Below are 461,373 nucleotides of genomic sequence, written 5' to 3' on the forward strand. Positions count from 1 at the left end.
GAATGGCTCGGGCAGAATTGCATTTAGTTAAAGACCTTATGGCTGGGAGAAGAACTGGTCTTCTAATGGACGGTTTTGAAGTGGATCAGGCCGGAACTAGAAAAAACGTGCAAACAAAAGTAGATAAATCCAGATTCGTGCCTCATGAAGATGCCTATTATGAGAGAGTTTTAGAATTGATTGAAGATGAGATGATGAGAAAGTAATAGGGAAATAGAGTTTGAAAAAAATCTATGATTTTCTGAAACCTTTTCACTAAATCTTTCGTATTTACATATTAGAGAGGAAAACAAGATGATTCCAGTTTGGGGTGTGGTTTTAACTGTTGTGCCTGCACTCATTTTGTTTTATTTTGCGATGGGAAGTAATTGATCAGGTTATGATTTGAAGCAGCTCGTCTGTCATGTATGCTTTCATACTATTCCGCAGGGCAGGGAATTGGGAAATGCAGCTTTGAGGGTAACGTGCACCCCAAGGCAGTAAGCCTATTTAGATAGGAAATACATAACGACTGCGATCAGCAGTCTTTTTTTTAAGTATTAATGAAATAATATCGTATGCAGCGTCAATGTCTTGCAGCGCCTAGATCCTCGGTCAGAACGGTTCCGCCATTATCTGACTGCCGGATCTGATCAAAGCGCTTGCGCTTTTCTGCACCTTATAGTGATGTGAGAGGGTTTGCGAAAAATGGAGAAAAACGAACATCCTTTTGATTTTAGTCTGGTTTTCATTTTATTTTTATTTTCGATCATCAGTTTTCTATCAATCAGCACGGCTCAGGAATTCGGACAATATAATGAAAATTTTCTTGTGAAGCAAATTGCCTGGTATATAGTAGGCTGCGGAATTATATTGGCAGTCATGTATTTTGATATGGAGCAAATTGAGAGAATGCAATGGTTTGCTTACGGATTTGCCATGCTTCTGCTTATCTTTTTGATTCTCGCGCCAGAATCGATTGCAAGGCCGGTAAACGGAGCGAAAAGCTGGTTTCAGATTCCTGGTATTGGCTCCCTGCAGCCGTCTGAACTTTCCAAAATCGCCCTCATACTTACACTCAGTCATCTTATTTCAGCACATCATGAGAAATATGGATTAAGAGATTTGAAATCAGATTTTCTCCTATTAAGCAAAATGGGTCTCGCAACATTTGCTCTGATTGCGATTATTATGCAGCAGCCTGATTTAGGGACGTCACTTGTGCTCATTGCCATTTTCAGCGGGCTGATTTTAGTTTCGGGCATTTCGTGGAAAGTGATTGTCCCTATCTTCCTTTTTATGAGCACTGTTGGATGTTTGCTAATTTATTTCATTGTGTTTCAGCCAGATATTCTGAATATCATCGGAGTCAAGCAATATCAGCTGGGACGAATTTACGCATGGCTCAGCCCGGAAGAATTTAAAGAAGGGGACGGGTATCACTTGTATCAGTCCATGCTCGCGATTGGATCCGGATTGATTACAGGAAAAGAAGCAAGCTTAGGCAATGTCCATTTGCCGGAGGGGCATACCGATTTCATTTTCAGCGTCATCGGAGAAAAATATGGTTTTGTCGGAGCAAGCTTTGTCATCAGCCTGTATTTTCTTTTAATCTATCGAATCATCAGCCTTTCACTTGATGTGAAGGACCCTTTTTCTTCGTACATATGTACAGGAGTGATTTCAATGATTGCTTTTCATGTATTTCAAAATGCCGGAATGACGATCGGCTTGCTGCCGATTACCGGAATTCCTCTTCCATTCATCAGTTATGGAGGAAGCTCAATGATCAGCAACATGCTTGCACTGGGGCTCGTTTTCAGTATAAGCTTCCGGAATAAGAAGTATTTTTTTGATCGTGAATGAAAAAAATCCTCCTTCGAATCAGGGGGATTTTTTTTATGAAACAATGCAAGATAATTCTTTTGATCAAAAGAAGGAAAGCCAGTCCTCTTTACAGAAGTTTAAAAGCTTACGATAAACCCAGAAAAGGAATGAATAGTTTTGAATAAACGCAACCCCTATTTTCTTCTTGTTCTTGCGACAATTTTATGGGGAGGGAATTTTGTCATTGGCCGTGCCATAACAGAAAGCATGCCTCCATTTACCCTCTCCCTGCTCAGGTGGTGTACAGCATTCATCATTTTTCTGCCCTTTGCATGGCCTCATTTAAAAAAAGAGCATGCACAATTAAAAAAGAACTGGCACATCCTGATTTTAATGTCTATAACAGGAATTGCAGGATTTAACAGCCTGCTTTATCTTGCGCTGCATTACACAACATCCATTAATGCTTCATTAGTAAATACGTCAACTCCGATTGTGATTTATATCCTGTCTTTTTTTATTCTCAGGGAGCAGCTGAACAGAAATCAGATGATCGGAACCGTTCTTTCACTTGCGGGGCTATTTTTTATTCTTTCAAAAGGATCTCTTGCAGTTCTTGTAAATTTCTCTTTTAATTTTGGAGACTTCATTGTCCTTGCCGCAGTTGTTTGCTGGAGCATCTATTCCATTTTAATAAAGCGTTATACAGGAATTTTACCTGGATACAGTACATTTCTCGTTTGTATAGCTGTCGGTATTCTCGTACTGCTTCCGTTTGCTTTTTATGAGACTTTCATTTTAAAGATTCCTATCCTGTGGTCAAGTTCTTCGGTTTTCACCATTTTATACACAGGAGTTTTTGCATCTATTGTTGCATTCATCTCCTGGAATACGGCTGTTGTAAGAGTAGGAGCAAATAAAGCGGGTATCTTTCTGAACTTGATTCCGGTCTTTGCCGTCATATTTGCTGTTTTATTTATTGGAGAAAAAATCATGTGGTATCAGCTTGCAGGGGGGCTTTCTGTCATAGCTGGAGTCTACCTTTCAGCAAGAACAATTCCGCTTGGGAAAAAGGAGAAAAAGATATTTTTAGGAGATAAGGGGTATGACAGGTGAAAAAAGCGGGCCGTTTTTTTCACGGCTTGGCACCTCTTATCTCTCTATTCGCCCTTCTTGAAGGCACCGTTTTTTCTAGTTTCATGATATATGACTGCATTCTAATCCAAAGTGGGCCATTTTGTATAAGAAGGCCAGTAAGAATAATAAACTCTTATCGTTAGACATGTAAAAATCTAAAATAAACGAGAATGATTCCTAAATCTGCAAGCATGTGAGAAAGTACGGCAGGGATCAACGTCTGGAATTTATGGCGAAAATACCCCCAGACCATTCCTGCCAGGAAGACTGGTATGACACCTAGAAGGTTAATGGGCCAATTAAACAAAGAGATTAGAGACAGCATGTGATAAAGGCTGTAGAAAAAAGATGTAATCAGGAGCGTATTAAAAATATTCATTTTTAGGATCAGATTGGCATACATGAATTCCCGCCAATAAATTTCTTCCAAAAGAGGATTGACGATCAGCAGGATCAGAATTAGCATGATTTGATGCCCGCCAGTAAAATTCCAGTCTATTAACAGCTTCTGAAGCTTTGCTGAATCAAAAAAGGTTTCAGAGAAAGCTGATACTGTGCCAAAGATTATGGCTAAAAAGATGATGCCAGTAATAAAACCAGTCAGCAAACCTTCTTTTGAGAATAATAGATTTCTCTCAGATTTAAGGCATTGACGGATTCTGGCGCCGGAGATCAGCAGAAGCCAGCCGTAAAACAGAAAAAATGTCAGGGGAACACTGTTTAATCCGTGCAGTCCCAAAGCAATCATGATCGTTGGCCCAATAAGAAGCAGCATGGATTTTAACACCTCATCACCTCTTCCAAATGCGTTCCATTTCTTCTTCTGGTTAAAGATGAAAAACACCTTCAAACAAAACCTTTTCATTTTTAATTTTGATTTATCTTAAACCTGTTTTATTAACAAAATACTGACAAAATTAGCGGAAAATCTTCTTTATTCGACAAATTTCACATCTATTCTTGCAATGTTTTCTTATTTTATGGCTTCCGCTGTAAACAGGAGTCGATATTTTTAAATATCTTTCAAGTTCTATCTGGGGTAATATAAACATACTTCCTAGTTTCTAGTTTTTGGGAGGGATCATTATCATCATGAAATCTGCGGAGGGATCTGTATGAGTGTTACATTAGAAGTGAGGAAGATTGAAAGTTATGCTGAGTTGACAGATGAGATTTTGCTTGAACTCGTTCAAAAAGGAGATTCAGAATCGACCGACTTTTTAATCACCAAATATCGCAATTTTGTCAGAGCAAAAGCGAGCAGATATTTTCTCATAGGCGGAGAACGAGAAGATATCGTGCAAGAAGGAATGATTGGCCTATATAAAGCCATTCGTGACTTCAAAGTGGACAAGCAGGCTTCATTCAAGGCGTTTGCAGAATTATGCATTACCAGACAGATCATAACGGCCATTAAAACAGCCACCCGTCAAAAGCACACCCCTCTTAATTCCTATGTCTCTTTGTACAAGCCTCTTTTTGAAGATGATAACCACACGCTGCTCGACGTGATTCCAGGAACAAAAACAATGGATCCGGCAACCTTGATCATTAATCAGGAAAAAGCGCTGGATATTGAAATGAAAATGGCCGAAATGCTGAGTGATCTGGAAAGAAAAGTACTGGCCCTTTACATGGACGGACAATCATACGTTGAAATCTCCGAAGAGCTGAATAAGCACGTTAAATCAATAGACAATGCTCTCCAGCGGGTAAAGAGAAAACTCGAAAGATACATGGAGATGCGGGATTACAGCCTGATATAAAGATAGATATCAGAATAGCGTGAAAATGGACGGCATGACTTTAATCGGTGATGCTTTTTGTTTTGTTTGTTTTTTCAGATATTAAAGAAATTGGCAGTCTTGTAAAATGTAAATAATAGATTATAAAATGAGAGGGTTTGATGAGGATTTATGGAAAAACTGCTTATATTCAATGATGGAGCATCCAATAAATTTTGGAAGATAAAAGCAGAAGAGAACTCCTATACAATTACATACGGTAAGATAGGCACAGGCGGAGCAGTCAAAACTAAAACATTTGAGTCTGCTGAGATTTGTCAAAAAGAAGCTGAAAAACTAATACAGTCTAAGTTGAAAAAAGGCTATATTCCTGCTGAGGAAAGCGAGGGGATTATAAAAGAAAGCGCCATGATAGATAAAGCGTTTTGGGATCTTTTGAAATGGGTTAAAAGCAAGGCTGAAGATAGTGAAGAGCAAATAGAGTATCTGATTGACTATTTATCCAAATTGAGTGTGAAAGACCTGATTAAATTTGATTCTATTCTAAATCAGTACATGAACAAATCGTACACCTCAGACCTGTGGGCTGCTGCCTATACCATTTTGGGCGGATGTTCTGATGATTGTTTTGACTATTTTAGAGCATGGCTTATTTTTCAAGGAAAAGATGTTTACGATAATGGCAATAAAGATCCAGAAAGTCTTATTCCTTTCCTTATAAAAATGGAAGAACTTGATGATCTGCCGCAGTTAGAGGATTTATTATCTGCGGCATGCATGGCTTTTGAAGAAAAAACTGGTCACGATGATGAAGCCTATTACGATCTCTATGAACTTCTTGCAGGGTTTGAGGAGCAGCCTGAATTAGAATTTGACTGGGATGAAGACGATGAGGAAGGTATGAAAAAGAGGTTTCCAAAGCTATGGGAACGATATGGTGAAGTACCGGTCGAATGGTAGAAAAGCTTGCGGCGTTATAAGAGCCGCAAGTTTTTTTATTGTCGGGCAGATAAGGTTTCAGGCTGTACTTTGAATTCTTTTATGTTCTTCAACTGATCCACAATCATAAAACTGACAATCACCAGCAGCAGCCATAAGCTGATTTTTCCGATATGGACAATTTCCCAGTGTTCTGATTTGGATTACCCATGCCCAAAAGAAAGTCGTAATATTTTCTGCTGTCCAAATGAAGAATCCTATTAGAAAAAAGAATAATGTAAGCGGCATGGAATAGGCAGTTTTGTTTATTGTGAAAGATACAAACGACTTTAGGAAAACAAAAATGATCAGAAGTGAAGGGGTAAATATCGTGCCTCAATGTTATCTCAAGATCCGCACCTGGCATTCGGATCTGCCTTTCGGAGCGGTCTCACTTTTCTTAGTATGGTTGAAACGAATTGGGAAGTATATATAATTAAGCGATTTTCTTATTGGACAATTGTAAAATAATTGCTTGACTTCTTTTGGTTACGAAAATATAATTACTTACATAAAGTAAGTTGAACTATTATCATATTAAAGGGGGATTCATTTATGGAGTTTCATCAGCATCCGCATACGTATGTAGGTCAAGTCAGCATTAAAGTTCAGGATTTAAACAGGGCTCTAACGTTTTATCAGGATGTGATCGGCTTTAAAATTCTTGATCAAACTGAAAGGCATGCTAATTTAACAGCTGACGGCAAGACTGTTTTTCTGTCGCTTGAACAGCCGGAAAATATTTCACCTAAACAGCCTCGAACAACTGGGCTTTATCATTTTGCTCTGCTGCTGCCTAACCGGTCAGACTTAGGCAGGGTGCTGCAGCATTTGGTTCAGATCAGCTATCCTATTGGAGCATCCGATCATTATGTGAGTGAAGCCCTTTATTTAAATGATCCGGACGGCAACGGAATTGAAATTTATGCAGACCGTGCAGCATCAGAGTGGACATGGCAGGATGGTCAGGTTTCCATGGCTACAGAACCGCTTGATGCTCAAAGTGTTCTGGCTGAAGGGAAGGGTGAACCATGGACTGTTCTTCCTGATGAAACAGTAATGGGACATATCCATCTGCACGTATCTCACTTGAAAGATACAGAAGAATTTTATGGAAAAGGTCTGGGATTTGAGGTTGTCACCCGTTACGGCAGACAGGCTTTATTCATGTCAACAGGCGGCTATCATCACCATATCGGTTTAAACACATGGGCTGGAGAAGGTGCCCCTGCTCCGTCCGAAAACAGCGTCGGGTTAAAATGGTTTACACTTGTCTTTCCGGATGAAGAAGCAAGAACTAAAGCTATTCAGCAATTAAAGCAGACAGGTGCAGACGTCTTGGAGGAAAACGGCGAGCTGATCACGGCAGACCCTTCCGGTAACCGGATTTTATTAAAAATTTAATCACTGCTGCAGTCTTATTGGTGATGGCACCGGTAAGGCTTTTTTTTTGTTTCAACTGAGAATAATGATTAAAGTTTGATTTGCAATGATTAGACTTAGATTTTCACTGATAGAATCTCAATTTTTACTGATATAAGAGCTATGGAGCACCAAAATCGGTTAAAGGCTGAAAAAAGTGTTCCAAAAGAGCAGAATGGAGCACCAAAACCGGTTGAAAGCTGAAAAAAGTGTTCCAAAGGAGCAGAATGGAGCACTAAAATCGGGTAAAAGCTGAAAAAAGTGTTCCAAATTAGCAGAATGGAGCACTAAAATCGGGTAAAAGCTGAAAAAAGTGTACCAAAGTAGCAGAATGGAGCACTAAAATCGGTTGAAAGCTGAAAAAAGTGTTTCAAAGTAGCAGAATGGAGCACAAAAACCGGGTAAAAGCTGAAAAAAGTGTACCAAAGTAGCAGAATGGAGCACCAAAATCGGTTAAAGGCTGAAAAAAGTGTTCCAAAGTAGCAGAATGGAGCACCAAAATCGGGTGAAAGCTGAAAAAAGTGTACCAAAGTAGCAGAATGGAGCACCAAAACCGGTTGAAAGCTGAAAAAAGTGTTCCAAAGTAGCAGAATGGAGCACTAAAATCGGGTAAAAGCTGAAAAAAGTGTTTCAAAGGAGCAGAATGGAACACCAAAATCGGTTAAAGTCTGAAAAATGTGTTCCAAAGGAGCAGAATGGAGCACCAAAACCGGTTGAAAGCTGAAAAAAGTGTTTCAAAGTAGCAGAATGGAGCACCAAAACCGGTTGAAAGCTGAAAAATGTGTTCCAAAGGAGCAGAATGGAGCACCAAAACCGGGTAAAAGCTGAAAAAAGTGTTCCAAAGTAGCAGAATGGAGCACTAAAATCGGTTAAAGGCTGAAAAAAGTGTTTCAAAGTAGCAGAATGAAGCACCAAAACCGGTTGAAAGCTGAAAAAAGTGTTCCAAAGGAGCAGAATGGAGCACCAAAATCGGGTAAAAGCTGAAAAAAGTGTACCAAAGTAGCAGAATGGAGCACTAAAATCGGTTAAAGGCTGAAAAAAGTGTTTCAAAGGAGCAGAATGAAGCACCAAAACCGGTTGAAAGCTGAAAAAAGTGTTCCAAAGGAGCAGAATGGAGCACCAAAATCGGGTAAAAGCTGAAAAAAGTGTACCAAAGTAGCAGAATGGAGCACTAAAATCGGTTAAAGGCTGAAAAAAGTGTTTCAAAGGAGCAGAATGAAGCACCAAAACCGGGTAAAGGCTAAAAAAGGTGTTCCAAAAGAGCCCTAGAACTCCGATCATCCCTGTTCAAACCCGTTTTCAAATACATCAAATAAAATTCAGAAAAAAATTCCATGAACATTGTGTGAAGCGGATTGATTTACCTATAAAGCCGGAGTATAGTAAGGGTATAGAAAGTTAGTGAAAATATTCACAAACTTTCTGGGCAAAGCTGGCTTGTCTAAGTTTTTTCCCTTTTTTTAACTTAATATGTGAAATAATTCACAAAAAGGAGATGTCTATTATGGCATGGTTAAGAGGAACAAAGATGGCAATTGTTTGGACGGTTTTGCGGATCTGGCTTGGTATACAATGGTTTGAAGCAGGCATTGGAAAGATTACTGGCGGTTTTGATGCGACAGGTTATGTACAGGGCGCAATTGCAAAAGCGGGAGGGGATCATCCTGCTGTACAAGGCTGGTATGCGGCATTTCTGAAACATGCACTTTTGCCGAATGCTGATCTGATCAATTTTCTGGTTCCGTGGGGTGAAACGCTTGTTGGAATTGCTTTAGTTGCAGGACTTGCAACACTCCCGGCTCTATTGGCAGGTGCATTCATGAATCTGAATTTCATGCTCTCTGGGACAACAAGCACAAATCCAATCCTCTACACCGCAGCTATGGTATTAATGGCAGCAGGTGCAGCAGCATGGTTTTATGGGGCTGACCGCTTTGCCATTCCAACTATCAAAAATTATTTGAAACGAACTAAAGGGCTGAAAAAAACGAATCAAAAACATGCAGCAGCTCATTAATATAAGCCCGGCCCAGAGAGTGATAGAGGATTGAAGGCATTTCTATCTAGTGTCAGCGCCTCTTCGGTCACAGAATGGATCCGCCAGTAAAAGCAAAAAGCGCCTTTACTGGCGGATTCTTATCTGCCTTTCGGAGCTGACCAAGGCGCTTGCACGGTTCTATTTAAGAAGTTGGAGCTCCCATATCAGACCATTCTTCTTTTGAAGGCCCATAAGCGCCCGTAACTGGAAGTCCTGCCTGACGCATCAAAACAGTCAGTTGTCCGCGATGGTGGATTTCATGTTTAACGAATAGTGATAAGGTCATCCCGTTTTTCCACTGAAAACCAAACACTTCTTTAGTTTCCTGCATCTTCTCATCATCCCATTCACTTACGCCCTCAAGAAGAGATTGAACCGACACGCGGTATTGCTCTGCAATCTCTGCTGCTTTTGCTGGATGCTCGCTGTTTGGAGGCCCCTGAACTTTTAACCCCATCGGTTCAAGCATTCCTGAAGCCGGCACCAAATGCCATGCCAGATCACCAAGAGACCGATGGCCGGGTGCAACACCCTGCTTTAATGAGGAATCTGTTAAAGAATCTAGCAATTTTTGTGTGACTGCTGCTTCATTTTTGTAGTCGCTGATAAAGCTTTGTACAGTTAAATACATGTGATTAGCTCCCATCCGATTTGAATTTAAAATAAGAACATACGTACTGTTCACCTATACAATTCTACATAAGATCCTCATTTCCTTCTAAAAACCCATAACGTTTATTAAATCTTAAAAAATACGTATAGAATATTTTTAACCTGCAGAAAATGAATGTGGAAAACATCTCCATTCCGTATATGACATTTATCATGTATCCAGCATGACACCTATGTCTGCACAGATGAATGGAATACCTCTATAATTTGAATTACCTTATTTAGAAGGGAATCAAAAAAAATGAGCAAAGAATTGCAAAAAAACTTACGAAAACAAGTAGCACCATATGAAAAAGCAAATACGAAAGACAGCATCAAGCAGATCATCAATACGATAGTACCCTTTATTATCCTTTGGGTGCTTGCATATCAGAGTCTGTCGATTTCATACTTCCTGACACTTGGACTTGCTGTCCTCGCTGGTGGATTTTTAATAAGAATTTTTATTATTTTTCATGATTGCTGTCATCACTCGTTCTTTAAGAACCGTAAAGCAAATAAAATCGTTGGTACGATTACTGGTGTTTTAACGCTGTTTCCATACAGCCAATGGCAGCATGACCATTCGATTCATCATGCAACAAGCAGTAATTTAGATAAGCGCGGAACAGGCGACATTTGGGTTCTCACAGTGGATGAATATCTGGCAGAGCCGGTATGGCGCAGAATTGCCTATCGTCTATACCGCAATCCTATTGTGATGTTCGGAATCGGACCAACCTACGTTTTTCTTATCAAGAACCGTTTTAATAAAAAAGGTGCAAAGACAAGTGAAAAAATGAACACTTATCTTACGAATGCATTAATTGCAGCAGCAGCGGCTGCTTTGTGTTTCACGATTGGATGGGAAGCCTTTCTTTTAGTACAAGGTCCGACTTTCTTAATCTCGGGATCATTGGGAGTATGGCTTTTCTACGTACAGCATACATTCGAGGATTCTTATTTTGAAGAAGATGAAAACTGGGATTATGTAAAAGCAGCTGTAGAAGGAAGTTCTTTTTATAAGCTTCCAAAGCCGCTTCAATGGCTTACAGGCAACATCGGCTATCATCATGTTCATCACTTGAGCCCGAGGGTGCCGAACTACCGTCTTGAAGAAGCGCACAACAACACAGCACCTCTTCAAAACATTCCGACGATTACACTTGCAACAAGCTTGCAGTCACTAAAATTCCGTTTATGGGATGAAAGAAGCAAGAAGTTTGTCGGATATAAAGAAATAAGAGCTCTCGCGAAAATGAGAAGCAGTCATCAGATATAAGAATAATTGGAAGATACATGCAGTCTTAATAGGCTGCATGTGTTTTATTATGATAAAATAGTTAAAAAAAGGAGTTTCCATCATGTTTAAACGATATATTAATAACGGAATTTCTCCTTATATATGGGCCGTACTCAGCATTCTGCCATTTTATTTTATCCTTCAATCATCCTCAACGGCTGAGATCATCATTGGAATCTCTTTGACCATTTTATTTTTTATTATTTTTAGGTTTGCATTTATTTCAAAGGGCTGGCCTGTTTATGTTTGGACGTGTCTATTAATCGCCATTTCTTTTACGTCAATGTTTTTATTTACTTACATTTACTTTGCGTTTTATATTGCATATCTGATAGGAAATATAAGCGACCGCATCGCTTTCTTGACACTTTACATCATCCATTTAGTTGTTACTACAGTTGCCATTAACCTCAGTATTATTTTACAGGAAGCATCTTTTTTAGAGCAGCTTCCATTTATTATTATCACGTGCATCAGTGTCATTCTTCTTCCTTTTAATATCTATAATAAGAAGGAGAGGGGACAGCTTGAAGAAAAGCTTGAGGATGCCAACAAGAAAATCTCCGAGTTTGTAAAGCTTGAAGAGCGTCAGAGAATTGCCCGCGATCTGCATGATACGTTAGGACAAAAGCTTTCGCTTATCGGTCTGAAAAGTGATCTGGCCAGAAAATTAATCTATAAAGATCCTGAAAAAGCCCGCGAAGAATTAAAAGATGTTCAGGCTACAGCAAGGACAGCTTTAAATGAAGTGAGAAAGATGGTCTCGCAAATGCGGGGCATCAGGCTTAAAGAAGAAATGGTCCGCGTAAAACAGATTTTAAAAGCGGCTGAAATCGAGTTTGTGCTTGAACAGGATGCGGCACTTTCTAATGTTTCCCTGCTTACTGAAAATATATTGAGCATGTGTTTAAAAGAAGCGGTGAACAATGTTGTGAGGCACAGCAAGGCAACAACCTGTTATTTCCGGGTTGAACAGACATGGGACGGAATTGTGATGACGGTCCGTGATGATGGAATCGGAAGCATCACAGAGGGTGATTTTACAAAAGGCAACGGACTGAACGGCATGAAAGAGCGCTTGGAATTTGTAAATGGAAGTCTCGAGATTCACTCAGAAATAGGAACCACGCTTATCATTAAAGTACCGAATGATGTAAAACAAAAGGATAAGGAGGATCTCATATGATCCGAATCGTTATTGCAGAGGATCAGCAAATGCTTTTAGGCGCATTAGGATCACTGCTGAATTTGGAAGATGATATGGAAGTTGTAGGGAAGGCTCATAACGGGGAAGAGGCTGTGGCCCTTGTGAAAAAATTCAATCCTGATATTTGCATTACAGACATAGAAATGCCTGGAATGAATGGACTCGAAGCCGCCGAACAGCTGAAGGCGGAAGGCTGTAAAGTGATTATCTTAACAACGTTCTCACGCTCTGGATATTTTCAGCGAGCGGTAAAAGCGGGAGTTAGTGCCTATCTATTAAAGGACAGCCCAAGCGAAGAGCTTGCAAGCTCGATCCGCAGTGTAATGGAAGGCAGAAGAATTTACGCACCTGAACTCATGGATGATGTGTACAGTGAAGAAAATCCTTTAACTGAACGGGAAAAAGAAGTGCTTGAGCTGGTCGCAGACGGAATGAACACAAAAGAAATTGCCGAAGAACTTAGCATTAAAGCGGGAACCGTCCGGAATTATATCTCAACAATCTTTGAAAAGCTGGAAGTGAAAAATCGGATAGAGGCCATTTCCCAATCGAAGGAAAAAGGCTGGTTTAAATAAATGACTGTAAACCTTGATTAAGTGGAAAACACTGAATTGAGGTTTTTTTTTTGCTGGAATTGGATGGAGTCTGGAATTAAGATCGTTTTCGCTCAAATCGGCCAGTATTTTAATGATTCTCCCAGTCATGAAATAAGGACAGACGAAACGATACAAAATTCAGGTAAGTACTCAAAAGGAAGGATGCAAAATGAAATTTGCATCCTTCCTTTTAAGATTTCTTAATTGCCTGGTAGATCCGCTTTATTGTTTCAATATGCATGGCTTCGTGATAGAAACTGAATAAAAAGGTTGCTCCTACAGTATGAAATGTGATGCCGGCACGATTGGTGAAGGGCTCATTCAACTTTTGATGAAAGTGGCCGGGAATGAACTCTTTTAACCTATCCTTTTGATTTTTCAGCACTTCTGAGATCTCAGTAAATGAGGGCGGTGTGCCATTCCAATCAGACGGTTTAGTCCCAGCGCTGAACAGTTCCTTGTAATGCCCAGGCACTCCAGCTTCTTCTCCAGCGAGGTCAAAAACAAGCTTTTCCTGTATGTAGGCAATATGTCCAAAGTTCCAGCGGATGTTATTGTTATAGCCTGCAGGTATGATGTCTGCTGTTTCCTCAGGTATTCTGCTGAGTGTGTTTACTGTTATTCCTCTCACAATCTCCATGTGCTGCATAATTGTATGTTCCATGAAAAAATCACTCCTTTATATGATTTATTCGTGTCTATGCCCTGTTTTCCTCCTCTTTTGCCTTTTTTAAAAGGATTTTTGATTTCTCTTAAAGAATAATACTTTGATAGTCAAAACTTTACAGGTTCTGGAGGAACAACATGTTAACTGAAAAACAGCTGGTCGAGATTGGGGAGCTTCAGCATGAGTGCGAAGCTAACGATAAAATACAATTAAAACTGAACTGGGAGATGCTTAGAAATCGTTCTGAAAATGAACAGAGTGATTTTCTTCTTTATGAAGATGGAAAGCTAGCGGCATTTTTGGGAATATACAGCTTTGGAAAAAAAGCTGAACTATGCGGCATGGTCAAACCAGAGTACAGAAGAAAAGGGATTTTCTCTAAGCTTATGAAACAGGCTTTGTCAGCCTGCACAGAGCGAAAGTACAGGGAAGTTCTTTTTAATGCTCCTGCACAGTCTGCTGCTGCAAAGGATTTCCTGAAAACCATTTCATGTGAATATTCCTTCTCTGAATATCAAATGAAGTGGGCGGAAAAAGAACTTGCCGCCGATAATCATGTCACGTTAAGGCAATCTGAACCCAGTGATCTGCCGCTCGAGATTCAGCTGGATGTAAGCTGCTTTGGATACATGGAACAAGATGCATCAGATTACAGCCATTGCATCAAACGTGAAGATGATCAGGAATTTATTATAATTGAATTTGAAAACAAAGCAGTGGGGAAAATGCGTGTTTCTCATACAAATGGGGAGGCATGGATTTACGGATTTGCTGTGCTGCCTGATTATCAGGGCAGGGGCATCGGAAGAAATGCTTTGCATAAAATAATTGCAAAGGAAAATGAAGCAGGCTATCCGATCTTCCTTGAAGTTGAGGCTAAAAATGCTCATGCTCTTAAACTGTATGAATCATGCGGATTCAAGTCGTTTCATGTTCAGGATTATTATGAATGGCAGAAAAGCAGTTAGAAATATTTTTGTCATGGCGTTATCAATTTACTTGATGACGCTTCTTATCTCTTAAGGTGACACAGTGTTTATTAAAAAAAATAAGAGGAAATGCTACTCATCATTAAATGCCTCTTTATAACTTTTTTGACAGGAAGTTATGAGGAGGAAATTTTTCTGATGAAAAAAACGATTGAATTTTTTGCATGCCCTGAGACTTATAAAAAGCTGCAGCTCTTCAGCACATGCGAAGAGCTTGACGCATCCATCTACAATCATTTGAAAGATGAGAATAATAGGCTTACCAAAACAATGATTGAGGTTTTAAAGCTTATTGGAAGATACAGTTTGAAGTACATGGGAGTCTCTTTTTTATCAAAAAATAAAATAGGTGAATTAACAGGGAAAAGCCGAAGAACGGTTATCCGTGTTTGTCAAAAATTAGAGGAATTTGGAATGATCAGGCAGTATGCGCTTAAGCGCAAAAGCGACAATCAGCAAACGTCAAATGCTATTGTCATTCTGCCTCATCAGCAAAAGCAAAATGTCACACAAGAGAGATTGCAAATTGTCACACCAATAAGCCATCCTTCCTTAAGCATAAAAACAGAATTAAAAACGTATCCGGAGATTGAACCCCTGTCACCTTTTCAAACATTTCAGCACATGTGCCATTGCTTTATAGAAGATCAGAAATTGATTAGCCGCATGTATGGAATATATCAGGCGCATATTGTTCATTTAAAAGACATTTACATAGAAAAGACCTTATTAAGCATAGGAATTGAAGCAGCAAAAATTGCGTTTCAAGCAGTAAAGCGAAAAAAGATACGCAGCATTTCAGGATATTTCAATGGGGTTCTAAATCAGCTGCTTGATCGATTGTATTTTGAGGATATGGAGGAGAATTACTGGTGTTGTAATGATTGATAAAGAGCAGGTTCGTTCATCATTTTAAAGGTTATCTGTGTCATTTCTGAAAAGCTGTGCATAATCATAACAAATGACCAAGCATATTCTCTTTGCAGTATTCAGGGAGGTACAGACAATCAGGAGCGGAACAGGATTTGTTGATTTTTTAATTGTAGATGAAGAGGAATTAGCTTCATATCAGCCATTGGCAGGATCATTTGTTATTTTCAGAAGCAGGGGTAAAATTTTGCTTTGTTTCAGTATAAAGAAAAAGAAATGGGAGCTTCCCGGCGGGAGAAGGAAGTTAGGAGAATCTCCGAAAGAATGCGCGATAAGAGAGTTATTTGAGGAAACCGGGCAAGTTGTTCCGGAACTGGAATTTGCCGGTTTGCTGAAAAAAAGGAAGAAGCGCACTGGGAAAATTAAGTACAGTCCAATTTTTTTTGCTTCTGCAAAGGATTTAATGCCGTTTAAAGTGAATAAAGAAACATCTGAGATTCGTTTATGGGACCTTACTGAAAACATAGGCTCTGTAAATAAAACCGATTTTAGGCTCTTGACCCGTTTGGAAGAGATGCTGTTAGATGGAAATTGGACTTGGAATGAAGGATAAGAGATTAGAAAAGAGATAAAATTTGCTAAAGGATGAGGAGCATGAACAAACGCCCGGAACAAAATGAATATGCAAAGTATTATGCAGGATATATCAGCATGATACCTGAAGGAGATATTGAACAGCTTTTAAAGCAGCAAGTAAAGGATACGCTGCATTTGCTTAACGACCTTTCTGAAGCAGAAGGGGAATTCAGATACGCACCGGGTAAATGGAGCATAAAGGAAGTGATCGGCCATGTTGTGGATACGGAAAGAATCATGGCATACCGTCTTTTATCCATTGCAAGGGGAGATGCGGCGCAGCTGCCTGGCTATGATGAAAATGCATATGTAGCTCAGGCGAATTTTAATCAGGAGAAGATGGAAGATCTCCTTCAGAACCTGTTCGTTGTCCGAGAGGGAACGCTGCTCCTGCTTAAGAGTTTAAAAGAAAAAGACTGGCAGAGATGGGGAACGGCCAATGAATTGGGTGTTACAGTACGGGCGATAGCATGTATTATTGCCGGTCATGAGCTTCATCACCGAAAAATCCTTAAAGAACGCTATATGGGGGCAAAAGAATTTTCAGCTGGATGAAGCTTGAAGATCACAGCTGTGAAATAGTGTTGTTAATGTAAAATAGAATAAATGCAGAATGAAGGTACATATATGAGACGTTTTCACTATAGCTGGATCATTTTATCTGTCACTTTTTTGGCTATTATTGTAGCTGGAATTATCAGATCTTCCTCTGGGGTATTTATCGTGCCTTTTGAGAAGGAATTTGGCTGGGAACGGCCCGTCATATCGCTTGCATTTGCCATCAGTCTGTTTCTATATGGCCTGTCAGGTCCATTTATGGCTGCCCTGATCGAAGTGCTTGGCATAAAAAAAATGATGATTCTTGCAATGGCCACCTTACTGTCAGGGATTGTACTCACTTTTTTCATGCAGGATTCCTGGCAGCTTATTCTCATATGGGGTGTTATTATAGGTCTTGGTTCTGGGTTGTTTTTGACAGTATTGAGCCCTTATGTTGCAAATCGATGGTTTATTAAAAGGAGAGGGCTTGCTGTTGGAATTCTGACAGCAAGCACCGCTACCGGCCAGTTGATTTTACTGCCGGTTTTAGCCTGGATCACAGAAGCTTATTCATGGCGGGAAGCCATTTCCCTCGTTTTATTTCTTTGTCTGGGAATGTTTGTAATCATCCTGGTTTTTATGAAAAATTCACCAATGGATATCGGGATTTTGCCTTATGGATCAGAGAATGAAGAACCAATAGAAAGCTCGGCCGAAAAGAAAAATCCGATCATCATGGCATTTCAGGGCTTAATCGAAGCAATAAAAGCAAAGGAGTTTTGGCTGCTTGCAGGAAGCTTTTTTATATGCGGGCTATCGACGAGCGGGTTGATCGGAACGCATTTTATTCCGGTGTGCATCAGTTTTGGTATACCGGCAGTGACAGCTGCGGGCTTGCTGTCCTTTATGGGCATCTTTGATTTAATCGGAACAACGGCGTCCGGATGGCTTTCAGATCGATTTGATAATCGATGGCTGCTGTTTTGGTATTACGGACTAAGAGGTTTGTCTTTGCTGTTATTGCCATATGCATTATTTGAAGGCTCTACAACTCTATTAATCATTTTCTCTATTTTTTACGGATTGGACTGGATTGCGACTGTTCCGCCCACGATTGGCATATCGCGGCAAGTCTTTGGTATTGAAAAGAGCGGAATTATTTATGGATGGATTTTTGCTGCACATCAAGCTGGTGCTGCAGCGGCCGCATTTGGCGGAGGAATGATCTATAAGGTTCTCAGCTCTTACACGTGGGCTTTTCTTATATCTGGTCTATTCTGCTTGGTGGCGAGTCTGTTTGTTTTAGTGATTAAGAAGCAGGAAGCGCCTGCTATTTTGAAAGGCCATACTGTAAAAGGCTGACTAGAAAAAGCTGTGCCGCATGAGGATACAGCTTTTTCTAGTTATATAGCCTGGCGCTATTTAAGACAAACGTCCTTTTGTTCACAATTATACGGAATTAATATGAAAAGTATTGGAATTAATGGAAAAAGTCTTGGAATTATTTCGCAAAGTCTCAGAATTAATGAGAAAAGTCTTGGAATTCGTTTAATTTATTTTCAATGAGAGACATTTTCATACCATTGGATAGAGGGGGATTGCATGCAGTTATTAATAAAAAAGATGAACCGAAGAATGGCTGCTGAAATTCTGCAATGGAACTACAAACCGCCTTATGATTTTTATAACATGGAGCTTACAGAAGGCAATATCAATGGAATGCTGTCAAACTCTTATTATGCAGTGGTTGACTTAAACAGCAGATTAATAGGCTTTTTTTGCCTGGGAAAACCGGCTCAAGTTCCGAACTGCACTCTTCCGGAAATCTATTCAGAGAATATGATTGATATCGGCCTTGGTCTTGAGCCGGACAGAACAGGCAGAGGAATGGGCCATTTGTTTTTTTCGTTCATCCTGCATCATGTTCACATGGGATTTCCCAATATGCCTCTTAGATTAACTGTGGCTTCTTTTAATAAAAGGGCCATTCGTCTATACAAAAGTGCAGGATTTATTGAAACAGCAAGTTTTGACACAGGGCATTCAGCCTTCTTAGTCATGGTCAAAAAATAAAGGCTCTGTCTTTTAAAAGATAGAGCCTTTTGTGTGAATTAAACAGCAGTCTGATTCAGTACTTTTTCAATAAAATGAAGCGTCTCATCAATGATCTGCTGCTGGTCATGGTCAAGCGTAGCGACATGGTAGCTGTTTTCAAGTGTGATCAGATTTTTATTCCTTGAAGAAATTTCTTCATAAATGACCTTTGAGTTATCAGGCGGGACAACGTTGTCCACTGATGAAACGAAAATAAGCGCAGGACATGTAATCTCGTACAGGTTTTTTTTCACTAATGCCATGAGCTTATTAATCTCTTTTAATGATTGAACAGGTGTTTTTTCATAAGCAAGCTCGGTTACCGCAGGATTTTTAATATCAGAACCAATTGCGTCCAGAAATCTGGCCTGAATTTGCTGGGCTCCTGCCATCGTCGGAATATCAATAGCAGCATTTATGGGGATGATCGCTTTTATTTCCGGATGTTTTTGGGCGAGATAGAGAGTAAGCGTGCCTCCCATTGAAAGTCCAGTAACAAAGATGGTGCTGCAGCGCGCAGACAGCCATTGATAACCTTCTTCAACAGAAGCAGTCCAATCCTCATAAGTTGTTCCTTCCATTTCCTCATAGTGTGTACCGTGGCCTTTTAGCCGAGGTCCGCATACAGTGTATCCGGCTTTTGCGTAGGCTTCTCCAAGCGGGCGCATGCTTTGTGTTGAGCCTGTGAATCCGTGTGATACGAGAATCCCGACCGAATTCCCTTCAAAATAAAATGGTTCTGCTCCTTTTAATACCGGATATCTTTCTGACATAAAAAAACCTCCTGCCAATTATTTAAAAATCTCAACGATTTACCATTCGCTATTAGACTTGCAAACTCCTACTAAAGGTTGAGATTCATCCTTCCATTTTAGGATTCGGAAAATGAGAAATTGTGGTAAACTAGCTTTTATCACAAGGTGGAGGTACATTCATGAAACAGCTTAAACAGATTCATCCGCTTGGGTGGAACATCTTAATCGGCACGATTTTCGGCAGAATGGCAACATCTATGAGCATACCATTTCTGGCCATCTATTTAACTCAAGTAAAAGGCGTCTCTGCGTCCATGACAGGAACGATTATTGCCGTCAGCTCACTTGCCGGCATTTTATCAAGCTTTTATGGAGGTTATTTGTCTGACAAACTTGGAAGGAAAAAAGTGCTGCTGACATCCATCTTTCTATGGATACTTGTTTTTATTGGTTTTGGAGTGGCAGACAGTGTGCTTTCATTTTTTATTATGAATGCTCTGAACGGGGTTTGCAGATCGGTATTTGAACCAACCACGAGAGCGCTGTTATCGGATATTACAGATCAGAAAAATAAGCTGCTGATTTTTAATTTGAGATATGCTGCCATCAATGTCGGGGTTGTATTCGGACCGATATTAGGCATCTTTTTGGGATCAGCAAAAACGACCTTTCCCTTTTATATTGCAGCCGCGATTTATACCCTTTACGGCATCTCACTGCTGCTCACATTTATGAAAACGGAACTTGCAAGTGAAGCAAACGAAACTACCCGCATTTCATTTAGGGAGGCATTTCATGTAACGAGAAAAGATAAACTGCTTCTTTTAACTTTAGTAGGCATTATTTTATGCATTACAGGATTTTCACAGCTTACTTCTACATTGCCCCAATACTTTGCCATGTCTCCTGAGATTAAGGACGGGGCCAGAACGTTTTCCATTCTGCTGTCCCTGAATGCTGTCGTGGTTTTGATCATTCAGTATCCGGTAGTCAGAATAGCGAGGAACTATTCTCCGATCAGATCAATTATGCTTGGGAATTTATTTGTCGGTTTAAGCCTTTTCAGCTTTGCTTTTGCAAAAAGCATTTGGATGATCGGCCTGGTTGTCATTTTCTTTACGGTTGGAGAGGTCCTGCTCTTCGCGATGATGGATGTCCTGATTGATGAAATTTCCAATCCCGATATGAAGGGTACTTATTTTGGCGCTATGGGATTTACTCAGCTCGGGAACGTTCTCGGTCCTTGGATCGGCGGACTGCTTCTCGATTCTTACGGTGTCAGCGATCCTGCCATTTTATTCGGCTGTCTGATGATTATCACATTAAGCGGTCTGCCAGTTCTGCTGCTTGTGAAAAAAGAAATGGAAAAAAAGGCAACAATTATTAAACAACATGTTCATGTGTAAAGAAGGAGGGATGCGTACATCGTGCGCTTCCTTCTTTTTAAAAGATTTCAGTTATCCTTCGCCTTGTTTCATGATTCTCTTTTATTTACATACGTTACCAATAAAAGCAGAACGGGCAGTCATCATAACCTTATGCTTATATAAAGGTTCTATAAAATGGTTAAGAGAGAAAATTCGGAAAAAATATTGGATTATTATCAAATAATGTATTATTATCAAAAGTGATAAAGGTAGTTTTTTTATAAAATGTTATCATTATTAATATTGATAACAATGAATACACTGGAGGATAGAGACATGAATAAATCAAAGATGAACCTGATCCTGCATCCTGTGAGAATGAAAATTATTCAATCTCTGCTGAACGGCAAAGAAATGACAGTCAGCCAATTGGGGGAGCGGGCGAAAGATGTTCCTCAGGCGACACTGTACAGACATCTTAATAAACTTCTTGAAGCCAAAATCATTCAAGTTGTAAAAGAAAATCAAATAAGAGGAACGGTTGAAAAAGTTTATATGCTAAATCAGCCATCCGTTCAGTCGCAAGAAGACTTTTTATCCTTATCAAGTGAAGAGCATTTAGAATTATTCATGAATTTTACCACTCAGCTGATGGGCATGTATGAGAATTATTTACAGCAGGGAGAAGCAGATTTGATGAAAGATGGAGTAAGTTACACTGTAGCAAATATCCATTTATCAGATTCCGAATTTATGGAACTGTTAAAGGGGATGGGTGAACTGCTGCAAAAGGCCATGCTTAATGAACCTTCGCCCGAACGTACAGGAAGAAACATTGCAACGATTGTCATACCTGAAGGCAAAAGTAAAAAAACGTAAAAGCTGAAGAGGGAGAGGCTAATGAAGAGAATGGATTTGAAACTGGCTTTGTTGATTTCAGGGATCTGTTTTGCATCTGGCTTTCTTTTGCTGCCATATCAAATGGAGTTATTAAAATCAGCGATGTCTGCAAATGAATTTGAGGAAATGACCGGCGGTGCCTCCTTGGTTGTTTTATCTCTAGTATCATCTGTTCAATTATTTATCATGAGTTTCATCCTTGCTTTTCTTGGTTTTAAACTGGCACGAAATACTGGTTTTTCTTTTGACATCCTGCAATCTCTCTTTGAAAAAGGAAAAAAGAGGCTATTCAACCGTTCATCTCTGTTGCTTTCCATTGTTCTTGGAACTGTGACGGGATTCATGATTGTCGGCTCAGACCGCTTTTATTTTCAGTATCAGATTCAGCAGATAGGGGAGAGCACGCCTGAATTCTCTTGGCTCGGATTATTCGCGGGTGTTCTGGCAGGCGGAGTGTTTGAGGAAACCCTGATGCGGCTGTTTTTAGTGAGTTTGCTGGCATGGATTTTTCAAAAAACGGCTGGAAGAAAGAGGCAGCAGCTGCTTAAATTTTATATCTGGGCTGCCATCATCATTGCTTCACTAGTATTTGCTGCCGGTCATTTACCGTTCACTTCAATGGTATTTGGTGATTTGACTGGTATGATTCTTTTCCGCTGCTTCCTGCTGAATGGTATCGGAGGTTTGTTTTTTGGTTACCTCTATTGGAAAAAAGGGTTTGAGTATGCAATCGTCTCGCACATGTTTGCTCATATCTCGATGCAGCTGCTGTTTATTCCATTATTCTATTAAAAAGGGAGCTTGAATACAGATGATTGAAGTCGCAGGTGTTACAAAAACGTTTGGAAGTCAGACTGTGCTGAAGAACGTCAATTTTAAAGCAGAACAGGGAAAGATTGTAGGACTCCTTGGACCAAACGGAGCCGGGAAAACAACATTTATCCGAATACTAAACGGCGTCATTAAAGCTGACAGCGGGACGATTTCGATCTTGAATCATGATCCTGTAACACATGGCGATGAGATCAGAAAGATTTCAGGCATTGTTACAGAAGGTGCAGGTTTGTATCATCAATTAAGCGGTGAAGAAAACTTAGCTTTTTTTGCAGATTTATATGGAGTCAAGGATAAATCCAGAATCATTCAATTGCTTGAGCTGTTTGATCTAGCTGAGCATAAAGATAAACCTGCAGGAACATACAGTACAGGCATGAAAAAAAGACTTGCGCTCGGAAAAGCGCTATTACACAGTCCCAAATTGCTGTTTCTGGATGAACCGACAAATGGCCTCGATCCGGACGGCATCAAAATGGTCCTCGCATATTTGAAAAAATACAACGAAGAAACCGGCACAACTATGATTATCTGTTCTCATGTACTGCATCAGCTGGAAGCTGTTTGCGATTCCTTCGCGTTTCTTGAGCATCAAACCATTGTTGAGCAAGGCACAATGGCTGAACTTGAGAAAAAGTATTTAAAAGAAATCAAGGTAAAAGTAAACACAGATATGAAGCTTCATAGAAAAGAATACTTGGAGTTTCGTTGTGAACAGCGAGCAGAAGGCGAAGTCATCTTCACACTGCCTGCAAAAATTGATATCCCTTTTTTACTGAGGGGGATTTTAGAAAATCATCATGTCTATTCCGCAGAAATTTTAAATAATGATCTTGAATCTATTTATTTTAAAGTAAGGGAGATGCACAATGAATAGCGCAATGATGAAGGCGATTATCAAAAAAGATTTAAGGGATATTTTTCGCAGCAAAAATTTGTTTGCTACGCTGATTATTATTCCGGTTATTTTTTCAGCAATCATACCTGCAGCTCTCCTTGGAAGTGCTCTTATTTTTGATATCGAAGAGATGGCGGGAAATGATGCACAGAAGCTGATCAGCAGTTTCCTGACTCATTTAAAACAGGAGAATCTCGTGCTTGAAACAGCCGAACAGCAATTTGTTTATTTGTTTATTAACTACATGCTTCCGTCCTTGTTTTTGCTGGTGCCGATAATCACGGCAAGTGTGGTGGCCGCCAACAGCTTTGCAGGGGAAAAGGAGCGGCGTACACTTGAGAGTCTGCTTTTTTCTCCTGTGCCGATTAAAACTCTCTTTGTGAGCAAAATTCTTGGATCTTTTATTCCGTCTCTTCTCGTCTCCTTTTTAAGCTTTTTAGTGAGCGGATTGATTATTAATATTCTGGGTTTTCAGCTGTTTGGAGAAATGATCTTTCCATCTGCCAATTGGCTCGCTCTGATCTTTTGTCTCTCACCAATGGTGTCTCTTATGACGGTCTTGCTTAACGTCTTTATCTCCTCGCGTGTCAAAACATATCAGGAAGCGCAGAACATTGGAGGCTTGATTATCCTGCCTGCTGTTGGAATGATGGCTGGTCAGTCAAGCGGTTTATTTTTTGTGGGGGCACAAATTACACTGCTGATCTCACTTGTGATTCTGATCGTGAATGCCGTTTTGCTGGAGAGAATCACGAAGTATAATGATCGGTATGTGATATTTGAAAAGCAGATTCATTGAGGGAACTCAAATTCAGGCGATAAAATCAGGTTTGCTTAATACGGATAAATCCTTGATTTACACTAAAAACCTGATTTGCACTGACAGAGCTAAAAAACCCCCTTGCCTTCTGGCACAGGGGGTTTTTTAGCTGTTAAATCTTAAGATCAATCTTCGCGTTTTTCTTCAATTCTTCCACTTTTTGAGCAAGCTGTTCCTGCTGTTTTTGCTGCTGAAGAGATTGTTCAATCTGAGGTTTTACTTCTTCTAGTTTTGGAACTTCCTGTCCGCTGCTTTTTCCTTGCTCAGCGTATTGGTCATATGTTTTTTGAATTTCTTCAGCTGAGATTTCACCTGCAGGCACTTCTTTTTCAACATACTGTCTGAATTTAATATCATCTGCAATTTGAGCTTCAAGTGTTTTCATGTCCATGCCTGATTTCTTAAGAGCTGCTTCGAATTCTTTTTCGGTTTTAAACTGTTTTTTCGTTTCGTCAAGCTGTTTTTTAACGTCTTCATCAGATGCTTTATAGCCTTTTTTGTTTGCCTCTTGAAGCAGCAGGGTTTGTCCGACTAAGCTGTCAAGTGTTTGTTTTTTCACTTGCTCTGCAGCTTCTTTAGAAGTAGGGTCTTGTCCCATTTGCTGCATTTGGCCCTGAGTCGACTGCAGGACGCTGTTATAATCGCTGCCAAGGATTTTTTCGTCATTCACAAGAGCAACAGTTTTCTTTTCATCCACTTGCTGCGCTTCTAATTTCTTTTGCATTTCTTCCATTTGTTTTTGCTGATCCTTCTGCTGATCGGTTTCGGCTGTTTTTGCTTTATCATCATTTTTTGCTTCTTTGCTTTCTTCATTGCCTCCGCATGCTGCTAAAACAACGGCCATTAGACCGGTTATTAATGATAACATTACTTTTTTCATAATCGATCTCCTTCCTTCAAGCTAGAAGTATAATTTTTTCTTTTGAAAAAAAATCATCTAGTGCGCATTATAAAGGAAATCCTGTGAAAAAGAAACCTTATCGAGCCGATCTGAAGAATTGTAACAGGATTGAAACGTTTAATATCAGCAAAGGGCATTAGGAAAATATGTTAGAATATGGGCATCTGAGTAAAAGGCAGGAAAATAAATCCTGATGCTAGGGACTAGGGGACCTTCCATGGAGCTGGAATGTTTTAATTCTAGAATTAAAGCATAGCCTGGACAACCTCAATTGTCCTACCTGCAGAGTATATGGAAAACCGCAGGCCCTTTGGAATTGCTTTAGGGGCTTTTGCTTTTAGTGAGGGGCCTTTAATCATGCTTGGATATACTTATGAACAGCATACGAAGCTTAGAAGAAGTCCATACTTTGAGAAAGAAATTCAGCAAAATTCTAAAAAAATGCAATTAAAAAGGAGATTACTATGACACAGATACCTAACAGCAAACCGTGTTCAGAATCAAGAGTTTTTCAAACAAACCGTGTACTGCCGCCTGATACGAATAATCATCAAACCTTGTTCGGCGGGAAATTAATGGCTTCAATAGATGTTGTAGCCTCAATTTCAGCTGCGAAACATTGCCGGTCAGAATGTGTCACAGCATCCATGGATTCGGTGGATTTTCTGCATCCGATTCGACCGACTGATGCGGTGCATCTTGAGTCTTTCGTCACTTTCACGGGAAGATCATCAATGGAGGTATTCGTAAAAGTAACGGCAGAAGATTTAATAAGCGGTGAATCCAGAGTAGCAGCGACAAGCTTTATCACATTTGTTTCATTGAATGAACATGGTAAGCCAAAAGCCGTTCCGGGAGTTTATCCTGAAACAGAAGAGGAAAAATATTTATTTGATTCAGGTGAGGAGCGCTCGTTAATCAGGAAAGCAAGAAGAAAAGCGAGCATTACATTCTCGGAGAAAATTAAGCAATATTAATTGGCCATACATACCGCGCTCGCCTTGATAAAAGTACACCAAAGCAGTGTATTAGGGAAGAAAATCGCCTCCACCCTGAAAAAAGCCGCAATAAAATCAATAATAAAAAAGAGGGAAGATCCTTTGGGGATCTTCCCTTTATTTAAGACTAATGAAATTGCGATTTTCATACGAAGCAACACAAACAAATCTTGAAGTAAACTTATATTCAATAGATAAGCTAGAATTTTTCTGGAAACTGCTTCATAATTCCTGCCGAAAGAACATCGGACAGCATCATCAAATGATCCAGCCCTTTATCAAATGCTTCAATACTCGCATTCCAATCCTTTTTAAGTCGGGCAGACAGATCTTCAGAAATAAATTGAAGATGAATATATAATGCTTCCTTCAGTTCTTTTTCAGACCAGTTCGGATTTGCGCTGCTCAAGAACTTGGCCATGTCATCTGCATTCTTATGCCATTCAGTATTAAATTTCTTAAAGTCAGATTGATTGCCGCTTTTTGCAGCTGCAGTCAATTTTCCTGCAATCAGAATGTGTTCTCTTAAGAGCTCAGCAAGCTTGTTTCCTGCTTCTTCCCCGTAATAAGGCTTAATGGCATTGCCAATGTCATCCTGATTTTTTAAGAGCCTTGCAAGCAGCTCTTTTTGATTCTCAAGATCGTTAAGGGAACTGACCACATAGCTTTTTGTCCAAACCGCATGATCAGTCCAGAGCCTCCTCATGCTTTCTTTTAAAGCAAGCGTTTCTTTTGTGATGCATTCTTCGCGTGCCTGTGTCATGTCTTTTGCATCAGTTTTTATCGGCGACATGACGAAGACTAAGGACATAATCAGCATTCCAGCAGTTATTAAGTGTTTTTTCAATTGGAAAATCTCCTTTATAAAAGTAGTGCGTGACATCAATAATTTGCATGTAATCCTAAGTTTCATTCTTCTTCCGCATGAAACTCCCGATCTGCTTTTTCTATTGGATTATTTTCAAAACCGTATACCTTATTGATCTCTTTTGTCACTTCATCTAAAAATTCATCAGATATTATCGGTATGTTTTCTTTAATCATTAAAATCCTCCTATGCTTGAATAAAAATAGTGTTAGCGCAATGGCACAACATCATACATTTCCTCCTTTTATTGACCGGTAGCTTATTGGATTAAAAAAGTCAAAGGATATGAATTATTTTTATTTACAACTCTTAAGGATAGGAGTATGATAACCAACAGTTTCATATTTATTATTCGCTTAATCCATAAGGAGCGGGGAACCCGATATTGTGATAATTTTCGCAAAGGGGTGAATCCTATTCATATAGGTAGGGATACTCTTTTGTCCCGAATCCGTCAGCTAACCCCGTAAGCGTTAAAAGAGAGGATGTGTAGCGGTGAGACTGGGATCCTAATGTCCATTATGCTGTTCGTAATGACTTGCGGACAATTATGATTGATTCGCTAATTAAATATTTACTTTCTTAAATGATACCTTCAAGAAAAAGGTCAAAGGGCGAAAAAATGGTGGTGCAGAAATGTTATCTATGCTTAAAAGAATAATCATTGGGGCTCCCTTAAAATCTACAGAATTAGGAGAGCAAAAATTAAATAAAAAGAAAGCACTGGCTATTCTGTCTTCAGATGCCTTATCTTCTGTAGCGTACGGGCCAGAGCAGATCCTGCTTGTCTTAGTAACAATAAGTGCTGTTGCATTTTGGTACTCCATGCCAATTGCAGTAGGGGTACTATTTTTATTAACGGCTCTGATCTTATCCTACCGTCAAATTATCTATGCTTATCCACATGGAGGAGGAGCATATGTCGTTTCAAAAGAAAACCTTGGAGAAAATGCAGGTTTAGTTGCAGGAGGTTCACTCTTAGTCGATTACATATTGACAGTAGCTGTAAGTGTCTCAGCAGGAACAGATGCGATTACTTCTGCATTTCCAGGCTTACATGATCATAATGTCATCATTGCTTGTTTGCTGGTTGTTTTTATCACCATACTAAATCTCAGAGGAATCACCGAATCGGCTTCGATTTTAGCCTATCCAGTCTATTTGTTTGTATTGGCCCTTTTTATTTTAATAGGGGTAGGGATATATAAAATCATAACCGGGGATGTTTCATCTGATTTGCATGCACCGATAGGGACTCCTGTTGCAGGCATTAGTTTATTTTTGCTGCTGAGAGCCTTTGCTTCAGGAAGTTCTGCCTTAACTGGGGTCGAAGCAATCTCAAATGCGATACCGAATTTTAAGGAACCTGGTCCTAGAAACGCAGTCAGAACGCTGATGGCAATGGGGTTATTGCTTGCCATTTTATTTTCAGGAATCGTATTTTTAGCCTATTACTTCGGGATAGCTCCAAAACACGAAGAAACCGTTGTTTCCCAAATTGCAGCTGAAACGTTTGGAAGAAACTTTATGTATTATTTTATCCAGGGAACGACAGCTATGATTCTTGTTCTCGCTGCCAACACTGGATACTCTGCTTTTCCATTGCTTGCATTCAACCTTGCAAAAGATAAATACATTGCAAGAATGTTTACGATGAGAGGCGACCGATTAGGGTATTCAAATGGGATCATCACTCTTGGAGTCACGTCCATTTTACTAATTATTATTTTTAAAGGGCAGACAGAACAGCTCATCCCCCTTTATGCAGTAGGCGTGTTTATTCCATTTACCTTATCCCAGACAGGGATGCTCGTGAAGTGGCTGCGTGAGAAGCCTAAAGGCTGGGCGGTTAAACTTGCGATAAATTTAACTGGAGCACTTATCAGCTTTCTTGTCATGATGATGTTCTTCATAACAAAGTTCTCGCAGGTTTGGGCGGTGCTGATCTTTTTGCCTCTTATCGTTTTAGGATTTCATCAAATTAAGAAGCACTATGTGGCCGTTGGAGATCAGCTGAGACTCACAACATGCGAGCCGATCAAGCCGATTGAAGGGAATGTCATTATCGTGCCGGTAGCCGGAATGACTCACGTAGTAGAAAATTCTTTGAACTATGCAAAATCATTATCCGCAGATCAAATCATTGCGGTTTACGTTTCATTTGAACGAGTCGATGAAAAAATATTTGAAGATAAATGGAACAAGTGGCAGCCGGATATTCGGCTTGTAACTCTGCAGTCTTATTATCGAAGCATCATTCAGCCGTTGACTAAATTCATTGATACAGTAGAGAAAAAAGCAAGTGAATCCAACTATAGGGTTACGGTTTTAATCCCGCAATTTATTCCAAAAAAAAGCTGGCACAATATTCTTCATAACCAGTCAAGTATCTTAATAAGGACGTTTCTGCTGTATAAAAGAAATGTCATTGTCACTACCGTTCCGTATCATCTGAAAAAATAGCGGGAATATCAAGGAGCTCTTTAAAAGAGCTCCTTTTCTTATGGGTAAAAGAAATGGCAGTGTGCATGTATTGACATTTTTTTATTCGGACATTAAAGTTAAATATGTTAATAGTTAAACAAGTGAATAATTAAACAATAGAACAATCGATGAAATGAGGTGGAAAAATGTCAGGAGAAAATATTAAAGAACTGGTAGACCGGTACATAGCGGTATCTTTTTCTGTTACAAGCATTGCCGAGAATCTGGTCAAAGAGCAGATTGGAAGTGATCTGACGAATGACCAGCACTATATGCTCAGGTATATCAATCATGCACAATCATGCACATCTTCTGAATTGGCAGAAGTGTTTAATGTGAAAAAAAGCGCGATAACCGCGATTATCACAAGAATGTTTGAAAAAGGACTGATTGAGCGGACGCGTGATGAAAATGACCGCCGCGTTGTCTATTTGACGCTCACCGATAAAGGAAATGAACTGTATGAAAAAGCAGAAGACCGGATTCATAAACTTGTGGAATCCTTCATTAATAAGTTCGATCCGATGGAAATTAAACAATTTATAGAAACGTATGAAAAACTCAATAAAGTTTTAATAGAAAGCAAAGAACAATAACTGGGGGAAGATCATGAAGACAATTATTAAAAGCAAATGGCTTGTTCTGATTGCCTGGCTTGCTGTTGTGGCAGGATTATTGTTTGCGGCCCCGAATATGGCGGATTTAGTGAGGGAAAAAGGACAGATTGATGTTCCTGAAGGGTATTCTTCCTCATATGCCTCTGAGATTTTAGGCGAAGTGCAGAAGGATGAAGGCGGCGGAGATGAAAGCAGCGTTGCACTTGTTTTTTACAGTGAGAAAAAACTGACGAAAACAGAAATAGCCGAAGCTGAAAAAGCCATCAGGCTGCTTGAGAAGAATGAAGATAAGCTTGGAATTACAGAAATTCTCACGCATTTTAATGAAGATAGTTTAAAAGAACAGCTTGTATCCAAGGATGGAAAAGCAATATTGGCCTCAATCAATGTAGCCTGGAATGAACGTGAGCCTGATGAGGTCAGAGAAGCCTTATACAGTGCGATCCATGAAGTAAAAGTAGATCACGATTATACGGGGAACTGGATGATCAATGAAGATTTGATGAAAAGTTCAGAAGAGGGCCTGAAAAAGACAGAAGGCATTACAGTTGTCTTTATATTAGGCGTTCTGCTCTTGGTTTTCAGATCAATCGTGGCACCTCTTATTCCGCTGCTTGCAGTTGGATTTAGTTATTTAGCTTCACAATCAATTGTTTCGTTTTTAGTCGATTCATTTCATTTTCCGATTTCCAATTATACTCAAATCTTTTTAGTTGCCGTCTTGTTTGGGATCGGAACAGATTATTGTATTTTGATTTTAAGCAGGTTTAAAGAAGAATTATCTGCTCATGAAACCGTTCCTGAAGCCATTGTGGCAACTTACCGCAATGCCGGACGCACAGTGTTTTTCAGCGGTGTCGCCGTTATGATAGGCTTTGCAGCGATTGGTTTTTCACAGTTTAAACTCTATCAATCTGCTTCTGCGGTTGCGGTTGGAGTTGCTATTTTACTAGTAGCTTTGTTTACAATTGTTCCTTTTTTCATGGCGGTTTTAGGCGGGAAGATTTTCTGGCCGTCAAAAAGTAAAGCAGAACACGGAGAAAGCAAGCTGTGGGGAGTATTAGGAAGATTCTCTCTTGCACGTCCGTTCCTTTCGCTTCTGATCGTAGCTGCCATTTGCGTTCCATTTTTAGCAGTCTATGACGGAGAGCTATCCTTTGATTCACTTGAAGAGGTCAGCGGAGATGTGGCCTCGATTAAAGCATTCAATGCAATCGCAGACAGCTTCGGTCCAGGGGAATCCATGCCGACTCAGATTGTCATGAAAAATGATGAAAAAATGGATTCTGCAGAATATGCAGCACTTGCAGAGAAAATCAGCCAGGAGCTTGAAAAAGTGGACCTGGTCGATAACGTCCGCTCAGTTACACGTCCTGCAGGAGAACAGGTAGAAGACTTCTTTGTCGCCAAGCAGGCGGAGAGCCTCGGTAAAGGCATAGGCGATGGAAAAGAAGGACTGGATGAAATCAGCAAAGGGCTGAATGAAGCAGGCAGCGAGCTTTCAAAGTCTGAGCCTGAGCTGAATGATGCAGCAAATGGCATAAACGACTTGATTTCGGGTACTTCGGAGCTTCAATCAGGACTGACGGAAGTTCAAGCGAATTTGGCGAAGGTAGAGGATGGGATTCGTCAGGGTTCAGCAGGCTCCAGTGAAATTAAAAAGGGGCTGGAACAGGCTAAAGCAGGCAGTGAGGAATTGCTTGCGGGATATAAAGAGCTTCTTAAGGGATACGAAGATATTCAAGGGAAATTGGAAAACTTGAGTGCTCAATATACACAGATTCAAAACGGCTTGTCGACTTTGGATGGGGCTATGGCTCAAATTTCACAGCAGGATTTTGCTTATCTTGAAAAGAAATATGCAGGAATAGAAAATGAAGCCCAGTATCAAAAATTAAAAGGAACAGTTGGCGCTGTCCAGCAGGAGCTGCCTAAGCTTTCTGCAGGATTAAGACAGCTGAACTCCGGTTTAGCTCAATTGACTGCAGGAATGAATCAGGCAAACGCAGGCTTCGCTGAAGCTAATGCAGGACAGCAAGGAGTAGCTGGGGGTCTTGATGCTCTTATTACAGGCGTTGATCAGCAGCTCGCAGGACTTAACCAGCTTGCTGACGGTCAGGGGCAAATCATTGATAATATGCCGATGTTCACAGAGGGACTTGTCGGAATTAACTCCGGCCAAAAACAGCTGCTTGACGGGTTTGGAGATCTTGGGGGGCAATTAGGTCAGCTCACAGATGGACTGAATCAAAGTGCAGACGGACTGAATCAAGTTTCAGACGGACTTGGGTCAGCTCAGGATTACCTTTCAGGCTTATCAAAGTCATCAAATACTAAAAGTTTTTATTTGCCTCAGGAAGTGTTAGAGAGTGAGGAATTTGAGCAGGCTCTTGATGCCTACATGTCAGAAGACCGCAAAACTATGACTCTAGATGTGGTAATGGAGGCAAGTCCGTATTCAAATGAGGCGATTGAACAAGTGCCCGAGATCAAAGAAGCAGTAGAAAGAGCTGTCAATGATACGAAACTTGAAAATGCAATAGTAGCAGTTGGCGGGATTACAAGTACAAATGCAGACTTAAGTACAGTTTCTGCACAGGATTATTCCCGGACAGTAGTCCTGATGCTTGTCGGCATCTCGATTATTCTCATTTTTATGTTCCGATCTATTATTATGCCAATCTATATTATTGGGTCCTTGGTTTTAGCTTATTTTACCTCTATGGCTATTAACGAAGTAATCTTTGTAGATATTCTGCAGTATGCCGGCATCAGCTGGGCGGTGCCATTCTTTGGATTCGTCATTCTTGTCGCCCTTGGCGTCGACTACAGCATCTTCTTGATGGACCGCTTCAACGAGTACCGCGATCTCTCAGTAGGTGAGGCGATGCTGATGGCGATGAAAAAGATGGGAACCGTCATTATTTCAGCAGCGGTTATTCTTGGCGGAACCTTTGCTGCTATGATGCCTTCTGGAATGCTGTCCTTGCTCCAGATTGCATCTATCATTCTAATAGGGTTGTTCTTATACGCGCTAGTTATCCTGCCGCTGTTTATCCCGGTGATGGTGAAAAGCTTTGGGCAGGCGAATTGGTGGCCGTTTAAACGGATTTCTGACTGAACAGTATTAAATAAAGCCGTCCTCTTAATGAGAACGGCTTATTTGATTAAAGAAGCATTGAAGCGCAGTGTTTTCGAAATGTAAAATATATAAATTGCAAATAACCTTAAATTGAAGGTGGATTCCGGGCATTCGGAGGAATGCTTTTTTCTTATTATTTAAATGGAATTATAATCCTGCTGATCGGGAAAAAGAATGACTTTTTACTGGAAATTTATAGGTAATATTGATAAGCTAATGAGGGGCAATAAGAAGTAATCATTGTGTTCTTTCTTTATGTGAAAGGCCTTGGTTTTTGTTGAATATCCCAGCGTTTTATTTGAATGAGTATTATTTAATGATGTTTAAAATTAATTTTAGCAGGAATAGAGAAGGTCGTGATTAAGTGAACTCAGCAAATGGAATGGAAGATTGGAAAAAAAATATTATTCTCTTTTTAAGCAGTCAGACGATATCCCTTTTTGGTTCATCCTTGGTTCAATATGCGATTTTGTGGCATATCACACTTACTACTGAATCAGGTGTAATGATGACGCTGTTCATCATTTGCGGCTTCATACCTACCTTTATTTTATCCCCCATTGCGGGTGTATGGGCGGATCGCTACAATCGAAAAATGCTGATTATTTTATCAGATGGACTGATTGCAATCGCAACACTTATACTCGCAATTGTATTTTTAATGGGATATGATGCGATTTGGCTGCTCTTTGTTATGGCTGCAGTTCGTGCAATCGGAACAGGCATTCAAACCCCGGCGGTGGGAGCCATTTTACCTCAAATCGTTCCAAAGGATAAGCTGACGAAAGTGAACGGAACAAATGGAAGTCTTCAGGCAATTATTATGTTCGTGTCACCACTCGTTAGTGCAGCACTGTTGACAATGGCTTCCATCGAAATGATTTTTATGATCGATGTCATTACCGCAGCTATTGCGATTTTGACGTTACTTGTGTTTTTTAATATTCCGGTGCATGAGAAAGCAAGCGAAAAACAAACTACGAGCTACTTCGATGATTTTAAAAAAGGATTAACGTACATTAATAATCACGATTTTCTTAAGATTTTCTTTCTGTTTTTCGCTTTTTTCTTTGTCTTGATGGCACCTGCTGCATTTTTAACCCCATTGCAAGTTACTCGCAGCTTTGGAGAGGGTGTTTGGCGGTTAACAGCCATCGAAATCGCTTTTTCGATTGGTATGATGGCGGGTGGAGGAATTATTGCTTCTTGGGGAGGATTTCAAAACAAAGTTTATACGATGACATTCGCAAGTCTTTTAATGGGAGCTTGTACGTTTGCGCTCGGGATTGTTCCTGTCTTTTGGATTTATTTAATTTGTATGGCTGTATTTGGAGTTGCTATTCCACTTTTTAATACGCCAACTATGGTTTTATTACAAGAGAGAGTAGAAGAAAATTATCTGGGGAGAATTTTTGGTGTATTTGGGATGATATCGACGTCGATGATGCCGATAGGGATGCTCATTTTCGGTCCAATCGCAGATATAATAAAAATTGAATGGCTGCTTATTGGAACTGGGCTGCTCATTTTAATACTTGCAATCTTTTTAGGCAGAAACAAAATATTAATTGAAACCGGAAAGCCAATGAAAGAAGATTCCAATTAGTTAGGGAATCAAACGCGCTCTCTAAGTACTCAAAACACTGATATTGCCCGTATTAGGGAATCAAACGCGCTCTTTGGGTACCCAAAACCAGGATTTTACCTGTTTTGGGGAATCAAACGCGCTCTTTGAGTACTCAAAACCAGGATATAGCCTGTTTTGGGGAATCAAACGCATTCTTTGAGTACTCAAAACCAGGATATTGCCTGTTTTGGGGAATCAAACGCACTCTTTGAGTACTCAAAACCAGGATATTGCCTGTTTTGGGGAATCAAACGCACACTTTGAGTACACAAAACCAGGATATTGCCTGTTTTGGGGAATCATCCGCGCTCTTTGAGTACTCAAACACTAATTTTATCTGTATTAGGGAATCATCCGCTCTCTTTGGGTACCTAAAACCAGGATATTGCCTGTTTTGGGGAATCATCCGCGCTCTTTGAGTACTCAAACACTAATTTTATCTGTATTAGGGAATCATCCGCTCTCTTTGGGTACCTAAAACCAGGATATTGCCTGTTTTGGGGAATCAAACGCATTCTTTGAGTACTCAAAACCAGGATATAGCCTGTTTTGGGGAATCAAACGCACTCTTTGAGTACTCAAAACACTGATTTTATCTGTATTAGGGAATCATCCGCTCTCTTTGGGTACCCAAAACCAGGATATAGCCTGGTTTGGGGAATCATACCCACACATTGAGTACTCAAAACCAGGATATAGCCTGTTTTGGGGAATCAAACGCACTCTTTGAGTACTCAAAACCAGGATATAGCCTGTTTTGGGGAATCAAACGCACTCTTTGAGTACTCAAAATCAGGATATAGCCTGTTTTGGGGAATCAAACGCGCTCTTTGAGTACTCAAAACCAGGATATAGCCTGTTTTGGGGAATCATATGCGCTCTTTGAGTACCCAAAACCAGGATATTGCCTGTTTTGGGGAATCAAACGCACTCTTTAAGTACTCAAAACCAGGATATTGCCTGTTTTGGGGAATCATACGCACTCTTTGAGTACTCAAAACCAGGATATTGCCTGTTTTGGGGAATCATACTCACTCTTTGAGTACCGAAAATCAGGATTTTGCGTGTTTAAGGGAATCATCCGTACTCTTTGAGTACCCAAAACCAGAATATTGTCTGTCAACAAAGAGGAGAAGTGTTTATGAAGGAAATATTCATACATTCGCTGAAATATATATGTATGGATACTAAATATACGGGTGTAAATGACGAAACCCCCCTAGGAGATGATCTGAGATGGAAACACGGGTGAATCAAATTGAGCTGAATGGACTTACTTTTCAATATCGTGAGAGCGGGGACCCTTCTGCACCGCCGCTGGTTGCACTTCACGCGCTGGGAAAAAGTGCAGAATCATGGGATCAAGCGGCTGCAGTATTAGGAGAAAAATACCGTGTTCTAGCATTAGATCAACGGGGGCACGGCGGGAGTGCGAGAACAAGTACATACACTTTTGAACTGATGTGCGATGACTTGCTTCATTTTGCGAATGAAATGGATTTGGAACGGTTTACGCTAATTGGTCATTCCATGGGTGGGACAGTATCCTATCTTTTCTCTGAAACTTTTCCGTCAAGGGTAGAACGGCTGATTGTTGAAGACACTCCTCCTCCTTTTCTGGATAAGCTGATCGAAGTTCCTTCCAAACCAGCTAATCCCCTGCCGTTTGATTGGCTGGTTGTGCCTTCGATTCTGCGGCAGCTTAATGAACCAAATCCCGAATGGTGGGCGCGGCTTACCGACATTACCATGCCGACTCTTATTATAGGCGGTGGGTCCAGTCATATTCCTCAAAACAAATTGCAGGAAGTTTCTGAGCTGATTCCGAATTGCGAATTGGTGACGATAGAGGATGCTGGGCACTTTGTGCATGAAGCTAATTTACCAGCCTTCTTAGCTGCCGTAAAAGGTTTTCTTCATTCATGAGTTTCCGAACGCTTTCATGATTTCCTTTCCTTTATTAAACAAACGGGCGCATTTCTGTAAATGGCATGATCCCCTTATAGTAGACACATTTAAAAAAGCGCATTAATCTGTCTACTAGGAGGGGGTATTTTTTATGGAGAAAAAAGCAGAGACTTATGATATATCGTTTAAGAAAAAAGCGGTGGATTTATATCATCAAAAGAAGAATTATTCAGCTGTTTCCAGAGAATTAAACATTCATCGAAAAAACATACAACGGTGGGTTAAACAGTTTAGTGAAGATGGGATTGTTAGTCTTAGAGAGAAACGCGGAAGAAAAAGTATGTCTAGTAAAGTCTCTTCATCTACCATTGAAAGTCCTCAAAAGAAAATAAAGCGATTAGAAGCTGAGAACGAACTGTTAAAAAAGCTTTTAAAGATGTGAAAGGGGGAATTGATTTAGAACTTAGTAATCTATTTCAAATCATCGATGATTTATCCAAACAAGCTCATTCTATACAGCTACTTTGCCATCTGGCTAAAGTATCAAGAAGTGGATACTACAAGTGGGTAAAGCGTAAAGCATTACCTTCGGATAAGCAGATAGAGGATGAGAAGCTAAAGCAGAAAATAATGGAATGCCATCAGAAATATAGGGGCATCTATGGTTATAGAAGAATACAAATTTGGTTAAAGAGAACCTATGATATTCACATTAATCACAAAAAAGTTCAACGGTTACTAAGTGAGCTAGGTATTAAAGCAATTATCAGGAAGAAACGAATTTATTACGGTAAAAAAGAACCTTATCTTATCTCGAATAATTATTTAAATAGAGCCTTTTACGCTTCACGCCCTAATGAAAAGTGGGTAACTGATATTACGTATCTCATTTTCAATGGACAGAAACTATATTTGTCTGCCATCAAAGACCTATATAATAACGAAGTTGTTGCGTACCAAATTAGTAGACGCAATGATTATAAACTAGTCTTGGATACGTTTAAAAAAGCCATAAAAGGAAGGAATGTAAAAGGAATCCTGCTCCATAGTGATCAAGGATACCAATACACGTCCCATAACTATAATCAGCTACTCACAAGATATAAAATGAAAGCTAGTATGTCTAGAAAGGGCAACTGTTGGGACAACGCTAGTATGGAAAGTTTCTTCAGTCATTTAAAAACAGAATGTTTTAACCTGTATACTTTTAAAACTTCACAAGAGGTTAGAAGGTCTATTAAAGACTACATTCTCTTTTATAACCACGAAAGGTTTCAAAACAAGCTAAACAACCTGACTCCTATCGAATATAGAAGCCAGGCTTCTTAACTGCGCTTATTTTTTGTGTCTACTTGACAGGGGTCAGATCATAAAAAGGAGTGCGCCTTATTAAATTTTATAAAGTAAGGAGCAAATGGCTTGGTTTTAAAAATGAAGCAATCGGGCAGGATTGTGGAATAAAGCCAATTGAGCATAACCCGTTAGTTCAAATAAGGGATAAGAAAAAGTTATTAATCTTATTAAAAAAATAGTCATACTATTTCAATAAATGTAGTGTTATATTTCCTTATAAAGGGAGTGTTGAGAATGAGTATATTTACTATAAATTCAATTGGAGCAGTTTCCAACGAACGTAAAACACCAGAAGATGATTTTTGGGGGGAAGTTGTTTCGGTAATAAATTTAGAAAAAGAATGGGATATAAGTTGTCTAGATGGTATAGAATCGTTTAGTCATTTAGAAATAATATACCTCTTTCACCTGGTTTCAGATGAAAATATACAATATACCTCAAGACACCCAAGAAATAATAAAGAGTTTCCTAAAGTGGGGATTTTTGCACAGCGAGGAAAGAATCGTCCAAATAAAATAGGTGCTACAATTGTTGAATTTATCAAAAAAGAAGAACTATCTATCATGGTCAAAGGCTTTGATGCAAATGATGGTACACCAATAATAGATATAAAACCTGTTATGAAAGAATTTTTACCAAAAAGAGAAACAAAACAGCCTTCATGGGCTTCTGAGTTAATGGAGAATTATTGGGAATAGTAGATAAGAGGTATTTATATTGGGTCAGGAATTAGGTAAGACTTTCCGTGCTATAAGGGAATGATTCCATAAAAGATGGAGTTAATCACCTAATTTTTAAATATTTCGGACATATTAGTTGAAGATTGGTTTCATGATATGGGATCAACAATCGTGCCATTTACTTTACTAATAAAGATTGGCTTTTTCTTCTTCAACTAAAGGCAGGCAAGGTTTAGTTCATTTCTTCACACAAACTATATTTTTACAATATAGTTATAGTAGATAATTAAATTTATAAATAATTTTAATAGACTATGATATAGTTATAATTGAGACAGAAAAGGTGTGTTCCTAGGTCGCGCCTGGCTTTTTGTAACATCTGAGCAGGAGCCCCTACATCTTTTTTGCAAATATAGGGGATAAGGACGGGTATAATGAGCAGCATACAGAAAAAAACAGACGTTATCTTAATTGGTGGCGGTGTTATGAGCGCGACTTTGGGATCATTATTGAAAGCGCTAGCACCGGAATGGGAAATCAAAGTGTTTGAGAAGCTCGCAAACGCAGGAGAAGAAAGCTCTAACGAATGGAATAATGCGGGTACGGGACATTCTGCACTGTGTGAGCTTAACTATACATCCGAAAAATCTGACGGATCTATAGATATTAGCAAGGCTATTAAAATTAATGAACAGTTTCAAGTTTCAATGCAGTTTTGGTCTTATCTCGTTAACTGTAAGCTGATTAATAATCCGCAAGACTTTATTATGCCAATACCTCATATGAGTATGGTACAAGGGGAAAAAAATGTTGCGTTTTTAAAGAAACGTTTTGAAGCGCTGATAAACAATCCTCTGTTTAAAGGTATGGAATTTTCGGATAACCCAGAAAAACTGATGGAATGGATCCCGCTAATTATGCAAGACCGTCCATCAAACGAACCTATTGCAGCAACAAAAATCGACTCTGGTACAGACGTTAACTTTGGTGCTTTAACACGCATGTTGTTTGATCACTTAAAGAATCAAAACGTCGATATTAAATACAAACATTGTGTTGATAATATTGTACGTACTAGCGATGGCTCATGGGAATTAAAAGTGCGTAATGCCGATAACGGCAGCATAGAACGCCATACTGCTAATTTCGTCTTTATCGGAGGCGGGGGAGGAAGCCTGCATTTACTGCAAAAATCTGGTATTCCTGAAGGGAAACATATTGGCGGATTCCCAGTAAGCGGAATATTTATGGTATGTAAGAATCCGGAAATTATAGCGCAGCATCATGGAAAAGTATACGGAAAAGCTAAGGTTGGAGCTCCTCCAATGTCTGTTCCGCATCTTGACACAAGATTTATCGATAATAAAAAAGCGCTGCTATTTGGGCCATTTGCCGGCTTCTCACCAAAGTTCTTAAAGACAGGTTCAATGTTTGATTTAGTAACTTCCGTAAAACCGAATAATGTCTTAACAATGCTTGCGGCAGGCGCAAAAGAGATGTCATTGACAAAATACCTGATCCAGCAAGTTATGTTATCGAAAGAAAAGCGCATGGAAGAGTTAAGAGAGTTTATCCCTAACGCTAAGAGCGAGGATTGGGATTTAGTAGTAGCTGGCCAACGTGTACAAGTTATCAAAGATACTGCTGAAGGCAAAGGAACGCTTCAATTTGGTACCGAAGTTATTACTGCAGCTGATGGCTCGATTGCAGCATTACTGGGTGCTTCTCCAGGTGCTTCTACTGCTGTTCACGTTATGCTTGAGGTAATTAATAAATGCTTCCCGCAGCATATGAAAGAGTGGGAACCAAAAATCAAAGAAATGATTCCTTCTTATGGCGTGTCACTAATGGAAAATCCAGAGCTTCTGCACGAAATTCATACTTCAACAGCAGAGACGCTTGGTCTAAGCGCAAAAGAACTAGCCTATAGTTAATTCTTTGGATGTAAAAACGAAGGTATATAATGAAAAAGTTTAAGTTGCATTTTTCATATATGGACAATCGTTTAATTAATCAAGAGGTTTAAAAGGCGATAATTGTAAAAAGAGATAAAGAAAATTCACATAAAGAATTGAGTAAATAATCGAATATCGTTGAAGATAAAACAGAGGACCTTTAATCTATCTTTAGATTGAAGGTTCTTTTTTCATAAAAACGCCAGTTATTTTATTCCAAAAGTGGTTCAGAAGGATTTATGCATATTGAGATAACTTGGGCTTTGGTTTTACCTTATAAAAATTGGACAAACTGAAATGTATTCTTAAAAGTATTGATGTATAATTAATTTATATGAAATTAACTTTCTGAATTATTACTTTTTTATTGGAGGAAAATATGAAACTAGGTGCATTTTCTGTAAGTTTAAGTGTAAAAGACATTAACAAATCAAAATTATTTTACGAAGATCTAGGATTTCAAGTCTTTGGAGGGGATATTACTCAAAATTGGCTTATTATGAAGAATGAAAGCTGCATAATTGGTCTCTTTCAAGGAATGTTCGAAAAGAATATTCTGACTTATAATCCTGGGTGGAATGAAAATGCCGAAAATCTTAAGTCGTTTACAGACATTCGAGACATCCAAAAGCAGCTTAAAGCAAAAGGAATTAAAATACTGTCTGAAGCAGATGAAACAACCGAAGGGCCTGCAAGTTTTACAATTGAAGATCCTGACGGTAATCCCATTCTTGTAGATCAGCACAGATAAAATAGAGGACGGAATAGGAACAACATAAAATTCTCCTTCTGTTTCAAAAAAACGTTTAGTCGATTTCACTTGGGATCAGTCTTTTTGATTCACCATAGGTGTTAGAATGAAACTTCCTCAACGAAAAGGAGGAAAGGGGGCTTTACTTCAATAAGGAGTAAAGCCTTTTTATTTAACTAAAGGGTCAGAAATAAAAGAAAATCTCTATATATAAGAAGACTTTTTCAGAACGGAAGTGCTTACTCACATTTAATTTTGAATTAGTATGAATATGGACAACAAATCAAATATATATTTAGATAGGAGTGTGTAAATGGGGGGGGGATTACTCTGGCAAACGCAATTGTTGCAAGGTCGCTTGACGAAATAAAATTTTGGTCAAGGATTATGAAAGAGCACGCCTTATTTTTAAGTTTAGGGTTTACCCATGAACAGAAACAATTGATTACTGAAGCACAGCAGTTTATCACTGTTTTTGAAAGAATAGAGGAAAAGTTGAGCAAGTTCACGGTAAACTCAGATTTACGTCAAATACAGGCTTTTAATAGAGAGGTTTTTCAAGCAGCTGCTTCAATATGGCAATACAAGAGAAAAGTGTTAGGTTTAACATTGCGCTGCGAAATTCGTTCTAATAATTTCCCGTTATTGGTTGATCACATTAGCAGAGAAGCAGCTTACTTTGCTAATCGACTAAAAGAACTCAATGAAGGTAAACTAGTCCCTAAACCAGAAGCTATTATAGAAGAAAATGTTTTCTTTCTCAGAATCATGGCAGATCATGCTAAGTTTATCGGACATCTTTTAGATCCTTCGGAACGAAAATTAGTAGAGCAGGCAAGGGAGTTTAGTCATGATTTTGATCAATTGGTTTTTCAGGCAGTTGACTTGGAATCTATGCGGCCACAATCAGAAACTGGACCTATACTAAGCCAATTCTTAAATCAAAATAAAGTTTCAGTAGCTTCGTTAAGGGATTTTAAGAAAACAGCAAGAGAGTTAATAGAAGCATGCCGTATTAAGAGCATTATACATCCCCTTTTAGCTGATCATACTTTTAGAGAAGCTGAGAGGTTTCTTGAGATCATCGATTTATTTGAAGCGAGTCTAGAATAGGCCATAAATAATTAAATTGATGGCTTTAGTGATTACAAAAGGACGTATTTAGTCCTTTTTTTGTTTTTAAGGTTATATCCAAACATCATAAGAGTGTCTGTCGTCTGCATAATAAAACTGCATGCACTCTAATATGAACATGAAGCCCGTACAGGTTACTTTGAATTAGTCCTTTTGGATTCAACTGTAAAATTCACTCTTAAACATGGATCTTGTGCCTGCTGATTTTGTAGAGAAGGAAGATACCTTTGAATGTTTAAACTATGGTTGGCCTGATATCCTAAGTAACTTGAAAAGGTTGCTTGAAACGGGAAATACTTTGTCGTCTCTATCAATAGATAAATGAGTTAAGTTATAATTGAAGTATATTTATATGGTAATGATTATCAATAGAAGAAAATAGGATGAATTTTTTCAGACATATAAAAAGCTCTAGCAGATATAAACTAGAGCTTTTCGTTGTGTACCTGGCTAGGGTGCAGTTTTAAGTTATCTCATATTTATTGAGGTAACAGCAAGATACCATCACCGATTGGACGTTCACCTGCAGCATCAGAAGGTGTGCCTGCCAATTTTTGATTTACTGTCATGGTTGTGGAGCCGCCCCCATCAAGATTTAGGGCGTTTACGGCACCTAAAGATTTTAAAAGTTGTGCACTTTCTTTAAAGTTAGCTCCAACGCTATAACCTGGTTTTCTTCCATCAATGGTTACCAAAAGGATAGTACCATCAGCTTTAATTCCAGCAACGGTTCGGGGGTGCCGTCTTTGGCCGAACTGATAAAAGAACTCAGGGTTATCAGGCTGGTGAAATCCTTCTGCAGTTGAAGGGATGTTTATCTTTTTATTTTCCAGGAGTCTTGGGCCGCCATTGATAATTCCAATTCCTTTTCTTGAAGGAAACGAGCCTTCTTCTGTAAACATCTTTTTCTTAATATTCACCTTTTCTCCAGCTTGCAGATGATCATGAATCCACCGTGCATTTTCTGATGTACCCGATAAAACTGTACTTCCTTCAGGAATTTTGCCTCCACGTGCATCTTTGATTTCAGTAATGATCCCTTTGCTGTTAATGACAGCTTCAGCACCGTCACCAGAAGGAGTATTTGTTCCAAAGTGTGAAGAGTACTGGATCAATTCGCTTGCATCTGTGCAAGTATAATCATGTTTTGGCTGATTGGTTTCTTTATCACCGACACCACCGCATCCCCGAATAAGGCCAGGTACCCGGTTTAGACCATCTATTTCCCTTTTTTCACCATCAGATGTTTGTATACTGAGTTTTGTATTTACCGTAGATATGGAGGCATGATTTTTCTCGTTCAAAATGAGGCTTGTTCGACCATTTACAGCCTCGCTGATAAGCTTGCCATCTACCATAGAAATACCTGCAAGGTCGCCCTCAGTTCCATCTTTTGGACCCATTACAAAATATCCGCCATTAATACCGGCTAATGCATTCATCCTCATCGACATACTAGTCAGCTTTTCTTTACTTGGGACTTGGTCATTTGCTATAACAGGCGATATATGCCCTTTAAACGTTTTTGGGTTTATCTCAAGAACATTAACAACCCATGGTCCTGTAGTCGCATCTCCATCTTCTCCCGTAAAAACAACCCTTGAATCGCTGTAGCCTCCTGACGCCAGTTCCTCTTTTAAACTCTTTGCTTCTGACTCTGCCTGGAATGGACCGATTCTCACTAGATATCCAAGAGGTACTCGTTCTGGATCGTCTTGTGCTCTTTCATTGATCTTTTGAATAAATGAATCATAGCCTTGAGAAGCCAACTTTTCTTTTAGTTTAATTGCTTCATTATTTGAAGTAAGGAAATCTACATTTACCATAAAGGCATCTTCACGATTTGTTTTTCCGTAAACGAGTCTAGAAAATGTTACTCCGTCCTGTAATTTTTGTGATTCTTTAGTTTCATACTTCATAAATGGTGATTGAGTTTCTGTTTTAACAGTTTTCATTTTTGCATCGTAACCATAGGTAAGAGATGGAGTTAAAAAAATACATAAAGCTGCTAAAGTTATATGAGAAAACCTTTTAATACCTTTTTTATGAAGTTGAAATATTTGTTTCTTCATCATTGCCTCCCTTAGAGTTGTGTCTACTTTAGTTTAGTTTACTTTACTAAATTGTTATTAAGCTAGAGTAAAGGGAACATTATGTGTTTATGAACATTTGTTTACAGAGTTAGAAATAGAAGGATTTTGATTGATAATAAATAATTTATCTATTTGGTTAAGACGTTTTTGATGCTATTAACAAACAAAAATGCACTAGCATAATTATGCTAGTGCATTATAAAATCTTTCAGCTAATTCTTAAAATAGATCAAAACGTCACTTCATCCTGATTTCTTACAACCAGCAGCGTTTTCCCTTTATCCAATTCTTCTTCAAGCTTTTCAGCCATTTCTTTTTCAAAGCCGATTTCTTCCATTTTCGCACGCAATTTATCGCCTTTGCTTCGGAACACATTTTTTAAGGCAGTTCCGACTCCGGTTACGCCTACCCCGATTTTGTTGGCATCAGTTTCTTTGCGGTCACGCCTTACATGGTCGTTGTCATGTGAAAGGATATAAATATCATCATCTCTGATTCCATCATTTCTTAAAGTATCAATGGATTTGCTTAATTGCTCGTCATCGTGAAATACTTTGAATTTCGGTTTCATTTAGATCGCCTCCATAGGTTAGAGATACCCGCTCTATTAACTGGATAAACAAGCCTTTCTTTTTCAGCAAGATACTCGTGAAAAATGAGGTGAATTTGATATAATAGATTGAATGCAGTAAATAACTAGTTTTAATCATGCAGCGAACTTTATATAGGCACCCGAAACTGCCTTTTATATGAACGGAAAGAGAGTGAAAGAATATGGGTCGCAAGTGGAACAATATTAAAGAGAAAAAAGCGTCAAAAGATGCTAACACAAGCCGGATTTATGCGAAGTTCGGACGTGAGATTTATGTGGCAGCAAAGCAGGGCGAGCCTGATCCGGAATCAAATCAGGCGTTAAGAGTGGTGCTTGAGCGTGCAAAAACTTACAGTGTTCCAAAAGCAATCATCGACCGTGCGATTGAAAAAGCAAAAGGCGGTTCAGAAGAAAGCTATGATGAACTTCGTTATGAAGGATTTGGTCCGAATGGATCAATGGTTATCGTGGATGCCTTGACTAACAACGTTAACCGTACAGCATCGGATGTCCGTGCGGCATTTGGCAAAAACGGAGGAAATATGGGTGTTAATGGATCTGTTGCCTATATGTTTGATGCAACAGCTGTTATCGGCATTGAAGGCAAAACAGCAGACGATGTTCTTGAGCTGTTAATGGAAGCGGATCTTGATGTGCGCGATATTTTGGAAGAAGAGGAAGCTGTGATTGTTTATGCAGAACCTGATCAGTTCCATGCTGTTCAAAAAGCATTTAAGGATGCCGGCATTACAGAATTTTCAGTTGCAGAACTAACAATGCTTGCGCAAAATGACCTCGAGCTTCCTGAAGATGCACAGGCACAATTTGAAAAAATGATTGATGCTCTTGAAGATTTAGAAGATGTTCAGCAGGTTTATCATAATGTAGATTTAGGTTAATAACGTCAGAAAGAAGAAAAATACAGAAGAAAACGGGTACTAAAGTGCACAGCAATTTAGTACCCGTTTTTTGTTATTTTAACGTTTGTTCTTTGAAAATAAAGATACTGCAAGTTTAATTGTTTGAAAATAATTGGGATGGATAATATCCAAAATTTTTTCTCGCTATAATAATAAGGTGACTCTAGGTTCAAACAAAAGGGAGTGGGAGAATGTTTCCTGTATTAGAAACAGAACGGTTAGTTTTGAGAGAACTTATTGAATATGACGCATTAGATATATTTAATTGTTTCTCTAATGCAGATGTATTACGTTATTACGGACAAAATCCATTAACAAGTCTTGATCAGGTGAAACAAATTGTCAGGAATTTTTCGAAGAATTACAATGAAAAACGCGGTATTAAATGGGGAATTGAAATGAAGGGTACGTCAGGTATTATCGGGACAATTGGGTATCAAGAGTGGTCTTCTGAACATAAGAGAGCAGAAATAAGCTATGCACTTTTTCCTGAACATTGGGGCAATGGATTTGCAACTGAAGCTGCTGCTAAAGTGATTTCATATGGTTTTAAAGAGTTTGGTTTAATGCGTATTGGAGCAGTTGTTTTTGTTGAAAATAAAGCATCTAATAAGTTGTTAACAAAATTAGGCTTTGTAAAAGAAGGGATTTTGAGAAATTATATGTATCAAAATGATATTCCGTTTGATACGAATATTTATTCTTTGTTAAAGTGAAAACCATTGTGAAATATCAAATTGTAAATCAAACAAACGGGTGCGATGCTTTAACAAGGCATTGCCTTTTTTTGTTTGATTAACGAAGCAGATTGTGAAGTCTTTACTTAAAGTAACGGGTGCTTTTCTGAAATAAAAAAACATGTATTTTCTTCCAATGTACCATCTAATAAGAGCTTCTTGCTTATTCAAGAAAAGGGCGCTTTTATGAAGTAACTAAAGCCTAATTTCTCATTTGCAACACCGAGAAATTAGGCTTTTTTATATTTGGTTATATAACCATGATGTACTTAAAGAATCATGATGATTATGTACTGGCAAAAAGAAGCCTTGTAATTTCATTTTTCATTTATTCCTTGATTTGGACCGGGCGTGTTTTGTCCGGTTTTTTATTAAATAGTTAAAGAGTAAATACAACTTGAAAATTCCATTTATTTGCGTTTTTATACTATACTAAGCTAAAAGAAGTAAAATATACGATAAATAACAAGTAATAAGGGGGAGGTATTTTTGCTTATAACTGAGCGTCATCGTTTGATATTAGATTATTTAAAGGAAAAAGAGAATGTTAAGGTTCATGAACTAGTAGAGTTAACAAAAAGTTCAGAATCTACATTGCGACGCGATTTGGATCAACTAGAAAAGCAGAACTATATAAAACGTGTACATGGCGGTGCTTCACTGTTACAAAGAAAACGGGAAGAACCAAGTATGATTGAAAAATCAACTCAGAATCTTAAAGAAAAAAACAATCTAGCAAAATATGCTGCCCAATTAATTAAAGTTGGAGATTGTGTATACCTTGATGCAGGTACAACAACCTATCAAATGATACAGTATTTAGACCAAGAAAACATTGTTGTGGTTACAAATGGGATTGACCATTTGGATGCATTACTTGAAAAAGATATAAGTACCTATATAATTGGGGGATATGTAAAAAAAGTAACAAAAGCGATGATTGGCAGCAATGCATACGAAAGTATTCAAAATTATCGATTTGATAAAAGCTTTATAGGAACAAATGCAATCCACCATGAACTAGGTTTTACTACTCCAGATCCTGAAGAAGCACAACTGAAAGCAAAAGCTATCTATCTCTCTCGTGAATCGTTTGTACTTGCAGATCATACGAAATTTGGCGAAGTTTCATTTTCTGAATTTGCAAAACTGCATCAAGCTAAAATCATTACGAATGAAGAAGATTCGATGATATTGGAGAAGTATAGGGAGAAAACGGAAATTTACTGTGCACCTCTTTAATAAACTCTCATTTTTCTACATAAAAAAGTTTTAATTGGAGCTGACTCACATGTCTACTGAATAGACAATAGGGATTTAAAGCTCTTTTTTTTTTGCCTTGAATAGGCAAAATCTCAAAAAAATTTTTCCCCTTTTACATTTAGTTTCTCAAAGTAAATATATTGGTAAACCGTTTATTTGAAATTGGAAAGAATGCAATGTAGATCAAAATCTTCCATTATTCATTTAAAAACGCCTAATAATACTTATATTGAGAATTATAACAAAAAGTAAAATTAGCTAATATTTACATTACCAATATAATTTACTGAATTTTCTCAATATATTGACAGTTTTTAAAGAGCATAATATAATCAAAATCAATCAAAAAGAGTCAAAGATAAGCAAATTAAGTGGTGGAATCCACCATAAAAAATCATAACTCCTTTATTTATTTAACTTGAACCCACTAACAAATATTGAAATTTTCAATATCGATATATTCTAAGATTATTCTTTAAAGAAAAATGAAATCATATTTGAACGACTTAAAGGAGGTGTTGCAGCCACAAGATTGTAAGCGTTATCAATGGTATTATCAATTTATTTACTTCTAAGAAAAATGAAATTTGTATTTATTAATTTCTAGGGGGCTCACAATGAAAAAGAATGTAAAAACTTTATTCGTGTTAGGTTTAATGGCATTAATGGCTTTAATGTCCGCATGCAGTAGTGCAAGTGAATCTTCAAATGATAGCACTGGACAGGAAAACAGCGACGATAAGTTAAAAATCGGATTAACTGTAGGTACTTTAGCAAATCCATTTTTCGTTGCAATGGGAAAAGGAGCTGAAGAAGCAGGGAAGGAATTAGGTGCAGAAGTTCTTGTAGAAAGCGCTGAATATGATCTTTCAAAACAAACCTCTCAAATTGAAAACTTTATTACAAAAAAGGTAGATGTGATTTTATTAAATGCAGTTGATACGAAGGGGATTGCTGCAGCTGTTCAACAAGCAAAGGATGCCGGAATTCCAGTAATTGCAGTAGATACGAATGCAGAGGGCGGTGTTAATGCAACAGTCACTTCAGATAACTACCAAGCAGGTAAGCTTGCTGGTGAATATGTGGTTGAACAATTAAATGGAAAAGGAAACATTGTCATTATTGATGGACCTCCAGTTTCAGCCGTTACAGATCGGATTCAAGGATTTGAGGATGTGATTAAAGAGTCTGGAATTAAAGTAGCTGCAAAGCAAAATGGTGAAGGAAACCGTGAAAAAGCATTATCTGTTATGGAAAGTATTTTACAAGCGAATCCATCTGGATCAATTGACGCTGTATTTGCGATCAATGACCCTGAAGCAATCGGAGTAGAAATAGCTTCAGAGCAAGCTGGAAGAAAAGATGAGTTTTTCATTGTTGGCGTCGACGGTGCTCCTGAAGCGGCAGAAGCAATGGCGAAAGAAGGAAGCTCTATTATGGCGACTTCTGCTCAATCACCTAGTGAAATGGTGAAAAAAGCAGTTGAAATTGGAATGAAAGTGAAAAAGGGTGAAGACGTTGAAGAACTTATTAAAGTGCCTGTTAAGCTTGTAACTCAAGATACATTAGATTCTTACCAGGGTTGGTAAGTCTCCTTGAATAAATAGGCTGATAAGGGTCCATCCCTAATTCAGCCTATTTCAAATAAGGGTCTTACTGTCCGTTAAGAATGGGATAAATAAGGGGTGGGATTGACTTATGGCTGTTAAGGATATGTTAATAGAAAAACAAAAAACTAAAAAAATGCCATTACTGAATATGGAAGGGATAAGTAAAACATTCTCAGGTGTAAAGGTATTAAACAATGTGAGAATGGAGCTTTATCCAGGTGAAGTACACGCATTAATGGGAGAAAACGGTGCCGGGAAATCAACTTTTATGAAAATCCTTGCAGGGATCCATACTCCTGATCATGATGGGACCATCTATTTAAAAGGTCAACCAATATCATGGAAGAATCCTGTCGAAGCAAGGAACAGAGGAATAAGTGTTATCCACCAGGAGTTAAATCTCTCTCCTAATCTAACAATCAGTGAAAATATTTTAATGGGCTCAACTTTTCCAAAAAATCGACTGGGAATGGTCAGGTGGGACGAAGTTCACGAACGTGCACAAAAGGTGTTAGATTCAATGGGATCTAATCTAAATCCCCGTCAACTCGTTTCAGCCTTGAGTGTCGCACAACAGCAAATGGTAGAAATCGCACGGGCATTATCCTTTAAGGCAGAGGTTCTGATCATGGATGAACCTACAGCTTCGCTAACAGATAAAGAGATCACAAAGCTGTTTCAAATTATTGACGATTTAAAAAAACAAGGAGTTGCGATCGTTTATATTTCTCATAGAATGGACGAAATCTTTAAGATTTCAAATCGATTTACTGTCTTACGGGATGGTGAGTGGATAACAAGCGGGCCGATTGAAGAGACAAACCCCGACCTCCTCGTAAAGCTAATGGTAGGTCGTGATTTAAAGGATTTATTTAATCGAACGAAATCATCTGAGACAACACTCTCATATGAAGCAGTCCCTGTTCTAGAGCTGAAAAGTGTCTCTGATAATACCATTGTTAAAGACGTTTCGCTGAAAATTTATCCTGGTGAAATTGTTGGTTTAGCGGGACTTGTAGGTGCAGGCAGAACGGAGCTGGTTCGGGCTTTATTTGGTATATCGGAGTTGAAAAGCGGAGAAATATACGTGGATGGCAAGTCTGTAAACATAAAATCACCAATTGATGCGATTGCAAATGGAATTGCCCATGTGCCTGAAAGCCGAAAAGAACAAGGTTTATTTTTATCCATGTCAGTAAAAGAGAATATTTTAATGGCAGAGTTGAAAAAGCACTCTAAGTCAGGAATTGTTAGTTGGAAACAGGTTAATTCTAGTGCAGAACAGTTTATAAAAGACCTGAATATAAAAGTTGCCTCTCCCGAACAGCAGGTCTCAAACCTAAGCGGCGGTAATCAACAAAAAGTAGTCATTGCTAAATGGCTGTCCATTACACCAAAGATTTTACTGCTTGATGAACCAACCCGTGGTGTTGATATTGGGGCAAAGACTGAAATACACAAAATTGTCTCACAGCTTGCGGATGAAGGACTGGCCGTGTTAATGATTTCATCTGAGCTGCCGGAAGTATTAGGAGTCAGTGATCGAATCCTTGTCATGAGCGAAGGTAAATTAACGGGGGAACTTTCGAGAGAAGAAGCAACACAGGAAAAAGTTATGCACTTAGCTACTAGAGGGGAGTAAAGAAAAATGAAGGCAAATACTCAAACAGCATCACCATCGCAAAGCCTGGAGGCGGGCAGAATCCTTCTTGCTTTATGGAATCGTTTAGGCATGATTATGATTCTATTATTATTATGTATTGTCCTTTCGTTCACTGCACCTAACTTTTTAGATACAGCCAATATGTTAAATGTATTAAAGCAGGTTTCCATTATTGCGATATTAGCTGCAGGGATGACGATTGTTATTTTAACAGGCGGCATCGATTTATCCGTAGGTTCTACAGTTGCATTATCTGGAGTTATATCAGTTATGGTTTCAGCTGCAGGAGTTAACCCGATTATTGCGATGTTATCAGGTGCAGCAGTAGGTTATGCAGTAGGTCTTATAAATGGCTTTTTTACAGCAATAACGAAATTACCATCATTTATCGTGACATTAGGAAGCTTTACGTATGTTCGCGGTCTTGCTTATGTCATAAGTGGCGGTTATCCAATTGTTTTGCAAAATGAAACCTTTAAATTCATTGGCGGCGGTGCTATTTTAGGCATACCAACACCAATCTATATCATGCTTTTGGTGTATGGCGTGATGTTTTTTGTCCTGAAGTATACAATGTTTGGCCGACATATTTATGCAATTGGCGGAAATGAAGAAGCCGCGCGCTTAACAGGAATCAAGGTTGAAAAGTCATTAATAAACGTTTATTCCATTAGTGGCTTATTAGCTGGGTTAGGTGGTGTCGTATTAGCAGGAAGGTTGTATTCTGGCCAGCCAACTGCAGGACAAATGTATGAATTAGATGCCATTGCTGCGGTTATTTTAGGTGGAACAAGTTTAACTGGAGGAAAGGGCAGAATACAAGGAACGATCATAGGGGTTTTAATCATGGGTGTTATTAGCAATGGATTGACACTTATGGATGTTAATTATTATTGGCAGTTAGTTGTAAAGGGCGGCGTAATTGTAGCAGCTGTTTTATTGGATCGTTTAAGAGGAAGCAGTGCAGCGTAAGGTCTGCACTCCGCGACATTAAAGAGTTAAAGGGGTTTTTAAAAAAAATGTCCATAACGAGAAAGATTTCTTTATATCTAATCAGCTTAATCGTTCTTAGTTTTCCATTAACAAGTGTTTTCGCAGAAGATTCCGGGTATTATAATGAACCTTTTCGTAATCAATTTCATTTCTCTCCTGAAGCAAACTGGATGAATGACCCGAATGGAATGGTCTATTATGACGGTGAATACCATTTGTTTTATCAGTATCATCCATATGGAACGACATGGGGACCGATGCATTGGGGACATGCTGTAAGTAAAGACCTTGTTCATTGGGAGCATTTGCCGATTGCCTTATCACCTGATGAAAACGGTGATATTTTCTCTGGAAGTGCTGTGATCGATTGGAACAATACAGCAGGATTTGGAAAAGAAGCGATGGTTGCTATATTTACTCATTCAGGGGAAAAAGGCCAAGTCCAAAGTCTTGCATACAGCCTTGATAAAGGAAGAACGTGGGAAAAATATGAAGGTAATCCTGTTATGCCTGATCCTCCTATCCCTGATTGGCGTGATCCGAAGGTTTTCTGGCATGAAGATTCAAGCAAGTGGGTGATGTCGTTAACAGCAAAGAATAAGGTCATGTTTTATACGTCACCCAATTTAAAAGACTGGGAGTTTGCTAGTGAATTTGGGCCAGATGGCGGAATTCAAGCGAATAGTCTTGATCGCACCTCTTACGCGATGTCCTCGCAAATAGGCGGATCGTTTAGCTATGAGAGTGACATTACCCTTAACGAAAAGAATGGGAGAGAAGGTGCAGGCGGCCTTATTTTTCGTGCTGACAAGCGGGCGGAGAATGGATATATTGCCAACCTGGATGCAAAAAACGATGTTGTCACATTAAGTAAAAATGTGGAGGGCATCACGAAAGAAATTGTCCGCAAACCATTACCTCTAAAAACCTCAACGACCTATCATGTGAAGATAGATGCCAATGGGGATCAAATCAGAGTTGCTATAAACGATGAGCTTGTAATTGAAGCAAATGATCCATCTTTTGAAAGCGGTTACTACGGCTTATCAGCGTGGAATTCTACAGCGGCTTTTCAAAATGCAGAATTTAATAATAAATCAAATTTTGTGTCGAACCTGTCTAAATGGAAGGTTGTCAATGGCTCTTGGGAAGATACATTAGCTGGGAAAAATGGGAGCTCTACAGATGATGCTTTTATTATGAGCGGTCAAACGGCTGGGAATTTGATCTATGAAGCAGATATCACGATTTCTGGAAATAAAGGGGGTAATGGCGCAGGTTCACTTGTTTTCCGAGCAGATGAAGAAGCAAAGAATGGCTATTTTGCAAATATCGATGCCCTGAATGATACTGTGAAACTAATGAAAATTGAAAATGGAAAAATATCCGTCTTAGCTGAAAAATCGATGAGTCTTGATACAGATAAGCTATATCATTTAAAAGTAAGTACGTACGGCGAAAACATTAAAGTCTATATAGATGACCAGCTTATTCATGACATAAATGACGCAACGTTTTCCTCTGGGTTTGCAGGTTTGAACATTTGGAATTCCTCAACGAATTTTCAAGATGTTCAACTGAATAAGAACATCGCAACAAATGAGAAGGAAATCAATAACCATGATTTTGAAACAGGTGATTTAACTGGTTGGAGCCTAATTGAAGGGAATGCTTTTACAAATGATCACGTCACAGATGCAGCATCCTATTGGGGAGGTCAATTTGGCCATGAAGGAAATTATCATTTATGGGGATTTTCAGATCTTCATAATGGAGACGATGCAACCGGTGAACTGCATTCCTCATACTTTAAGCTAGGCGGAACAGGTGAAATTAATTTCTTATTAGGCGGTGGGAATGACTTTAACAGCCGCTATGTATCATTGGTGAGAGCCTCTGATAATAAGGAATTAATTCGCCAGGCAAATACGAAATTTAAAGAGGAAAAGTATAACAAATACGTATGGGATGCTTCTGATTATATCGGTGAAGTACTCTATATGAAAGTGGTTGACCATGCTGTAGGAGGCTGGGGGCATATAAACCTAGATGATGTTCATGTTTATAATGAAGGTCCTATGCCAGCAGAAGTTGACAATGTTGCAAAAGAACCTGTGGAAGCTGAAGTTAAGCAGAGCGGAACCATTACAGACTGGATGGCTGTTTCCGGTGAATGGATCCCTTCTACACATGGCAGCAACGGCGGTATTTGGGAATGTCCTGCTTTAGTTGAATTGCCAATTGATGGCGATCCGACCAAAACAAAGTGGGTGCTGCAAGTAAGTTTAAATGATGGAGCCCCTGCTGGCGGGTCTGGTGGTCAATATTTTGTTGGCAGTTTTGATGGAAAAACGTTTGAAAATGAGAATCCGTCTGATCAGGTATTATGGAGTGATTATGGAGCTGACTTCTATGCAGCAGTAGAATGGAGTGGAATTGAGGGCGAGAATGGTGAGAAATATTGGTTAGGCTGGATGAGCAACTGGCACTACGCCAACAATACACCAACATCAACATGGAGGAGTTCAATGAGCCTCCCTCGGAAGATGGAGCTTACTGAAACAGAAGAAGGAGTACGTTTAAAACAAACGCCGGTTTCAATCAATTCAATTCGTGACAAAAACCAGAAAGTATCTTATCAAAATAAAGTAATTTCAGATGAGAGCAATCTTCTGGATGATTTTTCAGGAGATGCTTATGAAATGATTGCTGAATTTGATGTCTCTAATACCACCGCAACTGAATTTGGCTTTGAAGTTCGCAAAGGTTCTACTAATGAGTATACAAAAATAGGGTATGAAGTTGGGAACAAGCAATTATTTGTTGACCGTAAGAACTCTGACAGCTTTGATTACGGCAGCAATGTTGTAAACATACACAAAGGTCCTCTTTCTGTGTCAAATGGAACTTTGAAAATGCATATTTTTGTCGATCATTCAGCTGTAGAAGTATTTGGCAACGATGGAGAAACGGTGATTACCGATCAAATCTTCCCTAGTCCAACAAGCAAAGGAGTAAAGATTTATAGTAAGGATGGAAATGTTACATTGAAATCCTTGAATATCTATCCTGTAAAAAGTATCTGGAAAAAAAGCGGCTTTAAATCAACCTTAAATGGCTGGAAAGCTGTAAATGGCAAGTGGGCAGATACAATTGCTGGAAAACAGGGGCAAAGCAGCGGGGATGCATTCATTTTATCAAATGAAGCAGGAAGCAATTTTAAGTATGAAGCAGACATGAAAATTCTTGATACGGACTCACATCCGAATGATCCTAATAAGGATACAGCTGGTAACTTAGTTGGTGCAGGAGCACTGGTTTTTCGCTCAGATTCAGAAGGGAAAAACGCTTATGCTGTCAATGTTGATGTGAAAAATAATGTTGTCAAATTAATAAAATTTGTGAATGGTGTTGGCCATGACCTTGCATCCTATAACAATGATGGAAATCTTAAACTGCAAGCAAATGAAAACCATCATCTTAAAGTAGTGACGGCAGGCGATAACATTAAGGCTTATTTAGATGACAAGCTTGCCATTGATACAAACGACCAAACCTATAAAGAAGGCTACTTTGGACTAAATGTCTGGGATTCAACTGTTGTGTTTAACCAAGTAAAAAACAAGGTTAACATGGGTACAAGATGATTGGGGGAGAATATATGAATGGCATATTATTTTGAACGAGGGGCCATTTCCATAGACTCAACTTCATTGTGGTATTTTACTGCTAAAATAAATATTTTTCGTATATTCTGATGTTCACTTTTGTATCTCACAAGTTTCCACGAAAGAAATGAAGAGGGAACAAGCAAAACAAAAAAGTCCGCTCAGTTGTTATTCAGCTTCTTATCTGAAGCAAAATACAGCCGTTTTCCTAAAAAATTAGGAAAACGGCTGTATTCTTAGTGATAACAAGCTTCGGTTTTTATTTATACATCAAAAGGGAAAGACGCAGAATATGAAATAAGAATTTTGGAGTTAGCAATGAGCAACATCTATCTTAAACAGTCTGCTAAGTCGCTATCTAATTTTTCATTTAAATATAATAAGAGTCTATTATTCATTAAGGGATAATAAACGTTTTTTAATGTCTTCTGGGCTGATAATTGTTTGGGCCACTCCACTGTCTATTGCCGCCTGTGCTACAGCTGCTGCAACGTGAGCAGCAACTCTGCGATCAAATGGATCTGGAATGACATAGTCTGAATGAAGCTCTTGTTCTGAAATGAGTTCGGCAATAGCGTAAACTGCTGCTGACTTCATTTTTTCATTGATTTCTGTTGCGTTTACGTCAAGCGCACCGCGGAAAATACCAGGGAAGGCAAGAACATTGTTGACCTGGTTCGGAAAGTCGGACCGACCTGTACCGACTACTTTAGCACCCAAATCTTTTGCTTCTTGAGGCATAATTTCCGGGATTGGATTAGCGAGAGCAAAAATGATTGGATCATGATTCATGGACTGAACCATTTCTCCATTGATAGCACCGGCAGCCGATACACCAACAAAGACATCGGATCCAACCATTGCATCTTTTAATGTTCCTTGTTTCTGCTCTAAATTCGTGATAAGTGCCATTTCTTCTTTAAAAGGATTCATGCCGAGAGGGCGGCCTTTATAGATAATTCCTTTTGTGTCACATAAAATCACATCTTTTACACCCATTTGCAGTAAAAGCTTCACAATCGCTACACCGGCTGCACCTGCTCCATTGACAACAACACAAATTTCTTCCAACTTCTTACCTGCAAGCTTAAGGGCGTTAATCAATCCAGCAGCTGTTACAATCGCTGTTCCATGCTGGTCATCATGAAATATAGGGATGTTGCAAGCTTTTCGTAATTGTTCTTCAATCTCAAAGCATTGCGGTGCTGCAATATCCTCCAAGTTGACTCCTCCAAAGGTAGGCTCTATCAATTTAACCAATTCCACTATTTTTTTAGGATCAGTCGTATTGAGGCAAAGAGGGAAGGCATCCACATCGGCAAATGATTTAAAGAGAAGGGCTTTTCCTTCCATGACAGGCATTGCAGCACGCGGTCCGATGTTTCCTAAGCCAAGCACAGCCGTACCGTCTGATACGACCGCCACAAGATTGCCTTTCATCGTATAGTCATATACTTTTGATTCATCATGATGTATCTCCATGCACGGTTCTGCAACGCCAGGGGAGTAAGCAAGACTTAAATCATAGGCGTCACGCACCGGGACTTTTGAGTGAACACCAAGTTTTCCTTTATTTTCTTTATGCATCTGCAGCGCTTTTTCACGTAGACTGTTCATTCTTTTGTTTCTCCTCTCGCATATTGGTTAAAAAGGGGGGAAGGCTGAAGAAAAGGTATTTCTTCAGCCTTCTATATCCCTCTTAATCTTGTATGATCATGATTGTTTTTTATCGCGTTTAGGCTTTTCTGTTCTTACATCTTGTTTAAGCTCATAAAGGTTTTCATAAAAGAACTTAACAAGAACCCGCAGGGGAGATTGGCATCCGCTAATACGAAATCTAGATGTTTTAATCCATGTCCAATGATTTATGCGGATTTAAACAGCGGGTTACTCTCTTTCAAAAAGGGATGCACCTGCAATCCCCGGGTTTGTCATCTCGTAAGGATTTAAAATGAGATCAAGCTCTTCTGCTGTCAATACATCATATTGAAGGCATAGCTCGCGTACAGATTTTCCATTTAAAATGGCTTCTCGTGCGATGCGTGCAGCCACTTCGTATCCAATATGCGGATTTACAGCTGTAATAATCCCTGCGCTTTTTTCTACATATTCTTTTAACCGGTCTTCGTTTGCTTCAATGCCTGCAAGGCAGTAATCGGTGAAGGAACGAAATGCATTGTTCATTATACTGATTGATTGAAGTAAGTTGAATACAAGCACAGGTTCCATCACGTTTAGTTCAAGCTGACCCGCTTCAGAGGCCAAACAGATCGTATGGTCGTTGCCAATTACCTGGAATGCCACTTGGTTAATCATTTCCGGCATAACCGGATTTACTTTTCCCGGCATAATCGATGAGCCTGGCTGTCGAGCAGGCAAGAATATCTCCCCAAATCCCGCGCGAGGGCCTGATGCCATTAAACGCAGGTCGTTGGCAATTTTCGACATGTTCATCATACATACTTTTAGGGCGGCAGAGACTTCTGTGTAGGCATCCGTATTTTGTGTTGCATCAACAAGATGCTCTGCACCTACGAGAGGAAGACCGCTGATGTCCGCTAAATGCTTGACCACATTTTTGATATAGCGAGGGTCTGCATTTAAGCCTGTGCCAACGGCTGTGGCCCCCATATTTACTTCATACAGATGCTGGCGTGATTGTTGAATGCGTTTAATATCTCGCTCTAATACACGGCTGTAAGCTTCAAACTCTTGGCCAAGCCGGATCGGCACCGCGTCTTGGAGGTGTGTACGGCCCATTTTAATGACATGATCGAATTGCTTCGCCTTTTTTTTAAACACTTCCTGCATATATTGCATTGTGTCTAACAACTTTCCAACTAAATTAAGTGTTGCAATATGAATGGCGGTTGGAAACACATCATTCGTTGATTGTGACATATTGACATGGCTGTTTGGGCTCAACTCAGCATATGCCCCTTTTTCTTTGCTGAGCAGCTCAAGTGCACGGTTCGTAATAACTTCGTTTGCATTCATATTCATGGATGTACCGGCACCGCCTTGGATCGGATCTACGATAAACTGGTCATGCCATTTTCCTTCAATAATTTCGTCTGCTGCCTGAACAATCGCATCTCCAAGGCCTTTGTATAAACGTTTCACATCCATATTCGCGAGCGCAGCCGCTTTTTTGACGATTGCCAATGCTCTAATTAATTCCTCGTGAATGCGATAGCCAGTAATCGGAAAGTTTTCTACAGCCCTTAATGTCTGGACACCATAATAGGCATTAATAGGCAATTCTCTTTCTCCCAAAAAATCTTTTTCTTTTCGTACATGTTCGTTTTTCAAGTTGAACTCCCCCATCTATATCTTGCTCACTATGATGTTAAGAAAGATTATGCTACATTTGTTTGTTTACTTGCTTCAAGTGATTTGATATAATCTTGCGCTTTTTGTTCATGGAATTGACCTTCCCATTTAGACATTACAATGGCCGCAAGAGAGTTACCTATAACATTGACCACTGTTCGTGCCATATCTAATACACGATCAACACCTGCGATAAAAGCTAATCCTTCCATCGGGAGTCCCATTGCGCCGAGCGTAGCCAAGAGCACGACAAATGAGGCACCAGGTACGCCGGCCATTCCCTTTGAAGTTACCATCAGAACTAACACAAGGGTCAGCTGTTCTGGAATAGACATGTCAATTCCATACATTTGTGCGATAAATAAAGCGCCAATCGCTTGATAAATCGTCGAGCCGTCCAGATTAAAAGAATACCCTGTCGGAATGACAAAAGACGTTATAGCTTTTGGACAACCGAAGCGCTCCATTTTTTCCATTAGTTTTGGCAGCACCGCCTCTGAACTTGCGGTAGAAAAAGCGAGTACCATTTCATCTTTCAAGATTTTCATGATCGTAAAGATATGGGTGCCGCACCATCTTGCAATTAATCCTAGTACAATCAATACGAAGAAGATCATGGCACCGTATACCACTATTACAAGCTTGCCAAGCGGAATAAGGGACGCAAGTCCAAATTTTGAAACTGTGACGCCGATTAAGGCAAATACCCCAAACGGTGCAAACTTCATTACTTGATTTGTCACCCAAAACATGGACTCGGCAACACCCTCAAAGAATGTCAAAACGGGCTTCCCTCTTTCACCGAGTGATGCTACCCCAAGACCAAACAATACTGAAAAGAAAATAATCGCAAGCATATCGCCCTTCATTAAGGACTCAAATATGTTCGAAGGTACGATGTTAACGAAAGTATCGGCAATTCCATGACTATTTTGTTCGTTGGCTGAATCGACATATTTATCGATGCTGGCCGTACCTAACTCATCCATTTGAATGCCTGCACCAGGCTGTACAATGTTTGCAGCCAGCAACCCGACGATAATCGCAATGGTTGTGATGACTTCAAAGTATAGAATCGTTTTGCCGCCAAGTTTTCCAAGCTTTTTTACATCACCCACGCCGGCAACACCGACAATCAATGTTGCGACGACAATCGGCACGACAATCATTTTAATTAAGCGAATAAAAATATCTCCAATCGGCTGGAGGAATCCTTCAATATTTGGATTTCCATAAAAGACAGCTCCAACCGCGATTCCTAAAATGAGACCAATTACAATCTGCCAAGCTAAGCCAAGTTTTAGTTTTTTCATCCCATCCACCCCTTCAAGTCTATTACCAATATGAGTGTAAGCGGTTACCTACAATAACCTACTGATTCATACGAAAACCTACAAATACTTATAAAAAAATAAAAAAAATTTTCTCATAACTGTTTCAACTTTCCAAAGGTTTGAGTACAATGTGTAATGTTTGTACATTATTTGGTATGGAGGTGTCCGAACTGAAGGAACGAATTTTAGCAGTTTTATTGATGATGATTGCCGTACCGCTCGCTGGAGAGTTTAAATTCTATCCGTTCAATGATGCATTCCGCGTCAGCCTGGGGACACCGGCATTTTTCTTGTTTTTGTTATGGAACAGAGGCATTCACCCGTATATTGCAGGGGTTTTGACTGGGACAAGTGTGTTTGTGTTTCGGTTTTTGCTGGCGGTCATTATCAGTGACATACCGGTTGAAGAGGCAATCTGCCGTCATCTTCCGGTGTTCCTTTATTACGCCATGTACGCTTTCATTTTTCATATTACAAAGCTGAATGAGAAGCATAATAAGCCGTTTATGATTGGAATACTAGGCGTGGTCATTGAATTTTGTGCAAGCTTGTCGGAAATGGCGATTCGATCCTCGTTAGCGGATCAGATTATTTCATTTCACGCAATCAAACAGATTATCTTTATCGCGTTTATCCGAAGTTTTTTCGTACTTGGTTTTTTTAACATTATTAAACTGAGAGAAGCAAAATTGGCAGAGGAAGAGCAGCGCAGACAAAACGAGCAAATGCTGCTGTTCATTTCGAATTTGTATGAGGAATCTGTTCAGCTTAAGAAAACGATGCAAAATGCAGAAGAAATCACCCACAAATGTTATGATTTTTATCGCAGGCTGAAATCGGGAGATTCACATGGTCATGAGGCTCAAACAGCATTGCAAATTGCAGGTCTTGTACATGAAATGAAAAAAGATAATCAGCGAATTTATGCTGGACTGTCAAAGTTGATGACCTCTGAAAAGCTAGAGGACTACATGAGCATTGAGCAGCTGAGTAACATTATGTTTGTTTCAAATAGAAGGTATGCGGAGTTATTAAATAAACACGTTTCGTTTTCTCTGCATGTGGAAGGGGAACATCCGCCATATCAAGTAAACATGGTGTTATCATTGATAAATAACTTGATCGGAAATGCGTTGGAAGCCATTGAACAAGAGGGACATATATCGTTGTATGTCATTCGAAGAGACCGGATGGTAGAATTTCAGGTCTGTGATAATGGACCAGGCATTGAGCAAAAGCTGAAAGAAATCATTTTTAAAGAGGGGTTTACAACGAAGTATGATGTTTCCGGCAATCCTTCTACAGGCATTGGACTTTCGTATGTGAAACAAACCGTTGACAAGCTTGGCGGACATATTAAGCTAATAGATAATCATAAAGAAACCATATTTGTCATCGGGCTTCCGATTGATGCGATGATACAGAAAGGACAGGTCAAATGAATTACTTCATTATAGACGATGATCCAGCTATTAGAGCGATGCTGACAGACTTGATTGAGGATGAGGATTTAGGCAAAGTGGTGGGTGAAGCAGAAGACGGATCATTGGTGGACAATGGGAAGCTTGCGCTCAAAAAAGTAGACGTGGTGCTCATGGATTTACTGATGCCAAAGAGGGATGGAATTGAAACAATTCGTGTTCTTTCTTCTGAATTCCAGGGGAAATTCGTGATGATTTCTCAAATGGAGGCAAAGGAGCTCATAGGGGAAGCATATAGTTTAGGAGCAGAATACTACATCACAAAGCCGTTAAACCGCCTTGAAATAGCAGGAGTGTTAAAAAAGGTAAACGAGCGGGTCATTCTGGAAAAATCAATTCGAGGCATTCAAGAATCGTTAACATTATTTACAGGTCATCAGTCGCCGCCATCCAGCTCTTCTCATACAAAAAATATAATCGAAGCAGGCCGTTCATTGATTTCAGATTTAGGGATGATTGGAGAAAGCGGCAGTGAAGACTTGATGAAAATTTTAGAATTCCTGCAGGATGATAAACAAAAGTTCGGATCCTCCTACTTTCCGCCTCTAAAGGAAATTTTTTATGGAAATGCCCAAAAAAAGCTTGGAGAACAGGCTGCCGAGGCGGAAGTGCAAAAAGAAATGAAAGCCTCCGAACAGCGGGTTCGCAGAGCAATTTACCAGGCGCTCAACTATATTGCCTCATTAGGGTTAACAGATTACACGAATCCAAAATTCGAGACGTATTCATCCACATTTTTCGATTTCTCGGAAGTCCGGAAGAAAATGCTGGAGCTTGAAGATAAAAGTGAACGAAGCACCAATCAAAGCCGAATCAACATGAAAAAATTCATTCAATCGCTCTATATAGAAGCGCAGCAATTGGTGGATTAGCGGAAAAATTTGTTTCTTGCAAATTGCAGGGATTATGTGCAGTCATGTTGTAACAAGGCTGTTGTTACTAGACAACATGTTCAGAAACGAACAATAAAACCTTGATACTCCTACATGCATAAATAAATACCATTTATTTTGTATGAAGCTCGGTTTGCACAAGATCCTATGATGAAAATAAATACTAAGGCTGAAGGTTGATTAAGAAAAAAGCCTTCTGAACTAACAATTAGAGCATGATCTTAGAGATCGTGTTCTTTTTTGTATCAGCACCTAAGAACACCAATTTTCGTGAGCAATTTCATACACTTTTTAATTAATTGCTTGTTAAGCTACAGGAACAAGTGCGTACGTCATGACCAAGGTTGTTTCTTTCTAAAACAACCTATAGGAAAACTAAAAAAACGGGAGGGATACACTTCCGCATATTTATACAAAGTAGTGCAAATAATAATTGAATATTCTTCGATTTTTCAAATGAAGCTGGAATTTCTCTTCCTCGGAACTGCATGGCTAATTCATTTTATTAGGCACAAAATCGAATAGGGTTATCGTTAATGTTCCGGGTTACATACTAATCTAGAAGCTTTTTTAACATTAATAACAACATTTTAGAAATGTTTATTCCTAATGTCAGTTGCGGGCTTTGGGTACTTAAAGGGTGATTAATATGTGGAAAATGGTGGTTTCCTATCTTCCGGACTGGAAAGTCTTTATTCAGGGTTTTATCGTATTTTTCATTCCGTTTTTGATCACAAAATTTTTTAAATGGGTCCGTACTTTAGAGGAAGAGTGATGAGAATGAAATGGTGGAAATCAAAGATAAAACAAACGCAGAAACCTTCCATTCAAAGTGATAAAGAGCAGAAAACTCCGTTTTTTCAAGATTCAAAAGGTCAAATTACAGGCGATTTCGACTTAGATCTGGAACTTGTCAAGCAAGAAATGGCTCATAACTCGGATGTTCACTTTCGGGAGTTTAACATAGGGCGCACAGGCATACGGGCGGCGATCATTTTTGTCGATGGGCTGTCAGATAAAGATCTCATCGACAAACATATTATGAAATCATTGATGCTTAATTTTTGTGAAGAATACAAACAGGAAACTCCATATGTGAAAGGTACCATTTCAAAGGAATTTATTAAAAATCAAGTCCTTTCTATTAGTGAAGTAGAAGAAGCCCATCATATAAAAGAGTTGATGACAAAAGTATTGACAGGTTCAACAGCCCTTTTGATTGATGGGTCATATGATGTGTACATTCTTGGTACAATAAAAGCAAACAAACGGAATATTGAAGAGCCAGTATCAGAGGCATTGGTCAGAGGTCCACGGGTAGGTTTCACTGAGATTATAAGCGATAATACCGCGCTTTTACGACGCCATGGTGAAAATGAGAACCTATCATTAATAAAATTTCAAGTTGGAAAGCGTGCAAAAAAAGAACTGGTCATCGCCTATATGCAAGAAATTGCTGACCCTGAATTAATAGAAGAGGTCAAGAAAAGAGTTCGGAAAATCGATATTGATCATGTACCGGAATCTGGCTATGTAGAACAACTGATCGAAGATAATTACCTCAGTCCTTTTCCCCAAGTACAGAGTACGGAGCGCCCTGATCGCGTCATTAGTGCATTGATGGAAGGAAGAGCAGCAATCTTGTTAGATGGCACGCCTTTCGCTTTGATCGCCCCAGTTACATTTAGCATGCTGCTGCAATCGCCAGAAGATTATTATGAACGTTGGATTCCAGGCACGCTTTTTCGTCTGCTGCGTTTTGGAGCAGCTATTGTTACGTTGTTTGCACCTGCTTTATATATTTCTTTTATCTCATTTCATCCGGGGTTGATTCCTAGTGAGTTAGCCATTTCTATCTCAGGGACAAGGGAAGGTGTTCCGTTTCCTTCTTTAATAGAAGCACTGCTTATGGAAGTAGCAATCGAAATATTGCGGGAAGCTGGTCTGCGATTGCCCAAGCCTATTGGTCCAGCAATGGGGATTGTTGGCGGACTGATAATTGGTGAAGCAGCGGTGCAAGCAGGGATAGTCAGCAATATCATGGTTATCGTAGTGGCAATAACCGCCATTTCCTCCTTTGCGATTCCGAGTTATAGCGCGGGGATTCCATTGCGCATTCTTCGCTTTGTAGCCATGTTTGGCGCTGCCTTGTTTGGATTGTATGGGGTTATTCTATTTTTCCTCTTACTTTGCAGTCATTTGGTTAAACTAAAGAGCTTTGGCGTACCTTATGCTAGTCCGGCTGTGCCTTATCGATTAAACGACTGGAAAGATTTTATGGTTCGCATGCCGCTTCAGATGATGAAACGACGTCCGAAGATGATGCACACGAAAGATGAAATCCGTAAAGGATAGCCTACTTAGAAAGGAAGTGAACCCTAGATGAATCTCAGTCCGAAAGACCGATTAACCACTCCCCAAGCAGCTGTTGTCGTCATTAATTTTATCCTCGGATCAGGGATCCTCACTCTGCCCAGGACATCTGTAGAAAAGGTAAAAACACCAGATGTTTGGATTACCGTTATTCTAGGCGGACTAATCGCTATGATAGCAGGGGTGATCATTGTGAAATTAAGCCAACAGTTTCCCGAAAAAACCTTTTATCAATATAATCGAGAAATCATAGGAAAATGGGTAGGCGGGCTGGTCAGTCTCCTTATTGTATGTTATTTATTAATGACTTCCGGGTTTCAAATCCGTTCAATGGTTGAAGTAACAGGCTTTTATTTACTGGAAGGCACCCCTGCTTGGGCAATCACCATGTCATTTATTTGGGTAGGTCTCTATTTGATCATTGGAGGAATCAATCCGATCGCCCGTCTGTTTGAAATAATATTCCCTATTACGATCATCCTTTTCTTGCTGGTTGTCTTTATGAGTTTTGGAATATTTGAAATGGATAATCTCCGTCCGGTATTAGGATTGGGAGTCATACCAGTGCTAAAAGAGGTAAAGACTACGGCTCTCTCGTATACAGGAATTGAAATCATGTTGTTCCTTCCGGCATTTATGAAACATCCGCATAAAGCAGTAAAAGCTGTTGTAGTCGGAATAGCTATACCCTTGGTCTTTTATATAATAACCGTCATTATGGTAATTGGAGCGTTTTCCGTCGATGGAGTGGTCACAAGAACATGGCCGACCCTTGATCTCATGAGAAGTTTTGAAATCCGCGGCCTGATCTTTGAAAGATTTGAGTCTATGCTGCTCGTAATATGGATCATGCAATTATTTGCTACATTTACCATCTCCTACTATGCGGCTGCTTTGGGGCTGGCTCAACTCTTCAAAAAGAACATTCATCCATTTATGTATGGATTACTTCCTGTTATTTACATTATCTCTATGGTGCCGAAAAATATTAATGACCAATTTAAACTCGGTGATTTGATTGGCAATGCCGCGTTGTATTTATTTGGTTTACTGCCTTTGCTCCTTCTCATAATCTCGAGATGGAAGGTGGGAAAGCATGAAGCAAAACCGTAACAATAAACTACTCCTTTCAGTTTCGCTGTCGGTTCTTTTACTCCTTTCTCTTACAGGATGCTGGAGCAGTAATGAAATTGAAGAGATTGGATTAAGTGTAGGTTTAGCATTGGATGAAGGAAGAGAGTCAACAATTGAGAAAGAGCTAAAGAAACAGGGTGGGGGGTATACTAAAAGCGATATCATAACGATGACCCACCAATTTGTTAACGCACAAGGAAAAGGATCAGAGAGTAATGGGGGAGGAAAGCAAAAACCTTATATAAATATTTCTGAAACCGGTGATTCCATCCATCAAATAACTCGAGAATTTTCTTTGAGAAAGGATCGCCCTATGTTCAGCCCGCATCTAAAAGTTATTGTCATCAATTCGGATCTTGCACGCAGCTATAGTCTTGAACAATTACTTGATCAATTTCTCCGTGATAATGAGATTAGACCAAGCTGTCTTGTGTTCATTAGCAAGGGGCAAGCCAGAGAGACGATGGAATCAAAGGAAGCAGGAGAAATTCCAGCGTTTCGTTTGCTTGGAATAGCAGATAATGAATATCGAACAACAAGGATTTCGCCCTCTATATCGCTTGCTAAATTAGAGGGAAAGATGCAATCAAAATCTAGTTTTCTTTTACAAAATGTAATCTCGACGAATGGAGAAGTAAAATTTTCAGGAGCTGCCGTGATTGAAGGAAAGACCAAAAAGCTGCGTGGTTTTTTGAATGAAGAAGAATTGGAAGGCTTAACGTGGATAACCGGAAAGGGAAAAGGCGGTTTGGTGAAAAGCTTTGATAAAGAGACAAGTCAGCCAATCATATACGAGGTAACGTCAATGGAAAGCAAAATTATACCTCATGTTAATGGAAAAAATATCTCTTTTGATGTGAATATCGAATCAGAGGGACGCCTATCAGAAAATTGGGTGGTTTCGGAGAAAACATCTGAAAATAAATTTTTAAAGAACGCTGAAAAAGCCGCTGAAGAAGAAGTAAATCGATTAGTGAATAATGTTTTAGAAATCATGCAAGAGGATTACCAAGTCGATGTTGCCGGCTTTGGAAACCAACTGAGAATTAAACATCCTAAAGTATGGGAAAAGGTCAAAAAGGATTGGGATCAAACATTTAGTGAGATTCCTATCAAGTACAACCTGAAATTAACTATCACTGAATATGGGGCATCAGGCTCCAGCAAGTGAATCCTTGTGTACAGTTTTGATGATTATTTCTAAAATGAAAAGAAACTCCATCTTAAATATTGTTTAAGACTATTCATCTGTCCAAAATAGAGAGTATAAATCAAAAAAATCCATAAGTGTTATTCAACTATCTGGTGCTTTTCTGAAATAAGGAAAGCCTCTTTTTTTATGTAAAAGGCCATTTTGTTTTGTTGTCTAAGGGATTAAAAGCCAATAAACATCCGTTCATGGTACCACTTTTATTGAACTAAGCTGAGGATCGTGAAGCGAACTTTTTTGTTCCGCAATAGGCCATTTTGTGGAGTAAATACAATTAGCTTAAAGATTAAGGAAGGAGAACCGTATCATAAGCAAATGAGGTTTAATAGCACGTAAATATAAATAAGAACATTTTTGAGGTTGAAGTCTGGTAAAGAAATTGATAGAATAGAGGAAATGAAAAGACTATGTGTAACTGGCGAAACGCGGATAACCGCGGGGGAGCACATAGTGTCGTAGCCGTTCGCCTGGGCAGAGGTAAGGGATGTATCCCTTACCTCTTTTTGTTTATTAAAAAAATTATTATAAAAAAAGGAGAAAAATATGAGCCCAATAACATTAGACAAAGTGAAAAAAATTAAAACATTAAATAATATTGCAGAAGGAGGTTTAAATGTCTTTCATAAGGATACCTTTACGGTTGATAATGACTGTGAAAATCCTGATGCGATTCTTGTTCGCAGCTTTAATATGCATTCAATGGAATTCGGTAATAATTTAAAAGCAATCGCACGGGCCGGGGCAGGTGTCAATAATATTCCAGTAGACAAATGTACAGATCAAGGAATAGTGGTTTTTAATACCCCTGGTGCTAATGCTAATGCTGTAAAAGAGATTGTTTTAACCTCAGTAATGGCTTCATCACGAAATCTTTTTGCAGGTGTTGCATGGACAAAGACCTTAGAAGGTAAAGGGGAACAAGTTCCAAAGCTTGTGGAAGCAGGAAAAAAACAATTTGCAGGAACAGAAATTAAGGGGAAGACACTGGGTGTTATTGGATTAGGTGCAATTGGTGCGCTTGTAGCGAACGATGCGATTGCTTTAGACATGGATGTGATTGGATTTGACCCGTTTATCTCTGTTGATACGGCATGGAATTTATCGCGTAATGTTAAACGTGCTATTACCATTGAGGAGTTGTTTGCAAGCGCTGATTATATTACCGTACACACACCATTAACTGATGATACAAGGGGAATGTTTAATCAAGCAACATTTAGCATAATGAAACCAGGTGTTCATATTTTGAATTTCTCACGCGGGGAACTTGTGAATGAAACGGATATTGAAGCTGCACTTGAAAGCGGGATAGTGGGTAAATATATTACAGACTTTCCAAATGAAAATGTATTGAAAATGAAAAATACTGTGTCAATACCACATCTTGGTGCCTCCACAAAAGAATCTGAGGATAATTGTGCGATTATGGCGGGTCGCCAGATTAGGGATTTCCTGCAGACAGGAAACATTAAAAACTCAGTGAATTTTCCAAATGCTTGCCTTCCATATACAGGTAAGCAACGTGTAGCAGCTTTTCATCGAAACGTCCCTGGCATGGTTGGAAAGATTACCTCAGCCATCTCAAGCTATGATTTAAACATCGCAGATATGGTGAACAGAAGTCGTGGGGAATATGCCTATACAATGATTGATATTGATAATAATGTAACGAGTGATATCATTCCCCTTTTGGAGGAAAAAATCTACAAGATTGAAGGCATTGTCACAGCACGTATTATCTAATGGCTGTTTTAGGAAAGACAAGATAAATCTCTTATAACATAGGGGTTCGTACACTTTTTTAATGGTGATACAAGTTTCTGTATCACCTTTTTTGTTTTCTGCTTTTGCATGGCATAGAAACCCGCCGGTTAAACTGGTGCGGAGAACCGCATCATAAGAATCAGCCGCCCACTATGATTTCCAAAAAACTGAATAAGGCGTTTTATCCGTTAGATCAATCGGCCGGTTGCTTTTTTCTGCTGCTCAGGTTCTCAACTTCAAACTTATAGCCTACACTCCATACAGTCTGAATCAGCTTTGCCTCATCCTTTAATTTTAGCCGCAGGGTTTTAATATGAGTATCGACTGTCCTGCCGGTGCCTTTATAATCATCTCCCCAAACAGACTGCAGGAGCTGATCACGGGAAAAAACAGTCCCTTTATTTTTTGCGAGAAGTGACAGCATTTCAAATTCTTTCAGTGTTAAGGAAAGCGGCATACCATGTATGTAGGCACGGAACGCCATGAAATCCAGAACGAGCGGACCTGTTGATAATTCTGTGCTCTGCTTGGTTGAGTAATTGGCTCTTCTTAACACGGATTCAATTCGGGCAAGCAGCTCCCCGGGATGGAAAGGTTTAACAATATAATCATCCCCTCCAAGCTTAAGACCATGAATCTTATCCCATTCCTCTCCTTTGGCAGATAAAAAGATGAGCGGGATGTTATAAGATTTCTTCAATTCTTCTGCAAAAACAAATCCATCCATAAAAGGCATCATCACATCTACAAGGATAAGATCAGGTTCTTTCTTTGAAATCAATTCAAGGCCTTTCAGACCATTAGAAGCTTCCAATACAGCATATCCATCTTTGTATAAAAAGGTCTTAATCAATGATCTCATCGGTTCTTCATCATCTATTATCAAAATCTTCGGTTCATTCATACTGAGTCCCCCGCAGTTTTTAATCACAACTTCATAATCTCTCAAGTCATTTTATAGCAAAAAAAGAAAATAAACAAAAAAGTGATCCATATGAAAATAACGCTCGTTATTCTAAACAAGAAGTTCAAAAAGAACTTTCATCTACTACCATTCAAAGAAGAGTGTACTCATGAAAATCAAGAAGTTATTAGTACCTGCACTTAGCATATCATTACGAGACCTCTCTTCTTCTTCAATAAAAGAGGTGTACGGTCCTATGAAAAAAATCATCATTCTTTCAATACAATTATGGTATTTTTCCTAATCAGCAATCCTCACCAAAACAGTCCCGCTAACAGCAGAGCGAACTGAAGTTCAAGCGAAGAACGCAACAGCTGAATCAGAAAACGCAGAAAGCACATTAACCGATGAGTTTACTCTATTAAAATCCGAAGTTAAAAAGCTGACAGAAGCACAAGCTAGAGAATCGGCGCAAATGAAAGGCATCATACCAGTAAAAGTAGAAATACCTGCAATATATGTGGAAGCGAACATTGAGCAAATAGGCATCTTAGCTAATGGACAAATGGGAGTTCCCCGGGAAATCAATGATGTCGGCTGGTTTGAACCGGGGGTAAGCCGGTAAACAGAGGAAGCGCCGTTCTTGCTGGAAACGTGGACAGTAAAACAGGTCCCGCCATCTTTTATACCTTAATAGACTTAAAGCAGGATGATGAAATTACCGTAACGGATGAAAAAGGAACGGCCCTGACTTTTATTGTGAAAAAACAAGAGAGCTACATCGAGGATCAGCTCCTATTGATGAAATTTTCCAGACAAGAACAGGCCGGTATTTAAAGCTGATTACATGCTCGGGCACATTTAACCGTTCAGCAGGAACTCATGAAGAAAGACTCGTGGTATTTGCTGAGTTGAATAAAGAACAGGAGATCAAAAAGGAAGCACCTCCTGCTGCACCTGAAAATGTAGAGGTGACCGGGACATTTGTTACATGGCACGCTGTACGGAAGGGGAAATAGTGGGTTACAGAATTTACAGAGGAGACAAAGCGGGAAGTAAGTTTGAAAAAGCCGGAAGCATCTCATCGCATGAAAGAAAGAGCTTTACCGATGAAAATGCAGCAGATCACGTTTATTACGTAACCGCAATTGGTCAAGAATCAGAGCCTTTTTGACTCGCTGCAGTAAAATGATTTTTTTAGAACCAGTCTGACGGAACAGACCGCTTTTACTTTTTTTGAAGGGGAACTTCATTTTTTAGAGAATATACTTATTTAGCCATATATTCATAAAAAAGGGGTTACACCATGACAAAACCAAATGTTGCAGAACCAGTCATTATTAAAAAACGAAAGAGAAAGCTTTTTCTTGGAGCTGTTCTGTCCTTAATGCTGCTTTCTGTATGTATCGCTTTTTATCATTATTCAAAACCGCTTCCCCCTGGGATTTCGCATGAAGGGGACATTCATTCATCCGGTCAGGTTGAGTTTTTATATGATCTTACCTTTGAAAATGGAAAGAGCATCACACATGATCAGGTTATTTTTAATCAGATTGAGACCATGATTGACGAAGCCCGCGATTTTATCCTGATGGATATGTTCCTGTTTAACGATGAATACGACCGTTCCGCGAGCTATCCTGCTTTATCAAGAAGTTTAATGGAGGCTTTAATAGAAAAAAAACAAGAGGATAAAGAAGTTGAAATCACGGTTATTACGGACCGCATAAATACCTTTTACGGATCATATCCGTCTGATATTGCAGAAGAACTGAAAAAACATGGGATACAGGTTGTGTTTACGGATTTGAAGCCGCTGAGAGATTCCAATCCTTTTTATTCAGGCGGGCACCGGACATTTCTTCAATGGTTTGGAACGTCTGGCAGCGGCTGGATTCCAAATGCCTTCAGTCCGGATTCACCGGATGTCACGCTGAGATCATATCTGGATCTTCTGAACTTTAAAGCCAATCACCGAAAAGTAGTAGTGAACGAAAAAGAGGGCCTTGTAACTTCCGCCAATCCGCATGACGGCAGCTCGCTGCATTCCAACATTGCATTTCTCGTCAAAGGTGACATATTGAGGGAACTTGTTCAAACAGAAAAAGCTGTAGCGGACCTTTCAGGTGCAGAGATAGAGAGTGCCGAAAGCGCAGCTGTTTTCGAGCAGGCTGAATCCGGTGAGTATGATGTTCAGCTTTTGACAGAAGGTAAAATTAAAAAACATCTGCTTGATGAACTGAAAAAGACGCAGAAACAAGAGAAAATTACGGTTGGAGCGTTTTATTTATCAGACCGCGATATTGTAGAAGAACTGCTTGCAGCATCTAAAAGAGGGGCTGATGTTAAACTGATCCTGGATGCCAATAAAGATGCATTCGGACGCGAAAAGAATGGTGTCCCAAACAGGCCTGTTGCTCATGAACTGGTTACAGAATCTGATCAAAAGATTCAAGTGCGCTGGTACAAAACAAATGGGGAGCAGTATCATACAAAGCTGGTCTTTTTTGAGAGAGATCAAGAGGCAACAGTGATTGGAGGCTCCGCAAATTTTACAAAGCGGAATCTGGGTGATTTTAACCTTGAAACGGATTTAAAGATATCGGGTCCTGCTGACACTGGTATGATGGCAGATGTCGAAGAGTATTTCCATACGATCTGGACTAACGAGTCAGGTACTTATACAGAAAATTATGAGGTCTTTGCAGATGATTCGTTTGGACTCCGGTTCCTATATCGCTTTCAGGAGTGGAGCGGCATCTCAAGCTTTTAACAAAACGGCAGCGTGTGAGCTGCCGTTTTGCTTTTAATACACTTTATAGGTTTGACCAGTTTGTGCACCAAGGACACTCTTTTTATATGCAAGCGCAACATCCGCTGCCGGAACAGCTTTAAAGCCTTGAAAAAAATCAGCATACTTATCCATTGATTCAATGAGGACATTTGGACTTACATTGTTGATGCGGATCCCGCGCGGCATTTCGATGGCTGATGCTCTGACAAAAGCCTGAATTCCTCCGTTGGCCATGGCTGCAGAAGCTCCTTTAAGAATCGGATCATCCATCATGACTCCGCTGGTCAGGGTAAAACTGCCGCCGTCGTTTATAAAAGGAATGCCAAGTAAGACGAGGTTGATTTGACCTTTTAATTTGCTCATGATCCCTGTTTCATTTAATTCAGGCGTCAGTTCTTCAAGAGGTGCAAATTGTGCTCTTCCCGCTGCGCTGACAACTGCATCTACTTTACCTGCAGCTTCATACATCTTTTTTATACTTTCGGGAGATGTGAAGTCTACTTCCACGTCTGCGCCATTACGGCCTGCGCGAATGATTTCATGATCTTTACCAAACTCTTTTACAATCGCATTTCCGATTGTTCCGCTTGCACCTACTAATAATAGTCTCATTTAGCTGCCTCCCTATGTATATATCTGATATCTATTATATCCTCTCAAATATCTCAGCCGCCAATCATTTAAACTGAAAGTAATGGCTGCATTCAATTGGGAGTACCGGATTTAGCAAACATGAAAGACTGACGAAGTTCTGCAGCAATCAGGTTATAGTAAAGAACAAATTTTTGATTTTAAACAAAATAAGGTAATTTAATAGAATCAAAAAGAACATAGCGAAATGACATCAGCCAATTCTGCTATGTTTTTTTTGTTTTACAGTAAACGGTCAAATTGGATAAAAAATTCTGGTGCTTCCCTAGTGCTGTTCAGCGGGAAGTTAAATAAATAAGAAGCACCTGCACCATCCCTGCCAGTCTATTAATCCATCGATTTTCCGAGATTCTGCTTGCGTTCCTGCTCGGCGATCATTTCGTTATCTTCGGCGTTATCTCTTGTTACTTTCTGAGTAAGAATGGCTCCGACTGCAACCAGCATCATAACCGCAATGTAGTACCCTTTTTCATTCAGCTGAAGATTGTCAGCATTGTAAAGACCGATACAAAATAATGCAACACCTGCAAAAAAAGTGAAATAGGCTAAAAAGGTGAATGCTGGAGTATTTCTTCTTCTGTACTTTTGCATATTTATGACCTCCCTGATAGTAAATTTATGTAAGTAATGACTTAGATATAATACCATAATTTCCCTAAATTGAAACCTTTGTATTTAATTTTTTTTTGATTGTTATTGGATTTAGCTGGGAAAAAGATAATATTTTTGATAAAGAAGAAAGTATTTTATGCATATTGGCAAGTATTGGCCGCAAACTGGAAAGTAAAATCTTTATTATGGAAAGTAATGAAAAAAAGAACGATCTGCCGTCAGCAAATCGCTCTTTTTTTCACTTTACATTAATGTGAACAGGCCCCTTAATTCGGACTGGAGGTTCATTTACTGAAATTTCGGTGCGCTGTGCCCGTTTTCCGCCAAAGACTGCACCAACCTGTTTGATTGAGCTTGTTACATTATGAATCATTTCTCCCACATCCTGTGCGGACTCAAGCAGCGGATCAACCGTTTTAATTTTCCCTTTCACATCAGCGGTAATCTGATTAGCTGTATGTATCAGCTGCTCTGCTTCTTCGGTCAGGCCATTCACCGCATTTCTGACCTCAGCAAGCGTCTTGTTTGTTTCATCAAGTGTGACCATCCCTTTTTTTAATGTCCCGACCAGATTGACTGCAAGAAAAATAAATGCGCCTGATGCTCCTGCTACACTCAATTTTATAAGCATTTTTTCACTCCTTTTTACTTTCACTTTATGTTTTTCCAAGAGCGTACATTCCTATATTTAAGAGATAGAAATTTAATGGGCAAATACGGTAAACTATTGGTGGTAAAGACAAAGAGTATGAGTGACAGAAAGGGATGAACAGATGTTCACGATCAGAGAAGAAACAGCTGCAGACATTGCTGCAATAAAGGAAGTAAACGATGCAGCATTCGGTCAGGAAAATGAAGCAAATTTCATTCATGAAATCAGACAATCTGAGTCCTTTGTGAAAGGTCTGTCATTGGTTGCCGAAAACGAAGAAGGTGAAGTGATTGGACATATTTTGTTCAGTAAAATAATCATCGAAACGGAAAACGGGGAAGTGCCTTCACTAGCCCTTGCTCCTATGGCGGTTAAACCGGGGTTTCAGAAAGAGGGCGTTGGTTCTCTGCTCGTACGTGCAGGACTGAAGCACTGCAGATAACGGGGTTATGATTCAGTCATCGTTCTTGGACATCCGGAGTTTTATCCTAAGTTTGGTTTTGTTCCTGCAAGCAGTAAAGGAATTAAGCCGCCGTTTGAGGTTCCGGATGAGGTTTTTATGCTGACTGAGTTAAAGCCGGGTGCGCTTGATGAAGCATCAGGTACTGTCAAGTATCCGCCTGCTTTTATGAATGTGTGATCTTGACCTGATTATCAAAATTCTCATCATTTAGTGTTGACACAAATTCAGATTGCCTTTAAGATAAGAGTATACAAATCGAATAGTTCTCCTAAAGGGGAGTAGCTTTTACAATAGAGTCGTCATTTCGAAGCTTATGCTTCCGGCCCTATTGGCAACCATTACGTTGTTAGCAAGACCTTTACCTATAACGGTAAAGGTCTTTTATTATTTTCCAGATAAAACCTTTGCCGGATTACAGGCAAAGGTTTTTTTTATTCGAAAAATGTCATGGAAGGTGAGATGAAAAAATGAAAAAAGTCAGAGGTTCAATTGAAAAGCTTATTAGAGAAAACAAAGAGGAGCTGCTTAAAGATAAACGCCAGCTCGAAAAAATTGAAAAACGCATTGATGATAAATATTCAAAAGTAAAATCATAAAGGGAGGATTGTCCAATGATACTCAGAAAATATATGTCGATTTTAGGAATAGGCTCAGCGCAGATTGATCTTATTCTGCCAAAGGAAGAGTTTCAGCCGGGAGAATGCATAAATGGATATTTTTTAATTAAAGGCGGTGTCATTGAGCAGCAGCTGAAACGGATTGATTGTGATTTAGTTATGGCAGATTTGTCATCACGAACTGAAAAGGTTATAGAAACAGCCAATATCTTAACGTCTAAACAAATTGAGTCAGATGAACAGAACCGAATTGATTTTATTTTCCGATTGCCTAAGGTTTTAGCGGCTTCCGCTGAAGAGAGGTCGTATTACTTTAATACAAGACTTGTTTTTGATGAAGGTGTAATCAGCAAGGATCAGGATTTTATTACGGTAAAGGAGGACTGACTAGATGGAAATGACAATGTTAATGGAATATGGCTGGGTGCTGCTCCTGTTGATTGCGATTGAAGGGCTGCTCGCGGCAGATAATGCCCTTGTGTTAGCCATCATGGTGAAGCATCTTCCTGAAGAGCAGAGAAAGAAAGCCCTATTTTACGGTCTTGCAGGGGCATTTGTTTTCCGCTTTGGATCCCTGTTCGCCATTTCTTATCTCGTTGATGTATGGCAGGTTCAGGCAATTGGTGCTCTATACTTGCTGTTCATCGCAGCAAATCATATATTGAGAAAACTTGTTTTTAAGAAAAAAGAAGATGAAGCCAAACCTGACGGCAAGAAAAAGTCTGGATTCTGGGCAACAGTGCTTAAAATTGAGCTTGCGGATATTGCCTTTGCGGTTGATTCAATTCTTGCAGCCGTAGCTCTTGCCGTTACCCTTCCAAATACGAGTCTGCCTCAGATTGGCGGCTTGGACGGCGGCAAGTTTCTCGTCATTTTTGCTGGAGGAATCATCGGACTTGTGATCATGCGATTTGCGGCAAACTTCTTTGTGGAGCTGCTTCATAAGAAGCCTGGCCTGGAAATCGCAGCCTTTGGAATCGTGGGATGGGTCGGTGTGAAGCTCTCGGTTTACACGTTGTCTCACCCGGAGCTCGCTGTATTGCCTGAAGGATTCGCTAAATCTCCTCTTTGGAAAATCACATTCTACGTAGTTCTTGTTGGAATTGCATTAGCGGGATGGTTTTTATCAAAAGAGAAAAAGGCAGTAACACCTGTAGATCAAGTGAAAAATGCTTAAATTAGAATCGGTATCTTCTTTGCCATAGCTGGCAAGGAGGATGCCGATTTTTCTTTGCCGGAGAGTTGGAACGGGATTCCGGCGAGTTGGAACATGATTTCCGCGAGTTGGAGTCCTGAACTGCGGGCAGGAAAAGGGTACTGCGGAGAAGAAATTTCAGTGTTTGGAGTGAGTGAAATTACTGACCATGTTTATATTACAAGGAGCGCCTCCATTAATATTAGCTGTGTTATTTGCTTTTCTTGGTGCAGATTCTCCTGAAAAAGACAAGCTTCTTTCGAAAGAAGAGCGGGATTATATTGTTCAAAATCGAAGTAAAAGAACATGGCTCTTTCTTAGATGTGGTGAAAAATTACCGAGTATGGGTCTTCTCATTTATATATTTCTTGTGGATTACCGGTGTGTATAGCTTTGGGTTATGGATGCCAAGCTTGATGAAACAATTGAGCAATAGTGGCATCGGTATAGTAGGCTGGCTGTCAGCTGTTCCATTTATTTTAGCTGCAATTTGCATGTACTACAATTCAGTCTGGTCGGATTCTGTAGGGGAAAATCGGGTTTTATTCGTATCGGTTCCTTTAATGATTGGCGGCTTGGCCCTGGCTATTCAACATTTTGTTGAAGGCGGGATGGTCTTTAATATGATTTTGTTAATAATAGCGGGAATAGGAATTTATTCAGCTTTTGGCCCTTGGTGGGCATGGGCAATGTCCTTCTTCCCGAGCAATCAAGCAGGTACAGCAAATGGATTAATTAATACGTGCGGAAATATTGGAGGTATTGTAGGGCCAATCATTGTTGGAGCAGTAGCGCAAAACAGTGATTTAACGGACGGATTTTATGTGTTAGGCTTTTTCTTAATGGCCGCTTCTATACTGGCTGTCCTTTTTGGAGCAGTGCTTAAATCAAAAAGCGGAATTATAGGTGTTAGTGAAGGAAGTGAAGCAAAAGGGTAAGGGTGATTTGAGGAATTCCCTTTGCTGAGTGCATGAGAAAGAGTTTTCGTTTCTGCGAAAGCTCTTTTTCTTTTTTTAGTACCCTAATTCCTGACTAGTAATAAAAAGCTGCATTTCAAAAAATGATGATTGAAAATAAGAACAAACATTCGTATACTATAAATCTATTATAAAGAAGGTATTCCCATGCTTATGATCCCTAAAGAGAAACGCAACAGCATTCAATTATTAATCAGCGGATCTTTGGAGTTTCATTTTGAGCTATCATTTATTTATCTGCATGGTGATCAGATTGTGCATTTTATCGGCACCGTTCATTACTTGAATGAAGGAACGGACGAGATAAGAGCTGTAAACAGATTTAATGACATCGTCCTGATGCAGCTTACAGACCTTATTGCCATATACAGAGTTACATAATACTTACATTAAGATCTTAGCCCAGCCAATTGTTCACATATGCAGCTATTCCCAAAACAGCTCCAATAGCAGCACCAAAAAATACTAAGGATACGGACTTCACTTCTATGGATTTGCTCTTTTTAACGGTCATAAACGATTCTCCTTAAAATGTAATCTCCTATTATAACTCACAACTTACAAAAAATTTAAGCTCTTCGTTCAATCTGTTAATTTACGATATATATAAATTATTTTTAATAGGCATATCTACAAAGACATTGGTAATCATGTATGGTTACTTACCTTCTACTTACTTCCATTCTTCTATGTCACAAATTTGTTATCTTCAGTCAAGTAATACGATTTCAGCCAGTAAGCATTATTTTCAGCAAACTTCTCTGCAACTTTCCATATATTCTTTTCAGTTAGACTGCTGACGACGAGCATAAGCGGTTCAGGCAATAAATAAGAAAGTTTCTCTCTCTTCATCAAGGAAGAAAAATTTTCAGGTGTAGTGACGACCATGGTATAAGTGCAGCCATCTTCAAGCTCCACCAAGATATCAATGATGTCATCTGATGCATTCTTGATTTTACTGAGTGATGTCGGATATGAAATCTCTTTTATTTTCACTATGTCCTCCTGGAAAAAATACAATTATGCTTGTCTGTAAACGACTAATATGTAAGAAAAAACAGGTTTGTCTAATCTATATACGATTATCCGTGCAAAAAGTTTCGTTAAAAAATCGGCCTTTTTAATTTATATATATGTCATTCTCTGGAACTTTTTATCGCCAACAATCGTAATTATTATGAATCCATTTTTAGGGAGGACTATTCAAAGCAAGGCCATTTTAGAATTTACCTGGAGCTTAGATGATGATTTTAGGGTGAAATTACTCTTCCATAAGGTCTGTACATAAGTTCATATTCGGGTGTCCGTTAGAATCTCATAATATTTGAAGAGAGGGAGTGAAAGATTAATGTCCTGGAAATTATTTGGAAAAATAATGATACTAGTCGGAGCAATTGCAATGGGATTAAATGTATTGTTTTTTAAATCGAACGAATATTTTAATCTGGTACGCGGAGTATCATTTGGACTATTTATATTGGGAATTATCCTAGTCCCGGTATACTCAAAATCTAAAAGAGACTAATACGGCAGAATTAAAAAAGGTATGAATCAAGATCAGCTTTCAAACGCCATTTGCTCCATTTCTTCATTAAAAAGCATGATTATCTCCTTTGATCAATATTGGAAAGTACTGTTTTGTAATAGGAGAGCATATAATTAATATTCTTGGATTTAATTACCCGACTGATATTCGTCTTATTACTCAAGGTATAAAAAATGACAATTCATATGAGTTCAAAAAAAGAAAATTGCATTCTTGAAAAAAAAGCAAAAATATTAGTTTTTTTTATAACTTTTTAACCAAGAAATGGGCGAACATGAATGAAAATAAAGATGCCATTTAGAAAGATTCTTTTCACACTGCTGGCAATTGGCCTTATTTATACTGTCTTTTTACATTACAACATCCACAGATACAGTTCAGAAAAGCCGATTGAAGACGCTGATTATTTAATCGTGCTAGGTGCAAAGGTAAATGGCACGGTTCCGTCGCTTGCCCTGCAATACCGGGCGGATGCAGCAGCAGAGTATTTAATAGAAAATCCAAATACGATTGTGGTTGCTTCAGGGGGACAGGGGCCAGGCGAAGAAATAACGGAAGCAGAGGCCATCAGCAGAATCCTGCAAGATCATGGAATAGAGAAATCCCGTATAATATTAGAATCAAAGTCTACAAGTACGATAGAAAATTTGACCTTCTCGAAAGCAATGCTCCCGCCAAGTGCGAAAAAAGGTCTCATTGTTACAAATGATTTCCACATCTACCGTTCATGCATGGCTGCAAAAGATCTTGGTCTTGATGCCAAAGGGCTCGCAGCTAAAACGCCGAAAGCGGCTGTCTTAAAATCTTATACAAGAGAATATTTAGCCATCACAAATTACTATGTAAAGAGCCGTTAAGAGGCAAAATAAAAAGAACCATCTTTTCCGTCTCCCTGGAAATGGTTCTTGTATTTTTGCTTATATAGCTGCTCTTTTTTTGTTTTTGTTTGTCTAGTGCGCAAATCCTGAAAAATAAATGGGCTTCTTCCAGCCTCCGGATTTCTTTCTCCTTCACGCATTTTCTTCAATCGCTGTTTCTTTGCCTTAGATTGACTCATACTTAAACACTCCTTGTCATGTATTTCTATTAGTATACGAGGAAGTGAGCCTTTTTGTACAGTAAATGGAAAAAAGAAGCAGACTGTGTCTGCTTTTTTAAGGAAAAATCAATTAAATGAGAGACGGAATAAAAATCACTGCTTGCAAATAAAGCAGTGATTTTTATATTTTTATTAATGTTCAGTATTTATAAATAACTCAAAATTGTTTGACTATTATATTCTAAAAAATGTATAATTCTAGAGATGAAAATTATATTTATAAAGTTCTAGACAGCTGGAATGAATGCCTGCAATCAGAGATAAGGGGGAGCAGCATGATTGTTTTTGACAATGTAAACAAATATTTTGGTGATTTCCAAGTTTTAAAAAACATTAATTTAACGATAAAAAAGGGAGAAGTGGTCGTGATTATTGGTCCGTCCGGATCCGGTAAGAGCACGATGCTCCGCTGCATCAACCGGCTTGAAACAGTGTCAGAAGGTACATTAACAGTTAACGGCATTGCGGTTAATGACAAGAAAACAGATATTAATAAAGTAAGACGGGAGATCGGCATGGTCTTTCAGCATTTTCACCTGTATCCTCATAAAACCGTTCTTCAAAACATTACGCTTGCTCAAGTCAAAGTTCTTGGGAAATCAGAGGAAGAAGCGAAGAAAACAGCGCTTTATTACTTGGACAAGGTTGGAATTCCCGATAAAGCCGGTTCTTTTCCTTCCCAGCTTTCAGGCGGACAGCAGCAGCGTGTTGCGATTGCCAGAGGCCTCGCGATGAATCCTGAGATTATGCTATTTGATGAACCGACCTCAGCCCTTGATCCTGAGATGATTGGCGAGGTATTAGATGTCATGAAGAATCTGGCGAAAGAAGGCATGACAATGGTAGTTGTTACACACGAAATGGGATTTGCCAGAGAAGTTGCAGACCGCATCGTGTTTATAGATCAAGGTCAAATTTTAGAAGAGGCTGTACCGGAGGAGTTTTATGCGAATCCCAAAGAAGAAAGGGCACGCTTATTTCTCAGCCGTATTTTAAATCATTAATATAAAAATAGGGGGACATTTTATGTTGAAATCAAAGAGTTTGCTGAAGCTGCTTTTCGTATCTATGCTTGCTGTACTCGTTCTTGCAGCGTGTGGAAAATCGGAGGAAAAAGAAACTGCAAATGCACTTGAAGCCATTAAGAAGGATGAGAAAATTGTTTTTGGCGTTAAAAACGATACAAGACTATTTGGACTTAAAAACCCAAGCAGCGGAGAGATTGAAGGCTTTGACATTGATATAGCGAAAGAAATTGCAAAGAAAATCGTTGGTGATGAAAAGAACATCGAATTTAAAGAAGTTACCTCTAAAACACGTGTGCCAATGCTTCAAAACGGTCAAATCGATGCGATTATCGCAACGATGACCATTACGGAAGAGCGTAAAAAGGAAGTTGATTTCTCAGACGTTTATTTTGAAGCAGGACAATCACTTTTAGTTAAAAAAGGCAGCGATATTAAGAGTATAGATGATATTAAAAAAGGTACAAAAGTTCTCGCAGTTAAGGGATCAACATCCACAAAAAATATCCGTGAGAAATCACCTGATGCAGAGGTGCTTGAATACGAAAATTACACGGAAGCATTTACAGCTTTGAAATCAGGTCAAGGGGACGCTTTAACAACAGACAATGCAATTCTCTACGGAATGGCTGCTGAAGACAGCAGCTATGAGGTAGTCGGCGAGCCGTTCACAGATGAGCCATATGGAATTGCCGTTAAAAAAGGAAATGAAGATTTGGTGAAAGAGATCAACGCTGTCCTTGAAGAATTAAAATCAAGCGGCAAATATGATGAAATATATAAAAAATGGATTAAAGAAGATTTATCCAACTAAACAGATCCTCAATCAGGATGAGCAAGTGATGCTCATCCTGATTAGTTAAAGGAGTGAAAGATGTGCTTGATTTCTCTATACTTGTCGACAATATGGACATGTATCTAGAAGGGTTTAAGAACACTGTAATGGCAAGCTTAATTGCTTTGATTGGAAGCTTTTTGCTTGGAACCCTTATTGCTGTTCTTAGGATAGCTCCGCTAAAACCTTTGAATTGGCTGGGAACTGTATACGTAGAATTCGTCAGAAATATTCCGCTGCTGATTATCGCGTTCTTTTTTTATATTGGATTGCCGGCACTCGGTTTAAGGCTTGATGGGTTTACAGCCGGGACCATTGCACTTGTGATTTATACGGCCTCTTTTATCGCAGAAGCCATTAGAGCTGGAATATTATCCGTTCCTAAAGGACAAATGGAAGCAGCCAGATCATCAGGGCTCACTTATAACCAGACGATGAGATTAATCATTTTGCCTCAGGCTATTAAAATTGTTATTCCGCCTCTTGGAAACCAATTCATTAATCTAGTGAAGAACTCCTCAATTCTTAGTGTCGTAGCTGGACTTGATCTTATGTATCACGGAGATTTGATTTCATCTGATACGTTTGTCGTTTTTGATGTATATATATTTGTAGCTGTATTTTATTTGATTTTAACTATTCCTTTAAGTATTGGCGTTGGTTATTTAGAGAAACGCCTTGCAAAGAGTAACTAAAGGAGGGTGAAAAATGGATTTTGCTGGTGCATATACCCCAGATCATTTCATGTTTTTGCTTGACGGGTTCTATATCACATTAAAAGTAGCATTTATTTCAATTATCCTAAGCTTTATCATCGGCGGAATTGTCGGTACATTAAGATATGCAGAAATTCCAGTGCTATCAAAGGCACTTGCTGTAGTTGTCGAAACGATCAGGAATTTACCGCTATTATTAATTATCTTTTTTACATATTTCGCCTTGCCTGAGATAGGAATTGATTTGGGGATTACTTTATCTGCCATTGCTGCATTAACCGTGTTTGAATCAGCCATGTTGTCAGAGGTCATTCGAAGCGGACTGAAGTCAATTGAAAAAGGGCAAATTGAGGCAGGACGTTCTTCAGGACTCACATATGTACAAACCCTAAGATACATTGTGATGCCGCAGGCTCTTCGCAGAATGGTACCTCCCATTGTAAGTCAATTCATTTCATTGTTAAAAGATACATCGCTTGCTGTGGTCATTGCGCTTCCAGAACTGACTCACCATGCACAAATAATAAATGGGCAAAAATCGACTTATATCATCCCTATTTTTATCATGATTGCATTCATGTATTTTGCAGTGAACTACTCACTTTCGCTGCTGGCCCGCCGACTGGAACTGAAAAGTGCATAAGTTTTATGAATTTCACCTCAAAGCAGAGGCAGCTCTGCTTTGAGGTTTTTTTGTATTCTTTTCTTATGAAGGTAATATCCAATATTTTGTAAATGTGCAATCCAGGTTTCTTTTTCTCCTTCGATGGGAATTTAACACTCAGCAGGCATTATATATAAGGGAGAGATAAACATGGAGTATTCTGCAAAAGCAGATGCCAAGCAAAAAGCAAATCAGGCAAAACAAGAAACGAAGCCTTGGATCAGGCGTTTGGGAAGATACGGATATATGGCACAAGGCACCGTTTATTTTTTAATCGGGATTCTTGCTCTTTTGGCAGCGCTTGGTCTTGGAGGCAAAATGACAGGAACAAGCGGAATGCTTGAGACGGTTGCAGGCAAGCCCTTTGGAGAGGTTCTTCTTTGGCTTATCGGCATTGGCTTAATTGGTTATGTGATTTGGGAAATTATAAAGGTGATAAAAGATCCGGAGAACAAAGGAACAGATGCAAAAGGTTTGTTGACTAGAGCTGGCTACGCAGTGAGTGCAATTATATATGGAGCAATTGCGTTTAAAGCCATCTCCATCGCTATGCATGCAAGTTCGGGAGGCGGATCTGAGAAAACAATCTCTGCTAAATTACTGGCTCAGCCTTTTGGACAGTGGATAATCGGACTTGTGGGCATTATCATTATTGGATACGGACTATATGAACTGTACAATGGTTATTCAGAGAGATTTATGAATAAGTTCAGAGTAAGCGAAATGAATCAGCATGAGAGAAAAATTGCAAGAAATTCAGGGAAAATGGGCTTGATCGCCCGCGGTGCTGTTCTTGCTATGATCGGTTATCTCTTTATTCAAACAGCAATTACGGCAAACCCTGACCAATCAAAAGGAATTGACGGGGCACTTGCAGAACTTGCTTCAAAGCCTTACGGTCAGTGGCTGCTTGGAATTGCTGCAGCAGGGCTGATGCTTTATGGTATTTACGGAGTGATTCGCGGACGTTATGAACATATGAGCTTTGGCGGAAAATAATAAATGGAGCAAGAAATCCTGAATGGATTACTTGCTCTTTTTTACTCGCAGTGAATTTGCTGTGCAAGTCCAGTGAAAAATATAGATGAATACACAAGCAACCCTCCTAAAGAAGAATAGACTAATATAAGGGAGTGATGAATGTGTCAAAAATATACAAACATGCGTCAGATGATCTTATGTATAAAGTCGTTTTTTTGGATGAAGAAGAGACAGAGCATACTGAAGCTTTCGGTGATGTTGCGGATCAGTCAGAAGATGCATTAGAGCAGACAGAAGAAAAGATTGAAGCGGATTTTGAACAAAAATTCAGCAGAAAACATAGAGAGAAAAAAAGCGATAAAAAATATAAAGAAAAAAAATACAAAAATAAAATCAAAAAAAAATTCAAGGGAAAAGAAGATCAAAAGGCCTTTGGATCTTTGTATAACTTTGATATAGGCGGATTTGCAATGGACGCTGCTCCGATTAATTTTACAGTGGAAGGGCCGGAATTCAATACTGATGCAAATCCAGAAGAAGATACGATTCATATTTTTAAAGACGGGAATTATGAAATCACCTTCTTTATGGATATATTGGCAAATTCCGCTTTAGCCAACTTTGCTATTTTTAGAAATAATACTCAAATTAATGAGTCGAAGTTTTCATTTGTTTCAGAAGATACGATACAAACAACGTTAGGAAAAACAATTCATACAGAGCTTGAAGAAAATGATGTAATCTCGGTACGAACGATTAATACTAGTTCACCGAATGTAGGCTATGAACCTCCGACGATCAGATATTTGAATGCTGCGCTTACAGTGAAATTATTAAATGGTAAGGACTTATAGGAGACATCTTTAGATGTCTCCTTTTCTATTTGCCCCGAATTCATAAAACTAATTGTTTAAACAAATAATAGAAGAAATTTATCTTGGAGGAATATTTCATGCAAGAAGGAAATCGCCCGAATCTTACATCAGCCGAAATTGCATGTCTTTGGACAAGCTTTATGAACGACAGTATGTCAAACTGCATCCTTGCATTCTTTTTAGAACATGCAGATGATAAGGAAATCCTTCCTGTTATTCAAAGTGCCTATGATCTTACTGTCGCTCATTTGGAAAAGATGACTGTTATTTTTAAAGAAGAGGATATTCCAGTTCCCACAGGCTTTACAAATGAGGACGTAAACCTGAATGCACCTCGGTTATATACGGATCTTTTCATGCTTACCTATATAAATCATATGACAAAAGTTGGCTTGCTTGCTTACGGCGGTTTTATTTCAATGAGTGCCAGAAAAGATATCCGCACCTATTATATCGAGGGTCTGGAGGAGACAGCAAGACTATTCGATATAAGTTCTGATATAGCCATTTCAAAAGGAATATTTGTAAGAGCTCCTTATATTGCCTATCCCAAATCCAAGGATTATATTGACAGCAAAAAGTATCTAAGCGGTTTTTCGCTGTTCAGTAAAAAGAGGCCATTAAATACGATTGAAATTTCTCATCTTTATATGAATATCCAAACAAATCTTATGGGAAGCAAACTGGCACTTAGTTTTGCACAAATTTCACCCCGGGAAAACATTCAAAAGTGGATGTTAAGAGGAAGTGAGATCTCTCAGAAGCATATTCAAATTTTCAGCAAAACGCTCTTAGATAATCACATCCAGCCCCCGATTTCATCTGATGCGTGTATTACAGATTCAACGACATCGCCATTTTCTGATAAGCTGACATTATTTCATATGTCACTGTTAAGTGCAGCTGGTTCAGGGAATTATGCAACTGCAGCGGCAGCAAGCCAAAGAAGTGATCTCATTTTGAATTATGAGCGCCTGTCACTTGAAATTGCACAATATGCAAAGGATGGAGCTGATATTGTAATCAGCAATGGATGGCTTGAACAGCCTCCCGGGACACTTGATAAAGAACAGCTGATAAGAAAAAAGGACTGCTGACGTTCTATTTATTAAATCTTTCATATTTTGCAGCAAACAAGGCATGTTAAGAACGTCTTGTTTTTTTGTACGAAATATCCTCAACAAGAGGTGGGGGAGATTATGTTTTCTTTTTTTAAGAAAAATCCATCCTTTAAACAACAAAAAAAAGCGGATGTGAAAAACGATGATCCTAAGCTTGAGGTTCTGCTGAAGCAATGCAAGCTGTCAGCTGACTTTACATCTTATCGTTATTCACAAAGCAGTCCCTATTATATTCATTACTATAAAACTTTAGTAGATATTAATGTTTTACAAAAGCATGTTCTTCCTTTTTTAACCGAAGGACAGAATAATACAAGTTTATTTGAACTGCAGGAAGTTCTGCCGATTGATAATACAGAAATCATCAGCAATGTAGACAAAATCCAGGATAGATTAATGTCCGGTTTTATTGCTGTTCAATCCGAATCAAATATTAATGAAGTGCTCTTGATTTCGGCAATTTCCCTTGAGAAAAGAGCGGTGAGCCTTCCTGAGGTTGAATACAGTGTTGTTGGACCAAAAGAAGCCTTTGTTGAATCCCTGGATGCCAATCTGAACTTAATTCGAAAAAGATTGCCGATCCCCGAACTCATTGCAGTAGAGATTAGGGTAGGCAGGCTTTCTAAAACAAGAATTGCTGTTTTATATATTAAAGATATTGCGAACGACGAGAACGTAAATACCATTGTACAAAGAATAAAAGATATCGATTATGACTCGATCCTGGACAGTTCAATGATCGCACAGATTATATCAGATAATAACAATTCGCCATTTCCCCAAATGATTGATACAGAACGGCCTGACAGGGTAGCCGGTGTTCTGTCGGAAGGGAAAATTACGGTCTTAGTTGACGGTTCCCCTCATGCACTGACTGGTCCTACGACGCTGGTAGAATTTTTTTCTGCTTTTGAGGATTATTTTTTATCCTGGCCGATTGCCTCCATTTTCAGGCTTATCCGGCTTTTTGCGGTTTTCTTTTCTGTTATTTCTACTGCCATGTATGTTGGGGTTCTTACCTATCATTACGAAATGATTCCGCAAAACCTGCTTAATCCGCTTGTAGCTTCGAGAAGCGGTGTGCCGTTTCCGCCAATATTAGAGGCAATTATTCTTGAGCTGACAATCGAGCTGCTGAGGGAAGCGGGAGCCAGATTGCCGACTAAGATTGGCCAGACAATCGGTATCGTAGGAGGGATTGTAATAGGAACAGCAGCTGTTCAAGCAGGGCTTACAAGCAACGTACTGCTGATCATCGTGGCACTTGCAGCACTTGCATCCTTTACTACTCCCGTTTATCAAATGGGCAACGTCATCCGCTTAATCCGTTTTCCTTTTCTTTTTGCCGCTCAGCTTTTTGGTCTCATAGGGATTGCCTTTTGTTTTGCTTTTTTTCTGGGGCATTTGCTTAAGCTATCATCCCTTGGAAGGCCATATCTTGCACCAGTCTATCCTCTGAGGCTTAAAGATTTAAAAGATTCGCTGTTTAGAGTGCCGATGTATATGCAAAATAAACGGCCTCTGCAAATGAGAACAGCCACACCTGATCGTTTTCAGCCGAAGCCTCATAAAGAAAAGAAACGGGATATTGAGGATTAAAGGAGGTAATTCCATGTTCCCATTGCCTAAAGAAGATAAAAAGGTATCCAATTACTTTGTATTTTATTTGATTCATAAAATGCAAATAGGTGTAGGCATCTTAGGATTCGAGAGGTATATCGCAAAGTCTGCCGGCCATAGCTCCTGGATAGCCATCATTACATCCGGCATCACAATTCTTGGTTTGATCTGGTTATCTTACTTAATCCTGAACCGGGGAAAGAATGATATCGTAGCCATCCATCACCAGATTTTCGGAAAATGGATTGGCGGATTTTTCAGTTTTTATTTCATTATTTATTACGCTATGTTTGTCGTTGTGCTGATACGGACGTATGTTGAAGTTATCCAAGTGTGGGTTTTTCCGGATGTCTATCATTGGGTATTCATCGCCATTATTATTCTGATTTGTTATTCATATGTTACAGGGGGATTCAGAATAGTGACCGGGATTGCTTTTCTTGGAGTCATTTATGGATTGCCGTTATTATTAGTTAAATATTTCCCCATAAAAGAAGCTTATTTTGGCAGCCTTCTTCCTGTTTTTGATCTATCGTTCAAGGAGCTCCTGTCAGCTACAAAAGGAATGACTCTTAATTATCTGGGGTTTGAAGTTCTTTTTATGTTTTATCCGTTTATAAAAGATCCCCCTAAGTCCCAAAAATGGGCTCATTATGCTGTTTTATTCAGCATGTTTATTTATCTGATAACTGCTCTGGTTTCCTTTGCATACTATGATCAGAATCAGCTGAAATCTACCATTTGGGCGACGCTTACTCTATGGAAAATTGTAGACTTGACCATTATTGAGCGGTTTGAATATCTTGGAATTTCGATTTGGTTCTTTGTGGTTTTGCCCAATATGTGTATTGGACTATGGAGTGCAAGCAGGGGAATGCACCGGCTTTTTGCGATGACACAAAGAAATGCATTGCGGATTATCTGCTTTTTCATTTTTATCTTTGCCGTTTTTTTAAAAGACAGAGAACAGATTGATCTGCTCAATACCAATATGTCAGAGATAGGTTTTTATACGATTTACGGCTATATCCCATTGCTGTTTGTTCTGCAGGTCATCATCATGAAGGTGAGGAATAAAAAATGAATGGGTACAAAGCTTGCGCACTCCTGCTCTGCATGTGTCTTTTAAGCAGCTGTATTCCTGATTCAAAAGTCCTTGAAGATGTTCAGCTGATTCAGTCAATAGGCTATGACTATATTAGTGATAGAGAATTCCAATTGACTGCCGGTGCGACTTATACTCCGCCAGGAATTCAATCGAAACCGCAAAATATAGCATTAACAGCTATCGGCCGGACAAGTAAGCATATAAGACAGGAAATTCAGGCACAGTCACCAAGACCCATTGAAATAGGCAGGGTAGGGGTGATTCTATTTGACGAGGAACTGGCGAGAAGAGGAATTGGTGATCACGTTGATAATCTGCAAAGAGACCCAAATATAGGCAGAGACATCAGTTTAGTTATATCAAAAGGAAAATCAAATGAAATTCTTTCAGCACAGGTCGATCAGCATGAATCTGTTTCACAATTTGTTATTGACCTCGTCAGACAAAATATGGAGAGGACGATTCCAAGAATCAATCTGCATCATTTTCTTTTTCAGTACCGGGGCCTTGGGTTTGACCCTTTTTTGCCTCTTATTGAAAAAAAGGGTGATAACATTCAAGTTTCTGGGGTCGCTCTTTTTAACGGAGATCGATTAATCGATACCATTGATTTGAAAGAAGGATATACTTTGAAAGTTCTATATGAAAAAATCCGCAAAGGCATCATTGAAATCGATTTAAAAGAAGAAAAGGAGGTAAGCATTCAAAATCTTTCCTCCAATACGAAGTTCAAACCTGAAAAAACAATAAACGGGTATAAGTTCAATGTCAGCATAAAAATGGATGGAAGAGTCATGGAAGGCGGAGGATTAGATCTTACACAAAAAAAGAATATCGAAAAAATTGAAAAGAAAACTGAAATCATGCTGGAAAAAGAAGCTCTAGCTTTGCTTGAAAAGCTGCAGAAATTAAATGTCGATCCGCTCGGCATTAAGGAAGAGCTAAGACAAGCTGGCTACAAAGATTGGAAGAAGCAATATGGCTCTGTTCAATTTGAGGTAGACGCAAAGGTTCATCTCATACAGGCTGGGATTATGGAATGAAGAAAATACGAATAGATTTCTCTCTCTGATACAGAATAGATATGTATATCTTAAAAAGATGAGAGAGGAATGATTAATGTGGATCAATCAATGAACATTGCAGGATCTGAAAACATGCAGGCTGGAGCTGTGCCGCCCCAATTAAGCCATGGCGGACATGAGATGTTTGATGTATCTGAAATTTTATCTGGTGCCATCAATACATTAAACTTATATACCATTTTAAAACCGCATGTCAAAGATCCGGAACTTCTGGATATGATGAACCGTCAAGAGCAATTTATGATGACGGAATACAACACGATTGTTGAGTGTTTCCAGACAGGGATGAAGCCTTCAGTTTCGACAGAAGTCTATAATATGAAGCAGGGAAATGACTTTGTTTATGGCCTAAAACCTTCACCGCCGATGAAGCCGATGAATATGCCTGCGGAAATAAATGAACAGGTTATTTCAGACCTCATGCTCGGATCTGTAAAATCGAATGCGTCATTAAAAGGTATGGCTACGACAGAGGTAGCTAATCCGGTTGTCAGACGAGTTTTGGCTGATACCATTCCAAATTGCATTGAAATGGCTTATGAGATTTCAATCTACCAAAATAAGCATCACTATTATCAGGTTCCACAGCTTACAGAAGGTGATATGCAGCAGATGGTGAATTCATATGCTCCTGCACAATCGAAAAATCTTCCGAATTGAATGATCTCTCAAAATAGACCTCTCAATCTTGAGAGGTCTTTATACTTGATCCATTTATTAATAGACTTTATTTGAAATTTTTCAAACAAGCCCTTGAGAGACATAAAAAACAGCCTGAAAAAATGGCCGTTTTTATATTTATTGATTCAAATCATTTAAGCCTGGGCTGTGTTCATTCGGCATATCTGGAAAATCTGGTACAGGATAACCCTTTGGAGGATCAGTAACCTGTAAGTTACCACTGTCTCTGCTCGGAGATTCCCCGCTGAAAATTTCGCCAATACGGGTTGAATCAAGCCGGAAATTAAATTGTGCATTATGAAAGCCCATTTCCACATACTTTCGGCATTCAGGGTACTTATTAATATCATAATTTGGGATTGGAAAAATCTTGCCCCAGTTGACTCCTAATGTTTCAAGAGCTTTGGCAAATGCATTTTGATGGGCGTTGTCGCGGACAATCAAAAATGCAAGGGTTTCTCTGAAGGTTTTATTAGAGCTCATTTCATAAATTCTTGATTTTTGCAGAACACCTGTTGATTCCAGGATGACATTATTAAGCAAATCGCTGATTAAATTTCCGTGGCTGTACACCCATGATCCGTTCCATGGATTTCCTCCAGCATCAACAGGCAGAGAAGATTGCGCTCCCATAATATAATGATGAGGATTTCCATGCATGACAGGGTCTGCAAGCGGTGCTTGACTAGGCCCGGAGTTTCCTGCATCGTCCACTTCACCTGATCCATTTAAAAGCTGATTAATAGTTGTTTGAACAAGTTCTACATGGCTGATTTCTTCTAGAAAAACGCCTCTGATCAAATCTCGGTATTGTTTATCTTTACCTCTGAAATTGGCACTTTGAAAAGAGTATTGCATCATTGTCCGCATCTCACCAAACTGGCCGCCCAATGTTTCCTGTAAAACTTTTGCTGCAGCGGGATCCGGTTTGTCCGGAACAATCATATTGATTAAATCTTCTTTATAAAAGTACATGTCCTGACTCCTTTATTTGCAAAATAAGGCAGTAAAAAACTACTGCCTGTTTTTAATTATTTATCTAAATGAAGAGGAGGCGGAATTAACCAGCCTTTTTCTTTATTTAATTGAAGAATTTTCCCGCCGTATTGAACTTTTTTAGCATGATGCTGAGTAAACAGCAGGGCAATATCTTCCCGGATACATTGTCCGATCATGGTACTGTCAGCCACTAATCCTTGGGCAAGGTCTTTAGAGATGCTCATAGCCACTTCTGGATCTGAAATGCGTGCACCCGCAGGGATTTCTTCTAATTTAGCATTTGGTCTTTCAGGGGGGGCAGGCGGCAAACCGACCTCATTCTTTTTTAATAGTGCTTCAAGTTCTTCAATGCAAGGCAAAATATTATTTTTAATGATTTGATCTATTAATTTTTTAAGGTCGGCATCACCAGTGTGATTGTAATACACTTGATAAGCTGCATGAGATGCTTTTGCAACAGATAACGCACTCCATACTCCGAATACCTCTCCATAATGCATTGGTTCATCTGTAGGATTTCCGCTGAGAATACCCATTTTGATCACTCCATTTCATATTTTAAAAACTACACATTCTATTTTGTACCAGATGATTTAATTGATACGGTTTTATGAATATAAAATGAAGAATAAAAAATTCTTGTTTGAAGAGAATAAAAAACGTACTAATAAAAAATGGAGGTTTTCTCATGATGAAAAATGTAATGATGATCCTATGTTCAATGGTTATCGCAGTTATGGTGTCTGGTGCAGGCGTTTATGCAGAAAATAACGACAATGACAGAAACGATAATATAGGCACAAGAAATGTAAATACAGAAACTGCCGCTGCAGCTGACGATGACGATGATACGGACATGGGATGGATTGGTTTATTAGGTTTAGCAGGGCTGTTAGGTCTTAGAAGAAAAGATAGAGATCGCAGGGATTAAGCTAACTGCAGAAATATAAAAGCATGCGGCAAAAATGCCGCATGCTTTTTCATTATGAATTTATGGTTTTAAAACAACCTTCACACAGTCATCTTCATGATCATTAAAAATTTTGTAAGCTTCACTGGCTTTGCTTAAAGGAACTTTGTGAGAGACAATTTCAGTTGGATCCAATTTACCTGATGTAATCATCTCAAATAGCATTGGCATGTAATGAATAACAGGTGCCTGTCCCATTTTAAGATTGATGTTCCGTTCAAAAATATTGCCAAGCGGGAACATGTTGTATTTTGAACCATATACACCTGTCAGCTGAATGGTCCCGAACTTTCTGACAGCATTCATCGCAATTTCAAACGGACTTAGAGTTCCGCCTTGCAGCTTCAGCTTTTGGCCAATTTCTTCAAGTGCTGACTTTTTCCCGTCCATTCCGACACAATCGATCACGGCATCTGCTCCGCCGCTTGTCAGTTCTTTAATATGAGAACCTGTATCTTTAAAATCTTCAAAATTGATAATTTCAACATTGTTCATTCTTTTTGCCCGTTCTAATCTGTAAGGAAGATTATCAACGGCAATGACCCGTTTAGCGCCCTTCATCCAGGCGAATTTTTGAGCCATTAACCCTACTGGTCCACAGCCAAGCACCACTACAGTATCATCACTTTTTACGTTGGCATTTTCAATGCTCCAATACGCAGTAGGCAATACATCTGACATAAACAGCAAGGCTTCATCCTCAAGCTCGACAGATTCAGGAATGACAAACGGCATGAAATTTCCAAACGGCACTCTTAAGTATTCAGCCTGCCCGCCAGGGTGATTCCCATACCTCTCTGTAAATCCAAAGTAACCGCCTGTATCAATTTCCGGATTGGAATTTGAATTATCACACTGGCTTTCAAGGTCGTGTTTGCAATAGAAGCAGCTTCCGCAGGAAATATTAAATGGGATGACAACTCTGTCGCCTTTTTTAACTTTTGTTACTTCTGGTCCGACTTCCTCCACAATCCCCATCGGTTCATGGCCAACTACATAGTCTTTTTCAGCAGGAAGGGCTCCTTGGTAAATATGTAAATCTGATCCGCAAATGGCCGTTGAGGTAATTTTGACAATGATATCGTCCTTTTTCTGAAGCACGGCATCCGGAACTTCCTTCACTTCCATTTCCTTCATTCCCTGAAATGTGACAGCTTTCAATTTAACAACCTCCTGTATAGTGATAGTTTTGATATACCCGCTGAAAGAGACAATAAAATGAAAAAAGGGAAAAATGAGTCTTTCGTCTGCCTTTTTTGCGTGATTCTTTCTTAGTATTTGATAATTCTTCTTGAAATATAAAAAAGAACAGCGTCCCTTATAAAAGGACGCTGTTCAAATAGTATTTTATTTCTCGTTTTCATTGGGTTCCTCAACAAGATGCTTCAGCATAGACAGCTTGTTATTCCAGAATTGCTCGTAATAGGAAAGCCATTCATGTAATTCCGCAAGCGGTTCCGGATGAAGCCTGTACCTTTTTTCTCTTCCTGTTTTTCTTCCGCTTACAAGTTCAGCCTCGGAAAGAATGTGAAGATGTTTGGCAATAGCTGTTCGGGTTACTTGAAAATGGCTTGTGATTTCTGAGATCGGCATCTCTTTTTCTGCAAGCAGCTTTAACACTTCTCGTCGCGTTGGGTCAGCGATAGCCTGAAAAACATCATATTTTTGTGCAGAAGATGACACTAGTTTCCAACAACCTCTCCCAGGCGTTCGATAATCTTTATCCAGCCATGATTCATGCGGTCACGAATGACAGAGGCTTTTTCATTGGCTTTTGGCAGAATCGTGTCTGGTTGCTTCCAGCCGCCATGGATAAGGGTAAACTCCGTTTTACCATCCATTTCTTTCAATAGGAAAGTGACGATCCAGCCATCTGTATCCCATGTGAATGAAAGCCGGTGAGGGGGCTCTAGTTGGATCACTTTACATGGTGACGGGCCGAACGGAGATTGCAAGTGAAATTCATGCCCAACTTCGGGCTGAAAATCATTGGGCATAAACCATGCGGCAATTCCTTCAGAGGTGGAAACGGCATCCCATACTTTTTCAATGGGAGCGTTGTAGACAACGGTCTGTGTAATGTCCTGCAAATTAGTTTGATTCATCATGTATTCTCCTTATCATAAATATAAAACCAAATGGTTTCGTATTTGATTATATAAAACCATTTGGTTTCATGTCAATGAATTTATTTTGTCAAAGTAAATAAAAACCATACCTTATAATTGAATAAAACGTAGGGTTTGAGATGATCAGGCTGCAAGGTAAAATACCAAATGATTTACAGAATTTCATTGCTTACTTTACCCGAAACTTGGTCAATGAATTCGGCGATATTATCAGCGGAAATGGCTGAATTTACAATTCTGAATCTATGCAGAATCATCTGTTCTTTAGAAACAAAGGAAATCGTTTCAAAAATAGAAGCTGCTGAACGACTTCTCCTTAAACTCCTAGAAAAGTGGCACCGAATAATGAAAGAAGAATCATAATAAAAAATCAAGAAGAATCTTTATACAAGAATCGTCTGCATAGAGCAATTGACTGCCATGGTTTTTTAAAATATGCCATTCAATACTGTCAGCTTCATTATTTTAAGGAGCAAAAATAAGTCTGTGTCCATACGCAGGCTTATTCAATTTCTGTACTTACTGGATAAAATCTACACAAACCCCATAGGGAAAACTCATCAAAAAGGTGATTCCCGCACACTGCCAGAACAAATCTCCATGCATTTTGCTCCGCAGCATCTTCAATCATAGGAATATGGAAACGAAGGATCTATTCTGGGTGTATCAAGCTCAGCATAAGCAATAGGAAACCCGAGATATAAAGGGAAGGCATGTTGCAATTCCTCTGGAGACGTTATTTCTTCGCTACCTGCAAATTGAGAAATCCACACGAATAAGGCTGAAAAAAAGAATAGGGCTAATTTTAGATGCTTAATTTAGAAGCCCCTCCAATAGTATGTGATTAGTTAATTTGAAATATTAAGAATAGATTGACAATTAACTTCAAACATATGGTAATATAAAAAGTAGTAATGTTACAATTAAATGACAAAAAGGGGGAATTTTACTAGTGAAAATGAGTAAAAGTTTATTTGTAGTGATGCTGCTTGCTCTTATCATGATTATTTCTGCATGTGGCGGAAACGATGCAACATCGGGTTCCGGCGGTGGTTCTGGCGATTCCAAGCCAAAAACGCTGCGGATTTTAACAGGCGGAACGGGTGGTACATATTACCCTCTTGGCGGATCGTTTGGAGATATTATTACTGATAGCACAGATTACAAGGCAACTGTTCAGTCATCAGGAGCTTCTGTAGAAAACATGCAAACTTTAAAAAGCGGTGACGCTGAAATAGCATTCTCTCAGACAGATATTGCGACATATGCTTTAAAAGGGGAGAGTATGTTTAAAGATAACAAGATTGATAACGTGCTTGGACTTGGCACGCTATATAACGAAACAGTTCAATTAATTACTACGGAAAAAAGCGGAATTAAATCTGTTGCAGATCTAAAAGGAAAAAAGGTTTCCGTTGGAGCGATCGGTTCCGGAGCTTATCTGAATGCTACTCAAGTTCTTGAAGTTCATGGTTTGACAGTGGATGATATTCAGGCACAAAATCTTTCATTTGATGAATCAACAGATGGAATTCAAGGCGGAAGCATTGATGCGGCATTTGTAACAGCCGGAACACCGACTGCTGCAGTTGAAACCCTTTCAGCTCAAAACGAAGTCGTTGTTGTTCCTCTTGAAGCTGACAAAGTGAAAGAGCTTATCGAAAAATATCCTTTCTACTCAGAGGAGGTTATTCCAAGCGGCACATACAAGATTGGTGAAGACGTTCATACAGTAGCTGTTAAAGCGATGCTTGTTGTTCAAGATGAGCTTGATGAAAATCTCGTATATGACATCACAAAATCAATTTTTGAAAACACAGATAAAATCGCTCATGCAAAAGGAAAATTAATCAAAGCAGACACTGCACTTGAAGGAATCGGTGACTTAAAGCTGCATCCGGGTGCAGAGAAATACTTCAAAGAAAAAGGCGTATTGAAATAATGGTTTAAGGGATAGGCCGCAGCGAAACTGCGGTCTATCGCTTAATTTTGGAGGAAAGTGGGATGAAAAAAAAGCTAATATACGTTTTCATGCTTTTCATCACTATTCTTCTCATCCTTTTTATCCCGTTTAAGAATACCGTAGCTTTTCATTACGAAGACACCAGCAAATTATTGGCTTACCTATCTGTTAATGATATGGACACTTTTCAAATAAAGTACACACATTCCATTCATCTGACAGATGTCATTGAAACGTATGAATTATCGAATAAGCAAATCAAACAAATAGAGCTTTCATATGACACGTTTGCAGTAGGCATGCCTTCAGGACCTGAGGGAGATGAGATTTTTGAGAGAAAAGATGGCCAATATATCATTTCAAATATGAACCGGACATTCCCGTTTATTGATCTCAGCACAGGACAGGTAGTAGCCAATCATAGAGTGGTTTCTAAAGGTAAAGAATATGAATTGAAAAAGTACATAAAACCTGGTACCTGGGTCAGAATCAGCTATGAAACCATGAATCTTTTTCAGCTTTTGAGAGGAGTGAAAATGAATGAAAGATGAAGAAGTCAAATTTTTATCACTTGAAGAGCAGCAGGAAATTCTTGAAAAGTACGATCCGGAAGCTGCAACAAGAAAGCTTACAGGAATCATGGGATGGATTGCTTTCCTCGGTTTGCTCTCATTCTCCATTTTTCAATTGTACACAGCTATTTTTTCCGTTTTTACTGCTCAAATTCAGCGTTCCGTTCATTTAGGATTTGCATTGGCGCTAATTTTTCTATTATTCCCTTTAAGTAAGAAAAAGAAAGAAACTGGCAAGTGGCAAGTTGGCTGGTACGATATCGTGCTTGCTCTTCTCAGTATTGCTGTAGGTGCATATTGGCCGCTTTTTATGGAAGATATCGCAATGCGGGTTGGAATCCTAACGACAACTGACTTTGCAATTGGAATTATAGCAATTCTGCTAGTACTCGAAGCAACAAGAAGAGCAGTTGGGCTTCCTATTACCATTATTGCGGTTATTTTTATGCTTTACGGAATTTTCGGACAATATATGCCGGGATTTCTTCAGCATGGGGGCTTGAGTCTTGAGCGATTGGTACAGACAATGTTTTTCACAACAGAAGGTATCTTAGGAACTCCGCTTGGGGTTTCGGCAACATTTATTTTCTTGTTTCTGCTATTCGGTTCGTTCTTAATTCAAACTGGTGTAGGCCAATATTTTAATGATCTATCAGCTGTAATCGCTGGAAAAAGAGTAGGCGGACCGGCTAAAGTAGCTATTTTTTCAAGTGCCCTGCAAGGCACAATAAGCGGAAGCTCAGTTGCGAACGTTGTAACCTCTGGGGCATTCACCATTCCTATGATGAAAAAATTAGGATATAAAAAGGAATTTGCGGGTGCTGTTGAAGCCGCATCTTCAACTGGTGGACAATTAATGCCGCCAATCATGGGAGCCGCTGCTTTCTTGATGGTCGAGTTTATTGGAAATGGCATCACTTACTGGGACATTGCAAAGGCTGCAGCTATTCCAGCTATCCTTTATTTCACTGGCATCTGGATCATGACACATTTTGAAGCGAAACGATTAGGACTGCGGGGACTAACAGAAGAAGAAATGCCTAATCGTAAAGAAGTCGCGAAGAAAATCTACCTTTTGCTTCCGATTTTAGCGATTATCATCTTGTTAATGACAGGTATTCCAGTTATGCATGCTGCACTTTATTCCATTTTAATCGCCATCGTAGCCGGATTTATAAATAAAGAAACAAGAATGGGTCCCAAAGCAATCATTTTAGCATTGGTAGATGGGGCGAGAACAGCTTTGTCTGTAGCGGCGGCCACTGCAGCTGCTGGTATTATTGTTGGGATAGTAACGAAAACAGGACTTGGGCTAACATTGGCAAATGGATTAATTGACCTTGCACAGGGCTACATTATTCCAACGCTGATTTTCACAATGATCGCATCTTTAATCTTGGGAATGGGATCACCAACAACGGCAAACTATGTCATCACATCAACCATAGCAGCTCCTGTTATCATTTTCCTGGGCTATCCGGATTTAGCTGCACATCTCTTTGTTTTCTATTTTGGAATCATTGCGGATATTACACCGCCGGTGGCACTTGCAGCTTTTGCTGCTGCTGGAGTATCCGGAGGAGAGCCTATTCGTACAGGGATACAATCGTCGAAGCTTGCTATCGCAGCATTTATCATTCCATACATCTTTGTTCTTTCTCCAGAAATGCTATTAATCGATACAACAGTCCCAGAAGTCATTTGGGTTGTATTTACAGCTGTGACGGGAATGATTGCAATTGGAGCTGGAATCATAGGCTATTGGATGAGACCTATGAACTGGATAGAACGAGTACTGGCTATCATTGCAGGCTTGCTTTTAATCTATCCAGAGGGAATTTCAGATGTTGCCGGTCTAATTATGTTTGCAGGATTGTTTGCTGCACAGTTCCTTATGAATAGAGATAAAGATCAGAAAATCGTACAGCAGGCATAATTACCTGATGAAGCATGAAAATCAACTTGATTTTCATGCTTTTTGTAAACATCAAACTCAGACGATATCTAGGTATTTCGTCGATTATTGTCCGGGAAATGAGTCGAATGGAATTATTGATTTTATGGTAAAATACTCTTTATATTCCAATGATTGATCTTTCAGTCACTCCCTGATCTTGCAAAATCTAAGGCCTGAACAACTTTTTGCTTGAATCGCTTCTTTCAGCGGTGCTTTACCGATAAAACAATACGGATACGCATAATCCGAATAGATTTAACCGTCATCTTTGTTCCTTCACCATGTGATAAGCCTATTGTAGCAGACAAAAAGAAGCGGAGAAGAGCACGAATAATTTTTATTGACATTGCGTACGCAGCCTCATATAATAGAGTTTGTCAGCAACACCTACATACTGCGACTTGTTAGCTCAGTGGGAGAGCACTTCCTTGACAGGGAAGGGGTCGGGGGTTCGAATCCCTCACAGGTCATATACCTATAAACGTTAAAATAAAAGGGTTTCCCAAAAATGGGAGACCCTTTTATTTGTCTTTAAAAAGAAGTAACTGACCAAATGACTGACCGATTTAATTTCTGACCTTTAAAAAATGCATTTCCAACGTCTGAATCCATTTTTTTAGTGACATGTGTATATAAGTTCATCGTGGTTCCAATATCTTTATGACCAAGTCTTTCTCGGATAGCTTTCATACTATAACCTTCACTTAACAAATAGGATGCAGATGAATGCCGAAGATCATGAAAAGCCATTTTCTTAAGGGCGTATCGCTTCACTATTCGCTACCAAAACTGACTAAACAGAAGAAGGAGAGTAGGGAGTGCCATCTAAATTGGCGAAAAGGAGGTTCACATGTTCACGCATTATCCGGCGGACTTAGCCCTTCTATGAAAGCAGAGTACGAAAAATGGTTAGATGCCCGTGGATGGTACTATGAAGAAGTTATGGAGTAATCAGTACCTTTATTTAGCGCATTTTTCAAGAAAATCAATGAATGCCCTGAGCGTTTGTCCAAACAATCTCAGTGTTTCCGCATAATTTAGTAGTAGTTAAAGTGGGAAGGAGGAATTTTAAATGAGTGATTATCAAGGTGATTTTCGTAGGAAAGACAAAAATTTTGAGTTAATCGTTGTGTTGTTTATTTTATTGATTATTGTAGGCGCTTCTTTCATGAAAGATCATTACTAAAAATTGTTTAGCCGACTCAATACCGTTTTATCATTAAGGCAAAGAATTCTTCCTATCCATCTGTGTTTTAGCGTTGTACTACAAAAATGGGGTATACCACCAGATATCTCATTTTTAGGCTGCTGATGAAGTATCGGCAGCTTTTTTCTATACAAAAAGCCCTTCTCATAATTGAGAGGCGCTTTTTATCGTATAAACTGATTTTATACAGCACATAGTAGTATAAGACATTTTATGTCATACATATTAATTAAAGGAAGGTAAGCAAAAATGTACGATGGTAAATTAATTTATTCAAGCACCGTTCGTAAAAGGAACAGTAGCAATGAAAGAGAACATAGCTATACAAACCCAATAATACACAGAGAAATTCATGGAGATAAAGTCTATGTACCCTTGAACTTGGAACGTGTTTGGCATAAATAATGAGAAAAGCCCTTATCTTAAATGAGAGGGGCTTTTTCAGGGGAAGCCCCTTATTTTATTTGGACTCCCCCTCAAGATTTTAAACTTATTTTTTACCAGCTACCCAGTTTAATCTCCAGCCCCCTTTGTTCGGCTGTTTAGACATTGCCTAGATAGCTTCGCGTTATGTTTTGGAGAACAATTTTTCCATTCTTACTGTATTTTTCGAATACCTCTGACAGGAGAAAAACAAAACGTTCATACTCTTCGTAATTTTTTTTCGGAGCATAGGACGCTGATAAATTCCTTCCTATAAATCCTTCATAATCAAATAGCAAATCATTTTAATACTTTTTAAACTCATACTTTCCATCTTTAAAAAAGCTGTTAAATACTTCTGAAGTTTCCTCCATTCCACCGCTAAATCCTTTGAAATACCAGTAGTAGAATGGTGGTTTAAAAAATACTGGTACAACTGGATTTGTCACAAATTCTCCTAAACTTACCCAGCAATGCTATTTCCTTGACAGGGAAGGGGTCGGGGGTTCGAATCCCTCACAGGTCATATACCTATAAACGTTGAAACCTAAAAGGGTTTCCCAAAAATGGGAGACCCTTTTATTTGTAAGAGCATTAAATATCAAGTTTATGGGTACCGAGCCATTTCACAATTTCAGGGTCTTGATGTGAAAAGAATAAGCTCTCTTTCGTATCTAACGCTGCAATACTTTCCTGGTCTTCTTGATTTAATTCAAAATCAAAGATATTGAAGTTTTCGATCATTCTTTCCTTACGAACAGACTTCGGAATCGCAACAACTTCTCTTTGTGTCAACCAACGTAAAATCACCTGGGCAACGGATTTATTATGCTTTTCGGCAATTGATACTAATAATTCGTTTTGGAACATGTTATTTTTTCCTTCAGCAAATGGTCCCCAAGACTCTATTTGAACATTGTTCTCTTTCATGATGTTCTGACTTTCTATTTGCTGGTTGAAAACATGAGTTTCAACTTGGTTTACGGCAGGAACTACTTCATTATGAGTAATCAAATCCACTAAACGGTCCGGGTAGAAATTACTTACTCCAATTGCCCTTACTTTTCCTTCGCGGTACAATTCCTCCATGGCACGCCAAGAACCATATACATCGCCAAACGGCTGATGGATTAAGTATAAATCTAAATAATCCAATTGAAGTCTTTCCAGTGATTTTGCGAATGCTTTCTTTGTGCTTTCATAACCAGCATCCTGAACCCAAAGTTGATGTTTGGTCTGCAGCCGAAAGAAGATATAAATCGCCTGAAGGCGACATACGTATAAAAAAGTGCATAATCCGATCCCGGATTAATGCCCTTTTTTCATTTAACTGTTCATTTTAAGCTTATCCTTGTAGTGCTTTTAAAATTGTACATGTTCATAAAGATTCCAGCACATATAAGAAGTGCCCCGATAATAATACCAGTTGTTATGATCTCCCCAAGTTGTAGCCATCCAAATATAATACCTAGAATAGGAACAAACATTAATGCCATAGATGCTTTCGAAGCATCTATTTTTTTAAGTACCCAAAACCAAACTACAAATGTAAAGGCAGTTGAAAACAAACCATTAAATAATAGTGATAATACTGCCTCATTAGACCACTCGATTGAATGGTTTGGTTCTAATATTAAAGAGAAAATGAATAAAAATATTGTTCCCATAATAAGTTGCCAAGCATTCATATGAATAATATCTATATTTTTGAATTTTAGTTTGCTAAAAACATTTGCTGTTGCCCAACTAAGGGCTGAAATTAATACTAATAACTCTCCAAATACCACTTTTGGATCAAATTTAATAATTTCTGTTCCTAAAATAAATAAAAGACCGACTAGACCAAATATCAATCCCACCATTTTATAAATAGTAACTTTCTCACTTAATTTATAATGACTAATAATGGTAACAAATATAGGCATTGTGTACACTAAAACCGAAGTTTTTCCTGAATCAACAAATTGCATACCATAAGTTAATATTCCCATATAACCTAAAGCCATGAACAAGCTCATGATGAGATAGTTTTTAAAATTCTCCTTACCTGCTTTAAGCCTTTTCCTTTGTATTATGAGAAGAATAAATAAAGGAATCGCCCCAATTAATAAACGTAAAGATGAAAATAAAATCGGGGGGATGTCACTAATTGCTATTTTCATCGTAACCCATGTATACCCCCAAACAAGAGTAACAGAGATCATTCCCAAGAAAACTTTAAACATAATTTAATCCCCTTTCTTCTGAAGTGATTTCATATTATGTTATATTTACCTATAACTCAAATACATTTATATTATAGGAGGTATAACTAATTGGTTATGAACATGAATAACCTGAAAATATTTATGAAAGTCGCCGAAAAAATGAATGTTACAGAAGCTTCTAAAGATTTATTTATATCACAACCAGCAGTAAGTAAGGCGGTTAAAAATTTAGAAAAGTCCCTCAATCTTAAATTATTCATTAGGGATAAACAAAAGGGATTAATGCTTACTGAGGTGGGGAAAGAAATTCTGATTTTGGCGAGACAAATGAAGGTTATTGAGAACAAAATATATCAAGTTGCTGATCGAGAAAATAAACTTCTTAGCGGTAAGATTAAAGTAGGTTCTTTTCCTGCTGTATCAACAAATATTTTACCAAGCACCATCGCATTATTTAGGTCAAAATATCCACTTGTTACTATAGAATTGGTAGAAGGAACATCAAATCAAATTAAAGAATGGGTGGAAGATCGGACTGTTGATATGGGGATCGTTGCCTCTCCCTTTGATCCGTATGAATTTGAAATAATAAACAATGATTATATGGTTGCAGTAATTCCTGAAAATCATAGATTAAGTCAAGAAAAAAAGATTGATCTAGAAAAATATCAGAATGAAATTATTTTTTGTAAAGGTGGACATGAAATTGCTATATCAAAAATATTTCAAAAAAATAATATTGAGTTTAAAGAGAACCTAACAGTCCAAAATGCTCAAACTTTAATTAATATGGTCAAAAACAACTTAGGTATAGGTATTATTTCGAAATTTACACTTTCTTCTGTGTCTCATAATTTAATCATAAAAACCATTAATCCGAGGATAACCCGTGATATCGGTATAATAACACACTCATTTAATGAGGTAACACCTTCAACAAAAGAATTCATCAACGTTATGATTCAATCTCATAAATCTGAGTCTTTTTAGGATCAAGAAGATCCATATATTGACAAATAAAAAGAATCTGTAAAAACGGAAAAATCGAATTAGGTCATAAATTCTCCTGAACTTACCCAACTAATTTCCTTGACAGGGTAGGGGTCGGGGGTTCGAATCCCTCACAGGTCATATACCTATAAACGTTTATATAAAAGGGTTCCCCGAAAATGGGAGACCCTTTTATTTGGCTTATAAAAAATGGATATTCCGTTATAGGGCAGTTTAATTGAAAAGTGGATTCAACTTTTTGTTCAGAAATCGGGCCATATAGTTGAATAAATTAACTCTTTACTAACCACGTCAAGAAGTAGTCACAGAACAGAAAATGAGACGATTGCTGAACTCGTAAGTGACAATAAGGGACCGCTGTACTTAGCTATCTGTCTTTAAAGTATTGACATTGATTCATAATAAAAATAATTCTTGATTTTTTTTCCATATCGATTTATTATTTATTTATCAATAAATAAAAAAGGAGAGGGAAGTATTGGCTGGCCGCGAAGATCGCAAAGAACAAATCATCGATAAAGCCGTAGGACTATTTGCGGAACTTGGATATTATAAAACAACTACAGCTATGGTGGCTAAAGCCGTAGGAGTTACACAACCGTATGTGTTTCACTTTTTTAAAAATAAAGAAGAGCTTTTCAAAGCAGTTAACGACAGGGCAATGAATCGAATATATGAAACCTTCACCCAAGTTGAAGCACCTCCTGATCGATTAATGGAGACAATGGGGCACGCTTTTATTCAAATCATGGAAGCCCATAGAGATGAGATTATCATGGTCATGCAAGCTCATGCCATTTCTGAACCAGTGATTCGGGATTATGTGAGAGAGCAGTTTCAGATCATATATGAAGCAATTGTCGTGAAGTTTAAATCAGCAGGAATTTTGAATGCTGAAGAAGCAGCTTCGCAATTTTTTGGAACAGGTCTCTTAATTACGGTCTCAGAAGTTTTAGATTTACCACAATTACTCTGTTTTAAATCAAAGTAACCATTCAAACTATAAAAACGAAACAAGGCAGTAGAATAGCTGCCTCTTTTCTTTTAATTTTATTTATTTATTGATAAATAAATAAAATGTGCATTCTAGTTCCATTCAAAAATGAGAGAAAGGAATGATTCATTGATGAAGGCGAGTAATGGAAAGGTTAACAATTCGGATTTGAAGCTATTTAGAGGAGAAAAACTGCTCGTAATGATTAGTTTGCTCGGGTTTGTGCTTGCAATTGGGGTTGCTCTTTATATCGGTATATTTGGGAATGTGGTTTTACCAGAAGGAAACTTAGATCGTGCGTTTTCCTTTGACGCAGCAATCGCATTGTTTCTTTTGTCCATAGCAGCCATTTTACCAATATCGGGTCTAAGTTCGCGCAAACGTGCTGCTGCTCGTTGGTTTTTTATACCTGCAATACTCTATGCCTATGCGGTCGAAACAATTCAGCATTTTCGCGGGATTAATCCACGATTTTCAAAAGCTGGTTCTAACACAGCCGATTCAATTGCTGGTGCTTTATTCGGGCTTGATTCGCTATTGATCATCATTGTAGTTGCACTGCTTTCCATCTCGTTTTATCGCAAAAGACAGATGAATGAACGTCCGCTTGTAGTACTGGGCATCCGGTATGCATTTCTATCCATCATGCTTGCCTTTGCCTCTGGATTATGGATGATCGTTCTGCAAAGTCGATATACAGGGGAATCAGGAAACCTAATTGTCCTTCATGGTCTTGGTTTCCATGCTTTGCAGGCATTACCGTTGTTAGGATGGTTATCCGAGAAGGCACGTATTGAAAACAAGCATGCAAAACGGCTCATCCATGTTGGGAGTTTAGCTTGGACTATTTCTATCCTATTGATTAGTATACAAACAGTCTTAGGACGTTCCGTTTTTGAATGGACAGCACTTCCAATCCTTTCCGGCATTATGCTGCTTATCTGGTTTGCATCAGTTGTTACAGCTGTATTTAATCTTTTTTGGCCAAAGACAGTGATTCTCGATCTATCATCGCATAGTGACTAATCAATTATCTTATAAGGAGGGGATTTTAAAGATGTATGAAAAGTTATTTTCTCTTGCAAGCATGGTTATGCCGTTTTGGCTTGTCTTAATAGTGTTTCCGAAGTGGCGAGTTACACGGTTTCTGGCGAATATAGCTGTTTTTCCTATCTATCTTGCCGCACTTTATGTTATTGGAACAATCATAACGATTGCAGGATCTGGCTTTGGATTCGTTCATGATTTTGGTTCTGTTGAAGGGGTCACTAAATTGTTGTCCCAACCGAACTTCGCTATACTTGTCTGGCTTCATATACTTTGTTTCGATCAGACTATCGGACATTATGTTTTTAGGGATAACATGGAATATCGGTATTTACCCATACCGGTCCAATCTATTATCTTATTCCTTATCCTAATGTTCGGCCCTCTTGGATTTTTATGTTATCTAATACTGCGAAAAATACTGAAAAAAGAGAAGAAGAATTTTCATGTCTAGACCAGTCGCAAAAGCCACAATATATATAAAGCGATATCTTGTTGCACCGAGCTAAAGTAACAGGGAATATAAATGGGTCTAAAAGCGGTATTGTAACAATGGTACCTTATAATACCAGTAAATATACAGTACCATTCCCAGCAAATTAAAAAGCCAAAAACCCTTCTCTAAATGAGAGGGGCTTTTTTATTTAACTTCCAGTTCCCGGGTCTTTAAGAATCGGGCTGCCGCCAACATCTGGATCTTTCAAGAGATTTACCTCTTTCACTTTTACTAATTCGGTAATGTCAATTTGATTATATAAGACTTTGTATAGCTCTACATTATAAATAAAGTCACGTTTCAATTTCTTAAACCACTCCAAAGCTACGCTTGCTGCTTCCTCATGAGGATTGATATTAAATTCCCTTACATTCACTTTGAAATATCCGCATTGTAAAGTTTTCATTCCATTCACAAAATAATGGAGATCTATGACTATTTGCATCTCCTCACCTTTTCTATACAGTTTAAATATATTATAAGAACAAATGTTCGAAGAAGCAATTAGGTTAGAATGTTTGTTCGTATATATTTAGAATACAACAAAGAAGCTGATCATATGAAGGGCTTATTAGAGAGAGCAAAAGTGAAACAGTGATACTACATAAGAACTTTAATTCGATTGATGAAAAACCGTCCAGACGGTATACTTTGTATATCGAGTTATGGAGGTTATTATATGTCTATTTCAAAGCATGCTAATAAGAAAAAAAATATATTGACTGCTGCATCTGAAATTGTAAAAAAAGAAGGAGTTGTCAAACTCACATTAGAGGCGGTCGCCCAAAGAGCTGGTGTGAGTAAAGGTGGATTATTATACCATTATCCCAGCAAGGAGGCATTAATTAAAGGAATGGTGGAAGATTGGACAGATAATTATTTCGAATGCATTAATACGTTAGTTAATAACGATAAAAATGCATTAGGAAAATGGAGTAGGGCTTATGTTAAATCTGCATTTTCCGATTTAGAAAACAACAAACTAAATTCCGCACTAATGGCTGCAATGTTTATTAATCCAGATTTATTAGATGAATTCCGGGAGAAATACGATATTTTGCATACGAAGTTAATAAAAGATGGGATTGATCCTGTCAAAATAACAATTGCAAGATTATCAATAGATGGTCTATGGTTCTCAGAAATATTCGGAATGGCACCATTAAATGAAGAACTAAAAACACAAGTTTTTGATGAACTAATAAACATGATTCAGGAGGACGAATAACAATGCCGTATCTATATTTAGCACTTGCAATAGTTGGGGAACTTATTGGTTCTTCTTTATTAAAAGCATCTGAAGGTTTTTCAAAACTCTTTCCTACAATAGGGGTAATAATAGCTTTCGTTAGTTGTTTTTTCTTTTTGTCAGTGTCACTGAAAACGATCCCCTTAAATACTGCGTATGCAATATGGTCGGGATTGGGTGTTGTTTTTACTACTATCATTTCTGTTTTAATTTGGAAAGAAAAAATTAACATGGCTAGCATTGCAGGAATAATACTGATTCTTGTAGGTGTTGTAATATTGAATTTGTTTGGGCCAGGGCATGGAGAAGCTGGTCATGAAGCAGGCGAAACAATTACAATCAATGAATAAATGGAAAAACATAAAAAAGTCCTTCTTAATAAAGAGAGGACTTTTTTACTTATTTAAGAGTATTTTATGAGAGCTATTCACAACATGGGAATAATGTTGTCATTTTACTATATAAGAGGTCCCGCCACATAACTAATGTTTAGCTTGATAGGCATGGGGTGGGACCCCAATCTGGTATCACCCAAGCTGTTGCCGTTAATTGTTTTTTAACAAGTCCGATATGTTATTAAAATGAATTTCGCTCAAACTTTCTTCTTTAGTTAAAGGGCCATATTCTTGAATAAGGAAGGGATTATGCGTAAGTAATCGAACTATAAGTTATTCAATTAACTAGGGCATGATAGCGTAATAGTTGCCTTGCAGTTATATTGTTCAAAGACGGATATTTAATTGCTCCATTTCATAGGATGTTTAACAGTGACCTGTGTCAAAATATTCGAAAAAGGTAGGCGAGGTGTGTGAAGAAGGATCCTGATAAGATTTACAACACTGCGGTAGAGGCAACTTTGGAGGTGATTGGAGGAAAGTGGAAACCTGTGATTCTCTTTCATCTAACATTTGGCAAGAAACGTAACAATGAATTGAAAAGCTTGATACCTGCAATTACTCAAAAAATGTTAACGCAGCAACTTCGGGAACTTGAAGAGGAATGCATCATCTTACGCATTTCTTACAATCAGGTTCCGCCAAAGGTCGAGTATGAGTTGACAGACTACGGCTGGAGTCTAAAGGAGATTCTGCATCTGATGTGTAAGTGGGGAGATTCGCATATTGATAGAAAGTACGGGGGAAAGGCTACCGTTCTGGCCAATCCACAGCTTAAAGACGTACATAACAAATAAGAAGCCGACCTAATATCCAAGGTCGGCTTTTTGTTTATGGGATGACTTTGCGTTTGCGGAAGTCATCGAAGATGTTCATAAACATCGCTTCGGTATCGACGTATTCGTGAAAACCTAAGCGCCGGGCCTTAGTTCCGTCGGCGAAGAAATCGTAATCCCAAGAGAACACGAAATCACCGAAACGCCAGGAGGATACGTCTTTATAGGAATGCCGAGCAAGCCCATGATTCTCGACCATTTTATTCCAAAGCTGCTCCTTGTCCGCCATGACAACATCCAGTGACATCTGCAGCGGAGGCGCCGTCTCCAAGCCGAAGTAGTGAGCAATTTTCGGCCATAATTCATTCCAGCGGAACAGATCGCCGTTCGTGATGTTGAATGCCTGATTGGCACAACGATCTTCAGTCGCCGCCCAAACTGTTGCCTTCGCGAGAAGCCCCGCATCTGTCATCTCCAAGAGGCTGTCGTAAGCACCCGGCTTGCCCGGAAACCGTAGCGGAAGTCCAAGCTCCTTCGAAATTGAGGCGTAGATCGCAATAACCATAGCGAGGTTCATCGGATTTCCAAGCGAGAAGCCGCAGACTACAGAAGGACGGAGCGCCGACCAAGTCCAAGCCTTGCCTTTTTGCCTTTTTTCCAAGAAATCTTGCTGATCAACATTGAACTCGGGCGGCATATGGTTAGCATCTGTCTCACGGGCAGGCGTCTTGAACGGGCCGAGATGTGCTCCGTATACCTTGTATCCCTGCATCAAACTAACATGTTTTAAACCCGACGCGATTGGTTCGATCGCCTCCAGGGTGTTCACTAGCATGGCAAGGTTTGGCGGAACAAGTTCGGCCCAAGTTGGGCGGTCCTGATAGGCGGCATAGAAGATGTGTGTTACCTCAGTTAAACCGCCTAGCTTCTCGAGGGTGTCGTCTATATTGAGAAGATCCGCAGCCACATACCTGACACGGCCGACAGACACTCCGCCTCGACGAGATACGCCGATCACGTCCCAATCAGGGAGAGTAACGAGGTGTTCAATGAGGTTGCGGCCGATGACACCATTGGCGCCTACCACCAAGGCGACTTTGCGTGTTGTTTGAGATTCAATATTCATAGCGTTGCAGCTCCTTCTATACTGTGTTTTGTTCACTGTTATTTTGTATCAAGGAACCACACTTGAGAAGTACGCACTTTGAAGTGCCATAAGCACTTTTTTGTAATCCAGCAGTGCTCGAAAGACAAATATTTGGTATTAAAAACCTAATAACATCAAAAAAGCTGGTTTACTAAATTGTTATATAATCCTATCTCTTATTCTATTCGTTCTTGCGCTAACGGGAGCGGTAGTAAAATAACTTAGAATCTAATTTTGCATCGGCTTTCGTATTTTTCAATCTTCCGCAATCGGGCGCTTATCTGAATAAGGTAAGTGTCCTTTTTAATGGAATAAATGATTGAGATAATCGCCTAATTTTGAAATATAGTATTAGGCAATTTGGCAGGAAAGGGCATCTGTTTCCATAAACAAAAATAGTGTAGAGTATATGTCTAATAATTTTCCCTAAGGAAACTTTTTTAGCTATATGCATATATATGTCTTACGGGAAAAATAAGCGAGGAAACTATGAGGTCTATGAATGGTACTGATAAAAAATAGGAGGTTCGGTATGTTTGTTAAATTTTTAAGAGAAAATGTCTATATTCCTTATTTACTTACAGTATTTCGTCTTTATATTGGATGGCAATGGCTACAAGCCGGATGGGGGAAAATTACAAACGGATTTAACGCAAGTGGGTTCCTGACAGGAGCTGTTAAAAACGCTGCTGGAGAACATCCAGCCGTTCAACCTTGGTGGGTAAAGTTTCTAAATGGATTTGCAATACCTAATGTTGAAGTGTTTAATGTATTAATTCCTTGGGGAGAATTTCTTGTGGGACTTGGCCTAATTTTAGGTATATTTACTACTTTTGCTGCATTAATGGGAGCAGTTATGAATTTCGCTTATATGTTTTCTGGATCTACAAGTATGAATCCTCAAATGGTTCTCATTGAGATATTTATCCTTATCGCTGGCTTTAACGCTGCTAAAATTGGATTGGATTATTGGATAATCCCATTTATAAGAAAACAAATATTAAGAAAAAAGGAACAAGAAATCTCCACCTACACTGAAAAGTAACCACCCAGTTAGCTTAGTAAAAAAGTTTCCGGTATTCAATTAAAGAGCCCCATTGCTGAATAAATGAACTTAATCTTTTGGGCTACTCTTAATGTTTAGCGATATAACTGCCCGAAAAACTGACCAAACTGACTGTAGATGCTTTAAAAGTTTTATAAATTAGTATAATGATGGTTTAAAATATATCGGTGAAAATGGATTTATCCTGTACTGTCCTGAACGTGCAAAACTATCTTATTTCCTTGACAGGGAAGGAGGCGGGGTTCGAATCCCTCACAGGTCATAAGCCTATAAACGTTTAAAAGGGTTTCCCGGAAAGGGAGACCCTATATATTTGCTACGGAAATAATTTAACTGACCAATTTAATTTCTAATCTTTAAAAAGCATTTCCAGCGTCTGAATCCATCTATTTAGTGAAATGTGCAGAAATGTTCATAGCAGTCTCAACATCTTTATGTCTGAGTCTTTGAATAATAACTTTATAAAGAGCTACTTAATTTCTATATTAACAGCTCTTTAATTTGAACTCTTTTCAAAATAATTATCTTAGTAAGCCTACTTTAATACCTTTATTTAATATATTTTGATAATCAATAAATTCATATATATCATCTTCAATTAATGAACTTAAATGCTTGAATTCGTCTACAGTCAACTCTTCAATTGTTTTATGATTATCTTCACAATAAATTACAATAGAACCAACAATGCTATGAGCATCTCTAAAAGCAACCCCTTTGCTGACCAAATAATCAGCAACCTCTGTTGCATTGAGAAAACCATCTTTCACAGCTTTTTTCATGTTTTCTCTATTAACCTTCATTGTAGATATCATTTTAGACATAATTTTCAAACAAGCTAATACTGTATCCAGGGAATCAAAAAAAGGTTCTTTGTCTTCCTGCATATCTTTATTGTATGCCAAAGGTAATCCTTTCATAGTTGTTAATAGCGATGTAAGTGATCCATATACTCGTCCTGTTTTTCCTCTTATAAGCTCAGCGGCATCAGGGTTTTTCTTTTGAGGCATGATACTGCTGCCTGTAGAGTAAGCGTCATCGATCGTAATAAATTTAAACTCTTGACTGCTCCATAAAATTAATTCTTCACTTAATCTGCTTAAGTGCATCATGATAATTGAAAAGTCAGACATTAATTCTAAAAGATAATCTCTATCGCTTACTCCGTCCAGGAAATTATCCACCGGTTTAGAGAATCCCAGCTCTTCTGCTGTAAATTCTCGATTAATATGATGAGTAGTTCCTGCCAGAGCCCCACAGCCAAGCGGACTTTCGTTCATAATTTCAATTGCCTTAAGAACTCTTTTTCTATCCCGATTCAGCATGTTATAGTATGCCATTAGATGGTGTTGAAAAGTTATTACTTGAGCACGCTGAAGATGGGTATATCCTGGCATAATTACATTATTTTCTTTTGCTTTTTTTTCTAGGCTATTTTGAAGGTCCTCAATCGATTTGATCACTTCTAAAGCCTTACTTTTAGCGTAAAGTCTAATATCTGTAGCAACTTGGTCATTTCTGCTCCGTGCTGTGTGGAGTTTTTTTGCTGTGTCACCAATTCGTTCTGTCAAATTCACTTCAACAAAGCTGTGGATATCTTCAAAATTTCCTTCGATAGGCAATGTTCCGTTTTCAATGTCCTCTAAAATCGAAAGAAGAGATTTTACAAGATCTTCGCCTTCTTTCTTTGTGAGCAAATCACATTGCACTAACATATTGACGTGAGCAATACTTCCTTTAATATCTTCAGAATAAAGCCTTTTATCAACCTTAAGTGAGCTGTTAAAGTCTTCCATTAATATATTTTCTTCTTTTCTAAAACGTCCTCCCCAAAGCTTCATAACGAGTTCTCCTTTTGTGGAATTTCTGACTTTTAAGATATTTTAGTTACACTTTCTTGTAATTCTTCAATGTTCCCTTTTTTACGCATGTACCATACTCCGTTATAAACTGCAAAGTAGTAAAAGATAAATCCAAGTATTGCCGCAACTATAGACATAAATGGCTCAGGAACAATACCATTGCCGCCAAAATTTCCTATATAGGACAGCAAAACAAGCAATAGAATATAAATAACAAGATATAACCCGCCTAAGATTTCAACTGATTTATGTTTATTGATAAAATGGGTTACTAAATAACAGCCAATTCCTAAAATTAACCCTGTAATTGCAAGTTGTACCCTGCTCCAGTTTGTCCAATAAATAAGAAGCGTAGCAAAAACAAAGGCTAATGGAGCAATGATATGCATACCCGGGAGACCATTGTCTTTTGTCAAACCAACCTTACGGAAAACCATTACAGTTACACATGCCGAAGCATACTTGAAAATACCTATTGCTCCCACAATAGCAACAATTGCAGTCCAGCTTTTTAAAGGGAATAAGAATAGCATTCCGATAAAGAAATTGAGAGCAAGTGCACGAGTCGGGACACCAAACCGCTTGTTGATTGTTCCGAAGAAAGATGGCAGGAACCCGCTTTTCGCCATTCCAAAAACATGTCTTGAAGTTCCAGCTGTATAAGTAAGGGCTGAGCCTGTTGGGGAAATCATGGCGTCAGCTGTTATGATCCATGATAACCAAACCATATTTGCCATAAGTGCCAGATTAGCAAATGGAGAATCAAATTTAATGCCACTCCAGCCATTTGCCAGCATTTCCGGTGGAACTGCTCCAATAAAAACAACTTGAAGTAACACATATAAAATTGCTGCAACTACCAGAGAGGTGATCAAAGCCAGTGGAATATTTCGTCTAGGGTTGACCACTTCTCCACTCATCATGATAACGTTTCCAAATCCTGTGTACGCAAAAAATATACCACTGGTTAATATCGCACTTAATCCAGCGCTATAACCATTAGGGGCAAATCCCTGACTCGTAAAGTTCTCTGCATGAAAACCTGTCATAAAAAAAGCCAGGATCGTTAGGACGGGTACAACAAACTTAATAGTGGTAATAACGGTGTTCGTGACTGCAAATAGTTTTACTCCAAAATAGTTAAAAACCACAAAGAATATCATTAAAAGTGTTGATGCCAGAATGCCGGTTGTTGTAAGTTGCTCCTTAGTTACATCATATAGCCCTGGCCAAAACTGATTGGCGTATTGTATAACTCCGGCAGATTCCACTGGTGCTGTGGCACAATAGCCAAGCCAGATAGAATAACTAGTCACTGTAGCAAGCATTTTTCCATGGGAATAGAGGGGATACCGTCCTAAACCACCTGTTTCAGGCTTAACTCTGCCTAATTCAGCATAAATAAGAGCTATGAGTGTTATGGCAACTGCACCAATCATCCAAGAAATAATAGCTGCAGGACCAGCTAATTTTGCTGCTGCCCATGGTCCAAAGAGCCAACTTGACCCTATTATTCCCCCGAGAGATAGTGCTGTAAGTGACCAAAATCCCATTTTCTTTTTCAAATATTGTTCTTGATCCATGAATTTACCTCTCTTAACTAAGTATTTACCTTTTAAATTCTCAATTTCCTTATTTTGATTCCATTTAAAGAATCAATTCAATAACTCCTTTCTTATTTTTCAGTTGAAACTTAGAGCATAGTTCAACCCAATGTGTCGAGAAAAAAATTTAAAATAAAAATTCAAAAAATCTAAATATGACACTTCAGGTTTAACAATGATTGACTCATAGTTTATGAATTAGCTCAATTGAATATTTTAGGGTAAATAAAAGGTATTTTCCCTAAAATGATTTTATTTTAATCATTCATATTTTTCAATATATTTTCTGAAAATTTATAAAAAAAATAACCAATCCATGGTGGATGGTTATTTTAATCGATACATTTTACCTGGTCTTCCACGAGAAGAATAAGACTCCTCTCCGATATACTCAGCCAAATCAACCTCACATAGACTTACTACAACGCGCCTTGCATTACGTTCATCCCAATAGAGATGTGTCGCTAAATCTTTAATCGTAAAATTACTCCAATTCATTCTTTTGATTAGAGCGTATAATTTATTATAATTTTTCACACTGATTTTGACTTTTTTTAGTTTATCTAAAAAATCTTTGTCATTTATACGGTAAGAAAAACTTAACTCATCCTCTTCACCTGCAGATTGGATAATAGTACCGTCCTCTTGAATAATGACAATCCCATGCTCTGACTTTTCTTTTGATAGTTGAATAGCGCGCTTGGCGTTTATTTCTGCTGAATGAACGGTCACCCCATACCCAATACCTACTGTGACTGCAGTATCAGATTCATGAGAAAGTTGGTAGACAGTATCTTGTAAATCTTTGATTTTCCGTTCAATCGCACCGCGTGAACTGAAAATTACGTAACGGCCGTTGCCTTTTTCTAATAAAGACCCATCTAATTGTTCACAGAACCTAAGCAGAGTTTCTTTTAATCGTAATTCTAAATATTGCAAGTGATATGAACTTTTAACCTTCTCTGATAGTTTGTCAAAATGTTCAATTTCGATAATTTGAACACCAATTTGTGTGTCCTTAAAGTAAAAAGTCCTAGTCTTTTCTGCAAGAATTCTTAAAGTTTGGCGGATTTCCATGTCAGTTGTTGAAATTCGGTAAGTCGGCACTCCGGCTTCTTTTAAACTGAGATATACAGCTTCAAAACAAGTCAAAGCTCCCTTAGTCTTTTCACTTTTCCACAAATCGATGTGGAAATCAATTAATTCTTGAGTGTTCGAGTTAATGTTAAAGGTTTTCACATAGATTTCCTTGGGAGCAAAATCTATTTGCTGTAATGCCTGTTCCAAATGGGACGTTGTTAATTCATCGATACTCACTTTATTCAAAAATTCTGCTTGGTAATATCCCATATGCAAAAGACTTTTATAAATTCCGGATTCAGTATGTTGAATATAAACTAAGTTTTCTCCCGAATTTAAAGTGTTTTTCGCAATCATATATGAAATTCGGCTGGAAAAAAACCAGACATCAACATAGGAATTATATTCGAGGACAATTCTTTCAGTATCCTGGAAATCGCTATACGGATAAGCTATAAAATCCATGGTCATCTCATATTCTTTACCTAAATTAATAATTCGTTCTACGGATGAATTAGGACCGATAACCCCAACTTTATACATTATTTCCTCCTATTTTAGAAAACTTTATATATTAACATTCTATATAGAAATTTAAAGAAATTATAGTCTCAACCATAGGTTCAGGTACAGAAATTTCAAATTTCTTGAAAGGAATCTTTGACTTTCTGAACATATCACAGAGTGTACCTCCTTCACCTTCCTGGTATATTAATGAACCTGCATTAAAGAAATTAAAAAGATTTATATATTTTTAATTTTTTTTTTGAAAATTTGAAACTTTTCCCAATGTGAAAGAGTTACATAATTGAATTTGATTTCCTAAATCAATTTCAACAAAAACCGAAGGAGGAAATTTTGTGAGATTAATAAAATCATTTATCTGTTTGTCTGCTGCAGGAATTATGGCATTTCACGTTCTGCCTTCAACAATGGCAGAAGCATCTTCAATCACCGCATCAACCCGCACAATAAGTGCCGTAAGTGATCCCTATCCAGGCCATGTCATAAAGTATGGGGATCGGGGATCGGATGTAAGAAAAGTACAAAACCAGTTAAACAAAAACAATGTACCAATCTATGTAGATGGGATATTTGGTCAAACAACACTCAAGAAGGTCAAAGAATTACAGATGCGAAGACATTTGAAAGCAGACGGGATAGTAGGTCCATCAACGTGGACAGCGCTCTATCATACTGAATTTCCTTATCCAGGCCATGTTGTGAAGATAGGGGACTCGGGCATAAATGTAACACACATCCAAGCTCGTCTAAATGATGCCGGCGGATCGATTAAAATTGACGGTATTTTCGGCCCTAAAACTCAGCTGAAAGTAAAAGAATTTCAGAAAAAATTAGGATTGAAAGTAGACGGAATTGTCGGACCGGAGACGTGGGACATTTTGTTTAACTATGAAGAATAGATAAATAATGAACAGACGCCAATCTCTTGAACCGTAAAGGATTGGCGTTTATGCTCACTTCATATGGATTAGCAAGTATATAGTATTTGATTAGGAATCTCCCATAATATTTTTTAAAACTGAATGTCAGTCAGTGAAACAGTCATATGGTGTTCCAAACTTTTATAAAGAGGTGTACTGTTAAATGAAACCCAGTAAATCAATAGTGTGGATTAATGTATTTACTGCCAAACCAGGAAAACTGGATGAATTGGTTGCAATACAAGCTGAAGAACTACTCAACTTTAAGAGTAAAGGTGTTCCTGGCTGGATAAGTAGCCGCTGGCACCGTTCTGTCGATAATAACAAGGCAATTATGGTGACTACCTTCGAGAATATTGAATTTCATAAAAGCTGGTTAGAAAAAAATGACTTTTCTGAACACCTAAACAAGATTAAACATCTTATTGAAGGAGCTGAAGGCGGGTACTATACGCTGGTGGAAAGCATTGAAAACTTGTAGATCCCCTAAATTCTATGCGATAGTGGGACATGAAAGAAAAGGGTGATATAGATTTATGTATCACCCTTACCGGCTAGCAGCCGGTCGTCTTTCTAATGATAGAAGTGAACAGTGAAACCTTTGGTGCTAGTTGAAGAAGAATGAAAGTATTTTACCTATTAATTTAACTTGAGGCTTTTTCTAATTTACATATGAATTTATAAAACAGCAGCAAGAAAATGAATAAGAAGGGGTCAAGAACAGCTGCGTACGATAACTTCCACCATCCATAATTAAAATAACCAAAAGGCTGCGGAAGAAGGGTGAGTGATTCATAAATTAAAATCCCAATAACCCAAAGAAATATATATAATCCCTTTAAATACATTGATCTTTTAAATGGATACCAATTCAAAAACATCATATTAACAGGTGGAATTATAAAAAGATGAGGAAGTAAATCGATCCATTCAATTTCTTTATCAAAATACCAATAGCCATCATATTTTATTTCTACAAATACATCAAAGGTGCATTGAAAAGCAATCGTAAAAAGCCAAATGTGAACTATTTGATTTCCTGTTATATTTCTGTTGGTTCTAAATGCAATAATGAGAAAGAGGAAAATACTTGCTAATAACCCAATCATATTTATCCCTTTTTATGATTTGCTAATTTATTGCGGTCTTCTGAAAGTGGCGGTTCTTCAAGCCAGCCGTTTTTTATCATTATGTTTGCACCGTTTTCAGCATATTCTCCTATTTCAGCAATTAACCGCACATAATGGAAAGCTATGTCCCTTCTAGCACTTACTGACATACTCGCTCCATAAAATCCAATACTCAAAGCAATTAAAGCTGTCGTCATAAACATCATCATTTTGTCTGAGAATGGAGGGATCTTTGAAGCAGTTACATTAGAAGCCCAGGCCATTGGAACTGGCAGATCATTTTCTTTTAATAGTGAGCCAAATATTTCAACATGTTTTGAAGCAATTTCTTTTCCTCTCGCCATGAACCTGGCTACTTCAGCAGATTTTGCTACTTGACTGAATCCTAACATTGTTACAATCCCTAAGGCATTTCTTTGTAAATTGGCAAATATATTTGTGATTTCTATTGCTGTTAGAGGCCTTTGTTTTCCAAACCACCCGGCTAAAAAATTTTGCTGCTCAACAAATCTGACTTCATTCGGTGGATTCAAGTAAGGGGACCTGATAAATAATCCTTTAGATAATAAAACGTCTTTTACTACCGTATCAAATTTGTTCATCTCAGTAAGACATTCCGAAAAGTATTGATCTATATCTGAACGTACAACTAAAACCTTAGAGGCAGCATAAAAACTTAATGCTATTTCATCCATGCTTTTTATAAAATATAGAACAAAACTATCTGAAAATAACCTTGGAGCAGTCATATTTACGTCATTTTTAACATTAAAACCCTGGGGTATTGGATAACTTTCCTTATTAAATATTTCAGACAGCTTCTTTAAATGTGCATCTGCAAGTTCTAATGACTGTTCTAATATTGAACGTATTTGATTATCTTCAACAGTTTCTAAAAAGTATTTAAAAATACATTTAGACATACTACTATTCATGTACGCTGACCAAAGCTGTGAAATTTCTGAAGCAGTTAATTTAACGTTATGTTCTGTTTGCATGACTTTAATTCTCCTTTTATGAAGTCAGTTTATTTTCTCTCCAAAATAGCGAAATATGTAAAAAGTGTAAAATCATTGCATAGGTGTAAACAATACCTGGCAGTAGTTTGGTCCTTGAAAGTTGGATTGTAAGGGGAAGGGAGGTTATTAAAACTTTGCATTAAAATATGTATTTAATGAGCTTTTCTAAAGCATAAGAATTTTTTGCACAGGCTTGTGAAATAACAGAGGAGGTATTTGGAAAGAGAAATAAGAGTGAAAAAAACCGGTTTTTTTCTAACGGGTTAGGTTGCAGGGTGCAAACATATTCATTAATAGTAAATAATGAACTCCAGATTTTTATGGAATTCCTTTTCGTTCTTTAATTATTGCCCCCGATTGCGGAATAAGAACAACCTATTTCTTTGTCTGCCTATTTTACATAAAGCTTCTTCTAGGAAGTTTCAACTATATTCTTTTCCGATTTTTACTGGTATAATATGGTTGATTTTGTTAATGAGAGGGGAGAAAAAGATGGATCAACTTGTATTTAAGCAATTTGAGATGACAAGAGAATACTTCATTAAGATTGTAGAGTCCGTTTCTAAGGAACAAACTGATGTGCAGCCAGATGGTTTTAATAACACAATTCATTGGCATATAGGTCACGTTTTGACAATTACTGAACAAACTATGTTTGGTTTCCCGCATATAACAACTCACCTTCCCACGAATTATATGGAATTGTTTGGAAATGGTACAAAACCAGCTGATTGGACAGGGAATATACCTGCTATGGATCAGCTTATTGTACAGTTGAAAGATCAATTAACTCGTTTAAAGCAAATTCCTACTGAACAGCTGGATCAAGATTTGGATACACCATTCTTGGGGTGTAAGACTGTTGGAGAACTTGCAAGTTTAACATTAATGCATGAAGCTGCTCATATGGGGCAAATTCAGGCAATGAAGCGTATGATTGAACATGTAAGTGTTAAAAACTGAATTTAACAAAGTGTTACATTGATATAAAAAAACCAGTCTAATAAAACTGTTTTTTTCTTTTGGAAGTTTTAAAATTCTGAAAATAAAATATGTACCACATACTTAAAGACTGGTTCAAATGTATTATCAATAAAGAATAACTTAACACTTTTTAAGTGTAAACTTGAACAAGTCATTTTTAAGCAATAAACGATTTTAATAATTTGCTGTATGGTATATTCTACCGTTATCCATAAGAAAAAGATAACGGAAAAGTGAAAAAGGATGCTTCACAAAAGTTATGTAATCTTTTGGAAACATCCTCAATTTCGGAAATTCTTAAATAAATGGTATCAAAATGTTATTTTTTTGTTCAAACCTCATTTTTCTTCATTACAGAAATGCTCCCCTTTACTTCAATAAGAAGAGGCAACACTTTGTTAAGCAATCGCCCCCGATTGTTGAAGATCATTTATGTTGTCTTATCGAAGAATAGCGCCCTTTGACGGAAGACTTGATTTCAAGATATTCATTAATAACGATCTTTCGTTATTGCTCCCGTTTGTTAAGCAGGAATATGGGCTTCACGTACAAAATTCTCACTAACCCATTTCCCCACCCTCTTAAAAAAACCTAATACGATTATTCGGTCCGTCGGCGGTTGCTCTATCCATTTTTGCAAGGTACGCACAATAGGTTTTTTATCAGGGAAATGGTGGATAAATATTTCGGATTGCTCGTGAAGCCGTGTCGACCAAATCTGCGAACGCACCATTACCATTGAATAGTATGTTCGAATTAGTTTTCGAGCGAAGCCTTGTGAAATTGTTTTAATCTCACCGATAGATGCAGTTTCTAACCGACTTATTGTCCGATTAATAACTTCACAAATATCTCCATTGAAGCTTATAGCTATCTCCGGTGTGAGTTTGTAAGGACCAAATCGCTCTCGAAGATCTTCTCCGTGCACACAAACACAGAGTTCCATAAGAAATGCTTGTTAGTAGTAATTCGCTGGATCAATTGCATAGTCGTAATATGCAACAGCTATCCCAACATCACGAACCAGGGAGCTATATTTTTGAGACAATTCCCTAGCGATGTTTTTTAATTCAGTGGATTGATCGGGACTCAGCATGCAATCAAATAGTGCGAGAAGGTCCAAATCTGATTTGCGTGGTATAGCATCACCTCTTGCTACACTACCGTACACATACTGGGATTACGTTCCCTGGTTACATGGGCGCCTTAGTCATGGGAGCTGTAATCCGAAATATTGTCGATGCAACCGGCAAACATCATCCAGATAATGAAATAATCACAACTGGTGAAGTGTCTCTATCCTTATTCCTTGCCATGGCTATGATGGGACTAGAACTTTGGGTGTTGGCTGATTTAGCGATTCCAATCATTGTGATTCTCACTGTCCAAGTACTATTTATGTTTCTGTTCAGTTATTTTATACTTTTCAATGTATTGGGTAAGAATTATGATGCAGCAGTTCAGACTGCAGGCTTCATTGGCTATGCAATGGGGTCGACGTCTAACGCGGTGGCAAATATGCAGACAATCACAAGAAAATACGGTCCTTCTCCAGCTGCTTATATAGCTATACCAATCGGGGGGACGTTTTCAGACTTCTTTAATGCGATTATCATTACAGCATTCTTAAACTTCTTTACTTGATCAGAGATGATTGATGATCTTGAAGCGAAATGCCGTGAAATGAAAAGCGGAGAAATATAAGAGTAAATATAAGAGCCTATTTCTAGGCTCTTTTTAACTGTGTGCCCCTGTTTTGTTGCTAAGATTCTTATTCGGATAAAGATGATGCTCTCTAGCTCATTAAAGTAACCATTCAGTTTTCTCTTTTTAATATCGCTTGACATATATATTCCGCTGCTTTTCCATCTCCAAATAGGGGTGGTTGAGAATATTTCAGACAGTCTAATTTTCGCGTAACCGTTTTAGTAATTGTTTGAACTTCTATTCGACTTAACATATTCCAACCATTTTCTAATGTTTCAATCCATTCCGTTTGGTCCCTTAGTGTTGTACATGGAGTCTTCAGGAAGTAAGCCTCTTTTTGAAGGCCTCCAGAATCAGTCACAATCATATAAGCGTTTGCTGTTAAGTAGAGCATTAATAAATATCCGACAGGATTGATAATGGTTACATTTTTAAATTTGATATTCAATTTATCAATTAATTTACGAGTTCTTGGATGCAACGGTATCAGTACCGGTTTATCCAATTTTTCAAAAGCTGAAAAAATGATTTGCAGCTTTTGAAAGTCATCAGTATTTTCAGCCCGATGAATAGTGGCAAGGTAATACTCATTCTCTTGAAGATGAGAAGGAATTACCTCATTTTCAGTCTCTAAGGATTCCAGCCAGGCGTCTTTAGAATAGAGGCTATTTGAAATTGTGATAAATCGATTGACTGTATCATACATAATGTCACCAGTAAGAATCACCCCTTCAGTAATTCCTTCCTTTTTCAAATTTTCTACAGCGGTTTTTGTTGGACATAACAATAAATCAGAGATGTGGTCTGTTAGTACTCTATTTTGTTCCTCTGGCATGCCTTTATGATAACTGCGTAAGCCTGCTTCAACATGAAAAACAGGGATGTGTAATTTACTAGCCGCTAGTGCACCAGCCAAAGTAGAATTTGTATCACCGTATACGAGTACTCCATCAGGCTTTTCTTTTAAAATAATATCTTCAATCTTTTCAAGCATTCTTCCGGTCTGGAAACCATGATTTCCCGAGCCGACCCCTAAATGATAATCTGGTTCAGGTATACTGAGCTCTTTAAAGAAAATATCTGACATATTTTTATCATAATGCTGCCCCGTATGAATGATTATCTCGTTATGTTCTTTTCGAAATACATCAGAAAAAGGTGCCGATTTGATAAATTGCGGCCGCGCACCTATTACGGTTATAAGCTTCAAAATACATCAACCTTTCAAAAACAGTTTAGATTTCAATAAACCATTCTATGTCCACCTGTACTATTTATTACCGTCGGTTTATAGAATAACGATGTAGTCAAAAGGGATTAACAGCACCGTCCAATCGAAAGGGAGTTTTACGACATAAGGTAGTTAATGATTATTGTTTTGGAGGTGAGGGATATGGTGAAAATTTGTAAGCTGATTAGAGAACATTCCTTTAAAGATATTCGAATTTTTGAAAAAGAAGCAATAAGTTTAAGAAAAATAGGCCACGATGTTACGATTGTGGCAGGAAAGAATGGCAAGTATGTTTTAGGGCCGGATAGGAATTATATAACAGATAAAACATATCAACAGGATTCTTTTATATATAAAGATGTTCACTTTTTAACTTATGTTATTAAATATCCTCTAAGTTCTCACGTAAATGAGATGATTAAGGCCCTAGAGGAGAACCGGCAAGATTTTTTTATTGACACATTATATGATAAGGCATTGTCTACTGATGCTAACGTTTATCACGCCCATGAATGGCATACTTTGTATGAGGCTGTACAGATTAAAAGGAGTCTAAGAAAAAAGGGAAGAAACGTAAAGGTTGTCTTTGATGCTCATGAATTAGAGGCCGATAACACTTTAATGGCGTTAATGATGAAGGAAGTGGATCATCTTATTACGGTATCTGAGTCTATTAAAGAAATATATATAAAAAGATATCCGGGAATACCTGTTACGCTTATCTATAACTCTCCATCCTATCAAGAAGAGATCCCTGTGAAAAATGACAATAAGGATTCCTTTACCATTGCATATGAAGGTGTCGTAACAGTAGGAAAAGGTAATCCCCAAAAAATACTAGATATCACCAATCTTTGTAAATCAAAAATGGAAAATTTCCGATTTGAGATTATAGGAAGGGTTCCAGTACGTAAATATTATCAGGTAATGCGAAAGAAAATAAATGACAATCCATATATTGAGTGTAGATGGGTCGATTACCATGATCTGCCAAAAGAATTAAGTAATGTGCATGTTGGCTATATCTTTTTTGGAACAAATGAAGAAAATAGAAATTATGCTCTGCCCAATAAATTTTTTAGCTACTTGAATAATGGAGTTCCTGTTGTTGTTAATCAATCACATGAAATGAAAAACTTTGTTGAAAAATATCAATGTGGTATCGTAGTAGAAAAAGAAGACCCTACTGCAGAAGAATACGTAGAGGCGTTCCAACTACTATATCAGGATCGTCAATTATTAAATCAAATGAGTAAAAATGGCAGAGAGGCGATGCGCACTATTTATTGTTGGGAAAGGATGGAGGAGCGTTTAGCAGAAGTTTATAATAGTCTTAAATAATAATAAAGGCTCTTTCCACACAAGTGAGAAGGGTCTTTTTTATGACAATCCCATCCGTAATCGAGGGGAAGGATGTTATTGCTCAAGCACAAACAGGTACAGGAAGCGTTAATCCTTTGTGTGTCAAGGAATTGACGCTTTTTTGTTGTGAAAAAGTGACTATCATTCTGCATATTTTGGTTTTTTTAAGTTATTTCATTGAGGAATTCTGCAATCTTATCTCCTAATTGAATATATAGCTATAGCTTGTCATAACTTGATATAAAACTAATTGGAGAGTGGTTTTATGCGTTATGATACACACATTATCACTTCAGTTACAGCGGGAGCGGGCATCTCACTAATACTGAGTGTTCCTTTTACTTTCGGTTATGTTACCGGCATAATAATCGGCAGTATACTTCCTGATATTGATGAGCCGAATTCATATATTAGTAGGCGATCATTCAGTATTTATAAAGTGATAAACAGTAAATATGGTCACCAAGGTATTACACATTCTCTGTTTATTTGGCTAATATTTTCCATATTTTCTCTTTCCATTTTCCATAACTTTTTTGGCTTGGGTTTATCACTTGGGTATTTATTTCATATATTGGGTGATTTGTTCTCTGTTTCGGGAGTTCCGTTATTAATGCCATTTGGTGCTAAGAAAATTCAATTACCTAAGTATCTAACATACAAAACTTCTTCCGATAGTGAAACAAGTATATTTTTCTTTTCTTTCATTATATTAGTCACAATCCTAGCCATAGTAGTTGATTCTCAATTTGTAACCTCATTGCACTCTTTCAAAACTGAATTAATAAAATTAACTTCTAGATTTTCTTAATTTAATATTAATATTTAAAATCTATAACAGTATAGTAAGCATCCTCAAAATATACCTCAACAGAGAAATCTACTCATATAAACGTTCTACTAATCTATTTAAATTTATCCATTTCAACGAATCCATAAAGTGAAACTTCATTCAGTGGGGGTTTCCGACGCAGAGGACGTGCTAGTGCCGGCGTTGCGACAGGACGTCGCGTTTTTAGCCGGCCTACCTCCCCCACTGAATGTTAGTTGAACAGAATCAGGGATTTACGGGCTGCTTATCCCCCACCTTCACATGTTGGTTATCCTTATTTTTATTGACAAAACTAGGACGGTCAACTTCTAAGCCTTGTTTGCTGCCAGCGATATATATTCAAAGATTAAAAAATGGGTAAAAAAATAAATGAAAATGAATTTACATAGGGTAGAGGGGTATGGTATATTATTTTCGAGGAGGGAAGTTAATGGAAAATGAAATGGAGAAAATGGATCTTCCTATTGAGGATGACAGCTGTAATACTTCTTCCCGAAAAAGTCATCACTCAGATGCAGTAAAAAAAAATTTAGTAACCCGTTTAAATCGTGTCGAAGGGCAAATCAGGGGTATTAAAGGTCTTATAGAAAAAGATACTTATTGTGATGATGTTATTACACAAATAGCAGCGACTCAAGCAGCTCTTAACAGTGTTGGGAAAATTCTGCTTGAAGGCCATTTAAAGGGCTGTGTAGTTGACCGGATCAATGAGGGCGATATGGATGTTCTCGATGAGTTTGTCGTAACGATACAAAAACTAATGAAAAAATAAAAGGAGAAGTGACAAATGGAAACCGTAAAATTGAATGTAAGCGGAATGTCTTGCGGACACTGTGTGAAATCTGTAGAAGGCAGTGTAGGGAAACTTGAAGGCGTTAATGAAGTAAAAGTACATTTAGAAGATGGAAAAGTGGATGTTGCTTTTAACCCGGAAAAAGTTTCTTTAGATAAAATTAAAGAAACAATTGATGACCAAGGCTATGATGTTGAATAAAAAAATGAGAGTGCTTTTTAAGCACTCCTTTTTCTCAATTAAATATACCCCCACTAGGTATAAAGGGGGAGGTTCACTTGAATAAAAGAGCAGATGTATCATTTGTTCCATGAAAATATACCCCACTATAGTATGTGGTGATAGGAGTGTAAGTTTATGAGCGATAAAAAAGAAACAACACTTCAAATAGCTGGCATGACATGTGCTGCTTGTGCGGTGAGAATAGAAAAAGGTCTCAAAAAAATAGATGGAGTAGAGGATGCGAGCGTGAATTTCGCATTAGAAAAATCAAAAGTAACATTTGATCCATCCAGATCAAATGTAAATCAGCTTAAAGAAAAAGTGGAATCTTTAGGTTACAAAGTAGTAACTGAAAAAGCAGAATTTGATATAGGCGGAATGACATGTGCAGCGTGTGCTAATAAAATTGAAAAACGTTTAAATAAGTTGAATGGAGTACAAAATGCAACGGTAAACTTCGCCTTGGAATCTGCGTCAGCAGAATATAATCCTAACGAAGTATCGGCTGCTGATATGAAGGAAGCCATCAAAAAACTGGGCTATTCATTAGAACAAAAGAAAGAAACTAATGGCGAAAAGGTTGATCATAGACAGAAAGAAATTGAGAAACAAACAGGTAAATTCATTTTCTCTTCTATTTTGTCTATCCCTTTACTTTGGGCAATGGTCAGTCATTTTGAATTTACATCGTTTATTTGGCTGCCAGAAATGTTTATGAATCCATGGGTACAGCTTGCGCTTGCTACTCCAGTTCAATTTTTTGTCGGCGGTCAATTTTATGCAGGTGCATATAAAGCATTGAGAAATAAAAGTGCAAACATGGATGTTTTGGTTGCGCTTGGCACATCTGCAGCTTATTTCTACAGTATCTACCTGAGCATTCAAACAATAGGTTCTGATGCCCACATGGCGGAATTATATTTTGAAACAAGTGCTGTATTAATCACCCTTATTATATTAGGTAAACTGTTTGAGGCAAAAGCAAAAGGACGTTCATCTGAAGCCATTAAGAAGCTTATGGGCATGCAGGCCAAAACGGCCACGGTGTTTAGAGGCGGCCAAGAATTGAATGTGCCAATTGAAGAGGTAATCGCTGGTGATATCGTATACGTGAAACCAGGTGAAAAGGTACCTGTTGATGGTGAGATTTTTGAAGGAAGATCTGCTCTTGATGAATCAATGATTACAGGTGAAAGTATTCCTGTTGATAAAACAGCTGGAGATTTAGTAATAGGATCAACCATTAACAAAAACGGGTTTATAAAGGTAAAGGCAACAAAGGTTGGGAAGGATACTGCCTTAGCGCAGATCATCAAAGTAGTTGAAGAAGCACAAGGATCAAAAGCTCCTATTCAGCGTCTAGCCGACGTGATCTCCGGAATTTTTGTCCCAATTGTAGTTGGGATAGCCATTGTGACATTTTTAGTTTGGTACTTTGTTGTAAGCCCTGGAGAGTTTGCAGCAGCTCTTGAAAAGTTAATCGCCGTATTGGTTATCGCATGTCCATGTGCACTGGGTCTAGCTACGCCTACTTCCATTATGGCCGGGTCGGGCCGAGCTGCAGAATATGGAATTTTGTTTAAAGGCGGGGAGCACCTTGAAACGACACATCGATTGGATACAGTGATCCTTGATAAAACGGGAACTGTAACAAATGGAAAACCAACACTTACAGATGTTATTCTTTCAGATGAATTTGAAGAAGATGAATTTTTAAAGGTGGTCGGTTCTGCAGAAAGAAATTCTGAACATCCGCTGGCTGAAGCAATAGTTGAGGGCATTAAAGAAAAAGGGATTGAACTTGGAAGCACTGAACATTTTGAAGCAGTTCCTGGTTTTGGAATCGAATCTAAAGTTGAAGGTAAATCCGTGCTTATTGGAACGCGCCGGCTTATGGAGAAAAATAACATTGATGTTGGGAACATATTACCTAAGATGGAAAACTTAGAAAAGCAAGGTAAGACCGCAATGCTGGTCGCAATTGATCATCAATTTGCAGGAGTGATTGCTGTCGCAGATACAATTAAAGAAACCTCTCAAAAAGCGATTGAAAGGTTAAAAAAGATGGGTCTTGAGGTTGTTATGATTACAGGTGATAACAAGCGGACAGCTCAAGCAATTGCAAAAGAAGTCGGAATTGAACATGTTATAGCAGAAGTTTTGCCGGAAGGAAAGGCAGAAGAAGTTAAAAAACTGCAAAAAGCCGGGAAGAAAGTGGCGATGGTCGGTGACGGTATTAACGATGCACCAGCGTTAGCTACTGCAGATATAGGCATGGCAATCGGTACTGGCACTGATGTAGCAATGGAGGCTGCTGATATCACCTTAATCAGAGGAGACTTAAATAGTATTGCCGATGCAATCTATATGAGTAAAATGACGATTCGGAATATCAAGCAAAATCTGTTTTGGGCATTTGCTTACAATGCGTTAGGCGTTCCAATTGCCGCACTGGGCTTTCTGGCACCATGGCTTGCAGGGGTAGCAATGGCATTTAGTTCAGTTTCCGTTGTTTTAAACGCACTCAGATTACAAAGGATTAAGTTAAAAGGATAATTTATTCTAATAAAGAGAGGAGTGTTTTTATGAAACAGAAAAAGATAGTTGCCTGGGCGATTTCAGCTATTGTTTATCTCGGGTTGGTAATTGGCGGATATACCGTTTATGCAAGCATGAATCAAAATAACGATCACACTGAAAACCATTCGGCAGCATCACATAGTAACGAGAAAAAAGAAACTGGTACTGAGGAAGAGCATAACGATGAACATACTAGTCAAAAAAGTGAAGGTGCGGATTCAGGGCATTCAGATCATGCAGCTCGTGCAGAAAGAGAAGTGGCCGCAAACGTAAAATATGAGGAAGGCTTAATTACCATTGATTTAAAGGATAAAGATCAAAATTCACCTGAATTAGAAATTTCACATGAAAAAATGATGCATTTAATTATTGTAAGTGCTGACTTAGAAGATTATTACCATTTACATCCTGAGGAAAAAGGAAATGGCACCTATACTCTGAAATTCGACCTGCCTGAAAACTCATATAAAGCGTTTGTTGATATTAAACCAAAAAACCTTGCCTATCAGGTTAGTCCGATAGAGCTGCATGTGGGGAATGGTCATGGTGAACATGAGGATAATACACTGAAGGCTGATACAAACTTAACAAAAACAATCAATGAAAAGACAGTTGAATTAACAACTGCAGAGCTAGTATCAAACAAAGATGTTACGTTAAATTTTGATACAAAAGGGATTACTCCAGAGCCCTATCTGGGGGCTTTAGGCCATGTTGTTATTTTGGATGATAAGGGTGAGAAATTTGTACATGTGCACCCTGCGTCAGAAGAAAAGACAGTATTTAAAACAAAGTTCGATAAACCTGGGCTCTACAAAGTGTGGGGAGAATTTAAATTTGACGGTAAAGTCAATATCTATCCATTTGTTATAGAGGTCAAATAAATAGGAGGAACAAAGGGGAATTTTTATGAACTTAGATGGGTTTAGCAAACATCTATTAATTTGCAGCGGGAAAACATGCACGAAAAATGGAGCTGAAGAAGTAACAGAGACCATTAGGGGAGAATTGAAAAACTCAGAGCTCCAAAAGGAGATTCACACAACAAAAACATTATGCAACGGCCAATGCAAGCATGGTCCAATCGCTGTTCTATACCCACAAGGAATCTGGTATAAAGAAATGAATAAAACAAAAAGTGAAGAACTTATCCGTCAATTAAAAGAAAATAACAATGATCATATCGGCTCTGAACTTTATTGCCATGATGGGAAAACATTTAAGAACCATGAAAGCAGCGAACGGTAACATCTTAACTCTATATCAAAATAGGCGTTCTGTATAACAGGACGCTTTTCTGCTGCAATAAGTGTCCAGCAACAATTGCAATAAAGTCAAAGATGGGACATAAACTCAGGAATAGATTTGATTAAAGTCAGTCATCTTAACACTAAGGAGATGATGTAAATTATGCCAAGGAATGACCAAAATAGTGAAGTAACTCCCCATTTTGATGGTGAAAAAGAAAACGTCATAAATGATTCAACAGCCACGCAAGGGAAGCAAATGGGAATAGTTATCAACGCTGACGAAGAATTCAATCAAGATCAAAATCCATATCATTTTTCTAACATAAAGACTAATGAAAAGATGGAAGATTTTGAGAAAATTATGCGTGGGAATAAAATCAACAATAAAATCAAGAAGTAAGTTGGATAAAAAGGGGTACTTTATTAACTATTGCGAGTGGGGTACCGTATTAACTAACTCATATTTATATGAAAAAGACTCGTCAAATGGGACGAGTCTTTTGTGTTTATTCTTTTTCAGCTGCCATGTCAAAACCACTGGCATTTTAAATTTGATTAAAATAAGTATAGATATTATGTGGGAACAATTGGTATCATTACTTAAAGAAGAATTAGATAATAAGGGAGAACGGCTTGATGTGGAAAAAGCTAATAAAGATGCTGCAAGAAAATAAAGATAAGATTTATTACAGCATCATACTGATTTTCTTTGTTCTGGCGGTTGTATACGGAGTAAAAGGATATTTTCATCATCAATCTATTCACGCAGTTAAAGATGGCAATGACCTTATAGGCAGAATTTTTTCACCGTTTATATTAGCCGTTCTGAGATTCGTCTTAGTTGTGCTTTTAGGAATTTTCATTGCTATGATTGTCATTGCAGCCCCTCTAAAGAGAATTAAAGTGATGCAATTTGAAGTGGAGTTTGCGGAAATAGCTAAACAGCAAGAAAAGCAATTAAACCAATTTCATTTTATATCGTCTGTTCTGAAGTTAAATACATACTTTATAGGAAGAGTGTCTTCCTATTCTCCGGTCCCATATGAAAGGACCATTCAAGAAATCTTAGCAAAATACGAAGAATTCTTTCAAAATGAACTTTTAATCAATATTCAAGCGCAAGTATGGGAATATCAAGCGGGTACTTCACCATTCTCGAATCCATATTACACAAATGTAATGGATAGGCTGGTTCTTGAAACATCGTCTGACAAACAAGTTTTTATAAAGAATAAAGTATCTGTTGACACCAATATTTTAATGGCAGTCAGAGAAGAGTTTGGGAAAAAGGTTATTGTCCTCATAGAGAGTAAAGAGCACACATTTACAGATTATGATAAAGAAGTAGTTACCAGTATTTTTGAATATGGAAAAAATATTTGTCATACAACCCTTCTGATCCCATAACTGCTTGAGTGTTTACATAGATATTGATTTGGATATACAATAGAATAAAGGGAGTGAATTAAATGGAAAATAAAAATTCACATATGCGTATTTACCATTCCGAAGATGAAGAATATGAAAATTGGAGAAAACGTCAGGATTCTGAATTTTCTATAAAAGAAACATATAAATCACACTTTTTAGAAACAATCAAAAACAGTAAAATTTCTGATGTTCAAATAAACAAAGTCAATGTCTCTAAAAACGACCCAGTATTGAAAAACCTTCAAGCTTTTCTAAGTGCCGGCAGCGCAAAATAAAAGGAAACCGGGACTGCCGGTTTCCTTTTTTGTGGTTAATGAATGGTATATAACAATCACAGCCTTCTTAACAGGCTTGGAACAGGAATGAGTTTTAAAATCACGTCTTTCATTGTTGGATAGGCGATTTTTTTTATGTTGGGACCATGATGACGTTCTTTTTCCGTCCTAATCTCTTCTAACAAAGCTTTTTTCCACTCTTCTTTATTCATAAGTGTTCAACCACCTTATTATTTATCCATCAGTTAATGTATTCACTGCTTCTATTATTCATTCTTATTTCAAACGTTGCTCAGTCATTACATGACACAAAAAAAAGAGCCTTCTTTGGCTCCATAGTGTTTAAAATTATTTCCAAATAAACTGCTTTAAATACGATAAAAGTTGAATTTTATCTACAAAGTGAGAGATAATGCCATACGTTTATTCATTGAAAAACGCAGTGAAATTCGTAAATGAATTCCCCTGCGTTTTAACTTTTTCTTAAAATTAGCATTTTAGGATAAAATCTTCAGATGTTTTTCTGCTATTAATGATTACCAGGTTTCATCAAGGTGCTGTGCATAATAAGAAATCCCTCGTTTAAAGTATTGGAGGTTTTCATCATTCGTTGTTTCCATCAAATTCATCAAGACTATTTCCATTGCTTCTTTATAATTGCCGGTATTATACAAAGCCAATGAATAAAAGATTTGCAGGCCGCGATGTTCAGGAAACTGAGTCACACCGCGATGGAGTGTTTCAACCGCTTCAGCATAGTGTCCCAAAAGACGATAAGTACTGCCAAGACCGAGTAAACATCTTTGTAGATCTGGTCCTGAAAGGCCTTGCTCAATCGCTTTAACATAATAAGGGATTGCATCTTTCCCAAAGCCGGAATTATCATAAGCAATCCCAATCTGATAATTAATTTCTGCGTTGTCGGGATAATCTTCGGACATTTTTAAAAGGAGCGTACGTGCTTCATTCAAAAGAGTCATATCTTGTTTTGCACGCCCGTCTTCACGTAATGCAATAGCTTTGTTCAGTAGTAAACGTAAATTTGCATTTTCAGAAGAGTTCTTAAATTTTCCATTCATTTTTTTATCTCACCTACTGTTTTAGTACTGGCAAGCTGCATTAATTCTATTAATACTGCCAGGGAGTATTCATTTCAATTCTGTGCACTAACTTAGAGTTTATTTGTATAATAATGTTTATTGTTTAAACGGTCAATGAATAAACAGAATTTTTAAACATTAAATCAGACTTGTTTATAGCCTCACGTATTGTCGCATTATTCTACGGGGGATATGGTTGGAAGACTATTATGCTCTTCAGCTTATCTTTGCTGCTGCAGAGTTTGCAGCATACCTGACGGATAACCGTAATTTATCTAATTATCAACAAACGGGGCGTTAATCCAAAAAGGGTTAACGCTCCTTCTTGTTGAATTGTATTACTTTAAAGGGCAGGATTAGGGAAGAAGGAAAAGTTTAGGTACCATTAAAAATCAAGAGAGTTATAGATAGATCGGCTTCCGAAGAAAAGGGAGATATTGCTGGATGAAGAAATTGACATGTAAGGAGGAATAGCACGCAAAACAGATGAAAAAGTCTAGAAATACAATTAGTAATGTGTCGATTTTACTGGATCAAACGTTGACTTATTAAAGGTAAAATAAAAGCTGTTAATAACAGCAAAATGTAAGCCAAATCACTAAAATAAAGGAGATGTCAAAATGATATATCTATGTTTAGGTTACTTCAATCCAGAAAAAATGGACGCCCGTCCTAAGGAGGAGATTAAGACTGTCATGAGCGAATGTCAGCCCCACCTCAAGGAATTCTACAAGAGCGGTCAAGTGATAATGGATGCCGGGCTTGACATAGAGACCAAGTGCTTGCGCCGGGAGCACGGGAAGGTAATGGTTACGGACGGTCCTTTTGTAGAAACCAAAGAGTTGATTGGCAGTGCGTTCCTCATTGAAGCACAGGACATGAAGGATGCAATTCGGATAGCCTCACTACATCCTGCCGCACAAGTTGCTGAAGGTGAGCAGTTTGGATGGCGCATTGAGATCCGTCCTGTTCATTACTTCGAGAAGAGAGAAGAGACGGTCTAATTTTTTACCTCAAGATTCCGCTAGAGGGAACTTCTAGTTCATACTCCGAGGAAGAGAGGAATACTACATAAGGAAATCAATCAAATAGTTTAACGATTCACGTAAACAAATTTACAGGAAAAAAATAAGTATTAGCTGAATAAATTAGTGTTTGTCTTTTAAACGATTCTGAAACAGAAAGGAGAAATGAAATTGAGCGAGCAATTATCGGAGGTAAATATAAAAAAGAGAGCGAAATTCGGACTGACCATTCAAGTTCGTTTAGTCTCAAACTTAAAGAAATCTCAGGAATACTATCGTGATGTTCTCGGATGTAAGGTAGATAACTGGGGACACGCAGAACGAGACGGAATGATTTTTATTCTTCAACAGGCAGTCTCCCGAGATGATGTGCGGCCGAATGCCTCCTCAAAAAAGCGTTCAGATTATCCAACAAAATGGGAAGGTCCTGACTGCGGATGGGATACATTTATACACGTTAGTTGGGATGACTTGGACACCCTTGTCGAAGAAGTACGTGAAAAAGGCGGAAATATAACAGTTGAGCCATTTACTGATGTACACGGCAATTCGGAGTTTAAAAATGTATATATACAGGACCCTGATGGATATAACATCGTGTTGGGTGCGATGCGTGAAATTCAGCAATGACCCACCCGCCATGCCCCCCCGGTCCCAATTTTCAATCCCAGGCCGATAGCTTTTGGTGGCTTTTATCTTAAACTAATGAGGACCATAATGAAATAAAAGCCCTTATAAGGGCTTTTCCACGTTTTATTAGGGAAATTAATTATATACTAAAAGCCACCCAAAGGCGGCTGATGAAAGTGTATAAAAAGGTAAGGGGATTCTGCTTGTGGATTCTTATAAGTTATGCAGGAGTCAGCACTATTGTGCTTTTATTATAAAAGAAGATCAGGTATCAGCCCCTGATCTTGTAAGACAGATAAGTTATTATTACCTTTTAATTTGCTTTAGCAGTATCCGCCGCCGTTGCCTCCGCCGTAACTGCCGCCAACAAAAGCAGCACCAACGATGATTAAAAGAATAAATAGTACTACTATTAAAGCAAAACCATTATTATAGTTTCCTCCATAACTCTCACCCATAAAGTATTCCCTCCTTTTTAGAACTAAAATACTTTATGATGCAGCGGGGACTTTAGCTTAGACTAATAAGCACATTTTGCAATTTCACTCTAATTTTTAATGTGTGTATAGCTTCCCAAGGAATTTATCCATTTTTATTTCCAGTTAATTCTAGGTGCTAAAGTAAGACCCATATAGGCTATTAGTGGTTGAAATTGATTAGATGAAAAATAGGTAAGAAGAATTCCGCCGCTTTCAGATGGATATGGAAAATGCATTGCTCACAAGGCGGCATCACCTTATGCTCCAGAATTATTAAAGCCCCGCTTAGCGGGGCCTTAATATACTAAGTAGTTTTAGGATTTTCTTTTATCCACCAATCAATATGATCCAGATTAAAAATAAGAATATTGTTGATGGGGCTAAGATGGGGGATAACTTTCCTTAGCAGCAAATTAGTGACTTCCTCCTCAGTCATTGGATAGTCGACTGAATGTAAATACTCAATTAATCTCTGGGTTCCATAAACTTTTCTCAAATAATCACCTCCCACCAAGGTTTCTTTATTCATAATAATGAGCAAAGAAAGCTTAGCGGCAGATACTAGATGAAAATAAGCTTAATTTTATATACCCTATCTTCAAAAAAAGTAACATTCTGTAAATATGGCAGATCATCTAGAATAATACAAAACCTTAAAGCGTGAAAAGTGACTGAATAAAATAAATTCCGCCATTAAGCAGTTTTAGTTTTACTTTTATCTTAAAATCTAAATGGAGGGGGTATTTAGAATGTTTAAAATCCACAAAGAATCAAATGAAGTAATCATTGTCATTCACGAAATTTATGGAATTAACAAACATATGACGGATTTTTGTGAAGTTTTATCCGAACAAAATTTTGATGTTATCTGTCCAAATTTATTAGAACATGAATTACCTTTTGACTATTTTCAAGAGGAAGAAGCCTACCTTAATTTTATGAATAATGTTGGTTTCACAAATGGATTCAATAAAATAAAAGATATCTTATTTGATATTAAAGATGAGTACTCAAAAATATTTATTATTGGATTTAGTGCAGGGGCCACTATTTCTTGGTTATGCAGTGAGCTGGAGTATGTGGATGGTATTGTCGGGTACTATGGTTCACGTATTAGAGACTATGTAAATATATCTCCAAAATGTCCAACCTTGCTGTTTTTTCCCCAAGCAGAAAAATCATTTAATGTTCATGAATTCATTTCAAGTTTAGATAAACAGGGTATATATGTACATTTATGCAGGGGCGAACATGGATTCAGCGATCCTTACTCACATAAATACAATGAAGAATCTGATCAATATACATTTAGAGAACTATTGAAATTTTTAAGAAATAACTGAGTCTTTACTCTGCAAAGAGCGCATTTACATGAATCTCGCTATAAAGATAAGTTATCAATGATATTAAATAGTGGCGATGTTCCAAAAACTCCACTTGCCTGCCCTGAGGAAAATTTTTCTTTTTTTAGATAACAAATAAAGGGGAATAGGGCTAGTAGGAGGGGACTAAAATGGATTTGTTAAAAATGGCATTAGACTTATTAGTTGGTCTTCTTGCTCTAATTTTCATCATGCGTTTTCTCGGGAGAAAAGAACTGGCTCAAGCAACCCCGCTTGATATTATCTACGTGCTGATTTTAGGCGGGATCGTTGAAGAAACAGCACTTGACCCCAAAAAAGGATTATCGTATTTAATTACAGGGTTACTTGTTTGTTCATCAGCAATATGGCTTTTTGAAAAAGCAGCACAGAGAATAAAACTTATTCGGAAAATATCAGAAGGAAAGCCTGAAGTAATCATTGAAGATGGATCAATTAACTGGCACATTGCAAAACGGGCACATTTAGATCAGGATGAAATTTTAATGTTGTTAAGAATGCAAAATGTCTGGTCGGTTGAAGAAGTAAAGCTTGGAATACTTGAAACTAATGGAACTATTTCAGCTAAAAAAAATAAGTGATTATTATTTATCTGGCATTCTTATATCCAAAGAGAATCACTTAAAATTTGGCTGTATAATGATGTAACGGCATTAGTGAATTGTTGTCTGCTATCCAACTGTATTTTGCTAAATTCCATTAGTTAAACTTTATATGAAGAGAATTGTGGAGCCTGCTCCAAAAGGCAGGTTCCCTTATTTTAATATTACTATAAACTTTACATAGCCTCTTAAAAGTTCAGGAAGAAAAGGATAAAAGCTCATTACTTCTTGTATAATATGGATGAATTATCATTAGGGGATAAAAGATAGGAGAATAAGTCATGCAGCTAGAAAAATTTATTGATCGAAGAAAAACACATTCTGTTAAATGGTACATAGAGGATCAAGATATTATTCCATTATGCATTGCAGATATGGATTTTCAAGTTTCAGAAGAAATCGTAAATGCGATAAGTCAAAAAGCAGCGCATGGAATATATGGTTACAGCACATTTTGTGAACGTTATTATGATGCTGTTCAATATTGGTGGAAAACACAGTACAGCTGGGAGTTAAAACGCGACTGGATTTCTTTTAGCCCTGGAATTATTCCTGGAATCAATTTATTATTAAAAGCGTTAACACAGACAGGTGATGCGGTGATCGTGCAAGATCCTGTCTATTATCCTTTCTTTTCTACAATTGAAACACAAGGATGTACCATTTTATATAATTCTCTTGTGTCTTCGAATGGATACTATGAAATGGATTTTGAAGACTTCGAAGAAAAAGCATCACATCCCAATACGAAAATATTCATTTTGTGCAGCCCTCATAATCCAGTAGGAAGAGTTTGGACTCGTGAGGAATTGCGTAAAATTGGAGAAATTTGTGAAAAACATGGTGTTTTTGTTATTTCGGATGAAATGCATGGAGATTTAACTTACGCAGGTTATAAGCATATACCATTTGCAACCGTTCACCCAAACCATTTAAAGTTTTCTATTACATGTGCTGCACCAAGTAAAACTTTTAATATCGCGGGCATGCAAAGCTCTATTTTTATTATTGCGAATAGAGATGTGAAAGAAAAATATGAAGCCCTATTAACAGGATACGGTTTAATGCGTCCAAATGCTTTCGCCGTTGAAGGAACGATTGCTGCCTATTATAAGGGATTGCCATGGCTTCAAAAAGTAAGGGGTTATTTAGAAGAGAACCTTCAGTATGTATGTGCTTATTTAAATGAACATATTCCTGCTATTAAAGTGCTGAAACCTGAAGCGACTCATTTGATTTGGCTGGATTGCCGTGATCTTGGGATTCCGCATGAAGAGCTGCATACATTCTTTTTAGAAAATGCAAGAGTTCGGCTTGATGAAGGAATGAAATTCGGTAAAGGCGGGTATGGGTTTGAACGTATAAATATTGCATGTCCCCGTGAGGTCTTAACGGAAGCTTTACTTAGAATGAAAGCTGCTGTAAAAGGAAAAGAAGAAACCTTCTAATTTAGCTGGAATAAAAAATTTAAACACGATTAGGAGAACAGATTATGATTATCGAAGCCATCGCAGATTCACTTGAAGATGCAAAAACCGCACAAACTGCTGGTGCCGATCGGATAGAATTAGTCACTGGTTTGTTGGAAGGAGGGCTTACGCCAAGCTATGGCTTAATTAAAAGTGTCTGCAGCGAATTAACGATTCCAGTGAATGTGATGATTCGCCCGCATAGCCGCAGCTTTTGTTATACAGAAGAAGACTTGAATATTATGTTAGAAGATATTGAGATTTGCCGCAATTTAGGTGCTGCTGGAGTTGTGTTTGGTGTTCTAACGCAAGAGAAGAAAATAGATGAAGATAAGTTAAGTAAATTAATTCAAGCCTCAAAAGGGTTAGATATTACCTTCCACCGGGCGTTTGACGAGGTTGATCATCTGTTCACGGCTTTAGAAGTTCTTCAAAAATATCCTGAGATATCTAGAATCCTCACATCAGGCAGCAAGCAAAAAGCTACAGAAGCGGTCGAAGAGCTGGGACAGCTGGCTGACCTTTCGGCAGGGACTGGACTTTCCATTATGGCAGGATCAGGATTAACACCTCAAAACTTGCAGGCATTCTTAAAAAAGGTAAACGTGAGTGAGGTACACTTTGGTTCAGGAATCCGTTTTGAATCAAGCTATAACAACCCTATCGATCCCAATAAAATAAAAACAATCAGGAAAATCGTTTCATAAAGAGAGTCATGTAAAGTTTTTCAGAAATAGTTTAAGGTTCTTCCCTTGAGGTAGAATTCGCTTTTACGTCAGATATATTAGGCCCCAAAATATTCAGCCATCAGTCAAAAGGCTGCAGGTATTTATTAAATCCTGCAGCCTTTTGTCTATGAAATTTTTTTCAATGGGATCATTGTTTCAGATTGCTTTGGCTGTTTTTTTCGATAAACGAATTTAGATAAGCTCACACTGATTTCATATAAAACGAATAACGGTACAATAACAAGTATGTCTGAAATAAGATCAGGGGGGGTTATGAAAATAGCGATCAGTGTAAGTAAAAAGTAAGAAATCTTTCTTGCTTTAGAGAGCAGCATCGGATTAATGACGCCAATTGAGGTAAGAAACATAGCTATTAAAGGGATTTCAAATAGCAATCCAAACGGGAGTGTCAGATTGATCATAAATTTAAAGTACTTTTCTGCAGTAAACATGGTTTCAAAATGTCCTTCTGATAAAGAGATTAAAAAATTAAGGACAAGCGGATAGACGATAAAATAACCGAATGATAGACCTGCAGCAAATAAAGTAAACAACCCTGGAATGTAGGCTAACGCTGTTTTCCATTCCTTATCGGTTAATGCCGGTTTTACAAACAGCCACGTTTGATAAGCTGCAATAGGAATAGTCAGTGCAATGGCAATGACCCCTGCAATCGTAAAATAGACCCACAGAATTTCACTTGGCCCTAAGACAGCTAAGTCATGACCGAGATCCCGAACCAGCCATTCGTATATTTCCTGTACATATAGGAATGAACCAAATAAAAAAACGGCAAAAGCGACTAAAACATAGATTAACCGTTTCCTTAATTCCCCAAGGTGATTGACAAAAGATAACTCTTTATTGTTCATATTAGCTTCTCCCTTTTTAAAATAAGAGGAAGATGCAAACATGGTGTTTACATCTTCGGCACTTTTACTTAGAGCTGCTTTTCTCTTCTTTTTCTTCTGACATGATATCCTTTGCTGAGTTCTTAAATTCTCTTAATGTATTTCCAAATGCACGGCCGATTTCCGGCAGCTTCGAAGGTCCAAATACGATAAGCGCGATAATCAGAATGAGGATTAGTCCAGGGACGCCTATATTTTGCAGCATGATCATTCCTCCATCTTTCTCAAATTTTATAAGAATTAACTGTTCGTCTGTTCAGTATTTAAAGGCAGTGGATCTATACTTTGATCATTCGCAGTTAAATCAATTCCATAGTCCTTAGCGAAAACCATATGAGTTTCAACAAGTCCGCCTTCTTTGTTCTCATCTAAATTGAATACCCGTGCTCCGCGAAGTCTATTTCTTTGTGCACCTGAAAGGCCGTATGTGCCAAAGCCTGTGTTTCCGGCATATCCAAGGAGAATTCCATAGTAATTTCCGCAGTAAGTGTTTATATGATCATGTCCGCAGAAAACTCCTTTAACGTCTCCGCGCTCAAGCATAGCTGAAAATAAACCGCCGTTTACCGGTCCAGGACATTCATCTTCATTTCGTTCACCTGTGATTTGATGCCTTGCCATTGCAAGCTCATGGCTTGCTTGTGTTCTTACGTCTACGCCTCCATGCCACATAAAACGATGCTCCCATAAAGGGATATGAATGAATGCGAGTGAAGGCACTTTATAACCGTATTGCTTCTCAAGTTTCTTAGATTTCTCATAATACCAGTTCACCTGATTAAAACGGAGCCAGTCCCAAGTAGGGTAACCTTTAAAATCTTGTCCGGCGATTTGTGATGGGGCATATCTGCCGCTGTCAAGAAGCCATAGATTGAATGCAGCCTTATTGCCTTTTGAATGTCTAATGAGGAGGTTCATGTTGCCTGTACCAGTAAGGCCATTTTCACCTGGCTCGTTCATATTATATTTGTACTTCATATAAAATTGCAGCATCGCTTTCTCGTCCATTCCGCTCTTGGAAGTGGAGTCTTCATCATGGTTTCCAAACGTAACCGCCCATTTAATCCCTCTTTTTTCCATAGGCTGAGCAACATTATTAAGAGCTTGCTTCATCTCGAGTTCTGTATCACAGCCTCCAGCAATATTGTCGCCGTTCAGTACAACAAAATCCGGTTTTTCAGAGTCAAGCACCTTCTCCATAAGCTCAAGTGTTCTCCGGTCAATACGTTCATCATCCTGAGTATCATTAAATTGAACGACTTTAAATTTTCCATCTGAGTTGAAGTGAAGCTTAGCGTCCGGTTTTTTTTCTGCATGTACAGTGTTCGTCAATAAGTTTCCCGGCAGGCCAGTTGTTGCCAGTGTTAACGCGAGTGTACTCATTCCGCCTATTTTTATAAAACTCCTTCTGTCTAATCCCTTTTGCTGATCTTGATTACTCATAAAAAAACCTCCAATTTTTTAATTGATTGATTAGCATAACAATTGAAAAGAGCAATAGTAATGGAGAATCATTTATGTAATGCTGCAAGCATTCACTACGTAAATGGAGAGGGCGCCACGATCCCCGTTAGCTACCTATTCATCATAAGATATAAATGTTGATAGATTATTAAACAAAACAGCAATGTAAGTAAATAAAACAAAACAAAAAACAAAAAAACAAAAATTAATTGCTTGTTTCGCATAAAAAAGAAGGTTTTTAGAATTTTTTATGAGGTAAAAGCCTGATGAATCGCAAGATTAGGCTTTTGATTTCGTTTTCATTTTTGTTTAATTTTACAAAAGTTAATATTTTTACAGTCTATTATTTATATTCCTTTTTTATAATGGGTTAATCCAAAACAAAACAAAACAAAATGGGGGAAGGAAATGAAAATGAATGATAGATATAAAGCGATAATAAGAGAACTGGAAATGAAAAATAAAATTGGCGTAGCAGATATAGCTATAAAATTAAACGTGACGCCTGAAACAATCAGAAAAGACTTGAGCGCACTCGAAGAGAAAAAGAAATTGCGCAGAATTCATGGTGGAGCCATCCAATATTTTGGTGTGATTATAGAGCCTCATTTTAATAAGAAAGTCGGGATCTTTCATCCTCAGAAAAAAATGATTGGAGAAGCTGCGGCGACATTTATTATGGATGGGGATTTAGTCGCTCTTGATGTCGGCACAACAACTTTTCAAATTGCAAGTGCTATTAAAGACGTCAAAAATGTAACAATCGTGACCAATTCTCTGGCAGCAGCTGAACTATTAAATAGCCGGATCGAAAACAGGTTATTTGATGGAAAAGTCATTGTCCTCGGAGGTATTTCCAATCCTCTGCAGCGTTCTATAAGCGGGTCCATAACAAATAAGTTATTGGAACAATTTTATTTTGACAAAGCCTTTATTTCATGCGGGGGAATAAACAAGGAAGGAATTTGTGATTTCAATGTAGAAGAAGCAACGGCTTCTTCCATTATGATGAAGAGATCAAAACAAATAATTGTTGCAGCTGATTCTTCTAAATTGAATCAGAGGGCTCTTTTCCATATAGGGCCGTTCTCTGCTATTGACTATTTGATTACTGATCAAAAAATGCCGGCTGATTGGTCTAAAGATCCAGTCTTTGGTCAAGTAGATTGGATAACTGTAGGTGACGCCAATGAGAGTTGATTATCACGTTCATCTTGAAGAAGGACCTTATACATCTAATTGGCTGAAAAAAACCTATCAAAACCTTCTATTGGGACAGCATTCGCCAGAAGAAAAATCCTCGAAACAATGGGCTGCCAAGTCCGTGCAAAAGTTATCTGAAAGAATGATAAAAGGAGCTTATGATCCAATTTGGCTTGATTTATATCTTGAAAATGCGAAAAGAAAAGGAATCAAAGAAGTCGGGATTGTGGATCATTTATATCGTTTTACAGATTGCCGAGAGTATTTTGAAAAGAACATGCTGCTTGATGAAAGCCCGATTGGCCGCCTGCAAAAGCAGTGGTTAAATCTGGTCATGACCGAAAGCATGGATCATTTTGCGGAATCCATTTCAAGAAATAAAGAAAAATGGGCCAAACAAGGTGTGCAGTTAAAGGTAGGAATAGAAGCAGACTACTTTGAAGGTGATGAAGAGGATTTATCTGCATTGCTTTGCAGGCATGATTGGGATTTTATTAATGGCTCTGTTCATTTTATCAATGGATGGGGGTTTGATAATCCTAAAACGATCCATGAGTTTGAAAATTATGATGTCCATGTATTATATGAAACCTTCTTTAGAATCGTGGAAAAGGCAATCAGAAGCGGCTTATTTGACTATATTTCGCACCTGGATAATATTAAAGTCTTTGGCTACCGACCGCATACTGATCTTTTGATGCCCATGTACAAAAGGATCGTAAAAGCTTTAAAAGAAATGGATGCAGCTACAGAGGTTAACGCAGGTTTATTTTACCGATTCCCGGTAAAAGAAATGTGTCCAAGTGAACCATTTCTTCATTTATTAATCGAAAATGAGATTCCATTGCTTCTTTCTTCTGATGCCCATTTTCCAGAGGATATAGGTGCTTTTCTAGATGAAAACATGGATATGCTGATTAATAAAGGGGTAAAGGAAATCGCTACTTTTGATAAGAGGAAACGGATTATGAAGCCTCTTTCGATAGAGGGATCTTCATTGAATATCCTGCGTTAGAACAAAAAGCAGAAAAAACACCTGAAATCATAATTTATTGGGTTCCCTTTTGTGAGGGAAATCTCAATATCACACTAGAATTAACGCAGATTCGCACATTAAATTGCACCGCTTTTGCGGTTTTTTTTTTTGCACAAAAAAATCAGTCGTTATTTGAACTGAATGTACTGCATTTTTAAAAGTTACTCCATTAAAGTTCCTTTTAATGGATTAGTGCTTCAATTAACAAATGTCCATATATCAATTTAATATGGCTTTTTTCTCATAGATTGTTGTTTCTGTTGTGAATTCGCTTTGCAAGATCGGTTTTGGCGCACTAACTTCGAGATTTGTTTATGATAAGCCACCGATAGCTGAATAACTCTTTTACCCAGACCGAGCTGTAGATCTATCAAAGGTCAGTGCAAGTGCTCTGGAGAGTTTTTCAGCCGCATAGCCGGAGCTTTTGTTATTCTGATGAAGACTTGAATATTATGTTAGAAGATATTGAAATCTGCCGGAAATTAGGTGCAGCTGGAGTTGTATTTGGTGTTCTTACTAACGAGAAGGAAATTCATGAGGAAATGCTTACTAAATTAATTCGCGCATCAAAGGGGTTAGATACCTTTCACCGCGCTTTTGACGAGGCCAATCATCTGGCAACAGCTTTAGGAGTGATTCAGAAGTACCCTGAGATAACTAGAGTACTCACATCTGGCAGCAAAGATAAAGCTACAGAAGCAATAGAAGAGCTAAGTCAGCTAGCAGATCTATCAGCCGGAACGGGTCTTTCAATTATGGCAGGATCAGGGTTAACCCCTCAAAACTTACCTGCATTCTTAGAAAAAGTGAACGTGAGAGAAGTTCACTTTGTTTCGGGAATCCGTTATTAATCGAATTATAGTAACCCTATCGATCCCATTCAAATAAAAGCGATCAGAAAAATCGTTACATGATACTTACAAATAAAAAGCTGCAGGCATTTAAAAGTGTCTGCAGCTTTTTTTTCGTTTCTGATAGTTTTGGTATATCGGAACATCTGAAATAGAATCATGGGTAATATTTACAATACTTAAATAGTAACAAAACTCCAATCATTATCGAATAAGGTATTTTCAACGACAAATCTTTGATTCATAAATTTTCATCAGGTCTCATTAATAAATCCTAGCATAAACTTTATTAACGCTTAATAATGGCAGGTGTTTTCCATGCATGAGATGTCGCTCATGTCAGAAATTCTAAAGATTGTTTCCCAAGATGCTGTTTTACATGGGTTCTGCAAAGTGACGCAAATAGAAGTCATAGTCGGAGATTTATCGAATGTGCTTCCAGACGCTCTTGAGCTTGCGTTTTTTCATCTGAGGAAAGATACTGTCAGCTTTCCTATTAATGAAAAGACCGAATTACATATTATACGGGAACCTGCGCTGTCAAAATGTCAGAACTGTCATCTTGAGTTTGAACCAGACTATCAATTAGCACGATGCCCAAGGTGCGGCATTCCAGATTGTCTGCTCATTTCTGGGGAAGCGTTCAGGGTTGATTCTTATGAAGGGAGTGAGGAGAATGAAAATTAAGATTGAAGAAGATGTGTTGAAAGATCATCATAAAGCAGCTGAATTTAATAGGGTACTCTTTGAAACAAGCAAAACGCTTGTAATAAACATAATGAGCTCCCCTGGTGCCGGTAAAACGACTTTACTAGAAGAAACGGTTAAAGCATTAAAAGATGACTATTCTATTGCAGTGATTGAAGGCGATTTAGCCACAGACCGGGATGCAGAGCGCTTGCGGTTACTTGGAATCAAAACGGTTCAAATCAATACTGTGGGCGGGTGTCATCTTGATGCAAGAATGATTGCTAAAAAACTCCCGCAATTTGAGCGGCTCGATCAGTTTGACCTTCTGTTTATTGAAAATATCGGCAACCTCGTTTGCCCATCAGGCTATGATTTAGGACAGCATTATAAGGTAGTTGTCCTGAGTGTGCCAGAAGGCAATGATAAAATCCCAAAGTATCCAGTGATGTTCAGGAGGACAGATCTCACTATCATTAATAAAGTGGACCTCTTGCCATATGTATCTTTCAATCTTGAAGAAGCAAGACGCGATTTAGAAGCAATCAATCCCCAGGCGCAGTTTAAAGCGGTTTCCGCAAAGTCTGGAGAAGGTATGGTTGACTGGATAAATTGGATAAAGGACGCTCATTTCCAATGCATCAAACAATAAAGATCATTGTTAAGGGGAGGGTACAAGGGGTCGGCTTCCGCCCCTTCATCTATTCACTATCTAAAAAGTACCAGCTTACAGGAACCGTCCAAAACAACGTTGATCATGTCATCATTATTTTTCAAGGAGAAGAAATTTCATTAATAAAAGCGGTAGACGATTTAAAAATGTCTCCGCCTCCCATATCAAGAGTGAAAGAGATCTCGATTCATCAAGTTCCCCATTCTGACTATAAAAAATTTACGATAGCTGCAAGTCAAATAAACAGCCATTCTTCTCTTCCATGGATAGCAGCGGATGCGGGTATTTGCAGACAGTGTTTAGAAGAAATGAAAGAGCCGTCTAATCGCCGGTTTCAGTATCCATTTATAAATTGTACTCAATGTGGGCCACGATATACGATTATTAAGGACTTGCCCTATGATCGTCCCAAAACTACGATGAGAACATTTAAAATGTGCGAGGAATGCCGGAAAGAATACGAAAATCCGTTAAATCGGCGTCATCATGCACAGCCGATTTGCTGTTCAGAGTGTGGACCTGCGCTTATTTTGCAAAATCAGCAGACGGATACTCTGGCTGAAAACCAACTCGCAGTCAGTCAAACAATCGATCTTTTAAAAGGCGGATCGATCATTGGTATAAAAGGAATCGGAGGCTACCATTTAGCATGTGATGCTTATCAGGAGGGGGCCATTAATCAAATTAGGCTTAGGAAAAAACGGCCGCAGCGTCCGCTTGCCATCATGGTAAAGTCTATCGAGGCAGCAAGAGAGCTGTGTCATATCTCAAGCCGAGAAGCAGAATTGCTTACAGATACCGCAATGCCAATTGTTGTTCTGCGGAAGAAGAAAACGTGCTTATTACCCGAAAATCTTTCACCTGGTTTATCTACTTTAGGAATCATGCTGCCTTACACACCAATACATCATCTGCTGTTTGAAAAAAACAGGCTGGAATGTCTTGTCATGACAAGTGCTAATCCATCAGGCCTTCCCATCATATACAGAGGCAGTTCTATAAATTGTTTACAAGAACTTTGTGATTATGTTTTAACCCATAATAGAGAAATCTATCTTCCAATCGATGATTCTGTTGTTCAAAGTGATGGTGAAAAGCCGATGTATTTACGGCGTGCCAGAGGATTTGTTCCTGATCCCATTAAAACGAATTCGAAAGTTGATGGAATCATTGCCCTCGGCGGAAATCAAAAAAATACGTTTGCTCTCGGAAAGCAAGATCATATTTTATTGAGCCCCCATATAGGCGATTTAGATAATGAAGAAATGATTCACTTCTTTGAAACACAGCTTGATCATTTTAAAGATTGGCTTGGCATGAATGAGACATATATAGCTGTTGATAAACACCCTCATTATGCAGCTCATCGAATGGCTGACAAACTAAAAGGCCAATTTGTACCTGTCCAGCATCATCATGCCCATCATGTGTCCTGTATGGAAGATAACGGACTTGTGGAGCCATGCTTTGGCCTGATTTTGGACGGAACAGGTTACGGAGAAGATGGTCATATTTGGGGTTTCGAGTGCTTGTATGGAAATGCTGATTCATTCGAACGTCTGGCTCATTTGCACTATACCCCGTTGCCTGGAGGAGAAAAAGCTGTTAAAGATCCATGGAGAAATGCTGCAGGAATGTTGCTTTATTACTGGCCGGAAGAAGGCAAAGAATTAGCAGTGAATCTATTCCCGGGCAAGTCACACGAAATTGCCATCATCGAACAGATGATTAAAAAACAAATCAATACTCCAATGGCAGGAACGTGCGGCCGAATTTTTGATGCAGTGAGTGCCATCCTTGGCATCTGTCTAACATCCACATATGAAGGTGAAGCAGCCATTAAATTATCGGATTATATGAATGAACCTCAAATAGAAAAGAAGGACGAATCGTATCCTTTTCATCTTAAGACAAACAAGGACATCCTGCTTCAGCTTGATTTATCTCCCATGATTAAAAAAATCATTAAAGACCGGCAAAATGCTGTCCCGCTTGAAAAAATCATCCAAATCTTTCATCAAACGATTGTTAAAAGCTGTGTCCAAATGGTTCTCACACTTGCAAAAAAGAGACCGGAATTAAATAGAAGTGTGGTTCTCTCGGGAGGTTCATTTCAAAATAGGTTTCTAGTTAAAGAGATAGCCAGTGGTCTTCAAAAGGAAAGCTTTCATGTTTATTCCCATCGTAAAATTCCATGCCACGATGGCGGTTTAGCTTTAGGACAATTGATAATCGCTTCAGCGGCTGAAAGAAATCAAAGGCGGTGAATTCATATGTGCATAGGAGTACCTGCAAAAGTCATCCAAATAATAGATGAGTCAGCACTGGTAGATGTTATGGGGTCTAGAATGCATGTCGGAATCTTATTTGTTCCAGAGGTCAAGGAAGATGATTATGTTCTGCTGCATGCAGGGCAGGCAATGACAATTGTTGATGAGGAATATGCCAAAGAAAGTATTGAGGAATGGAGGAATGTATTAGATGGAAACCATGGACATCTTTTCTGATCCAATCTTGACTCGTCATTCGCTTGAAGCTGTTAAAGAGTTAGCAGGGAAGTTTAAAGAAGAAACAGGAAGAATGCCGGTCTTTATGGAAGTATGCGGATCACATACGATGGCATTCGCCAAGACAGGCATCAAAACCGGATTAAAAGACTGTGTAAAGCTGATTGCCGGCCCAGGCTGTCCGGTATGTGTGACGGATCAAAAATCGATCGATGCCATGATTCAGCTATCTGAAGGAAATGGGAGAATTCTATGTACCTTTGGTGATATGATGCGCGTGCCGGGGTCTAAATTCACCCTGATGAAAGCCAAAACAGAAGGCAAGGATATCAGGGTTGTATACTCTCCGCTTGATAGTGTGAAAATTGCGGAAGAAAATCCCGATAAAGAAGTCATCTTTTTAGGAATAGGTTTTGAAACGACGATTCCGATTCTCGCTCTGGCCATTCGCGAGGCAGAGCTGAAAAAGCTGAAGAATTACTCCATGTGGATGACAACTAAGCTAGTAGAACCTGTATTGAGAGCGCTCCTTGATTCTGGTGATGTGAAATTGGACGGGTTTCTTTTGCCTGGGCATGTTTCCGTCGTTTTAGGAAAGCAGAACTACAGTTATTTATCCGAAGAGTATAATATTTCAGGCGTGATTACTGGATTTGAACCTGTTCAATTACTCAGCGGCATCTATAAATTGCTGCAGCTTTTGCTGGAGAAAAAGACTGATATCCTGAATGATTACACCTATTTGGTAAAAGATCATGGCAATCCTGCAGCTCAGCGTTTAATGGAGAAGTATTTTGAACCCTTTGATGAAATATGGCGGGGGATGAGCGCGATACCAAAAAGCGGATTAGTGCTTAAAGAAAAATATGCCCAATTTGATGCGAAAAAGAAATTTACGGTTTCAACAGGGGAACCAAGAAAAACAAAATGCCGCTGCGGTGAAATCATTCGGGGATTAATCACACCGGAAGAGTGCGTGCTTTTTGGGAAAAGCTGCTCCCCATCCAATCCAATTGGACCTTGCATGGTATCTGCAGAAGGAACCTGCGCTGCTCATTACCAATACATGAGGGAGGAATAGACATGGTTCAGCGAATCAGTTTGGCTCACGGAGAAGGCGGGGAACTGACTCATCACCTCATACAAGATGTATTTATTCAATCATTCGGCCATTCAGAGCAAACACAGCTTGATTCTGCTGTTCTTGCCTTTCCCTCGCAAACAATCGCAGTCACAACGGATAGCTTCGTAGTAAATCCCCTATTTTTTCCCGGAGGAAACATAGGGAGGTTAGCCGTAACAGGAACAGTGAACGACTTAGCTGTTTCAGGGGCAATACCTCTTTTTATGACAGCGGGTTTTATTATTGAAGAAGGCTTTCCTCTCAATGACTTAAAAGAGATTGTAAAGAGTATGGCAGCAGAAGCTCTAAAAGCCGGAGTGAAAATTGTTGCAGGCGATACAAAAGTAGTTGAAAAGGGAAGTGCAGATGGTTTATTCATAAATACAGCTGGAATCGGGGAGATACGGGATCATCGGCTAAAATCTAAAGAAATCCGTGAGGGAGATTGTGTGATCATCAATGGAACCATTGGGGATCACGGGATCGCTATACTCAGTGCACGCCAAGAACTTGGGTTGTTGACAGACGTGAAAAGTGATTGTACCTCGTTAAACCAGCTTATTCATGAACTCATGAAGGAAATCGACGGCATTCGGATCATGCGGGATCCTACCCGCGGCGGATTGGCGACAACTCTAGTAGAACTGTGTGAAGACTTTCACTTTACTGTTGAGTTAGATGAAATCGCAGTTCCGATTCGTAAAGATGTTAGAGGTGCATGTGATATTTTGGGCTTTGATCCTCTTTATCTGGCAAATGAGGGAAAAGTCGTGATAATAGTTGATGAAAATCAGAAGCAAAAAGTACTGAGAATTTTAAAGAACCATGAATATGGTCAAAATGCATGTGTGATTGGCCAGGTCACATCCTGTCAGAATCAAGGCGGTAAACTACTCCTGAAAACCCCTATAGGCACAACAAGACGCCTGCATCGGCTCGCGGGCATGATTTTACCTAGAATATGTTAGGGAAGCTGAATCATATGCATTAGAGAGGATGAAAATGTGCCTTAAGGAGAGAACATCATGCAAAACACCGAACTGCTCAGAATGCAGCTGAATGACCTTATTGCTCAGGCGCGTTATGACATCTATACCATGTCGAACTTGCGGAATCCAACAGCGAATCAGCAACATCTTCAGCGATTATGGAATACACTTTCAATGATTTCCTTCCACAGTAACCAGATGGCAAATCAATGTATGACGAATAATCGCTTTCTAATGTCAAATCAGGCACCTTACCCTAATCCATCCATCTCAAAATCACGGCAGCGTACTTTTACAATTGAAGAATTAGCAGTCAATGACGGGAAAAACGGCAAGCCTGCCTATGTCGCCGTTAATGGCACCGTTTATGATGTCACGAACAACAGAGCATGGGCAGCTGCCACTCACTTTGCTTTAACTGCAGGTAAAGAATATTCAGCAGAATTTGCCTCTTGTCATGCCGGGCAAGAAGCAATATTAAGCACGCTTCCAGCCGTGGGGAGGTTATCATCATGAAACAGCACATATTGCCGCCGGAGCCATTAACGAACGAAGCCATAGCCGCAAGATTAACCAATACAGCAATGAATAGCATCAATAAGGGGTTAATCAAGAAGAAAAATCTAGTTTATTTAGAGCTGAATGGGTGTTCGGGGAATATTATTTCGCTGCTGAACGGACAAAATCCAGATTTTGAGTATACCTTAAATTCAATGGTTAACCTTCGCTATAGTAATAGTTTAATGGCATCAGAAGGAGAGCGGGCTATTGAGAAAATGATGAAGGCTCTGGATGAGGGAGACTATATCCTTGCCGTTGAAGGCGCTGTCGCTTTAAAAAACAAGGGCTTATACAATATCATCGGAAGCTGGCAGGGAAAACCGCTCACAGGTCTTCAGGCAGCAACAATGCTTGGAGCGAAGGCATCACATATTTTAGCAGTCGGCGCATGCGCCACACACGGCGGAGTCTCTGCTGCTAAACCAAATCCATCTGAATCTGTCGGTCTTCAAACCGTCCTTCCTGATGAAAAAATGATCAAACTGCCGGGTTGCCCCGTTCATCCAGACTGGTTTTTGGGGACATTAGCTCATCTCCTTTTATACGGCGAACCTGATACAGATAAGCTAGGTCGTCCGCTGATGTTTTACAGCACGCTTATCCATGACCGCTGCCCAAGACGGCCATTTTTTGACCGCGGTATTTTCGCAGAAAAATTAGGGGATAAAACATGTCTTTTTAAGCTCGGATGCAGAGGTCCTGTAACAAGGGTAGATTGTCCAACGAGACAATGGAACGGACACGTGAACTGGCCGATCGGAGATAACACGCCATGCATAGGCTGTGCACAGTTTGGGTTTCCGGATGCAATGGCTCCATTCATAAGCTTTGACACGACAAGGGTGGTGGATGATGAGTAAAAGAATTGTTATTAATCCTTTGACGCGAATAAGCGGTTTTATGGAAATTGATGTTCTCGTGGAAAATAATAAAGTGGCAGATGCCAAAACAAAAGGGAATTTATTTCGGGGATTTGAGCAAATGTTAGTAGGGAGAAATCCGTTTGATGCGGTTTATTTCACACAGCGAATATGCGGAATTTGCTCAGCAGCACATTCGATGGCCTCATCATTGGCATTAGAAGATGCACTAAACATAGAACCGATGGAACAAGGAAGGTATCTTAGAGATATCATTCATTGCTGTGAGTTTCTGCAGAATCACATTCGCCATTTTTATCAATATACGGTTCCGGATTATGTGAAAATTGAACAAAATTCTCTTTTTCTATCAGACCATGGCGATTTTAGACTGCCCAAAGCAATAAATGACAGGATTTCAAACCATTACTTCGATTCACTCGCGATAAGCCGGTCAGCACATCAAATGCTGGCGGTATTAGGGGGGAAGGCTCCTCATAATCATGGCGTATTTATTGGAGGTATTACGGCGCAGGCAACAGCAGAAAAAGTCGTTCATATTGATTCCATTCTTGAGGAGATCATCTTATTTATAGATGAAAAAATGATACCTGATGTATATGAGATTGCCAGGTATTATCCGGAGTACTTCCGATTAGGCGGAGGATACGGCAATCTTTTGACCTATGGTGCCTTTAATGATTATAAAGAGCTGGGAACGTTATATGTCAATCCTCTGGTATCTGTTCTCGGCACTGTAGAAGCTTTTAATGAGAACAAAATCACGGAAAAAATTGATTACTCCTATTACACAGCAAAAGAAAGCACATACGGGCCTGATGCAGAGGTGCCTGAGCCTGACATGGATAAAGAGAAAGCATACTCCTGGGTAAAAGCGCCAAGGTACAATAATCTTCCCTTTGAAGTTGGCCCGCTGGCGAGATTAATCTTAAGCGGTTCATACAGCAATGGAATTTCAGCCATGGATCGGACAATTGCCAGAGCACTTGAAGCGAAAAAAATAACAGAAATTATGAAAATATTATTAAAAGAGCTTATCCCGGATGTAGATGTTCAAAAAAAATATGAGCTTCCGCAAACTGCATCAGGAAGAGGGCTTGTCGATACAACAAGAGGCGCTTTAGGGCATTGGCTTAAAATAGATGATAAAAAATTATCATACTATCAAATTATCACCCCATCAACATGGGATTTTTCCACCAGAGATGAAAAGGGATACAGAGGCGTTGCAGAAGAAGCGTTAATCGGCACACCAATTGAGAATCTTGATAATCCAGCTGAGATTGGAAGAATCCTTCGTTCCTTTGATCCATGTATGTCTTGTGCGACACATGTATACATTCCTGGAAAACAAGTTAAAACCATTAAGGTATTTTAATGGAAAAAATCATCGTATTGGGGATTGGAAATCAATTAATGATGGACGATGGAGCTGGAATCTATCTTACAGAAGAGCTGGCGAAGCTTGATCATTATCCAAGCATCGATTATAGAATAGGTGAATCAGATATTGATTATTGTATCGAAGTGATTGACGGAGCATCGTTTGTGATAATTCTCGATGCTGTATCCTCCGGCAAACAAGCCGGACAATTATCAATCTATCCTCTGGCAGCATTACATGAACACCGGACACTTGATATCTCTCCGCACAACCTTCATTTATTTGAAGTGCTGTATCAGCAAAGAAAAACGATAAAGGGATTTCTAATAGGTGTGGAACCTTATCAAATTGATTTTCATATAGGTCTGAGCGACATGCTTACAGAAAAATGGGATGAGATTTTAGAGGAGACAAGGAAGGCGATCCGGGAATTAATAAAGGAAAAAGAGGAAGTGTAAAACGTCACTGGATTAATGGAAGGCGGGCTTACGCCTAGCTATGGATTAATTATAAGTGTCTGCAGCGGATTAACGATTCCGGTGAATGTGATGATTCGCGCATCAAAGGGGTTGATATTACCTTTCACCGCGCGTTTGACGAGGTCGATTATCAGGTCACTGCTTTAGGTATTCTTCAAAAGTACCCTGCCATATCTAGAGTACTCACATCTGGCAGCAAAGATAAAGCTACAGAAGCAATAGAAGAGCTGAGTCAGCTAGCAGATCTATCAGCCGGAACGGGTCTTTCAATTATGGCAGGATCAGGGTTAACCCCTCAAAACTTACCTGCATTCTTAGAAAAAGTGAACGTGAGAGAAGTTCACTTTGGTTCGGGAATCCGTTATGAATCGAATTATAGTAATCCTATCGATCTCATTCAAATAAAAGCGATCAGGAAAATCGTAGAATAGAACTGCAATTAAAAAAAGCTCCAAGCATTAATGCCTGGAGCTTTTTTGTTCGTTTATAATATCTTTTTCATTGGGATAATGGTTTTGGCTTGCTTTGGCTGTTTTTTGATGGGTCTATTTGTAAAGTTTGTAGCGAGAATTAGTAATTCTTGAAAAAATCTATTTTACTTAATTTCAATTGCCGAAGCCTTGTTGTTCCAATCCAAAGCCATATTAGCTGTTTTGCCATACCAATCGGAATGTCTAAAAAGCATTCCTCTGCCGTAGCCTTGAGATGAAGTATGCTCCCACAGAGTCGTTGAATAACTTGAAGAAGGTGAAGCTGTGCTTAAGGAGTGAAGAAGAAAAACATGGAACTATTTTAGTTAACTTTTCTTCGGGTGACAGGGGAAACATGGTACCTGGGAAAGCCGCTGCTGTAATTAAAACGAAACAACCTGAGGAACTTGTGAATCGTTTTAAAACATATTGTACGGAACAGGAGCTGCATGGAGAGGTCAGCAAGTCTGATGAAACGATTACTTTAACCCTTTACGGTAAAACCGTGCATGGAATGGAACCGCAAAATGGATTGAATGCTGGACTGGAGTGCCTGCATTTCTTAAACTCATTAAGCTTTGCGGGTAGTGACCAATCATTTATCACATTTGCCGAAAACAGCCTATATAGTGATCCTTTTGGGGAAAAGTTGGGAATCCAATACAGTGAAGATGTGCTCGGACCTTTAACGGTTAATGCCGGCATTTTTAATTATAATCATACAGCTGGTGGCTCAATTCAGTTGAACATTCGATTCCCATTAAATAAAGATTACCAACATACCATTGAAATGATCACGAAAAAAGCTGAGACCTGCCATTTTACAATCGCTGATGCGCAACAATTCTCTCCACATTATATCCCTGCCGATCATCCAATGATTAAAACACTACAATCGGCTTATCAATCGATTACAGGGGATGAACCCACACTTTTAACATCGGGCGGGGGAACATATGCAGCGTTAATGAAAAATGCAGTGGCTTACGGTGCGCTTTTCCCTGGTAAGGTAGACAGCTCTCACCAAAATGATGAATTTATAGAAATCGATGATTTAATCAAAGCGACAGCTATCTATGCCAAAGCATTATATGAATTAAGCCACTTATAAAATCAAAGGCCAGGTTTGTAGTTTAGTCAACAGGTCAACCAGAAAAATAAAAAGTACCCTATAGAGTAGACACTTAAAAAGGTCTGCCCTATAGGGTACTTTATTTGTCATGATGAAGGAATAAAAGCTGGATGAGCCGAATAAGTCATAGTAATCATGGTTTTGTTGTATTCTCAGAATAAAAGAATGGAGTATTTCATTGAGAATATTTTTTCGTTATATGGCCGACAGTCGAAAATGAAAGTTATTTTATGCGTATGAATGGCTTTTTTGAAATTGATTGAGGATTATTGTTATCGTCACCCGGAAATTTCGGATTACCCTGCCATGTTGGAGAGGATTAGAAGCTGTAGAGAAAGGTATGTCCAATATGGAAGGGACCACTTGGTTTTGGTTTTTACCTTTTTAGGACCGATTAATTTATAATATAGTCAGATTTTTTCGTGTCTTTTAACTTTGAAAGATTACACTAAACAGTGAGGAGATTGGTTGTATGCAAGTTGTAACCAAAATGTTTTTAGAACAACTCGACATGCATTGTCATGAGAATGATTGGTTTGCATCCATGGATCAGGCGCTTCATGGAGTCATCGCAGCTGAGGCTGCATGGACAAGTTCGGGAATCAGCAATTCGATTTGGCAGATTGTCAACCATTTGATATTTTGGAATGAAGACGTAATCCATCGAATTAAGGGCACGGAGAATCCGCATAAGGCAGAAGACAATGAAGAAACCTTTGGAAATCCGGGGGATCCAGAAGACGAAATTGTGTGGGCTCAGACAGTGCAGCGCCTTAATGAAGTCATGAATGAATTAAAAACGGTCATTGCGGACCTTGACGATGAAAAGTTAAAAGCCCCGTATGCAGCTAACAGGTACTCTATTGAGCGTTTACTCAGCAATATCATGATGCACGATACGTATCATCTCGGTCAAATTGTTCTGTTGCGAAAGTTGCAATCCTCTTGGGGTGGCGTTGATTGGTCCTAAAGCACCATAATTCAGCGACATTCCTCGCCCAGCCGTAGAAGCAATATTGACGGTGTGAAGCCCTTTTCATTCTCTCTGGTGAAGCGGTTGATTTTATGGCTAAACGGGTGTGTTAGTCAAATAAATTAGAACGTATTGCAGAGCGATCTTTCGCATATTTCATTGTTCAACAGTCGGGCGCTTTTCTTAAATAAGAAGGCGTCTTTTGCATGTACAACACATTTAGGAAATGAGTTTAATGAGGTGTAAAAAAAGATTGTGAAGTCCTGTACTTAAAGTAAAGGGGCTTTAGTTTAACAAGCAAAAGGCAATAATCTCATCTTGATATTCCACAATCGGGCGCAATACACAAATAGTGAATCGTGTCCTTTATTCAACAATGGGGGCGATTGCAGCAGAGAGTGATTGCAGCAGAGAGTGATTGCTCTTTTCCTTATTGAAGATTTGTCCAGTTTAATGAAATAAAGACAAGAATAATTTCTTTAATTCAAATAGTTGGCGTTTTAGGTTTTGTTTTTGGTATTTTGCAATTTGAAATGGGGTACTGGTGTATTCTTTATTTCGCTTAATAAAGAAAAAGTTAAAAGCTTTGGAATGTTAACAGGGCTGATATCTATTTTCTATTCGTTTTACTATTTATTTGTTCAAACCAATCTTATTTTAAAAGAGTTTTTTTATTCAATTAAAGGGGGCTTATCCGGAATAAGATAAGTCCTCTTTTTATGCAGTTTTTTGTTGTTAATACGACCTCAATTTGAAATAATTGGTATTAAGATATTGGGCTGGATTCCTATAGCAAAAAATAGAGTTGGTGGGTGTGAATGTGAACAAGTTTATTGATGATTTGTCTGGTGCAATCTATGATTTCATTAAGTTTATTTTCAAAAGTATATGTTACCTTTTAGCTGGAATGTTAATTGTCGGAGTACCGCTTTATGCAATCGCATTTGCTTTTAGGTTATTCCATTAAAGGGGGCTTTAATGGAATAACCTATTAACTCAGATCAATAAAGAACTGAGTTTTATTATGCAAAAAAGCACCGCTAAAAGCGGTGCGAATTAGCGTGCTAATTCTAATGCTATTCACGGTGCTAAATACCGTGTATTTTTAGGTTTTCCTTCCAAAAACGGAACCCCTTAATATTTGATCAGAGGTGTTTTTGCAGAGATTTTGCTGATTTTCTAAGTGCCAGCTTTGGCTCCATCAGCTGAGTAAGATTGATAGAATCTGGGTGTTCAATTAGAGAAAGTAATGATGTGACCATTTTCTCAGCTAATTGTTCGATCGGGACACCAACACTTGTAAGCTCTGTTTCAAGGCTTGCCATCTGCGGAATATTATCATAGGAGATAACAGAAAGGTCTTCAGGAATTCTGATTTTCAGTTCTTTGGCAGCACGCAGAACCCCGACGCTGATATCATAGCTTCCGCTGATCAGGGCTGTTGGCTTGCTTGTTTTAAGCAATTCTTTTGCTGCAAGATACCCATCATACCAGCTCAGTCCTTTAGTATTGCCGATGCTATTTTCATGAACAGTCAGACCGGCATTTTCCATAGCTTCATAGAACCCATTCAGCTTCTCAGTTTGCCGCTTATCTCCGGGAGTGGCATCCCCAATATAGGAAAGACTCGAATGTCCCAATTCTATCAAGTGGCTGACTGCCAGGTGAATGGCTTTTTTATGATTTACGTCAATGATCGGGTAAACATGATCCCCTGATACACCGTATGAAAGGATCGGGATAGAAGAGAAGACATCTGAATGGAGCATGGTTTCTCTGCCTTCTTCAAAAATCATGACACCGTCCACTTGGAATCCTATGAACATCCCAATGGCCTTGTCTGCTTCATCCACTGAGAGAATCATAAAATAATTTTCAGCTGTTACAAGTTCATTTATCTTTGAAACAAGGGCTGTTAGGGCAATCCGGTCAATTGCAGGCCACACAAGCCCAATCGTTCTGCTTTTTTTAGAGACAAGGTTTTTAGCGGCAAAGTTAGGCGTATATCCGAGCATATTTGCTGTTTCAAGGACTTTTTTCTTCGTTTCAGGCTTAACAAGCGGGCTGTTATTAAGCGCCTTTGAGACAGTTGAATAACTGACTCCAGACTCCCTTGCGATATCTTTAATCGTCACACTCATTTTAAATCCTCCAAAAGGAATTGTTGAAAATTTTCGGAATACATATTATACTGAAAAATAACAACGTTGTTACTTGTAGTATAGTATAAAAAGCTGAAGAATAACATGCTTTTTGATGAAAAATAACAACGTTGTTATTTTGCGAATAAAAATAACAACGTTGTTAATTAAGACTCTTCTCGTAAACTTTGTTGCTTTAAATGTAGATATTTAAAACCATGAGTGGATTGTAGCGGAAGGAACTTGCTCCTGTGGGAAAATAGAGGGAAATGGGAGACCCCACAGGCAAAGCCGAGGAGGCTCCCAGCCGGAGCGCGGAAAGCAAGTTCCTGGAGCGGAAAGGGAACGGACAACATTGTATCATCAAAAACAACATTCTATGCGAAACAGCCTTAATTAAAAATGTAACCGTTAACAAAGGGGCAGTATAATTTCAGGAGGGATGGCATTTGAAAAAATGGATGGCATTTATGATGATCTGCCTGCTTGCAGCTGGCGTATTGTCTGCATGCAGCACACAGGCATCAAGTCATGGATCGATTACGATGAGGCTCGCACATAACCAAAGCGAAACGCACCCTGTGCATAAATCGCTGACTGAGTTTGCGAGATAGCATGATGACACGACATTTGAAGAAAACGATGATTTTATGCTCGGAGATAACCTGTTAGTCGCATCTGTTGTAGAAAAAGGGAAAAAACAGCGGGACGTCTATTTGCCGCAGCACGACGGAGGCTGGTATGACTTCCATGAAGGAACATGGTTTGAAGGCGGACAGACGGTTACCATTCCCGCACCTCTTCATTATGTTCCCCTGCTTGTAAAAGGAGGAAGCATCCTTCCTGTTAATCTGGCGGACGTTTCATTTGCTGATAAACATAAAGATGAAAGAGGGTTTCTGTTATTCCCTGGAAAGGGCAGCAGTGAATCCGTGTACAGATTATATGAAGATGACGGCGTGACAGCACAATACAAAGAAGACTTCGCTTATGTGGCTGTCAAAATGAATACAACAGAAACAGAGATTCATATAAACGCTGAAATAGAGGGGAATTTCACTCTTCCATATGACACAGCAGCATTTATTTTGCCGCAGGGTGAAAAAAGAAAGCTGATTATAGACAGTGCAGAGTATAAAAGCGGAGATCAAATCTATTTGAAACAGGAGGAAATCTGAAGTGAAAAAATTTATGGATGACGATTTTCTATTAGATTACGAAAGCTCTAGGATTCTCTACCATGAATATGCAAAAGAAATGCCGATCTATGATTACCACTGTCATTTGAGTCCTGAAGAAATTGCGGAAAACAAGCAATTCCGAAACTTGACAGAAATCTGGCTGAACGGCGATCACTACAAATGGAGAGCCATGCGTGCAAACGGCATCAGCGAAGATCTGATTACAGGCAATGCAAGCGATAAGGAAAAGTTTGATGCATGGGCAAAAACAATGCCATCCTGTATAGGCAATCCCCTTTATCATTGGACTCACTTGGAGCTGAAGCGGTATTTCAACATCGATTTGCCGCTGAGTGAAAAAACAGGAGACGAAATCTGGGAGAGCTGCAATCATCTGCTTCAGCAGAAGGATTTTTCTGCTCAGTCCATCATTAAAAAATCAAACGTTCATGTGATTTGCACAACAGATGATCCGGCAGATTCACTTGCCTATCATAAGGAAATTCGGGCAAATGAAAGGATAGAGACAGCTGTTCTGCCAGCTTTTCGTCCTGATAAAGGCATAGAAATTACGCAGCAAGGTTTTCTTCGTTACATAGAGAAGCTGTCTAAAGCAGCAAATATCGAAATCAAAGGCTACCAAGATTTATTAAAGGCTTTTGAAAATAGGGTCGATTATTTCGACGAAGCAGGGTGCAGAGTGTCAGATCATGGTTTTGACCATCTTTTCTATGAAGAAGCAGCACTGGAAGAAGTTTCAGCGATATTTGATAAGGCCATTCAAGGTCAATCCATCACCTTATCTGAAGAAAATAAGTATAAGACATATACACTTCTTCATCTCGGAAAATTGTATCATTCTCATGGCTGGGCAATGCAGCTTCACATTGGGGCGATCCGCAATAACAATTCAAAAATGTTTGAGAAAATAGGTCCTGATGCTGGGTTTGATTCCATGAACGATTTTGAACTGGCAAAGCCGCTGAATCAGTTTCTGAGTCGTCTTGACAGAGAGAATGAGCTGCCAAAGACTATTCTCTATAATTTGAATCCTGCTCATAATCCGATCATCGCTTCAGCCGTCGGGAACTTTCAAAATGAAGAAGCAAGAGGGAAGCTTCAATTTGGCACAGGCTGGTGGTTTAACGATCAAAAAGACGGGATGATCCGCCAGATGACAGACCTTGCAAGTATAGGACTGATCAGCAATTTTGTAGGCATGGTGACGGATTCCCGCAGTTTCCTGTCTTATACAAGACATGAATACTTCCGCAGAATTCTATGTAACTTAATCGGCGGCTGGGTTCACAAAGGCGAAGCACCAGATGATTATGAACTGCTCGGTCAAATGGTGCAGGATATTTGCTATAACAATGCGAAAACATATTTTGAGATTACTAGATAATCAGATGGAGGGAAAACGCTTATGCAAATGACATTTCGCTGGTATGGGGACAATGATCCTGTTACCTTACAAAAGATCCGCCAGATTCCGGGCATGACTGGAATTGTATCCGCTATTTACGATATCCCTGTCGGGGATGCCTGGCCTTACGACAAAATTATTGAGCTCAAAAAGAAGGTTGAAGAGAGCGGCTTAAGCCTAAGTGTAATAGAGAGCGTTCCTGTTCATGAGGATATAAAGCTCGGCCTTCCTTCCAGAGATCGATATATAGAAAACTACAAAACTACGATTCGAAATTTATCCAGGGCTGGAATTAAAATTGTATGTTATAACTTTATGCCTGTCTTTGACTGGACTCGTTCATCACTTGACTATGAATTAGAAGATGGCTCAACTGCTCTTATTTATGAAGAAGAAAAAGTAAAGCAAATGAATCCGATAAACGGAGACTTAAAGCTGCCGGGATGGGACACAAGCTATGAACCGGAGCAATTAAAAAACCTGCTGAACCAGTATCAGAATGTATCGGAGGAGAAATTGTGGGCGAATCTCTCGTATTTTATTAAAGAAATCATTCCGGTTGCTGAGGAAGAAGAAGTCAAAATGGCCATTCATCCGGATGATCCGCCATGGTCAATCTTCGGACTGCCGAGAATTATTAACAGTAAAGAGAACTTAGACAGATTCGTCAATCTATATGAAAGTCCATATAACGGACTTTGTTTATGCAGCGGTTCGCTCGGTGCAAATCCAGATCATGATTTCCCTGAATTTGTCCGTTATTTTGGCAGCAAAGGGAAGATCAATTTCGTTCACTTAAGAAACATTAAATGGACAGGTGAAAAATCCTTTCAGGAATCTGCCCATCTTTCAACGGACGGTTCATTGGATATGTATGAGATTGTCCGTGCCTTAAGAGAAGTTGATTTTTCAGGACCGGCAAGACCGGATCATGGCAGAATGATCTGGGGAGAAACAGGAAAACCGGGTTATGGTTTGTATGACCGCGCTCTTGGTGCTACCTATCTAAATGGTTTGTGGGAAGCTGCAACAAAAGAAAAAAACAGACAAGGCGAAACGGGGAAGAAATATGAAGATTCCTTTTCAAATTGATTTAGAGGGAAAAGTGGCTGTCATTACTGGTGGAAGCGGTGTTCTGTGCAGCCAATTTGCCAAAGCTCTAGCAGCATGCGGAGCAAAAACGGCAGTCATAAGCAGACGCCAGGAATCTGTGGAACGCGTTGCCGAAGAAATTCGTGCAGATGGCGGGACGGCTATAGCACTATCTGCTGATGTGCTTGATAAAACAAGTCTTGAGCGGGCAAAAGCAGAAGTGAATGAAAAGCTTGGCCCCTGCAGCATTCTAATAAATGGTGCAGGGGGAAATCACCCTAAAGGGAATACGGATAAAGAATACTATTTCAATGAGGATTTGAAAGACTCAGAAATCAATACGTTTTTTGATTTGGATTCAGAAGGGGTCCGTTCAGTCTTTGATTTGAACTTTCTCGGAACCCTGCAGGCCACTCAAGTGTTTGGCAGAGATATGGGCGAAGGTGATGTGATCATTAATGTCTCATCAATGAATGCCTATACCCCACTGACAAAAATTCCAGCTTACAGCGGGGCAAAAGCGGCAGTCAGCAACTTTACTCAATGGCTGGCTGTGCATATGTCTAAGGCAGGCATACGCGTTAATGCCATTGCACCGGGCTTCTTTTTAACGGAGCAAAATCGAAATTTATTAACGAATACAGACGGCAGCTACACAGATCGGGCTAAAAAGATTCTTAACCAGACACCGCTCGAGAGATTTGGAGATCCTGAGGATTTGAATGGAACGCTGCTTTGGCTTGTCAGCAATGAAGCATCCCGATTTGTGACTGGAACGGTGATTCCGGTCGATGGCGGATTTTCAGCTTATTCAGGAGTTTGATGACAGCTGACTATTCGTTTGGTGGATAAATTAGATTGAAAACGAACCTTCCTTGAGAGGGTTCGTTTTTATTTTGAAGGAAAGTCATTCTAAAGAATAGAACTACCTCAGGGAACACGGGTTAGATGACTGGTTTTCCTTATTTATTGTGGTAAAGGTGAAGGAAAATAGCATAATACGAGATAATCCAGAGACTTTGAAACTTTATTCCAAGACTTTCAATCCTAATTCCAAGACTTTTCAAATTAATTCCGAGACATTTCAAACTAATTCCAAGACTTTCAATCCTAATTCCGGGACTTTTCAAATTAATTCCGTACAAATGTGAACTCGAACGAAGTCGTTTAGCGAGCGAGCACACCAAGAAAGTAAATGCCTCATTATAGAAAGTAATTCAGTTAAACCGGACAGTAAATGGATAGTTTCGGACAGTAAAACTATAAAAATGGAAAGAATTTTTAAAATAATCATAATAAACATTGTTGGATCGTAATTTCTTAGTTAAAATCAGCTAAAACGGTCAGGAGGAAATCAATGATTACCTATCCTATCTTAAAAAATGAAGCAACAATCGGAGTAACGGCACCCTCATCAGGGGTTCCGTCAGAATTGCACGATATTCTTACCCAAGCCTGCACCCGCATGGAATCTAGGGGGTACAAAGTGATCTGCGGAAAAACACCGTGGACGCAGGAAAAAGCAAAATCAGCTCATTTTAGAACTCGGGCAGAAGAATTTAACTGTATGATGCAGGACGAAGAAATTGATCTGATTATCCCACCCTGGGGCGGCGAGCTTTTGATTGAGATTCTTGAATTTATAAACTATGACTCAATCAAGCAGAAATGGGTGCTGGGCTATTCCGATATCAGTCCGCTTCTGCTTGCCATCACGCTAAAGACCGGAATGGCCACTGCTCATGGAACCAATCTTGTGGATTTAAGAGGCGAGAAATCCGATCCTGCAACAGCAATGTGGGAGAACGTTCTTAAGACAAAAAGCGGGGAATCGATTCTTCAATTCTCTTCCTGCCATTACCAGAATGAGTGGCAGCACAACAATCCGACTCCGCACATTTTTCATTTAACTCAACCAACAGAATGGAAGACCTTGTCCAATCGGTCCGAAAAAGCAGAAGGCCGATTGCTCGGAGGATGTATTGATCTGATTAGCCATTTAGCCGGAACGCCATTTGGCGATATCAAAACGTTCAGCGAACAGTACATTCCAAACGAACCCATTCTCTGGTACTTTGAAAACTGTGAGCAGACAGCAACCGATTTGCGCAGATCCCTTGTTCAGCTGAGGCTGGCAGGATGGTTTGAAAACTGTTCGGGAATTTTGTTCGGAAGAAGTGCCGCAAATCATCCTGTCGATGATTATACAGTGTTGGATGTATACAATGATCTTGCTGAGGAACTGGACGTTCCAATCATATATGATATCGATTGCGGCCATCAGCCTCCGCAAATCACGTTAATTAATGGAGCTTACGCTGAAGTTAATGTGGATAATGGAAGGGGTTCAATCCTTCAAAGGTTTCAGTAATCGTCTAAAAGTGAAAAGAAGAGCTGCAATCATGCAGTTCTTCTTTTTAAGTAGTTGCCAAGCAGGATAACGACTTCAGTAATCTCCCATTCGATTCAAAAGTTCATAGGGACGCACCTTGAATGCTTCATAGGGGATGTATCGCCCAGACATCGCATCCTTTACCCTAGGCTGATATTTTGCACGAGTAACAAAGTTTTCTATATTAGAAGAGTCCAACTTATGAAACACTGCTTCTTTTGTTTCATCAGAAGGCATTACTTTACCGCCTTTGTACGAGCCAATAAAAACAATTGTAACAGTAGTACCATTTGAATAAACACCGGAAACACCATGAAGTTTAACCTCAATACCTGTTTCTTCAAGGATCTCTCTGCACAGAGCTGTATCTAGTGTTTCCCCTTCATCAACTGCTCCGCCCGGAAGTTCCCATGTATCCGTTCTCCAAAAAGTATTTACGAGCAGAACTTCACCTTCTTTATTCGTAATATAGCCGGATACAGTAACGGTGTGTCTGGGAAAATGATAGTTTCCCGCAGGGTTAAGAAAATCCTGTTTACTTGATGTGAAAAGTGTACCAAATGTCTTTAATTTTTCTGCCGCCAGCTTATGCATATTATCTTTTTTTACACGTTCTTCAATTTTTATATATTCTTCATAACTATCATACTCCCATATAGCGACAATTTCGTCTTTCGTTTCGTTTATCCAGCGGCCGGTCAATCTCGCTCCATTTTTGAGCTGAATCGGCAAAAGGAAATCATGGAAAAATTGATTAAATAATTTCGCTTTTTCAGGCAGAATTTTATAGGTTTTTCTTCTGTAGATCAATTTTAATCACTCCCGTCACATCCAGGCTATATTTCGATAACTGTTTTGGAAAATCCTTTAAATCATGCAGGGTAAGCTAGTAAATAATCATTTCAAACTGTACTTCTATCCATGTCAAAATAGGGGGTAATAGCATTTACTATATAAGAATTGTGTTGTAATTTGACATAAATCAGCAAAGGAAGTGAAGAAAGTGGCTTCGATTAAATGCAAAGAAATAAAAAAGAAAGCAAGGCAAATTAGTGTAATAAAGTTTGAGGATATGGATGTAGAAGTTGAAAATAAATCCGGTCTCGAAATGATCGGAAAAGGGAGACAGGGAGCTGTTTTCAAAATCAATGATCAGTTATGCATGAAAATTTATGGTGAAATAGAGGATTGTGAACGTGAATATTATGCTCTTTCATTAGGAAAGAACACTCCGCTTCTTCCAAAAGTGCATTGCAAAGGGGAAAACTTTGTTGTCATGGATATGGTATATGGCGTAGATCTGCGTGAATATCTTCAGGTGAATCCTTTAACGAAGGAGCTCTCTTATAAGCTGATTGAAATGCTTTTGGTTTTTAAAGAAATTGGATATGAGCGGATTGATCATCATAAGAGACAAATTTACCTTCAGCATGATGGATCGCTAAAAGTAATTGATGTAGGAAGAACTGTGTGGAGGAATCGGACATACCCCTATCCCCGAAAACTTTTAATGAGCCTTGGAGAGGATTATAAAGCTGTGTTTCTCTCACATGTAAAGGAAGCAGCACCAGAACTCTATAATGAGTGGGAGCACTATATGCAGATGGAGGAAATATCCAGGCAGCTTTTCGATAAAATTTCTTCCGAAAAGTCCATAGACTCAAAATCTCTGGGTGAAAAAACAACAAATTTACTTACGACAAACGATACCGCGAAACATTACGCACAGCTCGAAAATCTTGTCCGTAAAGTAGTAAAAGAAGAGAAAAATAGAGAATTAGAAAAGCAAAATGAAATGGAGGATCAAAAGAAAAAGGCAAAGCAAAATGAAATGAAGGCTCAAATGAAAAAGGCAAAAAAAGAAGAGAAAAATAGAGAATCAGAAAAGAAAAATGAAATGAAGGCTCAAAAGAAAAAGGCAAAAAAATAAAATAAAATCAGAGAGAGGAGAACCTAATGAAGATCTTAGTTATTTGGCGTCTGCTGACGGTCGGCGGTGTAAATGCAGGCTGGAGAAATCGGGCCATCTATTTTAAAAAATATGGGATAACCACTGATTTTCTTTATAGTAAGGACTTGGGCGGAATGCACATGATACAAGATATAGCAACGGTGTATTTAACTAATGACAAAAAGAAAATAAAGAGGATTTTAACAGAAAATCATTACGATGTCATTATTGTTGTTGATACAAGTAAAGCATATCAGTGGCTTGAAGAGGCAAATTACAGCGGTCCAATCGTAGTGGAAGCACGAACGCCGGAAATTGTAAAATTGCACCGTAATCTAAAAGGCGTTGAAAAAAATAAACCTTATACCTTTGTTGTCCCATCTGAATATCAAAAGCGGGTTTTATCCATTCTGATCAATCAGGAAACCCCAATTGAAGTGATTCACAATGGAATCGATCCTTCTCTTTTTCGCCCAATTGAAATAACAAGTAAAAGTGATCCATTACTTCCCCCGGATAAAAAAATAGTTGCTTATATTGGAAGATTGGATGTAAGAAAAAACTGGAGGCTCATGCTTAAAATTGCCAAAGTAGTCAGCAAAGAAAGGGAGGATATTCAATTTTGGGTTATCGGCGGGGCAAAGAGTGTGGAACGTGATTTGTTCGAAGCTGAATGGAAAAGGCTGGATCTGACAGACATTGTAAAATGGTATCCTGTCATTCCTTATCATGAAATGCCTGAAATCTATTCAAAGGTTAGGCAATCTGGCGGCTGCACCCTTGCGACTACTCTTGCAGAGTCATTTGGAAACACATTTATCGAAGCAATGGCTTGTGGAGTTCCAGTAGTGGCTCCTAACGTTTCTTCCATACCTGAAATCGTCGAACATGGGAAGACAGGCTACTTATTTCGCGAAAATCATGTCAGAGGTGCAGTAGAGCAAATCTATAAAATAGTCGATCACCCTGAAAACTATCAATCGCTTTCAACTCTTTCCACTGAACGTGTTGAAAACATGTTTCAGCTCTCACACTGTGCTGAAAGATATATTGAGATTCTAAAGGAAGTAAAGAGAGCTGATGAAAAATGACTGCTCCCATTTATAAAAATCTTTTTGAGAGCAAGACGAATAATGCCCATCTCATAACTTTTGAGGATAAGCGAGATTATGTTGTTAAATTTTATAAGCCTTCCGAAAATAAAGCGCTTATTAATGAATGGTTTGGTTACTGCATTGCCCGTTTTATGGGATTGCCGGTGCCATATTCAGCAATAACCGACCTATCAGAATCTTTTTTTGAGACGATCCCCCAGAATGAAGATCTTCAGTATACCTCCAAACAATTTGCAAGTGTGTATATCCCAGATAGTGTGAATGGACATCAGGCAGAAGTGAAATCTATAGTAAATACCTCAGACCTTGCAAAGATTATTGTTTTTGATTATTGGCTCTGCAATACAGACCGGACGAAGAAAAATATTATTCTGCAAGAAAAATCTCCTGGAAATTATATTCTGAATGTCATTGACCACGCAGAAATTTTTGGATCTTATTCTTGGACAGCAGAAGACCTGCAACAGCTTCCGCATACATTATTGAAGAGTGCAACCCACCAAATGATGGCTTCATTCATTAAGGAAGAAGAAGTCTTTTGGAAGGAAATTGAGAGGGTGCAGACAATTCCGACACAGCTGCTGGAAGAAATCTTTGCGTTCATTCCCCCAGACTGGAATCTTTCTTCTGATGATCAGCTGGAAATCATAAATGTATTGAATACCAGACGGCATAAAATCTTACCTGAGGTGATACGGAAATTTATCAAGACCATTTACCGGCCGCTTCATCCATAAAGAAAAAAGCACTTGAAATGGTTCAAGTGCTTTTTTCTTTAATAAATTTCTTTAATTCCTGCAAGCCTGATAGAGAAAATATTCTTGTTTTCGTCCTCTAAAGACAGTGTCTGATCACTAAGGTCCAGGTTGTGAACGCGGCCTTTTAATGTCTGAACCGCACCGTCGATGTAATAGTTAACCGTTACTAATTTATTTCGCCTCAAAGCTTTTAAGATCATGGTGAATTCTCCTTCCGCAAGTTGTTATATTTAAGGTTAATTAGTCTATAAAATTGACTTTCTGTGATTATATTCCTATTATACTACAAGTTTTTGAAAGCGATTACATAAAGTTTGAACACTTTGTGAAAAAAAACACATTGGCTGTGCTGAGAAACGATTGAAACAACCAGTACATAATGATACCTTTAGATATAAGAAAAATCGGATATGCCAATTGCTTGGTCCATTCGAAAAGGCTTTTCTTTAATATAGTCATAGGAAGTGGGGATATAAAATGGGAAAAGGCTTAGAAGGAAAGAGGATTGTCATTGCAGGCTCCCGCAAAACAGATGAAATCAGCACATTAATTGAAAAACAGGGAGGGATTCCTTTCGTCCGTTCTCTGCAGGGGACTGTTTTTTTGGCTGAAGAGCAAGTTGAGCCGGCACTGCGGAAATTTATTCATGAAGGTGCGGATTGGGTCATCTTTACAACGGGTATAGGAACGGAAACGCTGTTAAATCTTGCCCGGAAACTAGGGGAAGAGGAAGGTTATTTAAATAGAATTCATCAGGCGCAAATCGCATCGAGAGGGTATAAAACATTTGCTGCTCTAAAAAAGCTTGGTTTAGTACCTGCGGCAAAAGATGATGACGGGACGACAAGAGGGCTTGTCCGTGCTCTGGAAAATGAGGATTTGAACGGAAAGAAGATCATGGTTCAGCTTCATGGGGAAACGGCTCCGGCTTTGATCCGATTTCTTGAAGAAAAAGGCGCCTCTGTTCTGCAGGTTTTGCCTTATCAGCATATTGCTCCAGATGAAGCGGCAGTCAGCCTCCTTTGTGAGGAAATGCTGAGCCGTAAAGTAGATGCTGTTTGTTTTACAACCGCAGTGCAGGTGCGCGAGTTATTTGCTTATGTGAAAAAAAAGAAGTGTCTGCCGCAAATCCTTCACGCGTTTGAGACTCATGTTTTGCCGGCAGCTGTTGGGAAAATAACGGCAGAGGCACTGATGGAAGAAGGCGTCAAAAATCCGCTTGCACCTGAGTTTGAAAGAATGGGTGCCATGATCATTGAGCTTGCAAGGTTTTATGACGAAGCAAAAATAAAATAAAGGATGATGCATCATGCCAAAATGGCTGAACAACACGCTGTATGTCCTGGTTTTAATTGTAAGCATCGGATGTGTTTCACACGGTTTTGAGTGGAAAAAATAGATGGGAAGTTCTTGACATAAAGACGTTTACTCCGCATAATATATAAAAATCAATGAACGTTGAAGAGGGACTAGTATGCGGGTCTTTATGTGACAGAGAGCGGGGTTTATCAGCTGGAAGACCCCGCCGCAGCAAAGCCGCAGAACCTGCCCTCAGAGTCCTATGTCAAAAACATAGGCGCTATAAACCTGGCGTTATCAGGCAAAGCGGGATGCTGTGTGCATCCAACTAAGGTGGTACCACGGAAAAGCAAAGCCCTTTTCGTCCTTTCTATAAGGATGAGAAGGGCTTTTTTGAATGAGGTACTGGATATAAAATCATTTGCCCGGACGGCCCATCATACGGTTCGGCTAAATGTTTTCCAATTTCCGTTAATAAATCTTCAAAACCGGCTTGAAAAAATGTAGTTTTCGCTAATAAATTTCTGGTTTTCGCTAAAAAGAAAATGCAGGCCGTCCATATTGTATCAAAATAGGAGGTTCCATCCCATGAAAAAACGAATTGTCGTCAAAATTGGCAGCAGCTCCTTAACGAACCGCAAAGGAGAAATCGATCAGGAGAAGTTTACGGATCACATTGCTGCAATCGCCGCCCTTAGACAAGCTGGTCACGAGGTTTTGCTCGTCTCATCAGGAGCAGTAGCTGCAGGCTTCAGAAAATTGGGCTATCCAGCGAGACCCCTCACCCTGAAAGGAAAGCAGGCAGCAGCAGCGGTTGGACAAAGTCTCCTGATTCAATCGTATATGGAGCAGCTTGGCAGTTTTGGCATCATTCCTGCTCAAATTTTGCTCACCCGCAATGATTTTTCGAAAAAGGAACGCTATAAAAATGCTTATGCCACAATCCGTGAGCTCCTTGACCGGGGCATCCTGCCAATCATCAATGAAAACGATACGGTTTCAGTAGAAGAGTTAACCTTTGGCGACAATGACATGCTTTCGGCTCTTGTCAGCGGACTCGTACAAGCAGATCAGCTGATTATTTTGACCGATATCAACGGATTGTATGATTCTAATCCGCGTGAAAATCCAGCTGCCAAAAAGTTCGATCAGCTTATAGAAATCACAGATCAAATGATGCAGGGAGCTGAAGGGGCAGGTTCACTTGTTGGAACAGGGGGCATGAAGTCCAAGCTCATCGCAGCAAAAACGGCTTTATCTCTAGGCGTGAAAATTTTTATCGGCGCCGGAGCGGGGTCAGAGAAATTAATTGAAATCCTTGACGGAAAAGGCGACGGAACGTACATAGGCGGAGACAGCCGTTTCTACGTCAACAGCAGCAAGCAATGGATCGCCCTGCATTCACTCGTCAGAGGAAAAATCTATGTAGATCAAGGCGCTGAGCTTGCATTGACTGCAAACGGAAGAAGTCTTTTGCCGGCGGGCATTTATGACATTACCGGCACGTTTGAAGCAGGGGACGTCGTAGAAGTTTTCGGGACAAACGGTCTGCTCGGGAAAGGAGAAGTACTCTATTCATCAGAAAGTCTGAAACAAGTAATGGGGAAACGAAGCCACGAATTGACAGATGAAATTATCTCTATCGAAGTGATTCACCGCGACCGCTGGGTCAAAGCCTGAAACGGAGGGGAAAACATGAGCGAAGTACTAAGAAAAGGCAAGGCAGCCAAAGCTGTCAGCTATCATTTAATTGAAAAAACGACTGAAGAAAAAAATACCGCATTAGAAAAAATTGCCCAGCAATTAGAAAGGGAACAAGACTATCTTGTCACCGAAAATCAAAAGGACCTTGATTTTGGAAGATCTAATGGCTTATCTGACTCCATCCTTGACCGAATGCTGCTGAACAAAAAGCGCATTGAAGACATGGCACACGCCATCCGTCTCCTGATCAAACTGAAAGATCCAATCGGAGAAACACTTGAAACCATCGAAAAAGAAAACGGCCTTCTTATCCAGAAAAAGCGTGTTCCTCTTGGAGTGATCGGCATGATTTATGAAGCAAGGCCAAACGTCACCATCGACGCCGCAACACTTTCATTGAAAACAGGAAATGCCGTCATCTTACGAGGCAGCTCTTCCTCCATCCATTCAAACAAAGCGCTTGTATCCGTCATCCACCGCGCTCTTGAACAAACGGCAATTCCGCAGGAGGCCGTGCAGCTCATCGAAGACACGAGCAGGGAAACAGCGAAAGAGTTATTCACCCTAAATGAATACCTCGATGTTTTGATCCCGCGGGGCGGAAAAAAACTGATCGATACAGTCGTTAGAGAATCCACTGTTCCAGTCCTTGAAACAGGCGCAGGCAACTGCCATATATACATTGATGAATCAGCAGATCCAACAATGTCTGAACGGATCGTCTTAAACGGAAAAACACAGCGTCCATCCGTGTGCAATGCCATTGAAACGATTTTGATTCATGAAAAGTGGCTTCAAACGAGCGGGGAAAAGCTATTGCAGCAGCTTCACGATCAATCAGTTGAAATCTATGGTGATGAGCAAATCCGCTCTATTTTTCCAAAAGCAAAACCAGCAGCTGAAGAAGATTGGAGCACAGAATATTTAGCACTGACCGTCAGCGTAAAGTCAGTGAAGGATCTGGAGGAAGCCATCCATCATATCAATAAATATGGGACAAAGCATTCAGAAGCCATACTTACAACGAATGAAGGAAACGCATCACAGTTTCAGACAAGGGTAGACGCTGCCGCTGTTTATCATAATGCATCAACCCGATTTACGGATGGCTTTGAATTTGGCTATGGAGCAGAGATCGGCATCAGCACACAAAAACTGCATGCAAGGGGACCGATGGGTCTGCCTGCGCTGACATCAAGCAAACATTTCATTTATGGAAATGGACAGATCAGGGAATAGCTAACAACATCAATTCAGGAAGGACTGAACAAATTGAACACATCAATCAAATGGAACGGAAAAATGAGTTTCTCCGGAACAACGCCTTCAGGACATGAAGTGAAAATGGATGCCGCAGAAGAATTCGGCGGAGAAAATACAGGTGCAAGGCCAACGGAGCTGCTTTTACATGCAGTTGCAGGCTGTACTGGAATTGACATCATTTCCATCCTGCAAAAAATGAGGCTGAATCCTTCCTCTTTTCACATGGAAGTAAACGGTACACGTGCAGAAGATCATCCGAAACGCTTCACAGCGGTCCACATTCACTATATATTAGAAGGAGATCTGCCTGAAGAAAAAGTGATAAGGGCGATTCAGCTGTCGAAGGACAAATATTGTTCTGTTTCGCAATCGCTGAATGCGGAAATATCAGTTGGGTATTCGATTAATGGTGTAATCGGTGCACAGAAAATATAATAAAAAAAGAGAGCTGCCTAGTACTGCAGCTCTCTTTTTTATTTATTAAAATCGTTCCCCCGTCATGGTTGACATGAATTTAGAAAAGAACAGACTGTAATTGAGTTCAAATGCGATACGGTGTTTTTTCTCTTTTTCCCCGATTTTCACATAGGGTCTGATATCTGCAATACTGTGGCCTCTTTCTATCCCATCCTTTGATTGGACAACATAAACGGGCAATGATCTGTAGCTCAGCATTTCCGGATGAAGCGGAGCCATAATCGTTAAGGCATCATGAACAGGACTGCCTGGTGCAGCCGGATTTCTTTTTTTGTAAAAAGCAAAATAGTAGTCAAGCAGAGGCTTTAGAATTTTGGCTTTCCCTATGCTTGCAATGTAATCGACCATTTCCTGACTGACAATGGCTCGTTCGGTTACATTCAATGGGATAATCGTCAGATTGCTTGCGTGAGTCAGAACCACTTTGGCTGCAACAGGATCTGCATGGAAATTAGCCTCTGACACAGGTGTCACATTTCCAGGCACCCAAAAAGCTCCGCCCATGACATAATATGCTTTGACGCTGTTCATTAACGTTCTATAGTGAATAAACATGGTAGCAAGTGATGTGAGCCTGCCAATGCTGATAATGGTCAGATCTTGTCCATGGGCTTCAATAAGCTTTACTATTTCCAGAAAGTTATCGCCCTTGCCGGAATACTCCTGCTCAGGTATGATAGGGCCCATCCCGTATTCCCCGTGGATTTCAGGATAATAGGTCGGATTTTCTCCTGTCATCGGAAGCTCTGCTCCTTCAAAAATAGGGATGTGATCAGATTGGTTAAATAAATCGTGCAAATACTGGACGCTGGCCATTGCATTTTTTCTTGGAATGTTCCCGTAATCAGCTACAACCCCAACGATTTCGATCTCCTCATGCAGCGCTCCATATATTAGGGCAACAATGTCATCAATGCCGATATCTCCAAACAGCAAGACCTTTAACGCCACCGCAAAGCCTCCTCGTATTTGATGGTATTTCTAATCTGTATCCTTTTACCTTATGTAAAATACCTCTTATCTACAGGTTTTGGAAAATCACTTCCAAATACCTAATTCATGGAAAAGCAAAAAAGACAAATCGGTTGATTAAGCTATTCTTAAAAACCGCACTATTAAAAAAATCGAAATCCCAAGAAGGAATTTCGATTTTTTCATTTACTTATTCAGAATACTTTCCTCAAGAACCGCCGATTTATCCCCATACACCTTCGTAATATGGCCTTCTCCCCAGGCACAGAGTGAATCTAAAATCGTCTGCAGACTCCAGCCGTATTCGCTGAGCTCATATTCAACTTTGGGAGGAATCTGCTGATGGACAATCCGGTTAATGACGCCATCATCTTCAAGCTCCCTCAATTGCTGTGTCAGCATTTTTTGCGTAATGTTTGGCATCAGGCGCTTTAATTCGTTTGTCCGTTTTTTGCCGTGAGTCAAGTGACAGAGAATCACGCATTTCCACTTGCCGCCAATGATTTCAAGTGTTGCTTCAACAGGTATATTGTATTTTTTTTGCATGAAATCCCTCCTATATTATAGGCACCAAAAAGTGCCTACCGAACTTAAAAGTTCCTACAGCACTTAAAAGTACGTACTTTTCATGATGTCCGATATGTTTCATAATAACATTTGCCGGCTGATCTTTACCATACACTTATTTTTAATAAATATTCAATTTTTTAGGAGGAGAAAAGATGACTTTAGATAAAAAGAGAAGTACGCTCGCGCTGCTCGCATTAGCAGTCAGTGCTTTTGCCATTGGTACAACTGAATTCATCAGCGTCGGTTTGCTTCCGATGATTTCTGAGGATTTAGCCATACCTGTTACAACTGCAGGATTAACCGTTTCTTTATATGCAGTGGGGGTCATGTTCGGGGCACCGATTCTGACATCGCTCACATCAAACATGTCACGCAAAACGTTATTGCTTTGGATTATGATTGTTTTTCTTATCGGCAATAGTCTTTCTGCCGGAGCTACAAGCATTGGAGTTTTATTAGGCGGACGTATTATCGCAGCACTTTCACACGGTGTGTTTATGTCGATCGGTTCAACGATTGCAGCCGACCTTGTACCAGAAAACCGCCGGGCAAGTGCAATTTCCATCATGTTCACCGGTCTGACAGTAGCAACTGTAACAGGAGTTCCGTTTGGAACATTTATTGGCCAGCAATTTGGCTGGAGACTTGCATTTATTGTGATTATTATTATTGGGCTGGCTGCACTTATTGCCAACAGCATTTTAGTGCCGTCTGATTTGAAAAAAGGCAATCGCACAACATTTGCCGATCAGCTGAAGCTAGTAAAGAACGGCCGTCTGCTGCTTGTCTTTATGATTACAGCTCTTGGATACGGCGGAACATTCGTTGTCTTTACGTACCTGTCACCGCTGCTTCAAAATGTAACAGGTTTTAAAGAAGGAACAGTAGCAATGATTTTACTTGTTTATGGAATTGCGATCGCCATCGGAAATATGATTGGCGGAAAGCTATCGAATAAAAATCCGATTAAGGCATTATTTTATATGTTTATTGTGCAGGCTATCGTACTCTTCGTGTTAAGCTTTACCGCTCCATTCAAAATTGCAGGTTTGCTGACGATTTTATTGATGGGACTATTTGCTTTCATGAACGTGCCTGGGCTTCAGGTTTATGTCGTCATGCTTGCGGAACGTTTTGTGCCAAGTGCCGTTGATGTGGCATCTGCGATCAATATTGCTGCGTTTAATGCAGGAATTGCGATTGGCGCATTCTTGGGAGGAATCATTACGGATTCAATTGGCCTGATTCACACTGCCTGGATCGGAGGATTCATGGTTTTGGGCGCTGTTATTCTTACGGGCTGGAGCCGCGCGCTAGAAAATAAAGATCAGAAAATGCAAGGACAAAAACTAGCTGGATAACTTATTGAAATTATAGGAGGAATATGAAAATGATGAACAACTTACAAAGTACAACAACTCTGCATAACGGTGTGAAAATGCCATGGTTCGGGCTTGGCGTGTTTAAAGTAGAAGAAGGACCAGAGCTTGTAAATGCCGTAAAAGCAGCCATTAAACATGGATACCGCAGTATTGATACGGCGGCTATTTATGGAAACGAAGAAGGCGTTGGACAAGGAATACGTGAAGGGATAGCTGAAGCTGGTATCCGCAGAGAAGATCTATTTGTCACATCGAAGGTCTGGAACGCGGATTTAGGTTACGATCAAACGCTCGCAGCTTATGAAACGAGCTTAACTAAACTTGGTTTAGACTACTTGGATTTATACCTGATTCACTGGCCGGTAGAAGGCAAATATAAGGAAGCATGGAGAGCGCTTGAAACTCTTTATAAGAGTGGAAAAATTAAAGCGATAGGCGTAAGCAATTTCCAAACTCATCATTTGGAAAGTCTGATGGAAGATGCGGAAATCAAACCAATGATTAACCAAGTGGAATTCCATCCGCGTCTGACTCAAAAAACTCTTCTATCGTTTTGCAGGGAACATGGTATTCAGCTTGAAGCATGGTCTCCTTTGATGCAGGGCCAATTATTGAATCATCCGCAGCTGCAGGAAATTGCAAATAAATACAAGAAATCAATTGCCCAAATCATTCTGCGGTGGGACCTTCAAAACGGAGTGATCACGATTCCAAAATCAACAAAAGAGGAACGCATCATCCAGAATGCAGCGATCTTTGATTTTGAGTTAACAGACGGGGACATGGCTCTTATTGATGGACTGAATAAAAATGAACGAGTTGGCCCTGATCCTGACAATTTTGATTTTTAATTAGAGTCCTCATTAATGGATTAGTTCAGTGGCGTAAAAGCATTATATAACATTCTATTTTGGCACACCATTTTTTTAAAAAAATGGTGTGCTTTTTCGCATTTGCAGTACTATGTCTGGAGTAATTGTATGGGATTAAACGTAATGGTCATTAAATCGATAAAAAAAGCACAAAGAGGAGTATAGCCTCCCTTGTGCTTTGCTTAACGCTATAAATTTATAAATATATCTAGTAAAGTTATTATTTTATTTTTTAAGTAATTTTACATCGAGAAAGAGTAAGGATGAAATATTTCATTTATTTTAGTGCTTACATTAATTCCAAGCTCTTTCTCTACAAACTTAATATTACGTTCAGCTACATTTTTTGCCTGTATAAACAAGTTATTTTCCAGCAGCTTCTTAATATATTCAAGATAAATTAATTCCTGATAAGGATCTATGGCCAGTATTTTTTCAAAGTATTCAATTCCATTAGTAAAATCATTTATACTCCAATTATAATGAGCCAACGTTCTTAAAATAGTAAGGTGTTTTGCCCGTATTCTCTCACGTTCTTGCTCAATGAAAGGCTCGTAAGGATATTCTTCAAATAAGTTTCCTTTATATAAAGACTCCGCCTTTAATAGTTTCTCTATTGGAATTTTTGATAAAGAATTTGAATTATTATCCGATAGAGAAAGAAATTCATCCACGTCTAAATAAAGATGTTCAGATTTGAGTATATAATGATCATCAATTTGACTGATATAACGTGAATTTCTTCCTGAATTTAGTTCAGGTTCGAGCACTTTTCGTAAAGTCGATAATGAAACATAAAAGTGGTTGTTTATGGATTCAAAAGTAACTTCGGGAAAAAGAGTATCAAGCATGTAGTCTTTTTGTAATTTTTTTTGTCTATTTACGATTAATAGCTGAAGCATTTTTAGGCTCGATTTACGTTTTATGATGACAGGTTTCCCATCAAGAGTTACCTTAAAATCCCCTAAAACCTTAATGGATAATGGCTGGACCATTGGGATATTACTTATTAGGGTACATCTCTGGGTTAGGTTGATTTGTTCAGCTAAATAATGATATTGATTTATCCGGCAGATATTTAATAAATCATTCCTCATTTCATTGGCAGCCTTATAATCACCTTTTAATTCGAATAGATTTACAAGCTTGCTTTTTGCTAGACAACGATAAAACGTAAAATATTCAAGTTCCTTCACTGCTAAGTTTAAGCATTCTTCTGCTTTATCCCAATTTTTCATTTGTATATAGGTTTGCCCTAATTGAAAGTATGATCCGCCGAGGTCAAGGTCATTCCCAAATTTATTAGCATCACGCATCCCTTTTTCTGCAAATTCCAGTGATTGAGCATAATCCTTTTGCAATGCCTTTAACCGACTCAAAGAATAATAAAGATAAACACTTCGAGCGTCATATTCTATAGCATGATCCAATAACGTTTTCAATTGTTCTAAAAAAGGTAAAGCAGTATCGGCCTTATTTTGTTGCAGATGAATTTCAGCCAAGAACCAAAGTGCGTATATTTGACAATGAGTAATCTGGTATCTTTCTGATAAAAATAACGCTTGCCTTGCTTTCTTTTCTGCTTCATGAAAAAGACCAGAATTGAGATAGACTTCTGAAAGTCCAACAAGATTCAACACAGTAGAGGAGTGAATGTTCCATTTTTCACTGTAATCTAATGAAGTAAGGTAAAAACATTTTGCCTTTTCGAACTCACCTTTGTGTCTGTATATTGTAGCCAAACAATATTGAAGATGACATAACTGCAGAAGGTTTTCTTTTTCTTCTAAGATTTTCATATACTTTTCAATTGGAAGGATCAGCTGATCTAATATGGCTAGGGGAATGCAACGAAAAAGGAAAACGCTATCAAATGGCATCTTGTCGTGAGCGTAAATCCCATCTAACCAGTTAAGAATAAGGATCAAAAATTTGTCAGGATTATATCTTAGCTCCATATTTCTTACTAATTGAGCGGCTTGATAGTAATCCTCACCTGCAACATAATGCACAAACGAAGGGAAAAACATACATTTATCTTTGTAGACTTTTGCGATCTTTATATGGTGATCGCTAATATCTTGATCAGAATCTTTCAGTATATCCTGAAACTCTTCATATAAATAAGACTGAAACATAGGATGATAACATAGAACCCCTTGTTCATCTTTGGAAAGGAAGACCCCTCTTGTTAATAGACCATCTATTATTTTCTCAGAGTTAGGAATTGCCAGGAACTGATTAATAACAGATAGGTCAAGTTCTGTAAGCAAAGAGGTTTTATAGAGAAAGATTTTCAAATCTTCTGGCAGTCTAGCCATTACATGAAAAGTAAAATAATCATGAATGTCATGAATACCGGGAAAATTCATAATGGCATCACTGTGAGTTCTATCCTCCATATCTTGAATAGATTGAAGATAGAATTGTATACCTGTTATCCACCCATCTGTTTTTTCATGGACAGCAGTAATTTCATGATTTTGTTGAATGCCGTGCAAATGTCTAAGATATTGTTCAGTTTCTGTTTTCGTAAAAGATAAATGTTCCTTATTTATCTCTATAACTCTGCGATTTAATTTTAATTGTACTGGGATTCGTTTAATTCTAATTTGTCCTATTAAAATAAATGTTATGGAAGAAGAAGAATATTGAAGAAGTTGATCTAGCATCTGGTGTATTTTGTTATTGCTTTCTATGTGCTGGCAGTTGTCTATAACAATAAATAGGAGATCAGACCAATTTGTTAGGATGGAAAGAAGATCCTGGAATTCACTTTCGATCTCTTCACGATTAACAATTAAATTCATTTCATTATTTGAAGTTATTCTTAAAATAGCAGTTTTGAGATAACTAAGAAAAATATGAGCTTCCTGATCATCCGCGTCCAAATGGTACCAGACGGCCGGCACTTTTTTATGCCGCACATATCCTGAAACTAAAGAAGTTTTTCCATATCCTGCATCACAGTTTATTAAGAAAAGGGAGGCAGAAGAATGTTTATCTAGGTACGAATATAGTCTTTTACGAACAAAGTAATTATGTGGGCTGGGTATTTTAATTTTATGTTCTAAAATTCTTTGCATATAGGATAGAAAGTTCCTTTCTAAAGATGTATAAAGATTATACCTAAAAAATAGATTAAAGTTTGCATTATATAAAGATTTATTTCTTTTATAATTTTTCTGAATTTTATCAACACCATTCAGAACCGCTGTCACTTAAACTAATATACTAGTTAGATTTTAGCTAGGTAGTCAAACCAGAGATTTTATAGAAGCTATAATAAATAGAGAATACAAGAATGCTCTTAATGGAGTAGCGTTGCCCTTCATGCAAATAGGAGTGAGATTTAGTGCATTCAGAATCAGCAGGGACTGACTTATATAGATAAGACAGTCTTTTTTATTTTAGTTAACGTAAAAATAGCATTCTGTAAGAAATCAGTAAGATTGAAACATTATGATGAAGACAATTTCAGAAATTGGGACTGTGATGAATGAAACGAAGCAAGTAAATGTTCTGAATGCGAATTTTGCAGGAGCAGAAGATCTGCCGCGGTTTCCATATGGAGCTGGAGCGTGAATCCAGGTCAGTTCCTTACACTTTTAAACTCTTCCCCTGAAGTGCAATTGCCCTTTATAGTGGCACCCCTTACTGGAAAAGGCTCCGTTCTTGGTCGTAAAGAAAATCGCGAGAGACCTGCAACAGATTTTTATGTGTATGGACAAGATTATCTGAACGAATATAAATCAAACTGAGGACAGACCTATCAGGGGTTTGTTCTTTTTACATTAACTAAAGATAAGGATTATGGCTAAAAAAATAGAACAGTTAAGAGTACTAGATAGTTTTAATTTCGGATTAGCACGTTTATACATCAATCAGTGATTTATTTTTTCTAGTTTCTATCTTTGATGGCTAAAGAAGAACAATTATGTATTCGTGGACGGAAAGGTTAGTTCATAAATAGAATCCCAGAAAGGAATATATAGATATGAATTCCATAAGGAATAACAGTGTTGAAATAATATTGAAAAATGCTATCAAATCACAGGAAGTAAAGAGAAGTCAAAAACCAAAAAAAAAGGGAAAGAACCGTTATATTAAAGGGTTGGACGGTTTAAGAGCCATATCCGTTCTATCAGTAATTGCCTATCATCTAAATTTCAAATGGGCATCAGGAGGTCTTTTGGGAGTAACTGTTTTTTTTGTACTTTCTGGTTATCTGATCACAGATCTCTTAATTTTAGAATGGAACAATAATGGGAAAATTGATTTGAAGCATTTTTGGATTCGACGAGCAAAGAGGCTGCTTCCTGGTATGTTAGCTATGCTGGTGGTGGTTATGGTATGGATCATGCTTTTTAATCATTCTTTACTGATGAAGTTTTGGGGAGATACATTATACGCACTATTATATATAAGTAATTGGTGGTATATATTTCAAGACTTATCTTATTTTGAAAAATTGGAAATTCCATCTCTTCTTACTCATTTTTGGTCATTGGCTGTTGAAGAGCAGTTCTATATAATCTGGCCATTGTTAATTTGTCTTTGGTTTCATTTTAGACTTAAAACTAAACTCCTCTTTTGGTTAACTATATTTTTTGCAATTGTTTCAGCACTTGCAATGGCACTAATGTATCAGCCGGGTTCTGATCCCAGCAGAATATACTATGGAACTGATACAAGGGCTTTTTCCCTTCTTATTGGAGCAGGGCTTGCTTTCTTATGGCCAAACAGAAGACTTTCTAAAGAGTTACCGGCATTGCTTCGTTATATAATGGATTCAGTTGGCGGAGCAGGCCTTTTTATCATTCTTTTCATGATATGGAATATTAATGAGTATGAAGGCTTTCTTTACCGTGGGGGTATGATCCTTCTATCTATCGCTGCTGCATTACTGGTTGCGGTGCTTGCCCACCCTGCCAGCAATCTAAATAAATGGTTGAGTTTTAAACCTCTTAGTTGGATAGGCGTGCGTTCCTATGGGATTTATCTTTGGCACTACCCTGTGATCGTGTTAACTAGCCCACAAATTGATGTTGGTGAACCAAATATTTTCAGAATCATATTCCAGCTTGCATTAATCATTGGTCTTGCTTCTCTGTCATGGGAACTCATTGAGAATCCTATACGAAATGGAATATATAAAAAGGTTTGGAATATGATGCTGTTTGGAGAGAGAAAGGAAAAAATGAGATTTCTTAGACAATCTCTTTTTATCTTCTGTTTACTTCTTATTTTGGTAACAGCTATATCTAAAGTTACTGCTCTTTATAGTGAGACAGCTGCAGAAATGTCAAAATATGATTCGGTACTTGTTAAAGATGAAAAAAAACAAACAGATTCTGTTATTGAAAATAAGGATAAAGCCAATGACATTATTGATTTAAAATCACATACGCAGTCTTCTAATAAGTGTAATAGAAATTCTACTATAACTGCTATTGGAGATTCAGTTATGATTGATGTCGCTCCATATCTTAAGAAAGAATTTCCGAATATCATGATTGATGCCAAGGTTGGCAGACAAATGCAAGAAGCAGCGAATATTGTCAAGGTCCTTAAAAAATCCAATGAATTGGGTAGTTGTGTAATAATTGAACTAGGTACCAATGGCAGTTTTTCTGAAGAACATTTGTCGTCTCTAATTGAGCTGATTGGCAGCAAACGGGATATTATTTTAGTTAATGTAAGGGTTCCGAGACCTTGGGAGGCTGTCGTGAACTCGATATTGAATAATGTGGAATCGGGCCACCCAAATGCGGAAATTGTGGACTGGTATTCGGCAAGTGCCTATCAAGAAGAGTATTTTGCTCCTGATGGGATACATCTTAATGAACAAGGTTCGCAAATGATGGCTTTTTTGATAGCCGAGAAAATAAATAAATAGAGAAAATATGAAGAGGAATGCTGTAAGATTGGCATTCTTCTTTTAATGGCTGAGCTGCAGTGAAATTATATAGCGGATAAAAAGGTAACTTCCGAAGTGATTGGTAAAATTAAATTATATAGGGTAGCGTTTCTTCTATAGGAAGAAGCGCTTTTTTTGTGAAATTTAAACAAATGACAGAAGAGGAAAAACGTAAAGAGTATTAAGGGGAATATTGTTAATTTTCAATTAAGTTATTATTGACGAACATTTGTTCTGTGTTGTAAAATACATTTATGGGTAATAATGTGAAAGGGGTTACAGCCATTAACAAGTTCAAACGGAGGTTTGAAGGTTACTCAAGCATTTGTATAAAAATTTGAGCCAAGGAGCTGCTGAATTATGACATTGCGAATGTCCCCCTATTTAATGATGAACGGAAATGCAAAGGAAGCGATTCAATTTTACGAAAAAGCATTGGACGCGAAAGTCCTCTTCAACCAGACTTTTGGAGAAATGCCAGAAAATCCAGAATTCCCTTTACCTGAAGAAGCAAAGGAACTCGTGTCACATGCAATGGTGAAAGTTGGCGAAACGGACCTCATGTTTTCAGATATGTTTCCTGGTCAAACCAGTCAAATTGGAGATCAGGTTACGATCTGTATTTCATCGAACGACATCGAAAAATCCAAACAAATCTTTGAATCGCTAAAGCAAGACGGAGAAGTGAAAATGCCGCTGCAGGAAGCTTTTTTTAGCCCTGCTTATGGGATCGTAACGGACAAGTTCGGTGTAACGTTTCAAATTTACACAGAGGGCGAAAAATAATAAAAATAGCCCCCATGGATAACCCATAGCGGCTGTTTTTGATGCTCTTAGCAGGAAATTACCGGCTAAGGTGATACTAAGTTAATAAAAGACATTTCCCAAGGTATTCAGGCAAAAGGGAGCCAGTAAGAGCAACGAAAGCCGAATTTCTCATTGTTTCAACGAGAAATTCGGCTTTAGCTGCTTTTTACTGCTTCTTGGATACCAAGAAGACCCCGTAACCGGTTTTACTAATAGCGTTATTTATTTTACATCAATCTTTGGCTGGTATTGCTCGGAGAGGATGATATCATTTTCCATTAACACATATGGATGTGTTTCCATTAAAATCGTATTGAGATAGTCTGGCATTCTCTCAGCTTCGTATGCACAAATTAACGGAAACGAAAGCTGGTTTACAGCTTCGTCTACTGCTTTCTCTAAATCACTTATTAGATGCAGCGGATCTCCCATAGTGGCCCACTCTACATGTGCCCAAGATCGGAAAGAAATTTTATTTTCCACATATGGCTGAACGGTTTTATTAAAGTATTCAACGATTGCAGGAGGATGATAACTGCCGCTTGAATAATAGAAATCGAAGTTGTTTACAAAGTGAACGAATTCCATTTGCTTTTTTGTTAACCGAGTGCTCAGTTCTTTGTGAATCGCACGGTAAACACGTTCATTTTCAATAAGAATAACGTAATCTCCCGCCAAAATGCCATCTTGGATATAACTCACTGCCTGATCTATGTAATTCTTCGTTCCACTATAGGAATACAGTACATGAATATTCCTTTGGTCATCAAACAACTGGTTCATTTTGCTTTTCAAGTAATCACCCTTTTTTATTTTCCCTCATTATAATGGATTTCTGTGAAGAAAGCTAAAAAACGAATGAAGAATAGAGCTTTCCTTAATCGCTGAGAGTGTGCGTCTTATACAGAACAGTATGAACGGTGACTAGTCTCACGATTAATTAAAGAAAATAATAAAAACGCCATATACAAGACATGGCGTCTATTTCATAAAAGAAAACCATTTAAAGAAGGGATTTTTCTTTTTGTCTGTTATTTTAATTTCATCCATCAGGAGTTTATCTTTACGTTCAGCTATCCATTGATTTAATTCATGCTTATCCTGGCAGTGGGTCATATACGTTTCTCCGCCTTTACCGCTCGCGTTAATGATATATCTGCACGAATTATTTTTCATTTCGTCCCGCCTTTTTTTTCATAATGTGCTTTAACTTCCACCTATTATAACAAGTTTAATTAAACCGTCTACCCCTAATTTGAAAATAATTTTAGATTTTATTTTACTGATAGTATCCCCCGTTATTTATAGATAAATTGTAAAGGGTGCGAATAAGTAATTTTTACTAATCATTAACAAAAATTTACACCTAATTTCCAAATTCTGTTGTATATTTATGGAGTATGTCTATTTCATATTGTTGGGGGATAAGCAAATGTCTATTTTAACCAAGTTCTCGTTAAAAAATCGGGCAGCGATTGTTATCATGGTGTTTCTGATAACAGTACTCGGTGTGTATTCGGGTTCCCGTCTGCCGATGGAGCTGCTGCCGAGCGTGGATGCACCGATGATTACGGTCACCACGTTTGGTGAGGGAATGGATGCCGAGACGGTTACCGAAGAGATAACGGAACCGCTTGAACGTCAATTGAAAAATGGTACGTATCTTGACAGCATGACTTCTTCAACAAGTGAAGGAATCTCCATGATTACGCTCAATTACACGTCAGAAGCCGACATGAAAGAGGCTGCTTCAGAGGCAGAAAAGCTGATCAATCAAGTTCAGCTGCCGCAGAACACAGGAAAGCCGGTTGTGTCTCAGCTTAACTTCTCGATGATTCCGCTTGCTCAGGTGGCACTTGAATCTGAAGAGGGATTTTCGAAAGCAGATGAAGATCGGATTGAAGAAGAAATAAAAACGAAATTTGAAGACATAGATGGTGTATCCAGCGTCACGTTTTACGGAAAGTCCATTTCGGAGCTTTCTGTTAAAATCGATCCGGAAAAAATGAAAGAAAAGAAAGTGTCTGCCGAACAGCTGATGATGGCTCTGCAATCTCAAAATGCATCGATTCCTGCTGGAGAAATTGCAGTGGACGGTAAATCAAATGCCGTCAGGGTGCTCGGGGAAGTAACAGACAAAACACAAATAGAGAATGCGATACTTGCACAAGATACAAAAATAAAAGATATTGCGGATGTTTCCATTCGTCAGTTTTACGAAGCAGATGCAAGGTTAAATGGTAAAGAAGCACTGGTTTTGGTTATTTTTAAAGAAGCAAGCAAAAACGCTGTTGAAATTGGAAAAGAAGTCGACCGGAAAGCCGAAGAATTAAACGATATCTATAAAGATGATTTCTCCATCCGCACGGTTCAAAATACAGCAGAGGATGTTGAAGGCGCCGTGCTTGGCATGGCAAAGGAAGTGGCGATTGGGGCAATCGCTGCAACGCTTATCATTCTGCTGTTTTTAAGAAACATCCGAACAACCTTAATTGCGGTCGTCAGTATTCCGCTGTCGATTCTAATTACACTGTTCTTACTTGATCAATCAAACATTACGCTAAATATTTTAACCCTTGGCGGATTAGCCGTTGCGGTCGGACGATTAGTCGATGACAGCATTGTTGTTATTGAAAATATTTACCGCCGCATTCAGACTGAAGGCTTGTCAAAAGAAGTCATTCTAAGTGGAACGAAAGAGGTTTCTACTGCGATTACGTCTTCAACGCTTACGACAATCGCAGTCTTCCTGCCGATTGGTCTTGTTGGCGGTTCGATTGGAGAAATCATGACTCCGCTGATCTTGTCAGTCGTCTATTCGATCCTTGCATCCTTGCTTGTCGCATTAACAGTAGTACCGCTGTTAAGCTTTGTCCTTTTAAAGAAGGTGAAGCAGAAGGAGCAACAGCCGTCTGCTAAGTATATATCTATTTTGAAATGGTCATTGAATCATAAATGGATTGTTTTAGGTGCCGCGTTGATCATTTTTGTTGGATCCATTTTCACCTTCAATTCGATTCCGCAGGCCAGTGTTAACAGTCAGTCTGAATCGTTCGTAAATGTCTCCTTAACTTACCCGGCAGATTTTGATTTAGAAGATGCCAAAGAAAAAGCAGGGGAATTTGAGCAGGAATTATTAAAAGAAGATAAGCTCAAGGATTTATTTTTCCAGATGGGCTCTACAGCAGAAGATGCAAAATACGGTCAGGTTTTATCTGAAAAACAAGCGAATTATTCTGTGATTTTTGAAAAAGGAAAAGATGTTGAAGCATTTTTAGAAATGATCAAGGAAAAAAATGAAGAGTATGCTCCAGGCAAAATTGAAGGAACTCAGTTCTCATTTGGCAGCTTTGGCGGAGGAAATGGCATTCAGCTGAACGTGACGGCATCAAATGAGGATGACCTTGCAGAAGCAGGAAAGCTTGCTGCAGCAGAACTTGCGAAGATCGAGGGAATCGAAAAAGTCAAAAGCAACTACGAAGAATTGAAAAACGAATGGATTGTCAATGTGAACCAGGAAAAAGCGTCTGCACTGGGCTTAAGTCCAGTACAAATCGGCCAGCAGGTCCGCGCCATGCTGAATAAAACGCCGCTTGGCCAAATAAAAGTCGGCGTAGAGCAGCTCCAAGCTGTGATCGAATACGATGATATAACCTTTTCGACAACTAAACAAGTCCTCGATACGTACGTCACTTCACCTATTGCCGGACCTGTACAACTCAAACAAGTAGCTGAGATTGAAGAACGGGAAATTAAAACACAGGTGTATCATCAGGATGGAAAAGAAACGATTCAAATTTCAGGTGAAATCAGTGCCGACGACTTAAAAGCGGCAGGAATGGAAATCGATCAAATGACAAAAGAAATCGACCTCCCGGAAGGTGCATCCGTCTCCATTTCAGGCGCTACTGAATCGATGCAGGACGATTTCACTGATCTCTTTAAAATGATGGGAATCGCTGTATTAGTCGTGTACCTCATCATGGTCGTCACCTTCGGCCAGGCAAGAGCGCCATTTGCGATTCTGTTCTCGCTGCCGCTTGCTGCAGTGGGAGGTATTCTTGGACTCGTCATCTCACAGACACCAGTTGACATCAATGCCTTGCTCGGAGCTTTAATGCTGATTGGCATCGTGGTAACAAACGCCATCGTCTTAATCGAACGCGTCCAGCAAAACCGCGAAAAAGGACTCGATGCCAGAGAAGCACTGTTAGAAGCGGGATCGACGCGGCTGCGCCCAATTATCATGACGGCCGTAACAACAATCGTAGCCTTAACACCTATGATTTTCAGTGCAACAGAAGCTGCCAGCATGGTCTCAAGAAGCTTAGCAGTAGTTGTAATTGGCGGACTAATCGTATCCACTGCCCTAACATTGGTAGTTGTGCCGGTTATGTATGAACTGCTGGCGAAAATGGGGAGAAGGCGGAAAAAGAATAAAGATGTTGCAGAGGATATTGGGGTTTAAGAAATATAAGAACACAGAGGTGCAGACTTTTAGGTCTGCCCTCTGTTTTTTACCTAAAAAAGAAAATATGGTATATAATTGGGAAAAGAAGGATTTTCTAATTCTAATAGGAGAGGGTTTTCAAAATGGCACTGGAAATGAGATCAGTATGTGAAAAATGTTCTGCAAATCTTCATAACAAATCAGATGCTTACATCTGTACATATGAATGCACATTCTGCCATACATGTACGGAAGAAATGGAATTTGTCTGCCCAAATTGCGGGGGAGAGCTTGTGAAGCGGCCGAGGAGCGGAAAAGCTGTTTTGGCTGAATGAAAAACTATTTAGAAAAACAAAGAACAGTCAACATCTCACTTTTCTTTGTTTTTACTGGCTGGTAAGGGGGTGCCGAAGTGATTGGCTTGTTAATTATAGGGTGTGAAATTGGATTTTGGGTCTTTGTTCTAGCGGGTTTAGTCGCAAGGTATCTATTGAAAAAGAAGAAGCTTGGAGCGTTTCTGCTGATCTGTACACCAGTAGTTGATTTGGTGCTGCTGGCAGCAACCGTGCTTGATTTAAAAAACGGGGCGACTGCGACAATGGTACATGGAATTGCAGCCATTTATATTGGAATCAGTATTGCTTTCGGCCATGGGATGATCAACTGGGCAGATCAGCATTTTGCCTACCGGTTTGCAAATGGAGAGAAACCGCCGAAGAAAATCAAATACGGAACCGAGCATGCACGACGTGAAAGAGAAGGATGGTTCCGCCATCTCCTTGCCTGGATAATTGGTGCAACTTTTCTCGGGGCCATTATTCTCTACATCAACAACGGACAGCAGACAGAACAGCTGCTTAAAACTCTTCAGCTTTGGACCCTAGTCCTTGGACTTGATTTTCTCATCAGCTTCAGCTACACCATATTCCCGAAAAAAGAACCGTATAGGGGAAGAGACATGTAAATGAAAAACGGTTTGCTTTTCTCATAAGAAAGCAGGCCTTTTTAGCATGATACAAATTACCATAGGCATAGGGTTAAGTAAAAGCTTCTAAAAAGGGCTGATCAACTTGAAGCGAAATCCTTATGTTCCGCTGATTGCAGGATTGAGTCTGATTTTTTTCGTTTATGTGATTGTCAATACAATGAAACATGTAAGAGTCTATCTCGTATACAGCTCGGGCCTCGGTCCGTTTATCATTGGCGGATTGCTGCTGGCAGTGATTTTAGTTTTAATTGTGAAGGGAAGCAGTTACCGATGAAAAAAAAGATCGGACCTTTAATGGGATCGGTCTTTTTTTATTGTGGTGGCATCCCGGCTCTATTCTTTTTTATTCGGCATCTCTTTAAGACTGCAGTAAATAAAAAAAGACCCAAAAAGGATCCATGCGCTGTTATTCATTTTATTCTTTTGAGCCTTTTCCATCGTCCTGCTGTTTAGTACCCTTACTCGTATAAGGCTTAAAGCTCTTCTTTTTATTGGCACTTGCCTGCCAGCGGTTCCAGCCCTTTTTGCCTGTTCCTCCGCCTGTCCCGCCTTTACTGCTTTTCGTTTTAGCTTTAGCTTTACCCATACTATCACTCCATTATGATTGAACGCTGAATTGAAGCGTGTTTATTTTAAACATATTAGTACTACACTACCACAAACATCAGATTCTATGTAAAAACCAAAAATAGTTCCAATATTCGGTTTAAGTTTTACCATTCAAAGCTTCAATCACTTCATCTGCTTTTTTCCAGGAATCAATCGATGCTCCTGCTGCGAAAGAATGACCTCCGCCGCCAAACATACGGGCGATGTCATCAATCGGAATATTCCTTGAACGGATTCTTACACGAATTTCATTCGGATATTCAATAAAAAAGACCCAGATTCTCACTCGTGCCATCGAAGACAGGACATTCACAAGATTAGCCGCTTCCGCACGGTCCACCCCATAAGCAGCCAATTTTTCATCCGTTAAATAAATATAGGCAACTCCATGATCCGTCACCTTAAAAGTCATTAAAATCGCCTCGCGAAGACGAGAAACACCGCTGCTTTTCTTATTTAAATGATTATGAATCCGTTCAGGCTGAAAATGAAACTTCCTCAATGCCTTTACGGCCATCAAAGTACGCGGTGAAGCAGTGCCATTCAGCAAACGGCCAGTATCCCCAATAATCCCGGTATAAAAAGCTCCTGCCGCCTCTTTATTCATACTAAAAACTTCAGGGTACTCCAAAAACAAATCAACAAGCATCTCACTGGCCGAGCTGTATGAAGGGTCTACCCATGAGAGATCACCGTATGGTTCATGATCAGGATGATGATCGATTTTTATCAGCATGGCTCCTTTTGAAAATCGCCGGTCACAAATACGAGACGTATCAGCCGTGTCACACACAATGACTAAAGCATCTTTGTATGCTTCATCTGGGATGACGTCCATCGTATTGATGAAGAGAAGACTTTTTTCGTCGTGGCCAGCTGCGTATATGTTTTTGTCGGGGAAAGAAAGTTGAAGCGTTCTCTGCAATCCTGCCTGGGATCCCATGGCATCGAGATCGGGGTTGATGTGGCGGTGGATGATGATGGTGGAGTGCTTTTGTATAGCATCTACTATTCCTTTTTGTACTGTTTCCAAGTCATCATCTCCTTTAAACCTTTATAAGTTCCTTACTTTTTTTCATCCATTTCTTTCTTAATTGCATCCACATATTGTTTTGCATCAAGCAAAGACAAGCCCAAAGCGTCACGTACCGCTTTCACTGCACGAACATCTTTCCCTTCATGCAATAGCTTGCGTATGTCATCATCTACTGGATTGACCTGTACATCTCCGTTTATGGAAAGCTGATCAATCTTAACTTTCATACTTTTAATCTGATTTTCAAGTGCTTTAATTCTGCTGGAAGTGACCATGTAGATGAAAAGCAGAATCACGATGATTATGGCATATTCCATTGATAACCCTCCTGTATTTTAGATCCTTATCTAATTCTATTACTTCTTGGTAGGGATTATCAAATTTAGTAGAGTCTATTTTTATTTTATTCCTTATATAGTAGAATTTTACTTATCTATTATTAATTCAGTTCGTCAGGAGATTTGATATGATCATCGAAGAAAAATTGATCGTTAACTCAGATAAAGGGAATTTATTAAATGAACTATCACGATCGATTCTGGAATGTGAGCGGTTTTATTTCAGTGTGGCATTTATCAATTTTAGCGGCTTGCAGCTATTATTAGATTCTTTTAAAGAAGCAGAAAAGCGAGGAATAAAAGGAAAGATCATTACCTCTACATATCTTAATTTTACAGAAGCAAAGGCCCTAAGGAAAATAAAGGACTTTGAACATATCGAATTAAAGGTTTTTGTGACAGACAAGGAAATCGGGTTTCATACGAAGGCTTACATCTTTGAATATGTAGATCACTATAAGGTATTCATAGGATCTTCTAACTTAACGCAAAGTGCATTAAAAAGTAACATTGAGTGGAATGTGAAAATCATGACTAAAGAGGATACGCATTTTATCAAAGAAGTGTTAAGTGAATACAATCACCTTTGGGAAAGAAGTGCGGAGGCTGACGAAGACTTTCTTAAAAGATATGAAGATTTTCTTAGTAAGCTGACTGCTATTACAACGAAACAGAATCTTATTTATGAAAACACCGACTATATCATTCCGAATAGAATGCAGAAAAGAGCAATGGAAAATCTCGAACGGCTACGTTCTTTTGGAGAAAGCAAAGCTCTAGTTATTGCTGCAACAGGTACAGGGAAAACGTATATGTCCGCTTTCGATGTAAAGAATTTCAGACCTCGCAGACTTCTTTTCATTGTCCATAGAGAAGAAATTTTAAAAAAAGCGAAGGAAACGTTTGAAAAACTGATTGTAAATGAAGCAAAGACGTTTGGATTGTTGACTGGTAATCATAAACAGAAGCATCCGGATTATGTATTCACTACCATCCAGTCGTTGACTAGATGCTATCAAGAATTTAGAAAAGACGAATTTGATTACATCATTTTTGATGAAGCCCACCATGCAACAAGTCCAAGCTATGAGGCAGTCCTAAATTATTTCGAGCCAGACTTCACATTAGGAATGACTGCTACGCCTGAACGAAGCGACAACCACAATGTCTTCGCATTATTCGATAATAATGTAGCAATAGAAGTCCGATTACACGAGGCATTAGATGACGAGCTAATTATCCCATTTCATTACTTTGGCATCACGGATATAGACGGAATCGATCTAAGTGATGTCGATATTGATAATATTGCTGAGGTTACAAAACGCTTAAAAGTAAATGAAAGAGTAGACTTTATTATAGAAAACTTGAATTTCTACGGTAACGATGGGAAGAAGAGAAAGTGCTTGGGCTTCTGTGCAAGCGTAGATCACGCTCATTACATGGCGGAAGAATTTAATAAAAGAGGGTATAGCAGTGTAGCTTTGTCGGGAGCGAATTCCGTAGACCAGCGCTCCTATTTCATAAAACGATTAGAAAACGACGAAGATGAGTTAGAAGTTATTTTCACCGTGGATATTTTTAATGAGGGTGTCGATATTCCATCTGTTAATTCCGTGTTAATGCTAAGACCTACAAACTCTCCAATTGTTTTTATTCAGCAGCTGGGGAGGGGACTTCGGAAACACGAAAGCAAGAGCTTCCTAACGGTTCTCGATTTTATCGGCAACCATAATAAAGCTTTTCTAATTGCCCTCGCATTAAATGGGAGCAGATATTATGACAAAGAAAGTTTAAAAGTAGCCATTGCTACTGATTTTGCTAATATTCCTGGGTGTACTCATATTCAAATGGATCGGATTTCACAGGAACGGATTCTTGAACAAATTGATAACGAGAATTTTAATTCAATGAAGTATTTAAAGGAAGAGTACTTCGAGTTTAAGAAAATGAATCAAGGTCATATACCATACTTGTTACTGGATTATTTAATGTTTGATGGGGCACCTGATCCTATTAAATTTATTCAAAAGGAAAAAACGTATTTAAAGTTCCTGAGCAAAGTTGAGAAAGATGATTACCTCAAGGGCATGTTAACCGATGAGGCATTCGAAAGAGCTCTCAAAGAACTATCAGATATGCTTCCATTAAAGAGAATATACGAATTTGTAATAATAAAAGATTTAATGGAAAATGAAACGATATCTTTCGATCGTGCAAAGATAGAAATCTTGAAGTATGTGTCTGAAGTTTATGAAGATAGCGTTTATCATGCGTTTGAAAGCTTAAATCATGACTATTTTGACAGCGTTCAAAAAAAGAGTAAGTTGAAACTGGTCGATTTAGAAAATGGGATCCTTCGTAAAACAGTAAGTTTTTCAAACGTGCTAAATAATCTTGAGTACAGAAGATTTATTGAGGATATCGTAAATTATGGCCTATTTCGATATGAAAAGGAATTTAAGAACACGGATTACGGGGTTCCACATTTTAAGTTATACGAACAGTATCAAATGATAGATGCAGCTCTCTTGTCCAATTATAGAAAGATCCACAGTTCATTTAGAGGATCTGGATTATTGACAAACGGAAACGATTATTTTCTCTTTATCGACTTGCATAAAGAAGAGAATATCAAGGAGAGCATCAATTATCTGGACAAACTTATCAACGAAAGCACTTTTCAATGGCAGACTCCAAACAGCACAAGTCAAAGTTCTGAACGTGGGAAAAATATTATCTTTAATAAAGCTAGAGGCATTCAGCTTCATTTGTTCCTAAGAAAGTATAAAGAAATCGATGGAAAAGTAGAACCATATATTTATATAGGCAAGGGAGACGTATTTGAATACGAGGGAGAAAAACCAATAACCGTTCAAATAGAATTAGAACACAAACTACCAGGACCTCTTTATACTGAATTCGTAGTAAAAGTATAGTCTTCTCAACTTGAGAAGACTATTTTTTCATTTATTAACGCTTCAACTGCTGGAATATCGGCTGGAGCCCAATTCAATGAAGCAAGATTTTCGCGCTTGAGCCAAATCAGTTTAGAATGCTCACTTGGAGCAGGAGCTCCATCCGTAATCTTAGCCTTGATACACAGAAGCGTAATGATAAACGTGTCATATTCATGAGTGTGTTCATGAAATAAACCATCTGTAACAATCGTACATCCCAATTCTTCATCAATCTCTCGAATCAAAGCAGAATGGATATCTTCATCCTTCTCTACCTTCCCGCCAGGAAACTCCCACATGTTCGGAATGGCCATCTCTGGAGACCTTAAAGCGCAGAGGATTTCGTTTTGATCGTTTTCGATGATTGCTGCGACAACTTTTAGTGATTTTTTCAAGGTGGAATCCTCCCTAATTAATTTCAACTATATTTTATCATAGAGAGACAATTGGAAAAGATTTTTCTATTTATTTCTAATCCTGTAAAATAGGGATTAATTAGAAAAAATAAGTTTTGAAGGAGTTATCCCATGCCAACCTACAACAAACTAGTCCGAGATCGTATCCCGGAAGTAATCAAGCGTACAGGAAAATCATTTAATACAACGATTTTAACGCAAGAAGAATACATAAAAGAACTGAAAAAGAAAAGCTATGAAGAACTTGAAGAGTATATGGAATCTAAAAATGATGAAGAAGCTTTGGAGGAGCTTGCAGATGTCCTTGAGATTCTCCATGCATTCGCAGCAGTTCATGGCTCTTCAATTAATGAAGTAGAAGAAATTCGCAAGAAGAAAGCTGAGAAACGTGGGGGATTTCAGGAACGTATTTTCTTAGTAGATGTAGAAGATTGAGTGAGGTCCATTTAATAACAAGTCAACTTGTTGATCGGCTGATAGAAAACATTGAAACAGCTGATACCATTTATATTTTAACCTCCTTTGTTATGAAATCTGGAGTCGATTTACTAGAGAAGCCATTACTGAATGCAGCTGAACGGAACGCAGATATCAAGATCTGTACTGGAGATTATTTGTACATTACTCAACCTGAAGCCATCCATAAGCTTGCAGCAATTCATCCATCAATTGAAGTTCGGATGTGGAAAAGTAAAGGGATTAGCTTTCATCCTAAAGCATATTTGTTTGAAGATGAGAGAAATGGTACATCTATTATTGGATCCTCTAATCTTTCAAGATCTGCATTAACCAAGGGCTATGAATGGAACGTTGAAGTAAATGAAGAGTCTGATGGGGACTTATTTATAACCGCAGCTAAGACATTTCTTGAGGTTTTCCAACATGAACAAACAATTGCTTTAAATGAAGTGACAGCAAAATTGTATAAGTCAGAATATGAAATGTTCCATGCGAAAACCCCTCAACTCGTGAAAAAGTGGACGACATTAGAAGAGCAGGATTTAATGCTTCCTGTTCAAGAGGACAAAATAGATATTGTAAAGGATCCTCCTGCAATTTACGAAACAATACAACCGCGATTTGCACAAATTGAAGCCCTAGAAGAATTAAACACTGCATATAAATCTGAGTACGATTCCGCAATGGTCGTGATGGCTACTGGATTGGGAAAAACATATTTAGCGGGATTTTTTGCAGAGAAGTTTCCAAGGATTTTATTTATTGCTCATTTAGAAGAAATTCTTTATCAGGCAAAGGCATCTTTTGAAAAGATCATGCAAAATCGATCGCTTGGAATCTATAATGGCAAAATGGAAGATTCAAAAGCTTCTATTGTTTTTGCTTCTATCCAGACCTTAAGCAGAAAAAAGCACTTGGAAGTGTTTGATGCGAATGATTTTGATTTGATCATTGTCGATGAATTTCATCATGCAGCAGCTGCTTCCTATCGAAAAGTGATCAACTATTTTGAGCCAGCTTTTTTACTGGGAATAACAGCAACTCCAGATCGCAATGATAATCGTGATGTATATGATATTTGTAAAGGAAATGTAGCGTATAAAATTGATTTTCTGGAAGCAATTGAAAAGGATTGGCTGTCTGCTTTCAAGTATGTAGGTGTATACGATGATACAGATTACTCCCGCATTTCTTGGCTAGGTACAAGATACGATGAAGAAGAGCTTTTAGTTGCACAGCTTAGACAAGGGATGTCTGATAAAATTATAGAGGCCTGGGAGAAACATAAACAGTCTCGAACGATTGTATTTTGTTCTTCAATACGGCAAGCTGATTTTTTGTCACAGTCGTTTACTGGCAGAGGTTACCGAACAGTCAGCCTCCACTCACAGAATAAAGGACTAAATCGGAATCTGGTAATTGAACAGCTCGATCGTGGGGAACTGGATGCCATATTCACAGTGAACCTTTTCAATGAAGGGGTCGATATCCCATCTGTAGACACTCTTTTATTTGTAAGACCAACAGAATCATTAACCGTGTTTACCCAGCAAATAGGTCGGGGACTAAGGCTTCATCCGGATAAAGAAAAATGTGTCATCATCGATTTAATCGGAAACTATCGAAATGCAGATCTTAAGCTTAATATGCTAAGGGTACCTGAGGTATTAGATAAGAAGAAATCAGGTGTTTTGCCAACATTGCCTGAAAATTGTGTGCTTGATTTAGAGATGAAAGTAATAAATTTACTTAATGAGATGATGAGGAAGAAGCAGCCGAGAAAAGAGATACTATTGGCAAATTACAATAGGGTAAAAGAGGAAATAGGCAAAAGACCTTCTTATCTAGATCTTCATTTAAAGGGAGCAGAGCCAGCTTCAGCCTATAAAAGTGAATTTAAATCTTATCCAGCTTTCTTGAATTGGGCAGATGAGCTTCAAGAGAATGAGATAACGGTTTTTGAAGCATATAAGGATTGGTATACTGAAGTTGAGAAAACAGCTATGACTAAAAGCTATAAAATGATTGTACTTCTCTATATGCTAAATAAAGGTCCTGAAATCTGGCTTAAGCCAGTTACACCTGAAGAAGTGGCGCCATTTTTCTTTAAGTATCTCACGGAAAAAGAGTATAGAAGAAATATTGATTTTTCAGGGAAAGCAGCCAAGGAAATGTGGAACGGAGACTTAAAGAAGGTTTCTAAACTCATTAGAGATATGCCGATGACTAAATGGAGCGGGAGTTCGAATGGGTTGGTTATTTTTAATGAAGGTGAATTCTCTTTTAATCTTTCAGTGAATGAAAAAGATGCGGTGCAATTGTATAGATGGACAAAGGAAATTTGCGAGTATCGTTTGCATCATTATTTTGAGAGGAAAGAGAATCAAATTGTAAAAAAAGGATAAATCTTTGGGATTTATCCTTTTTTGATAACTAAAATGCGGAAATCTTAGACCAGTCAGATACTTCTATAGTAAATGTAGTGAAATAATTTAATGATATCTGGGAATAAGAAATTATCTTTGAGATGCTCTAAAACCAGCTTTTTCTGCTTCTTCTGGAGAACAGAACCACTGTATATCATCCTGTGTTTTATCATAGTAGGCACCATCAGGCATATGATAAATTTTAGAGTTCATATTTCCCTTTATTTGTCCTTTGCAAGACAAATTAGATTCTTTATCATCACTTGGATCATTTACAAATGCCTCTCCATTACCACTTGTTCCAGTACTTTGTTTTGCGGTTTGAGTCTTTCGCTCGGCTTCTTGTTTGGCAGCAGCTTGCTCTTGAGCTTTTCGCTCGGCTTCTTGTTTGGCAGCAGCTTGCTCTTGAGCTTTGCGTTCAGCTTCTTGTTTGGCAGCAGCTTGCTCTTGAGCTTTGCGTTCAGCTTCTTGTTTGGCAGCAGCTTGCTCCTGAGCTTTGCGTTCAGCTTCTTGTTTGGCAGCAGCTTGCTCTTGAGCTTTGCGTTCAGCTTCTTGTTTGGCAGCAGCTTGCTCTTGAGCTTCACGTTCAGCTTCTTTTTTATCTGTTTCTTCTTGAACTTTAAGTTTTTCGTCTTCTTTATCCTTTTCTTCAAGGGCAATTTGTTTGTTCTTTTTATCTTCTGCCGCAGCAAGCATTTCTGTAGATTTTTCTTTCGTTTTTGTAGGTTGGGCAACTTGAGCTTCACCTAAAAATCCAACCATAAAGAAACAAATGAAAAATAAGTAGATATAAGTATATAGGACTTTTCTTCTTGTTTGGTAGTGACCCATAGGTAATACTAATCTTGGTTTAATTAGGCCAACAATTAGAGCAAGAATACTAATGAAAACTCCTGTCGCAGCTATATTAGATATTATTTCTGATTCAGGTAAGATAAAACTTAAAAGTAACAAAATTAGAAAAGAATAAAAAAGTGACGCAAGAAACATTTTCCATCCAGTTCTTGAACGGTAACCAATTATTTTTCTCCCACGATTAATAATAAAACCCCCGATTTTTTATTGTGATAGTATTTCTTTTCCATCTCTCTTTATATAGAGAAAAGTGTACAAATCACTTTTTTATTATAAAGGGAAAATCTTATTTTGTAACAGAAAATTCCTTTTTTGTATTTTATTCTTGGAATAAAACAAATAAGGATATGAAATAAATTCATATCCAAAAGGTGATATTTTATTTGATACATTATTCAATCATCCGGATTCAAAATCGCCAAAACCTCATGATCCTCCCATTTCCCATTAATCTTCACATTCTTTCTCGCAAGTCCTTCTTTATGAAAGCCTGCTTTCTCGAGTACTCGAATAGAACCGATGTTGTGAGGCATAACGCCGGCTTCTATACGGTGCAGTTTGAGTTCTTCAAAGGCATACTTAATAATCAGTTTGACTGCTTGGGTTGTGTAGCCTTTTCCGTTGTGAGCCTTGTCCAGAAAATAGCCTAGGACAGCATTTTGGAGTGAACTCCGCATGACTTGGAAGAGGCTGATGGTGCCGAGTAAACGATTGTTCTCATTCAGGAAGATGCCGAATTGATACTCGGTGTCTTCTTTGCTTTTTTGTTCGTATTCTTGGATCATGGTGCGCTGAGTTTCCAGGGTGTAGAAATCTGGTGTGCGGATCATGGAGAATTGTTCAAAGAACTCGCGGTTATTGAGCTGAAGCTGAAGTCTTGCTTCTGCATCCTCCACTGTAAAAGGTCTTATATGTATGGTTTCATTTTTTAACATCAAATCATCCCCTCTCTCTTAATTGTACCGAATTTAAAAGGATAAACAAGATAGCAGATGGAATATAGTGGATGGAATTGTTTTAATAGTCAGGGAGTGATGGTCATAAGTCTTGAGATAAGAAGACCAAGAATGGAAGATATGGAAGAGCTGAATCAATTTTTCAGTATAGTCATTAGGGATACATTTAATAAAGAAGGTATATCGGAACTGCTTGATGATATGAAAGAGGAAATTGAAAGTAAGAAACGATATTTGAAAACCGACTTGGAAAGCAATGGGGAGAAACGATATTTTTTAATCGCTTTAGATGAAAATGAGATTGTCGGTTCAATTGAATATGGTCCTGTCAGTGAGTTGATTGTTACATGCACAGAGGGCGTGTTGAGAGAAGGAGTCGAGGTAGGAACCGTTTTTGTTCATCCGGATTATCAAAGACGGGGTTTAGGTTCGCTGCTTTTGAATTTAGTGCTTCTTACTCTGCAGAATAGAGGAATCAACGAGTTTTGTCTGGATAGTGGATATAAAAATGCACAAAAGGTATGGCGGAAGAAGTTTGGTGATCCTGATTATTTGCTTAAAGATTATTGGGGAGAAGAGAGTGATCATATGATTTGGAAAAGAAAAACGAATGATATGTCCTTACTTTTTCATTTATAAATGGAATATTTAATGAATCTTAACAAGGAAAACGTTTGGTAAGGAAGAATAGTACGTAGTGGAGGCGGCATCCATGGATTTTTATTTTGAGGCGGAGGAACGGTCTGAGATTCTTGAGGATTTAACAGTTGATCAGCGGTCGTATTTACTTGAACGGTTAAAGCGCGGAAAACGGACTCTTTTTTCAAATGAACTGGCGAGAAGCAAGGGGACGTATAGTGGTTCAGATCAGGAGCTTGACCGGGAAATTAACGACTGGGAGTTTATTGAGCTGCTTGATGGCGGTCTTGGAAATCGCCCGTTTCGCTGTGAGTGCGGCATGCCGCTTAGGTATCAGTATATTGTGAAGAATACAGAGACAGGCGAAATCAAGAAATTTGGAAAAGATCATTTTGAATTTCATACCGGGATTCCGGCATCCGTTGTGAAGGATATCATCAAAGGGTTTTCCCAGATTGATTTTGAACTGGATGAAATGCTTTATAAAGTGATGAATGGCTGGGACAGGAAAGTTCTAACGGAGGCTAAAGCGGTTAATATTGAACTTCCTGAAGAGATTCAGGAACTCATTAAGCTCGACCTGCCTTTGTTAAATCGACAGATTAATAGACTTTATCGAATGGTTCAAAAGGAGAAAGGTGCTCGCCGTAAGGCACTGCGTCAGCCTGAAGCCGCAAAGGTGATTACAAGAGCTGCTCCAAAGAAGTTAAACGTGATTCCTAAGGTAAGTTCTCCTTTAGGGGTGGAAATTCATCAGGCAATCATTCGTTTAATTGAAAACACCGGAACGACAAGTGTGCTGGAGGTGTGCAGCGAGATTAATCAGTTCAATCATCCTTTTAAAGGATTTTATGATTCTGGAAAACCGAAGTCGTTTGTCTATGTGGCAATGGTGCTGGATCAATTGGTGGATCAGGGAGTCTGTCAATTAGATAGTAAGACGTTTGATGACCGGTGGTATTCAGTGAAATGAGATCTGCTTAGTATGAAGGCATTTTCTTTTTGTGCCGAAGATTTTTTAGGTAACTGCTTATTAGATAAGTTTACTTGTTAATATTAACGCAATCTGAACTCATAAAAGATAGGACACATCAATATAGGGGTGAATGAGATGTACCTGCCAAAAGCATTCGGAACGTTTCTAAAAAAGAAGAATCACATTTTCCGCCAGTCAGCTTACCTTCAATGGGGAGTGAGTGAAAAATCGATCGGCAGTTTTCTGCTGCTGAACCCTGGAAGTGCAAGTCACGATGCTGTAAGGGATTTGCAGGATGGGGAAAGTGTTTTCGCACAGGTTTCCCTGGATCCCACGATGAAGCAAGTGGTGAAATTGGTTGAAGCATTCTACCATCTTGAGCCTTTAAATGGAAGAATTCATTTGTATAATTTGTTCACGCTGCAGAACCCGAAGGACAGTGAGGCCATTGCCTATAACGAATATTTGGGCGGGAGAGGGATGGTACTTCCATCCGATATGCAAGTGCCCGTGAGTGAGCTGAAAAAGAATCCATGGATTTGCATCGGGTGGGGAGTAAACAATAAGAGTACATACACATTTTTAAAGCAGCTGAAAAGCCACTGGCTGGAGCAAATAGAACTGGCAGGCATTCCTTCATTCGGCAAGAAAAATCAAAATGGAGATTATTATCACGTTTGCCCGCTCCTAATGGCAAAAAAGCATGCAATGGTCGAAGAGCTCAGGCACTTGTATGTGCAAAATGTTAATCCACAAGATCTATCAGATATCATTGAATTTACGGTCGCTGCTACTCGTCCTAATCTTTATCTTGGTCCTTTTACTTCTTATTATCAAGAAAATGAAGGATGGGCGGTTTCAAGAGATAATCCTGAACGTGTCATTGAAAGTTTTTCACAGCTGCGAATACGAAAGAATTACAAATTAAGAGCCTATCAATATACGGCTGGCGGAAACGGAAATTCTGCCGTGTGGGCTATTCCTCATGATCGGGAGCTGCCTTCGCCTGAAGAATGCATGTATTCAGACGAGCATAGCTTGGAGCATCCGAAACCGGATTTTGCGTATGATCACTTCATGAAGGCAGTGGACGGGGATTATTCTCCGCTATCCTACTTGCAGGCAGCCATTGCTTATCATGAAATCGGGGAATTTGGCGCGCTGTGGCACGGGTGCTATTGGAGTGCAGGCGATATTTTGCCTATAGATGAGGCCGAATACAGAGTGGCAAACAGCGTAGTAGATTACTTGTATACACTAGGTGATTGGAATGAATTTAAAACCATTCCTCCTTCACTCAGACCGGTTTTTTTCTATGAAAATGAAAGGCCGACTGTTGTCTTCTACACGAAGAACGATGTAGGCATGGTTAAACTGAGCCGGTATACACATACTTTTGAAAAAGACAGTTATGTTCAGAAAGTAGAGTGTGAGGATTTGGCTTTTGCCGGGTTGGGGGTTATTTTTTGAAAAGACATGATGAAGCTCATGTCTTTTTTCTATTCCCAATTTTAGTCCTTAAATTCCTTGTTCTCATCTATAAGTAAGGAATGGTATAATCATCCAGAAAGGAGCTGTATATGATAAAAAAAGAAAGAAAACTCCCCATAATTATTCTCCAATATGAAGCTTTGCTTAGGAGAATTCCCGCAAATCATCCCAAGCGTCCTCACATCCTTGAGGAATTGGCAAAAAGCAAGGCAGGTTTCAACGGAGAGAAGTCTTTGGATTATCAATTATCAAGTATTGATCAAAAAAAGTATCACATATTCCACGATCTCCGTCTTTCCTCCGAAGACCGCAATTTTCAGATTGATTCACTGATTGCCTCAAAGAATCTTTTCATTGTATTAGAAGTTAAAAACATTTCCGGCACCCTCTATTTTGATGAAAAATTCAGTCAGCTCATTCGGACAAAAAACGGCGAAGAAACAGGTTTTGCAGACCCGTATTTGCAAGTCGGCCGTCAAGAAGCCCTTCTGAGAAATTTCATCCTTCAGCATAAAATCACGTGCCCTCCAATTAAAGGTTTCATTGTCATCAGCAATCCATCAACTATTATTAAACCCACGTCCAAAATGATTAGAAATGGCACCAAAATTATTCATAGTGCTGCGCTTCCGCTTGAATTGAAAAACCTCGAGACCAATCATCAAACTCCCATACTATCTGATAAGGAATTGAAAAAGCTTTCCAGTATTCTTATGAAGAAAAATATTCTTTTGATCAGAGAAATTTTGACCAAATTCAAGATTAAAGAATCTGATCTTATTAAGGGAGTTTATTGTACGAAATGCATGCAGCTGCCCATAAGTAGAGTCCATTACTCGTGGGTTTGTCCAAAGTGCAGCGGTACCTCACGCAAAGCGTACGTCCATTCATTAATTGATTATGCTCTTTTGATTTCTTCAGACATTTCTAATAAACAGATGCGAGAATTTTTACAAATCTCTTCAGATACATCTGCTTTAAACTTATTAAGAATCTTGAATATTGATCACTCCGGAGAAACCAAGGGAAGACGATATCATTTGACCTCGCTGATTGAACGATACAGGGATGGTTTGTTGTAGGCATGTAGAGAAGCTGTTTACAATTAAACGGAATTATTTTCAAAAGTCTCGGAAAAAAACCGCAAAGTCTAGGAATTCCTTCAAAAAGTCTTGGAATAAAGGTTGAAAGTCTCGGAATTAAAAGAAATGGTCACTCTAGTGTCGAGGAGGAATAGTCTTTTTCTAGAAAAGATCACTTTAAACAGTAAATGAGCACCAATTGAAGAGGGGACCACGCTAAAAATAGCCTACATGCTTTCGATTAGCCAATTTTTGATGGGCGTTCACATTTATACGGAATTATTTTCAAAAGTCTCGGAAAAAAACCGCAAAGTCTAGGAATTCCTTCAAAAAGTCTTGGAATAAAGGTTGAAAGTCTCGGAATTAATAGAAATGGTCACTTTAGTATCGAGGAGGAATAGTCTTTTTCTAGAAAAGATCACTTTAAACAGTAAATGAGCACCAATTGAAGAGGGGACTGCGCTAAAAATAGCCTACATGCTTTCGATTAGCCAATTTTTGATGTGCCGTTCACATTTATACGGAATTATTTTCAAAAGTCTCGGAAAAAAACCGCAAAGTCTAGGAATTCCTTCAAAAAGTCTTGGAATAAAGGTTGAAAATCTCGGAATTAATAGAAATGCTCACTCTAGTGTCCAGGAGAAATAGTCTTTTTCTAGAAAAAGATCACTTTATACAGTAAACGGGCGTTAATTGGAGACTTGCCGCGCTAGAAATAGCCTGCCTACTTGCAAATAGCAGAATTTAAAGTGGCGTTCAAAAGGGAGAGCCAGGCCAACAGCCGGGTTCTCCCATAATATATATTTTGTAGAATTTTCAAAATTATTATTGACACAAAGCATATTTTTCCTTTTAATTATAAATGTAAACGCTTTATGAAATCGTTTGCACACCGTGCAAGAACTATCCGCGTACACACTTTCTTACCAGTTTCAAAGTTTCATTTAGTACAAGCTAATAATAGGGAGGTTGAAAGATGCCAAGATTATTGAAAAGTGCACTTGTTTTTATTTTATTTATTTCAATGGTAATTCCAGCATTACAGCTGCCAAAAGCAAACGCAGCTGAAAAGGACCCTGATCTGCCTGAAAACACGGTCAGAATTCACTATGTCAAAGACGATAAAAACTACAAAGACCTTGGATTGTGGTTATGGGAGGATGTAGCGGAAGCGCCAAAAGAGTGGCCTAAAGATGCTGTGCCGTTTACTGAAGAGCAAACCGACGAGCATGGACGCTACATCGATGTGAAAGTGAAAGAAGGCGCGAAGAAACTTGGTTTCCTTGTTGTCAATCGCGTGACTGGCGAGAAAACAGGCGGAGACAAAGTTTTCACGATGCTTGAGGACTACAATCACCTCTGGATTAAAAATGCAGATGACACGGTTTACACATCATCTGAATGGGAAAATCCGATTGGTATAGTCAGTGCAGAAATTGTTTCAAAACAAAAGCTTCTGATTGGATTGACAAGAACAGAAGGGTTAACGGAAGAGGAACTGCTTTCTTCTATAAAAATTCAGGATGAAAACGGCACAGATATTCCAGTTGAAAGTGTGAAAATAATATCCGGTTCTACAGTGGAAGTAAGTACTTCTGCTGAACTGACGAATGATTCTTACACCGTTGCATACGGCGGTAAATCAATTACGGCAACTAAAGGCTGGAGAATGATTGATGAGCTTTATTCGTATGATGGCGATGATCTGGGAGCTGTCTATCAATCTGGCAAAACAGTGCTGAAACTATGGGCACCTAAAGCAAGCAAGGTTACAGCGGTTTTTTATGATAAAAAGAATGCAGCAAAAGAGATTGGCAGGCTCAATTTAGCTATGGGAGAAAAAGGAGTCTGGTCAGTTGAAGCGAAGCCAAAGAATCTTGGAATCTCTGATTTAAAAGGATACTATTATCAATACGAAGTAACAAATGGCGGGGAAACAAAGAAAGTTCTCGACCCTTATGCAAAATCTATGGCTCCTTTCACTGTAAATACAAAAGGTGAAGCAGGTCCAGATGGTGATACGGTGGGGAAAGCAGCCATTGTTGACCTTGCAAAAACAAATCCGAAGGGACTTGATTTTGCGAAGATTGACGGCTATGAAAAAAGAGAGGATGCTGTAATCTGGGAAGTGCACGTCAGAGATTTTACATCAGATCCTTCCATTGAAGAAGATTTAACATCTGACTGGGGTACGTATGACGCGTTTAAAGATAAGCTTGAATATATCAAATCTCTTGGTGTGACTCACGTTCAATTGTTGCCGGTGATGGCCTGGTATTATGGCGATGAAACGAATATGAGAGAACGCGAGCTTGAGTATTCTGCGGCAAACAATGAATATAACTGGGGCTATGATCCTCACAGTTATTTTTCACCTGACGGAGCTTATTCAATGGATCCGAAAGATCCTGAGCTTAGAATCAAAGAATTAAAGGGGCTCATTGATGCGGTGCATGATTCAGGAATGGGTGTTGTGCTTGATGTGGTGTATACCCATATGGCAAAAGCAAGCATGCTGAATGATATTGTCCCGAACTACTATGCTTTCCAGGATGCTAATGGAAACTTTATCGGCGGATTCGGAAACAACCTTGCAACAAACCACGTTATGGCTGAAAAGCTGATGGTTGATTCCGTTAAATATTGGTTTGAAGAATACAAAATTGACGGCATGCGTTTTGATATGATGGGTGATGCTACGTACGATTCCATTCAGAATGCCTACAATGCTGCTGCAGAAATTAATGAAAATGCCTTATTCATCGGCGAAGGCTGGAGAACATTCGGCGGCCATCTTTCAGATCCATCTCTTGCAGGCAAGGGTGCCGATCAGGACTGGATGAACAAAACAGATGATGTCGGAGTTTTCTCAGATGAAATCCGCAATGAACTGAAGTCTGGTTTCGGATCAGAAGGAGAACTGCGATTCCTGACAGGCGGAGCAAGAAGCATTGATCTTATTATGAAAAATATTAAAGGGCAGCCTACCAATACTGCCGCAGATGATTCTGGTGATATGGTTCAGTATATTGAAGCGCATGACAACCTGCCATTGTATGATGTCATCGCTCAATCAATCAAGAAAGATCCGGCCATTCCTGCAAACAATGAAGAAATTCATGACAGAATCCGTTTAGGAAACTCCATGATTCTCACTTCGCAGGGCACAGCCTTCCTGCATGCTGGCCAGGAATATGGAAGAACGAAACAGTGGCTTGGAGAAGGAGTGCCTGAACAGAAATTCCACGCACTTCAGGATGAATCTGGCAAAGTGTTTGGTTATTTCATTCACGATTCATACGATTCATCAGATGCCATCAACAAATTCGACTGGAAAAAGGCGACAGATGATAGCGCGTATCCAATTAATAACACGACTCGCGAATACACGGCAGGTCTAATTGAACTGAGAAAATCAACTGATGCTTTCCGTTTAGGAAGCAAGGAGTTAGTTGATTCCAATGTTACGATGATTGATGCTCCTGAAATGAATGATTCAGATTTAGTCATCGGCTATAAAAACGTATCTTCCAATGGAAAAGAAGCTTACTCTGTATTCGTAAATGCAGATACAAAAGCAAGAACGCTTACTCTTTCCGAGGATTTAAGAAAAGGCGTAATTGTAGTCGATAATGACGAAGCAGGCGCAAAAAAAGTTAAAAAAGCATCTGGATTCAAGCTGAAAAAAAATTCCATTACAATCGAACCTTTAACGACGGTTGTCATAAAAGGAAGCAATAAAAAACCTGCTAGCCCTAAACATCCATCTTGCCGTTAACCGCGTAGATGCTACAATCGGCTTGGTGGCTTGCTAAGATTTATATAAGATAATAAAAGACCAAATGGCCAAGCCATTTGGCCTTTTTATTTATTCATCCCCTTTAACTTGCTGGTCAATGGTTCCCTCGTAATAATCATCACTGACTTGCTCATGAGTCTCGGCCAGTCCTTTTTCCAATTGTGTTTCACCTTCATAATTAGAAACATCAAATTGTTTTCCTGCAATTTCTGATGATTGTGTGTTTTTCTTTTTCATCATTCATGCACCTCATTCATGTGTATTTATTTATAGAATGCTCTTATGTCAGTAAAACATTCCAAATCATTAAAATAGCCGGTTTGTACATACTTAAGAGTACGAGGAAAATACTAAGAAAGGTCTGATCTAATCCTAACAAGCAGGAGGTCAAAGATTTGGGTGCATCCATGGTCAGTGAGGAGAACAAACTAAGCAAGTGGTGCATAGTAAGTATGGCTTCTATTCCACTCGTTATGACACTCGGCAATTCAATGCTTATCCCTGTTTTGCCGATTTTTGAAAAAGAGGTTGGGATTACTCCTTTTCAGTCAAGTATGGTAATTACCAGTTATTCGATTGCGTCCATTATCCTTATCCCATTTGCAGGATACTTATCTGATCGAATTGGAAGAAAAGCAGTGATATTACCCAGTCTGTTTATTGCTCTCATCGGCGGATTAGTGGCAGGATTTGCTTCTTGGAAGTTAAGTGATCCATATACGATGATCATTCTTGGGCGTATTCTTCAGGGGATAGGAGCAGCAGGTGCCTCTCCCATCATCCTGCCTTTAGTAGGGGATTTGTATAAAAACGATGATGAAAAGGCAAGTTCATGCCTGGGTGTAGTGGAAACATCCAATACATTTGGAAAAGTGCTCAGTCCAATTATCGGATCATTATTCGCTTCCATACTATGGTTTGTTCCGTTTTTTTCCATTTCTTTTTTTAGTTTAATTTCCATTCTTCTTGTTTTCTTTTTTATAAAGGTTCCTAAAAGGAAAGAAAAACCGGCTGCTTTTAAAGAATTTCTTTCAAAAACAAAAAAGACCTTTCATCAAGAGGGAAAATGGCTCTACCTTTTGTTCGCCCTTGGAGCATTTGTTATGCTTATTTTATTCGCTGTATTATTCTTCTTATCAAACCATCTTGAAAAAGTATATTTACTAAAAGGAATCAAAAAAGGATTTTTGTTAGCCATTCCCCTTATGGTTTTATGCACTTCAGCATTTATAACAGGTAAATGTATAAAGGGTGATATGAAAATAATGAGAATCATCACGATTTTCTGCCTTTTAATTTTATCTTTAAGTGTTCCGTTTATAGGCTACGTTAAAAATGATTTTTTTTGGCTTTTTTTTGTTACCAGTATCATTGGTATGGCTATTGGGGCCATGCTTCCTACCTTGGATGCAATTGTAACAGAAAATATCGAGAAGGAAGAACGGGGCACGATTACCTCATTTTACAGTTCTGCAAGGTTCATCGGTGTTGCCTTAGGGCCGCCAATTATGACTGCGGTGACAAAAAATTATTTGAACCTGAGTTTTATAATAGCTGGTATTACAGGCATTCTCCTGTTGTGGTTGGTGATAAAAAATTTCAAAGCAAAGCCTGAAAAAAGGAAAATGATTTACTTTTGACTTGCATCTGGTTAAATGCCGGATGCAATTTATTTTCAAGTAAAAAAGAAAGAACTCGAAATAGAGTTCTTTCTGCATTTAAATCAGTGAATCAAATGAAAACGAGTCAATGGATGAAATTTTTCCTCTCCACCAGGACGCAGAAGCAGTCATTGCCGGCTGATTATATTTTGCGTTTTTCAGGTGAATATAGGTTGCGGCAGCTTCCTCATCGTCTTTTTTATCCCCTTGTTCCTGCTTTTGTTTTAAGTATTCATCTCTTAAGTCACCAAATCGTTTGGCAATAATCTTGGACATTGTATCGTCTTTTAAATGAAGGGAGGATTCCGTAATCCCGTCATAATAAGCTCTGGAACCAATTAATATGCCTGTAACGATGGCTCCCTGAATGTTCAGGGTAATCGCTACTTCTATGCCGTCATTTTCGGCAAGGGACAGGAACATCAGCAAGACTGCATCATCTGTAGGAGTCTGTTCTTTTTTTGAATTCCCCATTTTAGTCACTCCTTAATAATATCTAATTTTTATTTTTTCTTGTTTCCAATATTTTTTCATCTTTAAGCAAATTAAAAAGATAATGAGCACAAATAACAGACTAATGTAAAAACCTGGTCTGACGGCCTTGTCCATTAACGTTCCGCTTACAGCAGCAAAAATCAATACAATTCCAAGATATGAAGCAAGTTTAGTGATCCATTTCGTTTTCAGCAGTTTTAAGGAAGATATAATAATGAAAAACCAATTGTACAGAAGAAGTATTCCTGCTGCAGTGGTTATATACTCGTATATTTTTCCCGGCAGAATTAAGGCTGTTATGATGGATGCAACAAGTCCTATTGATGCTAATGCAAGAGAAGGGATAGGAAGCTGTTTGAATCTCTTGCTTTTTTTAGAAAAAAGAGCTGGAGCATCTCCATCTTTGGACAACGTAACAAGAAGGTTCGTTACACCGAAAAGGGAAGCAGTCATAGTAGAAAATCCAGCGATAATAATTGCTGCATTAAATACGTGCGGAAAAAACACAAGGTTATATCCAGTTAATGCCGTTACAAATGGGCTTTCTTTTTCATGAAAAGAATCAGAGGACACCAACAATACTGCAAGTGCCAAAGAAATGACATAAACGGCGGTCAGACAGACGAGCATCACTTTTCCAGCCTTTGGCGCATCTTCCTTCTTTTTAAGCTGTATGGCCATAAGACCAATTACTTCAATTCCTCCATAGGCATAAAAAGCATATGTCAATGAAGCCCAAAATCCTTTCCATCCATCCTTGAAAAGATCAAATGCTCCAGCAAACACTTCCGGTTTTTGGGGGCCTTTAATGAATCCCATAAGTGCCAGAACTGCCAGAATAATAAACATGATAATCGCAGCAAACTTTAATATGGCAAGAAGGTTTTCTGTCTTATCGAACCCTTTGGTGCCTGTAATAACAACCAGGATGGAAAGAATCGCATAGCAAACGGCAAAAATCCATAAAGCTATATTTGGGAACCAAAATTGAGAGAGTATAGACAGGGCAATAAGCTGACTGCCCATAATTAAGATATTGGAGGCCCAGTAATTCCACCCGCAGCTGAATCCTGCCCATTTGCCGAATGCTTTCCCTGCATAATAACAGAAGGATCCTTCCTGCGGGTCTTTTGCTGTCATTTTTGCCAGAACATTAAAGACAATATATGTACCTATTGATGCCAGGAAAAAAGAAATGACAATGGAGGGACCAGTAATCATAATTCCAATGCTTGATCCAAGGAAATATCCGGTTCCAATGGTGCAGCCGACTCCGATTAAAGATAACTGCCACCATTTTAAATCTCCGCTGCTTGAGCTGCTTTTATTAGAACTGCCTGGAGTGCAGCTGCTCATGTAACCCCTCCTTCACAGTTTTATTGTTCGATTTAAAGTCATTGAATATGTATTTTAATTTGGAAGGGATATATGTATTTTTTCCGTTAAGCTTAAGCGAGCTTTTAGTTCTTTTACAAATTAAAACAAGCCAGAATTCTGGCTTGTTAAGGAAGGAAAAATAAAAGTGTCTTATTATTAATTTTTTACTAGGTGTTTTCCTAAATCATGATGCAAATGATCGGCAGGTATTTTAGGTTTCGGCACTTGTCCTTTAGGTTCAGGATCGGAAACATACACAAAATCACCGGTTCCATCGGGAGCGCTGCCATTAGCCCATGGGCCCTTGCCTGATTCTTCTCCTTCTGATAAGCTCCAGAATTTGTATGCTTCTTCCTGGGACTCTAATTCTGCTTCAGGAGGGAACGAAGCAGGTACGACGACACCATTCTTTTCTTCTAGTTCCTGAATGGCGGCCATCCACTGATATTGATGATACCGATCACGGGCAAGCATTTTACGGAATGTTGCACGTACACCTTCATCTTTTGTCATGTGGTATAACCTGGATACTTGAAGTCTGCCTTGAGTCTCAGCATGCAAGTTAGATCGCATATCAGCCAAGAGATTTCCGCTTGCCACTATATATGACCCGTTCCATGGTACACCATTAGAGTTTGACGGCAAGCCGCCAAGACCGCTTACAAGCAGATGCTGCGGATTTATTCCTCCCATGATGGCAGCCATTGCAGGATCCTCGGCTGCTTTTGCCTGATCTTCAGGGGAGGCACCATCCAATAATTGACTTATCAATGAGCAAAGCATTTCTACATGACCGATTTCTTCTGTTCCAATATCCATCAGCATGTCTTTATATTTCTCTTCACCGCGGCAGTTAAATCCTTGAAAGAGGTACTGCATCATAACGGTCATTTCTCCAAACTGTCCACCTAATACTTCTTGAATTTGACGGGCCAGCATTGGGTCAGGGTTGTCTACTTTCACTTCAAATTGCAAATTTTTCTGATGTCGGAACATTTAAATTTCTCCTCCTAATATATTGATTATATTTACAATATCTACATACCCGGTAATTCTTTTACAAAACGTTGGAAGAGTAAAAAGATGAATTAACCAGCAGTCATACTTCTGGTCAATTAGGTAAAAGAGGGAGTATAAAGTGAAAATGAGTTTTACCTGACTTTAAAAGTGGCATACTTTATATGGATAAGGCCGTTTTTGTGTGGAAAAATATTCGTAAATAATCTAAAAGCAGGTGAGGAATTGATTGAAACAAATTCAACAAGATATTGTGAAAACTGCAAAAAAGAAACACTCCACACAATAACTGAAGATGCTTTAGAAATAAATTATCTTTGTTCTGCATGTGAGAGAGATGAACATTTAATAAAAACCTTTTTTTAAATTAATTGTTCTTCTAAATAAAAACAACTTTCTCAAACCTGATTTTCTTAACATTTAAAAAGACTTCTATCGTAAAGATAGAAGTCTTTTTAAAAAAGTTAGATGTACTTTTGTTCATTTCTGTTAAACCAGGGCATTTAAAAAGAGCAGATCATTCCTGTTTTATTAAACTTCGATAATGATGGGAAGGATCATAGGTCTTCTCTTAGTTTGAACAAATAAAAAATGCCCAAGTTTTTCTTTTATCTCTTTTTTGATTGCGTTCCATTGGTGGTTTTTCTTTGTTAATAGTGAATTTACAGTTGTTTTTGTAAGCTGATTAACCTCTCGCAACAGCGCTTCAGAATCACGTGCATAAACAAAACCTCGAGATATAGCATCTGGACCGGAAATGATTTTTGCTTCCGTTTTGCTTAAAGTGATTACGATAACAAGCATCCCATCTTCTGAAAGCTGTTTCCTGTCTCTTAAAACGATATTGCCAATATCGCCAATACCTAAACCATCAACATATACATTGCCTGCTTGTATTGAACGAGTTTGAACGGCTGTCTGATTCGAAATGTCTACAATATCCCCATTTTTCATAACAAACATATTGTCAGCTGCGACACCCACGGATTCAGCCAGTAAACAGTGATGGTGGAGCATTCTGTATTCTCCATGAATAGGGATGAAATATTTAGGTTTCATCAAAGTCAGCATCAGCTTGAGTTCTTCCTGATAGGCATGGCCTGAAACATGCATTCCAGTTGAACTGCCAGACCCGTATATGACAGTTGCTCCTAAGTTAAACAAGTTATCTATAATACGGGAGACATTTCTTTCATTACCTGGGATTGGGGAAGCTGAAAAAATCACCGTATCTTCAGGCAATACTTCGACATTCCGATAACTGGAGTTTGAAAGTCTGGCGAGAGCAGCCATTGGTTCACCTTGACTTCCAGTACAAAGGATCGCTACCCGCTCAGGAGGCAATTGATTGATTTCATGTGCTTCAATCAGCATGCCATCGGGTATTTGAAGGTATCCTTGATCGATAGCCACGGATACCACATTAACCATACTTCGTCCGAGTAAGGCTAATTTTCGATTCGTTATTTTTGCAGCATTCACGATCTGCTGAACACGATTTACATTTGAAGCAAAAGTAGAGATGAAAATTTTTCGATTAGCTTTTATGAAAGCTTCTTCTATATGTTCTCCTACGATTTGTTCGGAAGGAGTAAATCCTGGCCTTTCAGCATTTGTGCTTTCTGATAAGAGCAGCAAAACGCCTTCACTGCCTATTTTGGCCATTTTATGTATGTCAGTATGCTGATTATTTACCGGGGTCAAATCAAATTTAAAATCCCCGGTATGGACAACAGTTCCTTCAGGGGTATTAAAAACTACGCCAAGACAATCAGGGATGCTGTGATTTGTTTTAAAGAAACTTAATTTTAGAAATTCAAAATCAATTTTTGATTCTGAGTCAATTCTTATCAGTTGTGTTTCAGCCAAAAGGTTATGTTCTTTTAACTTAATCTCGATTAATCCTAAAGTAAGCCTACTCGCATAAATTGGGAGGTTCAGCTGTTTTAAAAGATAGGGGATACCACCGATGTGATCTTCATGTCCATGAGTAACCACTAAACCTTTGATTTTGTCTTTGTTCTCCTGCAGGTAAGCAATATCAGGAATGATCAAATCAATTCCCAATAGACTTTCATCGGGAAATTTTGATCCGCAGTCAATGACTACTATTTCATTATCGTACTGTAAGGCATACATGTTTTTACCGATTTCATTTAATCCGCCAAGTGCAAATATTGAAAGCTTTTCACTAGTCATCAAAACAAAAATCCTCCTATGTATCTAAACTTTTTTGAGAGTGAATTACGGAATTCGTTTAATTGGCAGCGTGCAGCAGCGGAATGATCCGCCTGACTTTATAATTTCACTAAAATCAATTTTAATCACATCATACCCGCGCTTGCTTAATTGCTGATTGACTTCTGCGTTTTGAGGCAAACTGATGATTTTTCTATTTCCTATTGAAAGTACGTTAACACCCATAGAAAACTGTTCTTCTTTAGAAACCTCAATTAAATCAAATCGATTGGCTAAAAGGTTATATTCACTTTCATTGAGGCCATCTTTATAAATAAGGGCCTCTGTATCTGAAATAATATTGAAGATACAATCTAAATGTAAAATTTCTTTTTTAATAGGGATAGGAATGACCGTATAATCTATTAGATGTGATTGGATTTTCTCAATGGCACCGGCTGTTGTCCTTTCACTTAAACCAATATAGACTGTTTTACGGTCAATAATAACATCGCCGCCTTCAGTCTGATCTTCGACAAGGTCTATGTACTTTATTCCAATGGTATTAAGCCATTCTTTTAGAATTCCTTCTTCTCCCTGTCTGATTGGCATTTTCATATCTGAAATAAATAAAACCTCTCCTACAGCAAATCCGATATCTCTAGTAAAAACCTGTTCTGGATATTTTTCTTTTGAAGGAAGGATATGAGTCTCGATTCCGTTATTTTTAAGAGCATTAACAAAAGATTGATGTTGAATGATTGCTTTTTCCACTTGAATATTTTCTTTATGATATCTTCTTTGAGTCTCATTAATGACCTGACTGATCCTCATAAATCTTGGTTCGCACAGGATTACATTCTTTAAAGAATCATATTCGGAAAAGCAGCTTACTTCTGATTTATCTTCTTGATGCATTCCATTATCCTCCAAATTGTTTTAATTGATGCTCTGCAGGGCAACTAGTGTTTCATTTAAATGCATTAAATGTTCTTTAGCATGATGAACCATCGTTGCCTGTTCTTCATTTTGCAACTCCTGGTGCATAACAGTGCTTAATTGGTCTTTAGCTAACTTTAAAGCTCTTAAGGCTCTTTGGTATTCATCGGAGTTAAAATTCATTTGGGCGTGAATCACCGCATTTCTTGCTTGTTCTACAAGCTCGAGCATTTCATCAAAATTAGTATGTTCCATTATCTTTCCTCCAAGAGACGCATGATCATAATTTTGTTTTTCACTTTCATAAAACCAGATTATCGTTGAACTAGTTTAACTGCTTCAAATTGATTGATTGAATGCATGATTTTCTGCTGGGGCTTTTGCTTGCAGCACGTTTTCTTTATATTGTGCTCAGGTAACATAAGACTCATACAGATAAATGAAATCCCTGTTAAGATAAACTTTGGTCTGTGTTAAGGGCAAATTTTCCACTCAAGATTAAATCATGCTTTCATAGCTGGTTTATAAAAGCTTTCATTTCTATCGCATTTTGTCGTAATCAGCCATCATGTAATGTGATCATGTCACCGGTTTTGACAGATCCTTCTTTTAATACAGCAGCATACACACCAAAAATATTATGATTTTCTTTAAAGACCGTTTTTAGCACCGTTCGATCAATGATGCCGGAGGAAGGATCAATATTAATGATGGAACAGCGTTCACAGCCTTTTTTAATAACAACTTCCACATCCCCAATTTTCAATCGTTTACCAGCCCAGGTTTGCTCTGAAAAAGGTTTTTTATTATATAAATCTATGACGATATTTGGCCGAAAACGGAGGTGATTTACTTCATTGTCTAAGACGTGAGAGATGTATTTTATTGAGGCATCAGTCACCAGAAGAATGTTTTCAACTTCGATTGCACCAAAGGGTGTATAAGCGGGATGATGTTTTATGCGGGTTAGCCTCTTTTTAGATAATTTCTCAAGCCTTTCAAGGAGGGCTGTATCCTCAAAAGCAAATACTGTTCCCTCTGCTGAAATAACTTCCACAGGCGGATAGTTTTCTGGTTTTTCATCACCTTTAAAACGTGCTTTAAAAGTTGTCATCTCAGGCAGTTGTGTTTGAGTTAAATATTTCCCGTCCCCAGTCTTGAATCCGTGACTTCGATCTCCATATAATCCATGTCCCAATACATTTACTTGATTAATTTTTTCCCCGTGAAATGATTTTACCGGATACCTTATTATTTCTTTCACATTACCAATTATCATAAGATTTTCACCTTCCTTTTAGCTTTCTCATCTTATACGCGCACCCTTTCCCGTTCCCAAAAATAAATTGGGTGGAGGAGGGATAATACGTGAAGCTCATATATGATAAAATCAGCCTTGATAAAAACGAAGCTATACTTGGCGACTGGGAAAGAAAAGCATTTCATTTATTCTCAGAAAAAATACAAAACAAGGAGCTTAAATTTCCTTGCATACCAGCGACACAAGGGTTTGCTATGAATCACTTTAGATATGCGTTCATAGATGATCCGCTTGACATGAACTCTCTCTCTGATTTTGCCGGCAAGTTCACCTATTATTCCGAAATCTCTAAAACGACTGGAACATACTCTTCACTTATTGTTTTCTTTAAAAACATACCTGAAACTGAAAGATATACGCCGGAGAATTATGAGGCTCTTTTTTGGAAGATATTATCAAGCATAAAGCAGTTCGATGAGGAGCAATGGCCAATAGACATACCAACAGATCCGGAAAATAAACTCTGGGAGTACTGTTTCGCTGGGGAAAAGTACTTTATGTATTGTGCAACCCCCAGTCATCGTCACAGAAATAGCCGTTTTTTTCCTTATCTCATGTTAGCAATTACACCACGCTGGGTGTTAAATGAATTCGAAAAGAATAAAATCCTCAGCAGCAAAGTAAAAAAAGAGATAAGGAGAAGATTAAATCAATATGATACAATTTCCCCTCATCCGGATTTGAATCAGTATGGGAAAGAAGATAATTATGAATGGAAGCAGTATTTCCTGCGGGATGATCATTCATCACCCAAGTCCTGTCCATTCTCAGGCTATGGGAAAAATGACATAAACTCTGAGTCTAAGAAAAATAAGAATAATCTTTGAGTTTTAAAATAAAATCACCCATGCATGATAGCCAAAATAGATTCCAAATCCAATCATCGATAATGATGAGAGGAATGAGATTGCGATCAATATTTTAGAGTGAAGGAACTTTCTTGCATAGCTTGAGACTGCGGCCATTGTAAAATCCCAGATTAAAATTCCGCAGATGATAGCAGTACTGTATAATAGAAGCTGATTGACACTGGAACTGGAAACAGTTTTAGCTAAAACTGATCCATAAATGCCTAACCAGAACATGATGGTCAGCGGATTTGAAACAGACATGACAAATCCTGATAAAAATGAGCTTAAGCCCGAATTTTTCAAAGAAGCATCATTCCTGATATGTATTTCTCTTATGCTCAAAAGACTTTCGATCCCTGAGTAAATAAGGACAAAGAAACCAAAAATCCAAAGAAACGTTTTCATAAATGAAGAGTCAATAAAGTGAATCACACCAAAATATACAAGCATCATATAAAGAAGATCAGCGAGCAGCGCTCCTATCCCAAAAATCCATGCATGAAAAAATCCCTTTTTTATACCGCGATTAAGCTGAGCTGCATTTACAGGACCAATAGGTGCTGCCAGAGAAATACCAAGGATCATGTAGGTTAAGAAAATGTTCAAAGCGGTGCCCTCCAAATTATTTTTATATGTAAGCATATTCCTAAGGATAGGCATGTACCACTTTTTATTAAAGAAATAGCTTTACTTTTATTCAAATGAGGACGAGGTATTACTTAAGGAGAAACATAAAGCGCTCAGAATAACTTTAAGGGGTTCCGTTTAAGGAGAGAAAACAGTAAATAGCATTAAAACAGCAGGGTAATTCGCATATGAATTAGACCTGCTGTTTTTGTTGATATAACAAGGGATTTCAACCGTTTTTGAGTAGAAATAGTTACATAATTAGCACCCTTATAATATGAAAGGGCAGGATTGTGGAGGATTCAATTTTCTTTCTACTTTTGTTAAAGGGCCATATTGTCGAATAAAAAATGCAGATAGTCCGGAATTAATATCTCTTTCCTTTTAAAGAATTTGTTAAAATAAATAAAGTAATCATTCATTAACATTGTTAGTCAGACACCAGGAAGAGGTAAAACCATGATAAGATTCATGTACATATTTTGTTTGATTGTATGGGGACTTAATTTTATTGCGGTAAAAATTCAAGGAACACCAGTAAGCTTGGAATTATCCTTAACTTATCGTTTAGTTATAACATCCTTTTTATTTTTGGTTCTTGTTTGGTTCCTTCGCCCAAAGGGGAGACCAGCAAGAAAAGATATTCCATTTGTAATGGTGTTTGGTATATGTAACTTTGCATTAAGCTATTTGTGCCTTTATTACGCCACAATTTTGAGTACGGCAGCAATCGTAACACTGGTTTTTTCGTTAAAAGTGATTCTGACTCCGATAGCTCTCCGAATTTTTTTAAAAGAAAAATTACATTCACGGGTTTTAATTGGGGGAACTCTAGGTGTATTGGGCGTATGTATTCTTATCTATCCGACTTTGGAAAATTTTCAAGGGTTCAATGACATAAAAGGAATTATGATTGCTTTCCTAGGTACACTTCTGACGTCAGTTGGTGACGCCAGCTCGGCAAGAAATGCTAATCGAAAGGTTGATCCAATTTATGCAAATGCAATTGGATTTACAGTGGGCAGTATATTGATGGGGGCAATTGTATTGTTCCAAGGTCAAGAATTTATAATTCCAAGATCTGTTTCATACTTATCTGCGTTGTTATATTTAACTCTGGTTGCTTCATTTGCGGCATGGTTATTTTATTTGAAGCTTGTAGAAAGAATTGGAGGAGCTCAAAGCGGCTATATGGTCGCTCTTTTCCCAGCTATTGGTGGAGTGGCCTCTGTTTTTATCGGTGAGTCAGATTCATCAGTGTATTTATTTGCTGGTTGCCTATTTAGCTGTATTGGCGCTGCAATTGCTTTAGGATTTGGAATAAGAAATCAGAATGTGAAGCTGCCTTTCAGGATTTAGTAAGAAGGAATTTACTTATTAATTTAATAATTGCACTCATTTAATGAATGGAATCTCAGGTTATTGACAAAGAATCCAGAAGAAAATCTAGCTATTTAACTTAATAGGCTTATTGAGCTAACCAGCTTAAATAGTAATCTTCAACCAATCGGGGGCGATTGCTTAACAAAGTGTCGTCTCTTCTTATTGAAGGAAAGGCCAGTTTAACGGAGTAAGCGGATTCAGAAGTTCTTCTGTATAATGGCCAATTAATTGAATAAAGAAGAAGTTTTTTAACAGTCAATCTAAGGGTTGTTTTGTTAAAATTTACTGGAATTAAAGATATAGCAAAATTTTATAGCGATTTTACAATACATCCTTTGCAATAAGATTGCATAATGATCTATTGTAAAAGATGCCTATTTCATATACTTACCTAAAGGAGAGTGTAACTTATGCGACGCAAAACCTGTGTTCCGACTGGCGTTGAACGAAAAGACACTGGCTTTGGATATACGTTGTCCTTAATAGGCGGTAAATATAAAATGATCATTATATATTGGCTGTCTGAAAATAAGGTTATGCGGCATAATGAGCTGAAGCGAAGTATCGGTATCATTTCTTTTAAAACGCTAAGCATCATGTTAAAAGAGCTTGAGGCAGATGGTCTTATCATACGCAAGGAATTTCCCCAAGTGCCTCCAAAAGTTGAATATTCATTATCTGACCGTGGTCTTTCTCTCGTTCCATTGTTAAATATGATGTGCGAGTGGGGAGAGAAAAACCGTTTGCCAATTCTGGAGGATGTACAGAGGTAGGCGTAGCTATTTTGTTTAAATCAAAAGAAGTATTTCCTCAATAAAAATACTTCTTTTTTATAGCTTTAATTAAGCTGCCTATTATAGGTTGTCAACAAAATTCAAATAATCCTGAGCGCTTTTTTCCAATTCGCTTGCACCCGACTCATTTTCTTCTTGTTCGTTTCCACCCGGCTCATTTTCTTTGCCATAAAACGCAAAGAACGAACGATAATCTGCACTGCAATATAGGAAAGTCGTTTCAAATGGAACTAATAGTTGTTCAAGTGTATACTGATATCTTCCATTTTTACTATAATCCTCTTTTTTGATTCCTGCAGATACACCTAAAGCAATTTTACGATTCTTTAATTTATCTCCGCCATTTGAACCATAAGCCCATCCATAAGCTAAAACATCGTCAAACCATTTTTTAAGGAGAGGCGGACAATTAAACCAATATATAGGGAACTGCAAAACAAGATTACCATGTGATTCAACCAATTTTTGTTCTTTTTCCACGTCTATGTTTCCATCAGGGTAAACTTTAGTCAATTCGTGAACAGTAAACTTTTCCGGATACTTTTTCAGTTCTTCTACCCATCGCTTATTAATAACGGATGTTTCTATGCTGGGATGTGTTACGATAACAAGAGTTTTCAAAGAATTGTCCTCCTAAAGTATTATTTATATTTTGATAATAAAGTGCAAACTGCAAATATGTAAGTATGCACTTTTAGTACAGGTACTTACATAAAGGTGAGCGTCAAATCAGTCATAAAAATATTTTTTCTATAAGGAGGACCTGCGAACCTATTACCCGCAAAGTAGAATAGCTACATTCTCGGGGTAACCGTACGTTGTTAGAAAAAATCGTGTACTAAGTCATTTTTTAGTTATTCAAGAATCGGGCGCTTATCCAGTACAAGGATGGCGCCTTATTTAATGGAATAAAGTATTGAGTAAATTGCTTGATTTTGAAATAATTGGTATTAAGCAATAGGGCAGTTTAAGGGGGGCGATTGCTTTACAAAGTGTCGCATCTTATTATTGAAGTAAAGGGCAGTTTAACGGAGTAAGCGGATACAGAAGTTATTCCACATAAGGGCCATAATGTTGAATAAGAGGTTACATAAAACTCCACATTTTTATGCAGCAACCAGGCTTCTTCAGAAGCCAAAAACGTTGATGTAAAAAAGTTGTATAAAATCATGCATAAATGATAAAAAACGAACAGATGCCAAACCCTTTAACTGTATGGGTTTGGCGTTTTGGGCATCTTCCTAAATTAAGTGATTGTGTTAACTGGAAATGTATAGGATACACATTACTTTGTTTACTGGATATAAAAAAGCCACCCTCAAAATAGGTGGCTTGTGATATTTGTCATTCTTGTTTTATAAATAAAGAACCTGCTGTATCAAAGTCATTGATGGTATACCCTCTGTTAATTTTCATGAACAGCAATTCTCCAATTACTAAAATTTAAACCTAATAACACCACTAATTAATAACAGCACTAATGCAACAAGGAATATCACTCCGATTGAAGTTAAAACATTAAGGATTTTATTTGCTTTTGTACTAAACAGCTTACAAAATACAATATAAAATCCAACTCCAATAATTCCACCTAATGTATTTCCCATGAAGTCAGTTATATCGCTAGCTCCTATAGCAAAGATGAATTGCAATACTTCAAATAACAAACTAACTCCTGCTATTACTGCAATCTTTTTCAAGAAAGACCAATTTGGTTTTAGCATACTGATATAAATTCCAAATGGGATAAATGCAAGTACATTATAGATTATTTCATTAAAATCTATTTGATTATTAACATTAGCTGAACCAGCAAAAGGGATTAAATTGATTTCCCTAAAATCCGGCAAGCCTTGAAATGAAAATTGCATTTTAAAGACTATAATCCATGTTAATGCAAATAAATATACGGCCAACAAGCCAGCAGTTATTTTATTTTGATTATTTTTTGATTTTTCCATATAAATCCTCAATTTCTAATTCTTTTTCAAACTTATAATCTAAGCTTTTATCCGACTTTACACTATGCTATCATCTCCGAAAATTTTTCAGCTATTTCTTCTGATCATTTTATTTCACTATTAAGTAACTGGTATCCGGTTGTTAATTCTTTGTGTGTAAATAAATTTATGATATCCGATTTTATACCAGCTTGTTGAACAGCATATTCACTGTTAACCAAAAGCAGATTCCCTGTTAACCAAAAGCAGATTCCCTTGATAGATCTGCTATTCTGTAATCTCAATCTTTTGGGTATTTTCAGTAGCTATATTATCATTTTGTTCATATATTTGATCCTCTACTTTATCTTGGGATATCGGTAATATATTAAAAATAAAAACTAGAAATAATGCAAAAACCAATAAAAATCCCCACTTTTTCATTTTTAGTCTCCTCCTTGATGTAACTTGTTTATAGGATAGGAAAAACTTTTAAAATAAAAAGTGGGATAAATATTAAATTTTTCTTAAATTTTTACTTGGATTTTATTATTAATCTTCTTAGGAATCCGCCATTGGTAATTAATTGCGATGTTTGTAAGAAAGATGCGAAGTTTTGAATAAAGTTGTGATACTTTATCTTTTCAATCAAAGATTTCTAAATGAGTTTTGATTAAACTTTTTTAGAAAACGGAGAGTCCATTCAAAAAGAAAGGAAACCATTTTGATTAATCTTTTTTCAAAATGGTTTCCTTTTATTAGCCATAGCTTGTGGGTTTACAGAAAATTTTTAATCAAACTTTATTCAAAACCAACATAAAAGTGGATTAGGGAATTGTTGAGTGACAATAGAGTTGTTCTGCAATCGGGCCATATTCTGGAGTGAAAAAAGACAATTAGGTGGTTCATCTCGAAATGTATGTTATTCCATTAAAGGGCAGGATTGTTGAAGAGTGGTTTCAAGAGTTTGATCAACAATCGGGCCATTTTCTTGAACAAAAGTTTTTAAAAAAATTGGTAGGTTCAATCTCTAAAGAAAGATCAATGATTCATAAGTCTGATAAAAATATTCAGGAGTTTTTTACCTTATATTCCATATTTCTCCTGTGTAAACTGATACTGAGTTGATAAATAAATTTTTTAGTGACGGAAAGGAGAAAAATGAATTTATTCCTCAAGGAATGATAAGAGCTGTTACTGTTTTTTTATGCTCTTAAATGCTTTTGTATTTTCGCCACAGTCTAAGGACCAAAAAGCATCATCCCCTGAACATTTTATATAAACGGTGGGGAGCGAAACGGGGTCCATTCATTGGTTTACAGTTCGAAAATAGATTGGGGCAAAGATTTACTGATGTTCGGTAAATTTAAGTGTCATTCTGGCTCGAAAATTTTTGTAAAATTCAAATATCTTTTGATAAAGACAACAAGTTCTATTAAAAAATAATACTTGTAAGGGAGTTGATCTAATGACATGATTTCAAGGATTTTGACAATATTTCTTCGGTTGGGAACCACGATAACGTCAATAGGTTAAATAAATATTTTAATAGAGGAGATTATCACGGTGGGAAAAAAATTAAAAAGGATGTTGAGTTTTTTATTGATCTTTGCAATGATTTTTAGCGGATTTGGGCAAGCGGTCGTTGCCAAGAGCAATAACCAAGCTAATCAAGGAAAAAATAAGATTTCTAGTGAGCAAAATGTAAAACAGTGGTTAAGTGAATATGAATTCTATGAGGACACAAGAATTGCAAAAATCTATGATCAGATTGCAATAAAAGAATTAAAGCGTTTTGCCACAGTCATAAAAGAAACGAATGCGAAGTTTGATTCTAAACTGCTAGCGGAAATGGATGAAACTGGAGACTTTAAACAAAAAGAGATAAATGAACCTGATGTACTTCAACAATTGATTAACGAATATGAACAAGCTGTTGAAGAGGAATACATAAAAGAGGTGGTTCTTAAAAGTGATCGGCTCTTGAAAATCAAACATAAGTTAACCATAGGTCTATGGGGGTATGTAAAAGAAAACGATTTTAATGAACCAACTGAAGTATTAATTTCAGATATACTCTTTAATTTTTATTTATCGGATAAAATTGTCAATAAAAATGCTATCGGCATTTTAAAGGATATCTCTGATCAAACGGATCACAAAGGAAATAAAATAAAAGCTCATTTGAATAACGCTGTGAAAATGTCTGAAAAAGCGAATGCGTTTCTAGAAAAAGATCTAGCTATCCCTGCATCAAAATCCTATCAAAATGTATATAAACAAGTATTATTCGGACTTGAAAAAGCAGGCTATCAATTTAACACAGAATTCTTTGAATCTACTTCTGACACGGATGGTGACACGATAACCGATGGAATAGAATTCCTAGAGGGAATGAATCCATTTGAAAAGGATACAGATGGTGATGGATTAAAGGACAATATTGAATATGAGATGAAATCCTCTATTTCCCCTATAAAATATGATACAGATGATAATGGCATAAGTGATGCAGATGAAGATAGCGATGAAGACGGCCTGAAAAATAATGATGAGCAGGCTTATCAAACAAATTTGATGAAGAAAGATTCAGACCAAGATGGTTTAACTGACGGATTTGAAGTTCAACAGTTTGATTCATTACCTAATAAGGATGATACAGATAGCGATGGATTAAGTGATGGAGATGAACATGCTTTAAAGACAAACCCGAATGCTGCAGACAGTGATAATGACGAGACCACGGATTCACAAGAACTCCATCAACAATCTATTCGTCAATCATTGAAACCGTCTGGTAAATCAGAAATTACAAGTGTAGAAGTTAGTTTTAGTGCAAAGGATAATATTAATAAAACGACTAGAATTAGCACAAACAAAGGCAATATGAAAACAACTAATTTACACGGTATTATTGGTTCTCCTATTAGGATCAATACGCAATCAGAATTTGAGAAAGCAAGCATTACATTTACTTATGATGAATCAAAGCTAGGAGACACGTTGGAAGATGATCTAGCCATCGTTTGGTATAATGAAGAGGAAGAAATGTTTGAAAGCCTTAACGCTGTGTTAGATACAAGTAAGAATACAATAAGTGTGGAAACGACTCAGCTTAGTGAATATATGGTTGTTGATAAGAAAAAATGGTTGGAGCTTTGGAGTAAGGAAATAGACTACTTAAGCAGAGATAAGAATATAGTATCTAGTAGCGATGATTCAAGTGGTGGAGAGACAGATCCAAAAGATTCAGATGGGGATGGCTTATACGATACCTATGAAACTGAAGGAATGAAAACACCATACGGTATCATCTACTCAGATCCTAACAAGAAAGATAGTGACGGAGATGGATTAACCGATGGGCAAGAAATGGGTCCATTCAAAACATTCACGGTGGAATTTTTTGGAATTACTATTCATTTTGAAGGTTTCTTTCCAACCAGTTTTCCTGACCAAAAAGATAGTGATGGAGATGGAATTTTTGATAAAGAGGATGAAAGACCGTTGTTGTACGCTGATTTATCCAATTTAGTAATTTATCAATCAGATAGACCAGAAGGCTATGATGAAAATGGAAATGTAGCGAATGATATGAAAACAAATGATTATACTGGAGATGAAATGACTGACATTAGCTGGATGTTCAACTTCCAATTATGGGAATCTGATTGGCCAGATATTCTCTTTGATGAGTTCGAGTGGATGTCAACAAGCTTATTTTCTACGGGAGAAATGGAAGATGTTATTTTAGATATGATTGATCACTTTGAGGAAGGAAATGGTACTGATTATCGCAATCAGACTTTAACGAAAAAAGCGAGGGAGCATGAGACTACAAAAGCCTATATTGAATTCCTCAAAAACGCTTTAGTTGATGAGTTAAAGAAAAATGGAGGTAATTTGTCAGCACTTCAGTTTGATAAAAGTACAAAGGATACAGATAAATTTTATCAATATATACAGGATAATGCTGTTTACCCGACGTTTAGCACTTGGGACGATAGAATAGGCGGACTTACAATTTCAGTAAATGATACTTGGGGGAATACCGTATCCGTCAAAGACTTTTCAGTAGAGAACAATCACTTTAAAGGTGTTATGCATGTTCGTTTATATGATCATTTTGGGTTAGATCAGCCAGATGTGGAGAAGGAGTATGTCAACTTAGCAGGATTTCGTGCCTGGTTTGTCTTACAGCATTATGATGAATATAATGGGAAATATAAGCCCTTTGTTTCTGTAATGGAAATGGATATACCATTTGAGGGGAAATTGAGTGATTAAAATTAATGTAAAAATTATCGTTTTAATGATTGGTATAGTTTTAATTCCATTAAACGTAATTGGATGTACAAAGAATGAGGAATCAAGCGGGGAAACAAAGATTTTCGAAATTGCCAATACAGAACAGATCGTTGGTAAAAAGGATGAAGAAGAGGTGACTCTTAGAAAGCATTATATGATTCTGAATCCACCAACAGATTTAATAGATTTAAAAGAATTAGTTGAAAAATACATTAAGAATCATCCAGTTGAAGAAGACATGAAAGTAATAGAAGGAAAAAACAGGATTTTTTATATGTCCTTCTACAGGGAAAGTGACGATTTGCCAAGAGACTGGCAGCCTGATGAAAGTTACATGAATACGGATCGGATGGAACATCATAAGCATGATCTCATTGCATCGATCATTTGGTCAGATGCTGAACCACAAAAAGAATACAATGTTTATGATAAAAGTAAGGAAGGAGAAATAATTAAGTGGTTGCGTTTTATTGAGGATCAGCTTGTTGAGTGATTAGACTGGGGATCACTATTCCCATATGACCCTCATTACTCGAATCGTTTCCATGTTCCGTTAAAGGGCGCTTTTCTTCTATAAGACAACATAGATGATATTCAACAACCGGGGGCGATTGCTTAACAAAGTGTCGCCTCTTCTTATTGTAGTAAAGGGCAGTATAGTTGAAGAGTGGTTTCAAGAGTTTGATCAACAATCGGGCCATATTCTGGAGTAAGGCTAATTGAACTCACGGTGCAGAGTAGTGGAAAAATGGTGCTAATTAGATAAGAGGTGAGGTGCATGGGTCTTGTTCTTTTTGCTTTCATTCACATACTAATTGGATTAGCACTAATATACTTTTATGGTAAATTACCAAAAGCCTTAACGACATTTGTGTTTGTTTTTTTTACTATGAGTTTTCTTTACTGGGGAGTCGTTTTAACAGATTTATTCTTGAACTAATATGGAGGAAGAAAAATGAAGATAATAGAACTACCAATTGAATTTGAATTTAATGGACAAAAAAATTATATTTATCCTAGCTTAATTATATTGAATAATGAACTAACCTTGGTCGATACAGGCTATATAAATTTTTTAACTTTAATCGAAAAAGAAATTTTTAAAAATGGATATGAAATGAAGAATTTAAAGAATATAATCATTACTCATTATGATGTTGATCATATAGGTTCCTTATATGATTTTAAAGAAAAGTATCCTTGGATTAACATTATAGCTAGTGAAATTGAATCAAAATATATTTGTGGTGAAATAAAGTCAGAAAGATTGGTTCAAGCCGAAGAAATGCTGGAAAATATGCCAAATGAAGAAATGGAATTTGGTAAATGGTTTATACAGCAATTAAAGAATTTGAAGCATGTTTCAATTGATGAAAAGGTACATGATGGTGATATGATTTTAGATAACAAATGTAGAGTAGTAGCAACACCAGGGCATACCTCAGGGCATATTTCATTATATTTTCCAAGTTTAAAAAGTGTAATTACAGGCGATGCAGCTGTTAATGAAAATCATGAATTAGTTATTGCTAATCCACACTTTTGTTTAAATGTTGAGAAAGCAGAACAGTCTTTGAATAAAATTAAAAATCTTAAAGCTGAAAATTACTATTGTTATCATGGTGGAAAATTCATTTTATAATTGGGGCCTAAACGCTAATATTCGGCTCTCAAATTAAATAACTTTATTATCTCTACACATAAGACTGGTTTAACAAGTTTTTATAATACAATAGATCTTCCGCAATCGGGCGCGTTAATTTAACAAGCAGCAAAAAGGATCTTCGATTGGTCTTACCCCCGTCAAGTAGACAATGAAAAAAAGGGTACACTAATTAAGCAGCCGTAGCCCTAAATTCAGTAGGGCTGAGGTTGTTTAATTTCTTTTGAAAACGTTTATTATTATAAAACTTGATATATTTTCTTACTGCTGTTGTTACTTCTTTTGAAGTCTTGAATCGAGAACGGTAAAAACATTCTGTTTTAAAGTGGCTAAAAAAACTCTCTATACAAGCATTATCAAAACAATTTCCCTTTCGGGACATACTTACGTTTATATTGCTTCTTTTTAATAGTTGGTTATATCTTATTGAGGTGTATTGAAATCCTTGATCGCTATGCAATAGGAGTCCTTTGACATCTCTTTTTTTTATGGCTGATTTTAAAGTGTCAGTTACTAGTTTAAGATCATTTCTTTCACTTATCTTATACGAAACAACCTCATTATTGTAAAGGTCCAATATTGTAGATAAATAGATTTTCTTTCCATTAAATTTGAGACAGGTTATATCTGTCACCCATTTTTCATTTGGGCGTGTAGCTGAAAATTCTCTGTTTAAATAGTTATCAGAGACGACACATTTTTCTTTACGTCCAAAGTGCCTCCACTTCTTTTTTCGTATCTTTGCTTGAATTCCATATCTCTTCATTAAACGATAAATTCTTTTATGATTAACTCTTAGACCGTAGGTCTTTTTTAACCAAGTTTTGATTCTTGGATAACCATAACTCCAATTAATATCAGGATCTTGTTGGCATTTAATAATTTTTGTTACAATTGATTGATCTTCCAGCTCTTTTTTTGAAGGGTTATTTTGGCGTTTAAACCATTTATAATAACCACTCTTTGAAACACCTGCTATTTTACATAAGGTGATGATACTAAATTGTTTTTTAAGTTCATGGATTATTTTATATACTAACGATTTTTCTTTTCTTTTAACATCCCCCTTTTCGCAGCTAAGAGCTTTTTTAGAAAGGCATTTTCTGCTTCTAATCGATTTATTTTTTCTGCCTCACTTTCATAATCTTTATTAGGTCTACCTTTAAACTGGCTACGTGATGTTCCTCTTTTTTCCTCTAAGCCTTGGACTCCTTCACTTTTATAATGAGATATCCATCTTTGGATAGTTGTATATCCTATACCCAACTCTTTAGAAATTGATCTAATCCCCATATCATTTATGTACAAATTAATTGCTTTTAATTTAATCTCTTTTGTATAAGTCTTTCTAATTTTCCCCATGATAAAATCCCCTCCAAAATAAACAGTACAAACCTTTCTTTTTACTGTCTACTATAAGGGGATAATATCAATCGAAGATCCTTTTTTTCATACCGATAACAATCAATTATGTTTATGTTAACTAAGAATGTATAAAATATACAAAAGAAAAGACCTGTTTTATTAGACTGGTTTTTTTATCTCAATGTAACACTTTGTTAAATTCAGTTTTTAACACTTACTTGTTCAATCATACGCTTCATTGCCTGAATTTGCCCCATATGAGCAGCTTCATGCATTAATGTTAAACCTGCAAGTTCTCCAACAGTCTTACACCCAAAGAATGGTGTATCCAAATCTTGATCTAGCTGTTTAGTAGGAATTTGCTTTAAACGAGTTAATTGATCTTTCAACTGTACAATAAGCTGATCCATAGCAGGTATATTCCCTGTCCAATCAGCTGGTTTTGTGCCATTTCCAAACAATTCCATATAATTCGTGGGAAGGTGAGTTGTTACATTAGGGAAACCAAACATAGTTTGTTCAGTAATTGTCAAAACGTGACCTGTATGCCAATGAATTGTGTTATTAAAACCATCTGGCTGCACATCAGTTTGTTCCTTAGAAACGGACTCTACAATCTTAATGAAGTATTCTCTTGTCATCTCAAATTGCTTAAATACAAGTTGATCCATCTTTTTCTCCCCTCTCATTAACAAAATCAACCATATTATACCAGTAAAAATTGGAAAAGAATATAGTTGAAACTTCCTATAAGAAGCTTTAAGTAAAATAGGCAGACAAAGAAATATGTTGTTCTAATTTCGCAATCGGGCGCTGTTCTTCGATAAGACAACATAAATGATCTTCAACAATCGGGGGCGATTGCTTAACAAAGTTTAGCCTTTACTTATTGAATTAAAGGGCAGTTTAATTGAAGAGTGGATTCAACTTTTTGTTCAGCAATCGGGCCATTTAATGGAATAAGAATCGTAAATTGAATTGGATATTTATGTTAACATTAGTGTAGAGTTTGTGAAGGATTGTACTTAAACTAAAGTTGCAGTTTAGTGGAATAAGCAGGTTCTTTGGTTGAACAAAGAAGTAGTTTGTATGAGTGTAGGTATTCAAGACAAGGTAGCCAAGGAGACTAAAATGATCAAGAAAAACTTAAATGTTCTAAATGTGGAAATGAAATCAAAGAAATTGAAAATTTTATTGTTGCTTTAACATTACCAAGTAATGAAATAACCCCAAAATGACAGTACGGAAGGATACCAAAAATGAACGATTAACAGTATTTACACAATATTTTATGTAATAGATGTCAAAGTCGAATAATAAAATTTACAGTTAAAGGAAAATGAGATTATGCGAAAAAAACAATTTGTAATCGGTAAAATGATCGTAATCGCCATACTAATGCTAATGACAAGTGTTAACGGAGTTGTATTTGCAAACGATAATGAGTCTACAAATGGTAATCTGGATATTTCTAATATTGATGAGTTTATGACAAATGAGATAGAGAGACTGAACATTCCTGGTGCTTCATTGGCCATCGTAAAGGGAGATCAAGTGGAATACTTGCAAGGATATGGTGTTTCGAACCCAGATGGGACAGAAATGACATCGCAAACGCCAGTTGTTCTTGGATCGACTACTAAATCGTTCACAGCTCTTGCCATTATGCAGTTAGTGGAACAAGGAAAAATCAATCTAGAAAAACCAGTGCAATCCTACATACCTTGGTTTCAAATTGCAGATGAAGAGGCATCTAAAAAAATCACCATTCAACATTTACTGAATCATACAAGTGGTCTTTCTACAAATGATGGTCAAGTATCTATATCACAAGGGGATAAAACATTAAAAGAACATATTCAAAGCTTGGCAAATACAGAATTGACATACCCTGTGAGTGATCAATATCAATACTCGAATTTAAATTATAACATTTTAGGTTTAGTCATCGAGGAAGTTACGAATAAATCGTATAAAGAGTATATTAATGAATTCATATTCAAACCGCTTGAAATGAACAATAGTTATGCTGACCCAAAAGATGATATAAACAATACAATTGCGGCCGGATATCAAACTGTATTTGGATTAAAGATGCCTACAAAGCAATTAATCCATGAAGGAACTGTTTCTTCAGGTTACCTTATTTCCAGTGCGGAAGACATGGCAAATTACATGATCGTACAATTGAATCAGGGAGAATTCAAAGGAAAAAGTATTTTATCAGCGAATGCAATGAACACAATGCTTCATCCATCAGCACTCATGGGGAATGATACCTACTATGCGATGGGGTGGGAAGTGAATAATGAAGGAATCTCCCATAATGGATGGACAGAAAACACATACTCAAAAGTTGTGTTAGATGGGGAGTATGGCATCAGCCTGCAGATCAATTCAATGGATTATTTTAATCTTAATGAATATGATGCCATCATAAGTGGGATAAACAAGCTGGTACATAATGAAGAACCTTCTATATCTGATAGCAATCCATTTATGAAATATGTAATTATTGATTTGATTTTACTGGCAATAGTTGCTTTAATTGTTTGGTCAGCTTACAGAATTTTTAAACCTAAAAATCGTAAAGTAACTACATTCCGTAGGATTCTAAATGGGTTGTCTATATTAGTATTTAACTGGCTGCTGCCGTTGATTATTTTAATTGGATTCCCTAAATTATTTGGTCCTTTGTCTACGGTAACATTATTTGCTCCAGGAATAGGGCATCTCTTATTTTTAATACCTTTACTCCTTTTAATTGTGGGAATCGTTAAATTAGGTAAAGTAACACTAACATTAAAGAAAAATACTTTCGATGCATAAGCTGAAAAATTGTGATTTTATGAATTCTCTCTCTATTAATTGAAAAAGTATGTTATTTTAATTTCATTTCATCATCTTATCCCCATTAATATTTTTCAATAGGAGATCAAGGGCGATACTACTATAAGGGGTGTCGCCATTTCTTATTGAACTAAAGGGGCTTTAGTTTAATAAAAATTAAGTGATTGTGTTTTTAGGTCTCGTTCATAATTTAAGTTATTCCATTAAAGGGCGCTATTCTTCGATAAGACAATTTAAATGATATTCAACAATCGGGGGCGATTGCTGAATTAGTGTCGCCTTTTCTTGTTGGGGTAAAAGAACGACGTAGGTTAGTTATTAATAAAATATGGACTATTATTGAACTGTAGTCCGAGGTTCCTATAAAGTTGCTTGATTTATTAATTTTAAATTAATTGCAAAGTAAGGAGAATTTTTTAGTATGAAAATAAAATGGTTTGGTCATTCTGCTTTTTTACTGACATCTGAAGGAGGAACTAGGATTCTCATTGATCCATATTTTCGCTTCATCCGCTACCGTATGCCGATTGTTGAATCAGATATAGTTGCCGTTACACATAACCATTTTGATCACAGTAGAATTCAAGCTGCAACAGGTGATTACTTGCTTGTTAATGAGCCGAAGGAATACATCGGCGATGATGTAAGAATTAGTGGATTTAAGACATTTCACGACAAGGTTAATGGTGAGAAAAGAGGCCTCAATATTTTATATCGTTTTCAAATGGATGGTCTAACTATCTGTCATTGTGGAGATTTAGGGCATCTAATTTCAGATGAACAAGTAAATGAAATTGGAAAAGTTGATATTCTCATCATTCCCGTAGGAGGCACATTTACGATTAATGCACTAGAAGCTACTCAAGTAATGCGCCAATTGAAACCTACTATAACAATTCCTATGCATTATAGAACAAAGGCATTGTCGGTAGTTGGCTTGATGTTTTCAAAGGTAGATAAGTTTCTTCAGCTTTCCGGACAACGAACAACCGAAGTTAAGACATTGGATATTTCCAAAGAAAATTTGTCAGAATATGCTGGAGTCGTAACTATGCTGTATGAATAAATATATAGCTGGGCCTTCTCCTGAATAGACATTATTGATTTGTTAAGCATTTTAGATGGAAATAAAATATTTTAATATTTAATTTATTAAAGAATAACTTATGATCAAGGAGTGGGGGTGCAGGAGCAATGGTACTAGGTCCGGATATATGGAATAACTTATTAACTCAGTTCAACAATGAACTGAGTTTTATTATGCAAAAAAACACCGCTGAAAGCGGTGCGAATTTAGTGTACTAATCCTAATGCTATTCCCGGTGCTAAATACCGTGTGATTTCAGGTTTTCCCTCCCAAAACGGTACCCCTTAAAATAACTTCTAAGCGTTTCATTAGTGATTTCTACGGCTATTCAATACAGTTCAAGCAAAACAAGGATCATTAAAGTAAACAATTTCAGATAGAAACTTGCTGCCTTTTAACTTTTTGAAAGCATCTCTGGCTTCTTTTTCTGTGCTGAATTCGTACATTTTAATCGATCCCTTTAAAAAGAGCGTGATCACCCACATGATATCCCCTCCTTGTTCAGCCGATTTAGTCTTCTTATTAAAACCTATTTCGAGATGGACATATTATGACTAAAAATCGACATGTGGTCAGGCAAGCATTCCGGTAACAGCATAGTTTTTCTTTGTGTACACGTACCCATCCAAGATAATTCTTGCTGTTCGAACAACTTTGATGGCACGGATATGGCCAGCGATTATATCTGTCTTTGTCTGCATAATTCCTGCCGGGTGACCTAGGCGAAAAACTTCATTTTGGACAGTTATAAAATCTGATAAGATCGTATCTTTCAGATATGCGCAAGAGGTTGTACAAATGGCTCCGGTAATGGCAAGGGCCTGATGCGGCTTCTGCATCGACATCATTCTGATTGTGCAATCCATTTCAGAAGCGGATCTTGGCGTTCCAGTTACATCGATGTAATCCAATGGGGGAGCAATAAGGGTCATTTTTGGCACCGCAGGAGATTGTTTTGTTGCCGTTTCTTTGTTTGCAAAACCGCATAACTCAGCTGCCGCTGCTCTGATTTCCTCAAGTTCTGCCAAATTCTCCGGTGTAAATTCGTGGGGAAGCTCAGTTCCGTTAAGACCCACATCTTTAGCATTTACGAAAACGAGCGGATTGGCCACATCAACTATTGAAACCTCAATTGGACCTCTCGGTGTTTGAATAACATCTTTTTCGTTTCCAGTCGGAAAAAGCTTTCCAGTTACAGCGCCATCTGCATTTGTGAAAGAAAGATAAATAGGGGAACCAGTTCCCGGCACACCTGGAATGGAGCACATTCCCTCTGTTTTTACCCGGCCATTTTCTACCTCTACCTCCGCGATGATGATTTTTTGAGTATTGGTATTGAAAATTCTCACCCTGGTAATTGGTTCGATTGCTGGTACAAGTCCCTGCTCAATCGCGTAAGGACCAACTGCCGATGAAATGTTTCCGCAATTTCCTTTAAAATCAACCAATTGATTTTCAATGCTGATTTGGGCAAAGGTGTATTCTACATCAATCTCTTCTAAATTTGCCTTTTTGATGATTGCCGCTTTACTGGTTAATGAATTTGCTCCCCCAAGTCCGTCAATTTGCCTGCGGTCAGGGCTTCCCATAATGTCGAGTAAAAACTCATCCCAAAGCAATTGATCAGCCGGCATATCTTCAAAGTTCAGAAAAACTCCTTTACTTGTTCCTCCGCGCATCAGGACAACAGGCACTTTCATCCCGCATAACCACCTTTTCCTATTCATTTTCAAAAAGTACCGGTGCTTTTAAAAATATAGTATGATAGAGATAATCATAAGTAAAATAGATAATTTATTAGTAGAATATATAAAAAAACTTATAATCAAAGATCGGAGCTGAATGGAATGGATGAAAAAGACTGGATCGCTTTACGGATTTTAAGCGAAGAAAAAAATATCAGCCGGGCATCAGAACGTCTGTATATTTCTCAGCCTGCGCTGACATATAGACTGAAAAACCTGGAAGAAGAATTCGGAACTCGTTTGTTTTTTAAAATTAAAGGGGGAATAGAGTTCACATCAGAAGGACTGCACTTAGCAGCGTACGCTGAAGAAATGATCAAAAATCTGCAGAAAACGAAAGATTACATGCTGAACATGCAAAATGAAGTAAGGGGAACTCTCAGGCTTGGTGTTTCAAGCAACTTTGCACAATATAAGCTTCCCAAACTATTAAAAGGCTTTTCTACCGAGCATCCTCATGTGCAATTCAGCGTGAACACTGGATGGAGTACGGAGATTATGAGCCTTCTGGATTCTTCAAGTGTTCAGCTGGGCATTTTGCGCGGAAATTATGATTGGTATGGGACGAAAACGCTTCTCCATAAGGAAAGGCTGTGTCTGATTTCGAAAAAAGAAATCAATATGGACCGGCTGCCACAACTGCCGTTTATTCAATATAAAACAGATAGTTCCCTTAAAAATCTAATAAACGGGTGGTGGAATGACCGTTTTTCAGAGCCGCCATTTGTGACGATGGAAACAGACAGGCAGGAAACGTGCAAGGAGATGGTGAAAAATGATTTAGGAATTGCCATTCTGCCTGAAATTTGCCTGCAGCCATCTGATAATCTATATACATATGGTTTGTCCTATAAAAAAGGGGAACCTGTCTTAAGAAATACATGGCTTATGTATAATCAGGATTCCTTGCAGCTGTCTACTGTTAAGCATTTTGTTGACTTTTTAAATAATCATCCTGATATTTGAGGAAAGGAGAACTTTCCTCTTTCTTACTGAGATAAAAAATATAAAGAGTTGCGCATTAAGGTCTAGCTCCATCCCAACTCCCTCAAAATAAAAACCTGTCTTTTCTGCCGGATTCTTATCTGTCTGCAGGAACTAAACGATTGCATCCGTTTTTCTCATTATAAGATTTTTTTAAAGAATACTTAAAAAAATATATATTTTACTTATTTCCTTGTTTCTAATAATCTTAAAATATGCAATATTGCGAATGATAATAAGAGTTATTTGAAAGCGGTTACTTACTACAAGGAGGGGATGAAGATACTTACTTTTTTAGGAATTTCAATGGTGGCGGTCTTTACCTATTTGATTATGGCAAAGCGGTTATCTCCTGTTACGGCCCTGGTCATTGTGCCAATTGTTTTTGCAATGATTGGCGGTTTCGGGTTAGAGCTTGGGGAGATGATGATGGAAGGCTTGAAGGTAGTAGCCCCTTCAGCAGCTTTACTCCTGTTTGCAATCTTGTTTTTTGGTATCTTAATAGACGCGGGATTGTTTGATCCCCTTATCCATAAAATGATGAAATTGGTTAAAGGCGATCCAGTGAAAATAGCGATAGGAACCGCTGTGATCGCGATGATTGTTGCGCTTGATGGAGACGGAACTACGACACACATGATTACCATTTCGGCTATGCTTGCGCTCTACCTCCGAATAGGCATGAATACACTTATTCTCGCTACGATTTCGATGCTGTCTGTCAGTATCATGAGCGGCATGACGCCGTGGGGAGGGCCTGCGACAAGAGCAGTTGCTTCTTTAGGCTTGGATGCAAATGAATTCTTTCTGCCTATGCTTCCGACAATGCTTTCAGGGATGGGATGTATTCTATTTATCGCCTTTGTTCTTGGGAAAAAGGAGAGGGCGCGAATAGGAATTATTCAAATGGAAGAAGTGTCGAAGGAGTCAATGGCGCTGAGTGAGGCTGCAGCCGCTTATACGATGCAGGATGATATCAAACGGCCAAAACTAAGATGGGTAAACCTGGTATTAACTCTCACGGTGATGGTGATCCTGGTCATGGGCATTCTCCCGGTTCCAATTCTGTTTTTAATCGGTACAGTGCTTGCCGCAATGATTAACTATCCGAATTTAGAGCAGCAGAAGGAACGAATTCTTTCACATGCAGGAAATGCTTTAACAGTTGTCATCCTTGTGTTCGCGGCGGGTATCTTTTCAGGGATTTTTTCGGGAACAAAAATGGTCGATGCCATTTCAAATTCATTGGTAGCCATCATTCCGGAATCTGTTGGTTCATTTTTCCCGCTGGTTGTGGCGCTGACAAGTATGCCGTTTACATTCGTGCTTTCAAATGATGCTTATTACTTTGGTGTATTGCCGATTCTTGCTGAAGCAGGAGCTGCTTATGGAGTAAGTCCTTTGGAGATTGCGAGAGCTTCTGTTTTAGGCCAGCCCGTACATTTTCTGAGTCCGCTTGTTGCTTCAACACTTTTGCTAGTTGGTATGGTCAAAACCGATCTTGGCGAATTTCAGCGCTATGCCTTTAAGTGGACTCTTCTATGCTCACTTGTCATCATTATTGCTGCTTTTATAACAGATGCTATTTCTTAATAGGGGAGGAGCCTGCTAAATGCCAGGCTCCGTTTCTTTTTGCGCGGCGACTGAAATGATCCTGACAATGATCTTCGCCAGGTTCATGATTGTATAAAGACGAGTATCATTTAAAAATTGTGAAGCCGGCAGCGGATCGATATAATTCACGATCCCTTTGAAATGGTAGTCCCCTACCTCCGGAAGCATTTTTTCAAGAGCTTTTCCCGGCGCAAGGGGGCCCTTATTAAAACTAACAGAACCGACTTGACCCTGATCGCCGAGGCATGCATCCATGCTGATGATGAGAGGTTTCTTTGGTTTTTGAATCTTTTTAAGGATTCCTTTCAAATTAAACGCATGAACCGGTTCTTCCAAAGTTCCGTATACACGATAGGGTATTTCATGTTCCAACAGCATTGTTCCGACTAATGGTCCTAATGAATCGCCGACATAACGGTCAGAACCAATGCATAAGAATACAATCTCCTGATTCTCCCGTTCAGCATGCTGGAAAATTTCATTTAATTTCAGGGCTGCACATTTAATTTCTTTTTCTTCTGTTTTACTCTTGGATTTTACATAAAAAGCAGGTTCTTCTGTCATTTCATTATAAAATAGATTCACTGTTGTCCCCCCAATCGGCTCTGTTCATTATAACCTGAACATTATGCAGAAGCCCGCGATTGCTTCTTCTTCTTACATTCTAAAACATGTAAGAATCGAAAGAAAGGAGGGAGGATCATACAGACAGCTACTACCCTCAGCACTTGAACCGCGGCGACAAAGGCAGAGTCGGCATGAAACACGACTGCAGCCGTTGTCATTTCTGCAATGCCGCCCGGGGCAAATGCAAGCACCGAGGTGATGAATGGCAAATCGGTTGCAGCTGAAACAAGATAAGCACATAAAAACATAGAGAGCACAAGCCCAGTTGTACTTAAGAATGAAACAAACAAGGTTTCCTTCAACCCGATGAACATTTTCTTATGAAAACGGGAGCCTATGCTTGCCCCGATAAAGATTTGCGAAAGAATTATTAATTCAGGCGGCCACCAGGCTGTCAGATCATACCCGGCTGTAAAACTGAAAGACTTTGCCATGGCAACAAATATCATTGTCCCGATCAGCCATGGAGCAGGAAATTTCAATAATTTAAATAAGTAAGAGCCTAGCCATGCGGCCAGTACTAGGATAACAGTCCCTGACAACTCTTTGAATTCAAAAGTTGATACAGCAGGAGAAACCGTGTGCTCAACCGGGGTACCTATCCACATAAAGAGCAGAATTGGGATGGAGAGAACGACAATGAATATGCGCATGGTCTGAATGATGCTTACCATTCCTGTATTCGCGCCTGCTTCTTCTGCCATACCCGGCATGGCGGACAAGCCCCCGGGCGCAGAGGCGAAAAAACTGGTAAGCATATCAAGTCTGCTGTATTTCCATAAAATTAGGCCTGAGAGCAAGGCAAAGAAAAGAGAAAGAAGCAGCATCATCATGACAGTCAGCCAATTCTCTTTAAAAATATAAAAAACAGAATCATTTAATTTCATGCCCAGTTCAATCCCTAAAATACCTTGCCCAATTAATAGCCAGTGCACCGGAATACCTGTTTGGGGCATTTTCAGCCATTTCGGACTCATGATGGAGAGGAAAGCAGCCATCAGCAGTGTTCCAATCATCCAGCCGACTGGAACGCCTGTAAGAGAAATAAGAAATCCACAAGCCCCGCAAACTGCCATAAAGAAGACACATTGAAAAAAAACGCTGTTTTCTTTCATTCAAGCTCCTTCTTTCCATGATTTAAAGCTGTGAACGGATACATCACTAACTTATTAACCCAAATATAGTATACTTTTAGATATAAATAAAATATTAAATTTTTATTCTTATCCATAAATAAAATTGATGTTTAATAGGGAGGAAATGAGGGTGGATGAACGGGATTGGCTGGTTTTACAAACGCTTTACCGCGAAAAAAACATCACAAAGGCTGCGCAGCATTTATATATTTCACAGCCGGCATTGACGAATCGCCTGCAGCAGCTGGAAAAGGAATTCGGTGTGACCATTGTGCACAGAGGAAGGCGCGGCGTTCAATTTACTCCACAAGGAGAATATTTGGCGAAATGTGCACATGATATGCTGTCAGCCATTCAAAAAATAAAAGAAAATGTCCTGAATATGGAGGATAACACAGTTGGAACTTTAAGGCTTGGCGTATCTAACTTTTTCACAGATTACAAGCTTCCCAATCTATTAAAATTATTTAAAGAGCAGTATCCGAAAGTGGAATTCAAGGTAACGACCGCATTCAGCAGCGAAATTGCCCATTTAATTTACGGCGGGGATGTTCACATCGGGTTTGTCAGGGGAGATTACAGCTGGAAAGGGCAAAAGCGTCCGTTGTTTGAAGAAACCTTGTGCATTGCTTCAAAAGAAGAAATAGATATCTCGAAACTCCCTGAACTGCCGAGAATTGATTATCATACAGATCCTCTTCTGAAAACAGCTGTCGATCATTGGTGGTCTGAACATTTCACTCAGCCTCCATTAATAAGTATAGAAGTGGATAAAGCCGATACGTGCAAAAAAATGGTTGTAAACGGATTAGGCTATGCCATCTTGCCGAGTATGATCTTAAGTGATGTTGATGACCTGCACAAAATTGTGATCGAAACAGTTGATGGAAAGCCTATCATGCGTAAAACATGGATGTTTTTTCACGAGGAATCTCTGCAGCTGAATATTGTGAAGGCGTTTGTGGATTTTATCGAGAATTTGGATTTTGAGAATGGGATTTAGGCGGAAAGGAATAAGAAAAGCGCAAAACATCAATGCACAAAATTTTATCCTTTCTTATCTATAAAAAATAAGCTGATGTGGATTCACATCAGCCTTTTTCAGTATAGGACTCAGCATGTCCTTTTATTTTTTTCTTGTTAAACATACTCTGTCTTTTTTTCATCGACTTCGTCAAATAACCGCCTTTAAACGAACGGATTTCATAGGACATCATGAAAGCAGCCGGTTCTCTTTCCTGAATAATTTCGAGCAATTCCTCTTCGCGTGACCGCTTTGAAACGATGTCTAAACGATAGCGGGTGGAATTGATGCCCTGTCCTTCAAACGAAGTAACGCCGAAACCTGCATTTCTTAAATCATTCACAAGCTCCGAATTTCTCTCCGGAATATTTACTTGATACGTTATATAGCCAATGGCCAGCTTCTTCTCCAATAATCCGCCGAGGAGCAAACCAATACTGAATCCAACGACGTAAGCGATAATGTTATAAAAATTTGAAAGATCCTGAAAAACAATCCCTAAGCTGATGATGTAGATAATCGCTTCCAATAACCCGACACCAGCTGCTGATTTTGTTTGATTTTTTACAAGAAGGATGGTTCTCATCGTGAGGACCGGAACAAAAATCAGCTGCAGTAAAAAGATTAACAACGCTTGAAGCATCATGTATAAAACTCCTTCTTCCTGACATAGGGAAAGCTTAACATATTTCGTAAATCTTTTCAGTTATTCGTAATTATTCATGAAATTACCATTTGGTTGATTTAAATCAATCAATAAATATTATGGATGTGAGCCTATTAAAATAGTAAATACCGATAGAGAAAAAAAGGAAATAAGACCCAATTATAAATATTAGAAAATTTAGAAAATAGTAACAATTAGCCATTTAATAAATCATTGCTTCATGTGATAATGTAGTTGAATTCAACTTAATAAAAGCATTGGAAAAAGTAAGTGTCAAATTGTTTCATTTCCCTCACCAAGATAGGAACTATCATCCTGCGTCTATTCACCAAGATAGGAACTATCCATCCTGCGTCTATTCACCAAGATAGGAACTAACCATCCTGCGTCTATTCACCAAGATAGGAACTATCCATCCTGCGTCTATTCACCAAGATAGGAACTATCCATCCTGCGTCTATTCACCAAGATAGGAAAATCCATCCTGCGTCTATTCACCAAGATAGGAAAATCCATCCTGCGTCTATTCACCAAGATAGGAACTATCAACCCTACGTCTATTCACCAAGATAGGAACTATCAACCCTACGTCTATTCACCAAGATTGGAACTAACAATCCTGCATCTATTCACCATGAGTTTTCATCACAAATTCAACCAAGAACTTTCACATTACATACCATTATTATCCATAACTATTAACTTAGTTATCATCCTCACAATCTTATTAAAGTCATTGGAAAAAGTAAGTTATTTATTGGGGGTGTTTGCCTAAATGCGAAGAACTGGGGATTTGAAACTAATTCAAGAACTCAATCGCTCTATTATTCTTGACATGATCCGTAAAGAAGCTCCAATCTCCAGGAGTGAAATCGCCAAACGAATAAATATTAGTCCAACAACTGTGACCTCTGCTGTAAACGAGTTGATGAATGAAGGATTTGTCAGGGAGGATGGCATTGGTGTTTCGAATGGAGGGAGAAAACCAGTTTTGCTGAGGTTTGATCCAAATAGTCATTTTATTATAGGTGTTTCCATTTCAAATTCCTATATAAAGGTTGCTGAGATGAATTTGGAAGCGGAAATACGGCGTAAGGCAGTTTACTCTACAAATCTGCATTTCGGGCAAGCTGTGATTGATCATATTTTAGAGAGTATTAAACAGTTCCTTCAAAACACAGTTAACATGGAGAGATGTGTTGGCATTTCAGTTATTACACCGGGAATTGTCGATGCGGATAAAGGCTTCATCTCATATAACACAAAATTAAATTTAAATCATGTTCCCCTGAAGAAATTAATCGAGCAGCAATTTGGTCTAAAGACCTATTTGGACAATGACACGAATTCCTTTGTTCTTGCCGAAAAGCATTTCGGTTCTTACAGCCATTATAAAGACGTGATTTATATTACGGTCGGGGATGGCGTTGGATCGGGCCTAATGATCAATGGTTCCATTCACCGTGGGTATAGGGGAAGTTCCGGTGAGCTTGGGCATACAACCGTCAATAGAGGAAGCGGAGTAAAATGTGAATGCGGCAATATCGGATGCTTGGAAAGCTATGTGAATTGGCCTGCGATATATTCAAAGATCCTCACCGCAATTCTGACAAGAGGCCAGCAGACGAAAATCCAAGAGCTTGTGTCTGAGGATCTCAGCCAAATAACTCCAGAAATTTTCATAAAAGCAATAAACATGGGAGACTTGATCTGCTTAAAAATTATGGATGAAGTCGTCTCTTATTTATCTGCAGGCATCGTTAATTATATCCATTTATTTAATCCGGAAGTTATTATACTTGGAGGCAATATGTTCCAAGATAATTTATTGTTTATAGAAGCTATTCAAGAGGAGGTGTCAAGACACGTCATCCCAGCCTTAAAGGATGATATTCATATTCTCCCAACGACACTCGGGCCTGAATTTGAAATGATGGGTGCTGCTGCTGTGCTTTTACAGGAAAAGTTTCGTTCACCGGGTTTTTTTAGCTAATTAGATTTCTGAATATTTAAAAAACAGGAGGGCTCAATATGCTGAAAGGTATTAATCAATGGTGTTATCCGGATGGAACATCACTTGAAAAGATTTTTGAATATAGTTATGAATCTGGCTTTGAAGCAGTAGAACTGAATGTTTATGAAGAAGGAGGAATAGGGCTGACAATGGAAACGGCTGCTCAGGAAGCGGCCGCTATTGTAAAAATGGCAGAGAAATATGGCCTGAAGCTGCCGAGTCTTTCGACGGGATTATTATGGAAAGCACCTCTATCCTCACCTGATGAGAATGTAAGAGAAAAAGGCAGGAGCATTGTGAAAAAACAAATCGAGCTTGCTGAAGCCATGGGAATCGGTACGGTCTTGGTTGTTCCTGGGGTTGTCAATGAAGAAACCTCTTATGCAGAGTGTTATGAGCGAAGTCAGATAGAACTTCGCAAGCTGGCTGCTTTTGCTGAAGAAAAAAAAGTGCATATTGGGATAGAAAATGTCTGGAATAAATTCCTGTTAAGCCCCCTGGAAATGGCAAGATACATTGATGAGATTGAATCTCAGTATGCAGGAGCTTATTTTGACGTCGGGAATGTCCTTCAATTCGGTTACCCTGAACAATGGATCCGGATCTTGAATGACAGGATTCGAAAAGTGCATGTGAAAGATTTTCGGACAAGCATAGGAAATATAACCGGTTTTGTCTCATTGTTGGCAGGAGATGTAAATTGGGCTGCAGTGATGAAGGCTCTGAAGGAAATTAAGTATGACGATGTATTAACAGCAGAACTATCACCATATTTGATTGCTCCACAAGAGCTTGCAAATGACACAGCTCGACAAATGGATGTTATTTTATCAAGCTGTACAATCACACAAAAAGTATAGGAGGGAATAAAAGATGACAAAGGTCAAGGTTGGGTTTATTGGAGTAGGCGGCATTGCATCGGTGCATTTAAAGAATTTAAGTTTGAATGAATATGCCGAGATTGCGTCCGTATGTGATCTATCAGCAGAGAGAGTAAAAGAGGCAAGCCGATTGTATGGAGCAAAAGGATATACAGATATAGATTTAATGCTTGAAAAGGAAACACTGGATGCGCTGTTTATTTGTGTTCCTCCATTCGCACACGGGTTTATTGAAGAGAAAGCAGCAGCAAAGGGGATACATTTGATGGTTGAAAAACCGCTGGGACTTGAGCTGGAAGGTGTTGCCGCGAAAGCAAAAGCGATTGAGCAAGCAGGGATTATCTGCGCAACCGGCTATTGTTTGCGCTATCTGGACACTGTGCAAAAGGCAAGGGAATATTTGCAGGATAAGGAAATTGCAATGGTGCGCGGACATTATCTGACTTCTTTTGTTTTAACGCCATGGTATCGAAGCATAAATAAATCCGGCGGACAATTAGTCGAGCAATCAACACATACCTTGGATCTCATCCGTTACTTGGCTGGAGATGTAAGCACGGTTTATGCAAACATGTCGCTGCAGGTGATGAATGATATCCCGGAAATTGATATTCCGGACGTAACTTCTGTCAGCTTTACGCTTGAAACAGGCGCAGTGGGCCATCTTGCCAGTTCGTTTATCCAGGCCGATCACAGTTCAGGAGTTGCGCTTTATGGGCGTGACTTCAGAGTAGTTATTGATAACACAACCCTTCACATTATTGAAAAAAACAAAACGGTCACTTACAAATCAAGCATTGATTTCTATGCTGAGCAGGATCGGGCATTTATTGAAGCGATTCGATTAAAGAATAAAGCCTTAATTCTTGCACCATATGAAGAAGCGTATAAAACATTGGGTGTAACGCTTGCTGCCAATGAATCAAACAAATCGGGCAAGGCTATTCATTTAAAAGAATTTATGTCTGCTGCTGCGGGGGTTCACTAAATACAATCTCACCAAAATGAGGTGAGAAAATGAGGGAAGTAGCGGTTGGTGGGACGGGAATTATGGGGAAGCTGCACCTTGAAGCATGGTCTAAATTAAACGACTGTGAAATTTCAGCGATTATTGGAACTGCTGTTCCTTTTCCTGCAGAAGTATTTAATAGAAGGAATTACGTTGAGCGGGGTTTGGCAGGAATCGCATTCGATGCGTTTAGAATACTAAAAGATATTAGATGAATTTAAAGTTGGTTATTTATAGGGAAATGGGGGGATTATGTGCAAACTACAACTCAAACATCTCCAGGAAACTCTAGCAAACTGGTTCTAAAAAGACGTAAGAAAATTTTTACAAAGCGCGATGCTGCCGGATATCTTTTTTCAGTACCTCTATTAATAGGAATCTTTGGATTTGCTATTTATCCAATGATTGGTGCACTTATCTTGAGTTTTAAAAAATCTTCAAGCTCATTTGAAGGAAGCTGGACAGGTTTTAGCAATTACAAATATGTTCTAACGGATTCTATGTTTTGGAAATCAATCTACAACACTCTCTATATGGGGGCTTTTACGGTTATATTGGGAGTTTCTTCTTCTTTTATTCTGGCAAGTTTGATTCATAATGTCGCTTCCTCCAAATGGAGAAATTTCTTTAAAGGTGTTTACTTTCTTCCCAATGTCGTTTCGCTGGTTGCAACAAGTATCTTATTCTCTTTTCTTTTCAGTCCTGGAGAAGAAGGGCTTCTAAATTACGTTCTCGGCTTGTTGGGAATGAAGCCTATTGGGTGGTTTACTGATCCCTCTTATTCTCGTTTTAGTATTGTTTTGATGACGCTTTGGGGAATGCTCGGCTATAATACGATTATTTTTATTGCTGCTTTGACTAGCGTTCCAAGGGATTTATATGAAGCAGCTGAAGTGGACGGAGCGAACTGGTTTCAGAAGTGGCTTTATATCACTGTTCCATATTTAAAGCCAATTATTATTTTTATGGTCATTATTGGCACGATTAATGCAATGAAACGTTTTACGGATGTTTGGCTGATCGGGGGAACAGCCGGAAATCCTGCAGGATCTTTGATGACAGCTGTCCTTTATATTTATAGAAATGCCTTTTTGGCTTCTCAAATGGGAATTGCTACAGCGGCATCCTATATTCTTTTTATGATAATACTTATCCTGACCATTATCATGCTGTATTCAAATAAAAAAAATAATCTGGATTAAAGGAGGAATACCATGAAAATTGTACCTGATCAAATTCATCAGAAACATTCAGGCAGATTAATCCTTAAAGAAAAGGCCCCCAAAAAAAAGATTCGATTTGGAGGACATCTGTTAACTGGAATTTTGTTTTTGGGCTCTCTCATCATGATTGTCCCCTTTATCTGGATGGTCACAACAAGCTTTGACTGGGGAGCCAGGCTGAATATTCCTTTTCCACCAAGATTTTGGCCAGAGGAGGCTTCGCTTTTGCCTTATGAGGCAGCATTTACAAATGTCCCAATGATCAAATACATGATTAATTCGCTTATTGTAGCAATAGGAGTAATTTTAATCAGTTTAATGTCAGCCATATTTTCCGGATATGCCATATCCAAGCTTAAATTTAAAGGTGCAGGGATTATTATGGTACTTGCACTCAGTACGATGATGATTCCATTTGAGATGACAATGATTCCTCAATATTTGCTTTTCGATAAACTGCAGCTTCTTGATACTTACTGGGCCTTTTATCTTCCCGCATTAAATTATGCATTCGGAACTTTTTTGGCAAAGGCATTTATTGATCAGCTTCCAGGGAGTCTGCGAGAAGCTGCAATCATAGATGGAGCGAATGAATTCACCGTTTTTTTGAGAATTTACCTTCCATTGTGCATTCCGATCCTTGCAACGATGGTCATTCTTCAATTTTTGGGTGTCTGGAATGATCTATTATGGCCGCTGCTCGCACTGAAAAGTCCCGATAAATATACCATTCAATTAGGGCTTGCCATGTTTACGTACAACAAAGATATTCCTTTGCCTTCTATTATATTGGCGGCAACAAGCGTAAGTCTTGTGCCTATCGTTGCTGTTTATTTATTTCTGCAAAAATATATAGTGGAAAGCATTGCTTTATCAGGAATTAAGCAATAATTGTCCTGTTAAGTCGGGATAAATTGCATAAAAAAGAAAAGAGGGGAACCAGAATGAAAAAACTTATGATCATGTTTCTGGCATTTCTGATGTTTTTTTCGCTGATCGCTTGCTCTTCAGAATCCAGCAGTACAAGTGAAAACAAAAATATCAAGGTGGTCTCGGAGGTAAAAGGAACGGTAAGGGTGGCCCTTGCAGGGTGGCAGCTAGAGAATGGACTTGATCCAATCACAGGCACTCTGGCAACGGGATTAAATGAATATGTTGAAAAAGAATTCAAACCGAGATATCCCAACATTAAATTAGAACTGTATCAAGTTCCATGGGAAAATGCTCAGGCGAAACAGACTGCTCTGCTGCAGTCAAAAGATGTTGATGTTCTTTATACTGGAGGCGCATTCGCTTCACAGTGGATGGAAAAGGGATTGCTCCGTGGAATCGACGATTTAATGGAAAAGGATGCAGCATTTGATTCAAGCATCTATTTAGATGGTATTTGGGAGAATTCGTACAGTACAAAATCGTTTAAAGGAGAGAGATACGGTCTTCCTGCAGTCCTTGGAAGAAGGATAACCATCTACGATAAAAAAATCTTCGATGAATGGGGCGTAGATTATTTATCTGAAAATCCTACTCCTGAAGAGATCTTAGATAAAGCGAAAGAAATGACAGGTAAAAATCCGAAAACAGGCAAGCAAAACTACGGGTTATGGTGGAATGGGAATGCATTAAATGCTTCTACTTTTGTTGCATTGGCTCATGCTTATGGTGCTAAAGGGGCAGAAGGAAGCTTGGATGATACTGCTAATATTAAATGGATGCTTAATACTCCAGAAATGGTAAAGGTTCTTGAATGGCTTGAAAAAGCTGCAAAGTATCCTCCGAAAGCATTTATTAATAATCAGGGAGCAGAAAACTTCGGACTGGAAAAAAATCGAATTGCCATTGCTTTAGATCATTCTGGAGCGGGCACAATGGGAGAATTTCAGGCAAATAAAGATGAAAAGCTTTTAGAGCGATTTGATACAAGTTTAAATCTTGGACCAAACGGCGAAGGCTGGGTGGCTGCAGATCCTTTTGTTATGGCAAAAGATGCAAAAAATGTTGAGGCTTCATGGGAGGTCATGAAATTTTTAACTGGCTATGAAACTCAAAAGCACAACTATGATAACTACAAATTTACGCCAACTTTAAAAGAATCTGACTTTGTGAGTAAAAATGACAAATATATGAAACGGGCAATGGAGGTAGCGGATATTTCGAAATCGACGCTAATGGATGAGGCAAATCCGTTTTTCAGCAGTGAAATAGCTCCGGCTATTAATGGATTTATCAGTAAAGCAGCAAATAAACAGGCACCTGATATTCAAACGTTTCTGGATGATCTGCAAAAACGAGCTGAGAGCTGGTCTGCCAGACAATAGAAAAGATATGAGCGTGATGAAACGACTCAATTAAGAGGTGATTAAATATGAAAATTGGATTAAGTTCGTATAGTCTGGTTTCAGCGCTGAAATCAAAAGAAATTGATATTTTAGAAGCGATCAGCTGGATTGCGGAACAAGGAGGAGAGCACATTGAAATTGTTCCCTTCGGATTTACACTCGATCACAACCCTGATTTAATCGAAGCAATTCGCCAAAGGGCCGAGAGCACCGGCATCGAGATATCTAATTATGCCATTGGAGCTAATTTTATTTCATTAACAAGTGAAGAATTTGAGAAAGAAATCGATCGTGTTAAGGGACAAGTTGATATTGCCTCACAATTAGGAGTTAAGCTGATGCGCCATGATGTTGCCTCAAGGCCACCGCAAGAGGCTTCCATTCAGCAATTTGAAAAAGATCTGCCGAAGATTGTTGAGGCTTCCCGCAGGATTGCTGATTATGCTGCTGAGCATGGAATTACAACAAGTATTGAAAATCATGGGTATTTTGTTCAGGCGAGTGACCGTGTTCAAACAGTTGTGGATCATGTGAATCGGCCTAATTTTAAAACAACGCTTGATGTGGGGAATTTTATGTGTGTGGATGAGGAATCTGTATCAGCGGTAAAAAAGAATATACCGATTGCTTCCATAGTTCATATTAAAGATTTTTATATGCGGCCGTCGCATTTCAATCCTGGAAAGGGCTGGTTCCCGACAGCATCTGGAAACTATTTGCGGGGAGCAATTATTGGTCATGGCGACATAGCGATGCGGGAAGTTTTAAAAGTGATTAAACACTCAGGATATGACGGGTATTTGTCAGTAGAATTTGAAGGAATGGAAGAGTGTAAAACAGGCTCGAGAATCAGTATGGAAAATGTGCGCAGAATGTGGGAAGAAGTTTAAATTAATGTGGGAAATGGGGGATCAAGCGATGAGTAAACTAAAGATCGGAGTCATTGGTGCTGGTTCTATTTCAGAGATGCATATGCAATCCTATGAAAATAATGATTTTGCAGAATTGTATGCGATCTGTGATATGAATGAAGAAAGAGCACATGAAAAAGCAAAAAAGTACAATGCGTCAAAGGTTTATTATGATTATGAATCGCTTCTTGCTGATAAGGTGATTGATGCTGTCAGCATATGTACTTGGAATAACTCTCATGCCGAAATTGCCATTGCTGCACTCGATGCAGGCAAACATGTATTAGTTGAAAAACCACTTTGCACAACAGTAGCTGATGCATTGAAAATTGAAGAAGCAGTTAAACGAAGCGGCAAGCTCCTGCAAGTTGGTTTTGTCAGACGTTACGCATCAAATACTGAAATCATTCAAAAATTCGTGAATCAAAATCATTTTGGCGAAATCTACTACGCAAAAGCCTCTTGCTTGCGCCGTTTAGGGAATCCTGGAGGCTGGTTTTCGGATAAAGAAAGATCAGGAGGAGGACCTCTTATCGATCTTGGAGTCCATGTCATAGACATTTGCTGGTACCTAATGGGGAAACCGAAAGTGAAATCGGTCAGCGGCAATACGTATTCAAAGCTCGGAAATCGCTCTAATGTTAAGCATTTATCGTTTTATCAAGCAGCAGATTATGATCCTGATAAGAACACAGTGGAAGATCTGGCTAACGCCATTATCCGATTTGAAAATGGCGCTTCATTGATGGTGGATGTCAGCTTTACCATTCATGGGAAAAAAGATGAATTAACAGTGCAATTGTATGGAGATAAGGGAGGATTTGAGCTGGAGCCTGAATTATCCATCGTAACTGAACAGCATGATATTATTTTGAATGCAACGCCTCAGATTAATAATCTGTCTTTTGATGTTGTACAGGCTTTCCAAAATGAAATTGATCACTTTATTGCTGCATGTAAAAGAGAAAAAGAAACGTTGAGTCCGGTAGAGGATGGAATTGAAATGATGAAAATACTTTGTGCGATCTATGAATCTAGTGAAAAAGGTACGGAAATACAGTTCGGACAGAGTGTTGAAGTGTAATAGAATCTGATTGTGTGTATGGAAAGGAGGAGAATCGTCTAATGAGTACCGGCTGGGTTACTGGAAATCTCTACAGACTATGCGATTGGTTTTACAGGCTCGCTTTCTTAAATTTATTATGGATTGCGTTTACTCTGGCCGGATTCATTCTATTTGGCATCTTTCCATCCACGACAGCCGTATTTACTGTCATAAGGAAATGGTTAAGAGGAGAAAATGATGTACCGCTTGTCCGTACGTTCTTGCAATCCTACCGGAAGGAATTCTTTCATTCTAATAGGCTTTGCCTTCTTTTTGGACTAGCAGCCTGCATCCTCTATGTTGATTTGAAGTTTGTACAAACTTTGCAGGGGGCCGCATTTATCTTTTTAACAAGCATTTTTAGTTTGATGATTATTTTGTTCGTCTTTACTCTGATCTACATTTTTCCTGTATATGTTCATTATGAGATGAGGACACTCTTATACTTTCGGCAAGCTTTCTTTATTGCTATCGTAAATCCTTTTCAGACCATTTTGCTGGTGCTGGCCTCTGTACTCTCATTCTATGTCACAATGATGCTGTCAGGTCTCTTTCTTTTCTTTGGAATAAGCGGTATCTCGCTTCTGATCATGTGGTATTCATTACGAATCTTTAGGTATATGGACTGGGAAATGAAAAAGCATCTTGCTTCAGAAAGTTAAGGTGAATACTAAAAAATGATTTTCATTTTAAAAACCTTCTACTTTTGTTTCAGCTTAAGCGTAGGTTCCCTTCAATTTCTTAATTTATATTATGGAGAGATTGGGCTTGCAAAAGGGCAGATTGGCATGCTGTTTGCAATCGGACCGCTTGTGATGATTGTGGCTCAGCCTGTATGGGGTGTGCTGACTGATTTATGGGACCGTCCCAAGGCAACGCTGCTTTTGGCTCTCCTTGGTTCAGCTTGTACAGCCGCCTTTTTTCCTTTTGCATATGATTTTCATCATTTCGTGATTTTAAATCTTTTTTATTGGTTTTTTCAAAGCTCTATTAACCCAATTGCCGATAGTACAGCTCTAGCTTTGCTGGTAGATCGCAATGATTTTGGCAAAATTCGTTTGTGGGGCTCATTAGGGTATGCAATCGGTGTTATCAGTATTGGGAGAATTCTTGATTTTATCGGGTTAGAATTTATGTTCTTGCTTCACAGCGGAGTGCTGCTTATAACATTGCTTGTATTATTAAGACTGCCGATTCAAAAAGGCGAGAAGAAGCATTTTCTTATAAAAGAAGCGGCTGGTCTCCTTAAAAACCAAGCATTTGTACTGTTCTTGTTTTTTAATTTTTTGCTGCAGCTGACGATCAATGCGAATAACTCGTTTTATGGAATTCATATGCAGTCCCTTGGAGCCAGCATTACAATAGTAGGCTTTACCCTGCTATTAAAATCAATTTGGGAAATACCTTTTTTCGCGGTTTCAGGCAAACTGATGAAGAGATTTTCTTATCCTATGCTTTTGTCATTTGCTGCTTTTATTTATGCATGCAGGTGGAGTGTCCTGGGTTTCAGTGATAATTTGCAAGTGCTGATTTGGACTCAGATATTGCTTAGTTTTTCTTTTAGTATTCACTATTTTGCATCTGTAGCCTATGTAGATGTATTGACGCCGCAAAATTACCGGGCTACCGGGCAAACTCTTTATACGGCTGTGACCCTGGGATTGGGGGGAGTGACTGGCAATCTTTTGGGCGGCTGGGTTCTGAATCATTTTGCAGCAGAGACGATGTTCCAGCTAACGACTGTCCTGGCATTGGCTGGCATTCCTTTTTTATGGATGGAAAAGAAAGATCCCTCAATAAAGGTCAGCAGAGAAAAAGATATCTAAAAAGAGGATTTGGTGAAATGAAAGTCATTCTTTATTGAATATAACTCTAGTAAGTCTCTCTCATAACAAGGAGGGGCTTTTTATTTTTTTTACTGTATTTTCAGCGGGATTGTTTAAAAAAGTATGAACAAAATGACTTAATTCAGGAAATCCTCGAAAAAATGCCGGCTCAAAAACAGAGCTGGTTTTTCATCTGAATAGTCAAAACCAATTAAAATTTCATAAAATAAAAATATATAACCGAACCCGTATTTTCATCCCCCTTCATTCCTTTAAAATGCAGAGAGGTTAATAAGGAGTGAGATCATGCACGGTAACAGGCTGTCAGACATAAAAAAACAGGAATGGCATGCGTTTGAAATACTTGAGCACTACCCAAAGTTACAGCAAAGTTGCCAGTTTCTGACCCAAAATAAACATGACGGGGAAGATGTAGTCCAGGATGTGATACTAAAAGCGATGCCGACATCTCATATTGGTGCACTGTTATCTTCTTGGGGTTAGTGCTCCTTGTAATTTTCTTTTAAAAATCGGTTAAATAAACTATTTATATTAAGGAAAAAAACACTTGGAATTTTTTATTCAGTTGTATAAAAAATCAAACAAACTTGCGCTTCTGTCGCAGTTTTTCTGCTCTACTTTCCTCTATAGACACCTGGTGTAACACCATATTTCTTTTTAAAAGCTCTAATAAAGTAGTTTGTTTCCATCCCCAGTCTTTCAGCTATTTCATGAACATGCCATTCTGGTTCTTCTTTCAGCAAAAAAATGGCTTTCTCGAAACGTATTTTATTTAAATATTGATAAGGTGTCAGACCGTACATTTTGCGGAAAATTCTTGTGAAATGCTGTGGTGTAAAGCCGGCAAGACTTGATAAGCTTGTCATTTCCAGAGGTTCGTCGTAATGTTCGTGAAGAAGATTTACGATTTTGCGAATGTTTTCGTGAGGTGAATGTTCTGCGCTGTTTATATGGCTTTCGCTGTTCGTTTCTTCCAGCTTTCTCAGTTCCAGCAGGAAAGAGTAAAGACTGACGGATGCATTCATTACGGCATCATTCTCATTTTTCTTTGCAATTTGCCACAGCTTTTCAACATATGACCAAAGAGATGAAAATGATTTTACAGTCATCACTTTCGGCTGTTTAAGTCCTATATTCTCAAGGATTGGATTTACCGAATTTCCCTCAAACCCAATAAACCCTAATTGCCAGGGCGACTTGGTTAATGGGAAATACTCATGCGCCACTCCGGCAGGTAAAACAAGGACATGCCCCGCCTTTAATTCAAGCTCGCCAAGCCCAAAAATTCGAAATACCCCCGTGCCCTTTTTAGTCAAGAAGACTTGATTCACGGGAAATCCGACGGGCCTGTTCATGTATACCTGATGCTCCCATCCAATTGAGTACAAAGTCAACGGTATTCCTTTGTTTTCCCCTCTTGTATTAAGAAAATGAATTGGCAGCATGGCCCTCCTCCTCCGTATGTTCAAAATATCCTATTTATTCGTTTGTTTTGTCCTATAGATTTGTGAAATATTCCATTATGATAAATATAACTAAAGATTATAAATATTTAAATAATTAAAAAGATGTCAATGAGAAGTTGCCGATTCAGTCAATGTGCCTATGATCTGCCGTTACAGAAGGGAGGAACATGTACAACTGAAGGAACAATTGAAACCTTTTTCATGTGTGCCTTTAAGAAAATAGCTGAAGAGTCTCAGCTTGTTTGCAGTAAAATGAAAGCGCTTTAAAAAGTGCTGTTTGATCCTTTTCAGTTCTTGTAAGAAGTGTAATTATGACTATTTCAAAAGGAATGATTGCAATGAAGTCAAGGAAGGTTTCAGGAATCGTCATGATCCTTTTTATGTTTTGCGCTGTGATCGGATGTACAAAGCCTGTAAGTACGGAAGATGCAGACGCTGATAGCAAGGTTCAGCTTACAATATGGTATTACAATCGATCGATCGATGATGAACTTTTGGCAAGAGTTCAGGAGCAGTTCCCTCATGTTAGATTGAAAACCCAAAAAATTGACAGTGCCACATACAAAACAAAACTTCAAACTACATTGATTGCAAAAAACGGAGCACCGGATATTGTTGCAATGAACGATTGGGTTTCTGAGTTTTTGCCATATCATGATGAGTTTGTAAATCTATTAGATTTAGAAGGTGAAAAGATAAAAGATCAATATCTGGACTGGAAGTGGAATCAGGCGTTAACACCAGATAAAAAGCATTTAATTGCCCTGCCGATGGACATTGGTCCAACCGTTTTATTCTATAGGGAAGATTTATTTAAAGAAGCTGGGCTTCCAACCGACCCGGCTGATGTATCTGCACACCTTTCAACTTGGGATGATTATATAAAAGCTGGAGAACAAATGAAAGTCAAAACCGGAGTCTACATGTTTGATACGATCAACAGAGTGTTCACCCAGCTCACAAGTCAAAGGAAAGATATATTCTTCAATAAATCTGATCAGTTTATAGGGGATGGGCCATCTATTAAAGAAGATTGGGAATATGGCGTGGAAATCCATAAAAAAGGATTAAGCGCAAACTTAGAAAATGGACCTGAATGGAGCGCCGGCATGAACAATGGAAAAGTGGCTTCATTTGTGGGCGCTTCCTGGGAAAAATTAATTCTTCAGGATGCTGCTCCTGATACCGCAGGAAAGTGGCGGGTTGCAAGGGGTCCAGGCGGCGGCGGGAACAATGGAGGTTCATTTATAGGAGTATTAAAAAGCTCAAATCATCCTAAAGAGGCATATGAGGTCATCAAGTGGCTGATGAATCCTGAAAATCAGCTTCAATCCTATTTGAAAATGGATTTATTCCCTTCAACACCCAGCATATATGATCAACCGGAAATGATTGAGGAAGAATCGTTTTTTGGAGGCCAAAAAACGGTGGAGGTCTTTAGCGAAGCAGCCCAAGATGTTCCAGTAGCATACTATGGCCCTGAGCATTCTACAGCCAGAGCCGCTTTCGATGAACAATTGTTAGTGATAGCAAGACAAAATAAAGATCCCGGCAAAGCATGGAAAGATGCATTAGAAAAAATTAAAAGGGAACTTTCACATTAATGATCTGGCTGGACCTATTTAGCATTCTTCATGCAATGGACTGAAGGCTTCTTCAGCAGATTAAAGGAGGGATTAGAAAGGTGGATGGCCCCATGAAAATTGAAAAAACGGAAGCACTTGCACACCCAGCCGTTCCGTTACCTAAAAGCGGCATCTGGCATGATATTTATAAAAATAAAGTATTGTATCTCTTTATATCGCCATTTTATCTTCTCTTTTTAGCATTTGGTTTGTTTCCTGTAATCTTTTCTTTATTTCTTTCATTTCAAAGCTGGGCCGGAATTGGAGAAATGGAGTTTGTCGGGCTGGTCCAATTCCAGTATTTAATAACGGATCCTGTTTTTTGGAAGGCAATTGGAAATACCTTTATTATTTGGTTTTTATCAACCATACCCATGCTGTTTGGTGCATTGTGCATTGCGTTTTTGCTGAATGTACCCAGTCTCAGATTCAAAGGATTCTACAGAACCGCTTTTTTCTTAACTAATGTTACGTCTATCGTAGCGGTTACCATTATCTTTAAATCTATATTTGGAAATCAGTATGGGCTCCTCAATTATATTTTAACCGTGATCGGTCTTGAGCCTGTTCAATGGATGAACTCTGGCATTCTAGTCAAAATTGTGATTGCTTCCATGGTTGTCTGGCGATGGGCCGGTTATAACGCCATTATCTACCTTGCAGGCCTTCAAAGTATTCCAAATACACTTTACGAAGCTGCAAAAATAGATGGTGCGAATTCATATCAAATGTTTTTTCATATCACGATTCCCATGCTTCGGCCTATTATCCTGTTTACAGTTTTAATGACAACAATAGGATCCATGCAGCTGTTCACTGAACCGCAGGTTTTGCTTGGAGATTCTGGGGGCGTTGGAGAGTCGGGCTTAACAATTGCTTTGTACATGTATCAGCAAGGGTTTATCAAGCATGAGTTTGGATATGCAGCAGCCATTTCATGGGCACTCTTTCTAATCATTGCTCTTTTTTCATTATTCAACTGGAAAGTTGTACAGAGGACTGGCGTGAAATCCTAGAAGGGAGAATTAATCTAATGAACCGGATGAAGGCACGGTTAAATAAAATGATCCTGCATCTTATCTTATTAATAGGTGTTTTCATTTCTATCTTTCCTTTTTACTGGCTTGTCGTGATGGCATCAAATAAAACGGGTGACATTCTTGCGTTTCCTCCTAAGCTGATACTTGGCGATGAGCTTTTTGCAAATATCAGTAAGGTCATCGAGAATGTGGACTTCTTTCAGGCTTTTTTAAACACTTTATTTGTGGCTGGAGCATCAACAGCTGGCATCTTATTCTTTTGTTCACTTGCAGGATTTACGTTCGCAAAGTTTGTGTTTCCCGGAAAAAGAATATTGTTCGGGGGCCTGCTGGTCACAATGATGATTCCTTCGCAGCTTTCATTTATTCCATCTTTTCTTATGGTCGCGGAAATAGGCTGGGCCAGTACGTTTAAAGCGCTGATCATCCCGGGCATCGCCAGTGCTTTTGGGATCTTTTGGATCAAGCAGTTTGCTGAGGAAGCTATCCACGATAGTTTGCTTGATGCGGGAAGACTCGATGGCTGCAGTCCCTTCAGGCTGTATTGGCACATTGCTCTGCCAATTTTGAGACCGGCGCTTGCATTTCTGGGTATTTTCTCTTTTATTGGCAGCTGGAATGACTATTTATGGCCGCTTGTGGCTTTAAATGATCCTGAGAAATTCACGCTGCAAGTTGCTTTATCGCAGTTAAATGGGATATACACAACAGATTACGGGATGATTATGGCAGGTACATTAATGGCCACTCTCCCATTAATCATCTTCTTCATTTTCGTAAGCCGTCAATTTATCTCCGGCATAACAGCTGGTGCCATAAAAGATTAATAGAATTGCTTTAAAGGAGGTGGGGCCTTCACTGAATGATTATTTGGAAGCTCCAGTAGAGGATGAAACCAATTAATAGGGAGGCTATTTTTATGACGTTGAAAATTGGATTTATAGGTACAGGCGGTATTGCAAAATTCCATATCAATAATCTTGCCAAGATAAAAGATGTACAAGTATCAGCCTTATGCGATGTTCAAGTGGAAAGAGCGCAGGCCGAAGCACAGCAATGGCCTGATGCAAAGGCATATGCAAATGTAAACGATATGCTTGACGATCGGAATTTAGACGCCGTTTACATATGTGTTCCTCCTATGGTGCATGGTGAAGCAGAAAAAGCTGTTATTGAGAGAGGTATTCCTTTTCTTGTGGAGAAGCCGCTTGGCATTGATCATAAACAGCCGGAAGACATTTTAAAGCTTGTAGAAGCAAATAAATTGATTACATCTGTAGGGTATCATTGGCGCTATCAGGAAGGAGTTCAAAGAGCACTTTCTATGCTCACTGAACGTAAGGCGGGTATGGCTCTAGGCTACTGGATGGGAGGCATGCCCATGGTGCCATGGTGGAGACTTCAGGAAGGTTCAGGAGGACAATTTGTTGAACAAACCACTCATATCGCTGATTTATTGCGCTATCTTTGCGGAGAGGTGAAAGAGGTTTATGCCTCCTACGGTAAACGTGTGATGCATGAAAAAGTAAAAGGTACTACCGTTGCTGATGTAGGGACAGTTACATTGACTCTCCATAATGGAATGGTTGCAACAATATCCAACACATGCATGTCTCCTGTTGGACATAAGGTTGGCCTTGACATTTATACAGAACAGGGAGTTTTGGAAATTACAGGATCAGGACTGAAAGAGATTTCTCCAGGCCGTACTTTTGACTATCATGATAGGAAGAACCCTTATCTTTCAGAAGATGAAGCTTTTATTCAGGCTGTACAAACAGGTGATCCATCCAGTATTTTATCAGATTATAGAGATGCTCTAAAAACGCACAAGGTAACATTGGCAGCGAATGAATCGGCTGAATCCGGAAAACCGGTTTCACTTAAGGAGTTGTCAAGAATATGAAGTTTTCTCTATGTATAGGTGCTTATCAAGGGAAGGATGCTATTTACCATTTAGAGAAAATTAAAGAAAATGGTTTTCACGGTTTGGAGTATTACAGCTGGTGGGACCTTGATCTGGAAAAGATCTCAAAAGAACAGGAACGGATTGGTGCAGGCATTATTGCTACTTGCACACGCTATTTTAATTTAGTTGATTCAAGCAGGCGTGCTGAATATTTAGCAGGTTTGAAAGAAACCATTGAAGCATGTAAAATTCTTGGAACTCAATCTATTATTACTCAAACCGGCAATGTTCAGGATGGTGTATCCCGGGAAGTACAGCAGCAGGCAATGATTGAAACATTAAAACAGTGTGCTGTTATGTGTGAGGATGCAGATGTCATTCTTGAAGTTGAACCTTTGAATGGACTTGTTGATCATCAGGGACATTTCCTCCAATATTCAGATGAAGCTGTGTCAATTATTGATAAAGTCGACAGTCCGAATGTTAAATTAGTATTTGATGTGTACCATCAGCAGATTACAGAAGGGAATGTCATTCGAAACGCTACGAAATATGCGGAGCGAATCAGCCATTACCATATTGCTGATAATCCTGGGCGGAATCAGCCTGGTTCTGGAGAACTGAATTATGTCAATATTCTTAAGGCCATTAAAGAAACGGGATACAATGGTTTTGTAGGGTTAGAGTGCGGTTATACGAAAAATACGGATGAAGCTCTAGAAGAATTTTCACAAACCATTCTTAATCAAGTATTTCCATCTGAAGCGGGTGCCAGATAATTGCAATTAAGAGCTTTTTGGAAACTATCAAACTAGTAAGTCTCTCCCATATAAGGGAGGGGCTTTTTCTTTATTTTTGCCGGTATTTTCAGCCTGAATGTAAAAATAGTATGAACATAATAACAAATTTCGATGAAACTTTACATAAAACTAAAACTCTTTTACACTGCCTTAACCATCCCAACTTGTTGATAAGTTACATTTAATACAGTGAGTGAAAAGGAAAGGGGGCAGCAGAATGAAGGTTCAGGATGAGGCGATTTTGCACTTGCAGATTGCGGAGTCGATTATTGAAAAAATACGCAGCGGGGAGTATAGGGAAAGCGAAAAAATCCCTTCTGAAAATGAGCTTTGCCGTCAATTTCATGTGAATCGCCATGTGGTGAGGCAGGCGATTGCGAGAATGACTAATCTTGGGTGGGTGACGCCTGTGCAGGGAAAGGGCTGCTATATTAATCGAATCATGAAACCTGTTCAATATGTTCTGTCCTCTCAAACCAGATTCTCTGAAAATATGTCAAATCAAGGCGTTCCGCATAAAAGCAAGCTTCTTCATTGGGAGGCAGGATTGCCTTCAGAAGAGGAGCGCACCCATTTACAGCTGAAAAAAAATGAAACTGTCTACCGTTTAGAAATCTTGAGATATGTAGATGACACACCAATGTCCGTAACGACGACTGTGTTTCCAGAAGCAGAAGTTCCTGGACTGGAAAACTATTTTGAAGGATTTCATTCTTTGTACGGGCTGCTTGAAACATACTATCAGTTTCGGCCAGTGCGAAGCAAATCCATCTTTCATGCGAGTCTTCCATTTTTGAAAGATGCAAAAGTACTGCGCATTCCTGAAAGCGTGCCAATCGTGCAAATTGAAAGTCTGATGAACCATCCAGGCGGTTCACCGCTTGAATACAGCGTTGCAAGAGTCCGAAGCGACATGCATAGATGTCTGATCGAATTTTAAGGGGGTGTTGTCTGCATTTCTTAAAGCTTTGCGTTTTCTGAATTCGTTATCCACCAAACTAAAACAAGTTAAAAGGAGAATCTTCAATGAAAAAATGGTTTGTTCTTATGTTCCTGTTTAGTTTTGCGGCAATTTTGTCTGCCTGCTCGGCTGACGCACAAAGCGGAAGCGGCGGCAGTGATGATACGCTGACGATTGCCTGGTATCCTAATGAATCCGGGGCTGATTTAAAAGGTGCACGCGAGGAAATCGGTAAAGCGGTTGAAGAAGCAACCGGCAAAAAAGTTGAGCACAAAACGACGACAGATTACATTATTGCAATTGAATCGATTGCAAATGGAAATGCAGATATCGCATTTATGGGAGCGCAAGGCTACATCGAAGCTAATGCTAAAAACGATAAAGTACAGCCGCTGGTTGTTCCAAGCGGTGCATCAGGCACAATCGACGATGCTGTTTATCACAGCTGGCTGGCTGTACAAAAAGAAAAGGCAGAGTCATATAAAGACGGCGGAGAATTCAAGATTGATGAAATCAAAGATAAAAAGTTTTCATTTGTCTCAAACAGCTCTACTTCTGGTTTTAAAGTACCTTCAGACGGCATTGTTTCCTACTTCAGCAAAATGGACGAGTACAAAGATCTTAAAGCAGAAGACCTGCTAGAAGGCGGAAAGTTTTTCAGCGAGGTTCAATATGGCGGTTCCCATCAAGGGTCTGCAGTGAATTTACTGACAGGAAAATCAGATGCAGCAGCTTTTTGTGATACTTGTGTTCAAAACTATGTAGAGCTGTCTGAAGGTGATGAGAATACTGCAGGATCGGTTTACAAAGTCAAAGAGGATGCAGCGGAGCCATTTAATACAGTCCCTGGTAAAGAGTTCACATTGATTTCTGTCACACCGGTATTGAATGCACCATTTACAGTCAATACAGAAACAGTCAGTGAAGAAGATATCAAATCTCTTAAAGAAACCTTTACCTCTGATGAAATGGCAAGCAATGAGAACATTTTCGTTCCGGAAGATTCAGAGACTTCAGGCTTATTCTACAAAACGGACAAAGAAAGGTTCCTTGAAGTAGAAGATGCATGGTTTGATCCGATCCGTGAATTATCTAAATAAATCATGAAGAAGAGGGAGATAACAATGAAAGCGTTGCTTCAGTTAAACGGAGTATCTAAGCAGTATGGGAAAGATACGAAGGCGTTATCAGATGTTACCTTCTCTGTAAACGAAGGAGAGTTTGTTTCCATTATCGGTCCATCCGGGGCGGGGAAATCGACGCTCCTTCGCTGCATCAACAGAATGATTGATGCAACAGAAGGAGAAATACTATTTGATCAAACAAATTTGAATTCTTTAGGAAAGCGGGATTTACGAAAAGCGAGAACGAAAATGGGTATGATTTTTCAGCATTATAATCTTGTGAACCGTTTAAGTGTGATTGAAAATGTTTTGCATGGACGACTTGGATATAAATCTGTTTTAGCAGGGATGTTTGGCGTATACAAGGAAGATGAAAAGAAGGAAGCATTAAAAATTCTTCAAGCATTGGGACTTGGCGATCAAATTTATAAGAGATGTGATCAGCTGAGCGGAGGGCAGAAACAGCGTGTCGGCATTGCAAGAGCCTTGATTCAGGATCCGAGACTGCTGCTTTGTGATGAACCGATAGCGTCCCTGGATCCAAATGCATCTAAAATTATTATGGATCATTTGAAAACAATCTCAACATCAATGGGAATTACGGTCCTTGTCAATTTGCATCAGGTAGATGTGGCTTTAGCCTATTCCGATCGCATCATTGGCGTCAGCAAGGGAAAGGTTGTATACGATGGCCCTCCGAAAAATATCACGAATGAACAAATACACAGTATTTATGGCTCAGAAGCGGGAGAATTGATTATGGATGCAGGTGGACGCAATGCAGGGTAACTTCTTTTTGAAAAAACGAATTCAATCTGCAGTGATCCTGGCTGTCCTTTTATCAGTCACATACGGGGCGATGATGATTACGCAGTTTAATTTGCAAGATGGGTTATCCTCCATTCCAAAAGCGATTATATGGGGATTTTCAAATTTTTATCCAACAAGTGAATCATTAGAAAATCTTCCTTCTATCTTTGATAAGTTAATTGAAACGTTGCTCAATTCCATTGCAGCAGCATCTGTGGCATCCGTGCTTGCCGTATTCTTTGCTATTGCAGGTTCGAAAACAACCAAAGTAAACGGTTTGTTTGCAGGCGTGAGCAGAGGTATTGCTACCCTATTCAGGAATATCGATGTTGCTGCCTGGGCCATGATTTTGCTTTTTTCCTTTGGACAAAGCTCGCTGACAGGGTACTTTGCTTTATTTTTTGTGTCCTTTGGTTTTTTGACCAGAGCATTCATGGAAACGATTGATGAAGTCGGTCATGGCGCGGTTGAAGCATTGCAGGCAACAGGCGCCGGTTATTTTACGGTGATTATTCACTCCGTCATTCCGGCGAGTCTACCGCAAATGATCAGCTGGGTGCTGTTTATGATTGAGACGAATATCAGAAGTGCGACGCTCGTAGGAATTCTGACTGGGACAGGCATTGGATTTTCTTTTGACTTATATTATAAAAGTCTTAATTACTCTTCTGCGAGCTTAGTCGTTCTTTTGATAGTAGTGTCCATTTTGCTGATTGAAGCGGTCTCAAATTATGTAAGGAGGGTGATTTTATAATGAGATCAGATGGATTTTCCATACCTCCGAATGCTGCAGGAAAGCGGATTCAAGTAAAGCCCTTTAATAAACAGTCATTCATCATCCAGCTTACGATGGCTGCTCTTGCAGTTTTGACGGTTTATGGGTTTATAAGCTTTGATTATAAGGATGTTACTTTATTAGGCGGACTTGCTGCTGCTTTTGAAAATTTCAAGATAATGTTCACAGAGGCTCATTTTGTTCATTTCACTTTTGCGGAAGCGGTTTATCAGGTTTTAATTACAATCGGCCTTGCAGCTCTTACGACATTGTTTGGAGCTGTCATCGCCTTATTTCTTGGGCTGTTTGCAGCGCGGAACTTATCGAATGATAAGGTTTCAGCTGTAATCAAAGGAGCGGTTGCCTTTATTCGAGCTGTTCCTACGGTGCTCTGGGTATTAATTTTTGCTGTTGCTGCCGGACTTGGCAGCGTAGCCGCCGTAATCGGAATGACATTTCACTCTGTCGGATACTTAATTAAAGCTTACTCAGAATCCTTTGAGGAGATGGATGAAGGAGTCATTGAAGCCCTGCGGGGAAGCGGGGCAAGCTTTTGGCATATTGTGTTTCAGGCAGTCATACCTTCAACGATTACCTATTTGATTTCATGGACGTTTCTGCGATTTGAAATAAACTTTGGGGTAGCTGTTGCAATGGGTGCGGCTGCAGGTGCGGGCGGAATCGGGTTTGATTTGTTTATGGCAAGCGGATTCTATTTTGACTTGAGAGAAGTTGGAATGATCACCTATTTCATTTTAACGTTTGCGATTTTGCTCGAACTTTTAGCTATCCGGATTAAATCAAATCTGCGTGCAAGATAGCGGGACGCCGAATTATTCGGCGTTTTTTTTAGTGTTACGTGAAATGGTGCACTTATTACTTAATTCCGAGACTTTCAGCCATTTTTCCGAGACTTTTTCATTTAATTCCGAGACTTTCAAAAATAATTCCGAGACTTTCCGAATGAATTCCGTATAAATGTGAACAAAACGAACCAGAGATATATAGTCTTTCTTTACTCATTCTTTACCTTTTTTTACATTCACTTAACCTTTGAAACTTGGCGACAAGTTAGATTGTAAGTAAGGAAAAGATGAAACGCTCTTTCATCTTCATACAGACTGTTTATGAGAGGAGAACCAATGAAAAAATCAAGATTATCAAAGATTTTAATAGAAGGAAATCCAAATCTGCTTAAGAAATTTTCAGCCCAAGTTGAGGAAACTCACACAGTTAAAGTGAACCGTTCACCAAGTACTGGTCTTGTCATGATGAAAACGCGTGATTCGGTTTCCAGGCAGCCATTTTATATGGGTGAAGTTCTCATTACAGACTGCACCGTTGAAGTCCATGGCTCACAAGGATTAGGTGTGCTGATGGGCGAAGAGCCTGAACGGGCATATTCGCTTGCCGTTGTTGATGCCGCCTTTAATGCAAAGCTCCCGATTGCCGGGTTATGGCTTCATGAACTTGAAGAGGAAGAAAGGAACATAGCAAAGCTAAAGCAAAAAGAAATGTCAAAACTTGCTCGTTCACAAGTAAGTTTTGACACAATGGAGGATTACAATGACAAAAGTTGAGCCGTTTGATGCTGTGATCCATACACAGCAAATTTACCGCAAGCTTCTGGATTGCATGGCAAGACCGGGTAAAGTGAATTCCATTGAGCCTTATTTAGTCCAAGAAGATCATGAGAATTTATTTTCCAAGCCCCTGCTTAGTCTTGCTTATACGCTTGTCGATCGGGAAGTGAGTTTTCACGTGATATCTGATCTTAAAGAAAAGGCTGAACAATATATATATTGGCAGACTTTCAGCCGAGCTGCCGAGCTGCATGAAGCCCATTATGTTTTTATCGGGAAGCAGCTGAGTGATTCAGAGATTCAAAGTGTAATGAATGAAGTAAAAGCCGGAACTCTGGAAGATCCTCATTTAAGCGCAACGATTCTGATTCAAGTGAATACACTGACTGATAGTCCTGGAGATGGCATGAAGATAAAGTTAACTGGCCCCGGCATTCAAGGCACAAGAGAGGTATATGCAGATGGAATGCCTTCTGCCTGGATAGCCGAGAGAAAGAAAATAAACAGTGAATTTCCGCTCGGGGTTGACATGATTCTGACAACCTCTTCTGGTGAAATCATGGCGATTCCCCGTACTACATTAATTGAAAAGGAGGAGATCTGAATGGGATATGTGGCAGTAACTGGAGGACAAAAAGCGATTGAGCATGCAAGTCGTCTAGTTGATTATTTTCGCTTAAAGGATAGGGGAGAAACCTTAAAAACGAATCAAATTGAAGGTCAAATGCGCCTTTTGATCGACCGGGTAATGGGAGAAGGCGGCTTATATGCACCTGAATATGCAGCTCTTGCCCTCAAGCAATCAGAAGGAGATCCTGCTGAAGCGGCATTTTTATTAAGAGCCTATCGCTCGACTCTTCCAAGAAACTATTATTCTCTCACCTCCGAACCGGGGGATATGAGAGTGGTCAGAAGAATTTCCTCTTCATTTAAAGATATCCCTGGCGGACAGCTGCTTGGCCCAACCTATGATTATACCCATCGCTTATTAAATTTTCATTTAAGAAATGAAGATGAACAAGAAATTCAATCATTTTTGGAATCTATGAATCTCGATGCAGAAGACATCAAGTTTGAACAAACCTTTCAAAAGGTTGCAGACTTGCTGAGAGATCAGGGTTTTCTTTCAAACCGGGAGAAGAAAGAAGCGGAGCCTTTTGATATTACCCGGGAAAAAATAACGTTTCCGGCTTCACGATCTGCCAGGCTTCAATCTCTTGCTAGGGGTGAAACTGGAGCCATGACGGCGATGGCTTACAGCAGTATGAGAGGGTATGGAGTCGTTCATCCGACGATTGGAGAATTGCGGGTTGGACACACAGATGTTCATATCCCATACCCGTTCGGAGATGAGGATGACAGTCTCTATATTGGAGAAGTCCTGATGACTGAAGTTGAAACCATCAACTCTTTTACACAGAACGATGAGGGCGAAGTTGAGTTTATGCTGGGTTACGGACTGACATTTGGTCAAAACGAAGTAAAGGCGATCGCTATGGCCATTTTGGAAAGAAGCTTGGAGACCAAGGGGACATCCCCTGCACAGGATGAGGAGTTTGTGCTGCTGCATATAGACAGCATTGAATCAAATGGCTTTGTCTCCCATTTGAAATTGCCTCATTATATTACCTTTCAATCCACTTTGGATCGAATCCGGCAGGCTCAAGCAGAAACAGCTTCTAAAACAGCCCAATTTGAAAGCGAAGGATCGTTCAGTCATACATAATTCTGGAGGGAAAGGAGTGTTAATCATGAAACAGCAGTTAAAGCAAGCATACAATTATGCTTTTTTAGACGAAGGATCAAAAATGGAAATTCGCCGTTCCACACTGAAAGCCATTGCTATCCCAGGCTATCAGGTCCCTTTTGCATCAAGAGAGCTGCCAATCGGCAGAGGCTGGGGAACAGGCGGACTGCAGCTTACATTATCATTAATCGGAGAGAGGGACTGTGTGAAGGTTATCGATCAAGGTCATGATGACAGCGTGAATGCGGTCAGCATAAAAAAGTTAATTGAATCTTGCTCAAACGTCATAACTACCAATGACTCTGAGGAAGCCACGATTATTCAAACCAGACACAGAGTACCTGAAACACCACTGCGCGAAGATCAAATATTAGTTTTGCAGGTGCCGCTTCCTGAACCGCTGAGAAGAGTAGAAGCAAAGGAGCAGGAAACGAAAAAGCTGCATGCTGAAATGGACTACAGCTCAATGTGGCTAAGATTATATGAAGATATTGTGCACTACGGAAAAATTACGATAGGCGCTGATTACCCAAGCTTGGTGAATGGACGCTACATTTTTAATCCAAGTCCAATCCCGCGCTATGATTTGCTGAAGCTTCATCAGGCAGATGGCCTCTATCTTTTCGGAGCAGGAAGGGAAAAGAAGATTTATGCCATTCCTCCTTATACGAATGTCGCTCCGCTTGAATTTGAGGATTATCCTTTTGAAACAGAACGCTTTGAAGGTCTTTCATGTTATATATGCGGCAGCAAAGACACGTTCCTTGATGAAATATACAACAGCGAAACAGGAGAGAAAATGCATCAATGTTCAGATACCGGCCATTGTGCAAAGGTTCAGGGAGAAAGGGGGTTAGAGGTATGATCCAGCCATCGGGGGACACCCATCTATTAAAAGTAAGAAACCTGAATAAACGATTTGGGAAAGGCTGCACTCATTGTCATTCACCGAATGATCTGAAAAACAATGACAACCGCTGTCCAAAATGCGGCAGTGTCTGGGCGTGCATAGATGTTAATGTGGATTTGTATCAAGGCGAAATTTTAGGGATCGTCGGCGAAAGCGGTTCAGGGAAGAGCTCCTTGGTTAAGAGCCTCTATTTTGATGATGCTGTCACTTCAGGAGAAGCAACAATCTCCACATACCATGACGGAAAAGCTAACATTTTTTCAGTCTCTGCCCAGCAGAAACGGTACATCCGCAATTACATGATGGGAATGGTTTATCAAAATCCATGGCTCGGTCTTAAAATGTCGTTTTCAAGCGGGGGAAACATTGCAGAAAAATTAATCGCATCAGGGACCTACCATGTCGGAAACATTCGTGAACGCGCATCAGAACTGCTTCTGCATGTTGAAATTCCGGTCGGCCGGATGGATGAGCTTCCGAAGAATTTCAGCGGCGGCATGCAGCAGCGCGTGCAGATTTCAAAAGCGATGGCGAATAATCCTCCCATTCTTTTGCTTGATGAAGTGACAACTGGCCTGGATTTATCGGTACAGGCAAAAGTTTTGGATCTTATCCGCAGCATTCAGCGTGAGTTTGGCGTATCAATGATTGTTGTATCCCATGATCTTGGCGTGATTCGCATGCTTGCTGACCGGACGCTTGTGATGAAAAGCGGAAGAGTTGTCGAACAGGGATTAACCGACCAAATCTTAGAAGATCCAGAGCACCCTTATACTCAATTGCTTGTGCATTCTCTTTTATAAAAATTAGATGAGGTGACCTATGAAAATCTATCATGCAAAAATCGTAACGCCCGAAAACGTCATCGAGAATGGGACGATTGAAATTCTTGAAGGAAAAATCGCTTCTATTACTGAAGGAGAACCGGAAGCGATTGGACTTGAGGATATTGATGCAGCAGGAAGATGGGTTCTCCCAGGTTTGGTTGATTCCCACAGCGATGCAATTGAATTAGAGCTGGAACCTCGTCCAAGCAGTACTTTTCCAATAGAAATCTCATTTTTTGAACTGGAAAAAAAGCTTGCAGGAGAAGGTATTACGACAATCTATCACTCTTTATCGCTTATGGAGGAAAATGCAAAAAAATGGATTCGTCAAAATGATACGGTGCTTCAGGTAATTGATGATATTAAACGGCTGTCTGCCGGAAAACAGCTGATCCGCCACAAAACACACTTAAGATATGAAATAACAAACACAGTCGCAGTTGAAGATGTGAAAAGAATGATGAAGGACGGGAAAATTGATCAGTTATCTTTTATGGATCACACGCCTGGACAAGGTCAATTTCGTGATTTAGAGGTTCATAAACGATTGTTAATGGAGCACCGTCATTTTACAGAGGAAGAAGCAAAGCAGGTCATTGAAGACAGCAAGCTGCTGCCGAAATTAGACGGTGAAATCTTAACGAAGCTGTCAGAGCTTGCAGCAGAATATGACATCCCCCTTGCTTCTCATGATGACGATACACTTGAGAAAATTGAATTGGTTAAATCATGGAACGCTGTCATCAGTGAGTTTCCGATTGAGCTTGATGTAGCTGTGAAGGCGAAGGAAGAAGGACTTTATGTTGTCATGGGTGCGCCAAATGCCCTGCTTGGAAAATCACACAGCAATAATGTTTCTGCCCTGGAAGCTGTTCAGACTGGTGCGGTTGATATTCTATGCTCTGACTATTATCCATCCTCTTTATTGCATGCAGCTTTTAAATTGTATAAAGGAGGAATGCCAATCTATCAAGCTTTTAATATGGTGTCTTTAAATCCAGCGAAAGCGCTGGGTATTGATGCGGAAATAGGTTCAATTGAAGAAGGAAAGCTTGCCGATCTCATTTTTATCAGTGAAGAAGGTGTGCGTCCGGTTCTTGAAATGGTGATGGTAAATGGCCAGGTTGTCTGTCAAATGAATTATCACCACCATGCGGCAGTCCCAATTCCAATGTGAAGGATGAAAAAGAATGAAATTATCAGAAAAACCAACCATTCATGAGGGTGCAAAGGTTCTTGACAGTACACTTGGCGCCTGGACAGAAATAGGAGCAAACTCTGTTATAGAAGAATCTATCATTGGTGATTACACCTATACTGCCGGAGATGCTCAAATTACGTATTCAGAGGTCGGGAAGTATTGTTCAATTGCCTCCCATGTGAGAATTCATCCGGTTAATCACCCAATGTGGAGAGTCACACAACATCACATGACCTACCGCAGAGTTTTATATGACTTAGGTGAATCTGACGACACGGAGTTTTTCGAATGGAGAAAAGATCATAAAGTAACGATTGGCCATGATGTATGGATCGGCCATGGTGCCATTATCATGCCGGGTGTATCAATTGGCACAGGTGCAGTCATCGGTTCTGGGGCTGTTGTGACCAAAGATGTCCCTCCTTATATGATTGCAGCTGGAGTGCCGGCGAAGCCTATTAAAGAACGCTTTCCAAAAGAAATCGCGGAAAAACTGCTGGAGATTGCATGGTGGAATTGGGATCGCCCTACATTGGAAGAACGCTTTGAAGAATTAAATGATGTCGAACGGTTTATCCGGAAATATGGCAAGTAATCTCCGCCTTAGAAGGAGGAAAACAATGAACGAATTATTGAAAGTAGAAAACTTGCAAAAAACGTTTAATATGCATGAATTTAATGAAAAACAGATTATAGGCTGCAATGGCATCAGTTTTTTACTTAACGAAGGGGAATTTATCGGAATAACAGGCAAAAGCGGATCAGGAAAGTCAACTGTACTAAAAAGCATTTACCGGACGTATGCACCGACAGGCGGTTCGATCCATTACAAATCGGAGCAGTTTGGACCCATTGATTTAGTGAAAGCGACCGATCGTGAAATGATTGCCATCCGAAAACATGAGATAGGATATGTATCTCAATTTTTAAATGTTATGCCAAGGATTACAGCCATTGAGGTTGTTGCAGAAGCATTGATGGAAATGGGAAAAGGAAGCGAACATGCAGCGGCAGAGGCAAAATCCATATTGGCTCATTTCAACCTTCCATCTTCCTTATGGGATTCTTACCCCCGCACATTCAGCGGCGGAGAAAAACTGCGGCTGAATTTGGCACAGGCCATGGTTAAACGCCCTAAATTATTGCTGCTCGATGAACCGACTGCCTCCCTTGATGATGCATCTAAGATTTCGGTTAAGGAAATGATTCTCCAGCTGAAAACAGAGGGAACGAGCATGATTGGCATTTTCCACGATCTTGATTTCATGGAGACAGTGGTGGATCGTGAATACAGCTTAACGCAAGGTGTATTAAAGGATGAAATGACCGTTTAAGAATGGAGCTGACAGAAAAAATGATCGATTTGCATTGTCATACAAAGATATCGGACTGTTCATTTACAACAGAAGAAGTGATTTCAATGGCTGAACAAAAAGGTGTTACGCATTTGGCTATCACAAATCATGACACAACTTCAGGGCTCAGTGAAGCAGCAGAAATCGGAATGGCACTTGGCGTTTCCATTATTCCAGGCATAGAAATTTCGGCATTTGATTTCACACGGGGAAATCGCGCCCACATATTAGGACTGTATGTGACACCTGGACATGAAGCAATAAGTGAACTCTGTCAGCCTTTAATCGAACAAAGAAACAAAGCATCCCAAATGATGGTCAGGATTTTAATTGAAGCTGGCTATGACCTGTCGTGGGATGAAGTCGAGGAGCTTGCTGCAGGCGGAACAGGTGTCTATAAACAGCATATTATGCATGCATTATTGAAAAAGGGCTACACAAATTCCATTTATGGCACGCTTTACAAAAAGCTGTTTTCAAAAGGACGTAATGAAAAAGAGAGAGGAATGGCGTATATTCCTATTGAATATGTATCAGCAGAAGATGCGATTAAAGCCATTCGAAGGGCAGGCGGAATACCTGTCCTTGCACACCCAGGCCAATTTCACAACTTTGATGCAGTCGAAGAATGGGTACAGCTTGGCTTAGAGGGAATTGAAGTCAACCATCCGCTGCATAATCAAACAGACAGAATAAAAGCTGGACATTTAGCAGAGTGCTTTAACTTGATTCAAACCGGAGGATCCGATTTTCACGGTTTTTATAGTGATACACAATCTGAAATTGGAGCTTTTGCAGCGGATCAAGTGGAATTTGATAAATTGATTGCGAGAAGAGAAAGTATGCTAAAGCTATGATGTGTGATAGATATCCAGAGGGGTATCTTTTTTTCATTGCGGAATAACAGTTTTATTCGTAGAGCTATGTAACGATTTGAGAAGTGTTTCTATTTATTCAGAGGCCGGACCAAACTGCAAGAGCCGGCCTCTTACAAAGGAACTTAGCGGATAAAGTTAAGCCTGAGACATTTTAAAGATTTTCCTATAAGTATCATTCACTTTTGAATTCCGCCTAAAATCGTTCTTATGAATTTTTGGCTTTCATCTAATAGATCGTAATTCTCTTCAAACAATAGCCAATCGTATAGTGTTCCTCGCATGCACCGCGTTATTAACATCGTTATTTCATTTGGTGAAAGATCTGTTTTGATTTCACCAGCTTCCTGTCCTTCTTTCACTAAAGTAAAGACAATCTTATAAAGATTTCTATCCGTATTGGAGAAGTAATTGACTTGTGCCGGAATTAAACCGCTCATATAAACTGTTCTCATAATATCTTTACCTAAAGAATCCCTTAGATAAATCATTTGGGATTGTGTAAAGAGAAGTATTTTTTCATGAGAGGATATTCCGCTCGGAAGAGATTGAATAAAAGACGCATAAAAGTCATCGATTTCCTTGAATTTTTCAAGGAAGATTTCGTATTTAGAATTAAAATGCACATAAAAAGCGCCTTTAGAGGTTTGGCTTTTACTGACTATTTCATCAACAGTTACATGATCAAATCCCTTTTTACTAAAAAGCTCCAGTGCTGTTTCTAAAATTCTTTGTTTTGTTTGCAGTGCTTTCAGTTTTCTCGGAGTCAACCGTGACATAATAATTCTCCTTTAGCTAACAAGGTAATAAAAAAGGTAAATAAAAAGAAATATTAATAGATATTTTACCATTAAAAACTAGAATCTGATTAGATGTTACCTTGCCCAAATCATAACATATTTATATTTCTAAAAATTCAGAAAACATAATTGACGATAGAAGGAAGCTGCTCTACAATAAATGAAAGACTATAGTTTCTGACTATGGTTTGTTAAATCGGATAAAATGAAAGCGTTTAACCAGGAGGGGGTTTGTATGGATATTGTCGGGGATAAAAACTTGCGGGATTTATTAAATGAGAAAGTTGCCGCACATCGTGATAAAACGTTTCTTATTTTTGAAGATAAAGAGGAACGAAAATATGGCTTTACTTATGGGGAATTTGCTGAGCGTGTAAACCGATTGAGTCAAGTATTCAACGATTTTGGTGTAGAAAAAGGGAATCATGTGGCATTGCACCTTCCTAATAGTTTGGATTTCATGACTTCATGGTTTGCTTTGGCCAGCATTGGAGCCATCATGGTTCCAACAAATCCTTTATCCACTTCAAACGAAATGGAATATATCTTAGAACATTCAGAATCAGTCCTAATTATTACTGAGAAGGAACACTTGGATAAAATTAATTGTATTCGTAAAAACTTGCCGAAACTTAAAGAAATATTGTTAGCCCGTTATGAAGGGGAGGATTTTGAAGGTCAAAATTTAAATAGGTTAATAGAGAACGCTAAACCAAATTATAAAACTGTCAAAATAGATTCAGAAGATCCAGCAGCAATGTTATACACATCTGGAACGACTTCTAAACCTAAAGGGGTTCAGGTTACTCACGCAAATTACATCTTTACAGGTGAAATGATGTCAAAGTCAATTCGTTTATCTCCGAATGATAGACAATTCATTGTTCTGCCTTTGTTTCACGGAAATGCGCAATACTATTCGACAATGTCAGCTTTGGTGGTAGGCGCAAGTATCGCCATTACCGAGCGATTTAGCGCTTCTGGTTATTTCAAACAAGCAAGAAGGCTCAATGTGACAGTTGGTTCGCTGTTTGCTGCACCAATCAGGATGATTCTTGCACAAAATTACGATCCAAATGACATAAATCATTCATTAAGAATAATCTGGTTTGCTCAAATGGTCTCGGAGGAACAATTAAAGAAATTTGAAGAAAAATATAAGGTTCCATTGTTACAGATGTATGGAATGACGGAAACGGTAGGCGTTCCATTAATGAATCCAATCGATGGAATACGTAAAAACATGAGTATGGGTAAACCGACGATCGGGTATGAGGTGAAAGTGGTGGATGATGATGGGAATGATGTACATATAAAGGAGACAGGTCAAATCATTGTTAAAGGAATTTCAGGTCGCACGCTGATGAAAGGGTATTTTAAGAATCCTGAGGCAACTGCAGAAACACTGCGGGATGGCTGGTTATACACGGGTGATAATGCAAGGGTTGAAGAGGACGGTTATTTTTATTTTGTTGACAGGAAAAAGGATATGATTAAACGGGCCGGAGAAAATGTTGCGGCCAATGAGGTTGAAAGTATTTTAGCTGAACATCAAAGTGTATACGAGGCTGCAGTAATAGGCATACCCGATGACATTCGTGATGAAGCAATAAAAGCATATGTTATTTTAAAAGAAAATTATGCAGGATCTGAGCAAGAGTTACTATCTTACTGCCGTGAACGTTTAGCAAAATTCAAAGTTCCAGATTCAATAGAGTTTATCAAGGAATTTCCGAGGACAGCAGTTGGAAAAGTGCAAAAGCATATTTTAAGGCAGAGACATAAAGAAAGCGGGAAGGCACACTTATAAATGTTTTCTTATAAAAGCTTTTAAATTATCCGAATGTAAACGTTTTTGATCTGACTAAGTAAATGTCATAAGGGGGAATTAGCATGAAAAAAAGCCGTGTTCTTTTTGCCAGCCTTGCTGGTTCGGTTATAGAGTGGTATGACTTCTATTTATATGGTACGGCAACTGGATTAGTATTTTCAACTCTCTTTTTTCCAAATCAGGATCCCGCGATATCACTCCTTATCGCTTTTGCTACCTTTGGAGCTGGATATGCTGCACGCCCGATAGGAAGTATCATTTTTGGACACATGGGTGATAAGATTGGGCGAAAGGCTACACTTATGCTGACACTTATCGGTATGGGAGGGAGTTCCTTTCTAATTGGTTTACTTCCAACCTATGCCCAGGTCGGGTTGCTCGCCCCTATCCTGCTGGTGATCCTGAGGATTTTTCAAGGGATTGCCCTTGGCGGTGAATGGGGTGGAGCAGTCCTTTTAGCAACAGAGTATGCTCCTAAAGGGGTTCGCGGATTATACGGTTCCATTCCCCAATTAGGTGTTCCATTAGGTTTGGTTGCAGGGTCCTTCAGTCTAACGTTTATAAGTTCAATGACAACCGATGCTCAATTTTTAGCATGGGGATGGCGTATTCCCTTCCTGTTCAGCGCTGTGCTCATTGTTCTGGCACTTTGGATCAGGAGCGGTATAGATGAGACTCCGGCTTTTCAGCAGCAAAAAGAGAGTGGAGAACTGTCAAAGGTGCCTATTATAGAGACCTTCCGCAACAACTGGAAAAGCGTTTTTCATGTGATTGGACTTAAATTGGGTGACGGATTTTTTAATGTATTTCTTATGTCCTATGTTCTTGTCTTTGCAACGTCCTATTTGGGTTACTCACGCGATATTGCCCTGACCGCCCTGACAATAGGCTGTGCAACAATGATTATCACCATTCCTGCTGTTGGGTACCTATCTGACTTTATAGGCCGTAAAGTTATCTATATTGGCGGATTAATTCTAATGTTCCTCTTTGCGGTTCCATACTTTACAATGATCGGGGAAGGTGCCATCTGGCTGTACTATTTCCAGGCAGCAATGCTCGGCATCATCTGGGCGGCGATTTTTTCAACTCAAGGAACCTTTTTCTCTGAGTTATTCCCTGCAAAAGTTCGATACACCGGTTTGTCAGTTGGGTATCAGATTGCAGCTGCTATTGTGGGATTTGGACCAATGATTTGGACCTCAATGGCAGAATCATATGGGCCATCACCGTGGGTTTTTGGCGGATTCATGATGTCGGGGATAGCTATCTCCCTTGTCTTATGTATCTTTGCACCAGATACCAGGAAAATTTCCCGGTACGAAGATCGTGTGGATACGTTCGAATCAGACAAGACTCTTAATGTTTAATTTTATTCATGAAACAAAAAAAAATCCGTCTCTAAAACAGTAAGGGGTTCCGTTTTGGGGGAACCTGAAATCACACGGTATTTAGCACCGGGAATAGCATTAGAATTCCAATTCGCACCGCTTTTAGCGGTGTTTTTTTAGCATAATAAAACTCAGCTCATTGTTGAACTGAGTTAATAAGTTATTCCATTATAGCCCCCCTATAATGGAATAATATGGACTCTGTCCTAAAAAATGCCGCCTTAAAGACAGCTCCACTCTTCAGCTAATGCCCCCGATTGCTGAATATTGCATTCCATCATACCTTTTGGGATTTTTAACGTAAGCCCACAGACAGTCTGGAATATTCAGAGAATGCTGTCGGGTAAGTGGTTGTATTGAAGGATGTGCTGATAAAAATTAACGCATTTTAAAAAGCGTGGCAATAGGCCACGCTTTCCATCTATTCTGCAAATAATTGATCGATTGCACTTTGTGGAAGAGCTGTCTCTCCTCCAAGGATATAGTAGACGTACATTTGGTCCATATATTTTTCTACTGTCGTTTTGGTAGCTATGTTCGCTTTAGCCGGATTTGTCAAAATGACAGGACTGGAATATTGAGCTGCAAGAGCAGATCCTGCTAATGCATCAGGATAATTAGTGCCAGTTGCGAAATAAGTGAAAAACGTATCAATGTCTTCAATAAACGTATCAATGATTTTACTGTTTGTCGCGTAACGGTCTGCACCGCTGATTCGTTTTACTCCGGGCAGTTTTTTCGCAGCCGCATCTGAAATAGCATTAACTCCTCCGATAACATAGCTTCTTTCTACATCCCAATTATTAATAAAGGTTGAAACTGCGCCTGGTACTGAATCTTTCCTAGAAAGAAGAATTGGCATTTCCAATTGAGCAGCAATCGGAGCTATTGATAAAGCATCAGCGAAGTTGCCTCCTGTTGCAACTACAACCGCACCTGCTCCAATTTCATCTGCAATTTTCACAGAAGTCGAATACCTGTCAGTACCGCTTAGTCTAGTTACTTTAATCCCCATATTCTTAACCTGGTTTTCAACATCTGCTGAAACAGCACTTGTGCCTCCAACGATGAATACTTTGGATACGCCTAAACGAACAAGCTCATTTTTAACAACTGCTGGCAGGGATGCTTGCCTTGTCAGCAGCAATGGTGCACCGTAGCGGTATGCAAGCGGAGTTGCACTGAGGGCATCAGGAAAGTTTGCTCCAGTCGCTAAGACAGCCGTTTCAGCTTCTCCGTCCAACCACCCGTCCTGTGAGATTTTGACTGATGTTTCATAGCGGTCTTCGCCGGCGAGTCTTTCAAATGATTGTCCATACCCGTAAACATCATGAAAGATTGCATAATTTTCATTAAGAACAGTTGAATAGGAATTCGTGACTTCCAAATAGTAGGTTCCAGGTGTAAGAACGCTCTCAATGCTTTGCAGATCATATCCATCCTCACTGAACAAAGTGCTCTTTGCTACTTCTTCTCCATCTGATGAAAGTACACGTATTTTAAGTGTTTGTTCTCTTTGATTCTGAGTATATGCAACGAGAGAATAATCTTCTTCATCTTTTAATGTGAATTTATAAAGATCAATATCCTTTCCATTATTAACAGACTGGTTGTGACTGCTTCCAGACAAAAAATACCCAGTCTCTACAGGAGTGGCTTTTGCGAAAGTATCGTTTGGCTCATCTTCATAATAAGTTCCTTCATCTTCATTAAATCCAAATAGTTTCATTTCATGTGTCTGATGCACTGACCATTTTTCTGCCAATGCTGTTTTTCCCTCTGCAAAACCCTGCCCCACAGGTAGTGCAAGAAAGAGTCCGCAGGCTAACAATAATTCTTTTTTCATAGTATCCCCCTGAATATATGTATTAAATCTACTAGATTATAACTCCTAATCCATTCAAATGTAATAGTTATTTACTATTTTATGGTAATACATAACTCTATTTATTTCGACTTTTTTTGACATAAACAAAGCCCTGACAAAAGTCAGGGCCTGCATGTGCTGGTCCTATTCAGACAATGAAAGGATTGAGTCTTCCGGTAAAGTAGTTTCACCGCCGATGATGTAATACATTTCAGCTGAGTCAGTATACGAAGCAAGTGTATCTTTCGTTGTTTGCTCTGCTCCAGCTGGGTTTATAAGGTTCGTAGTTGCATTTTTTAGCTGCAAGTACAGACGGAAGTATTTCCTTTATTTCACTGCTTTATTCAACTAACGTCCCCTTTAATGGAATAACTACAATATGGCCACAGTCCTAAAATTGTTCAACTTACAATTCTTCTTTAACTAACGCTACCCGTTAGTTAAAGTACAATCCTACACAATCTTATTCTCTCCCGTTTGCTGAAAAACAGTAGAAATCGTTTAACATGCACGCCAACTATAAAAAGCAAATTAACCTCTTCTTGCATAGCGTATTGGATTCCAGTACTATGATTATCGAATAGGAGGCGTTTATTATGACAAATTACAGAACTGGGTTGAAACATATTTAATCAGGGGAAGAATCACCTACTGACCCAAAAACTGTGACTTCTTCTTTTAATAAATGAAGAGAGAGGTTTCATTTAATGAAAAACAGTTCATTAAAATTCTACGATTATCATATTTGGGCAAATAATAAAGTTTTTGCTCATTTGCAAACATTGCCTCAAAACGTTACAACCGAAGAAGTTACTAGCGTATTCGCATCAATAAAAGATACTTTGGTTCATATGTACGTTGTTGATCACGGATGGCTTTCTACTATATTAAGGGATGAAAGTTCCGATATTGATGAGATGAAGGAAAGAGTGATAGTTTTAGCAGAATCAGCTCAAAAACAAGATATTACTGGTTTGCAAAAATTATATGACGATTTATATTTAGAATTTAGACAAGCTTTCAATGAAATCAATGACTTTGATCAAATTGAATCCATCTTTTTTGGTCAATTGGATTGTTCGTACCATGATATGATTACGCACATTGTCAATCATGGAACTTATCACAGAGGAAATATAACGGCTATGTTAAGACAACTTGGATTTACTGGCTGCAATACAGACTATGGTGCATTTCTTTTCGAACAACAAAAATAGTTACAAAGGGAGCTGCTTTTTGAGTAGTGCTTTTTTAGCTTCAATTTTCCACTAGTGTATTGTCAGTTGTATAGTAAAACGAAACATAAATTTAAATGCGCATCTACAACCAAAAATTAACTTTCGTTATTGAACTAATCTGCCCCTTTAGCTCCATAAGAAAAAGAGCTGCCAAAGCAACTCCCTTATTTAAGTGTGTTGATGTGGAATACACCAATCGAATCCTTCTTTTTATAGATGCGAGTAACATTCTTTAAAACTGTTACGAATTTATATGTTACTCCATTTAAGTTTCCTGCACGGTAAGCGAACTACTAATATTAATACGAGTCTTTTCCGTCTATGCTTGAATTAAAGTGTGACAATAATCGGACCATTTTTAGTAAGGATAATCGTATGTTCCAATTGAGCTACATAGCTTTTTTCTGTAGCATAGGTCCAACCGTCTTCTTTTTGGAATACTTCTTCTTCAAAGGTTGAGATAAATGGTTCGAATGCGATAACCATCCCTTCCTTTAATAGTTCATTATCCCATGGATCATTATAATTACAAATATGGTCAGGTGCTTCGTGTATTCTACGTCCAACACCATGTCCTGTAAGGTTTTTGATAACAGTGAATCCATGCTGTCTCGCTGTTTCGAATACTGCTTTTCCGATTCTGCTTTTTTTGGAACCGGGTTTTGCTTTCTTAAGACCTGCTTCAAATGCCTTTTTAGCAACGTCGCATATTTTCGTTAATACTTCTTCTCCTTCTCCTACTACAAATGAGATTCCTGTATCTGCGAAATAACCGTTCTTTGAAGCAGATACATCTATATTTACTAGATCCCCTTCATGAATAACCCGATGACCCGGAATACCATGTGCCACTTCTTCATTAAGACTAATGCAAGTATAGCCAGGAAAATCATATTCACCTTTTGGAGCTGAAACTGCACCTGCTTTTTCTAAAAGTTCTCCGGCTATATCATCAAGTTCTTTGGTCGTTATGCCAGGAATTGTTCTTTTTACCAATTCATCTCTAATGGAGGCAATAATTTTGCCAATTTCCTTCAAACCATTAAAATCTTCTTCTGTTTTTGCAATCATTTTTTTCCTACCTCATTATCTTTTTTCATCAATAAACTATATAAGTATTAATTGTTCCTTTATTTTCTCGAAAAATAATAGCAATGTAAATTATTTGGTGCAATACCCCCAGCTTGAATTTTTCTTCGATCAAGAAATAGACCACAAAAAGGATCTAGTACATATGACTATACTATTAATTGGATTTACCTTCCACTTTTCTTATAGAGAAAACCTGTCCCTTTAGTTTAAGTACATTTCTTCACAATCTCACACCATATAATTATATCGAATCCTCCATAATCCTGTCATTTAATGGAATACATATGCGAATTACCCTGCTATTTTTAATGCTAACTACTGTTTTCTCTCCTTATACGGAACCCCTTACTAAAACAGAGCCGGTTTTTTTCATCTAAGTGGTCAAAACCAATTGAAATTGTATAAAATAAAAATATATAACCGAACCCGTATCTTTTCATCCCCCTTCATTCGTTTATAAAGCAGAGAGGTTTAAAAGGAGTGAGATCATGCACGGTAACAGGCTGTCAGACATAAAAAAACAGGATTGGCAAGCGTTTGAAATACTTGAGCAGTACCCAAAATTACAGCAATATTGCCAGTTTCTGACCCAAAATAAACATGACGGGGAAGATGTAGCCCAGGATGTGATGCTAAAAGCGATTCTTAAATACGAGCAAGAGAAAATAAGTTCTGCCCTTTTGAATAAAATGGCGTACAATCACTGGGTCGATTTGATTCGAAAAAGGAAAAAAGAATCTCTTGGCGAGCTTCCTGAGCTGAGTGCAAGGGATCATGCAGCACGATTGAATGAACTTTCAGAAATGATTGATCATTTAGTGGAGAAGTGTACTCCAAAGCAAGCCGTTCTTTTTCTCCTGAAAGAAGGATTTCAATATCAGGCCAAAGAGCTTGCAGAAATGCTTGAGACGTCCGAGACTTCGATTAAATCCGCTTTGTTCCGTGCAAAGAAACGGTTAGCGAAGGATAAGGATGAGGCTGATTCTTACTGGGACGAGGAAGAACGCGAGCTGCTTTCTGATTTGATGTATACCTCCCTGCAGTTTCAGGACCCATCTCCTTTGCTTCAGGCATTGCCGGAAATTCTTACATTTGATGGTACTGACAGCCCTGCGCTCACACTTGCAAGTGTGCGCCCTTTACCGAGCTTCTCTTCTTCGGCCTCTCTGTGCATGGCTGCATAGCCTGCTAAATCGAAAAGAGGAGGAACTCCAATGAGTACGATTCCATATGTCATTGAACAGTCAGGGCGCGGAGAGCGTTCCTATGATATTTACTCGCGCCTATTGAAGGACCGCATTATCATGATCGGTGATGAAATTAATGATCATGTAGCAAACGTAGTTGTCGCCCAGCTCCTGTTTTTGGCGGCAGAAGATAACGAAAAAGACATATCCATTTATATAAACAGTCCTGGTGGATCAATTACGGCGGGGTTCGCAATTTTTGACACCATGCAATATATCAAGCCGGATGTCAGGACCATCTGCACAGGCATGGCCGCTTCATTCGGAGCGATGCTGCTGTTAGCTGGAACCAAAGGAAAGCGGTTTGCGCTCCCAAACAGCGAAATCATGATCCATCAGCCGCTTGGAGGTGCACGCGGCCAGGCCACTGAAATTGAAATATCCGCCCGCCGCATCCTGAAGCTTCGTGAGCACATCAATAAGATCATCGCTGAACGCACAGGTCAGTCCATTGAAAAAGTAGCAAGAGATTCTGACCGTGATTATTACATGAGTGCTGCTGAAGCGAAAGAATACGGGATTATTGATGAGATTATTGTTTCGAGATAAGAAGAGAGATACATGACTGCCTATGGGGCGATCATGTATCTTTTTTTTTTGAATATATTGAACTTTCCTATTGCCAATTGTAAATTAAAGATAAATTCATTTTATGGAGGCGATTATATAATGTTAAAAATAGTAAAAACAAACGGCAAGAATCAAGATTTTAGAATGCTGGTCAACCTATTAGATTCCGACCTCATTGAAAGGTACGGTGACCTGCAGCAGCAATACGACCAGCACAATAAACTGGATCATATCCATGATGTTATCGTCATTTACAAAAACGATGTTCCTGTGGCCTGCGGCGCCTTCAAAGAATACGATCGTGAAACGATTGAATTAAAACGTATTTTCGTAGGAAAAGAGAATAGAAGACAAGGGTTATCAAAATTAATCATCAGGGAGCTGGAAAAAGCAGGAGATGAAAAAGGGTATTCATACGCCGTGCTTGAAACGGGAACCAAGCAGCATGAGGCCATTCATTTATATATAAATGCCGGATATTCTGAAATTCCAAATTACGGACCTTATATAGGAATGGAAAACAGCATTTGTATGAAGAAAATGATATGAGGTTTTCAACACACTTAACATTACAATTGCTTATATGTATAATTCCTTGTTTTGGTGAATGTTTGTCAAACATCTCATTCTTTTTCCTTGCAGACGTTTACACTCACCTTAATGTAATACCCACGATCGGATCATGATTCATTTTAATAAAAAGGAGGAAGAATAATGAACTCACATCTAAAAGAACATTTAAAAGAATTAGAGAAAAGCCATACAAGTCTAGAAGTGCGGAAAAGCCGTGAAAAACTGAACAAGATACTTGCGGATGATTTCTTTGAAATAGGCAGTTCTGGTTATATGTTTGATAAAAAAGAATGTCTGGAAAGCGGAGTAATGTTGACAGAGATGACTTTACATAATTACGAAATTTATCCTTTAGCTTCGGATGTTGTATTATCCACCTATTTTATAAACGATAAAACCAGAAAGCGAAATACACTTCGCAGCTCAATCTGGAAATTGATCGACGGCAGGTGGCAATTGTTTTTCCATCAAGGTACTATAACCGATTTGCAGGTAAATGATGTTGAAAAAGGATACTGATTAAATCCTTTTAAAATGTGTACTAGGAATCGCCGATTTTGATCCAAGAAAAATCATGACCCTATAAGAAAAAGGCCAGAATCGGTGGCTCAGATAGATCTAATGCATTGTTTTGACTGCCCCCAGCGACTTGTGACCTTTTAGACCATTATTTTTATATAGTAAGTCAAAAGCGTAGAACCGTTTCCCTTTGCCGACTCCATCAGGAGAGCGGTTTATTTCTTTTTCGACTTAAAAAAGCAGCCTATAGGCAAATCTTAATATTTCTTTAAAAAATCTTAAGAAAAAGTTTCCTTTCAACATGCGATAAGCTGACATATAATCATGACATGGAAAGTTAATTTAACGAGAATACTAGAAAGTCGGGTGAGTCATTCATGCCCCCAGCAGCTATAGTAAGGGAACAGACTGCTTTTAATGATATTTATCAAACTTATTATACGGTGATTTACCGGATTGCACTGCGGATGACAAAGGATCCTCATTTAGCTGAGGATATTGCACAGGAAACCTTTCTTAAGGCTTTTTTGAAGATGGATACGATATTTGAAAACGGGAAGCTGAAAAATTGGCTCTCAGCCATTGCGAGGAGAACGGCGATTGATTTGTTTTTAAGAAAGAAGAGAAACGAGATCTCGATTGAGGAGCAGCTCATAGCGGACGGCAGGGAACAGATAGAGGATACGATTGACTATACGCTGTTAAAAGAGAAGACGAAGCTTCTGGTTTCTGCGCTTAAATCCGATTACAGGGAAATTATGACCCTAAAACTTTTTTTGGAAATGAAAGATCAGGAGATTGCAGAGTATCTTTCTTTGAACCTATCGACTGTTAAAACAAAAATACATAGAGCACGAAAGGAATTGAAGGCTGCGCTGTAAAAGAGGATGAAAACTCATGGGAGTTCATCCTCTTTTTATTCCTTTGGTGTAGGGTCTAGTTCTATTTCCATTGTGTTTAGAAAGACGACTATCCGGAAATGGATTTCATCTAGGAAAATAGTGATATAACCAAAGCTGAGACCTTTTGTTCACAATTGAATCAAGGTGAACAGTATACGATAAAATACGTTCGGGAAGATGGTTTATTGAATGTGCCTCATTCTACAGAGAACCTCGACAGTAAATCCACCCGGTGCTTTAACATAGAATGTCCAGCCATGCAGCCTTTGCGGGGGTTTCACATCAAACCCATCATCCTTCAAGCGTTGATTGATCTCGTTCACCTGCTCTTCGCTCTCCAGCGAAAATCCTATATGAAAGCTCTTAGGGTAGCTGACCTGAGTACCTTTCATTAAGGCGAGCAATAACCCGTTGTCGTCGGTCAGTACAGCGAATGAATCGCCATGCGTGCTCTTGGTTTGCAGGTCGAAATATTTCTCCAAGAATTCTCGAGCTGCGTTAACGTCAGTGACTGTGAGATTGAGATGGTTTAGTTTCATTGGTTACACTCCTCTTTTTAGTGATAATATCTTACTCCCCGCTAACGAGGGATTTCTTGGACTAATGTATTCTGTCCAGCAGCGACCATCCACGTTCCCTGTTCTTTGACCATCACGTAAATGGCGAGACTGCCTTGCCCATTTTCTATTATTTTCCCTTCTGAGGTTGTCGGATATTGCCGAATGTGTACAGTAGCCACATCTGGACGTACAAAAATAATGCTATCGACCGTATAACGAGCATATGCGTTACGGAGTGGTCCTGCCAAGATTACTTTGTGCGTTTCATTGATTTGCTTCCAACCAGATAGCTGCACACCGACCACATTGACCCATATGGCGTTTTGAGTGAAGTGACGATCTAATTCGTCTGCATTATGTTGATTAAATGCAGCCTCAATCTCGATGATGGTTTGCCGGATGGCGTTTATTTCTTCCTGCCGATCCTCTGAATTGTAAACTTCGGGTTTGTCAGACATTAACATTCCTCCTCCTATTTTTATTGGGAATTGTTGGTTTCTTTCTATAATGCGGACTTTCTATACTTTCTTTGTGTTAAGTAAATAACTGGTTCTTTAGAGAAACCTTATCAGCATTCAGTCCGTTTTTTGGTTAATATTACGATTTATCCCAATTATAAAGGGAGATAAAACTTATCTTAACAGTCAAATGGATGAACTTGCTTCCAACTTTTGCTGTATGAGACTTACTTTATAAATAATTAAACGCAACTCTTTACTCATACATTTTTACAGCTCTTTCACATATTTCAATATATCTGCAATTTGGCGCGTTTATTTAGGAACGCGTCTTTTTCAGGTATTGGGCCATTTTTAAGGAATAAGAGAAGGGGTTATACTTTAGTAAATCGAAGTTTATCAGAAGTTGTTATGACGCTTATTTGAAAACTTGCTTAATGCTGAAAAAGGGAAGAAATAACAAAAAAATTATGGTGGGGGATTTAACATGAAGGTTATTGGTCTTATTGGTGGAATGAGTTGGGAATCATCTGTTGAGTATTATCGGATTATTAACGAAGAAGTGAAAAGAAGATTAGGAGGGTTACATTCTGCAAGATGCCTTTTATACAGTGTTGATTTTGAAGAAATTGAGCGTTATCAGTCAGAGGGCGACTGGAAAAAGGCTGGTGAAACATTGGGTGATGTTGCACGTTCTTTGGAAAAAGGGGGAGCAGACTTTATCGTAATTTGTACCAATACCATGCACAAGGTTATTGGTGACATACAGAAAAAAATCAGCATACCTATTTTGCATATTGCAGATGCAGCAGCTAATCAAATTAAAAAGCAAGGAATTAATTCCGTAGGGTTACTTGGCACAAAATATACGATGGAGCAAGACTTTTACAAATCACGCTTAGATTCTAATCGTATAAAGGTTATGGTACCAAATGATAATGAAAGAGAGATCGTAAACAAAGTTATTTATGAAGAGTTATGTTTAGGGAAGGTTCAACAAAAATCAAGGGATTATTATAAAAAGGTTATCCGAGGTTTAATCGAAACTGGCGCTGAAGGTATTATATTAGGCTGTACAGAAATTGGATTATTGATAAAACCGGAGAATTCTGAAGTTCCTCTGTTTGATACAACTTATATACATGCTCTTGAAGCAGTAAATATGTCCTTACGGAAATAGCAAAGTAATGAAGATACCTAAATAATTAATATAATTTACTGATGAAGTGGGTTAAATAAGAATCGCTTTTTTTTGTTTAACTAACCGTTCAGCTTGAGTTTCTGCTTTTTTATTTGGATTTTTAAGAATTGGTTCATTTTTCCTGAAAAAAGTGAAACTTCTTGTCTAGTGACTCGTACCTATAGTACAGTTCTAAAAACTTGGACTCATACATAGTGGAATCAGACATGTGAAGTCGGGTCGGCAGAATTGAATGATCGATTTTTCAGGGGGAAATAAGAATGTCTTTAGATGCAAAAGCGTATTCATGCAATGGAAGAAGTTCATGGTCAGGAAGTTCACGAACGGAAACAGAAGGGTATCAATGGATAATCAATACCTCGGACAAAGGCTATGTCAAATCTGGAGTATCCATTTGCGGAGTAGTCCTGAGCAACACTATTATTGATTTCAGCACTTCCTTTATCGTTAAGAATGGCTATTCAGGCAACAAATCATCTTATGTTGCAAGCATTCAAAGAACGCTTGCATGCCTTGGCTATTCACCGGGCGCTGCTGATGGGATCTTCGGAAGCGGGACAGAACGGGCAGTGAAGGACTTTCAGGCTGACAAAGGCCTTGCTGCTGACGGAATTGTGGGCAAGGATACATATTATTGCTTATCAACTGCCAGATACTAAAAAAGCGTGTTATCCTTCACTGTGAAGGATAACGCGTTTTTTATTGGATAAATTTATAAAAAAAATATAAAAACCTAGTTGACTTATCGGATTAATGTATTATAAAATACAGACAATTAAAAAAATAATTGATTTGCTAATCGGAAAACCGAAGGCTCCAGGTCTTGCTTCAAAGCAAGAATTGGAGCCTTTATGCTTATCAAGGAAAGGATGTTAAAACATGAGTTATATTGTTGCTATTTCGGGAAGTCCGTCGTCAGAATCCAGATCTTCCATTCTGACAAACTACTTGAAGAGGGAAGCTGAGCAGAATGGAATTCAAATAAAAGAAATCTCAGTTCTTGATTTTGAGCCTGATGTTCTGATCCGCGGCATTTACGATCATCCGTCCATTCTGCAGGTTACACAGGAACTAAAGGGGGCAAGCGGTGTCATTATCGTATCGCCCGTTTATAAGGCTGCTTATTCTGGGGCTTTAAAAACCCTGCTGGATCTTCTTCCCCAGGATGTTTTAAAGGATAAACCTGTGTTTCCTCTGATGGTTGGAGGAAGCGGGGCGCATTTGCTTGCGATTGATTATTCATTGAAGCCTCTGCTGGCCGCTTTAAGTGCCCAGACCATATTAAAAGGCGTCTATGTCTTAGATAAGTTTGTGGATAAGTCTGACCTCAGAAACCCAATTAAAGATGAAGAGGTTCAGTCGAAAGTAACCGTTCAATTTAAACAGTTTATAGAAATTGTTTCAAACTTAAGAAGCTCTGCTGAATTGAAGTAAAAAAGAACAGGGAGGAAAAGCGGATGGCTACTATTAACGAGACAAAGGTTCAGCAAATTATAACCGCTCTGAAAAAAATCAATTACGGCTCTGTACTCATTACCATTCACGATGGTGAAATTACGCAGCTTGACAGCACGGAAAAGAGCAGATTCTCAAAGACTAAACCTGTTAAAAGCTGAAAATTGCCTAACTGACAGTCATTCGACCGGTCATCCGGAGAAGACACGAATTCTACTTGTAGAGCGTGTCTTTTTTTATTGAAAAAAAGAATCGAAAGGGATGAAAGAGTGTGAGTGATACAGGAAAAGAGGTTGAATTTGGATGGTTTATACCTACAACTGGCGACGGGAAATACATTGGCGTGAAGCCTGAGAAAGAATCAACGGCTGAGTACATGATTGAGGTTGCACAAAAAGCAGAAACGGCGGGTTTTACGTTTGCTCTGATTCCAACGGGAGGCTCATGCCTGGATGCTTGGATTGTAGGTTCCATGATTGCCTCTCATACCAGCATTCTAAAACCTTTAGTAGCTATGCGTCCGGGATTGATTGAGCCGGTGCCTGCAGCAAGGATGGCGGCAACTCTGGATGTTTTATCCAATGGGAGGGCTTTAATAAACATCGTAACTGGCGGGTCTCCAGACGACTTAAAAGCAACAGGAGACCCGTTGGCCAATCATCATGACAAACGCTACGACAGAACACTTGAATTTTTGCAGGTTATAAAAGGACTCTGGAATAACCAAATAGCTGCAGAAGGTAATGAATTTTTAGCAGCGCATGCCAAAAGCAGTGAGAAGGGTTTATTTTTCAAAGGAGACTATTATGCGATTGAAAATGGTGAAAGTCAGCCTGCACCCATTCAGAAACCGCATCCTCCTATTTATTTTGGAGGAAGCTCGCCTGCAGGAAAACGGACTGCTGCTGAAACAGCTGATGTATACCTCATGTGGGCCGAACCCCTTGATTGGATCAAGGAGCAAATAGATGAGGCAGAAAGTCTGGTGAAAAAGGTGAATGAAGAAAAAGGCTTGAACCGCCGGCTTCGGTATGGACTTAGGGCTCAGGTTCTGGTTAGGGAAACGGAGGAGGAGGCGTACCGAGCTGCATGGGAAATTATCAGCAAAGTGGACCAGCGCGCAGTTGATCAATCCAATCAGCGCTTCACGAGAACAGATGCAACGAATCAGAAGAGACAGAATCAGCTGAGAGTGCAATCGGCTGATCAGGATTATTTTGCAGGGCCTAATTTATGGACCGGTCTTTCTTCAGTCAGAGGCGGGGGCTCACTGCTGCTTGTTGGCACTCCGGAACAAGTGTCTGACCGCATACTTGAATATGCAGATCTCGGCATTTCTTCCTTTATTTTATCCGGATATCCTAATCTGGAGGAAGCAGAGATTACCGGGAAACTGCTTTTGCCGCTTGTCAAAGAAAAGCTGAAAGTAAAAGCGTAAAGAAAGGAGAAGGTTATGGCTTTACTTGAAATGAATGATTTAAACAAACGGTTTGAAAGTGAAAAAGGACATACTCATGCGCTGAAAGATATAACGCTATCTGTTAAAGACGGTGAGTTTATTACGATCATCGGACCAAGCGGATGCGGCAAAAGCACCATGCTGAAAATTATTGCCGGACTTGATACGGATCTGTCGGGCAGTGTTCAGATCGAGGGGGAAGAAGTAAAAGGACCGAGTATTGACAAAGGGTTTATCTTTCAGGAACCGAGACTTTTTCCATGGTACACGGTTGAGAAAAACATAGCAGCCAATTACTCGCTTCATGAAAGAGAGACGTGGAAAAAAGTAAAGGAGCTGATTCAGCTTGTAAAGCTGGATGGGTTTGAAAAAGCCTATCCTAAGGAGCTGTCAGGCGGAATGGCCCAGCGTGCTGCGATTGCAAGGGCCCTGCTTAGAAATCCAAAAGTGCTTTTGCTCGATGAGCCGTTTGGAGCGCTTGACGCTTTTACAAGATCCCATATGCAGGAAGTGCTTCTTGATATATGGCAAAAGAACCGGACAACGATGCTCTTTGTGACACATGATATCGATGAAGCTATCTATCTCGGCGACAGGGTCGTCATTATGAACGCAAGACCGGGTTCCATCCGAAAAACGGTGACGATTGATCTGCCGCATCCAAGAAAAAAAACAAGCCGCCCGTTTCAGGAATACCGCCAGCTTATTTTAAATGAGTTTGAAAAAACGGAAGAGCTTGAGCTGCTGAACAGTGCAGGTATCTAGTGAGGTGAATAGGAGATGAGTCAAAAAGCTTTATGGATATTTACACCAGCCTCCAAGCAGGGGAATAAAGGCTTCTTAACAAAACAAAAGAAGAAAAAGGCTCAAACCAGTTCTTTTATGAGGGGATTATTGTTTCCCGCTGCCATACTCGTCATATGGGAGCTTGCAGGTTATCTGGGAGTCATTTCTCAAACTTTGCTGCCGAGGCCAACGGACATTTTTGTTTCATTTATTGATCTGCTGACAACAGGCAATCTGATCTATCATTTTCAGGTCAGTTTACTCCGTGCTTTGGGGGGATTTCTGATTGGAGGAACACTCGGGCTTCTTGCCGGTCTTCTAGTTGGCTTTTCAAGTAAAACAGAACAGACATTGGATCCGACCATGCAGATGCTGAGAACCATTCCAACACTTGCTGTGATCCCTCTGTTTATCTTGTGGTTCGGGTTCGGGGAAGTTTCCAAGCTGCTTTTAATTGCCAAAGGTGCTTTTTTTCCGCTCTATGTAAATACTTTTCTAGGGATCCGGAGTGTAGATACAAAAATGTTTGAAGTGGCCAAGGTATTGGAATTCAGCAGATGGAAACAAATTAAAAATTTGGTGCTGCCATCAGCTCTCCCTAATATTCTGCTTGGCTTGCGTCTTGCTCTCGGTGCAGCCTGGCTCGCTTTGGTAGCTGCGGAACTGATGGGCTCGAGTGAAGGAATCGGCTATCTGATTACAGATGCCAGACAATTTTCTCAAACAACGGTCGTTTTCGTGGGAATAATCATTTTTGCCGTTTTTGGAAAGGCTTCGGATTCTTTTGTCAGGTTCTTTGAGAGAAGACTGCTTAAATGGCGGGACAGCTATAAAGGCTAATACTTAAGGGGGATAATAATGGCGGAGCGAAAAAAGCGGAAAATGCATTTGAATTTGTTTCTGACAAGCATGGGTCATCATGAGGCAGCGTGGAGGCATCCGTCCTCTGAGATAGGACGGATTCATGATATCGGCTATTATCGCGAGATTGTCCAAAAGGCAGAAGCAGCCAAGCTTGATTCTATTTTTCTGGCAGACAGGTATTCTGTTTCTAAACAAGCGGTTAAATTTGGGGAGCTTGGAGGCGGGGGCCTGGAACCTCTTACTCTCTTATCGGCTCTCGCGGCCGTGACAGAAAAAATCGGCCTGATTGCCACCGTATCCACCTCTTTCAATGAACCTTTTAACGTAGCAAGAAGGTTTTCTTCTCTTGATCACATCAGCAAAGGAAGAGCCGGGTGGAATGTGATTACTTCAGGCACAGATGAGGAGGCGGTCAATTTCAATTTTTACCGCATTCCGCCTCATGCAGAAAGGTACAGGCGTGCAAAAGAATTTATGGATGTGGCCATCAAGCTGTGGGGCAGCTGGGAAGAAGGAGCACTTTTAAAAGATAAAGATTCAGGCATTTATGCAGATCATGAAAAAGTGCATGAAATTCAACACAGAGGCAATTATTTCTCGGTGAAAGGCCCTTTGAACAGTTCCCGTTCTCCTCAGGGTCAGCCCGTCATCGTACAGGCCGGTTCCTCAAAGACGGGAATTGATTTTGCGGCACAATATGCGGAAGCCGTTTTTACTGCCCAGCAGTCGCTGACAGAGGCTAAAGGATTTTATCAAGCCATAAAAGCAAAGGCTCTGGAATATGGTCGGTCCCAGAATGAAATCATTATCCTTCCCGGAATTTGCCCGATTATCGGCAGAACAGAAGCAGAAGCGAAGGAAAAGGAAGCAAAGCTGCATGAATTAACGAATCCAGAGTACAGCCTGATTCAGCTTTCAAACCGAATTGGGATTGATTTGACAGGCTATCCGCTTGACGGACCTCTTCCTCGGCTGCCTGACATCAGTGATATTCAGGGCCATAAAAGCAGGACACAGCTAATTGTGAGTTTAGCAGAAAAAGAGAAGCTGACAATTAGAGAGCTGCTGCTTCGTCTTGCAGGAGGGCGCGGTCACTTCACGATAGCAGGAACGGCAGAGCAGATCGCAGATGAACTGGAATTGTGGTTTGAAAATGGTGCAGCAGATGGCTTTAACATCATGCCGCAGCTGATGAGTGAAGGTTTTGATGACTTTATTCAGTTTGTTGTACCGGAGCTTCAGCGGAGAAGTCTTTTCAGAACGGAATATGAAAGCCATACATTGCGGGGAAATCTGGGTCTTTCGTTTCCGGAAAATCAACAAAAAATACGAAACTATTAGTTGTTCATTAGAGAGGAGCATGTATTCATGAAATCTGCAGCCAGCCTTGGAAAATGGGGAATTTTTTTAAGTTTACTAATGGTCATCCAGCTTTTTCTTACAGGGTGCGGCTCAGAAACGAGCTCTGCTGAAGAAGAAAAAGCCCCTTCTGCCGGTCAAAAAACGGTGGTTCACATTGGAGTTCAGGGAAGTACAGGGATTTTGCCATATGCACGGGAAAAAAAATCGTTTGAAAAGGCTTTTGAAAAAGCAGGGGCAGCAGTAGAGTGGCATGAATTTGCAAGCGGCCCGCCGCATTTTGAAGCACTTGCTTCAGGAAGACTGGATTTTGGGGCAACTGGAGGGACACCGCTGATAGCAGGACAATCAGGAGGTGTTGACTTTAAAGCCATAGCGGTAACAACAGACGGTAAAAAAGGAAACTCAATCGTTGTTCCAAAAGGAAGTGCTGTTAAGGAACTCAAGGATTTAAAAGGGAAGAAGATTGCAGTAGCAAAAGGAAGCAGTGCCTACAATTTCTTATATATGGCGCTTGAGCGGGCAGGATTACAAGATGAAGACATTAAACTGGTTCAGCTTCAGCCGGATGAAGCGCGGCCAGCGCTCGATAATGGCTCAATTGATGCATGGTCTACATGGGAGCCATACGTGACGACGGCCGTATTTCAAACAGGAGCGGATGTCCTCGTCAGTGGGGCAGACTTAAATATCAATGCCCCAGGCTTTCTGATTGCACGTACAGGTTTTACGGAAGAGCATCCGGAACTGACTGTTCTCTTTCTGAAAACATATGAAGAGGTCAGAAAGCACTTTACTGAAAATCTAGATGAAGTATCGCAGGAAATAGCAGATGCAGAAGGAGTGGACGTAGACATTATTTCAACTGTCCTGAAAAATTCTGAACCTATCTTATCTCCTGCAACAGATGAATTTAAAAAAGCGCACCAGGATCAAGCTGATTTTCTTTTTGAAGCAGGAGGTATTCATAAAAAACTTGATACCTCTGAAGTCATTGAGAATCGCTACATTGAAGAAGCCTTGAAATAAGATGAATGCGGGAAATGAGAGTATGCTTTTATCAGCATCCTCTTTTTTCTATATAAATGGAGGGAAACAAATGAAGGATCTTTTGTTTGTTATTGGCCCTTTGATAGGTGAGCGGAAGATGAAATCGTTCTGGACCAATTTGGCTGAAAAAGGATGCAGGGCAAAATCAGTTTATCTTTGTGATTTTCACCCGGATGTTCTTTTTAACCCCCAGTCCGGTCATCCGAAATTCCGTCATTTAATAGATGGAATAAACTCCTCAAGAGTCGTCATACTCGCGGTTCCAAAACAGTTCCTGCCTTCTTTTTATGCGATGCAATCCATCCTTGAAGCTTTACCTGCTGAGATTTTCAAAGGAAAGCTGCTGATGCCTGTGTTTTCACCTGCAGAGGAGAATGAAGACATTCCGGAAAAGATCATGCGTCTGATTAGCCGTTTTCATGAAACAATTATTATAGAAGAAAGCAGATAAAGGCCCTCCTTGAAGTTAAAGGAGGGTTTCATTTTTCATATAGGCTTACTCATATTCCTTTAATACTTTTTCAATGAATGAATTATCCACTACTTCCGAGACGTTCAGTTCTTTTTTCAGTCCTCCGAGTTCGAGCAGAAGATCAGCAGTGCTTTGCTGTTCATTTATGATGCTCTCATCGATCGGTGTGTTTGCAGGCACGGAGTTTTCAAGAACTTTTCGGATCACTTCTTTATCCGTTTTCTTAAGTTCAGAATAAATCGCAATTGCTTCTTCTTTGTTTTCATTTTGCCATCTCGTTGCTTTTTCTGAAACTTTCAGATAAAGCTCAACAAGTTCAGGATGTTCATCAGCAAATTGAGTGCGTACGATTTGAAAGCCAGGGCTGAAGGTGCCGATCGCTTTTCCGTTCGAGAGAACTCTTGCTTCATTTTTTACAACTTGGATGGACTGATAAGGCTCCCAAATCGCCCAGGCGTCTACTTTATTCGTTTCAAAAGCAGCCTGCGCTTCATCAGGCTGAAGCTGAATGATCTGTATTTCAGATGGATCCATGCCTTCCTTTTCAAGGAAGCGGTACAGCAATCCAAATGCGCTGCTTCCTTTGGCAACCGCTACTTTTTTTCCCTTTAAATCCTCTGGTTTTTGAATAGGGCTATCTTTATGGACAAGAATAGCATCCCCTTTTTCTCCGGTGCTTGCTGATGCGATTTCTTTAAACGGAATATCAGCACCCTGGCCGGATAGGACCGGAATATTGCCGACCCTCCCAAAATCAATCCTTCCTGATGCAATGGCTTCAAAATAGGAGGGGCCGCTTTGAAATTCGACCCATTTAACTTTTGCGCCAGCCTTATTGAATTCTTCCTCAAACCAGCCTTTATGCTTTGCAAGCAAAATAGGCCAGATGCTTTGCTGAATACCGATATTGACCGTTATACCCTCTTTCTTTGATTCGCTGTTCTCTATTGAACCAGCTGATTTAGACCCGCACCCAGAAAGAACGGTGAGCAGCATAAAGAAAATCAAGTACCCAGTAAAACGATTCGTTCTTTTCATATTCATCCCCCTAGAAGATATGTTGAAATAGTAACCCATTTTCACTTCCTTTTCTCCGCTGAAACAGGAAAGGCCCTATCTAACAGCATAAAGATGCTGCTAGACAGGGCCTTCGGTTGACAGATCGGCTTATGTATGAATATATATCCATGTTAATACTTACTATTCCGATTTGTCAAGTGTGATTTATTTTCAAATCACATTGATAAATCAGAATATTCGGAGTAAAATAATAACAATAACTGAAAACGTCGACCAGACTGCTGGAGGCTTTCGTTCCTGTTTATTTTTCTCACAGAATGAAAGCCTCTTCGTCTATACAAAAGGAGGATGCTGTTATGAAGTATTTGCTGATTGCAGGCGGGGATCGCATCGAGCCCATCGTGGCGAGACTTGCGCAGGAAGGGGTAAAGGTGATTTCTCATCTGGACGGAAGAAAACCCAAGATGACCGTCAAAGAAATTCCATGCAAAGTGGAGGTGGTACTCATACTCACCGATTACATCAATCACAATCTCTCCACGATTGTAAAAAGAAAGGCTCAGGAGAAGGCGATTCCTGTTTTTTTCTCGAAACGCTCATGGACCTCCATATCCTGTGAATTGAAAAAAATCATGACAGCGTAGTCTAATTATGCATTAAAACCAACTTGACACATAGGATTAATTAGTATTAAAATAAAATCAGAAAAATCGCTGATCGGTCGACCGAAAGCTCATACCAATAGGTATGGGTTATTTTTGTGGGGACACTATGGTCTAATAGAAATTCTTCTTATCAAGAGAGGCGGAGGGAATGGCCCGATGAAGTCTCAGCAGCAGCTTCTACGTGTGAAGACTGTGCTAAATCCATCAAGCTTCAGTGCTTGGAAGATGAGAAGGGGCACGTTCATTTTAAATGAACCCTCTTCTTTGTAATCAGAAGGGGGTATTATTTATTCCCCCTTATATTAAGAAAAAGGGGTGTCTGAATTGGGAAACATGATTCGTCAGGCTATTGAAAAAAGAAAAAAACATCTCATCGGCAAACTGCTTAGCAACGGTATTTATAAGAAGAATGATTTACATTTATTTGAGCTGACTTTAACGGAGCTTGAGGAGGAATTCAAGCGGATTTTAAAAGTGCAAAATTAAATGAGAGTGTTCCAAAAGTCTAACTTTTGGTCACCCTGGCAGACTGGCAGCTTACCTCAGCTGTGATAGAAATAACTATCATACAAACCAAAACCACTTAAATCATACAAAGAAAAAAGCTGAATCAAAAGTGTCGTTTTTAAAACGGCCTTTTGATTCAGCCTTTTGAACAGGTTTGAACCCGAGATATTATTAATCTTTACTGCTCGCTTCCTTCATCTGTTTCCTCAATCGGACTATTGAACTCTTCAATGATTTCTGCACCTTCAGGCGGTTCAAGTTTAAATAATCCATGATTTTTTTCATATTCCTTTACTTCAAACTGGATGACTTTAGGCTGATCATCGATTGCTTTCCCCTCAGCCACAAGCATTTCTTTCACCACATATCCTGTTTCTTTATCAAACCAGAACTCAACGGTCCTATCAGCACTATAGGTAATTTGATAACGGTCTGCCTTTCGTCCGGCGATCGTCGTTTCCCCTAAACTCTTTATCTGATCAGGATCTAATTCTTTCAGAATATCTTGTGTAACTTGAGAAGCTGTTAAAAGCAGTTCAGTAATAGTAAATGTGTTCTCTTCTTTATCGTAACTTTTCTGGAACTTTCCATTTACAACTGTCACATTCCCGTTCTCATATTCCCGTCTTTCTTTTCTTCCTGAAACGTACTGCTTACTGCTATCATCAAAAACAATATAAATAATCAGCTCTGTTTCCTTCTTCTTTTTATCCTCATCCTTATGCTCCAATGGTTTGTCCATTTCTAAAAACTTGTCTCTGATTAACTCATTGAGCGCTCTTTCTATCGCTGCTTTGACAGGAGGTGTGTTCCAGGCTGCAAGACAAAGAATGAAGAGGGATGCACAAATGAGTGCTGCGCGTTTTAAGTATTTATATGGAAGTGGCTGTTGCTTTTTCTTTTGAGGAAGCATGACCTCTTTATCTTCGAGAATGATGTCCAGAGCTTCTTCAAGCTGCAGAAATTGTTCAAAGGATTCTGAGCATTCTTCGCATTCTTCAATGTGCTCAAGCAGGGCATCCTGTTCCGGCTCTGACAGCTGATCAAAGATAAGAATTTTTTCCTGGCATTTTTCGCAGTTCATTTATAGCACCCCCTTACTTTTAAGAGCGTCCATTAATTTCTTGCGGCCCCTAAATACTCTTGTCTTTACTTTTGCAAGTGAAATTTTAAGGCTTGCGGCTATTTCTTCGTATGAACGGCCTTGATTTCTTAAGATGAGAATATTCTTTGTTTCTTGATCAAGTGTCTGAAAAACTTCTTTAACCTCGCCGATCATTTCTTTCGACAGAAATGCCCGTTCAGGTGTTTCGGTGTTGATGCTGATGTTGTGCTTGTATTCTTCACTCACATGCTGTACAGTGTCCTGATTTCGTTTCATTTTTCGTAAATGGTCATAGGTTGTGTTTTTTGACAGAATCGTAATCCAAGCTTCGATATTTTCAGGATATTCTTTCTCTTTGTCTGAAAAGTACCGAAAGATTTTAATTGAAGCATCTTGAAGGATGTCGTCGACTAGAGAAGAATTCTTGATTAACTTCCTGATGGTTTTCTCCATTCTGGGACGGTGCGCTTCAATCAGCTTTTCAACATTTACTGTTTCCAATCTTCCCACCCTTTTTCCATACTGAATTGACGTCTCATATTACGATTAGTTTCAAAAATATGTAAAATAAATCATAAAAAATCCAAACCTCTGTCATTATAACAAAGGAAAGCGTGTCCAAATGAAATTATTTTATGATAATGGAAACTTTTTCCCTGATGGTTCGTATTACAATTGAATACATAAATCGACAGAAAGAAAAGAGGTTTTAAATCATGACGCAGTATGCACTTGAAGTGCAGTCTCTGACAAAGAAGATCGGCAAAAAAACAATCGTGGATGATGTCAGCTTTCAAGTAGAAAAAGGAGAGATCTTTGGACTGCTTGGCCCTAATGGAGCCGGAAAAACAACAATCATCCGAATGATTGTCAGTCTGATTAACCGCACTGGCGGGAATGTCATCATCAATGGCCATAATCTCGATGATTCCTTCAAGGAAGCGATGAGCGAGATTGGCGCAATCGTTGAGAACCCGGAGTTTTACAAATATATGAGCGGATTAAAAAACATCCGTCATTATGAACGAATGGCTGTAAAAGATATTTCAGAAAAACGCAGAAACGAAGTCATTGAACTTGTGGGACTTCAGCATGCGATGCATCAAAAGGTAAAAACATATTCTCTTGGTATGCGCCAGCGTCTTGGAGTTGCGCAGTCATTATTACATAATCCCTCTGTTTTAATTTTTGACGAGCCCACAAATGGCCTTGATCCGCAGGGAATCAGAGAGTTCAGAGATTACTTGCGCAAACTTGCAGACGATGGGATCTCTGTACTTGTATCTTCTCATATGCTTTCTGAGATGCAGCTGATGTGCGACCGGTTTGCGATTATTGAAAAAGGAAAATTGATTCATATCTCATCCATGCATGATTCAATGGAAGAAAGCAAAGAAATGACGCGTGAGGTTATTTTTGAAGTAAGCGACATCTCTGAGGCGGCCATTCTTATTAAAGAAAAAGGCTTATATGAAGGTGTAATTGAAGCAAATGGTGAGCAGCTTAAGCTTCATTTGGATAAGGAAAAGACAATGGTCATCAATCAGCTGCTCGTTCAAAACGGAGTCGGCGTATACGGAATCGTAAGCCATAAAGCAACACTTGAAGACCGCTTTTTAGAGCTGACGAACAAAGAGAAAAAGGAGCAAATGCAATGATTGGACTAATACAAAATGAATGGATGAAAATCTTTTCGAAAGTGTCCAGCTGGATATATCTTATATTAATAGTAATTATCGTATCCGGCGCTGCTTTTATTGATTATAAGTTTACAGAAAAGCCAAGCGATGACTGGCGTCAGGATGTTCAGGCCGAAATCACTCAGCTGCAAAAGGGAATGAAAGAGCTGCCTGAAGAAGAACGGGAATGGCAGCAAATGCAAATCGACGAAAAGCAGTTGTATTTGCAGGAAGATATAAATCCAAGTGCCAAGAGCACGTGGCATTTTCTGAATAATATCGTCTTTATGATCACTTCTGTCGTCACATTGTTTGCCGTTATTGTGTGCAGCGCCAACGTTGCTTCTGAATTTTCGGACGGCACCATTAAACAGCTTCTGATCAGGCCGCATAGAAGATGGAAGGTATTGCTTTCAAAATATATCGCAGCGACGCTTTATTCGCTTCTTCTTTTGCTCGTGCTGCTGACTGCCGGTTATTTAGCAGGTCTAATCTTGTTTGGAGCAGGCGACTTTAGTGAAAGAATGTTTGAGATTTCGATGGAAGGTCAAATGAATCCTGAAAATATCGTCGCTGTAGGCGATCAAACTGTCCTGAAGCTGCTTTATTTCCTGCCAAGTTTATTCATTGTGACGGCGATTGCTTTTATGCTGTCGACTTTATTTAAAAGTCAGGCGCTTGCCGTTGGCATCGGGATCTTTGTCCTCTTTTTCTCATCGACAATCGGAAGCGTCATTCTTTTCGTAGCTGAAAAATACACATGGACGAAATTTTTAATTTTTCCGCACATGGATTTGACTGTATATGCGTATCAGGATAAAATCCTTGAAACAATTACGCTGCCAATCTCCTTGCTGATTTTGGCCATCTATTATGCCGTATTCATGACGGTGACGTTTATTTATTTCCAGAAAAGAGATATTAGCATATAATTTGCCACCAAAAAAGAATCAATTCGTTTGGTTCTTTTTTGGTTTATGGAGTAAAATAGAGGACAGACAAGAGTGGAGAAGAAATCAGGAGGAAAAACATCGTGCACAGAAACCAGAAATTCTATAATTATTTGCAGCAGCGGGCGCATCATTTAACAGAAGAGTGGTATGAGTCCCTCGATAAATCGAAAACAGGCGGAGTGTACACATCGAATGATCCTGAAGTCATTAAAGAGCTGAAGGCGCAAAACCAGGAATTTCATAAGAGATTTATTCAGGTATTTGCCGAGGAAGACATTAATTTTATGGAGCTTTTTGAAGAATGGATCGAGAAAATCGCTAAGGACGGTGAGCATTTAAATACTCCGATCCAGTTTATTATTAAAGAATTTATGAGAACGAGAAGTCAGTATTTAGATGAAGTATGTACATTTGCAGGTCTGTATCCGGATGAATACTCACAAGAGCAGATTAATGCCTGGAAGGATTTAATCGTCAGAGCACATGACAGAGTCATTTTTCATTACGTTGATGAAACACAAAAAACAGCTGACCGTCAATTAAAAGCTCAACAGGAAATGATTTATGAGCTCAGTTCGCCTGTTATCAAACTTCAAGATGATACTGCCTTGCTTCCGCTTGTTGGAGATATTGACACAGCACGGGCTAAAATGGTCCTAGAAAATACATTAAAACAATGTTCCGAAAAAAGGGTTTCTCATTTGTTTATTGATCTATCAGGAGTGGTTATGATTGATACAATGGTAGCGCATCAAATTTTTCAATTGATTGATGCGTTGAATCTTATTGGGATTAAGACAACCTTATCAGGCATTCGCCCTGAAATTGCGCTTACTTCCATGCAGCTTGGTCTTTCATTTGACAATATTTCAATTAAATCAACGTTATCTCAAGCTCTTGCTTCTAAGCCTGATAAATAATATTGGTGTTCAGGTTTACAGATTTATGGCCATAAAATGTATCCTATCAACGAAGTGTGTTGTGGTGTCTTTCTATTGATATAGGCCCATTAAGGGGTAATGAATGTTGAATCAAAAAATTTTGCAGCTTACAAAAGAATTACAGCTATCATCCGGCGGTCATATCTTTTATTATTTTCATGATGAACAAAAATATATTGAAAATACGGTTTCCTATATTCATGCTGGCATTGAACAAGGGGATTGTGTTCTTATTATTGAAAATGAAAGAATATTTCCTTCTGTATACAAGAAAATGCAAAGTCTTTTGACAGAAGAACAGCTTACTATGATCCATTATATAAATAATTTTGATTTCTACTGTTTGAATGGTGATTTCCATTCTGAAACAATAATAGATTATTTTTCTTCTATTTTAGATCCATATCTTACAAAAAATATTTCTGTCCGGACTTGGGCACATGTAGAATGGGGAAATACAGGAGAAATAACGGATCTAATCGGAGATTTTGAAAATAAGGCAAATAAAGCAGTATCTTCATTGGAACTAATCTCAGTGTGTGCCTATGATGCAGACAGAGTGCCTGACTCGCTTAAGGAATCATTATTGAGGTCTCACGAAATTCTAATGACGGATGAAGAAATCAAGAAGCAGACTATAGAACAAGAAAAATAAAATCGTTTTATGTAAGAGCGAAGAGAAAATCTTCGCTCTTATTTTTTGTATTCAACTGCCGCAGTTTCAATTTTAGCTAAAATCGTTGTTATTTTTCCGTTCAGGTCTTTTTCTTTGACGGGTATCACACGCCACCCTTGTTTATCGAGGTACTTCCTTTTTTTAAAATCCTCAATTTTGTCGGTTTCACAGACGCAGCGCAGGGCAATCCGATAATATGGGAGAACTAAATCCAGTGTATACGGTCCGCATTTTTCTTTAACCCTTACATAATAGCCATTGTTGCGGAGCGTATCATAAAGCCTTCGCTGCATCCTGTTTTCACATTTCTGATATTGATTCAGAAAGATAGCTGGGTCAGAACTTACATGAAGATAAAAGAGCACAATTAATAATGGCAGCCATAAAAAGAATATGAATAAAAGCGTAACCTGTGTCATGCTTATCACCTCTGTCCATTAGCTTTTGCAAGTCAGGTGTGATCCATTCTTTTTAGAGCTGGTGGAAAATAATGCAAGCATTCATGATAAAATAAAATAAAGCAGCTGCCAAACCTGTAATGAAAAGCACAAAACTTCTTTTCTTATTGTAAAAGCAGGAAAGCAGGAGCAAGAAAGCTTCAATTTAAAGCAGTCAAGCGTGTATAATAGAAGCATCAAAATCCAGAAAGAAGTGGAAGCTTTGAAGCTGAGTATTCTAGATCAGGCGCCGATTGCAAGCGGTGCAACCCCGCAGAACGCGCTGCAGGAATCATTGAAGCTTGCACAGCTCGCCGAAAAAACAGGTTATACTCGTTATTGGATAGCCGAGCATCATGATATGCCCGGGCTGGCATGTCCTGCGCCGGAAGTGATGCTGAGCTATATTGGTGCGGGGACAAGCACAATCCGGATCGGGGCTGGTGCGATCTTATTGCCGCATTACAAACCGTACAAAGTGGTGGAAACGTTTCATTTGCTTGCCTCTCTTTTTCCGGGAAGAATCGATCTGGGAATTGGACGGGCCCCTGGCGGATCAGCTGAAGCAACGATGGCGCTGTCTGATAATTTCCTTGAAAACGTAAGGACAATGCCGCAAAAATTGAAGGAGCTGCTCCGCTTTTTACATAGTGATTTTCCAGATGAGAATATGTTCTCGAAAATTAAGGCATCGCCCATTCCAGCAGAGCCTCCTGAAGTTTGGCTTCTCGGGACAAGTGAAAAAAGCGGAAAGCTTGCTGCTCAGACAGGAATAGCTTACGCATTCGGCCAGTTTATGAGTGATAAGGACGGGGCGGAAATTCTGAAAGGTTACCGTACCCATTTTCAGCCGAAATATGAACTAAAGCAGCCCAAATCCATTCTGACCGTAAATGCCGTTTGTGCAGAAACAACAGAAAAAGCAAAAGAAATGGCATTGAGTGCTCATCTTTGGAGAATTCAGCAGTTCCAAGGGATAACATCCGGCATTCCATCAATAGACGAGGCAAAAGCTTACAAATACAAACCTGAAGAACGGGAAATGATTGAGGCAGCGGAAAAAAAGATGGTGATCGGAAATCCGTCTGAAGTTCGGAAGCAGCTTTTGGACATCGCAAGAAAGTACGGTGCGGACGAGCTGATGATTGTTACGATTATCCATAGCTACGATGACCGTCTCAAATCTTATGAATTAATTGCAAATGAAATGGGAGAGATGATGAAATGAAGAAATTAGGTTTTGTACTAATGACGCTGCTTTTACTATTAATGGCAGCATGCGGCAATGAAGCAGATGATCAAGGTTCTGATAAACCGGCAAAGAAGGTTGAAAAAAATCCAGTTGTCACAATTACAATGGAAAACGATAAGCAAATCAAAGTTGAGCTGTATCCGGAGATTGCCCCCAACACGGTGGCTAACTTTATTTCGCTTATCAACGATAAATTTTATGACGGTTTGATTTTCCACCGTGTCATACCTGAATTCATGATCCAGGGCGGTGATCCTGAAGGAACTGGAACAGGTGGCCCGGACTACGCTATTAAAGGGGAATTCAGTTCAAACGGATTTGAAAATCCGCTCAAGCATGAACGCGGAGTCATCTCAATGGCCCGTTCGCAGTCCCCTGACAGTGCAGGCTCCCAATTTTTCATCATGGTTGCTGACTACCCAAGCTTAGACGGCGAATATGCCGCTTTCGGAAAAGTAACAGAAGGCATGGATGCAGTAGATGAAATCGTAAGCGCAGAAACAAATGGAGAAAAGCCAGTTAAAGATCAAAAAATGAAAACCGTTACCGTCGATACATTTGGCGAGGATTACGGGAAGCCTGAAAAGGTGGAGTAGAGGAAAGCAGCGGGAATCCGCTGCTTTTATTTTGCTTTTTTAGGTTCCTTTTCTTCATACGGAGCTTCGTGTTTTGTTTCACTCATTGGTGTTTCATTCGAATAAGTGCGGACAAGACCATTGTCGATATCGTTTGCAGGTGTATATTTATTGCTTGGCAGCTTGCGGTTTTTCCTGATGATTTTATAGAGAGAAAAAGTAATGAAACCAAGAATGACGGCGAGAAAGAAGATTTCCATTTGGACACCTCCGTTTGGTTATCCGTAAATATATATTTCTTTATTCTATAAAGAGAATCCTCCTTCTTCCATTCAAAGGTGGAAATTTAATGAAAATATTCCAGATTTTATTGCTTACCGCTTACACCTGTCATATAATTATTACATATGAAACAACAATTAAATGGAGACCAATTATTAAAGGTTTTAGAGGCTCTTTCTAATCCTTACCGTCTAAAGATTTTGGCTGTCCTATATAAGGAGAGGCAGTACGTAAGCCAGCTTGCAAGGCAGCTCGGCATAAGCAGGCCGCTGCTTTATTTGCACCTTCAAAAACTCGAAGATGCCGAATTAATCAAAGGTCATCATGAAATCTCTGAAGATGGAAAAGCGATGAAATATTTTGAGCTTATCCCTTTCAGTCTTCCAATCGATGAATCTATGATTGCCAGTGTGGCTGAAAGTGTGACGATAAAGAAGAAAAAGGAGTGAAGGATTTTTCTATTTAATAACGGAAACGGGGGTTGGAGAAGTGGAGATTTTGACTACTTTAGGACCAATTATAATCATGATTTTAATGGTATCTGTTCCATTATTCGTGATCATTCGATTATTTCGGAGAATGGAAGCACGAGCTGAAGAAAGACTAAAATTAGATCGAGAGCAAATTTCTTTTCAAAAAAATCAACTGAAAGCCAGTCAGGAATTAAATAGACGTTTAACTAACATCGAAAACATGCTTAAAGAAGTTGAATAAATAGAAAACCCACCCTTATGCCAAATGCAATAAGGGTGGGTTTTTTACTTTACTGATTCAGAAATTTCACACAAACCGGATCCGGAACCGTTATATCAGATTGAAGCAAAGTAAGTTTGCCTGTTTCCTGATCTCTTTCAAATAAAACAAGGTTGCTGCTTTCCTGGTTTGAGGCAATCAGAAATTTTTCTGTCGGATCAAGTGCGAAGTCACGCGGCCAGTTACCTTCTGTAGATGTGCGTTCAACAAATGTCAGCTCGCCGCTGTCGCTGTTTGTGCTGAATACGGCAATGCTGTCATGTCCGCGGTTGGCTGCATAAACGAACCTTCCGTCAGAAGAAATGTGGATCGCGCTGCCTTGATTATTTTCAGTGAAATCATCGGGAATTGTTGAGATGTACTGTAATTCTGTAAAGCTGCCATCTTCTTGGCTGTAAGCAAGAACGACAACTTCATTGCTCAGTTCGGTCATTAAATAAGCGATTTTTCCGTTCGGATGGAACGTCATATGTCTTGGGCCGCTACCTGCATGTAAATGAAGGCTGTGTATTTCGTTTAATTCACCTTTGTTTAATTCGTAGGTATACAGTTTATCTGTTCCTAAGTCGATGGCAGCCACATATTTCTGGTCAGGAGTAAAGCCTGCATAATGGGCATGTGGTCCATCTTGTCTGTCTTTATTGGGTCCATCTCCTACATGCTTTTTAATAGAGAGAGAAGGATAAAGAGTTTCGCTTTCAGTATTCATTTCATACGATTCAATCGTGCCGTTATGATAATTGGCCGAAACAACAAATTGATTTTCGTCATTCACACTGACATGACATGGAGAGGCGCCCCGCAGAAGCTGGCGGTTCAATTCCTTTAATCCGCCTGTTTCCGTATTTCTTGAGTAAGCAACTACGCCGCCTGCCTCTCCTTCTTTAGCAACAGCATAAACAAAGCGGTTGTCCTTGCTGAGGTTTAAGTATGTAGGGTTATCAAGTGCTGCAGCAACGCTGACTTCACCCAGTTTTTTAGCAGCTGTATCAAGTGTGAAAGAGTAAATACCTTTGCTGTCGCCTTTTGTGTAAGTACCAATATAACCAGTATACTTCATCTTTTTTCCTCCTATTTAGTAGGTTTGCCTTTATTTTAGCACATGAAGCGCGTGAACTCTCATTTGAAAGGTCAGATATTTTTCCATACCCTCCCGGCTTGAAAAAAGAAACCCTTTTTCTTTAAATATATCCAGAAGCTATTCCAATCATTTCGGTACGCTTTGCAGTCGTTTTTTTTTTACAAACCTATCAATCGAGTATTACCAAGTCATGAGAGAATGCTGGAAGCATTCTTTTTTTTGTGTATTTTCAAACTATTAAAAAAATTTTTATTGAAAAAAGATTCGACAACCAATATGATAATAAAAAATGCACTCATGTAATAAAAGGTAACATTTTGTTATTTTTTAGGAAAAAAGGAGGTGAAAAGCTAAGTTACTTGAACAAAAAGAAAACCATTAGAAAAGGGGAAAAATTCAATGAAAAACAGCAATAAGCTTATAGGTGTCCTGTTATTTGCCATTATTCTCATGCTATCAGGATGCGGCAGCAGTGAAAAAGCAAGCAATAGTGCAGAGCCAGATGAGAAGAAAGTCCTTAAAGTTGGAACCGATGCGGCATTCGCGCCGTTTGAATACATGGATAAAGGGAAAATTGTTGGCTTTGATGTCGATTTTCTGGCTGCAGTTATGGAAGAGGCAGGCTATAAGCATAAACTCGACAACATCGGGTGGGATCCATTATTTGCATCCGTACAAGGGAAACAAATCGATTTGGCTATCTCAGGTATTACAATCAATGACGATCGCAAACAAACCTATGATTTTTCAATTCCTTATTTTGAATCCACACATATGATTGTTTTTAAAGAAGGTACAGACATTAAAAGCGCTGAAGATCTTAAAGGGAAGAAAATCGGCGTGCAAAACGGTACAACCGGACAGCTTGCTGCAGAAAAAGTAGTCGGCGCAAATAACAATATATCAAAATATGAAAATACCGCTGTTGCATTTATGGCACTTGAAAATAATGATGTTGAAGTCGTTGTGACAGATAATGTTGTGGCAAGTGAATATACAAAGAATAATCCAAACAGCAAAGTCAAAGCGATAGAAGATAAAGACAGCTTTGAATCTGAATTTTACGGCTTAATGTTTCCGAAAGACAGCAAGTTAAAAGCAGAATTTGATGAAGCAATTAAAGCGGTCATTGAAAGCGGGAAGTACGCAGAAATCTATGAAAAGTGGTTTGGAAAAGAGCCGAGTGTAGACACTCTATTAAAAGCTGAATAAATACCGGGCTTTTCATTCGATTTAAACATAAAGGAGACAGCTATGGATTTCCGTTTTGATATTATAGCAGATTATCTGCCGCTTTTTATAGAAGGAACACTATGGACAATCGCCATCACTATTATGGGCGTGCTGCTTGGCGCAATTTTAGGTCTTTTTATCGGAATCGGTAAAATGATGAAAAACCCGCTGGCAAAACTGCCTTTTGTCTGGTATATCAATTTTTTCAGAGGAACACCGCTGCTTGTTCAAATATTCATAATCCATTTCGGCGTTATGCCGTTGTTTATGACTACTGTGAATCCCATCATATCAGGAGTTGTCTCCTTAGCCTTAAATGCTGCTGCTTACATAGCGGAAATTTTCAGAGCCGGCATTAAGTCAATCGACAGGGGACAGATGGAAGCTGCACGATCACTTGGAATGAATCATATGCAAGCAATGAAGGAAGTGATTTTGCCGCAGGCAGTGAAACGGATGATTCCTCCGCTTGGAAATGAATTTATCGTGCTGCTTAAAGATTCTTCGCTGATTTCGTTAATTTCAGTGCCGGAATTAATGTATTGGGGCAAGGCCGCTACCGGTCAATATTACCGGATTTGGGAACCTTACTTAACAGTCGCTTTCGTTTATTTAGTGCTCACATTAAGCCTAACCTATTTGCTAAATTATGTTGAAAGAAGGTTAGACACTGAATGATCTCGGTAAAAGCACTGAAAAAATCTTTTGGCAAAAATGAAGTACTCAAAGGGATATCAATGGAAGTACAGCCGCAGGAAGTTGTCGTCGTTATTGGGCCTTCAGGCTCAGGAAAATCAACGTTTCTGAGATGTTTGAATTTATTGGAAACCATTTCAGACGGGCATGTGTACATCGAAGGTGCTGATTTGACCGCCCGATCGACAGATATCAATGCTATAAGAAAAGATGTGGGAATGGTCTTTCAGCATTTTAACTTGTTTCCGCACAAGACAGTCCTTGAAAATCTGACGGTCTCTCCAATCATTGTACGAAAATGGAGCAAGGAAAAAGCAGAAGCTAAAGCACGTGAGCTGCTGCAAAAAGTGGGGCTTTCTGAAAAAGTAAATGTTTATCCTGATTCTTTATCAGGCGGACAAAAGCAGCGTGTGGCGATTGCGCGGGCACTCGCGATGGAACCGAAAATCATGTTATTTGACGAGCCAACCTCAGCACTGGATCCAGAAATGGTTGGAGAAGTGCTCGAAGTTATGAAGCAGCTGGCTAAAGAAGGAATGACAATGATGATTGTCACGCATGAAATGGGTTTTGCCCGCGAAGTAGGGGATCGTGTTATCTTTATGGATGAGGGAATGATTATCGAAGAGAACACTCCTAAGGAGTTATTTGAAAATACGCAGCATGAACGAACAAAGAGTTTTCTCAGTAAGATATTGTAGAAGCAAGCAAAGGACAGAATTAAAAAAAGCTGCAGCCAACTCAAATGGCTGCAGCTTTTAACGTTTTCGAAATCCTAAATCATGCAGAGCGTGTTTCATATTGAATTTAGTCGTAACTGCATGAAAATCAAGTCCAAGACTCATAATGGTCTGGGCAATTTCAGGACGAATGCCTGTCAGTACTGTCTCAATGCCACTAAGCTTTAAAGCATTAACGATTTTGAAAAGTTGATCAGCAACCATTGTATCGATAATCGGAACTCCTGATACATCCAGAATCACATGCTCTAAATTCAGACGGGCTCCTTCATGGAGCGCAACTTTCATAATTAAGGAAGCACGGCGAGTATCGATTGCGCCAACAAGCGGGATAACGGCGATGCCATCGGCAATCGGCACAACAGGAACAGATAATTCTTCAAGTGCCGAATAAGCGATCGCCATTAATTCATTGGTATGATTTTCATAAACATTGCTGATTACACTGCACGCCTTATCAAGGAGGGGATCGATTATTTTTGATACATCAAGCATCGTAATGGCTGAAAAATTGTTTTTATGGAGCTCCTCAGTGAGAGTATCCCATAATGCAGTACGGTAAGCAGCAATTGCACGCAGACATTGGCTTAACGGAACATCAAAATGGATCGCCCGCATAGAAAGTTTCATGCTCCAATTCTTCACATTATCATTTTTTACAGACTCTTTTTCTCCGCATAAAGCCTGCCCTAAATATCCAATCAGTTCTTCACGTAATGCGATACGTTCTTCTAATGGAAAACCGGATTCTTCCAGCTGCTGTGTATGCTGTGAATCTTGAACCTTTGGTATATTCAGCGTTATCTGCCATGCGTTTTCCTGTATTTTATGACCGATATAATGCAGCTCTTCCTTCATTAAGTACTATTTCTCCTTTTGAAACTCAGATAGGTTAAGTATAAAAGATTCTTGAGTGAAAAGACAGGAGGCGAACGAGGAATTAAAAAAATACATAGCTTGTCCCAAAATTGAATGCTGTTCATATATGAGTACCCAAAGAGGTCGGAATAAAATAATGAGGGAATCAAAAGGCTTCTATGAGTACTCAAATAGGTGAGGATAAGAAAATGAGGGAATCAAAAGGCTTCTATGAGTACTCAAATAGGTGAGAATAAGAAAATGAGGGAATCAAAAGGCTTCTATGAGTACTCAAATAGGTGAGAATAAGAAAATGAGGGAATCAAAAGGCTTCTATGAGTACTCAAATAGGTGATGATAAGAAAAAGAGGGAATCAAAAGGCTACTATGAGTACCCAAATAGGTGAGAATAAGAAAATGAGGGAATCAAAAGGCTTCTATGAGTACTCAAATAGGTGAGAATAAGAAAATGAGGGAAACAAAAGGCTTCTTGAGTACCCAAATAGGTGAGAATAAGAAAATGAGGGAACCAAAAGGCTTCTATGAGTACTCAAATAGGTGAGAATAAGAAAATGAGGGAATCAAAAGGCTACTATGAGTACCCAAAGAGGTGAGAATAAGAAAATGAGGGAATCAAAAGGCTTCTATGAGTACCCAAAGCGGTGGGAGTAAGAAAATGAGGGAACCAAAAGGCTACTATGAGTACTCAAATAGATGAGAATAAGAAAATGAGGGAACCAAAAGGCTACTATGAGTACCCAAAGAGGTGAGAGTAAGAAAATGAGGGAACCAAAAGGCTTCTATGAGTACTCAAATAGGTGAGAATAAGAAAATGAGGGAACCAAAAGGCTACTATGAGTACCAAAAGAGGTGAGAATAAGAAAATGAGGGAATCAAAAGGCTTCTATGAGTACTCAAAGAGGTGAGAATAAGAAAATGAGGGAATCAAAAGGCTTCTTGAGTACCCAAAGAGGTGAGAATAAGAAAATGAGGGAAACAAAAGTCTTCTATGAGTACTCAAATAGGTGAGAATAAGAAAATAAGGGAATCAAAAGGCTTCTATGAGTACTCAAAAAGGTGAGAATAAGAAAATGAGGGAATCAAACGGCTTCTATGAGTATCCAAAGAGGTGAGAGTAAGAAAATGAGGGAATCAAAAGGCTTCTATGAGTACCTCAAAGAGGTGAGAATAAAAAAATGAGGGAATCAAAAGGCTTCTATGAGTACTAAAATAGGTGAGAATAAGAAAATGGGGTCTTATTCAGCCTCTATGAGTACCTAAAGAAGTAAAAAAAGAAATTGGGGTCATCAAACAATTTCTATGAGCACCCCAAAAAAACAAAATTTGAAAAGAGATATTTTTAAATAGATTCCGTTTTATTAGCAATCCTCTCAATGATCTCCCCAAGCTCATCCGGCCGGTGAAACTCAATCGGCGAGACACCTTTCTCAAACTGAATCGTATCCGCTTCAACCAGCAGCACATACCGTCCATTGATCTTACCTAGGTGAATGTTCTCCCCAAAGTCGGCAAGCAATCCTTTAATAGACGTTTCACCAAGCTTCATTTTCAGCTCAGCTTCAGGAGTGTGTTCAACAATCTGAGCTGCAGCTTCAATCACTTGGTGCGTGTCTAATCGCTCTTGAATTTCGCGCTTTTCGCTTGCTTCCCAAATTTCCATGTCATGTTCGAACTGCTGGCGCTCCTGGCTGTTTTCCTCGTATGTTTCGAGGACATGCTCCTGGACCATGCTCATCACTTGAGTTTTCATGATTTCGGGCATGGATTCTCCGTATTCGACGAATTTTAAGAAGTCTTCAAAGTAGCGGGCGTGTGAGGCCTGATGAATTTTCAGCTCGCCCGGCTCTGTCATTCCTTCCTCAGGCATATGCGGGTACTGGATTGATTTCATGTTTTTTGTTGTGATTGCCATTTGCACGTTGCGGATGAGCGTGGATTCATCAGAGATTGAAGCAACTTTTGGTTCGAAATCACATTTTAAGATGAACAAAAAAGTATCTTCAAAGTACTTTTCTGGAGTGGCGGAAAGAACTAGAAATGCCCCGCCGCGAACTGCGCTTGCATCTAAATAAGCCCCGACAAATCGTTCGCTCGCTTCTTTAAACGATTCTTTTGTATCAGCAGTCAGCGCTTTGTGGAAAAGGTTGTAGTTCGGATTAGAATCCAGCTCATAGCCTGGCTCAACGACAAAGTGGCCAAGCTTCGTCGGAACCTGTTCGCTGCGCGGATGCTTCTCGACTTTGCGCTTGACGATTTTCTTCAATTCGCCGTCCAAAAAGTCTTTCAGTGCGTTTCCTTCGTATTCTTCTGTTGTTAATGTTTGAAAATGCTTGTATTGTTTATTGGCATTCTCCTCTTTGCCATCCACTTGGATAAGGTAAAATGAGAGATAGTTAATGTTGAATTCCATAGATTCACCTGCTTCTTTTTCAGTTCCTCAAGTGTAAAAGATTGGACTAAAGCAGTCAATCTATTACACTATTTTTATCAAAAGAAGAAGAGGGGAAAATAGATAGAATTTTCAATTAAAAGATTGCGATTTCTTCCGGTTATGTGTATAATCCTCTTAACTAAACGTATTTCACGCTTAAAGAGTTAGCCCTCTTGTGTTCCGTGATCTAGTTTATAACCAGCTTGAATAGGATTTTTATAATCTGCTGAATTGTCTATGGAAGAGCTTATTAACGTTGACAAAAGCCAGCTGCCTTTAGTGTGCAGCTGGCTTTTTTATATTTACAATAAAGGGGATGAGGTAAATGATGAACTTTAACTTATCAGAAGAACATAATGCAGTAAGGAAAATGGTCCGTGATTTCGTAGATAAAGAAATTAATCCGAATATTGCAGAGTGGGATGCTGCTGGGCATTTCGAGCCTGCCATATTGAAAAAGCTTGCAGAGCTTGGACTTATGGGAATTTGTATTCCGGAAGAATACGGCGGCAGCGCCATGGACTACAATACACTTGCAATTGTATGCGAGGAGCTTGAGCGCGGGGATACAGCTTATCGAACAGCTGTTTCGGTTCATACGGGTTTGAACAGCCTGACGCTGCTGCAATGGGGAAATGAAGAACAAAAGCAGAAATACTTAGTACCGCAAGCGAAAGGCGAAAAGGTTGGGGCGTTTGGATTAACAGAGCCGAATGCGGGATCTGATGTGGCTGCGCTTCAAACGACTGCAGTTTTAGAAGGTGATTATTACATACTGAACGGTCAGAAGACGTGGATTTCTTTATGTGATTATGCGGATCATTTCCTCGTGTTTGCCTATACGGATAAAAGCAAAAAACATCATGGAATCTCAGCATTTATTGTCGAACGCACAATGCCGGGCTTTGATTCAAAAGCAATCAAAGGCAAGCTTGGGATCCGCGCAGGCAACACAGGAGAAATCTTCTTTGATCATATTAAAGTTCCGAAAGAAAATCTGCTTGGGCAAGTTGGAGACGGCTTTAAAATAGCGATGTCCGCACTTGATAACGGGCGTTTCACAGTTGCTGCAGGAGCATGCGGGCTCATTCAGGCATGTATTGAAGAAAGTGTGAACTACTGTCACGAACGGAAAACGTTCGGAAAAGAAATTGGAAAGCATCAGCTCGTTCAGCAAATGATCGCAAAAATGGAAGCGGGCTATCAAATGTCGCGGCTGCTGGTATTCCGTGCAGGCTGCCTGAAAAACGAAGGCAAGCGCAATACGAGAGAAACGTCGCTTGCAAAATGGCAGTCCTGTGATTTCGCAAACGAAGCAGCTAACGATGCCGTGCAAATTCACGGGGCATATGGATATTCCAACGAATATCCAGTCGAACGCTTCTTGAGAAATTCAAAAGCACCGGTCATTTATGAGGGAACAAGAGAGATCCACACGATCATGCAGGCGGAATACGTTTTAGGATACCGTGAAGATAAAGCGCTCTCAAGTATGCTGCCCAGCTGGCCGTTTGAAGAGGCTAAGGAAAAAGTAAAAAGGTAAATGTGGAAGCCCGCGGCGGATAGCTGCGGGTTATTGTTATATGTTCAAAATTTATTAGGTTCCTCTTTGTGCGGCAGGGGTATTGGATCGTTAGGCCATTTTAGGGAATTCACTTTTGTTCACATTTATACGGAATTAAATTGAAAAGTCTCGGAATTAAGATATAAAGTCTCGGAATTAAGTTGAAAAGTCTTGGAATTAAGTTAGAAAGTCTCGGAATTAAGTTGAAAGTCTCGGAATTAAGATATAAAGTCTCGGAATTAAGTTGAAAGTCTCGGAATTAAGATATAAAGTCTCGGAATTATTTCGAAAAGTACCGGAATTACTTCCTCCGCTCCAAAATAATCCAGAACACAAGTCGCAATCACTTTATTTCATAACGGGAATCCTCAAAAGAAAGCAGGATTCCCCCGATAAATAAAGAAGTAAGTCAGTATCAAATTGGGGTTTTTGTCGAAAGGACGGGCTGCACGATGCATTCACAGACGATGTTTATTGCCGGCCATGCACGTTTGCCAGCAGGAATGGCTGCAAAAAATGTTTATGATATGCTGACCATTACGGTTGAAATTGATAAAAGGTATGCGGTGATTTTGGAAGCGTCCTGTACACTTGCGACAGAACACGGGAGAGATTTCGTCGGACGCCTGCTTCGCGGCTACAGTCTTTTGCATGGTGTGGATGAAGTCGTTCAGCATGTAAAAGAAAACTACTGCGGGAAAGCCATTCATGCGATTGTTGCCGCTCTATCAGACCTTCATTTTCAGTATCAGCAGCTGAAATTAGAGAGGTGACAGGGATGAATGCGAAGATCATTGAACATATTCCTTTTCCATGTATTGTGACGTCAAACAGCCATATCATTTTACACAGCAATGAAGTTGTCCTGAAATTTACCAAGCGCATTGGCGTTCAAAATATGAAAGTCAGCGAGTTATTTGATGTGTGGGAAGAACTCGAAGGCGGGAAACTGATCCATGCGAGCAGCAATGGCTCAAGCTGTATTTTTATGAAGACAAAGCTTGCCGATTCTTCTGACAAGCTCTATATTGGAACCGTTTCCACTGAGCTGATTTCCTTGATAAATGAGCTTAAGGAGTCGAAGAGAGTCAATCGGGAACTTGATGCAATTATCGAAAATTCATATGACGGCATTTATATTACAGATAAAGAGGGAATTACGTTAAAGACGAATTCAGCGATTGAGCGGATAACCGGCATTCCGAAAGATTACTATATCGGGAAAAATGTGAATGCCCTTATTAACCGCGGCATTCTTGAAAATTCAGTCACTCATAAAGTATTGGACAAAAAACGGAGTGTTTCCGTCGTTCAGCTGAACCGGGCAGGGAAAGAAACGCTCCTCACCGGCAATCCGGTATTTAACGATAAAGGCGAAATCGAGAGCATCGTGACAAATATCCGTGATCTCTCAGAGCTTAACGAACTTCAAAGTGCATTGCGGAAAGCTACGAAATTGAATGACAGCTATAAAAAAGAAATTGAGAGGTTAAAAGGAAAAAATGATTTGAACGGAGATTTCGTCATTAAAAGCGAAGAATTGGTCTCCATTTATGAAACGGCTGACAGAGTTGTGGATGTAGATGCAACAATTTTAATCCTAGGGGAAACCGGCGTCGGCAAGGACGTGCTTGCCCGCTACATTTACAGCAAAAGTGCCCGTGCAGGAAAGGGTGAGTTCATTAAAGTGAATTGCGGGGCGATCCCTGCTGATTTACTTGAATCGGAGCTGTTTGGCTATGAAGCAGGCGCTTTTACGGGAGCGAATAAACATGGGAAACCAGGCATGTTTGAAATGGCGCACAAGGGTGTCGTGTTTTTGGATGAAATCGGCGAGCTGCCGCTAAGTCTTCAGGTAAAGCTGCTGCGTGTCATACAGGAAAAAGAAATTCAGCGCGTAGGCGGAACTTCACCCAAAAAAGTGGATGTCAGAATCCTTGCCGCCACAAATAAAGATCTTAAGGACATGGTTCAAAACGGAGAGTTCCGTGAGGATTTATTCTACCGTTTAAATGTTGTCCCGATTCTCATTCCTTCGCTAAGGGACCGAAAAAGCGATATCCTGCCGCTGACGGAGCTTTTTTTGGAAAAAGCCAACAAAAGGTATGAGAAGAAGAAACGGATGGATACGGCTCTTAAAGATTTTTTTTATACATACAGCTGGCCTGGAAATGTACGGGAGCTTGCGAATTTAATTGAAAGACTCGTCTTAATCAGCGAAGAGGATTTATTAAAGACCCGGCATCTTCCTTCAGAGTATAAGCGGCAGGAAGGACCCATTCATATTTCTAAAATTGTCACATTGAAGGAAGCGGCAGAGCTTGCTGAGGAGAAGATCTTGTCGCTTGCGGTTAAAAAGTACAAAACGACCTATGAAATTGCTGAAGCTCTAGACAGCAGCCAGCCTACGATTGTAAGAAAGATGAAGAAGTATGGATTGTGTTTCGAACAGCCTGTCCAATAAAACGCCTCCCGAACCCGGGCAGTCTGCAGGAGAATCCTTCATACAATTGTCGAATATTAGCATATAATCTCGTGGTACAATAAAACATATTGAATCATGAGGAGAGAATACTTATGGAAGAAACAGCTCGCACAGGCAAGAATTATACAGCGATTATCGTCACACTTTCCCTTGTCGTAAATGCGATTATTCTTGGTTTGTTCTTTTTGCCGATCGGCTATGGCGGCGAAGTTAAATTTGATATTCATATTTTTCCGCGGATAAATGCCGTACTGAACAGCTTTACGTTTGTTTTTCTAGTCATAGCGCTTGTCTCCATTATTAAGAAAAATGTGAAGCTGCATAAAGGCTTTATTTTAGCCGCTTTTACTACGACATTGCTTTTCTGTGTGTCTTATCTGACGTATCACTACATGTCAGGTGAAACAACGCGTTTTGGCGGAGAAGGTTTCATTCGAAATGTCTATTTCTTCATTCTGATTACACACAGCTTCCTTGCTGCAATCATTGTTCCGCTTGCCCTGTTCTCACTTGTCTGGGGCTGGACAGGCCAGCTTACAAAGCACCGCAGGATTGTACGCTGGAGTATGCCGATCTGGTTATATGTAAGCTTTACGGGTGTCATTGTTTACTTGATGATCTCACCGTATTATTGAAAAAGAGCTCAGCTTGCGCTGAGCTTTTTTTATTCATTTTTTTCAATAAATAGATAATCAGTCTGGGAAATGACGTCCAGTTTCTTCCCATTTTCTCGTACGTTGTCAAAGCCCAGGATACCACCACATTACCCACAAGAAACGTCTTAACGTAGCTTTTTAATAGTACTTCGTCGTTAAGTAGTCGTGGCCATAGTATTAAAATGTAAAAAACACCCCGAAGGATGTTTATCATGTTTCTTAATGATCTTCTTGTCTTGTAATGATTTCATTTCGTTCTCCACCATCAGCAAGTTCTTCTGAGAATTCATAATCATTTTCATGTTTAGATGAAACTAATTTTGAGGACCGAATTTCTTTTGAAGACAAGTTGTTGTTAGGAGCAGCTTCTTTATTCATTTTTCCCATTCGATTTCATCCTTCCTCTTTTTTTTAGTATGTGACTAATAATAAAAGGACATTCAATTAAACACCCCAAAACGAAAAAAGGGCTACTTTTTCTGTAAAATCAATAAAAAAAAGAATTTTTTCGTTAAGAGGATACAAATATATCTTAGCTTGATTTGCGTGTGTCAAAGCCCCATCTGATCGATTTTCTCCCAGCTCCAAAGTGGCAGGCAAATAAGCAGCAGGGAGACCATCCTCCTCTGAAGCGAGTGACCGGCTGTATTCTTCGAAGGCTTTGTCATTAGAAGACTTACTAAGCTTTGCACTCACTGGTACCGGGAAATCCTTGGCTAATGGGGAAGCGTGGTACAATGCATAGAAATAAATGAGCAGCGCTGCAATCAAAGTGCAAGGAAGAATAACCCGTTTTTTTATTATTGATACAACGACCTCCATAAATAAAATACTGCATACGCTTCCCATCCCTGCCAGCCTTCAGAGAGTTCTACTAGTTCATCCATAGAAGGCTTCCTCTCTAAACCCAGCTGAGCTTTTATAGCATGATGCAGACCGACGTCTGCAGCAGGAAAAGCAGCTGTCTCCATTAAACATTTCATCATGACATAATCTGCTGTCCATGCACCTACACCGCGAATGCTTAGCAGAAGAGACCGTGCTTCATCTGTTTCTAATCGAAGCAGCTTTTCTTTAGAAAGATCGCCGTTCGAAATCTCCCTCGCAATGCCAAGAATATATTCTGCTTTTCTCTTTGTGAATTGAAGGTTTTGAAGATCTGATATCTCAAGTGAAGCAATCACTTCAGCTTTTGGAAAAAGCCACAGCTGTCTTCCTTCAAAATAATGGCACTCACTGAACTGTTCGATTAATCTTCTTTTTAGCGTATAGGCAAAATTAAGATTAATTTGCTGGCCAATGATTGCCCAGGTCAAGGCTTCAAACAAATCGGGAATGCCAATGATCCGCAGTCCGTAATGCTTAGTGACGACGTTTCTTAATAGTTCATCCTTTTCAGCAAGCTCGTAAAAAGGCTGCATGTCCCTGTCTAAATCAAATAGAGTCCAGATGTATTTGGCTGCTTGTACACGGGTGAACTTGTCAGGTGTAAGATCAGGGAATTCAATGACTAGTCTATCTTGCTTCAATGACACCTTCATCATGACCCTATTACCATCGATTTCGATCCATTTGAGCAGGAACCCCTCTTCGACATGGTGAAGAACTTCAGCAGAGGATCTTCCGAGAAACGCAAGACATTCACTGAAGGCAAAATCATTTGGAGGGATTAATTCTATGTAACTCTTATGATCAATCCATTTACTTTGCAGAAAATCAGGAAAACATTTTTTGCATGAGCGGAACTGCTGGTTTTCAGCATCGGCTGCCGATTGGAAAAAAATCACATTCTCAGGAAGCGGTTTTTTTGCATAACAGGAGGGTAAACAATAGATTTTCGTGGTTTTTACGCCGGTGTAGAATACGCCATCAAACATTTTGTCAGCAGATAGCATTGCTTTAAGCATTGTGCTGCGGGGTAACACTGTCATGATTTCATCCCCTCTCTTTTTTTAAAATGATACCACTATTTTACATATTTTTGTATGATGATGTAGATTTCATCACTTTGAAACTTTTCTTATACCAGGTTCATCTAACATGTGAATGGAGAGAAAACGTGAGTCATGTAAATACAGTAGAGAAAGCAATCAAAGGAAATGAAGAAGCATTTGAAGAGCTGATTAAAAATCGGTTTTTTTATATGTCCGGAATACTTCAGAACGTGTAGTGACGAAAATTTTAATCCGCACGGCTTAGAAAAAGAAAAAATCGTTTTAATCGAGAGTGCAATAGACCGGTTTTTCAAATAATTCAATCCTGAATCCTCTCATTCAAAAATGAATCACCAAAACCCTCCTATATCGACATGTGTGATTCAAAAATGAATCTTCTGCACCTGACACTCACATTACCTCAGCTTTTCCACAGTTGGCACACTTCTTGCATCTATAAAACTAAGAATCTAAAAGGGGGATATATAGATGCAGGCAACGGTTACTCAGGAAATTGAACAAATGAAGAAAATGGTGAAGAGCTTTGTAGATAATGAGGTTGAACCATACGCACAGCAGATTGAAGATGAAGACAAGATTCCGGATCATTTAGTAGAGCAGGCGAAGGACCTTGGTCTTTTCGGCATCAGCATTCCAGAAGAGTACGGAGGGATCGGGCTGAATGCGGTTGGAAAAGCAGTGGTGCTTGAACAGCTCGGACATACGCATAATGGTTTTGTCAGCTTAATCAGTGCACATACAGGAATCGGAAGCACAGGTTTAGTGAAGCTTGCTTCCGAACAGCTGAAGCAAAAATATTTGCCTGATATGGCAGCCGGCAAGAAAATCGCCGCGTTTGCTTTGTCAGAGCCCGGTGCTGGTTCCGATGCTACGAACCTTGCAACTCGTGCAGAAAAACGGGGAAATCAGTGGATATTGAACGGGACAAAGCATTTCATTACGAATGCGCCGGTTGCTGATGTTTTTACAGTCTTCGCGCTAACAGATAAAGAAAAAGGAGCAAAAGGGGGAATTACCGCATTTTTGATTGAAAAAGATTTTCCGGGATTCATGCTCGGAAAAAAAGATAAGAAAATGGGGCTGCGCGGATCTCATACCGCACAATTGATTTTTGAAGATTGCGTGGTGCCTGAGGAAAATGTAATCGGGGAAGTCGGCATGGGATATATGTCAGCGCTGAAAATATTAAGCGAAGGACGTGTGGGGCTTGCAGCAAGAGCAGTTGGATCGTGCGATAAGTTGATAGCGCTTTCAGCTTCATACGCAAAAGAACGGGTTCAATTCGGAAAACCGATTGCTGATAATCAGGCGATTCAATGGATGCTTGCCGATATGGCGACGGAAACGGAAGCTGCCAGAACACTGACATACATGGCTGCTTCTATGATTGATGAAGGAAAAAAGGTCATTAAGGAAGCATCGATGGCAAAGCTGTTTGCTTCAGATGTTTTCAACCGGGTAGCGGACAAAGCGGTACAGATTCACGGGGGAATGGGCTATGTTTCGGATTATCCAGTAGAGCGTTTTTACCGTGATGCCCGGATTACGAAAATTTATGAGGGAACAAACGAAATTCAGCGTCTGATCATCGCAAGACGTGTACTGGAAGAAAATTGAGCAAGAGCGGATAGGGGGAGTTAGATGCGCTGGACTGTGCTTGTTTTACTGTTCTTTGGGATGTTCATTAACTTTGCGGATAAATCGATTACGGGTCTTGCAGCTGTACCGATTATGAAGGAATTTAATCTTTCCTATGCCGATTGGGGTCTTGTCGGAAGCAGTTATTATTGGCTGTACCCGGTAACAGGGATTTTCGGAGCAGCATGGGCCGACCGGATCGGAGCAAAAAAAGTGCTCGGCTTTCTGATGCTGACATGGGCAGTCTTGCAGATAGGTGTGCTTGCCATTGCAGGTCTGCCATTGCTGCTGCTTTACCGTTTTTTACTGGGTGCTTTTGAAGGTCCGTTCAGCCCGATTGCATATAACCATGCAAATACTTGGTTTCCTCCGAAGCTTCGCGGTCTTGCTAATTCTGTCGTTGTTTCAGGAGCTACGTTAGGTGCGATGGTTGCGGCGCCCATTCTTGTGGCGCTTATCCATATTTTCGGATGGCGCATTGCCTTCGCCTTTTTAGGAGTGGCAAGTATTGTCTGGTTTGCCGCGTTTCAATTCACGCGTGACGTTCCGAGAGCTGAAGAACTGGAAGAAGACGAAAAACCGAAGAAGAAGCAGCTTGAAAAGCTTGATATAAAAGCTTTTTTAATCCTGCTGTCTAGGCCATCATCCTTGTTCACGACGCTTGCATATTTTTCAACCTACCTGCTTGTTGTCTGGTTTGCCGTATGGCTGCCTGTTTACTTAGTAAAAATCGTCAACATGTCAAACATTGAGATGGGCTATGCGGTATCAGGCATTGGCGTTGTTTCAGTCGGAGTTTATATCGGCGTTTCCGTTTTATCTGACAGAATGTTTAAACGGAATAAGGACTGGCAGACTTCCAGGGTGTATGTAGTTGGACTGGCCATGATCATCGGTGCGCTGCTGCTCGCTTCAACGGCTTTTTTTACAAATGCCGTCTGGGTCATTATTGCCATGTGCCTTGCAAAAGGTCTTACATATGGAATTTTAACGATAGGACCAACCATCATCATCCATCTGCTTCCGGAGCGCGGCGGGCTGATGACGAGTATATTAACTTCATCTGGCAACCTGGCAGGCATTGTTGGACCTTTAATTACAGGTTATATCGTAGGATCTTCCGGTAATAACAGTGCGGCCGGCTTTGATTTGTCCATCATTTTCATGGCAGGTCTGATTACGTTATTTGGGATTTTGTTCACTGTTTTTGTAAGACCTAATTCGAAAGTGGACCTTGCATCAGATAATCATGCCGCAATCGGAAAGTAAGGAGGGGTAGTGTGGAGCGTATGATTCAGCGTCCCTGGCATTCTTTTTATCAGCACGGGGAGGTTCATATTCCGGAACAGTCTCTTTATACGATGCTTAAGAAAACGGCTGAACGCTATGGCGGTCAAACCGCGATTATTTTCGAAGAGGAAGAACTGTCATATCTGGAGCTTAAGAGCAAAGTCGATTTGCTGGCAGGCAAATGGAACGAAATGGGGTTCAAAAAGGGTGAGCGCATTGGATTAATGCTTGCCAATCACCCCGATTACGTCATTTCATATTACGCTGCTCATGCACTGGGGCTGATTGTGGTGCAGATTAATCCGATGTACACAGCAAGAGAGCTGCTTCAAATCGTAACAGATGCTGAAGTGACTTCGATCGTGGCAGATGCCTCGGGCAGGAAAACAATTAATGAAGTCAGCGACCTGTATTCCTTCAGACATATGATGGCTTCTCAGCTGTCAGACACAGACGGCCGTTATCTGAAGCTTGAAGAGTTAATAGCCTTTGGAATTCCTTTAAAAAGTCCTGCTGAAATCAATGCGAAGGAAGATGTGGCAGTCATTCAGTACACAGGGGGAACTACAGGGAAAATGAAGGGCGCGATGCTGACACATTTTAATCTGTCAGCCAACGTCTATCAGAGCTGCCTAATGTACGGGGAATCCATGGTTCAGGGAAAAGAAACGGTGCTGATCGCAACACCGCTCTATCATGTGTACGCTATGACAAGCGGCATGAATTTGGGGATCTTCATTGGAGGCAGACTGCTTTTATTCAGAAAGTTCGAGATTGATGATGTGCTTGCGAAAATCAAAAAGCATAGGCCTACTTTTTTTCCGGGCGTACCGAAGATGTACATCGCTTTTGTCAATCATCCTGAGATTGAAGAGGCAAAGCTGAGTTGTCTAAAGTTATGTTCGTCAGGATCTGCTCCGCTTCCGGTTGAAATCATTCAGCGTTTCGAACGCTTGACGGGAACGCGGATTGGGGAAGGATTCGGATTGTCAGAAGCTTCGCCTTCCACACACCGCAATCCGCCGTTTGGCAAAAGAAAAATCGGCAGCATCGGTATTCCGGTTCCAGAAACAGACTGCATGATTGTGGATGAGGACAACCGGGAGCTAGGGGAAAAAAGTGTCGGGGAGCTTTTGATCAAGGGTCCGCAAATTATGAAGGGCTACTGGAACAATGCAGCTGAAACACACGCAGCGCTGCAAAATGGCTGGCTGTACACCGGGGATCTGGCGACGATGGATGATGAAGGTTACTTTTATATTGTCGGCCGCAAAAAAGAAATGATCATTTTGGGCGGTTTTAATATTTATCCGCAGGAAATCGAAGGTGTCCTCTATGAGCACCCGGATGTGAAGGAAGCGGCTGTTGTAGGATTGCCTGATGAAGAGCACGGAGAAAGAGTGAAAGCGTATGTTGTGCCAAAGGATGGGAAGACAATTGATAAAGAAGAGCTGAGAGGCTATTGCTATACAAAACTGACACCCTATAAAGTTCCAAAGCAGTTTGATGTGCGAGACAGTCTGCCGCGGAATACGGTTGGAAAACTGTTAAAACGGCTGCTGATAAAAGAAGAATCAGAGAGAGGGGACAACCTGAATGGGAATTGAATCAATTGAAAAAGCAGCTGTGATTGGAGCAGGGACAATGGGATCGCAAATCGCGATGGTCTGCTCACTTGCAGGATATCCGGTTACATTGCAGGATGTAAGCGGGGAAAACCTTGAAAAAGCAAAGCAGTTTTTAGGTGTACAAATGGAGAAGCGAGTGAAAAAGGGAAGGTTTACCGCAGAGGAAGTTGAAACTGCGTTCAGCCGGATTTCGTTTACCGCGTCTCTTGATGAATTAAGGGAAGCAGATCTTGTTATTGAAGCGATCGTTGAAAAACTGGATGTAAAAAGAGCGCTATTTAAGAAGCTGGATGAGATCACCCCGCCGCATGCCATTTTGGCCACAAACAGCTCAACAATCGTCAGCTCAAAAATAGCGGATGTAACTGGCCGTCCCGATAAGGTCTGCAACATTCACTTCTTCAACCCTGCATTAGTAATGGAGCTTGTGGAAGTTGTGAAAGGACCGCACACCTCTGATGAAACTGCTCAAACGTCAATGGACTTTGTGAAAAAGATTAATAAGCTGCCAGTTTTATTGAATAAAGAAATCTCAGGATTTATTGCCAACCGCATTTTAGGAAAACTGATGGATGAAGCGGTGTACCTTTTTGAAAACGGCTATGCAGCCTTTGAAGAAATCGACCTCGTTTGTACAAAAGCGCTGAATCATCCGATTGGCCCGTTCGCCTTAATGGATCTGACCGGCATTGATGTCAACTATTTTGTCAGAATGCAGCGCTATGAGGAAAGCGGAAATGAGCGTGATAAGCCTGCCAAGATCGTTCAGGAAAAGGTGGAAAAAGGGGAGCTGGGCAGAAAAACCGGCAAAGGTTTTTACACATATGACAACAAAAAGGCAGCAGTGAAATAGGGGGGATTCTGTGCAAAAAGTCAGTGTAATTGGTGCAGGAACGATGGGCCGGGGGATTGCCTTTGCATGTGCGGCTGCAGGGTTTTCAGTTGTTGTTCAGGATATTCATGAACAATCGCTGAATACTTGCCGCGCCTATGTGTCAAAGCAATTCGAAAAAATAGGCAAGACAGATGCAGAGGCCAACATGATCTACACTACTGAACTAAAGCAGGCAGCAGAAGACGCAGATCTCATTATTGAAGCAGTGCTTGAAGTGATGGAACTGAAAATCAGCGTGTTTAAAGAGCTTGACCGCTATGCTAAACCTTCAGCGATTATGGCAACCAATACATCAACTATGAGCCCGACTGAAATCGGTGCCCAAACAAGCCGCCCCAAGCAGTGCATTGCGCTTCACTTTTTCAATCCTGTGCCAAAAATGAAGCTGATCGAAGTCATTTGCGGCCTGGAAACGTCCGAAGACACAATCGATGCGTGCTTTCAATTTGGAGAAGCACTTGGAAAAGAATGCGTAAAGATTAATGAGTTTCCCGGTTTTGCTGTCAGCCGCATGAATTGTCTGATCGGAAATGAGGCGATGACAATGGTGATGGAGGGAGTCGGTTCTGTTCAGGATATCGATAAGGCGATGAAGCTGGGCTTAAATTATCCAATGGGACCGCTTGAACTTGCTGACTTAGTCGGGCTCGATACGAGGCTCAGGAATATGGAATATCTTTATAAAACGCTTGGCGAAAAATTCCGTCCGTGTCCGATCCTTGTGAAATATGTAAAGGCAGGCTGGCTAGGGAAAAAAAGCGGCCGGGGATTTTATAAATACAGCCAGGGGGCAAGCTCATGAACTTTCAATTTGATGAGGACATTCAATTTTTAAAACGGAGCGTCCGTGATTTTGTTCAAACAGAAGTTGAAGCTGTTGCGATGGAAATTGAGGAATCAAATGCGATACCGGAACGGATCATTTCGATGTCAAAGGAACTGGGGCTTTTCGGATTAAGCATTCCGGAGCAATACGGAGGTCTAGGCATCGGAATGGTTGGAAAATGTGCTTTGTATGAAGAAATCGGTGCAACTCATAACGGATATACGACGTTAATCGGTGCTCATACAGGCATTGGAACAGTCGGAATTGTCGAGATGGGAAATGAACAGCAAAAGCAGAAGTACCTGCCTGCCATGGCGAGCGGCGAGAAAATCGGCGCCTTTGCCTTAACAGAGCCGAGTGCCGGCTCTAATGCGACAAATCTTAAAACGTCTGCTGTGAAAAAGGGAGATAAATATATTCTTAACGGCACGAAGCATTACATCACAAATGCGACTGAGGCAGATGTATTTACTGTGATGGCCGTAACGGACTCTTCAAAAGGTGCAAAGGGCATCACGTCTTTTATCATAGAAAAAGATTTTCCGGGATTCCAAGTAGGAGCTGTTGAAAAGAAAATGGGGCTCCGCGGTTCACATTCAGCTGAGATCATTTTAGAAGATTGTGAGGTTCCCGCTGAAAATATACTTGGTGAAGAGGGCCATGGGTATGTGAATGCTCTTAAAATCCTCGCAAATGGACGTGCAGGTCTTGCGGCCCGAAATCTGGGATCGTGTCAAAAGCTGCTTGACCTATCGATGACGTATTCCCAGGAAAGAGTGCAATTTGATGTTCCTATTTTTGAACATCAGGCAGTTTCCCATATGATTGCAGAGATGGCGATGGAAATTGAAGCCCTGCGGTCGTTTACCTACCGGGTCGCCTGGATGGTGGACGAAGGCATGAAGGTGATTAAAGAAGCGGCGATGCTGAAGCTGTTCGGATCTGAAGTGTATAACCGTGTGGCAGATAAAGCCGTTCAGGTACATGGCGGAATCGGCTATATTGCTGATTACCCCATCGAGCGATTTTTCCGGGATGCACGGATTACGAGAATCTATGAAGGCACTTCCGAAATTCAGAAAAACATCATTGCAGGTCAATTGAAAAAGCAATATCAATAAAGGAAGGAGCAGCGAAACCATGGAAACCATTGTAATTGCAAGTGCCGTGCGAACACCAATTGGCCGGTACGGAGGAGCGCTAAAAGATGTTGGGGCCAGTTTTTTGGCTTCCTATGCGATAAAGGAGGCACTTAATAGAGCCGGAGTTCCTGCAGAACAGGTCGATGAAGTCATTTTAGGGGAAGTCAGACAAACCACCCTTGCCTCTAATGTTGCGAGAGTTGCAGCTCTTCGGGCTGGTATTCCGGAAACAGCTCCTGCATTTTCAATTAACCGGCTTTGCGCTTCAGGTATGCAGGCCATAGCCTCAGCCGTACAGCAAATTCAGTCAGGGCAGGCTGAAATCGTTGTTGCCGGCGGCACGGAGAATATGAGCCAGGCGCCGATTTATCTTCGAGGCTCCCGTTTTGGCGGAGATGCTGCTCATTTGGTTGATTCAAATAAAGAGAACGGGCAGCAGCCAAAGGAAACGTTTGGGGAGCATCTCGGAATGGGCATTACAGCTGAAAATGTTGCCGAGAAATATCAAATTTCCAGAGAAGATCAGGATGCCTTTGCCCTTGAAAGTCAAAAGAGAGCGGAGAAGGCAAATCGAAATCTGCTCTTTCAGGATGAAATAGTGCCGATTGATGTTCCTCATAAGAAAGGGTCTGCTTTATTTAATACAGATGAACATCCGCGCCCTGAAACAACCTATGAAAAGTTATCACAATTAAAGCCTGCATTCAGAAAATCTGGGACAGTGACCGCTGGAAATGCATGCGGACGCAATGACGGGGCAGCCGCTTTAGTCCTGATGGCAGAAAGCAAAGCAAAGGAGCTCAATATAAAGCCGATTGCGAGAGTAGCAGATTGGGCGGCGGCAGGTGTTTCCCCTGAAATTATGGGCATTGGTCCGGTACCGGCTGTGCGGAAGCTTTTAGAAAGAACCAATAAAAGCATCGGCGATATTGATGTGTTTGAATTGAATGAAGCATTTGCTTCTCAAGCCCTTGCTGTAATCAGAGAGTTAGAGCTTGATAGAAAAAAAGTCAACGTAAATGGCGGGGCAATTGCACTCGGCCATCCACTCGGCGCGACAGGTGCAAGAATTGTGACGACGCTGGTTCATGAGATGAAACGGAGAGATCACAGGCTTGGTGTGGCGACGCTCTGTGTTGGAGGAGGCCAGGGAATGGCCATGATGATTGAACTCATATAAGAGCCGAAAGGAGCGGGGCAGATGCTGGACATTATGCATTCTTCTTTTTTTGACCATTTGTCCCTTCGGAGGGAGCAGAATCAAGGAGAAGAAATTATCATTTCCGCTGTGATTGAAAAGGAGCATCTAGAAGATTCCGAAACGATTGGGAGCGGGATTTTTTACACGATGCTTGATATTGCTATGGGAACAGCTGCATCTAAAGCGGGAGGTGCTCCTTCTGCAACAATTGCCTTAACAACAACCATTTTTGATTTATCCGTCAAGTCGTCATTATTATGCAGGGCTAAAGTGACGCACTGTTTTGAGGGCATGGCATCTGCTGAAGGCTGGGTCTTTGACGAATACCAGACCCTGATTGCGAAAAGCCAGGCAGACTTTAAACTGCTGAAAAAAAGGAGCTGAAGAAAGATGAACACTTTTGCAAATATTGAGATCAGAAAATCAGATGGACTTGCTTATCTTGTCATCAATCGACCTGAACTTCGTAATGCCTTAAATAAAGAAACGTTAAATGAAATGATGGAAGCTTTAGAAATCCTTGCAGCAGATGATAAGACCGGATGTGTGGTGTTTACCGGAAGCGGCGAAAAATCATTTGCAGCAGGTGCTGATATCCGCCAGCTGAAGTCAAGAACAGCACTTGATGTCTTTAACCGCGGAGGCATGCAGCAGGTTTATGATTACATAGAAGCCTACTATAAACCAACAATCGCCATGGTGAATGGGTATGCACTTGGCGGAGGCTGCGAGCTTGCGATGGCATGTGATATCCGGATTGCTTCAGAAAATGCCAAGTTCGGACTGCCTGAGCTGAATTTATCCATCATACCAAGTGCCGGCGGAACACAGCGGCTTGCAAGACTTGTTGGAAAAGGTGCAGCAATGGATATGATTCTAAGAGGGAAAATCATTGATGCGAAGGAAGCGTACCGAATAGGGTTAGTGTCAGAGATTGCAAGCATCGAAGAGCTGCAGGAAAAAACTGAGGTAACAGCGGGACAAATTCTTTCAAAAGGCCCTCTTGCGGTAAAACTTGCGAAGCTTGCTGTGCATGCAGGATTTGATGCCGATCAAAAAACAGGACTTGTGATTGAAAAGCTAGCGCAGGCTGTTCTTTTTTCAACTGATGATAAAAATGAGGGAACGTCTGCCTTCTTAGAAAAAAGAAAACCTCAATTCACAGCCAAATAAGAAAGGATGAACACACTTGGCCATTCTCGTTCAGGATATTCGGGAAAGCTTTGAAAGCAGCCCTTTTTTCAACCATATGGGAATTGAAATCATTCATTTTGAAGAGCATTCCGTAAAGATTAAGCTCACAATCAATGAACATGTCCTGAATGCAAATGGAACACTGCACGGCGGTGTTCATGCGACAATGCTCGATTTTATCCAGGGCATGCTGCTCAGATCCATTACGAAAACTAGATGTGCAACACTAAACCTGAACACGCAATACTTGGCAGCCATCTCAGAAGGTGACATTTTCGCAGAAGCAAACGTTTTGCAGCTTGGCTATAAGCTTGCTTTTTTGGAGGGTGAAATAAAAGATTCATTTGGAAAAATAGTGGCCAAGGGAACAGGAACGTTTAAAGTTATCAGAGGATCAGAAAGTATTTAGATGGACGAAGATTATGCATGTGAAATTCGGCAGGGAGTCTAAATAACTGTTTTCCTGCAGGCGGAATAAAACCTGCCGAATGGAAAGTATGCAGATCGGGATATTTGTCCGGGTATGTGCCGGATGGAACGGAATCTGGGATGGAAGGTCGTTCAAACCCTTTATATATAAAGGGTTTTTTGTGCTTGCTGTTAAAATTATTGTCTTTTAAAATTCCTGAAAAATTCATTCTTTTACTCTATCTATTGACTTGAAAGATAGGTTTTCCTGCACATTAATTCTACTAAAATGTGTATTTATTAGGGCTTTTTATCCATGGTAAATGAAGTAAATGTATTCGGGATTGTGTATTTTTATGTAAATGTTATTGTAAAGTAATGATATTTAATTTATAATTTTAAGAAAATTGGAAATATAAACAGGGGGAATTTGGGTGAAGATATATGTCTCAGTTGACATGGAAGGAATCACTGGACTCGCTGATGAGACACATGTGAATTCATCTAAGCACAATTACGAACGGGGCCGTCAAATCATGACGGATGAAGCCAATTATGTCATCCAATCTGCCTTTGACCATGGTGCAAAAGAGGTCATTGTCAATGACAGTCATTCAAAAATGAACAATTTGCTGATCGAAAGACTGCATCCGGAAACACAGCTGATTACGGGAGATGTAAAACCATACAGCATGGTGCAGGGACTTGATGACAGTTTTTACGGTGCGATGTTTGTCGGGTATCATGCACGCGCTTCAAAAAAAGGCGTGATGTCACATACGATGATTTTTGGGGTCAGGGAGATCTACATAAATGATACGGCTGTTGGAGAATTAGGTTTTAATGCTTATGTTGCCGGCTATCACGGCATACCGGTTTTGATGGTTGCGGGAGATGATCAGGCAGCAATGGAAGCGGAAGCGCTCATACCGAATATCACGACAGCTGTCGTAAAGGAAACTATTTCAAGGTCTGTCGTCAAATCACTGACACCTGTCAAAGCAGGAGAGCTGCTCATAGAAAAGACTGCCCTCGCCATTAAAAACAGAGAAAACGTAATGCCGCTCACTCCTCCAGACCGTCCGCTTATGGCCATTGAGTTTGCCAACTATGGACAAGCTGAATGGGCAGCGCTTATGCCGGGAACAGAGCACTTAGAAAACACCACGATTGTCCGCTACCAGGCACGCGACATTCTTGAGGCTTACCGGGCAATGCTCGTAATGACGGAGCTTGCGATGAGAACGACATTCTGTTAGGAAGTGAGAATTTATGAATACATATCTTTTTAAACGTCTGCTTTCCATGGTCCTTACACTTTGGCTGATCATTACGCTCACGTTCGTTCTGATGCATACGATTCCCGGTTCGCCTTTTAATCAGGAACGCGGGACAAGCGAAGCGGTTCAGCGAAATCTTGAAGCTTATTACCATTTAGATGAACCGCTGCCGGTACAATATGCGATGTACATGAAATCACTTGTCACGTTTGATTTTGGACCTTCTATCAAAAAGTCTTCTCAAACAGTCAATGAACTGCTTGGCCGCGGCTTTCCGGTTTCCTTTGAGCTTGGAATCGTCACGCTTATTGTAGCTGTCTTTTCAGGAATTGCGCTTGGCATCATTGCAGCGCTCCGCCACAATGGATTCATTGATTATTTAGCCATGACAATCGCCGTTCTCGGGATATCCGTTCCAAACTTTATTATGGCGACCCTATTAATTCAAAATCTGGCTGTTAATTTAAAAATACTGCCTGCTGCAACCTGGTCGAGCCCGATGCACATGATTTTGCCGACACTTGCGCTTGCTACAGGACCGATGGCGATCATTGCGCGTCTGACAAGGTCAAGCATGCTTGAAGTGCTTACTCAGGATTACATTCGGACAGCCCGGGCAAAAGGACTTTCACCAGTCAAAATCGTGTTCAAGCATGCACTTAGAAACGCACTGCTGCCAGTTGTAACCGTTCTTGGAACGCTTGCTGCCAGTATTTTAACAGGAACATTTGTAATTGAGAAAATTTTCGCGATACCCGGCATGGGAAAATACTTCATTGAAAGCATTGGAACCCGCGACTATCCGGTCATAATGGGCACGACCGTTTTTTACAGTACAATTTTGATCGTGATGCTGTTCCTTGTAGATGTTGCATATGGAATTTTAGATCCGAGAATTCAATTAAATAAAAGGGAGGGAAGATAATGGAGCTTAGAAAACAGCATGATCCTCACCTTTCCCGGGATATCCCTGATGATTGGTTTGTTCCAAAAATCAGGGACAAGCAGGATGCAGAAGCCGTCGTCAGACCGAGTCTTTCCTACTGGCATGATGCCTGGAGAAGACTGCGTAAAAATAAGCTTGCCATGACAGGCTTGCTCTTCTTGATTTTTATTGCCTTTATGGCCATTTTCGGGCCGATCATTTCACCGCATTCCGTCAGAACACAAATTCTGACTGATCAAAATCTGCCTCCGTCCGCTAAATACTGGTTCGGTACAGATGAACTTGGCCGCGATGTTTTTACAAGAACTTGGTATGGGGCGAGAATTTCGCTTTTCGTGGCAGCGATTGCCGCATTAATAGATTTTGCGATTGGGGTTCTTTACGGCGGAATTGCCGGCTATAAAGGAGGGAAAATCGACCATTATATGATGCGTGTCGTTGAAGTCCTGTACGGCCTTCCTTATTTGCTTGTCGTTATTTTGCTCATGGTCGTGATGGGGCCAGGTTTGTTTACTATTATCGTTGCGCTGACTGTCACAGGCTGGATCGGTATGGCGAGGATCGTAAGAGGACAGGTTCTTCAAATCAAAAACTATGAATTTGTTCATGCTTCTAAATCATTCGGGACGAAAACCAGCAGGATCATCAGGAAAAACCTCCTGCCCAATACAATGGGGCCAATTATTGTTCAAATAACACTTACGATTCCTTCTGCTATTTTTGCAGAAGCGTTTCTGAGTTTTCTCGGACTTGGGATTCAGGCTCCGTTTGCAAGCTGGGGTGTGATGGCAAGTGATGCTCTTTCAACAATCTTAACAGGACACTGGTGGCGCCTCTTTTTTCCTGCCCTCTGTATCTCTCTGACGATGTTTGCATTTAACGTGCTTGGAGACGGACTGCAGGATGCGCTTGATCCGAAGCTAAGGAGGTAACATCATGGAAAAAGTACTGGAAGTAAACGAACTCCATGTTTCTTTTCAAACATACGGGGGACGTGTAAAAGCGGTCCGTGGCGTAAGCTTTGATTTGCGAAAAGGCGAAACACTCGCAATAGTAGGAGAGTCGGGCTGCGGAAAAAGTGTGACTTCCCAAAGCATTATGCGCCTAATTCCTGAACCGCCGGGAACAATTGATTCAGGCTCCATCCTTTTTAAAGGAAAAGACGTAACCAAAATGAAGGAAAAAGAGCTTAGAAAGCTTCGCGGCGCTGAGATTTCGATGATCTTTCAGGATCCGATGACAGCGCTGAACCCAACGCTGACCATAGGTGATCAAATCATGGAAGGCATTATCCAGCACGAAAGCATGCCGAAAGAAAAGGCAAAACAAAAAGCACTTGAGATGATGAATCTTGTTGGCATCCCAAGCCCTGAAGCTCGGTTAAAGCAGTATCCGCATCAATTCAGCGGAGGGATGCGGCAGAGGATTGTAATTGCGATGGCTCTTGTCTGCGAACCTGAAGTGTTAATCGCAGATGAACCGACCACCGCTCTTGATGTGACGATTCAGGCTCAAATTCTCGATTTATTCCGCGACATTCAGAAGAAAACAGGCGTTTCCATTATTCTGATTACCCATGATTTGGGAGTTGTCGCACAAGTAGCTGACCGGGTAGCGGTTATGTATGCCGGTAAAATCGTGGAAGCAGGATCAAGAAGAGAAATTTTTTATCAGCCGCAGCATCCGTACACAAAGGGACTGCTTCGTTCCATCCCGCGTCTTGATATTGAAGGAGAAGAGCTGATTCCGATTGCAGGTTCACCTCCTGATTTATTTTCTCCTCCAGAAGGGTGCCCGTTTGCGGCAAGGTGTGAGCATGCAATGGAAGTTTGTGATCGTGTGTATCCTTTTACGTCTGCATTGAGCAAAGAGCACCAAGTGGACTGCTGGCTGCAGGACAGCCGCGCATTAGCTGCAGCATCAATGAAATAAACATATAGATCAAGAATAAGAGGGGGAGAACAATGAAAAAGTGGATGGCTATATTCCTGACTGCCTTGTTAGTATTTATACTTGCAGCATGTACAGCAAATGAGAGTGCAGGAAAGGATACAGAAAAAGAAGAAAAAGAGAAAGAGAAAATTTTGCACCTTAATAATGGAGCTGAACCAACATCATTTGACCCTGTCATTGGATTTGACGCTGTTTCATGGAATGCGCTGAACAACTTAATGGAGGGTCTTACCCGTTTAGGAAAAGATCATGAGCCTGAAGCAGCAGCGGCTGAGAAATGGGACGTTTCTGAGGATGGCAAAACGTATACTTTCCACATTCGCGAAGATGCAAAATGGTCAAACGGCGATGATTTAACAGCCGGCGATTTCGTGTTTGCGTGGAAACGCCTTTTAAATCCTGAAACAGGATCAGGAGCAGCATTTTTAGGCTACTTCATTGAGGGCGGAGAAGCTTACAACAGCGGAACTGGCTCTGCAGATGATGTAAAAGTGAAAGCCGTTGACAAAAAGACATTTGAAGTTACACTAATCAGTCCTCAAGCATATTTCTTAAGTGTCATTGCGAACCCGGCATTTTTCCCGGTGAATGAAAAAGTAGCTGCGGAAACACCAGACTGGTTTGCAGAAGCTGACACGTTTGTTGGCAACGGACCCTTCTCACTCGAGTCATGGGAGCATGACAAGGAATTTGTAATGAAGAAAAACGATCAGTACTGGGATGCAAAAAACGTGAAGCTTGATGGCGTTCATTGGGCGATCGTAGAAGATACTAATACAGAATACCAGCTCTACCAAACAGGCGAATTGGATACATCAGACGTGCCTGCTGACTTGGCAGAATCTCTTTTTGAAGAAGGAAAAGCAAATGTTGAAGAACAGGCTGGAGATTACTTCTACCGCATGAACGTAACAATTGAACCGTTCCAGAACGTAAACATCCGCAAAGCATTTGCAATGGCAGTTGATCAAAAGCAAATCGTTGATTTCGTAACGAAAAACCAGGAAACAGCAGCATACGGCTTCGTGTCACCTGGCTTTAAAGATCCATCAGGCAAAGACTTCCGCGAAGCAAGCGGCGATCTTGTGAAAACAGATGCAGCTGAAGCAAAAGCATTGCTTGAGAAAGGCATGAAAGAAGAAGGGTATGACAAGCTGCCTGAAGTAACATTAACTTACAGTACAGATGATACGCATAAGAAAATTGCGGAAGCGCTTCAGCAAATGTTTAAGGAAAATTTAGGCGTGGATGTTAAACTTGCGAACCTTGAAGCGAACGTATTTGCAGAAGATCAAAAAGCATTGAAATTCCAGCTTTCAAGAAGTTCATTCTTAGCTGACTATGCCGATCCTGTAAACTTCCTTGAGAACTTTCAAACAGGACATTCCATGAACCGCACTGGCTGGACAAATGCTGAGTACGATCAATTAATCAAAGACTCTAAAAATGAATCTGACGAAGCAAAACGCTTTGAAATGCTGTACAAAGCAGAAAAGATTTTATTTGAAGAAGCACCGATCATTCCGATCCATTTCTACAACCAGGTTTACTTGCAAAATGAAGATGTATCAGGCATCGTCCGTCACCCTGTCGGATATTTAGAACTAAAATGGGCAGATAAGAAGTAAGCCAGGCAAAAGGGGTGTTCAGCTGATTGAACATCCCTTTTCTATATAAAGGAGACTAGTAGCATGATAAAACCCCAGGCTTTAAAAAAAGGCGATACGATCGGCATTATTTCCCCGGCAAGTCCTCCGAATAAAGAGAACCTTAAGCGCTCTCTTTCTTTTTTAGAAGAAACAGGCTTGAAATTTAAGCTCGGCAAACATATTGAACGGGAATACGGATACCTTGCAGGAACCGATGAAGAAAGAGCAGAAGATATTCATACGATGTTTCAGGATCAGGAGGTAAAAGCCATCATCTGCGCTTGCGGCGGCTTTGGAACAGCCCGAATGGCCTCTCTATTGGACTATGACCTTATTCAAAAGAACCCGAAGATTTTCTGGGGTTACAGCGATATTACTTTTTTACATACAGCCATCAGACAGAAGACCGGTCTCGTTACGTTTCACGGACCTATGCTCAGCTCTGATTTTGGAGAGGAAGCCGGTGTTCTTCCGATAACCAAACAGTATTTTCATCAGCTTTTTGAGAACAGCCCTCTAACTTATAATGAATCTCTTTCGCCCCTTGAAATCATGATTGAAGGAAAAGCAAGCGGTGAGCTTGTTGGCGGGAATCTATCATTAATCACAAGCTCGGTCGGTACCGCTTTTGAGATTGATTCGAAAGAGAAACTGCTTTTAATTGAAGACATTGATGAAGAGCCTTATGCAGTCGACCGCATGCTGAATCAGCTTTATATGTCGGGCAAGTTAACAGACGCAGCTGGTATTCTCGTCGCTGATTTTCATAACTGCGTTCCTCAAAAACGAAAAAATTCAATTCCGTTTGATGAAGTGCTGGCCCATTACATAAAACTTGCAGGCAAACCCGCTTTAAGAGGGTTTAAAATCGGACACTGCAGTCCTAATATCTCTGTTCCGCTTGGAACACATGCAGAAATGAATACATTCGAAAAGAAAGTTGTAATCGAAAGCGGGATTCTTTAATAAAGGGTGGATTTTTATGAAAATCGAAAAAGTGGAAACATTTCGGGTGGCTGTCCCTCTGACAAAGCCTTTTAAAACGGCACTCCGGACAGTTGTGACAGCAGAATCCGTCATCTTAAAAGTGACGTGCGAAAGCGGGATTACCGGCTGGGGCGAAGCGCCGCCGACACTTGTTATTACGGGTGAAAGTCTCTCGAGTATAGAAGCCAGTATTCATCAAGTGCTGAAACCGTTTTTAATCGGAAAAAATCTATTGAACTATGAAGTTATTTTCCAGGGAATACAATCGGTCTTAGCAGGCAATTCAAGTGCAAAAGCAGCAGTGGACATGGCCCTTTATGATTGTCTTGCCAAGCATAGCAGACTGCCGCTTTATCAATATTTAGGCGGTTATAAAGATAAAATGGAAACAGATTTTACCGTCAGTGTAAACGACGTGCGGGAAATGGGAGAAGATGCGGCTTCCTATATTCAAAAAGGTTTTAATGTTTTAAAGGTGAAGGTTGGGCTTGGCGACAGTGCTCTGGATATCGATCGGATCAGGGAAATCAGAAGCCGTGTCGGTCCGGATATTAAAATCCGTCTTGATGCCAACCAAGGATGGAAACCAAAGGAAGCGGTCACTGTAATAGGCAAAATGGAAGACCTGGGCTTGAACATTGAATTAGTTGAGCAGCCAGTAAAAGCCCATGACATTGAAGGATTAAAGCAAGTAACTGATACCGTGAAGACGCAGATTATGGCGGATGAAAGTGTGTTTACTCCGAAACAGGCCTTTGAAGTGCTGAAAACCAGAAGTGCAGATTTGATTAACATTAAATTAATGAAAGCAGGGGGCATCTATCAGGCAGCCATGATCAATCAGCTTGCGGAAATATGCGGGGTTGAATGCATGGTCGGAAGCATGATAGAAACGCGAATCGGCATTACCGCAGCTGCGCATTTTGCAGCGGCCAAAAAGAATATTACACGCTTTGACTTCGACGCCCCGCTCATGTTTGCAAAAGAAATTGTAGAGGGCGGAGTCCGGTATAACGGAAGGAAAATAACATTTTCAGAAGGAATCGGGCTTGGAATCTCAGATGTTCTTGTAAATGACGGGGAGGCTGCAGCAAAATGACAATACGAAAAGGAAGAGTGGCGGTATCCGTTGCAGCCGTATGGACGTCAAAGGATTCCCCGCGTGATTTGGATGAAAAAGCAGTTGTGAATCCGGCTGATATTGAATCATGGCTGAACGGGCTAACATATGAAACGAGTCTTGCTCTATGTAATGAAAATCGGATCCAGACTCAGGCTTTGCTTGGAGAAGAAGTATTGATCATAGACGAACAGGATGGCTATGCACATGTCATTATACCTGCTCAGTCCTCCTCAAAGGATGAAAGAGGGTACCCGGGGTGGATGCCTCTTTGCCAAATCGAACTGAATGCAGAATCACTGCATGGACCTATCGCAGTTGTTCAAAGCAAAAAAACCATGCTTTATTCAGAAGATGAAACACCTCAATTTGATCTAAGTTTTCAAACCATTTTGACGGTTCTAAAAGGAGGAACAGAGTGGATTGAAGTAGAAACACCATATGGCAAAGGAAAACTGAAGACAGCGGATGTTTCCATTTATGATGCTTTTGAAAGTGTTCCAAATGGAAGCGGTCAGGACATTGTGGCTTGTGGCGAAAGATTTATCGGTCTTCCTTATCTTTGGGGCGGAATGAGCAGCTTTGGATTTGATTGTTCAGGGTTCAGTTACACAATGTGCAAAGCAAATGGATACATCATTCCTAGAGATGCCCATGATCAGGCTGCTTCAGGGGAAAAAGTAGAGCTTACCGCGATTAAACCGGGGGATTTATTATTTTTTGCGTACGAAGAAGGGAAAGGAAGCCTTCATCACGTAGGCATTTATTACGGAGACGGCAAGCTTCTTCATTCGCCAAACACCGGAAAGTCGATTGAGATTCTAGATATGGCCGGAACCATTTATGAAAAGGAATTATGTGCAGCTAGACGCTATTGGCTAAAGACGGAGGGATAACAGTGGACAATTTGCTTGAAGTACGAAATTTAAAGAAACATTTTCACCTTGGTAAAGGGGCAACTCTAAAAGCAGTAGACGGCATTTCATTCACGGTGAAAAAAGGAGAAACGTTCGGAATCGTCGGGGAGTCGGGGTGCGGAAAATCAACTGCCGGCAGAACCATTCTTGGCTTATACGATCAGACAGAAGGAGATGTATTATTTAACGGCAAAAACATCCATGAATTAAAAGGAAAAGACAAATTTGCCTACTATCGTCAGATGCAAATGATATTTCAGGATCCATATGCATCATTAAATCCGCGGTCAACCGTCCTTGAGATCATCTCTGAACCGATGGAAGTTCACGGCTTGTATAAAAATAAGCAGGGCCGGACGGAAAAAGTGCATCAGCTGCTTGAAGATGTGGGATTAAACCGTGATCATGCCAACCGATATCCGCACGAATTCAGCGGAGGGCAAAGACAGCGGATCGGTATTGCCCGCGCACTTGCCCTTGATCCGGAATTCATTATCGCAGATGAGCCGATTTCGGCTCTAGATGTTTCCGTGCAGGCTCAAGTTGTGAATCTAATGAAACGCCTGCAAAAGGAAAAAGGACTCACCTACCTTTTTATTGCGCATGATCTGTCCATGGTGAAGCAAATCAGCGACCGCATCGGTGTTATGTACTTAGGCCACCTTGTTGAGCAGACCGCAAGCAGCGAGCTTTACAAAAAACCGCTGCATCCTTATACTCAGGCACTTTTGACAGCAATTCCGATTCCTGATCCGGATATAGAGGATAAGCGGGAGCGCATTATCCTGCAGGGCGAGCTGCCGAGCCCAATGAATCCGCCAAGCGACTGTGTATTCAGAACACGCTGTGCCTATGCGATGGAAGCCTGTGCATCTAAAAAGCCCGTGTGGCAGGAAGTAGAGGAAAATCATTTCGTTGCCTGTCATTTATATGACCGCAGCATCATGGGCGACCAGGATTTTTCCCAAATCGCAGCGACGAAATGACGGGATTTGAGCAAAGGCTTGAGGAAGTGATGGAACGCTGTCCTGGAAGAATAGGACTGTCAATAGATCTAAATGGGAGAATCTTCGAACGGGACAGCCGCGTAATTTTTTCATCGGCGAGTCTGATCAAACTTCCCATCCTGCTGACAGCTTTTCATCAAAAAGAGCACGGCATTCTTACTTTAGAAGAAAAGGTGAAATTGTGTGATATTGAAAAAACAGGCGGAGCCGGTGTCCTGCAGTCTTTTTCAGATGATGCTGTCTTAACCATTTTAGATTTGCTTACATTAATGATTGTCGTTTCTGATAATGCGGCGACAAATTACATGATTCATAAAGCCGGAAGACCGGCAATAAGCGCCTGTATAAAGGAACTGAATCTCACAGGGACTGAACTGAACAGGAATATGATGGATTTGGAAGCAATCAAGAACGGTTTGAATAACTGGACGGCAGCAGATGACATCCTGAAGTGCCTGAAAGTAATCGGCGGGGAAGGTTACTTCTCCGCAGCAAGCAGAAAACAGATGGCAGACATCCTTCAAAAGCAGCAATTCACAGACAAGCTTCCCTATCACATGGATAAGGAAAAGGTATACGCAGGCAACAAAACCGGAGAGCTTCCAGGCATTGAGCATGACTGTGCGATCATCCGCTTTGGCGATCGAACGGCCTATGCTTCCGTACTGATTGATCAGCTTCAGAATAAGGAAGCAGGCAGAAGGACAATCAGTGAAATCGGGAAGTTAATTTATGAAGAGCTTACAGACATGTAAAAACGCACATTTTTTTATGGACAAGCAGTTCAAATAACTAAAAAAAACTAGTAAAACGAGTATGAAATCGCAAAGATTATTACTCGTTTTTTTATTGTCTCATGCTTATCCGAGTTTAAGCGAAGGCGTCATTTTTCACTAGACAAAAAAGTTGAAGGAGGTATTTAGTCAATGATAAAGAATCTTTTAAGGAATCCGTTTTCAAACTCTAAAAGTGCGGTATTAATTAATGTGAATAAATGAATCTTCAACAATCGGCTGCATTACTCAAATAGGAATGCGTCTCATTCATTAAAGGTCTATAATATAATCTTATCTAAATGCTATAAAGTTGATAGTCAAATGGAGAGTATGACATTATGAAATAATTGAAAATAAGCTTATTATTACTGAGAATTTGAAGAGCAGGGAGAGATAAGATGCTTTATATATGGGATATTGAGAAAATAATTAAAACGACACTGCATGAGCACAATTTAGATATTAACTATGAATTTGATAATAATCTGCCAGCACCTATGAGTTTTAACGTATCGACAAATACAATTAAATTTAATTATCTTCAAATTAACGGGTATAGAGGGAAAGTAAGAATTAAAGAGTCGGATGAAAACTTTGTGAAAATCATTCTTTATCATGAGATTGGCTATTATTTAAGTTTTAAGAAAAACAAACATGATTTAAGAACCCTGATCTATGGCGGCGATGATGAAAAAGAAAAACTTATGTCTGAAATAGAAACTAACGCTTGGGAATATGGGAGAACATTGGTATCTGAACACCTATTAGAGTCATATGACAAAGTGCGTGAATTAGATAAAATGCTAATAAAGAGATAATAATTGAATAGATTGAACTGTAATTAAAGCAGAATGGGAGATACTAGCCAAACAAATGTAAAGAGGTGTTTTTATGAAACAATTTGTTTTGGCTATATTCTTAATTACTATTTTTGCTATGAATCCTGCTCAAACAAATGCAATCAGTATGCCTTGCAGTATGGTTTTAGAGCCAGTAGATAAAAATCTGAAAAATGCAAAGGGAACAGCTTTGATTTATAAAGTTCAGCTAAATCCGCCTAGTTTCGCTCGCACGAATGTGAGTATACTTGCTGTTCACCTCCCAGAACCTTCTTCCTATGGGAATTACGATAGGTATGAAGGATTTGCCTTTATACCAGGTGAAATAAGTTGGCGTTTTAAGCTGTATCCTACTCCTGAAGAAGATAGTCCAACATGGGCAGGAAGATTTGATTTAATTACGGCAAGGATGAAAAACGCAGAAGTTCAGGTTAGACTTTCTAACTCGAAAACCGAAACATTGGGACCAAGTGTATTAACAAAGCCTATTACATCCTGTAAATGATATATTAATCAATCGAGGAGTTTTATGAAGTAAGACTTTTTAAAAAAAGAAAAGCTTAAAGGACAATTATAAAAGGTTCTGTTTTAAAGGAGAAAAATAGAATATTGATTTGCTGATAAATTCGCAATAGATAATGCAGCTTATTCTAACCAATGGTTTCCGGATCAAAATGAATATATATCAAAAGAACCAGTCCAACTAAGGTGGGCTGGTTTTTTTATGGCAGGTTAGTTCAGCAAGTCCCGAGATAAAGCAGCCCCTTTTTGGGGACTGCTTCTAAAGCTGTTGCAACATTGTGGAGTTATGTATACTGCACATCGAAATCCAATCTAAATTTCTTTCCCTGAAAATGGTTAGAAAACAGCCATTAAGACGTTTGTTCCTCTTTTTTTCCCTCTTTTATCAACATGACACCGAACAATCCCATTAAAGAAAATAGGACAGGAATGATAAATCCATAATGATAGCCAACATTTATAGAATCTTGAGGATATAGATCCAGTACATTTCCGAAAACACTTGGCAATAAAACTGCACTTAAGAATCCGCCCATATTGGCAAATCCTGATACAACACCCACTTGTTCCATGGGAAAGGATTCCCGTACCACTGCAAAAGTTAATGAGCTTGCTCCATTTCCAAAACCTATAATAAAAAGCAAAACCACGATCATAATAAATGGAGGTTTCACACCTGCCAAAAACAACCCGCTCCAACTAAACAATACAATGAGATGAATAAGGGTGTAGATTTTTTTAATAGAATCTAGCCGGCTTGTAATCCAGCTAATTAAAGGACCTCCAATGATGGCTCCAAAAAGACCATACATAATAAGCTGGCTTGCCTCTGAACGAGACAATCCAAACACATCAATTCCATATGGAACTCCCCACGAACCGATAAATCCTACATATGTGCCGACCACTCCAAAGTGGCAAAGGAACGTTGCCCAGGCTTGGCGAGTAGAAAACATTCGGCGTAATATTATCCAAGCACTTTCCCGGTTTTTAATAGGACTTTTCCTCGCTTTGGAATCATCTTTAAATATTCGTTTTGGTCTCGATATAAGAACAGTAAATAGAAGAAAGGCAGAAACCACTAAAATAATTCCTATGCTAAGGAATGGCAATCTCCAGCCTGCGAATGAAATCCACAAGGAAAAAGGCACGGTAGCTGATAATGAACCAAGGCTCGCAACCATGGCAACCACACCTAACAAACTTACAAATTCCTTTGCCTTAAACCATTGACTTAAGATTAAAACCAAATTGACAAAAATGGCTGCATCTCCCGTTCCAACTAAAAATCGGGAAAAAATCAATACATATTCATTGGGAGCAAGACTGTAGAGAAGGCTCCCCAGCCCAGTAAGAAGCGTACCTATAATAAGAAATCGATTGGGACCATATCGGTCTGCTAATAGACCAACCGGAATTTGTAATCCTGCATAGGCTAAAAATTGAATGCCGATCATAAGACCAATGGTAGAAGCTGAAACATGAAAATCTTTCATTAATTGATCGGTAATAAGTCCTGGAGCTGTTCTTTGGCTTACAATTAAGAAGTAAGCAAATAGTACGGTGCCAAATACCACCCATCTATAGCCGCTTTCCTGTTTATTCATCTTGATGAATCCCCTCCATTAGAAAATTCGTAAATCCTGCCAGTCCGCAAACAAATAAACAGAGCAGTGCTAAACACTGCTCCTGAAAAAAGGAACCCTGTTACTTATTAGGATTAGGGTCAGCAAAACCCGGAATATCGGGAATTGCCGCTGCACCACAATTTAATCTAAACCAAGCACTGGATGCGGCCATACGGCTCTTCCAGGAACGCAATTTCTTCAGGTATTAGAAAGAGCAGCTGCTGCATCTTCGAGATGAGACATTTTAGCAGACCCAATGATTGAGAAGTTATAGGTTCCTTTTGCAGCACCAAGGTCCAGTTCACCTTGCAATTGACCCGTTTGCACCGAGCATTAATATATTATTCAATTTAACCTCTTCTCTCATTATTTGCAAAGTATAAGGTAATGAACAAGCACCCCTAATAACCGGCAGCCGCATTACAAAAGTTTTCTTTTTAGAGTTCTTGAATTGTAGCATAAAAAGCAAGATGGGTAATAACTTCAATAAGGACCACGTCCGACAGAACGTTTTCTTTTACTTTATATTAATGAAATCCGGGTTGTAGCGTAATTACCGCTAGTGATCATGTTAAATAATGTAATAAATGATTGAATTCTCATCTTTATTTTGAAATAATTGGTATTAAGTTAAAGGGAAGGATTGTAGAATATGATGATTGTTTAAAGGGGTTGCTTATGATATCCGATCCAGAATTTGATGAATAGAATAACTATTATCTTCAATAATCGGAGGCTATTATGGAATTAACCATTTAAATTATAAAAGACTCAGAGCAAATCCTCTAAGCCTTTTTTGTATTCCTGATCTTCTCTTTACTAAATTTGCAAGGGAATTTCATAGCAATTTTCAGGTATTGTATACTTTTAACGCTGCTCCTCCCAAACAGGGAAATCCAGATAAAATATAGTACCGTTTTCGTCACTGCTTGCCGTCATTGTACCCTTATGGTTCTCGACAATTTTTTTCGAAACAGAGAGACCGAGTCCTGTTCCGCTGTCTTTTGTAGAGAAGAATGGATCGAATATATGATGCAGAGCGGAAGGGATAATGCCTTTTCCATTATCAGAAAAACTGATTTGCAGCCGATTTTCCTGGCGCGTGCAAGAGATGTGAATTCTAAGCGGATCTGTGTTTTTTGCCTGAAAAGAATTTTGAAACAAATTCAGAAAGACCTGAAGAAGTTCATCCTTATTTCCAAGGATATATATCCCTTCTGCAGTGGGGTCAATTTTGACTTGAAACTCAATGGAGTAAAGAAGCGATTCGCTTTCTAAGATTCTTCCTAAATGATTCAGGAGAAATTCTTTCACTTCAAAATGCTCAGACCGAATTTCGGCAGGTTTTGCGATGCTCAGGAAATCTGAAATGATTTTATTTGCCCGGTCGATTTCAGGAATTAAAATTGTCTGAAATAAGCTTTTCGTTTCAGGATCTGCTGAAGCTTGAAGCACCTGAAGAAAGCCTCGGACCGTTGTTAATGGATTTCTGATTTCATGGGCAATCCCAGCGGCAATTCTGCCGGCGATCGCCTGTTTTTCGGCTTCTTTTATAGCGTTTAAAAAGTAGAAGGTGCCGATTACCCGTTTAATGGATCCGTCGCTATTCCAGAGGATTTTCGTATTCAGGATTCCATAATTTTTATCAAGTACTTCACGGTCAATGAATTCAATCCCGGTGCGGGCGGTTTCAAGTGTCAGAAGCTGATCGTCTGGAATGCATACAAGCTCCCTTAAATGCCTGCCGATAATCTCGTCCCGGTTGACCCCGTGATCCTTTGCTGCTTGAAGATTGCATAAAGTAACAATGCCCGCTTCATCAATAAAAACAACATGATGGGCAACTAAATCGAAGATGTCGGATAGAAAAGCTTCTGTGTGATGAAATGAATCAATAGCTGATGATGATAGGCAGAGGCGCTGATTTGTGTGAGCCGTCAGCTGTGCGCTGGTCATTTTCTGAATGGATGGAGGCAAGTCTGCCTTCTCTTTGCAAACCGCAAGCTCGAGTTCCGGATTTACATAAGTAAATGCAGTAGGCCATTGTGTGATGAGTTCTTTTAAAAGCTGATTTTCTTTTCGTAATGTTTCTAGTTCATTATCAATTTTCATTCTTTCCAGCCTCATATGAGAAAAATATAGTTCAACTTTTAAAACTATATAACAATTAAACATGTTTGACAATTACTAACAGCGTGATTAAAAGAATAGGCGTCAGATAATGTCACAAAATAGTTTAATATTTAAGCCGTTTAGGGAATAATCTCATAAAAGCAATCATAATGGGGGAATTTATTTTGACGACCATTCGAAAACCAGATCAGACGTTAGCCTGTTTTAGCGAATATGATTCATTAAAGCGGGTGCTGGTATGTCAGCCAAACTATATGCGGATCACCGAAGTTATTAATGAAACACAGAGGCATTATGCCGATGAAAATATAGATTCAGAGCTCGCAATCAGACAGCATCAGCAGTTTGTCCGGACATTAGAGGAAAATGGGGCAGAAGTAATTATGCTCACACCTTATGAAAAATACCCTGAGCAAGTATTCACCCGTGACATCGGCTTCACTTTAGGCAAAACCGTTTACGTTTCGGAAATGGGCCAGGACATCAGACAGGGAGAGGAAGAAGTGCTGCGCAGCTGGCTTGATGTACAGGGCTATCCGCAGCAGTGTCTGAAAGAACACCGGATTGAAGGCGGAGACGTGATCATCGACAGAACGGCTATTTTCGTTGGGGTGAGTGACAGAACGTGTATGCATGCGATCGAAAAACTGCAGTCGCTTGTTCCAGCCTTTGAGGTTATACCTGTTCCGATAAATGAAAAATACCTTCATCTAGACTGTGTATTTAATGTCCTGTCCGAAACGGAAGCCCTGATCTTTCCATATGCTTTTGAAGAGAAAGAACTGAAAATGCTTAAGCGGCGCTACAACTTAATTGAAGTATCGGAAGCCGAACAGTTTACAATGGGCACAAACGTCCTTTCGATAGGCGATAGAAAAATCATCAGTCTTCCTGTTAATAAAAATGTAAACAAACAGCTCAGAGACAGAGGGTATGAGGTGATTGAAGTGGATATCACTGAAATCATCAAATCTGGAGGCTCTTTCAGATGCTGTACATTACCTATTTTAAGAGCGGTATAAAGGGTATAAGCGCCGGCTGCTAAAATGAGCAGCCGGCTTTTCCTGTAATCAATCAATCTAGCTTTCGGGAGTTAGGAGCCATTGCAAATTAATTGGGCTCTTTCAAAGAAAATTCGCGGCTATTCTTACATAATTACGCATAAATTAGACATACAGCCTCATGTCTAAAAGGAAAGCTGGCACACCATTAGAGTCGCTTTATGGCGGTAATAGGAACTTAAATATTTGGTCCTGGACATTTAAGTCAATGATCTGTATACTCAACTTAAACGATTAAGTGAAAATGGTGAAAGAGATGAAAAAAGCAACAATGAAAGATATTGCGTCTCAAGCGAATGTTTCTGTTGCGACTGTGAGCTACGTTTTAAATAATGCAGAAAATCAATCGATTCCAGCAGAGACAAAGGAACGTGTGCTCCAGATTGCAAAGAAATTGAATTATGTGCCTAACCTTGCTGCAAGATCACTTGTTAAGCAGAAGACAGGGTTAATCGGAATTCTTATAAACCGCTCTGCACACGAAGGGGTATGGAGACGCGCGCATCACGCCGAGTTTATTTTTGAGCTTGAGCAGCTGCTGACAAAACAGGGGTATCACGTTGTGCTTTCAAGTATTGATGTGGAGAAGCCCAATCTTGAGATTATCGCAGAACGGAAGCTTGATGGCGTTTTCCTGATTGATGTCCGGGAAGATTTCTTCTACAGCATCTCAAACACCGTTCCAGCAGGAGTGCCGCTCGTACTCGTTGACAGTGTAATTGATGATGAATTGTTTTACAAGGTCATGTTTGATTACAAGAGAGCTTTTTCAGCTGCAAAAAAACAGCTGAAAGGAAAATCAGCCGTTTTAATTATGGAGAAGTTTCACAATGCTGGACTTACTGAGCATATTAAGATGGCGTCGGGTCTTTCAGAGGGTGACATACATCTTATGGAGGATGAAAAAGTCCTTGCTGAATTTTTAGCAAAGAACACTGATCAATCAGCGATTATTCTAAACGAGTTTTTGGCCTCCACTGTATCGAAATTCCGGAACATTGAAAATGATGCCGTGATTTGCACATCCAATTGTCCGGAGATCCTTCCTGTGGGAGCAAAAATGGTTTTATTCAGGGATTCTAAAGCGAATATTGCATTCAAGGTTTTATCCGATCTTATTAAAGACAACAGAGGTTTGCATTTAGAAAAATACACTAATATACCGGCAGAGTAGCTTCTGCTTTTTTCTACCGTTACTTAAACGTTTAAGTCTAGAATTGGGGGAACTGAATCCGATGTTAAAAGAAGCGGTTTACCACCGTCCTAAAAATAATTTTGCATATGCTTATGATAAAGATACGCTGCACATCCGTCTGCAGACAAAGAAAAATGATGCTGAAAAGGTGAATTTGATCTGGGGAGATCCATTCACGTGGGAGCAGGAAAGCAAAGGAGTCTGGAAATGGAAGTCTGAAGAGCATATCGGGATGACTCTGCTTGGAAGAACGGAGCTTTACGATATTTGGACGGCTGCGCTTAAACCACCGCATAGACGTTTGAAGTATGGGTTTGAGATACTATCGGGAGATCAAACACTCATTTTTACGGAGCAGGGATTTTTGGATAAAAAGCCGCAAGATCATAACGGTTACTATTTTACCTTCCCTTATATTAATGAAGAAGATATTTTTGCTGCCCCGTCATGGGTCAAGGACACGGTCTGGTATCAGATTTTTCCTGAACGCTTTGCGAATGGAGACCAAGCCCTGAACCCTAAAGATGCTTTGCCTTGGGGAAGTACAGAGCCGACAGCAGCGAACAGCTTTGGCGGAGACTTTAAAGGGATCATTCAAAATATTAATTACCTTGTGAAGCTTGGGATTACGGGTATTTATTTCACCCCTATTTTTAAAGCGTTTTCGAATCACAAGTACGATACGATTGATTATTTAGAAATTGATCCGCAGTTTGGAGACAAAGAAACGTTTAAAAAGTTAATGAAGGTCTGTCATGAAAATGGCATTAAAGTGATGCTTGATGCTGTGTTTAATCATTGCGGCTATGAGTTTCCGCCGTTTCAGGATGTGGTCGTAAACGGAGAAGCGTCAAAATATAGAGATTGGTTCCACATTGATCAGTTTCCGCTGAAAAAAGACGGCAAGGTTCATTACGAAACGTTCGGTTTCTCGGAAAATATGCCAAAGCTCAGAACAGGGAATCCTGAAGTGCGGGAATATTTGCTTGAAGTTGGGCGGTACTGGGTGAAGGAATTTGGCATTGACGGATGGAGACTCGATGTGGCAAATGAGGTTTCCCATGACTTCTGGCGCGAGTTCCGCAAAGAAATTAAAACGATTGATCCTGAGGTTTATATTTTAGGAGAGGTGTGGCATGATGCAATGCCTTGGCTGCAGGGTGATCAGTTTGATGCAGTAATGAATTATCCGTACACAAGTGTGGCAATCGACTATTTTGCTCACGGAAAAGTAACGGCATCAGAATTTATCAGCCGAACATCAGAAGCTCTACTTATGTATCCTGAGCAAGTGTCGGAAGTTGCATTTAACTTGCTTGGAAGTCATGACACTCCTCGTATCGCTACTGTCTGCGGAGAAAATACAGATAAAGTAAAGCAGCTTTTCGCTTTTCTGCTTTCATCACCGGGCGCACCGTGTATTTATTATGGGGACGAAATAGGCATGACGGGCGTGATGGATCCAGGCTGCCGTAAATGCATGATTTGGGATGAGGAAAAACAGGACGGGGAATTATTGAAATTTATTACGCAGATGATTGAGCTTCGCAAAAACAATCCGGCCTTCGGCAACAAGGGGAAAATTCAATTTGTCGAAGCTGGCCGAGAAGATCAGCATATCATGTATACAAAAACGTTTAACGATGAGAAAATCCTGTTCATTTTAAACGGGGAAAATCATCCAATTGATGTTTCTCTTCCTGAGAATTTAAAGAAGGCTTCATGCCTATTAACAGGTCAAGAGATTTTAAGTTCAACACTTGCACTTGATGCTCATGGGCTCAGCATCATCTCATATGAATAAGGTCAATCAGCCGATTTCCCATTATGGGGTATCGGTTTTGCTATTTTAAGGATGTTTGAAACTGTTATAATATAGAAAAAGCAACTAAAAGGAGAGAATCTAATTTGAATGAAACGATGCAGCTGATCAAAGAGCTCGTGTCCATACCGAGTCCATCTGGGAATACAAATGAAGTGATTACATATGTAGAAAACTATTTGGCTGAATGTCAAATCGAGACGAGACGCAATCGCAAAGGCGGACTGCTTGCAACCATTCCGGGAAGAGACAATTCACATCACCGCATGCTGACAGCGCACGTTGATACGCTTGGGGCAATCGTAAAAGAAATTAAAGCAAGCGGACGGCTGACGATTGATTTAATCGGAGGTTTTAACTATAACTCGATTGAAGGTGAATATTGCAAAATCGAATCTTCATCGGGCAAGATGTTTACAGGTACAATCCTGATGCACCAGACTTCAGTTCATGTCTATAAAGATGCAGGAAAAGCAGAACGGAATCAGGCCAACATGGAGATCCGCCTTGATGAAACGGTGAAAAATGCCGATGATGTAAGGGCACTCGGCATTGAAGTCGGAGACTTTGTCTCGTTTGATCCCCGTGTGGAAGTGACGGATAATGGCTTTATTAAATCCCGTCATTTAGATGATAAAGCAAGTGTTGCGCTTTTGCTTATGCTTATGAAGCAAATCAAGGAAGAAAAATTACTGCTGCCATATACAACTCATTTTTTAATATCAAATAACGAAGAAATCGGCTACGGCGGAAATTCTAATATCACACCTGAAACAGTCGAATATTTAGCTGTAGATATGGGTGCGATGGGTGACGGACAGTCAACGGATGAGTACACCGTTTCAATTTGTGTGAAAGATGCAAGCGGTCCTTACCATTATGAGCTCCGCAAAAACTTAACGAATCTGGCGAAAGAGCACAACATTGGCTTTAAATTAGATATTTATCCTTACTATGGATCTGATGCATCAGCAGCGATCCGTTCCGGCCATGATATTGTTCATGGATTAATCGGACCGGGAATCGACTCCTCACACGCGTTTGAACGCACTCACAAAGACTCGCTTGAAAATACTGCGAAGCTGCTTTATCACTATGTGAAATCTGCTATGGTTCTGTAAAAAAAGGGTAACACCAGCAAGGAGCTGCGAGAAGCAGCTCCTTGTTTAAATCTACCTTAAATATATAGAAATGTTTTCCAAGAAAGAAATTTCTATGTTTTAATAGAAAATGTAAATATTATGAATCTATTAAGCGGAGGTTTCAAATGACGAAAAGAAAGTTTAGCAGTTTCATGGCAGTCATTCTGATTTTTGCCCTGTTTTTCAGCCAATTTTCTGTAAAGGATGTTTTGGCAGCAGAAGCAGATGTGCCGAAAGAAGAAGCGAAATTAACCATTTCAGAACCAGTGGAAGGTTTGTTTGAGGAATCGGAACAAGTACAGTGGTACACGATAGATCCAACGGAAGCAGAAATTAAAGATTACACGCACCTGCGCGTAAAGCTTCAATCAGAAGCTGAATTGAATGTAACGGTATATTCCAGTCTTGAAAATGCAATTGATAATCGCGCATTCGACAGATATATGGGGTATTCTTATGCAGATCAGCCGGCAGTCATTGATTTCCCGGTAGCATGGGCGGGACCTTTTTATATTAAAGTAGAGCATTACACGGGTGAAGAAGAGGTCATAGAAGAAGAGATGACGATTGAGGAAGAAGAGGAAGAGCCTGCAGAGCCACCCGCTTCCTATACGATCGGATATGATGGGATAACACTTCCTCCTTCTGAATATGTAAGTTCGGAAGAGTGTCCGGCAGAGCTTAGCACAAAAGAAAGAGAAAACGGCAAAAACATTTTAAAGGACTTGAGAACCATTCGTGAAGATGTCCTTGCTAAAACTGAAAATGGAAAAGAATTATCTTCCATGTATTACAAGATTGCTCCATTTTTAAGCACGAAAATGGTTTTCAGCAAGACGATCCGCGATAACGTTTATCAGGATTTAGTCCAATTAAAAGGCTTATTTACAGATGTTGCAGAAAAAGGAAGCAGCAGTACGTATAAAATTACCCGCGCGGATCAAGATGCGATCAATCGTTTATATCAAACAGCGCTTGAATCAGTACCGTCTTTCCTTAAAGATCAAATTGAGAAAACCGGGAAAAGCATCGGTCTTTCAAATGTAACGAACAAAACCGTTTCTTCTATTTTACAAAAAGGCGGATATGCAGTACCTGCTGCAAGCAGCTATGAAAACCGCGTCATTGTAAAGTTAAAAGAAGGAAAGAAATTAAGCAGCATTCAGGCAAAAACGAAATCATTTGGCATTCAGTCGGTTTCTCAGCTAAAAGCGAGTAAATCTGTTTTCCCTGATATGTATGTGATGGAAGTAGAAGGAAGCACAACAGGCTATAAAGCTTCAGCGAGTTCTTTAAAAACAGCGGCAGGACAGCTTGCAAAGCTGCCGGAGGTTGAATTTGCGGAACCTGTTCAACAGTACAAAGCATTTACTGCTGATACTCAATATCCATATCAATGGTCGCTGAAAAACGAAGGGAAAGATGGCGGCATTGCTGATGCTGACATTAAATTTGAACAGCTTCAAAAAGTATTAAAAGGCAGACAGCTGAGTGAAACAGTGATTGCTGTAGCTGACACCGGAGTAGATCATACTCTTGCAGATCTAAGCAGCAAGGTACTGACTGAAAAAGGCTACAACTTTATTGAGAAAAACTCAAATGCCATAGATGACAATGGGCATGGAACTCATGTTTCCGGCATCATTGCTGCTGAAGCAAATAACCATTATTCAATGGCTGGCATTAATCCTCATGCCAAAATTCTTCCTGTAAAAGTCCTTGATGCAGCAGGAAGCGGCGACACAGAGCAAATTGCATTCGGAATTCGATATGCAGTTGATCAAGGTGCAGACGTGATCAACCTGAGTCTTGGCGGAGGATACAGCCGCGTCATCGAGAGTGCGTTAAAATATGCTTACGATCATGATGTAACAGTTGTAGCAGCAAGCGGAAATGATGGCTTGGAAGAGCTTTCTTATCCTGCTTCTTCTAAGTATGTTATCTCAGTAGGCGGAACAAACCGCATTGATCTAGTATCGGATTATTCAAACTATGGAAAAGGGCTGGATCTAGTTGCACCAGGTACTGACATTCCTAGCATAATGCCTGATGGCAATGTAACGAATATGACGGGAACATCAATGGCAACACCTCATGCAGCAGCAGCAGCAGGCCTGCTTCTTTCACATAATATGGATTTAACGCCGGGTGAAGTAGAACGAATCCTGACGAAATCTGCTGCTGACATTGCATTTGATGAACAAGATAACCCTATGGATGACTTGGAAGAATATCCATATGACGAAGAATACCCGTATCCTGAAGAAGAAGTCATTCCAGGTTATGACACAGTATCTGGCTGGGGCCGACTTGATTTATTCAGCGCTGTTAAAGCATTTGATCGAATGAATATTCCGGTGGAACGCATTTCTGGTTCAGACCGTTATGAAACAGCTGTAAAAGTATCAAAAGAAAGCTTTACTGGGTCCGGAACAGTTGTCATTGCAACAGGCAAAAATTATCCGGATGCATTAAGTGCAACTCCTCTTGCTCATAAACACAAGGCCCCTCTTTTATTAACAGACACGAATTCGCTTCCTGCTGTGGTAAAAGGTGAGCTTAAGCGCTTGGGAGCGAAAAAAGTTATTCTGGTTGGCGGAAAATCTGCCATAACTGCAAACGTAGAAAAAGAGCTGAAGGCTGCCGGCATAACATCGATTTCCAGAATCAGCGGCATAGACCGTTATGAGACATCCGTTAATATTGCTAAACAGATTGGAACGGCGGATCGTGCTGTAGTTGCTACTGGCGAAAGCTTTGCAGACGCCTTATCCATTGCACCAATCGCTGCATCGAAAACGATGCCAATATTACTGACAAAGAAAAATGCAATACCGAATTCTGTCAGCCAATACGTTAAATCAAGCAGCATGAAGCAAACCTTTGTTATTGGCGGCACAGCTGTTGTGCCTGATAAAATTGCTAAAGTTTTCCCAAATCATAAACGCATCAGCGGGGCGACTCGTTATGAAACAAACAGCAGCATCATCAGCTACTTTGCTGCTGACTTGAATATGTCGAGTCCGTTTATTGCAACTGGAACAAACTACCCTGATGCATTGTCAGGTTCTGCTGCAGCAGCAGTTCATGGAAATCCTATGATTTTAACAAATCCAAAAGCAGCTGAGCAAACAACGATCGATACAATTGCGGCTTATGCTGATTCAGCTAAAAAGTATTACATTATTGGCGGAGAAAATGCTCTTCCTGAATCTGCAATAAGTTCATTATTTGAATAAGTTTTTCATGAAAAGTCCTGATCAAATCAGGGCTTTTTTTTAATGAAAGTATGCACTTGCCGCTCAATACTTCAGCCAGGTTGTTTTAACAAATCCAAAGACTGCAAACGGCGCAACTAAAGCTACTATACAAAAGTATAAGGAACAAACATTTGTTTATTACATTCTCGGAGGAGAAATAGGTCTTCCTCAAAGTGCAATTGATCAGCTGTTTGTATAAAAGAAGCGCGGCTTGCTGCCGCGCTTTTAAAATGCCTCAATCTTCGCAATCACTGCTTTTAATATATCCACGGAACCCACAGGATCACCATCCAATTCTAAACTATGATTCGCTTCAGGAATAAGGACAGAGTTAAGAATCGGGTTATCCTTCAGCTGCTGAAATCTATCTTCCTTATAATAAGGATCTTTATCGCCAATCATGCACAATCCTCTTTTTTTGCTCTTTACAATCGATCCAAAAACATCTTCTCTATTTAATAGCGGTGTTAACCAAATTACTTTCGCATCGAAAAAAGCTGTTCTGCCGAGCTCAGAAGCTAATGCGATGGTTCCGAGCGATTTTCCTATTAGATAAAAAACACTGTAAGTATGTGCGCTTAAGACAGTATCGATTACGTTTCTTACATCTCTTTTTAAAGCCTCATCGATTTCTTCATTTGTAAAAGATTCATAGAATGCAGCATTGTATTGATAATTGATATGAAGCACGTCAGCATTCTTATTTAAGAATACCCCAGTTGAGTAATGAAAAAGAGGTCCCTGCGCTGTATAGCCTAAGCCTGGAAGCATAATGGCCAGGCTTTTTGTGTTGGAATTTTTGCTGAGAAGCGTAAATGGAATGTTAGCATCCTTAAATCCGATTACAGAATCTGTTATGATCTTCATCACTGGCTTCACCCTCTCTTTTCTAGTATTATACAGATAATTCCACTATTGCTTAAGAGAAAGTTTTCGTTATTTCTAAAAAGATGAATAACTTCTGAATATTTCGGGTAATAGAGGTAAAGGTATGACGATTTTTTCATTATAACAATAGAAAAAGGTGAGCTTATGATCCGCTTTGAGAACGTATCTAAGGTATATAAGGATGGTACAAAAGCCGTTAATGCCTTGGATTTAACTATAGAAAAAGGGGAGTTTTTTGTTTTTATCGGGCCATCAGGCTGCGGAAAAACAACAACAATGAAAATGATTAACCGTCTGATAGATGCAACGGCTGGATCTGTCTTCATAGACGGAAAAAATGTTCATGACTATGACATTCATGAGCTCCGCTGGAATATCGGGTATGTGCTGCAGCAGATTGCTCTGTTTCCGCATATGACGATTGAAGAAAATATCGCGATCGTTCCTGAGCTTAGAAAATGGGACGCTGAGAAAATCCGCAAGCGGACAGATGTGCTGCTTGAAATGGTAGGTCTTGATCCTGATACATATCGAACACGGAAGCCGAGCGAATTATCCGGCGGTCAGCAGCAGAGAATCGGAGTCATCAGGGCGCTTGCTGCTGATCCGGATATCATTCTCATGGACGAGCCATTCAGCGCGCTGGATCCGATCAGCCGAGAAAAACTGCAGCAGGATATGATTGATCTGCAGAAGCGGATTCATAAAACGATTGTATTTGTCACACATGATATGCAGGAGGCCCTGGCTTTAGGAGACCGCATTTGTGTGATGAAGGATGGAGAGGTCATTCAAGTTGATACACCTGAAGCTATTGTTAGGGATCCTGCAAATGAGTTCGTAAAGGAGTTTATCGGCCATCGTGCCGTGACAAATGTTCTAGAGGGTTCGATTGAAGGGTTTGTTCGTCCTCTTCAGGAAACAGATCCCCTGAAAGTTCCGTTGTCTTATTCTGCAGATATCAAGGTGGCCCTGGCTCGATTAGGAGAAGAAGATATGATTCCTGTAGAACGGAATGGACAGATTATCGGAACCATTACAAGAGAGTCGGCCGTACAGTTTTTATCGGGGCGAACGGAAGAAAGAGGTTAACGTATGAATGCATTCATTGATGTTTTTAAAGAAAGGCAAGGCGAGCTATTATCTGCTTTGTTTGAACATATCCAAATTTCGTTTATAGCTCTTTTGCTTGCTGTTATCATATCTATTCCCCTCGGTATTTATTTAACAAGAAAAGCCAGAGCTGCAGAAGGTGTCATAGGAATCTCAGCAGTGCTACAAACCATACCTTCCCTTGCCTTGCTTGGATTGCTGATTCCGCTTGTCGGGATTGGAGTCATACCGGCAATCGTTGCATTGGTTATTTATGCACTGCTCCCAATCCTGAGAAATACATACACGGGAATTAAAGAGGTTGATCCTTCCTTAATTGAAGCGGCAAGAGCGATGGGAATGAACAATTCCAAGCGTTTGTTTAAAGTGGAGCTCCCTCTTGCCCTCCCGGTAATTATGGCCGGAATCCGGACAGCGATGGTGCTGATCGTAGGAACGACAACACTAGCAGCTCTAATTGGCGCAGGGGGATTAGGGAAACTGATTCTGCTTGGCATCGACCGCAACGATAACATGCTGATATTACTTGGAGCAATTCCAGCAGCTCTTCTTGCAATCTTGTTTGATGTTCTCCTCCGTTTAGTTGAAAAAACATCAGCGAGAAAATCAATGAAAGCAGTTGGTATTGCAGGATTAGCCGCAGTCTTAATTGTTGCTGTTCCGCTTGTTTTTGGAACTGGGAAAAAAGATATCGTCATCGCCGGCAAACTTGGATCTGAGCCTGAAATTTTAATCAATATGTATAAGCTGCTGATTGAGCAAGAGACAGATTTAGAAGTGGAAGTTAAACCTGGTCTCGGAAAAACCTCATTTGTTTTTAATGCGCTAAAATCAGGAGATATTGATATTTACCCGGAATTCACTGGTACCGCCATAACTACATTTTTAAAAGAGGAAGCTGTAAGCACCAATCGAAACGAAGTATATGAGCAGGCCAAAAAAGGGATGATGGAAAAATTTGATATGGCCTACCTAAAGCCGATGAAATTTAATAACACGTACACTTTAGCCGTACCAAAAGAAGCAGCCGAACAATTTGGCCTTGAAAAAATGTCAGATTTAAAACAAGTGGCAGGCAATATGAATGCTGGATTTACACTTGAGTTTTCTGATCGTGAGGACGGATATAAAGGTATTCAAAAGCTTTATGAAACAACCTTTCCAAACATAAAAACGATGGAGCCAAAGCTGCGTTACGAAGCCATTCAGTCCGGTGAAATCAATTTAATTGATGCATATTCAACAGACAGTGAGCTGCAGCAATATAACTTAACGGTTCTAGAAGATGATAAAAACTTATTCCCGCCTTATCAGGGTGCGCCGTTATTGAAAAAAGAAACGCTAGAAGAGCATCCGGAGATTGAGGACGCGCTAAATAATCTCGCAGGAAAAATTACGGACGATGAAATGCGGGAGATGAATTATCAGGTAAATGTTGAAGGGAAGCAAGCTTCAGAAGCGGCGAAAGAGTACCTTCAAAAAAATGGCCTGCTGAAAGAATAGAGTTAAAAAGAGAGAATCCAACCGGAATTCTCTCTTTTTGCTATTTGACCAAGGGAACTGGTTATGAAATGTTAGAAAATCATACAAATTAAGCTTTCTGAATAGATTCCTTTGTTTATCATAAAAGAAAAATGATATATGATGAGATTTGATGTCTGCGGTTTTTCAAAATTTCCCGTCAAGTTTTTATAGATGTATTGTGTCAATTTACACTATCATCAAATGTATCGTATAAAAAACGGTGTTAAATCCACAAAATAATGAATATAGAATTGTTCCAAAGATAAGCAGGTGAACCTAATGAATGCAAGACAGCAAGAAATCCTACATATTTTATTAACTCAATCAGATCAGCATTTGTTAGTGCAGGATATTGCAGAAAAAGTGGATTGTTCTGAAAAAACAATACGCAATGATTTTAAGGCAATTGAAGAATACATAAAACAGCATTCAAATGCTTCTTTAATTCGAAAACCAGGGTTAGGCGTATACTTAGAAATTGAAGAGCGTGACAAGACAGCCCTGTTTAAACAGCTCCACCTGGCAAACAATCCAGTCTATGAATCTAATGAAAGGGTTCTACAAATAGCTTATCAGCTTCTAATGTCCGTAAAGCCAGTAACAGTTCAGGATTTTGCTTTGCAGTATTTTGTGAATAAAGCAATTATCAAAAAAGACTTGGACAAAATCGATGAATGGCTAAAGGATATGGACTTAACATTAATTTCTAAGCAAAGAGTCGGCCTGACGATTATAGGAGCTGAAAAAAATAAACGAACCGCTTTTTCCCGATTCTATCAGCTGACCAACAATATGACATCCAGTAATCAATTTATAAAAGAACAATTTTCATCTTATGAAGCAGAAGCAGTAAAAATAGAATTGAAAGAGCTGCAAAATCGGCATTCCTTATATTTTACAGATGAAACTGTTGAAAGTTTAATCATACATACACTCCTGATGATTAAGCGAATAAAACTTAAACAGCCTGTTTCCATCTCAGAAAACGAAAAATCTCTTCTCAGAGATAAGAAAGAATATGAATGGACTTCTGAATTTTTAAAAAGGCTGGAACCAGTTTTTTCATTGCATTTTCCAGAAGAGGAAATCACATATTTGGCTTTACATATATTAGGCGGGAAAATTCGTTATCAACAAAGAAACGAGACAGACAAACTAGCTGGTTTTACTGAAAATAACCCTATGCTATTAATGCTGGTGCATCTTTTAGTAAATCGTATGACCGAGTTAAATATGATTGAATTTACAAAGGATCAAACCTTGTTAAGCGGACTTAAGGTTCATTTGTATACAACATTAAATCGTCTTAATTACGGTCTTTCCGTTACAAATCCAATGTTGGATGATATAAAAAAAATGTATCCATATATGTTTGATATGGTCATCAACGTCTTAGAAGAAATTAATCAATCTTTCGCTCTGTCAATTCCAGAGGAAGAAGCAGCCTATGTTACTTTGCATTTTCAAGCATCGATTGAACGGCTTAAAAGCACCAGAGAAAAAAAGAAAAATGCCGTTATTGTCTGTCATATGGGAATTGGTACGTCCCAGTTATTAAAAACAAAAATTGAGAGAAAATTTTATTCCATCCATATCATGGGGTGCATAGCCAAGGCAGACTTAAAAGAATTTGTATCAAAATATGATGTCGACCTTGTGATATCTACTGTCTCTTTGCCAGAATTAAAGATTCCACATCTTGTAGTTTCCCCTTTGTTAACGGCAGCAGAAGAAGAGAAATTAATGAGTTTTATCAATCAGTTTGAAGAATCTGTTCATCATAAAATAGAAGAATCTGTGCTGTTGAAATATACGAATCCCTTTTTAGTTTTTTTACAGCAAGATGCAGAACATCGTTATGAAATAATCGAAATGCTTGCTGACTCCTTGTATGAAAAAGGATATGTGGAAAAAGAATATGCACATAACGCCATTAATAGGGAAAAAATGTCATCAACAACCATTGGTGCAGGCATTGCCATTCCACACGGCAGCCCCAAACTGATCAAGCAGTCAGCGATTGCAATTGCTACTTTAAAAAAACCGATTAAATGGGGATCAGAAAAAGTAACACTCGTATTTATGCTCGCTGTCAAAAATGATGAGCATGAAGAGACAAAGCAGCTATTTAGTGAATTGTCCTATCTGACAGAACAGCCTGCTTTTATTCAAACTCTCATTAAAGAAGAAGATAAAATGAACTTTTTATCTAATTTTCATGTTAGAAGATAGTATCCTAACATGTATTAAAACCGATATTTCCGGAAGCTGCGGTAAAAAGTTAAACTTTTCCCCTCGTTTTTTCGCGTTATAGTATGAATGTAAGCGATTGCGAAACAAATTTAGGAGGATTAGAAATGAAGATATTAGCGATTACATCCTGTCCAAACGGGATTGCTCATACTTATATGGCTGCAGAAAATCTTCAAAAAGCTGCTGAAAAGTTAGGCGTTCAAATGAAGGTTGAAACCCAGGGCTCAATCGGGGTAGAAAATGAATTTACTGAGAAGGATATTCGTGAGGCGGACGGTATTATTATCGCTGCTGACAAATCAGTTAATAAAGATCGGTTTATTGGCAAAAAGGTGTTAGTTGCTGGTGTTCAAGACGGAATACGCAAGCCAGAAGAATTAATTAATAAAATAAGCGGCGACGTACCTGTGTACAAAGCATCAAAGGCTGCAGAAAAAAATCATAAAAAAGAAGAAAAACAAAATCCTTTTTACCGGCATTTAATGAATGGGGTTTCTTATATGATTCCATTCATTGTAATTGGCGGATTATTAATTGCGATTGCATTAACTCTCGGAGGAGAAAAGACTCCTGGAGGCCTTGTGATTCCGGATGATTCATTCTGGAAAACGATCGAAAAGCTCGGTGGAGCATCCTTTACATTCATGATTCCAATTCTGGCAGGATTCATTGCCGTTAGTATTGCAGATAGACCTGGTTTAGCTCCTGGTATGATTGGCGGATATATTGCAGCAAATGGCAGTTTTTACGGAAGTGAAGCTGGTGCAGGCTTTATCGGCGGTATTATCGCGGGTTTCTTAGCGGGGTATGTAGCTTTAGGTATTAAAAAACTAAAAGTACCAAAAGCCATTCAGCCGATTATGCCAATTATCATCATCCCGATCATTGCGTCACTTATTGTCGGTCTCGTATTTGTTTATATTCTTGGAGCACCTGTTGCCCAAGTTTTCGAATCATTAACATCATGGTTAGCAAGCATGCAAGGTACAAGTTCAATCCTGCTGGCATTAATTTTAGGTGCAATGATATCCTTTGATATGGGAGGTCCTGTAAATAAGGTTGCGTTTCTTTTCGGATCTGCAATGATTGCAGAAGGAAACTATGAAATCATGGGCCCAATCGCAGTTGCAATCTGTATACCGCCTATTGGAATGGGACTTGCAACGTTCTTAGGAAAGAAAAAATTCCAGCCTGCAGAAAGAGAAGCAGGTAAAGCGTCATTTACAATGGGATTATTCGGAATCACAGAAGGAGCAATTCCGTTTGCAGCTCAAGATCCGCTTCGTGTCATTCCAAGTATTATGGCCGGTTCTATGATTGGTTCAGTTATCGCAATGCTTGGACATGTTGGAGATAAAGTTGCACATGGAGGACCGATCGTTGCCGTACTCGGAGCTGTTGATAATGTTCTGATGTTTTTTATCGCCGTAATTGCAGGTGCGTTTGTAACAGCTCTATTGGTCAATATCTTGAAAAGAGATGTTCAGACATTAGATACCCCTGATGCAAAAGAAGCTGAAGAAACCCAAGAAGTACCGCAAAAAACACATCAAAAAGAGATCAAGACAGCAAATATAGAAATTAAAAAATTAACAGATATCACCAGTCCGGAGCTAATTGACGTAAATCTAGCCGGATTAACACGTGATGATGTTATTGATGAAATGATACAAAAGTTAGATGATGCAGGAGCATTAAGTTCAACTTCAGACTTCAAACAGGCGATATTAAACCGAGAACAAGAAAGCTCAACAGGAATTGGCATGAACATTGCTATCCCTCACGGAAAATCAATTGCCGTAAAGAAACCTCGCGTTGTTTTTGGTCTCAAAAAAGACGGGGTAGACTGGAAAAGCCTTGATGGTACAGATGCAAAGCTGATTTTCATGATTGCTGTTCCTAAGGATAGTGAAGGGAATGAACATTTAAAAATCCTTCAAATGCTTTCTCGTAAACTGATGGATGAAAGCTATAGAGAACAATTATTAGCTGTTAAAACAAAAGAAGAAGCCTTTCAGCTTTTAGAATCGATTGAATAGGTTCGTTGCCAAGATTGTTCAGCCCTCAAACTAAAGGATGAATGTCAGCCCTTTTCTCATTTTTTTAATGGGAAAAGGGCCTTTTGAAAAAAGATGTTTCAAAGGACACAGTATGACAGCTTAGAGACAAAGACAGGTATACTTAAAAAATAAAAAGAATGAAAGGGAGAGAATTGTTTTGACCATTGAGCCATTGTTTTTTGAACCTATTTTTAAAGAAAGAATTTGGGGCGGAAAGAACCTGACTTCCTTCGGATATGATATTCCATTTAATCAAACAGGAGAGTGCTGGGCATTTGCAGCACATTCAAATGGACAAAGTGTTGTAAAAAATGGTGCATATAAAGGGTTATCCTTGGGTGAACTATGGGAAAAACACCGTGAGTTATTTGGAAATACAGCAGGAGACCGTTTTCCTCTTCTTACTAAAATATTAGACGCAAATCAAGACTTATCGGTTCAGGTTCACCCTAATGATGAGTATGCCAGGATTCATGAGAATGGAGAGTTAGGGAAAACCGAATGCTGGTATATTATTGATTGTAAAGAAAATGCCGAAATTATTTATGGACATCATGCAAAAACACAAGAAGAATTAATCCGAATGATTAATGATGAGGAATGGGATAAACTGCTTCGTTCAGTAAAAGTCAAACCAGGTGATTTCTTCTATGTGCCCAGTGGAACCATACATGCGATTGGTGAAGGTATTATCATTTTAGAGACGCAGCAAAACTCTGACACTACTTACCGTGTATATGATTATAATCGGAAGGATTCAGAAGGGAATCACCGTGAGCTTCATATTCAAAAAAGCATCGAAGTAACTGAAGTTCCTTTCACAGCAAATAAATTAAATACTCAACCTGAAAAAATAGCGGGCTTAACGATCGATTCACTCATTGAATGTCCTTACTTCACAGTACAAAAATGGGAATTAGACGGTACAGCCAGCTTAAAACAGCAAAAACCTTTTCTTCTTGCCAGTGTCATTCATGGAGAAGGAGAACTAATCCATAATGGAAATCATTCCTTCTTTAAAAAAGGAGACCACTTTTTATTACCTGGTGAATTCGGTGAATTCGGGCTTGCAGGTAAATCAGAACTTATTATTTCAAGTATATAAAGGGTGCTATTGTATAGACCTGATATCTTAATCGACAGAGAGAAGTATGTAGAAAAAGAGCTTGCTATTATTTATTTCAAATAGCAAGCTCTTTTTTTAATTACAAGACCTTGTTCATCTTGCAAAATTCAAGCGGTCATTGGTAAAGAGGCATCCTAGCGGGGAGAATAGAACCAAGACTGCACTATTTATATTGAATATTAATCCATTGTTTGAATTATAATAACGAAATAATTAAGTAACAAAAAAAGGGTGATCTATATGGGAGATATTAATCATAACACTCGTCTAACCTCAGCTGAAATATCAAACCTTTGGAGTCAGTTTGTGAATGATAGTATGGCGCTTTGTGTAATTAGTTATTATTTGAAAAATGTAAAAGATAATGACATTCGTTCTGTTCTTGAATTTGCATTAGACTTATCACATTCGCATATAGAAAGCATTAAAGAATTTTTTATGCAAGATAATTATCCTATCCCAAAAGGATTTACAATTGAAGACGATGTTAACCTCAAGGCACCTCCTTTATTTTCTGATCCATTTTTGCTTGTCTATTTGCATATCATGACGATACATGGATTATTAGGCTACGCTGGAGCAGTAGGTACTTCTATTCGCGAAGATCAAAGAAAATACTTTATTAAATGCAATATGGAAGCGATGGAATTATATAACATGATAATGGATGCTATGCTAAATAAGGGGATAGTAAGCAGACCACCAGCTATTAACGCACCGGATAAAATTCAATTTGTGGAAAAACAAAGCTATTTAACGGGTTGGTTGGGAAGGAAAAGACCACTAAACGCTATAGAGGTAAGCGGTATTTATTTTAATATGCTAAAGAATGTCGTAAAAATAGTATTGGAAATCGGATTTAGTCAAGTTGCAGAATCTAAAGAAGTCCGTGAATACATCCAAAGAGGTAAAGGACTTTGTGATAAGCAATTTACTATTCTAAGTTCTTTTTTATCGGAAGATAATCTTCACTCCCCCAAAAAATGGGATGATGAAGTTACAAGCTCAACAGTTTCGCCATTTTCAGATAAACTGTTGATTTTTCATATTGTATCATTGATTTCAACTGCTTCTGCATATTATGGCGCAGCTTATTCCCTTAGCCAAAGACGTGATTTGGCAGCAGAGTATCTACTCTTGATAGCGGATGTTACAAAGTACGCTGAAGATGGTGTAAACATCATGATAGATAACGGCTGGATGGAGCAGCCGCCTATATTTGATGACCGGAATGACTTGGCCAATAAAAAGTAATGGGAGATCTATAACAATTATGAATAAAAAACTTTAATAATATATATTTGAACCCCTGGTAATTTTCTTTTGATGCAATCACGTTCCTTTGCTCCTTATTATTAGGGAGCTATTTATATGGGAAACAAAAAATAAGAAAGGACAACTCTAAGAGTTGTCCTTTCTTATTTTTCACTAAACGCGATTTGCAATCCAATAAAGCCCAGCAGTGAACCTTTTATGACGTTCATTCTCTTTGCTATAAACGTTTTTCTTAATAGCAGATTACGTATTTTATCCGAAAATACACTAACTGCTATAAAAATGATTAAAGCCTGTACCATAAAAATAATTCCTAAAATAAGCATTTGGATTGATGCATGCCCCATCGTTTTATCAACGAATTGAGGTAATAATGCTAAAAAGAATAAGGATACTTTAGGATTTAGAATGTTCATCAAAATCCCTTTTTTGTACAATGATTTATAGTTTAAAGAATTCTGTTTGCCAATTGCAAAATCAGATTCTCTTTCTCTAAAAGACTGCCAAGCTAAAAACAATAAATAAGATGCCCCGGCGTATTTAACAATTGCAAAAGCCAGCGCTGATTGATAAATTACTGCTGAAATGCCAAGTGTCGCTGCAGATATGTGTATGACAAGTCCTGAGCAAAGCCCCAATGCTGTTGTTATACCAGCTTTTTTATTTTGTGAGATACTTTGGGCAATGACAAACAGGATATCTGGACCAGGCATCAAAGTAAGAAAGATTGCCGTACCTAAAAAGGATAATACTACTATTACTTCCATTTTATCAGTCCCTCCAAATATTGAAATAAAATTTCATTTAATTATAAATCTAAACTTTTCCAAAACTAAAGTAAAGGAACTATTTAGTCTTAAGGAGACAGTAGTAAAGGGTATGTGTTATTTTATCTTTTTTTCGCCCATTGAATTTTGTAAAAGCCTGATAATGTGCATATAAGCGATAAAAAAGGCAAGTATATCAATCCATACCAGCTATTCGATCAGTTTTAATGGTTCAAGGATTTCAATTTTCTTCCTAAGCTCAAGGACAACCGGGCTAGTGAGTAACTATATTTAACAATTAAATCTTTATTATGTTGAATAACAAGAATAATTATATTGTTTGAAGTTAACATTATGACTTGATTGTTATAAAAAGAGAGGGGGTCTTAATATGAACAAACAACGTGCACAAGAGATTGCTGCATCACCAGTTATGGCTAATGTAACCTATAATGAAACTCCAATCTATATTCAGAATGTGGATGAAAACAATGAAACAGCTAGAATTTATCCTATTGATGAACCACAGAATGAACAAGTGGTTCCTTTGTCTAACTTAATAGAACATTAAATCTTCAAAGCGATTTCATAAGATGTGTTCGGCGAGCGGATCTCAGGATGGAAGCAAATTAATGAAACGCACAAGGCAGTATTATCGGGATCACTCCTTAACTCATATGCACGGTATTCGGCCGAGAACATCCTCTTTGTGTGTCCGGATGTGACTGTTGCACATATTCGACAATACCCGGCGACTGATGGTCAAGGCAGTCTAGCTATTTACGTGATGGTCAAAGAACAGGGAACGCGGCAGGTCGCTGCAGGACAGAATACGCTAATCCAATCACCTTATTTCAACTAAAGAGTTGCGTTAGTAAAGATCGGAGCTGCCTTTTAGGCAGCTTTCTTTCTTTTATCAACTATCTGGTTTCAAGCTAATTATTGATAATTAACCTGATTTTATAGGAATAATCGTTTTTGGGGTCTTATTATATGATTAAAGTTATAGCCCTAAGTATTTTTCACGTCGTCTAATAGGAGAAAAGTAATAAAGGTTTTTTAAGAAATGGATCTTTTATCCATGTTTCAAATTAGACCTATTTCCTTTTTGACGAAATATTCAGATTATATATAATCAATATGTAGATATATATCGTTATATTTTTCATGTGTATCTATATAACAACATACCAACAGAGAATGAAAACAGCAGAAACGAACGGATCTGCTGTTTTTTCTTCATAGGGAAAACACCAATCAAATGACAGGAGGTTAAAAGGGTTAGCCAGTTCAATTAAATTTACTTAGGAGGTTTTTATGAAATCAATTGTTAGTCTGCTAATTACATTGAGCATCTTCTTATCAATCTTTAGTCCAATGAGTGTTCAGGCAAAACAGCATCAAACGCAAAATGCAGAAAGAGCCGTTCAGTCATATGAGTCTCTGCAGCAATACTTTTATAAGGAAGATTCAAAATTGTATTTAGAGGAATTTCCCTATCAAAGCGGAAATCCATATTCCTATGTTTGGCCTTTTTCTCAAGCGATGGCAGGAACTATTGACCTATCAGGAGTACCAAAGATAGGTTCAGATTATGAAGATGATGTACAAGACCGTTTAGATGCGCTTGAACTGTATTGGAACGAAGAAAAACAGCCAAAAGGCTATGACTCTTATGTCCTTGCTCCGTATGGACATGGGGGAGATTTTTTTTATGACGATAATGAATGGATTGGTCTTGAGTTTATTCAGCTCTATAAAATGACTCATGACAAGAAATATTTAGAAAGAGCAAAAGAAATATTCAATCTTGTTGTCTTTGGATGGGACAATGATCCATCTCATCCTGCTTCTGGCGGCGTCTTTTGGACACAAGCATCCTGGAGCAGCGATCGAAATACAGTATCAAATGCCCCAGGGGCCGAGCTTGGGTTCCATCTGTACGAAATAACAGGCCAGACACATTATTTTCAATGGGCAAAGAAAATGTATGATTGGACAAATGAATACATGCTCGCACCTAACGGGCTTTTTTGGGATCATATTGATTTAGCGGGCACGATTGAAAAAACGCAATGGAGCTACAACCAGGGTGTAATGATTGGAGCGAATGTTCTTTTATACCGTATTACGAATGAGAAAAAATATTTAACAAGATCAGAAAGCATTGCAAATGCAGCTTTAGCCTATTACGAAGAAGAAGAGCGACTGTATAAACAGCCAGCGAGATTCAATGCGATTTTCTTTAAGAACCTTTTATTGCTAGAAGCAGAAACAAAAAACAAAGAATATTCCCATGCGATGCAAACCTATGCAGACAAGGTCTGGGAGCAGTATCGAGACCCTGAAACCGGACTATTTAAATTTGACGGTGAACATTCTGTTACTCTTCTGGAACAATCAGCTATGGTGCAAATTTATGCTTCGCTTGCCTGGAAGAAAAAAGATTACCGGAAAAAAGCTTAATGGAGGTGTTATATGAATAATCGTAAAAAGATCATATCATGGATGACCATTCTGCTTATCTTGATGGCTTGTCATCCACTATATACAACAGCTAAAGCACAGGATCCGGAGCATATTTACGTTATCAAAACGTCTGAAATGTCGGCTGAAGAAGCGACAATGATTGCCACTCTTCAAGGCTTATTGGCTCAGCAAAACTCAAAAATTCAGCTTTACCTTGACCGCGAATATGGCGGGTATCAAACATGGTTAAAGGACTTGGAAGAAAACTATGGCATCCCGTACTCTTATACCGACAACCCTTGGGAACTTGTGAAGAAATCAAAAATAAAGGACTATATTCTTTTTAAAAAAGGAGATGATTCGATCAATTCCGCAACAAGCTTAGCTGGGGTGACAGGAGCAATTGCGGTTGAGGAAAGTCTTGTGGGCAAAGCAGAATTTTATGGTTTAAAAGAAAAAATGGATGTGAGAGGCAAAGATGAAAAATGGGTAAAGGATCATTATTGGCCACAATTTAAGAAGGATAAAATTGTTGAACAAAAAGAGGATTTTGCCTTTCAATTAAGAGATTTTGCAGTGAAAGAAAAGTCGATGATTTTTTATGACGGAAACTCGCCTTTCCGTTCTGAGTTAATGGAGGGACTAAAAAAAGATTCAACAGCATTTGGATGGGGAGATGCATCCTCAGGGGAGGATCAGTTTATATCTCCATCATCAAAAGCCGGTGTATTTACGATTCCTTCTGACCATGCTTCTAATCTATCGATGTTATCATCTATTAAAACCGGACCTCTTAAGCAGAAAACAGCCGATACAAAGCGTCCGGCAAACAAAAACACCCATTATGTTACATTTTTGATGACAGATGGAGATAATGTCCAGTGGCTTCTCGGTGATTTTCAATCAGACAACAGGTGGTATTCGAGCAAAGAAAGAGGCACTTTCAATATGGGCTGGGGAATATCCCCGCTGCTTTCTGAACTTGCTCCTTCCGTTATGAACTGGTATTATGAAAGCGCTTCACACGGTGAGCACTCTGATCAATTTGTAGTCGGACCATCCGGCAATGGCTATATGTATCCGAGTCAATATCCAGAGAAAGAATTAAATAAGCATGTAAAAAAGCTAAATCAATATATGGGTAAAACTGATCTGCACATTGCACAAATTATTGATTTCAACTCACTGGAAAATAAATCTCTTTGGAACAAATATACCTCGCAGAAGAATATAGACGCCTTGTTTTACCTTGAATATTCAAGGTATGACACCCATAAAGGGAAAATTGTCTGGTCAAACGATAAGCCGATCATATCTGCCAGAGAAATGTTATGGAGCGGACTTGCCGGTGCAGACGAAAAAAGTGTCATAGAAAGCATCAATTCAGCACCGCGAAATCCTGAAAGTGAACAAGGCTACACACTCGTATTGGTCCATGCATGGAGCAAGTCGCTTTCCGATGTGAAGACCGTAGTGGAACAGCTCAATTCAGATGTAGAGGTCGTGACACCAGAGGATTTTACTTCCCTCATTAAAGAAAATGTAACCCATTAACATATGGAAGGTGCAGAAATAAACCAACAGGTTCGGTTCAGAGGTGCAAAACATTAAAACAGCATAATATATAAATGCAATTAATCTGATGGTATATCGTAACATTACAACAAAGTAGGATGTCAAACTCCAGTTTGTAAAGTTGAAATAATTAATCCATAATGCAATGCAAAAAGGATTAATTCCCATCTTTCTTATTATGTATTGAAGATTGTGAAAGTGTGTGTTTAAAGTATCGGGCTCGATACCTGGAGATCAGCCAGGTGACCTCCAGATTTTTCCTTCTTCAAATAATCGGCACAATTGCGGAATAAGTGAAGAATCGATTTAGGGGGATTTTGATGGAAAGCCATATTAACAATTGGGCGGGAAAGTGAAGAAACTATATAAATCATTAAAGCTGACTTGAAGGGAGGACCTTCAGTCAGCTTTTTATTTACATGTTAATCAATAGTTAAACCTATACTATCTTTTGAGGTGAAGAATATGTATAAACTGTTATCTCATAATGATCTCGATGGAGTTGGCTGCGGTATTTTAGCAAAACTTTCTTTTGGCGAGCAGGTCAAAGTACGCTACAATTCTATTTCAGGTCTTAATCGTGAAGTGGAATGGTTCTTAGAAAATGAGGGGAAGGAAACTTTCTTATTTATTACAGATTTGTCCGTAAGTGAAGAAAATGAAAAAAGACTGGAAGAATTCTTTCAAGCAGGGGGAAAGGTTAAGTTGATTGATCACCATAAAACGGCTCTCCGTTATAATGATTATAAGTGGGGGCACGTTGTGGTGGAGGGTGAGGAAGGGAAGTTAACTTCAGCTACTTCCTTATTATATGAATACCTCATATCTCATCAACTAATGGAGCCATCAGACGCAACAGCGGAATTTGTTGAACTCGTAAGACAATACGATACGTGGGAGTGGGAGAAAAATGAAAACCACCATGCACAGCGACTGAATGCATTATTTTTTCTTCTCTCAATAGATCAATTTGAAGAAAAAATGATTTCCCGGCTGCAAACGAGTGATCATTTCTACTTTGATGAATTTGAAACAAAAATCCTTGATATGGAAGAAAATAAAATTGACAGATATATTCGCAGGAAAAGAAGGGAGCTCGTTCAAACAGAGGTTGGGGGACTTTTTGCGGGTGTGGTTTATGCGGAATCGTATCACTCAGAACTCGGGAATGAACTCGGTAAAGAAAACCCGCACCTAGATTATATAGCCATATTAAATATTGGCGGCAAACGAATGGGTTTTCGAACAATTCACGATCATATTGATGTGTCTGATGTTGCTACACAATTCGGTGGCGGGGGACATGCAAAAGCATCCGGCTGCACCTTAACAGAAGATGCCTACAAGCAATTCGCAATTGATACCTATCATCTTGAACCGTTACCAGAAGATGCGAAAAGAAATCGATATAATGTAAAAGAATCCACTTTTGGTACCATGTATAAAAACAGAAGTGACGAGATCTATCTTATATATCCTTTAGAAAATGGGGAATGGGGGATTGAAAAAAATAAAACAATAACGGAACAGACCCACCCAAGTTTTGAAGAAGCAGAAAAGTTCTTAAAAAGAAAATATTCAGTATGGCTTGTAAATGATGATAATTTCGTCAGAAACTTAATGGAAGAAGTAAAAAAGGCTAAATAATTTTAAAAAAAGCGAACAGCGACAGTGTTCGCTTTTGAGATGAACACCATTTTATTAATTTATTTACGTATTCCTGAATCATTTCAACGGTAACATTTTGTTTAAGTGGAATATTACGTAAATTGAGTCGGTTCATCTTATTTGTCACTTCATTGATTTTATCTGTTGTAAAAGGTTCCATATTTACCATAACTCAGTCGCTTCGTCAATACATTTCTCACGCTGCTAGTGGGCAATAATGGAAGAACAAAAAGGAACTCCATAAAAATCTGGAGTTCCTTATTTTTATTTACCACTTAAATTGGTATTAGAATTAGCAGTACAAATAAACGCACTCTGCTGAACAGCATATGCTTGCTATTTCTTATGCTAATTTATGTGTTGAAAATAGCATTGTTTCCCTATAAAAACCTTTTAAATCACTAAAAAAGCATACCAGAAGCTATGCTAATTGGTATGCTAATTTGTGTGCTATTTATACTGCTAATTAATATGTTAACACCCCGCAACCGAACCCGTTAAAAATAAACACGGCACCCATAATCTCTTTCACAAGAAATATGTGAAGGCCATATGCGTTCCCTTAAGCTTCTGAGACGTTGTTTTAAAAGCATTTATCCAGGCATTGCTTTTATCTTAATACTCTATTGCATCGAAATCTTTAGGCTGAGGGACCGGCTGCCCGTTTTCGCTGTTAGAAATATCATTAATTGTTTGCAGCTCCGATTGGCTTTCTTTATGATCCTTTTCATTTTGCTTTTCTTGCTTTTTCATGGTAATTACCCCTTCCAATTGTTCTAAAAATTAATATGCACCACTTAAGGTTTCATCATGCATCAATGAAAAATGCTCACTTGAAAGTCGATTGAATCATTTTTTTATCTGACAGATCGTGCATTTTCTATTTGAAAATCCAGGCAGATTTGCTGGGAAAAGTGAATAAACAGCAATCTAAAGTTAATTCTATATACATAAAGAAAGAATGTTAAAAGGAGATTACATCGTGAATCCATATGAAATAAATAACATGATTATTGATGACGAGTTTGATGGCGAAGAATCGGTGACAGCTGATTTTACTCACAATAATAAAGAATATAGTGTTACTTTCAAAAAAGCAGACCTTGAAATAATTAATTCCTGGGTTTTCGAGGATGGTACATCTATTCCTGCAAATTTATCAGACAATATGATTGAATCATTAAAAGAAGATGTTAAAAAGAGGATCTAGCCGCGTGTACTAGATCTTTTTTTATGGGTCCCGAAAGATCTATATTTGATTTTTTCTAATACTTATTAAAAGTGGCGATTAGTCTTTAAGTCCATTTGGATATGATCAATTGTCATTCTTTGAGAATAATGCATGGCGATAGCCTGAATTGATTTTTGCTGATTAAACATGATTCTTTCCCATATACAGCCATGAGGTCAGGCTTCATTCTGGAGAGCAATGGTTCGTTCACGACTCATTCATCTTATTATATTGGGTGGAATGAATCATTTGAACATTGTGAACAGGAATTTTCAAATAGAATCTTGAAGGTAAGAGAAAGAAAATTTATCATGCGAGGTGACAGCTAATGAAGGCAGATGCCGTATTTGAAGGCGGTGGGGTGAGGGGAATTGCTTTCACAGGAGCTATCCAGGCGATGGAGGAAGAACAGGTAGAGTGGGAAAGGCTTGCCGGGACCTCGGCAGGAGCCGTTATCGCTTCACTTCTGGCCTGCGGCTATAAGAGCTATGAAATTCGTGATTTGCTGAAAGAAATGGATGTCTCAAAATTTAGAGGAAAATCATTCCTGAACTATATTCCGATAGTCGGAAGCCTGTTTGAGCTTATGATTCATTTAGGATTTTACAAGAATGATTACTTGGAAAAATGGGTGGAATCGCTTCTTGCCGCAAAAGGCATCAGGACGTTTGCTGATTTGCCTGAAAATAAATTGAAGATTATTGCTTCTGATGTATCAAATGGTGAAATTCTTATATTGCCAGATGATTTAACAAAGTACAGCATGACCCGAAGCGACTTGAAAATTTCAACAGCTGTCATGATGAGTGCATCCCTTCCATTTTTTTTTCGGCCAGTCATATGGAAATCAAAATCGAGATATAAATCTTATATTTTAGATGGCGGGCTGCTCAGCAACTTTCCCATTTGGATTTTTGATTCAAAAGATGAACCCCGTTTTCCGACGTTTGGCTTTCGGTTTGTAAAGGATGAGATTAAGATGGGTGCGGTGATTCCGACACCTGTTCATCTTTTTAAAAATATCTTTAAAACAATGCTTCAGGCCCATGATCTCAGACATTTGACAGAAGAAACAAAGGGAAGGACGATTCAAATTCCAACTGGAGGCATTACTGCAACAGATTTTGAGCTGACAGATGAAGAAATTGATTTTCTTTATGAATCCGGATATTTATCAGCAAAGGCGTTTTTAGAAGATTGGAATTTTGAGAAATATAAAGAATTACGAAAGAAAAAGAATAAAGTTTAGACCAAAGGAAATAAAAAAAGCCAACAAATCATTTTGATATTTAAGATTTTTTTTGGATTGTAAAAATGCTTCTAAAGGGTGAGTGTCTATAAATTATCATCTAGTGGATGGTACATTCTTTCTATAAATATTTCGATTTACGAAATATTCGTTGCATCTTTTGTCCTGCTTAACGTAAATCGAATGTAAGAATCGAATATCATGAGTATAACAAACTATTCTTAATTTTTTGAAAATAATCAGTCTTTCCTCTATCATTAGATTCATAAGAAAAAGAGGAGGCAGTCCATGAAAAAGGTTCTTAAGAAAAGCTCAATTCCAGTATTATTGACAGCCAGTTTTTTATTAGCCCCTGCAGTCAGTGCAGAAACTCCTTATTACGGAAAGGATTACAGCCAGCCTGAACAGGTACGGCATCTTTTTCCTGAGGTAGAGGCAACGGATGGAACACCTGCATTTGTGAAAGATGAAGAAGCATTTACAACTCAGGAGGAAATGCTTGCTTACATAGAAGAGCTGAAAGGGAAGAGTCCATACGTTTCGGTGAAAAACATCGGCACCTCACAAAATGGCCTTGAAATACCGGCCCTCTATTTTACTAAAGATCAAAAAATCAATCCCAGTTATTTATCACAAAAACCAACTGTGTGGATTCAAAGTCAGATTCACGGCAATGAGCCGGCAAGCGGAGAATCGATTTTAGCGATTGCAAACCGATTGACAGGTGATCTTGGAGACGAGGTATTAGATAAAATTAACGTCATTGTCGTTCCGCGGGTGAATCCGGATGGCTCGTACAATTTTAAACGTCAGCTGCAAAACGGACTTGATGGAAACCGGGACCATGTAAAGCTTGATTCTCCAGAGGTACAGGCTATTCATCATGAATTTAACAAATTTACGCCTGAAGTTGTGATTGATGCGCATGAATACTCCCCGTATACGAGTTCATTTGATCAATTCGGCGAGGACGGGCTGCTAAAGTATCATGACATCCTCCTATTATCGGGAAGAAACTTAAACATTCCTGAAAAAATCCGCGCAATGTCCGACAATCTGTATGTAGACCCGACTTTAAATACTTTAGAAGACATGGGCTTTACAGGTGACCGCTATTATACAACTGGTGTAACAAACGGAGAAATCGACATTCTTGAAGGGGGAACTGAACCCCGCATTGGACGGAACTCGTTTGGCTTGCAGACATCGTTTTCATTTTTAGTAGAGAGCCGCGGAATTGCCATTGGGAGAGAAGATTTCGGCCGCCGTGTTGCCGCTCAAATCGCAACCCACGAGCATATTTTAAGGCAGACCGCAGAGAATGCGAAAAAGGTAAAAACGACAGTTGCCTTAGAACGGGCAAAGCTTGTTAGAAAAGGACTGCTTCCTAATGATAAAGATCCAATCATCATAAACAGCGAAGCTGCTGAGCTTGAAAATCAAACACTTGAAATGATTGATATCGCTTCAGGTACTGTAAAAGATATTCCAGTGAACTATTTCAGCGCAACAGAAGCAGAACCGACGTTAACGAGAGAACGCCCGACAGCCTATGTGCTGAAGCCTGAACAGGCAGAAATTGCTGCCAAGCTTCAGAATCAGGGATTGAAAGGGTTCCAGCTGCCAAAGCAAATGAAGCTGTCAGTTGAAGCTTACGATGTAACGAGCAAAGAGAACACGGAGAAGTATGAAGGCAAACAGCTTGTAGAAGTACAGACAGAGCTTGAAAAGAAAGATGTCGTGTTCCCAAAAGGCACATATGTATTCTTATCTGCACAGCCAGAAAACAACTTGCTGTCACTCTCTTTAGAGCCGGAATCGATTGACAGCTATGTCACATTTGGATACATTCCTTCTGAAGTTGGAAAAGAGCTGCCGGTCTACAGGTTTATGCTTAACGGGAAGAAGCTGAAGTAAGGGGAAAAAACAAAAAAAGCAGCGGGATAAACATTCCCGGCTGCTTTTTCTTATAGTACGATACTAACAATGATCGCAGATAAAATACTTACAAGTGTAGCACCGTAAAGCAGTTTCAATCCAAAGCGGGCAACAACGTTCCCTTGTTTTTCATGAAGTCCTTTAACAGCACCTGCAATGATTCCGATAGAAGAGAAGTTCGCAAAAGATACTAGGAACACAGAGATTATTCCAAGTGTGCGTTCGCTGAAGTTCTCAGAGACTTTTGCCAAATCCATCATCGCAACGAATTCGTTTGTCACTAATTTAGTAGCCATAATTCCGCCGGCAGCAACTGCTTCACTCATAGGAACACCCATAATGAACGCAATTGGTGCAAAAATGTAGCCCAAGATTCCCTGGAATGTAATGCCGAAAATCATATCAAAAATATTGTTTACAGCAGCAATTAAGGCAACGAAGCCGATAAGCATTGCTCCTACGATAATAGCTACTTTAAATCCGTCCATGATATATTCGCCAAGCATTTCGAAGAAAGATTGCTTTTCTTCTTGAATTACCAAGATATCTTCTTCATCTGTAACAGTATAAGGATTGATAATCGATGCGATAATGAATCCGCCGAACAGGTTGATGACGATTGCCGTTACAACATATCTTGGCTCGATCATAGTCATGTAAGCACCAACGATAGACATGGATACGGTTGACATAGCGGATGCACAAAGCGTGTAAAGTCGCTGTGATGTTAATTGGCCCAGCTGTTTTTTTACGGTGATGAATACTTCAGATTGTCCAACAATGGCAGATGCTACAGCGTTATAAGATTCTAATTTACCCATTCCATTGATCTTGCTTAGAACAAGACCGATTCCTTTCATAATAAAAGGAAGAATTTTAAGGTATTGGAAGATGCCAATAAGTGCTGAAATAAAGACGATTGGAAGTAAAACATTCAAGAAGAACGGAGCTTGTCCATCATTGGCAATTCCGCCGAAAACAAAGGAGATCCCTTCGTTTGCATATCCTAATAATTTTCCGAAACCATTCGCAATAGCTGTGATCATGACAAGACCAAATTTAGTATTCAGCAGCAGGAAAGTTAAAAGAATTTGAATCACAATCATAAGAGCTACAGGTTTGAATTTAATTTTTTTGCGGTCGCTGCTTGCAACCCATGCTAATCCAAGAACGATTGCAAGACCGAGCAGTGCTATTAGGTATTTCATTTTCTTCACCTCTGAGATATATTTAAAAGCATTTTGAAAAGGAAATCTGTATACGCTTTCATCTAATTCCATAAAAGATAGTCAGCGTCATCTGATGTCTGACCTCTGACGTATTCAACTATAATAGATTTATAGGAACAAATCAACCCTATATTTAAAAAGAATTTTGTTTTATTTATAAGATAGTTTGCTACTCATTTTAAATAATAAACCTTCAAATTTAGGGTAAAAATACTGAACAACAAACCCTAATGTAAGCGTGACGATAAATGTCCCGATTCCTATAGCCCCTTGAAAAATAAAAGCAAGAAGCAGTGCAAATGCTTCACTGATGATTCTTGAGTTTCTTAAGTTCAAGCCAAAACGTGTATGAATGGCTACCATTAATGTATCCATCGGGCTTGCAGGAAATTTAGCCTGCAGATAAATGGCTACTCCGACGCCCATTGAAAGAATGCCGGCGATAAGAGCTGAAGCCTGGAAAAACAGAACAGTTGGTGAATAATGCTTTAAAACAACCAATAGCCAGAAATCAATCAGTGCTCCAATTAAAAGAATACTTGCTGCTGCTAAAAGTTCAGGCTTTTTCTTCAGAAAAAATGCATTAATAAAAATTAAAGCGATTCCATTAATGAAAATACAAGTTCCGACTGTCAGGCCAAACATGTTTGATTCACCTACAGCCAGTGCATCCCAAGAGGAAGCGCCTAAACCTGATTTTATAATTAATGCTACACCCAGTGTTAAAATCAATAATCCTGTAATAAAAAATAAAGCTCTTTCTTTCACTTAAAAATCCCCTCTCAAGCTGACATCTATTGTAATTATTTGGATGTTAGTCATCAGACCTCTTTGAACCGTTTTCATCATACTCAATTCTGCCTGCAAAAGCAATATGAAATTTATTGTAAAGAGAACAAAAAAAAGACGAGAGATTCTAAAATCTCTCGTCCAGTCTGGTTATTTAGATATTGATACAAGTCAAAAATGTTGTGGATAATATAAAATTAGCTGCGGCTATGTCCGGCGCCGAGATCCCCGGCAACCAAGGCGCGTTTTAACTTTTGTGATTAATTCAGCTGTGTCGTTTTAAGAAATTCTTTCGTACGCTCTTCTTGGGGATTCGTAAAAAAGTCATCTGGGTGACCTCTCTCAACAATGCGTCCTTCGTTCATATAAACAATCCAATCGGCCACCTCACGTGCAAATTGCATTTCATGGGTCACGACAACCATCGTCATTCCCTCTACAGCAAGTTCCTTCATGGTAGCTAAAACTTCACCCACAAGCTCCGGATCAAGAGCTGAAGTTGGTTCATCAAAAAGCATAATTTCAGGCTTCATCGCAAGGGCGCGGGCAATGGCCACACGCTGCTTCTGACCGCCGGAGAGCTTGTTGGGATACACATCGGCTTTGTCAGAAAGACCTACTTTTTCAAGCAGGACACGAGCTTCAGAGGCTGCCTGATCTTTCTTCATTTTTTTCACCATTAAAGGTGCTTCCATAATATTTTCAATGACTGTTTTGTGCGGAAATAATTGAAAATGCTGAAACACCATTCCGACTTTTTGGCGAACCTCATTGATGTCATGTGTCGCTTGAGTAATTTCCTCGCCATTAATGATGATTTTCCCATTGTCTTTTTTCTCAAGAAAGTTCAGACATCTGAGCAGGGTGCTTTTTCCAGATCCGCTGGAGCCGATCAGACAAACAACATCGCTCTCATTTACTTTCAAATCAATATCTTTTAATACGTGCAGATCACCGAATGATTTATTCAGCTTTTCAACCTTAATCATTTCTTTCGTTTCCAAAAATCATTACCTCCTTAGCGGTCGCTGATTGACATTTTCTTTTCCAGACCATTAACAATAAGGGTTAAAATGGCCACTAAAATTAAGTAATAAACGGCAACAATTAATAAGAATGTCATTTCATCAAAGTTATTTGAACCGAGTGTGGTCGCCACATTAAAGAGCTCGTTTATAGAAATAAAGGCTGCAAGTGATGAATCCTTCAGCCCGATAATCATCTGGTTTCCAAGCGGCGGAAGAGCGCGTCTGAAAGCCTGGGGCATAATGATCCGTCTCAATGTAAGGCCTCTTGTCATACCAAGAGAGCGGCCTGCTTCCATCTGTCCTTTATCAATGGACTGAATGGTTCCGCGAAATATTTCGGCAATATAGGCTCCATTATGAAAGGCAAGTGCCAGTGATGCAGCCCAGAAATCAGGAATTAGAAAAAGTCCGCTAAAGCCGAAGTACAAGATGAAAATTTGGACAATCAAAGGCGTCCCGCGAACTAAATAAATGTAAGCATCCGAGATAATGCCAAGGACTTTTAATTTCGAAATTTTTAAAAGGGCAAAAAAGAGGCCAATAACAATACCGATTAATATTGAAACAACCGTTAACTGCAGGGTAATAAGCATCGCATCAAAAAAGACGCCCTTGTTCGCAACTAACGAATCGAAAAAATGTGAAAAACTAGGCAAAATGAACAACATCCTTTCTGTGCAATTGGTGGGTTATTCAGGTTTCGTCGTAATGTCTTCTCCGAAGTAGTCAATGCTGATTTTCTTCAGGGTACCGTCCTGTCTGAGTTTTTCCAGCGCTTCATTCACTCTTTTTAAGAGAAGGGGATTATCCTGTGGAATGACAACGGCCTGCTCGCTTCGTTCAATAAGCTGCTGTCCGGCTATGTCAAATCCGCCTTTAGCTGCACTTTTTCCTGTTACAAAATCAGTTATGACCGCGTCATGCCGGCCTGTACTCAGCGCTTTAAGGGCAGTAATATCGCTATCGTACATCTTTATGTTCTTCGTGTATTTTTCTGCGGTTGCAGCATATGTAGAACCTTTGGCTACGGCAACTTCTTTTCCTTCTAAATCTTCTACTGTTTTAATATCACTGTCAGGACGTGTGAAAATCTGAGGACCCGAGTAGTAGTAGGGAGTGGAAAAAGAAACATGCTTTGCACGCTGATCGTTGATGGTATGGCTTGCAACTGCTGCATCTGCTCGGCCGGTTTTCACACCTTCAACGATTCCTTTAAATTTGATCCGCTTTTGAACAGGTTCAAGGCCAAGCTCCTTTGCGATGGCTTCGCCGACAGCAACATCAAACCCGGTCATCGTCATATCATCCTTAACATAGCTGAATGGCTTGAACTCACCTGAAGCCGCGAATACAAATTCATCTTTGTCAATCAGTTCTGCGCCATCTGATAATTTCTCTTTTTCTGCGCAGGCGCTAAGCATGCAGACAAGAAAAAGGGCAGAGAATAAGAGTAATGCTTTTTTTCTCATTGAAGGATCATGGCTCCTTTCTTTTTTTGAAATAGCTCGATTATGGTAAACAGGAAAAAATGCACTAGTTGTATATACCCTAAGTTTCAGGAGAGAAAACCTATCATTTTGTAAAATTAGAAATGATGGGCGAGTGGGAGAGGGGATTGATTCATGAAAAGCAGTATGAAGCACTTATCTGGTGTAGAAACCGCAGTAAGTGCAGCAAATTCAGTTTTGCAGCACTTATTTCGTGTCGGAGCCCATATTAAATGCAGCAAATTCGGTTTTGGAACACTTATTTTGTGTCGGAGCCCATATTAAGTGCAGCAAATTCGGTTTTGGAACACTTATTTTGTGTCGGAGCCCATATTAAGTGCTGTAAATTCGGTTTTGGAACACTTATTTTGTGTCGGAGCTTGCAGTAAGTGCAGCAAATTCAGTTTTGAAGCACTTATATAGTGTCGGAGCCCATATTAAGTGCAGCAAATTCAGTTTTGAAGCACTTATCTGGTGTAGAAGCCCGCAGTAAGTGCAGCAAATTCGGTTATGAAACACTTATCTGGTGTAGAAGCCCGCAGTAAGTGCAGCAAATTCGGTTAAGAAGCACTTTTCTGGTATAGAAGCCCGCATTAAGTGCAGCAAATTCAGTTTTGAAGCACTTATCTGGTGTAGAAGCCTACATTAAGTGCAGCAAATTCAGTTTTGAAGCACTTATCTGGTGCTGAAGCCTGCAGTAAGTGCAGCAAATTCGGCTATGAAACACTTATCTGGTGTGAAGCCCGCAGTAAGTGCTACAAATTCGGTTCTGAAGCACTTATATCGTGTCGGAGCCCATATTAAGTGCTGTAAATTCAGTTTTGAAGCACTTATCTGGTGTAGAAGCCCACATTAAGTGCAGCAAATTCGGTTATGAAACACTTATTTCGTGTTGAAGCCCACATTAAGTGCTGTAAACCGCATTTAAAGGATTCCACTTAAATCGCCTAATTTGAACGCGTTCATTGAGTCGTTTCACAGTATTTTAGAACGGAGTGTTATCAACGAAGTTCACCTTTGAATCTTTTATCGAATAGATGAATTTATTGAATTCTATAATCATCACCGTGACCATGGCAGCTTAAATTATGAAAAGTATTCAAATGGAGATAATCAATTAGAAAAGGCGATCAACCTATGATCGCCTCAGAAGAAAGGAGAAATGTGTCCAAATAGGCTTTGCTGTAAAAAATCAAAATCCGGCTGGCAGAGCATCCTCCGCATTTTCTAGCCCAACAAAAAAGAAGCAGATCATATCTGCTTCTCAATACATATCATTCCACTCAATTTCGCCTGCTTGCTTCTCGTAGTCAATGTTTACTTTGAAGTCGTGTTTTTCATAAAAATGCACAAGACGGTCAACGTGATCCCAGTCTCGCTTGGCAATGTCGCCCGTGATGTAGGGGATGTTTTGATCCTTCGCAAACTCCTTTAAATAATTCATGCAAATGGATCCGTAGCCCTTATTTGCAGGGCCTTTAATATCTCCGATGTGGATCGCTTTATCGTCATTGTATGTGGCATGAATGGAAAAATCCCAGGTGCCCCGATAAGCAGATTCACAATCATTCAGCATCACCTTGCATGAATCACCGTCATTTTGTGCATAAACCACAACCCATTTATCTTCCTTCGTTTGATCAATTCCGACAACCTGCCACCGCTTTGCAATTTCCTTCAGATTATCCTGCATTCTAAAGAGCTGAAACTGAAGTTCTTCAGCGTCTATGGATGTCTGATCGCTGCGTGTTAATACAGAATTATACATACCTGACTCCTTCCCTAAATAAGATCCGAACGCAAAACACAGTATATAATTTTACTAGATTTTAAAAAGGGAATCAACCGTTTTGCCCGAATTGGCAAGAGTTGCAGATCTGTCTATTTTTATGAAAAAAAGCACCCGCATTCAAGCAGGTGCCATACCTTTATTCTTCTTCACTATCATAAATAAGATGGTCAAAGCTGTTATTATTAATGGCGTTGAGCTTCTCAATTTTATAAATTAAAAATTGATGGTCGTCACCGTACAGATCAAGTTTATTTGCTGCTTTATACTCCCGAAGCGCAGTCCGTGCTTTTGTTTCTTCAGTGAAAATCCCGACAACATTCGAAGCTTCTCCGCAGTCAGAACAGCCAATATCCACTACTACGTAATACATCTGATCACCTTCTAGTTTTGGTTCTTGCATTCATTTTCTCATGAGGCTCTTTTGAAAACAAGAAATCGGCACAAAAAGAACCGGCAGACTGATGCCGGCTGCTGGTTCCCTATACTTCTAATGTTTGCGGTGACTCTTGTCCGCTGTTCATTAATCTGATTTTATTTGGCTTGATCGCAAGAACGATATAATCAGGATCATTTGGTCCTTCAAACCAGTTTTTCATTTGATCATTCCAGATCTTTTCTTTTAATCGCTGATCTTCGCTGATGCTTGCCTTGCCTTCAAACTCAATATATTCATCTCCAAAACCTTCGCCTTCATAACCGAGCAGGATATGGACATTGGGATTTTCACCGATTTCTTCTGCTTTATGAGTGTTCTTATTTGTTGGTGTATAAAGCATTAATTCATCATTAAAGAATGTCATATAGCGGGAATGGGGCTTATTATCCACTACAGTAGAAAGCGTGCCGACCTTATGCTTTTTCAATATATCTAATACTTCTTTGTTTAATTTCTGCTTATCCAAGTGAAACATCTCCTTTTAGTAGGTGTTAGTGTATATATTCCTTTTTATTAGCAGATTAAAACATTGGAAGGTGCCGGCAGTTCATGAAAAACCGTATTGTTAAAAATAGCCACTAAGTGTAAAATGTAACTAAATAACACATTTTTCTATTTGGCGGTGGAACTATGAAAAAGAGATATTTAATGCTCCTCACTCTCGGATTTATCATTGTTTTTGCATGTTCACTAAAAGCGGCTTCAGAAGAAGAAAAAAATGATCCGTTAATCATGACAGATGTCAGCGGCTTAATGCCAATAAAAATTGATAAGGTCATAAAAGGAAAAGAGATTGAGTCATTCAAAAAAGCAATCAAAGAAGCAAGAGAGACGAATAAGAAAATTTCAATTGCGGGAAAGCAGCACAGTCAGGGAGGACATACTTATTACAAAGATGCAATCGTGCTTGATATGACTTCCTACAATAAGATTTTGGACTTTGATAAAGAGAATAAGACGATAACTGTTCAAAGCGGGGCGACTTGGGACGATATTCAGCGTTACGTCAATCCGCATGGACTTGCAGTCAAAGTCATGCAGTCTCAAAATATTTTCACGGTGGGAGGCTCGATGAGCGTGAATGTACATGGACGGGATATCCGCCATGGTTCTCTAATTGACAGTATTCAGTCCTTTCGATTGCTGAACGCCGATGGAGAAATTGTACGGGTCAGCAGAACAGAAAACGAAAAACTATTCCCGCTTGTCATAGGCGGATACGGATTGTTTGGAGTGATTTTAGACGCAGAAATCAGTTTAACGGATGATGAGCTCTATGTAATGAAAACAAAAGCTCTCGATTACAAAGAATATGCCGATTATTTTAAACAGGCAGTCAGAGGCAATGAAAAGGTCAGGATGCATTTTGCCAGATTATCCACTGCACCTGACTCTTTTTTGAGCGAAATGTATGTGACGAACTATGAGCTTGCAGGTGATCAGGGGGCCCGTACAGAATATGATGAACTAAGTGAAGAAAAGAATGTTGCGCTCATGAAATTCCTGCTTGGTTTATCAAGAAACTACGATTGGGGAAAAAATGCTTTTTGGAATGCCCAAAAGTCATATTTTTTAAAAAAAGAAGATTCCTATATTACAAGAAATAATGTGATGCGGTCAGAGTCTGAGTTTCTGGAGTATGAACATGAAACAAATACGGATATTCTTCAGGAATACTTTGTCCCGGTTGATGCATTTCCTGACTATGTGGACAGTCTGCGGAAGACATTGACTGAGGAAGAGCTGAATCTATTTAATATGACCATTCGCTATGTTGATCACAATGAAGACGCTGTTTTGTCCTACAGCCGAGATGAAATGTTTGCCTTCGTTTTATTAATCAATCAGGGTTTGTCTGATGATGAAATAAAGAAGACCAGAAACGTGATCCGAAAGATGATTGATGTCACCCTTTCTTTTGGCGGCACATATTATTTGCCTTATCAGCCTTATCCGACTAAGGAGCAAATGAAGCGTGCGTATCCAAGAACAGATGAGTTTTTCGGACTGAAGCGAACATATGACGAAAAGGAAATTTTTATGAATTACTTTTATGAGGAGTATGGCCGCGATGAAAAATGATTCGTTCAGAAGATTTGTTGCGGCTCAGAGCACCCTGTTTTTTGCGGGCAATTTCATCTTCCCATTCTATATTTTGTTTATAAAAAATGTAGGGTCCTCTTTTTCACAGTTCGGCATATCGTATGGATTATTTGGTCTCTCAGCAGCGCTTGTTCATCCGCTTCTAGGCCGTATGTCAGGAAAAATAAGCGACAAAGTGATGTTAGCGGTTTCTTCTTTCGGAATGGCTTTGATTCTTTTGTATTACCCGCACATAGGAACGATTGAAGAAGTATATGTATGTCAAATGATCATGGGCATCTTTGGCGCGATGCAGAAGCATGGGGAAAAAATGCTGTTGACGCAGTGGACGACGGAAGAAAAACGCGGCATGCAAGTTGGAAACTATCATTTTTTCACATCGCTTATGTCAGCGGCTGCGATCATGGGAGGCGGATTTTTAGCTCAGTACTTTACTGTAACATTTCTTTTTTTCATTGCCTCATCCGTCTACTTTATTGGCGGAGTCAGCGTTTTAAGAATATCAGATTCATACTTTGATAAGGAACAGAAGGTGCCGTACCATGCAGATTCAGCTCCATCCCATAACGAAGCATAATTGGGAAACATGTATATCGCTTAAGGTTCAAAAAGAGCAAGAGAGGTTTGTTGCGAGTAACCTGTATTCCCTGGCAGAATCAAGATTTGAAACCACCTTTTTGCCGCTGGGCCTTTATGCGGGAAATAAAATGATCGGCTTTGCGATGATCGGAAAGGATCCTAAAGATGGGGTGTACTGGCTGGTTCGGTTTATGGTTGATCAAGCCCATCAAGGAAAAGGGTATGGCTTTGCAGCTTTGCAGATTGTGCTCAGTTTTATGAAATCACGGTATGATGTCAGCCCATTTCTTTTACTTGGAGTCAATCCTGAGAATGGTCAGGCGATAAGGCTTTATCAAAAAGCCGGTTTTATTCATACAGGTAAAGTAGAAAACGGCGAGGCCATTTACCGGTTGGGTATATATTAAAGAAAGAGTGCCGCACGAAAGTTGTGCCGGCACTTTTTAAGGTGTTGAAAGGAAGGGATTTTGCTTCGTCAGTTCACTGAAAAAGCCAGTTTCGTCCTTAGGCAGTGAGACAAGTGCAAATCTCGCGGAGAATTGAGGTCTGGGTCCAATCGGCTTTGCAAAAATGATCTCAAGTCTTTTCAGCGTCCAGGCGGGAGAAGAGAGCGGGTTATTTGAATAGCGGATTTCCTTAATATCCCTTAGAGGTATTTCTTTTTTTATTAATCCGAAGACGATAATCAATTTTTGATTTTCAATAACAAAGTAGGATTTTATTAATGCATGGGCTAAAAAAGCTGAAAGCAAAAAAGGGATAATCAGGGATGGAAGGGATTCAGACCGGAAAAGCAGAAAAAATGGCAGAATGATCAGAAACAGCACAATGGCAACAAGAATCGGATTTTTCTTAACTTGAAAGATCATATATAAAGTCCCCTTTCAAGAATTATTTTAGCACATTTTTCCTTTTTGCTGAAGGTATTGTTATCTAGTTTTCATACCATACTAAATTCCCTATAGAGTGAAATCAGGAAAAATAAGGATAGGACGAACGGACTAATATTCAGATAATTCTGACGTATTGCTTGATTCTCTATTTTCTTTTACATATGGTAGAGATGAGATTCTGCTTATAAGGAGGAAGGTTATGAAAAGAAGGTTGAGTGTTTTCCTGATTGCGATCTTGCTTGCTGGAGGATTTCCGGTCAGTACAGAGGCTAAGAAGCCGGAAAAGAAAGAGGAATACAGTCAGGTCGATGTTGGACGGGACGGCATGGTGACAACGGCCCATCCGCTGGCATCTAAAATTGGAGCTGATGTTCTTAAAAAGGGCGGAAATGCGATTGATGCAGCTGTTGCGATTCAATATGCGCTGAATGTGACAGAGCCGATGATGTCCGGAATTGGCGGCGGCGGTTTTATGATGGTGTATGACGGCAAAACAGAAGAAACAACGATTATTAACAGCCGCGAGCGGGCGCCTGCAGGAGCGGCGCCAGATATGTTTCTCGATGAAAACGGAGTTCCGATTCCTTTTTCAGAACGATACAAAGGCGGAACTGCAGTTGGAGTGCCAGGGACGCTGAAGGGATTGGAAACGGCTCTGGACATGTGGGGCACGCGATCAATGAAGGAACTGATCAGTCCTTCGATTCAACTCGCTGAAAAGGGTTTTAAAATTGATTCGGTTTTAGCAGCAGCGATTTCAGACAATGCTGATACGTTATCCGCTACTGCTGCAAAGGACGTCTTCCTTCCAAAAGGTACACCGATAAAAGAAGGGGACAAGCTTGTTCAAAAAGACTTGGCGAAAACCTTTAAACTGATTCGTTCAAAAGGAACGGATGCGTTCTACAAAGGTGAAATCGGGCAAGCTCTTGCCGGCACCGTACAGGATTTTGGAGGCTCCATGACGCCGGATGATTTGAAGCGATATAATGTCACAATTGATGAACCAATTTGGGGTGAGTATCAGGGGTATAAAATTGCAAGCATGCCGCCTCCAAGCTCAGGCGGAGTTTTCTTGCTGCAGATGCTGAAGATCCTCGATGATTTCAATTTGTCTCAATATGACGTGCGTTCGGCTGAGAAATATCATTTACTGGCAGAGGCCATGCATCTTGCCTATGCTGACCGTGCAGCCTATGCCGGTGATCCTGAATTCGTAGATGTGCCAGTAGATGGACTGCTCCATCCGGATTACATTGCCAAAAGACAGCAGATGATCAGTCTTGATAAAGTTAATCCAAATCCTCAAGCGGGTGATCCGTGGAGGTACGAAGAAGGTACTGCCGACTATGAACAAACAGTGCAGCCAAATGATAGGAAGTACGGAGAAACGACTCACTTCAGCGTGACAGATAAATGGGGAAATGTCGTCTCTTATACAACAACCATTGAGCAGGTTTTTGGAACCGGCATAATGGTTCCAGGATATGGTTTAATGCTGAACAATGAACTCACTGACTTTGACGCTGTTCCGGGCGGAGCCAATGAAGTTCAGCCTAATAAACGTCCCCTCAGCAGTATGACTCCAACCATTGTATTTGAAGATGATAAACCTGTTTTAACTGTCGGATCTCCTGGAGGACCAACGATTATCACATCCGTGCTTCAAACGATTCTTCACACTATCGAATATGATATGGAACTAAAAGCAGCAGTTGAAGAACCTAGGATCTATACGAATAATCTGAATTCGTATCGGTTTGAAAACGGCATCTCTTCAGACCTCATCGCTCGCTTAAATCAAATGGGTCACCGGTTTGGCATAAACCCTGTTGTCATTGGCAACGTGCAAAGCATCCTGATTGATAACGAAAAAGGAACATTTAAAGGAGTAGCCGACTCAAGCAGAAATGGCGCTGCAATCGGCGTTGATCTGAAAACGAAGAAAGATAAGTAAGAGAATGCAGCACCCTATTGGAGAGGGTGCTGTTTTTTTGTTTTCAAGTTAACTTAGGATTTTGCGGAAGTTCACAATTTTACGGAATTAATTCGAAATGTATGGGAATTATTTCTAAAAGTCTCGGAATTAAATTCAAAAGTCTCGGAATAAAGGGGTAAAGTCTCAGAATTGTTTTGGAAAATCAATAAGTCTGGGAATAGAGGTAGATAATTTCGGAATTGCGTGGTAAGATCATCCTTTATTTTAAAGGATTTAAAGCAACTCGGTGACTTTGCCGGCTAGTAGTATTATTTCAAGAATCTAGCATATTTTAAATATAACATTTGATTTATGCTCAAAAATGGTTTGAATTGTAAAAAAAAAACAGATTAACTGGTATAGATAACTAGTTGAATCCGTGGTATAGTGAAATTGAAAACGAATACAAGGAGTCGTCTTCATCAAGTAAATCTAAATCCTTTATTATCCTATACTTTATTTTGGAGGAATGTAAAATGATGAAATATCTACAGAAAATCGGCCGTTCATTGATGCTGCCTGTAGCAGTATTGCCGGCTGCGGCGATTCTGATGGGAATCGGTTATTGGATCGATCCTGCAGGCTGGGGAGCAGGGAATCCGATCGCAGCATTTTTAATAAAAGCCGGATCTTCTATTATTGACAATATGGCGATTCTTTTTGCAGTTGGAGTAGCACTTGGAATGTCAAAAGAAAAAGATGGTTCTGCCGCTATGAGTGGTTTGGTGGCTTACTTGGTTATCACAACGCTGCTTTCAACAGACTCAGTAGCGATGCTTCAAGGGGTTGACCCGGAAAATGTCAACGCTGCTTTTGCTAAAATCGGAAATCAATTTGTTGGGATTCTTTCAGGTATCGTAGCATCCATTATGTACAACCGTTTTAGTCATGTACAATTGCCGGCTGCATTATCTTTCTTTAGTGGAAAACGTTTAGTTCCTATCATGACAGCTGTTTCTATGTTGCTGGTTTCAGTAGTATTGTTCTTCGCATGGCCTGTAATCTTTACTGGATTAGTTGCTTTTGGAACATGGATCAGTAAATTAGGATTTATTGGTGCAGGATTATATGGTTTCTTCAATAGAATTTTAATTCCTACTGGGCTGCATCATGCTTTAAACTCAGTGTTCTGGTTTGATGTCGCTGGAATTAATGACATTGGTAATTTCTGGGCAGGAACTGGAACTAAGGGAATTACAGGAATGTATCAAGCTGGGTTCTTCCCAATTATGATGTTTGGTTTACCAGCCGCAGCGTTAGCAATGTATCATACTGCAAAAACGAAAAGAAAAAAACAGACGGCATCGTTGATGTTAGCTGCAGGTTTTGCTTCATTCTTTACTGGGGTAACAGAACCGCTTGAATTTGCATTCATGTTTTTAGCTCCGGCACTTTATGTTGTCCATGCAGCCTTAACAGGTCTTTCATTAGCTGTTGCAGCATTTTTCCATTGGACAGCAGGATTTGGTTTTAGTGCAGGATTTGTTGACTTTGTATTAAGTTCAAGATTACCGTTAGCTAATCAGCCTTATATGTTGCTTCTGCAAGGACTTGTGGTAGCGGTCATTTATTATGTATTATTCAGATTCTTAATTACAAAATTCAATTTGGCAACGCCTGGAAGAGAAGAAGATACAGATGAAGGTACAGTAAGCAGTGATTCATCTCACATAGAAGGCTCTAAGTTTGCAGTAATGGCTGCCAAGATCTATGATGGCCTGGGCGGAGACGCAAATGTAACGTCTGTAGACAACTGCGTGACTCGCTTAAGAATTGAAGTGAAAGATATGAATGCAGTAGATCAGAAAAAGATTAAAGATACGGGTGTACCGGGAATTAATATTGTCGGAAAAAACAGCATTCAGGTAATCGTGGGTACACAAGTACAGTTTGTAGCTGATGAAATGGAAAAAATAAGAAAATAATTGAGAATAGATGTTTAAACTGAATATTATTCAATAAAGCTATTCGTTTTAAAGTGTAATTATTTTCTCTAAACATAAACTCCCTCCAATGACAATTGCTTGCTTAAATCATAGGAGGGAGTTTTAACTTCCAATCCATATAATACAAGTGATCTCAAGATACTGGTATAGACAACTAGCTGAATGGGTGTTATAGTAAGTCTGAGAATAGATGCAAGGAGCTGTAACCATGCCGAAAACCTATATAACAAACGCAAAATTATATACAGGTGAAGTCGTTTACCAGAACGGTTTTATCCTCATTGAAAACGATAAAATTATTGAAGCTGGGGACTTAGCTGAAATGACTGAACCTAAACCTGAAGATAAGGTGATAAATCTTAGAGGCAGTGCTTCCATTTTGCCGGGTTTTATTGACATTCATATCCACGGTGCAGATGGTGCAGATGTGATGGATGCGACAAAAGAAGCGATTTTAACGATGAGCAGAGCTCTTCCGAAAGAAGGGACAACGAGTTATCTCGCAACAACGATGACTGCAGATCGAGGAGAGATTACGGATGCCCTGAAGAATGCAGCTGATTATATCAAATATGAAAATAATGAAGGAGCAGAAGTGCTTGGTATTCACTTAGAAGGTCCTTTTCTGAATCCAAAGCGTGCAGGTGCCCAGGCTCCAGGCAATATCATTGAACCATCATTCGAACTTTTTAATAAATGGCTGGAAGAAGCAGAAAATTATATTAAGCTGGTCACACTTGCACCAGAACGCAAGAATGGATATGAACTGGCCCGGCATTTAACATCTGCGGGCATAACGGCCTCAATTGGCCATAGTGATGCCGTCTATTCAGAAGTTGAAAAGGCTGTCGAAAGCGGCGTGAAGCATGCCACACATCTGTTCAATGGAATGAGAGGTATTCACCACAGGGAACCAGGTGTAGCAGGTACTGTGCTAATGATGGATGAAGTGAAAACAGAAATGATTGTGGATGGTATTCACATTGCCCCTGAAATGGTGAAGTTTGCTTATAAAGTAAAAGGCAGTGAGGGAACTATATTAATTACAGATGCGATGAGAGCTAAAGGTCTTGGAGCAGGCAAATATGACCTTGGCGGGCAAGAAGTAACGGTTGATGCGGACAGGGCGACGCTTGCTGATGGTACTCTTGCAGGAAGTATTTTGACATTTAGAGACGCTGCAGTGAACATGATGAATTATTCAGGCTGTTCACTAGAAGAGATTGTAAAAATGTCTTCCGTTAATCCTGCTAAACAAATCGGCGTTTATGACCGCAAAGGTAGTCTATCAATCGGAAAAGATGCTGACATCGTCGTACTCGATGAAAATTATGAAGTGCTGATGACGTTTTGCAGAGGCAAAATCTCTTTTACAGGAAGTGTTGAACAATGAAGCTAATTGAAGCAAAAGATTATCACGAAATGAGTATGCTCGCAGCAGGGGTTATATTGGCTCAAATCAAGTCAAAACCTGATTCTGTGCTTGGTTTGGCAACTGGCGGGACTGTACTTGGCACCTATCAGCAGCTGATTTTAGATCATCAGCAAAACAAAACAGCCTATCAGCATATTAAAACGTTCAATCTTGATGAATATGCAGGCTTATCAAAACAAGATGAAAACAGCTATCATGCATATATGAAGAAACACTTTTTTGATGAGGTCAATATTCCTTCTTCTCAAACCTTTCTTCCAAACGGGGAAGCACATGATATGGAAGCGGAATGTAAGAATTATGATCGAAAAATTGAGGAATTTGGCGGAATCGATCTTCAGCTTCTTGGCATCGGTCAAAATGGGCACATTGGATTTAACGAACCGGGAAGTTCTTTTGAATCGAATACTCATTTAGTTGCTTTGGAACAGTCAACCCGCCAGGCAAATGCCCGCTACTTTGATTCAATTGAAGATGTACCAACTCATGCAGTAACAATGGGGATCGCTACAATTATGAAAAGCAAAAAAGTGCTGCTTCTCGCTTCAGGATTGCAAAAATCATCTATTTTATATGATCTGTTTCATTCAGATGTTACAAGCTCCATACCGGCAACGATTTTAAGAAATCATCCGGATACAATCATCATTGCTGATCAAGAAGCATTGTCAAAATTGCATCAAGATGAAAGGAAGATGTTTGCCAAATGATTCAAAAGAATTCTCCGCTCCCAATTTATTATCAGCTTGAAGAAGGAATAAAAGAAGCCATTCAACAACAAGAATTAATACCTGGTGAAATGATTCCTTCAGAAAGAGAATACGCTGAAAAGTATGGAATAAGCAGGATGACGGTGAGACAGGCTCTTTCGAATCTGGTGAATGACGGCTATTTATACCGGCAGCGTGGAAAAGGGACCTTCGTTGCCCATCAAAAAATTGAGCAGCCTCTTCAGGGCTTAACAAGCTTTTCAGAAGATATGCGTTCGAGAGGACTTGAACCGAGCACTCGCGTCATCAGTTTTACTGAAGTTGAAGCCAGTCATGATCTTGCTGCCAAGCTTGAGGTTGAAGCAGGGGCTCTACTCTTTGAATTGAAACGTGTGAGGCTTGCTGATCAGCTTCCAATGGCGTATGAAATGCTATATATATCAAAAGAGCTTGCACAAGGACTAACGAAGGAAATAGCAGTGAACTCCATTTATGATTATGTAGAAAATAAGCTTGGATTAAAGATACAGCATGGAAGACAAGTGCTGGAAGCCTCCATTGCCAGAAAAACGGAGGCTGAGATGCTTGAAGTTGCTGAAGGCGCACCAGTACTGCTGATTGAACGGAGAACCACGCTTGATACAAACAAACCGTTTGAGCTCGTCAGGTCCGTCTATCGCGCAGATCGCTATAAATTCACAATTGATATGGAGCGATTATAATGGTGCGTAAACCAACCGAAGAGAGAAATGAGAGAACTTCGCTTATTGATGAAATGGATTCCCTTCAGATTGTGGAAATGATGCACAAAGAAGATTCAGCAATAACGGCGGCAGTAAATGAAGCATTGCCGCAAATTGCCAAAGCTGTTGATGCGGTCGTGAAGCGATGGAATAAGGGAGGAAGAGTCTTTGTAATTGGTGCGGGAACAAGCGGCAGAGTCGGAATGCTTGATGCAGTGGAGCTTGGCCCAACCTTTTCAGTAGAAACCGGCAGATGGACTGCCATTGTATCTGGCGGAAATGAAGCGATGTGGCAGCCGCTTGAAGAGACTGAAGATGATGAAAGCGTTATTCGCAATGAGCTTCAATCCTATCAGTTAAACACATCTGATTGTGTAATTGGACTTACGGCCAGCGGTTCCACACCGTTTGTTAAAAGCGGTCTGTCTTATGCAAAAGAAGTTGGAGGATGCACAATTTCCATCAGCAACAATAAACATACTGACGTTTCCAAAATAAGTGATGTCTCAGTTGAATTGTCAACTGGTCCTGAAGTCATTAGAGGTTCCACAAGGCTGAAAGCGGGCACAGCCCAGAAAATAGCGCTTAATATGATATCTACTGCCGTGATGATCCGGCTCGGAAAAGTGTATCAAAATGAAATGGTGGATATGAAACTCATTAATTTGAAGCTGAAAAAGCGGGCTGAAAATATATTAATGGATTTGACCGGAATTAATGCTGAGGCAGCTGAATCTGCCATGCATCAAACACATTACAATTTAAAAGAAGCGATCTTTATGACTGTAACTCAATCTTCACATGAACAAGCTGCAGTTTCTATAGAACGGGCTGAAGGGAAACTGAAACAGGCGATACAGTATTTTTTCGATAAAGATAAAAAGTAGAGGAAATCATTCCTTAACAGTTTTAAGTCATTTACAAAAGATTTAAAATTAGGCTACTGTCTTCGTCTTAAACATGAACATTTCGGTAAGCTTGATTATGGTACAAACAGGAAATGGGGCAAAAAGAAGGAGACAAGGTTCTTCCAATTAATCTCTTCTAGGGAAGTGCAGAGAATCTGCTTTTGGATGGAAATTGCTAAAAAAAGCTCGGACTTATTTAGTCCAAGCTTTTTTTATATAACAAACTTTAATGAATTTTTTTCCTTTATAAACTGAATTGCGACTGCATTAAATTGCTCAGGCTGGTCGGTATTGCAAACGTGGCCTGAATTTTCTATGTAAATAACTTTGACTTCTTTATGTGAAGCTGCAATTTCCTTAACGGCAGACAAAAATAAGTGGTCTTCATCACCCATCACAAAGAGTGTCGGAATCTCGTGGAAATCCTTCTGAAGCTCCTTTAAATATGGATTCACAAATCGTGTCAGTGAGAACCACTGAATAAATTCATTCTGGCACATTGTCTGTGCTTGAGAGATAAACATTGACCGTGCTTCTTTATGATTGGAGTAAGGCATGATGATCCAGGCAAAGAAAGCATACAGCCACATGTACGGCAATATCCGTTTCCCCAGGCTGCCGAGAATGAGCAAAAAACGGGTAAAAGCATTCAGCTTAGTGATGGCTCCTCCTAATAGCATAGAAGAAATCAGAGCAGGCCTAAGCCTCGCAGCTGACTGGATAACAATCGTTCCAAGAGAAATACCTGCAAAATGGGAAGAGCTGATATTGAGGTGATCGTGAACATCAATGACTTCCTGAGCAATCTCAGTGAAATCATCCCCTTTTTTCCACATTCCTTTTTGTGATTTGCCATGACCTCTCAGATCGATCAGCAAAATATTAAAATGAATTTTAAATTCGCGTATTTGTTTGTACCATATCGCAGAACTCCCGCCGGCTCCGTGGATAAACGTGACCCACGGCTTCTGCTCATGATTCCGAAGTGTCCGGTAATATAAAATGTTCTGCACCTGCAATCTTTCATTTAATTGGAACTTCCATCTTAATATGTTTAGAGAGTGAATGTGAAGCAGATTGCTAAATTGTAAGAAAAGCGACACATTTCGAAGTTGTTCAAAAAATTGGATAGCAGCCTAAAAAAATATGAGAAACGGTTGCGGGCTGAGGCCCAATTTGCTATACTAAGAGTAATTATTTTTGTTCGTAATATGATTAAAAAGGCATTCGTCTTGAAGAATATTATCTAGAGCAGGGATAGTAATACAATTGTGCGGATGACGCACGAGGAGGATACACACATGTTACAAGGTAAAGTTAAATGGTTTAATGCAGAAAAAGGTTTCGGTTTCATCGAAGCAGAAGGTCAAGAAGACGTATTCGTACATTTCTCTGCTATTCAAGGCGAAGGCTTCAAAAGCTTAGAAGAAGGCCAAGAAGTTACTTTCGAAATCGTTGAAGGCGCTCGTGGACCACAAGCTGCTAACGTTCAAAAGTAATTGAACGAAAGGACTCCCATGCCGGGAGTCTTTTTTTATGCATAAAAATTGGAGGTGGAAATATGCACGAATTGCCAAATTGCCCAAAGTGTCAATCCGCTTATACGTATGAAGACGGCAGTCTATTTGTCTGCCCGGAATGTGCTTATGAGTGGACAGCAGATGCGGAAACTGAAAGTATGGAAGATCAAAAGGTTGTTAAAGATGCAAACGGAAATATCTTAAATGATGGTGATTCTGTTACAGTCATCAAAGACCTCAAAGTAAAAGGAAGCTCATCGGTTATAAAAATAGGAACAAAAGTAAAGAGTATCCGTTTAGTGGATGGAGATCATGATATAGACTGCAAAATCGACGGTTTTGGTGCGATGCAGTTAAAATCTGAATTTGTTAAAAAGGTTTAAGTGCAGCATTGAAAAAGGACAAGAATGACTCTTGTCCTTTTTAAGTCTATTCAGATTCAGCATCCAGTACTTTCAGAGGCTTATCTGCAGGTCCCTCGATCACCTCTCCGCTGTAAGAAAACCTGGATCCATGGCATGGGCAGTCCCACGTACGGTCGCCGCTGTTCCATCCTACTTCGCAGCCTAAATGAGTGCATGTCGTATCAACGAGATGGAGTACGCCATGTTCATCTTTATAAGCGCCGGCTTTTTTACCCTGAAACATGACCGCGCAGCCTTCATTTACTTTAAGATCTTCAGGTTTTTTGGATGGACGTTTGAGCTTGCCTGAGATTAAATGCTTGGCTACGTCCGCATTTTGTTTCAGAAACTCTTTTACACTCGGATCGGATTGGAAGCGGGATGGTGTAAAAAGATCAAGGTAGCGGGATTCTTTTTTCACGATCAAGTCCCTCAGCAGAATGGCAGCAAAGGTTCCGTTTGTCATGCCCCATTTATGAAAGCCTGTTGCAGTATAGATGTTTTTTTTGTTTGAAGTAAGATTTCCGATGTACGGCACCTTATCAAGAGTATATAAATCCTGTGCCGACCATCTATGTGTGATGTCATTTAAGCCGAAAACTTTTTCTCCGAATGATTCAAGGTTTTCATAAAGCTTATGCGTATCGTTTACCTGACCTGTTTTATGGCCCTCTCCTCCGATAATGACAAGCTCCTCTCCGCCGTTTGCTGCAGAACGAAGCGAGCGTTTTGGTTCGTCCACACTTAAATACATTCCACCTGGATAGGGCTTATCGGTCATAGCACTTAGTACATACGAGCGCTCTGCATACATTCTTGCAAAGTAAAATCCATTCCCATCATAAAAAGGAAAATGCGATGCTGCAATGACATGCTGACAGGTGATTTCAAATCCTTCATTCGTAATCAGCTTCGGTTCATCTTCTGTTCCTTTTATATCGATAATCGCTGTATTTTCAAAAATTTGAACACCAGTCTGTGACATTTCCTGAAGCAGGGTATGTAAGTATTTCAAAGGATGGAATTGGGCTTGATTTTTTACGATCAGCGCACCCTGGATCTCGATATCAATCGGAATGGTATCTGTATATTCATATGGAATGCCAAGAGTATCATAGGCTTCTTTTTCTTTTTGCAGTTTTTTTAGTGAGTCATCTGAAACGGCATAAAGAATTGCGTCTTCATCAGAGAACCCGCAGTCAATCTTCTTATCATCAACCATTTTGCGAATAAATTCGAGACCGCTTTTATTTGCTTCGTAATAATGTTTTGCTCCATCAGCGCCAAAGTGCTGAATAAGCTCATCATAAATAATATCATGCTGCACGGTTATTTTTGCAGTGGTATGGCCGGTTGTCCCGTTTAACACTACGTCTGAATCGACTAATGCTACTGAAAGTCCCTCTTTTGAAAGTAAATAGGCAGAAGTAATCCCGGTGATTCCTCCGCCAACAATCGCCACATCTACATTCACATGTTTTGAGAGCTTCGGAAAAGATGGCAGCTCGGCAGAATCTCTCCAGTAAGGCTCTGGAAATTTAGGCAGCTTTGAATTCTGATTCTTCAAATGGATCCCTCCTTTATTTAACAATTATCCTGTATTTATGAATAGTAAACTTTTTTAATAATCTCTGATGAAAGTTCCATTTTATGATTTCCATAAAATACAAATAAATGTATATAAAATAATTAATTGATAATTTTGACAGTCATCGGTTATACTTGTAGTAACTTAAAGAACGGAGGTGGATAAGAGATGATGAGTTTGAAAGTGTCGCACGGTAAAGAGTTGTCATACCTTTATTTATGTCGTGCAATTTTTCATGCAATTGTGATCAACGGGATACGTATGCCCTTTTTTACTAATTGCATAGGCACAATCAAACGTTAAGAAGATTCTCTTATCCATTCAATTAAAAGTGATGCGGAGAGCTTATTAGCTCTCCGTTTTTTATGTCATCAATGTCTAGCTGCACCGCCTAGCTCCCCGGTCAGAAACGCTCCGCCAAAAAAGTCAAAACAGGACTTTGGCGGATCCTTATCTGCCATGTCTGCGCTGAGCAAGGCGGTTTCGCTTTTCGATAGACCAGGATAAGCAGGAAACTGTTTCTTTCTGGTCTTTTTTTAGTTTTAAGAATTACAGAGCTATGCGCATCGATGTCTAGCTCATGGCCCAACTCCTCGGCCAGAACAAATCTGTCTTCCGAGCTAAACGGGCAATTCCGCTTTTTAAATAAAAGGAGATGTTACTTATGACAATATGTTCAGTTCACCAATTAGCAAAATCATATGGAAGCCAGCTTATTTTTGAAAATTTATCCTTTGAAATAAATGAAAATGAAAAAATCGGATTTGTAGGACGAAACGGGACGGGAAAAACGACATTGTTTAAATGTCTGTCAGGAATCGAGCACCCTGACGCAGGAACGATTTCAATCAGAAAAGGGATGAAGGTCGGATATCTCGCCCAAATTCCGTTGTTCCCCGCCGGAACAACGGTTGAGGAGGTTCTGAGACAAGCTTTTGCCGAGTTAAATCTTTTATCGAACGAGCTTGCACAGCTTGAAATGGAGATGTCTGAAACAGAGGATCCTGATAAATTGGAAAAAACAATTGCACGATATGGCATTTGCCAGGAAACATATGAAAATCAGGGCGGATATGAGATGGATGCCAAAATCAGCGCCGTTGCAAACGGGCTTCAGCTGCAGCCCCTTCTGAAATCGGATTTTGACAAAATCAGCGGCGGAGAGAAAACAAAGGTGTCCCTTGGTCTGATGCTGCTTCAGGCACCCCAGATCCTTTTACTTGATGAGCCGACTAATCATCTTGATATAGCTGCTGTAGAGTGGCTTGAAGGCTTTTTAAAAGAATATAAAGGGACGGTTGTTGTCATTTCCCATGACCGGGCCTTTTTAGATGAAGTGGCTGCAAAAATCATCGACCTAGAAGATGGGGAGGTCACAGTATACCATCACAATTATTCAGGCTTCATTTCGGAAAAACAAAAGAGGCTGATGGCTGAATTTCAGGCTTATCAGGATCAGCAAAAGAAAGTGAAGAAAATGAGAGAAGCCATTAAAAGACTGAGAGAATGGGCTAATCAGGCAAATCCTCCAAATGAGGGACTGCACAAACGTGCACGGAATATGGAGCGTGCACTTGAGCGGATGGAGAAATTAAAAAAGCCTATTTTGAATCACAGGAAAATGGATCTCCATTTTGAAGGGTCTGACCGAAGCGGCAAAAAAGTCCTGACCTTTGAAAAAGTAACAAAAACCTTTGGAAGAAGACTGGTGTTTGAAAATGTCAGCATGCAGCTTTCCTATAAGGACAGGGCGGCAATAGTCGGAGAAAACGGTTCAGGCAAGTCAACGCTGCTGAAACTGGTCATGGGAGAGCATGAGCCTGATGATGCAGGTGTGCGGATTGGCAGCAGCGTGAAAATAGGCTACCTCTCCCAGCAGCTTATTCTCACAGATGCAGAAGTTTCGATCATCGATTATTTCAGGGAAGATTTGTCTATCTCAGAGGACGATGCACGCCATATATTAGCAAAATTTTTATTTTACGGGTCTGCTGTCTTTAAAAAAATGAAAAACACAAGCGGGGGAGAAAGAATGAGAATCCAGCTGGCTAAGCTGATGCAGAAGGATCTTAATTTTCTCATTCTGGATGAACCGACCAATCATTTGGACATTGATTCAAGGGAAGTGCTTGAGGAAGCAATTGAACATTTTGACGGTACCATCCTCGCTGTTTCCCATGACAGGTATTTTCTGAACAAACTTTTCACAAAAACGTTTTGGATTTATGAAAAACGGCTTCATTCATTTGATGGTAACTACTCCTGGGCACGGGAAAAGATGAAGGGGCACTTGGCTGAAAAAGAGGTACCTTCAAGGGAAGTTCCAAAGCTTGCGGTGAAAAAATCAAACGATGTTTTACAGGCTCCAGGATCAGCAGAAATTGAAAGACAGATCGAACAGCATGAAAACGAATTATTCCGGCTTGAAGAACAGATGCTTTCGCTGACTGATCTTGCGCAGCTGATGGAGCTGAACAGACTGAAGGAAGAAAAAGAAAAGCAGATTGAATGGTTATATGAACAGCTTGAAGCGATCAGCTGAATAAAGAAAAGGTCCATTGCCTATCTGCAATGGACCTTTTCTTTATTTGAAATTTTCCACTTCATCAGGATTGTTGGCATGATTGTCTTTTAAAATGCCGTGCTCTTCAATATGGCGTCTCGCTTCCGCGTCTCCAAGCATGTAGATCATGGCATAAATCTTTCTCATTGAATCATCATAAGCTTTATTTTCGGCATCATGATGGTATTCGCGAAACGGAACCTGTGCGCGCTGAAACGTTTGAAAATCCGCAGCACTGTTTTCACTGTAATACGACTTCAATTCATTCAGTTCGGATGGATTTGCAAAAATTTTAAAGCTTGGACTGGATTCGACCGGGTATTCAAGGATTTCTCCGCTGGCAATATCGACAAAATAAGTTCGTTTTTCTTGTTCCATCTTAGTTCAACTCCTTTAGTGGCTTTAGTAAGCATTTACCACTAAAGAGAGAAAGCTAATCCTGAAATGACTAGAATTATGGTAAGTACTAGGGAGCATGAATATTTAGCATCTTGGTCAGAACCAATTCCCAAAAAGACCAACCCGGATGTTACTGTCGAATCATTTTCTGCCATGTCCCCACTGAGGGAGGCGCTTCCTTTTCTAACTAAGCATCACTTTATCAGAAAGAGATCCATTTCCTTTTATTTTCCCAAACTCATTTAAGAGAGCTGTTACGGTCAGTTTTTTCTTCTGCTCGCCTTCTGCTTCAAAGATAATGCGTCCGCTGTCCATCATGATCAGGCGATTGCCGAGATCAACTGCCTGCTGCATATTGTGAGTAATCATCAAGGTAGTCAGGCTGCCGTTTGTGACAAGTTTTTTAGTGAGCTGTGTAATCAGCTCAGCACGTGCCGGATCTAGAGCAGCTGTATGTTCATCCAAGAGAAGAATATCGGGATTTGTAAACGTCGCCATCAGCAGGGAGAGGGCCTGCCTTTCTCCGCCAGACAGCAAACCTACTTTTGCGGTCAGTCTGTCTTCAAGCCGCAGGCCAAGTGATGCAAGCTGTTCTTTAAAGTATTCTCTTCGTTTGGAGGTAACACCGGGTCTGAGTGATCTTTTTTTCACGCGAGAATAAGCAATGGCCAAGTTTTCTTCAATGGTCAAAGCTGGAGAAGTCCCGGCCATAGGATCCTGAAAAACACGTCCAATGTACTTCGCGCGTTTATGCTCGCGGACGAAGCTGACGGTTTTTCCGTTTATGTCTACATCGCCTTCATCCGGAAAGATTCTCCCGGAAATGACGTTTAAAAGAGTCGATTTTCCAGCACCGTTGCTGCCGATGACAGTAACAAAGTCTCCTTTTTGCAGAGAAAGAGAAAGGCCGTTTAAAGCCTTTTTTTCATCTGGTGATCCCTCATTAAACACTTTTTCAATCTGTTTTAATTCAAGCAATTTTGACACCACTCTTTCTCAAGCCGCCTTTTTTCCGCTTCCGCTTGGCAAGCACCTGCGGAACGACAAGCGCTGCAATGACGATACATGCGGTGATCATTTTCATGTCTCCCGTTTCAAGGAAATCGGCTCTTAGGGCGAGTGCAATAATCATCCTGTACACAATCGCACCAATAATGACCGCTAGTGTTGCCCGGATAATGGTTTTCGTTCCAACAAGGGCTTCACCGATAATCACGGATGCAAGACCGATAATGATCATTCCGATTCCCATGCCGACATCGCTGAATCCGGAATACTGAGCAATAAATGCTCCTGAAAAAGCTACAAGAGCGTTTGACAGACCAAGACCAATAATCTTCATCATGTCGGTATTAGCTGAAAAACTTGCGATCATCTTTTCGTTATCGCCGACTGCACGAATGGCGATGCCGACTTCTGTTTTCAGGAAATAATCCAAGACTAACTTGATAAATGAAATAAGGATCAGCATTGCAATAAGAATGGACCATGTTTTAGGAATAAAGTTTTCAAGACCGACAGAAAGAAAGAATGATTGCATGAAAGAGTCAATACCAAGCTGGTTCCAGCCATCAAGCAAGGCAGTAAAGACTGTGCTTTCTTGAAGAAGAGGGACGTTTGACTGTCCCATGATCCGCAGATTGATTGAATACAGGGCAATCATCATTAAAATACCGGAAAGCAGCGGGTTAATGTTTCCTTTCGTGTGAAGGATGCCCGTCAGACAGCCCGCTGCAAACCCTGCAAGCAGGGCTGCGAGCGTAGCGATAAATGGATTAATGCCGTTTACGATCATTGCTGCACATATGGCAGCTCCGGTTACAAAGCTGCCGTCCACAGTTAAATCGGGAAAATCTAAAATTCGAAATGAAAGATAAACACCGAGCGCCATAATAGCGTAAATCAGTCCGGATTCGACGGACGAGAAAAGAGCAGTAAACATGATAAGACCTCCTTAGTCGATAATTTCTGCATCTTCCCATTCTTCTTTAATTTCAACATTCATCGCTTCAGCAGCTTTTTTGCTGATCTGAAGTTTCAGCTTCTGCGGGTATTCCACAGGTATTTCGCTTGCTTTCTTATTGCCGGCTAAAATATCGGCAGCTTTTAATCCCGCTTCATAGCCAATGTCGTTGTAGTCAAAGCCATAAGCTGCAAATCCTCCGCGCGCCACTGAATCAAGCTCTCCTACAAATAGAGGGATATCTTCGCCGCCTGCTACAGAGATAACCGATTCCAGTGCAGAAACGACGGTGTTATCCGTTATGATATAGAAAGCATCCACTTTTCCGACAAGTGCTTCAGCAGCTTGTTTGACTTCCGCGGAAGTTGAGACAGATGACTCCACGATTTCTAAATCAGTACCTTTAATCGCTTTTTCAACAAGATCTATTTGGGCAGCTGAATTTTGTTCTCCTGAATTGTATATCATCCCAATTTTATTGCCTTCAACATTTTCATCAATAAATTTGACCGTACTTGGAACTGCATCCGGATGAGTATCGGTTGTGCCTGTGATATTTGCTCCAGGCTCTTCAAAGCTTTTAACAAGTCCTGCTCCAATAGGATCTGTTACGGATGTAAAGACAATCGGTATATCCTTTGTTGCATTCAGAGCACTTAAAGCACTCGGTGTTGAGTTGGCGAAAATAAGGTCAACGTCATCTCCGACAAAATTGCTTGCGATCGTCTGGCTGTTGTTTTGATCGCCGCCAGCAATTTGAACATCATATTCAACCTTCAGTCCTTTTTCATCAAGCGCTTTTTTAAATCCTTCAAGTGCAGCATCGAGTGAAGGGTGCTCTACAATTTGAGTAACCCCGACTTGATAGGTCTTTTCACTTCCAGCACTTCCCGCTGTATCTTTACTGCCGCAGCCTGCTGCAAGAATCATTCCTGAGATTGCGGCACTCATGCCAAGCTTTGTTTTCCAGTTCATTGTAATACCCCCATTTTTTATTCTACTTTTACGCTTTTATGCTTTTATTCATTAAATTATAACTCATGTTTCGTTTTCTTCAATCATTATTTTCAGATTTAACTGAAATTTCTGCTCTTTTTAGGTCATTGGCAGTATTTTTCGCTTAAGATTCTCCTAATAACTCACAAATTTATAACAAAACAATGAAAACTATATTACAAAATGATTATATGAAACATTCGTCCTAAGACAATATGTATACTTATTTGCAACAGATTGGATTAGGTGGCCGGTATATGAACATTAATGACAGAGCATTAGTCAATCTATCAAGGTTATATTCAAAACTATTAGGTTATTTGCTTGTCAAACGGGATGCGGATGGGAATGTGAACTATCAAATCAGCGAGCTCTCTGAAGAACTAGGCGTTTCAAAGCGATCTGCCATTCAGAAGCTCGATCAGCTCGAGCAGTTCGGGGCTATTCAGTCGAAGAAGAGCGGGGTATGCAGAATTATCAGCACCCGCATTGAAAAAACGCCGATCTGTCTTTGCTATCAGGCGCTTGCTGCCCTAAAAAAAAGTCCGTCGCTTGCCGGCAATCCTGCGAAGCTTGCGGATGAAATGAATGTGAGAGAAAAAGATGCGGAGATGATTCTGCAGCTGTTATCCAAATAGACGGATGAGAAACCTCGGGGTAACCGGGGTTTTTTTGCTGTTTGGAGAAAATTATTATCATGGAAGGAATAAGGAATAGTTTTACCCTTTCTAAAAATTTGGAGCCCAATACAAGTAATCATTTCAAGGGAAAAAAAGAAGCAAATGAGATGAATTAAGACACTCATTTGCTTCCTTTTTTTTCATTTTGATTATAGCTAAGAATATGTAAACAAAAGTCAAGATCTGATTGAAGATGATTTTTCATCAGGCTCTCGGCTTCTTGCCCGTCTCTTGATTTTATTGCTTCATAAATTTCTTCGTGTTCATCAATTAAACGAGGGCGGCTGTAAAGAACCACTGTCTTGCGGAATAGATAAATAATTGACTGCATTCTGTTGATGGTATCAATCATCATAGAGTTACCAGTGGAATGAACGATAATTTCATGAAAGCGTTCATTAGCAGACATGATTTCATCAGTCGTTCCTTCTCTTCCAATATTAATGCATTCAGATAGGGATATTAAGTCTTCCTCAGGCAAATATGTTGCAGCAGACCGGGCAGAAAACCCTTCTAAAAGAATGCGAACCTGGAATAAATCACGCAAATCCTTCTCAGTAGGCTGGACAACCTTTTTATTTACAATGAGACCCTCATATCCCAGCTGGCGAAGAGATTCTCTGATAGGAGTACGGCTGTAGCCTAGTTCAGCTGCGAGCTTTTCTTCTACAATTTTCGTTCCTCCCGGAATATCCCCATTTAAAATCCTGTCACGAATCACTTCATATGTTTGATGGTAAGCAGGCCGAGATTTTCCTTTGTTTTTACTCATAGCTTTCACTCCTAATTCAAAAACCAATTATCAATTATAGTAACAAAAAATGATGAATAAATGTATAAGCTAAACAATTTAATCAATAATGAATACAAAAATTAAAAAAATGTATACAAAATTAATGTAATGGTATACAATCGCATTATAGGAAATATGAAAGCGTATTCAGATTTTAGATTTACAAACCTATCAAAATAAGTGATTAGCAGATTAGGAGGAAATAGGATGTTGAAAAAAATCGGTTTCATCGGGTTGGGCATTATGGGAAAACCAATGGCATTAAATCTATTATCAAAGGGGTATTCAGTCACAGTTAACGATATTAACAAGGATGCGGTGCAAGCATTAGTAAAGTCAGGTGCCATTGGGGCTGAATCTCCAAAAAAAATGAGTGAAAGCTGTGAAATCATCATTACAATGCTTCCTGCTTCACAGCATGTACAGCAAGTGATTTTGGGAGAAAATGGTGTTTTGAGCGGAGCGAACTCAGGTACTGTGATTATAGATATGAGTTCCATTTCACCTGTAATATCAAAAGAGCTTGCAGAGGCAGCAGCTGAAAAAGGTGTTGAAATGCTGGATGCCCCAGTAAGCGGAGGAGAACCTAAAGCAATAGATGGAACTTTAGCCATTATGGCTGGCGGTAAGGAAGAGATTTTTGAAAAGGTAAAGGATGTTCTATATGCAATGGGCTCTGAAGTGACATTAGTAGGCGGAAATGGAAGCGGAACCACGGCGAAATTAGCTAATCAAGTTATCGTTAATTTAAATATTGCAGCCATGTCTGAAGCTTTGGTGCTTGCGGCAAAAGCAGGTATTGACGTTGAAAGAATGTATCAGGCAATCAGAGGCGGACTTGCCGGAAGTGCTGTCCTTGATGCTAAAGTTCCACTAATCCTGAAACGGAATTTTGCAGCTGGAGGAAGAATTGACATCAACTTGAAAGATATGACAAATGTGATGGAGACAGCTCATCAAATTGGTGTACCAATGCCGCTGTCCAGTCAATTATTAGAAATATTTCACACTTTGAAGGTCGATGGAAAAGCAGCTGAAGACCACGGGGGCATTGTTCAATATTTTGAAAAACTCGCAAATGTCGAAGTAAGGGGGTAATAAAATGAGCATGAGAATAAGTAAAGCGGTATTTCAAAGAATTCCGAAAGTAAATGAAAGCACTGTTTCTAAAATGCTTGATGCACGGCTTTTGGAGCTGAATAAAAAAATTATCGTTTTGGATGATGATCCTACTGGAGTTCAGACTGTTCACGGTGTTTCGGTCTACACAGACTGGTCAATGGAAAGCATAGAAAAGGGATTTAAAGAAACAAATTCTATATTTTTTCTTTTAACAAATTCAAGAGGTTTTACAGCAGAAGAAACGGAGAGGGCTCATAAAGAGATAGCCTTAAATATCCTGGCAGCTGCAAAGAAACATAATCAGGAATATATGATTGTCAGCCGCGGTGACTCAACTCTTAGGGGGCATTATCCATTAGAAACAAAGGTATTGAAGGACACGACTGAAGCCGCCTCTGCCTCGCGTTTTGACGGAGAAGTGATTATCCCCTTCTTTAAGGAAGGCGGCCGCTTCACAATCGGCAATGTTCACTATGTTCAGGACAATGAGGAGCTGATTCCAGCTGGAGAAACTGAATTCGCCAAGGACAGGACATTTGGATATACCCATTCACATTTAGGCAAGTGGGCTGAGGAAAAATCAAATGGAGATTTCAAGGCTGAATCGGCTGTCTATATTTCTTTGGAAAGCTTAAGGGCACTTGATATTGAAACCATCAAAAACCAGCTGCTTTCAGTTCAGGATTTTAACAAGGTTATTGTGAATGCAGTCGATTATGTCGATGTGAAAATATTTTCCATAGCATTAATTGATGCAATTAGAGCAGGGAAAAACTTTATGTTCCGAAGTGCTGCAGCCTTTACTAAAGTTATTGGCGGCATAAAGGATAAAGGGCTTCTATCAAAAGAAGACCTTATTATAGAAGAGTCAGGTAATGGGGGATTAATTATTATTGGTTCCCATGTGCAAAAAACAACTGACCAGCTTGCTGAACTGAGAAAGGCAGAGTCTATCAAGTTTATAGAATTTGACTGTCATCTTGTATTAGATCCAGAAAAGTTCCGTTCAGAAATCAGCAGAGTCATAGAGACATGTGAAAACCTTCTGAATTCAGGAGAAACTGTGGCTGTTTATACAAGAAGAGAACGGCTTGATCTTGGGGAAGAAAGAAAGGAAGAAGAGTTAAAGCTTTCTGTTAAAATCTCGGAAGCCGTGACAAGTATCGTCAAACAATTAAAGATTAGACCTAACTACCTTATAGCCAAAGGCGGTATAACATCAAGCGATGTAGGCACCAATGGCCTTGAAGTAAAAAGAGCTGTGGTAGCCGGCCAAATTCAGCCTGGAATTCCCGTCTGGAAGACTGGGAATGAAAGTAAATTTCCAGGAATGCCATATATCGTGTTTCCGGGAAACGTAGGCAGCAAAACTTCATTAAGGGAAGTTGTTGAACTGTTGAACTAGGATGTATTTTGAACGTACTTTCTGACCTCAGGTGTTTACATGCCATAGGTCAGACAAAGAATGAAAACGGTTACTTCTATAAAAACATTGAGCTTAAAGGGGGATTAACAATGGATTCTGTATTTGGTTTAAGTCATAATGCAAGCTTACTATTATATGCGATTATCGCAATTGCAGGATTAATTTTTTTAATAGCCAAATTTAAAGTCAACCCGTTCATTGCACTTATTGTCTCAGCAGTGTTTATGGGGCTTATATCAGGAATGAAGCTTCCCGAAATATTAAAAGCATTTGAAGCCGGTGTCGGCAGTACATTAGGATTTATCGCGATTGTGATAGGACTTGGGACAATGCTTGGTAAAATGCTTGCCGAGTCAGGCGGTGCTGAAAGGATCGCACGGACTCTCATTCAAATTTTCGGTGAAAAAAATGTCCACTGGGCGATGATGGTTGTGGCTGTTATCTGCGGGATTCCTGTCTTCTTCCAGGTCGGGGTCGTCTTATTAATTCCGCTTGTTTTTGTAATAGCCAAGCATACAGGAACCTCTTTGCTTAAAATAGGTCTCTCACTAGTAGCGGGACTAGCGGTAGTCCACAGTCTTGTACCTCCGCATCCTGCAGCAATGCTTGCTGTCGGCATCTTTGGGGCTGATATTGGAAAAACAATCTTGCTGTCATTGGTTGTTGCTCTTCCTGCAGCTGCAGTTGCCGGTCCTTTGTACGGTTCATGGATTTCCAAAAGAGTAAAGGTTGAACCTACTGGAGAATTAGCTGATCAATTAACAAAATCTAAAAATAAAGAACTTCCAAAATTCGGGATTACTCTATTTACCATTTTACTTCCTGTTATTCTAATGCTTATATCTACAGTAGCCGGTTTGACTTTGCCTGAAACAAGTTTGCTTAGATACTGGGTTGAATTTATCGGCAGTCCAGTCATCGCATTGCTGATTGCGCTTGTATTTGCATTCTATTCATTTGGATTTGCACGCGGATATAATAAAGAACAAATTCTGCATTTTACGAATGATTGTCTTGGACCTGTCGCGTCAATCGTCCTTCTCATCGGAGCAGGGGGCGGATTTAATAAAATCCTTGTTACAAGCGGTGTAGGTGATGCCATAGCAGAATTTGCATCTGGCGCAAGCCTTTCTCCAATCTTCTTAGCCTTTGCAATTGCTGGATTGATCCGCGCTGCGGTCGGATCTGCAACAGTTGCTATGACAACAGCAGCGGGAATTGTTGCTCCAATTGCTTTGGTAACTCCAGGCGTCAGCCCGGAACTATTAGTACTGGCAGTAGGAGCAGGATCGATTATGCTTTCTCATGTAAATGATTCAGGATTTTGGCTGATTAAGGAATTCTTTAACATGTCAGTACCAGACACTCTAAAAACGTGGACTGTCATGGAAACAATCTTATCCTTCTCGGCATTTGCTATGGTTTTACTGCTTGATTTGTTTATTTAATATGATCCATCTCTATTTTAATAATAGCCCTTGCCGATACAATTAACGTATCGGCAAGGGTTTTTTATTGAGGTGAACTTGCTGATGAGTTCTTCAACTAAAATGAATGTGTTGCGGTAAAAGAAAATTCGAACTAACAATGAAAGAAAATAAGTAAAAAAAGTAACGTTCAGTACCTTGCATTAATCACTACTGTATTATATTATTAGTACATGGAATTAAATGACATAAACACGGTGTCTAACTACTATACTATATTCAGTACTAAGCACAGAAGAGGTGAACAAGATTGAATGTGCAATTTAAAAAAGGGGTGCTAGAGATTTGTGTGCTGATTCTTATTTCCAAGAAGGATCGGTACGGTTATGAGCTTGCACAAAGCATATCGAGCAAGATTGAGGTGGCGGAAGGGACGCTTTATCCACTTCTGAGAAGGCTGACGAAAGAAGAATATTTAACAACGTACCTTGCCGAATCAAAAGAAGGACCACCCAGGAAGTATTATTCATTGACGGAAAAAGGGAGAAAAAACATGAATATGCTCGTTGAAGAGTGGAAGCAGTTTTCATTTTCAGTTAATCAATTTATTGAGGAGGGCACAGGGGATGAGGAACAATGAATTTTTATCAACACTGGATTCTCTGCTGAGCAGAGTACCGGAAAAAGAAAGGCATGAAATGCTTTATGACTACCAGGAGCATTTCGAGATTGGCGCAAGCGATGGGAAAAGCGAAAAGGAATTAGCAGGAGAGCTCGGCGATCCGAATGTGATTGCAAGGGAACTGCTTGCGGACTACTTTATCAGCAAGGCAGAATCAGATCAAACGGCGACCAACATGTTTCGGGCTATTTTTGCAGCGGTCAGTTTAAGCTTTTTTAACATTATTTTTATTGCAGGTCCTGTTGCAGCGCTTCTTGGAACGTATCTGGCACTTTGTGCGGTGGCCATTTTACTTACCCTATCACCATTTGGCATTATGGCTTCATCGTTCATGGGATTTAGCATCGAAAACTTTGCATTCAATTTTTTCTTCTCGCTGACTTTAGTCAGCCTTGGTCTCTTAATGAGCATCGGAATGATATACGTAGGAAAATATTTTTACCATTTAATTCTGAGGTACATTAAATTCAATTTAAAAGTGATTAAAGGAGACAGGGCAGTATGAAAAAATTGGTTTATGGCTTGCTTTTATTGCTTGCTGCAGGGATAGCGGGCACAGTTGCAACAGCGGGAGCGTCTGGGGGATTTTCTTTTAACACAAAAGAAGTGTTTGATGAAAAGATCATTGCAAATAAGGATATTAAAAACATTGAGATTGATTTAACTTCAGCAGATCTTACTCTTCACCAAACTTCTGATGAGGATATTAAGGTGGAACTGAATGGAAAAGCAAACAAGAAATACAGCGACCGCTTTCAATTAGATATAGATGAAAACGGCAAAACACTTGATATTAGTCTATCAGGGGAAGACAGAATCGAATTTAACTTCGGCATCAATATTGTGGATACGAATGTTGATGTTTACTTGCCGGAACGGGTTTTTGACAGGATCAATGCGAAAACGTCCTCGGGTGATATAGAAGCTTCTGGTATTAAGTCAAAGGAAATCATTCTGAATTCGCAATCCGGGGATGTTGGAATGGACAGTTCAGCTTCTGAAGGAAAAACGGTTCTTAAAACTTCCAGCGGAGAAATTCAGTTACTCTCTAATTCAGCAGCTGCTTTAGATTTGAAATCGGAAAGCGGTGACTTAATGATTCGGGATCAGAAGGCAAAAGAGACAGTTCTTTATACATCTTCAGGAGATATAAATGTTGTAAATGCAGCTGGTTCTGTAAAAGCAGATTCTTCATCGGGAGACATTCACATCGAAAACAAGAAACTGAGAGGAAGCATTGATGCCGAGGCTTCAAGTGGAGAAATTACCATTGAATTGGATGAGAAGCCAGATTCCCTTTCGGTCGATTTTAAAGGAGGCTCTGGCGAAGGAACAGTTGATTTAGATGGCTTGAGCTATGAGGAAAAATCGGAAGATGAGATACTGGGGAAAATCGGTTCAGGGAAATATACGATAAAAGCACGGACCAGCTCTGGAGATTTTCAGCTGAGGTAAAATAAAAGCCATCACTATTTAACAGGTGATGGCTTTTTCTTTATTCTTCATATTAGCTTGTTCTCGGCTACACTTTCCCTCAGCAGGTCCGGAGCAGTCAAGTATAGCAGACCATTGCCTTCCTGCGTTTTAGGATTGCCGTGCGGAATTGTCCGCTTGATCAATTGCGCATATACTTCTGCTTCCGTAAATTTTCGGTTAAATTCCTTTTGTTCAAGCTGTTTGATTAAGGCAATCGCGCCTGCCGCATGTGGTGTTGACATAGAGGTTCCGGTGAATGCTGCATATTCACCTCCGGGAATAGTCGAGACGATTTTTTCTCCAGGCGCTACAAGATCAACTTCATTATTAGAGTTTGAGAATGGCGAGGAAATTTTCCCGAAGCCTACTGATCCTACCGAGATGACCTCATTGTAGGAACCGGGATAAGAAAACTCAGATGTTCTGCTGTCATCATCGCCTTCGTTGCCAGCAGCGCAAACAACTGCGATTTGTTTGGAAACCGCCTTTTTGATAGCCTTTCGCATTTCAGAATGATCTGAAGGACCTCCAAGCGACATGGAAATCACATCAACTTTTTGTTCAATCGCATACAAGATGCCGTTTGTAATCCAAGCATATTCTCCGCTTCCGGAGTCTCCGGCAAGCACTTTTACAACAAGAATTTTTGCCTGAGGCGCAACTCCCACATACCTCGCCGCCGCAATGGTGCCCGATACGTGTGTGCCATGGCCGTGATAGTCAGTAAGACTGTCAGGATTTCCATTATCGTCCGTCGTGAAATTTCGCCCGCCGGCAATATTTGCGCGCAGGTCAGGATGATTCACATCACAGCCTGTATCTAACACAGCTATTGTAATTCCTTTCCCTCTTATCCCCTGTTCCCAGAGCTTTGGAGCACGAATCATTTCCACTCCTTCAGAATTTGTTTTTACATTTTTCACGATAGGTCCGTATTTATGGGGAAGCAGTTTAACTTGTCCTTTCACTTTACCGTCTCCTTTATTTGTAATGATTAAGGTATATGATAAAAAGTGAGGATCAATGCTAAAGAATGCGAAATTCAAGAGAACTATTCAGTTTCGTGAAATTTCCATATAATGTAACTTAAGAAGATAGAAGTGGTGGCTTATGAATTCAGAAAAAAATAGATGAAATGGAAACAAAAATGATGCAATTGCAGCAAGAAGTAAGTGAACTTAGAGCCGAGCTGACTCGGAGAAAAGGTGAAGAAATAGACTGTGTTTAATCGTAGTGTTGTAGAAAAGAAGGTATCGGATTTATGAAATTCAAAGATTAAAGCGCCTCGTTACTGTGTATTACATGAATACTCCATACAAATCTAATTTAATAATCATTCTTATCGGCAATGAACGAGGTTGAGTGCCTCTTGGACGTCCAAAAGGTACTCAACCTCGTATTGTTACCATAACCAGAGATTATCGGTGGTTAGCGGATCGTAATTTAGGCTGCGAATAAGCTTCCCATAAGGACCGTAGAACATATACTTTATCAAAGCTTTATGAAATGGATAATCACAGGGCTTTACAAACGAAGGGAAGATGTGAAAATGTATAATAACGTAAACGCACCATTTACTCTTGGAGAGAATATTCCTCACTCACCTGCTTTTTCTCACGGATATGTAGCTCCTGCTTATGGATACGCAGCTCCAGTTTGTGAATATAGAGATCACCGTCATGGATGTCATGATTTCGCGATTATAGTAGTGTTGTTTATTTTACTAATCATTATTGGCGCATGTACTTTCTGTCGCTGACCTAATCACGGGCATCCGCCTTCAAAAACTCCAGTACTCATACTGGAGTTTTTATTCATTAGTTAAGCAAAAAAAGCCGTCTTGATGGATCGCAATGTAGTTTACGTAATGAAAGTTATAAGAAGAAAAGCCCTGTATTTTGTTGGTATTTGGTTTCAAGATTTTTTTATAAAACAAAATGATGAGTATCTTGAGCAGGAACATAGATTCCTGCGTTTTTTTCTTATAAAAATAGGAGGCAGTGCATTCGACTTAGGAGGGAGATGGAGAAAAGATAGTAAAATACTAAAAAGGAAAGTATTGATTGATTCCGGCAGTAAAAGAACTATTTCGGCAGGTAATTGTCGGGTTTTGGAAAGTAAAACAGGCTCTACCCTGAATCTGGGGTGTGATCGTAACTGAATCTGCCGCCATACCTTTTTAATTGCCTTTTGCCAGCTGCCTTTGGCCATTTATAAAAGAAATCGATCAATAAAAAATAGTAAATGGGTTCTCACTCAAGATCTCAAGCAGCCAATTCGCGGAAATCCTGTTTCAATTCGCAAAATTGCCTTTTCAATTTGCATAAATGGGGTTTCAATTAGCAAAATGCAGATTTTTATCGGCAGGTTTACGTTTAAAAATGAGGATAATTATTTGCCGGCCGTCTTCATTTGGCATACATTGCAAGATATGTGAATCAGGATGCAGCCTCCATCAGAACAGCCGGAGTCGTGACATACTTAAAACGATCTTCAAGTCGAAGATCGTTTTAACATAAAAAATCTTAATATTATGCCAAAATGTAGTACCCTCACAAGTGCACCTTTTTATAATATTAAAAAAGAGTTCGATGACAAAATGGAGATCATCACCGTTTATTTAATTATCGGAGAATTGATTAGTACATCAATTTATGCGGTGGCAGATATTCGACCTTGGTATTTCTTTTCTGCATTGTGCATTGCCTGGTTACCTTATTTATGGGTTTAGAAGAAATTTCCAATAAAATAAACAGATAAAAGCACAAAACCAAGAAATGAACCCAAAAACTGTGACAATTGTAGTTTCGGACCACCCATATTTTAAGCCAAAGTGATAGTGAATTGGTGTCATTTTGAAAATACGCTTATGAGTAAGTTTAAATGACGAAACTTGTAAAATAACCGAAAGTTGTTCAGCAAAATATATAAAGAACAAAATGGGAATTAAAATTTCAACTTTCTCAAGAACAGCAAGAAATGAAAGCGATCCCCCTATAGCTAGTGATCCCGTATCTCCCATAAAAGCTTTGGCTGGATATATATTATAAATGAGAAAGCCGAGTAAACATCCAATCATAATTAAACAAAAAATTTGCACCTCTGATCTTTCTGAAACCATAAAAAAGAAAAAGTATGTAGGGATTGCAACAACTCCTAAAAGACCGTCTAATCCATCCATGAAATTTATGGCATTTGCAGAACCTACGACAAATAAGGTGATGACAATGACATATAACACCATTGGGAGATCCAAGGTAATATTTTTATTAATAGCAATGCTGGTGTCTACGCCTAGTTCGTTGATCACGTAAAAAAGCAAAGTACCAGTAAAAATAAATTGAAAAATAAGTTTGGTCTTACCAGATACCCCTCCTGGATCTTGACGAGAAGCTTTCCAAAAATCATCCAAAAAGCCAACAAAACTAAAAAGAATGTAGGTAATTGACAAGAAATACATTAATGGAGTAGGTGAAAAAAGAATTGATACTATAATTCCTACAAAAAGAATAATTCCAAACATTAACGGAGTGCCATTTTTTAACTGATGATCTGAAGGAAGTTCTTTTCTTATCGGTTGAATGAGCCTAAGTTTTCTCAAAACAGTAATTAATAGTGGAGATAAAATTGAAACAGCTACAAAAGCAATTAACGCTGGGATTATTTGATCTCTCAATTCTCATTTACTCCTTTTCTCTTTACTATCTATAATAAGTTCTATAAAACTCATTCATTTCCTCTATCCCATACAATCCAATATTTTGGGTTACCTTCATAGGAAGCGGTAAAAGTAATTATTTATCGTTGTATACGATTGATTGAGTTTTAGAAAAGGAGTGATTTTATGGATTCAAGAGTCCCCATACCAGTTCAAAACATTCTACATGAATATATTTCCTTATTTCATGAGCGGATTCCCAATACTCTTGAAGGCTTATATTTACACGGTTCTATCGCCCTTAACGCTTTTATTAATGGCACTAGCGATATTGATTTCGTTGCCATAATAAACCGTCTTTTGACTGTAGCAGAGATAAAAATATTATCTAAAATCCATCAAGAATTAGAAGATAAGTACAAAAAGACAGTATTGGACGGATGCTACCTTCTGTGGGAGGACATGGGCAATATGAAAGCTGAAACAAAAAAACGGTTATATGCAAACGATGGAAAGGTAGATTGGGGTAATCATGTTACTAATCCGATTACTTGGTGGATTCTGAAAGACAAGGGAATAAACGTCATTGGTCCCGAGATAAACTCATTTCACTTTGATGTTGATGAAAGTGTTTTGGCTGCCTACGTACTCAATAATATGAACACCTATTGGTTAAAACGAATGAATAGAAATAAAAAATTCAGAAGAATAGCACATCTATTGCCAAACAAAATTGTGGAATGGGAATTACAATGGTCTATTACTGGAATGTTGCGCCAATTCTATACGCTTAGAGAACATGAAGTCATTTCAAAAGTTGATGCGGGTAAATTTGCAATCAATTATATGCCAGAAAGATGGCATAACATTATTAAAGAAGCGATAAGTATTCGAGAAGGTTTAAGCTTACGTTATTGTGATTCTAAGAAGCAACGGGTTAATGACATGATACTATGTATGAACTACATTCTTAATTATTGTAATATTATGTATAAAAATCAGGGTTAATAGAGAACTACTTATTACTATGTAAAAGTTTATTCAAGAAAAGGGCGCTTTAATTGAATAAAAGAAGGCACATATTATACATGACTAATATGTGCTCTTCTTTTATTATTAAGGCTTTTTACAATTTAGGTCCTTATAAATTGACCGGCCTTTTTTTAAAGAGCGTTCAGATATTTGTCTGAACGCTTTCCCATTATTGCTTTTCATCGTCATACTGCATATACACTGCGTGTGTTACAGTAAAGTCTTCGATTCCATGTTTACCGTCCGCTCCGCCGAGTCCTGATTTGCGGAGACCTGCGTGATAGCCTTGAATGGCCTCGAAATTTTCACGGTTGATGAAGGTTTCGCCGAATTTCAGTTCATTGGCTGCTCTCATTGCTTCATGCACGTTGTCAGTATAGATGGAAGAGGATAGTCCATAATCTGAATCGTTAGCGAGTTCAATCGCTTCATCGAGTGTTTTAAAAGTAAGGATTGGAAGAACAGGTCCGAAAATTTCGTCCTGGATGATTTCTGAATCCTGCTGTACATTTGTTATAACAGTTGGTTCGTAGAAGAAACCGCTGCTCATCTCGGCTCTCTTGCCGCCAGTTAAGACTTTCGCTCCGTTTTGAACGGCATTCTGCACCATTTCATGAACAATATCCAAACGGTCCTGACTAACGAGCGGGCCCATTTCAGCATCTTTATCATTAGGCATGCCAAGCTTCGTTTCTTTCATTGACTGAGTCATTTTTTCAATGAATTCTATTGCGATATCTTCGTGGACGTATACTCTCTCAGCATTTGTGCAGGCCTGTCCGGAATTTGTGATGCGTGATGTTTTTATGCATTTTACAGCTGTATCTAGATTAGCATTTTTAGTTACAATAGCCGGCGCTTTACCGCCAAGCTCAAGATTGACTTTTGTCATGTTTTTAGCCGCAGCTTCCATTACTTTCGTTCCGGCTTTCACACTGCCTGTCATTGTAATGATGCTGACCTTTGGATGAGCTGCCATCACCGTTCCGATGGTTGATCCTTTTCCGGTAATGAAATTATAGACGCCTGCAGGAATGTCATTCATTTCATCAACAATCTTAGTGAATTCAGCTGCAGTATTTGGCGTTTGCTGACTCGGTTTTAAGACGATTGAACAGCCGGTAATCAGCGCTGCAGCCACTTTTCTTGCCAAAATAAACACAGGGAAGTTCCATGGGACAATTCCAGCTGCGACTCCGATTGGCTTTCTGAACATCAGGATGTTTTCATTCGGACGGTCACTCGGTATAATTTCTCCCTCAATCCGCCGTGCCCATTCGGACATATAATAGAAGTAGTCGATTGCGGTATCAACTTCTCCGCTTGCTTGCTCATATGGCTTGCCTTGTTCCTCGCTGAGCAATTCAATGAACGTTTCTCGTCTTTCTTTCAGCTTATCGCCAAGCTCGCGGACTATTTTACCTCTTTCTGCAGATGAGACTTTTTCCCATTTTTTCTGCGCTTCATAGGCCGCTTCAATGGCTTTGTTTGCATCCTCTTCTGTTCCTGCGGGTATTCTGGATATCACATGTTCTGTTGCAGGGTTGATTACATCGATTGTGTCCTCAGAAGCAGAGTCTATATATTCACCGTTAATGTACAATTTATGCTGCTGCATAGTGAGCCTCCTTTTAAGATTGTACTGAACGTTTTCCACTCTCTATTGAGCCTCAAACATCAAGGCCAATTTCTATCTGTTCTAAAAAATCGGACAATCTTTTCTTTTGAAACTTTTTTGGACAAGTTTCGTAGTACAATAGAAGCAGACTTCCTTTTTTGGAAAATATTTAACGAGGTGATATCATGTCAATTTCTTTATCAAAAGGACAGCGTATTGATCTGACAAAAACAAACCCGGGCCTTACGAAAGTCATTATCGGTCTTGGCTGGGATACGAATAAGTATTCAGGCGGGAAGGATTTTGATCTGGATGCTTCTGCTTTTCTGGCTGATGGAAGCGGCAAGGTTCAGAACGATTTAGAATTTGTTTTTTACAACAACTTAAAAAGTCCAAATGGCGCTGTTGAACATACTGGAGATAACCGAACGGGAGAAGGGGATGGCGATGATGAGCAAATGACCATTGACTTCTCACTGCTGCCGGACCATGTAGAAAAAATAGGGATTACTGTAACGATTCATGATGCGGATGGCCGCCATCAAAACTTTGGCCAAGTTTCCAATGCATTTGTTCGTGTTGTAAATGCCGATAACTCTGAAGAAGTGCTCCGTTATGATTTGGGTGAAGATTTTTCAGTTGAAACAGCAGTAGTTGTCTGTGAATTATACAAGCATGGTCAAGACTGGAAATTCAACGCAATCGGCAGCGGCTTTTCAGGCGGCCTTGCTGCACTTTGCAAAAATTACGGATTAGACGTTTAAGATTCGATAAAGGGGACTGTTAGAAGTGAGCTCGATCAACTTAATGAAAAAAACCGCAGGAATCGTACTTGAAAAAAAGAAACTTACCGGAGTTGTCGCACGGGTAGGACTAGTACTTGATATCTCAGGATCCATGAGAAGCCTCTATAAAAATGGAACTGTTCAAAAAGTGGTAGAACGCATCCTGGCTGTGGCCAGTCAGTTCGATGATGACGGCATGCTGGATGTGTGGGTATACGATAATGAGTTTTCAAGACTGCCTTCTGTGACAGAAAGAGATTTTGAAAACTACGTCAACCTGCAGATTTTAAACAGTGACACTATACATAAATTCGGCCGCAACGATGAACCGCCTGTCATGTACGACGTCATGAACAAATATTTAAAAGAAGATCCAAGTAAAGATCCAGCTTTTATAGTGTTTATTAACGACGGAGGCTGCAAGCGAACGATCAAAAAGCCGGTAGTCTCGTCTTCTGACAAACCGATATTCTGGCAATTTGTCGGTGTAGGAAATTCAAATTTCGAAGTGCTGGAAAACCTGGATACAATGGAAGGCAGATTTATTGATAACGCCAATTTCTTTCATGTTCAGGACATCGATGCGATAACAGATGAGCAGCTGTACGATCGCTTGCTGAACGAATTTCCGGATTGGATTAGAGAAGCGAAAGAGAAGAGAGTATTATTGGAGGAAATACAGTCTGGGACGTGAATCCCAGGCTGTTTTTTTATGTTGCCTGAGGGGCAGATGGAGGAAAGCAAGATTGGGTCTCGAACAGTGAAACCTAAATTTCAGCTAATTTCAATTCAATTAAATGTAAAAATAAATCTATTTGACTGCTAATATCAGCTATTAATTGGGGATGAGTGTAAAAATCCTTATTGTTATCCATGATTTCTGTTTGTTATTTTGTCGTAATGCCTGATTGTGAAACCTGTAAACTCTGTTTTTATTCACGAATTCAAATCATTTCTTCTTGCTGTTTAGTCATAAAAGCGCTATCATTAGCGTATAATCTGAAACATAATTTCAAGAAAATAAAGATTAAATTGAAATTATGTTTAAGATATAATATACTGAAAATTGAGAATCTTTATTATTAGGAGGCATCACCCGTTTATGGAAAAACAACTGCGTTCATTAACGACAGAATTGAGAAATGAACAAACTATGAATATTGACAGCGCAAATACACTCGAAATTCTTTCAATGATGAACAACGAAGATTTGAAAGTGGCGATTGCTGTGCAGGAGGTTTTGCCTGAAATTAAGGCAGCTGTTGAATGTGCATATGAATCGTTAAAGAAGGGAGGAAGATTGATTTACATCGGTGCAGGGACGAGCGGAAGACTTGGAGTCCTTGATGCGGTGGAGTGCCCGCCGACGTTCAGCACTTCACCTGATACAGTTATCGGCTTGATTGCAGGCGGAGAGAAAGCATACGTCCGTGCTGTCGAAGGAGCAGAAGATAAAGAAGAATTCGGTGTAGCTGATTTGAAGGCTATTGATCTGTCCGATGATGATACTGTAGTTGGAATTGCTGCAAGCGGCCGGACACCTTATGTGATCGGAGCCCTTCGTTATGCTAAAGAGACAGGTGCAAAAGCAATCGCGCTCTCTTGCAATAAGGATGCTAAAATTTCTGAAGCTGCCGATATTGGCATTGAGGTTGTCGTAGGTCCTGAAGTGGTCACCGGATCAACCAGGATGAAAGCGGCAACGGCTCATAAAATGGTGCTCAACATGATTTCAACAGCAGCGATGATTAAGATCGGCAAAGTCTACGAAAATCTAATGGTCGATGTGAATGTCAGCAACCACAAGCTGAAGGAGAGAGCGATCAGCATCATCCAAACGGTGACGGACGCTGGATATGACCTTGCAAAAGAAACACTTGAAAAAGCAGAGCTTAAAGTCAAACCAGCGATTGTCATGATTAAAGCAAACACCTCAGTAGAAGAAGCAATAAATCTATTAAATCGTGCGGATGGGGATGTACGAAAAGCCATCTCACTCCATACATCATAAGGAGCGGGCACTATGGCAACAGGCGGATTATCAATCATTCAAACCATGCTTAACAAGCTGCCGCAGTCAGAGCAAAAACTTGCAGATTACATTCTGCAGCATCCGCATGAAGTAGTGAACAGCACAGTAAGTGAATTAAGCACGTCTGCGGAGACAAGCGGGGCAGCAGTCGTCAGGCTCTGCAAATCACTTGGCTTAAAAGGGTTCCAGGATCTGAAAATGAGAATTGCCGGTGATCTGATGAAATCTGTTGAACAGGGATACCGTGATATTGAACCTTCCGAATCCCTTTACAGAGTGGTTGAAAAAACAACCGGCAACACGATTCAGATTATCCGTGATACAGCGGAAATTATCGATCATGAAAATTTGAAGAAAGCTATCGGCATGCTGCTGAAAGCTAAAAACGTTCATTTTTGCGGGGTAGGCGCTTCAAATATTGTGGCGCAGGATGCTCAGCAAAAACTGATCCGCATAAATAAAGGAGCAACGGCTTTTACAGACATGCATCTGGTTGCAACCCTGATTGCCAATGCAGATCCGGAAGATGTCCTGTTCGCCATCTCTTTTTCTGGCGAGACACAGGAAATCATCAACGTGCTGAAGCTTGCAAAAGAGCGCGGCGTCAAAACGATCGGGCTTACTCACTTTGGGCAGACGACCGTATCGTCCCTGTGCGATGTTTCGCTTCACACTTCTTTTTCTAATGAAGCGCCGTTCAGGAGCGCAGCGACTTCATCCAGGCTGGCACAGCTTTATATGATCGACATTTTGTTTCTCGGAATGGCTACAGAGCAGTACGATGAGACCGTTCAATATATAGATAATACTAGAGCGGCCATCAAATCAATGACAGAAAAATATAAATAGGCACTTTAAAAGGGGGCTTTAAGATGGCAAAGGGGAATAACAGAAACTTATTGATTGCAGAAAAACTATTGGAGCATCTTGGCGGAGCGGCTAACATTGCGACCACCACGCATTGCATGACAAGACTTCGTGTCGCGCCGCAGGACCGTTCAAAGGTCAACATGGAAGCCATCAAGAAAACAGAAGGGGTTCTGGGTGTTGTAGAAGAAGAAACGATCCAAATCATCCTTGGACCGGGTGCTGTAAATAAAGTTTCAGCAGAGTTTGAAAAACTGCTTGCAGCTGCTGATGATTTTGACCTGAAAGATGCAGCTTCCAAAAACAAATCAGAGATTGATAAAAAGAATGCAAAACCCTTTAAACTCTTTTTGAGAAGAATCGCAAGCATCTTCATTCCGCTGATTCCTGCCCTTGTAGCTTCAGGTTTGATTACAGGGATTACAAAAGCGATTGTTCAGGCAGGCTGGCTTTCAGCAGATTCACAATTAGCTATTATTCTAACCGTTATCGGATCTGGGCTGTTTGCTTACCTTGGTATTTTAGTAGGAACGAACGCAGCTAAAGAATTTGGCGGTTCCCCAGCGCTTGGAGCACTGGCCGGAATTCTCGTCATCAACCCTGCTGTAGGCGACATTGCTTTATTTGGTGAAAACCTGCTTCCTGGACGCGGAGGGTTAATAGGGGTTTTATTCGCAGCCATCTTCATCGCTTTAGTTGAAAAACAAGTAAGAAAATTTGTGCCGCAATCCCTTGACATCATCATTACACCTACTATTGCATTATTAATCACTGGTATCGTCACTTACATTGTATTCATGCCAGTCGGCGGATTTGTATCTGATACGATTACAAAAGGCTTACTCAATGTGCTGGATCTTGGCGGAGTTGTTGCCGGATTTGTTCTTGGCGCAACGTTCCTTCCGTTAGTTGTAACCGGACTTCATCAAGGGTTAACACCAGTGCACCTTGAGCTGATTAACTCTATTGGTGATGATCCATTGCTTCCAATCCTTGCTATGGGCGGAGCGGGTCAAGTCGGCGCAGCATTTGCCATCTACTTTAAAACGAAAAAGAAAAGCTTAAAACGTGCAATCGGCGGCGGGCTTCCTTCAGGAATGCTCGGAATCGGCGAACCGTTAATCTTTGGTGTGACCCTTCCGCTTGGCCGTCCGTTTTTAACAGCATGTTTAGGCGCAGGTGTAGGGGGAGCATTCCAGGCTCATTTTGATATCGCAACAATCGCAGTTGGCGTATCAGGCCTTCCGCTTACATTCTTAGTTCACACGAATCAAATTATTCTTTACCTTGCTGGTCTATTAATCTCTTATGCAGCTGGATTTATTTTCACTTACCTATTCGGCTTTAAAGATGAAATGGCAGCTGAATTCAAGTGATAGGCATTTCATTTTATCTACAGGATCCAAATGCAGAAAAACAAATTGTTCATGCAGCAAAATCAGGAGTGAAGCGGGCGTTTACCTCGCTTCACATCCCTGAAGAAAAAGGCAGTCTCGTTCAGAGGATGTCTGAGCTTCTAAAGCTAGCAGAGAGCCATAATATGGAGATTCATGCAGATGTTTCTTTAAAGACGCTAGATCACCTTGAAATCAGCAGATTCGAGGATTTATCATCGTATGGAATTAAAGGAATCCGGCTTGATGACGGGTTTAACTATGAAACAATCAAATCTTTATCAGACGTGTTTTCTCTCTCTCTTAATGCAAGCACGCTAACCGAAAAGGAGCTTCTGACTGTCCTTGGCAGCGGAATAAAATCAGACCGTCTCATTGCCTGGCACAATTTTTATCCAAGGCGTGAAACGGGGCTTGACGAAGTATTTTTTCATAAGCAAAATCAGATGTTCAAAAAATACGGCATCCCAATTGCGGCATTTATTCCGGGTACAGAAACAAAACGCGGACCGCTTTTTGACGGCCTGCCTACACTTGAAAAGCACAGGGGCATAAACCCTTATGCAGCCGGCGTAGAAATGCTGCAGCAAGTGGATGAAGTATTCATAGGGGATCCGGGCACAGAAGATGAGCTGCTCGAAAATCTTTCCATCTACGAAAATCAGAATATTCTTATAATGAATGTTATTTCCAGTACTTTTAAAAGCGGAACGTATCAATTTCGACCTGATGCTTCAAGAGATGTATTCCGCCTTCAGGGTACACGCAGAACTTCAGAGGTAGTGCCCGAGAATACCATCGGACGTCAAATAGGTATGATTACGATGGATAATGACGGCTACGGGCGTTACAAGGGTGAAATTCAAATTTGCCGGCGGGATTTGGAGGCAGACGAACGGGTGAATGTCATTGGACACGTTTCTTCAGAGGATTTGCCGCTGCTTGATCTGGCAATGCCAGGTCAAAAAGTGAAACTGGTTGTTTCATAAGGTATTAAAATACGATTTCAAAGGGGAAACATAATGAAAAAATGGACAAGCTGTGCACTAACTTCTGTTCTGGCCATCTCATTACTTGCACCTTCTGCTTCTTTTGCAGAGCCAAATGAAAAAGCGTCGCCTCAAGCACATGTTCAGTATCCTGTATTAACAAAGGCAAAAAAGCCGGAGGAAGTCGGATTTTCCTCTGAGAAGCTTGAAAAAGTCGATCAGCTGATTGAAAAAGAAGTAGCTGCAGGGTTTCCGGGAGCGGCACTGATTGTCATAAAAGACGGGAAAATTGTGAAAAATGAGAGCTATGGCTATAAACAGAAATTTGACGGACATACACCGCTTAAGAAGTTTTTGAAAATGGAAAACGACACCCTGTTTGATCTTGCGTCCAATACGAAAATGTATGCGGCAAATTTTGCCCTTCAGAAGCTTGCGAGTGAGGGAAAGCTTGATATACATGCAAGAGTTCAGGAGTACATACCTGAATTTAAAGACTCAGAAGCAGATGTGATTAAAGGGAAAGATACGATGCGGATCATTGATGTGCTTCACCACACTGCCGGTTTCAAACCAGACCCGCAGTACCACAATCCTAATGTGTCGAAAGAGCTTTATTCCCAGGAACGAGAAAAAACGATTGAAAACATCAATAAAACTCCGCTTACATATGAGCCTGGGACACAAAATGTCTACAGTGACGTTGACTATATGCTGCTTGGAACCATTGTGGAAAAAATTACAGGCCAAAAGCTTGATGAATATGTAGAAAACGAATTGTACAAGCCGCTTAATTTAAAAGATACGGTGTTTAATCCGCTGCAAAAAGGCTTCAAGCCTAAGGAGATTGCGGCTACTGAGCTATTAGGCAACACGCGTGACGGTGTGATTAATTTCCCGAACATCCGCACTTATACGCTTCAAGGGGAAGTGCATGATGAAAAAGCGTTCTATTCAATGGAGGGTGTTTCCGGTCATGCAGGCTTATTCTCTACAACCAGTGATCTCGCTGTTCTTCTGCAGGTGATGCTGAACGGCGGCGGCTACGGAAATGAAAAATTGTTTGATGAAGAAACGATTGAAGAATTCGTTGCCCCATCTGAAAAGAATGCGACTTATGGTCTCGGCTGGAGATTAAACGGCAATGACAGCATGGACTGGATGTTCAGCAAATATGCAAGCAACAGTGCTTACGGACATACAGGATGGACAGGTACTGTGACAATTATTGACCCTGAACAGGATTTGGGAATCGTCCTGCTCACGAATAAAAAGCATTCGCCGCTCGTGAATCCTGCTGCTAACTCCAATCAATTTTTCGGAGATCTTTTCACAACAGGAAGTTATGGAAGTGTTGTAACAGCTGTTTACGAAGCTTTAGAATCTAATTAATAAAAAGGGGATGGGAACATGTTTAAAAAGAAATGGGCAGCAGCCGCTTTGGCTGCAGTGCTTTCAGTTTCCGCTTTAGCCGGCATCAAACCTGCTGAAGCGTCAGCTGAAGCAGATGTAAAAGCCATTGTTGAAGGTATGACGGTTGAAGAAAAAGTGGGTCAAATGCTTATGCCGGATTTCCGCAACTGGCAAAAACAAGGGGAAAGTAAAGCTGCTGGCTTTACAGTTATGAATGATGAAGTAGGAAGCATCATTCAGAAATATCATTTAGGCGGCGTCATTCTATTTGCTGAAAACGTCGTGGGAACGGAGCAAACAGCCCGCTTGACAGATGGTCTGCAAAAAGCGAGCCCTGAACTTCCGCTTTTTATTACCATTGATCAAGAAGGCGGAATCGTAACACGCCTTCAAACCGGAACGAACCTGCCCGGCAATATGGCTCTCGGTGCAGCAAGAAGTGAAAAGTATGCCTATCAGACTGGCGAAATCATTGGAAAAGAATTATCGTCACTTGGCGTCAATGTAAACTTCGGTCCATCTGTAGATGTAAACAACAACCCTGGAAATCCTGTAATCGGAGTACGCTCATACAGCTCAAACCCTGAGCTTGTTTCTAAGCTAGGTATCCAAACCATTAAAGGACTCCAAAGCCAAAACATGGCTGCAACAACAAAGCATTTCCCGGGACATGGCGATACGGCTACTGACAGCCATTACGGTCTTCCGCTAGTTACACATGACAAGGAAAGATTGCGTTCTGTGGAACTTGTGCCTTTCCAGAAAGCGATTGATGAAGGCGTGGATATGGTCATGACAGCCCACGTACAATTCCCTGCATTTGATGATACAACGTATATCAGCAAAAAAGACGGCCAGGAAATTTTGGTTCCAGCCACTCTTTCCAAAAAAGTGCTGACAGGCTTGCTCCGCGAGGAAATGGGCTTTGAAGGTGTCATCGTCACAGATGCGCTGAACATGAAAGCTATCGCTGACAACTTTGGCCAGGAAGAAGCCGTTGTTTTAGCTTTAAAATCAGGTGTGGATATTGCGTTAATGCCTGCACAGGTCAACTCGCTTGAAATGGAAAAGAATTTAGCCTCTGTATTTAACGCAGTAAAAGAGGCCATTGAAACAGGTGACCTTCCGATTGAACAGGTAAATGCTTCAGTTGAGAGAATCCTTGAACTTAAAGTCAAACGCGGTATTTTAACTCCTGATCACACGCCGATCGACGAAAAAGTTGAAAATGCTCTGAACGTTGTTGGAAATCAGGATCATTTGAATAAAGAAAAGAAAATGGCGGAGGATGCTGTAACTCTTTTGAAAAATGAAGACAAAACCCTTCCTTTCAAACCAAAGAAAAATGATAAAATCCTTGTGCTCGCTCCTTTTGCTGATCAAGTAGAAGCGATGACAAGAAGCATAAAAGAATTAAAGGGCAAGAAGAAAAATGTTGAAGTGACAGGCTATGCCTTCTCAAATAAATCATTTAATGATGAAGTAGCTGCGATGATTGATGAAGCGGACTATGTAATTACCGGCTCTTATGTTGTTAAAAATGATCCTGCTGTAAATGATGGCGTAATCGATGACAGTGTTCAGGACTCCAGTAAATGGGCAACGGCTTTCCCGAGAGCGGTTATGAAAGATGCAGAAGCCAAGAAAAAAGAATTTGTATTAATGAGTTTGCGCAACCCTTATGATGCAGCGAATTTTGAAGAAGCTAAAGCTGTGCTTGCGGTTTATGGATTTAAAGGCTATTCAAATGGAGCTTACAGACAGCCGAATATTCCGGCGGGCATTAAAACGATCTTTGGCGAATCAAAGCCAAAAGGTAAATTGCCTGTAGATATTCCATCCGTTACTCAACCAGATGAAATTCTTTATCCGTTTGGCCATGGACTCGATATTCGTTCAGGCAAGCAGCTTAAATAATCCGATTTGAAAGGGAGAGGTTTCATTGAAACGAATTCTTGTGCTGATAACGATTCTGATGCTTGCGCTAAGTGCTTTGCCTGCAGCAAAAGATGTTGCTGCCCATAAGGAAAAGAAAAAGAATAAAGTTACTCCTGGCGTTGAGGTCCTTTTAGATGATCAAAAAGAGCTCTTGAAAGGCAAAAAAGTCGGCTTAATTACGAATCCGACAGGCATTGACTCAAAACTGAACAGCATTGTGGACTTGCTGCACAATGATCCGGATATTGAACTGACAGCCTTATTCGGTCCGGAGCATGGGGTGCGCGGGGATGCTCAAGCTGGATCTTACGTCGAATTCTATATTGATGAAAAAACTGGCTTGCCTGTCTACAGCCTTTATGGACAGACAAAAAAACCAACACCTGAAATGCTTGAAAATGTTGAAGTCCTTCTTTTTGATATCCAGGATGTAGGAACCCGGCACTATACGTACATTTATACAATGGCTTATGCCATGGAAGCGGCAAAAGAGAATAACATTCCGATTGTCGTGCTTGACCGTCCGAATCCGCAAGGCGGACTTTCAGTTGACGGACCCGTTCTGGAGCCTGAGGCCGCATCTTTTATCGGGCTTTATCCAATTCCAACAAAGCATGGAATGACAATAGGCGAGCTTGCCAATTTCTTTAATGAAGAGTTTGAAATTGGAGCAGACCTGACAGTTGTCAAAATGAAAGGGTGGAAGCGCTCCATGGATTACGACGACACTGGACTTCCATTTGTCCTGCCGTCTCCTAACATGCCAACTGTTTCAACAACAATTGTTTACCCGGCAACTGGTCTAATTGAAGGAACAAACATGTCGGAAGGACGCGGAACAACCAAGCCGTTTGAACTAATCGGAGCACCATATATCAACAGCACAGACCTTGCAGCAGAACTGAACTCCCTCAGTCTTCCAGGCGTGAAATTCAGAGCTGCATCCTTTACACCGACATTCTCAAAACATGCCGGGAAACTTAGTCATGGCGTAGAGATTTATGTAACTGACCGCGAAGAATTTGATGCAATTCCAACAGGTCTTCACATCATCAAAACGATTCATGACATGTATCCAAATGACTTCCAATTTCTATCTAACAACTTCTTCGATAAATTGATCGGAAACGACTGGGTCAGACCAATGATCCTTGAAGGAGCATCCGTAGCTGAAATTATGAATGAATACCAGGTTGAGCAGGATGAATTTAAAAAGGTTCGAAAAGAGTATTTGATTTATAAGTAATAGGTTATCAAAGGATGAAATCATGCCGATTTCATCCTTTTTTTTATTTGAAAGCTGCCATCAGTTCCTGCAGTCAGCCGGCTCTGTTTAATAGCTGGAAATTCGGCAGAATGTACAAATAAATACAAGGATAGCGGATTACAAAGATCATCACTTGATAAGACAAAAAATTAAAAAATAGATTGTAACTTCTGTTTCATCTAGATAGAATTAATCAATAAATTGGTTTAGTAGAGATGAAGAACATTCAATCAAACACTGAACAACTGCGAAAGTTTATTGATTTTTTATAATATTTTGTGCATTTGTATCATTTATCCTCATTTAATCCTCGCCTATACTTAAAAAAAGAAGATAAAAGGAGGATTTATGAAACCGATAAATGAAAGCGTAATCACAAATGTTATCAATCAACCTAAAGTACGTGTAAAAAGACAGAAAAAGTGGGATGCGCCATTAACGGGCTACTTGTTTATATCACCTTGGCTTCTTGGACTTTTTTTGCTTACTCTCTATCCGATGCTTCAGTCGCTGTATTTTTCTTTTACAGATTATTCATTGCTCGAAGCCCCAAATTGGGTCGGAATAGAAAATTATCAGAAGATATTTTTAGAGGATAAACTTTTCTATAAATCGTTATCCATTACTCTATTTTTTGTCATTCTGTCAGTACCTCTCAAACTAATAACTGCACTTCTTATGGCCATGTTTTTAAACCAGAAGCTAAAAGGAATCTCTATTTATAGAACGCTTGTCTATTTGCCGTCTTTGATTGGTACAAGTGTAGCAGTAGCCATCCTTTGGAGCAATATCTTTGGTTCAGACGGTATTGTAAATGGAGCTCTTTCGTTATTCGGAATATCTGGGCGCAGCTGGATTGGCAGTCCTGATACTGCACTTGGTACATTAATTTTGCTGGTTGTTTGGCAATTTGGTTCTTCAATGGTTATTTTCCTGGCAGGATTAAAACAGATCTCACCTGAATTATATGAAGCTTCGGCTGTTGATGGAGCAACAAAAATCAGGCAGTTCTTCCTTATTACTCTTCCAATGCTTTCACCAGTCATTTTGTTTAATCTCGTGCTTCAAACCATCGGTTCATTTCAAATGTTTACACAGGCGTTTGTGATTACAAAAGGCGGTCCTATTCAATCTACCTATATGTTTGCCCTTTACTTATACGAAAGAGCCTTTGCCAGATTTGAAATGGGATATGCTTCAGCACTGGCCTGGATTCTTCTGGTTATTATTGGAATCGTCACTGCCCTTATTTTTATTTCCTCCCGCTATTGGGTATTTTACGAATCGGAGAAAGGATGAGATTGATGAAAAAGAAATGGGTTTCTCATATCACTCTTTTGCTTGTATGTCTTTTTATGATCTATCCGATCGTATGGTGGTTCGGTGCTGCCTTTAAATCAAATGAAGAAATTGATTCCATTCATTTCTTTCCGATAAACCCGACATTCTCAAATTTTATTGATGGCTGGTATGCCATCCCTGGGTTTACCTTCACTCAATTCTATTTGAATACATTTGAATTAATTGCAGGCGTATTATTTACTACATTAATTTCATGCAGTCTTGTTGCTTTTGCTTTTGCCCGTCTTGATTTTCCATTGAAGAAATTTTGGTTTTCAATTGTTTTGGTCACGTTAATGCTGCCGAGTCAGATTACGCTGGTTCCCCAATATGATATGTTTAACGCTTTCGGATGGGTCAATACATACTTGCCGTTCATCGTGCCCCATACGCTGGCCGGTGGAATAGGGGGATCCTTTTTCATCTTTTTACTGGTTCAGTTTATAAGGGGAATTCCAAAAGAATTGGATGAGGCTGCAAAAATAGACGGCTGCTCGTGGTTTGGCATTTATTTTAGAATCATATTGCCTCTCATGAAGCCGCCTCTAGTTACAGTTGCCATTTACTGCTTCTTATGGAATTGGGACGATTTTTTAGGACAGCTGATCTATATCAACTCGGTTGATAAATATACTGTCGGCCTGGCACTCAAAATGTTTGTTGACACCAATACATCCGTACCCTGGGGTCAGTTATTTGCAATGTCGCTTCTATCCGTTGTACCTGCAATCCTTATCTTCTTCTTTGCCCAGAGGCATATCGTAGACGGGGTAGCTACATCTGGTTTAAAAGGATGAAGTCATAGGTTTAAAATGAGGCTGTTTAAACAGCCTTTTTGCCATTTTATCCATACATTAAAAGAGGGAGTCCCTACATGAAAAGTCCATTTAAACGCTATCCCATTCGAAATGTATTCTTTCTTGCTTTTGCAGGATTTGTTACGCTCCTTTTAGTTACGATCGTGATTGTCAGCTATCAAGTATCTATTTCACAAATGCAAAATAATACCTCGCATTATCAGCAGAAGCTATTAAGAGAAATGAATGAACAAATCAGTATTCAAAAAAAAGCAATCGAACAAGTTTCCTTGGCCATGACGAGAAACAGTGATTTACAGGAATATCTCCAAGGAAAAAAAGATAATTATTCTTCTTACAAAAGCATTTCGAGCATCAATGCTTCATTTTTTGATCTTGTTTTTAGTATGCCTATGATTGATTCGATTCATCTGTATTTAAAAGACCCTCCTTTAAGAGATCAAGAAGGTCCTATCCGTTATTATTCCATTGATCAATACAGCCGGACCGGCTGGCTGAACCGCCTTGATCATGCTGATTTTTCATGGCTTGAAAAACATAGAATTCAATCTCCGCAAGGGACAATATCCGTCATCAGTTTTGCAAGGAAAGTATATTCATTAAATGGAAAGGCAGAAGGCGTATTAGTAGTGAACATCAAATCGTCCAGTTTTGGAAAAATGCTCGAAGATGAAAATGGAAAAGTGAATCGCATTTTGGTTGACTCCTCACAGCTGCCCATTGCTTCCATTGGCAAAATCGACATTGAGGATGCCCTCGGCACAATTGGCGATATTGAAAAGAATGAAGACGCTGACCTTAATTCGGATGGGTTTATGCGTTATGAAGATAAGTTTGTAGTGTGGTCAAAACTATTTAATAATGATTGGCTTTTAGTAGAAATAACTCCTTGGAAGGAAATCGCAAAAAACAGTTTAGAACTGGCAGGCATTCTTTTTCTGATAGGATTAATCGCTATCCTGCTTGTTGTTCTGTTAACGTTTTATCTAACAAAACAATTTACGAAACCGTTTAAAGCCCTCCTTGAAAACATGGATGAATTTTCGATAAGTGAAAAAGAGCTTCAGCTGCCAAACGACTATCAAAATGAATTTGGCACATTATTTACAGGATATAAAAAAATGATCCTGAGGATAAAGAAGTTATACGAAGATCTCGAAGTGGAGTTCAACGAGAAAAGAAGGGCAGAAGTTGCTGCTCTTCAAGCTAATATCAACCCGCACTTTTTATATAATACTCTCGATCAATTGAATTGGATGGCTATTGCAGAAGGACAGGTGCAAATAAGCCGCGTTCTTGAACTAATGGGAAAGATGTTTCGGGTGGGTTTATCTAATGGTGAAAATTTCATCCATTTAAAAGATGAATTAATTCATCTGGAATCCTATCTTCAAATTCAGCAAATTCGCTTAGATCATCGTTTTGATTATCGGATTGATATTCCCGACTCATTCCTTCAATGTTATATCCCAAAGATGACGCTGCAGCCATTTGTTGAAAATGCTCTTATACATGGTCTTCATAATAAAGATTTAGGATTCATTATTATTAAAGTTTACGAGGTTCAAAATAATTTACTGATAACTATCAAGGATAATGGAGCTGGTCTTAAAAAGAATCATCCTATTAAAAAAGTAAACACAGGCGGATATGGGATAAGAAATGTCAGAGACAGGCTGTTTGCTTATTTTGGGCCATCATATACTGTTACGCTCTATGGCGAGGAGAATATTGGCACGACAGCTTTAATTAAAATTCCAAAACAAGTGATCTTAGGGGATGGTGATAGCAATGTGGAGAGTCGTAATTGTGGATGATGACCGCCATGTATTAGCTGGAATGAGAAAAGCAATACCCTGGGAAACAATCGGAGCAGTATGCGTCGGGGAAGGTACAGATGGGGCTTCAGGCTATGATGTAATTATGAAGACGAGACCGGATATCGTTATGACAGATATCTATATGCCTGTAATGACAGGTCTTGAAATGCTTCAGAGGCTGAGAGAACACGATTTTAACGGAAAAGCCATTATATTGAGCGGCTATGCAGACTTTGAATATGCCAGAAAAGCATTGCAATTGGATGTACATGATTATTTATCAAAGCCTGTTACGATTCAAACAATCACTGAAGTCTTGCAAGGAGTGATAACTCAGCTTGAAAAAGACTCGTTAGCTAAAAAGCAGCAAAGAGAGACAAAAGATACTCTTGAATATTATCAGTCTATGCTGCTTAATTCATGGCTGAAATCTGTTGTCATCGGATTACAAGATCAGCAATTTACACTCTTAAACAATGAGAAATTAAAAGTGACAAACTTAAAGCACATCGTACTTTGCATACAAATGGAAAAGTCTCCGGGCCTACAATCGAATCCTGCATGGCCGAAATTTATAAAGTCATTTAATGAAAGGAAATTATCTTTTCCCCATTTTGTGAATGCAGAATGGATTGAGCTTGATTACCATGATTCTGCTATTTTCCTTTCGTTCAGTGACGAAATTGCCTCAGAGACAGTCATTTGTGACACGCTGAAACTTGCAAAGCTGATTTTAGAGGATGTTCGTCAAATCCTGACTATCCCTTTTCAAATGGGGGCAGGCAGTATAAAAGATGATTGGCAGCATATTTCGATTTCGACAAAAGAGGCATTAAGTGCTTTATCAAAGGCTTCCCCATATGAAATTGTACAATATGAAAAGCTGATAAACGGAGAACCTGACAAAAAAATAGATTTCCATCGTCCAGTGCCGTTTTACCGTGAATTAGCAGAGGCGTTTAAAATTTACCATAAAGAACATGGTTTGAAAGTAATCGATCAATTTGTAAAAGAGTGTGAAGAAAACAATCGTTATTTACCCTCTCATCTTAAATTAATTTGCAAAGAATTATGGGCAGTTCTTACATATTCTCTTTATGAGAACGGATTAAATATTGATGAACTATCTGAAGGGAAACGCATTTATCATTGTATTGACTATATAACTGGCTTAAAGCCCTTCAGTGTTTGGTTAAAAGATGCGCTGACTGCAGTTTGTGAGCATCAAAAACTTAATGAGAAAGAAAATATTCGGCATAAGCAGGCGGTCGAATATATGATGCAGTATGTTCAAGAGCACTACAGCAAAAACATAACACTTCAAGATCTATCTGAACAAATTTATATTTCCAGAAACTATTTAAGCCAAATCTTCAAAAAAGCAACAGGTCTCTCTTTTAATCATTATGTAAATAAAATAAGAATGGAAAAAGCGAAAAATCTAATATTAGAAGGCAAATTGTTAATCTATGAAGTTGCTGAAGAGGTCGGATATAAAAATACGCCTTACTTTAGTTCCCTATTTAAAAAATACACAGGATTAAACCCGACCGATTTATTAAAACAATAATATGACATTGCTTTTATAGCAATCTTCTTAATTCCTTGTTCAAAATTGAAAGTTATTGTGCATCTGTCTTATATAAACCGACTATGTAAGCGCTTTATAATAAAAGAAATCAGTTATTATTTTCTTTAATTCGAGGGGGAATCAGAATGAACAGGAAAGTAAGAAAGCTGCTGCTATTAATCATTGCATCTCTATTAGCAATCAGTGTATCTGCATGCAGTGCACAATCTTCTAACGGTCAAGATTCATCCGGGAAAAAATCTGAAAAAACAAAGCTCAGGATTGTTTGGTGGGGATCTCAAGAAAGACATGATGCAACATTAAAGGTTATCGAGCTTTATAAAGAAAAGAATCCCGATGTTTCTTTTGAAACCGAATTCTCTGGATGGGATGGATATTGGGACAAGCTGGCAACTCAATCAGCAGCAAAAAATGCACCTGATATTATTCAGATGGATGCACAATATTTACAGGAATATGCTTCTAGAAATCAGCTCGCAGATTTAACGGATGGAATAGTAACAAAGGATATCGATGAAAATCTGTTAAATTCAGGTGAATATGAAGATCAATTGAAGGCAATTCCGCTTGGAAATAATGCATATGGCATGATTTATAATAAGGCAGCTCTCGAGAAATTAGGAATTGAGGCGCCAAAGGCCGGCTGGACATGGGATGAGTTTTTTGAACTTGCTGAACAAATCCAGCCAAAATTGGAAAAGGGAAAATATGTTGTCAGAGATTTTTCTTACGATGCAGGCGTTTATGAGATGTACCAATTAAGCAAGGGAAAAGGACATCTGACAACAGAAGATGGAAAATTCAATATCGACAAAGAAACTTGGATGCAGTGGATCAACATTTTCAAAGACTTGCGTAAAAAAGGTGTTGTGACTCCTGCCGAGGTAGCTGTATCTGAGCAAGAATATGACCCTAAAAGGGATTTGCTTTTAAATGGCACGATATTGTTCAAACAGGGCTTCGCAGCACAATTTCCGAGCTTTGACAGTGTGATTCCGGGCAATTTTGCACTCCTCAAGGCCCCAAGAGATAAGGAAGCTGGAGGATACTTAAAGCCATCTATGTTCTGGTCTGTCAGTGAACACTCATCTCAAAAAGATGAGGCGAAAAAGTTTATTGATTTCTTTATTAACGATCCAGAGGCAACCGCCATTCTGGGTAATACAAGAGGACTTCCAGTATCAAGCATCGTCTTGGACGAATTAAATTCAAGTTTTACAGACTCTGATAAAGCTCAATTAAATATGATCAATGAAACTGCCCCGGATGCGCAGCCATTTAACGGCGGCCCTAAAGGGTGGGGGAACTATATACAAAATGATTATACGCAAGTAGGGGAAGAATTGATTTTCGAAAAGATTTCTCCAGAAGAGGCATACGAAGAAATAAAGGCTAAGTTTGCAGAAACCGTTAATAATTAATTGCTGCTGGTGTCCCCACGGAAAAAAATCCTTGGGACACTGTTCATTCTCAGTCTTTAAAAGGAGGCATGATATGACAAGATACCTCTTTTTAAAATCTTTATTAATCCTTGTACTATTAACTGGATGTGAGAAATCAACACCTGAAGTAAATGTATTGATTTTTTCTAAAATATCACCCATACATGAAGCTGCTATTGAAGCTGAGCTATTAATAATGACAAAACACAGGCATAAAATTAACGTGAAACTATACCCTTCATCACGAGAAAAACTGGCAGTGATGCTCTCTAAGAGAGAAGGAGATGTTTTCATTTCCACTCACGAACATCTATCACAGCTATTAAACAAAAATGGATTGAAGCCTTTGGATCAATTAATTCATTCAAGAAATGATATAGAAGATTTCTATCCATTCATGACAAAAAATCAGAACGGTGAAAGGCACTTATATGGGTTGCCAATAAACAAACATATAAACCTGTTTGAGAAAAATGAGATTCCAGTAAATGAACCATTGGTCGCCATTCTTCCTACTTTCAGCAAAAAGCAAGCGGAAGGAGAGGAAATACTTAAGCTATTCTTAGATTGATAAGGAGTTTAGAAATATGAACAATCAAAATTTGCGCGAAACCCTTTATCACTTATCCGATTGGATCATGCGTTTAATTTACCTTAATTTATTGTGGATAGCCTTTACCCTTCTTGGCCTTGTTCTTTTTGGCTGGGCGCCGGCTTCAATTGCAGCTCAAACCATACTTAGAAAATGGATGATCAGTGAACAGCCATTTAATACTCTTCAATTTTTCTGGAAGACTTATAGAAAAGAATTTATGAATAGTCAAAAAGCAAATGGATTTATTCTATTTACTGGAAGCTTATTGATCATTGATCTTGCCTTTTTTATGTCTGGCCATACACATCTTTTTATCTTGGGAAGATTTTTCACAGCGCAATTGATTGTGGTATTTATAGTGATTTGCCTATATAGCTTTTCATTTTATACGCATTTTCAAATGAGCTATTTTGTTGTAATTAAAACATCTATCAAACTTGCTATTAAACATCCTTTAAATACGATTTTGACTTTACTTGGATTGCTGTCTTTATGCTGTGTGCTGTATCTAGTGCCAGGTTTAATTGCTTTGTGTGGAAGCAGTGTTCTGGGACTTTGGTGTATGTATAGATCAATGCGTGTTCTTAATCAGTCCCAGGCTGTTCAAAATTGAGATAAAATCCAAGGAGGAATTAGAATGCTGACATTAACAGGCTTTGCTGATGAAATTTCACCAGACTTGCATGTTCAAATTGAAGTGCTGGAGTCTGAAGATATTCGATTTATTGAACTTAGGGGAGTATGGGGGAAAAATGTTCTGCAATTATCTGATCAAGAGTTAAGCAGCCTAAAAGAAGAATTGTTGAGAAAAGAAATACAACTATCTTCTATTGGTTCTCCAATAGGAAAAATCAATATTCTTGATGATTTCGATGAACATTTGATTCAATTTGACCGGGCTTTGTTTGCAGCTGATTATTTTCATGCAAAATATATTCGCATCTTCTCTTTTTTTATTCCTGATGGACATAACCCTGGTGCATATAGAGACGAAGTAATCAGCAGATTATCGGTTCTTGTGAAAAAAGCAGAGCAATCAGGGATTGTCCTTTTGCATGAGAATGAAAAAGAAATATACGGAGACAATGCGATTCGCTGCTTAGATATTCTGGAAACGATCAATTCACCTTATCTTAGAATGGCCTTTGATCCTGCAAATTTTGTACAATGCGGTGTAAAGCCCTATTCTGAAGCTTATCCTCTATTAAAATCATATGTTGAATATGTCCACATAAAAGATGCATTGTTTGAAAGCGGAAAGGTTGTGCCGGCAGGTAAAGGGGATGGAGAAGTAAGAGAACTGCTGCAAACGCTTAAAACAAGCGGATACGATGGATTTCTTTCGCTGGAGCCGCATTTGGCTGCTGCAGAAACATTCTCAGGATTTAGCGGGCCAGACTTATTTAAAGTTGCTGCAAAAGCTTTAAAGGATTTGCTGCAAGAAACAGAATCAAAGTGGAAGTAAGTATTCAGGAGAGGATGAAATCGGATGACTGAGAAGATACGATTTGGAATTATTGGATGCGGTGTAATTAGCGATACGCATCAATCACAAATAAGGGATATTGAGGAAGCTGTACTTGTTGCTGTTGCAGATGAAAACCCGGACAAAGCTAAAGCACTTGCGGACCGGGCTGACGCTGACTGGTATGTTGATTATAGAGAATTGCTGAAGCGGGAAGACATAGACGTTGTTTGCATTTTAACTCCAAGCGGTTCCCATAAATCGATTACCTTAGATGCTGCAAAAGCCGGAAAGCATGTCATCTGTGAAAAACCTATAGATACCACTCTTGAAAAAGCTTATGAAATGATAGATGCCTGTAAAAAAGCAAATGTGAAATTATCCATCATTTCACAGCACCGTTTTGATTCATCTACTATTGAAGTGAAAAAGGCAATAGATGAAGACAAGTTTGGAAAGATGATCCTCGGTCAGGCTGCGGTAAATTGGTACAGATCACAAGAATATTATGACAGCGGTGATTGGAGAGGCACTTGGAAAATGGATGGTGGAGGCGCATTAATGAATCAGTCCATTCATACAATTGATCTTCTGCAATATTTAATGGGTCCTGTTGAGAGTGTATTTGCACACGCAGCTACACTTGCTCATGAACGGATTGAGGTAGAGGATGTGGCTGTTGCAACGGTTAAGTTTCAAAGCGGTGCATTAGGTACAATCGTTGGCACGACAAGTGCATTTCCAGGTCTTTCAGCAAGGCTTGAAGTATTCGGCACATCAGGTACAGCTGTCATTGACAATGATAAACTTACTCATTTTTACTTAAAAGAGGCGGCTGAAAATTTGACAGACCATTATGGTGTTGAAGTACAAAACCTTGTAAAAAGTTCTGATGAAGAACAAGGAACAGGGGCGAATGATCCAGGTGCTATTTCTGGAAACTCTCATCGTGAGCAAATGCTTGATATGATTTCAGCTATTAAAGAGGATCGTGAGCCTTTAGTAAATGGTTTGGAAGGCATTAAACCACTGGAAATCATAGCAGCTATCTATCAATCTGCCAAAACCGGACAGCCTGTCTCCCTTGCATCTATTCGTCAACTTAAGACTGTTCAGTAAAAAAATTCAACACGAAAAAACACAAGCCTGAGGCTTGTGTTTTTTTATGCTTAAGCCGTAGCCGAAACCCGATCCTCTTCAGAATCTGCTGCCTGACTCTCACGCTCAAGCGGAGCTTTTTTATGATATCTTCCAAGAATGGCGGTCATCACAAAGATCGCCACAGCTGAATATGCAATTTGCAGCGGCCCGAAGACAAGGAGTGCTGAGCCGACGATCATGAGGTCGGTGATGAGCATCGTTTTGCCTGGGTTAAATCCGAATTTTTTCTCAAGGAAAATGCAGAGAATGTTCATCCCTCCTAAGGATGATCCGTTTCTGAACAGGAAGATCAGTCCGATGCCGATGGAGATTCCTCCAAGGATGGCTGCGATGACCGGATGTGGAAAATGGACAATGAAAGTTTGCTGCAGAAATTCTGAGGTAATGGACAAGATGCTGACGCTGATAAACGTCCGAAGGGCAAAGGCGATGCCTAGCTGGGTAACAGCGAGAGCATAGAATGGCAGATTGATAACAAAAAACAGGGTTCCGAATGAATAGGCTGTCAGATGCTGAGCTACGATGCCAAGACCGGCCGTTCCGCCAATCACCAATTCTGATGATGATAGCAAGTGAACGCCGAGAGACACGGCAAAACAGCCTATTAAGATGCTGACCCAACGAATTACATTTTGCATGTTTCCGGACGACTCCTTCTGTAGTTGATATGCTCATTATACATAAAGAATTTAGGTATTCTTTTGTTATTGAAAAATGGAAATGTTATGAAAATTAGTTGGAAACCCTTTCATTTTTTGGTATTCTACAAAGCAAATCCAGTTGGATAGAAGGGTTTTCCTCAGTATGCCGACATTTGCTTTGTAAGGGAGTTCATTTTATACAGCTTCTAAAAAAATTTGATGTGTTTCAACGGGGAAGTATGTCTAAATCCCACAGGATCATAACCAATTGTCAATGTCCTTTAATGGAGAAAAAACTTTTTAATCTTGGACGGTTTTAGTTTATCTATTCGGCAGATTGGGTATAGAGTAAAGTTTAAATGAACAAGTTAAGACAATCTAAGTTCATCAGAAAGGCTGGAAAAGATAGATGACAGAAATGCCTTTAGATTTGAGTACCCCGATTAAAAAGTATCGTAATTTTGATGAAGCGTCTGAAAGCATTCTTAAGATGATGAGCCAGTTTATTGAAATAAATACATTGTTTATTGCAAAAAATGATAAACATAAAAATGAGATTGTGAAGGTTCTGAATCAGGAATTGACTCTTTTGGAAGAAGGCTCCGAACTTCCATTTAACGAAACGTTCTGTAAATTGAGTGTTGAGAAGGGAAGAGAGGTACTGATCATTTCTGATTTAACCGGCAATGAATTGGCAAAAGATCTGGATGTAACAAAGAAACTTGGCGGGGGCTGTTTCATCGGAATTCCGATTTTCTATGAAAATGGTGAAAACTACGGAACGATTTGCGGTCTTGATACGTTGCCTTTTGCATTTACAGACAAGCATGTTGAGCTGTTCGAAACGATGGCATCCTTGCTGTCGTACGTTCTGGAGCTTGATAATGCCAACAAAGAAATTATTCATCTATCAGCCCCAATTGTTCCGATTACGCAGGGTGTGGCAATTCTGCCGATCATTGGCGATATCAGCGAATACCGTGCTGAAAAAATCATTCATACTGCCCTTTCACAAAGCACGGAATTATCTCTGCAATACTTAGTTATTGATTTATCAGGTATTCTCCAAATGAACGACGACGTAAGCTTCCATTTGTTAAACCTTGTCCAGATGCTTAAGCTTATAGGTGTAACTCCGGCTCTGACAGGTATACGGCCGGACCTGGCGATGAAAGCTGTGCAGCTTAATTTAAATCTGTCGAATGTGATGATTGGCGGGAATCTGGAGGAAATCCTGCACCGCATTGGTTTTACACTGAACCGGAATGAATCATGAACTTCATAATAAAAAGAAAAAGCATGAAGGTTCACTTCATGCTTTTTAAGCTTTAATATAATCCGGAAAATCCATTGTAATCCCGTCTAAATCAAGCTGCAGAAAGGCTTTTGCTGTTTTGCGGTCTCGAATGGTGTAGGGAATGATTTTCATATCGCGCTCATGAATGCGCGCTATTAGTTTTTTTGAGACCAGCCTTTTGTTTGGATTTACATAGTTTGCATAGGTTTTGTATTCATCGAGCTGTGCGTTTGATATTCCTTTTGGCGTGAATTTTACGAGTACACCAATCGGAATGGCTGGAGCGATTTCATGAAATCGTTTCATTGAATGGGTATCGAATGATTGGACAATGACTTTCGTCTGCCGATTTTCAATCAGACCTCTGCTTGCTAAAGCATCAAAGACTTTCTGTTCGATACCAGGATACAATGCTGGACTCTTCAATTCAATGAGCAGCCCGCATTTCTCAATATAGCGGTCGAGCACCTCGTCAAAAGTCGGGATTTTTTGTCCTGCAAACGAATCGTGAAACCAGCTTCCGGCATCGAGATTGCGGAGCTGCTGAAACGTTAGATCCCGTACGTTTCCTTTTCCATTTGTTGTTCTTTCTACTGAGTCATCATGGATGACCATTATACGGCCATCTTTGCTCAATTGCAGGTCAATTTCTATAAAATCTGCTTTCATCTCGACTGCTTTATCGCAGGATGCAATCGTATTTTCCGGTGCATAGCCTGAGGCCCCTCTATGAGCAACAGTCAGCATAGAGCGTGCTGCTCCTTTTTGAGGGTGAGGGGCTGCTCTTCTAATTATATAAACAGTTATCAATAAACAAAGGACGATGACAATGATGATGGTTTCCATAGATATACACCCCCGGTCAGCTTGTCTTTTCATAGTACCCCAGTTTATGAATCATTGCCAACAGGAAGGTAGAATCATACTTATTCTGTGATATACTTCAGTAAAAACGTTGTCAGGGGAGGCAGTTATGGAGAAAGAAAAAATCTTGATTGTAGAAGATGAAGTGAAAATTGCCAGAGTACTGAAGCTTGAACTGGAATTTGAAGGGTATTTGGTCCATTCCGTTCATGATGGTCTCGATGCGCTTGAACAGATTCGATCCTCTTCCTGGAATTTAATTCTTCTAGATGTGATGCTCCCTGGTTTGACAGGCATAGAGGTGCTTAGGAGGCTCCGTGCAAATGATCAGGAAACGCCTGTCATTCTTTTGACAGCCCGCGATTCGATTCCTGATAAAGTGAGCGGCCTTGATCAGGGAGCTAATGATTACATAACAAAACCATTTCAAATAGAAGAACTGCTTGCAAGAATCAGGGTTTGTCTGCGGACGAGCAAACCAATGCGTTTAGCAGCTGAAGAAGGTGTATTGAAGGCTGCCGATCTTACTGTGAATGAAAAAACAAGAGAAGTAAGGCGCGGGGAAGCAGAAATCGAATTAACGCCGCGGGAATTTGATTTGCTTGTTTATTTACTAAGCCATAAAAATCAAGTGATGAACCGGGAGCAGATCCTGAACGGAGTGTGGGGATTCGACTATTATGGCGATACAAATGTCGTTGACGTGTATATCCGGTATTTACGGAAAAAAATAGACAGCGAGTTTGACTTTGCGCTTATCCATACAGTCAGAGGTGTTGGATATTCGATCAAGGAGCCAGCTTCATGAAAATCAACCATAAAATTCAGCTTTTTTCAACTGTATGGATGCTGATTATTGTTCTTGCAATCAATGCTGCCATCTATTTTCTGTTTTTAACGATTGCCCAAAACAGCGAGCTTGATCGTTTAAAGCTTCAGGCCGAAGCGATCGCAGGAGCCATCAGACAGGATGAAAAGCAGCCTGTGAACTCATCAGACCTTTTAAGAGCTTATTTGCCTGCTGATGGCATGATCCGGATTATTAATGATCAATCAAAAGAGATTTTAGCTGTATCAAAAAATGCAGATTATCGAAACATCCTTTCTCCGGCATTTCGTTCATCGGAAAGCAGCGAAGTCGTCAAGGCTGAAGGCCGTTCTTTTGCGAAGGCTGCTGTTCCCGTTATTTGGATCGATGGGGAAGTTGTTCAGCTTGAGGTAACCGAAAACCTTGAGAACGTGAATGAAAATATGGATGTCTTGAAAATCGTTCTGGTCATCGCCTCGCTCCTGGTTTTGCTGCCTTCCTTCTTTGCAGGAAGAATGCTGAGCAGAATGATCTTAAAACCAATCAACTCATTAATTGGCACGATGGAGGAAATTGAGAAAAAAGAAACCTTTAAGAAAATCGAAGTCAGCGGACATTCTAAGGATGAACTGCAGCAGATGACAAACACGTTCAATAATATGATCGATCTTCTTCAAACGAATTTTGAAAAGCAGCAGCAGTTCATTTCCGATGCTTCACATGAATTGAAAACACCTTTAACCATTATCGAAAGCTATGCAAAATTACTGAAACGATGGGGGACAACAAAACCTGAAGTCATGGAAGAATCTGTTGAAGCCATTTACTCAGAAGCGGTGAGGATGAAAGAAATGACTGCGCAGCTTCTTCAGCTTGCTGAAAATGATACCCGCATGCAGCTCAACTTGGAAAAGATGGATCTTGTTTTGCTTTGTCATCAGGCAGGACGAACCATCGAACAGGTTTACAGCCGGCATGTCGACTTTCATTTTGATCAAAAAGAACTGTTCATCTCAGCAGACGAGCTTAAAATGAAACAGCTGCTGTTTATTTTGTTCGATAATGCGATGAAATACAGTTCGAAGAGCATCACATGTAAGGCTGAACAGAAGAATGAGCGGGTACATCTTTCGATTGCCGATCAGGGCATCGGTATTCCGGAGGAGGATCTTCAGCATGTTTTCGACCGCTTTTTCAGAGTAGATAAAGCACGAAACAGAGAAACAGGAGGGACAGGACTTGGTCTTTCTATTGCCCGAAAAATTGTTCATGCCCATGGAGGCGAGATATTAATTGAAAGCACAGAGGGGAAAGGGACAACTGTTCATCTTTATTTACAAAGTGAATCCTTCTCATGAAGTTTTAATCTTGAACGATTAAGATTTATTCATGGAGTCAAAAAAGGAGGAAACGATGAAAAGAAAATGGGTTATTATCAGCGTGTTTGTGATCATTGGGGTCATTGGAATCATCGGGATTGCTTCTGCCATGAAGGGTGACGTGAAGGTAACCGAAGCAGAGGCGCGGAATCTTATTGAGGCGCACTATACGGGAACGATTAAGAAAATATCGTTAACCAAATCAAATGGCAAAGACGTCTATCACGTGCGATTAGAAGAAAAGACGGGACTATACACTCTCGAAGTTGATGCAGGGACAGGGAACATTCAAAACCTGCAGCAGGTGAAGAAGGAATACCCTGAAAGGGAGGAAAAACCTGCACTCTCAGAAGCAGAAGCTAAAAAGCTTGCAGAGGAAATCTACAGCGGGAACGTTCAGGGCCTTACTTTGAAAGATAAGATCTACAGCATAACAGTTCTGACAAAAACAGAAGAAATTAAACTTGAAATGAATGCTGACAGCGGTAAGATTACATCAGAGGACAAAAGCAGCATTGAGAAAAACACAAAGCAGGTAAAACTGACAGAAGAGCAGGCAAAAAAAATCGCATTGGCTGAAGTGAACGGGGAAATAGAAGATATTGATCTAGAAGAAGAGGATGACAGTGTTTTCTATGAAGTCGAAATTGATTCGGGACAGCAGGAAGCAACCATCCAAGTTGACGCGTTTACAGGTAAGATTTTATCAGTAGCCATTGAAAATGAAGAAGATTAAAAAACACCTTTTGATGCTGTCAAAAGGTGTTTTTTTAAATTCTGGCAGGTTAGGATTCGCTAAATGATAAGAAATTCATGATTTTCTCATCGTTTTCTAATGTTTCTATCTCTTTTTTATCATTTTAGAGGGCTAAGATAAGGATGTAGAGAAAAACAAGGAGGAATAAAACATGAAATTAACAACGGCATTATTAACAGGAGCACTTGTCATAGGAGGAATTGGCGCAGGATCACAGTTTATCGGACCGAATGACCGTGTCCAGGCAGAAAAAAAGGCAGAAGAGCAAAATCTTAAAATCAGCTATGAGCAGGCAAAAGAAATCGTACAGAAAGAACAAAAAGGCAGCATTTCAGAAATGGAGCTTGAGCGTGAATCAGGTGCCTGGGTATATGACATCGAAGTTAAGTCGGAAGGAACAGATTATGATTTCCGCGTAAATGCAGACTCAGGAGAAATCACGAAAAAGAAACAGGACGATGACCGGCAGGATGACGACAGGGACGATTCAAACGTTGATTCAAAACAAGTGAAAATCAGTTTGGAAGAAGCAACGAAAATTGCTTTAAATGAAGCAAAAGGAACGGTTGAAGAAGCTGAACTTGAGGATGAAGACGGAGAGGCTGTTTACAGCTTTGAAATAAAGAGTGAAAACGGCAAAGAAGCAGAAGTTGAAATTTCGGCAGAAACCGGGAACGTTGTGAAAACAGAATGGGAAGATGAAGATTAATAGCAGAAACCGGGAAGGTTCTGAAAATAGAATGGGAAGATGAAGAATAACAGCATAAACCCTCAAATGTACTTAGGGCATTTGAGGGTTTTTTATGAAACTCCACTCTTGTCCTATGTCAATTCCTAGTATTCTACATATTTTGATAAAGAAAGTGACTAAAAGATGAAAGGGAGGAAGAGCAATGTCTGGTGGATACAACAATAGCTTCGCGCTAATTGTCGTATTATTTATTCTTTTGATCATCGTAGGAACTTCATTCTACGGCGGTAACGGCGGCTACTAATAATGGCAGGGAGCTGCTGATGATAAATCAGCGGCTCCTTTTTACATAAAACTTATTAGATACTCATTAGGGCACTTGTTGATTTTTGACAAAATGTGCGCAGCTTGGACAAAACAATCATACGAAATAATAGAATGTGAATAGAATGTCTTATGAGAAAGATGCTTTTCTCATAAGCCTCATGTTTGTAAGACACCTCTTCCTGCTTGCGCATGCTGAATCAGCATGCGATCTTTTATTGCCGAAAAATTGCAGAAAATATACTGTCATAGTCAAAATACAGTTTCATTCAGTCTGAATGAATGAAACACCTGGGTGACGTCCAGGCGTTTAAGAACTAGTCAGAAAGTCTATTCTTTTTTATCCATTTCTTTTTGCTGACTAACTGCAAGCTGATCGATGCTTTGTTTAATATTCCCTTTACCTGAGTAATTTTCAATCAGCTCTTTCATATCAATGCCAGAGGATGCTTTAAGGCTTTCCTGAAGGGAGCTCATCAGATTTGTTGCATAACTTGTGACTTTGTTGGCGCCGCTGTTTTCACCGCTGCCCCCAGTGTCAACGACCGTGATTTTATCAATATTGGACAGCGGAGCTGCTACTTGCTTCGCATATTCTGGCAGCATTTTCACAATCATGTCCAAAATCGCAGCCTGACCGTATTGCTCAAAGGCCTCTGCAATTTTTTCTTTTGCGACAGCTTCAGCGATCCCTTTCAGACGAATCACTTCAGCTTCTGTTTCCCCCTGAGCGCGCTGTGCTTCCGCTTTGGCTAATCCATCCATGCGGATTCGTTCTGCTTCAGCCCTTGCGAGTGTCTCAATCCGGTACTGGTTGGCATCTGCATCTGCAAGCTGTTTTGCTTTTTCAGCAGCCGCAGCCTGTTCGACGGAATATCGGTCTGCGTCTGCTTTTTTCTTAACTTCTGAATCATACTGAAGCTCGCGGCGCAGAATTTCTCTTTCTTCAAGTTCAATTTGCTTCTCTCGCTCGATGATTTTAACCTGCATTTCCTGCTCGGTTACTTGCTGCCTTGCTTTTGCGGTTTCAAGGTCATAGGCCTGATCGGCACTCGCTTTTGCCGTATCCTGATCTCTGCGGTACTCAGCCATTTTAAGCTGATTAAGCTTCTCCGCTTCAGCAATTTCCGTTGCCCGTTCAAGTTCGGATTTTTTCGCTTCTTTTGCTGCTTCTGCCTTTTTAATGCGGGTTTCTTTTTCTGCCTCTGCTGTTGCAATGTCAGCATCGCGCTTCACTTGTGCTATTCTAGGCTTTCCTAAAGAATCGAGGTATCCATTTTTATCACGGACATCCTTAATGGTAAATGAAACGATGACAAGACCCATTTTCGCGAGATCCTGAGAGGCCACTCGCTGTACTTCCTGAGAAAATTTTTCGCGGTTTTTGTAGATTTCCTCAACAGTCATCGAGCCTAGAATAGAACGGAGATGACCTTCTAAAACCTCACGGGCTTCCTGCTCTCGGTCTGTTTTTGATTTCCCGAGAAACTGTTCGGCAGCTGTTGCAATCTCCCCGATGGAACCCCCAATTTTAATAATTGCCGTACCATCTGCCATGACTGGAACACCCTGCTCGGTATAGACCTCAGGTGTGGAAACGTCAAGCTTGCTTGAAAGCAGGCTCAAAGGTTCTGCTTGCTGAAAGACAGGCAATACGAAGGTTCCGCCGCCGCGGACAATTTTAATTTTGTTGCTGTTTTCATCTGTATGAACGTTTTTGCTTCCCAGATAGCTTCCCGTTACAATGAGTGCTTCGTCTGGTCCTGCTGTCCGGTATTTCGTCACAAATACCGCAATTAAAGCAATTAGAATAAAAAATACGATACCTAAAACAATAATGATTGGCATGGTCATAGTGTGTCCCCCTTAAGTGATTCTTCGAATGGCTGATACGATGTAACAGATACGACGCTGTTTTTGCTTTCAATGACTAAAATCTTTGTTCCGCTTGGGATAGGGGTGTTATCAAAGCTTGCGGCAATTTTAGAAATAGAGCCGACACTGCTTGAGAGCAGCACTTCCCCGAATCCATTCACAGGAATGGACGTAATAACATGGCCTACGCGTCCCTTGAGTTCCGATTCATGATAAGAAAGGGATTCTTCCGCTGAGGATAGCGGCACTAATACAAAGATGTGAAGCAGGGTAACTAAAATTGCTGAGCTGAAAATGGAAATGAATACGGAAAGAAACGCTGAAAACAGAGCAGTCATTTCAAGAATGTATCCGCATGCAAAAAAGAAGGTCATAAATGCGAGGACAAGTGTCGGACTTAAAAACGGAATACCCCCGGTGATGCCTTCTACTGCATCTCCAAAAAAAACAAACAGCAAGGTCAAGCTTCCGGCAATGATTAGTCCGAATAAATAAATCGTCTCAATCGGGTAACCAAACATGAGTATCACCCTCTATCTTTTTCTTTTTGGAAAATTTTCCTTGAATTGGGTCCCTCTTACTTATACGATCTAATAGGCGTAAAGTTTCATCTTTTTGGAAAAATTGAATAATTGCCATTTCTTTTTTCAATGATAGAATTTAAGAAAACGGCCGGCAGGTGAAATCAGCAATGAATGAAAAACTCGCAAAAGAAATTGTAGCAAGAACGATGTCCATTATTCCTTACAACGTCAATGTAATGGATAAGGACGGAATCTTAATAGGCTCAGGTGATCATACGAGGCTTGGGGATGAACATCATGGGGCGCTTGCGGTTCTGCAGACAGGTGAAAAAGTAGTGTTTACAGAGGAGGACAGCAGGAATTATCCAAGAACAAAGCAGGGAGTCAATTTGCCGATCTTTTTTCATCAGGAATTAATCGGCGTCATAGGCATAACAGGAGATCCAGAAGTTGTGGCTCCGTTTGGCGAGCTTGTAAAAATGGCAGCTGAGCTCACAATCGAACAAGCCTATTTATCGGATCAGATGCGATGGAATGAAACATTGAAGCAGGAAACGCTGATTCAGCTCCTCAAAGGAGAAAAGCAGCAAACAAAGGAGTTTACAGAACGGGCAGGTCGGTTGAATCTAAACCTCTTTGTTGAACGGCAGGCTGTTCTTTTTCACCTTCCCGAACAAATCTCTTTAAAACAAAGACAGCTATTTATAAGAGAATTGGAGCATAAATCAGGCGCGAATGATTTAATCGTATCGACTTCGGCTGCTGAAATTGTATGGTTAAAAGAAAGCAAAACCCTACAACAATCTGTTTTTCCGGAAGAAATGAATGACATGCTGACACGAATGGAGCTTGGCATTTACGGTGCTCTCGGTTATCAGTATGACGGATTTTATGGTGTATCCATGTCTTATGAGAGCGCAAAAGAAACCTTGGATGCAGCAAAAAAACAATCCGCCCCGGATTTTTTCTATAAATATACGGACTGGGCTCTTTCCGTTTTGCTCCGAGATAAAAAAGATCAAAAAAAACATGCGCTGTTTAAACAGACTATGGATATTCTTCAGCAGTCAGACCGAAACGGGGAGCTGCTCCATACCTTAAGAGCATTCATTCAATTTGACGGGGACATGAATAAAACAGCTGAGGAGCTTTTTATCCACAGAAATACACTCAGGTACCGACTTGATAAAATAGAGGAGATAACTTCGTATAATCCGAGGAAGACGCTGGATTTGATGACCCTTTATGCGGCAATGCTGGTCACTTAGGTTGTGCATTTGCACAAGTGTGGCCGGTACTTGCTTTCTTTTTTTGTCAGCTGGAACAATGATTCCTCTTGTGGCAAGCGGTTACAATTATAGCGTTAGATTACTTATAAGGGGGAAAACCATTGGATATCCAAGTGAGTGCTTTCGGAGCGGTGTGCGCATTGATTGTTGCCATCTTTCTCATCTTAAAGAAAGTTCCTCCAGCATACGGCATGATGGCAGGGGCGCTGGCAGGGGGCCTGCATGGCGGAGTCAATCTGACGGAGACCATTGAATTGATGATCACCGGCGCCAAGGATATCACACCGGCTGTTCTTAGAATTTTAGCAGCAGGAGTTCTTGCAGGCGTGCTGATTGAATCAGGTTCTGCTTCTGTGATAGCAGATACAATCATTAAGAAAATCAGCGAGAAGCGCTCACTCCTTGCACTTGTCATTGCGACGATGCTTTTAACAATGGTTGGTGTCTTTGTTGATGTAGCTGTTATTACGATTGCGCCAATTGCACTTGCCATTGCAAAAAGAGCCAAGCTCTCAAAGCCCGCTATTTTGCTTGCGATGATCGGAGGAGGGAAGGCGGGAAACATCATGTCGCCTAATCCAAATACGATTGCTGCAGCAGATGCATTTGACGTGCCGCTTACATCCGTGATGGCAGCAGGTTTGATTCCTGCCGTCTTTGGAGTAATAGTGACATATATTTTGGCTAAAAGAATGGTTTTAAAAGGTGAACAGGTGAGCGCAGAAGAAATTACTGCTCAAGATAGTGCCAATCTGCCTTCGTTTGCAGCAGCAATCAGCGGACCAGCTGCGGCCATACTCTTGCTTTCACTCAGACCGGTATTTGACATTGCCATCGATCCCATTATTGCTTTGCCCCTTGGCGGTATTGTCGGAGCGATTGCGACTAAGAACTTCCTCCGGCTGACAGATTTTGCATCGTCTGGCCTTTTGAAAATGTCAGGTGTTGCGATCATGCTCATCGGAACAGGGACTCTTGCCGGAATTATTGCGAATTCAGGTCTTAAGGATGTTATTGTATCAGGTCTGAGTGCATCTGGCCTGCCAGCATATATTCTGGCTCCGGCATCAGGTATCTTAATGTCGATGGCAACTGCCTCGACAACAGCGGGTACAGCAGTAGCGAGCAGTGTCTTTGCTCCTGCTATTTTGGAAATAGGCATCTCCGGACTGGCAGGAGCAGCCATGGTTCATGCGGGGGCTACCGTACTTGACCATCTCCCGCACGGAAGCTTCTTTCATGCAACAGGAGGCAGTGTTTTTATGGGGATGAAAGAAAGAATGAAGCTGATCCCCTATGAATCTTTAGTAGGATTCACGCTTGCGGTAATCTCTACCTTAATATTTGGCGTATTTAAACTATTAGTATAGGAGCTGAGAGATTTGAAGATTGTTATAGCACCGGATTCATTTAAAGAAAGCATGACGGCGCTTGAGGTTTGCGAAGCGGCAGAACGCGGGTTAAGACGTTCACTTCCTGAAGTTCAGACGGTGAAAATTCCTATGGCTGACGGCGGAGAAGGAACGGTGCAGGCATTGGTCGATGCTACAAATGGAACGTTTACTTCTTTGACTGTAACAGGACCATTAGGGCTTCCTGTAGAAGCTGAATACGGGTGGCTTGGAGATCAGTTGACTGCTGTCATTGAAATGGCGTCCGCTTCAGGGCTTCATCTAGTCCCTCCCGAAAGAAGAAATCCATTAATGACGACAACTGCGGGGACTGGCGAGCTAATAAAAGATGCTGTGCAAAAAGGTGCGAAGCATATAATCATCGGAATTGGCGGAAGTGCAACGAATGACGGCGGCATGGGTATGGCTCAGGCACTGGGAGTGAAATTCCTTGATTCAGAGGGGGCAGAATTATCGTATGGCGGCGGTGCTTTATCTAAGCTTGCAAAGATTGATGCTTCTAAAATGATGAAAGAATTATCAGGTGTAACCATAGATGTTGCCTGTGATGTTGATAATCCATTGACAGGTCCGACTGGTGCTTCTGCCATATTTGGTCCGCAAAAAGGAGCAACAGATGAAACAGTTGCCGTATTAGACCGAAATCTCTCACATTATGCCTCTCTTATTCTAAAAGAGACAGGAAGGGATGTTGAAAAAATAGAAGGATCGGGTGCAGCAGGAGGACTGGGAGCGGGACTGCTAGCCTTTTTGAATGCCAATCTAAAGCGCGGTGTCGATATTGTCATTGAAACTGTAAAGCTTGAGCAGCATATGGCGGAAGCTGATCTCGTCATAACGGGCGAAGGCAGAATTGACGGACAAACCATTCACGGCAAAACGCCTGTCGGTGTATCTAAAACAGCCAAGAAGCTGAATATTCCAGTCATTGCGATTGCCGGGTCGATAGGGGATGGCTATGAAAAAGTGCATGAAGAGGGAATCAGTTCTGTGTTTTCCATCGTGCCTGGAATTGTATCATTGGAAGAGGCGCTGAATAGAGGCCCTCTTTATGTAGAGAACCTGATGTTTAATCTGGGACAGGTTTTAAATTTAAAAAGATGAGCAAAAAACCGGTATTCTAATACCGGTTTTTTGCTGGTATCGCAGACTTTTCATCCGGTGAAGCAGCAGGTTGTCTGTGCTTTTATTTTTCCCGGGAATTCCAGAGTCTCTCTTTGTTCTTTTCTCAACAGGCACTACTTTAATATTAGCAATCGTTGGTGTCCACATATATGTCTTATTATGAGTGTTGTAGATAACTGGATAGATTGCCGCCTTTTTATTTGCTAAATAGGAAGCTGTTTGTCCCCTGTATAGATAGAACACGCGAAAATGCGACAAAATACACTATTTTTCTGCAATCATACAAATTTTTATTCTCTCTTTTCAAGATCATCCATATTTTGTAACATTAAAGGTGAGGAGATGAAAGCAACTTGAATATTTTATACATAGAAGATGATCTGGAAATCGGAAGCTGGGTGAAAAGTGAGCTTCTGCAAAAGGGATATTCCGTGGAATGGATAACCACCGGGCTGTCATTACAGGATGACAAAAGGTATGATTTGCTCATCCTGGATGTTATGCTTCCAGGGCTTGACGGGTTTTCGTTAGGAAGAAGATTTAAAAAGAAAAACCCGGATACGCCAATTCTGATGCTGTCTGCAAGAACATCGATCGATGATAAGCTTGAGGGGCTTGAGTTCGCAGATGATTATCTGACTAAGCCTTTCCACCCCGAGGAACTTGTTAAAAGGGTTGAGGTGCAGCTGAGAAGATATCATAAACTGGAGTCTGAAAAAATGATTCTCAAGCATCTTGAAATCGATCAGGCGAACCGACTTATTCGGAATGCCGAGACCGGAGAAGAAATTATCTTAACAGGAAAGCAATATCATATTTTTACATGTTTCCTGCAGCATTTAAATCAAATTCTGACAAAAGAGCAGCTGTTTGAGCATGTATGGGGCGAGCCATTTTTAGACGGAGACAAGACATTGATGGTGCATATCCGCTATTTGCGCGAAAAAATTGAAAAGAATCCTTCTGAACCTGAAATCATTGAAACGGTCAGAGGAGTCGGCTACAGGGTGAGGGGATGAAATGGCACAGATCGCTGCAATTTAAATACCTTTCTATTATTCTTGCAGCTGTGCTCTGTATCCCCATTTCTTTTTCTCTTGCTTCCGCCTTGGTTTATGTCCCTGGAGTTTTTCTTGAAAAAGAAACGGTGCATCCTTATGAGGGCTATAATGAACTCACCGAGATGTGGCATAAAGAGGCAGGTCAGCTTAAAGCTGCAAATGATATAGAAGTTGCAGAAAAGCTCCAATCTCTTCATAAAAAATATCCAGGCTCTCAGCTGTTTTGGGTAGATAAAGAAGGCAGAACAAGAGAGAGTTTCTCATATAAAGAGGAGCTCCCTGATATCTGGACGCCAAGTTATACAATCTCCTATATGAAAAACAGCTTTGATGCTGATCCATTTACAGTTGTCGCTTTTATAGGAGACGATAAAGATAAAGGGTTTATGGTGATCAGAGTGGACCGCATGATGCTCGAGCCTCCGATTCAAAGATTGGGGTATCAATATGACGCGATTTATTTTACCGTGCTCGCCGTGCTTATGCTCGCTTTTTTATTTCTATCATGGCTATTTTTCAAACGGCTCCATAAACGGATTCTTCGTCTTAAAGAAGCTATGAAGAGAAAAGATCATTCCGGGCTTCCTCTCCCTATTGCACTATCAAATAAGGATGAAATTGGAGAGCTTGAAGAAAGTTTTAATAACATGATAAAAGAACTCGAGGAAAGCAGAGAACGCGAGAAGAGGGAAGAGAAAATACGCAAGGACTTAATGGCAAGTCTCTCTCATGATCTTAGAACGCCGCTAACCACTATGCGTGCTCATCTTTTTAGTGTCAAAAAAGAGTCTGTCACAGAAGCAGGATTGGAGGCTGCCCGGGCAATCGATGAAAAAATAGATTTTATCAGTGCGCTGATTGATAATCTATTTTCTTATACGCTTCTGTCATCCGGAAAGTATCACTATCATCCTAAAGAAATTAATCTCAGCCGGTTTGTTCGAAAAAAGGCAGCGGAGTGGTACCCTGTCTTTGAACAACATAGGTTTGAGGCGGAGATCGATCTTGAGCCGGATACAATCATCTGGTTTGCAGATCCTGAATGGATTGAGAGAATCCTGGATAATCTGCTCCAGAACATCATTCGCCATGCAGATGAAGGCAAGTATGTAGGCATAACTGTCCGCCAAACGGAATTCGGACAGTATATTATGATTCGAGACAGGGGAAATGGCTTCCGTCAGGACAGCGGCAATAAAGGAGCGGGCATCGGACTGACAATCGTTGAGATGATGACAAAAAAAATGAATCTCACATTCAGAATTGATTCGGACAGCAGCGGAACTGTTATCTCCATATTGAAAGAAACATAAACGTCGTTCAGGCGTTTTTTTTTTTGTGACCAGCGAGTATAACTTCAGGTTTTAACTTAATTTTTTAAGCAATCACCCCTTATTTTGAATGGAGTTCTTTTCTTTTTGCCGGTGCTGAACAGCCGGTTCCGATTTTCTTAATTTTAAACAAAATTTAACCCGAATCATCACCGCGTTTTAACTCTCATCTTTTAATCTGATGAAGAGGTGATAATAAATGGCGGAATTGATGATTTTAACCACAAATCTAACAAAGGTTATTAAGAAAAAAACCATTGTGGACAGTTTGGATATGAAGATTGAAAAAGGGGAGATATATGGCTTCTTAGGGCCGAATGGAGCGGGAAAAACTACAACTATTAAAATGCTTCTTGGACTTATGAAACCAACTGGGGGAACAATCGAGCTTTTTGGAAAGAATGCAGCTGACCATCAGCTTGAATCGTTGCGGAAAATGGGGTCTCTCGTTGAGTCCCCTTCTTATTACGGGCATTTAACCGCACGTGAGAATTTAGAGACAATCAGGAAAATTCTGCAGGTGCAAAAAAGCCGAATCGATGAAGTGCTGTCCATAGTCAGATTGACGAATGACAGTAATCGACCAGTAAAAGGGTTTTCTTTAGGGATGAAGCAGCGTCTTGGAATTGCGTCCGCCATCCTTGGAAATCCTGAGCTTCTTATTTTGGATGAACCGACAAACGGTCTGGATCCTTCAGGTATTCATGAAATGCGGGATCTTATTAAGAGGCTGCCGAGAGAATACGGAATGACCGTTTTAATCTCCAGTCATTTACTAAGTGAAATCGATCAAATGGCAACAAAAGTAGGAATTATTTCTAAAGGAAAGATGATTTTTCAGGATTCGATCAGCAAGCTGAAAAGCAAAGCGAAGGAACAGGTGATCATCAGGACGGGAAATTCGGTCAAGGCAGCATCTTTGCTGCTTTCAAATGGGCAAACGGCAGAGCAAAGCGGAAAATCTGTTATTTTGCGTGATATGACAGATAGCAGAATCGCCCAAGTGATTGCCTTATTAGTTAAGTCAGGAATTGAGGTCTACAGGGTCGAAGAGAAACGGAAATCGCTGGAAGAGATCTTTTTGGATTTAACAGGCGAAGGAGGGAACGTTCATGATGTCCATTCTAAAAGCCGATCTTCTTAAAGTGAAACGAAAATGGTTCTGGCTCTTGGTTTTTCTGGGACCTTTTGGTGTCATTGCCCTCCAGCTGGTGAATTACGGGGTTCGCTATGACTACTTGATGCAGCAGGAGCCGGATGTTTGGGCGGGACTTCTTGATAATATTAACATGTTTGTTGCGCCAGCGCTTCTGCTGGGAATGACCATTCTCGCTTCGCAGATTGCCGCAATCGAACATCAGCAAAGTTCCTGGAAGCAGCTGCTCAGCCTGCCAGTTCAAAGAGGGTATGTGTTTCTGTCAAAATTAGCGGTTGCAGCGATCATGATTTTTATTTCCTCTACCTTGTTGTTTATTGGAACTGTGTTTTTTGGTATAGGATTACACTTCGGATTGGATATTCCATTCCTTGCAGTTATTAAAAATAGCTATTATCCTTTTTTTGCGGGAATTCCTATTTTATGTCTGCAAGTATGGCTGTCTGTTGTGATGCAGAATCAGGCATTTCCGCTCGCTGCAGGCGTCTTTGGTGCCGTCTTTTCAATGACGGCAGCATTTGCTGCACCGGACTGGATTCCGTGGAAATGGCCATTGCTTGTCGGAGAGCATGATCCAATTTGGTACGCTGTGGCAGGAATGATTACAGGGTCCGTTATCTTGATCGCAGGACTGATGGATTTTGTCAGAAGAGAGGTGCTGACATGATGATGCAGCTGCTGTCGGCAGAGCTGCTGAAGCTTCGGAAAACCAAGGTTCTCAGCTTGTTGTTCGTGAGTCCGCTTTTTGCAGGAGTGCTTGGATTTAAGTTAGGCCAGATTGAGGGTATTTCAAATGAATGGCTCTCGCCTTTGCTGATTATGGTGCCGGCGCATGCTCTGATTTTACTCCCGCTGATGATTGGGATTTTAACAAGCTTTCTCTGCAGATATGAACATCTGCAAGGCGGATGGAAGCAGCTTCTCAGTCTGCCTGTAAGCAGGGTCAGTGTTTTTATGTCTAAATGGCTGATGATTACGCTCCTGATATTGATCAATCAGCTTTTGTTTATGACAGCATGGATTCTGGTTGGAGCTGTTAAAGGATATTCGGATCCGTTCCCAGCCGATATTTTTATCAAACTGCTGACAGGCGGTTTTCTGGCTGCCCTGCCTCTTGCCGCACTATTTCTTTGGGTATCCATGGCATGGACTAGTTTTGCCGCCCCATTGGCGCTCAATGTGATGTTTACACTTCCAAACATAATGATCATCAACTCAGAAAAAATCGGTCCATATTATCCATGGGCGCAGCCGTTTTTGGCAATGATGCCCCAGAACGAGGGATTCTTTATCACGGAAATATCCTTCTATCTTTCCATAGCCTGCGGGTTTGTCTGTTTTTTTACAGGAAGCTTTTATTACATTAAAAATAAAGCTGTTTAGATGGAGACCGCTGTATGGCGGTCTTTTTTTTGTTGCTTGCCGTAACCAAATGGCTATGCCGTGTAAAACGTGCGTCAAAGCAGGTGAATGGAGCAGAAAAATCGTCAAACTCTAGAAAGAAGTGCGTCAAAACAGGTGAATGGAACAGAAAAATCGTCTAACTGTAGAAAGAAGTGCGTCAAAGCAGGTGAATGGAGCAGAAAAATCGTCTCACTGTAGAAAGAAGTGCGTCAAAGCAGGTGAATGGAGCAGAAAAATCGTCTAACTGTAGAAAGAAGTGCGTCAAAACAGGTGAATGGAACAGAAAAATCGTCTAACTGTAGAAAGAAGTGCGTCAAAGCAGGTGAATGGAGCAGAAAAATCGTCTCACTGTAGAAAGAAGTGCGTCAAAGCAGGTGAATGAAGCAGAAAAATCGTCTAACTGTAGAAAGAAGTGCGTCAAAACAGGAGAATGGAGCAGAAAAATCGTCTCATTGTAGAAAGAAGTGCGTCAAAGCAGGTGAATGGAGCAGAAAAATCGTCTAACTCTAGAAAGAAGTGCGTCAAAGCAGGTGAATGCAGCAGAAAAATCGTCAAACTCTAGAAAGAAGTGCGTCAAAACAGGTGAATGGAACAGAAAAATCGCCTCACTGTAGAAAGAAGTGCGTCAAAACAGGTGAATGGAACAGAAAAATCGCCTCACTGTAGAAAGAAGTGCGTCAAAGCAGGAGAATGGAGCAGAAAAATCGTCTAACTGTTGAAAGAAGTGCGTCAAAACAGGAGAATGGAGCAGAAAAATCGTCTAACACTAGAAAGAAGTGCGTCAAAACAGGTGAATGGAGCAGAAAAAGTGCCTCAAATATAGAAAGATTATATAGAAAGAATTTAAAAAGAATGAAAAAAGAAAAAGATTCATACTTCTGATACTCATACTATATTTCTCTTTTTAATGTCAGCTAAGAAGATTTTCATATCCTGCGAAGAAATGAGATATACTAAAACTAGTAAACTATTTCGTTCATGAAACCTTTTGGCCGATAGAACGTATTACATTCATACTCAAAAGAGAGGAAGATACTGCTTGAGAACTTCAAATCCAGCTTTAAAAGCTTTTACAAAACGGGAAGGGTCCTACTCCAGCAAGCCGATGACGCTGATGGGAGCGATTAATAAATCATTTTTGCTGCTGTTTATTTTAATCACTGCTGCCGGTGCAGCCTGGTATTACAGTGCACAGGGCCAGGATGTGACGGCCATTATGATTGGAGGGGCGATTGGCGGATTTATCGTAGCGCTGATTGTCAGCTTTGTTCCTAAAACGGCACCTGTGCTGGCACCTGTTTACGCAGTGCTTGAGGGGATGTTTGTTGGAGGAATATCGGCTTACTATTCATCCCTGTATGAAGGAATCGTCATGCAGGCCGTGCTTCTTACAGCAAGTGTTTTCCTTGCCTTGCTGCTTGCTTACCGTTCAAGGTTAATCAAAGTAACACGCAATTTCAGATTAGGGGTTGTCGCTGCTACAGGCGGAATTCTGATCATGTATTTGCTGTCTTTTGTACTTGGCTTCTTCGGAGTAACGGTTCCATTTTTGCATGATGCCTCTCCGATTGGCATTTTAATTTCAGTTGCCATCATGATCGTTGCGGCACTGAATCTGGTTCTGGACTTCGACTTTATTGAAAATGGTTCGAAGGCAGGGCTTCCAAAGCATATGGAATGGTATGCGGGATTTGCCCTTCTTGTCACACTAGTCTGGCTGTATCTTGAGATTCTCCGCCTGCTTGCCAAGCTGCGCCGGAACTAATATTAAATGCCCGCTGACAGTCAGCGGGCATTTTCTCATTTTATTTGAATTCTTGTCTTTTTTTCTATAAAAATTCGGGTAGCAGAATCCGATTGCCTGTTATAATCGGCAATGAAAATTGAAAAAGTATCAGAAAAAGTTTAATTCCCGCTATTAAAAACGGCATTTGCTGCCTCTAATCATTAGACTTCAATCTTCCAAAAAAGTTTTAAAAACATGTAACTTTTTTCAGATTACATGAAAAATAAATTTATTGAATAATATTTTTAAATTTTTATTTAATTAAAAGCGCTTTCATGATAGAATGAATTTGTCGAAACGTTTCACATTGAATTCCGCTTATTAAATAAAGGAATTATTACATATTTTTTAATTTGATGTGAAACGTTTCATTCATAAATCGGAAATAACTCGGAGGTGGACAATGAGTACGATTGTTCGAGTTGGAATTATCGGGTGCGGGGGAATAGCGACCGGAAAGCATATGCCTGCTCTCGCACGACTTAAGAATGTTCAGATGGTGGCTTTCTTTGATCTTGTGGAAGAAAGAGCCATTGAAGCGAAAATGCAATATGGATCAGAGATGGCCGAACATTATACGGACTTTAAAGAATTGCTTGCAAATCCGGGAGTGGATGTTGTCCACGTTTGTACGCCGAATGATTCGCATTCAGACATTTCAATAGCAGCATTGGAAGCAGGGAAGCACGTGATGTGCGAAAAGCCGATGGCTACTTCTGCTGCTGAAGCTCGAAAAATGCTTGAGACGGCAAAGCGCACGGGGAAGAAATTATCAGTTGCTTACCAGAACCGCTACCGGGCGGACAGCCTGCATCTAAAATCACTTTGCGAAGAAGGCGAGCTTGGTGATATCTATTTTGCAAAAGCTCATGCCATCAGAAGACGTGCAGTCCCGACTTGGGGCGTGTTTTTGGATAAAGAAAAGCAGGGCGGAGGTCCATTGATCGACATCGGCACTCATGCACTTGATCTGACGTTATGGATGATGAATAATTATGAGCCGAAAATGGTTGTCGGAACCGCTTTTCATAAACTTGGCACAAGAGAAAATGCAGCAAACATCTGGGGCCCTTGGGATCCTGAAAAATTTAAAGTCGAAGATTCCGCGTTTGCCTACATTACCATGCAAAACGGTGCAACAATCTTCCTTGAATCAAGCTGGGCGCTGAATTCTTTGAACGTCGGGGAAAGCAAATGCACCCTGATGGGAACAGAAGGCGGAGCTGATATGGAAAATGGCCTGCGCATCAATGGCGAGCGGCACGGCAAGCTTTATACGACAATGGTGGATTTAGACGAATCAGGTGCATCTGTCGAAGACGGCAAGCTTGAAAGTGAAGCAGATATTGAAGCAAGACTTTGGATTGAAGCAATTATTGAAGATATAGATCCGGTTGTAAAACCTGAACAAGCCCTTATCGTAACCGAAATTTTGGAAGCGATTTATAAATCGTCAGAAACAGGCGAACCTGTTTATTTTGAAAAAAAAGAGTAGATTTTTGATACAGGAATCGATTTCATAACTTAATCCTCAGGAGGAAAAAAATCATGAAAACTTTAAAAATCGGCGTTATCGGCTGCGGAAGCATTTCAAAGCACAGACATTTACCAGAATATGCAGGCAACAAGTATGTGGAAATAGCAGCAGTCTGCGATATTAATGAAGACCGTGCGAACCTCACTGCACAGCAATACAAAGCTAAAGCATTCACAGACTACAGAGAGCTTCTTGCACTTGAAGAGATCGACGCTGTAAGCGTTTGTACTCCAAATGCGCTTCATGCCCCAATTTCAATTGATGCTTTAAATGCAGGCAAGCATGTTCTTTGCGAAAAGCCAATGGCAACTTCAAAAGAAGAAGCAGAAGCGATGATCGCAGCTGCAAAAGAAAATAACCGCAAGCTGATGATCGGTCATAACCAGCGTTTTGTGCCATCACATGAAAAAGCTAGAGAGCTTATTAAAAATGGAGAAATCGGCAAGGTATTTTCTTTCCGCACAGCATTTGGCCATGGCGGTCCTGAAGGCTGGAGTGCTGACGGACGCGACAGCTGGTTCTTCAAGAAAGAAGACGCATTTATCGGAGCAATGGGAGACCTTGGTGTTCATAAAGCGGACTTAATGCGCTACATCCTAGGCGAAGAAGTGACTGAAGTTGCAGCATTCGTTGATACAGTTGCTAAAGAAGGCGCAGATGTAGATGACAATGCAGTATGCGTTTTAAGAACAGAAAGCGGCATTATGGGATCCCTTGCAGCAAGCTGGTCTTACAACAAAGAAGATAACGCAACAGTCATTTACGGTGAAAAAGGGGTTCTTCGTTTAGAAGATCATCCAGAGTACTCATTAATTGCTCAATATAAAACAGGTGAAGTTGTAAACTATGAATTAGGCAAAATTCAATCAAACGATGAAGGCGGACAAACTTCTTCAAAAGTCATTGATAAATTCATAGACAGCATTATCGGCAATACAGAGCCGGCTGTTTCCGGTGAAGAAGGCTACAAATCTCTTAAAATTGTTCTTGGCGCATTAGAGTCAAATGAAAGCAAAACAATCGTAAAACTTTCATAAGGGGGAAAAATCATGACGAAAAAAGGACTTCAGCTCTATACAATCAGAACGCTGCTCGAAAAGGATTTTCTCGGCACTTTGAAAAAAGTGGCGGATCTTGGGTACGAAGGGGTACAGTTTGCAGGCTATTTTGACACGCCTGCAGATCGTCTGAATCAAGCATTAAAAGAGTATGGACTGAAGGCAGCAGGGAGTCATGTACCATATGACCAAATTACAGGGGATGGGCTTAAACAAGTCATTTCTTATAATCAGGAAATCGGGAATGATCTGATTATCATGCCTTATTTGACAGAAGAGCAAAGAACAGGTCTTGATGACTATAAGCGCATTGCAGAAGAACTGAACAAAGCAGGCGCAGTCATTAAGCAGGAAGGCATGCAGCTTGCTTACCACAATCATGATTTCGAATTTCATGCATTCGGAGAGCAGACACCTTTTGATGTTCTGCTTAACGAAACGGATGAAAAGCTTGTAAAGTTCGAACTCGACTGCTATTGGGTTTCCTATGCGGGTCTTGATCCATTGGCGCTGATCAAAGAGCAGCGGGAACGTGTAGTTACGCTTCATATTAAAGATATGAAAGAAACAAATGGCGAGAAGCAGAGTACAGTCATCGGCACTGGACAGCTTGACATGAAATCCTTGCTGAATCTTGGAAAAGAGCTTGAGCTTCCATGGTTTATAGTTGAACAAGAGCACTTTGAAGGTGATTTGATGGAAGCAGTTGCGCTTAACTCGAAAAAAATGGACGAACTATTAAAAGCATAGAAAGGAAGATTAAGATGAAACTTGGAGTATTTACTGTTTTATTTTCAGATAAAAATCTCGATGAGATGTTAGATTACGTAAAAGCATCAGGTGTTGAAGCTGTTGAAATTGGAACAGGCTGCTATCCTGGAAATGCACATTGTTCTTTAGAAGAATTATTAGGCAATAAAGAAAAGCAAAATGAGTTTTTGGAAAAAGTCGCTTCACGCGGACTCACAATAAGCGCGTTCAGCTGCCATGGAAATCCGATTTCACCGGATGCTGCTTTTGCTGCTGAATCTCATGAAACGCTGGTCAGCACGATTAAGCTTGCCAATGAAATGAACGTTCCTGTTGTGAACTGCTTCTCCGGAACTGCCGGCGACCATGAGGATGCAAAATATCCAAACTGGCCGGTAGCACCATGGCCTAATGAATACAATGACGTTTTAAAATGGCAGTGGGAGCAAAAACTGATACCTTACTGGAAAGAAGTCGGCGAGCTGGCACAAAGCCTAAACGTAAAAATAGGTTTAGAGCTTCACGGCGGATTCCTTGTTCATACTCCTTATACTTTATTGAAGCTAAGAGAAGAAACATGTGATGCAATTGGAGCAAACCTTGATCCAAGTCACTTGTGGTGGCAGGGAATTGATCCTGTCGGAGCGATTAAAATCCTTGGTAAAGCGGGTGCCATTCATCATTTCCATGCAAAGGATACTTATCTGGATCAGGACAACATTAACATGTACGGCTTAACAGACATGCAGCCTTACGGCGAAATCCAATCAAGAGCATGGAATTTCCGATCTGTCGGCTGCGGACACAGCATGCAGGAATGGTCTGATATGATCAGCGCACTCAGAACGTACGGCTATGATTATGTTGTAAGCATTGAGCATGAAGATCCGATCATGTCGGTTGAAGAAGGTTTTCAGCGTGCGGTTACAAACTTAAAAAGTGTCTTAATTAAAGAACAGCCGACGAATATGTGGTGGGCTTAAGCTGCAATATAAGGTAAGATCGGTTCTATTTTACATTCAAACCGGCTATTTACCGGCCGGTTTGAATGGCAATAGACCGTTTCCCACAAACTATACTCCCCGGGAAGATCCCCCGTTATGTCATCTCATCAACCAGAATGAAGCAATGAAAGTAAGGTGGAGAATCGTATGGCCACAATCAAAGATGTTGCAAAATTGGCAGGGGTAGCTGTTTCAACAGCATCCTATGCGTTAAATCATAAATCAAGA

General features: G+C 39.5%; 452 protein-coding genes, 1 tRNA gene, 6 pseudogenes, 3 riboswitches and 1 other annotated feature (2 of these 463 running past the window's edge). Of the genes and pseudogenes, 334 read left to right on the forward strand and 125 right to left on the reverse strand.

What is annotated here, in order from left to right:
• The 3 genes from QLQ22_RS06470 to QLQ22_RS06480 form a co-directional block, all read left to right on the forward strand.
• Positions 1-206 carry the 3' portion of an NUDIX hydrolase gene (locus QLQ22_RS06470; RefSeq protein ID WP_223440518.1) on the forward strand. Its footprint begins 424 nt before the window's first position, so only the last 206 of its 630 coding nucleotides appear in the window; the start codon falls outside the window, past its left edge; it ends in the stop codon at positions 204-206.
• A gap of 481 nt (positions 207-687) precedes the next feature.
• Positions 688-1,845 carry an FtsW/RodA/SpoVE family cell cycle protein gene (locus tag QLQ22_RS06475; protein WP_284016250.1) on the forward strand — a complete coding sequence of 386 codons (1,158 nt, stop codon included), beginning with the start codon at positions 688-690 and terminating at the stop codon, positions 1,843-1,845.
• Between the two features lie 138 nt (positions 1,846-1,983).
• Positions 1,984-2,922, forward strand: coding sequence for a DMT family transporter (locus QLQ22_RS06480; protein WP_252208262.1), 939 nt, complete (start codon positions 1,984-1,986; stop codon positions 2,920-2,922).
• Between the two features lie 160 nt (positions 2,923-3,082).
• Here the strand turns inward: QLQ22_RS06480 and QLQ22_RS06485 are convergent, their stop codons facing one another.
• Positions 3,083-3,730, reverse strand: a complete 648-nt coding sequence (locus QLQ22_RS06485) for a CPBP family intramembrane glutamic endopeptidase (RefSeq protein ID WP_223440521.1) — start codon at positions 3,728-3,730, stop codon at positions 3,083-3,085.
• A 328-nt stretch (positions 3,731-4,058) separates the two neighbouring features.
• Between QLQ22_RS06485 and sigH the strand changes: the two genes are divergently transcribed.
• A complete protein-coding gene (gene sigH, locus QLQ22_RS06490; protein WP_223440522.1) occupies positions 4,059-4,709 on the forward strand; it encodes an RNA polymerase sporulation sigma factor SigH in 651 nt (216 codons plus the stop codon).
• Positions 4,710-4,859: 150 nt separating this feature from the next.
• On the forward strand, positions 4,860-5,648 hold the full coding sequence (locus tag QLQ22_RS06495) for a DUF4240 domain-containing protein (RefSeq protein WP_284016251.1): 789 nt from the start codon (positions 4,860-4,862) through the stop codon (positions 5,646-5,648).
• Positions 5,649-5,705: 57 nt separating this feature from the next.
• Here QLQ22_RS06495 and QLQ22_RS06500 read toward each other — a convergent pair whose 3' ends face one another.
• Complete coding sequence (locus QLQ22_RS06500) at positions 5,706-5,996, reverse strand: DUF817 family protein (RefSeq protein ID WP_349654975.1); 291 nt, start codon at positions 5,994-5,996, stop codon at positions 5,706-5,708.
• Positions 5,997-6,221: 225 nt separating this feature from the next.
• On the opposite strand from QLQ22_RS06500, the gene QLQ22_RS06505 reads away from it, so the two are divergent.
• Positions 6,222-7,070 (forward strand): VOC family protein, encoded by an 849-nt coding sequence (locus QLQ22_RS06505; RefSeq protein WP_284016252.1) that lies wholly within the window; start codon positions 6,222-6,224, stop codon positions 7,068-7,070.
• 1,522 nt (positions 7,071-8,592) lie between these two features.
• Positions 8,593-9,105: a DoxX family protein gene (locus QLQ22_RS06510; RefSeq protein ID WP_284016253.1), complete on the forward strand. Its 513-nt coding sequence runs from the start codon at positions 8,593-8,595 to the stop codon at positions 9,103-9,105.
• Between the two features lie 163 nt (positions 9,106-9,268).
• Here the strand turns inward: QLQ22_RS06510 and QLQ22_RS06515 are convergent, their stop codons facing one another.
• A complete protein-coding gene (locus tag QLQ22_RS06515) occupies positions 9,269-9,757 on the reverse strand; it encodes a DinB family protein (protein WP_223440528.1) in 489 nt (162 codons plus the stop codon).
• A 282-nt stretch (positions 9,758-10,039) separates the two neighbouring features.
• Here QLQ22_RS06515 and desA point away from each other — a divergent pair, with 282 nt between their 5' ends.
• The 3 genes from desA (at position 10,040) to QLQ22_RS06530 (ending at position 12,862) form a co-directional block, all read left to right on the forward strand.
• Positions 10,040-11,059, forward strand: coding sequence for a Delta(5) desaturase DesA (gene desA, locus QLQ22_RS06520; RefSeq protein ID WP_223440529.1), 1,020 nt, complete (start codon positions 10,040-10,042; stop codon positions 11,057-11,059).
• Positions 11,060-11,141: 82 nt separating this feature from the next.
• Entirely contained in the window at positions 11,142-12,266 is a 1,125-nt protein-coding gene (locus QLQ22_RS06525; protein WP_284016254.1) for a sensor histidine kinase, read from the forward strand.
• On the forward strand, positions 12,263-12,862 hold the full coding sequence (locus tag QLQ22_RS06530; protein WP_223440531.1) for a response regulator transcription factor: 600 nt from the start codon (positions 12,263-12,265) through the stop codon (positions 12,860-12,862). Before QLQ22_RS06525 ends, QLQ22_RS06530 begins: the two co-directional genes overlap by 4 nt.
• A 211-nt stretch (positions 12,863-13,073) precedes the next feature.
• Here QLQ22_RS06530 and QLQ22_RS06535 read toward each other — a convergent pair whose 3' ends face one another.
• A complete protein-coding gene (locus tag QLQ22_RS06535; RefSeq protein ID WP_284016255.1) occupies positions 13,074-13,547 on the reverse strand; it encodes a DinB family protein in 474 nt (157 codons plus the stop codon).
• Positions 13,548-13,687: 140 nt separating this feature from the next.
• Between QLQ22_RS06535 and QLQ22_RS06540 the strand changes: the two genes are divergently transcribed.
• The 6 genes from QLQ22_RS06540 (at position 13,688) to QLQ22_RS06565 (ending at position 18,658) form a co-directional block, all read left to right on the forward strand.
• Positions 13,688-14,518: a GNAT family N-acetyltransferase gene (locus QLQ22_RS06540; protein ID WP_223440533.1), complete on the forward strand. Its 831-nt coding sequence runs from the start codon at positions 13,688-13,690 to the stop codon at positions 14,516-14,518.
• A gap of 159 nt (positions 14,519-14,677) precedes the next feature.
• Complete coding sequence (locus QLQ22_RS06545) at positions 14,678-15,427, forward strand: helix-turn-helix domain-containing protein (RefSeq protein WP_284016256.1); 750 nt, start codon at positions 14,678-14,680, stop codon at positions 15,425-15,427.
• A gap of 73 nt (positions 15,428-15,500) precedes the next feature.
• The gene (locus tag QLQ22_RS06550) at positions 15,501-16,022 is read left to right on the forward strand and encodes an NUDIX domain-containing protein (RefSeq protein ID WP_284016257.1); all 522 of its coding nucleotides are present in this window, start codon (positions 15,501-15,503) and stop codon (positions 16,020-16,022) included.
• A gap of 41 nt (positions 16,023-16,063) precedes the next feature.
• On the forward strand, positions 16,064-16,600 hold the full coding sequence (locus QLQ22_RS06555) for a DinB family protein (RefSeq protein ID WP_284016258.1): 537 nt from the start codon (positions 16,064-16,066) through the stop codon (positions 16,598-16,600).
• Positions 16,601-16,672: 72 nt separating this feature from the next.
• Complete coding sequence (locus QLQ22_RS06560; RefSeq protein WP_284016259.1) at positions 16,673-17,947, forward strand: MFS transporter; 1,275 nt, start codon at positions 16,673-16,675, stop codon at positions 17,945-17,947.
• A gap of 240 nt (positions 17,948-18,187) precedes the next feature.
• Positions 18,188-18,658: a GNAT family N-acetyltransferase gene (locus QLQ22_RS06565; protein WP_284016260.1), complete on the forward strand. Its 471-nt coding sequence runs from the start codon at positions 18,188-18,190 to the stop codon at positions 18,656-18,658.
• A 38-nt stretch (positions 18,659-18,696) separates the two neighbouring features.
• On the opposite strand, the gene QLQ22_RS06570 is transcribed toward QLQ22_RS06565, so the two are convergent.
• Positions 18,697-19,452 (reverse strand): alpha/beta hydrolase, encoded by a 756-nt coding sequence (locus QLQ22_RS06570; RefSeq protein ID WP_252208264.1) that lies wholly within the window; start codon positions 19,450-19,452, stop codon positions 18,697-18,699.
• 161 nt (positions 19,453-19,613) lie between these two features.
• Between QLQ22_RS06570 and QLQ22_RS06575 the strand changes: the two genes are divergently transcribed.
• From QLQ22_RS06575 to QLQ22_RS06595, 5 genes are all read left to right on the forward strand, one after another.
• Positions 19,614-20,840, forward strand: coding sequence for an MDR family MFS transporter (locus QLQ22_RS06575; protein ID WP_223440547.1), 1,227 nt, complete (start codon positions 19,614-19,616; stop codon positions 20,838-20,840).
• A gap of 297 nt (positions 20,841-21,137) precedes the next feature.
• The gene (locus QLQ22_RS06580; protein WP_223440549.1) at positions 21,138-21,680 is read left to right on the forward strand and encodes a helix-turn-helix domain-containing protein; all 543 of its coding nucleotides are present in this window, start codon (positions 21,138-21,140) and stop codon (positions 21,678-21,680) included.
• A gap of 21 nt (positions 21,681-21,701) precedes the next feature.
• Positions 21,702-22,493, forward strand: a complete 792-nt coding sequence (locus QLQ22_RS06585) for a CPBP family intramembrane glutamic endopeptidase (RefSeq protein ID WP_223440551.1) — start codon at positions 21,702-21,704, stop codon at positions 22,491-22,493.
• 19 nt (positions 22,494-22,512) lie between these two features.
• Positions 22,513-23,412 carry an ABC transporter ATP-binding protein gene (locus QLQ22_RS06590; RefSeq protein WP_284016261.1) on the forward strand — a complete coding sequence of 300 codons (900 nt, stop codon included), beginning with the start codon at positions 22,513-22,515 and terminating at the stop codon, positions 23,410-23,412.
• Positions 23,405-24,232, forward strand: a complete 828-nt coding sequence (locus tag QLQ22_RS06595; RefSeq protein ID WP_284016262.1) for an ABC transporter permease subunit — start codon at positions 23,405-23,407, stop codon at positions 24,230-24,232. The genes QLQ22_RS06590 and QLQ22_RS06595 overlap by 8 nt, the downstream gene beginning before the upstream one ends.
• Before the next feature lie 133 nt (positions 24,233-24,365).
• On the opposite strand, the gene QLQ22_RS06600 is transcribed toward QLQ22_RS06595, so the two are convergent.
• Positions 24,366-25,133 (reverse strand): SurA N-terminal domain-containing protein, encoded by a 768-nt coding sequence (locus QLQ22_RS06600; RefSeq protein WP_284016263.1) that lies wholly within the window; start codon positions 25,131-25,133, stop codon positions 24,366-24,368.
• 485 nt (positions 25,134-25,618) lie between these two features.
• On the opposite strand from QLQ22_RS06600, the gene QLQ22_RS06610 reads away from it, so the two are divergent.
• Positions 25,619-26,131: an acyl-CoA thioesterase gene (locus tag QLQ22_RS06610; RefSeq protein WP_223440560.1), complete on the forward strand. Its 513-nt coding sequence runs from the start codon at positions 25,619-25,621 to the stop codon at positions 26,129-26,131.
• A 220-nt stretch (positions 26,132-26,351) separates the two neighbouring features.
• Here the strand turns inward: QLQ22_RS06610 and QLQ22_RS06615 are convergent, their stop codons facing one another.
• Together QLQ22_RS06615 and QLQ22_RS06620 are read right to left on the reverse strand one after the other, a co-directional pair.
• Positions 26,352-26,999, reverse strand: a complete 648-nt coding sequence (locus tag QLQ22_RS06615; RefSeq protein ID WP_284016264.1) for a glycosyltransferase — start codon at positions 26,997-26,999, stop codon at positions 26,352-26,354.
• A 62-nt stretch (positions 27,000-27,061) separates the two neighbouring features.
• A complete protein-coding gene (locus QLQ22_RS06620) occupies positions 27,062-27,196 on the reverse strand; it encodes a bacitracin ABC transporter ATP-binding protein (RefSeq protein WP_284016265.1) in 135 nt (44 codons plus the stop codon).
• A gap of 167 nt (positions 27,197-27,363) precedes the next feature.
• A riboswitch (cyclic di-AMP (ydaO/yuaA leader) is annotated at positions 27,364-27,509 on the forward strand.
• Positions 27,510-27,656: 147 nt separating this feature from the next.
• Here QLQ22_RS06620 and QLQ22_RS06625 point away from each other — a divergent pair.
• From QLQ22_RS06625 to QLQ22_RS06675, 11 genes are all read left to right on the forward strand, one after another.
• Entirely contained in the window at positions 27,657-29,483 is a 1,827-nt protein-coding gene (locus QLQ22_RS06625) for an APC family permease (protein WP_284016266.1), read from the forward strand.
• 167 nt (positions 29,484-29,650) lie between these two features.
• Positions 29,651-30,100: a MarR family winged helix-turn-helix transcriptional regulator gene (locus QLQ22_RS06630; protein ID WP_223440564.1), complete on the forward strand. Its 450-nt coding sequence runs from the start codon at positions 29,651-29,653 to the stop codon at positions 30,098-30,100.
• A 13-nt stretch (positions 30,101-30,113) separates the two neighbouring features.
• On the forward strand, positions 30,114-33,242 hold the full coding sequence (locus QLQ22_RS06635; protein WP_284016267.1) for an MMPL family transporter: 3,129 nt from the start codon (positions 30,114-30,116) through the stop codon (positions 33,240-33,242).
• Positions 33,243-33,645: 403 nt separating this feature from the next.
• Positions 33,646-34,869 (forward strand): MFS transporter, encoded by a 1,224-nt coding sequence (locus QLQ22_RS06640; RefSeq protein ID WP_284016754.1) that lies wholly within the window; start codon positions 33,646-33,648, stop codon positions 34,867-34,869.
• 1,257 nt (positions 34,870-36,126) lie between these two features.
• Complete coding sequence (locus tag QLQ22_RS06645; RefSeq protein ID WP_284016268.1) at positions 36,127-36,816, forward strand: alpha/beta fold hydrolase; 690 nt, start codon at positions 36,127-36,129, stop codon at positions 36,814-36,816.
• A 133-nt stretch (positions 36,817-36,949) separates the two neighbouring features.
• Positions 36,950-37,240 carry a helix-turn-helix domain-containing protein gene (locus QLQ22_RS06650; protein WP_284016269.1) on the forward strand — a complete coding sequence of 97 codons (291 nt, stop codon included), beginning with the start codon at positions 36,950-36,952 and terminating at the stop codon, positions 37,238-37,240.
• Positions 37,237-38,127, forward strand: coding sequence for an IS3 family transposase (locus tag QLQ22_RS06655; RefSeq protein WP_284016270.1), 891 nt, complete (start codon positions 37,237-37,239; stop codon positions 38,125-38,127). The genes QLQ22_RS06650 and QLQ22_RS06655 overlap by 4 nt, the downstream gene beginning before the upstream one ends.
• Before the next feature lie 264 nt (positions 38,128-38,391).
• Positions 38,392-38,850, forward strand: coding sequence for an SAM-dependent methyltransferase (locus QLQ22_RS06660; RefSeq protein WP_284016755.1), 459 nt, complete (start codon positions 38,392-38,394; stop codon positions 38,848-38,850).
• A 416-nt stretch (positions 38,851-39,266) separates the two neighbouring features.
• Complete coding sequence (locus QLQ22_RS06665) at positions 39,267-40,766, forward strand: malate:quinone oxidoreductase (protein ID WP_284016271.1); 1,500 nt, start codon at positions 39,267-39,269, stop codon at positions 40,764-40,766.
• A gap of 400 nt (positions 40,767-41,166) precedes the next feature.
• Positions 41,167-41,538: a VOC family protein gene (locus QLQ22_RS06670; protein WP_223440572.1), complete on the forward strand. Its 372-nt coding sequence runs from the start codon at positions 41,167-41,169 to the stop codon at positions 41,536-41,538.
• A 330-nt stretch (positions 41,539-41,868) separates the two neighbouring features.
• A complete protein-coding gene (locus QLQ22_RS06675) occupies positions 41,869-42,651 on the forward strand; it encodes a DUF2935 domain-containing protein (protein ID WP_284016756.1) in 783 nt (260 codons plus the stop codon).
• Between the two features lie 500 nt (positions 42,652-43,151).
• On the opposite strand, the gene QLQ22_RS06680 is transcribed toward QLQ22_RS06675, so the two are convergent.
• The gene (locus QLQ22_RS06680; protein ID WP_284016272.1) at positions 43,152-44,744 is read right to left on the reverse strand and encodes a phosphodiester glycosidase family protein; all 1,593 of its coding nucleotides are present in this window, start codon (positions 44,742-44,744) and stop codon (positions 43,152-43,154) included.
• 250 nt (positions 44,745-44,994) lie between these two features.
• A complete protein-coding gene (locus QLQ22_RS06685; protein WP_223440576.1) occupies positions 44,995-45,336 on the reverse strand; it encodes a YflT domain-containing protein in 342 nt (113 codons plus the stop codon).
• A gap of 203 nt (positions 45,337-45,539) precedes the next feature.
• On the opposite strand from QLQ22_RS06685, the gene QLQ22_RS06690 reads away from it, so the two are divergent.
• The 8 genes and pseudogenes from QLQ22_RS06690 to QLQ22_RS25015 all read left to right on the forward strand — a co-directional run bounded on the left by QLQ22_RS06690 (position 45,540) and on the right by QLQ22_RS25015 (position 56,190).
• The gene (locus QLQ22_RS06690) at positions 45,540-46,256 is read left to right on the forward strand and encodes a YebC/PmpR family DNA-binding transcriptional regulator (RefSeq protein ID WP_223440578.1); all 717 of its coding nucleotides are present in this window, start codon (positions 45,540-45,542) and stop codon (positions 46,254-46,256) included.
• 212 nt (positions 46,257-46,468) lie between these two features.
• Positions 46,469-46,993 (forward strand): GNAT family N-acetyltransferase, encoded by a 525-nt coding sequence (locus QLQ22_RS06695; RefSeq protein ID WP_223440579.1) that lies wholly within the window; start codon positions 46,469-46,471, stop codon positions 46,991-46,993.
• Between the two features lie 510 nt (positions 46,994-47,503).
• The gene (locus QLQ22_RS06700; RefSeq protein WP_223440580.1) at positions 47,504-48,256 is read left to right on the forward strand and encodes a DeoR/GlpR family DNA-binding transcription regulator; all 753 of its coding nucleotides are present in this window, start codon (positions 47,504-47,506) and stop codon (positions 48,254-48,256) included.
• Positions 48,257-48,894: 638 nt separating this feature from the next.
• On the forward strand, positions 48,895-49,866 hold the full coding sequence (locus QLQ22_RS06705) for an ABC transporter substrate-binding protein (RefSeq protein WP_252208270.1): 972 nt from the start codon (positions 48,895-48,897) through the stop codon (positions 49,864-49,866).
• Positions 49,867-49,975: 109 nt separating this feature from the next.
• Complete coding sequence (locus QLQ22_RS06710) at positions 49,976-51,529, forward strand: sugar ABC transporter ATP-binding protein (protein ID WP_223440582.1); 1,554 nt, start codon at positions 49,976-49,978, stop codon at positions 51,527-51,529.
• A 6-nt stretch (positions 51,530-51,535) separates the two neighbouring features.
• On the forward strand, positions 51,536-52,522 hold the full coding sequence (locus tag QLQ22_RS06715) for an ABC transporter permease (RefSeq protein WP_284016273.1): 987 nt from the start codon (positions 51,536-51,538) through the stop codon (positions 52,520-52,522).
• Between the two features lie 47 nt (positions 52,523-52,569).
• Positions 52,570-53,214, forward strand: a pseudogene (locus QLQ22_RS25100) (glycoside hydrolase family 32 protein); the annotation flags it as partial.
• 36 nt (positions 53,215-53,250) lie between these two features.
• The gene (locus tag QLQ22_RS25015) at positions 53,251-56,190 is read left to right on the forward strand and encodes a glycoside hydrolase family 32 protein (protein WP_423246253.1); all 2,940 of its coding nucleotides are present in this window, start codon (positions 53,251-53,253) and stop codon (positions 56,188-56,190) included.
• Between the two features lie 411 nt (positions 56,191-56,601).
• On the opposite strand, the gene ystJ is transcribed toward QLQ22_RS25015, so the two are convergent.
• The 3 genes from ystJ to QLQ22_RS06740 form a co-directional block, all read right to left on the reverse strand.
• The gene (gene ystJ / locus QLQ22_RS06730; protein WP_284016274.1) at positions 56,602-57,828 is read right to left on the reverse strand and encodes an NADP-dependent malic enzyme; all 1,227 of its coding nucleotides are present in this window, start codon (positions 57,826-57,828) and stop codon (positions 56,602-56,604) included.
• Positions 57,829-58,098: 270 nt separating this feature from the next.
• The gene (aspA, locus tag QLQ22_RS06735; RefSeq protein ID WP_423246235.1) at positions 58,099-59,523 is read right to left on the reverse strand and encodes an aspartate ammonia-lyase; all 1,425 of its coding nucleotides are present in this window, start codon (positions 59,521-59,523) and stop codon (positions 58,099-58,101) included.
• A gap of 47 nt (positions 59,524-59,570) precedes the next feature.
• Positions 59,571-60,857: a cation:dicarboxylate symporter family transporter gene (locus QLQ22_RS06740; RefSeq protein ID WP_284016276.1), complete on the reverse strand. Its 1,287-nt coding sequence runs from the start codon at positions 60,855-60,857 to the stop codon at positions 59,571-59,573.
• A gap of 149 nt (positions 60,858-61,006) precedes the next feature.
• On the opposite strand from QLQ22_RS06740, the gene QLQ22_RS06745 reads away from it, so the two are divergent.
• The 6 genes from QLQ22_RS06745 (at position 61,007) to QLQ22_RS06770 (ending at position 69,712) form a co-directional block, all read left to right on the forward strand.
• The gene (locus QLQ22_RS06745) at positions 61,007-62,320 is read left to right on the forward strand and encodes an ATP-binding protein (RefSeq protein WP_223440589.1); all 1,314 of its coding nucleotides are present in this window, start codon (positions 61,007-61,009) and stop codon (positions 62,318-62,320) included.
• Positions 62,317-63,231 (forward strand): response regulator, encoded by a 915-nt coding sequence (locus QLQ22_RS06750; RefSeq protein WP_284016277.1) that lies wholly within the window; start codon positions 62,317-62,319, stop codon positions 63,229-63,231. Before QLQ22_RS06745 ends, QLQ22_RS06750 begins: the two co-directional genes overlap by 4 nt.
• An 801-nt stretch (positions 63,232-64,032) precedes the next feature.
• Positions 64,033-65,607: a spore germination protein gene (locus QLQ22_RS06755; RefSeq protein ID WP_284016278.1), complete on the forward strand. Its 1,575-nt coding sequence runs from the start codon at positions 64,033-64,035 to the stop codon at positions 65,605-65,607.
• 27 nt (positions 65,608-65,634) lie between these two features.
• Positions 65,635-66,738, forward strand: coding sequence for a spore germination protein (locus QLQ22_RS06760; protein WP_223440594.1), 1,104 nt, complete (start codon positions 65,635-65,637; stop codon positions 66,736-66,738).
• The gene (locus QLQ22_RS06765; protein WP_284016279.1) at positions 66,722-67,930 is read left to right on the forward strand and encodes a Ger(x)C family spore germination protein; all 1,209 of its coding nucleotides are present in this window, start codon (positions 66,722-66,724) and stop codon (positions 67,928-67,930) included. The genes QLQ22_RS06760 and QLQ22_RS06765 overlap by 17 nt, the downstream gene beginning before the upstream one ends.
• 440 nt (positions 67,931-68,370) lie before the next feature.
• Positions 68,371-68,449: riboswitch (ZMP/ZTP riboswitch) on the forward strand.
• A 63-nt stretch (positions 68,450-68,512) separates the two neighbouring features.
• On the forward strand, positions 68,513-69,712 hold the full coding sequence (locus QLQ22_RS06770) for a phosphoglycerate dehydrogenase (RefSeq protein WP_252208272.1): 1,200 nt from the start codon (positions 68,513-68,515) through the stop codon (positions 69,710-69,712).
• Between the two features lie 214 nt (positions 69,713-69,926).
• Here QLQ22_RS06770 and QLQ22_RS06775 read toward each other — a convergent pair whose 3' ends face one another.
• Entirely contained in the window at positions 69,927-70,637 is a 711-nt protein-coding gene (locus QLQ22_RS06775) for a response regulator transcription factor (RefSeq protein ID WP_223440611.1), read from the reverse strand.
• A gap of 475 nt (positions 70,638-71,112) precedes the next feature.
• Between QLQ22_RS06775 and QLQ22_RS06780 the strand changes: the two genes are divergently transcribed.
• From QLQ22_RS06780 to QLQ22_RS06795, 4 genes are all read left to right on the forward strand, one after another.
• On the forward strand, positions 71,113-71,262 hold the full coding sequence (locus QLQ22_RS06780; RefSeq protein ID WP_284016280.1) for a sortase family protein: 150 nt from the start codon (positions 71,113-71,115) through the stop codon (positions 71,260-71,262).
• A gap of 29 nt (positions 71,263-71,291) precedes the next feature.
• Positions 71,292-71,474 carry a class F sortase gene (locus tag QLQ22_RS06785; RefSeq protein WP_284016281.1) on the forward strand — a complete coding sequence of 61 codons (183 nt, stop codon included), beginning with the start codon at positions 71,292-71,294 and terminating at the stop codon, positions 71,472-71,474.
• 181 nt (positions 71,475-71,655) lie between these two features.
• Positions 71,656-71,811 (forward strand): hypothetical protein, encoded by a 156-nt coding sequence (locus QLQ22_RS06790; protein ID WP_284016282.1) that lies wholly within the window; start codon positions 71,656-71,658, stop codon positions 71,809-71,811.
• 132 nt (positions 71,812-71,943) lie between these two features.
• On the forward strand, positions 71,944-73,410 hold the full coding sequence (locus QLQ22_RS06795; protein WP_284016283.1) for a phospholipase D family protein: 1,467 nt from the start codon (positions 71,944-71,946) through the stop codon (positions 73,408-73,410).
• Positions 73,411-73,443: 33 nt separating this feature from the next.
• On the opposite strand, the gene QLQ22_RS06800 is transcribed toward QLQ22_RS06795, so the two are convergent.
• The 3 genes from QLQ22_RS06800 to QLQ22_RS06810 all read right to left on the reverse strand — a co-directional run bounded on the left by QLQ22_RS06800 (position 73,444) and on the right by QLQ22_RS06810 (position 75,325).
• The gene (locus QLQ22_RS06800; RefSeq protein WP_223440613.1) at positions 73,444-74,043 is read right to left on the reverse strand and encodes a short chain dehydrogenase; all 600 of its coding nucleotides are present in this window, start codon (positions 74,041-74,043) and stop codon (positions 73,444-73,446) included.
• Positions 74,044-74,409: 366 nt separating this feature from the next.
• Complete coding sequence (locus tag QLQ22_RS06805; RefSeq protein WP_223440614.1) at positions 74,410-74,673, reverse strand: YiaA/YiaB family inner membrane protein; 264 nt, start codon at positions 74,671-74,673, stop codon at positions 74,410-74,412.
• A gap of 259 nt (positions 74,674-74,932) precedes the next feature.
• On the reverse strand, positions 74,933-75,325 hold the full coding sequence (locus QLQ22_RS06810) for a DUF948 domain-containing protein (protein ID WP_223440615.1): 393 nt from the start codon (positions 75,323-75,325) through the stop codon (positions 74,933-74,935).
• 142 nt (positions 75,326-75,467) lie between these two features.
• On the opposite strand from QLQ22_RS06810, the gene QLQ22_RS06815 reads away from it, so the two are divergent.
• The gene (locus tag QLQ22_RS06815; RefSeq protein WP_284016284.1) at positions 75,468-75,788 is read left to right on the forward strand and encodes a GNAT family N-acetyltransferase; all 321 of its coding nucleotides are present in this window, start codon (positions 75,468-75,470) and stop codon (positions 75,786-75,788) included.
• A gap of 41 nt (positions 75,789-75,829) precedes the next feature.
• On the opposite strand, the gene QLQ22_RS06820 is transcribed toward QLQ22_RS06815, so the two are convergent.
• Complete coding sequence (locus QLQ22_RS06820; protein WP_284016285.1) at positions 75,830-75,958, reverse strand: hypothetical protein; 129 nt, start codon at positions 75,956-75,958, stop codon at positions 75,830-75,832.
• Positions 75,959-76,276: 318 nt separating this feature from the next.
• On the opposite strand from QLQ22_RS06820, the gene QLQ22_RS06825 reads away from it, so the two are divergent.
• The 5 genes from QLQ22_RS06825 to QLQ22_RS06845 all read left to right on the forward strand — a co-directional run bounded on the left by QLQ22_RS06825 (position 76,277) and on the right by QLQ22_RS06845 (position 78,979).
• Positions 76,277-76,405: an FbpB family small basic protein gene (locus QLQ22_RS06825; RefSeq protein WP_223440618.1), complete on the forward strand. Its 129-nt coding sequence runs from the start codon at positions 76,277-76,279 to the stop codon at positions 76,403-76,405.
• A 15-nt stretch (positions 76,406-76,420) separates the two neighbouring features.
• On the forward strand, positions 76,421-76,813 hold the full coding sequence (locus QLQ22_RS06830; protein ID WP_223440619.1) for a sporulation protein: 393 nt from the start codon (positions 76,421-76,423) through the stop codon (positions 76,811-76,813).
• 4 nt (positions 76,814-76,817) lie between these two features.
• On the forward strand, positions 76,818-77,603 hold the full coding sequence (locus tag QLQ22_RS06835; RefSeq protein ID WP_252208279.1) for a TerC family protein: 786 nt from the start codon (positions 76,818-76,820) through the stop codon (positions 77,601-77,603).
• Between the two features lie 299 nt (positions 77,604-77,902).
• On the forward strand, positions 77,903-78,559 hold the full coding sequence (locus QLQ22_RS06840; protein WP_284016286.1) for an MFS transporter: 657 nt from the start codon (positions 77,903-77,905) through the stop codon (positions 78,557-78,559).
• Positions 78,560-78,745: 186 nt separating this feature from the next.
• A complete protein-coding gene (locus QLQ22_RS06845) occupies positions 78,746-78,979 on the forward strand; it encodes a YolD-like family protein (protein ID WP_223440622.1) in 234 nt (77 codons plus the stop codon).
• Positions 78,980-79,285: 306 nt separating this feature from the next.
• Here QLQ22_RS06845 and QLQ22_RS06850 read toward each other — a convergent pair whose 3' ends face one another.
• Positions 79,286-79,594 carry a hypothetical protein gene (locus QLQ22_RS06850; protein WP_284016287.1) on the reverse strand — a complete coding sequence of 103 codons (309 nt, stop codon included), beginning with the start codon at positions 79,592-79,594 and terminating at the stop codon, positions 79,286-79,288.
• Positions 79,595-80,422: 828 nt separating this feature from the next.
• Here QLQ22_RS06850 and QLQ22_RS06855 point away from each other — a divergent pair.
• Complete coding sequence (locus QLQ22_RS06855; RefSeq protein ID WP_423246236.1) at positions 80,423-81,001, forward strand: YdcF family protein; 579 nt, start codon at positions 80,423-80,425, stop codon at positions 80,999-81,001.
• Here the strand turns inward: QLQ22_RS06855 and QLQ22_RS06860 are convergent.
• Positions 80,998-81,201, reverse strand: a complete 204-nt coding sequence (locus QLQ22_RS06860; RefSeq protein WP_223440625.1) for a hypothetical protein — start codon at positions 81,199-81,201, stop codon at positions 80,998-81,000. The two genes, QLQ22_RS06855 and QLQ22_RS06860, sit on opposite strands and share 4 nt — an antisense overlap.
• A 317-nt stretch (positions 81,202-81,518) precedes the next feature.
• Here QLQ22_RS06860 and QLQ22_RS06865 point away from each other — a divergent pair, with 317 nt between their 5' ends.
• From QLQ22_RS06865 to QLQ22_RS06915, 11 genes are all read left to right on the forward strand, one after another.
• Positions 81,519-82,247, forward strand: coding sequence for an amino acid ABC transporter ATP-binding protein (locus QLQ22_RS06865; RefSeq protein ID WP_223440626.1), 729 nt, complete (start codon positions 81,519-81,521; stop codon positions 82,245-82,247).
• Positions 82,248-82,269: 22 nt separating this feature from the next.
• Complete coding sequence (locus tag QLQ22_RS06870) at positions 82,270-83,082, forward strand: transporter substrate-binding domain-containing protein (RefSeq protein WP_223440628.1); 813 nt, start codon at positions 82,270-82,272, stop codon at positions 83,080-83,082.
• A 62-nt stretch (positions 83,083-83,144) separates the two neighbouring features.
• Entirely contained in the window at positions 83,145-83,798 is a 654-nt protein-coding gene (locus tag QLQ22_RS06875) for an amino acid ABC transporter permease (protein WP_223440629.1), read from the forward strand.
• Positions 83,799-83,811: 13 nt separating this feature from the next.
• A complete protein-coding gene (locus QLQ22_RS06880; RefSeq protein ID WP_223440630.1) occupies positions 83,812-84,462 on the forward strand; it encodes an amino acid ABC transporter permease in 651 nt (216 codons plus the stop codon).
• Between the two features lie 171 nt (positions 84,463-84,633).
• Positions 84,634-85,482 carry a DUF1206 domain-containing protein gene (locus QLQ22_RS06885; protein ID WP_284016288.1) on the forward strand — a complete coding sequence of 283 codons (849 nt, stop codon included), beginning with the start codon at positions 84,634-84,636 and terminating at the stop codon, positions 85,480-85,482.
• 197 nt (positions 85,483-85,679) lie between these two features.
• Positions 85,680-86,318 carry a hypothetical protein gene (locus tag QLQ22_RS06890; protein WP_284016289.1) on the forward strand — a complete coding sequence of 213 codons (639 nt, stop codon included), beginning with the start codon at positions 85,680-85,682 and terminating at the stop codon, positions 86,316-86,318.
• Between the two features lie 98 nt (positions 86,319-86,416).
• Complete coding sequence (locus QLQ22_RS06895) at positions 86,417-87,436, forward strand: DUF3231 family protein (protein ID WP_284016290.1); 1,020 nt, start codon at positions 86,417-86,419, stop codon at positions 87,434-87,436.
• Positions 87,437-87,538: 102 nt separating this feature from the next.
• The gene (locus tag QLQ22_RS06900; RefSeq protein WP_252208289.1) at positions 87,539-89,059 is read left to right on the forward strand and encodes a spore germination protein; all 1,521 of its coding nucleotides are present in this window, start codon (positions 87,539-87,541) and stop codon (positions 89,057-89,059) included.
• 13 nt (positions 89,060-89,072) lie between these two features.
• The gene (locus QLQ22_RS06905) at positions 89,073-90,164 is read left to right on the forward strand and encodes a GerAB/ArcD/ProY family transporter (RefSeq protein WP_223440636.1); all 1,092 of its coding nucleotides are present in this window, start codon (positions 89,073-89,075) and stop codon (positions 90,162-90,164) included.
• Positions 90,161-91,231: a Ger(x)C family spore germination protein gene (locus QLQ22_RS06910; protein WP_284016291.1), complete on the forward strand. Its 1,071-nt coding sequence runs from the start codon at positions 90,161-90,163 to the stop codon at positions 91,229-91,231. The genes QLQ22_RS06905 and QLQ22_RS06910 overlap by 4 nt, the downstream gene beginning before the upstream one ends.
• A 69-nt stretch (positions 91,232-91,300) precedes the next feature.
• Complete coding sequence (locus QLQ22_RS06915; protein WP_223440639.1) at positions 91,301-91,933, forward strand: spore coat protein; 633 nt, start codon at positions 91,301-91,303, stop codon at positions 91,931-91,933.
• Between the two features lie 138 nt (positions 91,934-92,071).
• Here QLQ22_RS06915 and QLQ22_RS06920 read toward each other — a convergent pair whose 3' ends face one another.
• Entirely contained in the window at positions 92,072-92,929 is an 858-nt protein-coding gene (locus tag QLQ22_RS06920; RefSeq protein ID WP_284016292.1) for a manganese catalase family protein, read from the reverse strand.
• A 56-nt stretch (positions 92,930-92,985) separates the two neighbouring features.
• The gene (locus QLQ22_RS06925; RefSeq protein WP_223440642.1) at positions 92,986-93,489 is read right to left on the reverse strand and encodes a DUF3231 family protein; all 504 of its coding nucleotides are present in this window, start codon (positions 93,487-93,489) and stop codon (positions 92,986-92,988) included.
• Positions 93,490-93,641: 152 nt separating this feature from the next.
• Here QLQ22_RS06925 and QLQ22_RS06930 point away from each other — a divergent pair, with 152 nt between their 5' ends.
• Positions 93,642-93,884, forward strand: coding sequence for a WGxxGxxG family protein (locus tag QLQ22_RS06930; RefSeq protein ID WP_284016293.1), 243 nt, complete (start codon positions 93,642-93,644; stop codon positions 93,882-93,884).
• 60 nt (positions 93,885-93,944) lie between these two features.
• Here the strand turns inward: QLQ22_RS06930 and QLQ22_RS06935 are convergent, their stop codons facing one another.
• From QLQ22_RS06935 to QLQ22_RS06945, 3 genes are all read right to left on the reverse strand, one after another.
• On the reverse strand, positions 93,945-95,084 hold the full coding sequence (locus QLQ22_RS06935) for a zinc-dependent alcohol dehydrogenase (protein ID WP_284016294.1): 1,140 nt from the start codon (positions 95,082-95,084) through the stop codon (positions 93,945-93,947).
• A 186-nt stretch (positions 95,085-95,270) separates the two neighbouring features.
• The gene (locus tag QLQ22_RS06940; RefSeq protein WP_284016295.1) at positions 95,271-95,606 is read right to left on the reverse strand and encodes an ArsR/SmtB family transcription factor; all 336 of its coding nucleotides are present in this window, start codon (positions 95,604-95,606) and stop codon (positions 95,271-95,273) included.
• Positions 95,606-96,031, reverse strand: a complete 426-nt coding sequence (locus QLQ22_RS06945) for an SRPBCC family protein (RefSeq protein ID WP_420828831.1) — start codon at positions 96,029-96,031, stop codon at positions 95,606-95,608. Before QLQ22_RS06945 ends, QLQ22_RS06940 begins: the two co-directional genes overlap by 1 nt.
• A gap of 240 nt (positions 96,032-96,271) precedes the next feature.
• Here QLQ22_RS06945 and QLQ22_RS25105 point away from each other — a divergent pair, with 240 nt between their 5' ends.
• The 5 genes from QLQ22_RS25105 to QLQ22_RS06965 all read left to right on the forward strand — a co-directional run bounded on the left by QLQ22_RS25105 (position 96,272) and on the right by QLQ22_RS06965 (position 101,014).
• Entirely contained in the window at positions 96,272-96,415 is a 144-nt protein-coding gene (locus QLQ22_RS25105) for an aminoglycoside adenylyltransferase domain-containing protein (protein WP_423246254.1), read from the forward strand.
• Positions 96,416-97,004: 589 nt separating this feature from the next.
• Positions 97,005-97,994, forward strand: a complete 990-nt coding sequence (locus QLQ22_RS06950) for a TAXI family TRAP transporter solute-binding subunit (RefSeq protein ID WP_423246237.1) — start codon at positions 97,005-97,007, stop codon at positions 97,992-97,994.
• A 62-nt stretch (positions 97,995-98,056) separates the two neighbouring features.
• Entirely contained in the window at positions 98,057-98,566 is a 510-nt protein-coding gene (locus QLQ22_RS06955) for a DUF1850 domain-containing protein (RefSeq protein ID WP_284016296.1), read from the forward strand.
• Positions 98,556-100,523: a TRAP transporter permease gene (locus QLQ22_RS06960; RefSeq protein ID WP_284016297.1), complete on the forward strand. Its 1,968-nt coding sequence runs from the start codon at positions 98,556-98,558 to the stop codon at positions 100,521-100,523. Before QLQ22_RS06955 ends, QLQ22_RS06960 begins: the two co-directional genes overlap by 11 nt.
• A gap of 419 nt (positions 100,524-100,942) precedes the next feature.
• Positions 100,943-101,014, forward strand: a tRNA-Val gene (locus QLQ22_RS06965).
• Positions 101,015-101,075: 61 nt separating this feature from the next.
• Here the strand turns inward: QLQ22_RS06965 and QLQ22_RS06970 are convergent.
• Positions 101,076-101,294, reverse strand: coding sequence for a tyrosine-type recombinase/integrase (locus tag QLQ22_RS06970; RefSeq protein WP_284016760.1), 219 nt, complete (start codon positions 101,292-101,294; stop codon positions 101,076-101,078).
• Here QLQ22_RS06970 and QLQ22_RS06975 point away from each other — a divergent pair.
• Positions 101,271-101,495 carry a hypothetical protein gene (locus QLQ22_RS06975; RefSeq protein ID WP_284016950.1) on the forward strand — a complete coding sequence of 75 codons (225 nt, stop codon included), beginning with the start codon at positions 101,271-101,273 and terminating at the stop codon, positions 101,493-101,495. The genes QLQ22_RS06970 and QLQ22_RS06975 overlap by 24 nt on opposite strands.
• Before the next feature lie 121 nt (positions 101,496-101,616).
• Positions 101,617-101,730 carry a YjcZ family sporulation protein gene (locus tag QLQ22_RS06980; RefSeq protein ID WP_223440692.1) on the forward strand — a complete coding sequence of 38 codons (114 nt, stop codon included), beginning with the start codon at positions 101,617-101,619 and terminating at the stop codon, positions 101,728-101,730.
• A gap of 563 nt (positions 101,731-102,293) precedes the next feature.
• Here QLQ22_RS06980 and QLQ22_RS06985 read toward each other — a convergent pair.
• From QLQ22_RS06985 to QLQ22_RS06995, 3 genes and pseudogenes are all read right to left on the reverse strand, one after another.
• Positions 102,294-102,569, reverse strand: a pseudogene (locus QLQ22_RS06985) (class I SAM-dependent methyltransferase); the annotation flags it as partial.
• A gap of 199 nt (positions 102,570-102,768) precedes the next feature.
• Entirely contained in the window at positions 102,769-103,434 is a 666-nt protein-coding gene (locus tag QLQ22_RS06990; RefSeq protein ID WP_479724402.1) for an aldo/keto reductase, read from the reverse strand.
• Between the two features lie 74 nt (positions 103,435-103,508).
• Complete coding sequence (locus QLQ22_RS06995) at positions 103,509-104,399, reverse strand: DMT family transporter (protein ID WP_284016298.1); 891 nt, start codon at positions 104,397-104,399, stop codon at positions 103,509-103,511.
• A gap of 90 nt (positions 104,400-104,489) precedes the next feature.
• Between QLQ22_RS06995 and QLQ22_RS07000 the strand changes: the two genes are divergently transcribed.
• From QLQ22_RS07000 to QLQ22_RS07015, 4 genes are all read left to right on the forward strand, one after another.
• Positions 104,490-105,371 (forward strand): LysR family transcriptional regulator, encoded by an 882-nt coding sequence (locus QLQ22_RS07000; RefSeq protein WP_284016299.1) that lies wholly within the window; start codon positions 104,490-104,492, stop codon positions 105,369-105,371.
• A gap of 499 nt (positions 105,372-105,870) precedes the next feature.
• Positions 105,871-106,383, forward strand: a complete 513-nt coding sequence (locus tag QLQ22_RS07005; RefSeq protein WP_223440693.1) for a TetR/AcrR family transcriptional regulator — start codon at positions 105,871-105,873, stop codon at positions 106,381-106,383.
• 135 nt (positions 106,384-106,518) lie between these two features.
• A complete protein-coding gene (locus QLQ22_RS07010) occupies positions 106,519-107,412 on the forward strand; it encodes a hypothetical protein (protein WP_284016300.1) in 894 nt (297 codons plus the stop codon).
• 31 nt (positions 107,413-107,443) lie between these two features.
• The gene (locus QLQ22_RS07015; RefSeq protein ID WP_284016301.1) at positions 107,444-107,887 is read left to right on the forward strand and encodes an ABA4-like family protein; all 444 of its coding nucleotides are present in this window, start codon (positions 107,444-107,446) and stop codon (positions 107,885-107,887) included.
• A 190-nt stretch (positions 107,888-108,077) separates the two neighbouring features.
• Here QLQ22_RS07015 and QLQ22_RS07020 read toward each other — a convergent pair whose 3' ends face one another.
• Positions 108,078-108,374, reverse strand: a complete 297-nt coding sequence (locus QLQ22_RS07020; protein WP_223440695.1) for a hypothetical protein — start codon at positions 108,372-108,374, stop codon at positions 108,078-108,080.
• Between the two features lie 234 nt (positions 108,375-108,608).
• Here QLQ22_RS07020 and QLQ22_RS07025 point away from each other — a divergent pair, with 234 nt between their 5' ends.
• The 3 genes from QLQ22_RS07025 (at position 108,609) to QLQ22_RS07035 (ending at position 110,370) form a co-directional block, all read left to right on the forward strand.
• Positions 108,609-109,157, forward strand: a complete 549-nt coding sequence (locus QLQ22_RS07025) for a TetR/AcrR family transcriptional regulator (RefSeq protein ID WP_284016302.1) — start codon at positions 108,609-108,611, stop codon at positions 109,155-109,157.
• A 2-nt stretch (positions 109,158-109,159) separates the two neighbouring features.
• Entirely contained in the window at positions 109,160-109,528 is a 369-nt protein-coding gene (gene qacH, locus QLQ22_RS07030; protein WP_284016303.1) for a quaternary ammonium compound efflux SMR transporter QacH, read from the forward strand.
• A 458-nt stretch (positions 109,529-109,986) separates the two neighbouring features.
• Positions 109,987-110,370 (forward strand): winged helix-turn-helix transcriptional regulator, encoded by a 384-nt coding sequence (locus QLQ22_RS07035; RefSeq protein ID WP_284016304.1) that lies wholly within the window; start codon positions 109,987-109,989, stop codon positions 110,368-110,370.
• A gap of 34 nt (positions 110,371-110,404) precedes the next feature.
• On the opposite strand, the gene QLQ22_RS07040 is transcribed toward QLQ22_RS07035, so the two are convergent.
• Positions 110,405-111,475, reverse strand: a complete 1,071-nt coding sequence (locus QLQ22_RS07040) for an SDR family oxidoreductase (protein WP_284016305.1) — start codon at positions 111,473-111,475, stop codon at positions 110,405-110,407.
• 553 nt (positions 111,476-112,028) lie between these two features.
• Here QLQ22_RS07040 and QLQ22_RS07045 point away from each other — a divergent pair.
• The gene (locus tag QLQ22_RS07045) at positions 112,029-112,541 is read left to right on the forward strand and encodes a DoxX family protein (RefSeq protein WP_284016306.1); all 513 of its coding nucleotides are present in this window, start codon (positions 112,029-112,031) and stop codon (positions 112,539-112,541) included.
• Positions 112,542-113,083: 542 nt separating this feature from the next.
• Here QLQ22_RS07045 and argH read toward each other — a convergent pair.
• The 3 genes from argH to QLQ22_RS07060 all read right to left on the reverse strand — a co-directional run bounded on the left by argH (position 113,084) and on the right by QLQ22_RS07060 (position 117,651).
• The gene (gene argH, locus QLQ22_RS07050) at positions 113,084-114,403 is read right to left on the reverse strand and encodes an argininosuccinate lyase (protein ID WP_284016307.1); all 1,320 of its coding nucleotides are present in this window, start codon (positions 114,401-114,403) and stop codon (positions 113,084-113,086) included.
• A gap of 32 nt (positions 114,404-114,435) precedes the next feature.
• Positions 114,436-116,007: an APC family permease gene (locus tag QLQ22_RS07055; RefSeq protein ID WP_284016308.1), complete on the reverse strand. Its 1,572-nt coding sequence runs from the start codon at positions 116,005-116,007 to the stop codon at positions 114,436-114,438.
• A gap of 348 nt (positions 116,008-116,355) precedes the next feature.
• Positions 116,356-117,651 (reverse strand): hypothetical protein, encoded by a 1,296-nt coding sequence (locus tag QLQ22_RS07060; protein WP_284016309.1) that lies wholly within the window; start codon positions 117,649-117,651, stop codon positions 116,356-116,358.
• 317 nt (positions 117,652-117,968) lie between these two features.
• On the opposite strand from QLQ22_RS07060, the gene QLQ22_RS07065 reads away from it, so the two are divergent.
• A complete protein-coding gene (locus tag QLQ22_RS07065; protein WP_284016310.1) occupies positions 117,969-118,532 on the forward strand; it encodes a peptidoglycan-binding domain-containing protein in 564 nt (187 codons plus the stop codon).
• Positions 118,533-118,716: 184 nt separating this feature from the next.
• Positions 118,717-119,034, forward strand: coding sequence for an antibiotic biosynthesis monooxygenase family protein (locus tag QLQ22_RS07070; RefSeq protein WP_284016311.1), 318 nt, complete (start codon positions 118,717-118,719; stop codon positions 119,032-119,034).
• Positions 119,035-119,197: 163 nt separating this feature from the next.
• Here the strand turns inward: QLQ22_RS07070 and QLQ22_RS07075 are convergent, their stop codons facing one another.
• Positions 119,198-119,662: a hypothetical protein gene (locus tag QLQ22_RS07075; protein WP_284016312.1), complete on the reverse strand. Its 465-nt coding sequence runs from the start codon at positions 119,660-119,662 to the stop codon at positions 119,198-119,200.
• Between the two features lie 2 nt (positions 119,663-119,664).
• On the reverse strand, positions 119,665-120,681 hold the full coding sequence (locus QLQ22_RS07080) for a DUF3231 family protein (protein ID WP_284016313.1): 1,017 nt from the start codon (positions 120,679-120,681) through the stop codon (positions 119,665-119,667).
• A 513-nt stretch (positions 120,682-121,194) separates the two neighbouring features.
• Here QLQ22_RS07080 and QLQ22_RS07085 point away from each other — a divergent pair.
• Positions 121,195-121,665, forward strand: a complete 471-nt coding sequence (locus QLQ22_RS07085; RefSeq protein WP_284016314.1) for a DinB family protein — start codon at positions 121,195-121,197, stop codon at positions 121,663-121,665.
• Positions 121,666-122,644: 979 nt separating this feature from the next.
• Here the strand turns inward: QLQ22_RS07085 and QLQ22_RS07090 are convergent.
• Positions 122,645-122,857 (reverse strand): nucleotidyltransferase domain-containing protein, encoded by a 213-nt coding sequence (locus QLQ22_RS07090; protein ID WP_284016315.1) that lies wholly within the window; start codon positions 122,855-122,857, stop codon positions 122,645-122,647.
• Positions 122,858-122,898: 41 nt separating this feature from the next.
• Here QLQ22_RS07090 and QLQ22_RS07095 point away from each other — a divergent pair, with 41 nt between their 5' ends.
• Entirely contained in the window at positions 122,899-123,330 is a 432-nt protein-coding gene (locus QLQ22_RS07095) for a sodium/glutamate symporter (protein WP_284016316.1), read from the forward strand.
• A 172-nt stretch (positions 123,331-123,502) separates the two neighbouring features.
• On the opposite strand, the gene wecB is transcribed toward QLQ22_RS07095, so the two are convergent.
• A complete protein-coding gene (gene wecB / locus QLQ22_RS07100) occupies positions 123,503-124,603 on the reverse strand; it encodes a non-hydrolyzing UDP-N-acetylglucosamine 2-epimerase (protein ID WP_284016317.1) in 1,101 nt (366 codons plus the stop codon).
• Positions 124,604-124,786: 183 nt separating this feature from the next.
• Here wecB and QLQ22_RS07105 point away from each other — a divergent pair, with 183 nt between their 5' ends.
• The 10 genes from QLQ22_RS07105 to QLQ22_RS07150 all read left to right on the forward strand — a co-directional run bounded on the left by QLQ22_RS07105 (position 124,787) and on the right by QLQ22_RS07150 (position 133,369).
• Positions 124,787-125,965, forward strand: a complete 1,179-nt coding sequence (locus QLQ22_RS07105; protein WP_284016318.1) for a glycosyltransferase — start codon at positions 124,787-124,789, stop codon at positions 125,963-125,965.
• A 286-nt stretch (positions 125,966-126,251) separates the two neighbouring features.
• Complete coding sequence (locus tag QLQ22_RS07110; protein WP_284016319.1) at positions 126,252-126,797, forward strand: metal-dependent hydrolase; 546 nt, start codon at positions 126,252-126,254, stop codon at positions 126,795-126,797.
• A gap of 451 nt (positions 126,798-127,248) precedes the next feature.
• Positions 127,249-127,590 carry a metal-sensitive transcriptional regulator gene (locus tag QLQ22_RS07115; protein WP_284016320.1) on the forward strand — a complete coding sequence of 114 codons (342 nt, stop codon included), beginning with the start codon at positions 127,249-127,251 and terminating at the stop codon, positions 127,588-127,590.
• 15 nt (positions 127,591-127,605) lie between these two features.
• The gene (gene copZ, locus QLQ22_RS07120) at positions 127,606-127,812 is read left to right on the forward strand and encodes a copper chaperone CopZ (protein ID WP_223440715.1); all 207 of its coding nucleotides are present in this window, start codon (positions 127,606-127,608) and stop codon (positions 127,810-127,812) included.
• A 156-nt stretch (positions 127,813-127,968) separates the two neighbouring features.
• Positions 127,969-130,389: a heavy metal translocating P-type ATPase gene (locus QLQ22_RS07125; protein ID WP_284016321.1), complete on the forward strand. Its 2,421-nt coding sequence runs from the start codon at positions 127,969-127,971 to the stop codon at positions 130,387-130,389.
• 29 nt (positions 130,390-130,418) lie between these two features.
• Positions 130,419-131,297, forward strand: coding sequence for a DUF8832 domain-containing protein (locus QLQ22_RS07130; RefSeq protein ID WP_284016322.1), 879 nt, complete (start codon positions 130,419-130,421; stop codon positions 131,295-131,297).
• A 25-nt stretch (positions 131,298-131,322) separates the two neighbouring features.
• Complete coding sequence (locus QLQ22_RS07135) at positions 131,323-131,661, forward strand: (2Fe-2S) ferredoxin domain-containing protein (protein WP_284016323.1); 339 nt, start codon at positions 131,323-131,325, stop codon at positions 131,659-131,661.
• Between the two features lie 162 nt (positions 131,662-131,823).
• Positions 131,824-132,063: a hypothetical protein gene (locus tag QLQ22_RS07140; protein ID WP_223440719.1), complete on the forward strand. Its 240-nt coding sequence runs from the start codon at positions 131,824-131,826 to the stop codon at positions 132,061-132,063.
• Between the two features lie 236 nt (positions 132,064-132,299).
• A complete protein-coding gene (locus QLQ22_RS07145; protein ID WP_284016324.1) occupies positions 132,300-133,070 on the forward strand; it encodes a hypothetical protein in 771 nt (256 codons plus the stop codon).
• Positions 133,071-133,132: 62 nt separating this feature from the next.
• Positions 133,133-133,369 carry a hypothetical protein gene (locus tag QLQ22_RS07150; protein WP_223440723.1) on the forward strand — a complete coding sequence of 79 codons (237 nt, stop codon included), beginning with the start codon at positions 133,133-133,135 and terminating at the stop codon, positions 133,367-133,369.
• 56 nt (positions 133,370-133,425) lie between these two features.
• On the opposite strand, the gene QLQ22_RS07155 is transcribed toward QLQ22_RS07150, so the two are convergent.
• Both QLQ22_RS07155 and QLQ22_RS07160 read right to left on the reverse strand, forming a co-directional pair.
• Positions 133,426-133,581 (reverse strand): hypothetical protein, encoded by a 156-nt coding sequence (locus QLQ22_RS07155; protein WP_223440725.1) that lies wholly within the window; start codon positions 133,579-133,581, stop codon positions 133,426-133,428.
• Between the two features lie 324 nt (positions 133,582-133,905).
• On the reverse strand, positions 133,906-134,448 hold the full coding sequence (locus QLQ22_RS07160) for a tetratricopeptide repeat protein (protein ID WP_284016325.1): 543 nt from the start codon (positions 134,446-134,448) through the stop codon (positions 133,906-133,908).
• Positions 134,449-135,089: 641 nt separating this feature from the next.
• Between QLQ22_RS07160 and QLQ22_RS07165 the strand changes: the two genes are divergently transcribed.
• Both QLQ22_RS07165 and QLQ22_RS07170 read left to right on the forward strand, forming a co-directional pair.
• The gene (locus QLQ22_RS07165) at positions 135,090-135,473 is read left to right on the forward strand and encodes a YciI family protein (protein WP_223440729.1); all 384 of its coding nucleotides are present in this window, start codon (positions 135,090-135,092) and stop codon (positions 135,471-135,473) included.
• Positions 135,474-135,665: 192 nt separating this feature from the next.
• Positions 135,666-136,124 carry a VOC family protein gene (locus tag QLQ22_RS07170; protein WP_284016326.1) on the forward strand — a complete coding sequence of 153 codons (459 nt, stop codon included), beginning with the start codon at positions 135,666-135,668 and terminating at the stop codon, positions 136,122-136,124.
• A gap of 359 nt (positions 136,125-136,483) precedes the next feature.
• Here QLQ22_RS07170 and QLQ22_RS07175 read toward each other — a convergent pair.
• Positions 136,484-136,582, reverse strand: a pseudogene (locus QLQ22_RS07175) (YjcZ family sporulation protein); the annotation flags it as partial.
• Positions 136,583-136,907: 325 nt separating this feature from the next.
• Positions 136,908-137,099, reverse strand: coding sequence for a hypothetical protein (locus tag QLQ22_RS07180; RefSeq protein ID WP_284016327.1), 192 nt, complete (start codon positions 137,097-137,099; stop codon positions 136,908-136,910).
• A 253-nt stretch (positions 137,100-137,352) separates the two neighbouring features.
• On the opposite strand from QLQ22_RS07180, the gene QLQ22_RS07185 reads away from it, so the two are divergent.
• The 4 genes from QLQ22_RS07185 (at position 137,353) to QLQ22_RS07200 (ending at position 140,763) form a co-directional block, all read left to right on the forward strand.
• Positions 137,353-137,946: a dienelactone hydrolase family protein gene (locus QLQ22_RS07185; RefSeq protein WP_284016328.1), complete on the forward strand. Its 594-nt coding sequence runs from the start codon at positions 137,353-137,355 to the stop codon at positions 137,944-137,946.
• Between the two features lie 170 nt (positions 137,947-138,116).
• Entirely contained in the window at positions 138,117-138,566 is a 450-nt protein-coding gene (locus QLQ22_RS07190) for a DUF421 domain-containing protein (RefSeq protein ID WP_284016329.1), read from the forward strand.
• A gap of 302 nt (positions 138,567-138,868) precedes the next feature.
• Positions 138,869-140,035, forward strand: coding sequence for a MalY/PatB family protein (locus tag QLQ22_RS07195; RefSeq protein ID WP_284016330.1), 1,167 nt, complete (start codon positions 138,869-138,871; stop codon positions 140,033-140,035).
• A gap of 44 nt (positions 140,036-140,079) precedes the next feature.
• Complete coding sequence (locus tag QLQ22_RS07200; protein WP_284016331.1) at positions 140,080-140,763, forward strand: copper homeostasis protein CutC; 684 nt, start codon at positions 140,080-140,082, stop codon at positions 140,761-140,763.
• 146 nt (positions 140,764-140,909) lie between these two features.
• On the opposite strand, the gene tatC is transcribed toward QLQ22_RS07200, so the two are convergent.
• The 3 genes from tatC to QLQ22_RS07215 form a co-directional block, all read right to left on the reverse strand.
• Positions 140,910-141,656 carry a twin-arginine translocase subunit TatC gene (gene tatC / locus QLQ22_RS07205; RefSeq protein WP_223440737.1) on the reverse strand — a complete coding sequence of 249 codons (747 nt, stop codon included), beginning with the start codon at positions 141,654-141,656 and terminating at the stop codon, positions 140,910-140,912.
• Between the two features lie 64 nt (positions 141,657-141,720).
• Positions 141,721-141,900: a twin-arginine translocase TatA/TatE family subunit gene (gene tatA / locus QLQ22_RS07210; RefSeq protein WP_223440739.1), complete on the reverse strand. Its 180-nt coding sequence runs from the start codon at positions 141,898-141,900 to the stop codon at positions 141,721-141,723.
• A gap of 35 nt (positions 141,901-141,935) precedes the next feature.
• On the reverse strand, positions 141,936-143,138 hold the full coding sequence (locus tag QLQ22_RS07215; RefSeq protein WP_284016332.1) for a metallophosphoesterase family protein: 1,203 nt from the start codon (positions 143,136-143,138) through the stop codon (positions 141,936-141,938).
• 429 nt (positions 143,139-143,567) lie between these two features.
• Between QLQ22_RS07215 and QLQ22_RS07220 the strand changes: the two genes are divergently transcribed.
• The 17 genes from QLQ22_RS07220 (at position 143,568) to QLQ22_RS07290 (ending at position 158,105) form a co-directional block, all read left to right on the forward strand.
• Positions 143,568-144,359 (forward strand): DeoR/GlpR family DNA-binding transcription regulator, encoded by a 792-nt coding sequence (locus QLQ22_RS07220; RefSeq protein ID WP_223440741.1) that lies wholly within the window; start codon positions 143,568-143,570, stop codon positions 144,357-144,359.
• Entirely contained in the window at positions 144,349-145,377 is a 1,029-nt protein-coding gene (locus tag QLQ22_RS07225) for a histidinol phosphate phosphatase domain-containing protein (protein WP_284016333.1), read from the forward strand. The genes QLQ22_RS07220 and QLQ22_RS07225 overlap by 11 nt, the downstream gene beginning before the upstream one ends.
• Positions 145,378-145,784: 407 nt before the next feature.
• Positions 145,785-146,249, forward strand: coding sequence for a copper homeostasis protein CutC (locus QLQ22_RS07230; RefSeq protein ID WP_223440743.1), 465 nt, complete (start codon positions 145,785-145,787; stop codon positions 146,247-146,249).
• Positions 146,250-146,585: 336 nt separating this feature from the next.
• Complete coding sequence (locus QLQ22_RS07235; RefSeq protein WP_240549818.1) at positions 146,586-146,936, forward strand: hydrogenase maturation nickel metallochaperone HypA/HybF; 351 nt, start codon at positions 146,586-146,588, stop codon at positions 146,934-146,936.
• A complete protein-coding gene (gene hypB / locus QLQ22_RS07240; protein WP_223440746.1) occupies positions 146,926-147,588 on the forward strand; it encodes a hydrogenase nickel incorporation protein HypB in 663 nt (220 codons plus the stop codon). Before QLQ22_RS07235 ends, hypB begins: the two co-directional genes overlap by 11 nt.
• The gene (gene hypF, locus QLQ22_RS07245; RefSeq protein ID WP_284016334.1) at positions 147,573-149,876 is read left to right on the forward strand and encodes a carbamoyltransferase HypF; all 2,304 of its coding nucleotides are present in this window, start codon (positions 147,573-147,575) and stop codon (positions 149,874-149,876) included. Before hypB ends, hypF begins: the two co-directional genes overlap by 16 nt.
• Positions 149,877-149,882: 6 nt before the next feature.
• Positions 149,883-150,116 carry a HypC/HybG/HupF family hydrogenase formation chaperone gene (locus QLQ22_RS07250; RefSeq protein WP_223440748.1) on the forward strand — a complete coding sequence of 78 codons (234 nt, stop codon included), beginning with the start codon at positions 149,883-149,885 and terminating at the stop codon, positions 150,114-150,116.
• Positions 150,091-151,197: a hydrogenase formation protein HypD gene (hypD, locus tag QLQ22_RS07255; protein WP_223440749.1), complete on the forward strand. Its 1,107-nt coding sequence runs from the start codon at positions 150,091-150,093 to the stop codon at positions 151,195-151,197. Before QLQ22_RS07250 ends, hypD begins: the two co-directional genes overlap by 26 nt.
• A 2-nt stretch (positions 151,198-151,199) precedes the next feature.
• On the forward strand, positions 151,200-152,207 hold the full coding sequence (hypE, locus tag QLQ22_RS07260) for a hydrogenase expression/formation protein HypE (RefSeq protein ID WP_223440750.1): 1,008 nt from the start codon (positions 151,200-151,202) through the stop codon (positions 152,205-152,207).
• A 57-nt stretch (positions 152,208-152,264) separates the two neighbouring features.
• Positions 152,265-152,744 carry a cytochrome b5 domain-containing protein gene (locus tag QLQ22_RS07265; RefSeq protein WP_070875097.1) on the forward strand — a complete coding sequence of 160 codons (480 nt, stop codon included), beginning with the start codon at positions 152,265-152,267 and terminating at the stop codon, positions 152,742-152,744.
• A complete protein-coding gene (locus QLQ22_RS07270; RefSeq protein ID WP_284016335.1) occupies positions 152,741-153,649 on the forward strand; it encodes a hydrogenase small subunit in 909 nt (302 codons plus the stop codon). The genes QLQ22_RS07265 and QLQ22_RS07270 overlap by 4 nt, the downstream gene beginning before the upstream one ends.
• Positions 153,642-155,048 (forward strand): nickel-dependent hydrogenase large subunit, encoded by a 1,407-nt coding sequence (locus QLQ22_RS07275; protein ID WP_223440752.1) that lies wholly within the window; start codon positions 153,642-153,644, stop codon positions 155,046-155,048. The genes QLQ22_RS07270 and QLQ22_RS07275 overlap by 8 nt, the downstream gene beginning before the upstream one ends.
• The gene (locus QLQ22_RS07280) at positions 155,048-155,512 is read left to right on the forward strand and encodes a hydrogenase maturation protease (RefSeq protein ID WP_223440754.1); all 465 of its coding nucleotides are present in this window, start codon (positions 155,048-155,050) and stop codon (positions 155,510-155,512) included. The genes QLQ22_RS07275 and QLQ22_RS07280 overlap by 1 nt, the downstream gene beginning before the upstream one ends.
• A gap of 15 nt (positions 155,513-155,527) precedes the next feature.
• Positions 155,528-155,680: a copper homeostasis protein CutC gene (locus tag QLQ22_RS25110; protein WP_223440755.1), complete on the forward strand. Its 153-nt coding sequence runs from the start codon at positions 155,528-155,530 to the stop codon at positions 155,678-155,680.
• The gene (locus tag QLQ22_RS25115; RefSeq protein WP_223443235.1) at positions 155,629-155,964 is read left to right on the forward strand and encodes a copper homeostasis protein CutC; all 336 of its coding nucleotides are present in this window, start codon (positions 155,629-155,631) and stop codon (positions 155,962-155,964) included. Before QLQ22_RS25110 ends, QLQ22_RS25115 begins: the two co-directional genes overlap by 52 nt.
• Positions 155,965-156,358: 394 nt before the next feature.
• Positions 156,359-157,114 carry a Sapep family Mn(2+)-dependent dipeptidase gene (locus QLQ22_RS07285; protein ID WP_240549838.1) on the forward strand — a complete coding sequence of 252 codons (756 nt, stop codon included), beginning with the start codon at positions 156,359-156,361 and terminating at the stop codon, positions 157,112-157,114.
• A 493-nt stretch (positions 157,115-157,607) separates the two neighbouring features.
• Positions 157,608-158,105, forward strand: coding sequence for a DinB family protein (locus QLQ22_RS07290; RefSeq protein ID WP_223440757.1), 498 nt, complete (start codon positions 157,608-157,610; stop codon positions 158,103-158,105).
• 1,148 nt (positions 158,106-159,253) lie between these two features.
• Here QLQ22_RS07290 and QLQ22_RS07295 read toward each other — a convergent pair.
• On the reverse strand, positions 159,254-160,249 hold the full coding sequence (locus QLQ22_RS07295; RefSeq protein WP_284016336.1) for a LacI family DNA-binding transcriptional regulator: 996 nt from the start codon (positions 160,247-160,249) through the stop codon (positions 159,254-159,256).
• A 449-nt stretch (positions 160,250-160,698) separates the two neighbouring features.
• Here QLQ22_RS07295 and QLQ22_RS07300 point away from each other — a divergent pair, with 449 nt between their 5' ends.
• The 7 genes and pseudogenes from QLQ22_RS07300 to QLQ22_RS07330 all read left to right on the forward strand — a co-directional run bounded on the left by QLQ22_RS07300 (position 160,699) and on the right by QLQ22_RS07330 (position 166,319).
• Positions 160,699-160,863 (forward strand): hypothetical protein, encoded by a 165-nt coding sequence (locus QLQ22_RS07300; protein WP_223440759.1) that lies wholly within the window; start codon positions 160,699-160,701, stop codon positions 160,861-160,863.
• Between the two features lie 15 nt (positions 160,864-160,878).
• Positions 160,879-161,079 (forward strand): annotated as a pseudogene (locus QLQ22_RS07305) (hypothetical protein); the annotation flags it as partial.
• A gap of 102 nt (positions 161,080-161,181) precedes the next feature.
• On the forward strand, positions 161,182-161,427 hold the full coding sequence (locus tag QLQ22_RS07310) for a DUF5110 domain-containing protein (RefSeq protein WP_275976757.1): 246 nt from the start codon (positions 161,182-161,184) through the stop codon (positions 161,425-161,427).
• A 1-nt stretch (position 161,428) separates the two neighbouring features.
• Complete coding sequence (gene uxaC, locus QLQ22_RS07315) at positions 161,429-162,835, forward strand: glucuronate isomerase (RefSeq protein WP_223440763.1); 1,407 nt, start codon at positions 161,429-161,431, stop codon at positions 162,833-162,835.
• A 21-nt stretch (positions 162,836-162,856) separates the two neighbouring features.
• Positions 162,857-163,948 (forward strand): mannonate dehydratase, encoded by a 1,092-nt coding sequence (gene uxuA / locus QLQ22_RS07320; protein ID WP_284016337.1) that lies wholly within the window; start codon positions 162,857-162,859, stop codon positions 163,946-163,948.
• The gene (locus tag QLQ22_RS07325) at positions 163,926-164,771 is read left to right on the forward strand and encodes an SDR family oxidoreductase (protein WP_284016338.1); all 846 of its coding nucleotides are present in this window, start codon (positions 163,926-163,928) and stop codon (positions 164,769-164,771) included. Before uxuA ends, QLQ22_RS07325 begins: the two co-directional genes overlap by 23 nt.
• Before the next feature lie 534 nt (positions 164,772-165,305).
• The gene (locus QLQ22_RS07330; RefSeq protein WP_284016339.1) at positions 165,306-166,319 is read left to right on the forward strand and encodes a S66 family peptidase; all 1,014 of its coding nucleotides are present in this window, start codon (positions 165,306-165,308) and stop codon (positions 166,317-166,319) included.
• Between the two features lie 75 nt (positions 166,320-166,394).
• Here QLQ22_RS07330 and QLQ22_RS07335 read toward each other — a convergent pair whose 3' ends face one another.
• Positions 166,395-167,150: an NUDIX domain-containing protein gene (locus QLQ22_RS07335; protein ID WP_284016340.1), complete on the reverse strand. Its 756-nt coding sequence runs from the start codon at positions 167,148-167,150 to the stop codon at positions 166,395-166,397.
• A gap of 193 nt (positions 167,151-167,343) precedes the next feature.
• On the opposite strand from QLQ22_RS07335, the gene QLQ22_RS07340 reads away from it, so the two are divergent.
• The 3 genes from QLQ22_RS07340 to QLQ22_RS07350 are packed head-to-tail and all read left to right on the forward strand — an operon-like array spanning position 167,344 to position 170,143.
• A complete protein-coding gene (locus tag QLQ22_RS07340; protein WP_284016341.1) occupies positions 167,344-168,270 on the forward strand; it encodes a hypothetical protein in 927 nt (308 codons plus the stop codon).
• Between the two features lie 26 nt (positions 168,271-168,296).
• The gene (locus QLQ22_RS07345; RefSeq protein ID WP_284016342.1) at positions 168,297-169,382 is read left to right on the forward strand and encodes a glycosyltransferase family 4 protein; all 1,086 of its coding nucleotides are present in this window, start codon (positions 168,297-168,299) and stop codon (positions 169,380-169,382) included.
• The gene (locus QLQ22_RS07350; protein WP_284016343.1) at positions 169,379-170,143 is read left to right on the forward strand and encodes a HipA family kinase; all 765 of its coding nucleotides are present in this window, start codon (positions 169,379-169,381) and stop codon (positions 170,141-170,143) included. Before QLQ22_RS07345 ends, QLQ22_RS07350 begins: the two co-directional genes overlap by 4 nt.
• Before the next feature lie 38 nt (positions 170,144-170,181).
• Here the strand turns inward: QLQ22_RS07350 and QLQ22_RS07355 are convergent, their stop codons facing one another.
• Positions 170,182-170,364: a YolD-like family protein gene (locus QLQ22_RS07355; protein WP_284016344.1), complete on the reverse strand. Its 183-nt coding sequence runs from the start codon at positions 170,362-170,364 to the stop codon at positions 170,182-170,184.
• Between the two features lie 277 nt (positions 170,365-170,641).
• Between QLQ22_RS07355 and QLQ22_RS07360 the strand changes: the two genes are divergently transcribed.
• The 4 genes from QLQ22_RS07360 to QLQ22_RS07375 all read left to right on the forward strand — a co-directional run bounded on the left by QLQ22_RS07360 (position 170,642) and on the right by QLQ22_RS07375 (position 174,865).
• Positions 170,642-171,460, forward strand: a complete 819-nt coding sequence (locus tag QLQ22_RS07360; protein ID WP_284016345.1) for a uroporphyrinogen-III synthase — start codon at positions 170,642-170,644, stop codon at positions 171,458-171,460.
• A gap of 153 nt (positions 171,461-171,613) precedes the next feature.
• Positions 171,614-171,835 (forward strand) — a binding site (T-box leader).
• Between the two features lie 216 nt (positions 171,836-172,051).
• Entirely contained in the window at positions 172,052-173,143 is a 1,092-nt protein-coding gene (gene proB, locus QLQ22_RS07365; RefSeq protein ID WP_284016346.1) for a glutamate 5-kinase, read from the forward strand.
• A 15-nt stretch (positions 173,144-173,158) separates the two neighbouring features.
• Positions 173,159-174,406: a glutamate-5-semialdehyde dehydrogenase gene (locus QLQ22_RS07370; protein WP_284016347.1), complete on the forward strand. Its 1,248-nt coding sequence runs from the start codon at positions 173,159-173,161 to the stop codon at positions 174,404-174,406.
• A gap of 63 nt (positions 174,407-174,469) precedes the next feature.
• Positions 174,470-174,865, forward strand: a complete 396-nt coding sequence (locus QLQ22_RS07375) for an OsmC family protein (RefSeq protein WP_420828861.1) — start codon at positions 174,470-174,472, stop codon at positions 174,863-174,865.
• A gap of 45 nt (positions 174,866-174,910) precedes the next feature.
• On the opposite strand, the gene QLQ22_RS07380 is transcribed toward QLQ22_RS07375, so the two are convergent.
• Entirely contained in the window at positions 174,911-175,858 is a 948-nt protein-coding gene (locus QLQ22_RS07380; RefSeq protein WP_284016348.1) for a nucleoside hydrolase, read from the reverse strand.
• A 207-nt stretch (positions 175,859-176,065) separates the two neighbouring features.
• Entirely contained in the window at positions 176,066-176,425 is a 360-nt protein-coding gene (locus QLQ22_RS07385; RefSeq protein ID WP_070876893.1) for a winged helix-turn-helix transcriptional regulator, read from the reverse strand.
• Positions 176,426-176,601: 176 nt separating this feature from the next.
• Here QLQ22_RS07385 and QLQ22_RS07390 point away from each other — a divergent pair, with 176 nt between their 5' ends.
• A complete protein-coding gene (locus QLQ22_RS07390; protein WP_223440784.1) occupies positions 176,602-177,810 on the forward strand; it encodes an MFS transporter in 1,209 nt (402 codons plus the stop codon).
• A gap of 29 nt (positions 177,811-177,839) precedes the next feature.
• A complete protein-coding gene (locus QLQ22_RS07395; RefSeq protein WP_223440785.1) occupies positions 177,840-178,682 on the forward strand; it encodes an aldo/keto reductase in 843 nt (280 codons plus the stop codon).
• A 263-nt stretch (positions 178,683-178,945) separates the two neighbouring features.
• Here the strand turns inward: QLQ22_RS07395 and QLQ22_RS07400 are convergent, their stop codons facing one another.
• Positions 178,946-181,789, reverse strand: a complete 2,844-nt coding sequence (locus QLQ22_RS07400; protein WP_284016349.1) for a winged helix-turn-helix domain-containing protein — start codon at positions 181,787-181,789, stop codon at positions 178,946-178,948.
• Positions 181,790-182,165: 376 nt separating this feature from the next.
• Between QLQ22_RS07400 and QLQ22_RS07405 the strand changes: the two genes are divergently transcribed.
• The 3 genes from QLQ22_RS07405 (at position 182,166) to QLQ22_RS07415 (ending at position 185,409) form a co-directional block, all read left to right on the forward strand.
• A complete protein-coding gene (locus tag QLQ22_RS07405) occupies positions 182,166-182,288 on the forward strand; it encodes a hypothetical protein (RefSeq protein WP_284016350.1) in 123 nt (40 codons plus the stop codon).
• 412 nt (positions 182,289-182,700) lie between these two features.
• Positions 182,701-184,602, forward strand: a complete 1,902-nt coding sequence (locus QLQ22_RS07410; protein ID WP_284016351.1) for an acyltransferase family protein — start codon at positions 182,701-182,703, stop codon at positions 184,600-184,602.
• A 381-nt stretch (positions 184,603-184,983) separates the two neighbouring features.
• Complete coding sequence (locus QLQ22_RS07415; protein WP_284016352.1) at positions 184,984-185,409, forward strand: VOC family protein; 426 nt, start codon at positions 184,984-184,986, stop codon at positions 185,407-185,409.
• A gap of 243 nt (positions 185,410-185,652) precedes the next feature.
• Here QLQ22_RS07415 and QLQ22_RS07420 read toward each other — a convergent pair whose 3' ends face one another.
• Positions 185,653-186,225: an MEDS domain-containing protein gene (locus tag QLQ22_RS07420; protein ID WP_252208332.1), complete on the reverse strand. Its 573-nt coding sequence runs from the start codon at positions 186,223-186,225 to the stop codon at positions 185,653-185,655.
• 186 nt (positions 186,226-186,411) lie between these two features.
• The gene (locus QLQ22_RS07425) at positions 186,412-186,606 is read right to left on the reverse strand and encodes a hypothetical protein (protein WP_223440795.1); all 195 of its coding nucleotides are present in this window, start codon (positions 186,604-186,606) and stop codon (positions 186,412-186,414) included.
• 256 nt (positions 186,607-186,862) lie between these two features.
• Here QLQ22_RS07425 and QLQ22_RS07430 point away from each other — a divergent pair, with 256 nt between their 5' ends.
• From QLQ22_RS07430 to QLQ22_RS07445, 4 genes are all read left to right on the forward strand, one after another.
• The gene (locus tag QLQ22_RS07430; protein WP_284016353.1) at positions 186,863-189,898 is read left to right on the forward strand and encodes an efflux RND transporter permease subunit; all 3,036 of its coding nucleotides are present in this window, start codon (positions 186,863-186,865) and stop codon (positions 189,896-189,898) included.
• Between the two features lie 125 nt (positions 189,899-190,023).
• Entirely contained in the window at positions 190,024-190,215 is a 192-nt protein-coding gene (locus QLQ22_RS07435) for a DUF1272 domain-containing protein (RefSeq protein WP_223440798.1), read from the forward strand.
• Between the two features lie 77 nt (positions 190,216-190,292).
• Complete coding sequence (locus QLQ22_RS07440) at positions 190,293-190,844, forward strand: hypothetical protein (RefSeq protein WP_284016354.1); 552 nt, start codon at positions 190,293-190,295, stop codon at positions 190,842-190,844.
• 106 nt (positions 190,845-190,950) lie between these two features.
• Positions 190,951-191,142, forward strand: coding sequence for a hypothetical protein (locus QLQ22_RS07445; protein ID WP_223440800.1), 192 nt, complete (start codon positions 190,951-190,953; stop codon positions 191,140-191,142).
• Positions 191,143-191,283: 141 nt separating this feature from the next.
• Here the strand turns inward: QLQ22_RS07445 and QLQ22_RS07450 are convergent, their stop codons facing one another.
• From QLQ22_RS07450 to QLQ22_RS07460, 3 genes are all read right to left on the reverse strand, one after another.
• Positions 191,284-191,454: a DUF3934 family protein gene (locus tag QLQ22_RS07450; RefSeq protein ID WP_223440801.1), complete on the reverse strand. Its 171-nt coding sequence runs from the start codon at positions 191,452-191,454 to the stop codon at positions 191,284-191,286.
• 120 nt (positions 191,455-191,574) lie between these two features.
• A complete protein-coding gene (locus QLQ22_RS07455; protein WP_284016355.1) occupies positions 191,575-192,510 on the reverse strand; it encodes a DHH family phosphoesterase in 936 nt (311 codons plus the stop codon).
• Positions 192,511-192,542: 32 nt separating this feature from the next.
• Complete coding sequence (locus QLQ22_RS07460) at positions 192,543-192,830, reverse strand: hypothetical protein (protein ID WP_223440803.1); 288 nt, start codon at positions 192,828-192,830, stop codon at positions 192,543-192,545.
• Between the two features lie 149 nt (positions 192,831-192,979).
• On the opposite strand from QLQ22_RS07460, the gene QLQ22_RS07465 reads away from it, so the two are divergent.
• Complete coding sequence (locus QLQ22_RS07465; RefSeq protein WP_284016356.1) at positions 192,980-195,790, forward strand: DEAD/DEAH box helicase; 2,811 nt, start codon at positions 192,980-192,982, stop codon at positions 195,788-195,790.
• Positions 195,791-195,795: 5 nt separating this feature from the next.
• On the opposite strand, the gene QLQ22_RS07470 is transcribed toward QLQ22_RS07465, so the two are convergent.
• A complete protein-coding gene (locus QLQ22_RS07470) occupies positions 195,796-196,206 on the reverse strand; it encodes a (deoxy)nucleoside triphosphate pyrophosphohydrolase (protein WP_284016357.1) in 411 nt (136 codons plus the stop codon).
• Positions 196,207-196,338: 132 nt separating this feature from the next.
• On the opposite strand from QLQ22_RS07470, the gene QLQ22_RS07475 reads away from it, so the two are divergent.
• Together QLQ22_RS07475 and QLQ22_RS07480 are read left to right on the forward strand one after the other, a co-directional pair.
• The gene (locus QLQ22_RS07475) at positions 196,339-196,662 is read left to right on the forward strand and encodes a nucleoside triphosphate pyrophosphohydrolase (RefSeq protein WP_284016358.1); all 324 of its coding nucleotides are present in this window, start codon (positions 196,339-196,341) and stop codon (positions 196,660-196,662) included.
• Complete coding sequence (locus QLQ22_RS07480; RefSeq protein WP_284016359.1) at positions 196,659-199,091, forward strand: DEAD/DEAH box helicase family protein; 2,433 nt, start codon at positions 196,659-196,661, stop codon at positions 199,089-199,091. The genes QLQ22_RS07475 and QLQ22_RS07480 overlap by 4 nt, the downstream gene beginning before the upstream one ends.
• A 111-nt stretch (positions 199,092-199,202) precedes the next feature.
• Here QLQ22_RS07480 and QLQ22_RS07485 read toward each other — a convergent pair whose 3' ends face one another.
• Entirely contained in the window at positions 199,203-200,102 is a 900-nt protein-coding gene (locus tag QLQ22_RS07485; protein WP_284016360.1) for a sunset domain-containing protein, read from the reverse strand.
• Positions 200,103-200,362: 260 nt separating this feature from the next.
• Positions 200,363-200,902, reverse strand: coding sequence for a GNAT family N-acetyltransferase (locus QLQ22_RS07490; protein WP_284016361.1), 540 nt, complete (start codon positions 200,900-200,902; stop codon positions 200,363-200,365).
• A gap of 99 nt (positions 200,903-201,001) precedes the next feature.
• Between QLQ22_RS07490 and QLQ22_RS07495 the strand changes: the two genes are divergently transcribed.
• The 5 genes from QLQ22_RS07495 (at position 201,002) to QLQ22_RS07515 (ending at position 208,889) form a co-directional block, all read left to right on the forward strand.
• Complete coding sequence (locus QLQ22_RS07495; RefSeq protein ID WP_284016362.1) at positions 201,002-201,562, forward strand: GNAT family N-acetyltransferase; 561 nt, start codon at positions 201,002-201,004, stop codon at positions 201,560-201,562.
• A gap of 73 nt (positions 201,563-201,635) precedes the next feature.
• On the forward strand, positions 201,636-202,535 hold the full coding sequence (locus tag QLQ22_RS07500; RefSeq protein WP_284016363.1) for a DUF3895 domain-containing protein: 900 nt from the start codon (positions 201,636-201,638) through the stop codon (positions 202,533-202,535).
• 138 nt (positions 202,536-202,673) lie between these two features.
• Positions 202,674-204,008, forward strand: coding sequence for a hypothetical protein (locus QLQ22_RS07505; protein WP_284016364.1), 1,335 nt, complete (start codon positions 202,674-202,676; stop codon positions 204,006-204,008).
• Between the two features lie 110 nt (positions 204,009-204,118).
• Positions 204,119-205,111 (forward strand): nuclease-related domain-containing protein, encoded by a 993-nt coding sequence (locus QLQ22_RS07510; protein WP_284016365.1) that lies wholly within the window; start codon positions 204,119-204,121, stop codon positions 205,109-205,111.
• Between the two features lie 976 nt (positions 205,112-206,087).
• Positions 206,088-208,889, forward strand: coding sequence for a pullulanase (locus QLQ22_RS07515; RefSeq protein WP_349654971.1), 2,802 nt, complete (start codon positions 206,088-206,090; stop codon positions 208,887-208,889).
• 90 nt (positions 208,890-208,979) lie between these two features.
• Here QLQ22_RS07515 and QLQ22_RS07520 read toward each other — a convergent pair.
• Positions 208,980-209,144 (reverse strand): annotated as a pseudogene (locus tag QLQ22_RS07520) (DUF4025 domain-containing protein); the annotation flags it as partial.
• Between the two features lie 173 nt (positions 209,145-209,317).
• Here QLQ22_RS07520 and QLQ22_RS07525 point away from each other — a divergent pair.
• Positions 209,318-210,550, forward strand: coding sequence for an MFS transporter (locus QLQ22_RS07525; protein ID WP_284016761.1), 1,233 nt, complete (start codon positions 209,318-209,320; stop codon positions 210,548-210,550).
• 78 nt (positions 210,551-210,628) lie between these two features.
• Here QLQ22_RS07525 and QLQ22_RS07530 read toward each other — a convergent pair whose 3' ends face one another.
• From QLQ22_RS07530 to QLQ22_RS07560, 7 genes are all read right to left on the reverse strand, one after another.
• Complete coding sequence (locus QLQ22_RS07530; RefSeq protein WP_284016366.1) at positions 210,629-211,045, reverse strand: hypothetical protein; 417 nt, start codon at positions 211,043-211,045, stop codon at positions 210,629-210,631.
• A 12-nt stretch (positions 211,046-211,057) separates the two neighbouring features.
• On the reverse strand, positions 211,058-212,422 hold the full coding sequence (locus QLQ22_RS07535; RefSeq protein WP_284016367.1) for an amino acid permease: 1,365 nt from the start codon (positions 212,420-212,422) through the stop codon (positions 211,058-211,060).
• A 177-nt stretch (positions 212,423-212,599) separates the two neighbouring features.
• Positions 212,600-213,439, reverse strand: coding sequence for a manganese catalase (locus QLQ22_RS07540; RefSeq protein WP_223440831.1), 840 nt, complete (start codon positions 213,437-213,439; stop codon positions 212,600-212,602).
• Positions 213,440-213,991: 552 nt separating this feature from the next.
• On the reverse strand, positions 213,992-215,659 hold the full coding sequence (locus QLQ22_RS07545) for a ribonuclease J (RefSeq protein ID WP_284016762.1): 1,668 nt from the start codon (positions 215,657-215,659) through the stop codon (positions 213,992-213,994).
• A 45-nt stretch (positions 215,660-215,704) separates the two neighbouring features.
• Positions 215,705-216,556: a dimethylarginine dimethylaminohydrolase family protein gene (locus QLQ22_RS07550; RefSeq protein ID WP_223440833.1), complete on the reverse strand. Its 852-nt coding sequence runs from the start codon at positions 216,554-216,556 to the stop codon at positions 215,705-215,707.
• Positions 216,557-216,577: 21 nt separating this feature from the next.
• Positions 216,578-216,832 carry a hypothetical protein gene (locus QLQ22_RS07555; RefSeq protein WP_284016368.1) on the reverse strand — a complete coding sequence of 85 codons (255 nt, stop codon included), beginning with the start codon at positions 216,830-216,832 and terminating at the stop codon, positions 216,578-216,580.
• Between the two features lie 304 nt (positions 216,833-217,136).
• Positions 217,137-217,856, reverse strand: a complete 720-nt coding sequence (locus QLQ22_RS07560) for an MOSC domain-containing protein (protein ID WP_252208360.1) — start codon at positions 217,854-217,856, stop codon at positions 217,137-217,139.
• An 89-nt stretch (positions 217,857-217,945) separates the two neighbouring features.
• Between QLQ22_RS07560 and QLQ22_RS07565 the strand changes: the two genes are divergently transcribed.
• Entirely contained in the window at positions 217,946-218,725 is a 780-nt protein-coding gene (locus QLQ22_RS07565) for a YqcI/YcgG family protein (RefSeq protein WP_223440839.1), read from the forward strand.
• A gap of 3 nt (positions 218,726-218,728) precedes the next feature.
• Here QLQ22_RS07565 and QLQ22_RS07570 read toward each other — a convergent pair whose 3' ends face one another.
• Positions 218,729-219,355 (reverse strand): LysE family transporter, encoded by a 627-nt coding sequence (locus QLQ22_RS07570; protein ID WP_284016369.1) that lies wholly within the window; start codon positions 219,353-219,355, stop codon positions 218,729-218,731.
• A gap of 480 nt (positions 219,356-219,835) precedes the next feature.
• Here QLQ22_RS07570 and QLQ22_RS07575 point away from each other — a divergent pair, with 480 nt between their 5' ends.
• Positions 219,836-220,735 (forward strand): DMT family transporter, encoded by a 900-nt coding sequence (locus QLQ22_RS07575; protein WP_284016370.1) that lies wholly within the window; start codon positions 219,836-219,838, stop codon positions 220,733-220,735.
• Positions 220,736-221,169: 434 nt separating this feature from the next.
• The gene (locus QLQ22_RS07580; RefSeq protein WP_223440842.1) at positions 221,170-221,532 is read left to right on the forward strand and encodes a winged helix-turn-helix transcriptional regulator; all 363 of its coding nucleotides are present in this window, start codon (positions 221,170-221,172) and stop codon (positions 221,530-221,532) included.
• Between the two features lie 81 nt (positions 221,533-221,613).
• Here the strand turns inward: QLQ22_RS07580 and QLQ22_RS07585 are convergent, their stop codons facing one another.
• From QLQ22_RS07585 to QLQ22_RS07595, 3 genes and pseudogenes are all read right to left on the reverse strand, one after another.
• Positions 221,614-222,174 (reverse strand): NAD(P)H-dependent oxidoreductase, encoded by a 561-nt coding sequence (locus QLQ22_RS07585; protein ID WP_223440843.1) that lies wholly within the window; start codon positions 222,172-222,174, stop codon positions 221,614-221,616.
• Positions 222,175-222,989: 815 nt separating this feature from the next.
• Entirely contained in the window at positions 222,990-223,514 is a 525-nt protein-coding gene (locus QLQ22_RS07590) for a VanZ family protein (protein WP_223440845.1), read from the reverse strand.
• 107 nt (positions 223,515-223,621) lie between these two features.
• Positions 223,622-223,937: pseudogene (locus tag QLQ22_RS07595) on the reverse strand (D-Ala-D-Ala carboxypeptidase VanY); the annotation flags it as partial.
• A 1,122-nt stretch (positions 223,938-225,059) separates the two neighbouring features.
• On the opposite strand from QLQ22_RS07595, the gene QLQ22_RS07600 reads away from it, so the two are divergent.
• From QLQ22_RS07600 to QLQ22_RS07610, 3 genes are all read left to right on the forward strand, one after another.
• Positions 225,060-227,780 carry a DUF3289 family protein gene (locus tag QLQ22_RS07600; RefSeq protein ID WP_284016371.1) on the forward strand — a complete coding sequence of 907 codons (2,721 nt, stop codon included), beginning with the start codon at positions 225,060-225,062 and terminating at the stop codon, positions 227,778-227,780.
• Positions 227,773-228,294 (forward strand): hypothetical protein, encoded by a 522-nt coding sequence (locus QLQ22_RS07605; protein WP_223440848.1) that lies wholly within the window; start codon positions 227,773-227,775, stop codon positions 228,292-228,294. The genes QLQ22_RS07600 and QLQ22_RS07605 overlap by 8 nt, the downstream gene beginning before the upstream one ends.
• 462 nt (positions 228,295-228,756) lie before the next feature.
• Positions 228,757-229,443 carry an MBL fold metallo-hydrolase gene (locus QLQ22_RS07610; RefSeq protein ID WP_223440849.1) on the forward strand — a complete coding sequence of 229 codons (687 nt, stop codon included), beginning with the start codon at positions 228,757-228,759 and terminating at the stop codon, positions 229,441-229,443.
• A gap of 193 nt (positions 229,444-229,636) precedes the next feature.
• Here QLQ22_RS07610 and QLQ22_RS07615 read toward each other — a convergent pair whose 3' ends face one another.
• The 3 genes from QLQ22_RS07615 to QLQ22_RS07625 all read right to left on the reverse strand — a co-directional run bounded on the left by QLQ22_RS07615 (position 229,637) and on the right by QLQ22_RS07625 (position 231,500).
• Entirely contained in the window at positions 229,637-230,578 is a 942-nt protein-coding gene (locus tag QLQ22_RS07615; RefSeq protein WP_223443242.1) for an IS3 family transposase, read from the reverse strand.
• Positions 230,500-230,826: a helix-turn-helix domain-containing protein gene (locus QLQ22_RS07620; protein ID WP_223440851.1), complete on the reverse strand. Its 327-nt coding sequence runs from the start codon at positions 230,824-230,826 to the stop codon at positions 230,500-230,502. Before QLQ22_RS07620 ends, QLQ22_RS07615 begins: the two co-directional genes overlap by 79 nt.
• Before the next feature lie 203 nt (positions 230,827-231,029).
• Positions 231,030-231,500, reverse strand: coding sequence for a DinB family protein (locus tag QLQ22_RS07625; protein ID WP_223440852.1), 471 nt, complete (start codon positions 231,498-231,500; stop codon positions 231,030-231,032).
• A gap of 676 nt (positions 231,501-232,176) precedes the next feature.
• Between QLQ22_RS07625 and QLQ22_RS07630 the strand changes: the two genes are divergently transcribed.
• The gene (locus tag QLQ22_RS07630) at positions 232,177-233,658 is read left to right on the forward strand and encodes a serine hydrolase domain-containing protein (RefSeq protein WP_284016372.1); all 1,482 of its coding nucleotides are present in this window, start codon (positions 232,177-232,179) and stop codon (positions 233,656-233,658) included.
• A 442-nt stretch (positions 233,659-234,100) separates the two neighbouring features.
• Positions 234,101-234,745, forward strand: coding sequence for an MBL fold metallo-hydrolase (locus tag QLQ22_RS07635; protein ID WP_284016373.1), 645 nt, complete (start codon positions 234,101-234,103; stop codon positions 234,743-234,745).
• A gap of 359 nt (positions 234,746-235,104) precedes the next feature.
• Here QLQ22_RS07635 and QLQ22_RS07640 read toward each other — a convergent pair whose 3' ends face one another.
• Both QLQ22_RS07640 and QLQ22_RS07645 read right to left on the reverse strand, forming a co-directional pair.
• Positions 235,105-235,251: a hypothetical protein gene (locus QLQ22_RS07640; RefSeq protein ID WP_223440855.1), complete on the reverse strand. Its 147-nt coding sequence runs from the start codon at positions 235,249-235,251 to the stop codon at positions 235,105-235,107.
• An 87-nt stretch (positions 235,252-235,338) separates the two neighbouring features.
• The gene (locus QLQ22_RS07645) at positions 235,339-236,466 is read right to left on the reverse strand and encodes a 2-methylaconitate cis-trans isomerase PrpF family protein (RefSeq protein WP_223440856.1); all 1,128 of its coding nucleotides are present in this window, start codon (positions 236,464-236,466) and stop codon (positions 235,339-235,341) included.
• A gap of 147 nt (positions 236,467-236,613) precedes the next feature.
• Between QLQ22_RS07645 and QLQ22_RS07650 the strand changes: the two genes are divergently transcribed.
• Both QLQ22_RS07650 and QLQ22_RS07655 read left to right on the forward strand, forming a co-directional pair.
• On the forward strand, positions 236,614-237,477 hold the full coding sequence (locus QLQ22_RS07650) for a LysR family transcriptional regulator (RefSeq protein WP_223440858.1): 864 nt from the start codon (positions 236,614-236,616) through the stop codon (positions 237,475-237,477).
• A 300-nt stretch (positions 237,478-237,777) separates the two neighbouring features.
• Positions 237,778-239,088, forward strand: a complete 1,311-nt coding sequence (locus QLQ22_RS07655; protein ID WP_284016763.1) for a CitMHS family transporter — start codon at positions 237,778-237,780, stop codon at positions 239,086-239,088.
• A 15-nt stretch (positions 239,089-239,103) separates the two neighbouring features.
• On the opposite strand, the gene yyaC is transcribed toward QLQ22_RS07655, so the two are convergent.
• Positions 239,104-239,694 (reverse strand): spore protease YyaC, encoded by a 591-nt coding sequence (gene yyaC, locus QLQ22_RS07660; RefSeq protein WP_284016374.1) that lies wholly within the window; start codon positions 239,692-239,694, stop codon positions 239,104-239,106.
• A 41-nt stretch (positions 239,695-239,735) separates the two neighbouring features.
• Positions 239,736-240,851 (reverse strand): AbrB family transcriptional regulator, encoded by a 1,116-nt coding sequence (locus QLQ22_RS07665; RefSeq protein WP_284016375.1) that lies wholly within the window; start codon positions 240,849-240,851, stop codon positions 239,736-239,738.
• 151 nt (positions 240,852-241,002) lie between these two features.
• Here QLQ22_RS07665 and QLQ22_RS07670 point away from each other — a divergent pair, with 151 nt between their 5' ends.
• On the forward strand, positions 241,003-241,875 hold the full coding sequence (locus tag QLQ22_RS07670; protein ID WP_284016376.1) for a LysR family transcriptional regulator: 873 nt from the start codon (positions 241,003-241,005) through the stop codon (positions 241,873-241,875).
• A gap of 88 nt (positions 241,876-241,963) precedes the next feature.
• Here QLQ22_RS07670 and QLQ22_RS07675 read toward each other — a convergent pair whose 3' ends face one another.
• Positions 241,964-242,539: a DUF2179 domain-containing protein gene (locus QLQ22_RS07675; RefSeq protein WP_223443248.1), complete on the reverse strand. Its 576-nt coding sequence runs from the start codon at positions 242,537-242,539 to the stop codon at positions 241,964-241,966.
• Between the two features lie 799 nt (positions 242,540-243,338).
• Between QLQ22_RS07675 and QLQ22_RS07680 the strand changes: the two genes are divergently transcribed.
• From QLQ22_RS07680 to QLQ22_RS07735, 12 genes are all read left to right on the forward strand, one after another.
• On the forward strand, positions 243,339-244,556 hold the full coding sequence (locus QLQ22_RS07680; RefSeq protein ID WP_284016377.1) for an ROK family transcriptional regulator: 1,218 nt from the start codon (positions 243,339-243,341) through the stop codon (positions 244,554-244,556).
• Between the two features lie 38 nt (positions 244,557-244,594).
• Positions 244,595-245,437, forward strand: a complete 843-nt coding sequence (locus QLQ22_RS07685; protein ID WP_284016378.1) for a sugar phosphate isomerase/epimerase family protein — start codon at positions 244,595-244,597, stop codon at positions 245,435-245,437.
• Positions 245,438-245,450: 13 nt separating this feature from the next.
• A complete protein-coding gene (locus QLQ22_RS07690) occupies positions 245,451-246,446 on the forward strand; it encodes a Gfo/Idh/MocA family protein (protein WP_223440869.1) in 996 nt (331 codons plus the stop codon).
• A gap of 29 nt (positions 246,447-246,475) precedes the next feature.
• Positions 246,476-246,682, forward strand: a complete 207-nt coding sequence (locus tag QLQ22_RS07695; RefSeq protein ID WP_252208371.1) for a hypothetical protein — start codon at positions 246,476-246,478, stop codon at positions 246,680-246,682.
• 39 nt (positions 246,683-246,721) lie between these two features.
• Positions 246,722-247,669, forward strand: coding sequence for a carbohydrate ABC transporter permease (locus tag QLQ22_RS07700; RefSeq protein WP_252208373.1), 948 nt, complete (start codon positions 246,722-246,724; stop codon positions 247,667-247,669).
• 12 nt (positions 247,670-247,681) lie between these two features.
• Positions 247,682-248,581, forward strand: coding sequence for a carbohydrate ABC transporter permease (locus QLQ22_RS07705; protein ID WP_284016379.1), 900 nt, complete (start codon positions 247,682-247,684; stop codon positions 248,579-248,581).
• 53 nt (positions 248,582-248,634) lie between these two features.
• Positions 248,635-250,005, forward strand: a complete 1,371-nt coding sequence (locus QLQ22_RS07710) for an extracellular solute-binding protein (protein ID WP_252208377.1) — start codon at positions 248,635-248,637, stop codon at positions 250,003-250,005.
• A gap of 47 nt (positions 250,006-250,052) precedes the next feature.
• Entirely contained in the window at positions 250,053-250,916 is an 864-nt protein-coding gene (locus QLQ22_RS07715; RefSeq protein ID WP_223440875.1) for a sugar phosphate isomerase/epimerase family protein, read from the forward strand.
• A gap of 28 nt (positions 250,917-250,944) precedes the next feature.
• A complete protein-coding gene (locus QLQ22_RS07720; protein WP_284016380.1) occupies positions 250,945-252,021 on the forward strand; it encodes a Gfo/Idh/MocA family protein in 1,077 nt (358 codons plus the stop codon).
• A 41-nt stretch (positions 252,022-252,062) separates the two neighbouring features.
• A complete protein-coding gene (locus QLQ22_RS07725) occupies positions 252,063-252,704 on the forward strand; it encodes a YesL family protein (protein ID WP_284016381.1) in 642 nt (213 codons plus the stop codon).
• 15 nt (positions 252,705-252,719) lie between these two features.
• Complete coding sequence (locus QLQ22_RS07730) at positions 252,720-253,868, forward strand: MFS transporter (protein ID WP_223440878.1); 1,149 nt, start codon at positions 252,720-252,722, stop codon at positions 253,866-253,868.
• A gap of 306 nt (positions 253,869-254,174) precedes the next feature.
• Positions 254,175-254,372 carry a hypothetical protein gene (locus QLQ22_RS07735; RefSeq protein WP_223440879.1) on the forward strand — a complete coding sequence of 66 codons (198 nt, stop codon included), beginning with the start codon at positions 254,175-254,177 and terminating at the stop codon, positions 254,370-254,372.
• Between the two features lie 131 nt (positions 254,373-254,503).
• Here the strand turns inward: QLQ22_RS07735 and QLQ22_RS07740 are convergent, their stop codons facing one another.
• The gene (locus tag QLQ22_RS07740) at positions 254,504-255,334 is read right to left on the reverse strand and encodes an AraC family transcriptional regulator (protein ID WP_284016382.1); all 831 of its coding nucleotides are present in this window, start codon (positions 255,332-255,334) and stop codon (positions 254,504-254,506) included.
• Positions 255,335-255,666: 332 nt separating this feature from the next.
• Between QLQ22_RS07740 and QLQ22_RS07745 the strand changes: the two genes are divergently transcribed.
• The 19 genes from QLQ22_RS07745 (at position 255,667) to QLQ22_RS07835 (ending at position 272,879) form a co-directional block, all read left to right on the forward strand.
• On the forward strand, positions 255,667-256,959 hold the full coding sequence (locus QLQ22_RS07745) for an ABC transporter substrate-binding protein (protein ID WP_284016383.1): 1,293 nt from the start codon (positions 255,667-255,669) through the stop codon (positions 256,957-256,959).
• A gap of 92 nt (positions 256,960-257,051) precedes the next feature.
• Positions 257,052-257,996 carry a carbohydrate ABC transporter permease gene (locus tag QLQ22_RS07750; RefSeq protein WP_420828833.1) on the forward strand — a complete coding sequence of 315 codons (945 nt, stop codon included), beginning with the start codon at positions 257,052-257,054 and terminating at the stop codon, positions 257,994-257,996.
• Between the two features lie 26 nt (positions 257,997-258,022).
• Positions 258,023-258,847, forward strand: coding sequence for a carbohydrate ABC transporter permease (locus tag QLQ22_RS07755; RefSeq protein WP_284016764.1), 825 nt, complete (start codon positions 258,023-258,025; stop codon positions 258,845-258,847).
• A gap of 92 nt (positions 258,848-258,939) precedes the next feature.
• Positions 258,940-259,926 (forward strand): Gfo/Idh/MocA family protein, encoded by a 987-nt coding sequence (locus QLQ22_RS07760; RefSeq protein WP_252208386.1) that lies wholly within the window; start codon positions 258,940-258,942, stop codon positions 259,924-259,926.
• Positions 259,923-260,708: a TIM barrel protein gene (locus tag QLQ22_RS07765; RefSeq protein WP_284016384.1), complete on the forward strand. Its 786-nt coding sequence runs from the start codon at positions 259,923-259,925 to the stop codon at positions 260,706-260,708. The genes QLQ22_RS07760 and QLQ22_RS07765 overlap by 4 nt, the downstream gene beginning before the upstream one ends.
• A gap of 238 nt (positions 260,709-260,946) precedes the next feature.
• Positions 260,947-261,669, forward strand: a complete 723-nt coding sequence (gene phnF / locus QLQ22_RS07770) for a phosphonate metabolism transcriptional regulator PhnF (RefSeq protein ID WP_223440885.1) — start codon at positions 260,947-260,949, stop codon at positions 261,667-261,669.
• An 86-nt stretch (positions 261,670-261,755) separates the two neighbouring features.
• Positions 261,756-262,790, forward strand: coding sequence for a PhnD/SsuA/transferrin family substrate-binding protein (locus tag QLQ22_RS07775; protein WP_252208388.1), 1,035 nt, complete (start codon positions 261,756-261,758; stop codon positions 262,788-262,790).
• A gap of 24 nt (positions 262,791-262,814) precedes the next feature.
• A complete protein-coding gene (gene phnC, locus QLQ22_RS07780; protein WP_223440887.1) occupies positions 262,815-263,603 on the forward strand; it encodes a phosphonate ABC transporter ATP-binding protein in 789 nt (262 codons plus the stop codon).
• Positions 263,593-264,378 carry an ABC transporter permease subunit gene (locus tag QLQ22_RS07785; protein WP_284016385.1) on the forward strand — a complete coding sequence of 262 codons (786 nt, stop codon included), beginning with the start codon at positions 263,593-263,595 and terminating at the stop codon, positions 264,376-264,378. Before phnC ends, QLQ22_RS07785 begins: the two co-directional genes overlap by 11 nt.
• The gene (locus tag QLQ22_RS07790; RefSeq protein WP_223440889.1) at positions 264,378-265,220 is read left to right on the forward strand and encodes a PhnE/PtxC family ABC transporter permease; all 843 of its coding nucleotides are present in this window, start codon (positions 264,378-264,380) and stop codon (positions 265,218-265,220) included. The genes QLQ22_RS07785 and QLQ22_RS07790 overlap by 1 nt, the downstream gene beginning before the upstream one ends.
• A gap of 321 nt (positions 265,221-265,541) precedes the next feature.
• On the forward strand, positions 265,542-265,979 hold the full coding sequence (gene phnG / locus QLQ22_RS07795) for a phosphonate C-P lyase system protein PhnG (protein WP_223440890.1): 438 nt from the start codon (positions 265,542-265,544) through the stop codon (positions 265,977-265,979).
• The gene (phnH, locus tag QLQ22_RS07800) at positions 265,966-266,586 is read left to right on the forward strand and encodes a phosphonate C-P lyase system protein PhnH (protein WP_284016386.1); all 621 of its coding nucleotides are present in this window, start codon (positions 265,966-265,968) and stop codon (positions 266,584-266,586) included. Before phnG ends, phnH begins: the two co-directional genes overlap by 14 nt.
• Positions 266,587-267,708: a carbon-phosphorus lyase complex subunit PhnI gene (locus tag QLQ22_RS07805; protein ID WP_284016387.1), complete on the forward strand. Its 1,122-nt coding sequence runs from the start codon at positions 266,587-266,589 to the stop codon at positions 267,706-267,708. It begins immediately after the preceding gene.
• 25 nt (positions 267,709-267,733) lie between these two features.
• A complete protein-coding gene (locus tag QLQ22_RS07810; RefSeq protein WP_223440895.1) occupies positions 267,734-268,594 on the forward strand; it encodes an alpha-D-ribose 1-methylphosphonate 5-phosphate C-P-lyase PhnJ in 861 nt (286 codons plus the stop codon).
• On the forward strand, positions 268,591-269,442 hold the full coding sequence (locus QLQ22_RS07815) for an ATP-binding cassette domain-containing protein (protein WP_252208403.1): 852 nt from the start codon (positions 268,591-268,593) through the stop codon (positions 269,440-269,442). Before QLQ22_RS07810 ends, QLQ22_RS07815 begins: the two co-directional genes overlap by 4 nt.
• Before the next feature lie 19 nt (positions 269,443-269,461).
• Positions 269,462-270,643, forward strand: coding sequence for an alpha-D-ribose 1-methylphosphonate 5-triphosphate diphosphatase (locus QLQ22_RS07820; protein WP_252208404.1), 1,182 nt, complete (start codon positions 269,462-269,464; stop codon positions 270,641-270,643).
• Positions 270,644-270,656: 13 nt separating this feature from the next.
• Positions 270,657-271,262 carry a DapH/DapD/GlmU-related protein gene (locus QLQ22_RS07825; protein WP_223440898.1) on the forward strand — a complete coding sequence of 202 codons (606 nt, stop codon included), beginning with the start codon at positions 270,657-270,659 and terminating at the stop codon, positions 271,260-271,262.
• Positions 271,263-271,287: 25 nt separating this feature from the next.
• The gene (phnL, locus tag QLQ22_RS07830) at positions 271,288-272,001 is read left to right on the forward strand and encodes a phosphonate C-P lyase system protein PhnL (RefSeq protein ID WP_223440900.1); all 714 of its coding nucleotides are present in this window, start codon (positions 271,288-271,290) and stop codon (positions 271,999-272,001) included.
• A 20-nt stretch (positions 272,002-272,021) separates the two neighbouring features.
• Positions 272,022-272,879, forward strand: coding sequence for a PHP domain-containing protein (locus QLQ22_RS07835; RefSeq protein ID WP_252208405.1), 858 nt, complete (start codon positions 272,022-272,024; stop codon positions 272,877-272,879).
• A 197-nt stretch (positions 272,880-273,076) separates the two neighbouring features.
• On the opposite strand, the gene QLQ22_RS07840 is transcribed toward QLQ22_RS07835, so the two are convergent.
• Positions 273,077-273,676 (reverse strand): TetR/AcrR family transcriptional regulator, encoded by a 600-nt coding sequence (locus QLQ22_RS07840; protein ID WP_284016388.1) that lies wholly within the window; start codon positions 273,674-273,676, stop codon positions 273,077-273,079.
• A 256-nt stretch (positions 273,677-273,932) separates the two neighbouring features.
• On the opposite strand from QLQ22_RS07840, the gene QLQ22_RS07845 reads away from it, so the two are divergent.
• Together QLQ22_RS07845 and QLQ22_RS07850 are read left to right on the forward strand one after the other, a co-directional pair.
• Positions 273,933-275,507: an AMP-binding protein gene (locus QLQ22_RS07845; RefSeq protein ID WP_252208407.1), complete on the forward strand. Its 1,575-nt coding sequence runs from the start codon at positions 273,933-273,935 to the stop codon at positions 275,505-275,507.
• 83 nt (positions 275,508-275,590) lie between these two features.
• Positions 275,591-276,898, forward strand: coding sequence for an MFS transporter (locus QLQ22_RS07850; RefSeq protein ID WP_223440904.1), 1,308 nt, complete (start codon positions 275,591-275,593; stop codon positions 276,896-276,898).
• A gap of 442 nt (positions 276,899-277,340) precedes the next feature.
• Here the strand turns inward: QLQ22_RS07850 and QLQ22_RS07855 are convergent, their stop codons facing one another.
• Positions 277,341-278,765 carry a cell wall-binding repeat-containing protein gene (locus tag QLQ22_RS07855; RefSeq protein WP_284016389.1) on the reverse strand — a complete coding sequence of 475 codons (1,425 nt, stop codon included), beginning with the start codon at positions 278,763-278,765 and terminating at the stop codon, positions 277,341-277,343.
• 728 nt (positions 278,766-279,493) lie between these two features.
• Here QLQ22_RS07855 and QLQ22_RS07860 point away from each other — a divergent pair.
• On the forward strand, positions 279,494-280,003 hold the full coding sequence (locus QLQ22_RS07860; RefSeq protein WP_223440909.1) for a DinB family protein: 510 nt from the start codon (positions 279,494-279,496) through the stop codon (positions 280,001-280,003).
• Between the two features lie 351 nt (positions 280,004-280,354).
• Here the strand turns inward: QLQ22_RS07860 and map are convergent, their stop codons facing one another.
• Positions 280,355-281,095 (reverse strand): type I methionyl aminopeptidase, encoded by a 741-nt coding sequence (gene map, locus QLQ22_RS07865; RefSeq protein ID WP_284016390.1) that lies wholly within the window; start codon positions 281,093-281,095, stop codon positions 280,355-280,357.
• A 509-nt stretch (positions 281,096-281,604) separates the two neighbouring features.
• On the opposite strand from map, the gene QLQ22_RS07870 reads away from it, so the two are divergent.
• From QLQ22_RS07870 to QLQ22_RS07890, 5 genes are all read left to right on the forward strand, one after another.
• Positions 281,605-282,300 carry a sigma-70 family RNA polymerase sigma factor gene (locus QLQ22_RS07870; RefSeq protein ID WP_284016391.1) on the forward strand — a complete coding sequence of 232 codons (696 nt, stop codon included), beginning with the start codon at positions 281,605-281,607 and terminating at the stop codon, positions 282,298-282,300.
• Positions 282,301-282,330: 30 nt separating this feature from the next.
• The gene (gene clpP, locus QLQ22_RS07875; protein ID WP_284016392.1) at positions 282,331-282,912 is read left to right on the forward strand and encodes an ATP-dependent Clp endopeptidase proteolytic subunit ClpP; all 582 of its coding nucleotides are present in this window, start codon (positions 282,331-282,333) and stop codon (positions 282,910-282,912) included.
• Between the two features lie 120 nt (positions 282,913-283,032).
• Complete coding sequence (locus tag QLQ22_RS07880; protein WP_284016393.1) at positions 283,033-283,482, forward strand: GNAT family N-acetyltransferase; 450 nt, start codon at positions 283,033-283,035, stop codon at positions 283,480-283,482.
• Positions 283,483-283,647: 165 nt separating this feature from the next.
• Positions 283,648-284,025: a nuclear transport factor 2 family protein gene (locus QLQ22_RS07885; RefSeq protein WP_223440924.1), complete on the forward strand. Its 378-nt coding sequence runs from the start codon at positions 283,648-283,650 to the stop codon at positions 284,023-284,025.
• Between the two features lie 377 nt (positions 284,026-284,402).
• Positions 284,403-284,906, forward strand: coding sequence for an RNA polymerase sigma factor (locus QLQ22_RS07890; protein WP_223440926.1), 504 nt, complete (start codon positions 284,403-284,405; stop codon positions 284,904-284,906).
• Between the two features lie 203 nt (positions 284,907-285,109).
• On the opposite strand, the gene QLQ22_RS07895 is transcribed toward QLQ22_RS07890, so the two are convergent.
• Together QLQ22_RS07895 and QLQ22_RS07900 are read right to left on the reverse strand one after the other, a co-directional pair.
• Positions 285,110-285,466 carry a VOC family protein gene (locus QLQ22_RS07895; protein ID WP_252208414.1) on the reverse strand — a complete coding sequence of 119 codons (357 nt, stop codon included), beginning with the start codon at positions 285,464-285,466 and terminating at the stop codon, positions 285,110-285,112.
• Positions 285,467-285,507: 41 nt separating this feature from the next.
• A complete protein-coding gene (locus QLQ22_RS07900) occupies positions 285,508-285,945 on the reverse strand; it encodes an SgcJ/EcaC family oxidoreductase (protein WP_223440931.1) in 438 nt (145 codons plus the stop codon).
• Positions 285,946-286,432: 487 nt separating this feature from the next.
• On the opposite strand from QLQ22_RS07900, the gene QLQ22_RS07905 reads away from it, so the two are divergent.
• The 10 genes from QLQ22_RS07905 to QLQ22_RS07950 all read left to right on the forward strand — a co-directional run bounded on the left by QLQ22_RS07905 (position 286,433) and on the right by QLQ22_RS07950 (position 294,570).
• On the forward strand, positions 286,433-287,125 hold the full coding sequence (locus QLQ22_RS07905) for an aspartate/glutamate racemase family protein (RefSeq protein ID WP_284016394.1): 693 nt from the start codon (positions 286,433-286,435) through the stop codon (positions 287,123-287,125).
• Positions 287,126-287,406: 281 nt separating this feature from the next.
• Positions 287,407-287,805: a peptidoglycan-binding domain-containing protein gene (locus QLQ22_RS07910; RefSeq protein ID WP_223440937.1), complete on the forward strand. Its 399-nt coding sequence runs from the start codon at positions 287,407-287,409 to the stop codon at positions 287,803-287,805.
• Between the two features lie 220 nt (positions 287,806-288,025).
• A complete protein-coding gene (gene ssuE / locus QLQ22_RS07915; RefSeq protein ID WP_284016395.1) occupies positions 288,026-288,580 on the forward strand; it encodes an NADPH-dependent FMN reductase in 555 nt (184 codons plus the stop codon).
• A 23-nt stretch (positions 288,581-288,603) separates the two neighbouring features.
• The gene (locus tag QLQ22_RS07920; protein ID WP_223440946.1) at positions 288,604-288,762 is read left to right on the forward strand and encodes a YezD family protein; all 159 of its coding nucleotides are present in this window, start codon (positions 288,604-288,606) and stop codon (positions 288,760-288,762) included.
• Between the two features lie 110 nt (positions 288,763-288,872).
• On the forward strand, positions 288,873-290,039 hold the full coding sequence (locus tag QLQ22_RS07925; RefSeq protein ID WP_223440950.1) for an LLM class flavin-dependent oxidoreductase: 1,167 nt from the start codon (positions 288,873-288,875) through the stop codon (positions 290,037-290,039).
• 15 nt (positions 290,040-290,054) lie between these two features.
• A complete protein-coding gene (locus QLQ22_RS07930) occupies positions 290,055-290,825 on the forward strand; it encodes an ABC transporter ATP-binding protein (RefSeq protein WP_284016396.1) in 771 nt (256 codons plus the stop codon).
• Positions 290,826-290,840: 15 nt separating this feature from the next.
• Positions 290,841-291,686 carry an ABC transporter permease gene (locus QLQ22_RS07935; protein ID WP_223440954.1) on the forward strand — a complete coding sequence of 282 codons (846 nt, stop codon included), beginning with the start codon at positions 290,841-290,843 and terminating at the stop codon, positions 291,684-291,686.
• Positions 291,687-291,704: 18 nt separating this feature from the next.
• A complete protein-coding gene (locus QLQ22_RS07940; RefSeq protein ID WP_284016397.1) occupies positions 291,705-293,051 on the forward strand; it encodes an LLM class flavin-dependent oxidoreductase in 1,347 nt (448 codons plus the stop codon).
• Between the two features lie 27 nt (positions 293,052-293,078).
• Entirely contained in the window at positions 293,079-294,098 is a 1,020-nt protein-coding gene (locus QLQ22_RS07945) for an aliphatic sulfonate ABC transporter substrate-binding protein (protein ID WP_284016398.1), read from the forward strand.
• A 70-nt stretch (positions 294,099-294,168) separates the two neighbouring features.
• Positions 294,169-294,570 carry a hypothetical protein gene (locus tag QLQ22_RS07950; protein ID WP_284016399.1) on the forward strand — a complete coding sequence of 134 codons (402 nt, stop codon included), beginning with the start codon at positions 294,169-294,171 and terminating at the stop codon, positions 294,568-294,570.
• Between the two features lie 45 nt (positions 294,571-294,615).
• Here QLQ22_RS07950 and QLQ22_RS07955 read toward each other — a convergent pair whose 3' ends face one another.
• Positions 294,616-295,629 (reverse strand): aliphatic sulfonate ABC transporter substrate-binding protein, encoded by a 1,014-nt coding sequence (locus QLQ22_RS07955; RefSeq protein ID WP_284016400.1) that lies wholly within the window; start codon positions 295,627-295,629, stop codon positions 294,616-294,618.
• A gap of 338 nt (positions 295,630-295,967) precedes the next feature.
• On the opposite strand from QLQ22_RS07955, the gene QLQ22_RS07960 reads away from it, so the two are divergent.
• Positions 295,968-296,255 (forward strand): DUF2325 domain-containing protein, encoded by a 288-nt coding sequence (locus QLQ22_RS07960; protein WP_223440960.1) that lies wholly within the window; start codon positions 295,968-295,970, stop codon positions 296,253-296,255.
• 145 nt (positions 296,256-296,400) lie between these two features.
• A riboswitch (SAM riboswitch) is annotated at positions 296,401-296,508 on the forward strand.
• 101 nt (positions 296,509-296,609) lie between these two features.
• Complete coding sequence (gene fbpA, locus QLQ22_RS07965; RefSeq protein ID WP_284016765.1) at positions 296,610-296,762, forward strand: Fur-regulated basic protein FbpA; 153 nt, start codon at positions 296,610-296,612, stop codon at positions 296,760-296,762.
• Positions 296,763-296,961: 199 nt separating this feature from the next.
• Here the strand turns inward: fbpA and QLQ22_RS07970 are convergent, their stop codons facing one another.
• Both QLQ22_RS07970 and QLQ22_RS07975 read right to left on the reverse strand, forming a co-directional pair.
• Complete coding sequence (locus QLQ22_RS07970; protein WP_284016401.1) at positions 296,962-297,867, reverse strand: LolA family protein; 906 nt, start codon at positions 297,865-297,867, stop codon at positions 296,962-296,964.
• Positions 297,868-298,389, reverse strand: coding sequence for an RNA polymerase sigma factor (locus QLQ22_RS07975; protein ID WP_284016402.1), 522 nt, complete (start codon positions 298,387-298,389; stop codon positions 297,868-297,870).
• 215 nt (positions 298,390-298,604) lie between these two features.
• Here QLQ22_RS07975 and QLQ22_RS07980 point away from each other — a divergent pair, with 215 nt between their 5' ends.
• The 4 genes from QLQ22_RS07980 to QLQ22_RS07995 all read left to right on the forward strand — a co-directional run bounded on the left by QLQ22_RS07980 (position 298,605) and on the right by QLQ22_RS07995 (position 302,116).
• Positions 298,605-299,546 carry an ABC transporter ATP-binding protein gene (locus tag QLQ22_RS07980; RefSeq protein ID WP_284016403.1) on the forward strand — a complete coding sequence of 314 codons (942 nt, stop codon included), beginning with the start codon at positions 298,605-298,607 and terminating at the stop codon, positions 299,544-299,546.
• Positions 299,543-300,499: an ABC transporter permease gene (locus tag QLQ22_RS07985; protein WP_284016404.1), complete on the forward strand. Its 957-nt coding sequence runs from the start codon at positions 299,543-299,545 to the stop codon at positions 300,497-300,499. Before QLQ22_RS07980 ends, QLQ22_RS07985 begins: the two co-directional genes overlap by 4 nt.
• Positions 300,500-300,600: 101 nt before the next feature.
• Entirely contained in the window at positions 300,601-301,440 is an 840-nt protein-coding gene (locus QLQ22_RS07990) for an STAS domain-containing protein (RefSeq protein WP_223440971.1), read from the forward strand.
• 106 nt (positions 301,441-301,546) lie between these two features.
• The gene (locus QLQ22_RS07995) at positions 301,547-302,116 is read left to right on the forward strand and encodes an MEDS domain-containing protein (RefSeq protein WP_223440974.1); all 570 of its coding nucleotides are present in this window, start codon (positions 301,547-301,549) and stop codon (positions 302,114-302,116) included.
• 38 nt (positions 302,117-302,154) lie between these two features.
• Here QLQ22_RS07995 and QLQ22_RS08000 read toward each other — a convergent pair whose 3' ends face one another.
• Positions 302,155-302,556, reverse strand: coding sequence for a hypothetical protein (locus QLQ22_RS08000; RefSeq protein WP_223440977.1), 402 nt, complete (start codon positions 302,554-302,556; stop codon positions 302,155-302,157).
• A 241-nt stretch (positions 302,557-302,797) separates the two neighbouring features.
• Here QLQ22_RS08000 and QLQ22_RS08005 point away from each other — a divergent pair, with 241 nt between their 5' ends.
• Positions 302,798-303,802, forward strand: coding sequence for an LLM class flavin-dependent oxidoreductase (locus QLQ22_RS08005; RefSeq protein WP_223440980.1), 1,005 nt, complete (start codon positions 302,798-302,800; stop codon positions 303,800-303,802).
• A complete protein-coding gene (locus QLQ22_RS08010; RefSeq protein ID WP_284016405.1) occupies positions 303,799-304,422 on the forward strand; it encodes a peptidylprolyl isomerase in 624 nt (207 codons plus the stop codon). The genes QLQ22_RS08005 and QLQ22_RS08010 overlap by 4 nt, the downstream gene beginning before the upstream one ends.
• Positions 304,423-304,448: 26 nt before the next feature.
• Here the strand turns inward: QLQ22_RS08010 and QLQ22_RS08015 are convergent, their stop codons facing one another.
• The gene (locus tag QLQ22_RS08015; RefSeq protein ID WP_284016406.1) at positions 304,449-304,661 is read right to left on the reverse strand and encodes a hypothetical protein; all 213 of its coding nucleotides are present in this window, start codon (positions 304,659-304,661) and stop codon (positions 304,449-304,451) included.
• A 147-nt stretch (positions 304,662-304,808) separates the two neighbouring features.
• Here QLQ22_RS08015 and QLQ22_RS08020 point away from each other — a divergent pair, with 147 nt between their 5' ends.
• Both QLQ22_RS08020 and QLQ22_RS08025 read left to right on the forward strand, forming a co-directional pair.
• Positions 304,809-305,132 (forward strand): ArsR/SmtB family transcription factor, encoded by a 324-nt coding sequence (locus tag QLQ22_RS08020; protein ID WP_284016407.1) that lies wholly within the window; start codon positions 304,809-304,811, stop codon positions 305,130-305,132.
• 49 nt (positions 305,133-305,181) lie between these two features.
• Positions 305,182-305,397 (forward strand): hypothetical protein, encoded by a 216-nt coding sequence (locus tag QLQ22_RS08025; RefSeq protein ID WP_223440995.1) that lies wholly within the window; start codon positions 305,182-305,184, stop codon positions 305,395-305,397.
• 49 nt (positions 305,398-305,446) lie between these two features.
• On the opposite strand, the gene QLQ22_RS08030 is transcribed toward QLQ22_RS08025, so the two are convergent.
• Positions 305,447-306,496 (reverse strand): lactonase family protein, encoded by a 1,050-nt coding sequence (locus tag QLQ22_RS08030; RefSeq protein WP_284016408.1) that lies wholly within the window; start codon positions 306,494-306,496, stop codon positions 305,447-305,449.
• Positions 306,497-306,916: 420 nt separating this feature from the next.
• Between QLQ22_RS08030 and QLQ22_RS08035 the strand changes: the two genes are divergently transcribed.
• Genes QLQ22_RS08035 through QLQ22_RS08045 form a run of 3 tightly spaced genes read left to right on the forward strand, consistent with a single transcriptional unit; the run spans position 306,917 to position 309,147 of the window.
• Positions 306,917-307,729, forward strand: a complete 813-nt coding sequence (locus QLQ22_RS08035; RefSeq protein WP_223441000.1) for a basic amino acid ABC transporter substrate-binding protein — start codon at positions 306,917-306,919, stop codon at positions 307,727-307,729.
• 42 nt (positions 307,730-307,771) lie between these two features.
• Entirely contained in the window at positions 307,772-308,428 is a 657-nt protein-coding gene (locus tag QLQ22_RS08040; protein WP_223441003.1) for an amino acid ABC transporter permease, read from the forward strand.
• Positions 308,425-309,147: an amino acid ABC transporter ATP-binding protein gene (locus tag QLQ22_RS08045; RefSeq protein WP_252208426.1), complete on the forward strand. Its 723-nt coding sequence runs from the start codon at positions 308,425-308,427 to the stop codon at positions 309,145-309,147. The genes QLQ22_RS08040 and QLQ22_RS08045 overlap by 4 nt, the downstream gene beginning before the upstream one ends.
• 57 nt (positions 309,148-309,204) lie before the next feature.
• Here QLQ22_RS08045 and QLQ22_RS08050 read toward each other — a convergent pair whose 3' ends face one another.
• Both QLQ22_RS08050 and QLQ22_RS08055 read right to left on the reverse strand, forming a co-directional pair.
• Positions 309,205-310,044: an STAS domain-containing protein gene (locus QLQ22_RS08050; RefSeq protein WP_223441007.1), complete on the reverse strand. Its 840-nt coding sequence runs from the start codon at positions 310,042-310,044 to the stop codon at positions 309,205-309,207.
• Between the two features lie 1,360 nt (positions 310,045-311,404).
• Positions 311,405-312,475: a DUF3900 domain-containing protein gene (locus QLQ22_RS08055; protein WP_223441009.1), complete on the reverse strand. Its 1,071-nt coding sequence runs from the start codon at positions 312,473-312,475 to the stop codon at positions 311,405-311,407.
• A 349-nt stretch (positions 312,476-312,824) separates the two neighbouring features.
• Here QLQ22_RS08055 and QLQ22_RS08060 point away from each other — a divergent pair, with 349 nt between their 5' ends.
• The 4 genes from QLQ22_RS08060 to QLQ22_RS08075 all read left to right on the forward strand — a co-directional run bounded on the left by QLQ22_RS08060 (position 312,825) and on the right by QLQ22_RS08075 (position 317,180).
• Positions 312,825-314,039 (forward strand): acyl-CoA dehydrogenase family protein, encoded by a 1,215-nt coding sequence (locus tag QLQ22_RS08060; protein WP_284016766.1) that lies wholly within the window; start codon positions 312,825-312,827, stop codon positions 314,037-314,039.
• Positions 314,040-314,512: 473 nt separating this feature from the next.
• Complete coding sequence (locus QLQ22_RS08065) at positions 314,513-314,833, forward strand: DUF3870 domain-containing protein (protein WP_223441012.1); 321 nt, start codon at positions 314,513-314,515, stop codon at positions 314,831-314,833.
• A 5-nt stretch (positions 314,834-314,838) separates the two neighbouring features.
• Positions 314,839-316,524 carry a sigma-54 interaction domain-containing protein gene (locus QLQ22_RS08070; RefSeq protein WP_284016409.1) on the forward strand — a complete coding sequence of 562 codons (1,686 nt, stop codon included), beginning with the start codon at positions 314,839-314,841 and terminating at the stop codon, positions 316,522-316,524.
• 113 nt (positions 316,525-316,637) lie between these two features.
• Complete coding sequence (locus QLQ22_RS08075; RefSeq protein ID WP_223441018.1) at positions 316,638-317,180, forward strand: DUF420 domain-containing protein; 543 nt, start codon at positions 316,638-316,640, stop codon at positions 317,178-317,180.
• A 240-nt stretch (positions 317,181-317,420) separates the two neighbouring features.
• Here QLQ22_RS08075 and QLQ22_RS08080 read toward each other — a convergent pair whose 3' ends face one another.
• Genes QLQ22_RS08080 through QLQ22_RS08090 form a run of 3 tightly spaced genes read right to left on the reverse strand, consistent with a single transcriptional unit; the run spans position 317,421 to position 319,132 of the window.
• Complete coding sequence (locus QLQ22_RS08080) at positions 317,421-317,588, reverse strand: hypothetical protein (protein ID WP_223441021.1); 168 nt, start codon at positions 317,586-317,588, stop codon at positions 317,421-317,423.
• A 57-nt stretch (positions 317,589-317,645) separates the two neighbouring features.
• Positions 317,646-318,023, reverse strand: coding sequence for a hypothetical protein (locus QLQ22_RS08085; protein ID WP_252208429.1), 378 nt, complete (start codon positions 318,021-318,023; stop codon positions 317,646-317,648).
• Positions 318,002-319,132: an Ada metal-binding domain-containing protein gene (locus tag QLQ22_RS08090; RefSeq protein ID WP_284016410.1), complete on the reverse strand. Its 1,131-nt coding sequence runs from the start codon at positions 319,130-319,132 to the stop codon at positions 318,002-318,004. Before QLQ22_RS08090 ends, QLQ22_RS08085 begins: the two co-directional genes overlap by 22 nt.
• A gap of 492 nt (positions 319,133-319,624) precedes the next feature.
• Between QLQ22_RS08090 and QLQ22_RS08095 the strand changes: the two genes are divergently transcribed.
• The 22 genes from QLQ22_RS08095 (at position 319,625) to QLQ22_RS08200 (ending at position 341,357) form a co-directional block, all read left to right on the forward strand.
• Positions 319,625-320,773: an acyl-CoA dehydrogenase family protein gene (locus tag QLQ22_RS08095; protein ID WP_223441031.1), complete on the forward strand. Its 1,149-nt coding sequence runs from the start codon at positions 319,625-319,627 to the stop codon at positions 320,771-320,773.
• 24 nt (positions 320,774-320,797) lie between these two features.
• A complete protein-coding gene (locus QLQ22_RS08100) occupies positions 320,798-322,063 on the forward strand; it encodes an MFS transporter (protein WP_284016411.1) in 1,266 nt (421 codons plus the stop codon).
• 20 nt (positions 322,064-322,083) lie between these two features.
• Positions 322,084-323,691, forward strand: a complete 1,608-nt coding sequence (locus QLQ22_RS08105; protein ID WP_284016767.1) for a long-chain-fatty-acid--CoA ligase — start codon at positions 322,084-322,086, stop codon at positions 323,689-323,691.
• Positions 323,681-324,565, forward strand: a complete 885-nt coding sequence (locus tag QLQ22_RS08110) for a 3-hydroxyacyl-CoA dehydrogenase family protein (protein WP_223441038.1) — start codon at positions 323,681-323,683, stop codon at positions 324,563-324,565. The genes QLQ22_RS08105 and QLQ22_RS08110 overlap by 11 nt, the downstream gene beginning before the upstream one ends.
• Before the next feature lie 10 nt (positions 324,566-324,575).
• Positions 324,576-325,409, forward strand: a complete 834-nt coding sequence (locus QLQ22_RS08115; protein ID WP_284016412.1) for a 3-hydroxyacyl-CoA dehydrogenase family protein — start codon at positions 324,576-324,578, stop codon at positions 325,407-325,409.
• Positions 325,406-326,554: an acyl-CoA dehydrogenase family protein gene (locus QLQ22_RS08120; RefSeq protein ID WP_223441042.1), complete on the forward strand. Its 1,149-nt coding sequence runs from the start codon at positions 325,406-325,408 to the stop codon at positions 326,552-326,554. The genes QLQ22_RS08115 and QLQ22_RS08120 overlap by 4 nt, the downstream gene beginning before the upstream one ends.
• A gap of 19 nt (positions 326,555-326,573) precedes the next feature.
• Positions 326,574-327,755 carry a thiolase family protein gene (locus tag QLQ22_RS08125; RefSeq protein ID WP_252208438.1) on the forward strand — a complete coding sequence of 394 codons (1,182 nt, stop codon included), beginning with the start codon at positions 326,574-326,576 and terminating at the stop codon, positions 327,753-327,755.
• A gap of 21 nt (positions 327,756-327,776) precedes the next feature.
• Positions 327,777-328,160: a PaaI family thioesterase gene (locus QLQ22_RS08130; RefSeq protein ID WP_284016413.1), complete on the forward strand. Its 384-nt coding sequence runs from the start codon at positions 327,777-327,779 to the stop codon at positions 328,158-328,160.
• Positions 328,161-328,166: 6 nt separating this feature from the next.
• On the forward strand, positions 328,167-328,949 hold the full coding sequence (locus tag QLQ22_RS08135; protein WP_284016414.1) for an enoyl-CoA hydratase/isomerase family protein: 783 nt from the start codon (positions 328,167-328,169) through the stop codon (positions 328,947-328,949).
• A 16-nt stretch (positions 328,950-328,965) separates the two neighbouring features.
• Complete coding sequence (locus QLQ22_RS08140) at positions 328,966-329,379, forward strand: PaaI family thioesterase (RefSeq protein ID WP_284016415.1); 414 nt, start codon at positions 328,966-328,968, stop codon at positions 329,377-329,379.
• Positions 329,380-329,812: 433 nt separating this feature from the next.
• Positions 329,813-330,637, forward strand: a complete 825-nt coding sequence (locus QLQ22_RS08145) for a M55 family metallopeptidase (protein WP_284016416.1) — start codon at positions 329,813-329,815, stop codon at positions 330,635-330,637.
• A gap of 13 nt (positions 330,638-330,650) precedes the next feature.
• Positions 330,651-331,583, forward strand: a complete 933-nt coding sequence (locus tag QLQ22_RS08150; RefSeq protein ID WP_223441060.1) for an ABC transporter permease — start codon at positions 330,651-330,653, stop codon at positions 331,581-331,583.
• Entirely contained in the window at positions 331,583-332,536 is a 954-nt protein-coding gene (locus QLQ22_RS08155; RefSeq protein WP_284016417.1) for an ABC transporter permease, read from the forward strand. The genes QLQ22_RS08150 and QLQ22_RS08155 overlap by 1 nt, the downstream gene beginning before the upstream one ends.
• A gap of 4 nt (positions 332,537-332,540) precedes the next feature.
• Positions 332,541-333,536 carry an ABC transporter ATP-binding protein gene (locus tag QLQ22_RS08160; protein ID WP_223441064.1) on the forward strand — a complete coding sequence of 332 codons (996 nt, stop codon included), beginning with the start codon at positions 332,541-332,543 and terminating at the stop codon, positions 333,534-333,536.
• A 32-nt stretch (positions 333,537-333,568) separates the two neighbouring features.
• On the forward strand, positions 333,569-335,185 hold the full coding sequence (locus tag QLQ22_RS08165; protein ID WP_284016418.1) for a peptide ABC transporter substrate-binding protein: 1,617 nt from the start codon (positions 333,569-333,571) through the stop codon (positions 335,183-335,185).
• 63 nt (positions 335,186-335,248) lie between these two features.
• Positions 335,249-336,172: a S66 peptidase family protein gene (locus tag QLQ22_RS08170; protein ID WP_223441068.1), complete on the forward strand. Its 924-nt coding sequence runs from the start codon at positions 335,249-335,251 to the stop codon at positions 336,170-336,172.
• Between the two features lie 16 nt (positions 336,173-336,188).
• The gene (locus tag QLQ22_RS08175) at positions 336,189-337,292 is read left to right on the forward strand and encodes a dipeptide epimerase (protein ID WP_223441069.1); all 1,104 of its coding nucleotides are present in this window, start codon (positions 336,189-336,191) and stop codon (positions 337,290-337,292) included.
• The gene (locus QLQ22_RS08180; protein WP_284016419.1) at positions 337,289-338,209 is read left to right on the forward strand and encodes a C40 family peptidase; all 921 of its coding nucleotides are present in this window, start codon (positions 337,289-337,291) and stop codon (positions 338,207-338,209) included. The genes QLQ22_RS08175 and QLQ22_RS08180 overlap by 4 nt, the downstream gene beginning before the upstream one ends.
• Entirely contained in the window at positions 338,206-339,216 is a 1,011-nt protein-coding gene (locus QLQ22_RS08185) for an ABC transporter ATP-binding protein (protein WP_284016768.1), read from the forward strand. The genes QLQ22_RS08180 and QLQ22_RS08185 overlap by 4 nt, the downstream gene beginning before the upstream one ends.
• Positions 339,213-339,992 carry a serine hydrolase gene (locus QLQ22_RS08190; protein WP_284016420.1) on the forward strand — a complete coding sequence of 260 codons (780 nt, stop codon included), beginning with the start codon at positions 339,213-339,215 and terminating at the stop codon, positions 339,990-339,992. Before QLQ22_RS08185 ends, QLQ22_RS08190 begins: the two co-directional genes overlap by 4 nt.
• A gap of 419 nt (positions 339,993-340,411) precedes the next feature.
• Entirely contained in the window at positions 340,412-340,831 is a 420-nt protein-coding gene (locus QLQ22_RS08195; RefSeq protein WP_223441073.1) for a hypothetical protein, read from the forward strand.
• A 73-nt stretch (positions 340,832-340,904) separates the two neighbouring features.
• A complete protein-coding gene (locus QLQ22_RS08200; protein WP_252208448.1) occupies positions 340,905-341,357 on the forward strand; it encodes a YoqH family protein in 453 nt (150 codons plus the stop codon).
• Positions 341,358-341,724: 367 nt separating this feature from the next.
• Here the strand turns inward: QLQ22_RS08200 and QLQ22_RS08205 are convergent, their stop codons facing one another.
• Both QLQ22_RS08205 and QLQ22_RS08210 read right to left on the reverse strand, forming a co-directional pair.
• Entirely contained in the window at positions 341,725-342,981 is a 1,257-nt protein-coding gene (locus QLQ22_RS08205) for an MFS transporter (protein ID WP_223441077.1), read from the reverse strand.
• An 888-nt stretch (positions 342,982-343,869) separates the two neighbouring features.
• Positions 343,870-345,114 (reverse strand): ATP-binding protein, encoded by a 1,245-nt coding sequence (locus tag QLQ22_RS08210; protein ID WP_223441080.1) that lies wholly within the window; start codon positions 345,112-345,114, stop codon positions 343,870-343,872.
• Positions 345,115-345,284: 170 nt separating this feature from the next.
• Between QLQ22_RS08210 and QLQ22_RS08215 the strand changes: the two genes are divergently transcribed.
• From QLQ22_RS08215 to QLQ22_RS08235, 5 genes are all read left to right on the forward strand, one after another.
• Positions 345,285-346,157, forward strand: a complete 873-nt coding sequence (locus QLQ22_RS08215) for a dimethylarginine dimethylaminohydrolase family protein (RefSeq protein WP_223441083.1) — start codon at positions 345,285-345,287, stop codon at positions 346,155-346,157.
• A gap of 295 nt (positions 346,158-346,452) precedes the next feature.
• Positions 346,453-347,370 carry a LacI family DNA-binding transcriptional regulator gene (locus QLQ22_RS08220; protein WP_284016421.1) on the forward strand — a complete coding sequence of 306 codons (918 nt, stop codon included), beginning with the start codon at positions 346,453-346,455 and terminating at the stop codon, positions 347,368-347,370.
• Between the two features lie 61 nt (positions 347,371-347,431).
• On the forward strand, positions 347,432-349,195 hold the full coding sequence (locus QLQ22_RS08225) for a glycoside hydrolase family 13 protein (protein ID WP_223441088.1): 1,764 nt from the start codon (positions 347,432-347,434) through the stop codon (positions 349,193-349,195).
• Positions 349,196-349,311: 116 nt separating this feature from the next.
• Positions 349,312-350,334, forward strand: a complete 1,023-nt coding sequence (locus tag QLQ22_RS08230; RefSeq protein ID WP_252208757.1) for a M42 family metallopeptidase — start codon at positions 349,312-349,314, stop codon at positions 350,332-350,334.
• A gap of 146 nt (positions 350,335-350,480) precedes the next feature.
• The gene (locus tag QLQ22_RS08235) at positions 350,481-353,594 is read left to right on the forward strand and encodes a cell wall-binding repeat-containing protein (RefSeq protein ID WP_223441091.1); all 3,114 of its coding nucleotides are present in this window, start codon (positions 350,481-350,483) and stop codon (positions 353,592-353,594) included.
• A gap of 246 nt (positions 353,595-353,840) precedes the next feature.
• Here QLQ22_RS08235 and QLQ22_RS08240 read toward each other — a convergent pair whose 3' ends face one another.
• Complete coding sequence (locus tag QLQ22_RS08240) at positions 353,841-354,482, reverse strand: alpha/beta hydrolase (RefSeq protein WP_223441093.1); 642 nt, start codon at positions 354,480-354,482, stop codon at positions 353,841-353,843.
• A 165-nt stretch (positions 354,483-354,647) separates the two neighbouring features.
• Here QLQ22_RS08240 and QLQ22_RS08245 point away from each other — a divergent pair, with 165 nt between their 5' ends.
• The 6 genes from QLQ22_RS08245 (at position 354,648) to QLQ22_RS08270 (ending at position 363,833) form a co-directional block, all read left to right on the forward strand.
• Positions 354,648-355,595 carry an ABC transporter ATP-binding protein gene (locus QLQ22_RS08245; RefSeq protein ID WP_223441095.1) on the forward strand — a complete coding sequence of 316 codons (948 nt, stop codon included), beginning with the start codon at positions 354,648-354,650 and terminating at the stop codon, positions 355,593-355,595.
• A 3-nt stretch (positions 355,596-355,598) separates the two neighbouring features.
• Complete coding sequence (gene opuFB / locus QLQ22_RS08250) at positions 355,599-357,119, forward strand: osmoprotectant update ABC transporter permease/substrate-binding subunit OpuFB (protein WP_252208457.1); 1,521 nt, start codon at positions 355,599-355,601, stop codon at positions 357,117-357,119.
• 300 nt (positions 357,120-357,419) lie between these two features.
• The gene (locus QLQ22_RS08255; protein WP_284016422.1) at positions 357,420-359,372 is read left to right on the forward strand and encodes a BglG family transcription antiterminator; all 1,953 of its coding nucleotides are present in this window, start codon (positions 357,420-357,422) and stop codon (positions 359,370-359,372) included.
• 125 nt (positions 359,373-359,497) lie between these two features.
• Positions 359,498-361,432, forward strand: a complete 1,935-nt coding sequence (locus QLQ22_RS08260) for a PTS fructose transporter subunit IIABC (RefSeq protein ID WP_284016423.1) — start codon at positions 359,498-359,500, stop codon at positions 361,430-361,432.
• A gap of 184 nt (positions 361,433-361,616) precedes the next feature.
• Entirely contained in the window at positions 361,617-362,558 is a 942-nt protein-coding gene (manA, locus tag QLQ22_RS08265) for a mannose-6-phosphate isomerase, class I (protein WP_223443269.1), read from the forward strand.
• A gap of 261 nt (positions 362,559-362,819) precedes the next feature.
• Positions 362,820-363,833: a DUF3231 family protein gene (locus tag QLQ22_RS08270; RefSeq protein WP_223441106.1), complete on the forward strand. Its 1,014-nt coding sequence runs from the start codon at positions 362,820-362,822 to the stop codon at positions 363,831-363,833.
• A gap of 164 nt (positions 363,834-363,997) precedes the next feature.
• Here the strand turns inward: QLQ22_RS08270 and QLQ22_RS08275 are convergent, their stop codons facing one another.
• Complete coding sequence (locus tag QLQ22_RS08275; RefSeq protein WP_284016424.1) at positions 363,998-364,621, reverse strand: LysE family translocator; 624 nt, start codon at positions 364,619-364,621, stop codon at positions 363,998-364,000.
• Positions 364,622-365,012: 391 nt separating this feature from the next.
• Here QLQ22_RS08275 and QLQ22_RS08280 point away from each other — a divergent pair, with 391 nt between their 5' ends.
• The 4 genes from QLQ22_RS08280 (at position 365,013) to QLQ22_RS08295 (ending at position 370,312) form a co-directional block, all read left to right on the forward strand.
• Entirely contained in the window at positions 365,013-365,192 is a 180-nt protein-coding gene (locus QLQ22_RS08280) for a small acid-soluble spore protein H (RefSeq protein WP_223441112.1), read from the forward strand.
• A gap of 746 nt (positions 365,193-365,938) precedes the next feature.
• Positions 365,939-367,087 (forward strand): glycoside hydrolase family 76 protein, encoded by a 1,149-nt coding sequence (locus tag QLQ22_RS08285; protein WP_284016425.1) that lies wholly within the window; start codon positions 365,939-365,941, stop codon positions 367,085-367,087.
• A 12-nt stretch (positions 367,088-367,099) separates the two neighbouring features.
• On the forward strand, positions 367,100-368,644 hold the full coding sequence (locus tag QLQ22_RS08290; RefSeq protein ID WP_223441116.1) for a GxGYxYP domain-containing protein: 1,545 nt from the start codon (positions 367,100-367,102) through the stop codon (positions 368,642-368,644).
• Between the two features lie 486 nt (positions 368,645-369,130).
• Positions 369,131-370,312: a DHH family phosphoesterase gene (locus QLQ22_RS08295; RefSeq protein ID WP_252208461.1), complete on the forward strand. Its 1,182-nt coding sequence runs from the start codon at positions 369,131-369,133 to the stop codon at positions 370,310-370,312.
• On the opposite strand, the gene QLQ22_RS25120 is transcribed toward QLQ22_RS08295, so the two are convergent.
• Positions 370,305-370,502 (reverse strand): DUF2533 family protein, encoded by a 198-nt coding sequence (locus QLQ22_RS25120; RefSeq protein ID WP_420828834.1) that lies wholly within the window; start codon positions 370,500-370,502, stop codon positions 370,305-370,307. The two genes, QLQ22_RS08295 and QLQ22_RS25120, sit on opposite strands and share 8 nt — an antisense overlap.
• A gap of 446 nt (positions 370,503-370,948) precedes the next feature.
• Positions 370,949-371,086 (reverse strand): hypothetical protein, encoded by a 138-nt coding sequence (locus tag QLQ22_RS08300; RefSeq protein WP_223441121.1) that lies wholly within the window; start codon positions 371,084-371,086, stop codon positions 370,949-370,951.
• Between the two features lie 229 nt (positions 371,087-371,315).
• On the opposite strand from QLQ22_RS08300, the gene QLQ22_RS08305 reads away from it, so the two are divergent.
• The 3 genes from QLQ22_RS08305 (at position 371,316) to QLQ22_RS08315 (ending at position 374,730) form a co-directional block, all read left to right on the forward strand.
• Positions 371,316-371,543, forward strand: coding sequence for a hypothetical protein (locus QLQ22_RS08305; protein ID WP_223441124.1), 228 nt, complete (start codon positions 371,316-371,318; stop codon positions 371,541-371,543).
• 349 nt (positions 371,544-371,892) lie between these two features.
• A complete protein-coding gene (locus tag QLQ22_RS08310; protein WP_223441127.1) occupies positions 371,893-372,813 on the forward strand; it encodes a patatin-like phospholipase family protein in 921 nt (306 codons plus the stop codon).
• 288 nt (positions 372,814-373,101) lie between these two features.
• On the forward strand, positions 373,102-374,730 hold the full coding sequence (locus QLQ22_RS08315; protein WP_223441129.1) for a M14 family metallopeptidase: 1,629 nt from the start codon (positions 373,102-373,104) through the stop codon (positions 374,728-374,730).
• A 50-nt stretch (positions 374,731-374,780) separates the two neighbouring features.
• Here QLQ22_RS08315 and QLQ22_RS08320 read toward each other — a convergent pair whose 3' ends face one another.
• The 8 genes from QLQ22_RS08320 to QLQ22_RS08355 form a co-directional block, all read right to left on the reverse strand.
• Positions 374,781-375,959 (reverse strand): NupC/NupG family nucleoside CNT transporter, encoded by a 1,179-nt coding sequence (locus tag QLQ22_RS08320; RefSeq protein ID WP_252208463.1) that lies wholly within the window; start codon positions 375,957-375,959, stop codon positions 374,781-374,783.
• Positions 375,960-376,130: 171 nt separating this feature from the next.
• Positions 376,131-376,748, reverse strand: coding sequence for a YczE/YyaS/YitT family protein (locus QLQ22_RS08325; protein WP_284016427.1), 618 nt, complete (start codon positions 376,746-376,748; stop codon positions 376,131-376,133).
• Between the two features lie 281 nt (positions 376,749-377,029).
• Positions 377,030-377,758 (reverse strand): amino acid ABC transporter ATP-binding protein, encoded by a 729-nt coding sequence (locus QLQ22_RS08330; protein WP_223443271.1) that lies wholly within the window; start codon positions 377,756-377,758, stop codon positions 377,030-377,032.
• Positions 377,759-377,787: 29 nt separating this feature from the next.
• Positions 377,788-378,453 (reverse strand): amino acid ABC transporter permease, encoded by a 666-nt coding sequence (locus QLQ22_RS08335; RefSeq protein WP_223441136.1) that lies wholly within the window; start codon positions 378,451-378,453, stop codon positions 377,788-377,790.
• Positions 378,454-378,486: 33 nt separating this feature from the next.
• Positions 378,487-379,266, reverse strand: coding sequence for a transporter substrate-binding domain-containing protein (locus QLQ22_RS08340; RefSeq protein ID WP_223441138.1), 780 nt, complete (start codon positions 379,264-379,266; stop codon positions 378,487-378,489).
• A gap of 1,282 nt (positions 379,267-380,548) precedes the next feature.
• Positions 380,549-381,052: a GNAT family protein gene (locus QLQ22_RS08345; RefSeq protein WP_284016428.1), complete on the reverse strand. Its 504-nt coding sequence runs from the start codon at positions 381,050-381,052 to the stop codon at positions 380,549-380,551.
• Between the two features lie 160 nt (positions 381,053-381,212).
• A complete protein-coding gene (locus tag QLQ22_RS08350) occupies positions 381,213-381,476 on the reverse strand; it encodes a hypothetical protein (protein ID WP_223441143.1) in 264 nt (87 codons plus the stop codon).
• 79 nt (positions 381,477-381,555) lie between these two features.
• On the reverse strand, positions 381,556-381,987 hold the full coding sequence (locus QLQ22_RS08355; protein ID WP_420828835.1) for a pyridoxamine 5'-phosphate oxidase family protein: 432 nt from the start codon (positions 381,985-381,987) through the stop codon (positions 381,556-381,558).
• A 155-nt stretch (positions 381,988-382,142) separates the two neighbouring features.
• Between QLQ22_RS08355 and QLQ22_RS08360 the strand changes: the two genes are divergently transcribed.
• From QLQ22_RS08360 to QLQ22_RS08370, 3 genes are read left to right on the forward strand one after another with little or no spacing between them, the layout of a single operon-like run.
• Positions 382,143-383,594: an FAD-binding oxidoreductase gene (locus tag QLQ22_RS08360; RefSeq protein WP_284016429.1), complete on the forward strand. Its 1,452-nt coding sequence runs from the start codon at positions 382,143-382,145 to the stop codon at positions 383,592-383,594.
• Positions 383,584-384,192: an MFS transporter gene (locus QLQ22_RS08365; protein ID WP_284016430.1), complete on the forward strand. Its 609-nt coding sequence runs from the start codon at positions 383,584-383,586 to the stop codon at positions 384,190-384,192. The genes QLQ22_RS08360 and QLQ22_RS08365 overlap by 11 nt, the downstream gene beginning before the upstream one ends.
• On the forward strand, positions 384,158-384,601 hold the full coding sequence (locus tag QLQ22_RS08370; RefSeq protein ID WP_223441151.1) for a GNAT family N-acetyltransferase: 444 nt from the start codon (positions 384,158-384,160) through the stop codon (positions 384,599-384,601). The genes QLQ22_RS08365 and QLQ22_RS08370 overlap by 35 nt, the downstream gene beginning before the upstream one ends.
• Before the next feature lie 36 nt (positions 384,602-384,637).
• Here the strand turns inward: QLQ22_RS08370 and QLQ22_RS08375 are convergent, their stop codons facing one another.
• A complete protein-coding gene (locus QLQ22_RS08375; RefSeq protein ID WP_284016433.1) occupies positions 384,638-385,063 on the reverse strand; it encodes a PH domain-containing protein in 426 nt (141 codons plus the stop codon).
• Between the two features lie 223 nt (positions 385,064-385,286).
• Between QLQ22_RS08375 and ggt the strand changes: the two genes are divergently transcribed.
• The 6 genes from ggt (at position 385,287) to murQ (QLQ22_RS08405) (ending at position 392,786) form a co-directional block, all read left to right on the forward strand.
• Complete coding sequence (gene ggt, locus QLQ22_RS08380; protein WP_223441157.1) at positions 385,287-387,044, forward strand: gamma-glutamyltransferase; 1,758 nt, start codon at positions 385,287-385,289, stop codon at positions 387,042-387,044.
• A gap of 497 nt (positions 387,045-387,541) precedes the next feature.
• Positions 387,542-388,990, forward strand: a complete 1,449-nt coding sequence (gene nagE / locus QLQ22_RS08385) for an N-acetylglucosamine-specific PTS transporter subunit IIBC (protein WP_223441160.1) — start codon at positions 387,542-387,544, stop codon at positions 388,988-388,990.
• A gap of 229 nt (positions 388,991-389,219) precedes the next feature.
• A complete protein-coding gene (gene nagA, locus QLQ22_RS08390) occupies positions 389,220-390,404 on the forward strand; it encodes an N-acetylglucosamine-6-phosphate deacetylase (protein ID WP_252208474.1) in 1,185 nt (394 codons plus the stop codon).
• Positions 390,401-391,156 (forward strand): glucosamine-6-phosphate deaminase, encoded by a 756-nt coding sequence (gene nagB / locus QLQ22_RS08395; RefSeq protein WP_223441164.1) that lies wholly within the window; start codon positions 390,401-390,403, stop codon positions 391,154-391,156. Before nagA ends, nagB begins: the two co-directional genes overlap by 4 nt.
• Positions 391,153-391,878 (forward strand): GntR family transcriptional regulator, encoded by a 726-nt coding sequence (locus QLQ22_RS08400; protein WP_223441166.1) that lies wholly within the window; start codon positions 391,153-391,155, stop codon positions 391,876-391,878. Before nagB ends, QLQ22_RS08400 begins: the two co-directional genes overlap by 4 nt.
• Complete coding sequence (gene murQ / locus QLQ22_RS08405; protein ID WP_223441167.1) at positions 391,878-392,786, forward strand: N-acetylmuramic acid 6-phosphate etherase; 909 nt, start codon at positions 391,878-391,880, stop codon at positions 392,784-392,786. The genes QLQ22_RS08400 and murQ (QLQ22_RS08405) overlap by 1 nt, the downstream gene beginning before the upstream one ends.
• Positions 392,787-393,019: 233 nt before the next feature.
• Here the strand turns inward: murQ (QLQ22_RS08405) and QLQ22_RS08410 are convergent, their stop codons facing one another.
• Positions 393,020-393,820 carry an alpha/beta fold hydrolase gene (locus tag QLQ22_RS08410; protein ID WP_349654972.1) on the reverse strand — a complete coding sequence of 267 codons (801 nt, stop codon included), beginning with the start codon at positions 393,818-393,820 and terminating at the stop codon, positions 393,020-393,022.
• Between the two features lie 288 nt (positions 393,821-394,108).
• On the opposite strand from QLQ22_RS08410, the gene QLQ22_RS08415 reads away from it, so the two are divergent.
• Positions 394,109-394,306, forward strand: coding sequence for a cold-shock protein (locus QLQ22_RS08415; protein WP_029281940.1), 198 nt, complete (start codon positions 394,109-394,111; stop codon positions 394,304-394,306).
• Positions 394,307-394,368: 62 nt separating this feature from the next.
• Positions 394,369-394,710, forward strand: a complete 342-nt coding sequence (locus tag QLQ22_RS08420; protein WP_223441168.1) for a zinc ribbon domain-containing protein YjdM — start codon at positions 394,369-394,371, stop codon at positions 394,708-394,710.
• A 46-nt stretch (positions 394,711-394,756) separates the two neighbouring features.
• Here the strand turns inward: QLQ22_RS08420 and QLQ22_RS08425 are convergent, their stop codons facing one another.
• Positions 394,757-396,298, reverse strand: a complete 1,542-nt coding sequence (locus tag QLQ22_RS08425) for an FAD-dependent oxidoreductase (RefSeq protein WP_252208478.1) — start codon at positions 396,296-396,298, stop codon at positions 394,757-394,759.
• Between the two features lie 189 nt (positions 396,299-396,487).
• Between QLQ22_RS08425 and QLQ22_RS08430 the strand changes: the two genes are divergently transcribed.
• Both QLQ22_RS08430 and abc-f read left to right on the forward strand, forming a co-directional pair.
• Complete coding sequence (locus tag QLQ22_RS08430; RefSeq protein WP_420828836.1) at positions 396,488-396,622, forward strand: RAxF-45 family protein; 135 nt, start codon at positions 396,488-396,490, stop codon at positions 396,620-396,622.
• Positions 396,623-396,983: 361 nt separating this feature from the next.
• Complete coding sequence (gene abc-f / locus QLQ22_RS08435) at positions 396,984-398,861, forward strand: ribosomal protection-like ABC-F family protein (RefSeq protein WP_284016435.1); 1,878 nt, start codon at positions 396,984-396,986, stop codon at positions 398,859-398,861.
• A gap of 42 nt (positions 398,862-398,903) precedes the next feature.
• On the opposite strand, the gene QLQ22_RS08440 is transcribed toward abc-f, so the two are convergent.
• The 4 genes from QLQ22_RS08440 to QLQ22_RS08455 all read right to left on the reverse strand — a co-directional run bounded on the left by QLQ22_RS08440 (position 398,904) and on the right by QLQ22_RS08455 (position 402,219).
• Positions 398,904-399,260 carry a hydrolase gene (locus tag QLQ22_RS08440; protein WP_223441172.1) on the reverse strand — a complete coding sequence of 119 codons (357 nt, stop codon included), beginning with the start codon at positions 399,258-399,260 and terminating at the stop codon, positions 398,904-398,906.
• A gap of 204 nt (positions 399,261-399,464) precedes the next feature.
• The gene (locus tag QLQ22_RS08445; protein WP_223443275.1) at positions 399,465-400,259 is read right to left on the reverse strand and encodes an ABC transporter ATP-binding protein; all 795 of its coding nucleotides are present in this window, start codon (positions 400,257-400,259) and stop codon (positions 399,465-399,467) included.
• Positions 400,252-401,223 (reverse strand): ABC transporter permease, encoded by a 972-nt coding sequence (locus QLQ22_RS08450; RefSeq protein WP_223441174.1) that lies wholly within the window; start codon positions 401,221-401,223, stop codon positions 400,252-400,254. The genes QLQ22_RS08445 and QLQ22_RS08450 overlap by 8 nt, the downstream gene beginning before the upstream one ends.
• 12 nt (positions 401,224-401,235) lie before the next feature.
• Positions 401,236-402,219: an ABC transporter substrate-binding protein gene (locus QLQ22_RS08455; protein WP_284016437.1), complete on the reverse strand. Its 984-nt coding sequence runs from the start codon at positions 402,217-402,219 to the stop codon at positions 401,236-401,238.
• A gap of 278 nt (positions 402,220-402,497) precedes the next feature.
• Between QLQ22_RS08455 and QLQ22_RS08460 the strand changes: the two genes are divergently transcribed.
• Positions 402,498-402,878, forward strand: a complete 381-nt coding sequence (locus tag QLQ22_RS08460) for an HTH domain-containing protein (RefSeq protein WP_223441178.1) — start codon at positions 402,498-402,500, stop codon at positions 402,876-402,878.
• 163 nt (positions 402,879-403,041) lie between these two features.
• On the opposite strand, the gene QLQ22_RS08465 is transcribed toward QLQ22_RS08460, so the two are convergent.
• Positions 403,042-403,692 carry a GntR family transcriptional regulator gene (locus QLQ22_RS08465; RefSeq protein ID WP_252208482.1) on the reverse strand — a complete coding sequence of 217 codons (651 nt, stop codon included), beginning with the start codon at positions 403,690-403,692 and terminating at the stop codon, positions 403,042-403,044.
• Between the two features lie 228 nt (positions 403,693-403,920).
• On the opposite strand from QLQ22_RS08465, the gene garR reads away from it, so the two are divergent.
• The 6 genes from garR to QLQ22_RS08495 all read left to right on the forward strand — a co-directional run bounded on the left by garR (position 403,921) and on the right by QLQ22_RS08495 (position 409,825).
• A complete protein-coding gene (gene garR, locus QLQ22_RS08470) occupies positions 403,921-404,811 on the forward strand; it encodes a 2-hydroxy-3-oxopropionate reductase (protein WP_223441184.1) in 891 nt (296 codons plus the stop codon).
• A 10-nt stretch (positions 404,812-404,821) separates the two neighbouring features.
• Positions 404,822-406,240 carry a four-carbon acid sugar kinase family protein gene (locus QLQ22_RS08475; RefSeq protein WP_420828862.1) on the forward strand — a complete coding sequence of 473 codons (1,419 nt, stop codon included), beginning with the start codon at positions 404,822-404,824 and terminating at the stop codon, positions 406,238-406,240.
• A 110-nt stretch (positions 406,241-406,350) separates the two neighbouring features.
• The gene (locus QLQ22_RS08480; protein ID WP_223441190.1) at positions 406,351-407,709 is read left to right on the forward strand and encodes a GntP family permease; all 1,359 of its coding nucleotides are present in this window, start codon (positions 406,351-406,353) and stop codon (positions 407,707-407,709) included.
• A 289-nt stretch (positions 407,710-407,998) separates the two neighbouring features.
• Positions 407,999-408,328, forward strand: a complete 330-nt coding sequence (locus tag QLQ22_RS08485; protein ID WP_223441193.1) for a PadR family transcriptional regulator — start codon at positions 407,999-408,001, stop codon at positions 408,326-408,328.
• Positions 408,315-408,875, forward strand: coding sequence for an HAAS signaling domain-containing protein (locus QLQ22_RS08490; protein ID WP_223441196.1), 561 nt, complete (start codon positions 408,315-408,317; stop codon positions 408,873-408,875). Before QLQ22_RS08485 ends, QLQ22_RS08490 begins: the two co-directional genes overlap by 14 nt.
• On the forward strand, positions 408,872-409,825 hold the full coding sequence (locus QLQ22_RS08495) for a DUF4097 family beta strand repeat-containing protein (protein WP_252208484.1): 954 nt from the start codon (positions 408,872-408,874) through the stop codon (positions 409,823-409,825). Before QLQ22_RS08490 ends, QLQ22_RS08495 begins: the two co-directional genes overlap by 4 nt.
• A 47-nt stretch (positions 409,826-409,872) precedes the next feature.
• Here the strand turns inward: QLQ22_RS08495 and QLQ22_RS08500 are convergent, their stop codons facing one another.
• Positions 409,873-410,814 (reverse strand): S8 family peptidase, encoded by a 942-nt coding sequence (locus QLQ22_RS08500; RefSeq protein WP_223441206.1) that lies wholly within the window; start codon positions 410,812-410,814, stop codon positions 409,873-409,875.
• 581 nt (positions 410,815-411,395) lie between these two features.
• On the opposite strand from QLQ22_RS08500, the gene QLQ22_RS08505 reads away from it, so the two are divergent.
• Entirely contained in the window at positions 411,396-411,605 is a 210-nt protein-coding gene (locus QLQ22_RS08505) for a YjcZ family sporulation protein (protein WP_223441209.1), read from the forward strand.
• An 84-nt stretch (positions 411,606-411,689) separates the two neighbouring features.
• Complete coding sequence (locus QLQ22_RS08510) at positions 411,690-412,007, forward strand: hypothetical protein (RefSeq protein WP_284016439.1); 318 nt, start codon at positions 411,690-411,692, stop codon at positions 412,005-412,007.
• A gap of 558 nt (positions 412,008-412,565) precedes the next feature.
• On the opposite strand, the gene mraY is transcribed toward QLQ22_RS08510, so the two are convergent.
• On the reverse strand, positions 412,566-413,522 hold the full coding sequence (gene mraY, locus QLQ22_RS08515) for a phospho-N-acetylmuramoyl-pentapeptide-transferase (protein WP_284016440.1): 957 nt from the start codon (positions 413,520-413,522) through the stop codon (positions 412,566-412,568).
• A gap of 168 nt (positions 413,523-413,690) precedes the next feature.
• On the opposite strand from mraY, the gene QLQ22_RS08520 reads away from it, so the two are divergent.
• On the forward strand, positions 413,691-414,512 hold the full coding sequence (locus QLQ22_RS08520; RefSeq protein ID WP_223441215.1) for an aminoglycoside adenylyltransferase domain-containing protein: 822 nt from the start codon (positions 413,691-413,693) through the stop codon (positions 414,510-414,512).
• 193 nt (positions 414,513-414,705) lie between these two features.
• On the opposite strand, the gene aldA is transcribed toward QLQ22_RS08520, so the two are convergent.
• On the reverse strand, positions 414,706-416,154 hold the full coding sequence (gene aldA / locus QLQ22_RS08525) for an aldehyde dehydrogenase (protein ID WP_284016443.1): 1,449 nt from the start codon (positions 416,152-416,154) through the stop codon (positions 414,706-414,708).
• A gap of 185 nt (positions 416,155-416,339) precedes the next feature.
• On the opposite strand from aldA, the gene QLQ22_RS08530 reads away from it, so the two are divergent.
• The 18 genes from QLQ22_RS08530 (at position 416,340) to QLQ22_RS08615 (ending at position 437,030) form a co-directional block, all read left to right on the forward strand.
• Positions 416,340-416,918, forward strand: a complete 579-nt coding sequence (locus QLQ22_RS08530) for a TerD family protein (RefSeq protein WP_223441220.1) — start codon at positions 416,340-416,342, stop codon at positions 416,916-416,918.
• A gap of 25 nt (positions 416,919-416,943) precedes the next feature.
• On the forward strand, positions 416,944-417,633 hold the full coding sequence (locus tag QLQ22_RS08535) for a vWA domain-containing protein (protein WP_284016444.1): 690 nt from the start codon (positions 416,944-416,946) through the stop codon (positions 417,631-417,633).
• Positions 417,634-418,041: 408 nt separating this feature from the next.
• Positions 418,042-418,950 (forward strand): N-acetylmuramic acid 6-phosphate etherase, encoded by a 909-nt coding sequence (gene murQ, locus QLQ22_RS08540; protein WP_284016445.1) that lies wholly within the window; start codon positions 418,042-418,044, stop codon positions 418,948-418,950.
• Between the two features lie 12 nt (positions 418,951-418,962).
• Positions 418,963-419,820: a MurR/RpiR family transcriptional regulator gene (locus tag QLQ22_RS08545; RefSeq protein ID WP_223441228.1), complete on the forward strand. Its 858-nt coding sequence runs from the start codon at positions 418,963-418,965 to the stop codon at positions 419,818-419,820.
• Positions 419,821-419,843: 23 nt separating this feature from the next.
• Positions 419,844-421,214, forward strand: a complete 1,371-nt coding sequence (locus QLQ22_RS08550) for a PTS transporter subunit EIIC (RefSeq protein ID WP_284016446.1) — start codon at positions 419,844-419,846, stop codon at positions 421,212-421,214.
• On the forward strand, positions 421,211-422,221 hold the full coding sequence (locus QLQ22_RS08555) for a MupG family TIM beta-alpha barrel fold protein (protein WP_223441235.1): 1,011 nt from the start codon (positions 421,211-421,213) through the stop codon (positions 422,219-422,221). Before QLQ22_RS08550 ends, QLQ22_RS08555 begins: the two co-directional genes overlap by 4 nt.
• Before the next feature lie 33 nt (positions 422,222-422,254).
• On the forward strand, positions 422,255-423,613 hold the full coding sequence (pbp4b, locus tag QLQ22_RS08560; RefSeq protein WP_223441238.1) for a penicillin binding protein PBP4B: 1,359 nt from the start codon (positions 422,255-422,257) through the stop codon (positions 423,611-423,613).
• An 18-nt stretch (positions 423,614-423,631) separates the two neighbouring features.
• Positions 423,632-425,551, forward strand: coding sequence for a glycoside hydrolase family 3 protein (locus tag QLQ22_RS08565; RefSeq protein WP_223441242.1), 1,920 nt, complete (start codon positions 423,632-423,634; stop codon positions 425,549-425,551).
• Between the two features lie 58 nt (positions 425,552-425,609).
• Complete coding sequence (locus QLQ22_RS08570) at positions 425,610-426,818, forward strand: exo-beta-N-acetylmuramidase NamZ family protein (protein ID WP_338037035.1); 1,209 nt, start codon at positions 425,610-425,612, stop codon at positions 426,816-426,818.
• Positions 426,819-427,187: 369 nt separating this feature from the next.
• On the forward strand, positions 427,188-428,138 hold the full coding sequence (locus tag QLQ22_RS08575) for a carbohydrate ABC transporter permease (protein WP_223441245.1): 951 nt from the start codon (positions 427,188-427,190) through the stop codon (positions 428,136-428,138).
• Positions 428,135-428,977: a carbohydrate ABC transporter permease gene (locus QLQ22_RS08580; protein ID WP_420828837.1), complete on the forward strand. Its 843-nt coding sequence runs from the start codon at positions 428,135-428,137 to the stop codon at positions 428,975-428,977. The genes QLQ22_RS08575 and QLQ22_RS08580 overlap by 4 nt, the downstream gene beginning before the upstream one ends.
• 77 nt (positions 428,978-429,054) lie before the next feature.
• A complete protein-coding gene (locus QLQ22_RS08585) occupies positions 429,055-430,815 on the forward strand; it encodes a cache domain-containing sensor histidine kinase (RefSeq protein ID WP_284016449.1) in 1,761 nt (586 codons plus the stop codon).
• Positions 430,790-432,388 carry a response regulator transcription factor gene (locus QLQ22_RS08590; RefSeq protein WP_252208493.1) on the forward strand — a complete coding sequence of 533 codons (1,599 nt, stop codon included), beginning with the start codon at positions 430,790-430,792 and terminating at the stop codon, positions 432,386-432,388. The genes QLQ22_RS08585 and QLQ22_RS08590 overlap by 26 nt, the downstream gene beginning before the upstream one ends.
• A gap of 146 nt (positions 432,389-432,534) precedes the next feature.
• On the forward strand, positions 432,535-433,830 hold the full coding sequence (locus QLQ22_RS08595) for an ABC transporter substrate-binding protein (protein ID WP_223441255.1): 1,296 nt from the start codon (positions 432,535-432,537) through the stop codon (positions 433,828-433,830).
• A gap of 73 nt (positions 433,831-433,903) precedes the next feature.
• Positions 433,904-434,422, forward strand: coding sequence for a type 2 periplasmic-binding domain-containing protein (locus tag QLQ22_RS08600; protein ID WP_284016452.1), 519 nt, complete (start codon positions 433,904-433,906; stop codon positions 434,420-434,422).
• Between the two features lie 16 nt (positions 434,423-434,438).
• On the forward strand, positions 434,439-435,059 hold the full coding sequence (locus QLQ22_RS08605) for a YesL family protein (RefSeq protein WP_223441260.1): 621 nt from the start codon (positions 434,439-434,441) through the stop codon (positions 435,057-435,059).
• A gap of 24 nt (positions 435,060-435,083) precedes the next feature.
• On the forward strand, positions 435,084-435,911 hold the full coding sequence (locus QLQ22_RS08610; protein ID WP_284016453.1) for a sugar phosphate isomerase/epimerase family protein: 828 nt from the start codon (positions 435,084-435,086) through the stop codon (positions 435,909-435,911).
• Positions 435,912-435,935: 24 nt separating this feature from the next.
• On the forward strand, positions 435,936-437,030 hold the full coding sequence (locus QLQ22_RS08615) for a Gfo/Idh/MocA family protein (protein ID WP_223441264.1): 1,095 nt from the start codon (positions 435,936-435,938) through the stop codon (positions 437,028-437,030).
• 50 nt (positions 437,031-437,080) lie between these two features.
• Here the strand turns inward: QLQ22_RS08615 and QLQ22_RS08620 are convergent, their stop codons facing one another.
• A complete protein-coding gene (locus QLQ22_RS08620; RefSeq protein WP_223441266.1) occupies positions 437,081-437,710 on the reverse strand; it encodes a YitT family protein in 630 nt (209 codons plus the stop codon).
• 412 nt (positions 437,711-438,122) lie between these two features.
• Between QLQ22_RS08620 and QLQ22_RS08625 the strand changes: the two genes are divergently transcribed.
• Complete coding sequence (locus QLQ22_RS08625) at positions 438,123-438,989, forward strand: STAS domain-containing protein (protein WP_223441268.1); 867 nt, start codon at positions 438,123-438,125, stop codon at positions 438,987-438,989.
• A gap of 45 nt (positions 438,990-439,034) precedes the next feature.
• On the opposite strand, the gene QLQ22_RS08630 is transcribed toward QLQ22_RS08625, so the two are convergent.
• The gene (locus QLQ22_RS08630; protein ID WP_284016454.1) at positions 439,035-439,856 is read right to left on the reverse strand and encodes a glycerophosphodiester phosphodiesterase; all 822 of its coding nucleotides are present in this window, start codon (positions 439,854-439,856) and stop codon (positions 439,035-439,037) included.
• Positions 439,857-439,983: 127 nt separating this feature from the next.
• Between QLQ22_RS08630 and QLQ22_RS08635 the strand changes: the two genes are divergently transcribed.
• The 5 genes from QLQ22_RS08635 (at position 439,984) to QLQ22_RS08655 (ending at position 443,813) form a co-directional block, all read left to right on the forward strand.
• Positions 439,984-440,682, forward strand: a complete 699-nt coding sequence (locus QLQ22_RS08635; protein ID WP_223441272.1) for a response regulator transcription factor — start codon at positions 439,984-439,986, stop codon at positions 440,680-440,682.
• A complete protein-coding gene (locus QLQ22_RS08640; protein ID WP_252208499.1) occupies positions 440,679-442,040 on the forward strand; it encodes a sensor histidine kinase in 1,362 nt (453 codons plus the stop codon). Before QLQ22_RS08635 ends, QLQ22_RS08640 begins: the two co-directional genes overlap by 4 nt.
• 55 nt (positions 442,041-442,095) lie before the next feature.
• Positions 442,096-442,797: a PepSY domain-containing protein gene (locus tag QLQ22_RS08645; RefSeq protein ID WP_223441274.1), complete on the forward strand. Its 702-nt coding sequence runs from the start codon at positions 442,096-442,098 to the stop codon at positions 442,795-442,797.
• 172 nt (positions 442,798-442,969) lie between these two features.
• Positions 442,970-443,527, forward strand: coding sequence for a PepSY domain-containing protein (locus QLQ22_RS08650; RefSeq protein ID WP_284016456.1), 558 nt, complete (start codon positions 442,970-442,972; stop codon positions 443,525-443,527).
• A 184-nt stretch (positions 443,528-443,711) separates the two neighbouring features.
• A complete protein-coding gene (locus QLQ22_RS08655) occupies positions 443,712-443,813 on the forward strand; it encodes a YjcZ family sporulation protein (protein ID WP_223441278.1) in 102 nt (33 codons plus the stop codon).
• Between the two features lie 350 nt (positions 443,814-444,163).
• Here the strand turns inward: QLQ22_RS08655 and QLQ22_RS08660 are convergent, their stop codons facing one another.
• Both QLQ22_RS08660 and QLQ22_RS08665 read right to left on the reverse strand, forming a co-directional pair.
• Complete coding sequence (locus QLQ22_RS08660) at positions 444,164-445,687, reverse strand: flotillin lipid rafts scaffold protein FloT (RefSeq protein WP_223441281.1); 1,524 nt, start codon at positions 445,685-445,687, stop codon at positions 444,164-444,166.
• Positions 445,684-446,235: an NfeD family protein gene (locus QLQ22_RS08665; protein WP_223443277.1), complete on the reverse strand. Its 552-nt coding sequence runs from the start codon at positions 446,233-446,235 to the stop codon at positions 445,684-445,686. The genes QLQ22_RS08660 and QLQ22_RS08665 overlap by 4 nt, the downstream gene beginning before the upstream one ends.
• A 164-nt stretch (positions 446,236-446,399) precedes the next feature.
• Here QLQ22_RS08665 and QLQ22_RS08670 point away from each other — a divergent pair, with 164 nt between their 5' ends.
• From QLQ22_RS08670 to QLQ22_RS08745, 16 genes are all read left to right on the forward strand, one after another.
• A complete protein-coding gene (locus QLQ22_RS08670) occupies positions 446,400-447,500 on the forward strand; it encodes a CdaR family transcriptional regulator (RefSeq protein WP_252208500.1) in 1,101 nt (366 codons plus the stop codon).
• A 122-nt stretch (positions 447,501-447,622) separates the two neighbouring features.
• Positions 447,623-448,891, forward strand: coding sequence for a GntP family permease (locus QLQ22_RS08675; RefSeq protein WP_284016458.1), 1,269 nt, complete (start codon positions 447,623-447,625; stop codon positions 448,889-448,891).
• Positions 448,892-448,903: 12 nt separating this feature from the next.
• Entirely contained in the window at positions 448,904-450,037 is a 1,134-nt protein-coding gene (locus QLQ22_RS08680) for a glycerate kinase (protein ID WP_223441287.1), read from the forward strand.
• Positions 450,038-450,411: 374 nt separating this feature from the next.
• Positions 450,412-451,077 carry a response regulator transcription factor gene (locus QLQ22_RS08685; RefSeq protein ID WP_284016459.1) on the forward strand — a complete coding sequence of 222 codons (666 nt, stop codon included), beginning with the start codon at positions 450,412-450,414 and terminating at the stop codon, positions 451,075-451,077.
• On the forward strand, positions 451,074-452,432 hold the full coding sequence (locus QLQ22_RS08690) for a HAMP domain-containing sensor histidine kinase (RefSeq protein ID WP_284016460.1): 1,359 nt from the start codon (positions 451,074-451,076) through the stop codon (positions 452,430-452,432). Before QLQ22_RS08685 ends, QLQ22_RS08690 begins: the two co-directional genes overlap by 4 nt.
• Before the next feature lie 217 nt (positions 452,433-452,649).
• On the forward strand, positions 452,650-453,594 hold the full coding sequence (locus QLQ22_RS08695; RefSeq protein WP_223441293.1) for an ABC transporter ATP-binding protein: 945 nt from the start codon (positions 452,650-452,652) through the stop codon (positions 453,592-453,594).
• The gene (locus tag QLQ22_RS08700) at positions 453,563-454,273 is read left to right on the forward strand and encodes an ABC transporter permease (RefSeq protein WP_223441295.1); all 711 of its coding nucleotides are present in this window, start codon (positions 453,563-453,565) and stop codon (positions 454,271-454,273) included. The genes QLQ22_RS08695 and QLQ22_RS08700 overlap by 32 nt, the downstream gene beginning before the upstream one ends.
• Complete coding sequence (locus tag QLQ22_RS08705) at positions 454,270-454,989, forward strand: ABC transporter permease (protein ID WP_252208505.1); 720 nt, start codon at positions 454,270-454,272, stop codon at positions 454,987-454,989. Before QLQ22_RS08700 ends, QLQ22_RS08705 begins: the two co-directional genes overlap by 4 nt.
• A 14-nt stretch (positions 454,990-455,003) precedes the next feature.
• Complete coding sequence (locus tag QLQ22_RS08710) at positions 455,004-455,150, forward strand: hypothetical protein (RefSeq protein ID WP_223441300.1); 147 nt, start codon at positions 455,004-455,006, stop codon at positions 455,148-455,150.
• A 550-nt stretch (positions 455,151-455,700) separates the two neighbouring features.
• A complete protein-coding gene (locus tag QLQ22_RS08715; protein ID WP_284016462.1) occupies positions 455,701-455,892 on the forward strand; it encodes a hypothetical protein in 192 nt (63 codons plus the stop codon).
• A 157-nt stretch (positions 455,893-456,049) separates the two neighbouring features.
• On the forward strand, positions 456,050-456,775 hold the full coding sequence (locus QLQ22_RS08720; RefSeq protein ID WP_284016464.1) for a Bax inhibitor-1/YccA family protein: 726 nt from the start codon (positions 456,050-456,052) through the stop codon (positions 456,773-456,775).
• Positions 456,776-457,199: 424 nt separating this feature from the next.
• Complete coding sequence (locus tag QLQ22_RS08725) at positions 457,200-458,291, forward strand: Gfo/Idh/MocA family protein (RefSeq protein ID WP_223441306.1); 1,092 nt, start codon at positions 457,200-457,202, stop codon at positions 458,289-458,291.
• A gap of 53 nt (positions 458,292-458,344) precedes the next feature.
• Positions 458,345-459,370 (forward strand): Gfo/Idh/MocA family protein, encoded by a 1,026-nt coding sequence (locus QLQ22_RS08730; protein ID WP_223441308.1) that lies wholly within the window; start codon positions 458,345-458,347, stop codon positions 459,368-459,370.
• A gap of 12 nt (positions 459,371-459,382) precedes the next feature.
• On the forward strand, positions 459,383-460,141 hold the full coding sequence (locus tag QLQ22_RS08735; protein ID WP_284016465.1) for a sugar phosphate isomerase/epimerase family protein: 759 nt from the start codon (positions 459,383-459,385) through the stop codon (positions 460,139-460,141).
• A 14-nt stretch (positions 460,142-460,155) separates the two neighbouring features.
• Positions 460,156-461,124: a sugar phosphate isomerase/epimerase family protein gene (locus QLQ22_RS08740; RefSeq protein ID WP_223441312.1), complete on the forward strand. Its 969-nt coding sequence runs from the start codon at positions 460,156-460,158 to the stop codon at positions 461,122-461,124.
• 168 nt (positions 461,125-461,292) lie between these two features.
• Positions 461,293-461,373, forward strand: the 5' portion of a protein-coding gene (locus tag QLQ22_RS08745) for a LacI family DNA-binding transcriptional regulator (protein ID WP_284016467.1). The gene runs 924 nt beyond the window's last position; only the first 81 of its 1,005 coding nucleotides appear in the window; it begins with the start codon at positions 461,293-461,295; its stop codon lies beyond the right edge, outside the window.

Source organism: Metabacillus hrfriensis (genome assembly GCF_030127205.1).
In the GTDB taxonomy this organism is placed as follows: Bacteria; Bacillota; Bacilli; order Bacillales; family Bacillaceae; genus Bacillus_P; species Bacillus_P dongyingensis.

Bases quoted from the DNA above. Each gene is read 5' to 3' on its own strand.
- QLQ22_RS07535 (WP_284016367.1), bottom strand. From the start codon at position 212,422: ATGAGCAGCTGCACTCCAGGCAGTTCTAATAAAAGCAGCTCAAGCAGC.
- QLQ22_RS08345 (WP_284016428.1), bottom strand. From the start codon at position 381,052: ATGTATAATTCTGTATTAACACGCAGCGATCAGACATCCATAGACGCT.
- QLQ22_RS07740 (WP_284016382.1), bottom strand. From the start codon at position 255,334: ATGCTGCCAATTCATTTTCTTAATACAAGAGGGGAAAACAAAGGAATA.
- QLQ22_RS08375 (WP_284016433.1), bottom strand. From the start codon at position 385,063: ATGATCTTTCAAGTTAAGAAAAATCCGATTCTTGTTGCCATTGTGCTG.
- QLQ22_RS07745 (WP_284016383.1), top strand. From the start codon at position 255,667: ATGACTATTTCAAAAGGAATGATTGCAATGAAGTCAAGGAAGGTTTCA.
- QLQ22_RS08080 (WP_223441021.1), bottom strand. From the start codon at position 317,588: ATGGGAAAAATGAATAAAGAAGCTGCTCCTAACAACAACTTGTCTTCA.
- QLQ22_RS06970 (WP_284016760.1), bottom strand. From the start codon at position 101,294: ATGGCTTTTCATGATCTTCGGCATTCATCTGCATCCTATTTGTTAAGT.
- QLQ22_RS08415 (WP_029281940.1), top strand. From the start codon at position 394,109: ATGTTACAAGGTAAAGTTAAATGGTTTAATGCAGAAAAAGGTTTCGGT.
- QLQ22_RS06770 (WP_252208272.1), top strand. From the start codon at position 68,513: ATGAGCCCAATAACATTAGACAAAGTGAAAAAAATTAAAACATTAAAT.
- QLQ22_RS07760 (WP_252208386.1), top strand. From the start codon at position 258,940: ATGACGTTGAAAATTGGATTTATAGGTACAGGCGGTATTGCAAAATTC.
- QLQ22_RS08165 (WP_284016418.1), top strand. From the start codon at position 333,569: ATGAAAAAGTGGATGGCTATATTCCTGACTGCCTTGTTAGTATTTATA.
- QLQ22_RS06800 (WP_223440613.1), bottom strand. From the start codon at position 74,043: ATGAGACTATTATTAGTAGGTGCAAGCGGAACAATCGGAAATGCGATT.
- QLQ22_RS08070 (WP_284016409.1), top strand. From the start codon at position 314,839: ATGAATGCGAAGATCATTGAACATATTCCTTTTCCATGTATTGTGACG.
- QLQ22_RS06670 (WP_223440572.1), top strand. From the start codon at position 41,167: ATGAAACTAGGTGCATTTTCTGTAAGTTTAAGTGTAAAAGACATTAAC.
- QLQ22_RS07220 (WP_223440741.1), top strand. From the start codon at position 143,568: ATGAAAATGAATGATAGATATAAAGCGATAATAAGAGAACTGGAAATG.
- QLQ22_RS07825 (WP_223440898.1), top strand. From the start codon at position 270,657: ATGAAATTATCAGAAAAACCAACCATTCATGAGGGTGCAAAGGTTCTT.
- QLQ22_RS07390 (WP_223440784.1), top strand. From the start codon at position 176,602: ATGACTTTAGATAAAAAGAGAAGTACGCTCGCGCTGCTCGCATTAGCA.
- QLQ22_RS08580 (WP_420828837.1), top strand. From the start codon at position 428,135: ATGAGATTGATGAAAAAGAAATGGGTTTCTCATATCACTCTTTTGCTT.
- QLQ22_RS08270 (WP_223441106.1), top strand. From the start codon at position 362,820: ATGGGAGATATTAATCATAACACTCGTCTAACCTCAGCTGAAATATCA.
- QLQ22_RS08370 (WP_223441151.1), top strand. From the start codon at position 384,158: ATGCAGATTCAGCTCCATCCCATAACGAAGCATAATTGGGAAACATGT.
- QLQ22_RS07930 (WP_284016396.1), top strand. From the start codon at position 290,055: ATGGCTTTACTTGAAATGAATGATTTAAACAAACGGTTTGAAAGTGAA.
- QLQ22_RS07145 (WP_284016324.1), top strand. From the start codon at position 132,300: ATGTGGAAAAAGCTAATAAAGATGCTGCAAGAAAATAAAGATAAGATT.
- tatA (WP_223440739.1), bottom strand. From the start codon at position 141,900: ATGCTGCAAAATATAGGCGTCCCTGGACTAATCCTCATTCTGATTATC.
- QLQ22_RS06630 (WP_223440564.1), top strand. From the start codon at position 29,651: ATGTCAGGAGAAAATATTAAAGAACTGGTAGACCGGTACATAGCGGTA.
- QLQ22_RS07815 (WP_252208403.1), top strand. From the start codon at position 268,591: ATGATCCAGCCATCGGGGGACACCCATCTATTAAAAGTAAGAAACCTG.
- QLQ22_RS07140 (WP_223440719.1), top strand. From the start codon at position 131,824: ATGCCAAGGAATGACCAAAATAGTGAAGTAACTCCCCATTTTGATGGT.
- QLQ22_RS07735 (WP_223440879.1), top strand. From the start codon at position 254,175: ATGCACGGTAACAGGCTGTCAGACATAAAAAAACAGGAATGGCATGCG.
- QLQ22_RS08045 (WP_252208426.1), top strand. From the start codon at position 308,425: ATGATCTCGGTAAAAGCACTGAAAAAATCTTTTGGCAAAAATGAAGTA.
- QLQ22_RS08020 (WP_284016407.1), top strand. From the start codon at position 304,809: ATGAAACAACAATTAAATGGAGACCAATTATTAAAGGTTTTAGAGGCT.
- QLQ22_RS08180 (WP_284016419.1), top strand. From the start codon at position 337,289: ATGACAATACGAAAAGGAAGAGTGGCGGTATCCGTTGCAGCCGTATGG.
- QLQ22_RS06575 (WP_223440547.1), top strand. From the start codon at position 19,614: ATGAAACAGCTTAAACAGATTCATCCGCTTGGGTGGAACATCTTAATC.
- QLQ22_RS06635 (WP_284016267.1), top strand. From the start codon at position 30,114: ATGAAGACAATTATTAAAAGCAAATGGCTTGTTCTGATTGCCTGGCTT.
- QLQ22_RS06765 (WP_284016279.1), top strand. From the start codon at position 66,722: ATGAAGCAAAACCGTAACAATAAACTACTCCTTTCAGTTTCGCTGTCG.
- QLQ22_RS08590 (WP_252208493.1), top strand. From the start codon at position 430,790: ATGTGGAGAGTCGTAATTGTGGATGATGACCGCCATGTATTAGCTGGA.
- QLQ22_RS06975 (WP_284016950.1), top strand. From the start codon at position 101,271: ATGCCGAAGATCATGAAAAGCCATTTTCTTAAGGGCGTATCGCTTCAC.
- QLQ22_RS08610 (WP_284016453.1), top strand. From the start codon at position 435,084: ATGCTGACATTAACAGGCTTTGCTGATGAAATTTCACCAGACTTGCAT.
- QLQ22_RS08530 (WP_223441220.1), top strand. From the start codon at position 416,340: ATGTCAATTTCTTTATCAAAAGGACAGCGTATTGATCTGACAAAAACA.
- QLQ22_RS06795 (WP_284016283.1), top strand. From the start codon at position 71,944: ATGACAAAACCAAATGTTGCAGAACCAGTCATTATTAAAAAACGAAAG.
- QLQ22_RS07195 (WP_284016330.1), top strand. From the start codon at position 138,869: ATGCAGCTAGAAAAATTTATTGATCGAAGAAAAACACATTCTGTTAAA.
- QLQ22_RS08090 (WP_284016410.1), bottom strand. From the start codon at position 319,132: ATGACAGTGTTACCCCGCAGCACAATGCTTAAAGCAATGCTATCTGCT.
- QLQ22_RS07060 (WP_284016309.1), bottom strand. From the start codon at position 117,651: ATGTATAAAGTTGGGGTTATCGGTCCTAATTCATCCGTAGAACGAATT.
- QLQ22_RS06910 (WP_284016291.1), top strand. From the start codon at position 90,161: ATGAATGGGTACAAAGCTTGCGCACTCCTGCTCTGCATGTGTCTTTTA.
- garR (WP_223441184.1), top strand. From the start codon at position 403,921: ATGTTGAAAAAAATCGGTTTCATCGGGTTGGGCATTATGGGAAAACCA.
- QLQ22_RS06550 (WP_284016257.1), top strand. From the start codon at position 15,501: ATGACCAAGCATATTCTCTTTGCAGTATTCAGGGAGGTACAGACAATC.
- QLQ22_RS07150 (WP_223440723.1), top strand. From the start codon at position 133,133: ATGGAAAATAAAAATTCACATATGCGTATTTACCATTCCGAAGATGAA.
- QLQ22_RS07945 (WP_284016398.1), top strand. From the start codon at position 293,079: ATGAAATCTGCAGCCAGCCTTGGAAAATGGGGAATTTTTTTAAGTTTA.
- QLQ22_RS08290 (WP_223441116.1), top strand. From the start codon at position 367,100: ATGAATAATCGTAAAAAGATCATATCATGGATGACCATTCTGCTTATC.
- QLQ22_RS08740 (WP_223441312.1), top strand. From the start codon at position 460,156: ATGAAACTTGGAGTATTTACTGTTTTATTTTCAGATAAAAATCTCGAT.
- QLQ22_RS08245 (WP_223441095.1), top strand. From the start codon at position 354,648: ATGATCCGCTTTGAGAACGTATCTAAGGTATATAAGGATGGTACAAAA.
- QLQ22_RS06585 (WP_223440551.1), top strand. From the start codon at position 21,702: ATGAAGAGAATGGATTTGAAACTGGCTTTGTTGATTTCAGGGATCTGT.
- QLQ22_RS06610 (WP_223440560.1), top strand. From the start codon at position 25,619: ATGACACAGATACCTAACAGCAAACCGTGTTCAGAATCAAGAGTTTTT.
- QLQ22_RS07270 (WP_284016335.1), top strand. From the start codon at position 152,741: ATGAAACAGCACATATTGCCGCCGGAGCCATTAACGAACGAAGCCATA.
- QLQ22_RS08135 (WP_284016414.1), top strand. From the start codon at position 328,167: ATGAACACTTTTGCAAATATTGAGATCAGAAAATCAGATGGACTTGCT.
- QLQ22_RS07010 (WP_284016300.1), top strand. From the start codon at position 106,519: ATGAAGGCGAGTAATGGAAAGGTTAACAATTCGGATTTGAAGCTATTT.
- QLQ22_RS08160 (WP_223441064.1), top strand. From the start codon at position 332,541: ATGGAAAAAGTACTGGAAGTAAACGAACTCCATGTTTCTTTTCAAACA.
- QLQ22_RS08105 (WP_284016767.1), top strand. From the start codon at position 322,084: ATGATTCAGCGTCCCTGGCATTCTTTTTATCAGCACGGGGAGGTTCAT.
- QLQ22_RS07910 (WP_223440937.1), top strand. From the start codon at position 287,407: ATGTCTTTAGATGCAAAAGCGTATTCATGCAATGGAAGAAGTTCATGG.
- QLQ22_RS07935 (WP_223440954.1), top strand. From the start codon at position 290,841: ATGAGTCAAAAAGCTTTATGGATATTTACACCAGCCTCCAAGCAGGGG.
- QLQ22_RS08355 (WP_420828835.1), bottom strand. From the start codon at position 381,987: ATGTTTCACTTGGATAAGCAGAAATTAAACAAAGAAGTATTAGATATA.
- QLQ22_RS25105 (WP_423246254.1), top strand. From the start codon at position 96,272: ATGGCTGAATTTACAATTCTGAATCTATGCAGAATCATCTGTTCTTTA.
- QLQ22_RS08010 (WP_284016405.1), top strand. From the start codon at position 303,799: ATGAAGAAATTAGGTTTTGTACTAATGACGCTGCTTTTACTATTAATG.
- copZ (WP_223440715.1), top strand. From the start codon at position 127,606: ATGGAAACCGTAAAATTGAATGTAAGCGGAATGTCTTGCGGACACTGT.
- QLQ22_RS08055 (WP_223441009.1), bottom strand. From the start codon at position 312,475: ATGGAATTCAACATTAACTATCTCTCATTTTACCTTATCCAAGTGGAT.
- QLQ22_RS08210 (WP_223441080.1), bottom strand. From the start codon at position 345,114: ATGAAAATTGATAATGAACTAGAAACATTACGAAAAGAAAATCAGCTT.
- QLQ22_RS07755 (WP_284016764.1), top strand. From the start codon at position 258,023: ATGAAGGCACGGTTAAATAAAATGATCCTGCATCTTATCTTATTAATA.
- QLQ22_RS07405 (WP_284016350.1), top strand. From the start codon at position 182,166: ATGATGAAGACAATTTCAGAAATTGGGACTGTGATGAATGAAACGAAG.
- QLQ22_RS07360 (WP_284016345.1), top strand. From the start codon at position 170,642: ATGGGAAAAGGCTTAGAAGGAAAGAGGATTGTCATTGCAGGCTCCCGC.
- QLQ22_RS08695 (WP_223441293.1), top strand. From the start codon at position 452,650: ATGGCGGAATTGATGATTTTAACCACAAATCTAACAAAGGTTATTAAG.
- QLQ22_RS08035 (WP_223441000.1), top strand. From the start codon at position 306,917: ATGAAAAACAGCAATAAGCTTATAGGTGTCCTGTTATTTGCCATTATT.
- QLQ22_RS08255 (WP_284016422.1), top strand. From the start codon at position 357,420: ATGAATGCAAGACAGCAAGAAATCCTACATATTTTATTAACTCAATCA.
- QLQ22_RS08550 (WP_284016446.1), top strand. From the start codon at position 419,844: ATGGCAAAGGGGAATAACAGAAACTTATTGATTGCAGAAAAACTATTG.
- QLQ22_RS06955 (WP_284016296.1), top strand. From the start codon at position 98,057: ATGAAAAAAAAGCTAATATACGTTTTCATGCTTTTCATCACTATTCTT.
- QLQ22_RS08575 (WP_223441245.1), top strand. From the start codon at position 427,188: ATGAAACCGATAAATGAAAGCGTAATCACAAATGTTATCAATCAACCT.
- QLQ22_RS07515 (WP_349654971.1), top strand. From the start codon at position 206,088: ATGCCAAGATTATTGAAAAGTGCACTTGTTTTTATTTTATTTATTTCA.
- QLQ22_RS07510 (WP_284016365.1), top strand. From the start codon at position 204,119: ATGATAAAAAAAGAAAGAAAACTCCCCATAATTATTCTCCAATATGAA.
- QLQ22_RS08240 (WP_223441093.1), bottom strand. From the start codon at position 354,482: ATGAAGATCATAACAGATTCTGTAATCGGATTTAAGGATGCTAACATT.
- QLQ22_RS08630 (WP_284016454.1), bottom strand. From the start codon at position 439,856: ATGGAAACCATCATCATTGTCATCGTCCTTTGTTTATTGATAACTGTT.
- QLQ22_RS08455 (WP_284016437.1), bottom strand. From the start codon at position 402,219: ATGAACTGGAAAACAAAGCTTGGCATGAGTGCCGCAATCTCAGGAATG.
- QLQ22_RS07720 (WP_284016380.1), top strand. From the start codon at position 250,945: ATGAGTAAACTAAAGATCGGAGTCATTGGTGCTGGTTCTATTTCAGAG.
- QLQ22_RS06510 (WP_284016253.1), top strand. From the start codon at position 8,593: ATGGCATGGTTAAGAGGAACAAAGATGGCAATTGTTTGGACGGTTTTG.
- QLQ22_RS06760 (WP_223440594.1), top strand. From the start codon at position 65,635: ATGAATCTCAGTCCGAAAGACCGATTAACCACTCCCCAAGCAGCTGTT.
- QLQ22_RS07810 (WP_223440895.1), top strand. From the start codon at position 267,734: ATGAAACAGCAGTTAAAGCAAGCATACAATTATGCTTTTTTAGACGAA.
- QLQ22_RS08655 (WP_223441278.1), top strand. From the start codon at position 443,712: ATGTCTGGTGGATACAACAATAGCTTCGCGCTAATTGTCGTATTATTT.
- QLQ22_RS07055 (WP_284016308.1), bottom strand. From the start codon at position 116,007: ATGGATCAAGAACAATATTTGAAAAAGAAAATGGGATTTTGGTCACTT.
- QLQ22_RS08635 (WP_223441272.1), top strand. From the start codon at position 439,984: ATGGAGAAAGAAAAAATCTTGATTGTAGAAGATGAAGTGAAAATTGCC.
- QLQ22_RS06625 (WP_284016266.1), top strand. From the start codon at position 27,657: ATGTTATCTATGCTTAAAAGAATAATCATTGGGGCTCCCTTAAAATCT.
- QLQ22_RS07870 (WP_284016391.1), top strand. From the start codon at position 281,605: ATGCACGGTAACAGGCTGTCAGACATAAAAAAACAGGATTGGCAAGCG.
- QLQ22_RS07980 (WP_284016403.1), top strand. From the start codon at position 298,605: ATGACGCAGTATGCACTTGAAGTGCAGTCTCTGACAAAGAAGATCGGC.
- QLQ22_RS06900 (WP_252208289.1), top strand. From the start codon at position 87,539: ATGTTTTCTTTTTTTAAGAAAAATCCATCCTTTAAACAACAAAAAAAA.
- QLQ22_RS07665 (WP_284016375.1), bottom strand. From the start codon at position 240,851: ATGAAAGAAAACAGCGTTTTTTTTCAATGTGTCTTCTTTATGGCAGTT.
- QLQ22_RS07525 (WP_284016761.1), top strand. From the start codon at position 209,318: ATGGTCAGTGAGGAGAACAAACTAAGCAAGTGGTGCATAGTAAGTATG.
- QLQ22_RS08600 (WP_284016452.1), top strand. From the start codon at position 433,904: ATGACAAGATACCTCTTTTTAAAATCTTTATTAATCCTTGTACTATTA.
- QLQ22_RS06870 (WP_223440628.1), top strand. From the start codon at position 82,270: ATGTTGAAATCAAAGAGTTTGCTGAAGCTGCTTTTCGTATCTATGCTT.
- QLQ22_RS06495 (WP_284016251.1), top strand. From the start codon at position 4,860: ATGGAAAAACTGCTTATATTCAATGATGGAGCATCCAATAAATTTTGG.
- phnC (WP_223440887.1), top strand. From the start codon at position 262,815: ATGAAAGCGTTGCTTCAGTTAAACGGAGTATCTAAGCAGTATGGGAAA.
- QLQ22_RS08095 (WP_223441031.1), top strand. From the start codon at position 319,625: ATGCAGGCAACGGTTACTCAGGAAATTGAACAAATGAAGAAAATGGTG.
- QLQ22_RS06855 (WP_423246236.1), top strand. From the start codon at position 80,423: ATGAAAATAAAGATGCCATTTAGAAAGATTCTTTTCACACTGCTGGCA.
- clpP (WP_284016392.1), top strand. From the start codon at position 282,331: ATGAGTACGATTCCATATGTCATTGAACAGTCAGGGCGCGGAGAGCGT.
- QLQ22_RS07960 (WP_223440960.1), top strand. From the start codon at position 295,968: ATGAAGTATTTGCTGATTGCAGGCGGGGATCGCATCGAGCCCATCGTG.
- QLQ22_RS07040 (WP_284016305.1), bottom strand. From the start codon at position 111,475: ATGAATATTGAATCTCAAACAACACGCAAAGTCGCCTTGGTGGTAGGC.
- QLQ22_RS08420 (WP_223441168.1), top strand. From the start codon at position 394,369: ATGCACGAATTGCCAAATTGCCCAAAGTGTCAATCCGCTTATACGTAT.
- nagB (WP_223441164.1), top strand. From the start codon at position 390,401: ATGAAGCTAATTGAAGCAAAAGATTATCACGAAATGAGTATGCTCGCA.
- QLQ22_RS06535 (WP_284016255.1), bottom strand. From the start codon at position 13,547: ATGGAACATACAATTATGCAGCACATGGAGATTGTGAGAGGAATAACA.
- QLQ22_RS08645 (WP_223441274.1), top strand. From the start codon at position 442,096: ATGAAAAGAAAATGGGTTATTATCAGCGTGTTTGTGATCATTGGGGTC.
- QLQ22_RS07110 (WP_284016319.1), top strand. From the start codon at position 126,252: ATGCGTTATGATACACACATTATCACTTCAGTTACAGCGGGAGCGGGC.
- QLQ22_RS08705 (WP_252208505.1), top strand. From the start codon at position 454,270: ATGATGATGCAGCTGCTGTCGGCAGAGCTGCTGAAGCTTCGGAAAACC.
- QLQ22_RS07675 (WP_223443248.1), bottom strand. From the start codon at position 242,539: ATGCTTCAAGCGTTGTTAATCTTTTTACTGCAGCTGATTTTTGTTCCG.
- tatC (WP_223440737.1), bottom strand. From the start codon at position 141,656: ATGAACAATAAAGAGTTATCTTTTGTCAATCACCTTGGGGAATTAAGG.
- QLQ22_RS07545 (WP_284016762.1), bottom strand. From the start codon at position 215,659: ATGACTAGTGAAAAGCTTTCAATATTTGCACTTGGCGGATTAAATGAA.
- QLQ22_RS07130 (WP_284016322.1), top strand. From the start codon at position 130,419: ATGAAACAGAAAAAGATAGTTGCCTGGGCGATTTCAGCTATTGTTTAT.
- QLQ22_RS06740 (WP_284016276.1), bottom strand. From the start codon at position 60,857: ATGAAAAAACTAAAACTTGGCTTAGCTTGGCAGATTGTAATTGGTCTC.
- QLQ22_RS08085 (WP_252208429.1), bottom strand. From the start codon at position 318,023: ATGGAGGTCGTTGTATCAATAATAAAAAAACGGGTTATTCTTCCTTGC.
- QLQ22_RS07950 (WP_284016399.1), top strand. From the start codon at position 294,169: ATGAAGGATCTTTTGTTTGTTATTGGCCCTTTGATAGGTGAGCGGAAG.
- QLQ22_RS06590 (WP_284016261.1), top strand. From the start codon at position 22,513: ATGATTGAAGTCGCAGGTGTTACAAAAACGTTTGGAAGTCAGACTGTG.
- QLQ22_RS07850 (WP_223440904.1), top strand. From the start codon at position 275,591: ATGAAAAAAAGCCGTGTTCTTTTTGCCAGCCTTGCTGGTTCGGTTATA.
- QLQ22_RS08000 (WP_223440977.1), bottom strand. From the start codon at position 302,556: ATGACACAGGTTACGCTTTTATTCATATTCTTTTTATGGCTGCCATTA.
- QLQ22_RS08300 (WP_223441121.1), bottom strand. From the start codon at position 371,086: ATGAAAAAGCAAGAAAAGCAAAATGAAAAGGATCATAAAGAAAGCCAA.
- QLQ22_RS06915 (WP_223440639.1), top strand. From the start codon at position 91,301: ATGATTAATGTGGATCAATCAATGAACATTGCAGGATCTGAAAACATG.
- QLQ22_RS08215 (WP_223441083.1), top strand. From the start codon at position 345,285: ATGGGGGAATTTATTTTGACGACCATTCGAAAACCAGATCAGACGTTA.
- QLQ22_RS08150 (WP_223441060.1), top strand. From the start codon at position 330,651: ATGAATACATATCTTTTTAAACGTCTGCTTTCCATGGTCCTTACACTT.
- qacH (WP_284016303.1), top strand. From the start codon at position 109,160: ATGCCGTATCTATATTTAGCACTTGCAATAGTTGGGGAACTTATTGGT.
- QLQ22_RS07905 (WP_284016394.1), top strand. From the start codon at position 286,433: ATGAAGGTTATTGGTCTTATTGGTGGAATGAGTTGGGAATCATCTGTT.
- QLQ22_RS06810 (WP_223440615.1), bottom strand. From the start codon at position 75,325: ATGCTTATAAAATTGAGTGTAGCAGGAGCATCAGGCGCATTTATTTTT.
- QLQ22_RS06775 (WP_223440611.1), bottom strand. From the start codon at position 70,637: ATGAATGAACCGAAGATTTTGATAATAGATGATGAAGAACCGATGAGA.
- QLQ22_RS07235 (WP_240549818.1), top strand. From the start codon at position 146,586: ATGTCAGAAATTCTAAAGATTGTTTCCCAAGATGCTGTTTTACATGGG.
- QLQ22_RS08015 (WP_284016406.1), bottom strand. From the start codon at position 304,661: ATGGAAATCTTCTTTCTCGCCGTCATTCTTGGTTTCATTACTTTTTCT.
- QLQ22_RS07095 (WP_284016316.1), top strand. From the start codon at position 122,899: ATGGGAGCTGTAATCCGAAATATTGTCGATGCAACCGGCAAACATCAT.
- QLQ22_RS08350 (WP_223441143.1), bottom strand. From the start codon at position 381,476: ATGCAAGAACCAAAACTAGAAGGTGATCAGATGTATTACGTAGTAGTG.
- argH (WP_284016307.1), bottom strand. From the start codon at position 114,403: ATGAAGCTTTGGGGAGGACGTTTTAGAAAAGAAGAAAATATATTAATG.
- QLQ22_RS06540 (WP_223440533.1), top strand. From the start codon at position 13,688: ATGTTAACTGAAAAACAGCTGGTCGAGATTGGGGAGCTTCAGCATGAG.
- QLQ22_RS07295 (WP_284016336.1), bottom strand. From the start codon at position 160,249: ATGAGTGTGACGATTAAAGATATCGCAAGGGAGTCTGGAGTCAGTTAT.
- QLQ22_RS06690 (WP_223440578.1), top strand. From the start codon at position 45,540: ATGGGTCGCAAGTGGAACAATATTAAAGAGAAAAAAGCGTCAAAAGAT.
- QLQ22_RS07690 (WP_223440869.1), top strand. From the start codon at position 245,451: ATGACAAAGGTCAAGGTTGGGTTTATTGGAGTAGGCGGCATTGCATCG.
- QLQ22_RS08625 (WP_223441268.1), top strand. From the start codon at position 438,123: ATGACAGAAATGCCTTTAGATTTGAGTACCCCGATTAAAAAGTATCGT.
- phnH (WP_284016386.1), top strand. From the start codon at position 265,966: ATGACAAAAGTTGAGCCGTTTGATGCTGTGATCCATACACAGCAAATT.
- QLQ22_RS07460 (WP_223440803.1), bottom strand. From the start codon at position 192,830: ATGGAATATGCCATAATCATCGTGATTCTGCTTTTCATCTACATGGTC.
- QLQ22_RS08200 (WP_252208448.1), top strand. From the start codon at position 340,905: ATGAAACAATTTGTTTTGGCTATATTCTTAATTACTATTTTTGCTATG.
- QLQ22_RS07125 (WP_284016321.1), top strand. From the start codon at position 127,969: ATGAGCGATAAAAAAGAAACAACACTTCAAATAGCTGGCATGACATGT.
- QLQ22_RS07715 (WP_223440875.1), top strand. From the start codon at position 250,053: ATGAAAATTGGATTAAGTTCGTATAGTCTGGTTTCAGCGCTGAAATCA.
- QLQ22_RS07345 (WP_284016342.1), top strand. From the start codon at position 168,297: ATGAAGATCTTAGTTATTTGGCGTCTGCTGACGGTCGGCGGTGTAAAT.
- QLQ22_RS07840 (WP_284016388.1), bottom strand. From the start codon at position 273,676: ATGTCACGGTTGACTCCGAGAAAACTGAAAGCACTGCAAACAAAACAA.
- QLQ22_RS08670 (WP_252208500.1), top strand. From the start codon at position 446,400: ATGAATGAAAAACTCGCAAAAGAAATTGTAGCAAGAACGATGTCCATT.
- QLQ22_RS07475 (WP_284016358.1), top strand. From the start codon at position 196,339: ATGCCAACCTACAACAAACTAGTCCGAGATCGTATCCCGGAAGTAATC.
- QLQ22_RS06880 (WP_223440630.1), top strand. From the start codon at position 83,812: ATGGATTTTGCTGGTGCATATACCCCAGATCATTTCATGTTTTTGCTT.
- QLQ22_RS06995 (WP_284016298.1), bottom strand. From the start codon at position 104,399: ATGTTTAAAGTTTTCTTGGGAATGATCTCTGTTACTCTTGTTTGGGGG.
- QLQ22_RS07540 (WP_223440831.1), bottom strand. From the start codon at position 213,439: ATGTTCCGACATCAGAAAAATTTGCAATTTGAAGTGAAAGTAGACAAC.
- hypD (WP_223440749.1), top strand. From the start codon at position 150,091: ATGGAAACCATGGACATCTTTTCTGATCCAATCTTGACTCGTCATTCG.
- QLQ22_RS06750 (WP_284016277.1), top strand. From the start codon at position 62,317: ATGAATTACTTCATTATAGACGATGATCCAGCTATTAGAGCGATGCTG.
- QLQ22_RS06560 (WP_284016259.1), top strand. From the start codon at position 16,673: ATGAGACGTTTTCACTATAGCTGGATCATTTTATCTGTCACTTTTTTG.
- QLQ22_RS07410 (WP_284016351.1), top strand. From the start codon at position 182,701: ATGAATTCCATAAGGAATAACAGTGTTGAAATAATATTGAAAAATGCT.
- QLQ22_RS06815 (WP_284016284.1), top strand. From the start codon at position 75,468: ATGTTCACGATCAGAGAAGAAACAGCTGCAGACATTGCTGCAATAAAG.
- QLQ22_RS07805 (WP_284016387.1), top strand. From the start codon at position 266,587: ATGGGATATGTGGCAGTAACTGGAGGACAAAAAGCGATTGAGCATGCA.
- QLQ22_RS25110 (WP_223440755.1), top strand. From the start codon at position 155,528: ATGGAAGGCGGGCTTACGCCTAGCTATGGATTAATTATAAGTGTCTGC.
- QLQ22_RS06645 (WP_284016268.1), top strand. From the start codon at position 36,127: ATGGAAACACGGGTGAATCAAATTGAGCTGAATGGACTTACTTTTCAA.
- fbpA (WP_284016765.1), top strand. From the start codon at position 296,610: ATGATTCGTCAGGCTATTGAAAAAAGAAAAAAACATCTCATCGGCAAA.
- QLQ22_RS08465 (WP_252208482.1), bottom strand. From the start codon at position 403,692: ATGAGTAAAAACAAAGGAAAATCTCGGCCTGCTTACCATCAAACATAT.
- QLQ22_RS07285 (WP_240549838.1), top strand. From the start codon at position 156,359: ATGGTACCTGGGAAAGCCGCTGCTGTAATTAAAACGAAACAACCTGAG.
- QLQ22_RS07505 (WP_284016364.1), top strand. From the start codon at position 202,674: ATGTACCTGCCAAAAGCATTCGGAACGTTTCTAAAAAAGAAGAATCAC.
- QLQ22_RS07845 (WP_252208407.1), top strand. From the start codon at position 273,933: ATGGATATTGTCGGGGATAAAAACTTGCGGGATTTATTAAATGAGAAA.
- QLQ22_RS08615 (WP_223441264.1), top strand. From the start codon at position 435,936: ATGACTGAGAAGATACGATTTGGAATTATTGGATGCGGTGTAATTAGC.
- proB (WP_284016346.1), top strand. From the start codon at position 172,052: ATGAAAAAACGAATTGTCGTCAAAATTGGCAGCAGCTCCTTAACGAAC.
- QLQ22_RS08510 (WP_284016439.1), top strand. From the start codon at position 411,690: ATGGATCGCAATGTAGTTTACGTAATGAAAGTTATAAGAAGAAAAGCC.
- QLQ22_RS06525 (WP_284016254.1), top strand. From the start codon at position 11,142: ATGTTTAAACGATATATTAATAACGGAATTTCTCCTTATATATGGGCC.
- QLQ22_RS06830 (WP_223440619.1), top strand. From the start codon at position 76,421: ATGATACTCAGAAAATATATGTCGATTTTAGGAATAGGCTCAGCGCAG.
- QLQ22_RS07115 (WP_284016320.1), top strand. From the start codon at position 127,249: ATGGAAAATGAAATGGAGAAAATGGATCTTCCTATTGAGGATGACAGC.
- QLQ22_RS06825 (WP_223440618.1), top strand. From the start codon at position 76,277: ATGAAAAAAGTCAGAGGTTCAATTGAAAAGCTTATTAGAGAAAACAAA.
- QLQ22_RS07725 (WP_284016381.1), top strand. From the start codon at position 252,063: ATGAGTACCGGCTGGGTTACTGGAAATCTCTACAGACTATGCGATTGG.
- QLQ22_RS07610 (WP_223440849.1), top strand. From the start codon at position 228,757: ATGAAGATAATAGAACTACCAATTGAATTTGAATTTAATGGACAAAAA.
- QLQ22_RS06595 (WP_284016262.1), top strand. From the start codon at position 23,405: ATGAATAGCGCAATGATGAAGGCGATTATCAAAAAAGATTTAAGGGAT.
- QLQ22_RS08360 (WP_284016429.1), top strand. From the start codon at position 382,143: ATGAAAAAGAGATATTTAATGCTCCTCACTCTCGGATTTATCATTGTT.
- QLQ22_RS08040 (WP_223441003.1), top strand. From the start codon at position 307,772: ATGGATTTCCGTTTTGATATTATAGCAGATTATCTGCCGCTTTTTATA.
- QLQ22_RS08650 (WP_284016456.1), top strand. From the start codon at position 442,970: ATGAAATTAACAACGGCATTATTAACAGGAGCACTTGTCATAGGAGGA.
- QLQ22_RS06640 (WP_284016754.1), top strand. From the start codon at position 33,646: ATGGAAGATTGGAAAAAAAATATTATTCTCTTTTTAAGCAGTCAGACG.
- QLQ22_RS07485 (WP_284016360.1), bottom strand. From the start codon at position 200,102: ATGTTTCTTGCGTCACTTTTTTATTCTTTTCTAATTTTGTTACTTTTA.
- QLQ22_RS07165 (WP_223440729.1), top strand. From the start codon at position 135,090: ATGATATATCTATGTTTAGGTTACTTCAATCCAGAAAAAATGGACGCC.
- QLQ22_RS07490 (WP_284016361.1), bottom strand. From the start codon at position 200,902: ATGTTAAAAAATGAAACCATACATATAAGACCTTTTACAGTGGAGGAT.
- QLQ22_RS06960 (WP_284016297.1), top strand. From the start codon at position 98,556: ATGAAAGATGAAGAAGTCAAATTTTTATCACTTGAAGAGCAGCAGGAA.
- QLQ22_RS08170 (WP_223441068.1), top strand. From the start codon at position 335,249: ATGATAAAACCCCAGGCTTTAAAAAAAGGCGATACGATCGGCATTATT.
- QLQ22_RS07970 (WP_284016401.1), bottom strand. From the start codon at position 297,867: ATGAACTGCGAAAAATGCCAGGAAAAAATTCTTATCTTTGATCAGCTG.
- QLQ22_RS08460 (WP_223441178.1), top strand. From the start codon at position 402,498: ATGAACATTAATGACAGAGCATTAGTCAATCTATCAAGGTTATATTCA.
- QLQ22_RS08450 (WP_223441174.1), bottom strand. From the start codon at position 401,223: ATGTTTACTGCTCTTTTCTCGTCCGTCGAATCCGGACTGATTTACGCT.
- QLQ22_RS06780 (WP_284016280.1), top strand. From the start codon at position 71,113: ATGAAAGGCATCATACCAGTAAAAGTAGAAATACCTGCAATATATGTG.
- QLQ22_RS06920 (WP_284016292.1), bottom strand. From the start codon at position 92,929: ATGTACTTTTATAAAGAAGATTTAATCAATATGATTGTTCCGGACAAA.
- QLQ22_RS08495 (WP_252208484.1), top strand. From the start codon at position 408,872: ATGAAAAAATTGGTTTATGGCTTGCTTTTATTGCTTGCTGCAGGGATA.
- QLQ22_RS08545 (WP_223441228.1), top strand. From the start codon at position 418,963: ATGGCAACAGGCGGATTATCAATCATTCAAACCATGCTTAACAAGCTG.
- QLQ22_RS07375 (WP_420828861.1), top strand. From the start codon at position 174,470: ATGAGTTTCTCCGGAACAACGCCTTCAGGACATGAAGTGAAAATGGAT.
- QLQ22_RS06895 (WP_284016290.1), top strand. From the start codon at position 86,417: ATGCAAGAAGGAAATCGCCCGAATCTTACATCAGCCGAAATTGCATGT.
- QLQ22_RS08330 (WP_223443271.1), bottom strand. From the start codon at position 377,758: ATGATTAAGGTTGAAAAGCTGAATAAATCATTCGGTGATCTGCACGTA.
- QLQ22_RS06650 (WP_284016269.1), top strand. From the start codon at position 36,950: ATGGAGAAAAAAGCAGAGACTTATGATATATCGTTTAAGAAAAAAGCG.
- QLQ22_RS07920 (WP_223440946.1), top strand. From the start codon at position 288,604: ATGGCTACTATTAACGAGACAAAGGTTCAGCAAATTATAACCGCTCTG.
- QLQ22_RS08605 (WP_223441260.1), top strand. From the start codon at position 434,439: ATGAACAATCAAAATTTGCGCGAAACCCTTTATCACTTATCCGATTGG.
- QLQ22_RS07635 (WP_284016373.1), top strand. From the start codon at position 234,101: ATGAAAATAAAATGGTTTGGTCATTCTGCTTTTTTACTGACATCTGAA.
- QLQ22_RS06930 (WP_284016293.1), top strand. From the start codon at position 93,642: ATGATGAAAAATGTAATGATGATCCTATGTTCAATGGTTATCGCAGTT.
- QLQ22_RS07495 (WP_284016362.1), top strand. From the start codon at position 201,002: ATGGTCATAAGTCTTGAGATAAGAAGACCAAGAATGGAAGATATGGAA.
- opuFB (WP_252208457.1), top strand. From the start codon at position 355,599: ATGAATGCATTCATTGATGTTTTTAAAGAAAGGCAAGGCGAGCTATTA.
- QLQ22_RS08155 (WP_284016417.1), top strand. From the start codon at position 331,583: ATGGAGCTTAGAAAACAGCATGATCCTCACCTTTCCCGGGATATCCCT.
- QLQ22_RS07680 (WP_284016377.1), top strand. From the start codon at position 243,339: ATGCGAAGAACTGGGGATTTGAAACTAATTCAAGAACTCAATCGCTCT.
- QLQ22_RS06745 (WP_223440589.1), top strand. From the start codon at position 61,007: ATGTGTAATGTTTGTACATTATTTGGTATGGAGGTGTCCGAACTGAAG.
- QLQ22_RS07160 (WP_284016325.1), bottom strand. From the start codon at position 134,448: ATGAATGGAAAATTTAAGAACTCTTCTGAAAATGCAAATTTACGTTTA.
- QLQ22_RS06835 (WP_252208279.1), top strand. From the start codon at position 76,818: ATGGAAATGACAATGTTAATGGAATATGGCTGGGTGCTGCTCCTGTTG.
- QLQ22_RS07070 (WP_284016311.1), top strand. From the start codon at position 118,717: ATGAAACCCAGTAAATCAATAGTGTGGATTAATGTATTTACTGCCAAA.
- QLQ22_RS07425 (WP_223440795.1), bottom strand. From the start codon at position 186,606: ATGAAAAATAATTCGTGCAGATATATCATTAACGCGAGCGGTAAAGGC.
- QLQ22_RS25120 (WP_420828834.1), bottom strand. From the start codon at position 370,502: ATGGTAAATATGGAACCTTTTACAACAGATAAAATCAATGAAGTGACA.
- QLQ22_RS07465 (WP_284016356.1), top strand. From the start codon at position 192,980: ATGATCATCGAAGAAAAATTGATCGTTAACTCAGATAAAGGGAATTTA.
- ssuE (WP_284016395.1), top strand. From the start codon at position 288,026: ATGAGTTATATTGTTGCTATTTCGGGAAGTCCGTCGTCAGAATCCAGA.
- QLQ22_RS06860 (WP_223440625.1), bottom strand. From the start codon at position 81,201: ATGAGTCAATCTAAGGCAAAGAAACAGCGATTGAAGAAAATGCGTGAA.
- QLQ22_RS08365 (WP_284016430.1), top strand. From the start codon at position 383,584: ATGAAAAATGATTCGTTCAGAAGATTTGTTGCGGCTCAGAGCACCCTG.
- QLQ22_RS08730 (WP_223441308.1), top strand. From the start codon at position 458,345: ATGAAAACTTTAAAAATCGGCGTTATCGGCTGCGGAAGCATTTCAAAG.
- QLQ22_RS06865 (WP_223440626.1), top strand. From the start codon at position 81,519: ATGATTGTTTTTGACAATGTAAACAAATATTTTGGTGATTTCCAAGTT.
- QLQ22_RS08520 (WP_223441215.1), top strand. From the start codon at position 413,691: ATGGATTCAAGAGTCCCCATACCAGTTCAAAACATTCTACATGAATAT.
- QLQ22_RS06545 (WP_284016256.1), top strand. From the start codon at position 14,678: ATGAAAAAAACGATTGAATTTTTTGCATGCCCTGAGACTTATAAAAAG.
- QLQ22_RS08620 (WP_223441266.1), bottom strand. From the start codon at position 437,710: ATGCAAAATGTAATTCGTTGGGTCAGCATCTTAATAGGCTGTTTTGCC.
- QLQ22_RS08050 (WP_223441007.1), bottom strand. From the start codon at position 310,044: ATGAAGGAAGAGCTGCATTATATCGGTCATAAAATACAGGAAAACGCA.
- QLQ22_RS07650 (WP_223440858.1), top strand. From the start codon at position 236,614: ATGGATGAAAAAGACTGGATCGCTTTACGGATTTTAAGCGAAGAAAAA.
- QLQ22_RS08060 (WP_284016766.1), top strand. From the start codon at position 312,825: ATGAACTTTAACTTATCAGAAGAACATAATGCAGTAAGGAAAATGGTC.
- QLQ22_RS07075 (WP_284016312.1), bottom strand. From the start codon at position 119,662: ATGATTGGGTTATTAGCAAGTATTTTCCTCTTTCTCATTATTGCATTT.
- QLQ22_RS06925 (WP_223440642.1), bottom strand. From the start codon at position 93,489: ATGGGTATTCTCAGCGGAAATCCTACAGATGAACCAATGCATTATGGA.
- QLQ22_RS07575 (WP_284016370.1), top strand. From the start codon at position 219,836: ATGATAAGATTCATGTACATATTTTGTTTGATTGTATGGGGACTTAAT.
- sigH (WP_223440522.1), top strand. From the start codon at position 4,059: ATGAGTGTTACATTAGAAGTGAGGAAGATTGAAAGTTATGCTGAGTTG.
- QLQ22_RS07790 (WP_223440889.1), top strand. From the start codon at position 264,378: ATGAGATCAGATGGATTTTCCATACCTCCGAATGCTGCAGGAAAGCGG.
- QLQ22_RS06705 (WP_252208270.1), top strand. From the start codon at position 48,895: ATGAAAAAGAATGTAAAAACTTTATTCGTGTTAGGTTTAATGGCATTA.
- nagE (WP_223441160.1), top strand. From the start codon at position 387,542: ATGATGAAATATCTACAGAAAATCGGCCGTTCATTGATGCTGCCTGTA.
- QLQ22_RS08715 (WP_284016462.1), top strand. From the start codon at position 455,701: ATGGAGCAGAAAAATCGTCTAACTGTTGAAAGAAGTGCGTCAAAACAG.
- QLQ22_RS07190 (WP_284016329.1), top strand. From the start codon at position 138,117: ATGGATTTGTTAAAAATGGCATTAGACTTATTAGTTGGTCTTCTTGCT.
- QLQ22_RS08570 (WP_338037035.1), top strand. From the start codon at position 425,610: ATGCTTGCGCTAAGTGCTTTGCCTGCAGCAAAAGATGTTGCTGCCCAT.
- nagA (WP_252208474.1), top strand. From the start codon at position 389,220: ATGCCGAAAACCTATATAACAAACGCAAAATTATATACAGGTGAAGTC.
- QLQ22_RS07500 (WP_284016363.1), top strand. From the start codon at position 201,636: ATGGATTTTTATTTTGAGGCGGAGGAACGGTCTGAGATTCTTGAGGAT.
- QLQ22_RS07775 (WP_252208388.1), top strand. From the start codon at position 261,756: ATGAAAAAATGGTTTGTTCTTATGTTCCTGTTTAGTTTTGCGGCAATT.
- QLQ22_RS07430 (WP_284016353.1), top strand. From the start codon at position 186,863: ATGTCTATTTTAACCAAGTTCTCGTTAAAAAATCGGGCAGCGATTGTT.
- QLQ22_RS08030 (WP_284016408.1), bottom strand. From the start codon at position 306,496: ATGAAGTATACTGGTTATATTGGTACTTACACAAAAGGCGACAGCAAA.
- pbp4b (WP_223441238.1), top strand. From the start codon at position 422,255: ATGAAAAAATGGACAAGCTGTGCACTAACTTCTGTTCTGGCCATCTCA.
- QLQ22_RS07855 (WP_284016389.1), bottom strand. From the start codon at position 278,765: ATGAAAAAAGAATTATTGTTAGCCTGCGGACTCTTTCTTGCACTACCT.
- QLQ22_RS07020 (WP_223440695.1), bottom strand. From the start codon at position 108,374: ATGCAAATAGTCATAGATCTCCATTATTTTGTGAATGGAATGAAAACT.
- QLQ22_RS07325 (WP_284016338.1), top strand. From the start codon at position 163,926: ATGAAGATTCCTTTTCAAATTGATTTAGAGGGAAAAGTGGCTGTCATT.
- QLQ22_RS07880 (WP_284016393.1), top strand. From the start codon at position 283,033: ATGTTAAAAATAGTAAAAACAAACGGCAAGAATCAAGATTTTAGAATG.
- QLQ22_RS08230 (WP_252208757.1), top strand. From the start codon at position 349,312: ATGCAGCTGATCAAAGAGCTCGTGTCCATACCGAGTCCATCTGGGAAT.
- QLQ22_RS08225 (WP_223441088.1), top strand. From the start codon at position 347,432: ATGTTAAAAGAAGCGGTTTACCACCGTCCTAAAAATAATTTTGCATAT.
- QLQ22_RS07895 (WP_252208414.1), bottom strand. From the start codon at position 285,466: ATGAAACTAAACCATCTCAATCTCACAGTCACTGACGTTAACGCAGCT.
- QLQ22_RS07330 (WP_284016339.1), top strand. From the start codon at position 165,306: ATGATTACCTATCCTATCTTAAAAAATGAAGCAACAATCGGAGTAACG.
- QLQ22_RS25015 (WP_423246253.1), top strand. From the start codon at position 53,251: ATGTCCTCGCAAATAGGCGGATCGTTTAGCTATGAGAGTGACATTACC.
- QLQ22_RS08110 (WP_223441038.1), top strand. From the start codon at position 323,681: ATGGGAATTGAATCAATTGAAAAAGCAGCTGTGATTGGAGCAGGGACA.
- QLQ22_RS08505 (WP_223441209.1), top strand. From the start codon at position 411,396: ATGTATAATAACGTAAACGCACCATTTACTCTTGGAGAGAATATTCCT.
- QLQ22_RS07290 (WP_223440757.1), top strand. From the start codon at position 157,608: ATGCAAGTTGTAACCAAAATGTTTTTAGAACAACTCGACATGCATTGT.
- QLQ22_RS08280 (WP_223441112.1), top strand. From the start codon at position 365,013: ATGAACAAACAACGTGCACAAGAGATTGCTGCATCACCAGTTATGGCT.
- QLQ22_RS08295 (WP_252208461.1), top strand. From the start codon at position 369,131: ATGTATAAACTGTTATCTCATAATGATCTCGATGGAGTTGGCTGCGGT.
- uxuA (WP_284016337.1), top strand. From the start codon at position 162,857: ATGCAAATGACATTTCGCTGGTATGGGGACAATGATCCTGTTACCTTA.
- QLQ22_RS08660 (WP_223441281.1), bottom strand. From the start codon at position 445,687: ATGACCATGCCAATCATTATTGTTTTAGGTATCGTATTTTTTATTCTA.
- QLQ22_RS08480 (WP_223441190.1), top strand. From the start codon at position 406,351: ATGGATTCTGTATTTGGTTTAAGTCATAATGCAAGCTTACTATTATAT.
- QLQ22_RS07695 (WP_252208371.1), top strand. From the start codon at position 246,476: ATGAGGGAAGTAGCGGTTGGTGGGACGGGAATTATGGGGAAGCTGCAC.
- QLQ22_RS07885 (WP_223440924.1), top strand. From the start codon at position 283,648: ATGAACTCACATCTAAAAGAACATTTAAAAGAATTAGAGAAAAGCCAT.
- QLQ22_RS07985 (WP_284016404.1), top strand. From the start codon at position 299,543: ATGATTGGACTAATACAAAATGAATGGATGAAAATCTTTTCGAAAGTG.
- QLQ22_RS08490 (WP_223441196.1), top strand. From the start codon at position 408,315: ATGAGGAACAATGAATTTTTATCAACACTGGATTCTCTGCTGAGCAGA.
- QLQ22_RS06715 (WP_284016273.1), top strand. From the start codon at position 51,536: ATGAAGGCAAATACTCAAACAGCATCACCATCGCAAAGCCTGGAGGCG.
- QLQ22_RS08100 (WP_284016411.1), top strand. From the start codon at position 320,798: ATGCGCTGGACTGTGCTTGTTTTACTGTTCTTTGGGATGTTCATTAAC.
- QLQ22_RS07355 (WP_284016344.1), bottom strand. From the start codon at position 170,364: ATGATCTTAAAAGCTTTGAGGCGAAATAAATTAGTAACGGTTAACTAT.
- murQ (WP_223441167.1), top strand. From the start codon at position 391,878: ATGGTGCGTAAACCAACCGAAGAGAGAAATGAGAGAACTTCGCTTATT.
- QLQ22_RS08075 (WP_223441018.1), top strand. From the start codon at position 316,638: ATGGAAGAAACAGCTCGCACAGGCAAGAATTATACAGCGATTATCGTC.
- QLQ22_RS07940 (WP_284016397.1), top strand. From the start codon at position 291,705: ATGGCGGAGCGAAAAAAGCGGAAAATGCATTTGAATTTGTTTCTGACA.
- QLQ22_RS06845 (WP_223440622.1), top strand. From the start codon at position 78,746: ATGCTTATGATCCCTAAAGAGAAACGCAACAGCATTCAATTATTAATC.
- QLQ22_RS06680 (WP_284016272.1), bottom strand. From the start codon at position 44,744: ATGAAGAAACAAATATTTCAACTTCATAAAAAAGGTATTAAAAGGTTT.
- hypE (WP_223440750.1), top strand. From the start codon at position 151,200: ATGGTTCAGCGAATCAGTTTGGCTCACGGAGAAGGCGGGGAACTGACT.
- QLQ22_RS08565 (WP_223441242.1), top strand. From the start codon at position 423,632: ATGTTTAAAAAGAAATGGGCAGCAGCCGCTTTGGCTGCAGTGCTTTCA.
- abc-f (WP_284016435.1), top strand. From the start codon at position 396,984: ATGACAATATGTTCAGTTCACCAATTAGCAAAATCATATGGAAGCCAG.
- QLQ22_RS07200 (WP_284016331.1), top strand. From the start codon at position 140,080: ATGATTATCGAAGCCATCGCAGATTCACTTGAAGATGCAAAAACCGCA.
- QLQ22_RS07625 (WP_223440852.1), bottom strand. From the start codon at position 231,500: ATGGATCAACTTGTATTTAAGCAATTTGAGATGACAAGAGAATACTTC.
- QLQ22_RS07400 (WP_284016349.1), bottom strand. From the start codon at position 181,789: ATGCAAAGAATTTTAGAACATAAAATTAAAATACCCAGCCCACATAAT.
- QLQ22_RS08585 (WP_284016449.1), top strand. From the start codon at position 429,055: ATGAAAAGTCCATTTAAACGCTATCCCATTCGAAATGTATTCTTTCTT.
- QLQ22_RS06805 (WP_223440614.1), bottom strand. From the start codon at position 74,673: ATGCAAAAGTACAGAAGAAGAAATACTCCAGCATTCACCTTTTTAGCC.
- QLQ22_RS07620 (WP_223440851.1), bottom strand. From the start codon at position 230,826: ATGGGGAAAATTAGAAAGACTTATACAAAAGAGATTAAATTAAAAGCA.
- QLQ22_RS07820 (WP_252208404.1), top strand. From the start codon at position 269,462: ATGAAAATCTATCATGCAAAAATCGTAACGCCCGAAAACGTCATCGAG.
- QLQ22_RS06665 (WP_284016271.1), top strand. From the start codon at position 39,267: ATGAGCAGCATACAGAAAAAAACAGACGTTATCTTAATTGGTGGCGGT.
- hypF (WP_284016334.1), top strand. From the start codon at position 147,573: ATGCATCAAACAATAAAGATCATTGTTAAGGGGAGGGTACAAGGGGTC.
- QLQ22_RS07215 (WP_284016332.1), bottom strand. From the start codon at position 143,138: ATGAGTAATCAAGATCAGCAAAAGGGATTAGACAGAAGGAGTTTTATA.
- QLQ22_RS07385 (WP_070876893.1), bottom strand. From the start codon at position 176,425: ATGCAAAAAAAATACAATATACCTGTTGAAGCAACACTTGAAATCATT.
- QLQ22_RS08285 (WP_284016425.1), top strand. From the start codon at position 365,939: ATGAAATCAATTGTTAGTCTGCTAATTACATTGAGCATCTTCTTATCA.
- QLQ22_RS07185 (WP_284016328.1), top strand. From the start codon at position 137,353: ATGTTTAAAATCCACAAAGAATCAAATGAAGTAATCATTGTCATTCAC.
- QLQ22_RS07085 (WP_284016314.1), top strand. From the start codon at position 121,195: ATGGATCAACTTGTATTTAAGCAATTTGAGATGACAAGAGAATACTTC.
- QLQ22_RS07685 (WP_284016378.1), top strand. From the start codon at position 244,595: ATGCTGAAAGGTATTAATCAATGGTGTTATCCGGATGGAACATCACTT.
- QLQ22_RS08175 (WP_223441069.1), top strand. From the start codon at position 336,189: ATGAAAATCGAAAAAGTGGAAACATTTCGGGTGGCTGTCCCTCTGACA.
- QLQ22_RS07105 (WP_284016318.1), top strand. From the start codon at position 124,787: ATGGTGAAAATTTGTAAGCTGATTAGAGAACATTCCTTTAAAGATATT.
- murQ (WP_284016445.1), top strand. From the start codon at position 418,042: ATGGAAAAACAACTGCGTTCATTAACGACAGAATTGAGAAATGAACAA.
- QLQ22_RS07765 (WP_284016384.1), top strand. From the start codon at position 259,923: ATGAAGTTTTCTCTATGTATAGGTGCTTATCAAGGGAAGGATGCTATT.
- QLQ22_RS07015 (WP_284016301.1), top strand. From the start codon at position 107,444: ATGTATGAAAAGTTATTTTCTCTTGCAAGCATGGTTATGCCGTTTTGG.
- QLQ22_RS07135 (WP_284016323.1), top strand. From the start codon at position 131,323: ATGAACTTAGATGGGTTTAGCAAACATCTATTAATTTGCAGCGGGAAA.
- QLQ22_RS06580 (WP_223440549.1), top strand. From the start codon at position 21,138: ATGAATAAATCAAAGATGAACCTGATCCTGCATCCTGTGAGAATGAAA.
- QLQ22_RS07555 (WP_284016368.1), bottom strand. From the start codon at position 216,832: ATGGAACATACTAATTTTGATGAAATGCTCGAGCTTGTAGAACAAGCA.
- QLQ22_RS07155 (WP_223440725.1), bottom strand. From the start codon at position 133,581: ATGAATAAAGAAGAGTGGAAAAAAGCTTTGTTAGAAGAGATTAGGACG.
- QLQ22_RS06980 (WP_223440692.1), top strand. From the start codon at position 101,617: ATGAGTGATTATCAAGGTGATTTTCGTAGGAAAGACAAAAATTTTGAG.
- QLQ22_RS08690 (WP_284016460.1), top strand. From the start codon at position 451,074: ATGAAATGGCACAGATCGCTGCAATTTAAATACCTTTCTATTATTCTT.
- QLQ22_RS07530 (WP_284016366.1), bottom strand. From the start codon at position 211,045: ATGGGGAATTCAAAAAAAGAACAGACTCCTACAGATGATGCAGTCTTG.
- hypB (WP_223440746.1), top strand. From the start codon at position 146,926: ATGAAAATTAAGATTGAAGAAGATGTGTTGAAAGATCATCATAAAGCA.
- QLQ22_RS08120 (WP_223441042.1), top strand. From the start codon at position 325,406: ATGAACTTTCAATTTGATGAGGACATTCAATTTTTAAAACGGAGCGTC.
- QLQ22_RS08195 (WP_223441073.1), top strand. From the start codon at position 340,412: ATGCTTTATATATGGGATATTGAGAAAATAATTAAAACGACACTGCAT.
- QLQ22_RS06555 (WP_284016258.1), top strand. From the start codon at position 16,064: ATGAACAAACGCCCGGAACAAAATGAATATGCAAAGTATTATGCAGGA.
- QLQ22_RS07955 (WP_284016400.1), bottom strand. From the start codon at position 295,629: ATGAAAAGAACGAATCGTTTTACTGGGTACTTGATTTTCTTTATGCTG.
- QLQ22_RS07275 (WP_223440752.1), top strand. From the start codon at position 153,642: ATGAGTAAAAGAATTGTTATTAATCCTTTGACGCGAATAAGCGGTTTT.
- QLQ22_RS06620 (WP_284016265.1), bottom strand. From the start codon at position 27,196: ATGATTAAAGAAAACATACCGATAATATCTGATGAATTTTTAGATGAA.
- QLQ22_RS08710 (WP_223441300.1), top strand. From the start codon at position 455,004: ATGGCGGTCTTTTTTTTGTTGCTTGCCGTAACCAAATGGCTATGCCGT.
- QLQ22_RS07730 (WP_223440878.1), top strand. From the start codon at position 252,720: ATGATTTTCATTTTAAAAACCTTCTACTTTTGTTTCAGCTTAAGCGTA.
- QLQ22_RS08130 (WP_284016413.1), top strand. From the start codon at position 327,777: ATGCTGGACATTATGCATTCTTCTTTTTTTGACCATTTGTCCCTTCGG.
- QLQ22_RS08725 (WP_223441306.1), top strand. From the start codon at position 457,200: ATGAGTACGATTGTTCGAGTTGGAATTATCGGGTGCGGGGGAATAGCG.
- QLQ22_RS06755 (WP_284016278.1), top strand. From the start codon at position 64,033: ATGAAATGGTGGAAATCAAAGATAAAACAAACGCAGAAACCTTCCATT.
- ystJ (WP_284016274.1), bottom strand. From the start codon at position 57,828: ATGAACAGTCTACGTGAAAAAGCGCTGCAGATGCATAAAGAAAATAAA.
- QLQ22_RS06905 (WP_223440636.1), top strand. From the start codon at position 89,073: ATGTTCCCATTGCCTAAAGAAGATAAAAAGGTATCCAATTACTTTGTA.
- QLQ22_RS08205 (WP_223441077.1), bottom strand. From the start codon at position 342,981: ATGAATAAACAGGAAAGCGGCTATAGATGGGTGGTATTTGGCACCGTA.
- QLQ22_RS07590 (WP_223440845.1), bottom strand. From the start codon at position 223,514: ATGGAAAAATCAAAAAATAATCAAAATAAAATAACTGCTGGCTTGTTG.
- QLQ22_RS06695 (WP_223440579.1), top strand. From the start codon at position 46,469: ATGTTTCCTGTATTAGAAACAGAACGGTTAGTTTTGAGAGAACTTATT.
- QLQ22_RS07900 (WP_223440931.1), bottom strand. From the start codon at position 285,945: ATGTCTGACAAACCCGAAGTTTACAATTCAGAGGATCGGCAGGAAGAA.
- QLQ22_RS07450 (WP_223440801.1), bottom strand. From the start codon at position 191,454: ATGGGTAAAGCTAAAGCTAAAACGAAAAGCAGTAAAGGCGGGACAGGC.
- QLQ22_RS06685 (WP_223440576.1), bottom strand. From the start codon at position 45,336: ATGAAACCGAAATTCAAAGTATTTCACGATGACGAGCAATTAAGCAAA.
- QLQ22_RS07630 (WP_284016372.1), top strand. From the start codon at position 232,177: ATGCGAAAAAAACAATTTGTAATCGGTAAAATGATCGTAATCGCCATA.
- QLQ22_RS08340 (WP_223441138.1), bottom strand. From the start codon at position 379,266: ATGAGAAAAAAAGCATTACTCTTATTCTCTGCCCTTTTTCTTGTCTGC.
- QLQ22_RS08700 (WP_223441295.1), top strand. From the start codon at position 453,563: ATGATGTCCATTCTAAAAGCCGATCTTCTTAAAGTGAAACGAAAATGG.
- QLQ22_RS08125 (WP_252208438.1), top strand. From the start codon at position 326,574: ATGGAAACCATTGTAATTGCAAGTGCCGTGCGAACACCAATTGGCCGG.
- QLQ22_RS06565 (WP_284016260.1), top strand. From the start codon at position 18,188: ATGCAGTTATTAATAAAAAAGATGAACCGAAGAATGGCTGCTGAAATT.
- QLQ22_RS07265 (WP_070875097.1), top strand. From the start codon at position 152,265: ATGCAAAACACCGAACTGCTCAGAATGCAGCTGAATGACCTTATTGCT.
- QLQ22_RS06530 (WP_223440531.1), top strand. From the start codon at position 12,263: ATGATCCGAATCGTTATTGCAGAGGATCAGCAAATGCTTTTAGGCGCA.
- QLQ22_RS08065 (WP_223441012.1), top strand. From the start codon at position 314,513: ATGCATTCACAGACGATGTTTATTGCCGGCCATGCACGTTTGCCAGCA.
- QLQ22_RS08735 (WP_284016465.1), top strand. From the start codon at position 459,383: ATGACGAAAAAAGGACTTCAGCTCTATACAATCAGAACGCTGCTCGAA.
- QLQ22_RS07415 (WP_284016352.1), top strand. From the start codon at position 184,984: ATGACATTGCGAATGTCCCCCTATTTAATGATGAACGGAAATGCAAAG.
- QLQ22_RS08475 (WP_420828862.1), top strand. From the start codon at position 404,822: ATGAGAATAAGTAAAGCGGTATTTCAAAGAATTCCGAAAGTAAATGAA.
- phnF (WP_223440885.1), top strand. From the start codon at position 260,947: ATGAAGGTTCAGGATGAGGCGATTTTGCACTTGCAGATTGCGGAGTCG.
- phnG (WP_223440890.1), top strand. From the start codon at position 265,542: ATGAAAAAATCAAGATTATCAAAGATTTTAATAGAAGGAAATCCAAAT.
- QLQ22_RS07750 (WP_420828833.1), top strand. From the start codon at position 257,052: ATGAAAATTGAAAAAACGGAAGCACTTGCACACCCAGCCGTTCCGTTA.
- aldA (WP_284016443.1), bottom strand. From the start codon at position 416,154: ATGCAGCAGCATAAATTGTACATTAACGGTGAATATATAGACTCTGCT.
- QLQ22_RS07435 (WP_223440798.1), top strand. From the start codon at position 190,024: ATGGCACTGGAAATGAGATCAGTATGTGAAAAATGTTCTGCAAATCTT.
- QLQ22_RS08235 (WP_223441091.1), top strand. From the start codon at position 350,481: ATGACGAAAAGAAAGTTTAGCAGTTTCATGGCAGTCATTCTGATTTTT.
- QLQ22_RS07705 (WP_284016379.1), top strand. From the start codon at position 247,682: ATGAAAATTGTACCTGATCAAATTCATCAGAAACATTCAGGCAGATTA.
- QLQ22_RS07560 (WP_252208360.1), bottom strand. From the start codon at position 217,856: ATGATAATTGGTAATGTGAAAGAAATAATAAGGTATCCGGTAAAATCA.
- QLQ22_RS07225 (WP_284016333.1), top strand. From the start codon at position 144,349: ATGAGAGTTGATTATCACGTTCATCTTGAAGAAGGACCTTATACATCT.
- QLQ22_RS08595 (WP_223441255.1), top strand. From the start codon at position 432,535: ATGAACAGGAAAGTAAGAAAGCTGCTGCTATTAATCATTGCATCTCTA.
- QLQ22_RS06515 (WP_223440528.1), bottom strand. From the start codon at position 9,757: ATGTATTTAACTGTACAAAGCTTTATCAGCGACTACAAAAATGAAGCA.
- QLQ22_RS07025 (WP_284016302.1), top strand. From the start codon at position 108,609: ATGTCTATTTCAAAGCATGCTAATAAGAAAAAAAATATATTGACTGCT.
- QLQ22_RS08320 (WP_252208463.1), bottom strand. From the start codon at position 375,959: ATGAAATACCTAATAGCACTGCTCGGTCTTGCAATCGTTCTTGGATTA.
- desA (WP_223440529.1), top strand. From the start codon at position 10,040: ATGAGCAAAGAATTGCAAAAAAACTTACGAAAACAAGTAGCACCATAT.
- QLQ22_RS06710 (WP_223440582.1), top strand. From the start codon at position 49,976: ATGGCTGTTAAGGATATGTTAATAGAAAAACAAAAAACTAAAAAAATG.
- QLQ22_RS06600 (WP_284016263.1), bottom strand. From the start codon at position 25,133: ATGAAAAAAGTAATGTTATCATTAATAACCGGTCTAATGGCCGTTGTT.
- map (WP_284016390.1), bottom strand. From the start codon at position 281,095: ATGATTGCAAAAACAGAAGAAGATTTTAATGGTTTGAAGGAAATTGGC.
- QLQ22_RS06475 (WP_284016250.1), top strand. From the start codon at position 688: ATGGAGAAAAACGAACATCCTTTTGATTTTAGTCTGGTTTTCATTTTA.
- QLQ22_RS06945 (WP_420828831.1), bottom strand. From the start codon at position 96,031: ATGATGAATCAAACTAATTTGCAGGACATTACACAGACCGTTGTCTAC.
- QLQ22_RS08430 (WP_420828836.1), top strand. From the start codon at position 396,488: ATGATGAGTTTGAAAGTGTCGCACGGTAAAGAGTTGTCATACCTTTAT.
- QLQ22_RS07785 (WP_284016385.1), top strand. From the start codon at position 263,593: ATGCAGGGTAACTTCTTTTTGAAAAAACGAATTCAATCTGCAGTGATC.
- QLQ22_RS08310 (WP_223441127.1), top strand. From the start codon at position 371,893: ATGAAGGCAGATGCCGTATTTGAAGGCGGTGGGGTGAGGGGAATTGCT.
- QLQ22_RS06570 (WP_252208264.1), bottom strand. From the start codon at position 19,452: ATGTCAGAAAGATATCCGGTATTAAAAGGAGCAGAACCATTTTATTTT.
- QLQ22_RS07580 (WP_223440842.1), top strand. From the start codon at position 221,170: ATGCGACGCAAAACCTGTGTTCCGACTGGCGTTGAACGAAAAGACACT.
- QLQ22_RS08275 (WP_284016424.1), bottom strand. From the start codon at position 364,621: ATGGAAGTAATAGTAGTATTATCCTTTTTAGGTACGGCAATCTTTCTT.
- QLQ22_RS08315 (WP_223441129.1), top strand. From the start codon at position 373,102: ATGAAAAAGGTTCTTAAGAAAAGCTCAATTCCAGTATTATTGACAGCC.
- QLQ22_RS07250 (WP_223440748.1), top strand. From the start codon at position 149,883: ATGTGCATAGGAGTACCTGCAAAAGTCATCCAAATAATAGATGAGTCA.
- QLQ22_RS07890 (WP_223440926.1), top strand. From the start codon at position 284,403: ATGCCCCCAGCAGCTATAGTAAGGGAACAGACTGCTTTTAATGATATT.
- QLQ22_RS07645 (WP_223440856.1), bottom strand. From the start codon at position 236,466: ATGAAAGTGCCTGTTGTCCTGATGCGCGGAGGAACAAGTAAAGGAGTT.
- QLQ22_RS07370 (WP_284016347.1), top strand. From the start codon at position 173,159: ATGAGCGAAGTACTAAGAAAAGGCAAGGCAGCCAAAGCTGTCAGCTAT.
- QLQ22_RS08400 (WP_223441166.1), top strand. From the start codon at position 391,153: ATGATTCAAAAGAATTCTCCGCTCCCAATTTATTATCAGCTTGAAGAA.
- QLQ22_RS07550 (WP_223440833.1), bottom strand. From the start codon at position 216,556: ATGCATCAAGAAGATAAATCAGAAGTAAGCTGCTTTTCCGAATATGAT.
- QLQ22_RS06505 (WP_284016252.1), top strand. From the start codon at position 6,222: ATGGAGTTTCATCAGCATCCGCATACGTATGTAGGTCAAGTCAGCATT.
- QLQ22_RS07280 (WP_223440754.1), top strand. From the start codon at position 155,048: ATGGAAAAAATCATCGTATTGGGGATTGGAAATCAATTAATGATGGAC.
- QLQ22_RS08220 (WP_284016421.1), top strand. From the start codon at position 346,453: ATGAAAAAAGCAACAATGAAAGATATTGCGTCTCAAGCGAATGTTTCT.
- QLQ22_RS08190 (WP_284016420.1), top strand. From the start codon at position 339,213: ATGACGGGATTTGAGCAAAGGCTTGAGGAAGTGATGGAACGCTGTCCT.
- QLQ22_RS07860 (WP_223440909.1), top strand. From the start codon at position 279,494: ATGAAAAACAGTTCATTAAAATTCTACGATTATCATATTTGGGCAAAT.
- QLQ22_RS07710 (WP_252208377.1), top strand. From the start codon at position 248,635: ATGAAAAAACTTATGATCATGTTTCTGGCATTTCTGATGTTTTTTTCG.
- QLQ22_RS06885 (WP_284016288.1), top strand. From the start codon at position 84,634: ATGGAGTATTCTGCAAAAGCAGATGCCAAGCAAAAAGCAAATCAGGCA.
- phnL (WP_223440900.1), top strand. From the start codon at position 271,288: ATGAACGAATTATTGAAAGTAGAAAACTTGCAAAAAACGTTTAATATG.
- QLQ22_RS07835 (WP_252208405.1), top strand. From the start codon at position 272,022: ATGATCGATTTGCATTGTCATACAAAGATATCGGACTGTTCATTTACA.
- QLQ22_RS08440 (WP_223441172.1), bottom strand. From the start codon at position 399,260: ATGGAACAAGAAAAACGAACTTATTTTGTCGATATTGCCAGCGGAGAA.
- QLQ22_RS07640 (WP_223440855.1), bottom strand. From the start codon at position 235,251: ATGTGGGTGATCACGCTCTTTTTAAAGGGATCGATTAAAATGTACGAA.
- QLQ22_RS07045 (WP_284016306.1), top strand. From the start codon at position 112,029: ATGTTTGTTAAATTTTTAAGAGAAAATGTCTATATTCCTTATTTACTT.
- QLQ22_RS07350 (WP_284016343.1), top strand. From the start codon at position 169,379: ATGACTGCTCCCATTTATAAAAATCTTTTTGAGAGCAAGACGAATAAT.
- QLQ22_RS08260 (WP_284016423.1), top strand. From the start codon at position 359,498: ATGAAGATATTAGCGATTACATCCTGTCCAAACGGGATTGCTCATACT.
- QLQ22_RS07395 (WP_223440785.1), top strand. From the start codon at position 177,840: ATGATGAACAACTTACAAAGTACAACAACTCTGCATAACGGTGTGAAA.
- QLQ22_RS08640 (WP_252208499.1), top strand. From the start codon at position 440,679: ATGAAAATCAACCATAAAATTCAGCTTTTTTCAACTGTATGGATGCTG.
- QLQ22_RS07080 (WP_284016313.1), bottom strand. From the start codon at position 120,681: ATGCAAACAGAACATAACGTTAAATTAACTGCTTCAGAAATTTCACAG.
- ggt (WP_223441157.1), top strand. From the start codon at position 385,287: ATGAAAAGAAGGTTGAGTGTTTTCCTGATTGCGATCTTGCTTGCTGGA.